Raw genomic sequence first — 448420 nt, 5'->3', positions numbered from 1 at the left:
GCAAAATACCTCTTTTGTTTCTGATCCTGCGGGCCAATCGGTGCTGGAGGTCAAGTACAATGGGGTGACCTATGCCACGGTCAATACCGGCTTGCTCAACTCACCCACAATCGTGGGTAATAATGGCGCGACGGTCAACATCACGTCGTTGCCTGGGGTAATCCTCGGGGCTGTCTCGGCTAAGTCAAACCTGGTCATTACGCTACCGACCGGCGTGCCTCCGTCGGGTGTGTTCCAACTCCTGTTCACGGGTGGTCCCTCTCCTGGCTTGGCGGATGATATTGCCATTCAATCGGTATCATCGCTATCCTGTGTCAATGCGGATGCAGATAATGACGGCATTATCAATAGTCTGGATCTGGATTCAGATGGTGACGGTTGCCCCGATGCCATTGAAGGTGGCGCGGCCTTTATCACCAGCAATCTGGTGAGCAGTACGATGTCGGGTGGTAACAGCGGTGCCGGTTTCAACGGTACGTCTCCCGTGCCGGTTACGCAAAACTTAGGTAATACCGTTGGCAGTACGACTGCTACGATGGGTGTGCCGACGATTGCCGGTATGGGTCAAACGATTGGAATCAGTCAAAACGGGGCGGTTAATGGCTGTATCGATACCGATGGCGACGGCGTACTGGATTTGGATGATCTGGACGACGACAATGACGGTATTCTGGATACGGTTGAGGAAGGTGACTGCGAGAAAATCATTAATGGCAGTGGTGCCAATGGATTTACCGGCTGGACGAAAACCGGCAACGTATTCTACAATTTGTTACCTCAATTCTCCTTCAATTACGGCGATTCTGCGCCAACCGGCGTACTGAGCCAGACGATTTCAACGATTCCGAATCAGGGCTTACAACTGAAATTCAACGCCGTAGGATGGGGCGGAAACACGGCCGGTAACGTGAGCGTCCGAGTGGATGTATTGGCTGGTAGTACGGTCATAGCCACGAAGACAGTCACGAAAACGTTCGGAATTCCCTGGACGATTGAGACGCTTAATTTCACGCCAACCTCTACGTCGACCACCATACGGTTCACCGATGTATCGACCGTTGCGACCCAGTTTGATTTTATTATAAATGGTGTCTCTGTTCCGGGAGCCTGTGATCTGGACGGCGACGGTATCGTCAACAGCCTAGATCTCGATTCGGACGGTGACGGATGTGCGGACGCCCTTGAAGGTGGCGCGGCCTTTACCACGAGCAATCTGGTGAGCAGCACCATGGCCGGTGGCAGTACCAACGTGACCAAAAACCTGCCAACACCAGTTGGCAGCACCACGGCTACGATGGGTGTACCTACCATTGCCGGAACAGGGCAGGCAATTGGTGTTAGTCAGACTTCAGCCGTGAATGGCTGTATCGATACCGACGGGGATGGTGTGCCTGATCTCGACGATCTGGACGACGATAACGACGGTATTCTGGATACGGTGGAAGATCCTGCCTGTCAGAAAATTATCAATGGCACAGGTGGCCTGAACACCGGCTGGACCAAAACCGGCAACATTGAGGAATTTACGGGCTTCTTCGGCTTCAATCGAGCTGGTTCAACCCCGAATGGGGTGCTGAGTCAGACTGTTACGACGGTTCCCAACCAGAACCTGCAACTGACCTTCACCGCCGAAGTTTTTGGTGGAACGGCCGGTACGGTGGGGATGCGGTTAGATATCGTGCAGGGCGGCAGCGTGATTGCCACCAAAACGGTGACCAAAAACCTGGGCAACCCAAATACAACCGAGACGCTGAACTTTACGCCCGGCCCCGGTGCATTTACGGTTCGCTTCACCGACGTGTCGTTGTCTACGTTCGATATTGACTTTAACCTGAGGAATATCAGCCTGTTGGCAGCCTGTGGCCTCGATACGGATAACGATGGCATTGTCAATAGCCTCGACCTGGATGCGGACGGTGACGGATGTGCGGACGCCCTTGAAGGTGGCGCGGCCTTTACCACGTCGAATCTGGTGAGCAGCACCATGGCCGGTGGCAGTACCAACGTGACCAAAAACCTGCCAACACCAGTTGGCAGCACCACGGCTACGATGGGTGTACCTACCATTGCCGGAACAGGGCAGACGACAGGTACCAGCCAGAATTCGTCGGCAAAAGACCCAGCCTGCTGTCTGGTTACCGGTATTGCGCCTACGCTATCGGCCACCAGCAAGGCCAACGCCTGCCCGGCCACGACGGTCGACCTGAGCACGATCACGGTGAGCAATGCACCCGCCAGCACATCGCTGACCTGGCATACGAGTGCAACAGCTACGGCCGCTAACCGCATCACGTCAGTCTCGGCCGTTGCGGCAGGTACGTACTTCGCGGCTCTGTACGACGCGTCGACCGATTGTTACAGCGGTTCGGCCACAACGCCCGTCACGGCGGTTACAGCAGCCTGCTGTTCAGCTACACTGGCTCCGGCCCTGTCGGCCACGACGAAGGCCAACACTTGTCCGGCCACGACGGTCGACCTGAGCACAATCACGGCGACCAACCAGCCTGCCAGCAGTACGCTGACCTGGCATACGAGCAGCCCAGCTACGGCAAGCAACCGGATTACCAACATCACCAGCGTAACGGCGGGCACGTACTTCGCAGCCTTCTTCGACGCGACAGCCAACTGCTTCAGCGGTACGGCGGTGACGCAGGTAACGGCTACCACGACAGTCTGCTGTTCGGCCACGCTGGCTCCGGCTCTGTCGGCCAGCAGCAAAGCCAACGCCTGTCCAGCCACGACGGTCGACCTGAGCACAATCACGGCCACTAACCAGCCTGCCAGCACGACGCTGACCTGGCACACGGGTACACCCGCCACGGCAAGCAACCGCATCACTAACATCAGCAGTGTAACGGCGGGTACGTACTTCGCGGCCTTCTTCGATGCCACGGCTAACTGCTTCAGCGGCACGGCGGTGACCCAGGTGACGGCCACCACGACGGTCTGCTGTTCAGCTACGCTGGCTCCGGCTCTGTCGGCCACGACGAAGGCCAACACTTGTCCGGCCACGACGGTCGACCTGAGCACAATCACGGCGACCAACCAGCCTGCCAGCAGTACGCTGACTTGGCACACGGGTAGCCCGGCTACGGCGAGCAACCGGATCACTAACATCACCAGCGTAACGGCAGGTACGTACTTCGCGGCCTTCTTTGACGCGACAGCCAACTGCTTCAGCGGTACGGCGGTGACGCAGGTGACGGCCACCACGACGGTCTGCTGTTCAGCTACACTGGCTCCGGCCCTGTCGGCCACCAGCAAGGCCAACGCCTGCCCAGCTACAACGATCGACCTGAGCACGATCACGGCCACTAACCAGCCTGCCAGCACGACGCTGACCTGGCATACGGGTACACCGGCCACGGCGAGCAACCGGATCACTAACATCACCAGTGTAACGGCAGGAACGTACTTCGCGGCCTTCTTCGACGCCACGGCCAACTGCTTCAGCGGTACGGCGGTGACGCAGGTAACGGCCACCACGGTGGCCTGTTGCCCCAACCCATCGGTGGGTGGTTCGCTGACCCTGGTAGGTACGTTGCCGCTCTGCTCGGTGAGTAACCAGGGCGTTCTCACGCTATCGGGCCAGACGGGCACGGTGGTGAAGTGGCAAACCTCTACCAACGGTGGCACAAGCTGGACTGACATTGGTAACACGGCGGGGCTGACACAAATCAGCTTCTCCAACGCGCAGAATAATCAGCAGTTCCGGGCGGTGGTGAACGCGGGTGGCAGTTGCGCCGATGCAAACTCCGCGCCGTTTGTCACGCTCACCAGTGCCTCGGCCTGTTCGGTGGATTGCGACGTGAAGCCGGGAACGATTAACAAAAACTAAGGGAATACTCCCAACCTTAAAAGGAGTTCAGGAAGCGCCAGCTTTTGGTCCCCTTTTGAGGTTGGGAAAAGTCTATCGAAGGGGCGAAAAGAAGGGAGTAAGAGTGAACAATAATAAACACCGTAACATGCACGTAAACATCTACATAGCCACCATGAAGAGTAGCCGTCCCGGCCGGGGTAGCTATGCATTCATGAACCGCATCCGGGCCATAGTATGGGCCTGGGTGTGGGTGGTTATGGGGCTGTTTGCCAACGGCACAACCGCTCAGGCGCAGGCCGACATCCGCTGTAGCGGAGCCAATTTGGTTAACTGGACAACCGTGACGGCTTCGTCGGCGGTGGGGTCGCTGACGGCCCTGGATGGTACGCCCATCAGCGTGACCGGAACGGGCAGTATGCTGGCGCTGGGTAGTCCCACCTCATCGCAAGCGGCCTATGACCCGTATACCAACAAGGCCAATTCGGTCAACCTCGACAATGCGGCTGAACCACAGGTAACGGGCACCGGTCCCTTCCTCTATACCTGGACATTCTCGCAGGCGGTGACCAACCCGTTCATGAACATTTTCAGCCTGGGTAATGCCGGGGTGAAGATCCGGTACACGTTTAAAGATGGCGCGGGCAACCCGGTCAATTTCACGATTCGGAAAACCGACAACAACCAGACGTTCTATGCCTCGGCGGCCAATCAGCTGGAAGGCAACGAAGGCAACGGGACCATTCAGTTTCAGGGAGCGATCAGTACGCTGCGGATCGAGGTAACGTACCTGAGCGGCAGCACATCCGAAGTCTTTACGGCGGTTACGTTTGGCGTGCGCTGTCCCGATGTTTCGTTTGCGCCCTGTCCGGCCCCCACTATCGTCGACTGGCAATCGAATACGGCCGGTCAGGCCATTGGCACCGTGACCGACAATGTGTCGGGCAATCCCGTAAGCGTGACCCTGACCGGGAGTATCGTCAATATCGGGTTCCCCGGCGAGTTCAACAATACCACTAACTGGGATATCAACAGCACGGCGGGCGAGCGCGTAGCCATCGACAATGCGGCCGAGCCACAGGTAACCGGCACGGGGCCATTCCTCTATACCTGGACACTGTCGTCGCCCCTCCGCCAGCCCATCTTCAACATTAGCAGCCTGGGCAGCACGTCGATACGGGTTCGCTATACCTTCTTCGACGAAAATAACGAGCCACTGACCTTCATTGTCCGCAAAACCAACGACTGGGAGGCTTTCCGGCAGCTATCCGGCCATGTGCTCGAAGGGGCGGAAGGCAACGGTACGATTCAGTTCGACGGTAGCCCGAAGCAGATCAGGATGCAGGTGACCTACATAACCGGCTCGACGGCCGAAAATTTTACCTCCATTCAATTGGTCGGCTCCTGCCCGGCACCTGAGCCACAAGACGGTATCAACGGCAAGTGCAACGGCGCCAATTTCGCCAAATGGACCAACGTGTCGCCCAATTCCGTTGTCGGCACCATCATGGACATTACGGGCAAAGGCTCGTCTATTGTGGGGGCGGGCAGCATGATCAACATCAACTACACCGGCTATTTCAACAACGCCAGTGCCTATTACCTCCCGGCGCGCTATGCCGACCGGGTGGCCATCGACAATGCCGCCGAACCGCAGAACAGCGGCACCGGCCCCTTCCTGTATACCTGGACCATCTCGAACCCCATCAGCAACCTGCTCATGTACGTTTACAGCCTGGGGCAGGCTGGCAAGCGGGTTCGCTATACGTTCACCGATGCATCGGGTAACCCCATTCCGTTTACGGTGCTGAAAACCGACAATGCAACCAACTTCGCCAAAGTGGGCAGCAACCAACTCGAAGGCGAAGAGGGCAACGGCACCATCCGCTTCGATGTGCCGGTGACGGTCATTCGGATGGAGACTACGTACCTGACCGGCAACACGTCGGAGTTCTGGACTGGCCTCACCTTTGGCGTGCTATGCCCCGAAGCACAGGTACAGGACTGCCCGACGCCCCGCTTTGCTGCCTGGAGTACGACTGCTACCGCCAGTCAGGCCACGGCTACCATGCCCGATGCACAGGGTAATACCGTCAACGTAACGCTGAAAGGCAGCATCATCAACACCGGCTTTCCGAACGAATTTACCAACACGGCCATCTGGAACCCCGTGCAGGCCAACAGCAACCGCGTGGCCATCGACAATGCGGCTGAACCACAGGTAACGGGCACCGGCCCATTTTCCTACAGCCTCACGTTTTCGTCGACCGTAAAAGACCCTATACTCAATATCTACAGCCTGGGATCTGCCGGCGCGCAGGTGAAGTACACCTTCACCGACGCTGCCGGTAGCCCGCTTCAGTTCTGTGTCCGCAAGACCGATAGCTGGGAAACCTTTCACCAGATCGACGGCCATGTGCTGATCGGGCAGGAAGGTAACGGCTCCATTCAGTTGCTGGGTACGTTGTCTGATGTGCGCATCGGGGTAACGTACCTGACCGGCTCGACGGCCGAATTCTATACGACCATTCAGCTGTGTAACAACTGCTCAACGCCAACCCTGCCGCCCAGCCTGACCATCAACAGCCCAAATAACGTGGTTGTCAACACCACCAACCCGCCCATCAGCGGTACGGCTACGGCCGGGGCATCGGTAACGGTGAGCGGCCCCAACGGGCAAAGCTGCGTCACGACGGCGAGTGCGGCCGGTAGCTGGACCTGCACCAGCCTGACGTTTACGCCTGGTTCGCAGACAGTAACGGCTGTAGCCAGCAACACAGTAGGCACCAGCACCGTAGCTGTCACCAGCTTCACCGTAGCAAACCCCTGCTCCAACTCCAGCGTGGGGGGCGCGGCCAGCTATTCGGGCGTTTCGCTCTGTAGTTCGAGCAATGCCGGTACCGTCCAGCTAGCCGGTCAGACAGGGGCCGTGGTGACCTGGCAAACCTCGACCAATGGGGGTACAAGCTGGACGGATATTAACGCATCGTCCGGCAAAATCACGTACAACTTCCTGAATGCGGCCAGTGGGCAGCAGTTCCGGGCCGTAGTCAGCAACGGCAATGGCTGTGCCGATGCGTTCTCGGCTCCGGCCACCGTCAGCACCAGCAGCAGCGTGTGCAGCACCACGGCCTGCGATAATCAGGCGGGTACGATTACCATCACGGCGACCTCATCGATGACGGGCAGCAACTATAGCCATCAGGTGATCGCCACCGATGCCAACGGTACAATTCTGTACGTGTCGGGCACCAGCAGCAAAACCATCACAGGCGTAGCCACGGGCAGCTATCTGGTGTATCTGCTGAGCTACGAAAATACAGTAACGCCCCAGCCCAGCATTACGGTGGGCACCAACATCACGGCAGTTGGCGGAGCCTGCGCGGCCATTTCCAACCAGCTGGTCTATGGCGTCTGCAACTGCCCGACCCCAAGCGTGGGAGGAACGGTGACCTTGCTGGGTACACTGCCGCTCTGCTCGGTGAGCAACCAGGGCGTGCTGCAGCTAGCCGGCCAGACAGGGGCCGTGGTGAAGTGGCAAACCTCGACCAACGGGGGCACCAGCTGGACCGACATTGGCAACACGGCGGGGCTGACCCAGATCAGCTTCACCAATGCCGCCAACGGGCAACAGTTCCGGGCGGTGGTCAACAGTGGGGGCAGCTGTGCTGACGCCTTCTCGACGGCGCTGACGACAACGACCAGCTCGTCGGCCTGCTCGACCGACTGTGTCGTGAAGCCGGGAGGGATTGTGAAATAGAAAAACCTCCGACCGGGCTATTGCTATGGAACGGGGAGAAGCTTAACAGCATAATAACGTCTGGTCAAAAGCCAGATGCCGACAATGAATCGAATAAACAGGCTGACCGTCGCCGAGAAGGGTCAGGTCAATAGCCATAACCACAGTTCAACCCACCGAACGATGAATAAACGTCTATTACTTAACCTTATATCCATACGTAACATGGGTAGTCTATACTGCTTACTGGCGGGCTCGTTACGGGTGCTGCTTCAGTGGGGCGAAAACGTCCCGCGGTTTTTATGGCGGCTGGTGAGGCATCTGGCCGGATCAGATACATCATTCCAGGCTGGCTTTCCGGCAATAGAAAAGCTAAGACGTTTCGTTCGGCAGTTGTCTATAACGGACTATGTCGGCTACCGGCTGCCGTGGCTTTTTTACGGAGGCCGGGATTACTCGCGGGGTAGCCCGGCGGGGTTCCGGAAAGCGGGGCTCGCTCTCGGTAGCCTGCTGCTGGTTTGCAGCCTGGCCCTCAGTACAACTTCATACGCGCAGGGAACAGTGGATAGTGACGGTGATAACATCATTGACAGCCTCGACCTCGACGATGACAATGACGGAATTCTGGATATATATGAATGTGCAAATGTATTGAGCAACAGCACTACTGTTAGTATCTCTAATGGAAACCCAGGTTCTGGAACTGCTACTGGCACAAACTCAGGTCTACAGTTAGATATTACCAGTCTTGATAACTCCTTCCAACTTTTTATTAATGGACAACCAATTGCTAATCAAGAAATTCAGTTTATTCCAGCTGACCAAGGTTCGTCATTTATTCAAAATGTAAAATTTGCGGATGGAGACTTATACGGGAGTCAGGTGGGTAATGTATGGTTGTTCGGCACGTCGAATGTCGCAACTCCGTTAGTGCGAGTAGTTATCAGTCCGGCTGGTACAGTATCTCTGTTCGGAAGTAAAGTTCTAAATGGACAGCTTTACCCCTTGGTACTTTCGAATGGAGCGTCTTTTAACACTGTTCCAATAAACGCAGGAACTAATTCTTTCTCCATAACCCAGTCTACATACATCCTTACGTATCTAACAGGAACATTTTCGTTAGTGAATCCGGGGACTTGCGATACAGACGGCGACGGTATAGTCAATCGTCTGGATCTGGATTCCGACGGTGATGGGTGTCCTGATGCTATCGAGGGGGGAGCGGCCTTCACCACGGCAAACTTGGTCAATTCCTCTATGCCAGGCGGCTTAACCAATGAAAGCCGAAACCTAGGGAATACAGTCGGAAATACAACTTTAACGATGGGTGTGCCGGTTTCAGCAAACACTGGGCAATCTACTGGCTACAGTCAAAACTCAGCAGTTAGTGCCTGTCGTGATTCAGATGGTGATGGTTTTGTCGATATAGATGATCTGGACGACGACAATGACGGTATTCCAGATGCTAATGAATGTGCAACCTATACTGTTTACCTGCGCGAGCCCGTCTTTTCTGGATATGCCACAAACGTACCTGTGGTGGTAACAGGTGGTACTGGACCAATCAATTATACATGGAACCAGCAGGTAACTCCGGCAGACCTAACGTTTTCCGGACTTGGCTGGACGCGTGTAGCTTCAGATGTATTCCCTGATAACACAGGACGAATCAAAATATCAATCGATTTGTCTGGTGGGATAAATGGGTCGTTTATTGGCATCGATGCCGCGCTCCTCGTTAATAACGCTACAGGAGCAACTACAGTGATTGACGACAGTGAGCCTGCAACCGGAGGTTTTAGCAAGGTCGGTACTTGGGTTTATACCAGCGGAATTGCCAGCAATTTTTTCGGGGGGGATCAGACAAGAGCTGATGCACCTTTCGCTGGTAAAGGAGTTAGCTGGTTATTTTCGAGCTTAACGACTACTTGTGACACCGACAATGATGGAATCGCTAACAGCCTCGATCTGGATTCGGACGGCGACAATTGCCCGGATGCCATCGAAGGGGGAGCGGCCTTTACATCGGCCAATATTACGCCTGCCGGTGCCTTAACAGGTACGGTATCGTCGGCTGCGGCTACGTTGGGTATTCCTACCATTGCTAACACGGGCCAAACCATTGGTACGAGCCAAAGCGCAACGGTACAGGATGCGGCTTGCCCCGTAACCCCCACCATTACGATCAGTAGCCCTAAAAACACAACGGTTTACACTGCCAACCCGCCCATCAGCGGTACGGCCACGTCTGGAGCTTCGGTCACGGTAAGTGGTCCCAACGGGCAAAGCTGCGTCACGACGGCGAGTGCGGCCGGTAGCTGGAGCTGTACGAGTATGACGTTCGCCCCCGGTCCGCAAACAGTGACGGCCGTGGCGGGTAACGCGCTTGGCGTGAGTAATACCGTAACAAGCTCATTTACCTATGTGCAACCACTGGATTCGGACAGCGACAGTGTGGCGGATTTTGACGACCTCGATGATGACAACGATGGTATTCTGGATTCGGCCGAGTGTCCCGAAAATTTGTCTGTTCTTTGGAATGGCGCGAATACGGTGAATCCGTTTGGGTATGACCAGACTAACTCGGCCTTAGGGGGGGTGTTCAGCGCTCCGCAGAACTTTACCGCAGCACCGGGCTTAACCCTGACTTCGGCACCTGTTAACAACAATTTTGCCTATACGATTTCCAATATAACGTCAACTAACCTAGCTCAGGCAATTGCCAATAACCAGTATGTTGAATATACGTTTTCGACACAGGCCTTGAACGCCTATTTGTCGCGCCTATACGTGGCCAGGACGGTTATTTCGTCGGGGGCTTACAATCTGGGGGTTGCTTACTCAAGCGATAATTTTGCTACCTCAACGCTGCTGGTGTCTTCGTTCCCCATGCCAACGGTTGCTACGAATTATTTTATCGATGTACCTGATATCGAATTAGCCGCTAATAAGACCCATAAAATCCGGTACTACTTCTTCGGCGCAACGGGTACGCTTGATTTCGATGATTTTTCAGTCCTCGCCAAACGTTGTGATACGGATGGGGATAATGTGGCCAACTTCCTCGATCTGGATTCGGACGGCGACGGTTGCCCCGATGCTATCGAAGGGGGAGCGGCCTTCACCACGGCCAACCTGGTTAGCTCAACGCTGGCGAATGGCTCAACGGGTCAGAACCTGTGCAGCACCACGGCCTGCGTGGGCAGCACCTCCGCCACGATGGGCGTACCGACCATTGCCGGGACAGGGCAAACCAATGGCGTAAGCCAATTGTCGGCCATTAATGGCTGTCTGGATGCCGATGCGGATGGCTTTGCCGACTTTGAAGACCTCGACGATGACAACGACGGTATCGTGGATACGGCAGAGATGGCCTGTGAAAACGTGACCAATGGCAATTTCAGCGCCACCACCAACTGGCTTTTTTCTGACCCCGGTGTCGCCGTCAGGACGAGTGATAACCTGTTGGCTATTGCAATAGATAACGACGCCACCTATATCGCCAGCAGTAAAGTGTTGACTGTGAACAATGTTCCAATCAATTTCAGAGCTGGTCAGACCTATAATTTCTCCTTCGATTCACGGAATGCCAATCCAACAAGCACAACGAAAGGTATCACGTTTGCATTCGTATTGATCGATGGTTCGAATAACATTGTTCAAACCATCGAAACGTACCGAACACGGGTGGGCCAGGCCGGCAATGTGCCGGTTACGAGCAGCACTTTTTCGACCTTCTCGACATCGCTGGTTGCGGGGGGGACCGGATCCTACCGATTGGCCCTTACCTGGGATACAAACGAAGCGCAGTCGGGTCCGGGTGATGATATCGAGATAGACAATGTGTCGATCAAGTATTGTGATACCGATGGGGACGGCCTTGCCAATAACCTCGACCTGGACTCGGACGGCGACGGTTGCCCCGATGCCCTCGAAGGCGGAGCGGCCTTCACCACGGCTGCTATCACGCCTGCCGGTGCCTTGACGGGTACGATATCGTCGGCAACCGCAACGTTGGGTATTCCCACTCAGGCCGGCACGGGCCAAACCATTGGTACGAGCCAGGATGCGTTGGTTCAGGATGCGGCCTGCCCACAACCCGACTCCGACGGCGACGGCATTACCGATAATAATGACCTCGACGATGATAACGACGGCATTCTGGATATTTACGAAGACTGCTCGGCCTCGCTGGCAACCAGTGAGTTTCAGGGCACCTTCGGCTTCACCGATGCATGCCGGGCTTCCACCTCTCCGGTGTCCAACTATGTATTTGCCTGCCAGGCTACAGCTACAGGCAATTATTCGATTCTGAAAGGGAGTCTGGTTAGCGGCTGGGGGAACCCGGCCTTCCAGATCATCAACGGGCACACGACCGCTAGCCCTTCAGATGCCTTTATGTGGATCAACGGGGGGGATACGCAGGGGGTATTTTATGCTGGCTCCTTTACGGTGACAGCGGCCAACACCTACAACTTCGGGGCCTGGACCGCTAACATGATTAAGGCAGGCCAAAATCTGGCGTTGCCCAACGTGGGCGTTCGTGTGGTCAACGCAACGACTTCTGCTGTGGTTAGTAGTACTACGTCGGGCAACCTGCCGGAAGGTGGTAGCTGGCAGAAGATCGGTTCGACCGTTACGCTGCAACCGGGTGTGTATCGCCTGGAATTCTATAACATTAGCACGTCTACTTTAGGTAACGACTTTGGGGTAGATGATATCTTTGTTACGCTGACGACCTGCAACAATGATCCTGACGGTGACGGGATTGTGAACCGGCTGGATCTGGATACGGACGGCGACGGTTGCCCGGATGCCCTGGAAGGGGGAGCCGCCTTCACCACAGCCAACCTGGTCAGCACAACGCTGGCGAATGGCTCAACGGGTCAGAACCTGTGCAGCACCACGGCCTGCATAGATGCCAACGGGGTACCCACCCTGGCCAATGGTGGTCAGAGTGTAGGTACGAGCCAGAAAGCGGGAGTTCAGGATACAGCCTGCCCGCAAGTGGACTCCGACAACGACGGTATAGGTGATTATGCCGACCTCGACGATGACAACGACGGCATTCTGGATATCTACGAAAACTGCACGGCCTCACTGGTGACCAATGAGTCCCAGGGTACCTTCGGCTTTACCACCGTGTGCCGTCCCTCCACGTCGACGGTTAGCAGCAACTATGTGTATGCATGCCCGAATACGGCTGACGCGCAGTACCAGATTATCTCCGGCGTTGTGCCGGCCAATAGTGCCAATAGCGCTTTCCAGTTGTTCAATGGCCATACCACCGGTACGCCGACCGATGCTTACATGTGGGTCAACGGTTCCACGTCGGCGGGTATATTCTACAGTGGCTCGTTTACGGTGACCGCCGGAGGCAGCTATAACTACGGAGGCTGGGTAGCCAACGCCCTCAAAGCAGGTAACAATTTCAGCCTGCCCAACCTGGGCTTCCGGATTGTCAATGCCACGACAAATGCGGTGCTCAACACCACCAGTTCGGGTGATATACCGGAAGGGGGTATCTGGCAGAAAGGCCAGGGCACAGTGATTCTGCAACCGGGCGTTTATCGGCTGGAGGCCTTTAATAACTCCACCGGTGCGATCGGTAATGACTTTGCGCTGGACGACATTTTCGTTACGCCAACGACCTGCAACAATGATATCGACGGTGACGGGATTGTGAACCGGCTGGATCTGGATACGGACGGCGACGGTTGCCCGGATGCCATCGAGGGCGGAGCAGCCTTCACCACGGCCAATCTGGTCAGCGCAACCCTGGCGAATGGCTCAACGGGTAAGAACCTATGCAGCACCACGGCCTGCGTAGATGCCAACGGGGTACCCACCCTGGCTAATGGTGGTCAGAACGTGGGTACGAGCCAGAAAGCGGGAGTTCAGGATGCGGCTTGTCCACAACCCGACTCCGACGGCGATGGCTTTACCGACTCTGCCGACCTCGACGATGACAACGACGGTATCGTGGATACGGCGGAGATGGCCTGTGAGAACGTGACCAATGGCAATTTCAGCGCCACCACCAACTGGCTTTTTTCTGACCCCGGTGTCGCAGTCAGGACGAGTGATAACCTCTTGGCTATTGCAATAGATAACGATGCTACCTATGTTGCCAGCAGTAAAGTGTTGACTGTGAACAATGTTCCAATCAATTTCAGAGCTGGTCAGACCTATAATTTCTCATTCGATTCACGGAATGCCAATCCAACAAGCACAACGAAAGGTGTCACGTTTGCATTCGTATTGATCGATGGGTTGGGTAACATTGTTCAAACCATCGAAACGTACCGAACACGGGCAGGCCAGGCCGGTAATGTGCCGGTTACGAGTGCTACTTCTGCAAACTTCTCGAAATCGATGGTAGCGGAGGTAACCGGATCCTATCGATTGGCCCTTACCTGGGATACAAACGAAGCGCAGTCGGGTCCGGGTGATGATATCGAGATAGACAATGTGTCGATCAAGTATTGTGATACCGATGGGGACGGCCTTGCCAATAACCTCGACCTGGACTCGGACGGCGACGGTTGCCCCGATGCCCTCGAAGGCGGAGCCAATTTCACGAACGCCAATCTGGTCAGCTCAACGCTGGCGGGTGGCTCAACGGGAGTAACCCAGAACCTGTGCAGCACCACGGCCTGTGTGGATGCCAACGGTGTACCCACCCTTGCCAATGGAGGCCAGAGTGTGGGTACCAGCCTGAACGCCACAGCGAAGGATGCGGCCTGTTTCCCGCCAACCATCGCCATTACGGCTCCGCTAAACACGACGGCGAGTACGAATCCGGTGGTGAGCGGAACGGCTACACCCGGTTCATCCGTAACGGTAAACGGCCCCAACGGGCAAAGCTGCCTGACCACGGCTACCGCGGCCGGTAGCTGGACCTGCACCAGCCTGACCTTTACGCCGGGCAGCCAGACCGTAACGGCAGTGGCCAGCAGTACGGCGGGTGTGAGTACGCCCGCAACGGCCAGCTTCACGGCAGTAAGTGCGACGATAGCGGTTAGCATTTCGTCGCCCCGGAACGTGACCATGACCCAAACCAACCCACCGATCGTGGGATTGACTGCTCCATTTGCCAGTGTGACGGTGGTTACGCCCAGCTCCTATAGTGCCGCAACGAATCCCAATGGGCGTTCGGCGGCTACAGCCAGCCAGACGTGCATCGTTACAGCCGATGCCGCCGGTAACTGGACCTGTACCAGCATGACCTTTGCGGTAGGCGCGCAAACGGTTTCGGCCATCGCCAGTAACACGGCGGGAGTCAGCAACACGGATGTATCCAACTTTACGGTCGTGGCCTCTTGCCCCAACCCAACCGTAGGCGGTACCGCTACCTACGCGGGCGGTGCGCTTTGTAGCATCAGCAACGTAGGATCGCTGACCCTCACGGGCCAGACGGGTACGGTGGTGAAATGGCAGACCTCTGTCGACAACGGTGCGAACTGGACCGACATTTCAGGTACGTTCGGCAAAAACTATTACAACTTCGTGAATGCCGCCAACGGACAGCAGTACCGGGCGGTGCTCAACAACGGCGGGAGCTGTTCGGATGCCTTCTCGAATCCGGCTACGATCAGCACCAGCCCAACGGCCTGCTCATCGGCCACCTGCGACAAGAGCAGCGGCACGGTCGTGTTTACGACAACGCCAGCCGTGACGGGCAGCAACTACAGCCATGTGGTGATCATGACCGATGGCAACGGTACAATTGTGAAGGCCTCGGCTCCGGGCAGCAGCACGCTGACCAACGTGGCTACGGGTAACTACCTGGTGTATCTGGTGAGCTACGACAACACCCAGACGCCCCTGCCTACGCTGACCGTTGGTACCAACCTCACGGCTGTAGGGGGTGCCTGCGTGGTGTACTCAAGCCAGTTAGCCGTTAAGGTTTGCCCATCCAATACATTCGATTGCGCCAACGCCAGCATAGCCGGTACGTTTATAGCCGGTGCGCCATCGTCGGGTACGTTAACGATGCCGGTTACGGGTGTACAGCCCGGTTCGGTTACGCTGACGGTATCGGGTACGGGCTTCGGCTCGTCGCCATCGCCGTTCGTGACTACGCTGACGGCGGGCCAGACTTCCGTTGCCATTCCGATCGTATATGACGGAACGGGTACGGGTGGTGTGCGGAGCCTGTCGGTGAGTTCGGCCCAGTTCAGCAACAGCTGTTCGGTGAGCGTAACGGTCAACGCGGCTATTCCGTGTACGCCATTAACGCCCGGTCAGGTAATACCCGGTACGAACAGTGTACTGGCCGGAGGAGCAACGTCATTCAGCTATGTAGGTGCCAGTAGCGGCAGCACCGTACGCTGGTTTGTGGCGCCGTCGAGCACGGCTTCACCCAACAGCGGTACGGGTACGGTAACCCCGTCGATCACATTCCTGAACGCCGGTTTCTACCAGATCATTTTCGAAGAGACCAACAGCGGCCTGCCTGCCGGTTGTAACGTACCCAGTACGGTACAGTCGACACTCGACTTCCGGGTGAAGGCCCAGACGCCAATTTGTGACTATCCTGGTTCCAGCACCGTAACGGTGTCGCCATCTGTGGCGGCCATCAAAACGGGTCAGACAGGTAGCTTCACCCTGGTAGGAGGCCAGCCCTATAATAACGTCCAGTGGCAGATCATTCCGTCGACGGGTGCTTCGCCCAACAGCGGCAACGGAGCCACGACCTCAACCATCACGTTCAGTCAGGAAGGGCTGTACCGGGTGGTTTACACGATGACCAACGCGGGTGACCTGACGTGTACGCCTGTGCAGAAAGTAAGCTCTGCCCTGATTGCGGTAGGTCTCGACCCCTGCGCGGCTCCATCGCCTATCAACGTAATCGAAGCCAGCGGCAAAGATTCGACGCTGGTGGGTACGTCGGCCACCTTCAACGCCAGTGGCGGTGTGCCAAACCAGGGCATGATCTGGAAGGTATTCCCGACAACGGGTGTATCGAGCGTGAGCGGTACAGGGTCTACAGCCTCCCTGACCTTCACGCAGGCAGGTAACTACGTGGTAACGTTTATCGCCACGAACGGAAGCCTGCCGCTGGGTTGTACCAAGCCAGTGGCTACGGCCGGCAGCACGACCATCAAGGTATACACGGGTAATCCGCCGTATATCGTGCCGGTACCGGTGAACGTAGACCCCGGCAAGTCGACCACGGTTTGCATGCCTATCGCCGATGCCGATGCCACCGATAGCTTCACGGCTACGATCTGTGGACAGCCCAGCACCGGCACGGCCACCGTGGCTGCCAACAGCACCACCCGCCAGTTGTGCCTGACCTACACCGCCCCAGCATCAGGCCCGGCCTCGACCTCGGTCTGTGTGCAGGTCTGCGACAGCTTCGGCAACTGCAAACAGAGCATCATTCCGATCGTCATCAACCCAAGCAGCAACACGGCCGTTACGCCCCAGCCGCCAGTGGTTATTGTGGTGCCGGTCGTGACGCCGAAGAATACACCGGTGCAGGTGTGTATGCCTATCAAGGACCCCAACACCGCCGATACCCATACGGTGAGCGTGTGCGGCAATCCGAGCAAGGGCACAGCCACGGCCAGTGTGAACAACACCACCCATGAACTGTGCATCAACTACACGCCGACTTCGGGCAGCGTGGGTCAGGATGCCATGTGCGTGATCGTGTGTGATCCCTCGGGTCAGTGTACCACGGTAACGGTGCCCATCACGGTGGTGGATCCAACTCCGCCAGGCTCACAAACGGTAGCACCGAAGGTAACGCCAGTGCCGATTGTGACGACGCCTAACACGCCGGTGGTCGTTTGCACGCCGATTGTAGACAACACGGGCGACACCCACACGGCCAGCCTGTGCGGTCAGCCATCGAGCGGAACGGCTCAGGTAGGCGTCAATAATGTGACGAATACATTGTGTGTGACCTATACGCCGGGCAGTCAGCCCACAAGTACGAGCCTGTGCATACAGGTGTGTGACCAGGGCGGTTTGTGTACGACGGTCGTGATGCCAATCACGGTGCTGCCGGTCAACCAGGCGCCGATCGTCAATCCCGACGTGAACACGTTCGTGCCGGGCAAGCCGACGTCGGGCAACGTGCTGACCAACGACAAAGACCCTGAGGGCACCAAACTGACGGCCAGCACCATTGGTACACCACCGGCTGGCTTCACGCTGAGTCCCGACGGTTCCTACACCTACACGGCTCCGGCCAGCCAGACGGCTCCGGTGACCGTGCCGATCCAGGTCTGTGACGCAGCCACGCCACCGGCCTGTACAACCAGCACGCTGACGCTGACGCCAGTGACTCAGCCTAACGCGCTGACCAACAACGCTCCGATTGCGCTCAACGATGCCACCCGGACGACGGCGGGCAGCAGCGTGACGGTGAACGTCGTGGCCAACGACAGCGACCCTGACTCGGCGACCAGTGTCAACGGCCAGCTCAATACACCGACGATTGTCTCGCAACCTGCCACGGGTACGGCCAGCATCGTCAACGGGCAGGTAGTTTATACGCCACCGGTGGGCTTCACGGGTGTGGTGAGCTTCCCCTACAGCGTGTGCGATAAGGCCGCGACGCCGTTGTGTACGACAGCTCTGGTGACGGTAACGGTAGATCCCACCCAGCCATCGGGTGTAACCAACGTAGCGCCGGTAGCCATTGACGATCAGCTCATAACGACGAAGGGCACGCCAGCCACGGGTACGGTAGCGGCCAACGACTCTGACCCGAATGGTCAACCGCTGACGTTCACCAAGTTGACGAATCCAGCTAACGGTACGGTGGTCTTCAACGCCAACGGCACCTACACGTATACGCCAGCGCCGGGCTTCACAGGTACGGACAACTTCACCTATCAGGTGTGCGACAGCGGTTCGCCGGTGTTGTGTACCACGGCCACGGCCTACATGACGGTGAACGATGTAGCGGGTCTGCAACTGCTGCCCAAAGCGTGGTTGCAGGGTGCCCTCTTCGGGGTGACCGAGCCAACTGGGGTTATGCGTGATGACCTGCGCTCGAAGGGCTTCTTACCGCTCAGCAGTCCATATACCAATTTCACGGCCTTGACGCCAACACCCACGCTGAGCAGCAGCGCTGTATTTGCCACCACGGGTAACGACGCCATTGTCGACTGGGTATTTGTTGAACTCCGCAGTCCGACAAGTTCGTCGACTGTGGTCGATAGCCGGGCCGCCCTGATTCAGCGCGACGGTGATATCGTTGAGCTGGATGGTGTCTCGCCAATGGTATTCAGTCTGGCATCGCCGGGCAACTACTTTGTGGCAGTCCGTCACCGGAACCACCTGGGTGTGATGACCGCAACGGCCATTCCGCTCTCGGCAACCGGTACGGTGGTCGACTTCCGTACGCCTGCAACCCCAACCTACCGCTCGACAACCTCGGCTGTCAATCAGTCGCAGATTACCGTGACGCAGGGGGTAGCGCTATGGGCCGGTAATGTAGTCTATGATAAGTCTGTGATCTATCAGGGAACCAATAACGATGTGTCGGGAATTTCGGTCCAGATTAAAGGAGCGACAAGGCCCAATGGTCAGCTGTTTAATACGACAGGAGCCGCTAGCTACATCCTGAATGGCTACTACACAGGCGACGTGAACCTGGATGGACGTACCATCTACCAGGGAACAGGTAACGATGTGAACTACATCTACCAGAACGTAACCAAGAATCATCCGGGCAATGTTGCCGGACAAAACTTCTTTATCATCCGCGAGCAGTTGCCATAGTCTTAGTGGGGGGCAGACTAAACCCTGCCCCCCATCTAGCAGGCTGGTTGAATCAAGGTTAATCTGACGAAAAAATGAAAAATAAATACAATATGAGTCGTTATCTCACGTGGGTCTTTTCACTGATGCTGATACTGGCTAGCCACTGGCTACAGGCCCAGCAGTCTACAAACACGGTGAAGTTTCGGGTAACTTATAACTCGACAACTCAGCGTTACACTGCCTGGGCAGTACCCGATTATTCGACCCCTAACGGGAATAACGGAGGGGCCAATGAGCTGGTGTCAACGGCTCAGTTTACCCTGAAAGTGCCCATAGGGTTCACGATAAGTAACATAACCGATGCGAGCGGTGCCCAGAGCTGGGAGAAAAGTCCGGCCAAGCTAGGCCAGGGTTTATCGCTGACGGCTACCAATGGCTCTGTGTTTACTCAGGATTATGCTCCAGCGGTGCTCGATCCCAATTATGCATACTACGTGATTGGTAAATCACCTACTGAATCGAATTTAGGGGCATTTGTGGCCGGTACACCCGTAGCGCTGTTTACGTTTACCGGCAATGGCTGTTTCGGACCAATTCAACCGTTACCGCCTGGCGATCCATTCATTCAGGCCGCTCTGGACGCATTTTCCTTTAACGTACCCAACAGTTTCTACTCTGCTTCGGGGCAACCTTCGGGTGGTAATCAGAACCCGCTTGAGCAGTATATCAGCAACACCGGAGCACCCGCCAATTGTAGTCCGATTCCGTTGGTAGTACGCCCCGATATTGCCAATACAAATGCCAATACGCCGGTATCGGGTAATGTGTTAACCAACGATACCGATCCGAATAGTGGCACATTGACCGCGTCTTTGACAACACCACCCAGCGTGGGTACTGCCGTTATTTCGCCCAATGGAAGTTATACCTATACGCCCCCGGCTGGATTCACAGGCGTGGTCACGTTTTGCTACACCGCTACCAGTACGGCGGGCACCAGTGGGTCGTCCTGCGTGACTATCAACGTAAATCCATCGCCATCACCAAACGGCAACGATTCGCCCATTGCTAACAACGATGCTACTCAGACAACCGCTGGCAAGCCGGTTGTTATTGCCGTTCTGGCCAACGACACAGACCCCAACAGCGCGACAACGGTAAACGGGCAACTGAATCTGCCAACTATCCTTAGTCAGCCCTCGCAAGGAACCGCCGTACCCAACGCCGACGGTACCATTACATACACGCCCCCGGCCAACTTTACCGGTGTCGTCACGTTTCCGTACCAGGTGTGCGATAAAGCTTCTACACCGCTTTGTGCGACGGCCTTAGTGACGGTGAACGTACTGCCCACCCCGCCTGCCAATACAACCCTGGCACCGGTAGCGGTGGATGATGCGCTGCTGACGCAGGTCAATACCGCCAAAACGGGTACGGTTGCTACCAACGACAGTGATCCCAACAGCCCTCCACTTGCGCTGACCTACACCACCGGACAACCGACAAACGGTACGGTGGTGATGAGCGCAAACGGAAGCTATACTTATACACCGGCCCCTGGTTATACAGGTGCTGACAGCTTTACTTATCTCGCCTGCAATACCGCCGGGCTTTGTGATAAGGCAACCGTTTCTGTACTGGTTCAGCAGCCAACCAACCAGGCCCCGATCGTCAATCCCGACGTAAACACGTTCATTCCGGGCAAGCCGACGGCGGGTAACGTGCTGACCAACGACAAAGACCCTGAAGGCACTCCTCTGACGGCCAGCACCATCGGTACGCCACCGGCTGGCTTCACCCTGAGCCCCGACGGCAGCTATACCTACACGGCTCCGGCCAGCCAGACGGCGCCGGTAACCGTACCGATTCAGGTCTGCGACGCAGCCACGCCACCGGCCTGTACAACCAGTACGCTGACGCTGACGCCAGTGACTCAGCCTAATTCGGTGACCAACAACGCCCCGATTGCCCTCAACGATGCCACCCGGACGACGGCGGGCACGTCGACCACGGTAAACGTGCTGGGCAACGACCGGGACCCCGACGGCAACGCGCTGACGAGTCTGACGGTGAGCCAGCCCGCTACGGGTACGGCCAGTGTAGTGAACGGGCAGGTGGTCTATACGCCACCGGTGGGCTTCACGGGTGTGGTGAGCTTCCCCTACAGCGTGTGTGACAACGGCTCGCCAGTGTTGTGCACGACGGCTCTGGTGACGGTAACGGTAGACCCAACCCCACCGTCAGGTGTGACCAACGTGGCCCCGGTAGCGATCGATGATCAACTGCTGACCACCAAAGGCACGTCGGCTACGGGTACGGTGGCCAGCAACGACTCTGATCCGAATGCAGGTCAGACGCTGAGCTTCACCAAGCTGACCAACCCGGCCAACGGTACGGTGGTCTTCAACGCCAACGGCAGCTACACCTACACCCCGGCACCGGGTTATGTAGGCACCGACAACTTCACCTACAGTGTATGTGACAACGGTTCGCCGGTGTTGTGTACGACGGCCACGGCCTACATGACAGTGAACGATGTGGTCAACCAGGCCCCCGTTGTGACGCCCGACGTGAACACGTTCATTCCGGGCAAGCCGACGGCGGGCAACGTGCTGACCAACGACAAAGACCCTGAAGGTACCAAGCTGACAGCCAGCACCATTGGTACCCCACCGGCTGGTTTCACGCTGAGCCCCGACGGTTCCTACACCTACACGGCTCCGGCCAGCCAGACGGCTCCGGTGACCGTGCCGATCCAGGTCTGTGACGCAGCCACGCCACCGGCCTGTACAACCAGCACGCTGACGCTGACGCCAGTGACTCAGCCTAACTCGGTGACCAACAACGCCCCGATTGCCCTCAACGATGCCACCCGGACCACGGCGGGCACGTCAACGACGGTGAACGTGTTGGGCAACGACCGGGACCCCGACGGCAACGCGCTGACGAGTCTGACGGTGAGCCAGCCCGCCACGGGCACGGCCAGTGTGGTCAACGGGCAGGTGGTCTACACGCCACCAGTGGGCTTCACAGGTGTGGTGAGCTTCCCCTACAGCGTGTGTGACAACGGCTCGCCGGTGTTGTGCACCACGGCTCTGGTAACGGTGAGTGTTGATCCAACTCAGCCTTCGAGTCTGACCAACGTAGCCCCGGTAGCGATCGATGATCAGCTGCTGACCACCAAAGGCACGTCGGCTACGGGTACGGTGGCTAGCAACGATTCTGATCCCAACGCGGGCCAGACGCTGAGCTTCACCAAGCTGACCAACCCGGCCAACGGTACGGTGGTCTTCAACGCCAACGGCAGCTACACCTACACCCCGGCACCGGGTTATGTAGGCACCGACAACTTCACCTACAGTGTATGTGACAACGGTTCGCCGGTGTTGTGTACGACGGCCACGGCCTACATGACAGTGAACGATGTGGTCAACCAGGCCCCCGTTGTGACGCCCGACGTGAATACGTTCATTCCGGGTAAGCCGACAGCGGGTAACGTGCTGACCAACGACAAAGACCCTGAGGGCACCCCGCTGACAGCCTCGGTGATTGGCACCCCACCGGCCGGCTTGACGCTGAGTCCCAACGGCAGCTATACCTACACGGCTCCGGCCAGCCAGACGGCACCGGTGACCGTGCCGATCCAGGTCTGTGACGCAGCCACGCCACCGGCCTGTACAACCAGCACGCTGACGCTGACGCCAGTGACTCAGCCTAACTCGGTGACCAACAACGCCCCGATTGCCCTCAACGATGCCACCCGGACGACGGCGGGTACCTCGACGACGGTGAATGTACTGGGTAACGACCGTGACCCTGACGGCCACGCGCTGACGAGTCTGACGGTGAGCCAGCCAGCCACGGGCACGGCCAGCATCGTCAACGGGCAGGTGGTCTACACCCCGCCGGTGGGCTTCACGGGCGTGGTGAGCTTCCCCTACAGCGTGTGTGACAACGGCTCGCCAGTGTTGTGCACGACGGCTCTGGTGACGGTAACGGTAGACCCAACCCCACCGTCAGGTGTGACCAACGTGGCCCCGGTAGCGATCGATGATCAACTGCTGACCACCAAAGGCACGTCGGCTACGGGTACGGTGGCCAGCAACGACTCTGATCCGAATGCAGGTCAGACACTGAGCTTCACTAAGCTGACCAACCCGACCAACGGCACGGTGGTCTTCAACGCCAACGGCAGCTACACCTACACCCCGGCACCGGGTTATGTAGGTACGGACAACTTTACTTATCAGGTGTGCGACAACGGCTCGCCGGTATTGTGCACGACGGCGACGGCCTACATGACCGTCCTGATCGCTAACTGCCAGGCCCCGATCGTGACGCCGGATATCGCCAACACCAAGCCGGGTACCCCCGTGTCGGGTAACGTGCTGACCAACGACCGAGACCCCCAGGGGCAGCCCATGACGGTGAGCCTGCTCAGCCAGCCCACCAGCGGGACGGTCGTGCTCAATCCGGACGGTACCTATACCTACACACCCCCCACGGGCTTCACCGGCACGACCAGCTTCTGCTACGCGGCTACCAACACGGCCGGCCTGAGCGCCAGCACCTGTGTGACGATCAACGTGGTGGCCGATCCTAATCCGGCCCCGGGCGTGAACAACAAGCCCATTGCCAACAACGACGCGACCCAGACCACGGCCGGCAGCAGCGTGACGGTGAACGTCGTGGCCAACGACACCGACCCGGATTCGGCAACCAGTCTCAACGGCCAGCTCAACCCCCCGACGATCCTGTCGCAGCCGACCACCGGCACGGCCAGCGTAGTGAACGGTCAGCTGGTGTACACCCCGCCGGTGGGCTTCACGGGGGTGGTGACGATTCCGTATTCGGTCTGTGACAAGGGCAGCAACCAGCCTTCGTGCGCCACGGCGCTGGTAACGGTGACGGTGCAGCCGACGGCCCCGATCAACACCACGCTGGCGCCGGTCGCGGTAGACGATGCGCTGGTGACGGCCAAAGACGCGTCGAAGACGGGCACGGTGGCTGCCAACGACTCGGATCCGCAGGGTCTGCCGCTGACTTACAGCAGCGGTCAGCCCAGCAGCGGAACGGTGGTGATGAGCCCGACGGGCAGCTACACCTACACGCCGGCTGCGGGCTACACGGGTCCAGCCAGCTTCACCTACTCGGTCTGCAACAGCGCGGGCAAGTGTGATGTGGCTACCGTCAGTGTTCTCGTACAGCAGACAAGCTGTGTGCTGCCAACGCCAACATTTACGGATGTGAACGCATTTGATCCCACAACCTGCGGTGGTTCGGATGGTTATATTCTGATGACCAGCCTGCCGTTAAGCACCAGTGTGGTTATCAATTACCTGAAAGATGGTGTAGCACAGAGCTTCAGCGGAACCAGCGACGCCAACGGAACCCTGAAAATTCCGAATCTGGGCAAAGGAGTTTATAGCCAGTTCGCGTACCAGTCAGGTGCCTGCTCATCGGGCGTTTACAACGGTTCGGTGACGGTCGGAAACGGTCCTGCCTTACCGGCTCTGGTAGGCGGTCAGCTTAGCAAAACAAACCCAACGGCTTGCGGAACATCGACCGGTAGCATCCTGATCAATGGCCTCACAGCCGGTCAGAGTTATACGATCAGCTACAGCAGAAACGGGGTGGCTATGCCGGACGTGGCAGCTCAGGCTAACTCAGGTGGTCAGATCAGCCTGAGCGGGTTGTCGGCGGGCTCATACAGTGGATTTACATACCGTGTTGTATCGGGTTGCCAGTCATCGCCAGCCTCGACAACGATAGTGCTGAATGATCCGACTGCTCCTGTGCTGCTGCCAGGCCAGATCGCAGCTACCAACCCAACCAGTTGCGGAACCAGTACCGGTAGCATCGCTATCAGTGGCCTGACTTCTTCGACCAGTTATACGGTGGTATACAGCAAAAATGGCGGAACGGCCCAAACGGTCGTGCTGACCAGCAACGTCAGTGGGGTTGCCTCACTGACTGGCCTCGGACAGGGTAGCTATCAGATCAGCAGCCTGGCTGTGAACAACTGTACATCGGCACAGAGCCTGTCGGCGGTTGTGCTGACCGATCCGGCCGCGCCCAACCTGACATCGAATATGCTGATTCCGGCTAATCCGACCAGTTGTGGAACGGCTACCGGTAGCTTCAGCCTGACCGGTCTGGTGGCGAATGCAACGTACACTCTCAGTTACCAGAAAAATGGCGCGGCAGCCCAAACGGTAACGCTGACGGCTAATGGTGCCGGGGTGGCCTCGCTGACGGGTCTGACGTCTGGTAATTACAGCAACTTTGTACTGACCAGCAGTCTGGGTTGCGCATCGACACCGCTGGCTGGACCGTTCAATCTGAGCGATCCGGCTCTGCCAACACCAACACAGGCAACGCTGACAGGTGTAAACGCCAGCTGCACGGGTAATGACGGCCGTTTGCTTCTGAGCAATGTGGCACCGAACCAGACCTTTGTATTCCAGTATCTGTTTAATGGCATATCGAAGGCAATGGTGGCAACCAGCAACGCCAGTGGTGTGCTGAGCATAACAGGACTGGCACCGGGAACCTATACCAACTTCTTCATTACGCAGGGCGTGTGTAAGTCAGGTGTGTATGCAGGCCCGATTGTGCTGATCGCTAACTGCCAGGCCCCGATCGTGACGCCGGATATCGCCAACACCAAGCCGGGTACCCCCGTGTCGGGTAACGTGCTGACCAACGACCGAGACCCCCAGGGGCAGCCCATGACGGTGAGCCTGCTCAGCCAGCCCACCAGCGGGACGGTCGTGCTCAATCCGGACGGTACCTATACCTACACGCCCCCCACGGGCTTCACCGGCACGACCAGCTTCTGCTACGCGGCTACCAACACGGCCGGCCTGAGCGCCAGCACCTGTGTGACGATCAACGTGGTGGCCGATCCTAATCCGGCCCCGGGCGTGAACAACAAGCCCATTGCCAACAACGACGCGACCCAGACCACGGCCGGCAGCAGCGTGACGGTGAACGTCGTGGCCAACGACACCGACCCGGATTCGGCAACCAGTCTCAACGGCCAGCTCAACCCCCCGACGATCCTGTCGCAGCCGACCACCGGCACGGCCAGCGTAGTGAACGGTCAGCTGGTGTACACCCCGCCGGTGGGCTTCACGGGGGTGGTGACGATTCCGTATTCGGTCTGTGACAAGGGCAGCAACCAGCCTTCGTGCGCCACGGCGCTGGTAACGGTGACGGTGCAGCCGACGGCCCCGATCAACACCACGCTGGCGCCGGTCGCGGTAGACGATGCGCTGGTGACGGCCAAAGACGCGTCGAAGACGGGCACGGTGGCTGCCAACGACTCGGATCCGCAGGGTCTGCCGCTGACTTACAGCAGCGGTCAGCCCAGCAGCGGAACGGTGGTGATGAGTCCGACGGGCAGCTACACCTACACGCCGGCTGCGGGCTACACGGGTCCAGCCAGCTTCACCTACTCGGTCTGCAACAGCGCGGGCAAGTGTGATGTGGCTACCGTCAGTGTTCTCGTACAGGCACCCGCTACACCTGTCGTTGTCCTGAAGCTGAAAGTGCTGCTGCAGGGAGCACTGGTGGGCGGTACCGGTGGTCTGATGCGCGATGATCTGCGGAGCCGCGGCTTCCTGCCGACCCGCGAGCCGTATACGGCTATCACGGACGGACGCTTTACGCACGTCAACGGTGGTGGTGGCGAAACGATGCCAGCCAGCGTAACGGCGCAGAACGTCGGTTCTACGGATGCCGTTGTAGACTGGGTATTCGTCGAACTTCGCAACCCAAGCAACATGTCGGCCGTGGTCGCTACCCGTTCGGCATTGGTACAACGCGATGGTGATGTGGTACTCGCCAGCGATGGTGTATCGCCCCTCAGCTTCACCGGACTGACCGGTAGCAGCTTCTACGTGAGCGTGAAACATCGCAACCACCTGGGTGTCATGACGGCTACGGCTATACCACTTTCTTCTACTGGCACAATTGTTGATTTTACAACGAAGACTGGACCTGAGTTGTGGAACAAAACAGTAGGTGCGTTCAACTACGAAGGGTGGGAGCAAACAACATTAAGTGGTAAGCAGGCTATGTGGGCTGGTGACGCCAACCACAACGGTAAGGTGAAATATCAGGGTGTTGGTAACGACCTGATTACCATCTTCGCCGAGGTTGTTGCGGCACAGTCGCCATCAACCGACCCGCTGTACAACTACGACAACGCGTTTGGGTACTACTTCGGCGATGTGAACATGGACGGTAAGGTGAAATACCAGGGTACCAGCAATGATACCTCACTGATCCTTACCAACGTGATCACCAATTACCAGACCCAGAGTCCGGCCCAGATGAACAGCGCAGGGTTGTACAACTTCGACTTCATGCTGGAGCAGATTCCGTAACCATAATAACCGGGAGCGTAGCTGAACACTACGCTCCCTTTACCTCTCAATTTGTTGTTTTTATCATGAAAAAAGTTCTCCTCCTTGTCTGTCTGCTGGGCTCAGCACTGGCCGGAATGGCCCAGACGGTTGACTACACGCTGCGGTACAACATCCCGCAGGCCCGCTACGAAGTGTACGCCCGTCCCGACTTTACCCAGAGTCAGTTTAACTGGGGCAGTTCTCAGGTATCGGTGGTTACGCCGTCATCCTTGACGAATGCAGCCTTTACGATTACCAGTGTATCCGGTGGAAGCTGGTCTGATAACTCGCGGGTCTACGAAGTGGAGGGCTCCGACTTTCACGGTGTAGGCTCAGTAGGAGATAAGGTAGATCTGACATCGGGTGTTGAAACGCTGCTGTTCCATTTTACACTGCCCGGCGGTGTGTGTTTACCGGGTCTACGCCTGTATATCAATGGTAGTGATCCTGATTCAAGTGAGCCGGGTATGCGGGGGGGCGATTTCACCAACACGATGTATTCGGCTAACGACATTCTGGGTGAGAACAACCTGTATTTCGAGAATTATGCCAATACAGGTACACTCTGTACCAATTGTAATCTGACAGCACCTACCCTAAGCAAATAAATTCATGTGCAGGAAACGACTATATATCTGGCTGATAAGCCTTCTGGTCCTGCCGTTAGGGCAGCGCGTGGTGGCCTCCAGCTTACCAGCACATAGCAAGTCTGTGACTGTTGAGTGGGTCGCTGATTCAGACGCGGATGGGGTAGACGATGCCATCGATTTATGCCCGGGCACGCCCGCTAACACAGAGGTAAATGACTATGGCTGTCCCATAGATCTGCCCGGTTGCGACTATACCACCTCTACGGTAACGCTGGCCAGCACGGGGGGGAGCAGCGGCAGCGCGGTCAGCACACGCTATGTACTGGCTGATAACTCCGGTGTTATTCTACAGATCAACCCAACCGCCAGCTTTACAGGCCTGAGCGGAACCGCTACCTACATGGCGCTGGCCCTAACCTACGAAGGCGCTGTCAGTAACCTACAGGTAGGTAACTTGCTGAGTGATGTGTCAGCTTCGTGTATGGACTGGTCAAACGCGTTGGTGTTCAAAGCCTGTGTGCAGGCTCCGGTGACCTGCGACTACCAGATTGGACAAACCATCACGCTGCGGGCCGCCGGAGGCAGCACCGGCCCTGGCACCAGGACCAGTTATGTACTGACCGATGCCACCGGAAAACTGGTCAAAGTGTCCAGCGCGCCTTCGTTCAGCACCGCAGACCTGACCGCTGGTACTTATATGGCTTACGCACTGACGTATACCGATGATAACAGCATTGCCAATCTGGTCGCTAACGGGACCAATACAATCAGTCAGGTAACCGCCAGCTGTCTGGCCAAGTCGCCCGCATTGTCGCTGACGATTTGTGGTTGCCCTACGGCTGTATGCGTGCCGCTGATTGTAAGTCGTGTACGATAAACTAGCTCCCAAAAAATATGAAGACAGTATATTCTTTGATAACGGGTATTGGGCTGATGGGGGCAATGGTGCCTGCCCTGGCCCAGCAGGTGCAGTTGCGACTGGCATTCAATACCGAATCGAATCGCTACGAAGTAATTGGCAAATCAGATTTTTCGGCGAAGAATTTCACCTGGGGCCCCTCGCAGGTATCGGTAGTTCTTCCCAGCGAGGTTGCTAATGAACCACTGTCGGTACTTAGCTCCAATGCCGGTGACTGGCGAGATAACTCGATGGTGTACAGCCCGGCAGCAGCAACCGGATACGACTTTCACGGGCTCACCAGCGGGGGCGGAAAGGTTGACCTGGTGGCTGATCAGGAGTTCGTGCTGTTCGACTTTATGCTGAAGAGTGGCTATGTGGATAATGTCCGGTTGTTCGATAATGCCATGGACCCAACGTCGGCTGCGGCCGGTATGAAGGGGGGCGATTTTCGGAGCTATATGGCCGATCACCGGGGTAATGACTACCTGCGGGTCAACAGCCAGCTGGCCCCGTTGCTGGTAAAGAATACAACAGAAGGATTGGCACTGGATGCCGACGAGGCCGGTAAGTCGATCCGGGTGGTGGCCTATCCGAACCCAAGCACCATTGGCAAGTTCCGGTTGTACCTGAAGGGCTTTCCGCGCGACGAAGTAGTTCGGGTTGAGATGACCAGCCGCTCGGGTAAGCCTTTCCAGTCGTTCGATGAAAAAGTAGAGACGCTGGCCGGCCGCGAAATCAACGCGCCGACTACCGAAGACGCCTTTTTTATTGTGACCGTAAACCGCCCGGCTTTCCGGCAGCAGTTCAGCCAGAAGGTTCTGATCGGCGAATAAAGTATATACCTGCGAAAACGCCCGCTGCCGAAGTAATTCAGCAGCGGGCGTTTCTGTTTTTCGGCCATCAGCCTATACCGCAATCGTCTTACCCGGTACGGCAATGGGATAGACCCCATCTTTGTCGGGCAGGCTCTTCGGCATGGCGTCCCAGGCAAGCGTAGCCGGGAAGAGGTCGATCTGCGAGTTCAGCGCTTCGTCCCACTTCACGACCTTGCCCGAATAGGTAGCCATGCGACCCATGATAGCCGTCATCGTACTTTTAGCGCCGTTCTCGGCATCGGCAAATTTGTATTGTCCCTTAGCAATGGCATCGAACAGTTCGTCGTGCTCAATCTGGTAGGGGTTGCCGTCGGCTTTGCTGTTGTGGACGTAGAGGGGGGCTCCTTTATAGAGCAGCAGTGCGCTTTTCTGCCCAAACGTGTCGATCTTACCTTTGGTACCCAGGAATTTCTCGTCAACGATGCTGTAGGTGCCCTCGTAGTGGCGGCACTGGCTGTTGATGGTCGTACCGTCGGCATAGGTGAAGTCGACGATGTGGTGGTCGAAGATTTCGCCGTAGTCCTTCCCGTTTCGAACCTGCCGACCGCCTGTTCCCTGACACGACACCGGATAGCCTTGCTTGACCCAGTTCGCTACGTCGATGTTATGAATGTGCTGCTCGTTGATATGGTCGCCACAGAGCCAGTTGAAGTAATACCAGTTCCGCATCTGGTAGTCCATTTCGGTCTGGTTGGGCTTACGCGGCTTCTGCCAGACGCCCCCGCTCACCCAATATACCTGCCCACCAACAATGTCGCCCAGCGCTCCGTCGTGGATGCGTTTGATCATTTCACGGTAAACAGGCTGGTAGTGGCGCTGTAGGCCAACCACAACGTTTAGTTTTTTCTTTTTGGCCTCTTCTGCTGCGGCCAGCACTTTCCGAACGCCGGGCGCATCGGTTGCCACGGGCTTCTCCATGAATATGTGCTTGCCCTGCCGAACGGCTTCTTCGAAATGACTGGGCCGGAAACCCGGTGGCGTTGCCAGAATAACCACGTCGGCCAGCGCGATCGCCTGCTTGTAGGCATCGAAGCCGACAAACTTATGATCTTCGGGTACCTCTACCTTGGGAGAGCCATCGGCGGCTTTGGCACCCCGCTCCATAAGCGACTTATACGCATCGTCGATCCGATCACGATAGGCGTCGGCCATGGCCACAATTTTTACGTTCTGTTTAGTGCTCAGGGCCTGTTGAGCCGCACCGGTACCACGACCCCCGCAACCGATCAGGGCGATCTTGATGGTATCGTTTACTGAAAAATGGTAGCCCGGGCCTGCCGTAGCACCAAAAGGAAGGCTGCTTAACAGGGCTCCACCTGTCAGTAGCCCCGATGTTTTCAGGAAACCACGCCGGTCCTGGTTCGATTCGTTTATCATAGCAATTGGCTGGGAGAAAAAATCCTGATTCGAAAAGGCAACCGGTTGGGTATTATACTTTTCCGGCCGAAAGAACGCGGCTAAACCACAGGCGGCCAAACCCGGACCGCCGGGCTGTTACGTTTTCCGGCTGGTTTATCGCTGTCGCCAAGTGGGCCAACTACGCGTCCCGGTGGGCATACGGACTACGGTATGGACCATGGCGTGGACGCTGACCGCACGGATCCCGGTGAGGGGTGACGACTGTATAGACACAACAAAGATCACCGGATCATTTCAACGCGTATACACCAGGACGTTTACCACGTATAGATAACAGAGTAAGCGGGCGGGTGATGGTGAAACATAGGACAGATCAGTACCGGCTGGGGCGGGGTAACCACTTGAAAAAACACGGTTAAAGGTCTGGTCGCTCTATTGGCCAGATACACTACAGATTTATTATTAAGTTACTGCGCGCCAAAAACCATAAACAGTTTGACTCCAAAAATATGTAACCCTTAATAGACAAATTAGTGAATTAAATCCGATAAATGACGACAAACCGGTAAAAACCGGGGAAAAAATTTATAAATGGCAAGAAAAATTAGTACTAAACTCAGGCTAATGTTTAATTTTATCCGCACAAACGAGCCAGTTATCTCATAACCCACGTCTATTTTATAAGTCCTATGAGCAAATTTATTGCCCACTCATTATTTGTGCTTTGGGTAGTCTGTTCAGCCAGTATTGCCGCCTTGGCGCAAGGCACGATCACTGGTAAAATAACAGATGATGCCCAGAAAGAACCGCTTGCTGGTATCAGCATTGCCGTTAAAGGAAAGGTGATCGGAACGATTACCGATACAAAAGGAAACTTCTCGCTGACCACCAACACCGAACGTCCGTTTGTCATTCAGGTCACCGGGGTTGGATTTCAGTCGCAGGAATTCACGATCAATGAGAGCCGGACCACCCTGAACATCCTGCTTAAAGAACAGGTGCTGTTGGGCCAGGAGGTCGTTGTATCGGCATCGCGGGTTGAGGAGAGCGTGTTGAAATCGCCGGTATCGGTCGAGAAAATGGATCTGCGGGCTATTCAGAGCACCCCCTCGGCAAACTTCTACGACGGTCTGTCTAACGTGAAAGGTGTCGATATCGCAACCCAGGGACTGTTGTTCAAGTCAATCAACATGCGCGGTTTTGGGGCAACGGGTAACCCGCGTACGGTGCAGATGATTGACGGAATGGATAACTCGGCCCCCGGTCTGAACTTCCCGGTCGACAATATTGCCGGTATTCCGGAGCAGGATATCGAGAGTGTCGAGATTTTGCCGGGTGCGGCATCGGCGCTCTACGGGCCAAACGCCATTCAGGGGCTGATTCTGCTGAACAGCAAAAGTCCGTTCCTGTACCAGGGCCTGAGCGCTAACGTGAAAACCGGAATCATGAGTGCCTCGAACCGCACCACGCAGAACACCGGCTTCTACGACGCGTCGATCCGCTACGCCAAAGCGTTTAACAACAAGCTGGCGTTCAAGGTAAACCTGGCCTACCTGAAAGCGCAGGACTGGCAGGCCAACAACTACACCAACCTGAACCCGCTCAACGGAGTAGAAGGCAATGCCGACCCGAACCGGGGCCCCGGAACGGCCATCAACTACGACGGTACAAACACCTACGGCGACGAAGCCCAGGCCAACCTGCGTTCGGTAGGACAGGCGCTGATCACGGCGCGGCTATTGCCAGCGGCTGCCCTCGGTCTGCTGCCCGACCGGAACGTGAGCCGTACGGGTTATCCGGAGGTGAATTTGGTCGACTATAACACCAAAAGTCTGAAAGTGAACGGCGCTGTTCATTACCGCCTTACCGATAAAATAGAGCTGATCGGGCAGGTGAACTACGGCTTCGGCACAACGGTCTACACGGGTAACGGCCGGTATTCGCTGCGTGATTTCAGCCTGGCGCAGGGTAAACTCGAACTACGGGGCGACAACTTTACCCTGCGGGCCTATACCACGCAGGAGCGGTCGGGTAAGTCCTATACGGCCGGACTGGCCAGTATCTTCCTCAACGAAGCCTGGAAGCCAAGCTCAACCTGGTTTGGCCAGTACGTTGGCGCATACGTGCAGGCTCGTTCGGCGGGTCAGGCCGACGACGCGGCTCACCTGACGGCGCGGGGCGTGGCTGATCAAGGGCGGCCCATACCGGGCACCGATGCCTACAACACCCTTTACGAGCGGGTTCGCAACACGCCCATCAACCAGGGCGGTGGTGCTTTTCAGGATAAGTCGAACCTGTACCACGTGGAAGGCTTATACAACTTCAAGAACCAGATCAAATTTGCCGATGTGCTGATTGGGGGTAACCTGCGGCAGTATGAGCTGGGGTCGGAAGGAACCCTGTTTGCCGACAACGTAGAAGGCCGTACGGGCCGGATCGGTATTACGGAGTTTGGCGGGTTTGCGCAGGTCAGCAAATCGCTGTTCAGCGAGCACCTGAAACTGACCGGATCGATGCGTTACGACAAGAACCAGAACTTTGCTGGCCAGTTTACGCCCCGCGTATCGGCCGTGGCTACGTTCGGGGAGCATAACTTCCGGGTGTCGTACCAGACCGGTTTCCGGATTCCCACCACCCAGAACCAGTACATCGATCTGCTGGTGCCCAACGCCCGTCTGATTGGCGGTCTGCCTGAGTTCTATACGCGCTACAACCTCCAGAACTCGTATACCCGGCCCGACGTAACGGCGGTAGGAGCCGCTATTCAGGCTACGGCTGCCAGTCAGGCAACTATAGCGCAAGCTGATGCGCTGATTACCCAGCAGGTAACGGCTCAGGTAACGGCCGGCGTACAGGCAGCCGTGGCCGCTGGTCAGATTCCGGCCAGTGCAGCCGCAACCGTTATCCAGCAGCAGGTACAGGCTGCTCTACCGGCTGCTCTTTCCGCCAACCGGACTACGGTTGTCCAGGGGCTGGCCGTCAATGCCAACATCGGAAACCTCAAGCCCTACCAGCGTAAAGAGTTCAAGCCCGAGCGCGTAGCGAACTACGAAATTGGCTACCGGGGCGTATTCAACAAACGGCTGTTTGTCGATGCTTACTACTACTACAGCGTATACACCAACTTCATTGGTAGTGTGATTTTGCTGCAACCGACGCGTTCTATTGCGCCGGGTCTGCTGCCGGAAGCGTCGGGGGTATTTAGTGGGGATACCCGCCGGGTATTTTCGTTACCAGCCAACAGCAGCGAAAATATCACCGCGTCTGGATGGGCTATTGGGCTGAACTACTCCCTGCCGAAAGGCTACGGCCTGACGGGTAACATCGCGAACAACACGCTCAATAACTTTACGCCCTCGCCCGAGTTGCAGACGGCCGCGTTCAATACGCCAAAATATCGCTGGAACGTTGGCTTCAACAAACGCCCGGTCGGTGGCTCGAACATCGGCTTTGCCGTAGCGTTCAAGCACCAGGATTCGTTTACCTGGGAAGGCTTTGCGCAGCCATCTGAAACCGGTATCCCGCTCTATACCAACACCATCGTGCCGGCCATCAGCAACCTCGACGCGCAGGTGAACTACAAAGTGCAGCGGATCAAGTCGATTGTGAAACTGGGCGCTACCAACCTGTTCGGCAAGCCGTACTTCCAGGCTTATGGTAACCCCTACGTAGGATCGACCTATTACCTGAGCCTGACGTTCGACGAGCTGCTCAACTAAGCTGTTCGATCACAATAGAAAAAGCCGCTTCTCAGTCCGGGAAGCGGCTTTTTCTATTGTAATGGCTACTGGTTTTTGCCGCCCTGTGGGTAGCTGTTGCCACCCGTTTTCTTACCCGCGGCAGCTCCGGCGGGGGTGCCGGGCTTGCCAGCGCCGGTGGGCTGTGGCCCGTTCGTGCTGACATTTTTATCGCTGGTTTTGGCTTCTTTCTGCACACCGGCGGTGGAGGTTGGCCGCTGCGAGCCACCCGTAGACCCCGAAGTCGACGCTGAGCTGCCTTTAGCACCACCGTAGGTAGGCGTGCCTCCGCTGGTTAGTCCACCGTCGGTAGCCGTGCCGTTTTTCGTGCTCTTGGCCGCTGTTGCCGAACTTCTCGATTTCGATTCGGCTACGCGCGTGCCCTTCGCTCCGCCCCCCGATGGTACACTGGCTGAGCCCTGTGAGGTACTACCCTGCGTATTGGTAGGTTGGTTGGGCGACAGGTTGGTATTGCCGTTGCGACTGACGCCGGATGCCATTTTGCCGCTGCCCCGACGCTCCAGGCCCTCAACAGGCGTTGCCTTTGCCGTAGTCGACTGACTGCTCTGTTTGGTGGCCCCGCCCTGTTGCGAAACAACACCGCCGTTGCTCGTTTTGGCCGACTTGCTTTGTGCCGCCGAGTCGAGGGCTATGCCTATAGCGAAGGCCGCGCTGAGAATGATTGCCTTTTTCATACCGATTGAGTTAGAACGAAACCGTAAATACCTGTTTCATTTAATTTAACCTTAGTCTATAGTATTTGTTCTATAATCAACAGGCTGCCTGGGGTCTGCTGAGGTACCGGCCTCGCCACCGGCGAACTTTTGGGGCGGGTTTAGCCGTTGGTCGATAGATATCCTTTTGTCTTCTTTTATCCGTTACCGGATTGATCGATTCTACGCCTTCTGAATCTTCTCGCCCCATACCCACTCCCGATTCGGGGGGGGCGCTGCCCCGGCAGCTGACGCTCGTACAGGGTACCGCGCTGAACATGATCGACATGGTTGGTATCGGGCCGTTTGTGGTGCTGCCGCTGGTCATAAAAACGCTGGGCGGTCCGCTGTTTTTGTGGGCCTGGGTATTGGGAGCGGTGGTTTCGCTGATCGATGCCTTTGTCTGGGCCGAGCTGGGAGCAGCCTTCCCGCAGGCGGGTGGGAGCTATAACTTCCTGAAGATTTCGTACGGCGAACGGCGCTGGGGGCGTCTGCTTTCGTTCCTGTACGTCTGGCAAACGCTCATTCAGGCTCCGTTGGTGGTGGCGTCCGGTGCCATCGGGTTTGCTCAGTACGCATCCTATCTGGTGCCGCTCAGCGAGTGGCAGCATCGGGTGGTGTCGGGGGGCGTCGTGCTGCTGATCATTGCGCTGCTGTACCGCAAGATCGACTCCGTAGGCCGGATCGGGCTGGTTATGTGGGGCGCTGTACTGCTCACCCTCGGCTGGATCATTGTGGGGGGGCTGACTCATATCCGGGTGCCGCTCAGCGAAACGTTCGGAGCGATGGGGTCGCTGAGTGGCGGACTGCTGGCGGCCGGACTGGGGCAGGCTTCGGTCAAAACCATCTACTGTTACCTTGGCTATTATAACATCTGTCACCTCGGCGGTGAGATCCAGCGCCCGGCCCGAAATATTCCGGCCAGTATGTTTATCTCGGTAGTGGGCATCGCTCTTCTGTATCTGCTCATGAACATCAGCGTGGTAAGCGTGGTACCCTGGCGGCAGGCGCAGGAGAGTACCTTCATCGTAAGTACCTTCGTTGAAACGATTTACGGGTCAGGAGCGGCCCGGCTGGCTACGGTGCTGGTGTTGGTGGTGGCGTTTTCGTCGCTGTTTGCCGTGCTGCTGGGGTATTCGCGGGTGCCCTACGCGGCCGCCGTCGATGGGCAGTTCTTCCGGATCTTCGCCCGGCTGCATCCTACGCGGCAGTTTCCGTACGTGTCGCTCTTGTTTCTGGGTGGGCTGGGTTTCGTATTTAGCCTGCTGTTCCGGCTGGGCGATGTCATTACGGCTATTCTGGCCATGCGTATCGTGGTGCAGTTCGTGGGACAGGCCGTGGGCTTGCTGCTGCTACACCGTCGGCGGGGTCGCCGGGCCGCGGATTTTCCGTTTCGGATGCCGCTCTACCCGTTGCCGGTACTCCTGGCTATAGGCGTCTGGCTGTTTATTTTCTATTCAACCGGCTGGGCCTTCATGCGCTCGGGGCTGATCGTTATGGCGTTGGGCGTAGTGGCCTTTCTGCTGTCGACGCGCTTCCGAAAGGAATGGCCATTCGCAAAAACAGACGTTCCTTCAGTGTCGTGATCATATCGTAACACAACCTACGTTTACGCCGGTCAGCGGTTGTAGGCGGGCTACCTCTGTACCAACAACTAGGTCCCTGAACACACCCCGCAAACGCAGTAGAGTTGTATACGGCGTTCGGCTGAGTCGGGTCGATCAGGCGTATCAGCATGACGATCCGAATTACTGGCGAATGCCGCATCCGGTTTCCTAATTTCCTACCCGTTCTGAGGCTGGTAATCGCTATTGCCGTTGCAAAACGGCCCGCTGAAACCCGTTGGCCGGATAGCCCGAAACCGACGAAGGAGCGGCCTGCCCTCTCGGCACTGGCCCACTGGCGGAGCTGCCGGGCAAGGGGCCGCTGGTCATCACCTCAAACGTAAGCGTGTTGGGACCGGTCAGCTCGTAGGCGGTTTGCAGGCGGTTGGTTGCCAGATCGAACTGGCAGAGCAGTCGATTCCCGAGCCGGTATTGGTTGATCCGAATCCCGTTTTTCTCATCGACAACGTACTGGCCGCGTTTGGCGTCTACCGTAATGAGCTCGTAGGCGCGGGTGTCGATCTGGTTTCCGGTGGTATAGGTAATGACAAAGCTGGCCCGATCGGCGTCTATGGGGCCAATGTCGAGCTGCATAGCCACGGTTTGGGTGGTGCCCTGGGCCGATCGGATGAGCAGCGGCCCGCGCCACTGACCGTACCACGATTGCGGAAAGTCCTGCGCCCCGGCTGAACCTGGAAACGAGAGCCATAGACCTATTCCAAATAGCGTGGCTGGCATCCAGACGAACAACGATTTCATAATCAATGGCGTTATCAGGACAGAACTTTGCTAAATTAGCCGTAAAATCAGCGAATAAAAAGCCGTTCTCTATGAAGCAGTTTTTGTCAGTTGGGCTGGCCCTCATGCTCTTTGTCGGGAGTTTACTGCCGCCAATGAGCGCCGAGCAGGCGGTTCGACTGCCCGAATTGCTTACCCATTATCATCAGCACGAACGGGAAGAAGGGCGACCGCTGACGTTCTGGTCGTTTCTGACCGAGCACTACCTGCCGGATTCGCAGCACTGCAAAGCGCCCAAACACAGCCACAACCGCCTGCCATCGTTCGATGGGGGCGCATCGGCCTACGATTTTGTACCCGTCGTTTTCCTGACCTGTAGTGAGCCGTTTGCGGTGGAACGGCTATCGATAGCGGTATTCCGGCTGCAGCTCATGAATGCCCGTCAGGCGTTTACGTCGCTGCTCCAGCCCCCGCGCCACCAGGCCTGATCGACCTTGTCCTGCCTATTTGCTTTCGGTCGTTTCGATGCGGCCGGTCGTTGCTGTAGTGGTCGGTGCTGACCGATCGTTGTAGCCCCTGCATAAACGCACTACTCATTCATCAGGCCGCTCCATCGGCCTGTGTTCTTCCTGTATTCATGTTTGATGCTATCATCCGATTTAGTATTCGGAATAAACTCGTCATTGGCGCCTTCGTGCTGGCGCTTGTGGGCTGGGGCGGCTACTCGGCCTGGAACCTGCCCATCGATGCCGTTCCCGATATAACCAACAACCAGGTCGTTGTCATTACCCAAACGCCCGCCCTGGCCGCTCAGGAAGCCGAGCGGTTTGTGACCACCCCGCTGGAACTGGCCATGGCCAACCTCCAGAACGTCGAGGAAATCCGGTCGGTGTCCAAGCTCGGCCTGTCGGTGCTGACGGTCGTGTTTACCGAAGATACCGACATGCTCAAAGCCCGGCAGCTGGTGTCGGAGCAGATGCAGAACGCCCTCAAAGACATTCCGGCCGATTATGGTCGGCCGTTCCTGGCGCCGATCACTACGGGTCTGGGCGAAATATACCAGTATACGCTGGTGCCGCAGCGGGGCTACGAAGGCAAATATTCGCTGACGGAGCTGCGTAGTATTCAGGACTGGATCGTAAAGCGCCAGCTGGCGGGTATTCCGGGCGTGATCGAGATCAGCAGTTTCGGCGGCTTTCTGAAGCAGTACGAAGTGGCCGTTGACCCCGACCGGCTGCGGGCTGCGGGCATCACCCTCACCGAACTGGCCGACGCCATGGCCCGCAACAACGCCAACACGGGTGGGTCGTACATCGAACGCAACAGCCAGGCCTATTTTATCCGGGGCGAAGGGGCTGTCTCGTCGCTGAAAGATATAGAAAACATCATTGTCCGTACCAGTCACGATGGCCCCGGCGGCACATCGGTGCCGGTGCGGATCGGGAACGTTGCCACGGTTCGGTTCGGGCATGCGGTTCGGTTCGGGGCGCTGACCCGCAACGGCGACGGCGAGGCCGTGGGCGGTATCGTGCTGATGCTGAAAGGAGCCGACTCCGAAACGACGATTCGGGGGGTGAAAGAGCGCATCGGGCGTATCCAGGCGTCGTTGCCGGAAGGCGTTAAAATCGTGCCGTTCATTGACCGGACCAAACTGATCGGCAAAACCATCACCACCGTTACCCGCAACCTGGTTGAAGGGGGGCTGATCGTGGTTACGGTGCTGCTGCTGCTGATGGGCAGCTGGCGGGCGGGGCTCATCGTGGCGTCGGTTATTCCGCTGGCCATGCTCTTCACGCTCGGCATGATGAAAACGCTGGGGCTGTCGGCCAACCTGATGAGCCTGGGTGCCATCGACTTCGGCCTGATCGTCGACGGGTCGATCATCATTGTCGAAGCCGTCCTTCACCACTTTTCAAGGCTTGGTTCAGCAAATGGGTCTTCGTCAATCGCTCAGTCGCTCAAGCGCTCATTCACCCAGGCAGAAATGGATGAAGCGGTGTTCGAGTCGGCATCGGCAATCCGGCGGTCGGCTGCGTTTGGAGAAATTATTATCCTGATCGTATACCTGCCGATTTTGTCGCTGACGGGTATCGAGGGTAAGATGTTTCGCCCGATGGCCGAAACGGTGGGGTTTGCCATCCTGGCCGCGCTGGTGCTGTCGCTGACGTACGTACCTATGATGTCGGCCCTGCTGCTGCCCAAAACGCTCGACACCCGCCGTACCCTGTCGGACCGGCTGATGGACTGGCTCTACCGGCAGTATGAGCCCTTGGCCAGACTGGCTCTGCGCTGGCGGAAAACGACGGTAGCGGTGGCGCTCGCGATGCTGGCCGGGGTGGTGCTGCTGTTTGGGCGGCTGGGGGGCGAGTTCATTCCGCAGCTGGACGAAGGCGATATGGCCATCGACTTCCGGATGCCGTCGGGCACGTCGCTCTCGGCTACTATCGACGCGTCGCTGAAAGCGCAGAAAGCCCTCCGTACCCATTTTCATGAAGTAAAGCAGATTGTGGGCCGCATCGGTGCCTCCGAAATCCCGACCGACCCGATGCCCGTTGAACAGGTAGACCTGATGATTACGATGAAAGACCGGGCCGACTGGACCAACGCGACTGACCGCGACGATATGGCCGAAAAAATGGGCGCGGTGCTGGCCCAGGAAGTGCCGGGTGCCGGGGTTGAGTTTACCCAACCGATTCAGATGCGCTTCAACGAAATGATTACGGGCGTTAAGTCCGACATTGTCGTCAAAATCTTCGGCGACGATCTGCAAACGCTGTTCGAACGGGCCAATGCGGCCGGTCGGCTCATCGAAGCGGTGCCGGGCGTGGCCGGGCTGCGGGTCGAGCAGACGGTTGGTCTGCCGCAGATCAATGTACAGTATGACCGTGCGCGGCTGGTGCAGTACGGATTGTCCGTGGCCGACGTGAACCGGCTGATCAAGGCCGGTTTTGCGGGCGAAATTACCGGGCCGGTCTACGAAGGCGAGCGTCGGTACGATATGGTGGTGCGGCTGGCCAGCACCAGCCGGCAGGGCCTGACCGACCTGAGCGGGCTGTACGTTCCCCTGCCGCAGGGCGGAAGTGTTCCGTTGAGTGAGGTGGCCACGGTGAGCTACATTCAGGCCCCGGCGCAGATCTCGCACGACGGTACCAAACGACGCATCACGATTGGGGTCAGTATCCGGGGCCGCGACGTAGAGAGCGTGGTCAACGACATCCGCAGCCAGATCGAACCCCGAATCAAACTCCCGCCCGGCTATTACTATACTTATGGCGGGGCGTTCGAAAACCTCGAAAAAGCCAAAGAACGGCTTAGTGTTGCCGTTCCCGTAGCGCTGTTCCTGATTTTTGTGCTGCTCTTCGCCACGTTCAACTCGCTGACGTATGCGCTGCTGATCTTCAGCTCCATTCCGCTGGCGGCTGTAGGGGGCGTGCTGGCGCTGTGGCTGCGCGATATGCCATTCAGTATTTCGGCGGGGGTCGGCTTTATTGCGCTGTTCGGGGTGGCCGTACTGAACGGAATCGTGCTGATCGGCTATCTGAACGAGCTCGAAAAGCAGGGGGACCAAAACGTCTACGACCGGATACTGCACGGACTGCGGGTCCGGTTCCGGCCGGTGATCATGACGGCGGCTGTAGCGTCGCTGGGATTTCTGCCGATGGCGCTGTCGACATCGGCCGGGGCGGAGGTGCAGAAGCCGCTGGCTACGGTCGTAATCGGTGGCCTGATTACCGCTACGCTGCTGACGCTGGTGGTGCTGCCGGTATTGTACAGCCTGGTTGCGGGTTGGACAAGAAAACGCCAGAATCCGTCGTCAGCGCCCTTACCCACCGCCCTGGGACTGCTGCTGCTGGGCCTGGCTACCTCGACCAGCGGCCAGACAACCCGGCTCAACCTGGGGCAGGCCGTAGAGACGGCCAGTCGGCAGAGTTTGCTGCTGCGCGGCAGTGCGCTCGAAGCCGAGAGCCAGCGGGCCCTGATCGGATCGGCCTTCGATCCGGCCAAAACCGGTGTTGAGGTTCAGGTCGGGCAAACCCAGGCTCAGCCAACCGATTATATTGTAGGGGTTACGCAGTCGTTCGCGCTGCCGTCGTTCTACCGGGCGCAGCGGCAGTTGTACCAGAGCACCGCCACGGCGGCCGAACGGCGGCTGGCCCTCCGGCGGCTGCAACTGGCCACGAGTGTGAAGCAGGCCTATTATCAGCTGCTGTTCGATAACCGGCTGGCCACCCTGTTGCGCCGACAGGATAGCCTGTTCCAGAATGCGGCCCGGGCGGCTGGCGTACGGTACAAAACCGGCGAAACCAACCGGCTCGAGCAGGTCTCGGCCGATACGCGCCTGCAGAGCGTGCGGCTGCGCCAGCTCACCCTCCGGGCCGACATAGAGGCCCACACCCGGGCCTTGCAGCTGCTGATCAACACGCCCGACCCGGTAATCATCGACACGACGATAGCCCTCCGGCGCGACCTGCCCGCCGGAACACCACTGGCTACGGCCGATGCCGGGCCGGTGGCCGATACCAACCCGGCGCTGGCGGTTCTGCAGCAGGAGCGGACCATCAGCCGCAACCAGACCTATCTGGAGCGGCAGCGGCTCAAGCCCGATCTGCTGGTTGGCTATTACAACCAGTCGATCAACCGGGAGCTGAGTTTCAACGTGCTGCAGGCCGGGGTGTCGTTTCCGCTGTTTGCGCAGGCCACCAAAGCCCGGATTGCAGCCGCCCGCATCAACGAACAACTGACCGACGCCAACTTTCAGTACGCGCAAACGCAGCTAACCGGCCAGCTGGCCATCCTGCAGCGCAATGCCGCAACGCTGCGGGCCTCGCTCGCTTATTTCGACGAAGCCGCCCTGCCCCAGGCCCGGCTGATCCAGTCGACGGCGCTGCGGAGCTACCGCGCGGGCGAAATCGATTACGTTGAGTTTTTTCAGGCCATTCAGCAGGCGTTTGCCATCGAAGAGCAGTACCTCAGCGCTTTGTTTAATTATACCACCGTGGTGATCCAGGCTGAGCAGCTGCTGGGCATCGACTAACGACCATACCGATGAAATACATCCTGATTTTCTATACGACCCTGGCCCTGCTGGCCTGTAACACCCCGCAAAAAAACGACGAAAACGCGGCCGAAGAAACGCCGGCCGCCGGTCCCGCTGACCAGATTTCACTTACCCCCGGCCAGCTGAAGGCCATAGGGCTGCAGCTGGGATCGGCCAGCCAGACAACGGTAAACGACGAGGTGAAAACGACGGGAACCGTTGATGTGCCTCCGCAGTATATGGCGTCGATCAGTCCGTTGATTGGCGGGGTGATCAAGAGCGTAAACGTACTGCCCGGTCAGCGCGTCGGGAAAGGGGCTACCCTGGCCACCCTGCAAAGCCTCGACTATATTCAGATGCAGCAGGATTACCTGCAGGCCGTCAGTCAGTTAGTTTATCAGCAGGCCGAGCTGAAACGGCAGCAGACGCTGATCAGCGAAGACGTGGGCGCCCGCAAGCGACTCGAACAGGTCGAGGCCGACTACGGCAGCAACCGGGCGCTGGTCAGCTCGCTGGCGCTCAAGCTCCGCACGCTGGGTACGTCGGTCGAGTCGCTGCAGTCGGGGAAGTTGTCGCCGGTGATGCGGATAACGTCGCCGGTGGCGGGGTATGTTACGGTGTCTTCCGTGCATCTGGGTCAGCAGGTAGCCACGGCCGATGTGTTGTTCCAAGTCATGGATCAGTCGCACAAACACCTCGAACTGAGCGTTTACGAGGCCGATGCCTACAAGGTGAAGAACGGGCAGGTGATCGAGCTTACCGATCCGAAGCTGGGGTCGGGCACCCTCCGCGGCCGGGTCTATCTGGTCGGCAAGGCGTTCGAAGGCGAGGCCCGGACCATTACCGTACACGGCCATATCGATAATGAAGCGCAGGAAGCCCGGCTTATTCCCGGCATGTTCCTGAACGCCCGCATCCTGACGGGCGCGCGCCTGGCCACAACCCTGCCCGAAGAGGCCGTTGTCCGGAAAGGGCAGAACGGTTTCGTTTTCGTAGCCACCAGCGAAGCCCGCACTTACAAACGGATTCCGGTGCGGCTGGGCATCGCCGAGAACGGCCGTCTCGAAGTCATAACGCCGGCCGATCTCTCTAAGGTCGTGATCAAAGGAGCCTACCTGCTCGAAGCCGAGCTGATGAAAGGCGAAGGCGAAGAAGAGGAATAGGTTCTGGTGCTTATTGAGGAAGGTAGTGATGGCATGACCCGCAAGTCGTACCGCCACTACCTTTTTCATTTCAGCGCGTCGAAGAGGATTTCGGCGGGGTGCTGGGCGGTTCGGCCGGTGCCGTCGTGGATCTGGTGGCGGCAGGAGGTGCCCGGTGCGGCAATGATGACCTCGTCGGGTTGTTGCCGAACCGCCGGAAACAGCACCAGCTCCCCGATCTTCATCGATACCTCATAATGCTCGGCTTCGTAGCCAAACGAACCCGCCATGCCGCAGCAGCCCGACGGAATCAGCTGTACGGTGTAGTTTTTAGGTAGTGAGAGCGACTTCTTCCCCGGCACCAGCGACGATACGGCTTTCTGCTGGCAGTGGCCGTGGAGCTTGATGAGCCGGGTTTCGTCGGTGAACTGCTCGGGCCGGATGCGTCCCGCGTCGGACTCGCGCGCTATGAACTCCTCAAACGTCAGCGCGTGTTCGGCAATCCGCTTCGCATCGGCCACCAGCGACTCATCGACCAGGTCGGGGTATTCGTCGCGGAAGGTCAGGATGGCCGATGGTTCCAGCCCGACCAGGGGCGTTTCGGCGGTGATAAGCTGGCTCAGGGCGCGGATGTTCCGCTCGGCCAGGGTTTTGGCATATTTCAGCATGCCCTTCGACAGAGCCGCCCGGCCACTCTCGCCATGTTCGGGGATGATAAGCTCGTAGCCCAGCCGCCGGAACAGTTCGATGGCTTTCTTGCCGACTTCTACATCGTTGTAGTTCGTAAACTCGTCGCAGAAGAGATAAAGCCGGGGAGCTGCCCCCTCGGGTTTGGCAACGGGCTGGCGCTGGCTCCAGGCCCGCACGGTCGTTTTGCCCAGCAGCGGCATGGTCCGGTCGGGGTGAAAACCGACGATGCGGTTGGCAATACGCCGGAGAGCGGGCGTTCCCAGCACCCCGTTCCAGGCCCAGGGTATGTAGCTGGCCAGCCCCGCCAACCGGGTGAAGTTGGCAATCAGCCGCGACCGGATCGGTACGCCGTTGGTGTCGTAGTAATGCTGCAGAAACTCGGCCTTGAGCTTGGCTACGTCCACGTTGGACGGGCATTCGTTCTTGCAGCCTTTGCACGACAAACAGAGGTCGTATACCTGCTTGATTTCTTCGTGGTCGAATCGGTTGTCTTTCGGCGAGTGGGTCAGCATCTCGCGCAGGATGTTGGCCCGCGCCCGCGTCGTGTCTTTTTCGTTGCGGGTAGCCATGTAGCTGGGGCACATCGTTCCGCCCGACGATTGGGTTTTGCGGCAGTCGCCCGAGCCGTTGCACTGCTCGGCATGCTGCAGCACGTCCTGATTGTGGTAGCGGAAATAAGTCTGGAAGCGGGGTGTCTGCTGACCGGCTTCGTAGCGCAGAAACGTATCCATGGGGGGCGTTTCTACAATCTTGCCGGGGTTGAAGATGCCGTCGGGGTCCCAGGTATGCTTGATCTGCCGCATCAGCTCGTAGTTGTGCGGCCCAACCATTTGCGGGATAAACTCACCCCGGAGCCGCCCGTCGCCATGTTCGCCCGAGAGGGAGCCGTTGTATTTCTTGACGAGCGTGGCTATTTCTTCGGCAATGAGTCGGTACTGCCGGTGGCCTTCGGCAGTTTTCAGGTTGATAATTGGCCGTAGGTGTAGCTCACCCGACCCGGCATGGGCGTAGTGAACCGACGTCATGTTGTGCTTCCGCAGAATCTCGTTGAACTCGCGGATGTAGTCGGGCAGGTCGCGTACGTCGACCGCCGTATCTTCAATGACCGCCACCGCTTTTTCGTCGCCGGGGAGGTTGCCCAGCAGGCCGAGACCGGCCTTGCGGAGCGTCCAGATCTTTTTGGTATCGTCGCCGAACAGGAGCGGGAAGTGGTAGCCCAGTCCGGCCGCCCGCATCTCGGCTTCCATCTGCGCGGCCAACTGCTCGATTTCGGCGCGGGTATCACGCGAGAGGTCAACGACCAGAATGATGGGAAAATGGTTGGTCGGTGTTTTCTGCACGAAAAACGAGTTTTTTCGCTGTTCGGCATTCTCGTCGGCCCGTTCCAGAATAATATCGTCGATGAGTTCAACGGCGTAGGGGCCGTAGTTCAGGGCCACCAGCGTAGCGCGCAGCGACTCATCGATGGAGTGGCAGTGAACGCAGACCAGGCCAGTCTCTTTGGGCGGCAGCGGCACCAGGTTCAGCTTGATTTCGGTCAGGAAGCAAAGCGTCCCTTCGGAGCCGGCAATAAATTTGGCCAGGTTGAAAGGCGGCCCGGTCGGCGTAAATGGCTCCATCTCCAGCACCTCGTCGAGGGCGTAGCCGGTGTTGCGCCGTTCGATGGTGCGCTTGGGAAAGTTGCGCCGGATTTCGTCCTGGTTGGCCGGGTCGGAGAGGATGGCGCTGGTTTTAAGCAGGATCTTGTCGGCCAGGGTGGCAGACCCGTTTTTGCGGCTGGCTGCGCTGACCTGTTTGGTGAAGTCCCAGCCGCTCATGGGACTAAACTCTGCTTCGGAGCCATCGGCCAGCAGTGCTTTTACCGACAGCGTATGGTTGCGCGTATCGCGATATACGACCGAGTTGGAGCCGCAGGAGTTGTTGCCGACCATACCGCCGATCATGGCCCGGTTGGCCGTTGAGGTTTCGGGGCCGAAATACAGGCCGTAGGGTTTCAGGAACCGGTTCAGCTCATCGCGCACGACGCCGGGCTGCACGCGTACCCAGCGCTCTTCGGCGTTTACTTCCAGAATCTGCGTAAAATGCTTCGAGACGTCGACCACGATACCGGCGCCAACGACCTGCCCGGCCAGCGACGTACCCGCCGTGCGCGGAATGAGCGACAGCTTGTGCTGCCGGGCGAAGGCGATGAGCGTTTTGAGGTCGTCGATCGTTTTAGGAACCGCCACGGCCGCCGGCATCTCGCGGTAGGCCGATGCGTCGGTGGCGTAGAGCGTCCGATGGGTTGTATCCGTAAAGAAATCGCCCGTCAGGCGGGTCTTCAGGTCATCGAACGGCTGATCAATTGTTGTGGGCATCGCAGGCAAATAGAAGCAGGAATCGGACGGTAAAGATAACGAAAAGAACCGCAACTGTGGCTGAAAAACAGGGATCCGGCCCGCTTCCCACCAGCCACCGGGCCGATTGGCGTATCGGGAAAAAGGACATTTGGGCAGGCAATCGGCGGGTTCGTGTAAAATCTTTTTTTTCGGCCGAATCCGGTAGCAACTTCAATCCATCGAAACGCAAACGAAACTACAAACGGCCATGACCACGTACCTCTACAACCTGAACACGCTGAACTCGGGTACCGCACAATTCAACGCCTGGGCTGCACCCGGCGGTTACTGCAAATCTGTTCGGTCGGGCTCGGCCGATGCCGACGACCTGCTGGTCAACGAGCAATGGAATTCGTTCGATGGTTCGCCGGGGCTGAACCGTAGCACCCGCTCCATCGGGTTCTAGCCCGACCGGCCACCTGCCTTGCTTTTCCTATCCGTTCTATACGCTAATTACCAAAAGTCATGAAACTAACGAACCTGTCCGGCTCCGACTGGATGAATTTCGACGATGTTGATTCGAACGACGACGCGCTGTTCGCCGTGACGCAGAACGACCTGGATGCTATAGAAGAGCAGATCCGGTTAATGGAAACGAGTCCGCGTATGCCCCATTCGGGGAACTAGGCCCGTGCCGAAGCGCCTATCGGTTTCGCTTCAGCAGGGAGGTGTATTCTTTGGTCAGCAGATGATACACCAGAAATTCGTGCCGACGGTTTTCGGTCGGAAAAATCCGATTTAGCAGCATGTGCAGCATGGGAAACAGCAGCTCTTCGAGCTGCTGGTCATTGCATACCGTTGTTCGCAGCTGCGACACCAGCCGCTGACTGCGCTGGTTATACGGGCTTATGTCTACGGGTGGCACAAACGCTGTCAGCGCGTCGTGTATCAGGGGCCGGTAGAGCCGGTAGTGCTGGTCAAGCTGAACGAGTAAGGCCTTGTCGGCCCGGAACTCGCGGCTGAACGCATCCCGGAAGGCCGTTAGCAGCCGCGTCCGTTCGGCAAGAGGAATCTGCCACTGGTCGAGCAGACGATCCGTCAGGCCACAGGCATAATAAAGCCGTCGGCTGTCGTCGTGCTGGCTGATGTCCTGCAATACGGGCAGCAGCAGCTCACTCTCCTGACAAAACCATTCTTCACAATACAGAATTCGCCCGGCACCGTATCGTTCCACCTCCCGGTGGTAGGTGTCGACCTGTATGCGGTAAACGGACCCCTCGGCCGTCAGCTGCTGCAGCCAGCCCGTTACATCTGTCAGCAGGGCCGATGCCTGACCGGGCTCGCTCTGGAACCGCAGGCGCAGGTGGGGTTCAGGCTGGTTATACCGCACAAAGAACCACTGCCGCAGCAATCCGCTCGTCCGCAGTCCGTCAATGAGCCACGGAAGCTGATCAGTCAGCAGCTGCTCGGCGGTTTGTTCGCCCGTAATAATCTTCAGATAAAGCCACTCACTGCCGGGCGGAAAACTGCGCCGGAGGGTAGTGGTATTTTGCGCTGGTTCGTAGGCCAGACGTTCGGGCCGGGGAAAGGTCATCGGCAGAATCAGCTCGCTAACCCGCTCGTGGCCGACCTCACCCGCCCAGCAGGTCTGCTCCGACAGCAGCCACTCTTTGAGCTGAAGCTGACCCCGTTTCCGCAGTTCTTCGGTCAGCAGCGCGCAGCTCAGCCCACAGTTCAGATCGAGCGGTAGTTCGTTATCGGCTTCGGCCAGCACTACGTAGCGGGGTACCCGGTAGCTGGCCCGCCAGCTGGCAATCCAGTCAGATTTTGTCAACGGCCAGTCGGCACTGCTCAGCCGCCAGGACGCCCGGCTCAGAATAACGTTTTTGTAGCGTACCTGCGGCAACTGCGGCAGCGACGCCAGCGGCCCCCAGTCCCAACCCACATTCAGCCGGCCTTCCTGCATCTGCAAATCACACAGAAACCGGTAATGGGCCAGTCCCTGCGAGTAGTTATGCGCCGTTGACAGGCGCGGAATAACCCGTTTGCCCAACCGCCGGGACCGGATCACGAGCTGCTGTCCTTTCGGTGCCGACACCCACAGATCGTCGAGTGGCAGCTGTTGCTCGTCGGGTACGCTGCCGGCGGTCAGGATCGGAATCTCGTAGTCGCGGAGTACGGGTCGGCAAAGCACGTTGGCGGTTCGGGCGCCGGGCAGGTGTACAATCTCGGCCCAGAGCGCGTCGGGGTCGCTTTGTTCTTCCTGCCGCAGTCCGGCCCGTAGTGCCTGCTCCAGATCAGCATCCAGATGCGCCATACGCCCCAGCAGATTCCCTGCCGACGGTCCGCCACTGGCCGCCAGGTGGAACAGCCAGTCGCCGGCGTCGATGGCTTCGGCCGAACGGGCCAGTAAATACCCGATCCAGTAGCCGCTGGAAGGCAGGGCGGGGGCGGGTTGGCCCTCGGTCATATTGTCTATATCGGCGTCGGTCAGCACTAGTACGGGCTTTTCCTGCTGCATGGCACTGGTATAGAGCCGGAGCATGGTCTGGTGGAGGGGGCTGAAGGCCATATCCTGCGCCTGCGCCACGGGCCAGGTGAGGCCTTCCAGCAGGGCCGACGATACGTTACTGCCGCCATAGCCGATGCCTGCGTCGGGGTCCAGCGCCAGCAGCAGCGGCACCTCCTGTTCTTCATACCGTTCGTAGAATCGCTGCCGGAACTCGGTCAGAAAAGTGTTGGTGGGTGGGCGCTGGAAGGGCAGAACCCGGCGGAGGGTGTCGAGCAGAGCCGTCTGGAAGGCCGTACTAAGGGTATTCTGTAGCGTTGGGAAGTAGCTGTCTCCCTGAACCATGTGGGCGTCGGCTGGCCCCAGCAGTGGTTCGAGCGTTTTTTCGAGCGCGATGCAGTCGGCTGCGCGGGCGTGGCAGAGATTGGCCTGTACCGACCGCAATACGGCCAGTGTAGGTTTCTGCCCCGGCAACCCGGCCAGGCGGTCGATGAGCCGGCCCAGGGCATCGGGGCCGGTCAGGGTTGGTTCAAACTCCGAGAGTAGTAGCTGGTTATCAATCAGGTGGGTCAGGAAATTGATAGCTTCCTGCTCCGAAATTCCCTCGCGCGTGAGTACGGCGGTCAGGTCGGCCTGGGTAGCACCGGTCCGGGCGGCCATCAGCACCCGTTGCAGGTAGTGGGAGTTGTCGGTAATGCTGAGCACATAGCCATCCCGTACGGACGCGTCGCGGGTGGCTTCTACGTAGCGCAGGTCTGGTCCAACGGGGTAGGTGGTGGTGTTGGCCCGGTAGCGCACAAACGGCTTCACCTCGTCTGCCTGGCTGACGCGTTGCAGCAGGCGGGCCAGCGTATGGGCGTCGAGCCGGGTGTGGGTTCGGATGGGTTGCTGCCCGTCGAAACGAACGCCTGTCTGGGATCCCCATGTTCCGATCGATATGCCCGAGAACAGGCCGAAGGGCGTGGCTCGGGTGGCCATACGGATCATGTATTTGTACAACGTTTTGAGCAGCTTCTCCGACGGGTCGAGCGTACCGGCCAGCCAGCTCTGGCACTGTCGGTACACCTCCGGCGACGCGTAATAGAGCGCATCCTGCAACAGTGGCTCGCGGTACAGGGCCGCCAGGCTCTCCGTCAGCGGAACCCCCTGCTGTAGCTGCTGCTGTACGGAAAAGTAGGTTTGAATAGCGAGTAAAGGTCGACGTAGTACATAGAAAGGGAGGCAGTTCATAAGGCTAACTGGATAGGTAACGCACAACAGGAATGGCCCCACCGGGCGGGCGGGGGCAACGCAAATGGGCAAACCGGCGCTTATTTCGTCTGAATAAACTGTTTGCTGAACTTGAGGAGAAGGTCTTCTTTAAACTTTCCGGACGTAGGGATACGGGGTGCATCCTTTAGCAGAATTTCGTTGCCGTCCAGGGCGGTAATCATATTGGTTGCTACGATGTACGACCGGTGTACGCGGCTGAACAGGCGGGCAGGCAGCCGCTCTTCCAGTTCGCCCATACCGATATAGGTAACAATCCGTTCGCGTTTGGTGGTGTAGATCGATACGTAGTTCTTGAGCCCTTCAATGTAAACGATATCGGTCAGTTCTATCTTCCTGAATTTTCCCTTGTGCTCGGTTTTGACCAGGATAAAGTCGACTTCAGGCGTGGTTTCGGCCGGGCTGGCCGGTAGTTTTTCGGGTTGGGAAAGCTGGTTGAATACCTTCTCGGTAGCCTTCAGAAACCGCTGGTACGGAATGGGTTTGAGCAGGTAATCGACCACGTTGAACTCGTACCCTTCCAGAGCGTACTCGCTGTAGGCCGTTGTCAGAATTACCTTGCAGGTTACGTTGTGGAGTTGCAGAAACTGGATACCGGTCAGTTTGGGCATCTGAATATCCAGGAACAGCAGGTCAATCGATTCTTTCTTGAGTACGTCTGCCGCTTCAAAAACGTCGGTAGTACTTGCTACCAGCTTCAGGTAAGGCGTATCGTTTACGTAGCGGGTCAGAATATTGATGGCAGCACGTTCGTCGTCCAGAATCAGGCAGGTAATCATAGATCGATAGGTACCAGTTTAGACAGGTTCGGGAGATAGATTAACTACTGAAACCATATAGGATTTGGCTACCTAAGTATATCACTTTTATAAAAGGTGATAAATCAGGTTAATCGCAGTAATTATTCAGGATTCGGGCATTAAAATATACATTTCTACAAAGTATACGTTGCCTTCTTCCCGAATAACCCGTTTATATTTTTCTTTGTAGAGGCTAGTTAATTGATTGTCAATGTTTTTCATGCCGACGCCCCCCTGCGAATAGACCGGGAATTCTTTCTTCAGGTTGCTGCTCGAATAATATATACCGTTTTCTTCCAGCCGGATGCGGATATGGGCAGGATGGTCAGGGTCAGCCAGTTCACCGTGCTTGAAGAGGTTTTCGACCAGCGAAATCAGCACGAGGGGCGGTAAGTATAAATAACGTTCATATTCTTCGCCCTGCACATCAAAAAATAAGTACATTCGATCCTCAAACCGCATTCGCTGTAACTGGATGTAATTGCGGATGTGTTCCAGTTCATTATGGACCGGTATCGTTGCCTTATCGCTCAGTTCAGTAACGGTTCGCATCATAGACGCCAGCGCCAGTATGCCATCGGCCAGTTGTGGCGAGGTGCCGATGGCCTCCGAGTAGAAGAAGTTAAGCGTGTTATACATGAAGTGCGGGTTGAGTTGAGCCCGCAAAAAAGCCAGTTCTTTCTCCGACTTCGCTTTTTCGACCCGCAGCAGATCGTTCTGGATGTGCCGCTTCTGCCGTTCCAGCGCCAGTGAGTGGATCGCAAACCAGTAGCCGTAGCTGAACAGCAGGTACTGCATACCGACCCAGAGCGAATCGGGCAGGAACTTAGCATACATGGTGTTAAACTGCCGGTATTCGTTCGGATAGCCCACCGCCGGGAAATACACGTAGAACAGCAAGTACCGTAGCCCGATAAAAGCAGCCAGCAGGGCCACCGTATAGATGGGAATCAGCCAGTACTGTCGTTTGGCTACCAGGGGTTTCACCAGGCCGTAGACGTTGGTGTAGAACAGAGCCGCCACCAGCGAGTAGGTGAAGATGGTGCGCTGCGGGGTAACCTGCCGGATATCAGAAAAAAAGATCAGCAGATTATTGACCGCGAAATACAGTAGCCAGGCCAGCAAATGGAACCCAACGGGGCGACCGTACCGCCGAAACCACGCTCGGATTCGCTCCAATCGGGCTGTTCGTACCGACCATCCGGTTCCTGGTATAATTGTTTTCTGAATGTCAGTCTCGACCATCACCTTTGATTCATCAAGTTCACAACAGCAACTCACAACATCAATCTACTCTAAACTCGTATCACTCATGAACGCATCGATCAACGCTACCAGCCCGCTTCAGTTCTCGAAACGTACCGTTGCCAACCTGAGCAATAACCGCCCCGGTGGTATGTACCAGGCTTCCTGGCCAACCGGCGGTACCATCATCGGCTAAGCGCCAGACCGGCGAAAACCGGGTTTCGTACTGGCAAAACGACCCCTGGTATAAGAAACTTTCAGAAGTCAGCTTACCCCGCCACCTTTGACTCATCAAGTTTACAACATCACTCGCAAACTCGTATCACTCATGAACGCATCGATCAACGCTACCAGCCCGCTTCAGTTCTCGAAACGTACCGTTGCCAACCTGAGCAATAACCGCCCCGGTGGTATGTACCAGGCCTCCTGGCCAACCGGCGGTACCATCATCGGCTAGTAAAGCCGGAATTTACCAGGCCTCCTCTGTTTAACCGAATGCCTTATCTTTTGCCGAATGCCTGCCAACTGGACAGCGTCATACGCCCGAACCACTCCCCAGACCACGCCCATTGAGTCGGCCCTGTTTCAGGTCTGGCAAGGAAACGAGACGAGGTGGCCGATGCTGCGACGGCAGGTGGTAGAAGAGGACCTGGGCCAACATCCCGACGCCCGGCTGGCACTCTTACTCGGCGAAGAAACGCTTCGACATCAGCCTCCAGGTCCCGAACGGGCCGCCTTCGACCGGTATCTCTGCCGAGTGGGCTGCAAGGCTATAGAAGCCGGTTCGTTCTCGGTTGCTGACGGTATTGCTCCGCTGGTCAGGCATTTTCTGGCCCGACCCGCTACCGATCTGGCCCACGCCTATGCCGATGTGCTCCTGGACCTTCTGCTGCCCCGGCTGCAGCAGGAACTGAGAACTCCGCAGGTTAAGCTTTCGCTCGCCGATGGGCTAACCGGTGCACTGGCCAGCCTGGGGGCCATACTGGACCGGATCGATGGAGAACGTATAGGTATATACGGTAGCGATATTCGGGCGCTCATTGAGCAGTATATTCGTTCGTTACAGGGCTGGCAGTTGCCGGTCGACGCGGACCAGGATCAGCACACCATGTTTCCGAGGGTGATCTCCCGACCCGATATGATCTGGGAAACGGCTACCCAAAACGGCTGGGCATACGGTGATGTGGGGCAGGCATTGTTTCTGGCCCGGGCCAGCCGATGGTTACATCAACCTGCTCTGGCCACCTGGGCCACCCGAATTGCGATGTACACGGTCTTTCGACGAATGGCCGGTAACCTGACGGTCAGCGAGTCGGGTATCCGGAACGGCCAGGCTGGTCTGCTTCTGCTCTACTGGCAGCTGTACCAGCTAACCGATGAGCCGGAACTGAAACGGGAAGCCGATTACTGGCAACAGCAGCTTACTGTATCGATACCAGCGCTGGAAGCGGCCCCCCAGCCCGACCACTCCTTACTAGACGGGTTGTTGGGAATATACGGAGCGTTACGGGCCGTCGATGAAGGGGACCTGCCTCTTCAAAGCCTTCTATTCGATCTTGAAGGCCCCTATGCGTAGCCAGTTAGTTACCTGGTCAGCTACCAGGACCCTGGCTTAGAAAAAAATGTTGCCCTGAACGGTCATCTTCTAAATGTTTCTGTATGAACACGCAGCAACTCAGGCACGTCTATGTGCCGTGGTCCTGGCTATGGGTCGTCCTGACCGTGTCGGGGCCCCTTACGGCTACCCAGGCCCAGGTCCGGATCAGCGGGGAAGTTACCTACAACGGAATCTCGCCGGTGGCAGCTGCCAACGTGACCATAGAAGGAACCTACGACGGTGGTACTACCGACAAGAAAGGGAAATTCAGTTTTGTAGCGGCCGAGCTGGGGACCTACACCCTCCGGATCGAAGCGCCTGGCTTCGTACATCGGCAGCAGCCCCTCGTGCTGGCCGATACCCTGCCGGTCAGGCTCCGGCTCGAGCTGAACGAGAAGCTGATGACCCTGGCCGAGATCATGGTGCGGCCCCGGGTATTTGCCAACGCCGACCGTAACCTGGCCAGCAACCTGAAGCCGCTCGATGTGCTCACAACGGCCACCGACGGCAGCATTGCCACCACGCTGAAAAGTATGCCTGGTGCCCAGCAGATCGGCGAAAGCGCGGATCTGTTCGTACGGGGTGGTACCGGCAGCGAAACCCGAACTTTTATGGACGGTCTGCTGATCCGAAGTTATAACCAGAGTGGGGTGTCGGGCGTGGCTACCCGAAGCCGCTACCCAACCCAGCTGTTTAAAGGCACCGTTTTCAGTACCGGCGGCTATTCGGCTCAGTATGGGCAGGCGCTCTCATCGGTGCTGCTGCTCGAAACTCAGGACATACCGGTGCAGAGTAATGCCGAACTGACGCTGTCTCCACTGATGGGGGGCGCCACGATCCAACAGATTCTGCCCAGCAAAACGGCCGTTGTCGGTGGTGGGCTGAACTACACGAACTTAAACTGGGTGCTCAACTGGATGCCGAACCAGTCGCTACAACTGAGCCCCGCTCCCGAATCGGTAGATGGAAACCTGTACTACCGACAGAAATTACCCCGGCAGGGTATGCTCAAAGCATTTGTTAACTGGGGCGCCAGCAAAACGGGTATTTACCAGAACAACCTCGACTACGTGAACACCCTGAACCGCGTCCGGGTCGATAACCGAAACCTGTATGGTAATCTGAGTTACCGACAGTCTATTGGGCGCGGCTGGAAACTCCAGGCGGGTTCGGCCTGGAACCAGAACGCTGATGAAACTACCGTGCAGGTCACCCAGGATAACCAGCCACGATCTGTATACACCGGTCAGCAGCATACCCAGATCGGCCAGGCCAGGGCGGTGCTGTCAAAGAGTGTGCTGAACTATTCCACGCTCCATATCGGCTCCGAGTGGTTCTACACCCGGGAGCAGACGCAGGATAGCGGACGGGTACAATCGTATGTAGACGTATATAGGTCAGCGTTCGCGGAAATGGACTGGTACGTAAACGAACAGGTATCGGTTCGGGTAGGGGGGCGCTACGAGCAGTCGACGCTAACCAACCGCCAGGCGCTGGCACCCCGACTATCGCTGGGGTACACCTTTGCCAACAACGGGTTGCTATCGTTCTCGTACGGCACTTTTTACCAGCAGCCCGACCGGGAGTTCCTATTTCAGCAACACGATCTCGACATGGCCCGGGCCCGTCACACGATTCTGAGTTACCAGCGGATGGATGCATTCCGGAGCTTCCGGGTCGAGTTGTACCACAAGTCATATACCGGCCTGATCCGGACCCGGCCCGACACTACCGCTACCGGAACCGGCTACGCCCGCGGATTCGAACTCTTCTGGCGCGACAAGAAAACGCTCAAAGACATTGATTACTGGATATCCTACTCGTTTCTCGATACCGAACGGCAGTTCATGGCCTACCCAATGCGGGTGCAGCCTGGCTTTGCCGCCCGACATACGGCCTCCGTGGTTGCCAAGCGCTTCTTCTCGAAGATCACTACCAACGTCGGGCTTACCTACAGTGTGGCAAGTGGCCGACCGTATTACAACCCAACCCGCCCGGACGACCGGTTCATGCAGGATCGTACGCCAGTCTACCATAATCTGGGTCTGAGCGTGGCGTACCTGCCGAAGATCAAAATCAAACAGGCCTACAGCGTGGTCGTGCTGACGGTCAGCAACGTGCTCGGCAACGGGCAGATCTACGGCTACCGATACGGCACCCTGGATACCAGCCGGCGCGAAGCCATCCGGCCCGTAGCCAACCCGTTCGTCTTCCTGGGTATGTTCCTCAATTTCGGTATAGACCGGCGGCAGGACACCATCAACGCGCAACTCTAACTGTAATCATAGACTATCAACTTGTTTTTGCCATGAAAAAGCAATTCACCTTCCCTGCTCTCGCGTTTCTACTCGTCACCGGCAGCGTTTATGCGCAGCAAACAATCTCGGTGACGGTGAAGACGCCACCAACAAAATCGGGTACCATTCATGCCGCCCTCTGTAACAAAGCCGACGATTTTCTGACCCAGACCTTTAAGGAAGTAACGGCCAAAGCCACGCCCGATGGCAATACGGTGCTGACGTTCAGCGGTATTCCGAAAGGTGAGTATGCGGTGCGGCTTTACCAGGATGTCAACGGCGATGGGGTAGCCAATACAGGCATGTTCGGCATGCCGAAAGAACCGTTTGGTTTCTCAAACAACCCGTCGGTTTCGTTTGGTCCACCCTCGTTCCAGAAAGCCAAATTTGCCGTGGGCGATGCGCCGGTAGCTCTGGTGGTCAGGCTGATCAATGTCAACTAACGTTCGTAACTATCGGCTGCCATGAACCGTCAGAAACTAGTTCTCTGCGTACTGGTTACGCTGCTGACCTCGCCTGCCTGGGCGCAACTCACCCGGTATCAGCAGGCTATGACCCGCCATATTGCGGTGATCGATACCGCCGTTCGGAAGTCGACCTACGTGGCCCTGTTCAACTCCTTTGAGCGTATTCACCGGGTCGAGACCAGCGAGTGGGCACCCGTCTACTACATGGCCTACTGTGCGGCCGAGCTGGCCAAACTGGAGCGCGACCCCGCCCGGATCGACGCAGCCGCCGATCGGGCCGAGGCCATCCTGAACACCGCCGACTCGCTCCATGCCACCCCCGCCGAAGTGCTCTGCATCCGCTCGATGCTGGCCTTCACCCGGATCAACGTCGACTTTATGGAGCGCGGGCCCAAATACATGCAGCTGGGCAATCAGTACCTGAAGCAGGCCCTGGCTAAAGACCCCGAAAACCCACGGGCTACCCTGATGCTGGCACAGTCGAGTCTGTTCACCCCCGAGCAGTTTGGGGGCGACAAGAAGCTGGGTCACAAGCTCCTGAAGCGAGCGAACCAACTCTACGACCTGCCTGTGGCCGACCCGCTGACGCCCCGCTGGGGCAAAGCCGATGCGGCCCAGCTGCTGGCCAAATTCGAGAAAGAACTGGCGGCTAACTAAGGTCGGCTGCCGATCCCTGAATCATTTTCCAACACGACTTTACTACGTATCAACCATGAACCCCAAAAACGCATTCGCCGGTCATCCGGGCAAAGAGCAGGACCTGGCCGATGGCCTGTTCATGATCGACCTCAACCAACGACTCGAATCGATTCAGACTATGGCTGAGGCCCTGTACATCAGTTACTTGTCCGACGCTGGCTCCGGCCGTTCGGCCGACTAAACACGCCGGTTACCCTGCTGAGCGCCGGTATGAACTCCGCGCCGGGTGGGACCCGCCAATTCTCCTGCATTCTCCCGAGTACGCATTTTGTCTGTATCACCCTTTTATCAAAAACCAACCATGATTACGAACCAAACCCCCGAAGAGTCGCTAAGCGAAGGTCTGTATGTTGTCGCCCTGGAAGAGCGGCTGGAAACCGTTGAACTGGCTGCTGAGGCTGCCTACACCAGCTGCGTGATCGACTTTGGCGCTGAAGCGTCGCTGGTATCTGAATAGGCCACTGGCCTGCCCCCAGGGGCTATCTCCATCCTTGCAATTTCTCTTGTTGTCTTCTCCTTCATTTCTCACCCGTTTATCTCAAACCAATCCATGAACACGTATCCTATCTCCGAAGAATCGCTGACCGAAGGTCTGTATGTTGTCGCCCTGGAAGAGCGGCTGGAAACCGTTGAACTGGCTGCCGAGGCTGCTTACACCAGCTGTGTGATCGACTTTGGCGCCGAAGCGTCGCTGGTATCTGAATAGGCCACTGGCCTGCCCCCGGGCTATCTCTATCCTTGCAATCACCCTTGTTCATCTTCTCTTTCATTCTCACCTGTTTATCTCAAACCAATCCATGAATACGAATCAAACTCCCGAGCAGTCGTTAACCGAAGGTCTGTACGTTGTTGCGCTTGAAGAGCGGCTGGAAACGGTTGAGCTGGCTGCCGAAGCCGCTTACACCAGCTGCGTACTCGACGCTGGCGTTGAAGTGTCGGCTGTTGCTGAATAGGCCTGATCACCGACCGGCCAGGCATAGGAGACCGGGCAGGCATGGTCTGTCGACCGTGAGGCCCAGCCCGAAAGTTCTGTAGGGCGATAGGTCAATAAATCAGACGGCGCGTACCAATCCATCGAGCCCCGCGGGGCGTCCTGTTCGCAGCGCGATCTCGTCGATTATTACCATCGCCCAAACGGGCAGAGCGTTGAACCTGCCGCTCCGCCGGGGCCATCTCTATCCTTGCAATTTCTCTTGTTGTCTTCTCCTTCATTTCTCACCCGTTTATCTCAAACCAATCCATGAACACGTATCCTATCTCCGAAGAATCGCTGACCGAAGGTCTGTATGTTGTCGCCCTGGAAGAGCGGCTGGAAACCGTTGAACTGGCTGCCGAAGCCGCCTATACCAGCTGCGTACTGGACATAGGTGCCGAAGCGTCGCTGGTATCTGAATAGGCCACTGGTCTGCCCCCCCGGGCTATCTCTATCCTTGCAATCACCCTTGTTCATCTTCTCTTTCATTCTCACCTGTTTATCTCAAACCAATCCATGAATACGAATCAAACTCCCGAGCAGTCGTTAACCGAAGGTCTGTACGTTGTTGCGCTTGAAGAGCGGCTGGAAACGGTTGAGCTGGCTGCCGAAGCCGCTTACACCAGCTGCGTACTCGACGCTGGCGTTGAACTGTCGGCTGAATAAGCTACCCGGTAAACAGCGGGGTATGGGCCACCGGGTCCGTACCCCGCCTGTTGAGTTAGTTGCTTCCTGAATGCGTTGGCTATCCTTGTTATCCCGGCCCTGCTATGAACTCATCTCCCCAAGACATTCTCCGCTCGGTTATTCTGGCGGAAACCGGCGATAAATTCGTCGTACAAACTCCCGAGCGATCGTTCCATGTGGGTCGCCCGTTGTTCTACATCCTTAAACTGAGCCAGCAAGGGCATTCGCCCGCTTCTGTTCGGGAGCAACTGGCCGCGTTTGGCGCCAGTGGTCTGTCGCAGGAAGCCATCGAAAAAGCACTGACCGACACCCTGGCGCAGATTACTGCTCCGACCGCGGCCAATCCGGGGCAGAAATACATTCAGAGCCGCATCCGGCTGCTCAGCGAAACCCAGCTGGCCCGGCTGGCGTCGCCCCTTCGGCTTCTGTTTACGCGCTACGTGTTTCTGGCCCTGTTTCTGGGCTGCGGCTACCTGACCGTCCGTTACGGCATCGATCTGCTGCAGAACGGGCTGTTTCAGGACAAGGTCGGCTGGACCGACGGGTTTGTGCTGGTGCTGGCGAGCTACGTGTTTCTGGGGCTGATCAGCTTCCTGCACGAGATTGGTCACGCGGCTGCCGCCCTTCGCTACGGCATCCGGCCTAAAGAAGTAGGCTTTGGCTTTTACCTGATCTTTCCGGTTCTCTACACCGACGTGACCCGCATCTGGATTCTAAAGCGAACGCGCCGGGTGCTGGTCAACCTCAGCGGTATTTACGTACAACTGCTCATTAATGCCGGGCTGATCGGCATAAGCCTGTCTACCGACCACGCCACGGTGCAGCACGTGGTTCACTCGTTCTTCCTGACCAATACCTTTATTGCGCTCTACTCGCTGAACCCATACCTGCGGAACGACGGCTACTGGATCGTCAGCGACCTGTTCGACGTGCCCAACCTGTCCAGGAGTGCCTACGAGCTACCCCGGCGAGCCTACCAGTTCGTGCAGCGCAAGGGCAACCTCTGGCCCCAGGGCGTTACCTCGCCTACCCAGCGCCGGACCCTGGTCATCTATACCAGCATCTACTGGCTGCTGCTGCTGCTGCTGCCGCTGGGCCTTTACCGGCTGACCCTGGACCGCTACGACCGCATCCTGAGCCTGATTGAGCAGGTGCCAACGCTGACCGGCGGGGCCTATTACGAAACCGTCTGGACCATTGTCCGACTTACGCTGCTCTACGGGCTGGTCATTGGGCTGGCTGCACGCATGATGCTGATCACCATTCGCGGGTACCGGACGGCCTGATCAATCCACCACTCCTTTTTCTTCGACAACGCCATGACTCCTACGACTACCTCCATCACATCGTCGGCAGATTATCTCAACTACTGGAACGGCATCCGGCAGGGTATCGACCAGGAGTTCAGCCAGGTCACGAAGACACCCGCCCAGCTGAAAGACTTCTTTGCCTTCGTAGCCAACAAACGCCGGTTTCTGCCCGAACACGAGCAGGACGAGCTGACGTTCTACAAGAATCTGCTGCACAACCAGCGCGTTAATCTTTACCTCGACTTCAAGACCGATATCAGCCTGCTGCTGGATCGGTTTACGGTGAGTGGCGACCTCGGTTTTCTGCAACAGCCCGGCCCGTTTGTGTTCTGCACCTTTCACTTTGGTCCGTTTCCGCTGATCGGCTACCAGCTTAACCGACTGGGTTTTACGGCCTCGGTGCTGACCATTGAGGGCATCAGCAACTCCATGATTCACCAGGACACGACCGAAGGACTCGACATTATGCACTCGGGGTCTACCAGCGTAATGGTCGAGATGATGAGTAACCTCGAAGCCGGTCGCAGCGTCATGGCCTTTGTGGACGGTAACCTGGGCGTGGTGAAAGAGATCGACCCGCGCAGCTTCGTGCCGGTGCCGCTACTGAACGATACGTTCTTCTGCAAGAAAGGAGTGCCGCTGCTGTCGTACCTGACCAATACGCCCATTATTCCGCTCATCACCTACCGCCAGGGACCCGACGACATCCGGATGGTGGTCGACGCGCCGATTTACCCCGACCGGCAGCTGAGTCGCGATGTCTACGCCCAGTCGGTGCTGCAACGCTGCTACGCCCTGTTTGAGCGCCACCTGCGCAAAACCCCCGAGCAGTGGGAGTTCTGGAACCTGATTGGCAAATACATGGCGTCGGAACTGCAACGCGGGGGCGCTCCCATACCGGCGCCGGTCGAGGCTACCCACTACCTCTTCAACCGAGAGCGTTATGACCTCATCCAGGTGCAGACCACACCGTTCCTGTTCGACCGGCAAACCCGGGGCTACTTCCCCATCTCGGCTACGCTGGCGCAGGTACTTGGGCAGCTGAGTCCGAAAGGAGTTGCCATTCAGTCGCAGTTGTCGCCTGCGTTGTTCAACGATCTGCTCCAGCGGTCCGTATTGCGGGCTGCCTAACCCTTCCGACTCATGATCCTGGTCCTAAGTCAGCAAAAATTTGAACCCGGCACAGACCCCGTCCTGAACTGGCTGCTCTACAACCGGATTCCGTTCGTGAAAGTAACCTTGCAGGATCTGGTCGATCAGCGGGTCAGCTACACCGTCGATGTCGACAACCAGGATGTGTTCATCAATGGGCGCAGCGTCAGGAACGATGTGGAGGTGATCTGGCACCGGCGGTTCATCATTGACCTGCATCGGGTCAGTCGTCAGATAGAAGGCGGTAGCCACCCGCAGCTCCGGTCTGAGCTGGAGCTGGAGATCCGCGAGCTGCTGCACTGTCTGTCGGCTATTTTCCGGGACAAGACCTGGCTCACGCCCTTCGATCGGATCGGCGTCAGCAAGCTGACCATGTTGCAGCAGGCCCGCGCTCACGGGCTGGCGGTGCCGCGCTCCAAAGTGCTGACCGCCCGCGCCGATGTGGCTCATTTCCTGGCCGATACGCCAACCGGTCTGATCAGTAAGCCCCTCTCCGACGGCCGTAGCTATTACCTCCACGAGGGCGATACGTACGTCGTGTTTACCAACCTCATTACGGCCGGGTCGCTGAACGAGCTGCCCGAGCGGTTCTTTCCGTCGCTGTTTCAGGAGCGTGTACCGGCTCGTTACGAGTTGCGCGTGTTTTACCTCGATGGTAACTGCTACACAACCGCTATCCTGAACAGCACCGCCGACAAAAACGTGGACCGCAAGCTCGACAGCACCGCCAGCAGTACGCATTACGTACCCTACCGGTTGCCCGATTCGGTAAACTGGGCTGTGGATGCGTTTATGCGGGCATCGGGGCTCAACACGGGCAGTCTCGACTTTATCCGCAGCGATACAGGCGCGTATGTTTTTCTGGAAGTCAATCCGGTGGGGCAGTACATGGCCGAGTCGGAGAAGACCAACTACAAACTGGATCGGGTCATTGCAACCTGGCTCCAAAACCAAACGGCCCATGCATGTTCTTGACGTATCTACCCTCTTCGAGCCCGAACTGCTCGACCGCCTGCCCATCAACTACCGCTACATGACGCGGCTGGAAACCAGCACCTTTGGCGAACATTTTATCGGGCAGCGCTTTAGTACCAGTACGGCCCACTACTCACGCGATTTCATCACCCAGGGTCTGTACAAACCGGTGTCGGACTGGGTGTATCCCGATTTTCTGCCGCCCCCGCTGGCGCCCCTTCCCGACGACGCGCCGGATATATAGACGCCGTTACTGCCGCTGATCTGTCACCTGTCGTAAACAACCGGACGCATGAACCCGAACTACTTTCTTCTCTACGCTCATAACATACCCGTTCGGGGTAAAGAACGGGCCGCCCTCTACAACCTCCAGGCCGGGCATATCCTGTGTATTCCGCTGGTGCTGACCGATCTGATCGAGGCCATGCGAACGGCACCCGTCGAGACGGTCAGGCAACAGTTTGCCCCTACGCGCCCCGAGCTGTTCGACGCTTACCTCAACTTCCTGCTCCGCAACGACCTGGGTTTTTATACCGACGAGCCGACGCTTTTTCCGCCCCTCTCGCTCCAGTGGGATACGCCCCACCACATCCAGACGGCGGTACTCGATCTCGATTTTGACCAATATGACCCCGTAGCGGTGCTTGACCAGCTCGACGGACTCCAGTGTCGCCATGTCGAATACCGGCTGCAAACGGGTCGCGGAACGGCCCGTCAGCTGGAAGCCCTCATGGAGGCCAACCAGGGCCGGGGCTTCCGGTCGGTCTCGTTGCTGATCGATTACCAGACCGCGCTGGGGCAACCTCCGCAGTGGGTTCATCGGCTCTACGAAGCCTGTCCCAAGATCGAGTTCATGCTCGTTTACAACGCGCCTTACGCCGGCAAGAGCCGCACCCATCCAGCCCATATTCAGTTCATTCAGGACGACATCCGGTCGGCCAGTTACCGGGCCAGTGCAACCAGACGGCGGCATATTGTCAACGTCGGCTACTTTACCGAGGCCCAGCAGTTCAACCCGTACTACAACCGGCGGGTATGCATCAGCCAGGCGGGCGAGATCAAAAACTGCCTGCAGCACCGGCGGTCGTTCGGGTCGGTGCTGACCGACCGGATCGATGCGGTCGTGAGCCGGGCCGATTTCCGGGAGCTGTGGCTGGCTTCGCCCGACCGCGTTGCGGGACTGCGCGACTCCGAACTGCGCTACTGCCTGTTCATGCCCCACGAGCTGGTAGCCGACCCGGAGACCGGTTTGTTCCGCTTTCCGGCCAATTCGCCTGCGTGCCAGCTGCTGGTCTGACCCGGCAGCCCATCGGCTGGTTGCGCCAAACACCGGCTTGGTATAGGCCATGCTGACTCCTGTATAATTTTTTTCGTTTAGCCGCTCTGGGACAACACCTTTGAAGCATCCTACGAATAGGTAGGCAGGTTTCACTCGTTATACTACTTCCCATGGCAACCGTACTCGGATCAGGACACACCACGCTGGCGCAACTTCGCCGTATTCTCTTCCAACATGATACCGTCGCACTCGACGACCAGGCCCTGCAGCGGGTGCGCGACAGTTATCGATTCCTGACAAGCTTCACGCAGGATAAACTCATTTACGGTATTAATACCGGGTTTGGGCCCATGGCTCAGTACCGCATCAGCGACGAAGATCAGTTGCAGTTGCAGTACAACCTGATCCGCAGCCACGCGTCGGGCCTGGGCAAACCGCTCGACCCGATCTACACCAAAGCCCTGATGCTGGCCCGGCTCAGCAGCCTGCTGAAAGGCTACTCGGGCGTTCATCCCGAAACGGTAGAGCTGCTGCTGGCCTTTATCAACAATGATATTTCGCCTGCCGTTTACGAACACGGCAGCGTAGGCGCCAGTGGCGATCTGGTACAGCTGGCTCACCTGGCCCTTTGCCTGATCGGTGAAGGCCGCGTAAAGCACGACGGCGAATGGAAACCTACCGAGCTGGTTATGGCGCAGCACGGGCTACAGCCGCTGACCATCCACCTGCGCGAAGGCCTGGCGCTGATCAACGGGACCTCGTGTATGACCGGCATCGGACTGGTTAACGTGCTGCACGCCCAGAACCTGCTCAACTGGAGTATCGTGGCGTCGTCATTCGTGGTGGAGCTGGTCCGTTCCTACGACGACCACTATTCCGAAGAACTCAACGCCGTAAAACAACACTACGGCCAGCGGTACGTAGCCGCCAAGATGCGGCAACTGCTCCGCGTCAGTCGCCTGACCCGCAAACGCGACGAACACCTCTACGACCACAAGGTAACCGAAACGGTGCTGACCGATAAGGTGCAGGAGTACTACTCCATCCGCTGCGTTCCGCAGATTCTCGGGCCCGTTTACGATACCATCAGCGAAACCCTCAAGGTCGTGATGAACGAGTTCAACTCGGTCAACGACAACCCCATCATCGACGCCCAGCGGCAGAACGTTTTTCACGGCGGCAACTTCCACGGTGATTATGTCTCGCTGGCTATGGACAAGCTCAAGATTGCAACCACCCGCCTGTCGATGCTGACCGAACGCCAGCTCAACTTCCTGCTAAACGACAAACTCAACCAGATTCTGCCCCCGTTCGTGAATCTGGGTACGCTGGGGCTGAACCTCGGTATGCAGGGCGCACAGTTTGTAGCTACCTCGACTACGGCCGAGAGCCAGACGCTGTCGTTCCCGATGTATGCCCACAGCATTCCGAACAACAACGACAATCAGGATATTGTGAGTATGGGTACCAACGCAGCCCTGCTGACGGCCAAGGTGATCGAGAATACCTACCACGTCATGGCCGTACACCTGCTCACCCTCGTACAGGCCGTTGACTACCTCCAGCTGGCGGACCAGCTCACCCCTCCGCTCCGTGCCGTCTATACCGAACTGCGGGCCCTCGTTCCGACCTTCTCGGCCGACGATATCATGCACGAAAAACTGAATCTCGTGGTGCAGCACGTACGCACCCGCCAGCTGCGGTTCGAGGCCGTGCCGTTCAACCAGCCCGCCCCCTACGAAGAGGCTGAGTTCGACAAACACGTTGCCTAAGCCCGTTTGCCAACCGCTTTTTTTAACCGTATACTTATGGAAACTCCTACCAAATACGCCCTCGTGACGGGTGGTTCGCGCGGCATTGGCCGTGCCGTATGCCTGAGCCTGGCCGAGCGTGGTTACGCGGTGCTGATCAATTACTGCACCAACAAAGAGGCCGCCGAGTCTGTACTCGAAGCCGTGTACGAAGCAGGAGGGCAGGCCGAATTGCTCCAGTTCGATGTATCGAAAGAAAACGAAGTGACCGAGGCCATCTCGGGCTGGCTGTCGGCGCATCCCGACGCGGCTCTCGAAGTGCTGGTCAACAATGCCGGCCTACGGCGCGACCGGCTCATGGCCCTGATCGAACGGGCCGAGTGGGATAAAGTGATCGACACCAACGTGGGCGGCTTTTTTTACGTGACCCGGCAGGTGCTGCCGCGCATGATTCGCAAGCGCTACGGCCGTATCGTCAACGTGGTGTCGCTGTCGGGTATCAAAGGGGCACCGGGACAAACCCACTATTCCGCTTCCAAAGCGGCCGTTATTGGCGCTACCAAGGCGCTGGCGCAGGAGGTGGCTATCAAGAATATTGCTGTCAACGCCATTGCGCCGGGCTTCATCCGGACCGAAATGATTGCCGATATCAGCGAAGATCACCACAAGATGCAGATTCCGATGCGTCGGTTTGGCGAACCCGAAGAAGTGGCCGCCCTGACGGCTTTCCTGTCCTCGCGCGAGTGTTCGTACCTGACCGGTCAGGTAATTTCGATCAACGGCGGTCTCTACACCTAACCCGGGCCTGCTGGCTCTACCGGCCATGAAACACGCACTGCAACTGCTACACCCACTTACCGTTCGCTTCCATGAAGTAGACTCGTACCAGATCGTCTGGCACGGGCATTACGTAGGTTACTTCGAAGAAGGGCGCGAAGCCTTCGGCCGACACTATGGCCTCGATTACCACCGGCTCGAAGCCGAAGGGTATCTGGGCCCCATCATCGAGGTGTCGCTCGACTATCGGAAATCCCTGCGGTATGGTGATCAGATCCTGGTCGAGACAACCTTCGTTGAGACGTCGGCCCCCAAGCTGATCTTCACCTATCGCCTGCTCCGGGCCGACACCCGCGAGCTCGTCTGCAAAGGACGCACCGTTCAGGTCCTGCTCGATAAAGAGTATCGCGCGCTTCAATACGCTCCACCGCCGTTTCTGATGGCCTGGAAACAACGCTGGACTCCCGCATCATCATGAACCGTACCTATGTTGTTGCCAGCGGGGTAGCCAGTCCCCTGGGCTTCGATACCCCCACCACGTTCGAGGCCCTGATAGCCGGACAAACGGGGCTGCGGGTCCGGCAGCCGGCTTCATCGGCTGGGCCCGTCTGTACGGCCGAAGTCGACGGGCCGCTGCTGGCACGGGCCTGTTCAGATCGGCTTCTGACTCGCGGCACGCCCGCCACCAAACTGGAACAGATGGGGCTTGTAGCCCTCCACGCGGCCCTGCACGACACGACACTGAGCTGGCAGCAGGCCGATACGCTCCTGATTGTCTGTTCGGCGAAGGGCAATATTCCGGCCCTGGCCGAGGCCGTTGCTGCCGAGCCGCCGGGGCAGCAGGAGTACATGGCCCGACTGGCCCAAAGCTGGGCGTCGGCCTGGGGGCTCTGCAACGAACCGATGGTGCTCTCCAACGCCTGCATCTCCAGCCTGCACGGTATCGTAGTGGCGCGCCGGCTGATCGGGCAGGGACTTTTTCGGCATGTAATCGTGATTGGGGCCGATGTAGTTTCGGATTTCACACGGGCGGGCTTTCAGGGCTTCAACGCCGTAAGTGCCGAACCCTGCCGTCCGTTCGATGCGGCCCGGCGCGGTATCAATCTGGGCGAAGCCGCTGCTGTATTGGTGCTCAGCGCCGACGACCGGCTATCGGTCGGGGTCGAGTTGAGGGGCGGTGTCGTCACCAACGATGCCCACCATATTTCGGCCCCGTCGCGTACGGGCGAAGGCCTGTTCCGGGCCATTGAACGGGTACGGGCTGGTCGAACGCCTGACTTTATCAGCCTGCACGGCACCGCTACAGTCTACAACGACGAAATGGAAGCCCAGGCGCTGAACCGCGCTAACCTGCTCGACTGCCCCGTTTACAGCCTGAAAGGGCAGCTTGGGCATACGCTCGGAGCCGCCGGCGTGCTGGAGTCGGTACTGGCCATCGAGTCGCTGCGCCGAAATCAGCTGCTGGCCTCGCATCAGTACGCTACGCCCGGCACGACCTATCCGCTGCGCGTGGTGGAGCGCCCCGAAACCCGCCCGCTACAAACCTGCCTGAAAACATCGTCCGGGTTTGGTGGCTGTAATGCCGCTGTCTGGTACGAAAAAACCAACTAACGTCATGAATGCGACCATTACGGCTACCTGTACCATCCGCAACGGCATGATCTGGGTAAATGGCCAGCTTTACCACGAAACCGATCTGGCCCAACCCGGCCCTGCTTTGTTTGCCGAACGGGCCTACCGGACGCTGTCACTGGCGTATCCGAAATTTTTCAAGATGGACCCGCTCAGTAAGCTCGGCTGGCTGGCGGCCGAACTGATGACCCAACCGGCTCCCGAAGGGGTAAGGCCCGACCAGCGGGGCGTGGTGCTCTACAGCCGAACCGGTAGCCTGCTCGCCGACTGGAGCCATCAGCAGATTCTGCACGACAACCGCCCCGTCAGTCCCGCCATTTTCGTGTACACCCTGCCCAATATCGTGGTGGGTGAACTCTGTATCCGGCATCAGCTGATGGGCGAGAACGGCGTCTTTCTGACCCCAGCCTGGCAACCCCACCATGCTGCGCTGATGGTAAACAGCCTGCTGACCAGTGGCGACTGCCGCCAGTGTCTGACGGGCTGGATAGAAGTCAACGCCGACCAGTACGAGGTATTTCTGTGTCAGGTCAACGCGCAGCCGAATGACACAGCCGGTATGCCATTTTCTGACGTGTCGCTCCAGATTCTCTACCAGAATCCGGCTGCATATAGCGCCTGGCAACCGTGGTTTAGTCAGGAAGCGACCCTTGCCTAAAGGGCGCATCAGCCGATTCGTATCGGGCAAACCGGGGCTTGTATAATAAAGTGGCAGCCGCCCGTTTTGGCCCGTAGCTTTAACTCATTCAATAAGCAACGCACATAATTCATCCGTTAATCCTTTTATAACTAGCAACATGGAAACGCTAATCGAAACCCTCAAGACACAAATCATTGATCAGCTGAACCTCGACGGCGTAACGCCCGAGTCGATCGAAGCCGATGCACCCCTGTTCGGGTCGGGCCTGGGCCTGGACTCGATCGATGCGCTGGAACTGGTATCGCTCGTTGAGCAGCACTACCAGCTAAAAGTGACGCCCGACGAGATGAAAGGGGCCTTTGAGTCGGTACGCGCCCTGGCCGAATTCCTGGTCGAGCATGCACCGGCCGCCGTTGCTGCCGTGACCGAAGAGGCTGTTGCCTGAGCGCTGAGTCATGCTTCATGTTTACTGGACCCGCCTGGAGGAAACGGACACACTGGCGGCTCACGAGCCTTCATTGCGTACGTTTCCGGCGTGGTTACAGCAGAAAGTACACCGGCATCGAACAGCCCGGGCGGCCCTGGCCAGTTTCTGGGGCTACCGGCTGCTGCAACTGGCTACCGCCCACTGGCCTCAACCGGTCTGGCAGGCGCTCACCACCGACTACTGGGGGCGCCCGCTACTGAACCACTCAGCCTACGATTTCAACCTGTCTCATTCGGGTAACTGCGTTGTCTGCGCCCTGCACCAGAACGGTCGGGTAGGGGTCGACACGCAGGGGCAGGCCCACCCGACCCGGCTCAAGCCAGCGTACCAGACGCTGTTTCAGCCGCACGAATGGACCCGCCTTTGCCAGGACCCCACGTCGTTTACCGACCTGTGGGCGCAGAAAGAAGCCGTTGCCAAAGCCGACGGACGCGGTATGGCCGCTTATCCGCATATCTGGCTCCGGGGCGCAATGGCCTCCGTACTGGATACCGGAACCCGCTGGGTGCTGACGCCCCTGGCCCTCGACTCAGCCTACCGAACGTACGTAGCTACGCCTGACACCGGCACTGGTTTTCTGCACCGCGTGCAGCACAAGGACGGCTCGTTTCGGATGGATACCACCCTTTTTTAGCAACCCCCTCCCATGAACATGTATGTAACGGGTATGGGTATCGTGTCGGCAATCGGCATGGATACGACCGAAACAATAAACAGCATTCTGGCCCAGCGGAGCGGCCTGGGGCCAATCCGCTGGGTCGACACCCGGCTGAAAAACAACGTGGTGGCGGGCGAAGTACCCCATGACGACAACGCCCTGCGTACGCTGGCCGGTGTGCCGGCCCAGCCGCTGGCCACCCGCACCACCCTGCTCGGTCTGCTGGCCGCCCGGCAGGCCATTAATCAGGCGGGTATCGTCCCGACCGATGGCATCCGGACCGGCTTTATCTCGGCATCGACCGTAGGCGGCATTGTCGAGTCGGAAAAAGTACATGCCGAGGTGCTGGCCGGTACCTATCCGGGTTCGTTTGTCGATACTAACGACGGAGCCGAAAGTACCGATTACCTGGCCCGCTATTTTGGCTTCACAGATCTCGTTACGTCGATCAATACGGCCTGCTCCTCATCGGCCAACGCCATTGTGGTCGGAAGCCGCTGGATTCGGAGCGGACTGGTTGATCGGGTAATCGTAGGCGGCACGGATTCGCTCAGCCGACTGACCATCAATGGGTTCAACTCGCTGATGCTGCTCGATTCGCAACCCTGCCGCCCGTTCGATCAGCGTCGGCAGGGCATCAACCTGGGCGAAGGAGCCGCGTATCTGGTGCTGGAGTCGGAAGCCTGTGTTCGTCGGGCGGGCAAAACACCGCTGGCGCGGCTGAGTGGCTTCGGCGTGACCAACGATGCCTACCATCCGTCGGCCAGCTCGCCCGAGGGTGAAGGACTACAGGGCGCCATGAGGCAGGCTATGAGCCAGGCTGGCCTACAGCCCTCGGATATCGATTACCTCAACACTCACGGCACCGCTACCGGCAACAACGATATTACGGAAGGCATGGCCATCCGGCGGGTTTTCGGCGATGCGGTTTCGTTCAGTTCTACCAAAAGCTTTACGGGGCATACCCTGGCCGCAGCGGGGGCTATAGAAGCCGTTATTGCCCTACTGAGTCTGCGCGAGGGCCTGCTACCCCCCAATCTTTTTTTCGAGGAGCCTATTCCGGAGCACGGTCTGTCGCCTATCCGAACCGTATCGGCCGACCGCCATCATCGGCACGTCATGAGCAACGCGGCTGGTATGGGAGGGTTCTGTTCATCGCTTATTTTCTCGGCCAACTAACTGTCTGTCACCATGAAACCCGTTTACATCGAAAGTGTGGCAGGGGTGCCTGCTCAATGGACGCCAACCCCAACGGCGGCCCTGTTCAGGGCCGTTGAACCCGCCTATCAGCAGTTTATCTCGCCGGGCGAGTCGCGCCGGTGGTCCAAGGCCTGCCGGATGGGCGTATACAGTGCCATGCAGGCGCTGCGCCAGGCCAGCGTTACAGACGGGCTCGGGGCTGTTACGGTCGGAACGGGCGTGGGCGGTCTCGACTGTTCGGAGCGGTTTCAGCGCGCCATTGTTGAGCAGCAGGAGTCGGGCCTGTCGCCTACCTTATTTCTACAATCGCTGCACAGCTCGATTTCGGGCCAGATTGCGCTGTCACTCCAGTGCAAAGGCTATAACATGACCTATACCCACCGGGGTACGGCCTTTGAGAGTGCGTTGCTCGATGCGGCCCTGCTGCTGGACGAAGACCCCGAACTGGGCCGTGTGCTGGTCGGGGGCGTCGATGAGGTAGCGCCGGTATACCTCGAATCGCTCCGCCGGGCGGGGTATCTTCAGCAGCCCGACGCCGACTTTGCCGACGGTATCGTTCCGGGCGAAGGAGCTACCTTCTTTGTGGTCAGTCCGGCCGCCACACCCGACTCGCTGGCCGTGGTCCGGGATCTGCGGCTGGTTCATAGCGTTGCCGACGAAACGGCACTGGCTCAGGCCGTAAACGCCCTGCTGGCCGACCACGGGCTGGCCGTGGCCGATCTCGATCTGGTGCTGAGCGGCCTGTGTGGTCAGCCGGTCTGGGACCGGAAACTGGCCGCCTGGATTGGGCAGCTCCCGGCGTCGGTGCCGAGCCTGCCGTTCAAAACCTGGTGTGGCGAGTCGCATACGGCTACGGCTTTTGCAACCGGGCTGGCCGTACGGTTCCTGAACGGTACCTATCCTGAAGAAACCGGAACGTGGCCGCACTCGACACCCCCCAAAACTATTCTGATTGTCAATCATTACCAGGACGCTAACTATGGAATCGTACTGCTCACCGCTGCCGACTGCTGATCCTGGTATGACCGAACCGCTGGTGGCCGGGTCGGAGGCCGTGATGACGTTCATTCCGCACCGCCCCCCGTTTGTACTGGTCGATACGTTGTATGTCTGCACCGACGACGAGGCCGTAGCCAGTTTTACCATTCCCGAAGCGGGGCATGTGCTGGTACAGGACGGTCTGTTTCAGGAGCCAGGGCTGCTCGAGCACCAGGCGCAGGTATCGGCCCTGCAGGCGGGGTACCAGGCCCGGCAGTATCAGCTGCCCCCACAAATGGGCTACGTAGCTGGTTTTCGGCATATTACGATCCACGGCCTGCCCCGCTCGGGCGAGGTCGTAACCACTACCGTTCATACCCTTACCCGCCTGGGTAGCCTTACCGCGCTCCGGGCCGAAACCCGGAGCGAAGCGCGACTGCTGGCCAGCTGCGAGTTTACCGTCGTGCTCGAACCCGCCTGATTCAGATCTTATAAACGCATAGTCAACCAAACCAGGAACCGCCATGATCGCTTCTTACCCTAACGCGTACCTTGCCGATGCGGCTACGTTCGATGACGTAATGCAGCTGTCGGAAACCGAATTTTATCAGGCCGAAACGCTGCTCAACGCCTATACGGCGGGTATGACGCTGGCTGTGTTCCAGCGTATGGGCCTTTTCAGGGCCGCCACCGACGGCTATACCCCCGACGCGCTGAAAGCTGCTATCGGGCTGGCACCGGAGCATAGCCGGCTGCTGGATGCCCTGCTCGACATACTCGAACGGAGCCAGTACCTGACCCGCACCGCCGATCGGTACGTGGCCACCGCCCTGGTCGACACCGCCGATACGCAGCAGCAGCTTCGAAACTACCGCGATCATCAGCAGGAAACCCTGTACATGTCGGCGGCAGCCTGGGCGTTCATCGAAGCGACGGTACGGCTCGAAGCGATATGTTTTGAAGCCATGCCCGACATGCTCGCGGGTCGGCGAACCTACCTCGACGTAATGTTTCCCAACGGCGACCTGACGCTGGTAGCCGCTATCTATAAAGGCACCATTCAGCAGTACCTGAACGGGCGCGTGGCCAGCCGGGTGCGCGAACTGGTTGAGGAGAAGCTGGCGCTCTACGGCTCCGTTACCCTGCTCGAAGTAGGCGCCGGAACGGGTGGTACTACAGCCCTGATCTTCAAGGAGCTGGAAAGTCTGAATCCCAATGCGCTGACGTACTGGTATACCGATATTTCGGCCGGTTTTACGCGGGTGGGCAAACGGGAGTTCGGCGCCCGCTACCCGTTCGTGCAGTACAAACCCCTCGACATCAACCGCCCGGTCGACGCGCAGGGGTTCGTGCCGGGCAGCGTCGATATCGTGATCTGTAATAATGTGCTTCATGCCACGCCCAGCATGGCCGGGGCGCTTACCCACACGTCGCAACTCCTGCGCGATGGCGGGCATGTGGTGGTCAACGATCTCACCCAGCGGCTCGATTTCAATACCGTTACGTTTGGCTTTACCCGCGAGTGGTGGAACTTCACCGATCCGGAGTGGCGGATTCCGCACGCGCCCGTGCTGACCAACCGCGCCTGGCGGAAGCTGCTGGCCGAGTACAACTACACCCACGTAACGGTAGAGGGCGTGCCGGGTATGCCGGAAGAGAAGTTGCACCAGAGCCTGATCGTTGCGCAACTCAGCCAGCCGTAATATGCAGCCTTTTCTACATCAGACCGGGTTCTACACCATCCGCACCTGCACCGGCGATCGGCAGCAGCTCCGGGCTACCATCCGCTTCAACCGCGACCACACTATCTATGCCGGTCACTTCCCCGATAGGCCTATTACGCCGGGCGTTTGTCTCTATCAGCTCGTCAAAGAAATCGGTATGCTGGGCTGGCAACTGCCGCTACGGCTGCTGCGGGCGGGTTCAATGAAGTTTTTACGGCTCGTGCCCCCCACCGATCCTGACATTATCGTGAGCCTGCGCGCCGACTGGACCGACGAAACTACGGTCAGCGTAGCGGCCACCGTTCAGTCGGGCGAGCACGTGGCCGGCAAGTTTCAGGTTGTTTTTTCCACCTTATCGTATTCCTGACGATGGCACACTTCGGCATACTTATTCCACCCACGCAGGGGCATCTGCTTCCGTTTCTGGCCCTGTCGCGCACGCTTATGCAGCGAAATCACCGGCTCACGGTCTTCGGCATCGCTGATCTGCAGAAAAGCGTAGAACGGGCAGGCGTTGGCTTTCGGGCCATTGGCGAAGCCGCCTTTCCGGTTGGGTCGTCGCAGCGGTTTCAGCAGGCCATGAACCGGTTTAGCGGGCTGGAAGCCATGCTCCACTGGAACGACCATAACGTACAAACCGCCCGCACGCTGGCTCCTGAACTGCTCGACTGCCTGCCCCAGGCCGGGCTCGACGGTCTGCTTATCGACCAGATCGACCTGCTGGGTGCGTCCATTGCCGAAGCGCTGAGCCTGCCTTTCGTGACAATCTGCGTGGCCGAGCCTTTCAACTGGGAGCCAACCATCCCGCCTACCTTTGTCGACTTCGAATACAACCCTACGGCCTATGGCGAGTCGATGTACGGCATGATGATGAAGCGGATTCTGCGCGACTTCAACCCCGTCATCGACTGTATCCAGACGTTCCGGCAGGAGCAGGGCCTGGCGCCCTACGACCCCATGACGTGCCTGTATCCGGTATCGCCCCTGGCCCAGATTGCGCAACTGCCGCAGTTCCTCGACCTGCCCCGGCAGGCATTACCCGACTCGTTTCTGTACGCCGGGCCGTTTGCGCACCCGCACGAAACGGCCATTGCGTTTCCGTACGAGCGGCTCGACGGCCGACCGCTGGTTTATGCCTCAATGGGTACGCTGGTAAACGGGAAATATGCGCTGCTGCGATCCATTGCCGAAGCCTGTGCTGCGATGGGTTGCCAGGCCGTGATGCCGATCGGTATGGGGGGCGATGTGGCGGAATTTGCCGATCTGCCGGGTAATCCGGTGGTGGTGGAGTTTGCTCCGCAGCGCGACCTGCTCCGCCAGTCTCATCTGCTGATTACCCATGCGGGTCTGAATACGGTGCTGGACGGCATTCGGGCGGGTGTGCCGATGGTGGCTATCCCGATCTCGCTCGATCAGCCCGGTACGGCTACGCGGGTCAAGTGGGCCGGGCTGGGCGAGGTGGTCTCGTACCGGCGGGCTTCGACCGCTACGATTCTGGCAGCCATGCAGACCGTCTGTACGCAGCCTGCCTACCGGGAGCGCGCCCTGCACTGGCAATCAGCCATGAACCAGCTCGACGGCGCTACCACAGCCGCCGACCGGATCGAAGCCGCTTTGGTGACGAACGCCCGGCCAACGTTGATAGATGTAGTGATCGCTGACGAAGAACCCTCTTTTGTATGAGTAAGCACCGATTTCTTCCGGATCTGGAAACGGCCTCGCCCGATCAGAGCCGACAGTGGCAGGCGCAGCAGCTGGTCCGGCTCCTGCGTTACGTACGTCGCCATTCGCCTTACTACCAGCGCGTGTTTCGGACGCAGGGCCTATCGATCGATGCTATACGAACGCTGAACGATCTGACGCAGCTGCCCGTAACGACCAAGACCGACCTGCAACTCCACAACGCCGACTTTCTGTGCGTACCCCGCTCGCGCATTGTCGATTACGTGAACACCTCGGGTAGTCTGGGTAGTGCCGTATCGGTAGCCCTGACCGAGCGGGATCTGAAGCGGCTGGCTTATAACGAAGCGTTGTCGTTGGCCTGTGCCGATGGGAGTCGCAGCGATGTGTACCAGCTGACAACCACCCTCGACAAACGGTTTATGGCTGGTATGGCCTATTTTATGGGTATCCGCAAGCTGGGCGCGGGGGTAATCCGGACGGGTAGCGGCCTGCCCGGTATGCAGTGGGATACCATTGCGCAAATACAGCCCACGGCACTAATTGCCGTACCAAGTTTTGTGGTAACCATGCTCGACTATGCCGAAGCTAACGGCATCGACTATGCCGCCAGCAGCATCCGAAAGATCGTATGCGTAGGTGAAAACCTCCGAACGGCCGGGTTCGGCCTGAATGCACTCGGTCGGCGGATTCAGGACCGGTGGCCGCAGGTTCGGCTCTACTCGACCTATGCCTCTACCGAAATGGGCGCGGCTTTTACAGAATGTACACACGGGCAGGGGGGGCATCATCATCCCGAACTGCTGATCATCGAGCTGCTCGATGCCAACAACCAGCCCGTCGGTCCCGGCGAGTACGGCGAATTGACTATTACGACGCTGGGGGTAGAGGGTATGCCGCTGCTACGTTTCAAAACCGGCGATATCTGCCAGCTTCATACCGAGCCCTGCGCCTGTGGCCGCACCACGGCGCGCATCAGCCCTATTGCGGGCCGGAAACAACAGATGCTGAAAGTAAAAGGAACAACGTTGTTCCCACAGGCTATCTACGACGTGCTGAACGAGCTCCCCGCCGTAGAAAACTACCAGATCGAAGTACACAGTAACGTGCTCGATCTGGACGAAGTAACCGTTAACCTCGGCCTGCGCGAGCCCTCAGATTGGCTGGTGGAGCAGATTCGGCACCGGCTCACGGCCCGGCTGCGGGTTACGCCTGCGCTGAAGACCTACTCGCCCGCCGATGTGCATCAGCGCCTGTTTACCGGTTACAGCCGGAAACCCCGGATTTTTGTCGATCATCGGTCAAACCTATTGGTATAACTTTCCATAACCTCAACTGCCATGACCTCACTCGCTCACTCCTCCTACGACTTCCGCGCCATTGACTGGAAGCGCATAGGTCTGTTCTGGCTCCTGGCCTGTCTGATTTCCTGGGGGGGGGGGTACCTGGCCGGGGCGCTGATGCCCGCCGGAAGCTGGGCCGCCAGCAGGATTGATACCAGTATTCCGGTGTCGCTGGGGCCATTGCTGGCCGGGCTTCTCGTATTTCGGCGGGTCGGGCCGGTGTCCTGGGCCGGGTCGCAGCCGCTACGGTCGTGGCTGATCCTGGCCTTGCTGCCGCTGGGATGGCTGGTAGCGGCCGGTACGGGCTACGACATTACGACCGACGCCCTAACCCGAAACCTGCTGTTTACTGTGTCGGTGCTGGTGTACTGCGTGGGCGAAGAATGGGGCTGGCGTGGGTTCCTGTACGAAGCGCTGCTGCCGCTGCCCGTCATGACGCGGAGTGTGGTAAGTGGCCTGCTCTGGTTCGGCTGGCATTTTGTGTTCTACAAAGACCTGCTGAACCTGAACTTCGCGCTTACGTTTCTGGGCATGATTCTGATTGGTGCCTACGGCCTGAATGCGGCCGTGACCCGAACCCGATCCGTAGCGGTGGTTGTCTGCCTGCATGCGCTGACCAAAACCAGTTTGCCCGCGCCCTACTCGTGGGCCGTAATTGGGGCCATCATAGTTCTGCTGATTACCTGGCCATCGAACCGGGTTACAACGCCAGTAGACGCCGAGACTCTCGTACCTGAAGAACACTGATCCTATCTTCCGTGAAGAGGCTATTATATCGTCTGACAATCCTGTTAAACCTATATGCGCCATGCTGGTACACGAACAAATTGCCTTGCTGCATCAGCAGATCGATCTGCTGACCGAACACATCCGTACCCTGGCCAGCCGGGGAAACCAGGACGCCCCCGCTGATCCTAAACCGGCCGATACCGAGCCGAGCCGTATCCGGGCTCATGCCGAGCAGGCTGCCAGTCGTTACGCCGTCGCCTGAACCGACTACCGCCCGGCCGATGACCTGGTCAGAGCTGGTTGCAGCAGCAGCAGCGAGTCGTTGTTGCGGGCAATGGCCAGTGCGGGCCTGCTTCCGATCCGCAGGGGCAGTATGCGTTTGACCTGCCCGGTCAGGGGTGGGCCGTTCAGGCGTGTCGGTTCAAACCGGCATTGTCCTTTATTGATCAGTACGAGGCCATAATCGGCATCGTAGCGCCCCATCTGAATGTTGCAGTCGTAGAAATTGCCGCCCATGAGCACATCGGGCAAGTTATCGCCGTTGGCATCGATGACGGTAGCGGCCTGATAGGGTGCCAGCTGCGCCAGCATCGGCAGCGGCCGGGCCGAGAACCGACCGTTGCCATCATTGACCAGCACCAGGTTCTCGAAGGTGTTGGCTTCGAGCTGGCGGGCGTCGGTCAGGTTATCGGCACCGATGAGGTCGGCAATGCTGGCTCGGGCAAAGTCGCGGGCGTAGATGAACTTCTTCTTGATAAAGGGAAACTGCTTCTCGGTTTCGGCTTTGTTGGCAAACAGCACCTCTTCGTTACCCAGGTAGTAGGTCAGCACCTGATCCGTTTTCTGATTATGGTCAAAGTCGCCCACGTACAGCCGGACGGGCTGCTCAACGCTGGCGCGCAGGCGGCTGTTGAGCCCCAGGTTACCCACCAGTATGTCGAGATCGCCATCGTTGTCGAAATCGTGGGGCAGGCTGAAGTTCCACCAGCCTTTCAGGTCGGTCAGCATCCGTTTGGTAAAGTGGCCCTGCCGGTTTTCGAGCAGGCAGATGCCATCCCACTCCAGCGTCAGCAGCAGGTCGGGGTCGTGGTCGGCATCGAAATCGACCCATTCGGCCTGTTTGACCAGACCGATCGTGGCGGCTTCCGGAGCCAGGCGGGCGGTCATGTCGGTAAAGCGGCCGGTGCCATCGTTCCGCAGCAGGTAGGAGCGGGGCGGCATGCCGTACTCGAACGGAATGGTTCGGCCGCCAATGAACAGTTCCGGCTTTCCGTCGCCGGTGAGGTCGGTAGCCCGTACGCAGGCCGCCGTGAGATAGATACCCGGAAAAGCATCGGGTTTGCGGCTGAACTGCCCGCGCCCGTCGTTCAGGTACAGGCGGGGCTGGGTATACTCGGAGGTGCCCCGGTATTCGTTGCCTCCGCTGGCCACCACCAGATCGGGGTCAGCGTCGCCGTCGACGTCGGCAAACACGGCGTCAACATCTTCGTAGACGCTGTCGCGGTCAAAGGCTGGCTGGTGGGTCTGGCTAAACGTACCATTGGGTTGCTGCACAAACAGGCCGCTTTTGCCATCCCGCGCCGAACCAACAAATATGTCGTCGAGTCCGTCGCGGTTTACGTCGGCAACCGCCAGCGGTGGGCCTTCGGCCGACATCATGTGCGGGATCAGGGCTTCGCGGTCAAACTCGTTGAAGTTGTTTTCCTGATGCTGGTAAATCAGGTTTGCCGGGCGGGTAATATCGGTAAAGGCGGTTGTCCGGGGCTGGCGGGGCCGGTGAGCCGCGTAGTCGAAGCGGGGCAGGCCGGGCTGGTAGCGGAGCGAGATAACCCGCTGGCTGCTATCGGGCATGACGCGCTGGTAGCGGTTGTCGGGCCAGACGACCAGCATCGAATCGATGGTAGCCCGGCGGCCCAGCCCGACTGTGAGCGGCCCTTCCATACTCGACTGAAAGCCCCGCACCGGAAATTTTTCGTAGCTCAGTACCTCGCCCTTTCTGTAAATCAGGCACTTTGCGCCGATGGCGTTCCGGTTGGGAGCCGCGCCCGTCAGCCGGATAGTTAGCGACTGGTTGCCGGGCGCATAGGTGTCGGACAGATTTTCGTAGACGAAGGGGTGGTCGTTGATGTTGTTGGTCACCACGTCGAGGTCGCCGTCGTTGTCGAGGTCGGCGTAGATGGCTCCGTTCGAATAGGCGGGTTTGTCGTTGTCGATGGTAGCGGCCAGGTCCTGAAACCGGAGGTCGGGCTGGTTGCGAAAAAACTTGTTGGGCAGTTTGATCTCGGGCAGCTTGTCGGTCAGCGACTGGTCGTTTTCGGTAAACTCCTTCCGGTCCATGCGCGCCTGTATGGTTTCGTTGGATACGAACGCGATGTAGTCGATGTCGTTCATGCGCTTCGGAATCCCGTTCGAGATGAACAGGTCTTTGCGGCCGTCGTTGTCGAAATCCATGAACAGGGGCGACCAGGACCAGTCGGTAGCGTGTACTCCGGCATACATACCGATCTCCGAGAACGTGTTGTTCCCGTTGTTAAGCTGAAGGTTGTTACGCGCAAACTGGTAATTGTAGCCCTGCCTGATTTTGTATTTGAAGATGTTATACGAGTCTTCGCCCTCCGACCGCTTCAGAATCTCGCGATCGAACGGGAGCATGTCGAGCGAGATAATTTCCGGAAACGCATCGTTGTTGATGTCGGCAATGTCGATGCCCATCGAGAACTGGCTCGTATGCCGGATCTGGCGGTCGAGCTCCTCCCGAAAAAGCCGCGATCCGGTTTTGGGGTCGGGCTGGTTGATGTACAGATAGTCGTTCTCGTGGAAGTCGTTGCCGATGTACAGATCGGGGTAGCCATCGAAGTTCACATCGCCCGTACCTACGCCCAGCCCGTAGCCCAGCACATCGCTGATCACGCCAGCCTGCTGCGTCACCTCCACGAACGAAACGGGCTGGCCGGGGCCCCGCTCAACGCTCATGTTGCGGAAGAGCCGGTCGCCGGCGGTTGGATGGGATTTTCCCTGAAAAGCGCTTCGGAAGCCAAAAGTGCCGTTCTGGTGGAGCGAGTGGTTAAGCTGAAACAGATCCAGGTCGCCGTCGGCATCGTAGTCGATGAAGGCTGCCTGGGTGCCCAGCCCGGCCAGATCGAGCCCGTACTCGGCAGCGCGTTCGTCGTATACGGGTACGCCCGCTTTGGTAATTTCGCGGCAGACGAAGAGCCGGTTATGCCCTTTGAAATCGCCGTAGCCGCTGACCTGGCTGATATACAGGTCGAGCAAACCGTCCTGGTTGATGTCAACGACCGATACACCGTTGGCCCAGCCCTTGCCGGTATTGACACCGGTCTGTTCGGTAACGTCGGTAAACCGGAGCTGGCCCTTGTTCAGGTACAGGCGGTTGGGGCCGGTATTGGCCGTGAAGCACAAATCGACCAGCCCGTCGTTGTTGAAATCGCCAGCTCCCACACCACTTCCGTTGTAGAAGTACATGTAGCTGAAGATATTCAGCTCGTTGGTCGGCACCAGCTCGTTCGTGAAGGAAATGCCGGTACGGGTCGCGTCGAGCAACCGGAAGGTAGCTGGCTGACGGTCGGCCTTCTGGCAGGCAAACAGGGTCAGTGCTACCGATGCCGCAGCGAAAAGAGAACAGATGCGGTTATTCATTCCAGGCATTCATACCCGAAGCGGGCAGAGGCATACAGGCAATGAAGTTGCCCGGCAGCGGATCGTAACTCAGAATTTTTTTGCCAACCTGTTCGCTGGTGAAGTAGCCAAGCAGGGTGAGCCCTTTCAGCTGGCGGTAGAAGGCCGTTGGCGGACTGTCTTCCAGCGTAATGCCCCAGAGCGAGAGCGGTGTTTTGGCAGCCTCGTGGTCCAGCCTGAGCAGCAGGGCCTCGCGCTGGGCAGGTGTAGCCTCAACAAACGAGGTGCCGTAAGCCTCTTCGGCGGCTTCGTCGAGCGCGTTCAGCCCGTCGATGAAGCGGGCCTGTTCGTCTTCCGAGAGGAGGTCGTTCAGCATCTTGTCGATAAACTGCGGCACCCCGATGTCTTTGGCGCCCGGCGTACCGGTGCGGGGCAGAATGGTTTCGGCAATTTCGGCAATGGTATTGGCCTGGCTATCGGTCAGGAAAACGGGCTCCCAGGTCAGGGAAACGGGTTTCGAACAGGCCGTAAACAGCTCGCTCAATGCCCCGACCGAGACGGAGTAGCTCATAAACAGAGCCGATTGTTTGAGTACGTCCCGGCGGTTCATAGCTCGTGGCGGTTTAAGGATCGGGTGGCAAAATCAACGGCCCGGGCGGTTAGGGCCATATACGTAATGGACGGGTTTACGCAGGATGAAGAGGTCATACAGGCGCCATCGGTCACGAACAGGTTGCTACAACCCCAGACCTGGTTGTTGCCGTTCAGGACCGACGTTTTCGGATCGCGACCCATGCGGGCCGTGCCCATCTCGTGAACGCCGACACCCATACCGCCCGAGTGGTCGAACGTTTTGATATTGCTGAGGCCGCTGGCTTCGAGCATATCGGCCGCATCGGCCATCATCTGTTTGCGCATGGCCCGCTCGTTGGCTCCAAAGTCGGCATCGAACACCAGCGTGGGCAGGCCCCACTGGTCTTTTTTATTAGGGCTCAGCGTCACTTTATTGTTATGGTCGGGCAGCACCTCGCCGAACCCCATCAGCCCCATACTCCAGCCACCGGGTTTGAAGAGGCTGTCTTTGAAGGACGCTCCTACGCCCGGCTGGTTGACGCCCGCGCCCCAGTTGTCGCGTCCGGCGCCCGCCCCCTGATAGTCGTAGCCCCGCAGGAAGTTGGGGTTTCTGGTGCTGGCATCGAGGTTGACGTAGCGCGGAATGAACAACCCGCCGGGTCGCCGTCCTTTATAGTACTGGTCTTCGAAGCCATCGTAAGTGCCCACGGCTCCCACGTGATAGTGGTGATCCATGATATTATGCCCCAGCTCGCCACTGTCGTTGCCTAGTCCGTTGGGAAAACGCCGGGATCTGGAGTTCAGCAGGATTTGGGTCGATGCCATCGACGACGCGCAGCAGAAGATCAGTTTCGCGTAGAACTCGGTCATCTCTTTCGTTTCCCGATCCACGACCCGCACGCCAGTTGCTTCGCCGGCTTTCTCATCGAAAATAATGGAATGTACCACCGAGTTGGGCCGGATTGTGAAGTTGCCGGTTCGGTTAGCGGCTGGCAACGTAGCTGAGTTGCTGCTGAAGTAAGCACCGTAGGGACAGCCCCGCGAGCAGCGGTTGCGATTCTGGCATTTGGCCCGGCCCAGCTCCTGGTGCCAGGGCTGGGGGTCGGTCAGGTGCGCCACCCGCCCAATGGTGACGGGGCGGTTGCTGAATTTTTTCATGACGGCCTGCTTGACGTGGTTCTCGATGCAGTTCAGCTCCATCGGTGGCAGAAAATAGCCATCGGGCAGGTGGGCGAGGCCCAGTTTTTCGCCACTGATGCCGACAAATTTCTCGACATACGTGTACCAGGGCTCCAGGTCTTTGTAGCGAATGGGCCAGTCGATGGCAATACCTTCGCGGGCGTTGGCCGTAAAGTCGAGGTCGCTCCATCGGTAGCAGTGCCTGCCCCAGATCAGCGACCGGCCGCCGGTCTGGTTACCCCGTATCCAGTCGAAGGGTCTGATCTCCTCATAGGGATCGTCAATGTCTTTGGTGAAAAAATGCTTGGTGCTCTCGCCCACGAACCCGCTGCGGACCTGCACGTAGTAATCTTTCTGGTCCTGATGGCTCAGGTTACCCCGGTGCGTGAAGTCCCAGTGGTCGTGGTTCATGGTCGGGTAGTCGTCGATGTGGTTGACAAGCCGTCCTTTCTCCAGCACCAGCGTTTTCAGGCCTTTCTCGCAGAGTTCTTTAGCGGCCCAGCCCCCGCTAATGCCGGACCCGATCACGATGGCATCGTACCGGTGAGTTTTCGTAACAGTGGTGTTGAGGTTCGCCATGGTTTTTTACGGCAGCATCAGTGACTGATGCGGTACAGATTGGGTTTCGACTGGTTGGCTAAGGTAAGCAAATGGATTTGCTGACCGATGCGTAAGGGGCTGATTTGCTTGACCTCCCCGGTTTCCAGATAACCGCTTTGCCGGGTTGGTACTACGCTGAACTGTCCCCGGCGCTGGTTCAGCAGGACCAGGCCCCGGCAGGCGTCCAGCCGACCGAACTGCGGAATGAACTGGGTAAAGTTGCCGCCCAGAATCAGGTCGTTCAGGCCGTCGGCGTTTACGTCCTGCCAGGCTATGGCGTTTACGCACGACAGCTGCACCGGAGCCGGTAGTGCCTGGAGCGTAAACCGGCCCGCCCCGTTGTTGAGCGCAATGGCCGACTGGCAGTAGCTAACCGTTCGCGTCTGGCTGGTCGCCAGAATCTCATCCTGAAACAGGTCCTGGATCGATTTGCGGGCGTAGTCGGCATGTTTCAAACTCTGGCGTTTTAGAAAAGGAAACTGGTCGGTCATTTCGCGCTTCAGGAAAACCGGCATCAGGCGATGGTCGGCACTGGTTCGGGTCATGATCTTGTCCAGTCGATCATTCTTGTCGAAGTCGTTGACGAAAAGGGTCAGCGGCTGGTCGGGCGTACCGCGCAGGGCGCTGTTCAGGCCCAGATTGCCGAGTACCAGATCCGTATCGCCATCGTTGTCTACGTCGGCGGCTTTGAGGCTGCCCCAGAACCCGGTAAACGCATCGAGGCCGGTATCTACTTTTCTAAACATACCGCCCTGGACCGAAAAGACCTGCGGAGCCATCCAGTCGCCGGCCACAACCAGGTCGGGCCGTTTGTCGCCGGTAACGTCGGTCCAGGCCGCATCGCGTACCATGCCGAGCGCGGCAAACTCCGGTGCGAACCGGGCCGATACGTCCTGGAAATAGCCCCCGCCGTCGTTCTGAAGGAGGTAGCTCGGTGGAGTGAGACCGTACTCCTGCGGGTAACTCCGGCTACCGACAAAGAGGTCCAGGTCGCCATCGCCATCGTAATCCATCGGAACGATAACGCCTGTATTCATGCCGGTTGGCGGCAGGGCGCGGCCGTTCAGGGTAAACTGGCCATGGCCGTCGTTCAGATAAAGGCGATTCATCAGTTCCGGCGACCCGGCTGCGACTTCGTTGCCTCCGCTCCCGATGATCAGATCCAGGTCTCCGTCGTTGTCGGCGTCGAAGAGCTGGGCTGCCGTATCTTCAAAGGAGGCAAGCCGGGTAAAAATGGCCTGGGCTGAAGGCTGAAATCCGGTGGCCGTCTGCCGATAAAGCTGGCCGGGCTGCCCTTTGGCTCCGCCGATGTAAAGGTCATCGCGCCCGTCGCCGTCGACGTCGCCGATGGCGGCTTTGGGCCCTTCGGTCGAGAGTCGGGCGGGGATGTTTCGTTCGTTATAAAAATCGTCGTATGGGTCTTCCCGGTGCGCAACGAAGGGCGACTGTATCCGTTCGAGCAGAGTGGGGCCGGTGCGTTGGGGCCGGACCGGGGCCGGGGGCCGAGCGTCGCGGATGAAGAGGGTGAGGAGTCGGTCGGTTTTGGGTGCGTTGATCAGACTGACGCGCCCGTCATACCACCGGATGCGGAGCGAGTCGGGCTGCCCGATGGCGCCCAGTCCGAGCGTTTGTACGTACTCGGTGCTGGACTGAAAACCGCGGGAGGGCGCCAGGTAGCGGCTGATAACCTGCCCCCGGTGAATCAGTTCGATGGTTGAGCCGATGGCAAAGGTATTGAGTCCCTCGCCTACCAGTTTTACTTTCAGATAATGATGGTCCGGCGCTTTCTGTCCGGCGTGGTTCTGGTAGATGAGGCAGGGCTGGTTTACGGTGTTGACAACCAGGTCGAGGTCACCGTCGTTGTCGAGGTCGGCGTAGGCGGCTCCGTTTGAGAACGACGGGTCGCCGAGGCCCATCTGCCGGGCGTTTTCGGTAAACGTCAGGTTGCGGTTATTATGAAAGAAGGTATTCGGAATAGGAGTAGAGGGCATGTTGCGCACGACCTCGTCGAACTCTTTCTTTTTGCCGGACATGGCCTTGGTCTGGGCCAGATCGTTAGCGAAGAAATCGATAAAGTCCTGATCGATGACGTCGTGGTAAATGCCGTTACAGACATAGATATCGTTGTATCCGTCGTTATCGGCGTCGAACAGCAGCGCCCCCCAGCTCCAGTCGCTGGCGGCCACGTCGGCATAATAGGCAATTTCGCTGAAGGTGCCGTCCTGGTTGTTGAGCTGGAGGCAGTTTTGCTGATACTGATTATAGAAGCCGCGCTCTTTTTTGAGGTTGAAGAGATAATGATTCTCGAACGAGGAGGTTGTTTTCTTCCGAAATTCATCGCGGGGCAGCATCTCGGTCGTGAACAGTTCGGGATAGCCGTCGTTGTTGATATCGCCCAGATCGGCGCCCATAGACGCGATGCTGAGATGGTTCATCCGGCGCTCGATGTCTTCGCGGAAGGTGCCGTCCTGGTTATTGATATAGAGGTAGTCTTTTTCAAAAAAGTCATTGGAAACGTAAACGTCGGGCCAGCTATCGTTGTTGACGTCGCCGATGGTCACGCCCAGCCCGAACCCGATCAGGCTGCTGTAAATACCGGCCTGCTCACTCACGTCGACAAAAACCGGCGTCCGAACCGGCTTGGTTTCTGCCCCGCGCTCTACCGTCATATTGCGCATAAGTCGGTCACCACCGCCTTTGAGAAAATCCTTGACGGGCCAGTCTTTAGCCCGCAGCGTTCGGTTGTTGGCAAAGTCGAGGGTATTGACGGGGATGAAGCTATTGTTGAGGATATAGCAGTCGAGGTCACCATCGCGGTCGTAGTCGAAAAAGGCCGCGTGGGTAGTGTAGCCGTTATCGTCGAGTCCGTACTGACGGGCCGATTCGGTAAAGGTCGGTACGCCGTTTTTCAGGCCGTTATTGATGTAGAGTTCGTTATGCTGGCCAATGCCTTTCTGATAACCCGCGTAGCAGACGTAAATATCGAGCCAGCCGTCGCTGTTGATATCGACCATGACGACGCCGGTGCCCCACTTGCCCGCACCGCCCACGCCTGCCTGGTCGGTAATATCGGTAAACTGCCAGTTGCCCGTGCCGGGTTTGGTCTGATTAAGGTACAGTTTGTTGGCGCCCATATTGGCCGTGAAGTAAACATCGGGCAGGCCATCATTGGTGAGGTCACCCACGGCTACGCCCCCGCCATTATAGAAGTTGCGGTAGTTGAAGATGTTGAAATCTTCGCGGTTGACCACCTTGTTCTCGAACGTGATGCCGATCCGGTCGTTATCCATTCGCTCGAACAGGGCTTTATCGGCCGGGGTCGAGCAGGCGAAGAGACTGGCCAGCAGGGCGAGTACAACAGCCGGTACTAAAGCCGGACGAAATAGGGTTGAATTCACGCGGTTGCGTCGTTACGGTGTCTGTCAAAAGAGGGGGATGGGCTCAGAAGAACACGTCTTTTCGGGTGACGTGCTGAAGTCGCAGGCTGGGGTTTCGGATCACGATCAGCCCCTGTACGGTAATCCATTTGGTGGGTATCCGCTGAAATTCATACTTACCCGCTTTGCCGGTCAGGCGCATGACAAGTTTGTTGTCCGACAGACTTTCAACGGTAATGGTGCCGTCGGTCATCAGGTAGCCTTCGCCCCGCCGGTTGGCTTTGTCGATCAGCCGGCCGATCATAACGCTGCCCGCCACCTGGTTGTCGAGGAATACCTGCCGCCTGATGGGTTTTTCTTTGTACCAGTCGCTGCCGCTGAACGCTACAATGATATTGCTGTCAAACTGATCGAACAGGTTGAGTCGCATATACGTATCGTAGACATCGACCTGTCCGCTAAACTGGCTCTCGGCCGGGTAAAAATTGGCGCCATCGAGCTGAATCTGAACCCGGGCCTGTCCCGGTTTAAGCGACGCATAGAGCTCATCGACAGAGGCCTCTGTGCGGCAACCCGCCAGCCAGCCAGCCAGCAGGCCCATGAGCAGAAAAGAAAGTTTCATGGTACGATGGATACGGAAGTACAGGAAAGAAATATCCCCAAAACGCCCAACGGCGTTTTGGGGATGCATAGACAGGCCGGCAATTAATAGCCTGGGTTCTGTTTCAGGTTCGGGTTCGATACTGTAGCGTCAGACGGAATGGGGAACAGTACCGTGTGCGCGCTCTTGTTGTCAACCCCGGTGCCGGTCAGGAACTTGCCAAAGCGAACTTCTACCGTCCGCTTGCCGCCTTCCCAGTAGGTTTCGCGACCGATCTCGTCGAACATGGCATCTTCGGTCAGTGACGTCAGCGCCGACGCACCCCGCAGTTTGCGGAGGTCGTTTACCTGAGCCAGTGCCGCGGCCGCATTGCCCGACCGCAGCAGGGCTTCGGCTTTCATCAGGTACGCATCGCCATAGCGGGCAATGATGTACTTGTTGGCGTCGGCCGGGTGGTACTTGATAACCCGGATTCCTTTGTCGGTAGGCGTACCGGCCAGCGTTACGTCGCGGGTGAACTGCAGCGGCTTCTGCGTGCGGGAGTCGACGATGGCCGCGCCTTTGTCGTTATACTGCTGCCCGATCAGGAAGCCCCGGCCAATACCCGAGAATTCTTTCCCGTCTTTCTTGGCCGGTGCACCTTTCCGGATATCGCTCGTCTCGAACTTGTCATAAAAGTCGGCCAGGGTAGCAAAACCGTTCCAGCCCGAGGGGTTCTGATCGTAGTGCAGCGTCATGTACCAGCGGTTCTGCGGAGAGCCCTGCGCACCCGTCAGGATGATCTCGTTGGCAGCCGTTTTGGTGAAGTTGCTGAAATAATCGGGGTTCAGCTTAAAGCCGGCTGCGGTGATGGCGTCAACGGCCTTAACCACGTTGTCCATGTCGGCCTTGTCGAAGGTATAGGGGCCTTCGGCTTTAGCTGATTTGAATACCGCTTTGTTCAGATACAGTTTCGCCAGTAGGTAGTTGGCCGCTGCTTTCGTACCGATTGGGTTGTCAGATGAGGCCGGATTAGCCTCGGTCAGTGCCGGTAGGGCTTCGGTCAGGTCTTTCAGGATAAAGTCGAAAGCTTCTGACCGGCTTTTCACCTTCGGGTTGTCGTTTACCCCTTCAGTAGCCTCGCGGAACGGAACCTGGCCCCAGTAGTCCATGACATAGAACATATTCCAGGCCCGGAGAAACTTAGCCTGAGCAGCCTGGGCGGGCGTTGGGCTAGAGGCCAGAATCTGCGTGCACTTGAATACCTGCGAGTTCAGGTTGTTCCAGGCGTTCAGGTTCCAGGAGTGGGTAGCATCCCAGGTGTGCTGATCAAGCGTGCGCCATACGCCATTATCGCCCCAGTCGACACCGCGCGTGGGCGGAATCATTTCGGCCGTGGTATGCTCACCCAGGGCATAGATATTGGCCTGGTCTGAAAACTGGTTACCCAGATCGTTGTAAACCGCCTGAAGCGACTGCGCTACGTCGACGGATTTGAACCCACCGGCCGACTTAACGACCAGCGAATCTTTCTCGACCACATTCAGGTCTGTGCACGACGACAGCACAGCCAGTACAGCGGTCATACTCAATACCTTGCTTGTTATATGCGTGTTCATGAGTCTTTTTTAAACCAATTGATTGAATTAGAATGCGATGTTGGCACCCAGAGTCCAGGTACGAGCGCGGGGATAGGCTGTGTAATCGATACCCAGCGATGGTACACCGTTCAGCGATTTGTTGGTATTTACCTCAGGATCCTGGCCTGTGTATTTGGTAATGACGAAGAGGTTCTGACCGGTCAGGAACAGCCGCAGGTTTGAGAGGGCTTTGTTACCCGTGTTGAAACGGTAGCCGAGGCTCAGGTTCTGCAGGCGAACGAACGATCCGTTTTCGAGGAAGCGGGTCGATACGTCAGGTGCGTTGAAGGGGCCTTCTTTCAGGCTAGGTACATCGCGGGTTACGTTGCGGCCGTTGTTGAAAGCACCCTTGGTAAAGAAGGCGTTGGCGTTGTTGTTGTAGATGTAGTTGCCGAACACCCCGTTGAAGAAGAAGCTCAGGTTCCAGTTGCCGTAGTGCAGGTTATTGGTCAGACCGCCTGTAAAGGTTGGCAGCGGGCTCTTGCCGATGAACTTCTGAACATCGCCACCCGTATAGATGGTGTTGCCCGCTTCATCGTAACCGCCAAACTCGCGCAGGAAGAACGCAAACAACGGCTGATCGTTGGCGATCCGCTGGGCAAAGGCGCCCGTCAGACCCTGGCCGCTGATGCCGCCGGTGTTGATCAGACCACCGTAATTTTTCACGATGTTCTTGTTGTACGCTGCGTTGAACTGTACATCCCAGCCAAACTTAGGTTTATCGACGATGCCGATGTTCAGACCAAGTTCAACCCCAGTGTTGTACACGTTAGCGTCGAGGTTTCTCCAGACGAAAGGCGTCAGGGCTGGTTGCGCCGACGTAACCTGAATCAGCAGGTCCTTGGTGTCTTTCCGGTAGAAATCGATCGAACCCGTTACGCGGCTGCCGGCAATGCCGAAGTCGACACCGGCGTTGAACTGGGCCGTAGATTCCCATTTCAGATCCGGGTTGGGGAACGATACGTCACTCAGGCCACCGCCGTTGATGTTATCCGACGATGCATTGAAACCCCAGTCGCCGAATCGCTGACGCTGATCGTAGAGGTTGTGCGGAATCGACTGGTTACCCGTTACGCCGTAGCCCAACCGAACTTTCAGGTCGGAGAAGACCGCTTTTGGAATGAACGACTCTTCGCCCAGGCGGTAGGCAACGGCGGCCGATGGGAAATAACCGTACTTGTTACCACCCCCAAAGCGGGTCGAGCCGTCGGCCCGCAGCGTGGCCGTCGTGATCAGCTTGCCAATGGTCAGGTTTACCCGACCGAAGTACGACTGCAGTTCATCTTTGGTATAAGCTGTATTCTGGATCAGGCTACCAAAGCCCTTCGAGTTATCGGCAGAGGCTGCGTTGTTGATCATCAGATCCAGGTCACCCGTCCGGAAGTTCGTTGCCGTAGCCCGCTGGAAGGAGTATTCGAAGCTCTGGTACGAGTAACCCAGCAGCGCGTTCAGACTTACGTTCTTGTTGATCTCCTTGTCGTAAGTGAAGTAGTTCTCCATCAGATTGTTATTAATCTGAATGTCGGTCAGGAACAGGCGGCCAACGTTCTGGATGTCCTGGTAGACGAGGTCCTTGGAGAAAGCAGCTTTCCGTGACGACATCGACTTGTCGAAGCCCAGTACCGTCTTGAATTTCAGACCGGCTGCAATCTCGTATTCGGCATTGAGGTTACCCAGTGCCCGCAGCGTTTTGGTATTGTCGCGCGACAGGTCGAGCAGGGCCTGTGGGTTCGGCTCGGCTACGTTGGTCGACTGATAGAGAGTGCCGTCCGGATTATAAACGCGTAGCGTCGGATTCGATTTCAGGATACCAGCCAGCAGGTCACCCTGGTAACCGGCGTTGTCGGTAACCGGAATGTTTCCATCCTGGGTTTCCGATACCGTAGCCTGGATACCGATATTCAGCTTATTATTGATGAACTTCTTGTTGCCATTGAAGGTAGCGCTCAGGCGGTTGAGCGAGCTCTTCTGCATGATACCCTGCTGATCGAGGTAGCCAAGTGAGAAGCGGTAGTTGCCCGTTCCGTCACCACCACCGTAAGCGAGGTTATGCTGGCTGGTCAGACCCGTCCGGAACAGTACATCCTGCCAGTCGGTGCTGACACCCCGATCCTGGGAGGGTTGCAGCTTTGCATATTCTTGAGGACTCAGCAGGTCGTAGCGTTTGGTGATGTCGCTGATCCCGAATGAGGGGGAATATTCGAGGCTGCCTTTGCCCGACTTTCCTTTTTTGGTCGTGATCAGGACAACGCCGTTAGCACCGCGCGATCCGTAGATGGCCGTGGCCGACGCATCTTTCAGAATGTCGATGCTCTGAATGTCTTCCGGGTTCAGGAAGTTGAGGGGGTTCCGGGGCGAAGAGTTACCGATACCTGAGTTCTGACCATCCGACTGGGTGTTATCACCACTGAGGGGTACGCCGTCAATGACGAAGAGTGGGTTATTACCGTTCCGTACGGATGATGTACCCCGGATACGAATGTTGATACCACCGCCCGGCTCACCGCTGTTCTGGGTGATGGCGACCCCGGGTACCCGGCCCTGCATGAGCTGCTCGGGCGAGGTGATGATCCCTTTGTTAAAGTCTTTAGTGCCAATTACGTTCACCGCGCCGGTAGCGTCTTTCTTCTTCACCGAGCCATAACCAATAACAACGACTTCGTTCAGGGTCTGATTATCTTCGGTCAGCGACACGTTAATGACGCTCTGATTGCCGACTGTAACTTCCTGCGAGGTATACCCCACAAAGCTGAAGACCAGCACGGCCCGATCTGGAACCGCAATACGGTAGTTGCCGGAGGCATCTGAGTTGGTTCCGCGCTGAGAGCCTTTGACCGCAATGCTCACACCAGGCATAGCAGCCCCATTAGCATCCTTCACAACGCCAGAGACCTGCCGGTCCTGCGCCCATGCGCTAACTGTTACAGCGAAAAATAGTGTGGTAAGCAGGAGCCTGCTTACGAGAGTAGTAAGTCGGTAACAGCTGATCCGGCTCACCACTGCGTAATTGTGCATCATAGATTGAAAATAGATTAAGTATAAGTACTAGGTTACCGCCTGTGCTATCTAACGGGTATATTCCTAAATATTACCAAAAAGTGGTACTATTTAATCATTAAATAGCAATAGGGCTGCAAATAACTAGATATTATATTAAAAGAGCAATACGGGCACATGTAATTTTTATGTAAAAAATTATTCCATAATTTATGTAGATATACTTAAGTAAATGCCTGATTTAGACTGACTGAGCCATAGTATGCCTGTTCGCTAAATTGAAAAGCGGGAATGAAAGGGCATTAGCTGGATACAGAAGCGATCAAGCGTGCGGTTTTGAGCGGTTCGACCCAGTTGATTTGACTCAAACTCAGGTTGTGACCAGATGATCTTGGGGCAATTTATAGCCTGGAAACAGACTGGCAGACGGCTTTTTTTTACTATAAATGGTACTTTTTTTCCTCAATTAATCCTACGTGAATATCCCTGAACCAGGTAAAAGCGTAGGGAAAAGGCGTAACGATAATAATGGTAACTTATTCAGTAACAGACAGAAAGATTATGATTTTTTAACCTTAAAGTACAAAACTGGTAGCTGCTCACTTCCTCGATATAGTACTATATTTACCAATAGTAGACCGATTTTAACAATTCCCTATTTGCGTTTGTCGAATCAAGATAGCTACTTTTGCTATAGATTATACTTTGACTATAGGCTATACTAAGTCTGTATCAAAGCTTTATTTAGTAGGTTATTGACTAGCGTCTGTCCATCTGAATTCAGTCTCCCGGACTGTATCCTGTTACGATGATCATTCAATGTTATGAAACCAGGATGGCCTCATTCGCTGCCTCAGCAGACAGTTAGCTTAGGCAGTAACCAAAACCTTTTTTAATTATTCAAAACATTTTACTGTAAACCTATGATGGACAAATCCTACACAGGTGACCGTTTCGGTGGTTACGTAGGTCAGGTTGGAAGCGCTCAACCCCAGCCATTTCGTAAGAAAGCTCGCTACGGCTTTTTATCGTTACTGGCTATGGTACTACTGCTGGGAAACCAGCTGGCGTGGGCGCAGGGAACAACCCTGACGGGTAAGGTGGTTGACAAATCGGGGATTGGTCTGCCCGGTGTAACCGTGCAAGTTAAAGGGGCTAACCGGGGTACATCGACCGATGGTGACGGTGCCTACCGGCTTTCTGACGTACCCGGCGGAGCCACGCTGGTGTTCAGCTCGATTGGGTTTGCCACGCAGGAGGTTGCCGTAGGTAACCGGAGCGAAGTGAACCTGACGTTACAGGACGATACTAAATCGCTGAACGAAGTGGTGGTGGTTGGGTACGGTACCCAGCGCGCCAAAGACGCTACTGGTTCTGTGGTCGCTATCGGTACCAAAGATTTCAACAAGGGGGTGATTGCGTCGCCTGAGCAACTGCTGCAGGGCCGCGCGGCTGGTATCCAGATCACACCCGCCAGCGGTGAACCCGGTGCCGGGGTGAACATCCGTATCCGCGGTACATCGTCGCTGCGGTCGGGTAACAACCCGCTCTTCGTGGTTGATGGTATCCCGCTCGACGGGGGCGAAACCTCCAGCGGTGGCCGCGATTTCGGGGCCGGTACGCAGTCGGCCCGTAACCCGCTGAACTTCCTCAACCCCGACGATATCGAGAACATCTCGGTGCTGAAAGACGCTTCGTCGGCGGCTATCTACGGATCGCGCGGTGCTAACGGTGTTGTCCTGATCACGACCCGCCGGGGCAAGTCGGGCCAGCAGACGTTTAATCTGTCGGCCAATACGAGCGTGGGCGGAACCCTTCGTCGGTACGACCTGCTGAGCGCGTCTGACTACGCTGCGGCTGTAACCCGGGCAGGTGGCGATGCGTCGCTGCCGGCCGTTAACGCCGGTGCGTCGACCGACTGGCAGGACCAGATTTTCCGCACCTCGTTCTCGCAGAACTACAACATGAGCTACGGGGGTGGTAACGACAACACCCGCTACAACCTCTCGCTGGGCTATTCGGATCAGCAGGGCGTTATCAGGAAATCGGCGCTGAAGCGTCTGACGGGACGGATCAATGCCTCGCACGAGCTGTTCGACGATAAGGTTGTGATCGATCTGGCGCTGACCACCTCGAACGTGAATGACGTATACGTACCAAACAGCGATAACGCTGGTTTTGAGGGTAACCTGATCGGATCGGCCATCCAGGCCAACCCAACCTATCCGGTGTACGACGCGCAGGGCCGGTTCTTCAACCCCGACGGGTATGATGATGATCCGACCAGCACGGGCTTCGGTCGCCCCCGCGGTAACTCGTTCCGCAACCCGGTATCGCTGCTCGATCTGATCGATGATCAGGGCCGCACCAACCGGACGCTGGCTAGCATCAGCGCCACCTGGAAAATCCTGGACGGTCTGTCGTACAAAATCAACTTCGGTCTCGACAATTCGGCCTCGGAGCGCCGTACGTCGATTTTCCGGAATATTCCGGGCTTTGCCATCACCAACAACGCTGGTCAGGCAACGATCCAGAACAATACCCGGTCGTCGCAGCTGATCGAGCATACGCTGAATTTCAACCGGAAAGTAGGCATTGGCAACCTCGACGCCGTAGCCGGTTTCTCGTACCAGAAGTTCCAGGACCAGTACAGCTTCGTACAGGCTAACCTGTTTATTCCGGATGCCGACGCGCTCTTCCCCTACGCCAACAACATTGGCGGGGCCAACAACAACGGCACCAACAAAGCCTACACGGCTGGCTCTAACCGGGGCCAGAGCGAACTGCAGTCGGTATTTGGCCGGGTGAACTACAACATCAACGACAAGTACCTGATCACCGCCACGGTGCGGGCCGATGGATCGAGCAAGTTCGGTGCCAACAACAAGTACGGCGTATTCCCGGCCCTGGCTGCGGCCTGGCGCGTATCGGACGAAGCGTTCGCCAAAAACCTGGGTGTCGACATCAAGCTGCGGGCTAACTACGGTATTACGGGTAACCAGGAGTTTCCTGCCAACCGGACCCGTAACCTGTATACGTTCACGAATAACGGCTCCGGTACGGCTCGCGACATTACCCCGAACGACAACCTGCGCTGGGAAACCACAACCCAGTATGGTATCGGTGCTGACCTCGGCTTCTTCGGGGGGCGCCTGACCGCTACGATCGATTACTTCAACAAGAATACGACCGACCTGCTGTTCGAAGCCCTCTACGCACAGCCAGCACCGGCCCGGGCGCGCTGGATCAACCTCGATGCCAACGTGATCAACCGCGGGGTCGAGCTTCAGGTAGCCTACGACATTCTGCGCGGCAGCAAAGTGCGCTGGGACATTGTGGGTAACGCTACGTTCCTGAAGAACGAAGTGACCAACTTCTCGGGTATCTACAACACCGGCGCCATCAACGGCCAGGGTCTGTCGGGTGCCTATGCGCAACGGATCGTGAACGGCCGGCCGCTGTTCTCGTTCTTCATGCCGACCTTCACCGGCTACGACAGCAACGGGTTTGCTACCTATACCGATCCGTCGCTGAACCTGGAGTACGTAGGCAGCGCCATCCCGACCTTCAACTTCGGGGTGACCAACAACGTATCGTTCGGCAACTTCAACGTCAGCATGTTCTGGAACGGCGTGTCGGGTAACTACATCTACAACAACACCGCCAACGCCATCTTCACCAAGGGTAACCTGCGCAACGGTCGTAACGTAACCGTCGACGCTGCCAACAGCGCCGAGAACGCGCTGAACCCACCGCTGGTATCGACCCGCTTCCTGGAGAAAGGTTCGTTTGCGCGCCTGTCGAACCTGACCGTTGGCTATACCGTACCGCTGACCAGCAAACAGATCCGGAACCTGCGCGTGTCGCTGACGGGCCAGAACCTGCTGCTCATCACGGGCTATACGGGGGTTGATCCGGAGGTGAACACGAACAAGTCGATTGATGGTATCCCGTCGCTGGGTATCGACTATACCGCTTTCCCATCGCAGCGTATCGTTACGTTCGGCGTGAGTGCGGGATTTTAAGTAACACCTGATCAGGCAGTCGCTGACTGTTCAATGACTGCCTGATCTATCGATTTACCTGTCTCGTTTATAACAATTTAGTTAAACGGTTTCTTTCTATAGTTCAAGAATGGACCTGACTTCTTTGTAATTAGACAACTGAACCAAACAAATGAAAACTTCAATTCACGTTACTTCTGCCGTTGTTGGTGCGCTGCTGTTGACAGCCGTGGGCTGTACGGATCTGGACGATAAAGTAGTTGGCCAGCCGGTCGACCTGGCCGCCGGTGCGGCTGCCGGGGGTGATCTGACGGGTCTGCTCAATGGGGTATACGCGCAGGTGAACGGACTGTCTGACCAGGCCAATACCTACGCCCTGGGCGAGCACGCATCCGATGAGATGATGGGCCCCACCCGCGGTACTGACTGGGACGACTTCGGCACCTGGCGCCGGTTGCACCAGCACTCCTGGGATGCTACCCATAACCAGATCATTGCCACCTGGAACAACCTGAACACCGGCGTATTCCGGGCTACGGAGCTGATTGCTGCGGCCAGCAGCAATGCAAACGTACTGGCCGAAGGTCGGTTCCTGCGGGCGTTCTTCATGTACAACGTAGCCGACCTGTACGGTAAAGTGCCGTTCCGGGAAGCCAACGCCAGCTTCGATTCGAACCCGCGCGTACTGACCCGGGCCGAGGCTACCCAGTTCATCATCGATGACCTGAATGCCGCCATTGCCACTCTGCCAGCCACCGGCGATCCGGGCCGCGCCAACAAAAATAGCGCTCGTTTCCTGCTGGCTAAAGTACTGCTGAACAAAGCCGTATTTACCCAGAGCCCGGAGCAGCCGGCCGGTCCGTATACGTTTACCCCGGCCGATATGAACGCGGTGATTGCCAACTGCGATGCCATTATCGGATCGGGTGCGTTCTCGCTGACCACCTCGGGTAAGTACTTCGACAACTTCCACTGGGATAACTCGACCCTCTCGAAAGAACTGATCTTCGTGATCACCAACGAAGTAGGTACATCGCAGGGATCGGCGCAGAACCGCTACCGCATGACGCTGCACTACAACCAGACGCCGGGCGGCTGGAACGGCTTCACCACGCTGGCTGATTTCTACAACAGCTTCGAAGCCGGCGATCAGCGCCGGGGTGCTGCTATCACGGGCCTGACCAACCGGACCGGCCTGCGGGCGGGCTTCCTGGTAGGTCAGCAGAACGATCAGACCGGCAAGGCCCTGACCGACCGGGCGGGTGCTCCGCTGGTTTACTCGCCTAACCTGAACCTGCTGTACTCGGATGAGAAAGCCGGTATCCGGGTTATCAAGTACCTGCCCAACCCCGAAAATACCGATAACCCCGGTAACGACTACGTGCTGTTCCGCTATGCCGACGTGCTGCTGATGAAAGCCGAAGCGATTCTGCGGGGTGGTACGCCAACGGGTGGTGCTACGGCCCTGAGCCTGGTCAACCAGATCCGCACTGCCCGGGGCGCTACGCCGTTCACCACCGTGAACGAAGCGAACCTGCTGGCCGAGCGCGGTCGTGAGCTGTACTGGGAAGGCTGGCGCCGGAACGACATGATTCGCTTCGGTACGTTTACGGCTCCCTTTGATCAGAAGCCCAACACAACGCCGGATCACCGGGTCGTATACCCCATTCCGCAGCAGGCTGTTGATACTAACCCGAACCTGACGCAGAACTTCGGCTACTAAGCCAGGTTTGGTAAGCCAGATTTCCATCTGGACAAGATCCCGCGAACAGCCGCTCCATCGGGCGGCTGTTCGTATTTATAATGCCCGGTTTGCGGTCGGGAGCTTTGTACGTCCGGCCGTTCTATTTCGTTAGTATAGTATGACTAAGTTCGTTTGGCTGGCTGTTCTTCTGGGAATGACCGCGTGCCGAAACAACGATCCTCTTTTTCAGAAAACCGAAGCGGCCTCTACGGGGGTTACGTTTGTCAACCAGCTGCGCGAAACCGAGCAGGAAAACGTGCTGGCGTTCGAATACTTCTATAATGGCGGGGGCGTAGCGGCCGGCGATCTCAACAACGACGGTCGGGTCGATCTTTTCTTCACCGGTAACCAGGTCAGCAATGCGCTGTACATAAACCGGACCCCGCCGGGTACGGACGAGCTGACATTCGACGAGTTGACCCGGAAAGCCGGCGTGGGCGGGCGGGCCAACGGCTGGAAAACGGGCGTAACCCTGGCCGATGTCAACGCCGACGGCTGGCTCGATATCTACGTCTGCTACTCGGGGCTACGGCCCGATTCGCTGCGCCGGAATCAGCTCTTCATCAATAACCACGACCTCACCTTCACCGACCGCGCTGCCGAATACGGCCTGGCCGACGCGGGCTATTCCGTTCAGGCTACCTTTTTCGATTACGACCGCGATGGCGACCTCGACTGTTTCCTGATCAACCACAACCTCAAGAACTACCAGCGCAAAGAAGCCGCCGTGATGCGGGCCGAGCGCGACCCCAACGCCGGCGATAAGCTCTTTCGTAACATGAGCGCTGAGCAGCAAAGCGACGCGACGCAGCCGACCCGTTCGTCGGCTACTCCCGGCGCTGCTGGCCCCGCGCCCCGCTTCATCGATGTGTCGGCAGCGGCCGGTATCAAGGGTAATCCGCTCGGCTTCGGGCTGGGCTGTTCGGTATCGGATATAAACAGAGATGGCTGGCCCGACCTGTACGTGACCAATGATTACGTGGAAGATGATTACTGCTACATCAACCAGCTGGGCACGGCGCCGAACGGACCCGCTTTCCGCGACGAACTCCGCGACCGGGTAGAGCACACCTCCTACTCAGCCATGGGGGCCGATATAGCCGACCTCAATAACGACGACCGCCCCGACATTATGACGCTGGACATGCTGCCCGAAAGCAATGCCCGGCAAAAGACCCTGCCCTGGCCCGACAACTGGAACGTATACCAGGCGCAGCTCCGCAACGGCTTCTGGCACCAGAACATGCGCAACATGCTCCAGATTCAGCAGGCCGACGGTCGCTTTGCCGAGCTGGGTCAGCTGGCCGGTCTGGCCGGTACCGACTGGAGCTGGGGCGTACTGCTGGCCGACTTTGACCTGGACGGCTATAAAGACGTATTTGTCAGCAACGGGATTCTGCGCGATTTCACCGACGCCGACTTTATCAAATTCTCCGATCAGGCTGCGGGTATGCCGGTGCTGGAGCAGATCCGCCAGATGCCATCGACGCCCACCCGGAACTACATATTCCGCAATAACCACGACCTGACGTTTACGAACGAACAGACCCGCTGGGGCTTCGACCAGCCAACGATCTCGAACGGCTGTGCCTATGCCGACCTCGACAACGACGGCGATCTGGACATCATCACGAATAACCTCAACGAAACGGCCCGGATCTACCGCAACCGCAGCCGCGAAACGGGCGAAACCGCTTACCTGAAACTTCGGCTCGAAGGTCCGGTCGGTAACCCCTTCGGCGTCGGCACAACGGTTACGGTTACGGGGCGGGGCCAGACACAGACGCAGGAGTTGTACCCCACGCGCGGTTTCGAATCGTGCAGCCACGACCAGCTGTTGTTCGGGCTGGGTTCGGGTCCGGAGCCGGTGGGGGTAACGGTTCGCTGGCCCGACGGAAAAACCCAGACGCTGAAAACAGTAACGCCCAATCAAACGCTCACGGTTACGTACCGACAGGCAAGTCTGGTTCATACTCCGGCAGCGCCCGCCCGGCCGCCCCTGTTCCAACCAGCCAGCGCCCCCGCGTTTACCCACCGCATCGACTCCATCAACGACTTCGACCGGCAGATTCTCCTGCCCATGCAGTACACCAGCCCTGGCCCCCGGCTGGCGGTGGGGGATATCGACAGCGACGGACTGGCCGATGTGTTTGCGGGTGGCAGCGCCCGGCAACCCGGTCAGCTGTTTCGGCAAACGGCACCCGGCACCTTTAGCCCCGTACCGTTGCCCGGCGCAGACAACGGAGCCAATGCCGATGCGCTGCTGGCCGACTTCGACGGGGATAAACAACCGGATCTGTACGTGGTCAACGGGGGGTACGGACTGCCCGATGCCGGCAAACGACAGGATCAGCTCTGGCTCAACAGCCGCGGTACGTTCGTGCCGAAAGCGCTGCCCGCCGAAACCGAAAACGGGAGCTGTGTGAAGGTCCTGGACATTGACCGCGACGGTGACCTGGATTTGTTCGTGGGCGGTTCCATCGTGCCATACCGCTATCCGGCGGCCGAAGAAAGCTACCTGCTCATCAACGACGGGCGGGCTAATTTCTCGCGCCGGGCCCTGGGTAAGCTGGGTATGGTGACCGATGCCGCCGTGCTGGATCTCGACAAAAACGGCTGGCCCGACCTGGTGGTGGTGGGCGAGTGGATGCCGGTTACGGTCCTGCTCAACCAGCAGGGAACGCTCAAGCCGCAGGACCCCTCGGCCAGCGAGAGCCCGACGGGCTGGTGGAGCCGCATCGAAAAAGCCGACCTCGACGGCGATGGTGACCTGGATCTGATTGTCGGTAACCTGGGCCTCAACACCCAGCTCCGGGCCAGCCGCGACCAGCCGGCGCTGCTGACCTACGACGATTTCGACCAGAACGGTACGCTCGACTTTTTTATGAGTTATGCCATACAGGGAAAAGTGTATCCGGCCTATTCGCGCGACGAAATCTGCGAACAGGTACCGTCGCTTCGCAAGCGGTTTACGAACTACAAAGCCTATGCCGACGCCACGCTCGAACAGTGTTTCGACGAGCAACAGCTTCGGCAGGCCCGGCAAAAACAGATTACCGAGCTGCGGACGCTGGTGCTGGAGAACGACAACGGCACGCTCGTACCGCACGCGTTGCCGCTGGCGGCTCAGTACGCTCCTGTTTACGGAATTCTGGCCGGTGATTTCGATAAAAACGGAACGACCGACCTGCTGCTGATGGGCAACAACGCCCGGCTGCGGCTGCGGATCGGTAAGGTCGATGCCAACCACGGACTCGTCTTGAGCAACCGGGGGGGCTGGCGCTTCGGGGCCATGACGCCCGATCAGACGGGCCTGTTTGTTCGGGGCGATGTGCGGGACGTAAAAAAAGTAGGAAACACCATTATGATGGGCGTAAGCGGGAAGTCGCTGCTTGGGGTTAACCCAACGCGCTGATGCCCGTAAAGCCGTATCTGTATAAGACAATGACGATCAAATCTGGCCTGATGGCCGCCATACTCATTTCGCTATGGTCTTGCGGTAGCCAGGACGAGCCGCTGTTCGAAACGCTGCCCGCCACTCAAACGGGCGTCGACTTCGTGAACCGCAGCCTCGATCGCAAAGACTTTAATATTTTTCGCTACCGGAATTTCTACAACGGCGGGGGCGTAGCCATCGGCGACGTCAACAACGACGGCCTGCCCGACCTGTTTCTGACGTCGAACTTCGAAGCCAATAAGCTCTACCTCAACAAAGGCGGTATGACGTTCGAAGACGTGACGGAGAAGGTCGGGATCACCGGAAAAAAATTCTGGTCGACCGGCGTCACCTTTGCCGATGTGAACGGCGACGGCCTGATGGATATCTACGTCTGCAATTCCGGCAGCCGCGACGCGCGGGGTAACCAGCTTTACATCAACCAGGGCGTTCAGCCGGCCGGTAAGGGCGGGCTACCCATGCCCGCGTTTGTGGAGCAGGCAGCTGACTACGGCCTCGTCGACGGGGGCTTCTCGACCCACGCGGCCTTCTTCGACTACGACCGCGACGGTGACCTGGATATGTATCTGCTCAACAACAGCTTTACGCCCATGGACCGGCTAGCCTTCGCCAACACGCGCGACATCCGCGATCGGCTCGGGGGCGACAAACTCTTCCGCAACCTGTCGGTAGAGCGCGCTGCGGGGGGGGCGAAAGCTGGTGCTACACCTACTGTTGGCCCCCTCTTCGTCGACGTGAGCGAACAGGCGGGCATCTACGGGAGTCTGATCGGGTTCGGGCTGGGCATTACCGTCGGCGACGTCAACAACGACAACTGGCCCGACATCTACGTCTCCAACGACTTCTACGAGCGCGACTACCTGTACATCAACCAGCGCGACGGCACCTTCAGGGAAGATATCAAGAACCAGATGGGGCATATCAGCACCACCTCCATGGGTGCCGATATTGCCGATGTCAACAACGACGGCACGCTCGATATCTTCGTAACGGACATGATGCCCGACGACGATTACCGGCTCAAAACCACGGCCTCGTTCGACAGCTACGAACTGACCCAGCTGAAAGAGTCGCGCGATTTTTACCACCAGGACCCGCGCAACATGCTGCACCTCAACAACGGCAACAACACGTTTTCGGAAGTGGGCCGGATGGCGGGGGCCAGCGCTACCGACTGGAGCTGGGGGGCGCTGCTGTTCGATATGGACATGGACGGTCTGAAGGATATTTTCGTCGCGAACGGGATTCTGAAAGACCTGACCGATCAGGATTTTATCGCTTTCCTGGCCGACAACCCGGAGTTGCAGACCATGATCGAAGGCACCAAAAAGTTCGACTACAAAGAATACGTTGACCGGATGCCTTCTACCCCGCTGCCCAACTACGCCTTCCGCAACAAAGGCAATGGTATGCAGTACGAAAACAAAGCCGCCGACTGGGGCCTGGGTAAACCCGATTTTTCGAACGGGGCCGCCTATGGCGATCTCGACGGCGACGGCGATCTGGACCTGGTTGTCAACAACAACAACGCGCCGGTGTCGATCTATAAGAACCGGTCGGTAGAACTGCACAAACGTAACTTTCTGCGGGTGCGGCTGAACGGCTACGGCAAAAACCTCAACGCCATCGGGGCTAAAGTATACGTGCATCAGCAGGGTAACGTACAGTATCTGCAACAGATGCCGAACCGGGGCTTCGAGTCGTCGGTAGACCTGACAATGGTGTTTGGCCTGGGCAGCAACCCCGTCATTGATTCGGTAACGGTCATCTGGCCCGACGATAAAAAGCAGCGGATCAGCCGACCGACGGCCAACACGACCCTGACGCTGGCGCATAAAAACGCCGACCAGGTCGCCACCATCAGCGGACCCGCTACAGTACCGGCCGGTATGACGACCCTGTTTGCCGACGTGACGACCCCCATGAAGCTGGACTACGTGCACCGCGAAAACGACTTTGTCGACTACAACCGCGATGGGCTGATGAAGCAGCTGCTCTCGCGCGAAGGTCCGGCGCTGGCGGTAGGCGACGTAAACGGCGACGGGCTCGACGATGTGTTTCTGGGTGGGGCCGCCAACATGCCCCGGTCGCTCTACCTCCAGCAACCCAACGGCGCCGGGTTTGCGCCCGAAAAACAACCGTTCCTGCTCGATGCCATCTACACCGAAGACATTGCCGCCACGTTCTTCGATGCCGATGGGGATAAAGACCTCGACCTGTACGTGGCCACCGGCGGTAACGAGTTCGAAGATCCGACTTACCTGCAGGATCGGCTGTTCATCAACGACGGCAAGGGCCGGTTCAGCTGGGATCGGACCATGCCCCGCAGCAGCGATAACAACTCCTGCGTCGTGGCGGCCGATTTCGACCGCGACGGCGACCAGGATCTGTTCGTCGGCAGTCGGATGGTGTCGGGGCGCTACGGCCAGCATCCGAACCAGCTGCTGCTGATCAACGACCGGTCGGCGGGCAAGGGCGGCAGCGCGTTCCGGAACGCAACCAACGAGCTGATGCCGTTTGCGAACGAGATCGGCATGGTGAAGGACGCCGTCTGGGCCGATGTCGACGGTGACAGCTATCCCGATCTGGTGCTGGTCGGCGACTGGATGCCGATCACCATTCTGAAAAACAAGGCCGGTAAAGGGTTTGAACGGATGACATCCGAAACGCTGGATAAATCGGGCGGCTGGTGGAACGCCATCCGGCCCGCCGACCTCGACGGCGATGGCGACCTCGATTTCGTGGTCGGCAACCTGGGTCTCAACAGCCGCATGGTCGCTTCGGCCGACGAGCCTGCGCATCTCTACGGCAACGACTTCGACCGGAACGGGGCCTATGAACAGGTGATGACCTGCTACCGCAAGGGCCTGGACGGACAGAGCCGCGAGTGCCTGATGGTGCTCAAACCCGATCTGCAGAAGCGCATCCCGTCCATCAAAACGAAATATATCAAGCATACCGACTACGCCAAAGCCGGGTTCGAGGATATTTTTTCGAGCCAGCAGCGCGAAGGCATGACCGTACAGACAGTACATACCGCCGAGACCTCGATCCTGATCAACGACGGCAAGGGCCAGTTTACCCTGAAGCCGCTCCCCATCGATGCGCAGACCTCGCTCGTTCAGGCCATCCAGACCGGCGACTACAACGGCGACGGCAAGCTGGACATCCTGCTGGCCGGTAACTTTTTCGACGTGTTGCCCGAGATAGGCCGGTACGACGCCAATTACGGCCTGCTGCTGACCGGCGACGGCAAGCTGAACTTCCGCGCAGCGAAGCCGACACAGACGGGTTTCTTCGTACGGGGGCAGGTGCGCCGGATGCAGACCGCCCGGGGCGCCAACGGGCAATCCTATATCGTGCTGGCCAAGAATAACGACCGGGCGCAGGTGTTTGCGGTCCAAAACCGGCCGAAACCATGAGGAGTCTTGGCTGGCTGGCGGGGATCGGGTGGCTGATGGCCCTGATCGGTTGTTCGTCCGAACCGGCCGAAGAGCCTCTGTTTCGGGCGCAGGAGGCCAGCCAGACGGGGGTGACCTTTACCAACCAGCTGCGCAACACCGACAGCCTGTCTATCCTCGATTACCTGTATTTCTACAACGGCGGGGGCGTAGCGGCTGGCGACCTCAACAACGACGGCCTGACCGACCTGTATTTCGTCTCGAACCAGGGCCCCAACAAGCTCTACCTGAACAAAGGTAACTTCACTTTTGCCGACGCTACCGAACAGGCCGGGCTGGCGGGTCGGGCCGACTGGCAAACGGGCGTAACCATGGCCGATGTGAACGGTGATGGCTGGCTCGATATTTACGTCTGCGCGGTGAGCCGGTTCAGGGGGCTGCGTGGTACGAACGAGCTGTATATCAACAACAAAAACGGCACCTTTACCGAGCGGGCCGCCGAGTACGGGCTGGCCTTTGCGGGCTTCTCAACCCAGGCCGCTTTCTTCGACTTCGACCACGATGGCGACCTGGACTGCTTCCTGCTCAACCACGCCGTACACACCTCCCGCAGCTACGACCGTGTCTCGATCCGAACTATCCGCAACCGCGAAGCGGGCGATTACCTGTTCCGCAACGAGGGCCCAAAACCGTCGTCGGGGCAGACGCCTGCATCGCCTTATTTCGTTGACGTGTCGGAGCAGGCCGGTATTTTCGGGGCCGAAATGGGCTACGGGCTGGGCGTTTCGGTGGCCGATCTGAACAACGACGGCTGGGAGGATATCTACGTCTCGAACGATTTCCACGAAGACGATTATTATTATGTGAATAACCAGCGGGGTGGTTTTACCGAAAGCGTTCGGCAGGCGTTTGGCCATACGAGCCGGTTTTCGATGGGAAACGATGCGGCCGATGTCAACAACGACGGCTACCCCGACCTGATCACGCTCGATATGTACCCCGCCGACGAAACCGTCGAGAAGTCGTCGCTGGGCGAAGATCCGCTCGATATCTACCGGTATAAGCTGACCTACGGCTACATGGATCAGTACAGCCGCAATTGTTTGCAGATCAGTCAGTCGGGTAAACGGTTCATGGATGTGGGGCTGCTGGCGGGCGTAGCCGCTACCGACTGGAGCTGGTCGCCCCTGCTGGCCGATTACGACAACGACGGGTTGAAAGATCTGTTCATTGCCAACGGCATTGTGCGTCGGCCCAACGATCTCGACTATGTTAAATACATCTCCGACGAGTCGGGGCCTTATACCCAGGCGGGTGCTGGCAACACCGGCGCCATCGAACGAATGCCCGAAGGCAAAGTGCATAACTACCTGTACCGGGGGCAGGCCAGCGGCCGGCTCGAGGATAAGTCGCTGAGCTGGGGCTTCGACCAGCCTACCGTCTCGTGCGGAGCCGCCTATGCCGACCTCGACAATGACGGCGACCTTGACCTGATCACGAACAACATCGACGCCCCGGCCAGTTTGTATCGTAACGAGACCGACCGGCTCTTTCCGGAGCGGCAGCACCTGACCGTTCGGCTGAAGGGCAAGGCCCCCAACACCTTTGGCGTCGGCGCAAAAGTGGTCCTGAAATACGGTGGAGCCACGCAGCGGGATTCATTGCAGGTACAGCAGCTGATGCCTACGCGGGGATTCGAGTCGGCGGTAGCACCCGAATTGTTGTTTGGGCTGGGCAACCGTCGCCGGATCGACTCGCTGATCGTGATCTGGCCTAACCAGCAGATGGAAGTCCGGACAAACGTACCCACTGGCCAGACGCTCACCCTCCGCCAGACCGACGCCCGGCTCGATGCTGCCGGCTACCGCTACACCACCCCCGCCGACCCGCGCCTGTTTACCCCCGTTGCCGACACAATGGCGCTGCCGTTCGTGCATCAGGAGAATAAGCAGTACTACGACTTCGTGCGGGAGTCGCTGATGCCCTTCAAACTGTCGACCGAAGGGCCGCGGCTGGCGGTGGGCGACGTGAACGGCGACGGGCTGGACGATATCTATGCCGGTGGGGCTCGTAACCAGGCCGGTCAGTTACTGGTGCAGCAGCCCTCGGGCCGGTTCGCGGCTATGAGTCAGGCCGCTTTTGCCGCCGATGCCGCCTACGAAGATGTCGATGCTGTTTTCTTCGATGCCGACGGGGATAAAGACCTCGACCTGTACGTCGTTTCGGCCGGTAACGAATTTTCCGGGCAGGACTTGCCGCTCCTCGATCGGCTCTATCTGAACGATGGCAAAGGCCGTTTCAGCCGGGCCGCGCAGGCTCTGCCGCCCATGTACGATAACAAAAGCTGCGTAAAGCCCGCTGACGTCGACGGTGATGGCGACCTCGATCTGTTCGTGGGTGGCCGGGTTGTTGGGTACGCCTACGGGAAATCGCCCCGGTCGTATCTGCTCATCAACAATGGCAGGGGCCAGTTTACCGACGAGACCGACAAACGGGCCGCGGGCCTGCGCCGGGTCGGTATGGTTACCGATGCCGTCTGGGCTGATTACGACAACGACCGGGATGCGGACCTGATCCTGGTCGGCGACTGGATGCCGGTGCGCATCTTTGCCAACCAGAATGGGCGGTTCGATGAGCTGAAAACGATTACGGCCAGCGACACGCCCCTTAACGGATTCTACCAGCGCATCGTAGCCGCCGACTTCGACCGCGACGGTGATCTGGACCTGGTAGCGGCTAACCTGGGTACGAATACGAAGCTGCGCAAGACACCTGACTCGGCGCTGAAACTCCGGGTCGGCGACCTCGACAACAACCAGACCACCGAGCAGATCATAGCCTACAACCGGGGGGCGACCTGGTATCCGCTGGCTTTCAAAGACGAGCTGGGCAAGCAGATGCCGGGTATCATCAACAAGCGCTTCACCAACTACGCATCGTTTGCCGGCAAACCCCTGGCCGACGTACTGACCGACAGCGAGCTGAGCGGTACGGATGCGTTTACCGTTAATCAGTTTGCTTCGGTTTATCTCGAAAATCAGAACGGCCGCTTCGTCGTGCGGGACCTGCCGATGCAGGCGCAGGTGTCGAAACTATTCGCGCTGTTACCTCTCGATATCGACGGCGACGGTGACCTCGATCTGCTGGGGGGCGGTAACTTTTTCGGCGCCAGTATGTACCAGGGTCGCTACGACGCCAGTAGCGGGCTAGTGTTGCGTAACGATGGCAGGGGCCATTTCAGCAGTCTGTCGCCCGTAGAAAGTGGGTTCCTGCTCGACGGCGAAATTCGGGACATCCAACCCGTACGCACAGCCCGGGGGCCGCTGCTGGTAGTTGGCCGCAACGGGGCCAGCCTGCGGGGATTTTGGCCCGAATATGGACGGTAGACGGGTGAGCCCCCCGGGAAAGACCGTTCGGGCATCGGACGGTGCGATGAAAAACCTAGATTATGTTCTTTCGTGACTGTCAGCCTGATTGGTTCGGTCGGCTCTATACGTATTTCGGGTGTTTGTCTTCTTTTTCTCTGGTATTTTCCCGTAATTTTGTAAGTGCTAATCGAATCGTAACTACTGAAATTGCTTGACTAACCTATCTTTTGTCTAATGAACACATTGCTACGATCAGGTCTCCTGATGGCGCTGTTGCTGGTCGGATTCGTCGGCTGCCAGAAGCCAGCAACGCCTGCTGAATATAACGCCAAAGCGGCCAATCCGGAGTATTACAATACCGCGCTCAACAAGCTGACGCAGGTTATTATCCACGATATATTCTCGCCCCCGGTTGCCAGCCGGATCTATGCCTACGCGAACCTGGCGGGCTACGAAGCGCTCGTGCCGTTCGATGCGCAGTATCAGTCGCTGGGCGGTAAACTGAAACGCTACGAAGCCGGCCCTGCGCCCACGCCCGGTCAGGACTATTGCTTTCCGCTGGCCAGTGCCCGCGCTTTCATGACGGTGGCCCGCGCTCTGACGTTTTCGGTCGAGTTCTACGATGAGTTTGAACCGTCTTTCTACGAGCAGTACAAAAAGGCGGGGGTGCCTGACGAGGTCTACGAGCGCTCGATGGCCTATGGCGAAGCCGTTGCCAAACACGTGCTGGACTATGCGGCCAAGGATAATTACAAGCAGACCCGTGGGTTCAAACATACCGTAACCAATCAGGATGGCACCTGGGTACCTACGCCCCCGGCCTACATGGATGCCGCCGAACCCCAGTGGAACAAGCTCCGCTGCTGGGCTATGGATACCTGCAATCAGTTTATGCCGCCCCGCCCGCCCGCCTATAACCTGACTAAAGGCAGCCCCTACGACAAAGAGCTGCAGGAGGTGTATACGATCGGCAAGAGCATGGACAAGCAGAAGCAGGATATCGCCTACTTCTGGGACGATAACGCCTTCGTCATGAATGTGGCTGGTCACGTATCCTATGCCTCCAAGAAGATGACTCCCGGTGGCCACTGGCTGGCCATCGGCCAAACCGTAGCCCGACAGCAGAAGCTGAACCTGATGCGGACGGTAGAGATGTATGCGCTGACATCGTTTGCGCTGACCGACGGGTTTATCTCCTGCTGGGACGAGAAATACCGCTCCAACATGGTTCGCCCCGAAACGGTGATCAACAAATACATGGATCCCAAATGGACGCCTTTTCTGCAAACGCCCCCGTTTCCGGAGTACTCCAGCGGGCACAGCGTCATCTCGACGGCAGCCGCTACGGTGATGACTGCGCTCATTGGCGACAGCATTGCGTTCGTTGATTCGACAGAATTTAAATATGGTCACGGCGTTCGGTCGTTCAAGTCGTTCCGCGACGCAGCCAACGAAGCCTCCATCAGCCGACTCTACGGCGGTATCCACTACCGGGCCGCGCTGGATAACGGGCAGGTGCAGGGCGAGAAAGTAGGGCAGTGGGTGCTGCAGAAGTTGCATACCCGAAAGTCGACCGTAGCGGGCCGGTAGCTACCAATTTACGGGTCTGTTCAAGCGAAAGGTCCTCTGCCGTGGTTTAGGCAGAGGACCTTTCACATACATGACGTTATGAAAATAAAGAATGTACCCGGTTTACTGCTGGTACTGTTGTCGCTCCCGCTACCAGTCCTGGCCCAGCAGACGTATTTCAACGTGCCGTCGTCCGACATTGTCGAGAAGCACGAGCTGTCTGTCCAGCAGCAGTTTACCATTGCCGAGTCGATCCGGTCGGGCACGACTGTCTCCTTCGGGCTCGGACGCGAGTGGGAAGTCGGCGCCAATCTCTATAACCTCGATTACAAACCGTCGGCGCATCGGTTCATGCGAAACGACTCGACCACCGGGCAGGCTTACAGCCCGCTGTTGCTGCTGAATACGCAGAAAGCCTTCGACATTACCGATCAGCTGGAGCTGGCCATTGGGGCGCAGACCGGCTTCAACCTGACGCCCGACCGACCGGCGCAGTGGGTTGGCTACCTCTATGGGCACGTGGCCGGATCATTACACGATGAACATTACAACTGGTCGTTTGGGGGTTATACCGCCAACGCGCGCTACCTGGGCGACGGCCCCCGGGCGGGGTTTCAGGCGGGCTTCGACGCCGGTATTTTCTACCAGAAATTTCACCTGCTGGGCGACTGGATTTCGGGTGGCCACGACTTGGGCCAATTGGTACTGGGGGTGGAAGTATACCTGGGAAAACATTTCCCGGTAGCCCTGGGCTGGCAACGGATCAACCGCGACGGTCAGCAGGCGCTGGTGTTGCAGCTGACCTATAACCCCGAATAACCCGGCAGCCGGAAAAACTACTGACCTGGATGTGAACATGCCCGCAAATAGCATTATTTTTAGTCCATATTTCAACTAGTGATGAATATGCGTAAACTAATGTATGGCGTTGGGCTGGCTCTCCTGATTGGGTATCAGTCGCCTGACGTATTGGGTCAGTCGGCCAGCCCGGACTGGCAGATTGTTGGTCAGAACATCAATCCCGCCAACTACTACGGCATTACCGTAGCCAACGGTATGATCGGGCTGGTCTCGTCGCCGGAGCCGATGAAAGTGAAAGATGTGGTGCTGAACGGGGCGTTCGATACCTACGGACGCGGCCGGGTGTCCAACATCCTGAAGGTATTCAACTTCGTCAACATGAATCTCGACGTCGACGGCTCGCGGCTCGGGCCAAAAGATATTGCCAATTACCGGCAAACGCTCGACATGCAGAAAGCGGCCCTGACCACCACCTTCGACTACAAAGACAAGGTTGGCGTTCGGCAAACGGTCATGGCCCTGCGGCATCTGCCGTATTCGGCCCTGACGATGGTCGAGATTACGGCCCGCAAAGACTGCGAAATCAGCCCGATGAGCGTGATCGAAACGCCCGAGAACCTGAAAGAAGTCAAGAATTTCTACGCCGAGATCGACCGGTCGCACGTGACCATCCGCCTGCTGACGTCCGTTGCCAAGAGTCCGTCGGGCCGGCATACCGTAGCAGCCAGCAACAGCTTCATTTTCGAAGAGCCCCACGGGCAGGAGCCGGATGTCATTCACGAAGACTGGGACTACAACATGCACCTGGCCAAGTTCAAAAAACGGCTCAAAGCGGGCGAAACCTACCGCTTCAGCATTGTTGGTTCGGTATCGTCGACGGCCCATACCGCCGATCCGCATAACGAAGCCGAACGGCTGACCATCTTTGCCGCGCTGGAACGGACCGAACGGCTGCTGATGCGCCATAATGCCGAATGGGCCAAACTGTGGCGGAGCGATATTGTCATCGAGGGCGATCCGGATGCGCAGCGGGCCGTACGGTCGGCGCTGTACCATCTGTATTCGTTTGCGCGCGAAGGGCAGGCCTACAGTCTCTCGCCTATGGGCCTGTCGGGGCTGGGTTATAACGGACACGTGTTCTGGGATACGGAGCTGTGGATGTACCCGCCCCTGCTGACGCTGAAACCCGAAATGGCCCGTTCCCTGCTCGAATACCGGTTCGAACGCATGCAGATGGCCAAACAGAACGCCTTCAGCCACGGCTATGCCGGGGTAATGTTTCCGTGGGAGTCAGACGCCGACGGGCAGGAAGCTACGCCCGTCTGGGCCCTGACGGGGCCGTTTCAGCACCATATCACCGGCTGCGTGGGCTGGGCTTTCTGGAAATATTATCAGGTTACGAAAGACAAGGAGTGGCTGCGTACCCGTGGCTACCCGATGCTGAAAGAAGTAGCTGATTTCTGGGCGAGCCGGGTCGAGCGCGAAGGGCCGGGCAACTACCACATCAACAACGTAATCGGCGCCAACGAATGGCAGGAAAACATCGATGATAACGCCTTCACGAACGGAATGGCCAAAACATCCCTGCAATACGCCAGCCAGGCCGCTCAGGAGTTGGGAATAACGCCCAATCCCGACTGGAAAACCGTAGCCGACAACATCCCGATCCTGAAATTCCCGGACGGCACGACCAAAGAAAACCGCACCTACGACGGGGTCACGATTAAACAGGCCGATGTAAACCTGCTGGCTTATCCGCTCACGGTCATAACCGATCCGGCCCTGATCCGCAAAGACCTGACCTATTACGAACCGCGCTATTCGCCGGAGGGGCCTGCCATGGGCTGGTCGGTGCTGGCCACGCTGAACGCGCGGCTGGGCAATACGGACAAGGCCTATGACTGGTTTGTAAAGAGTTACAAACCCAATGAGGTACCACCGTTTGGGGTGCTGGCTGAAACCGCTGGTGGCACAAACCCGTATTTTGCAACGGGGGCCGGAGGAATGTTACAGGCGGTTCTGAATGGATTCGGAGGAATCGAAATTACGGATAGTGGTATTACGCAGCTGAAAACAAAACTGCCGAAGAAGTGGAAGTCATTGACTATTAAAGGGGTAGGGCCGCAGGCTAAAACGGTACAGGCTCAGTAAGCGCGTACAGGATGCAATTCATGTTATCAGTCAGCAATTAGTAGTGTATTCAGAGGCTGTCTTCGTGCACTACTAATTGGTTACTGATAGCTTGACTCCTGATCTTACCATTGGGCAGTCGGCAGATGGGCCGATTGTAATTCGAGTTCAACGTCTTTCGACTGAATAGCCATTTTGTTCAGGGCGATGTAGATGGCTTTAACGGCGTTTTCGATCCGCTTCCAGCCTTCTTCGCTCCGCAGATCGATGCTGATCATGGTCCGGTCGTTCTGCGCCATGATCGTCAGATACGTCATCGCTCCCAGAATAACGGCTGAAATCGCCTGGGTATCAGCGCCTTTTACGAAAGAGAGCTGGCTCACAAGCCGGGTCATTTCTTCGTCCTGCGCTCTGGCGGCTGTTTCAGCAATGGAATCATTTTCAATAACGGTCGCTTTCAGTACTTCGCGGGCTGCTTTGAAGGTTCTGAAATAGCGATACGTCTGGATTACCTGTCTGTACCAGATACGGGCAACATCTGAGTCGTGCAGCGGCCGAATCTGATCCAATACTGCCGGATTGAAAACTGGAAACAGCTTTCCCATTTTCACGTAGTATTCGAGCAGGCCTTCCATGCCGCCAAAGTACCGGTAAATCAAGACCTTGCTGACGTTGGCTTTTTCAGCTACCCGGTTTACGCCAACCCCTTCAAGACCCCGCTCAGCAATAACCTCTTCCAGTGCTTCAACGATGCGCTGGGTGGTTTTGGCTCGGTTTCTCCTTACCTTTTCTTCTTTCTCCATAAGAATTGCATTCATGATAATTCAAGCAAGTAGTTACACTTATTTGACTAGAATTCCCTACAAGGGTCACTACAATACACTTAAAACACCAAATTAACGCCATTAATTCTCTCGCTTTACGCTGGCTCCGGGTGTCCAAAACGGCCTTTACGGTATAATCAAAGGGCCGAATGATTGTACAACCAAGAGACGGATATAGAAAGAAAATCTCTTCGATGTAACTTTTAATTGATAATAAGCAAAGGAAAGTATTTTTTAAACAGACAACAAAAAAAAACAAAATATAATGGTAAAAAATTACTAAGCAGATTTATAGCCTATCAATGACCTATAAAATGGGTATAAAACACGAAAGCCGCCTGAAGATCAAGCGGCTTTCGGTAAGTAGCCCGAGAAGGATTCGAACCTCCACAAACAGAACCAAAATCTGTCGTACTACCCTTATACTATCGGGCTGTTTTGCATTTGCGAGTGCAAAGATAACGTATTTCTATGCGTAAATGCAAAACCATTTTTCAAAAAAAAGAGACTCAAACAGGGTACTGAGCCTGTCCGTGCTGATAATCAGTCGGTCAGGCTACCGATAAACCGTCGATTGTTACGGCCGGACTTATTTTTTTGACCAAACCCTGCAGGACTTTACCCGGGCCGCTCTCGATAAATTCGGTAGCGCCGTCGGTTACCATCTGTTCAACGGACTGGGTCCACCGAACGGGCGAGGTGAGCTGGGCAATCAGGTTGGCTTTGATCTGCGCCGGATCGGTAGCCGGGCGGGCGTCTACGTTCTGATAGACCGGACAGCGCGGCTGGGCAAATGTCATATTGGTAACGGCCTGGGCAAACTCGTCGCGGGCGGGTTCCATAAAAGGCGAGTGGAACGCACCTCCTACGGCCAATGGTAACACCCGCCGGGCTCCGGCTGCCTTGAGCCGCTCACCCGCCAGCTCGATCCCCGCCATACTCCCCGAGATCACGACCTGGCCGGGGCAGTTATAATTGGCCGGCACCACAATCTCTTCCGTTACTTCGGCGCAGATCCGCTCAATTACATCGTCGGCCAGTCCGAGCACCGCTGCCATGGTCGACGGCGTAATCTCGCAGGCGCGTTGCATGGCCGCTGCCCGGATCGATGCCAGCCGGAGCCCATCCTCGAACGACAGCACACCAGCCGCCGTCAATGCCGACAGTTCGCCGAGTGAATGCCCCGCTACCATATCGGGAGAAAACGAGTCGGTGGTGAGCGCCAGCACGACGCCATGCAGAAAAACGGCGGGCTGCGTATAAATTGTTTGTTTAAGGTCCTCGTCGGTTCCTTCAAACATGATCCGGGTCAGATCGTAGCCGAGGATCTGGTTGGCCTGGTCAAAAAGGGAGCGGGCCGCTTCTGACTGTTGATAAAGGTCATGGCCCATGCCGCGGAACTGCGACCCCTGGCCGGGAAAAACATATGCTTTCATAGAAGAATAAAACGGCACCAAGCCATTTGTCGGAGCAAAGTAAAGGGGTTCGGTCGGCAAACAAAAACTTTGGACATCCGGTTAGGGACGCACGTTGTTTGTGTAATTTTTATAGGCAATAAATTAGACATAAACCAGCGTCTGCAGGGCACAAATCTTGTTTGCGTCGCGTTTGTGATATAGTTTTGATGCGCCATTGAAACTGGCTATTTTTCACTTGTTTACAACTACTTCTTTCGTGTCGTTCACCGTATGGCTTGGGTAACACAAACACTATCCAGCTCCCTCGGCCGCAAGGTCATCATGTCATTGACGGGGCTGTTTCTGAGTACTTTCCTCATTGTACACATGGCTGGTAATCTCCAGCTGTTCAAGGCCGATGGCGGTCGGGCGTTTAACGAGTACACCTACTTCATGACGCACAATCCGCTCATCATTACGGTCTCGTATCTGCTCTACACCTCCATTCTGGTTCATGCCCTGATGGCGCTCGTGCTGACGCGGCATAACTCAGCATCGCGGCCGGTTAAGTACGCCTACAGTAAACCAGAGGCCAACAGCCCCTGGGCATCGCGCAACATGGGTATTCTGGGTACGGTACTGCTGGTATTCATTATCATTCACATGCGCACGTTCTGGTACGAGATGCACTTTGGCTCGGTTCCGATGGCCGAGTATGACGGCAAGCAGTACAAAGATCTGTACGCCGTTGTGAAAGTAGCGTTTGCGGAGTGGTGGTACGTGCTGTTGTACGTACTGTCGATGGTTGCGGTGGGCTATCACCTGGCCCATGGTTTCCAGAGTGGGTTTCAGACGCTGGGGGTTCGGCACCCGAAGTACACGCCTATCATCGAAACGGTAGGCCGGTATTTCTTTGCCTTCATCATTCCGGCGGCTTTTGCGGCCATGCCGATTTACGTGTTTTTGCAAGTTCACGGGATATTATAAAATGAGTGAATCAATGGTTGAGCGATGAAGTGCGTAGCTGGCTTGTCCCGGCAATGACTCAATCAATCAACCGCCTAATCACAACTGACTATGAAGCTGGATTCAAAGATTCCCGAGGGGCCGTTAGCCGAGAAGTGGGCCCGGCATAAGTTCGGCTTGAAGCTGGTAAACCCGGCGAACAAGCGGAAGTACGATATCATTGTCGTTGGTACGGGGCTGGCCGGTGCGTCGGCCGCAGCCTCGCTGGCGGAACTGGGCTATAATGTGAAAGCCCTTACGTTCCATGATAGTGCCCGTCGGGCGCACTCCATTGCCGCCCAGGGTGGTATCAACGCAGCTAAAAATTATCAGAACGACGGTGACTCGGTCTTCCGGCTGTTCTACGACACCATCAAAGGAGGTGACTACCGTGCCCGCGAAGGCAACGTGTATCGCCTGGCCGAGGTGAGTGTTAATATCATTGACCAGTGCGTAGCGCAGGGCGTTCCGTTTGCGCGGGAGTACGGCGGTCTGCTGGCCAACCGTTCGTTCGGGGGCGCTCAGGTGTCGCGGACGTTCTACGCCCGGGGCCAGACCGGGCAGCAGCTGCTGCTGGGCGCTTACTCGGCACTGAGTCGGCAGGTGACTACCGGTAAGGTGAAAATGCTGACCCGTACCGAACTGCTCGACATCGTAGTGGAAGGCGGTAAAGCCCGCGGCATCGTAACCCGTAACCTGATTACGGGCAAGATAGAATCGCACTCGGCCCATGCGGTGCTGCTGTGTACGGGTGGCTACGGCAACGTGTTCTACCTCTCGACCAACGCCATGAACTCCAACGTGACGGCGGCCTGGCGGGCTCACAAACACGGGGCTCTGTTTGCCAACCCCTGCTTCACCCAGATTCACCCGACCTGTATTCCGGTAAAAGGTGATTACCAGTCGAAGCTGACGCTGATGTCGGAGTCGCTCCGGAACGACGGGCGCGTATGGGTGCCCAAAACCAAGGAAGACGCCGAAAAAATCCGGAAAGGTCAGCTCAAACCAACCGACCTTAAGGAAGAAGACCGGGATTACTTCCTGGAACGGCGCTACCCATCGTTCGGTAACCTCGTTCCGCGCGACGTAGCCTCCCGGAACGCCAAGTACGTCTGCGACGAAGGTCGCGGAGTCAGTAAAACAGGTCTGGCGGTTTATCTCGATTTTGCCGATGCCATCAAGCGCGACGGTCGTAAAACCATCGAAGCGAAGTACGGCAACCTGTTCGAGATGTACGAAAAGATTGTTGACGACAACCCGTACGAGACGCCGATGATGATTTACCCGGCTGTTCACTATACGATGGGTGGCCTGTGGGTCGATTACAACCTGATGACGAGTATTCCGGGCCTGTACGCGCTCGGTGAAGCCAACTTCTCGGACCACGGCGCCAACCGCCTTGGGGCTTCGGCGCTGATGCAGGGCCTGGCCGACGGGTACTTCGTTATTCCGTATACGGTAGGTGACTACCTGGCGACCATCGGCCCGGCCGACAAACTGCCCGTCGATGCGCCTGCGTTCAAAGAAGCGGAACAACGCGTAACGGACCAGATTCAGCGCCTGCTGTCGATCAAGGGAACAAAGCCCGTCGACGAATTCCACCGGCAGCTGGGTCTGATCATGTGGGATTACTGCGGTATGTCGCGCAACGCCGAGGGACTGAAAAAAGCCAAGAAGATGATTCAGGATCTGAAGGCCGAGTTCTGGAGTAACGTGCGGATCATGGGCGAAAACGAAGAAATGAACCAGTCGCTCGAAGGAGCCGGTCGTGTGGCCGATTTCATCGAGCTGGGTGCGTTGATGGTCGACGATGCGCTGAACCGGGAAGAGTCCTGCGGTGGCCACTTCCGCGAGGAGCACCAGACCGAAGACGGCGAGGCCCTGCGCGACGACGCTAACTTTGCCTACGTAGCGGCCTGGGAATACCAGGGCGAGAACCAGCCCGAAACGCTCCATAAAGAAATACTGGAGTTCGAAAACGTGAAGCTGACGCAGCGTAGCTATAAATAAATGATGGGTTTTCGGTTTTCGTTTTCCGGTCATCCCTAATCCGGGTAAAGACCCATCGAAAACCACAAACCGAAAATCCCGGCGGGGGACCGCGTAAAACCCATCAAACAATGAAGATCAACTTAAAAGTCTGGAGACAGAAAAATAATAATACCCCGGGCAAGCTGGTCGAGTACCAACTCGATAACATCTCGCCGGATATGTCGTTCCTGGAAATGTTCGACGTGCTGAATGGCGAGCTGACCAAAAAGGGCGAAGAAATCGTTGCCTTTGACCACGACTGCCGCGAAGGTATCTGTGGTTCCTGCTCGATGTATATCAACGGCCGCGCCCACGGGCCGCAGACGGGAGCCACGACCTGCCAGCTGCACATGCGTTCGTTCAACGACGGCGACACTATTGTGGTCGAGCCATGGCGGGCGCGGGCCTTCCCGGTTATCAAAGACCTGGTCGTTGACCGGTCGGCGTTTGACCGGGTTATTCAGGCCGGTGGTTACGTATCGGTGAACACGGGCTCGGCGCGTGACGCGAACGAAATCCTGATTCCGCGTACGGTGGCCGATGAGGCTATGGATGCCGCTGCCTGCATTGGCTGTGGCGCCTGCGTAGCGGCCTGCAAGAACGCATCGGCAATGCTGTTCGTATCGGCTAAGGTATCCCAGCTGGCTATTCTGCCGCAGGGTAAGGCCGAGAGCCAGCAGCGGGCCGAGCGGATGGTGGCTCAGATGGATGCCGAAGGTTTCGGCGCCTGCTCCTTTACCGGCGCCTGCTCGGTCGAGTGCCCCAAGTCGATTTCGCTCGACCATATCGCCCGCATGAACCGGGAATATCTGGGTGCCAAGCTGACCTCCGACAACGTTCAGGGATAAGCAGCGTAAGCACATCATACAAGCGGGCTCTTTCAGCGAAAGAGCCCGCTTTTTTTGTTCCTTTCTCTACCGATGCTGCGCTGTTAAGGCCCTAACGGGCCAGCGCATTGGTAGCATCGTTCAGGATCGCCCCTGACCCGTCAGGGTAAGAGCAGCGTAGCGTCGTCGGTGGCATCATCCGTTGTCAAGATCATCCCTGGCCCGTTAGGGCCCAAACAGCGCAGCGTCGGTAGCGAAGCGGGGTCAGCAAACACAATGTGCCGTCAGGTACATCACAGCGCAGCGTGGGTAGCATCATGGGAGCGGACCCCGATAAAAGCCATATACCGTCAGGGACATAACAGGTTAGGTACCTGACGGCACCTGGTTCCCACCTGGAGGGATGTTTTCTACCGACGCTACGCTGTGATGGCCCTGACGGGCCAGGGATTGATGGGCGCCTGTCGATTCTTACCGACGCTACGCTGTTTGGGCCCTGACGGGCCAGGGATGATCTGGGTACCCGACGGGGCTACCGACGCTGCGCTGTGTAGGCCCTGACGGGCCAGGGATGATCTGGGTACCCGACGGGGCTACCGACGCTGCGCTGTGTAGGCCCTGACGGGCCAGGGATGATCTGGGTACCCGACGGGGCTACCGACGCTGCGCTGTGTAGGCCCTGACGGGCCAGGGATGATCTTGACAACGGATGATGCCACCCACGCTGCACTGTTTAGGCACAGACAGGGCTTGGCTTTTGCCGGAGTTCACGTTAATCCAGAGTGATTTAAACTGGCAAAAAAGCCGTCTGTGTAAAAGGCAGGGATAACGGTTGAGGTTTACAGTACCTTTTAATCGCTAATTCACAGTGAGTTGGCAGTGGTCATTCACCCGGAGACGGTAATCGTATCATGTTTACAAAGAAAACAAAGGCTGGAAAACCGGCCAGCTCACCCAAATCTGCGCTCCGCGAATGGGCCGATTCGATCCTGTTTGCCGTGGTGGCCGCTACGCTGATCCGATTCCTGACCTTCGAAGCGTATGCCATTCCGACGCCATCCATGGAGCAAAGCCTGTTCGTGGGCGATTATCTGTTTGTGAGCAAACTGCACTACGGAGCCCGCACACCTAAAACGCCGTTGCAGATACCACTTACCCACCAGAAAATCTGGGGTACCGACCTGCCGGCTTTCAGTACCGCGATTCAACTGCCTTCGTTCCGGCTGCCGGGCTTTTCGCACGTAAAAAGGGGCGATGTGGTGGTCTTCAACTACCCCGCGCCCCGGGCCGATGAGGCTGGCTACCCCAGCGATCTGAAAACCAATTTTATCAAGCGATGCATGGCACTCCCGGGCGATGTCGTGGCTATCCGGGCGGGGCAGGTGTTGGTGAACAACAGCCCCCTGGCCGTTCCGGTGAAGGCGCAGCAAAGCTATTTTATGAAAACGACCGAAGTGCTCGACGAGCGCTTCTTCCGGAAATATGGCATCGTCAACGATTTCAACTCCGCGGAGGGGCCGTTTATTAACTGGCAGCCGCTGGAAGCCGTTGACGAAGCGACAAAGAGACCGGTGCTGGTAGGGTATCGGGTTCACGCCAGCGAAACCATCATCAATCAGTTTAAAACCTTTAGCTGGATAAGCAGCGTCGAACCGATGCTGGAACAGCCGGGTCGGGCACAGCCTGGTATCTACGGCTCGTCTGTGTTTCCCTGGAACCTGGATAACTTCGGCCCGCTTACGGTACCTAAGAAAGGTATGACCGTACCCATCAACGAGCAGACCATTGCGGTCTACGGCCCCGTCATCGAGCGCTACGAAGGCCAGACTGATGTGCGGCTAACTCCAGCGACGGTAACCATCGACGGGCGCGCCATAACGTCGTATACCTTTCGGCAGGATTATTACTTCATGATGGGCGACCATCGGCATAATTCCGAAGATTCCCGCTTCTGGGGCTTCGTACCCGACGACCACGTTATCGGAAAAGCCGTACTGGTCTGGCTGTCGATCGATCCCGTTCCGGCCGACGTCTGGCATAAAATCCGCTGGAACCACCTGTTCAGCCTGGTCGACTGAGGCAGCCTGGCCAGAACGGGTCAAACCGGTCGAGTCTATACGTTGATGGTGGCGAAAGGGCGTCAGCGTTTCCAGAAGTAATCATATGGAAATAATTAGGAATAGCCAGATCTAGTCACTGCTGATTTACGTATTTTGGGCAGCTAAACGGCTCAAAATGCGCTTCTTATACCTACTGGTTTGTCTTCCTTTGCTGAGTTTTGGCCAGCCGAAAGGCTGGCAGGAACTGACTATATCCGACGGTCTGTCGCAGGGTATGATCTTTGACCTCAAGCAGGACCGGAAGGGGTTCATCTGGATTGCCACCAAAGACGGCCTCAACCGGTACGACGGCCATAATTTTACAGTTTTTACCCACGACCCCTACAACGACTTTACGCTTTCGGACAACAGCTGCTCGACTCTGCTTATCGACCGGCACCAGCGGCTCTGGGTGGGTACTGTCAACAAAGGGCTCAACCTCTTCGACGATCGGACCCAGCGGTTTTACCATATCGACATCAGCGATCAGGCGGCTCCCGACGCGGGCAACTACGAAATCTGTTTACTGACCGAAGATCCCGCTGGCAACATCTGGGTCGGGACCGATAAAAATAAGGTATTCAAGGTCAGCTTACCGGCCCCGCTTCAGGCGCACTACCCCGACCGGCCTAACGTCACCAGCCAGGTCAGTATCAGCCCCGTTGCGCTGGACCGGGCCGACATCAACACCGAGAACAACACCAACTACGTCAGTTTTCACCCGAACGGAGAGGCCTTTGTCTGCACATCGGATGCGATCTACGCCATCAACTGGCAGCGCCCGGCCGGTGCAACCAAACTACCGGCGTTTGACCCGGCGTCTGTCGATATGCACTCGATGTACGAAGACCCGGCCCACCAGTTCCGGTTCGTGACCTACAGCGACCGGATTGTTGGGTGGTACCGGGGGCAGCGCAAAACGATCTGGTTGCCGGGGAAGGATTACTTCAGTGTGAAGCTGCGGCCCATCGATTCGCTGCAGGTGGCCGTTGCCACTACCGATCACCTCTGGATCCTGTCGCCTGCCGCCCTCTTCGGGCAGGACAGCCTGAGCGCCCGTACGGCCTTTGCGCAGTTACCCCCCAACCTGTATTCGGTCACCAATCTGATGAAAGACAGAACCGATAATATCTGGATCGGCACCAGCGGCTACGGGCTTCGGAAGTTCAACCCCCGCATCAAGTCTTTTCAAACGTATCTGCCCAAGACGTCGCTATCCGGTCTTTACGTTGACCGGCAGGGGCGTACCTACGTGCGGTATACCTATGCCTACGCCCGGCTGGACCGCGCTACGAACCAGATGCTGCCGTTTCTGAACGCGGATCTGCCAGCCGCCGACAAACGACAACGCTACCTGATGCAGGATCGTCGGGGTGATTTCTGGGCGTCGAACGTCAACTTCCAGACCCACGAAGCCTCACTGATCCGGTTCTCGGGCAATGGGCAGCTAATCAAAAAGTACCCCTTGCCCGCTCAGGCTGATTTCGGGTTTTACGGCAATCAGACGATCGAAGCCAAAGACGGCCAGCTCTGGCTTGGATGCACCAACGGGCAGTTGCTGCGGTTCAACCCCGTCACCGAAACCTTTACCGTCTTCAGCTACCAGGGCCTGTTACCCCGTAGCGGGGCCGAAATCGAAACGTACTCGCTCTGTGAGGATCGATCCGGCACGCTCTGGATCGGCACGCAGCAGGGGTTGGTCAAAGCCCGCCATTACCAGACAAAGCCCGCGTTTTCAATCTATAAAAACTCGAAAAAGGATCGGCATAGCCTGAGCAACGATTTTGTGCTGAGCGTTATCAACGACCCGCGCCAGCCCGACCGCTATCTGTGGGTAGCCACCAAAGGAGGGGGCCTGGAGCGGCTGGATAAACAAACCGGGCAGTTTATGCACATCACCGAAGAGCAGGGGCTGCCCAACAAGGTCGTGTACGGTCTGCTGGCCGACGAGTTCGGGATGCTCTGGATGAGTACGAACCGGGGACTGGCCCAGCTCGATCCGCAAACCCTCCGGTTCAAAACCTACACCAAGGCCGACGGTTTGCAGGACGATGAATTCAACACCAGCTCGTACGTCAGGTCACCCACAGGCGAGCTGCTCTTCGGCGGGGTAAACGGCCTCACCGCGTTTCGGGCGTCTGAGGTGGCCGGTACCTCGCAGAAACGACCCCTGATTCACATCATCGGCCTCCGGGTGAACAACAAAACGGTTTCCGTGGCCGACCCAGCGGCCATACTGACCCAGACCATCGACTATACGGACCGGCTCGAACTCGCTCATAACCAGAACCTGCTTACCCTCGAGTTCTCGGTCATGGACTTTACCAACTCGGCCAAAAACCGCTACCGGTACCGGATGGAAGGAATCGATCAGGACTGGGTCGAAGCCGGTACAACCCGCTTTGCCAACTACGCCCAGCTGCCCGACGGATACTATACTTTTCGGGTCATGGGGTCGGCCGACGGGCAGACCTGGAGCGAGCCGGTCGCGTTGCGGATTCGGATTCATCCGCCGGTTTACCGAACCTGGTGGGCCTATCTCCTGTACGCGCTGGCAGCGGGTCTGCTGGGCTGGCAGCTTTACCGGTTTCAGACCCAGCGCTGGAAACTTCAGCAGCGGCTTCGCTTCGAACAGCAGGAGGCTACCCGGCTGGCCGAACTGGACGCGCTGAAGACCCGGTTCTTTACGACCATCTCACACGAGTTTCGCACGCCCCTGACGCTGATTCTGGGGCCGCTCACCGATCTGAAACGGCGTTTCCAGACGGAGTCGACGGTGACGCTAACCCAGCAGACGGTGGCCCTGATGGAACGAAGCAGCAACCGCCTGTTGAGCCTGATCAACCAGTTGCTCGATCTGAGTAAGCTGGAAGCGGGGCAGTTCAGGCCCGAACTCGAGCGGGGCGACATAGCGGCTTTCTTTCAGCTGCTGGCTCACTCGTTCGATGCGCTGGCCAGGGATCGGCAAATCCGGTTCAGCTTTCGCCAGACGGCTACTGAATGCTGGGCCGATTTCGACGCCGACAAGATCGAGAAGATCGTAACCAACTTGCTGGCCAACGCCCTGAAATTCACGCCGGCCGGGCAGGACGTGTGTCTGACGGTCAGCTACCCCGAACCGCCCCGGACCGACAGGCTGCAGCTTACCGTTGCCGACACGGGCATCGGCATTGCGCCCGATCACCTCCCGCATATTTTCGAGCGGTTTTACCAGGCCGACGGGAAAGCCAACCGCCTGTACGAAGGCACGGGCATCGGGCTGGCACTGGTCAGCGAGCTGGTAGCCGTGCTGGGCGGTACCATCGACGTAGCCAGTACCCACGGGGCCGGTACCACGTTTACCGTCTGGCTCCCCCTGCCGTCAGCTGGTCCGCCGGTACCGGCTCAGCCCGTTGTAGTCTTGCCCGAACCCGAACCCACGGCGGTGCCGGTGCTGCCCGAACCCGCTGTTCCGCTGGGCGAGTCGGCCGACAGTCTGCTCATCATCGACGACAACGCCGACATCCGGGCGTATGTCCGCTCGGTGTTTGACGATCAGTATCAGATCATCGAAGCGGAAGATGGCTACGACGGCCTCGACAAAGCCACGGCCCTGTTACCCAGTCTGGTAATCTGCGATCTGATGATGCCCCGGCTCGACGGCTTCGGCTTTTGCCAGGCGCTGAAAACCCAGGAAGCAACCAGTCATATTCCGGTCGTGATGCTGACGGCCCGGTCTACCGTTGAGAAGCGCATTGAGGGGTTCGAGCGCGGGGCCGATGACTACCTGACCAAGCCCTTCAACCGGGTCGAACTCCAGACGCGGGTACGAAACCTGATTCGGCAGCGGCAGCGGCTGTATGAGTGGTTCGCTACCCGGCTGAGTACGCCCAGCGCCAGCCTGCTCGTACCGGCTCCGCTAACGGCCGAGCAGCGGTTCATCGATCGGCTGACGGCGCTGGTCATGCAGCACCTCGACGATACCGACTTCTCGGTCGAAGCCCTGGCCGAAGCTGCCAACCTGAGCCGGATGCAGCTGCATCGTAAGCTCAAAGCCCTGACAAACTCAACCGCCACCAACTTCATTCGGGACATCCGGCTGGACCAGGCTACCCGGCTGCTCCGGCAGGGCGATCAGAGCGTGACCCAGGTTGCGTATGCCGTGGGGTTCGACAACCTGTCCTACTTTGCCCGGGTATTTCAGGAAAAGTACGGCGTGCTGCCCTCCCAGTACCGCAAGCCCGGTGCGGCAACGGTCTGATAGCAGGTCGTTTATAGCGTCGAAGGCCCGGTTTTTCGGGCTTTTTTTATGGATTGTTACGAGGGTGTTAGCAGATGTTACGAGGGTGTTAGCGGATTGGAGCCGCCGGGCGCTACTTGCCGACCTAATCAGTTCGCCATGAAACGCTCTTTTTTTAACCCGTCAATGAAACAAATTCTCCTTTATTTATCAGCCGCTACGCTGCTGCTGGGTTGCGGCAAAAGCGACACCGACAGCCAGCCCGATCGGGTCTACGGGCCTTCGATAGCGATGGGAAAAGGAAAAGTCAGAACCTGGCTTTCGCGCGATGCTCAGGGTAATCCGGCCTCTATCGGGTTCACCATGACCAAAGAAGCGCTGGAAAGTATGCCATCCATCCAGACCGTCAGCGCGTTCATGCTGGCGCTGCCCGACGAGGCAACGGAAAAAACGCCCTTCAAACACGTGATGATCGACTGGAATCCGCAGGGACACGAACCGGCGGGCATCTATACGGTGCCGCACTTCGACTTCCATTTCTATATACAGCCGATGAACGAAGTGATGGCTATTCCGACCTACGATAAAGCCCCCGCCAAATTCGATAACGTACCGGCTGCGGCCTATCTGCCCGTCGACTTCGTGAAGGGGCCGGGCGGGGTTCCGGCCATGGGTGCACACTGGTCAGACGTTACCAGCCCCGAGTTCAAGGGCCAGCCCTTTACCGAAACGTTCGTATTTGGGTCTTACGATGGCAAGGTGACATTCTGGGAGCAGATGGTAACCCTCGATTTCCTGAAAACGAATCCGAATCTGGACAAAGCCATCCGGCAGCCCGCCAAATTCGAGACGCAAGGCTATTACCCAACCCGCTACAGCATCCGTACCAATGCCGACGGCAGTCAGGATGTGGCGATGGACGGCCTCACCAGACGCTAATTCTTTCTCCATACTTTATACTTTATTCTACCTTCCTCTTTTTCTCAATCCTCCCGTCGGTCTGATGGGAGGGTTGAGAAAACCATGTCTATGCGCCCGAATGAACACACCTAATTACACAAAATCGGCCTGGCTGACGCTCGGCCTCGTGCTGGCTTTCGTGGCCGGCTGGGAGTTATACTGGCGAAATCAGCACCTGCCCATTGGCTATAACGATGACGAAAGTATGTGGGCCAGCAAACGCAGACAGGTGTACGAGAGCAGCCCCACACGACCCGTTCTGATTGGCTCGTCGCGGATCAAATTCGATCTGGACCAGGGCTCCTGGGCTCGAATCACCGGCGAAAAACCCATCCAGCTGTCGATGGACGGCACCTCTCCGCGCCCGGTACTGACCGACCTTGGCAACGACCCGAATTTCAAAGGCACCCTGATCATCGACGTGACGGAGATGCTGTTCTTCAGCCCGGACGGGTCTTTTCCGGAGAAAGAAGCCATCAAACGGGTCAAGGCTTACCCAACCTGGTCGCTGTCGCAGCAGACCAGCTTTCAGATCAACCGGCTGCTCGAGTCGGGTCTGCTTTTTCTCGATGACCGGAATCTGGCGCTGGGGCCGCTGCTGAACCTGCTGCCGCTGCCCGCCCGGCCCGGCACCTGGGGTGGGCCGCAGTTTCCGCGCGAGTTCTTCGTGGTTGACCAGGACCGGCAGTCGATCATGACCCCGGCCTTCGTGGCCGATACGGCGTTGCAGAACAAAGTAAAAGGCGTCTGGCTGGATGTCGGCGCCCATAGCCCACCGAACGCCGTTACGGGCCCGGCCCTGCAGGCTATCCTGGACGCGACCAAACGGTCGGTTGAGCAGATTCGGGCGCGGGGTGGGCAGGTGCTGTTTCTCCGAACCCCGTCGGATGGGATCATGCGGGCGGCTGAGAACAAGCTCTACCCGCGGGAGCAGTACTGGGATCGGCTGCTGGCCTACACCCAGACGCCCGGCATCTATTTTGAAGACTACCCGGCCCTGACCCGCTTCAGCTGCCCCGAATGGTCGCACCTGACCCCGGCCGACGCCGTTCAGTTCACCGAAGACCTGATCCCGATCGTGGCCCGGAAAACGGGCTGGCCGCTGGGCGAGCCGCTGTCGGCCCTGCTTGGTCAGCCAATACCTACCTGTCGTTAATCTACCGCCGTTCTTCCTGATATGGTCTTCAACTCCTACACCTTCATTGTATTCTTCGCGGTCGTTCTGGGGCTGCATAATCTGCCGCTGGCCTGGCGAACGAAGAAAATTAACCTGCTGCTGGCCAGTTATCTCTTCTACGCCCTCTGGAACCCGCCCTTTATTCTGCTGCTGTGGCTTTCAACGGTGGTCGACTTTTACATGGCCCGCCTGATTGGCGGAGAGGAGCGGCCCCTGCGCCGGAAACTCCTGCTGACGGTTAGCCTCGTGCTGAACCTCGGTATGCTGAGCTACTTCAAATACGGCGGTTTCCTACTCGACAACTTTACGGCCTTGCTGTCGGCAATGGGTATTGCGTTTCAGGCTGCTCAGCCTGATATCATTCTGCCGGTCGGCATTTCGTTCTATACCTTCGTCACGCTTTCCTACACGCTCGATGTGTACCGCCGTAAGTTCGCGCCCGAGCCGTCGTTCCTGAACTTTGCGCTGTTCGTTACTTTCTTTCCGCACCTGGTGGCCGGTCCGATTGTGCGGCCCGAAGATCTGATTCCGCAGTTCGAAACCCCACGCCGGGCCACCGCCCAGCAACTGAGCTGGGGGCTGTTTCTGCTGTCGCTGGGGTTGTTCATGAAAGTGACCGTAGCCGATGGTCTGCTGGCCGACACGGCCGATCTGATATTCTCATTGCCGTTTCCGGTACAGACGCTCGACGCCTGGATGGGGGTGCTGGCCTTTTCGTCGCAGATTTTCTGTGACTTCGCGGGCTACTCGACCTGTGCCATCGGGGTGTCGCTCTGTCTGGGATTCGTACTGCCCGACAACTTCCGGTATCCATACGCGGCCATGGGCTTTCAGGACTTCTGGCGCCGGTGGCACATTACCCTCTCGACCTGGCTACGCGACTACCTCTACATTCCGCTCGGTGGCAACCGGAAAGGCCCCGTCCGGACGTATATCAACCTGATGGTGACCATGCTCATAGGCGGGCTCTGGCACGGAGCCTCCTGGACGTTTGTGGTCTGGGGCGCCTTACACGGGCTGTTTCTGTGCGCAGAACGGCTGATCCGGCAGGGGTTTGCGAACCGGCAGACCACCATACCTATGGCCGACGGCGCCGTGATGAGCCGGGCCTCGGTGGTACCGGCTTCGCTGGTCGCGCCCCTGGCCCGCTTCGGACTGGTATTGCTGACGCTCTTTCTGGTCAATATCACCTGGGTCTTTTTTCGCGCGCCAACCTTCGACGGGTCTATGCTGCTCCTGCTGTCTATGTTCGGGGTGATAAGCAACGGGCCTCCTATGCTGACCAACACGGCACTTCTGACGGTCGGTGTTGTAACGGTTGGGCTGGTCGGCTGCCACTGGCTCATGCGGAATACGTCGGTGGCCGAGCAGGCAAAGCGGTTGCCGTGGTGGGTGCTGAGCGCAGGCTGGGCGGGGCTGTTACTGCTGGTGGTGCTGAGCCAGAAAAGCAGCAGTTCGTTCATCTATTTCCAGTTCTGACGGGATCAACGCGCCCGATGCCGATAAGTCAACGCTGTTCCGTGGTTTAGCTGCCCAGCAGTCTGATCCTGTTCAGTTATCAGGTTGTTGTCGGTCAACAGCGTTTGGTCAAACGCAGCCCGAGCCGGATTTTGTTAGTGATACGCCCGCTGGTTCCAACGTTTCTGACCGGGTAGGGGTCTGTTCCAGTAAAGACCGGGCTATGAGACTCTACAGACTGGTGTGGTGTATGTTGATGGGCGCTATGTCGTGCGGCAAAGACGGCCCTAATCCGGACCTCGGGGCAAACACCCGTGCTTTACTGAATGATCAGCCGTGGGATGGGCTAGCCACGGCCTGGCAGCCGAACGTTCAGAACGACCCCTGCGCCGTTAACACCTTTACGTTATCCATAACAAGCCGTTACCCCCATCCAAAAGGGGCGCGGGTGCAGGCACCGGCGTTCTGCGTCGATTGCGGAACCCAGAGCCTGAATTTCAGCCGAATCCCCCGGGCCGTGGGGCAGTATACCTTTGCTCCGGCGCAGCCCTGCTCTTCGGCCGTCGCAGGCCGGGTAAGTGCCAGCAACATAACCTTGATTGGGGGCGATGTGATACAGGATCAGTATCGACCACACGCGACCCAGTCCGGCACGCTGGCCATAACCCGCTATGATACTGTCCTGGCCGAAATTGAAGGAACCTTCGATATTACCCTGGCTCGAGATACGACGCGGCCTGCCAACGCAGACGCGGCCCCGACAGCCCGCTTCCGGAATGGTCGGTTCAAGGTTAAGCTACAGTAGGGTCGACCAGTTTGGCAGCTGACGGGATGTAGCGTTTCCCGCGTTGATAACGAATCATCGGCCGCGTACCTACAACTGTGTAGTACGTGGCCGATGATTCGGGGTTAGCAGCTACGCTAGCGGTACTGGAGCAGGGTAGTCGCTTGGCAGGCTTTATCGGCTTTGAACCGGACCCACCGAGCCTGGAAACCGGCCGGGAATTTGTAATCGACGGTTTGGCCGGGCGCCACGGTGAACGACTTGTACGGCATCCAGACCCCCGTGCCGACCGGATCGGCTTCGACCGTGATCGTTACGGGCTGGGTCGCTTTGTGGGAGAGCTGCAGGCTGCGCTGGTCATAAAAACCAATCAGGTACGGATCGGACGCTTCGTCGGCTTTGACGGCGGTGTTTTTCCAGGGGCCACCCTGTCCGGTGGGTTTGCCCAGTTGCCAGAGGTCATCGATGGCCCCCGCCCAGACGGCCGCTTTTTTATCGTCCGAGACGATGATATGCGGATTTTTACCGGCCGCTTTCAGGTCGATGCCCGTCATGACGAGCAGGCCCCGGTACGAGGCATAATCGTTGATGCGCAGGGTATGCGACGCCACCGGTCGCATCTTGGCGTAGCCGTCGGCATTTTCGGCGGGTAGTTCGTAAAAGGTGCCGTGGCAGTTGAGCAGGTCGCGCTCGGTCGATACTTCCCGGCAGATGCGGAGGGCTGCCTGGTTGGTCAGGGGCGTAAAATCTGCATGGCCAAGGGGAAGCCGCCAGCGACGGCCTTTGTCATCGACGATCAGCACGCTCGACTCATCGATCGTTACCACCTGCTTCGGAATGGCGAATTTATCCTTGATCACGTCCAGCACCCCGGCGTCTTCTTTCCGAACGAGCTGCATACCGGCGTTCAGTTCATAATAGCCGACATCGGTAGCCTGACCGCCCTGGTACGACAGTGCCGCCAGACCCAGCGCCCGCCGGTTGTTGCCCAGACCGTACATCAAACCGCCCGCCGTACTGGCGCTGGATACGGAGCTGAGGCCCGAGAACAGGGCCCTGGGGGCGGTGCTGCGGGTATCGGTTGCCGAGTACGTAAACTGCGCCGATAGCGTGGTGGCTTTGTCCGACCGAACCCGAATCCACTCGCCGGGGGCGTCGGTACCAAAGGCGGTGTAGGCCGACTGACGGGCGCCAACGGCAACGGTTTGGAGGGGTGTCCAGGTACCCTGTCCGGTTTTGTCGACCTCGAAGGTAATCTGTATCGGCTGGGCGCCGGTATTCTGAACCCAGGCCGAGCGGTTGGCCCAGCCTGCAAACAGAAACGGTTCTGACGGTTCGCTGGCCTTAACGGATTCGTTGAGCCAGACAGCGCCTTCGGCCGTTGCGGGGCCGAGCTGATCGGGCAGGGTCAGGGGCGTAAACCAGAGGTTGGAGTTCGACTGGCCGGGGCCTTCGAGGTTGCCTTTGGTCTTCCGCTTGTTGAGGAATTCTTTCTGGGCCGAATCGTCGCAGCCGAACACCAGCTGATCGTTCCAGCGGGCGTAGTCGCCGATGACTTTCAGGTAGGCCGACCGCGGTCTGATACCGGCCGTGCTGGTAGCGCTAAAGGTGCCCGGAAACCGCCAGAACATGCCGTGCATCGTCATCAGGTAATCGGGTTGGGCGGCCGTGCCAACATCGCGGATCCGGGGCCATTCGGTGTTCCAGCCGTGGGCGCCGTCGTAGGCATGGCTAGCTTTGGGAAGGCGGAAAAAACGCCACCCGGCCCGGCTGTCCCGTACGCCCAGCAACACCGATTTATGGTCCCAGCCGGTGGCCCAGATGGGGTCGGTAGCGGGGTTTTTGTTGCCGTAGAGTCCCCCGGGGCCCGTCACTTCAACGAACTGATTCCGGCGGACAACGGTCCAGTCTTTGCCGTTCCACTCCGAAAGCGAGCCGGCATCTACGTCGAACTGGGCCAGCGCTTTGGGACCCGGTTCGCCGTTGTTCGAGTAGACCAGCACGCCCTGGCCCGAGTAGGCGCCCTTGCCGTGGGCGCCAGGCAGGAGGCTGTTTTGCAGGTTATTCGACTCGTCCGACTCTTTTTTGGTCTTCAGGTTCCCGTCTTCGTACAGCAGGGTCGGCGTCAGGCTGTTTACGTCTACTTCGTAAAAGCCTTCTTCCATGGTGGCGTAGTAGATCTTGTCTTTCGGGTCGGTCAGGTGTCGGGCATTACCGGTATGGCGTCCTGGCATGGCGCTGTAGGGAATAACCCGAACGTGGGCTTTGCTGTCTATGGCGTAGGGGCCAATAAAAAGCTGGTTGCTTTCGGGATGGATCATCCGGTTGGCGGGGGTTCCGCCGATACTTTCTGACCGGACAATCTGCTTCCGGTCGGGGGTTATTTCGTAGAGTTTGTCCGACGAGCCAAACGGTAGGTGCGGGCCGTAGGTAATTACCCAGAGCCGGCCTGCCCAGGGAACAACGGCTCCCGTTCCACACTCGCCTTCGTTGTTATACATGGCCAGCTGTGGGTAGATGCCGCTGAATGAGGGCTGTTTTTTGGGCTGTGCCAGCGATACGCCGGGGCGCATCAGCAGCCATCCAGCCAGGCAGGCCGAAAGAATGTACTGTTTCATTGAAAAATAAGTTGAGAATGAGCGTTTGATAACGGGACCTACTCCCAGCCCGCGTTCTGAGTCAGCCGGGGGTTGGCCTGGATTTCCTCCAGCGGAATGGGGTAGTAGCGGTGCTTGGGCTGGGGTGTCCGGGTGGGGTAGACGTCGTTTACGGCTTTGGGGATCACGGTCAGGAACGTATTGGTTCGGGTCAGATCAAACCAGCGGTCGGCCTCGGCAAACAACTCCCAGGAGCGCTCCTGCAGCACGGCGGCAACGAAGGCGTCTTTGCTCAGACCCGGCGTCAGATCGGGCAGCCCCGCCCGCCGACGAACGGTGTTGATATACCCGTAGGCCAGGGCGGTGGCGCCATTCTGGCGGGCTTCGGCTTCGGCTGCTACCAGGTACACGTCGGCCAGACGAATAATCGGGAAGTTGCAGTTATTGGCTTCGCCGATCGAGTTGGGGTCGCGGTATTTTCGGATCAGCACCCCTCTGGGCGTAATCGGGGTAATATCGCGCTGTGGCACCAGTTTGCCCGATACGTCGCGGTAGGTCGTGTCCAGCAGCTGCCGCCGTTTGTCGGTGGGCGAAAACGAGTTGAAGAACGACTGGTACGCAAACCACGAGCCGAAGGATACTTTGGCATAGTCGGGGCCGGAGCTGTTTCGGGGGCCGGCAATGCCCATGACGGTGAGCCAGCGGCTGGGGGTTACCCGATCGGCCTCAACGGCCCACATGTTCTCGATCCGGGCTGCGTCTTCCTTGTCTACGTCGAACACGTCCAGCACGTTCGGCAGGAGCGCGTATTTGCCCGAGTTGATGGTGGCCTGCGCCAGTTGCAGGGCTTTGGGCCAGTCTTCGTTGTACAGCGCTACTTTGGCATACAGACCCTGAATGGCTTCTTTGGAGGGCCGCCCTTTGACCAGGCTGGCCGAGTACGATGGCAAGCCGGCAATGGCCTGGTCCAGATCGCTGTAGATCTGTTTGTACACGTCGGCCCGCGGGCTTTTGGTGACGAGGGCTTCGGTTTCGCTGGTGCTGGGGCGGGTTTTTACCGGCACCTCGTTAAAGGTTTTGGTGAGCGTCCAGTGGTAGAGAGCCCGCAGCGCATAGGCTTCGGCTACGATCTCGGTCCGGCGTTGCGGGTCCATCTGGATGGCGGGCACCCGATCGATGACCCAGTTGGCGTTCTCGATGCCTTTGTAGCTAAACCGCCAGACCCCCTGCGGCCCCTCGGTTTCGTGACGCCCCGAATTGCGCTGAGCCGTGTAATACGGATCATACGAAAACAGGGTGATGGTGTTGCGGCCCACAACGGCGCGCGGATAGGCCTGATCGGCGGCAAAATCCGACACCGCCACGAGCGGAAACCCGTAGAGGTTGATCAGCGAGCCCGCTACCGACGCAATGCCCGCTTCGGCGTCGGAGGCCGTTTTGTAAAAGTTGGTCGTGAAAATGGACGAATACACCGATTCTTCCAGTTTGCTGCACGAGACGGTCAGACCAGACAGGGCCAGCAGCAGCAGAATATGTTTCTTCATGGACAGACGATGAATGAACGGGTGAAAACCTTTAAAATGTGACCTGCAACCCGCCCAGATACGACCTGGCAATGGGGTAGGTACCGTTGTCGATAAACTGGGTGGTGGCGTTACCGAAGTTGTTTACCTCCGGGTCGAAACCCGTATAATTGGTGAGCGTGAAGACGTTGTTGGCGCTGACGTAGAGCCGAATCTGGCTGATGCCTTTGATCCGGGGCAGCGTATAGCCAAGCGAGATATTTTTCAGCCGCACAAACGAGGCATCTTCTACGTACCGGTCCGAAACAGGCAGCCGCCCGCCCTGAAATCCGCTGGCATACTCGTTACTGGGATTCGTTGCCGACCAGCGGTTGGCCAGACCCGCCAGCACGTTCTGCTGGCCCAGCGCCGTTTCGAAGGTGTACCGGAACAGGTTCATCAGCTTGTTGCCCTGTACGCCCTGCATGAACAGGTTCAGATCAAAACCCCGGTACCGGAACGAGGAGGAGAAGCCGAAAATAGCCTTTGGCTGGGCGTTACCGACAATCAGCTGGTCGGCGGCTGTGATGGTACCGTCGCCGTTGACGTCTTTGACCTTATGACCGCCCACCCGGCCGTCGTAGCCCGGCACGATGGTTTCGCCGGTCTGGCTGATGCCGTCGAACAGATAGGTGCGGTACAGCCCCATGGGGTAACCAACTTTGAGCAGCGCAAACGCCGAGCGGGGCAGCTCTTCCAGAACCCCGTCGAGGGCCAGTACCTCGTTTTGGTTGAAGGTGACGTTGGCCGATGCATCCCACTGCAGCCCCCGGCCTCCGCCCGGTATAATGCGACCGTTAACCGCCAGCTCCAGCCCTTTATTCTGGATCGACCCGAAGTTACCGGTCAGTGCCGTGTAGCCCGACGACATGGGCAATACCTTCTCGAACAGCAGGTTGTCGGTGCGCTTGTTGTAGTAGTCGGCCACCAGCGACAGGCGGTTGTTGAACAGGCTGACGTCGAGGCCGATATCGACCTGGGTCGAGCGCTCCCATTGCAGGTCGGGGTTCGGAATAGCCGTTGGGTTGATGCCGGTAACCGGGTTATGGTTGTAGTTGTAGTTCAGCCCCGAGGCACTGACCGTAGCCAGTGATTTGTAGGGGTCGATGGCGCCGGCGTTGCCGGTAATACCCCAGCTGCCGCGCAGTTTCAGGTCAGAAACAACCGGCACCGACTTCATGAACGGCTCCTCTACGATGCGCCAGGCCGCAGCAACAGCCGGGAAAAAACCGTACTTGTTGTTCTCCCCAAACTTGCTGGAGCCATCGGCCCGGGCCGTCAGATCGAGGAAGTATTTATCCTTATAGCCGTAGTTGATCCGGCCCAGATACGAGTCGAGCCGCGATTTACTTTTGTCGCTGGCGATGCGCTGGGTTACGGCCAGGCCTACGGAGTTGTTGGTGGTAATGTCGTTGGGGAAGTTCTGGGCTGTCTGGTTGTAGCGCTGGTCTACGTTGGCCTGGGTAGCCAGTACGGCGGTAGCGGTCAGGGTATGATCCTGAGCCAGGCGGGTGCGGTACGTAAATATGCTTTCGTGCAGGAGGGTCCGCCCGAAGGAGGTCGTGTTGGACGCGTTGCCGCCCCCCGATGCCAGCTGCGACTGACTCAGCAGCGACAGGGGCGAGTAGAACTCCGCCAGCGTATTGCCCAGGTCGACGTTAAAGCTGGGGCGGTAGGTAAACCCTTTGAATACGGCAACGTCGATGTATACATTGGCCAGAATCCGCTGGGTCGTTTGCCGGTTGATGGGAATGATAAAGTTCAGCGGGTTGGTGACCTCCTGATACTGCCCGTTCATCTGGTCCTGAAACGGGAAAACACTGCCATCGGGCCGGTAGGGGGTTAGCGTCGGCGGGGCAGCCACCGCGGCACCGAGTACACCCGCGCGGCTGCTGGTTACGTCGGAGCCCGTACCGCCCACGTTGACGCCGTTGTTGATCGAATAGCCGTAATACAGGCTGGTGCCGATCCTGATGCGGTCGGTGAGCCGGTGGTCGAGGTTGGAGCGGAACGAATACCGCGTGAAGCTTGAGTTTTTGATGATGCCCTGCTGATCGAAGTAATTCAGCGACAGTGCCAGCTGGGTTTTCTGATTGCCGCCCGTGACCGAAAGCTGATGACTCTGGATGGGCGCCTGCCGGAAGATCAGGTTCTGCCAGTCGGTACCTTCGCCGAGGCTGCCGGGATTGGCGTAGATGGGCCGTTTGTAGACTTCGTTCTCGAGCTGGGCAAACTGCTGCGCGTTCAGTACGTCGAGGGTTTTGTTGACCTGCTGAACGCCCGCGTAGCCATCGTAACTGACCCGCGTAGCGCCATCTTTACCCCGTTTGGTGGTGATCAGCACGACGCCGTTGGCCGCCCGGGCGCCGTAAATGGCCGTCGACGATGCGTCTTTCAGCACCTCGATCGACTCAATATCGTTCGGGTTGATCTGCGAGAGCGGGCTTACGTCGGTAATGCCGCCCGAGTTGGCAATCTGAATCCCGTCAATCACGTAGAGAGGCTCGGAGCTGCCGTTGATCGAGTTGGTACCCCGAATCCTGACGCTGACGTTACCGCCCGGCGCGCCCGAATTCTGGGTTATCTGCACGCCCGCCACCCGTGCCTGCAAGCCCTGAGCAACGTTGGCCACGGGCGTTTGCAGCAGGTCGGCGGCTTTGACCGAGGCAATGGCACCAGTGGTTTCTATTCTCCGCTGGGTACCGTACCCGACGACTACCACTTCTTCCAGGGCTTTGGTGTCGGGAGCGAGTTGAATGGTAATCGTTGTCTGGCTGCCAACGGCAACTTCCTGGCTCAGATAGCCAACAAAACTGATGACCAGCGTGGCCGCTCCGTCGGGTACTGCCAGCTGAAACATACCTTTGGTGTCGGTTACCGCTCCGCGTTGCGTACCTTTAAGCAGGACACTGACGCCGGGTAGCGTTATCCCTTTTTCGTCGCTGATGGTACCCGTAATAATCCGGTCGTCGGTCTGTTGCCGACGGGTACTGGCTGATTGGGCGGGTTCCCGGGTTAGGCTGGCCTCGATCGGACGGAGCCCGGTTACGAGGTGGGCAGGTTCCCGGGTGGCAGGCGACCCCGCCGGGCGGGCCTGCGCCAGGAGCGGCACCCATAGGCCCAGTGAGACGACGCAGTACAGTACACGTTTTTGTCGCATAATATTCAGATATTTATAAGTTTCGTACTACTTAGGTCGGCTTAGGGGTTGTTTTGAGTACGAGTATGTAAAGGTAAAGTTGCATTATACGAAGAGGATGGGTTGAGCTTACCCATTTTGTTAATCGAAATTATGAACAAGTCAACTCGCTGATAAACAGATAGCTATCCTGTATGATTACGGAAAATGGACAACCCGGAAAAGCCAACGCGTTTGCGTTTCTGGAGGTCTGTTGTCGGCGGGTGAGCGAAACCTACGGCAAACCCAACAGCGAGACCTGGACCAATAGCGATTACGTGACCCTGAGTCATATCCTTTTCAGGCAAACGCACGTACGCATCAGCCCCAATACCCTGAAGCGGATCTTCGGAAAAATCAAAACCGACTCGCGCTATTACCCGCAGAAAGCCACCCGCGACGCCCTGGCAGCCTACATCGGTCATCCGGACTGGGACCATTTTGTCGACGTACAGGACTGGGAAGCCCGGCAGACCAGCCGGCGTTCGGTTGCGCTTATACAACCGGAGACCCCGCCCGAACCGACCAGCAGCCGTATACAGGACGCTGTGCCGACTCGGAAGCCGACGCGCTGGTCGTGGATATGGCTGGCAGGACTAGGTATTCTCGGAAGTGTGCTGGTGCTCTGGCTCGTACGTCCGCAGCCGGCCACTACCGAACCCGCCCGGCTTATCTGCCGGAATCCGCTGGGCGAAAATCCCCATTCGGCGGTTTTTGTGCTCCAGCAAGCGGGGGCTACCGAGTCAGCTACCTATACGGTTCTGTTTGGCGACGGCAAGCGCGAGACCCTGAACGCCAGCGACAGCCTGCACACCCACTACTACGAGCGGCCGGGGCGCTACTTCGCCGTTCTACAGCAGGATGGCGTCAATGTCGATACGGCAACTATTTTCCTGAAGACCAAGGGCTGGACAGTAACGGCCAATATGATGCACGACTCCAGCCGGGTATACCCCATCGAGGTCGATGGCCTGTTTACCGGCGGCAAGCGGAGTGTGAGTGCCCTGCAGGCGGCTCATGCCGGCATCGACACAAACCGTACTTTTTTTATGGAGTTCATCAACAGCCACGCCACAGCCATCGACGGCGACAATTTCGAGCTAACCGCCTACGTGAAATCATCGCCCGACCGGGCGGGGGTTCGCTGCTCGCAGGTAGGCCTTACGGTCTGGGGCGAGTCGTCGCAGCATATCTTTGAAGTAATGAAGCCCGGCTGCGCCCACTGGATCAACATTCAGAATTCCGATATTCTGAAAAACGGACAGCGGGACGATCTGAGCTTTCTGGGCGCCGATTTGCGGTCGGGCGGGCGGCTGACGCTGCGGGTTGTCGGTAAAGAAGCCGTTGTTTTTATCGACAACCGGGAAGTCTACAAAACCCGGTACACCAGGCCATTGCGCCGGATTTACGGTGTCAAGATCCGGTTTGCGGGTATCGGCACGGTCAATTCGCTCTCCCTGAAAGACCTGAAGACGGGCGCCGTATTTGACGGGAATTTTTAGCGGGTTGTTTACTCCCTGTCGGTACTCTTCAGCGCCCACGCAATCAGCACCGGCTGAAAAAAGAGCCTGACAAACCGCTTCCGATCGGTATCCAGACCGAACGCGCTGCGCCGGTTCACATACTGGGAGATGTTACCCGGAAAAACAGCCGCGAAAAAAGCAGCCGCCACCCGGCCTACCGTTTGCTGCTGTTGTTCATTGGCCAGAATCAGGCTCGTGCCGAGGGCTATTTCGGCCAGTCCCGAGTAGATCACGGTATCATCTACGGGCAAAGGCACCCAATCCGGCACCTGCGCGCGGAAATCGGTTCGGGCAAACGTAAGGTGACTGACGCCGGCAAAAACCAGGTTGCTGCCCAGCAAAATCCGGCCAATATGTTTCGCGGTGCTCTTTTTCATGTGAAGTGTCTGGTCGTTCGGTATGGTATTCTCCGGCGCAGAAATCGTGCGGAATACGTTGTACTAGATACTCCGTTCCGGTTCGTTTTGTTTTCGTCGGCGGAGGTCACCGGTATAGGCCGGTACACTTCAAAAACAAACCCGACCAGCTCGCGAGCCGATCGGGTTTGTTTTATGAAATCCGGATTTTTCCCTGGCCCGTCAGGGCCGCAACAGCGCAGCGTCGGTAGCAGACGGTAGCCTCGTTTCGTGTTTCGGGATCATTCATGGCCCGTCAGGGCCGCAACAGCGCAGCGTCGGTAGAGAAAAGCCTTCGGATGTGAACAGGTGCCGTAGGTACCTAACCTGTTATGTACCTACGGCACATTGTATTTGCTTACCCCGAACGATTGCTACCGACGCTATGCTGTTGTGTACCTGACGGCACATCGCTGATCCCGATCTCGAACGAGGCTACCGACGCTATGCTGTTTGGGCCCTGACGGGCCATCGCTGATCCCGAATTTACAGAAAAAACCGCTACGCCGTTGCGCCTTCCTTGAGCCGTTCGGCGTTCTCGGCGATGCGCAGCTGTTCGATAAACTCGCCGATGTCGCCATCCATAACGGCGGGCAGGTTATAAACCGTCAGGCCGATGCGGTGATCGGTAACGCGGCTCTGCGGGTAGTTGTAAGTTCGGATTTTGTCGGAGCGGTCGCCACTGCCGACCATCGTTTTGCGCTGCGAAGCAATGGCGTCGTTATGCTTCTGCAACTCGATCTCGTACAGACGCGACCGCAAAACGGTCAGCGCCTTGTCGAAGTTTTTGAGCTGCGAGCGTTCATCCTGACACTGCACCACCAGCCCCGTTGGGATGTGGGTAAGCCGAACCGCCGAGTAGGTCGTGTTTACCGACTGGCCACCCGCGCCCGACGAACAGAACGTATCCTTGCGGATGTCGTTCATGTTCAGGTCGATATCGACTTCTTCGGCCTCGGGCAGTACGGCCACGCTGGCGGCTGAGGTATGGATACGGCCCTGAGTTTCGGTAGCCGGTACGCGCTGCACCCGATGAACACCCGACTCGAACTTGAGCTTACCGTACACGTCTTCGCCTTCGATCTCGACGATGATCTCTTTATAACCACCCGACGTTCCTTCGGTGAAGTCGACGAGCGTCATTTTCCAGCCCATTTTCTCGCAGAAACGCTGGTACATCCGGAAAATATCGCCGGCAAAGATGGCCGCTTCGTCGCCCCCGGTACCGCCCCGAACCTCCAGAATCACGTTTTTGCTATCGTTCGGATCTTTCGGAATCAGCATCTCCTTCAGCAGCTCTTCCAGTGGCTCCCGGCGCGGCAGCAGTTCGTCCAGCTCAGCTTTGGCCAGCTCCCGGAACTCTTCGTCTTTCTCGGTGGCAACGATTTGCTTGGCGTTGTCGATCTCCTCGAGCAGCTGGGTGTAAGCCCGGTACTGCGTCACGATTTTTTCGAGGTCTTTATATTCTTTGCTCAGCTTCATAAAGCGCTTCTGGTCCGAAACGACTTCGGGCTGCACAATTTGCTGAGCTACTTCATTGAAGCGTTCGCTGATGGCTTCTAACTGATCGAGCATATTGATTGATTGTTGTCCTAACCAGGATCACAAAAGCAAGGCAGGGGTTGCCAGGCTGTAACCAGAGGATGACAGATAAAATATGGACAAAAATACGAAAATTCCGGCGTATGGCCTTGGCTGCAACCGTTGACCTATCGAACGTGTTATAACTCTATAAACCAGCGTAACCCCATGAACGTCCCTCATTTACTTACCGGCCTATTTTTGTTGAGTAGCCTGTCTGCCTGCGATCCCGAACGGGTGAAGTACACAAACGAGCTGAAGCAGGAAATGGCCGACAAGAAAATAAAACGCATCACCAACGCCGACATGGTTGAAACGGTCAATGTCTTTGGCGAACGAATCAGTACCGTTGTGCAGAAAGAACTGGCTACCGAACTCCAGAAAGCTACCCAGCCTGCCGCTCGGGCCAGCCTCTGCCAGCTGACCAACCTGCCGCGCACCCGGGCCATTGAAGAGCGGTACGGCGTTACGATCAGCCTGCTCAGCGCGGCCGATGTACAAAACAAACGACTGAACCCCAAAGAGCGCGAAGTGCTGGACGCTTACCTCTACAATGCCGAGCAGAAGCTGCCCCAGATCTCGAATATCCAGAAAGTTGCCGATACGCTCTTCATTTACAACGCGGCCGTACCGACAGAGAACATAATCTGCCAAACCTGTTTCGGTGGTCAGAAGACACCCCTCGCCGTCTGGCGGATCGCTTTCCCGAAGCGCGAAGTGATCAGACGGTCCAGCGCCACGGTGAAGAAAAAACGATAACACCAGTACGCTCCACTCGCTGCTTTGTCAGCCTGGCTCCGCGGATACGCTTGCCAACGCCGTTTACCAAGCCACTGGCAAGCGCATCCGCGAACTGCCCATCACACCCGATAAGCTGGTGTAGACCTGTTTTTCGGCACCGGGATCGGTGTTGGCGGCCCGGGGTGAACTAGTACCGCAGGAGCTGCCCGACGGGTTGCCGGGCCGATAAGTAGGCCTGTAAGATAGACTACTTTGTACAACACGGCAAAGCTCCTTACCCTTGCCGATGGCGTTGTATGGAAAGACGAGTTGCACTCCGGCACATGGCGCTGGCCACCGGTGGTTTGCTGGTATTACCTGCCTGGGCCAACGCCTGGACACCCGCTGCGGTGCAGACCGCGCAGCCGCTACTGCCCCCGCTGCAGGCAGCTGTTCTGACCGGGTTTGTCGATACGCTCATTCCCGCTTCCGATACGCCCGGTGCCAAAGATCTGGGGGTTTCTGACTTCGTGCAGAAAATGGTCGCCGACTGTTACGAGCCAGCGGTGCAACAAAGTCTGAGCGCCGGTCTGGATGCCCTCGAAAGCGCTGCCCGGGCCACCTACAGCCGCTCGTTTCAGGACTGCGACACCAGCCAGCGAACAGCCCTGCTGACGGCCGTTGAGCAATCGACCGAGCCGGACCGTCATGCGTTTTTTGCGCTGGTCAAGAACCTGACCGTTCAGGGATATACCACCTCCGAGTACGTCATGACGAAATTTCTGAACTACACCATGATACCGGGTCACTACTACGGCTGCGTACCAGCCCCCGTCGCTATCCGATAACCGTTGATCAACCATGGCAAATTTTGCGATTGATGCTACCCCGGCCATGACCTATGACGCCATTGTCATCGGCTCGGGAATCAGTGGAGGCTGGGCTGCCAAGGAACTGACCGGCAAAGGCCTGAAAACGCTGGTGCTGGAACGGGGGCGGGATGTGAAACACGTGACCGACTACCCAACCGCCAACCTGAACCCCTGGGAGCTCGAACACCGCGGCCAGCTACCCCTGGCGGTGCGGGCTCAGTACGGTAACATTCGCTCGTTCATGCGGGAAGATACCGTCCACTGGGCCATCAAACCCGACGAGCAACCCTTTGTTGAGGAGCAGCCGTTTACCTGGACCCGCGGCTACCACGTGGGGGGCAAATCGCTGCTGTGGGCCCGGCAAACCCAGCGCTGGAGCGACTTCGACTTCGAGGGGCCCGCCCGTGATGGATTCGCCGTCGACTGGCCCATCCGCTACGCCGATCTGGCCCCCTGGTACAGCTACGTAGAGAAGTTTGCGGGGATCTCCGGCAACAAAGATGGTCTGCCCAACCTGCCCGACGGTGAGTTTTTGCCGCCTATCGAGCTAAACTGCGTAGAAACGCATTTGCAGGGCACCATTGCGCAGCACTATAAAGACCGCCAGCTGATTCAGGGCCGATGCGCGCACATTACCAAACCACAGCCGATCCATACCGCCCAGGGGCGAGCGCAGTGTCAGCACCGGACTTTATGCGTGCGGGGCTGTCCGTTCGGAGGCTATTTCAGCAGCAATGCCTCAACGCTGCCGTGGGCCGAACGCACCGGAAAGATGACCCTCCGGCCCCATTCGGTCGTACACTCGATCATCTACGACGAAAAGAAAGGCCGTGCGTCGGGCGTGCGGGTGGTCGATGCCAATACGCTGCAGATGATGGAGTTCTACGCCAACATTATCTTCGTCAACGGCTCGGCCCTGAACAGTAACCTGATTCTGCTGAACTCCATTTCGACCCGGTTCCCGAACGGACTGGGTAACGACAGCGGCCTGCTCGGGAAATACATTGCCTGGCATAACTACCGGGGCAAGATCTCGGCCCAGTACGACGGCTTCCCCGATAAAACCACCGACGGCAAGAACCCCAGCAACGGCTACATTCCCCGCTTCCGAAACCTATATAAGCAGGAAATGGATTTTCTGCGGGGCTACGCAACGGGCGTTGGCGGGGGGCGCAACCTGAGCCAGAACCAGGAAGGCATGGGCCTGGCTCTCAAAGAACGGCTGCTGAACCCGAAGCTGGGCCCGTGGCACATCAGCGGCTGGATGCAGGGCGAAACCGTGCCGCTCGAGAAAAACCACGTCCGGCTCGACCCCACCCGGACCGACAAATACGGTATTCCACAGCTGATTACGGCGGCTGGCTGGTCAGAGAACGACGACAAAATGGTGGTCGATTTTATGACGCAGATGACCGAGATGTTTACCCTGGCCGGGTTCAGGAACATCAAAGCCGTTGACACCCACTCGAACCCGGGGGCCGACATTCATGAGATGGGCGGTGTTCGTATGGGCAAAGACCCGAAAACATCGCTCCTCAACCAGTGGAATCAGCTGCATCACTGCAAGAACGTGTTCGTTACCGACGGCGCCTGCATGACCTCGACCTCGACCCAGAACCCATCGCTGACCTATATGGCGTTTACGGCGCGGGCGGCTAATTATGCCGTTGATCAACTTAAAAAGAAAAACCTGTAACCGTTTTTATGCTTTACAAAACCACACGCCGGCTGTTCGCAACCGCGGCCCTGTTGCTCGGCCTGAACGGGCTCGGCCTGACCAGCGCACTGGCCCAGTCGGGTAAGGCCCTGTACACCTTTCCGCTGGGGCTCCAGACCTATACCTACCGCAACCAGTTTCCGAAAGATGTAGTCGGAACGCTGGACCTGATCAAGTCGCTCGGCTTCAAAGAAATAGAAGGCGGGCCACCGAAAGGGATGTCGGCCGAGGAGTTTAAGAAGCTGCTCGACGAACGGGGCATCAAAGTAACCTCGACCGGGGCCAATTACGACCTCATTGTTAAAGAACCCGAAGAGGTGGTGAAACGGGCCAAAGCGCTGGGCGCGTCGTTCGTTATGGTCGCCTGGATTCCGCACGAGAAGGGCAACTTTACGCTGGTAAACGCGCAGAAAGCCGTTCAGGACTTCAACCGGGTGGGTAAGATCCTGGCCGATAACGGACTGACCTTCTGCTACCACAACCACGGCTACGAGTTTCAGCCGTATCAGGACGGTACGCTCTTCGACTATATCGTGAAAAACACCGACCCCAAGTATGTTTCGTTCGAGATGGACCTCCTGTGGGCCACCCACGGCGGGGCCGATCCGGTACAACTACTGACCAAATACGGTAGTCGCTGGAAACTCATGCACCTCAAAGACCTCAAGAAAGGGATCAAAGGCGACCTGACCGGCGGCACCCCGCCCGAAAACGACGTGGTACTGGGCGAAGGCCAGGTCGATATGCCCCAGGTGCTGAAGCTGGCCAAAAAAGTTGGTATCCGGCACTATTACATCGAAGACGAGAGCAACCAGGAAGATAAGCAGGTGCCGCTGAGCATCGCTTACCTGAAAAACCTGAGCGAGTAAAACGCAACTGTTCGTTTACAGTAGATGGTGTCTTACGGAGTAGCCCGCCTGGGTTGCTCCGTATTTGTTATGGCCCCTGTATAGATCGTTGCTGGAAGAGGGAGTTGCCGGTCTGGCCCGCCAACGATCAGTCCGCTATTTCTTCGATAACCGACTCGCCGGCAGCGTGGGTCCCGCTGGTCCACTGCCAGCGTTCGCTGAGCCGCAGCCGCCCGTCGGGGAGCTGATCGGGGGTCGATTTGCAGTGGCCCGTCATCAGTTCGTTCTGGTTGTTCACGTGCTGGTACGTAAACCGCAGCGAGCCATCGGGTCCGACGAGGCCCGTCAGCGTACCGAACCGGATCGACCCGCCCTGGTAGGTAGCCCAGACAAGATCATCCTGCTGAAAATACTGAAATACGGTCTCGCCCGAAACCTCGCCAGTGGGGGAGTTCGACACGCTGCGAAACCGTCGGTTGTGGTAGTTGATCATGAACGGGTCGGTTAGCGGGCCTGGGTGTTGGCCCAGTCGATGAGTTCCCGGGCGGTCTGCGCCGGATCGTTGGCCAGCACCTGAACGGTATGGATCATGGCGGGGTCGCGGTGAGAAAGCCCGTGCAGATACGCCTTGTCGTAATAGTCGAGCGTCAGGTCGGCCACGGTGGCGTAGTCGTACCGGGCCAGGGCGTCGAGGGCGTCTTTGGTTACTTTGCCGCCGAGCCGTTTGCGGATGCGTTCGGTGGCTTCGATCAGCAGGGCGTGGTCGATACCGGTATATTCCTGTACCAGCCGCTCGATCCGGACCGGCTTGGGTACGTCGACGAAGGCAACCGGGGCCAGCCGCATCTGCTGCCACAGCGCCATAGGAACAAAGCAGGTGCCTACGTTCCGGCTCTCGTCTTCGAGCCAGATGCGGGCGCTGGGGTCGAGCCGTCGCCAGTCGTTGTGAATCAGGTTTTCGAACTGCTCCGATGAGGGCTGGGGCAGCTGCCCGATGGCGCCGTACGACGATCCTTTATGATGGGCGAGGCCTTCCAGGTCGATGATCTGTTCGCCCTGCCGGGCCAGTTCTTTCAGGATGTCGGTTTTACCGCTACCGGTTTTACCACCCAGGATGATCAGCTGGCGCGGCTGGGCCAGGTCGGTGAGTACGGCGTTTCGGTAGGCTTTGTAGCCGCCGGCCAGAGTATCCGGGCTGAGGCCAGCGGTTTGCAGCAGCCAGGCAAACGAGCCGCTGCGCATGCCGCCCCGCCAGCAGTGAACCAGCACGTTGCCGCCGTGACTGTTGGTCAGCTTACGGGATTGTTTGACGAATCCGGCCAGTTTGGGACCGACCAGTTCCAGCCCGAGCAGTACCGCATGGTCTTTCCCGGCCTGTTTGTAGCGGGTGCCTACGCGGGCCCGCTCGTCATTGTCAAAAAGCGGGATATTGACCGCCCCCGGAATGTGGGCCTGGGCAAACTCGCCCGGCGACCGCACATCGATCACGGGCAGGTTCCGGGCCTGTTCTAAAAACGCATCGACAGAAAGCTGCATGATGTAGCATAAACCCCAACGGCTGGCTATGGTTCCCGACCGCTGCCCGGCGCGCCGGGGTTTAGCGGCTGGCCTCGCCCCCGACTCAGTTACTGTATGTTCCGGCCTTGACGGGCCAGGCCATTATTCCAGGCACCGTCTGTAGAGCTGGATGGTGTTTTCGAGGCCGAAATAGAGCGCGTCGCAGATCAGGGCGTGACCGATCGATACTTCGAGCAGAGCCGGTACCCGTTCGGCAAAGAAACGCAGGTTATCGAGGCTCAGGTCGTGGCCGGCGTTCAGTCCCAGTCCTGCTTCCTGCGCCCGCCGGGCTGCCCGGACAAAAGGCGCAACGGCGGCTTCGCGATCGGCCGCGTAGTGCGTAGCGTAAGGTTCGGTATAGAGTTCGATCCGGTCGGTTCCTACGGCTTTGGCTCCGTCGACCATCCGCTCGTCGGCATCGACAAAGATCGACACCCGAATGCCGTCGGCTTTAAAGGTATCGATCAGCTGCCGCAGGTGATCGGCATGGCGGATGGTATCCCAGCCCGCGTTCGAGGTGATGGCATCGGGTGCGTCAGGAACGAGGGTAACCTGTGCCGGTTTAACCCGTTTCACGAGTTCGATAAACCGCTGGTCGGGGTTGCCTTCAATGTTAAATTCGGTAGTAACGACCTCGTGCAGATCGAGTACGTCCTGGTAGCGGATATGCCGCTCATCGGGGCGGGGGTGTACCGTGATTCCCTGCGCGCCAAACCGTTCGCAGTCGAGGGCCACCTGTACCAAGTTCGGATTCGTACCGCCCCGCGCATTGCGGATCGTCGCGATTTTATTGATGTTGACAGAGAGACGAGTCATTTTTTTGAATTAGCGATTGAGCGAATGAGTAATTGAATGAATGGCTCTGCTGGTTTCGTAACTTTGCGGCCAGGCTGAAGGTTCAGCGATTGCTGAAAGGTCTGAATCACCCATTCACTGATTCGCACAATCATTCCATACGATCATGTCTCTCAAACAACAAATTGACGCCGATATCAAGCAGGCCATGCTGGCTAAGGATCAGGACAAACTGCGGGCCCTGCGCGCGGTGAAGTCGATGATTCTGCTCGAAGAAACCAAAGAAGGCGGCACCGGCGAGCTGAAGCCGGACGATGAAACCCGGATTCTGACCAAGGCCGTGAAGCAGCGCAAAGACTCGGCCGATATTTACCGGCAGCAGAACCGCGCCGATCTGCTGGCCGTAGAAGAAGTTGAAATTGCGGTCATTGAACAGTACCTGCCCAAGCAACTCTCCGACAGCGAGCTGAAAGAAACGATTCAGGCTATCATGACCCGGCTGGGAGCTTCGGTACCGTCCGATATGGGTAAGGTCATGGGGGTGGCTACCAAAGAACTGGCTGGTCAGGCCGACGGGAAAGCCATTTCGGCCCTGGTTCGTACCCTGCTGGCAGGCGGGTAAGAGCCGGGTGTCAGGAGTCGGGTTGTAGGGTACGTAGCCTGACGCCCGGTTCCTGACTCGTTACGCCAGCCCTGCGCATGTTTTGCCCCACGCCCCTATGTCTGCTCTCGATCTGTTCATGATTATACCCCTGGCCTGGGGCGCGTTCAACGGCTACCGCAAAGGCCTCCTGGTTGAGATCGTTGCGGTCATTGCGTTTATTGTGGCCATGATTGTAGGGTTCAAGTTCCTGGCCTTCGGAATCGATCTGCTGAGCCCGTACATCAGCCGCGAGCTGGCCCGTAAACTGCTTCCCTGGATGGGGTTCTCGGTCATTTTTTTTCCGACCATATTTCTGGTCAACCAGATGGGCTTCGCGCTTCGGCGGTCGCTTAAGTACACCATTCTCGGCACGTTCGATAGTGTGGCCGGTGCGGCCGTCGGTCTTTTTACGTGGCTGTTTGGAATTAGTGTGATTCTGTGGTTGTTAAGCTATATGGGCGTCAAAATGCCCGCAAAACATACCCAGAATGCCTTCCTGTATCCGTACGTAGTGCCCGTTGCTCCTAAAATCATGGACAAGGCCGCCGTTTGGGTACCGAAAGGAGTAGAAGCGGGAAAGACGTTTAGTGAGCGATTGAGTAATTAATGGACTGAGCCCGGCCGATGGCGGGAATCGACCCACAACGAATTCGCTCGATCACTCAGATAGCTTATGAAACAAGACATCCGTAAGACCAGCCCGGCTCAGCTGAAAGAGTGGCTCGTGCAACAGGGCGAGCAGGGCTTCAGGGCGAAACAGATACACGAGTGGCTCTGGAAAAAGTCGGCGCAGTCGTTCGAACAGATGACGAACCTGTCGATATCGACGCGGGAACTGCTCAACACCCACTACGAAATAAGGCCGCTCACGGTCGACCAGCAGCAGCGCAGTAACGACGGCACGATCAAGTCGTCGTTTCGGCTGTTTGACGGGAATCTGGTAGAGGGGGTGCTGATTCCGGCCTTACGCACTGATGACATGGACAGGATGACGGCCTGCGTATCGAGTCAGGTGGGCTGTTCGCTGACGTGTAAGTTCTGCGCCACGGGCTACATGGATCGCAAACGTAACCTCGACGCGGCTGAGATCTACGACCAGGTGGTGGCCATTGACCGGCAGGCTAAAGACGCCTACAATTCGCCCCTGACCAACATCGTCTACATGGGTATGGGCGAGCCGCTGCTGAACTACAAAAACGTGCTGGAGTCGGTAGACCGGATTACCTCGCCCGACGGCCTGGGTATGTCACCGAAGCGCATTACGGTATCGACGGCGGGTATCGCCAAGATGATCCGGCAACTGGGCGACGACCAGGTGAAGTTCAACCTGGCGCTGTCGCTGCACGCGGCCAACGACCAGAAGCGCGATACCATCATGCCCATCAATGAGAGCAACACGCTTCAGGCCCTGGGCGATGCGCTGGGCTACTTCTACAAAAAGACCGGCACCCGGATCACGTTCGAATACATCCTTTTCTACAATTTCAACGACACCCTGCAGGATGCGCAGGAGCTTTGGAAGTTCACCAAGCGCGTACCGGCTAAGGTCAATATCATCGAATACAACCCCATCGCCGAAGCTAATTTCAAGAATACCGATCCGCAGACGCTGGACCGGTTTGCGGGCTACCTCGAAGACAAAGGCGTAACGGTCAACGTCCGTCGTAGCCGTGGCAAAGATATCGATGCCGCCTGCGGCCAGCTGGCCGGCAAATCGTAACGTAGAGACGCGATGGCCGAAAGGGTGGGTTTCCTACCGGGCTGTCTATTGCTGACGCATGGGAGGGGCTGACGCATGGGAGACGCAAGGGGTTGCGTCTCTACAATCAGATGCGTAGAGACGCAACCCCTTGCGTCTCACACGCGTCAGCCCCTTACACGCGTCAGCAATAAAACCCCAACTAATCGACTCCGCCTACTCGCTAACGACAGCCCGTCGTAGCCAGTGGGCGGAGTCAGTTAGTATGCTGGTTTTATAATTATTGCGAATGATAGCTGACGCGTAGGGTTGTTGACGCATGAGATGGCTGATGCGCATGAGACGCAAGGGCCGGGCGGTTGCGTCTCTACTTAACAATTTGGTAATATGGCTTCGCTGTGTTTAGCTTACTTTTGTGGCAATCATTGGCTTACGATCTGGTCGTGGGCCTGTCACTGAAGATTCCCTCTCCATGTTTGGATTAGAAACGGATGTTTTTATCCTCCTGTTTATCAGCTTATTTGCTGCCTGTGCTTTTGAGTTTGTCAACGGCTTCCACGATACCGCCAATGCGGTAGCTACCGTTATCTATACCAATTCCCTGAAACCAACCGTTGCCGTAGTCTGGTCGGGTATCTGCAATTTTGCGGGGGTACTGCTGGGCGGCATTGGGGTGGCCATGGGTATCGTCAATCTGCTGCCGGTCGAACTGCTGGTCGACCAGAACGTGTACCATAGCGTGGCCATGGTGCTGGCGTTACTGCTGAGTGCTATCGTCTGGAACCTGGGCACCTGGTACTTCGGTTTGCCCAGCTCCAGTTCCCACACCCTGATCGGTTCGATTCTGGGCGTTGGGCTGGCCTTCTCAACCATGCCCGACAACAACGCAGGATCGGCGGTCAACTGGGAAAAAGCCGTCGAAACGGGCGAAGCGCTCCTGCTGTCGCCCCTGCTGGGTTTCAGCCTGGTTATTATTCTGATGTTCCTCATCCGGCGGATAGTGCCCGAAGAAACCAAAGATCAGCTCTTCAAGGAACCCAAGAAGAATACTCCTCCTCCATCGTGGATTCGGGGTATTCTGATCGTTACCTGCTCGCTGGTCAGTTTCTTTCACGGCAGCAACGACGGTCAGAAAGGTGTTGGCCTGATCATGCTCATTCTGATCGGTATTGTACCCTTTCAGTTTGCGGTAAAGCCGGATCTTGACCCGCGCCTGCTGCAGCCTAATATCGAACGGATCGAGCAGACCATTGCGGCCCTTGACTCGAACCAGCTGGCGCCCGTCAACCGTGCCCGCCTGGCCCGTACCCGCACCGAACTGACCGAGCTAAAAACAATGGTCAATACCGATAGCGTCACGAACGGCATCCCGCAGCAGAAACGGCTCGACGTTCGGCGGGATCTGTTGCTGATCAACAGCAACATGAACAAAATTGCCGAAGATGAAGGGGCCAACCTGAGTGCCAATCAGCTGGCCACCCTGAAAGAAAATCTAGGCGAAAAAAACGGGCTGCGCCGGTTCACCGACTACGCCCCGTTGTGGGTTATCCTGATGATTGCGCTCTCGCTGGGGCTGGGAACGATGATCGGCTGGCGCCGGATTGTAGTAACGGTAGGCGAGAAGATTGGGAAGCAGCACCTGACCTACGCCCAGGGCGCTTCGGCCGAGCTGACGGCTGCGTTCATGATCGGACTGGCCTCGTGGCTTAAGCTGCCCGTCAGTACAACCCACGTGCTGTCGTCGGGGATTGCCGGTAGTATGGTGGCCAACAAAGGGATAAAAAACCTGCAGGCGGGTACGGTTCGCAACATAGCCCTGGCCTGGGTACTTACGCTGCCCGTGTCGGTGCTGCTTTCGTTTACCCTCTACATCTTCTTCCGCTGGCTTCTGTAACGGTACCCTGAGTACCGGGTACGGTCTTATTTCACCCAGGCCGGTGTTTCCTGCTCGATAGCCTGACGAACTTTGGCAACGATGTCGTCAACGCTATCGTCGGGGCTGATCTGCATGGGTGCTTTGAAGCGAACTGTCAGCAGGGTATTCCGTTTTTTGAAGCGCAACCCTTTCTTGTCGAAGGCCCGCCGAAAGCCATTGATGACAACCGGCACCACAATCGGTTCATTATTTTTGATGAGGTGACCCGTTCCCTTACGGATCGGCGCAAACGGGCTGGTTGTGCCCTGCGGGAAGCTTACGACCCAGCCGTGCGCCAGTGCTTTGGCAATTTTATCATTGGCGGAGGTATCGACCGACCGCTGTACTTCACGCCCCTCGGCCCGCCATGACCGCTCGATGGTCAGCGCCCCCCCAGCCGCAAAAATGCGCGGTATAATTCCCTTCTGCATCGTTTCTGAGGCAGCTACGTAGTACTGACGCGCCCGGGGGCCCAGCAGGTAGACCGGCGGCAGCAGGGTATTCTGAAAGCCCCACTTCACCGCGCAGAAGACGTGGAAAAACGCAATCACATCGGCAAAATACGTCTGGTGATTAGACAGAAACAGAACGTTGTTGATGGGCAGATTCTCGAGATGTTCGGTGCCTTCGATCTGAATCCGGTTCACCACCGTGTAGCGTGCGTACGTTAGCCAGCCTACTATACCAATCAGTATCCGTCTGATTAACAGTGAACTACCAAACGGGTCGCATTCAAAAAGCCCTAACACATCCAGCGGCATCAGGAACTTAGGCAGGTAACTGTATTTAGTCGGTTTAACGTACTTCATCACAGGTAAAGGTGTCGGTAATCAGTAAAGATAAAAGATCACTACAATGTTTTCAAGAAAAAATACAACGGTTCGCGGTCCGAAAAGAACGGGTCAGCGAGCCTGAAGCGAGTGGCCGCACAAAAATATTCGGACTGGATTAATCCTTTTTCCTCGACCTCTATCCAACCCACGAACAACGCAACAAACCCCGCTACTCCCAACGCCTATTGCCGACACTCTACACAAACTCGTTCAGCTTTACCATTAACCATTTTTTTCGCTTACAGTCATGAAACGAATTGTGCTTGCCGGTCTCATTGCGTTGGGCTTACTAGGGGCTCAAGATACTATAGCTCAGGTTCAGGTTGGCATCCGGGGCGGTGCGAACTGGGCTTTTGCCTCGAAACCTGAGTTTCTGGGCAGCTTTACCCCGGATTTTCACCCATCGCCGGGCCCAACGGGAGCTATCTTCCTCGATTTCCCCATCAGCGAGCGCGTCTCGATCCGGCCCGAAATTGCCTACGTACAGAAAGGGTTCATGGTCAAGGAAGGCTTTGAGCTGAACCTGGGCGGCTTTCCGCTGACGGTCGGAGCCCGCATTGCCTACCAGACCCAAACGATGGAAATGCCGCTGCTGGCCAAGGTAAACCTGACCGACGGCCCCGTTCAGCCGTACTTCATTGCCGGTCCCGCCATTAGCTACACCCTCGACGGACGGGTACGGACCCGGGGTACGGCCCTCATCACGACCCAGCCGATCGATGTCGATGTCAACTACGGGTCCATGCTGAACCGCTGGGACGTAGGCGCAGTAGGTGGTCTGGGCCTGGCCATGGATGCCGGTGCCGGTAAGTTCTTCATTGAAGGTCGCTATACACACGGTTTTACGCGGCAGGTACAGGTGCCGGTCGTTAACGTAAACGTACGCAACCGGGGTGTTGCGGTGTCGGTAGGCTACTCTATTTCAATCGGTTATTAAGGTGGAGTCGGTGCAGGTGTCGAGTCAGTGGGGTTGGCCTAGCCCGTTCCCACCACATAGCCTCTTCACGACATCGCACTGCACCGACGCCACCGACAGTCGTCATAGACATTTTGTTGAATCAACCTGAATAAGTAAAGGCGGAGCTACTGGCTCCGCTTTTCTTGTGTAGGCCGGGCTATAAACCCACCGCGACCCGCTCAAACCAGCTCATTAGCATCTGGTTAAAAATGCGGTGGGTTTTTAGACAACCCGTCGAATAACGGGGACAAAATGCTATTTTTACCATCCGTTACTTACCGAACGCGTACCGGCGACATCAACTATGGCAAGAGTAAATGATTTTGTTCGCTCCACGACTACGGAGCCACACCGCATTCGTACCCGGCAAATTCTGAAAGCACATCCCGAGATCAAGAAACTGATCGGTCAGAAAAACCCGGCCACGTTCTGGGTCATTGTGGGCTGCGTAACCCTGATGACGGCTATGGCCTGGCTCGTTCGTGACCAGTCGTGGTGGGTCGTTATTGCAGCGGCCTGGTTCATCGGGGCTTTTCCGGCGCATACGCTGTTTGTGTGCATCCACGAAGCGGCTCATAACCTGATTTTCCGTAAGCCGGCTGCCAATGCCTGGGCCGCTATTTTGGCCAACCTGCCCACGGCTTTCCCCACGGCGCTCTCGTTCAAGAATTTTCATATCAAACACCACGCGTTTCAGGGAGTACATGAGCTGGACGCCGACCTGCCCGACTGGTACGAAGCCAAGCTGATTAACAACTACGCCATTGGTAAAGCGTTCTGGCTGCTGATGTTCCCGATTTTTCAGGGTATCCGCACCATTCGGATGCGCGAACTGGCTGTCATCGACAAATGGGTCGCTGCCAACATCATCGTTCAGCTGGCCTTCGACGTACTGATCGTAACCCTGTTCGGCTGGAAAGCGCTGGCTTTTCTGGTGCTATGCCTGTTTTTCTCGGTAGGGCTCCACCCGCTGGGCGCCCGCTGGATTCAGGAGCACTACCTGACCCTCGACCCAGAACAGGAAACCTACAGCTACTACGGCCAGCTGAATACGGTCAACCTGAACGTTGGTTTTCACAACGAACACCACGATTTTCCGTCCATTCCCTGGAACCGACTGCCCGACATCAAGAAAAACGCGCCGGAGTATTACGAGACGCTGAAATACCACACCTCGTATGTGCGGTTGTTTTTCCGGTTCCTGTTCGACCAGGAGATTTCGCTGTTCTCGCGCATTGTGCGTAAAGAGCGCGGTCGGGTAGCCATTGCCGACGAGTCTAAACCGGATCTGGAACTGGTGCAGGCGCAGGCCATTCCGGCCAAAGCCGCCGTGTAGCCAATTCGAAATACGGCAACAGAAAGCCCCGCCAGATGATCTGGCGGGGCTTTCTGTTTATGAAGCAGGCTTACTGAACCTGGGCGTTAAACTTCGCTTTTCCCGAGTCCAGGAAGGCAACAAAGGTGTCGATACTGCGGTCGTAGTTCTTCGGTGCTACCAGCAGTTTCCCGTCGGCATCGACCAGGCAGTAATGGGGCTGGGCGTTGTTGTTATACCGGGTAATCTGCAGATCGGCATTCTGGGCGCCAATGGTTTTCTTTACTTTCTGATCATACGCAGAGGTGTACCACTCCGACTCGGGCAACTCGGTTTTATCATCTACGTACAGCGCCAGCACCACAAAGTCGTTCTGCAGCCGCGACAGTACCGCCGGGTCTGACCAGACGCGGGCTTCCATTTCGCGGCAGTTGACGCAGCCATGACCGGTAAAGTCGATGAACAGCGGTTTATTTACCTTTTTGGCATACGCCAGCGCCTGCCTGTACTCGAAAAAGCCCTGCAACTGATGCGGCAGCTCGAAGAGATTGCTGTATTTAGGCACCTCGCCCAGCGTGCTGACCGGCGCAGCGGCCCCCGTCGACCGGGCATTCAGGTCGAAATCCTGGCTGGTTTTGGGTGGCAGGTAGCCCGACAGCGCCCGCAGCGGAGCACCCCACAGGCCCGGAATCATGTAAACGACAAAGGCGAAAATCAGAATGGCCAGCAGCAGCCGGGGAATACTGACGTTCTTAACTTCGCTATCGTGTGGCAAACGAATCTTGCCCAGCAGGTAAAACCCGATCAGCGCGAAAATGACGATCCAGAACGCCAGGAAAATCTCCCGGTCGAGCAGGCCCCAGTGGTAGACCTGATCGGCAATGCTCAGAAACTTGAGCGCCAGCGCCAGCTCCAGAAAGCCCAGCACCACTTTAACGCCATTGAGCCAGCCACCCGATTTGGGCATACTTTTGAGCCACTGCGGAAAAGCCGCAAACAGCGTGAACGGGATAGCGAAGGCCGACGAGAAGGCGGTCATACCGATAATCGGTTTCACCACTTCGCCCCCGGCCGAAGCCACCAGCAGACTACCCACAATGGGGCCGGTGCAGGAGAACGAAACCAGCACGAGGGTAAAGGCCATGAAAAATACGCCCGCCAGACCACCCCGCTCGGCCCGGGCATCGGCGCTGTTGACCAGCGAACTGGGCAGAACGATCTCGAACAAACCCAGAAACGACAGCCCGAACACAAAGAAAATGGCAAAGAACAGGACGTTAGGCAACCAGTGGGTGCTTACAAAATTGGCAAAGGCCGGTCCGTTTATGCGCGACACAACCGTACCGATCAGCACGTAGATACCGATGATCGAGGCTCCGAACAGCAGCGCTTTCCAGCGACCGCCCGATTGGTTGGTGAAAAAACTAACCGTCATCGGAATGATCGGGAATACGCAGGGCGTCAGCAGCGCCACCAGGCCCGACAGAAAAGCCGCCACAATGAACCCCATCATAGACGTGTCGGTGGTTTCGCCAGCCTGGGCAGCCGCGTCGAGCGCATCGACGGGTTTGTCAGCAGCCTGTTCTACGGTGGGGGCGCTGGTGCCGGTAGTCGCGGTCAGGGCCGGATCCGGGGTCGTGGCGGCCACGGTGGTTTCAGAAACGGGGGGCGTAACGGCCGATGAGGCTGTAGGCGTTGCAGCTGCTACCGTAGCTGAAGTTGTAGCCGGACTCGTCACGGTCAGTTGGGCGCTCAGCTGAGCTTCGGCGGGGGGCAGGCAGGTGCCGTCTTTCGAGGAGCAGGCCATATACTCGGTGGTAGCGCTGAACTCAACCGCCGGTTTCAGCACCTTGATTTTCTGAACGAAGGTCGCCGTACCCGAAAACTGGCGGATTTTAGCGCCCCATACTTCTTCGAACACTTCTTCGACCCCAACCGGCACGACATTGCCGACGCGCTGCCAGCTATCGGAAGGGGTAAACTTGAAACTCGTTGGCAACGGACCGATGTTCGGGTCGAGGTCGTTCGAGTAGATATGCCAGCTATCGGCAATAGTGGCCCGGATGCGAACTTCCACGACGTCGCCCACCTTCGCGGGTTGCTTCGGTACCGAAACCGACCATTTCGTGGGATCTTTGGTAAGCTGGGCGAACGTGACTACGGACAGCAGCAGTCCGGCAACGAGCGCAACAAATGATTTCATACCGCTTTGGGTAAGTGTTGGTTTGATGGGGTAACAGCAATCCCGCAAAAATACTTCCATTTGTGCGGCTCCAAAAAAAATGCGCCCCAACACAGGCCGGGGCGCACCAACGAAACGAAAAGTTAGGTGTGTTTATGTATACGAACTGATCAGCTATGAATCCATATCAATAGCTGAACAGAACGGGGTTGATATCATCCTGCGGCTGGCTGCCAACGGGTACATTCGCCAGCCACCGCGCGTGGTCGGCTACCTGATACCGGTTGCGGGGCGGCATAATGACCTGGTTTTTGTCCATGTAAATCATGGTCATCACCTTCCGGGGCGAGTCCGATACGTTTGGCCCGGCCCGGTGAAAGGTCCAGCCGGCATGGTAGCTGACCTCGCCCAGCTCGAAGGGCGTGTCGTTGAGCGGAAAGTTCTGCTGCTGAAGCAAGCCAGACAGCACCGTTTCGCTCTCGTCGCTGATTTCGAGGTCGCGGCCAATCTCGACATGCTGCGATCCTTCGGCAAACGCCAGCGGACCCATCTCCATCGGGGTTGCCTGTAACGGAATCCAGACCGTAACGGTATGCGGTGACGCCAGCGGCCAGTAGAACTGATCGGCATGCCAGGGGGTGATGCCGCCCGAGGGTTCTTTATACAGCGCCTGGTCGTGGTACAGCCGGACGCCCTCAACGCCCATCAGATCAGCCGCCAGCTGGGCCAGTCGCTTCGAGAAAACAAACTCACGGGCCTCCTCATCTTCCTGCCAGAGATTCATGATCTGCAAAAAAGCCCGCTCGTAGGTCGTCCGTTCGTGCATCGGCTTATCGAGCGTATTGAGTCGAAAAACCAGCTCGGTAATGATGTCGCCATAATAAGCCAGCACGGCCGGACTGAGCACCTGCTTAAGTTTTACGTAGCCGTTCTGACGATAGAAAGCAATGGCTTCGGGGCTGACCGCATACGGACTCGCCAGCTCCTGCAGCAGGGATGTTTTGTCGATAGTCGCTTCCATAAGGGTTTTGATAGGCTATCAGCGAACCGGTTCGCTGAGCAGAACAGCTACAAAAGTAGAGGGAGAGCTGATGAGTAGATGAAGCAGGTTTTGCCTATTTGTGTAGTATTTTGACCATCGTTTGCTTACTATCGCTCACCTGTAGTCAGTATACTGTTTAAGATGAAAGCGCTATTCGAAAAAGTAACTATTGGTGATCAGCGCTCGCTGCTGGTTCGGCAGTTCCGGCTTCCGTACTTCGATGCGCCCTGGCACTACCACCCGGAGTACGAGCTGACCTATATTATCAGTGGCTACGGACACCGGTTCGTTGGCGACCATGTGGCGTTGTTCAGGCCGGGCGATCTGGTGCTGCTCGGCCCGGATTTGCCGCACTTCTGGCGGTGCGATGCCGATTTTTACGAATCCGGCTCCGACCGGCTGGCCGAGTCGATTGTGGTGCAGTTTCGGGCTGCGCTGGTTGACACGGTGCTGGCTCATTTGCCCGAGGCCGGCCCGCTCTGCGCGATGCTCCGGCGCGGTCAGCACGGCCTGCGGTTCAGCGAGACCTGTGCCACCCAGCTGGCCCCGCTGCTGACGGAGCTGATCGCGCAGACCCGGATGGAGCAACTTATGGGCCTGTTGCGGGTGCTGACCCGGCTTACGACCGATCCGGACGCGCAGCCCCTGGCCAGCGACGGCTATCGGCTGGCGCCCAGCGCGGGCGAGACCGAGCGGATGAAGCGGGTGCTGGAGTTTACCCTGGCCAATTTTCGGGACGAGATCCGGATCGAGCAGATTGCGTCGGTTGCCGGCATGGCGCCGGCGGCTTTTTGCCGGTATTTCAAGCGACGAACGCGTAAGCCCTTTGTCGAGTACCTGAACGAACTCCGGATCAGCCACGCCCGCAAACTGCTCAGCGAAGCCGACATACCCGTCGGACAGGCCGGTCTGGAGAGCGGTTTCAATAATATATCCCACTTTCACCGGCAGTTCCGGCAGCACACGGGGATGACGCCCCTGACCTACCAGCTCGTCTCGCGCGGGAAGTGAAAATCTTCGGCAGACTACCGTTTTCCGCCGTACCTTTGTCCCGTAAAAGGAGTTGTTTGTCGGTTTAGCGTGACGAACAACCGGACCGATAACTCATTGAACTACTTACGCGCATGACGACCGCAACCACCGCTGCCCGCGACACGCAGATTTTTGACCTGATTGCTAAAGAACAACACCGGCAGGAGTCCGGTATCGAACTGATTGCTTCCGAAAATTTCGTATCGCCTGCCGTTATGGAAGCGGCCGGGAGCGTGCTCACCAACAAGTATGCCGAAGGCCTGCCCGGCAAACGGTATTACGGGGGCTGTGAGGTAGTGGACCAGGTCGAGCAAATTGCCATCGACCGCGCTAAAGAGCTGTTCGGCGCTACCTGGGCCAACGTACAGCCACACTCGGGCGCCAACGCCAACATGGCCGTATTCCTGGCCTGTCTGCAGCCCGGCGATACCATCCTGGGATTCGACCTCAGCCACGGCGGTCACCTGACCCACGGTTCGCCGGTCAACATCTCGGGCAAATACTTCCGGCCTACGTTCTACGGCGTAGAGCGCGAAACGGGCGTTATCAACTACGACGTGGTCGAAGAAACAGCCAAACGGGAGCGGCCCAAACTGCTCATCTGTGGCGCATCGGCCTACAGCCGCGACTGGGATTACGCCCGGCTCCGCGCCATTGCCGACGAAGTGGGCGCCCTGCTCCTCGCCGACGTGTCGCACCCGGCTGGTCTGATTGCCAAAGGGCTGTTGAACGACCCGCTGGCGCATGCCCATATCGTTACGACGACCACCCATAAAACCCTGCGCGGCACCCGGGGCGGACTGATTCTGATGCGGAACGATTTCGAGAATCCGTTCGGTATCAAAACCCCCAAGGGCGAAACCCGCCTGATGTCGTCGCTGCTCGATTCGGGCGTTTTCCCCGGTACGCAGGGGGGGCCGCTCGAGCATATCATTGCTGCCAAAGCCGTAGCCTTCGGCGAAGCCCTCACCGACGATTTCTACGACTATGCCGTTCAGGTGAAAGCCAACGCGCAGGCCATGGCCAAAGCATTTACCGATCGTGGCTACTCGATCATCTCGGGCGGTACGGATAACCACCTGATGCTGATCGACCTGCGGAGCAAAGGCCTCACGGGTAAGCTGGCCGAAAACACGCTGATCAAGGCCGACATTACCATCAACAAGAACATGGTTCCGTTCGATGATAAGTCGCCGATGGTTACCTCGGGCATGCGCGTCGGTACGGCGGCTATGACAACCCGCGGTCTGAAAGAATCGGACATGGAGCAGATTGTCGTATATATCGACCGGGTGCTGATGAACCATGACGACAGCGCAACGCTGCTGACCGTTAAAGAAGAAATCAACGAGTGGATGAAAGCATTTCCGCTCTACAAAAGTTAATTGTGATTGAGTGATTGAGCGATGACTAACTTGCCGTTATAATCACTCAATTGCTCAATCAGTCAATCGCTCAACCAAGCATATGCCACTCGATCAACTGACCGACGAAGACATCGACACCGAAGGCAAGGAGATGTCTTTTCTGGACCATCTGGAAGAACTCCGCTGGCACATTATCCGGGCCGCTGCGGCTATTCTGGTGTTTACCGTCACGGCGTTCATTTTTATTGACGATATCTTCGAGTACGTATTGCTCGGACCGGCCAAGACCGATTTCTGGACGTACCGGCAGATGTGTAAGCTGGCCGACTATACGGGGTATGCCGATCTGTGTGTGAAGAAACTGACGTTCAAACTCCAGGCGCTGGGCTTATCGGATCAGTTTACCATGTCGCTGACGTCGTCGTTCTTCGTGGGCCTGAGCTTTGCTTTCCCGTATGCCTTCTGGGAAGTGTGGCGGTTTATCAAGCCGGGTCTGCGTCAGTCCGAGAAGCGGGCGGCTCGCGGAGCGGTATTTTTCGTGTCGCTGCTGTTTTCGATGGGCCTGCTGTTCGGCTATTTCATCGTATCGCCCCTGGCTATCAACTTCCTGGTCAACTACACCCTGTCGAGCCGGATCGAGAACAATATTGATATTACCTCCTATATCGGCGTAATCGTGACGCTGGCGCTGGGTTGCGGCCTTATTTTTCAGATGCCGATTGTAGCCTTCGTCCTGTCTAAAGTTGGGGTGTTAACGCCTGCTTTCATGCGTGAGTATCGTCGCCACTCCTGGATCGTGATTCTGGTCGTCGCCGGTATCATTACCCCATCGCCCGATCTGTACAGCCAGATTCTGGTGGCCCTGCCGCTGGCGCTGCTGTATGAAATCAGTATCGTGGTGTCGGGTCGGGTACAGAGAGCACGGCTTAAAGACAACGAAGCGCTGATGCAGTCATAGAGAGATATGTTCTTTTGAAAAAGGCCGGTCGTTCGATCGGCCTTTTTCGCTTTATACCGGCTGTCGTACCTTTGTGCCGGGAGATTTTACCCTAACGAACAGAATCAGACATGCCCCAGTACGATTTTCGCCGATACCATATCCGGTCCATCAACGCGGCTGATGATGCCGAGCGAGCCGCCATCAATCAGGAGCTTAAAGAGGTATACGCCAGCCTAAGCGATGCCGAAAAAACCGAATTCAACGCCCAGCTTCAGGCGTTTCTGGCCAAAGAAATGGGCCGTATCAAGTCAGATTACGAATCGGTCAAAGGCGGATTGAGCGACGCCGGTCAGTAACAGGAATCCGGGTCTGAGGGGGCCATGTGTGACGGTCGATATCCGTTCCGTTGGGTTTTTTGTGCGGTCAGGGTTTGTTGACATGCCGCCCCGACCGGGGATTTTTGGTAATATGGCCGATAGTAATCTATTAACATATTGCCGTGTTGGGGCTTTTTTTGGGGCGGTACGGGTTAAATCATGTTCCGGGCTTTTAGCTCGAGGTACTTATTTACGGTGTTGGCGGTCAGGTTCTGTGGAGCGGTCAGAATAGTCTGGATGCCATACTGGCCCAATTCTTTGACAATCTGCTTTTTCTCATAGGCAAACTTCTCCCCAATGGTTTTCAGGTAGATGGCTTCGGTGTCGGGGGTGGGCTGATCAAGCAGGGCGCGGAGTTCGGTGTTTTCGAAGAAGATGACCAGTAATAAATGATCTTTAGCCAGTCGGCGGAGGTACGGAAGCTGCCGCTGCATACCGCTTACCGTTTCGAAATTGGTGAACAACAGCAACAGGCTTCGCTGGCGAATGTTCGTGCGGACGGTAGCGTATACACTCTCGTAATCGGTCTCCTGGAAGCGGGTTTTCTGGCGGTATAATACTTCCATGATCTTGAGCAGCTGGCCCGCCCGCCGGTCGGCGGGCAAGAGCTGGCCTACGTGGTCAGAGAAGGTCAGGAGGCCCGCTCTGTCCTGTTTGAGTAAGGCGATGTTGCTGAGCACCAGACTGGCGTTGATCGCGTAATCGAGCAGCGTCAACCCTTCGAAAGGCGACCGCATGACCCGGCCTTTATCGATCAGGCAGTAGACCGGCTGCGACCGTTCATCCTGGTAGGCGTTGATCTGCAGCGAGGCCCCCCGCGGATCGCTGCGCCGGGCGGTAGCTTTCCAGTTCACCGTCCGAACATCGTCGCCGGTAGTGTAGGGCCGAACCTGCTCAAACTCGGTGCTATGTCCCAGCCGGCGTATTCGCTTCACGCCTACTTCGTTCAGGCGGTTCGTAGCCGCCAGCAGCTCATACTGCCGCATTTGTAGAAACGACGGGTATACGGCCACCAGCTTACCCTGCTCAAACTGATACCGGCGTTTCAGCAACCCCAGTGGCGATAGCACAAAGACGTTGACGGCGCCAAAGCTGTACTCACCCCGGCGCGTAGGGCGCAGTTCGTAACGGATAGCGCGGGTTTCGCGGGCCTGTAACTGCGCCCGGAATAGCACGTCGCGTCGCTGAAACTGAAAGGGAATTTCATCGATCACTTCGGTATCGACCCGAAACGCGTACCGGTTTTCGAGGTAGACCGTGAGCGGGTTCTGATCGCCGTTGCTGAGCCGGTCGGGCACTTCACGCCGGGCAAACAGGCCGGCTTCGGTTCGGAACAGCAGCCAGCCATCCAGGCCAATCAGGAACAGAAAGACGACAAACGCTACCTGAACCAGCGGAAACAACAGGGGAACGGCATAGGCCAGTACAAACGCCAGCACAAAGCCAGTCAGCGTGAACCAAAGGCGGAGCGAGATAAACAGGGGGCGAAAGAAGTTCATGGGTTACGCCGGTTTTGTTCTATAAGTACTTTCTCGCGCTCAATCTCATGGCGCAACTCCTCCTCGCTGGGCAAAAACAGTTTATACTTTGACGCAAACAGCTGCTGACTTCCGTTCAGAACCGAGTACTTCACAACGGTCTCGTTCTTCTCCGTACATAAAATCAGTCCAATGGTCGGGTTGTCGCCGGGTTGTTTGTGCTGGTCTTCGTACATCCGTACATACATATCCATCTGACCAACATCCTGATGCGTTAGTTTGCCGACTTTTAGGTCTACCAGCACAAAACAGCGCAGTATATAATTATAAAACACCAAATCAACCCGAAAACTGTCGTCGTCTTCTACCATACGTTGTTGCCGCGCCACAAACGCAAACCCCTTACCTAATTCAAGCATGAACGTTTGCAGGTTGTCTAAGAGAGCCTGTTCAAGGTATTTTTCGTAAATTTTCCAGTTCGGTTGCAGGTTCAGGAATTCAAGTATATATGGGTCTTTCAGTACATCTTCGGGTTTAATCTGCAACGGCTTCGTTTTTTCGTCGGCCTCCTGCCGGATGTCTGGCCGATCCGTTTCGCGGGTAGCCAGCAGCCGCTCGTAGTATAGCGAGTTGATTTGTCGTTCCAGCGCCCGGCTGCTCCACTGCTGTTCGGCGGCTTCGTTCATATACCAGGTGCGGGTGTTGGCGTTGTCAACTTTCGACAGCAGGCGGTAGTGCGTCCAGGTCAATTCGGGACGCACTGCGTCCCGAATTGGAAACTGCAGATAGAACTGGCGTATTCGACGCATCTCGCGTTCATCAAACCCCTTCCCAAAATCGGTAGTTAATCGTTGGGCGAGGTATTTGAGCAGACTGGTGCCGTATTCGGCGCGGCTTTTTCCCTGCTGTTCTTCATCAACGATGAGTCGGCCAATGTTCCAATAGGCGTCGACCATAGCGAAGTTTACGGCCCGGAACGCGGTGGCGCGGGCGTTCTGCAATACGCCTTTAATGCTTTCGTAGAATGGATTCATGTTGTGTTACGGTTTAAGTTTAAGCTGGTCGATGGCAGCTTCGATTTCAGACTCGTACAGGGGGAAGAGCTGATCCTCGGGTATAACGGCTTGCCCGGCCTGCAAGGCTTCGACCCGCTTGGCGCCGAAAAAAAACTGAGCGTCCTGAAAAGCCGATTTAGCTTCGGCTGTTCGGCCAAGCTGTACCAAAGCCAGACCCCGGTGGTAATACGCCAGTGCGCTTTTTTTGTAGTTGGCAACCGCCTTATCAAGGTCATCCAGAGCTTTTTGAGGTTGACTGGTTGCCAAGAACGCTCTGGCCCGGCTCACGTAATAACGGTAGTTGACCCATTCTGAACCATGTTTGCGTTCGATATCGCCAATCGACTTGTTTAATTGCTCGATAGCCAGCGCAAACTCGTTTGTTTTCAAATAGATAACGCCCCGGTAATAACTAACGGGGTTGTTGCCTTCTATATCGTCGAACGTGGGTGTCAGCGCGTCGTAGGCGTTCAGGTATTGCATAGCCCGGCTGTAATCGTGCAGAAAAGCCAGATGAACGTAGCCAATATAACCCTGGCGTTTTGGATTCAGCTGAGCAGCTTGCTGGTACAACGGAACGGCTTTATCAAAATCACCCTGATAGCGGTACCGTTCGGCTTTGCGGAGTACTGTTTCTGAATGTTCGGCGAGACCGTCCGGCTGCTTATTACCCGACAGTACCTGATGGTTTTTAATCAGCAACAACTGCGTCATCTCGATCTGACGCGCATTATCCTGCGCCAACAGATACCCCGGCCAAATTAAACTAATCAGCAGAAAACGCTTCATAAGAAAACATCGGTTATGGTGCCGTTGCTGAGCCGAACGTTTAGCAATACGTCTATGTCTGACTGCTGCTGGTCGGTCAATGGATCGCGTCGCCAGCCGGCCGGTAGCTTTTGGCGGCAAATGGTCAAAAGCTGCGCTACAAGTTGCGGATCGAACGACTTGGCTTGATAGTCGTTGTCGAACCCCTTCACCAGAAACCGCCCCATACGCCCGTCGCAGTCAACGGCAAACTGAATCTGAACCAGGCCCGACTGCCCACTGGCCACAACCGGTTTGTAGTATTGCTCAAACGCCTTCCTGATGTCGTACAGCATGGGTTGATACCTTCGTAGAAACGGTTCGGCAACCGAATACCGACTCCCATCAAAACAGTTGGCGCAACGCTGAAACTCGTTTGCTGGGGGCATTTCGGAGAGTTTGAGCGGACGAACCAGCCGAAAGGTTTCGGTAGCTACTGCCTGGCCGTTCCAGCCGATGGCCCTGAACTGTTGTTTTCCTGACTGGGTAAGCTGCCAAAGCGGTTTGTAGTCGCCTTCGCAGGTATGGGCGTTGCCGCGCGTTACCAGAAACACAGCGGTTCCGTACCGGGCTAACTGCCAGCAATGCACCGTTTGCTCGTAGGTTTGGCAGTTTTCCCAGAGCAGTTTCCCGTTGGCAAACAAGGACAGGCGTAGGCTATCCGTCTCCCAAACCCGACCGTTCAACGTCTGAAAGGCTGCGGTCGAATCAACGGCTATCTCCTGAAAGCGTCGAAAGAGCATCGGCGAGTCCTGCCCAATTCGTAATACATCGTTTGTCAGCGAAATCAGGTCGAGGGCATAAGTCAGCACATCGAGCCGCAGCTGGCCCGCCTTCATCGCCCAGGTCATAACTTTGGGAGGGGCCTTACCGTCGACCATACCCAGGTAAAACGAACCATCGCTTCGCAGGTCCAGGTAGGTTGATAGCGGACAAAGAGACGCGTTGTTTAACTCCGCGTGTACGCCGATCCACTGGCCTGTTAACTGGTCGCGGGTAAGTGGCTGAGCCGTAGTCGTAAGCCAGAAACCAAATAAGAACAGACCAGGCAGCGCGTATTTTTTTCCATTGCGCCAGCCCTGCTTTTTCATCGGGGTACCTCGATTTTCTGAACCAGCTGGGCAATTACGTCATCGGCCGTGCCGCCTTCCATCTCGCGTTCGGGCGTGAGCAGAATCCGGTGACGCAGTACGGGAGCCGCCAGTTCCTGCACATCTTCGGGCGTTATGAAGTCGCGACCCCGCAGCGTAGCCAGCGCCTTCGCGCTGTTCAGCAAGGCGACCGATGCGCGTGGCGAAGCCCCCAGATACAGCGATTTGTTGGCGCGGGTGGCCTGTACAATCTGGGCGATGTACTCGAAAAGCTTATCTTCTACGTGTACCTGATGAACCTGAGCGCGCAGCGAAGCCAGCTGGCCGGCGCTGAGTACCGCCGAAACGGCCTGTACCGCATCGGTCAGGTTTCGGCGCTGGTGATGGCCTTTCAGAATGTCTACTTCAGCGGCTGCGTCGGGATAGCCAACCACAATTTTGAACAGAAACCGGTCGAGCTGGGCTTCGGGAAGTCGGTAGGTACCTTCCTGTTCGATAGGGTTCTGGGTAGCCAGCACCATAAACGGTTCGTCGAGCGGGTAGGTGGTGCCGTCGTTGGTGATCTGGCGCTCTTCCATCACTTCGAACAGGGCAGCCTGGGTTTTGGCCGGAGCCCGGTTAATTTCATCGATCAGCACCAGGTTAGAGAAGACAGGCCCCTGCCGAAACGAAAAATCGCCGGTTTTGGGCATGAAAATCGACGTTCCCAGCACATCGGACGGCATTAGGTCGGGCGTGAACTGAATCCGGCTGAAGCCGACCGATAATGTTTTGGCCAGCAGCTTGGCGGTCAGGGTTTTAGCCACACCGGGAACGCCCTCGATCAGCACGTGTCCGTCGGCGAGCAGGGCGGTCAGCAGCAGGTCTATGGTCTGGTGCTGGCCCACAATAACGGTGCCCACTTCGGCCCGGATGGCGTCAACGGCGGTGGTAAGCGGGGTCAGGTCGATACGCGAATTAAAAGACTCCATTCAGACAGTTTGATTGAATTTTTCGATGGCACCGTTCAGTGTCAGTAAGTCGTATTCAGATAACGTAACGCTTTTCTGGGCGTTGCGCAGGAGCCGTACCAGCTCGGCGGTCTGATCGGTGGGTAAACCGCTTTTACGGGCCAGGGTCTCGGTAAACTCGTGGTCGAGCTGATTGGTGTTCAGCCCGTAGCGTTCGCGCAGGTCGGCCAGAAAGTACTGGACTTTTTTGCGGGCCATGTTGTCGTGATCGCGTTGCTGAAAATACAGCCGCCCTACATCTTTCACAAAATCGAGGGAGGTATTGCGGGGTGGCTCCATGACCGGAATGATGCGCTGCGTTCGTTTGCCGGCAAAGATGACGTAGAGCAGTAACCCGATCACGACCAGATAATAGGCCCAGGTCAGCGCCGGCTGCGACCAGATGTACCGCAGAATGGATTGCTGATCTTCGTCGAAGCGGCCTTGTTTCTGGTACTCATCCCAATAGGTTGGCCAGGCCGGCAGGTACGACAGGGCTTTGATGGCATAGTCGGACGAGGGGTGGTTGAGCAGGTAGTAGTTGGTGAAGGCCAGGGGCAGGTTGTGAATAAAAAAGTGCCCTTTCCCGTACTGTACCCGGATAAAGACCGGCTCCTGGCGGGCGTTGCGCCCCAGCACGGTAATGCCCCCGGTTTTGTTGATACGCAGGTAATTCCGGCCATCGTCGCGCGAGAACCGATACCCGGCCGGTTTTTTGAGAGCCGGGTTGACGAAGTTCTGGCGCAGGCTGGAGTCGGCCCGGTCGGGGGTGCGCAGATCGGCTTTGAAGCCCAGCGCTTTACCCAGCGAATCGGGCATGTCGTAGGCCGAAATCAGGCAGTTGTTACCCTGCTTCACGTAGCGGAACAGCTGGCGGAGGTCGTTGGCATCGGCTTCGAAACTGCGGCAGATAAACACGTAGTTGCTGCGGCCCGCCGGTCTGGTCTCGGTCAGGAAGTTATAGACCGGTAGCCGAACCGTTTTGACGGCCGGTTGCTGCATGAGCGAAGGCAAGAGCTCGAAGAGGGCCTGCGTGCCGAACGGAATCCGGTCGTCGTTTTCGTACGTTGGTGTCCAGTCGATGGGGCGGGGGCGGTAGTACTCAACGAGCGCATACGCCATCACCGTGACGAGCAGGAACAGCAGGTATTTATTGGGTTTACGCAAAACAGATCAGCAGTTTTTCAGTGAGTAGTCTTCCCGGCAATCGAGTTCATGAACTGGCGGAACCGGGCCTGAACAGCGGTAAATCGCGACTCATCGATGGGAAAGCTGCCGTACCAGACAAACTCGAACTGGCGGGTCAGTTCGTCAAAGTCGGCCTGCCGGGGCGACCCGGCCAGTTCATGAACGTACTGTCGGTTGGTCTTATCGGCTTTGTAGCTGATCTGGCCCATATCGGTCAGGCGTTTCAGGCTCTGCAAATACAGCAGCCGGGTCGCCAGCCGGTAGTTACGCAGCCGGGCGGCTTCGTCGATGGCTTCGTCGAAGTTAATCTCGTGAATGTTCTCGCTCAGGTTCTCATAGTCAAGCCCGGCCGACTGAGCCCGCTGCGCAAACAGAAACCCCAGCACCTCGGCCTTCATGAGCCAGTAGATGACCAGACCGGCAATAGCCGCCAGCAGAACGTATTGACCTACGTTCTGATAGGCTTCGCTGGCCAGCAGATCCCGCAGTTTACCGAAAATATAGGCGATAAACCGACCCACCGGATTGTCGGGGGGCGGAGCGTCGGTACCGTACTGGTAGTCGCGGCTGGTTTCCAGATCGCGCAGGCGCTCCGCATCGGGTTGGCGAACCCGGATCGGGCTCCGGTCGTCGGGCGCGCTGACAACGGCGGTAGTAGCCGCGGGTTTCTGCTGGGCATAGAGCAGACTGCTGGCTGAAAGCTGACATCCCAGCAGGATATACAGACAGACCGCCCGATACGCGCGAAATAGCTTTTGTACGTTGTGGTGCATGCGTTGATTAGTACTCACCCTCGTCCTGCGCGCGGGGTTGGGTGGGGGCGGTCCCGATCGAGTCAATGGCCGACAGCAGCCCCCGTCCTTCCTGCCGCTCAACCAGGTTGGTATACTGGAAACCGATGGCAATGTAGATCAGCGCCCGCAGCAGCGTACCGCCAACCGTCCCGATTACGTTACCCAGCACGAGCCAGATACCCGATGCGTCGGGCAGGAGTTTAGCCGCTACCAGAAAGTTGATCACCCCGGCCGGTATGGAAAAGAGCAGCCCGATAATGCCGGAAATGATTCCCATAACAACGACCAGGCCAAAGGTAGACCACCACTTGTCGCGGATGAGCTTGAAGCAGCGCTCCCAGGTCTGGCCGAAGTCGGTCCCTTCAAAGGTGGTTATAGCCAGCGCCAGCACCAGTACCACCGCGATGTATATGCCGGGGATGATGAAAAACATAAAGCCGATGGCCGTAACGATACTGCCCAGAATCGTGATGATGAGCGCCCGGCCCATGATAGGCTGGATTTCTTCCCATACCTCGGCTACCGTGACGAAACCGCCATCTTTGCGATTGTAGAGTTTCATGTGGGCGTAGCTCACCAGGCTGACGGCCAGCGCAGCCAGGATACCAAACAGGATCATTAGCCAGAAGGCGGGGGAAAAAATGCGTTGAAATACATCGAAAAAAGCCGACGGGTCTGCCGGGTCGCTATCTCCATCGCGGGCTATGTTGGTCAACTCCAGAATGTTCGATTGCAGAATGCCCGACGCGATACCGGCTATCAGCGCAACCGGTCCTACGATATAAAGGAGCGACAGACCCAGACTCCGGAAGTTGTCAGTCACGTATTTGAAGGTGATATTGAGCTTATCGCCAAAGTCGCGTTGCTGAAACAGGTTGATCATGGGTGTATACGGCGGTTAAGTTGAATAGGATAGAGAATAAAATACCAGATAATGAAGGCAGCCGACGCGAGAATGATGCTGCCGCTGACTACCGGCGGCAGGGTGAGCCGGGTAATGAAACTCTCCAGAAAGCCAGCCATGATGAAGATCGGAACCAGCCCTACCGCAATGGTCAGCCCTTGTTTGATACCCCGCCGGAACGACACGATCCGCGAGAAGGTGCCCGGAAAGAGCAGGCTGTTGCCTACCGTTAGCCCCGCACAACCGGCAATGACGATCGCCGATATTTCGAGCGTACCGTGAATCCAGATTTTCAGGATCGAGTCGAGCAGCAGGCCGCGCTCGTAAAAGAAGTATTGAAACGAACCCAGCATCACGCCGTTGTAGAACAGCATGGCTATCGTTCCGAAGGACGCGAACAGGCCGAAAATAAACGTTCGAAACGCTACATAAATGTTGTTCAGGGTGATTTGGATGAACATGGTGCCCTGGTCCATGCTGTTGTAAACGCCCAGCGGATCGCCTTTTTTGATATTCTCGAGGGTCATGTTCACGTACTGATCGCCCAGAATCAGCCGCACAAAGGTGTTGTCATGGGCCGCCGATACCCAGCCCAGCAGGCCCGCTATCAGAAACACCCCCGCCGATACGGCCAGCAACCGGTGCGACTGCCGGAACAGCATCGGTAATTCGTATTGCCAGAACGTAAGGAAGCGGTTGCGGTCGTCGCGCCGGTTCTGCATCAGCCCCCGGTGCATCTGCGCGGCCAGCCCGTTGAGGTAGCGCGTCACGTTGGCGTCGGGGTAGAACGTCCGGGCGTAGGAGAGGTCGTCGGTCAGTTCTACGAAGCGCGCCGTCAGTTCATCGGGGTCGCGGGTCGGGTTGTCCTCGATGGCCTTCCATTTGTCGGCGTTGCGTTTCACGAACAGGGCTTCGCGCATGGGGTGCGGGTTTGGCGTCAGGTTCTGAAAATTGGCTATTTGTTCATCAAGAACCAAAGAAAGGATGCTATTTTTGACGATCGGCCCGTGATCGCTCCCTGCCAACAAAAGTCCTGTCAATGTCCGTTACTATTCGCACCTCTCAAAACGTAGTTGTTGAGTACGAACCTGCCAGCGTTGGCGAACGAATTATAGCTACGCTGATCGATTACCTGGTCTTTTTCGGGTGGTGGCTGCTGGTGCTGGCGCTGCCGGCTGGTATAGGTATCAATACCAGCCGATTTTACGTGGTGGCGGTGCTGCTGCCGGTTGTGTTCTACGACCTGCTCTGCGAATATTTTCTGAACGGCCGCAGCGTCGGTAAGCTGGCCATCGGTATTCGGGTGGTGATGCTCGACGGAACGCAGCCGGGCCTGGGGGCCTACCTGCTGCGGTGGCTGCTGCGGATTATCGAGTCGGGCAGTTTTATGCTGGGTATCGTTCCTATCATCACCGTCGGCGTTAACGGAAAAGGCCAGCGGCTGGGCGATATTGCTGCGGGCACCTCGGTGGTCCGGCTCAAACCCGCCGTATCGCTGACCGATGTTCTCGCCCGCCCCGTACCTGATAATTACAGCCTGCAGTTCCCGGACGTACGACTCCTGACCGATCGCGACGTTAGCATTGTACGGGAGGTGCTGCTGCGGGGTGATGAATCTGTTCTGGCCCGCACCGCCGACAAGATCAAGGCCGTAACCGGTATCGACAGTACGCTGTCGAACCGGGCGTTTCTGGAAACGGTCCTGACCGATTATCAGTTTATAACCACACAATAGGGCGGGAGCTACCCGTCCGTCACCTGTAGTCAAGCGGCTTCCGGGCCGCCTTTCGTATGCTCGACTCCATCAAAACGCTTGCCCGGCAATACGCTGCCGATATCGTTCAGACCCGCCGGCATCTGCATGCGCACCCTGAACTGTCGTTTCATGAACACAACACCGCCCGGTACGTAGCCGATCAGCTCAAAGCCATCGGCATAACCCCCCAGGAGGGCGTAGCGGATACGGGCCTGGTAGCCATTATCGAAGGCACCCGCAACGATACCTCATCGCCCCGGCGCGTGGTCGGGCTGCGGGCCGATATGGACGCCCTGCCCATCCACGAAGCCAACGAGGTTTCTTATAAATCGACTGTAGAGGGTGTTATGCATGCCTGCGGACACGATGCGCATACGGCCAGTCTGCTCGGCGTGGCGCGTATTCTGCACGTCTTGCGCGATCAGTTCGACGGAACGGTAAAGCTGGTTTTTCAGCCCGGCGAAGAGAAAGCGCCGGGTGGTGCCTCGCTCATGATCCGGGAAGGCGTACTGGAGAATCCGGCCCCGATTAGCATGATTGGTCAGCACGTAGCCCCCAATATTCCGGTGGGTAAAATCGGGTTCCGCGAAGGCATGTACATGGCCAGCACCGACGAACTCTACCTGACCGTACGCGGCAAAGGCGGCCACGCAGCCATGCCCGACAACCTCGTCGATCCGGTGCTGATTGCTTCCCATATCATCGTGGCGCTCCAGCAGGTGATCAGCCGCAATCGCCCCCCGGCCAGCCCCAGCGTCCTGTCGTTCGGGCGGTTCATTGCCGACGGGGTCACCAACGTGATTCCGAACGAGGTAACGATTCAGGGTACGTTTCGCTGCATGAACGAAGAGTGGCGGGCCGAGGGCAAACGGCGCATGGTCAAACTGGCCGAAGGCATTGCCGACGCCATGGGTGGCTCGTGCGAATTTACCATTGTGCATGGCTATCCGTTTTTGCAGAATCAGCCCGAGCTGACCCGGCGGCTGCGGGCGCAGGCCGTCGAGTACATGGGGGCCGATAACGTAGTCGACCTCGATCTGTGGATGGCCGGCGAAGACTTCGCGTTCTACTCGCAGGTGGTCGATTCGTGTTTCTACCGGCTGGGCACCCGCAACGAAGCCCGGGGCATCACTTCGGGCGTTCATACCCCTACCTTTGATATTGACGAGTCGGCTCTCGAAACCGGCGCCGGGCTGATGAGCTGGCTGGCCGTACAGGAGTTAGCCACCCTATAACCGACCATGCACCATGCCAGCCACTGACCGTTCAATCTACTACGCGCCCACCCGCGCCGACTGGCGGCAGTGGCTGGCCGAACATCACGCCACCGAAACCAGCGTCTGGCTGAAGATTTACAAGAAAAGCAGCGGTATGCCCAGCGTCACCTACGACCAGGCCGTTGACGAAGCCCTGTGTTATGGCTGGATCGACAGTACATCCGGTCGGGGCGATGAGCAGTATTACCTTCAGTTCTTCGCGCGCCGAAAACCGAAAAGCAACTGGAGCCGGGTCAACAAGAACAAAGTAGCGGCCTTAACGGCTGCCGGACTGATGACCGAAGCCGGCCAGGCCATGATCGATCTGGCCCGGAAAACCGGCACCTGGACCGCCCTCGATGCGGTAGAAGACCTGATCTGCCCGCCCGACCTGCAAACGGCCCTGGAGGCTAACCCCACCGCCAGAACCTATTTCGAGGCCTTTCCGCGCTCGGCCAAACGCGCCCTTCTGGAATGGCTACTGAACGCCAAAACCGAACAAACCCGCGCCCGGCGCATCGACGACATTGTCAGCAAGGCCGAACGGAACGAGCGGGCCAACCAGTACGTGCCTAAGAAGTAAACCCGAACCGCTGGGAGCCGTCGTGAAAATGAGTTATTTTACGGCCATACCTACCTGTTCGCAGCTACTCTTATGACCAGACCATTCCTGCTTCTGTTTACGCTTACCCTTGGCCTGTGGGCCTGTCAGACAAGCGACTCCGGTAACGCTTCCTTCGGCAAACTGGCTGACGAGTACGTGGATGCCTACTTGGCCAGCAATCCGGGCGAGGCCGTTTATCTGGGCTACCACGAGTACGACGGAAAACTGATCATCCCCACAGCCCAGACGATAGACCGCCAGCTCCAACAGTTGCGCCAGTACGATTCGACCTTTGCCCGGCTGGATACGACGGGCCTGTCGGTCGATGAGAAGGTGGATTATAAGCTGCTGACGGCCAGCATAAAATCACGCATTCACGACATCGTGACGATGAAGGTGTACGAAGACCCGATGACGTATTCGGTCAACCTGAGTCCTTACATCGAACGCAACTTTGCCCCGGCGGCCGACCGGGCCCGCTCGGTGGTAGCCATTGCCCGCCAGCTTCCGGCCTACTTTGCCGCGGCCCGGCAGAATCTGGGCAAAAACCCGCCCCGCGAGTACGTAGAGGTGGCCATTGAGGGATTGCGGGGCAGCGCCGACTACATGCAGAACGACATTCCGAAGGCGTTTGCCTCGGTGGCAGACGCAACGGTGCAGGCAGATCTGAAAGCCGCCCTCAGCCAGGGTGCCGACGCTACCAAGGCCTTTGCCACGTACCTCGAAACGGCCGTGCTGCCCGGTGCCAACGGGTCGTTCGCCATCGGGGCCGACAATTACCGCAGGATGCTGCTGTATAACGAGTGGATCACCGCCGACCCCGACAGCCTGCTGCAGCTGGGCATGGACCAGCTCGCCCGCGAGAAAGCTGAATTTGCGGCAGCCGCCCGCGTTATCGACCCGGGCAAAACCCCCATGGAGGTATTCAAAACCATCCAGGCCGAGCACCCCACCGCCGATAGTCTGCTGGCCGCTACCCGTAACCACTGCGAAGCCATCCGGCAGTTTCTGATTGACCGGCAGATCGTGACCGTTCCGTCGGAGGTGCGGGCAACGATCACCAAAACGCCCGAATTTATGGTTGGCTCTACCGCGGCCATGAACACGCCGGGGCCGTTTGAGCGCCCAGCCGCGTCAGAAGCCTATTACTACATTACCCTTCCCAAAAAAGAATGGACGCCCCGCCAGCAGACCGAATGGCTCACCCTGTTCAACCGCTACGTGGCGGAGGTGATTTCGGTTCACGAAGCCTACCCGGGCCACTACGTCCAGTTCCTGCACCTCAACGCGTCGCCGGTGAGCCGGGTCCGCAAGATGTTTGCGAGCTATGCTTTTGTTGAAGGCTGGGCGCACTATACCGAGCAGATGATGCTGGAAGAGGGCTTCGGGCAGGAAGGCGACGCCGTTACCCGGGCCAAATACCGCATGGCCCAGCTGTCGGAGTCGATGCTGCGCTACTGTCGGCTGGTCTGCTCCATTCAACTGCATACTCACGGCTGGACCGTGGCCCAGGCTACCCGGTTTATCATGGACAACTGCTATTACGAAGAAAAACCAGCTTATGAAGAAGCCCGCCGGGGTACGTTCGATCCGGGTTATCTGTCGTACTCGCTCGGAAAACTGCAGCTGCTGGCCCTGCGGGAGGAGGTAAAGAAAAAACAGGGTAGTTCATTCGTGCTCAAGACGTTCCATGATCAGCTGCTCGATCATGGCATGCCGCCTATAACTCTACTAAGCCAATTGCTTAACCTGTAAGTAATTCATCCTCTAATCGTACAATCCAGTCTCGGATTGTTATATATTTGTTGCTCCTATTAACGTTCTAGTTGAAAGATTAACTCGCTTTACGCAGATGAACAGAAGAGACGCCCTCATGCGGGTGGCCGCGCTGGCCGGAGCCACCATGTCGTTACCCGCATTGGCCGACACCCTCGAAGCCTCGGCTGCCCAGCGCGCCCTGACCAACAAACCGGTTTTCTTTACGGCTGATCAGGATGCCACCGTGGCCGAGCTGGCCGATACTATTATTCCGACGACTAGCACGCCCGGAGCCAAAGCCGCCAAAGTAAACGAGATCATCGATATTCTCGTGAAAGACTGCTACAAGGAAGCCGACCAGAAGGCGTTTCTGGAAGGACTGGCCCGGACCAACAAACTCAGTCAGGATGCCTACGGAAAGGCCTTCGTACAGCTTGACCCGACTCAGCGTATCGAGATCGTGAAAAAGCTAGAAGCCGAAGCCAAACAGCAGAAGGCCGACATGGCCGCTGCCAAGGCGCAGAACGCCAGCGGTCAGCAGGATGTGCAGATGCCCGGCGAGAAACGCAAGAGCGCGACGCCCTTCTTTACCATGATCAAAGACCTGACGCTGACGGGGTACTTTACCTCGGAGGTAGGCGCTACGCAGGCACTGGAGTACGTGGCCGTTCCGGGTCGGTACGATGGTTGTGTACCGCTCAAAGCGGGTCAGAAAGCCTGGGCCATCTAATCTAACTTAACGCACAGTGAACGATTGCCGGCAAGAAGGCTGCCGCTGAGGAGCCCCCGTCAGGCCGCATCGTTCCTCATCCATTTCGAGAATCATGAACCTTAATATTGACGCACAAAAAGATATGACCTACGACGCTATCGTTGTAGGTTCGGGTATATCGGGTGGCTGGGCCGCTAAAGAGCTGACACAGAAAGGCCTGAAAGTGTTATTGCTGGAACGCGGTCGCGATGTGAAGCACATTGAAGGCTATCCTACCGCTACCAACAACCCCTGGGATTTCCCGCACCGGGGTCGCGTAACCACGATGGCCGCCGAAGAATACTGGGCCAACATGCGTACCGGCTATACGGCCAATGAGGAACACCGGCATTTCTTCGAGAACGATAAGGAAAACCCGTACCTCGAGAAAGAAAACCGCAAAGTAGACTGGATTCGCGGATACCACGTGGGTGGCCGGTCGCTGATGTGGGGTCGTCAGAGCTACCGCTGGAACAAAGAAGATTTCATGGCCAACCTGAAAGAAGGCGTTGGTGTCGACTGGCCCATCCGGTACGAAGATCTGGCGCCATGGTATACCTACGTAGAAGGCTTTGCCGGTATTTCGGGTAACAAAGACGGGCTCGATGTATTGCCCGATGGTAACTTCCTGCCGCCGATGCAGCTGAACTGCCTCGAGAAAGAAGCTAAAAAACGGATCGAGAAAGCGTTTGGCAAACGGACGGTGACCATTGGCCGGACGGCCCACCTGACCCAGCCCAAACAGCTGCACTACGACCTGGGCCGGGCGGCCTGCCAGTTCCGGAACCAGTGTATGCGCGGTTGCCCATACGGCGCTTACTTCAGCTCGCAGTCGGCTACCCTGCCGGCGGCTTTCAAAACCGGTCGTCTGACGCTGCGCCCCGATTCGATCGTATCGGAGGTGATCTATGACGAGAAAAAAGGGAAGGCAACGGGCGTTCGGGTCATCGACCAGAACACCAAAGAAGTACGCGAGTATTTTGCCCGGATTATCTTCCTGAACGCGTCGGCTTTTGCGAGTACGTCGATCCTGATGAACTCCAAATCGCGCCGGTTCCCGAACGGCCTGGGTAACGACTCCGACCAGCTGGGCCGTAACATCATGGACCACCACCTGGCAGCGGGTGCGTCGGGTATGTTCGAGGGCATGGAAGACCAGTACTACTACGGCCGTCGCGCCAATGGCGTATACATTCCGCGCTACCGGAACTGGGCCGGCGACAAACGCGATTACCTGCGTGGCTTCGGCTACCAAGGTGGCGCCAGCCGCGGAGGCTGGAACCGCGGAAACGGCGTAGATGGTTTCGGTGCTGATTTCAAGGAAAGCCTCACCACACCGGGTCCATGGTCGATGAGTCTGGGTGGTTTCGGCGAGATGCTGCCGGATCCCAACAACCGCATGACCCTGAGCTCCGATAAGAAGGATAAGTGGGGTCTGCCGTTGATCGTGTTCGATGCCGCCTATGGCGATAACGAGCACAAGATGCGGATCGATATGATGAACGATGCGGCCGAGATGCTCGAAGCCGCTGGTTTCAAAAACATATCGGCCTATAACGACAAGACCAAAAATCCAGGCATCGGTATTCACGAAATGGGTACCGCCCGCATGGGTCGCGATCCGAAAACGTCGGTTCTGAATTCGCACAACCAGATTCATACCGTCAAGAACGTCTTCAACACAGACGGTGCCTGTATGACCTCGGCTTCGTGCGTAAACCCGTCGCTGACGTACATGGCCCTGACCGCCCGTGCGGCCGACTTCGCCGTGAAGGAAATGAAGAAAGGCAATCTGTAAGATACAGACCTAATAAAAGCAGGAAAGCAGCGGGCGAATACCCCCGCTGCTTTTTTTGTGCCCTACGAAATAAAAAGATTAAAATCTATTTATTTGACAGACTAACAAAACAATTCAGTTTTTAGGCGAGTTATGTTAGTGAATGTCAAGTAAATTGATAAACAGAAATTTTGCTCAACTATGAAAAAGGTAATAGTAATGGGTTGGATGCTGGTAGCCGGCATGGCCCTCAACGCAACGGCACAGACCACTAATTCAACGACAGGTTCAGGTTCGACGGGTACGACCGGTACCGGAACCACCGGAACGGGAACCTACTCCAGCGGTACGAACACCGGAACCAACTCGGGTACGTATCAGACCCAGCCACCGACCACTAACTCGGGTACAACCGGCTCGGGTACGTACAACTCAGGTACGACCACCGGAGCCGGCACAACGACCGGATCGGGTACGATGAATAACTCGGGCACCACCACGGGCTCAGGTACGTATTCGACCCAGCCGCCAACCTCGACCAATACGGGTACAACCACGGGTTCGGGCACCACGACCGGCTCGGGCACGATGAACTCAGGTACAACTACCGGTTCGGGTACCTACAACTCAGGCTCGACGACTCAGCCGCCGACCTCTTCTAACTCAGGATCATATTCGACCGGTACCGGTACGATGAACAGCGGCTCGACCATGTCGACCGACTCGCAGTCGGGCACGACCGATCGGATGAATAGCGGCTCGACCGGTAACAATACTAACCGGAAGAAAAGCAGAAGCTCACGCTCGTCGTCATCATCGTCGACCACCACAACACCCCCGCGTAAGTAATTACCAGGAGTGAATTCGAGCACCGGGCGGTATCCTTCTCAGGAAGGCATACCGCCCGGTTTTTTATGCCCTGTCGGGGACGGTTGCGCCGATTTCTATTTCCATACTTGGCATGGTTTGTGATAATTGGGAGGACGATGATTTGTTAACGAAATTTCAGCTTGGTAACATCTCATTGGTTCAGCTATTCACTTGTTTATGTGACCTGTTTTGGTGGGTCGCTTACAATTGATGACTTGGCATGATATTCGACTGATCCCTCACAGGCTGATTGTAGAGTATGACGAAACAAGTACATTTTACTTTTCTTAGGAGTATTGGGTGGATTATAGGCAGTTATCTGATAGTGGTATCGGCGCTGGCTGGTACGACCGGGCCTGTTTCTGCTGATACCTGTCGGCATCCGGAGCCGCCAGTGCTTACTGGCTCGGCTACGTCGGTTTGTCGTTATGAAGCGGTAACGCTAAGCGCCACCGGCTGCGCAGGAACGGTAGTCTGGTCAACGGGTGATACCGGCCCGACACTAACGGTTCGACCGGCCCGGTCGACCACCTATACGGCCATCTGCCGACTCAAACCAGGCTGCATCAGCTGTTTCTCCGAACCCTATCTGGTTACCGTCAAAACGCCTTCGACGCCGGCCGTTACAGCCTCGGCCACCCGCGTCTGCCCGGGCGATCCGGTTACCCTCACCGCCAGCGGCTGTGCCGGAACCGTTCGGTGGCTCGGTCCCGGTGATGCGGAGATAGGTATCGGCTCAACTTATTCAGGTACGCTAACCCAGAGCGCTTTTTTTCGGGCCGTTTGTGAACAAAACCAGTGTCTGAGCAGCGCATCCCGACGAACGGGGGTCGAGGTGGCCATACCAGCCGTACCTCTTGTGGCCACCGATAAGTCGACGGTTTGTCTGGGTCAGGCGGTGCAGCTAACGGCCTCGGGCTGTCTCGGTACGGTTCGCTGGTCAGACGGCACAACTGGTATCACAACCCGGGTAAAGCCGGCCGCATCGACCACCTACAAAGCCGTTTGTCAGATTGGCACCTGCCAGAGCGATAGTTCGGCCGGAGTGCGGGTAGAGGTGCAGCCGTCTGACAAACCGCTGATCCTGCTGACGAGCCTGCAAAATAGCTGTCCGCTGATGACGGCCGATCTTACCAAAGCTATTCGTGAGTCAGACGCAGCCAGCCAGCAGCTGCGGTATTCGTTCCGGAAAGGCACGCAGCCAGATGCGCCCGCCGTACAGTCGCCAACGGCTGTTCTGGCTGGTACCTATTACATAATCGGGCAGGATGAGAACGGCTGCCTGACCGAACCGAAGCCGGTTCTGGTATCGATTTCGGCCTGTGCCAATGCAATACCGCCCTGTTTGAGCAGCCCGGCTACCGTACGGGTCTGGATCGACTCGCTCAACTGGTCGGCCGGGGTCGTAACCCTGCGCGGCAGGCTGGGCGGCTCGGCCGAGCGGGTCGAGTGGCAAAGTTCGGGTGGGGGGCTGTTTACGGATGCCGGCCCCGCTACCCGCTATCTGCTATCGGAACAGGACCGGCAGCGCGGAGCAGTCACCTTTACGGTTCAGACCCCTGATCCCGACGGCAACGGCCCCTGCGTAGGAGCCTCTGCGCAACTGACGGCCCAGGCTCCGCATCCGGAAATGATTGGACTCAGTATGGCCGTCAGCGAACCGCTATGGCTAACGGGAAGCAAAGGTCGTCTGGTCGAGTTGACATACCGGCTCAGCGTAGTGAACAGCGGCCGGAATCCCCTTCAGCACGTACAGCTTTCCAATAACCTGGAGACCGCATTCGGAGCGGTTGGTGCCCGGCTGGAGGCCGTAACCGTTCGGGCCGATGCGGGTCTGCTGCTGAACGCAGCCTATACCGGACGCGGGGCCGATACGACGCTGTTAGGGGTCGGTAACCAGTTGTTGGCAGCCGCCCGGGCCAACCTGTGGATAACCGTTCGGCTGGCGGTAGACCAGGCGCAGACGCTCACCTTTACCAATCAGGCCCTCGCCTGGGCCACCGATCTGAATGGTACCATATGCCGCGATCAGTCGACCAGCGGGGTAGAGGCCGATCCTGACCGAAACCAGGACCCCACGGATAATAGCGAACCAACCCGGGTAACGATCCACAGCCTGCCTCCCGGCGAATCGGCAACCGCCTTGTTTATTCCTGATGGTTTTTCGCCCAACAACGACGGGATCAACGACCGGTTCGTGATCCAGCAGGTACCGCCGGGCGTGTCTATCCGACTGGATGTATATAATCGATGGGGGCAGCTCGTTTATCGTCAGAACGAGTATAAGAACGACTGGGATGGTACTGCTAATCAGGGCACTGCCGTTACGGCCCGACAGGGCCTGCCCGATGGTACCTATTATTACCAGGTGCAGTTGAGTGACGGCAGGGAGTTTAGTCGTGTCCTAACACTGATGCGGTAATTTTTTCCAGGCGTGTTTTGTATGCAAATTTGTTTGCCGATTAAGTATATCTACCAGACTTGACAGGCAGACCAGTATTGATAGCAATGAGTAAGAACCTGATTAGTTGGATCGTAGGCGTGGGTATGTGGCTGAGCAGTTTGACTGCCTGGGCACAGGTCGATTCCTTGTTGAGGCAAGCCGACCGCCTGCTCAACTATAAAGCCTATGGCCGGGCTATTGATGCCTATACGCAGCTTTTAACCGACCAGGGTGCCCAGCTTAGCCCGGCTCAGAAATCGACGGTTCAGGGCCGGCTGGCTTATGCCTATCAGCAGGTAGGCGATGGACCCAAAGCCGAGCGATATTACCGCGAAGCCCTCAACAGCAGCACTGGCGACGATCCGCAGCAGACCCTGCAATACGCGCAGACCCTGGCCGGCAATGGGAAATTTCAGGAGTCTCAGCAGCAGTATGAACGGTATCTGAAGCTGAAAGAGAAAATGCAGGAGCGCCGGGCCGATGCCGGAGCGGTGGGGCTGGGCGCGCAGGCTGGCGGTCGGAACGAGTCGATCCGGTACCGGCTCGAATTTCTGGACCTGAACTCGTCGGGCGAGGAGTTTAGCCCTGCTTTTTACCAGGACGGGCTGGTCTACGTGTCGGGTACCAAGGGTGGCTCGACGATAGAAACCAGTGGCAAGGGGGGCGGTTCGGGTTATCTCGATCTCTTCTATGTGCCTAACCGAAACGGGCTTAAGATTGCCAGCATCATCAACGCCGACGGCAGCACCAGTAAAGTCGAAAACCAGCGGGTCAGAACCGGTGGCGTTGGCCGGGATCATTATACGCCCGGTACGGCCAACGACTCACGCATCGTTACCGGTTTTGAAGGCGGGGTCAACATTGCTCAGGGACTGGGCTACGACGTTCGGCCCGTTAGTCCCTCGCAGCGGTTCAGCAAAACCCTGAACACAAAATACCACGAGGGCCCGGCTACGTTTACCCGCGATGGCAGCCGGATCTATTTCACCCGCAACAACTACAACGACGGACGCTCCCGGAAGAGCGCCGAAGGGGTTAATAAACTCAAGCTGTATACCGCCCGCCAGCAGAACGGCGCCTGGGCCGACATCGAAGAACTGTCTTTCAACAGTGATGAATACTCGGTTGGTCACCCTACGCTGAGCCGCGACGGGCAGCTGCTGTATTTCGCGTCCGACATGCCCGGTGGTTCGGGTGGTACCGATCTGTACGTAAGCCGTTATCAGAATGGGCAGTGGGGCAAGCCGGTTAACCTGGGCCCTACGATCAACACCAAAGGAAACGAGCTGTTTCCGTTCGTCGACGATGCGGGTAACCTCTACTTCTCGTCCGACGGGCGCCGGGGGCGGGGCGGTCTCGATATTTTCTTCGCAATCCTGACGAATGGGAGCAACGTACAGGCTGTTGAGGCACTCGGCGAACCGATCAACTCACCCCAGGACGATTTCGGCCTCATTACCGATGCGAACCGGCAGGGCGGCTATTTCAGCAGTAACCGCCGGGCGGGCAACGACGATATTTACCGGTTCGTGCGCGAGAGCTCGCTGTTCGAGTGCCGCGACCTCACCATCCGACTCTACGATACCGAAACGGATCAGGCGCTCGACAGCGTAAGTGTGCTGGTCAAAGCCCGGGGCGAAGGCCGCGCCGACCAGACTCTCATTACCGACGCCGGTGGGTTTGTGCGCCTGTGTCTCGAAGCCAATAACGACTTTATGTTCCAGGCCAGCCGCGACGGCTACGTCACCAGTACGATCGGCTTTTCATCGCGTGACCTGGCCGACGATCAGCCCAGCCGGATCGAGATGGGGATCACCAAACCAACGGTGATCATGGATACCATTGCGGCCAATCCCGTCAATAAATATACGGCCGGGCCGCTGACCCGATCGCGCGTGCGGGGTATGGTCGTCAGCGAGCGCGACCGCCGACCGCTGGAGGGGGTTACCGTTCGGTTGCGTAACGAATGTGACCGGAGCCAGCGCGAGTATGTTACGGGCGCCGACGGCCGCTATCTGTTCGATATTGTCGAAGGCTGCGACTACACCCTGATTGCCTCGAAAGCCGCATTCGGCACCAATACGAACCGGATCAGGCGCCTGCCGAAGAAAACCAAACCCAAGGAGGTATCGGCCGACCTGCGGATGCTGAGCGTGGGTGACGTGGTTACCATCGACAATATCTACTACGATTTTGGGGGCGTGAGCCTGCGGGCCGATGCTACCCGCGAGCTGGAAAAGCTGGTGGCGACGATGCGCAAGTACCCATCGCTGATCATCGAAATCCGTTCGCATACCGACAGCCGGGGTGAAGCTGCGCGTAACCAGGTCCTGTCTGAGCAGCGCGCCAAAGCCGTTGCCAATTACCTGGCCTCCAAAGGCATCAGCCGCCGGCGTATTACCACCCTCGGCATGGGCGAAACCCAGCTGGTCAATAACTGCACCGACGAGGTGATCTGCACCGAAGCTGAACATCAGCGCAACCGCCGAACCGAATTCCGGGTCGTCGAAATCAAATAGCCGTTATGACTGCGGACGCCGGGATACATACACAACCGCCGGGGACTCCGTCAGGGAAGAAAGTATCCGGTTCGTTTCCGGTACGTGAGTACCATATACCGCCACATACAGGCGATTCCTGGAATCGAGATGCAGGGCATTGATTCCGTGCCTGAATGGAAGCGCAAGCAGGGTAGTTCCTTCAGCTGTCTGCCTCAGAATATCGGCCGGATTAACGTAGGCTGATAATGGGTCTTCGGCCTTAGGTGTTGAGTTTTCTCTGATGGTATAGACCGTTCCGTCGGTAGCAGAGGCAGCATTGATTTGCAGGCGTAGCTCAGTTGGGTTCATATCTTTTTGCCAGGTCTTGCCGCCATCGACGGTATAATCGGCATATCGATCATACACGAACTTTTGCTGTGGGGTACCGCCCCCGTTTGTTACATTCCAGAGCGTGTCATGCCTGAGAATGATCCCCTGCGGCCCATAATGACGCCTGCGAATCAGCTCCCAGCTTTTACCCCGATTGCTTGTTTTATAAATCTCAAACGTGGTTGCCACGAATAGCGTACCGTCCAGGTCGCCTGCTACCTGCCTGGCTTCCCCGCCGGAGGGGATTTCCAGCCGGAGCCAGTCCGGATCGGCCGGGGTGACAGACGTAGCGGTATCGACACAGGCCGCGAGGGCCAGACTGGTCAATAAAAAGAAGAAAAACGATTTCATACCGTATCGGTAAGCTAAGCTCTCATCATATATAATAGATGTCAATATATACATTCGTTTCTCATCTTCTCCAAATAAATAAGGGTAGTTTTTCCGTTCTCTCTGATCTGCCTGCCATATTCGCTGTTCATTTCCTGCTCTTGTTCTGATGCTGACGTTCCCTAACGCCAAAATCAATATCGGCCTGCGCATTACCGATAAGCGGCCCGATGGATTTCATAACCTGCAGTCGTGCTTTTACCCCGTTGGCTGGACCGACGTGCTGGAGATCATTCCGGCCGACCAGTTCGGGTTTGCCAGCAGCGGCATAACCATTCCCGGCGACGAGCCCGGTCGGGTCGACGCCAATCTATGTGTGCGGGCCTATAGGCTGCTCAGGGCCGATTATCCCGGCTTGCCACCAGTACAGATGCATTTGCACAAAATCATCCCGATCGGAGCAGGGCTGGGGGGCGGCTCGGCCGACGCAGCCTTTGCGCTGAAAAGCCTGAGCGAGCGCTTTGGTCTGAACCTGACTGCCGATCAGCTGGAAAACTACGCCCGGCAACTGGGAAGCGACTGCGCCTTCTTTATCCGAAACCAACCCGTATACTGCACTGAAAAGGGCGATGTGTTCAGCGAAATAGGCGTCGACCTGACGGGCTATTATATACTGCTGGTCTACCCCAATCTGGCTATATCGACGGCCGAGGCCTATGCCGGCGTGCGCCCGCGCCTGCCCGATGTACCCCTGCGCGATCAGTTGCTGGAACCCGTCAGTATCTGGCACAAAACGGTTCATAACGATTTTGAAGACAGCCTCTTTCCGAAGTACCCGGTGCTCCCGGCCATCAAGCAGCAACTGTACGAAGCCGGCGCCGTTTACGCCAGCATGAGTGGTTCAGGATCTACACTTTACGGGATTTTCGATGCGCCCATAGTCATCCCAAACCAATTCCGGGCGTACCGCGTTTGGGAAGGGAAGCCCGGAGCAGGGAAGTAGTTGTTTGAGTACGAATCTGAACGCATCCGAACCAACCGAAGTAAACAGCCGGGACGCTGAAAACGGAACGACATGAGCAATTTTGTGACGAAACGGCGGGAGCCGTTCCGCTTTATGGTATGGCTGGGTATTGCCAGCAGCGTGATGTTCTTCACGATTCTGCTTGCTTCCTACATCATTCGTCGGGCCGGGGCGGGCTGGACCGACGTAAAGCTTCCCAACGTCTTTCTGATCAGTACGGTAGCGATACTGCTGAGCAGCCTCACGCTCAACAATGCCAACCACGCCTTCCGCCACGAGCGGTTCAAAAGTTACCGGACCAATATTGCCAGTACGCTGGTGTTGGGTACGCTGTTCATGCTTCTGCAGGGCTGGGGGTGGCGGCAAATGATTCTGGCCGGTATTGGACTGTCAGGTAATCCGGCCGGTGGTTTCGTTTACGTCATTTCAGGCATTCATCTGATTCACATCCTGATCGGTCTCGTTTTTCTGGTCATCGTGCTGGTCGAGGCTCTGCGTCGCCGGCCCTACGTCGATTCATTCGTATACAGTGTAAACCCGCCCAACCGGCTCAAGCTCCAGCTGATTACCCTCTACTGGCATTTTGTCGATATTCTCTGGATCGGCCTGTTTGTGTTCCTGATCGCCCACCACGGACTGGCCTGGTAAGTACGCTTGTTTTGCTACATGCTGATGGTCAGCATATTGTGGATCAACTTTGGCTTGACTTACAACGACAGCCGCTTTCTGTCGTTATTTGTATAAAATTCTGTTTCATCACGTGTTCATGAAAAAAATCATTCTTGGGGTGGGCCTCTGGATGGCTTGCCTGACTGGTTTTGCCCAAACCACACCCTCATCGACCCGGCCAGGTTCCGGATCGGCTGGCTCGCAATATGACCCACTGGCCCTGTTCCATCCGCTGTTTAACATGCAGCCCGGTAACGATTACCGCACGGGCAGCGGAGCCCCTGGCCCCCGGTACTGGCAAAACCGGTCCGATTATCAGATCAACGTTACGCTGGATGATCAGCAGAACACCGTTACGGGCGAGGTTACCATTACGTACCGCAACAACTCGCCCGAGTCGCTGGCGTACCTGTGGCTTCAGCTCGACCAGAACGCCTTCAGCGATACGTCGCGGGCGGCCCGTACCACCCCCACAACGGGCGGGCGGTTCGGCAACCTGGGCTTTGCGGGTGGCCTGACCATTACGAGTGTGCAGGTAGAGCAGGGTAAAAACAAATTCGCAGCCGCGCCGTACGAGATTACGGATACCCGTATGCAGGTGCGCCTGGCCGAACCCGTAAAACCCACCGATGGGGTCGTACGGGTAAAGGTGGCCTACTCGTTCAAGATTCCGGAATACGGCTCCGACCGGATGGGGCAGCTTCGGCGGAAAGACGGGGTGATCTATGAAATTGCCCAGTGGTATCCACGGATGTGTGTATACGATGATATCGAAGGCTGGAACGTGCTGCCCTACTTGGGTGCGGGCGAGTTTTACCTAGACTACGGCGATTACGAGTACAGCGTTACCGTGCCCTGGAACCACATCGTAGTTGGCTCTGGCGAGCTGCTGAACCCCAACGATGTGCTGACCGGCGAGCAGATCCGGCGGCTGGCTCAGGCTGCCAAGAGCGATAAGACGGTGATGATTCGCAGCAAAGAAGAAGTGAACGACCCCAACACCCGGCCCAAGAAGTCAGGTACGCTGACCTGGCGATTCCGGTGTCAGAACACCCGCGATGTGGCCTTTGCCAGTTCGAAAGCGTTTGTCTGGGATGCTGCGCGCATGAACCTGCCGAGTGGTAAAGCCTCGCTGGCCCAGTCGGTCTACCCGGCCGAAAGCGCTACCAACGACTCCTGGGGCCGCTCGACCGAATACGTAAAAGGCTGCATCGAGTTCTACTCCAAATACCTCTACGAGTACAGCTACCCTGTGGCTACCAACGTGGCCGGTATTGTGGGTGGTATGGAGTATCCCGGCATCGTGTTCTGCGACCATAAAGACAAGAAAGACGCGCTCTGGGGCGTAACTGACCACGAATTCGGGCATAACTGGTTCCCGATGATTGTAGGTAATAACGAGCGTAAATTCCCCTGGATGGACGAAGGCTTCAACACCTTTATCAATACGTTGTCGACGGCTAACTTCAACAACGGCGAATACAACCGGGAGCGGGGCACCATGCACGACATTGCGCCGGCTCTGTTTTACCCCACCGAGCCGGTAATGACCATTCCGGATGTGCAGCAGTCGCGTGCGCTGGGAATTCTGGCTTATTACAAGCCCGGTATGGGTCTCAAACTATTGCGGGACGTAATTCTCGGCCCCGACCGGTTCGATTATGCGTTCAAACAATACGTAAACCGCTGGGCCTTCAAGCACCCCACGCCCTATGATTTCTTCCGAAGCATGGAAGATGGCGCCGGCGAGGACTTGGGCTGGTTCTGGCGTGGTTTTTTCTACGAGACCTGGAAACTCGATCAGGCCGTTCGGGACGTGAAATACGTAGATGGATCGGCCACGAAAGGATCGCTGATCTCGATCGAAAACCTCGAAAAGATGGCCATGCCCGTTACGGTTGAGGTGACCGAAACCAACGGAAAGAAGAGCCGGGTAAACCTGCCGGTCGAAGTATGGCAGCGGGGCGGAACCTGGACGTTCAAATACAACTCAACGTCGCCCCTGAAAACGGTGGTGGTTGACCCGGACCAGAAACTGCCCGATATTAACAGCCGCAATAACACCTGGCGCGGAGAAGCGCAGTAATAGCGCAGCATAGCATTGAATAGGGAGAAAAGGAACAGTCGCAGCGACTCCCTTTTCTCCCTATTTTATTGTCGATCTGGAATAAGCCCCAACCCGTCAGGGCCACAACAGCTTAGCGTCGGTAGAATCGACAGGCACCCGCAGACAATGACCCGTCAGGGCCACAACAGCTTAGCGTCGGTAGAATCGACAGGCACCCGCAGACAATGACCCGTCAGGGCCACAACAGCGCAGCGTCGGTATAAATCAACTGGCACCCCGAAGACAATGGCCCGTTAGGGCCACAACAGCGCAGCGTCGGTAGGAATCGACAGCCACCCATCAATATATGGCCCTTTAGGGCCTTTACAGCGTAGCGTCGGTAGCCTCATTCGGGACCAGCAACATGGATGTGCCGTCAGGTACATAACCAGCAGGCACCCCGCTACATGCCCACGGATGATTATTTTTGAATAAGCATCGCGCCGAACGAGTAGCCGCCACCGAAAACGGTTATAACGATGCGATGGCCTTTCTGGAAGGTGTCCCACTGTTCGGAGAGCGCAATGGCACAACCCGCGCAGCCCGTATTGCCGAGTCGCTGAATGTTGGAAATCAGCTTTTCTTCGGGCAGGCCCAGGGTGTTCATCACATTACGCGAAATGCGGAGGTTCGCCTGGTGGGGCAACACGTAATCAACGTCGGCCAGGGTAAGGCCGCAACGCTCCAGAATCTGCAGGCTGGCTTTGGGCATGTACTGGCAGGCGTTGATGAAGACATCGCGGCCAAACGGCATGGCAACGCCCCCTTCGTTTGGGCGCATGGTCACGCCCGTAGTGGCTTTAGGCGTATGAGCGGCTCCGCCCGTAAGCAGTCCCATAATCTCGAAATCGTCGTCGCTCTGCCGCTCTTTGGTGATCAGGAGCGCGGCTGCGCCATCGCCCCACAAATGACCCGAGATCGTATCTTCATCGTTGTTGTAGGCCGTGTTGTGCTCCGATACGATCACCAGCGCCCGGCTGGCTTTATTCAAGGCAAAATAGCCTTCTACCACCTCGATCGCATTCAGCAATGACGAGCAGGCCGTCGAGATCGAAACGACCGGTATATCGGCAATACCCAACATATGCTGGGCTTCGTGGGCCAGCGATACGATGGTATCATAAGGCGTATACGTAGCGCCAACGATCAGGTCGACCGTAGCGAGATCGGCTTTGGGTTGCAGGCGCCGGATCGCGTCGATGGTCATCGTATTGGTATTCTCACCCGGGGCCGCTTTCCGGCGCTCTTCGATGCCGGTACGCTCAATAATCCAGTCGCTTGACAGGCCGTTGAGTCGGGTAAAGTGTTCGTTGCCGACTACAGCTGTAGGTAGGTAGTGGCTTACTGCATGAATGTACATCAGGTCAAAAAAAAGAGGGCGTTCAGTACTTCCACCCGTAATTCAGACCGAAAGTTAAATCCTTCCGGGAAAGCGTGGTACTTGTCATTAGAACAATACCAAAATGTGTTTGTTTTGTCTTGTTTATCGGGCAAAAAATTATCTAACTGCGTTGTTTCTTCAACACCAGTTCGTAAAAATCGAGCAGTTTAGCCGACTCGGTAACCCATGAGTAATGGGTTTCGACGGCTCGTCGGCCCCGCTCTCCCATCGCTTTGGCCAGGGCGGGGTGCTCTATCAGATACAGCAGCGCCCGGGCAATGGCAGCGGGCTCTTCGGCCGATACACACAAGCCGCAATCATGACGTTCGACAACTTCCCGATATAGCGGAAAATCCGAGGTGATCACGGGCAGCCCCAGCGCCATATACTCGAACAGCTTGGTTGGATACGACTCGGGATAGTCGCCAACGGGTTTGAGCAGGGCAAGACCGGCGGTGGCCCCGACTGCCTTCAACAAGGCCTGGCGCTGGTCCGTATAGCCGTATAGCTTCACCGCTGAACGAATGGCCGACAAAGATACGAATTGCTCTATATACGTTGAAGGGATTGCCTGCTTACCGAACAGATGGGCCTCCAGATGGGGGTACCAGACTACGACCCGCTTCAGGGCTTCGATCAGGGTATCGAACGCCCGTTCGGGACTCAGCAGGCCGATCAGCAACAACGATGGCTGGTGCGGACTGGGCTGGTACGGCTGCCGAAAGGGCTCCAGAAACGATAGCAGCGGGTAGTTGTAGATAACAGCATGCGGCTTGCCCAGCCGGGTATAGGTGCTCAGGTACCCGTGTTCGGTGAAAATCAGATACAGATACCGGCAGGCCAGCCGATCGAACCAGCGAAAAGCCCGCTCGAGGATTACCCCCCGGTTTAGCGTCCTGACATGTAATTTCCTGTGCAGATTTTCCTGCACCTCATAGATAACGCGTATGCCCAATAGCCGGCAGATAAGCGCAACCGGCAGCAGTTCGGGTACATAAATATGAATCAAAGCGGGACGCAGCCGGATGCTGTGCCACCAAACCAGCGGACCCGTCAGCAAGACCCGCCAGATCACCCGCCGAAAGTACGGAAGCCGGATAAACCGCACGCCGGCGCAAACCGTCGGGTCGGCCCGCGGCAGGGCGCAGAAAACCTCGTACCGATCGGCCAGTGTCGGACATTGTTTGAAAACAATGCGCGGATCGGTAGCCGGGTGGGCGGTACTGACGAGAAAAACGCGGGGCTTTTTCACTTCTTCACCCCAAACTTACGCAGTTCGGCATCGATCTTCTGGTTCCAGCGCTCCTGAGCCAGCTGGTTGACGCTGTGATTGGTTTCGGCATCATACTGCTCCTGCATCCGGTTCATCTCCCGAAACGATTCCAGAAACTGGTATTGAATGATGCTATTGTAATCTTCCAGCGTCAGGCTGTCCGGATGAATCTTCTGCTTGAAGCGTTCCGTAATGAGCCTGGTGATGTCGAAGTGGCGCTGCTCGTGGTTGAGGGCGTAGGGGTTTTTGGCGTCGGCCCGGCCCCAGGATGAGTTCTTGAGCATGTAGGCCTTGGTCGTCAGCTGAATGGTGATGACTCCATCTTTTACGGTGCTCCGGCCCTCGTAGGCAAAACTGGTGAAGACCTCGGCCGCGTAGTGGCTGCCCCGGCGTGGTTCGGCCCGGAAATCGGCCCAGGTCAGCGGACGCTCCGGATTGTACTGTACGGTATCGTCGTTGGTAATCCGGCTATCATCCAGAAAGACAACCCGCAGGCGTTTGGCCAGCTTTTCGTTCTGGCCGGATTCGCGGTTCATGTAGTCGTTCAGGCTGCGCAGCGATGCCACAACCGCCTGCCGGATGGTGGGTTCGATAATAGTTGTCTGACCCAGGGGGCGGGTATAGTTGGCACTCCCCCGGTATTCGGTCAGGCGGGTGCTGGTTTCGCTGCCATCGTCGGACTTGCCCAGCAAATCGAAAACTGCGGCAAATACGAACTGGCCCGTTACCCGATTGCCCACGGCCGTTTCGGTAAGCCGGAGCTGGGTAATCCGCATGGCAATGGGCCGCAGCGATTTGTTCTGCTTCAAACTTTGGTTCACGAACTGGCGAAGGCCGGTTGCCACACCCCCCTCAATATCGACGGGTTGGGGCGCCTGCCCGGGCGTGAGGGCCAGTCGTGCTATAGCCCCCCGGTCAGCGCGCTGGTCGGTGACAGTGGCCATGTAAAATTCGTTGGGGGTAAACGAAATCGACTGCGGCTGTAAGCGAATGGGCGCCCTGCCAGGCTGCGAAGCCGTCAGGAACAGACCAACAAAAAGCCAGCGTAGGTACAGAATCGGGTTCATCGGACCAGCAGGCCAGCGGTTCGGACCTGCGTATGAATATAACGAAATCAGGGCATCAATCGTGCCGCTTTCGCCGTGCCAGGGGCTGGCTCAAGACCGATCATCTCCAAAAGCAGCAACCCTCTGATCGATACCGGTCGGGCACCAATCAGAGGGTTGACAGGCGGAGCGCGTTGCCGACTTTTAGTCGATCAGCATGGCTTTCCCGCTCAGCACATCGTTTTCTACCGTTTTGAACTTGACATCCCGTTTTACGGAACCGTCGGCATATTGAACGTTCACGCGGGCGTTACGGTCGAGCTTGGCCACCCGCATCGGTTCCTGACGCGGAGCCATCGGAGGGGCTCCGGCGCCCATGGCGTTGTTTTCGGCCATCCGGCGGGCATACTCTTCGGGGCCCGTAGCGAGGTGGTCGTCGTCGAAATCGTCAATATTGGTTTGCAGCTTCGGCTGGGGTTCGGGTCGGCGCTGGGCCGGTGCCTGCCGGATCTCCTGCTGCACTTCAGCGGCATCCTGCGCCGGAATATCGGCTTTGGCCAGGAAGCTGATCGTATCGAAGTTGACTTTGTTCAGGAACCGTTTGAAGAGCTCGACCGATTCGAACTTATAGACCAGCAGCGGGTCTTTCTGCTCGAATACGGCGTTCTGAACCGACTGCTTCAGGTCGTCCATCTCGCGCAGGTGCTCTTTCCATTCCTGGTCGATTACCGACAGCGTTACGGCTTTTTCCATTTCCGTTACCAGCAGACGACCACCTGTTTCCACCGCTTCGCGCAGATCGGTTACCACCGTCAGTTCATGCAGCCCGTCAGAGAACGGAACCACGATATTTTTGATCTGGTGGCCCTGTTCGTTCAGGACCTGCGTCAGAACCGGCAGTGCTTTTTCGGCAATGGCCTGGTTTTTGGCCTGGTAATGAGCTTCGGCTTCGTCGTACAGGCGCCGGATCGCGTCGGGTTTCTTCATCCGGCCAAACTCGTCGGCGCTCAGTTCGGGGGTTACGCCGAGTGTGGTCAGGAGCTGGAGTTTGATCTCCTCGTAGTTGCCTTCGGCGTTGTTGACCGTTTCTTCTACCACGTCGTACATGGTATTGGCAATGTCGAGCGGCAGACGATCGCCGAAGAGCGCGTTCCGACGGCGTTTGTAGATGGCCTCGCGCTGGTAGTTCATCACGTCGTCATACTCGAGCAGGCGTTTCCGAATGCCGAAGTTGTTTTCCTCGACTTTTTTCTGTGCCCGTTCAATCGACTTTGTAATCATGGAGTGCTGAATCACTTCGCCCTCTTCCAGCCCCATCCGGTCCATCACCTTCGCAATCCGGTCAGAACCGAACAGGCGCATCAGGCTATCTTCCAGCGACACGAAGAACTGCGACGTACCGGGGTCGCCCTGACGACCGGCGCGACCGCGCAGCTGCCGGTCGACCCGGCGCGATTCGTGGCGCTCGGTACCGATAATGGCCAGACCACCCGCCGATTTCGAGTCGGGTGTCAGTTTGATGTCGGTACCCCGACCCGCCATGTTGGTCGCAATCGTAACCGTACCCGGCTGACCGGCCGAGGCTACGATCTCGGCTTCGCGCTGGTGGTATTTGGCGTTCAGAACCTGGTGCTGAATTTTGCGGAGCGTCAGCAGGCGGCTCAGCAGCTCGGAGTTTTCGACCGAGGTGGTACCCACCAGTACCGGCCGACCTTTCTCGACCAGCATGTTGATTTCGTCCACCACAGCATTGTATTTCTCACGGACCGACCGGTATACCTTGTCTTCTTCATCCTGGCGGCTGATGGGGCGGTTCGTCGGAATAACGACCACGTCCATTTTATAGATCTGCCAGAATTCAGAGGCTTCGGTTTCGGCCGTACCGGTCATACCCGCCCGCTTGTGGTACATCCGGAAGTAGTTCTGGAGGGTTACCGTAGCGTAGGTCTGGGTAGCGTCTTCGACTTTTACGTTTTCTTTTGCTTCTACCGCCTGGTGGAGACCATCGGACCACCGGCGACCTTCCATAATCCGGCCCGTCTGCTCATCGACGATCTTTACCTTACCGTCCATGATGACGTATTCGGTATCCCGTTCGAACAGCGTATAGGCTTTCAGAAGCTGGTTTACCGTGTTGATCCGCTGGGTCTTCACGGCATAATCACGAACAACGGCTTCTTTGCCGAGAATTTTCTCGGGTTCCGACAGCTCCGGATTTTTATCGATGGCATTAAGATCGATCGACAGATCGGGCAGGATAAAGAAGTTCGGGTCCTCGCCGGAGCCGGTGAGGTAGTCGATGCCTTTCTCGGTCAGGTCGATGCTGTTGTGCCGCTCGTCGATCGTAAAATACAGGGGTGCGTCGGCCTCGGGCATCAGCTTCTGGTTTTCGGCCAGATAGATGGCTTCGGTTTTTTGCAGCAGCGCCTTGTTCCCCGTCTCGCTCAGGAACTTGATGAGCGGCTTATGTTTGGGTAATCCGCGGTGGGCTCTGAACAGCGACAGACCGCCTTCTTTTTCGTCGCCGGCGGCAATCTTCTTCTTGGCGTCGTTCAGGAAATCGAAAACCAGTTTACGCTGGGCTTCGACTACGCGGGCCACGCGCGGCTTCAGTTCAATATAATCCTGCTCGTCGCCACGCGGAATCGGTCCCGAAATAATCAGCGGGGTACGGGCGTCATCGATCAGGACGGAGTCGACCTCATCGACCATGGCGTAGTGATGTTTCCGTTGTACCAGTTCGCCGGTTTCGCGGGCCATGTTGTCGCGCAGGTAGTCGAAGCCGAATTCGTTGTTGGTGCCGTAGGTGATATCGGCCAGGTACGCCTGTTTCCGGAAGTCGGAGTTAGGCTGGTGTTTGTCGATGCAGTCGACGCGCAGGCCATGAAATTCGAACAGAGGAGCCATCCACTCCGAGTCGCGTTTGGCCAGGTAGTCGTTGACCGTTACGATATGTACCCCACGACCAGCCAGTCCGTTCAGAAAGGCCGGAAACGTAGCCACCAGCGTTTTACCTTCACCGGTTGCCATCTCGGCAATTTTACCCTGGTGAAGCACTACGCCCCCGATGATCTGCACATCGTAGTGAACCATGTCCCACTTGATGGGCGTACCGGCGGCATCCCAGCGGTTGGCCCAGTGGGCTTTGTCGCCATCAATAACGACGTTCTTTTTCCGAAGGGAGATGTCCCGGTCGAAGTCGGTAGCGGTGACGGTCAGCTGGTCGTTTTCGGTATACCGGCGGGCGGTTTCTTTCACGACGGCAAACGCGCGGGGCAGAATATCGAGCAGTACGCGTTCGAGTTCTACGTTCCGGTCCGCTTCGAGTTTATCGATGCGGTTAAAGATTCGCTCCTTCTCGTTCACGTCAACATCAACGCTGCTGGCCGCGGCCGACAGTTCGGCCAGTTGATTGTCGATATCGGCCAGTTCAGCGGCAATCTGCGCTTTCAGGTCGGCCGATACCTGCCGTAACTCATCGTTCGACAGGTCTTTCAACCGAACAAATTCAGCATTTACTTTTTCTACGTACGGCAGCAGCTCCTTAATGTCGCGCTGCGATTTGGTGCCAAATAGCTTGGCTATGAAATTGATCATCTCGTATGGTCGATAGTCGATATTCGTCAGTTAGAAGCGCTGAGCTATCGGAATTTGCTGATCATGGCGTTGACCAGTAAACCTGATTTTTTTACAAATTTAGTGCATTAGCCCCGGACTGCAAGACTGGTGACACTCAGGCTAGCTACCTTACTATACGGGAATACCGTTTTAGCAGGAATCTATTACTTTTGTGAATCAATTTTTGGCCCAAGGGCCGCCATTCATGCGTACTAAGGACAAATTGTCACGTTATTCTCACTTCAGTTGCCTGTTCTGCCTTGTTTTTATCCTGTTCAGCCTGACAGGAGTGAGTCCCGCCATCGCACAGCAGGCCGGGTCAAGGGTCGATCAACTCAGCGATGAGCAGGTAGAAGAGTTCTACCGGCGGGCACAGGCCAGTGGCTTAAGCGAAGCACAGATCGAACAGGCCGCCATGTCGCAGGGGTATACACTGACCGATATTGCCAAGATGCGTCGGCGTATTACGGAAATCCGGTCGCAGACCAACCGGAATCGGGGCCAAAGCTATGCCGATACCAGCCTGGGCCGTACCCTGCCGAACGGGTTGTCGCGCCGGGTTATCGATTCGCTTCCTTACACCGCCCGTACCGATACCAGCCGTAAAATCAAAGTCTTTGGCGCATCCCTGTTCGAGAATGCCAATTTGTCGTTCGAACCTAACCTGCGCATCGCCACCCCCCGCAACTACATCGTTGGCCCCGACGATGAGATCAGCATCGATATTTCGGGCGCATCGTCGGACAGCTTCCGGCTGAAAATTACCCCCGATGGTACCGTAAAAGTGCCGAACATCCCGCCCATTTTTGTCAGCGGCCTCACCATCGAGCAGGCCGAACAGCGCATCATCGACCGGCTGCGTAAGGGTGGTTACCAGGGACTGGGCAGTCCGGGCAGCGGCACCTATGCCAACGTATCGCTCAGTAACATTCGCAGCATTCGGGTAACACTGGTTGGCGAGGTCGTACGGCCCGGCACCTATACCATTTCGTCGCTCGGATCGGCCTTCAACGCGCTGTACCTGGCGGGCGGGCCTAATCCGGAGACCGGCTCGTTCCGGAAGATCAGCATCATTCGCGGCAACCGCGTGGTTCGTACCATCGACCTGTACGATTTTATACTGCGGGCCGATCAGCGCGATAACATTCGGTTGCTCGACCAGGACGTGATCCGGGTTGCCGACTACGAAACGCGCGTTGAACTGACGGGCGAAGTGCGCCGACCGGCCATTTTCGAGGTGCTGCCGGGCGAAACCCTCAAGAACGTACTGAGCTTTGCGGGAGGCTTTGGCGACGAAGCGTACCGCGCCAGCATCACCCTCCGGCGCAACACCGCCCGCGAGCGCCGGATCGTCACCATCACCGAAGAACAGATCGCCAGTTTCGTACCCCAGCGGGGGGATAAATACTTTGTCGGCAAGATTCTGGAGCGGTACGAAAACCGCGTACAGATAGCGGGAGCCGTTATGCGCCCCGGCGACTACGCGCTGGAACCCGGTCTGGAAACCGTAAAACAGCTGGTTAACCGGGCCGAAGGCTTGCGTAAAGACGCCTTTACCAACCGGGCCACCATTATCCGCGAGCGGGCCGACATGGATCGGGAAAACCTCTCTTTCGATCTCGGTAAGCTGATGCGGGGCGAAGTGGCCGATATTCCCCTGCTGCGCCAGGACAGCCTGACCGTACTATCCATTCAGGATCTGCGCGAAACGTATTACGTGACCATCGAAGGAGCCGTTAACCGCCCCGATACGGTCGAATTTGTCAACAACATGAGCGTGGCCGACCTGATTGCGCGGGCCGGTGGCTTTCAGGAAGGCGCCAAGCCCAACCTGGTTGAGGTCGCCCGGCGTATCCGTCAGGACTCGGCCGGTATCCGCACCACCACACTCGAGATGTACCGGTTTGCCCTCGACCGCAACCTGCAGATGAGCCCATTGGAAACAAATCCGGCTTCTGCTTCCGACAGTGCTGCCGGTTTTCGGCTCCAGCCGTTCGATATTGTGTACGTCCGTTCATCGCCGAACTACGAGGCCCAGCGGCAGGTGTTTGTGTTCGGGGAGGTGCTGCACCCCGGCAACTACGCCATTTTCAACCGCCAGGAACGTATAGCAGATGTAATTACCCGAGCGGGCGGGTTGAAGCCGGGTGCTTACATGGCCGGTGCTCGTTACAGCCGACAGGGCCAGGTAGTAGGCAGCGATCTGCGCCATATCCTCGACGATCCGGGCGCTGAAGAAAACCTATTGCTCAACGACGGCGATACGCTGTTTATCCCCCGTCAGTCTGAGGTGGTAGCCGTTGAAGGGGCTGTGCTGAACCCGTCGGTAGTGAGCTTCAAACTAGGTTATGATTTTGACGATTATGTAAGTGAGGCCGGTGGTTTCACCGATAACGCCCGTCAGCGAAAGGCTTATATTATCTATCCGAACGGACGAAAAGACAGAACCCGAACGTTTTTATTTTTCAAGTCGCGCCCGCGGGTAGAGCCTGGTTCTACGATCGTAGCCCCGTTCAAACCGATGGATACAAACAGGCTGTCGGGCGTAGAGCGGGCCAGCATTTTGTCTATTGTTGGTACATTGGTCATCACCGTTTTGAGTCGGTTTTTCTAGGGTAACGCAGCCATGACGACAAAAGAACCTATGACTCCAGGCGAACTTAGCGCTGACGAAATTGAAATCCGGCTGGGCGATATCATTCAATTTTTCAAAGATAGCCGTCGGACTTTACTAGTCTGGACGGCTGTCTTCCTGGTAATCGGAGCTGTGTATGCTTTTTCTCTGCCAAACGAATTTACATCGACCGTACGGGTGATGCCTGAGCTAAAAACGCCGGCTGGAGCTGGCGGTCTGGGTGATCTTAAGTCTCTGGCCGGATTAGCGGGTGTTAGTTTCGATAATCTAAGTGGAACATCAGAGGCAATACGGCCAGATTTATACCCAGATATTGTGCAAAGTGTTCCTTTTTCTCTGCATTTGCTCCAGCAGCCAGTTACATCAAGAAGTAATGCCAAAAGCCAATCCTTAGAACAATATCTGATACAGCAGGATAAAAGTTGGATAGGGAGTATATCAGGGGATGGGGGTACAGAAGAAACGTCTCTTCGGCCTAGTGGATCTGCTCTGCAATTGACCAAAAAGCAGGAAGAATTAAGCAAAAAGGTTAGTAAACGGGTAAGTGCAACAATAGATAAAAAGTCAGGCATTGTCACCATTACTAGTCAGATGCCTGACCCTGTGGTGGCTGCCACTACGGCAAACCAAACACTTAATTATCTCACTACCTATGTGACTAATTACAGGACAGGCAAGTCAAGGAAACAGGTTCAGTTCTTATCTCAACAAGTTAATAATGCCCGCCACCGTTACCAAGCTGCTGAATTTGCACTTTCCAGCTATCGTGATCGCAACCGGAGTTTGTTTTTGGAAACGGCTAAGATAGAAGAGCAGCGTCTACAGGCCGATTATCTGTTGGCACAAACGGTGTACAATGATCTGTCGAAACAACTGGAGCAGGCTCGAATAAAGGTACAGGAAGAATCTCCAGTTTTTCAAATTCTTGAACCTGCGCAGGTGCCCCTACTAAAAAGCGGTCCTAAACGAACACTGATCGTTTTAGCATTTGCGGCTATTGGAGGAATACTTGGCTTTCTATATGCGCTTTTTAGTAGTTGGCGAAGATATGCTTTGGCTACTAACGTGTCCAGGCAAACCACAACAAACCGCATATGAAAAGGGCCTTAATCTGTGGGGTTTCAGGGCAAGACGGCGCTTATCTGGCTAGATTGTTAGTGGAAAAAGGGTATGAAGTATATGGCGGGTCTCGGGATGCGCAAATGGCTACATTTCGGAACCTTACTCGTTTAGGGATTCATCAGGACATCAAAGTACTTTCCATTAGCGTTGTCGATTTTAGAAGTGTTTTACAGACACTTTTAAAAGTGAAGCCTGACGAAGTGTATAATCTGGCAGGACAGAGTTCGGTAGGCTTGTCATTTGAGCAACCTGTTGAAACTTTGGAAAGCATAAGTGTAGGCACCTTGAACCTACTTGAAGCTATTCGATTTAGCGGTTTACCAATCCGGTTCTACAATGCTGGTTCGAGCGAATGTTTTGGCGACACAGGTAAAGAAGCAGCTAACGAATTGACACCGTTTCGACCGCGTAGTCCATATGGTGTGGCTAAGGCGGCTGCTTTCTGGCAGGTTGCAAATTATCGTGAGGCCTATCAACTGCATGCAAGTACAGGAATCCTGTTCAATCATGAATCCCCCTTACGACCAGAACGCTTTGTCACACAGAAAATAGTGAAGGCTGCATGCCGGATCGCTAATGGTAGTACAGAAATATTGACTTTGGGTAATATTGATATTGCCCGCGATTGGGGGTGGGCACCTGACTATGTCGAAGCAATGTGGGCTATGCTGCAACAAGATCAAGCTGATGACTACGTTATTGCTACGGGGCAAACGAATAAGCTTCGCGCCTTTATCGATGTTGTATTTCAGGCAGTTGGTTTGAACTGGCAGAATCATGTGCGTGTAGATCCAGATTTATTTAGACTGACTGATATTGCTGAAGGGTATGCTAATGCTGATAAAGCTCAAAAAAAATTGAAGTGGGCTGCCCATCATACGATGAAAGAGGTAGGTAAGCTGATGGTTGATGGATACCTTGAACAGAATTAAGATTCGGACAAACTCTAAAAGCAAGTTCGAAACAAACAGATTCTAGATCACTAGAAACTATAAATCTCAAAAGTAATCACTAGTTCAATGATAAAATGTTGATTTAGGCAGAAAAATCAACAAGCTTATATGAGCGATGAAAGCACAGAAGATTTAAAGTCTCAATATTAGTGTTGAATCTTACGTAAGATGAGTTAAAAAAGTATGATCAATATAGTAGATAAGTTAAGTGGAACGCAAAAAAAGATTGGCGCAAATCTAATTGCACTAGGCTTTGTGCAGGTTACTAATTTTGTTATTCCAATAATAACTTTTCCATATTTAGTGCGTGTAGTAGGAATAGATAAATATGGTACTGTAAGTTACGCCTTGACAATTCTTGTTTATCTGATAACTGTAACTGATTACGGCTTCGGCATATCCGCGACAAGGGAAGTTGCACAGAACAAAAATAACTGTTTACACATAAGTGCTCTCTTCTTTAATGTCTTAGCGGCAAAGATATTTTTATTACTTATCGTTACTATAGGTTTAGCAGGTGGTATTATTATTTATCCAAGGTTTGGAGCGGAACCTATAATCTATTCTTCTGGATTCTTGTATATACTGGGTAATGTACTTCTACCGACGTGGTTTTTTCAGGGAGTGGAGCGAATGAAATATATAACATACTTAAATATAATATCTAAACTTCTAATATTGATTTTGTTATTTCTGTTTATAAAAGAAAGAGAGAGTTATAGATACGTTGTTTTTATATACGGTGTTGCAAATACCTTAACTGGGATACTTGGTACTTATTTAGCTATAAAGAAGGAAAAATTAGAGCTAAGAATCCCTACCATAGCAGCTGTAAAAAATCAATTAACAGAGGGCTGGGCTTTCTTTGCTTTAAGCTTATCGTCACTTATTTCTAATAGTTCTACTATAGTAATATTGGGATTTTATGTAAATGATTCAGAACTGGGGAAATATAGTATTGCAGAGAAGGTCACTTTTTTACTTTGGCAATTGTTAATCATAGTATCTCAGGCAATGTATCCGCATGTGTGTCAATTAGCTGGGGAGTCGCATGAGCGGTTAGTTGGATTTGTCAAAAAAATAGCTTTTTCTCTTAGCTTTACCATGCTATTTTTATGTATTGCGCTGTTTGGGGCATCTGAATATTTGGTTTATCTTATAACCGGTTCTTACCAAGCCGATATAGCTTTAGTATTAAAAATATTAAGTTTTAACGGATTCATTGTATCATTGAACATTCCTTTTTATCAAACACTACTTGCTTACAAATTACAAAAGCATACTGCAAATATATTTAATATAATGGTGTTTGTTAGCGTTTTCTTAACAGTAGTTCTGTGTTGGAAAGCAGGCATAATTGGTGCTGCAGTTGTTGTTGTTTTAACTCAAACTATTATTGTTTTATCTTTAATAGTTTTATTAGAATATAAATTCCCTCAATATTCATTATGGAGGACCATTTCTAAAGCTTGACATTTAAACACACAAATGACTATGAGCCTATACAAAATTAAGCAGGAAGAGTACTTTACACGAGTAAGGCATGATTTGGTAAGCTTAATGCCAAAAACAGGCAGTATAAAGGTATTGGAGATTGGATCTGGGGGCGGAGATACTTTAGTGTATCTGAAACATAGCAATCGTGCTAGTGAAGTTGTAGGCGTAGACGTATTCAAACTTGAAGGAACAAATCAAGACCATGAGCTAATAGATCAGTTTATAATAGCTGATATTGAAAATCAAGAACTTGATTTAGAAAAAGAATATTTTGATGCAATTATCTGCGGAGACGTTCTGGAACATCTCGTAGACCCATGGACAGTTCTATCAAAAGTAGAAAAGTTTTTAAAACCTGGAGGTCAGTTAATTGTGAGTGTGCCGAATATTCGCTTTTATAAAGTTTTGTATAAAATAATATTTAAAGGAGATTTTCAATATGACCCTTTAGGAGGGGTTTTAGATAAGACTCACCTGCGTTTTTTTTGCAAAAAAAACTTAGTGGATCTGGTCAGTCTACCGAATTTCAAATTCGAGCTTGTAACCTCAATACAGCGGTTCCCAGGTCATCCAATGAGTTGGAAAGTGAATTTGTTCAATAAATTGACTTTAATGATTTTCGATGACTTCTTCGCTTCACAGTTCATTGCAGTTTCTAAAAAAGAAGGATGAATAATCATAGTCAGATAAAGGTTGCAGGTGCGATTGTATTATACAATTCAGAAATTTCTGTTATAGATAATATAAAGTCTTACATCAACCAGGTTGATACTCTATTTGTTGTTGATAACTCAGAGACAATCAATGAAAGCCTGATTATGTCCTTGGAGACATTTTTCAATATTAAATATATTTTTAATGGACAGAATTTAGGTATTGCCAATGCACTCAACATAGCTGCGAATGCTGCTATAAACCATGGTTTTGATTATCTCCTCACTATGGACGATGATACCTTGGTTCCAGATAACATGGTAGCAAGAATGGTCACTTTTTTAAGTGAACGAGAATCGGACAAAATAGGTATACTGGCAGCGCAATCAACACCACATTTAGCAGGCGAATCACACCGATATGTTTATGTTACTATTACTTCGGGGAATTTATTGAATTTAAAGGCTTATAAACAGTGCGGTCCATTCTTGGAAAAACTCTTTATTGATTGGGTAGATCATGAATATTGTATGAGACTCGCAAGAAATGGATATAGTGTGATTGAATTGAACTATCTACTGCTCAATCATAGATTGGGAATACGAAAGCATGTGTCTATCCTCGGAAAGACAATTCACTGGACCTCACACAACCCAACTCGCGTCTATTATAGATTCCGTAATACGTCCTACGTGATGTGGAAATATGCATTTTATATACCCAGTAAGTACTATTTAATATTTATGTATGAGTTACTCAAAGACGTGAGCAAAAATATGTGGCTGGAAGATAAACGATTATACAGGAGTAAAATGATGTTGAAGGGGGTACTGGATTGTTGCAAAGGGAAAATGGGGCGATACGATGGCTAGTATAAGTCATAATAAGAGGGTATCAATTGCAATGACTACCTATAATGGTCAGAAATACATAGAGGAGCAGTTGCATTCCTTATGTGCACAGACATACCCTATTTATGAAGTTATCGTATGTGACGATATGTCAGAAGATAACACTATTGATGTAGTATTGGGTTTTAAAGATGCCTTGCCATTGAAAGTTATTAAAAATAAAGATAGACAAGGGGTAGTAAGAAACTTCAGACAGGCCATAGCGAACTGTACTGGTGATTTTATTGCCTGTTGTGATCAAGATGACATATGGCTACCGGATAAACTGGGTGATTCGATAGAACTCATACTTCCAATTACTGGAGGTAGACCTGCCTTGGTCTATACAGATCTGCAAGTAATAGATAGTAAACGGCAAATTATAGCAGAATCGTTTTGGACAATGAGGGAGATTGATCCATCCAAAACAACCTTTTATTCTCTTCTGTTCGGTAACACTGTAACTGGTTGCACAATGTTATTTAACCGTAAAATGTCAGATGAAGTGATGAAAATGCCTGATCAGGCTACGATGCATGATCACTGGATAGCCTGCATAGCTTATTCTATAGGTAAAGTTAGATTTCTAAAAAAACAGACTGTAAGTTACCGACAGCATGAAACCAATGTTACAGTTAACAAAGAAGTAAATTTTAAAAACCGGGCAGCTAATTTATGGAGCATGATAAATAATGGCTTTGGCGACTTCCTGTCATCTCAATTGAATCAGGCTAAATTGTTTGATCGCATTTACCAGGGCATTTTAAATGAAGACAATGCCGGGGATTTAAAAAGATTTATAAACTGCGAAAAGTTATCACCAATGTTTAGAAAGTTGATGTATCATTACATGCTACGCCAACAGAGAGATTAATATTCATATATAATTTTAGTAGTGTTAATTATCTAATGTTAATTTTTATTGTACATTTTGATGAATACCATCTTTATATTGATCTCCGGATCGTAGAACAGAGGATTTCCATTAATCTTAAAATACGAAATTTTGTTGGGTGTATTGTGGCTAAATAAATCACGATAGGTATTCAGATTGTTAACATACGAAGAAATAATTAAATTCTCGTTTGCTGTTTTTCTAACTAACCTATGCTCGCCATAGGGCCTTCCAAGACTATCAAACATAGTAATAGACAAAGGAGGTATTTTATAGAAAAAGTTTAAGATCTTTCCAGCTAATGTCTGGTGAGCATCGACACTACAAACTGTATACGTACCTTTATAGCTTACAACTGATAGCTTTGAATTTAATGTGTATTTTTTTACAGGTAATTCAATGTAATTTTGAATCAAAGGTCTTTCTTGAAGTTTTAATAATAAATAATTGTTATTGTGGTTTTCTACAGGTTGATATCTAGATAGGAGCATTAGATTTAGTTCTGGCTCATCATACAAAGGATATCTGTTATCAATAGACTTATATTGGTAGATTATATATTGGGGTGCATATTTTGATGAATACCATTTAGTGTTAAGTGTTGATAATCCTTCCGTATAAACAGTATAGGATTGAAATACAGGTCTAGGTTTCCAGTTCGCATTATAGGCGTAAAGAGTAGATATATCCCAAGGCATAATATCGACTCGTGATTTCTGGTCGAATATCTTCTTCGTTTGTTGACTAATCGGAAAGTTATTTTTTATAAAATCTTTATTTTGCTTTAGTACTTCATCTAATTTGTCTGTTCTCAATGGTAATAATATATGATTAGAATTAAAGGAAGAATAGGGTGTGACGACAATCAAACACAGAATTGCTATGCCTATAAGCTTGTTAGATATGCTTGATCTGTACTCTGTAGATATGTGTATATAGTAGACAAAAATAGTAACTAACAAAAGCTGTGAATAAAATAACACTAAGTGTCCGCCATCAAATCTAACAAAACCTTCTTTAAATGATAAAAATACAAGAGGTGCACATAGCAACAAATTTTTCCTAAGTGTATTGTTGCTAAAAGTTCTATAAGCAATCCATGCGTAGATTAATAAAATACTAATAGATGTAATTAAAAAAAATAAATCGATTAAGTTAGAGAAGAATGAAGTGTTATAATCCCAAAAGGGAGTAGCCATTGCTTCACTGTACCCACTTGCAATATCTAACCCCCTTATTATGTAACTGTAGATATCTGTAATACTCTGATCATTCACTAACCAGAGGCCAGTCAAAAATATCACATAACTTAAAATATAGATTGTAGAATATAGGAATTTTTTTCTGCTCGATATTACTGGAATTAATATAAACAAGCTAATTGCAATTGCAACATAACTAAATTTAACTAGCGAGGCAATAGCTAATAAAAAACAAGCAGAAATTACCTTTATGATAGTTAGTTTATTAATTTTATCAATTAAGCTCGATAATAAAATTAAAATACACATATTTATGTAATCTAGGAGCTCAAAATTGAATAATAGTAATATACTAATAGTGATGGTAATCTGCCTAGATGAGAATGCACTATGTTTATGGTTTAACAAAATGAATTTATATATAAAAGAAACTACAATGCTGTAGATGATTAGGGTGATAACAAAGTATCTGGATATATGATCTGGGGTAAGAATCACTGATGGCTTAACCAACCAATACATAGGTCCGTAGGTGAAAATAATATCTTTTCCCCATTTGTAATCTAAATTGCTAGACCAGTTTAAAGCTGTAATCCATGAAGGGTCTAGACCGCTTTTTAATTCATTTAGATGGAAAGGGGTTCTTACTATCGTCCATATTATACACAATGTCCATAACAGGTAATACGCATACGGAGGAATAGCTTTAGAATCATACCTTACGTAGTTATTTTTGATGAAAAATAAAGCGAATACACTCAATAATAGGATTATAGATCTACTGCTATCTATCAACTTTGTATAAAGTTGATAGTCTCCTGACCAGTTAATGATCTTTCTAAAATATGGAAAGCTAGATTTCACTTTGAATTCCTCTGTTGGCGCTAGATATAATGTTTTATCGAGATATTTTTTCTTATACCAATTTACTGTGATATATCTTAAAGGATACACGTATGTATTAGAACCTATCTTAATATTAAGTGTATCCGTGGTCAAACCGCAGCCTTTAGGAATGTCGATGGCAATACTGTTGTAGAATATCTTATCATTATCCGAGCTTATTGTTAATGTATTTGTCTTATTATCAATCTGCTTTGCTGCAAGCAAGCTGAACTTACCATTTAATGAACAACGCCAGATGTTTATTTCGTCAATGCATATAGGATTTGTCGACTTTAAAATTACTGATATTTTCTCTACATTGTTTCTATCCTTTATTACAATTATTGTATCAATTGATAGCTTCAAAAGAAGAAACGAAATTGTGCATATCCATAATTTCCCTACAGACAACATTACTTTTAAATTTTGGTAATAATCTCTGCAATATAAACTGAAATTTTAGCACTGATCTATTTGGATGAAGATAAATTTGCATATAGATATAAATGGTTACTTTATGGGAGTACTAGATTGTTGGTATACGTAGACTAGCCTTACAATAGTATTCATATATATATGATATGATAATTTTGAGTGTTTGGTTTATATTTGTAGCTTAGATACTTAATATTATATGACTTAAATTTGCGATTAGGCGATGCATATGTTTAAGTAAACAGTATCGCCCACTGTCTTAAGAGCAATAATAGAGTTGCACCATGAAACTTCCCTTGGCAATCAGTATAGAAAATATTACCTCTATTAACAAAATAATTTTTTCTATTTTGTTAATAGAAATGTTTCTGGGTGGTTCAGGCCGTTTTACTGAAATTACCTCATTCTTTACACTTCGTATGGCTTTGTGGTTAACAGGACTATCCATAGTAAGCGCACATATAATCATTTATAGAAAGGTCAGAAAAAATATTGTTATTGTTATTGCTGCTTATCTGTTGTCAATGTTGTTTTCCTCATTATTAGGTATTGTTAATGGCGTAAATAGTACTTTTTTATTTTTAGATATAAAGCAATTTTGTTTTTTCATCATCATTCTATACTTTTCCTTGAGTATAAATAGTGAGAGAGATATAGAAACGGTTGTTAGATTGTTAAAACGTAGCTCATTGATCTTAGCCTTGTTACATGTAACAATTGTTTTTTTTGTTGTTTTAGATATTTTTAATTTTGGTCAGGTATGGTATTTTTTTAATATCTATGCTACCGGACAGTCTGATATTGATAATCCTGTTTCTAATGAAGTATTTTTTAAAGGATCGTATGGGTTTATATATTATAAGGGCGACTTTTATTTATGCGTCGGTTTATTTTTCTGGATAGATTCAGGTATTAAAAATTGGAAAAATAGAATTTCAGTATTAGTTATTTCTTTTGCAATATTTCTTACAGGTACAAGAGGTTTTGTTCTAATGGTAGTGTTAACTTATTTAGTGAGTTGGTTTGTCAATATCAAAAATATAAAAATGTTACTTCGTAATAAATCTATTTTAGCGTTAATTACATTTGTTATTACATGTTTCTTGTTGGCGTTGTACATCTTTAATCTTGAATACAGTCAATATATAGGTGATAAAGAAGAAAGCGATGCTATTAGGTTTATCCAAATTAGCCAAGTAGTTGATGAGATAGATTTTATAAGCATTATTTTCGGTCATGGTTTTGGGTATGGTATACCTATTAGAAACTCACATATGGAAATTGCTTACTTAGAGATTTTACACAAGCAAGGTATAATTGGTTTAAGCCTCTGGTTATTATTATTGGTCTACATACACAGATTATATTTACTCACGAAGGGTGAAAAATTTTCTAGACCATTTTGGTTAGCTGTACTATTTACTTACCTTCTTTCAGCAACGAATCCTTATGTTAACCATCCTTTAGGTTTCACTTTGCTAAGTTTGTGTTTAGTTGTTTATAGTGTTTATTACAAGAATAGACAATTTGAAGGGGAAATTTAATCAACTCAAATAAATTTTGCGTATTATGGTTAGTGTTTGTATGGCGACTTTCAACGGAGAATTGTATATATTTGATCAACTCCAATCTATTTTAAAACAATTGTCACATGAAGATGAGGTGATAATCTCTGATGATTCATCAACTGATAGCACAGTTGCTATTATCAATTCTTTTAATGATGAGCGCATTAAATTATTTGAGAACCAGAAATTTAAAAGCGCAGTTCTTAATTTTCAATTTACACTCTATCAGGCTAAAGGAGATTACGTATTTTTAGCTGATCAAGACGATGTTTGGCTATCTGATCGTGTATCGACCATGCTTGAACATTTGCAACAGCATAAGCTAGTAGTATGTAACTGTAAATTTATAGACGAGAAAGGTTTTTCTCTTCATCCTAAATCCTTTTTCAATATTTACAATTCAGGTCCAGGAGTAATAAAAAATTTTGTGAAGAACACGTATATTGGAAACTGTATGGCATTTAACAGGGATATTTTAAACTTCGCATTGCCATTTCCAAAAGCCATAGACTTTTATCCTAATATAGACCACGGTATGTGGATTGGGATACTAGTTAATGTCTTTTATACTGCAGATTTTATACCTAGTATTCTAGTTTTGTATCGTAGGCATGAAAAAAATGTAAGCCCAACTAATATTGAAGGAAAAAGCCCTTATTCTTTGAAAATCAAGGTATTATCTAGATTTTCGTTGGGATTTTATTTGCTACAACGAGCACTTAGTCACGCATTTAAAAAAATACATTAATTTTGATGACAAGTCATTTATATATTTCTATGACCTAAAGCAAGTTTATTATATTAATGGCATTGATGATTGCTACCAAAGTATTTGTACTAAGGCAAACCACTATTTGATGAAATGCATGAACTTACTAAAGGATCAGGTTTTGAACCAATCAGACTAACTGCTGCGACGAAATATCTTGGCTCACATATTTTGCGAATTGATTTTCTTTATGCCAAATAATAGTTATGAAAAAGTTAAAACTTTTGTTTTATGCAGCAAATTTCACTCCCGAATTGACAGGTAGTGGTAAATATAATGGGGAGTTAGTTGACTGGTTGGCCCAAAGAGGCCATAGTATTGACGTAATTACGACTCATCCGCATTATCCAAAATGGAAAATTGATCCTGCTTATCGTGGAAAACTTTGGACTGTCGATAAGTTAAATAATGTGACTATATACAGATGCCCTTTGTATGTACCTATGAATCCTTCTGGTTTTAAGCGTATTTTACATGAAATCTCTTTTGCTGTTAGTTCATTTCCTGTGTGGTTAAAAGTTTTTTTTTCTAATTATGATGCAGTAGTATGTGTTTCACCTCCAATGTTTATAGGCTTGTTGCCTTACTTATATGGCAAATTAAAACATATCCCTTATCTATTTCATATTCAGGACTTGCAGGTTGATGCAGCTCGAACACTTGGTTTAATTAAAAATGAGAGACTATTATATTTACTTGGTAATATAGAAAAATTCCTACTTAAGAAAGCTACGGTAGTTTCCAGTATAGGCTTAGGAATGAGGCATATGATTCTTAGTAAGGGGGTACAATCTAATAAGTTCTTTATGCTACCCAACTGGGTGGATACTAAATTTATTCGGCCTTTAAACAAACATGAGTCATTCCGTTCCTTGTATGGGTTTCAGCCCTCTGATCTTGTAATAATGTACGCTGGTAACTTAGGCGCTAAACAAGGTTTAGAAATTCTACTCGATGTTGCAGAGATACTTATTTCAAACAAGTCAATTAAATTTCTGATTAATGGGGAAGGTGCAATTAAACAAATGCTTTTAGCTGATTCACATAAACGAAAACTATCAAATGTTTTCTTTGGCCCTGGTGTCCCTTATGAGGATCTTCCTCGGCTAATGTCTACTGCAGATATACATGTTGTTATTCAAAAGAGAGGTATGACTAATATTGTTATGCCTTCTAAACTAACAACTATACTAGCCTCTGGAGGAGTTACTATTGTTACTGCTGAGGAATCATCTCTTTTGGCTCAACAACTAATTTCTGATAATGTCGCCCTAATTGTCCAGCCTGAGAGTGCTGAATTATTAGCGCAAGCCATACTAGACTTAGCTATTTCAGATAATTTAGTTAAATTAAAGGAAAATGCACGGCGTTATGCTGTCTTGATGTTAAATAAGGACACTTTATTATTGCCTTATGAAAAAAAAATAATGTCTGTTAGTAAGCGTAAATAAAGGGTTTGGCATGAATTTTGTGATCGCTAATACCTCTTCAGTTTTGGTTAATATTAGTTGTAAGATTCTTCACAAATAACTGCCTTGTAAGTGCCAACCGCAAAACTGTACGTTGACTTGTTTTTTAAAGTTAAACTTGTAACGATGTTGCACAGGTAATATAAATTGAGCAAATTTAACGGATAATACAAAACATTCTTCAAATATGAGAAAAATTTACTTACAAGCTGTTCTGATGTCAGCATTGCTGTTTGGGTATAAAGGCCTGTATGCACAAGGAAATTTAGTTGTCACAGCACCTGCATCGTCTACACCTGGATCAGAAAATACCTTGATCGGTGTGGGAGTTGGTAGTCTCAATATGACAGGAGCCAGTAATACTTTAATTGGGAGTGGTGCTGGAATCAGTAATATGGCAGGTACTAAGAACGTGTTTACTGGTGCATTATCTGGTAGAGCGAACTCTTCTGGACAGAACAACTCATTTTTTGGGTATGGAAGCGGATTTGGTAATATCACGGGGAATCAGAATACATTTTTAGGCACTGAGGCAGGTTATTCAAACGCCTTGGGTTACAACAATGTCTTCGTCGGACATAGGTCTGGATACTTTAATAATGGAGCAAACAATGCTTTTTTAGGCACTGGAGCAGGATATTCCAACTCTTCCGGAAATGATAATACATTTATCGGATCTGATGCAGGTGGAAGTAACAGTAGTGGCTATAGTAATACATATATTGGATCTCTTTCTGGTGCATCAAGTACAACTGCGGTTCAAAACACATTTATAGGCGCTAATTCTGGAACAAGTAATGCTGGTCAAGCTAATACATTTGTCGGTTATGGAGCAGGGCAAAGTAATCAGTCTGGCAGCAATAATGTGTTCATTGGTTTTAATACGGGGCAAAGTAATACCATTGGAGGCAGTAATTTATTCATGGGCCAGTTAGCTGGATCTGGAAACACGAGTGGTAGTTTTAACCTGTTCATCGGTAATGCCTCTAGTTTAAATAACAAGGGGGGTAGTGGTAACACTACTATTGGAGACGGGTCTGGTTATGGGAATGTTTCTGGTAATAGAAATGTGTACCTTGGCCAGTATGCTGGTTTTTTTGGCGTGTCATCGGGTTCGGACAATGTGTTTGTTGGGTACCAATCTGGGGTGAGTTCAAACTCTGTAAACGTAACTAATGCAATTGCTATTGGATCTAACGCTATTGTTAGCCAAAGCAACAGTATGGTTTTAGGAAATGCAGTCAACGTTGGCATCGGCACCTCAGCGCCTGCCAATAAACTGGAGGTGGTTAGTGCCAGTACAAACACGTCGGGCCTGCGGTTGACCAACCTGAAATCGAGCAGCCCGGCTACGGCCTTGAACACTACCAAGTTTCTGACTGTAGACGCCAACGGTGATGTGGTACTAGGTAGCACAAATGGTTCGGCCCGGATGGCCGCAGAAGAAACGGCCTGGGTAGCTGACGGCGATAACCTGGTGAATACGAACACCGGTGGGGTCGTGATCGGGCCGGGCGTGTCTAAAACGCCAGCGGGCTACCGGCTCTATGTAGCCGACGGCGTGCTCACCGAAAAAGTAAAAGTAGCGGTTAAAAGCACCAACGACTGGTCTGACCGGGTGTTCGATGCCAGCTACCGGCTCCGTAGCCTTAACGAAGTAGATACATACATACAGCAGAACAAACATCTGCCGGGCGTTCCGTCTGCCGAGGAGGTTGTTAAAGAAGGCGTCGATGTAGGGCAGATGCAGGCCAAACTGCTGGAGAAAGTTGAAGAACTAACCCTCTACGTCATCGAATTGAAAAAGCAGAATGACGCTTTGACGAAGAAAAGCCGTCAGCTGGAGCAGCGTATCAGTCGTATACATGGTAAAACCCGGAAATAAGATGCGCACGCTACTCACTCTGTTGATCTGTTGCTCATCGCTATGGTGTCTGGCCCAGGCGCCAACCCAGCATCTCCGTATTCAGATCAGTTACGACCGCGGCAGTCAGCATCTGGAACAGGCTGTTGAAACGATCGAAGCCGTTAATGTGGTTAACGCGGCATCTACCGTCGACTATCAGGCGGGCCGGTCGGTGACGCTACTGCCTGGTTTCGAAGCCAGACAAGGGAGCACCTTTACGGCCTTTATCAAACCCGTAACCCTGTCGGCCGGCCGATCGGAGTTTCCGCTTAAGCTCAATGCATTTCCCAATCCGTTCGATCAGGTAACGACCATCGACTACTACCTGCCTGCCGACGGAAAAGTCAACCTGTGGGTAACGGATGCGCAGGGGAAAGTGGTCGGGAAACTGCTGCAGGACGAAACCCAGGCAGCGGGCCAGCATCGCGTGGAGTGGAAACCTGCTTCCCTGTCGTCGGGCGTGTATATGCCTATTGTAGAAGCAAACCAACAGCGGGCGGTGAGCCGGATTATTAAGAAGTAACTCTATAATACATAGGTCATAAAGGCGAAGAGACCCACGTACCGTACGTGGGTCTCTTCGCCTTTATGACCTATATTTGTCCGCGGCCTCAGGCTCAATTCCTGATCAGGCTGGCAATAAAGGCCCTGCTCAATCATTATTATTGTATGTTCTTTCTGGAATCAGACTTCCTCTCTAATGCGTATTTTCCCCTCTAGGTGTCTTCTGTACGCATGGATCAGCACGGCTGCTGTTTGTTCTACCCTACAAGCCCAGCCACTTCGGCAGCCTACCCAATACTCCATTGAAGCAGGCACGTATCTGTCCTCGTCGACTGCCACTCCTTTCTGGTTGCGTGCCAACCAATTCGGTATCGTCCCGAATCAGTCGCCGGTATTTACGGTCAGGGCCGGTATATACAGCGAATACGATAGCACCGAATACCGCTCCTCTCCGAAAAAATATGTTTTTGGGTACGGCCTCAATGTGGTAGCCAATGCGGCTCAGAACAAATTACCGTACGAGCGCGCGGTGCTGTTGCCCGAAGCCTACTTGAAAGTACGCCGGGGTATTTTTGAAGCCTACGTAGGCCGCCGTCGCGAACGGTTTGGGCTGGCCGATTCGACCCTGTCTACGGGTTCTTATGCCTGGTCGGGCAATGCGATGCCGGTTCCCAAGATTCAGATCGCTATCCCGGTGTTTACGCCGATTGGCTTTACAAAAGGCTGGGTGGCTATTCAGGGTACTTATGCGCATGGTTACCTGGCCGCATCGGGCTACATCCGCAACACCATGCTCCACCAGAAGTCGTTATACCTCCGGCTGGGCCGAACCAATGAGGTATTTCGGTTTTATGGCGGCTTCAACCACCAGGTAGTCTGGGGCGGGCAGGCGGCTGATCCAACCGGGATACCCGGCACCATACCCGCCGGGGGCAAACTGCCGTCGGGGCCAATCGACTATTTTTACGTAGTGACCGGCATCAATAAAGGGCGGACCGATACGACTAAATATACGTTTTTCGACCAAACCAACCGGGTCGGAAATCATGTTGGCTCGATCGACATAGCGGCTGAGATCGATCTGGTTCGCCATACATTATTTATGTATCGGCAGAGCCTGATTGAAGACGGCTCCATATACTCGCTCATCAATGTAGCCGATGGGCTGAACGGAATACGCATCCGACGGAACGACCCACATGCCCTGGTTCGGGATATCCTGTTCGAAGTATTGAACACAACCAGCCAGGGTGGACCGGAATTTGTGCTCGAAGATCCCAAACGTCGGGGTAAGGACGATTACTTCAACCACCAGCAGTTTCGCGACGGGTGGGCCTACCGACAGCACACGATCGGAACACCGTTTATTCCGCCGGCACTGGGTCCGAACGGGGAATATCCGTACGGTACCTTTACGGTCAACAACCGGGTGACGGTTCTGCACCTGGGACTGGCGGGTGAACTTCCTGTTCGGGGATCGGCCCTGCAGTCGCCTATCTCGTATCAGCTCAAAGCCTCGTTTAGCCGAAATCTGGGAACGTATGATGAGCCATATAACCCCGCCCGTAACCAGTTCTCCGGCTACCTGGGTATGGTTGTACCGCTGGCCATAGCGGGCGGACTGGACATAACGGGTAGTGTGGCGGTAGATGCAGGCACTTTATACAAGAACGGAGTGGGTACATTTTTGAGTCTTCGTAAGGTTTTGGCGTCGACGCCCTGACGCGTTGGGAGCTCAGCGCCCTTTAATAAATGTCATATACTCACCCCCTGTTTTCTTCGTAATTTGCGGACTCGCCACACGAACCGTAGGATAATTTAGCAGGTGTTGGTCAACCGAATGCCTTATTTTAGCGTAGGTAGTCCATATGATGAGTCAATAGAGTCCATCTGGATTTGCAAAAAGGTATGAGGCATCGTTATTCAATATTGTTCTTTCCACTGCACGTAATTGCTGATTTTCTCAGCCTGAACGCGGCTTTTGTAGGGGCATACTGGATAAAATTTAGGGCCATCGAGCCTGTTTCAGAACCGCCCTATGCGCTGCTGTGGGTGTTGTTTAATCTGGTGTGGCTGGTTGAGGTGTTGCTGTTCAAGCCCTATACGTTTCCTCGTCAGCTTTTTAAAGCGGACCATTTAATAAAGAAATTGCTCTTCCTGATGGCGCTGCATATAGCGGTCATCTCTATATGCTGGGTAGCTATAAAAGGCTATTATTACTCCAGAGAGCATTTATTGATAACGTACGTGCTGTTTACCAGTATGGCTGCCGCTTTTCGGATTGGCGGGCTGGTCTTTTTGAAAGAGTATCGGGCGCGTGGATATAACAACCGACGGTATATCGTGGTCGGCTATGGCAAGCTGGCCAGTACGATTCAAAGTTTCTACGAACTGCATCCCGAAATGGGATTCCGGTTTCAGGGATACTTTGATCATGCCACCGACGAGAACAAGTCTATGCTGACCGGCGGTTATAACGACTTAGCCCGTTATATCAAAGAACAGAATATAGACTGTGTATACTGCTGTATGCCCTACATTGATAATAATAAGTTGAAAGAGATTGTGGATCAGGCCGAAGACGAAAACTACCAGGTAAAGCTGCTGGTAGACTTTCGCGGATTTTTGACGCGGGGCGCTTCGGTTGAGTACCATGATTTCCTGCCGGTTCTGAACCTGTCGTCGCAAATGCTGGCCGACTTCAGGGTCAACATGCTGAAGCGGGGGTTCGATATCGCCTTTTCGCTGGGAGCGCTTTTAATTGGCATGCCGATATTTCTGGTGCTGGCATTGATTACGAAGTTGACATCGGAAGGCCCTATCTTTTACGCACAAGAGCGAATCGGACGGGGTGGCAAGCCGTTCAAAATCATCAAGTTCCGTAGTATGTACGTGAACGCTGAGAAAGCGGGCCCATCGTTGTCGGGTGGCCTGGCCGATAGCCGGATCACGCCCTGGGGGCGGTTCATGCGCCAGACCCGTCTGGATGAAATACCTCAGTTCGTTAACGTGCTCAAAGGCGACATGTCTGTCGTTGGCCCACGGCCCGAGCGGCAGTTCTTCATCGATCAGATCGTTGAGGTTGCACCTGAATACCGGTCGCTGCTGAAGGTGAAGCCCGGTATCACATCGATCGGTCAAATTAAGTTTGGCTATGCCGCCACGATCGATGAGATGGTTCAGCGCCTGCGGTACGACTTGCTGTATCCCGAGCGTCGGTCGTTCTTTTTTGATATGTGGATCATTGCGCAGACCCTGCGTGTCATGGCCCAGGGACGTGGCAAATAAATAGCCAGCCTGTAATGCAACAAAACGGTTTTGACCAACGCAGAGCCGTTTTTTATCTATGAGGATAACCCGTATTTTATTGCTGGGGCTTTGGCTCGTTACGAGTCATGGCCTGCAGGCTCAACGTCAACGAACGAATGCCTATCATCTGGAAGCGGGCGGACTGGTAGCTTCTGATCAGACGCCCTTCTGGCTCCGGGCTAATCAGTACGGTACAGTACCTCTGAATGGCTCGATCGCCCGCTTTAGTGCCGGCCTGAAATCAGACTACAGAGCTGCCGACAGCACTGGCTACCGGCCTAAAATCGACTGGGGTTATGGCCTTGATGTCGTTGCCAATGCCGGAGCAACCAATCAGGTTTTAGTACCGGAGGCTTATATAAAAGGCAGACTGGGGGCTTTTGAACTCTATGCGGGTCGTCGGCGCGAACTGGTTGGTCTGGTCGATACCCTGCTGACAACCGGTGCCTATGCCTGGTCGGGTAACGCCCTGCCCATTCCGAAAATTCAGATCGGCGTTCCTACCTTCACCAGTATTCCATTTACCAGGGGAATTATCTCCTTTCTGGGCGCCTACTCGCACGGATGGTTCGAGAACACGGGGCGTCAGATCACAGGCTCTTTTCTGCATCAAAAGTATCTGTACGGCCGGTTAGGAAAAACCACCTGGCCGTTTCGACTCTATGCGGGCTTCAACCACCAGGTAATCTGGGCAGGTCAGGCTGCTCCGGGTGTACTTAGTCCCAACGTGGCCGTTAATGGTCAGCTGCCTTCTACGCTTCGCTATTATCCGGCGGTAGTTCTTGGTTCGCGGGGTAACTTCCAGAATGATAACGTAGTTACTTCGTTTGAAGAAAATCGGATCGGCAACCACCTGGGGTCTGTCGATCTGGCGGCTGATGCTGATATTGGTGGCTGGAATGTGTACGTGTATCGCCAGTTTCTGTACGATGACGGATCGCTGTTCTACGGTACAAACATCGCCGACGGCCTGAACGGATTGCGGTTGAAAAACAGGAATATCCCGGCTGAAGGGGCTTTCTCTCTCCGTCAGATTACGTTCGAGTACCTGTTTACGGGTAGTCAGGGCGGAGATGAGTTCGTGATCGATGATGACCGTCGGCGGGGGCGGGATAATTACTTCAATCACAGTCAGTTTCAGGACGGATGGGTTTATTTTAGAAGAACTATTGGTACACCTTTTTTGACTGCTGCCGACGAATCGCGCCCTGAATTGTCAACAGGTACCGGTATTGTAAATAACCGGGTTAGTGCGTACCACCTGGGGGTTAGCGCCCTGCTGTTCGGTACGGTCGATGTAACGACCCGGCTTTCGTACAGCATCAATGCCGGTACCTACCCATCGCCTTACCTGACTCTTCCTACGCAGTTTTCGGGATTGCTGACGGCATCTGTGCCCCTAAATATACTGGGCGGAACGACCCTGAACGGCTCGTTGGCGCTCGACTCGGGTGGCTTGCTGCCCAACAGCGTAGGAGCCTACCTTGGATTGCGGAAGTCGGGCCTGTTCAGCCGGCCGGCCAATTCTCAGGCTGCTAGAAGTTCTTATTGATCGTGAAAAGATTTTTTACCCCAACTTGGTTATTCCCCGTCGAGGCCATTGGTAAGTTTTTGCCTATTATTTGTGGCAGACCGGCAAAGTGTAGTAATTCGCTTTGGTAAGAATCCCTATTTTTGCTCAAGTTAGTCTGTGTAATTAGCCTATAATAGTGCGTGAGGATGGTGCGGATGAGTCGTATCGGTTATAGTATCTTGTTTCTTGTCACTGTCGGGTTCTCCTGCGGTCAGAATTCTCAGAAGGAATTGAATAAGTCGGCGCGCGCGCTGCGCTCCTGTGCTGATGAACAGGTTGTTTCAGCCGACGAACAACAGGCTATTCGACGGCAAATCAATGCTGAGCAGAAGTCGCAGCAGATCGAAGCCATTTTCCGGCAGAAGGTTCGGGAGGGCCTTAACGGCAATGTGCTGGTGGCGCAGAAAGGCATCGTTCTGTACCGGAACTGTTTCGGTCTGGGCCATTTTGAGCGAAATCAGCGGGATACGCTGGTCGATGACTCTAAATTCCAGCTGGCTTCGCTGTCGAAAACTTTTACGGCGGTCGGTACCCTGAAGCTCATCGAAGCCGGTAAGCTCTCGCTCGAAGACACCATTCAGAAGTTCTATCCCGACTTTCCGTACCATGGGATTACGATACGGGAGTTGCTGAGCCACCGGAGCGGACTGCCCAACTACGCCTACGCTTTCGACGACAGTATGAAGGTGAACTTCTACAAGAGAGAAAAGCCATATCCGACCAACGCGACCATTATGCATTGGTTTGCTACGGTGAAGCCAACCCCTAAAGCCTACAATATTCCGGGCCGCGGCTTCAGCTATAGCAACACGAATTACATGGTATTGGCGTCAATCATTGAGAAAGCGACCGGGCAGAGTTACGAAGCGTTTATCAAGAAAAACATTTTCGATCCGCTGGGCATGCACCAGACCTTCGTGGCCACCACCAGGAACGACTCCATCAATCACCATCGAACGGCGGGTTACCAATGGAACCGCCGGATTCCCAAAGATTATTACGACGATGTGGTAGGGGACAAGGGCATCTACTCGACCACGGGCGATCTCTTCCGATGGTACCGGGCGCTGAACGGCGATTGTCTGCTCCAGAAAAAGACCCTGGCCGAAGCCTTCATTCCGCGGAGTTTTGAACGGAAAGGGGCCAAAAATTACGGGTACGGTTTCCGGATGATGCTCGACGGTCTGAACAAACCTGAATACATCTACCATTCCGGCTGGTGGAAGGGCTATAACACCATGTTCTGGTTCAGTCCCAAGGATGAGTACGTCATCATTATTCTGGGCAATCGCTATAACAAGACGGTTTACCGCGTAAAGGAGCTGATCGAGGTGTTGAACAGCGGCTCGAAAGAAGCGACCCCAACCACCGACAGTGAGGTAGAAATATGAGTAGAGCCGCCCGAGCTGTTCGCTTTGGAACTGTGTAGGTGCCTGTTGGTTTGTCGGCCTACCTCTGTTTACATGCGCGCTTTTCTTCTTACTGTAGTCATGACCACCGTACTGGGCTCCGTAGCTCACTCACAGGAAGTACTGAAACTATGGCCTGACGGGGCTATCCCGAATGCACTCCCCAACGTATCGATTACCGAAAAAGCCGAAACCACGGACGGCATTCTACGGATCAGCAACGTGTCGGTTCCGACGCTAACGGCCTACCTGCCGCCGAAAGGAAAAGCAACGGGAGCGGCTGTAATGGTTTGTCCCGGTGGCGGTTACAGTATTCTGGCCGCTAGTCATGAGGGTGAAGATATTGCGCGCTGGTTCAACCAGATGGGGATCACGGCGTTTGTGCTGAAGTATCGGTTGCCCGATCCGAAAATTATGACCAATCAGCACGAGGTACCGCTGATGGATGCTTTGCAGGGGCTGACGCTGATTCGGCAACAGGCGGGCCGTTACGGTATCGATCCGGCCAAAATAGGGATCATGGGTTTCTCAGCCGGCGGTCATCTGGCCGCTACCGTATCGACCCACTATCAGCGACCACCCGCGTCAGCCCGACCGGACGCGGCCCGACCAGACGTGGCCCGACCGGACGCGGCCCGACCCAATTTTGCGATTTTGTTATATCCCGTCATTACGTTCGGTGAGAAAGCCCACACAGGGTCGCGCGATAAGCTGCTGGGTACTCTCAATAAGTCGCCCGAACTGATTGCTGATTTCTCGAATGAGCTACAGGTATCGGCGCAGACGCCCCCCACCTTTCTGGTACACTCCGAAGACGACAAGGGTGTGCCTGTGGAGAATAGCATCCTGTATTATCTGGCCTGCCTGAAACACAACGTACCGGCCGAAATGCACCTGTATCCGAAAGGGGGGCATGGATACGGTTTGCGTACGCAAAAGTTTGGGTCGCTCAACAGCTGGCCCAGCGCCTGTCAGGCCTGGCTCACCGCCATGGGCCTGGCCAACTAATATCTTTTGTACCTAAAGCAGGCAGCCACCAGCGTGAGTCCTGTCAACGGGTGGTACTTCTCCTGATGTCATCCGCCACCAAGCCCCGGAGGGGCAATATGTTCATAGATGCCGCTACCTGTTTCCCTGTACCCAGCCCCAGCGGGGCGGTATCTTCGGGATCGATGACCATCCAGACAAGCTGATCGATACGGTCAGACCCGTAAGAACAATTTTTGGCGGTACAGCACGTACAAAAAGCCCCATTTCACGGCCAGAAACGCCAGTACCCCACCCAACGCCCGAACCGGCTCGCTGAAGAAGGCCAGCAGCCCGCCAAACAGGTAATGAGCCGCGTGCTCGAAATCAATCACTTCGCCAGCCAGGTAAATCAGGATCGAGTTGGTGCCGATGACAACGAAGAAAAAGGCCCACCGACGGCTGTCCTGTATGTCGATGATCCAGTAAAAAAGGGCCAGCATCAGAAAACTCCAGCCGCCCGCCACCAGCACAAATGAGCTGGTCCACAGGTTTTTATTGACCGGAAATACGAGATTCCAGAGCCAGCCCAGCGCCAGACAAACCACCCCGGCCAGCACGAGCCACTGAAGCTTGAAACGGTCGCTCACATCGCGTCGGTGGAGGAGAGTACCGGCAAATATGCCCAGCATAGCGGTTCCGATGGCGGGAAGGGTAGACAGGAGCCCTTCAGGATCGTGAATACCTTTATGAAGCCGGCCGGGCACCAGCAGCCGATCCACGTAGCCGACCCAGCTGCCTTCCATCGTCAGACTACCCGCTGCTCCGGCTCCCGGTACGGGGATCAGCACCAGCCACGCCCAGTAACCGAGCAGGATACCGGCAAACAGCGCGTATCGGCTACGCTCATTACGAACGTAGAGGTAGATCAGCTGGGCAAACATGCCCGCCAGCCCGATGCGGCCCAGCACGCTCGGAAAACGGAGTTCGGCAAACGGCTTCACGAACAGACCATTGTTGTAGATAACCCCCAGCAGGACCAGAATAAGCCCCCGCTGAATTACTTTGCGCGCCAGCGCAGCCCGGTTATGACCACGCGCCAGCCGGCTCCCGAGCGAGTAGGGCGTTGATACACCTGCCAGAAACAGAAAGAGCGGAAAAATATTGTCGTAGGGGCGGTATCCGTTCCAGGCAACGTGGGTGAACTGGTCGGCCATTAGTACGGCCCAGGCCCAGCCCGTTGTTCGGGCCAGGACGTGAAAAATTTCTTCACCACCCATAATCCAGAACATGTCGAAGCCACGCAGGGCGTCGAGGGAGAGCAGCCGCCGGATCGGGGCGGGTTGAGCCAGGGCTGGCTCCTGGGCCGAAGAAGGAGCAGTTTGCATAGGGAGGAGCGTAACGGCAGAACGGCTGCTTATTTATCGGTTAGAAGTAATGGCGTAGTACCCCGCCCGCCCATGATGATGATTTTGGCGTTAGGCGAAGCCGCCAGTTCACGTTGGGCTTTGATTTGCTCGTACTGGAGTTGCCGGTCGCTGAGCCCCGTTGAGAGGATGCGTTGATAGTCGGCAATGCCCTGTGCTTCGACCCGTTTCCGTTCAGCTTCCTGCCGCTCCTTAGCCAGCACGAACTGCATCTTCTGGGAGTCCTGTTCGGCGTTGATTTTTGATTCGATGGTTTTCTTTACCGATGCGGGCAGATCGATGTTGCGGATCAGCAGTTGCTCGAGCAACAGGCCTCGCTTCCGGAAATCGGCCTCTATGGTTTTGTAGATGCGGTTCTGAAACTCATCGCGCCGGGTAGAGTAGAGGGCCACAGCGTCGTAGTATACGGCGTTGTCGCGGATGCGGGTCCGGGTAATGGGGCGAACCACCTTGTCGGTATAATCTGTACCGATCAGCGCATGGATTTTCGGGGCGTCGGTGGCAATAACCCGGTACAGAACCGTCAGGTCGATGACGACTTCCAGCCCGTCGGCCGTCAGTACCCGAATGGCATCATCGCCCTGGCGCTCCCCTTCGTCGTGGGTGGCCGACATGGTGTAGTTCTGCGTCTTGATGTCGTATTCGGTGACCCGGGCCAGGGGGTTAACAAAATTGAGGCCAGACTGAAGAGCGCGGTCGTCGACATTGCCGAACAGGGTGATAACGCCTACCTGACCTGCGTTGATCTGCCGGATGCTGGATGTAAGGAAGCCCAGTACGATCAGGATGCCGCCGATCAGTTTGAGGGGGCGCGCATACCGCGAAAAAGTAAGAGCCGGTGTATTAACGGCAAAGCCGGCAATCAGGATCAGGAGGCCAAGGATAGGGAGAAACATGGGGCATATCAGTTAACAGTGGGGTATGTGGGTATGCGTAAAAAAAGAGCCCCGTTTCAGGCCGGTCTCTTGGTACAAGTTATCCCTAAGGTACGAAAAAAGGCATCCGGTAAACGACCAGATGCCTTTCTTGACCACACTATTAACCCTTCAGCGTGTTAGCGTGAAGTCTTGGTGCTTTTTTTAGCGCTTTTCTGAGCTGGGGCTGCTGCCGGAGCGGCTGCGGTAGCCGCTTCTTTCTGCGAAACAACCTCGCCTTTCAGATACAGAACCGTTTGTCCTGACTCGGCATTGCTCGTTACCGTTACCGTTTTGGTGAACTGACCAGCGGCAGCGGCATTGTACGTAGCCGAAATCGTGCCGGTTTTGCCGGGCATCACCGGCTCGCGCGAGAAGCTGGGCTTGGTGCAACCGCAGGAAGCCTGCGCGTCGTTGATGATGATTGGATCGGTGCCTGTATTTTTGAACTCAAACACATGCGTAGCGGGTTTGCCCTGCTCGATCTTGCCGAAGTCATGCGTTTCTTTCGCAAACTTCATGACTCCTTTTTGGGCGTAACTAACTGCGACCAGCACAAATAAAGCTACGAAAAGTGAAAAAATCTTTTTCATTGGACTAAACGGAATTATGGTTTGGTTGTTAAGATACTTTGCCGATTAAATGTTGTCAGAGCAAACAGTTTGCCAAATTCTTGTTGGTCGCTGTCGGGTCAACAAAGAAACAGAGAAAATCGTTTTTTTGAAAGCTGCTAACTTTTATCTTACTTTTACTTTTACATGGTTGTAGAACGTTACCACCCTGTAGCACTTCATCAAGAAATTAATTTCCGGACTTTTTCAACCCGTAGCTCTGCTGTGATAGCAAACGAACAACTCCGCTCGGCTGATATTCTAAGTCGTGAAAAAATCCTATCTGACTATCGACTGGCCTGCGAAAGCCGACAGGTTAGCCTGTTAGGTCGGCGCGATGTTATGGGCGGGCGGGCCAAATTCGGTATCTTCGGTGACGGGAAAGAACTGGCCCAGCTGGCAGCGGCCCGCTCGTTTAGCCGGGGTGATTTCCGGTCGGGGTACTACCGCGATCAGACCTTTGTAGCCGCGTTGGGCGAGCTTCGCTGGACGGAGTTTTTTGCCCAGCTTTATGCCCATACCGACGTTGCCCACGATCCGAACACGGCCGGGCGTTCCATGAATGGCCACTATGCCACGCGCTGGCTCGATGAGCAGGGCCTCTGGCGCAGTCAGACAGATCAGTATAATTCCGTATGCGATATTGCACCGACAGCCGGGCAGATTCCCCGTTCGCTGGGGCTGGCGTACGCATCGCGGCTGTTCCGGCAAAATCCGGCGCTGCACGACATGCCGGCCTTCTCGCACCATGGCAACGAAATCGTGTATGCCAATATCGGCGATGCGTCTACCTCGCAGGGTATGTTCTGGGAGACGATGAATGCCGCCGGGGTGCTGCAGGTGCCGCTGCTCATGTCGGTTTGGGACGATGGATACGGTATTTCGGTGCCCGTTGAATATCAGACCACTAAAGGAAGTATTTCGAAGGCGATGGCCGGTTTTCAGCGGGATCATGCCGACGAGAAAGGCTTTGAGATATTTACCGTTAAAGGCTGGGATTATGTGGCGCTGCTGGAAACCTACCAGCAGGCCGCCCGCATCTGCCGGGAGCAGCACGTACCGGTTCTGGTCCACGTGCAGGAGCTGACCCAGCCGCAGGGCCACTCGACCTCAGGTTCGCACGAGCGGTACAAGTCGAAAGAGCGGCTGAACTGGGAAGCTGAGCACGATTGTAATCTGACGTTCCGCCAGTGGATTCTGGAAAACGGCTACGCTACCCACGACGAACTCGATGCCATCGAGGCCCAGGCCAAGGAAGTGGCCAAGAAAGCCCGGATCGACGCCTGGAACGCCTACCAGCAGTCGATGAAGGCCGACCACGACGAAGCCCTCGATCTGCTGCAGCGATCGGCCCGTAATCATCCGAAAGCGGCCGAGCTGATGGCCATCCGCGAGGAGCTGCGCAAGACCAACACCCTGCTCCGGCGCGATTCGGTAGCGGCTGTTCGTAAGGCACTCCGGCTGCTGCGCACCGATACCGGTACGGCCAGGCAGGGCTTGCGGACCTGGCTCGACCGTACCAATGCCGAAAACGCCGAACGGTTCAGCTCCCATCTCTATAGCCAGTCGCCCGAGTCGCCGATGCGGATTACGGGAGAGCCCGCCCGGTATTCGGACGAGAGCCCCGTGGTGGACGGCTACCTGCTGATGCAGCGGTATTTCGATAACCTCTTCAGCCGCGATGCGCGCGTAGTAGCCCTGGGCGAAGACGTAGGGCAGATCGGCGACGTAAACCAGGGATTTGCCGGCTTGCAGGAGAAATACGGCGAGATTCGGATTACTGACACCGGCATCCGCGAAACAACCATCATTGGACAGGGCGTTGGCCTGGCCATGCGTGGGCTGCGGCCTATTGTCGAGATTCAGTATTTCGATTACATCTATTACGCGCTGCCCACCCTGACCGACGATCTGGCAACCTTGCAGTACCGCACCCGCGGTGGTCAGAAAGCGCCGGTCATTGTGCGGACGCGTGGCCACCGGCTCGAAGGCATCTGGCATTCGGGTTCGCCCATGGGTGCCATGCTCGGCAGCCTGCGCGGCATGCACGTGTTGGTGCCCCGTAACATGACCCAGGCCGTTGGTTTCTACAATACCCTCATCAAAGGTGACGATCCGGCGCTGCTGATCGAATCGTTGAACGGATACCGGCTCAAGGAGCGGGTGCCCGATAACCTCACCGAGTTCTCGCTGCCGCTGGGCGTACCCGACATATTACGATCCGGTACTGACGTAACGCTGGTTACGTACGGTTCCATGTGCCGGATTGCGATGGAGGCCGCTACCCAGCTGGCTGCTATGGGCATTAGCCTGGAGGTGATCGATGCGCAGACGCTGCTGCCGTTCGACGTGCATCATTCGATCGTAGCGTCGATTTCGAAAACCAACCGGGTCGTGTTTGCCGATGAAGACGTGCCGGGTGGCGCGTCGGCATTCATGATGCAGCAGGTGGTCGACGAGCAGGGCGCCTATCGGTACCTGGATTCGGCTCCGCGTACATTATCGGCAAAAGCACACCGGCCACCCTACGGCTCCGATGGGGATTATTTTTCGAAACCCAGCGTTGACGACGTGATCGAGGTCGTTTATTCGCTCATGAGCGAAGCCGACCCCGCCCGGTTTCCACCCTTATAAGTTGTGAATGGGTGATTGAGTGATTGTGTGAGTTACCAACCTGATGCGCTCAATCATTCAATCACTCAATTGCTCAATCATCAATGTCATACATCAGGGATATACGATCCGGGATTCGGACAACGCTGAAAGGACTGAGCTTAACCTGGCGGCATTTGCGCCAGGCTACCCACCGCCGAACCCCGGAAGGCATTGCCAGTGACAACTATTTCGATCAGCAGAATGGGCTTGTAACGCTGCAGTATCCGCACGAGCAGCTGCCGATTCCCGACAACGGACGCTACCGGCTTCGCAACGAGATCGACGACTGTATCGTTTGCGACAAATGCGCCAAGGTATGCCCCGTCGACTGCATCACCATCGATGCTATAAAAGCAACGGAAGAAGTAGGCCGGGCGTCAGATGGCTCCCCGATCCGGCTGTATGCCGCCAAGTTCGACATCGATATGGCCAAGTGCTGCTACTGCGGCCTCTGTACCGTTGTGTGCCCAACGGAGTGCCTGACGATGGACAAGACCTTCGATTACAGCGAATTTGAGCTGGGTAAACTCACCTATAGTTTCGCTGAACTAACTCCCGAGGAGGCCGACGAAAAGCGCGCCCTCTACGAACAGTTTGTCCGCGAGAAAGAAGAAGCCAAACAGGCCGCTGCGGCCAAACGCGCTCAACCGACTCCCGCCAGTGAGCCAGCAATGGCACCCGCTGCCAAACGTCCCGTGTTTCGGCCGACGGCCAAACCCGCGGCTCCCGACCCAACTGCCAACTCGACCGACGGGGCTATTGCTCATCCAGCAACCGATGCGACTCCCGACGAGATGCAGCAGATTGCGCAGGGTGGGTTAGAAGCCAAAAAACGACCCGTATTCCGCCCTTCGCAGAAGCCCGCCGAGCCGCCCGCTCCAATCGCGCCAGCTGACGAAGAAAAAGCCGAACCAGCGGCCACCGAGCCGGAGAAGCTGCCCGTTTCGCCTGCTAAACCGGCTTTCCGGCCAACGATGAAACCGGCGGCCAAACCTGCCGAACCCGGCGCGGAAAAGACACCGGAAGACCTGCCGAAGCCGAAACCAGCCGGTTTCCGCCCAACGATGAAGCCGACCCCTCCGGTTCCGACCGAGCCCGCACCGGCCGCGACCCCGCCCGCTCCTGAGTCGACCGATACACCGAAGCCTCGTCCGGCTTTCCGGCCAACGATGAAACCGGCTGCGCCCGCAGACAGTGAGAAAGCACCCGATACGCCCGAAGCACCTCCGAAACCGGCTGGTTTTCGGCCAACTATGAAACCGAAGCCCGCCGTTCTCCCGGAGCCAGCAATGCCCGCTGAATCTGAATTGGAAAAGGCACCCGAGCCAACGGATACTGCCCGGCCCCGGCCTGCTTTCCGGCCAACGATGAAGCCCAAACCCGCCGAGCCCGAACCGAAGCCGGCCGAAGCGCCATCGGCGGCAGCACCTACACCGAAGCCGGCCGGTTTCCGACCGACGATGAAGCCCAAACCCGCGGCTCCTGCACCGGATGCATCGGCCGACAAACCGGCGTCGGACCCAGACGCAGCCGAATAACCTGACCAAACCGCCTACAACCTGTGATTCAACTTGCTTTTTATGGTTTTGCCGCCCTTACGCTGGTCAGTGCGCTGGCGGTGCTGCTGACCCGGAATGTGATGTACGCGGCTTTTTTTCTGCTCCTGACCTTGCTGGGGGTGGCAGGCCTGTTCGTACTGGCCAGTGCCGACTTTCTGGCCGTAGCCCAGATCATGATCTACGTAGGTGGGGTACTGGTGCTGGTTATTTTTGGCGTCATGCTGACCAGCAAAGCCGGGTCGGGAACGAATACCGACAGCCAGCGGCCCAACCAGATTCCGTCGCCTAACCGGATCGGCAACTCGTGGGGTATGGCGTTGCTGGTGTCGGGGGGCGTGTTTGTGGCTTTGTACACGTTGCTGGCGCGGGCCTCCTTTGCCCTGCTGAACCAGCCGGTTGGCTGGGAAAGTACGATCAGAACGGTAGGCCGTCAGCTCATGACCGAGTACATTGTTCCGTTCGAAATCGTTGGTATTCTGCTGCTGGCGGCTCTGGTCGGGGCTACCTATCTGGCGAGTAACCGACTGACCCGATAAGCCTCATCCATTCTGACAATTTCTGCTAAACCCCGGCAAACGTGCAATCTGTAGATAGCCATTTATTTCTGATCGTTGGAGCCGCTCTATTCAGCATTGGCCTGGCCGTAGTGTTGCTGAAACGACACGCCATCGTGGTGCTGATGGGCATCGAGCTGATGCTCAACGCCGTCAATATCAACCTGGTTGCGTTCAGTCAGTACGATCCCGACCGCATTCAGGGCCAGATGCTGGCTTTGTTTGTGATGGTGGTCGCGGCTGCGGAGTCGGCGGTAGCGCTGGCCATCGTGCTGCAGGTGTATCGTCATTTCCGAACGGCTCAACTCGACGAGCTGAACGAACTGAGGCAGTAGTGATAAAGAGCCGCAACCTGAATATACCTATGAACCAGCCTGATAACGAACTCCCTGTTCACCAATATGAATCCATCATCGATGGCATACTGAACGAAGGATACGGTATTGTCGATGAGTTTCTCTCAGCCGGCGAAGTGGCCTCGCTGGCGCAGCAGCTGCATCACCGGCGGCAGGCTGGTCAGTTTCGGGTGGCGGGTATCGGCAATGAACAGGTCACCGTACAGACGGCCATCCGGGGCGACGAGATTCTGTGGATCGACGAGGCCACCGCAACGCCGGACGAAGCGGCTTTTCTGGGTCGGGTCAATACCTTTATGCACTACGTTAACCAGACCTGTTTTCTAGGCCTGCGCGACTACGAATTTCACTACGCCCTGTATCCGCCGGGTACGTTCTACAAACGCCACCTCGATCAGTTCCGGAGCGATTCGCGCCGGAAGCTGTCGGTCATCTGTTACCTCAACGCCGACTGGCAGGAGACCGATGGGGGCCAGCTGGCATTTTATTTGCCCCAGACCGACGGGAGCGAACAGCTGATCCGGGTCAACCCGACCGGCGGGCGGCTGGTTTGTTTCGAGAGCGCCCGGCTGGAACATGAGGTGCTGCCGGCCACCCGCGACCGCCTGAGCCTGACGGGATGGCTGAAAACGGCTGGGTGGTAGTTGGTTTCCCATCGATGAATCGGGATATTTGCGGCCTGAGACGCCAACCTTCTTCGGAATGCTCCAATCGTTACTAGCTGTTTGCCTGTTACTGCTGCCGTTTGCCGGATTCCTGACCGTATCGCTGGCCAACCGGCGCCTGGCGGGACCATTGGCTGTGGGGCTGACGGCGCTGGGACTGATCGGGTCGATCGGGCTGGCGGTGAACCTCCCGGAGCAGCCGCTTACCTTACAGGCCGACTGGGCAACGCTGTCGGGAATTTCATTCGATATTGGCTTCCGGGTCGATGGGCTGGCGGGGCTTATGCTGGTTATCGTACACGGGGTAGCCCTGCTTGTACAGATGTATTCGCTGTCTTACCTGCACGATGAGCCCCGGCTATCGCGCTATTTTGCCTATCTGCAACTGTTTATCGGCGCCATGCTGGGCATCGTTCTGGCTGGTAACCTGCTGGTGATGTACGCCTTCTGGGAGCTGGTTGGGCTGGCTTCGTACCTGCTTATTGGTTTCTACGCTGACCGGCCCGCTGCGAGTCAGGCCGCTAAAAAAGCGTTTCTGATGAACCGGGTTGGCGATATGGGCATGCTGATCGGTATTTTTCTGACCTATTACTACTACGATACGCTCGATCTGGCGCAGCTGACCCATACCGATCTTTACGCTGTAGCCCCCACGGCGGTAGGTTTGTGTCTGTTCATGGGCTGCGTGGGTAAGTCGGCTCAGTTTCCGCTGCTGACGTGGCTACCCGATGCGATGGAAGGGCCAACCCCGGTGTCGGCGCTGCTGCATGCGGCTACGATGGTGGCGGCTGGTGTATTTCTGCTGGCTCGTATTCAGCCGCTGCTATCGCCCGATGCGCGGGCTGTCATTGTGCTGATCGGCACGATCACTACCATCTGGGGTGGCTATTCGGCCCTCTTCCAGACTGATATCAAGAAAGTGCTGGCCTTCTCGACGGTTTCGCAACTGGGGCTGATGGTGGCCGCCATGGGAATGGGAAACGTGGGCGGGGCGCTGTTTCATTTGCTGACCCATGCGTTCTTCAAGGCTGGGCTGTTCCTGAGTGCCGGGTCGGTTATTCACGCCGTACATACGCAGGATATGCGGCAGATGGGTGGGTTGAGTCGGGCGTTGCCGGTTACGTTTGTGGCCTATACGGTCTGTGCCGCAGCGCTGGCGGGCGTACCGCTTTTCTCGGGCTTCCTATCGAAAGAAGCGATTCTGGGCGGAGCCTTCGCCTGGGCCGAAACCGCCGATATCTCCCTGGCTGCTGGTATTCCAGTACTGCTGTTGCTATCATCCGGACTGACGGCGCTGTATATGGCGCGGCAGTGGCGACTGATTTTCCTGGGTCAGTACCAGCCCGAAGCCGCACCGCTGTCGGGCGTACACGAAGCAGACGGACTGATGCGCGTACCGGTGGTCATACTGGCCGCGCTGTCCGTAGCTTTCTGGTTTTCGATCAATCCTTTTTCCGCGCATGGGAGCTGGGTTTTTGGCCTGCTGCCCCTGCCTGCCGAAGCTGAACTGCTCTGGTTACCCCCTGTTTCTGTGATGCTGGTGCTGCTGGGCGGCTGGTTCGGCGTTCGGATGCGGGAGCCTAATCCAGCCCGGCTGTATGTGCAGCTCTCGGTGCAGTACGGCTTTCTCGACCGGGCGTACCAGTGGTACATCATCACACCGGCCATCAAAGCCGCGACCTTGCTCAACCGGGCTGATCAGCGTCTGGTCGACGGAGCCGTAAACGGCGCGGGGATAGGGGGCGTTGTGCTGGCGCATCTGGTCCATGCCTTTGACCGGTTCGGGGTCGATGGGCTGGTCAACGGGGCGGCCTGGCTGGCGGGTCGGCTGGGTCGGTTGACGCGCTCGGTGCAGAACGGCCGGGTGCAGTCGTACATTACAGCGGCCGTTGTAGGGCTGCTGATCGTTCTTTGGTGGATACTATAACCGGACATAGCGTTCGGTCAACTAGATGATTACTGGCGGTTCAGGACCGCGCTAGACATGCTGCTTTCGTTACTCATATTTCTGCCGCTGCTGGGTTCGCTCGTGGTGGCCCTATTGCCCGAACGCCAGACGGCCGCCTTTCGATGGGTTGCGCTGGGCGTTACGATCCTCGAAGTAGGGCTGGCGGGGCTGGCCTATGCCGCCTTCGACCGGTCGGCAGGCGGTTATCAGTTGCTCGAACAGGCCGACTGGATTACGTTGCCACTGGGGCGGCTCGGTATCGCATCCATCGATTACCTGGTGGGGGTAGACGGCATCAGCCTGCCGCTGGTGGTGCTGTCGGCGGTGGTGATGCTGGCGGGGGTTGTCTCTTCCTGGACCATTACGCACCGGCAGAAAGCCTATTATGCCTTGTATCTGCTGCTGACGGGGACGGTGATGGGCTGCTTTGTAGCGCTCGACTTCTTTTTGTTCTTCCTGTTTTTCGAGTTCATGCTCCTGCCGATGTATTTCCTGATTGGCTTATGGGGCGGCCCCCGACGCGAATACGCGTCGATCAAGTTTTTTCTCTATACCCTGCTCGGTTCGCTGCTGATTCTGCTTGTCATGATCGGGCTGTATCTGTCGGTCATGGACCCGGTCAGTACGGCGCTGGCAGCTGGCTTCGTCACCGACCCCTCGGCCCTGACCGATGAGGTGATCCGGCTGCTGCAGGCGCACATACAGGCGGGGCAGCTCAACCCGGCCCAGATTGTACACACCTTCGATATGCGCTACCTGGCCGATGGCCGTAATTACCTGCCCGATGCGTTCCTGAACCCGGCGGCTGAGCCGATCGTGCTGGGTATGCCGGCCCGTATGCTGGCGTTCTGGGCCGTATTTCTCGGGTTTGCGGTCAAGCTGCCGATCGTACCGCTGCATACCTGGCTGCCCGACGCCCACGTTGAAGCCCCCACGCCTATTTCGGTGGTGCTGGCGGGGGTATTGCTCAAGATCGGTGGCTACGGCTTCCTGCGAATCGCCTGGAATTTCTTTCCCGACGGAGCTGCCGAATATGCCACCGGCCTGGCGGGGCTGGGGGTGCTGTCGATCGTGTATGGCGGGCTCAACGCGCTGGCGCAGACTGACCTGAAGAAAATGATTGCCTACTCGTCCGTATCGCACATGGGATTCGTGCTGCTGGGGGTGGCGTCGCTCACGGCCGAAGGTATCAACGGGGCGGTTTATCAGATGGTCAGCCACGGGGTGCTGTCGGCCATGCTGTTTCTGCTGACGGGGGTACTGTACGACCGGACCCACGACCGGCGAATCGACTCGTATCGGGGGCTGATGCAGCCGATGCCTCAGTTTGCGATCCTGACGGCGGTTGCCTTTTTCGGGTCGCTGGGGCTGCCCGGCTTTTCGGGCTTTGTGGGCGAGTTATTCACGCTCATGGGCAGTTTTCAGTCCGAATGGATACCGGGCTGGCTGACCGTATTGGGGACGTCGGGTATTCTGCTGGCCGCGGCCTATTTTCTCTGGACGTTACAGCGCATGTTCTTCGGAACGGCCTGGTCCCGCCATGATATGGCATCGGTCCTGACCGACCTGACGCTGCGCGAAAAGCTGCTGCTGGTGCCGCTGGGGGCGTTGGCGCTGGCGCTGGGGCTGTTTCCCAATTTGATCTTCGACCTGACCAGCCAGACCATAGGCCAGTGGCTGATTCGTTTTGCCGTTGAGTAAATCGTGTATACTTTTTCCAGTGACTAAATAGTGAATTGTGTTACTGCTAGGTTGTATGGACTTTGTTTAAGAAAATAATATAATATTTTGTGAAAAGTTAAATAGGCCGAATAATAATCACCTATAGTCGATAGTTTATTTTAGTTTATTGCCTAATATCGTGGCCTTTGGCAGTACTCCTGTCCGGTCTTTGAAGTCCTCGGGAGATTGTCTAATTTTATCTGAAAAAAATAAAACAGATATCATGTCGTCATCTCTAACTCGTCGTGACTGGCTGCGGGCCAGTGGGTTACTAACCGCCGGACTTACGGCTGGTTTACGCGTTGCTAAAGCCGATGTGCAGCGTATGCCCGGCCATTCGGTCTTCGTCAATGAGTTTGCTCCGTTGACGTCTCCTCCCGATACGATGCCCAAGCTGCGGGCCCGGCTGCTGGCCAACGAAAACCCGCTGGGTATTGCACCCAGTGCTAAAGAGGCTCTCATCAAAGCCAGCGAGATTGGTAATCGATACGCCTGGATGGAGTTCGCCCAGCTGAAGAACCTGATTGCGGCCGACGAGGGCGTAACGGCCAGGCATATCATGATGTCGCCGGGTTCGTCAGACATTCTGATGGCAGCCGCTTCGCACTTTGCCAAAGGGGGCGGTACCATCCTGACCAGTGCCATGACCTACGACGACCTGCTGGAGCGGGCGCAGCGCATGGGCGCCAAGATTGTGTCGATCCCGATGACCAAAGAATACCAGTATGACCTCAACGCCATCAAGTCGAAGCTGACGCCCGAGGTGAAAATGGTTTATCTGGTCAACCCCAATAACCCCACCGGCACCGTTGTGCCAACGGCCGATCTGGAAGCTTTTTGTAAAGAGGTATCCCCCAAAGTGCCGGTCTTCGTCGACGAAGCGTATATCGACTTTTACGAGCCGGCGGCCCGCCCCAAACTGGGTAAGCTGGTGGCCGAAGGGCAGAACCTTATTCTGGCCCGTACGTTCTCGAAAATCCACGGGTTTGCCGGTCTGCGGCTGGGCTATGCCATCGCACAGCCGCAGATGCTGAAGCTGCTGAAGCCGTACACCAACGGCGAGTTTGCGGTAAGCATCACCACCCTCATGGCCGGTATCGCCAGCTACCAGGACAAGGCATGGCAGGATCACTGCCGGGCCGAAAACGCCAAAGCCCGCGATTTTACCACCAAAGCCCTCACCGCCCTGGGCTACGAGGTGATTCCGTCAGCGGCCAACTTCATCCTGTTCCCCATCCGGATGAAGCCCAAAACGTTCGAGGGCCAGATGTTTGCCAATGGCATCGGTATCCAGACGCGTGATTTCAGTGGCCAGCCCTACTGCCGGGTCAGTGTGGGTACTATGGATGAAATGGCCATGTTCATGGACAGCTTCAAAAAAGTAGTAGGTTAATTACAGGAGTCAGGCAGGAAGGGGCAGGAGAGAGGCACCGGACATTGTTCAGCCGATTCGCTCCTCCTCGCTTCCTTCAGCACCCCCGGCTCCTCTCTTCCCCCGTTCTATGACTCGTCGTGACTTTATTAACCAAACATCTGCCAGTTACGCTAGCTTACTGGCATGGGGTCTGCTGCAGCCAGCCCCCGCTTCGGCATTGAGCCTGCCTGCTAACGGACGTACCAGCGATGGAAAAGGGCGTAAGGTTGTTGTTCTGGGAGCCGGGCTGGCCGGTATGGCCGCGGCCTACGAACTCGGGAAACTGGGGTATGAATGCACCGTGCTGGAGGCTCGGGGGCGTTCGGGTGGGCGCGTCTGGACGGTTCGGGGCGGTACTGCCGAGACGGAACTGGGTGGAGGTACGCCACAGAGCTGCCAGTTTGAAGAAGGACTTTACTTCAACGGCGGAGCGGCCCGTATTCCGCACCATCACCAGCTGACCCTGCAGTATTGCCGGGAGCTGGGGGTGCCGCTTCAGATCTTTAACGGGAATAACGAAGCCGCCTATCTCTATAACGACGGTGGCACGGGCCCACTGGCCAACCGGCGGCTGCGTATCAAAGAGTATCACAACGACATGCGCGGCTATACGGCCGAGCTGCTGGCCAAGTCGCTGGACCAGAGTGCTCTCGATCAGCAGCTGACCAAAGAAGACATCGAGAAACTGGTCGATTTTCTGAAAAACGAAGGCGACCTCAACACCGCCCACCTGTATAAAGGCACCAACCGGCGGGGCTATAAAAGCAGCCGCGAACCCGGTGCGGGCCAGTCGCCCGGCGAGATGACTGACCCGTTTGGTCTGACCGATCTGCTGCGCTCGGGCTTCAACCAGCCCGTATTCTACAACGTTGGCGATTACATCTACGAACAACAGACTACCTTGCTTCAGCCGGTAGGCGGCATGGATGCTATTCCGAAAGCACTGGAGAAGAAACTGGCCGGTAAAATCGTATTCAACGCACCCGTTACCGAGTTGCGCAAGACCGAATCGGGCGTGCGGGTCGTTTACCAGCGCAATGGAAAACCCGCTGAGCTGACCGCCGAATTCTGCGTCTGTACGCTCCCGCTGCCGATGCTGAAGAATCTGGAGTCCGATCTGTCCGGTACCGTCAAGCGCGCGGCCGATTTTGTCCCCTACATCAAAACCGGTAAGATCGGGCTGCAGTTCAAACGGCGTTTCTGGGAAGAAGACGACTGGATATACGGCGGTATTTCGCGTACCAACATGGACATCAACCAGATCTGGTATCCGTCGTTCGGGTTCCAGGGGCGCAAAGGGGTGCTGATTGGCTATTACAACTTTTACAGCCGGGCCGAAGCCGTTGGGGCTATGTCGGTTGCCGAGCGCGAGAAGCTGGCGCTGGCGCAGGGCGGTAAAATTCACCCCCAGTACCCCGCCGAATTTGAGAATTCGTTCTCGCTGGCCTGGCATCGGCTTCCCTACAGCGCCGGTGGCTGGGCTACCTACGACGACGCTACCCGCAGGAAATACTACCCCGCCCTGCTGGAGCCCGATGGAAACATCTATTTTGCCGGTGAACATACAACCTACCTGACCGCCTGGATGGCCGGTGCCTTTACGTCGGCTCGCCGGACGGTCGAAGCCATTGCGGCCCGGGTAGGCTAACCAACAACCAAGTCAACTATGAAAACTAACCTATTTGCCATTCTGCTCTTCGTTGTCTGCGCCGTTACGACGCAAACCTTAAGCCAGCGCGTCTGGGCGCAGTCGACTGCCACCAGCATGGGCATGACCGCCGACCAGGCTACGGCGGTCAAAGCCATCAAAATTGCGAACCTCGACAAAGACACCTATTTCAAATCGGGTGGGTTCATCCTGGACCGTTACGAGGAGCGTCCGGCCTATGTCTTCACCTACAGCGATGGAATTACCCGGAAAATCTACCTCTACAAGGTCTTTACCGCCCAGGATACCAAAGAGCTGGGACTGCTGGCGATCTACAAAAACGAGAAGTCAGGCGATGTTAAGTCGTTCGTCATTCCGGGCGCATCGGCCGATCGGAAAGCGTGGGACGCCTACATCGACGACCTGAAATACGTAGGGGAGAAAGAGCCCGGGCTGATGTCGACGCTGACGTTTGTGCTGTCGCGCGAGATGGCCGGACTGCTGGCCGGTGGCAGCGGCAAAAGTGAAGAGGGGGGCGACAAGAAAAAAGACGAGTATAACTTCTGCTTTGCCGCCGACGCACCCGTAACGCTGGCCAACGGCAGCTCGAAACCGATCAGCACCCTACAGGCCGGTGATGTGGTCCAGGGCTATGCAGCCGCTACCAAAACCGTTCTGCCAACCCGGGTTACGAAGCTCAACGTCCACGAAGCCGGTTCATTTACCATCGCTGGTGTATGGCTGAGCCCGGCGGCTGAACTGACGGCCGGTACGCAGGCTCAGCCCACCGCACCCGTACTGTTCGAAGCCACGGCGAACCACCCTGTTTTGACGGCTACCGGCCGCAAAGCCCTGGGTGAGGTAACTACCGGCGAGTTGCTGTACCGGACCGAAAACGGTCGGGCCGAAGCGTACCGGGTTGTCCGGACAGAAGCCGCCGTTCGTACCGTTGACCGCGTGTACTCGCTGGCTACCGAAGCCGGCGCCTATGTAGTTGGCGGAACCGTAGTACTCGATAAATAAAACGACTAACCTAACCTACCTGGCCGCTGCGCCCGTCCGTCCGGATGGGCGCAGCGGCTTTTTTTGCTCGGTCGGCCGATGGGTCTCTTTTTTTATCTCTGTCTTTTGCCTCCCCCGGTCCTTAGTCGGGATGACAAAAACGCGTGAAAACAGAGCGGATGACAGACAACGCGGGGGATGGGCGTTATTTCTTTGTCCGGTTCTCGAACAGGAACACGCCGTTTTTATTGGCGATCACGATGTCCGGCTTTTTGTCGCCAGTCATGTCCTGTACCACGATGTTGAGGCCCGCGCCGGAGTCGGTGTCGATGACGTGTTCTTTGTAATAGGGAGCCTGGCCGGGCGTAAACTCAAACCACAGCAGAATGGGTGAATCACCGTCGCCGGGGTCGCGGCCGTTATGGGCCAGAAAACGCTTGCCGGTGATATAATCGGCGCGACCGTCGCCGTTCAGATCAGCCATGATCGACGAGTGAGTCTGGGACGTGGTGTTGCTCATCAGGTGCGTTTTGAAGTTGATCTGGCCCTGCTCGTCGATTACCTGCTCATGCCACCAGATGCCCAGTGCATGGGCCGACGCACTGACCACATCGTTCCGGCCGTCGCCGTTGACGTCCAGTACCTGCATGTGCGAGCAGGGTTCGCCCAGATTAGCCGGGTGGAATACCCAGTTGCCTCCCTTGATATCGGTAGTGCCTTTGTACCAGCCCTCCCGCACCACAACGTCTTTCAGCCCATCTTTATCGACGTCGCCATAGCCGATCCCGTGCGAGAAAATCTCGGTGCCGGGCACGTTCTCCTGGCTCAGCGCAAACCGTTTCCACTCGGTTTCGCCGGGTTTGGCGGGTGCTTTCAGCCAGACAATCTGCTTTTTGGCCCGGTCGCCACACAGGATATCGAGACGGCCGTCGCCATCGATGTCGATAAAGCCCGGCGACTCGTTGGCGATACCCATCGAATCGGCGAGGATATGCCTGGGCCAGGCGCCGGTTTTTCCCTGCGGGTTCTCGAACCAGAAGCCGGGTTTGCCAGGAAAGTCGACAATGACCACGTCGTCCCAGCCATCCTGATTGACGTCCATGCCCAGGTTCAGGAATGACTCGCTATACTCTTTGCGCGGGTCGAAAACGCGGGATGGGGCCATTTCGTGCCGTGTCCAGTTGGGTGCTTCGAACCAGTAATAGCCCGCCACAATATCCATCCGGCCGTCTTTGTTCAGGTCGGCTACGGCTACGCCCTCCGACAGAAAATCGCGGGTAAGCGTCGTTTTCCGGAAGTCGCCCGATGGCACAACCGCCCTGGCCGGTGTGGGTGGGGTTGTTGCTGTGCTGGCGGCCTGCTGCCGGCGTACGTTGAACAGTGATTTCGACTGGCCCTGTGCGCCGGTAAGCCAGCCGAGCAGGAGTGTCGTGATGATCAAGGTCTTTTTCATAGTCGGCCCGGGCTGTTGATCGGGTTGTGTAAAGATAACACCGTAGGGAGTTGCGGGGTAATCGGTTCGAGTTTCCGGTTCGTGGGGACACGGACCGGGGTGGGGTGATTGTTTCGGGCTTCCGGTCCGTGGGGACACGGACCGGGGTAGCGGGCGAGTGTCTCTAGTCTTCCAGGGCTTTGGCGATCAGCGTCTGAAGTTCGTGGTTTTCGGGCGAGTGATCCCGTTTGCCCAGGCGGTCGTTCAGCTCTTTGAGTAGCTTCTTCGCATCGTCGGTACCGATGGCGGCTATACGCTGAACCGTATAGGTCAGTTGCTTGGGCATTTTAGACTTCTGGGCCATCTCGAGCGCGCGTTTCATGTCGAGCGCGGCCAGCGGTTCAGATGCGTACCAGACCATCAGCGGCAGGTTGTGGTCATCCTTATCCTCAACCCGCTGCACAAGGGCGTCCATCACCTCCCAGCGCTGCGCCGGTTCGAGCCGGAGCATGGCTGAGGTGAGATAGAGCCGTACCAGAGCTGAATTGTCCTGCCGGGCCATGGTCGCCAGCCGCTTCAGCCCCTCGGGCGAAACCGCTTTGTTCTCGGCCAGCAGCTGGATGGCCCAGCTTCGGATGTACTCGTTCTCGTGCGCCAGCAAGGCCGTCAGTTCCTTCTCACTCAGGCCTTTGGTGACGTGCAGGGCCCAGAGCGCGCGGAGCTTTCGGGTCGGGTCGGGGTTGCTGGTCAGGATTTCCTTCAGCGCTTTGTGGACTTTTTTGTCGGGGCCGCGCTCCTGCAGCAGGGTGCGGGCCTGCCGTACGTACCATTCGTTCGAATGCAGCTGGTAGTTGACGAGTTCGCGGCTGGAGGCACTGGCCAGGTCGACCTGTACCCATTTGTCGTTCTGGTGGGTGATCTTGAAGATCCGGCCCATCGTCTTATCGTGCACGTCGGGGTTGGGGCTGTGGCACTGGTTTTTGTCGTACCAGTCGATGGCCCATACCGAGCCGCTGGGGTCGTATTTCAGGTTCAGCCATTGCGACCAGGAGTCGTTCATGACCAGGAAATCGGGGCGGTGGTTTACTTCGTAGCCCGACCCGGCGCGGGCCGGATGATCGCGGTTGAGCCGGGCCCCGTTGATATTGTTCATGAAAATATCGTTGCGGTATTCGCGGGGCCAGCTCTCGCCACCCAGGTAGATCATGGCACCGGCATGCGCATGACCACCTCCGGCCGACGCTGACCGGAAGTTACCCGCATGGGGCCCCCGTTCGCCCACCCAGTGTACGTGGTCGGCGTGGGTTTTGATGTCGTCGTAGGTATAGGGGTTGAAGTGATTCCCGGCCTGGCGGAAATAACGCCCGCCCTGAATCATGTTGTACATATGTGGAATAACGCAGGCTGTAACGAAGGCGTGGCCGTAGTCGTTGAAGTCGAGCCCCCAGGGGTTGCTGGTGCCTTCCGAAAAGAGTTCGAACCGGTGGGTCGTGGGATGAAACCGCCATACGCCGGCGTTGAGTTTGGTTCGTTCGGCATCGGGCGCGCCGGGCTTGCCTACGTTCGAGTGCGTAAAGACACCGTGGGTGCCGTACAGCCAGCCATCCGGTCCCCACCGCAGGCTGTTCAGCACCTCGTGCGTATCGTCGGTGCCCCAGCCATCGAGCATCTTCTGGGGAGGGCCGGCGGGCTTATCGGTTTTGAAGTCGGCCGGGATGAACAACAGGTACGGAGCCGCGCCAAGCCATACGCCCCCCATCCCCACTTCGATACCACTGACCAGGTTCAGACCTTCGGCAAAGACCTTTTTCTTGTCGAGCGTGCCGTCGCCGTTGGTATCTTCAAAAATAAGGATGCGGTCGCGGCCCTGGCCTTCGGGAGCCGGAACGGGGTAGGTATGCGACTCAACTACCCACAGCCGGCCGCGCGGGTCGAACGTGAAGCAGATAGGTTTTACAATGTCCGGCTCCGCAGCGGCCAGGGTAATGCGAAAGCCCGTGGGCAGGGTCATGGCTTTGGCTGCCTCGATACCCGACAGCCCGGCGTTCAGCACCGGGTCGAGGGGCGGCAGAATAATGATGTCTTTCTGTTTCAGCTCGTTGGCGAATACCGGCCGGGTCGGGTAAAACAGAAACTCATCGAAGTTGATATGCGCCCACTTGTCGTGCGGGATATACGGAATCTGCGAAATACCGGTCTCGTTGTCGATAATCCGGATAAATATGTCCTGATCCTGATAGGCCTGCAGGTCGACCACAACCGGCTGAAGCGTGGCGCGTCCCTGGCCGGTGCTATGAAAAATGACCTTGTTCGTACCGGCCTGTACCAGCTCGACCCGCGTATCCAGCAACGCACCACCCGACACCCGGAAGGCGGCAAAGGGCTGCGTGACCCGAAACGGCGCCGAGGTCAGGGTGCCGGTCTGCTTCGCGTTTACCGTGCCGCCACTGCTCAGGAAGTACTTGCCGCCGAAGCCGATGGTCATGTCTTTCTCGTGTACCGGCGACGGGTCCTGATCGATTAGGGCGTTCGCAAAGGCATCGCCGGTGGCGGTCCAGTCGGTCAGGGTGCCGGTCTCGAAATTCAGGTTCATGGGTTTGCCGTTTCGCATCGGCAGCTGGCCGGCCACGGTTGCGGTAGCAATGGCGCCTTCAACCACCTCGAACGTGCCGACCATACCAGCCGTCCGGTGGCCCGGCACGGTGCAGAAGTACGTATCGCTTTTGTCGGCTTTGAAGGTGATGCTGGTGCTGGTGCCTTTTTCCTGCAGGGTTTTGCTTTTGATGCCGAGTTTTTCCAGCGCGATATCGTGCGTCATCAGCTCGCCGTTGGTAATCGTAATCCGGACCCGGTCGCCTTTGTTGGCACGCAAGGTCGGGTTGCGGGCGCCGTCTTTGGCAAAATAGCCGAGCATCGTGGCTTCGAGGGCATAGTCGCGGTCTACTTTTTCGGTGTCCTGGCCGGGCTTGCTGGCTGGGGTCTGGGCCGTGCTGTCTGGCCTGGTCAGAGACAGCGAACCGGTGAGGAGGAACAGGAAAGTGAGTTTGTTCATGGGGTATGTCGCGTCTAACAGATACGGAGCAGCACTACTACGGGCGGTCAGAGTTCGGTCAGGGTAAGGTCGCGAAATTCGACCTGGGCCGCTCCTCCGCTATGGATCTGAACAGCAATGACCCCGCGTTGCGGAATCCGGCTGTTGGTTTCGGTATAATCGGCGGTTTTGACGCCGTTGATGTACAGTTCGTGTCGGTTGCCCCGGCAGCGGATGATGTAGCTGTTCCAGCCGTCTTCCTTCAGGATACGTTTCAGCGTACTCAGATCGCCACCGACGAGTTTTCCCCGCCGATGTTCGTCGTAGATGTCGCCCCAGTAGCCGGTGCCTATGTCGGCCTGGTAGCCAACGATCGAGTCGCCCTGCAGCACCGACCGGTATTGGATACCGCTGTTGATCATGCCCGTTGCCGGATTGCCCGACAGCCGAAAGAGGCAGCGAAACTCAAAGTCGCCGTATTGGTTGATGGTATGCAGATACGTATTGGCGGGTATTTTCCTGACGCCATCCCCGCTCCGGATAGCGCTGTCGGCCACGTACCACAGGCGGGCATGGGTGGGGTCGACGGTTTTCCAGCCGTTGAGGGTCTTTCCATCGAACAGCGAAACGGCTTTTACCGTCGACTGGGCCGAAGCAGGGCCCAGGCTGCCCGCCTGCATCAGTATCGCGAGGCAGATGGCCAGCAGCCCGTTCGACAGAACGGGCCGGGAGGGATGAGGCTGTTGGTCTGGGTGCATCCTGTCGATAGCAAGCGGGTAACCCCTGAAACAGATAGTGTATAAAGGGCTAAACGTTATTTCTATTACTCATCCATGATTCGATTATACGTTTCGGGGTCAAACACATCGGTAGCCCTGAATCCGGATGTTGGCATAACTAACCGGCTGCAAACGGGTTGATAAACCGGGTGGTGCTTTTGTGGCATCGCCCGGCCCCGATGAAATACGTTTCCGAGATTTACACCCGCCCCGCGCTGGTAACCAGCGAAACGCTGGCCTGGCAGGGCGTACGGGTAGAGCGCTATCAGCTGGAAGCCATGGAGCTGCCCCCGCACTATCACGAGCAGCACCTGCTGATGCTGCACCAGATGGACGCTCCGGTACTGGCCCAGCGGCAAAAAGGAAGTCAGCTGCAGCAGGCCGTATTCCGCACGGGAGACTTAGGTCTCTATCCCGGCGGAGAGTACGGCCGGGTAGCCTGGACCGGCCCGGCCGATACCATTCATCTGTCTATCGATGGTCAGCATCTGGAACGGCTGGCCCGGCAGGGGATGGACATCGGTTTATTTAGCCTCCACGACCGGTTTCAGTTCGAAGATGCGCTGCTGAGTGAGCTGGGGCGGCAACTGCTGAACGCGGTTGGTACCCAGCACGCCCTGGGCCTGCTCTACGTCGAGTCGCTGACCAATGCGTTGTGTTATCACCTTATCGAACACCATGCTACCTGTCAGCCACGCACGGAACCGGGACGGCGGTTGCCGGAAGCGGTACTACATCGTATCGATGCCTATCTGGAAGCCCGTGCCGATCAGCCCGTAACGCTCGATGTACTGGCGGGGCTGGCTAACCTCAGCGTGTTCCATTTTGCCCGTCTTTTTAAGCGCACTACGGGTCAGTCGCCGTATCAGTACGTAATCGGCTGGAAAATCAGACAGGCCTGCCAACTGTTGCAAGCCGACATGGCCTCCATAACCGACATCAGCGATGCCCTGGGGTTCAACTCATCCACCCAGTTTTCGGTCGCGTTCAAACGCGCGATGGGGGTGAGTCCGCGCGCTTTCAGGCGGGGACAGGCTCGCTGAGGTCACGGTATCGACACGGGGCGGGTTCTGGGTGGCAGCGCTGTTGCCGATCGTTCACGAAGCCGAAGAAAAGCAGGATATAGCCGAAAGAAAGCAGGAATTCGCCGGTCGGTCTGCGTGGCCGGTCAGACCTTTGTCGCTGCAACATATATCAACACAAGCAAATCACGAAACAGGCAATGGCAACAACAATTCTGGTAGCGGGCGGAACCGGTAATCTGGGCGGACGAATCATCAACGCCCTGCTCGATCGGGGTGCGGACGTTCGGGCGCTGGTTCGGCTCAGCTCCGACGATGATAAAGTACAGGAACTCGAGCAGCGGGGCGTACGCGTTTTTCGGGTCGATATGAACGATCTGGCTCAACTGACCAGCGCGTGCGAAGGTGTTTCGTGCGTTGTCTCGGCCATTCAGGGGCTGGGCGATGTGCTGATCGATACCCAGTCGAAGCTGCTCGAAGCGGCCGTGGCGGCTGGGGTGCCGCGCTTTATTCCGTCCGATTTTTCGAGCGATTACACGCAGATTGCCGAGGGCTACAACCGCAATTTCGATCTACGGCGGGACTTCAAGACCCATCTCGACCAGGCTCCTATTGCGGCTACGTCCGTTCTGAACGGCGCCTTTGCCGATATGCTGGCCTACATCCCGCTGCTCAATTTCGAGAAAAAACAGGTAACCTACTGGGAAGATGCCGACTGGCGCATTGACTTCACGACCATGGACAATACGGCCGCCTATACGGCCGAGGCTGCCCTGGACGCTAGTACGCCCCGTATACTCCGGATTGCCAGTTTTCAGATCAGCCCCAACGAGCTGGCTGCGGTGGCCGGCGAGATGACCGGTCAGCGGTTTGAGGTCGTTCGGCTGGGGAGTCGGGATGAACTGGCGGCCTACAACCAGCGCGAACGGGCTGCGCATCCGGAGGGCGAGCAGGAGGTCTACCCCAGCTGGCAGCAAAGTCAGTATATGCACAGCATGTTCAGCGCCCAGAACCAACCGCTCGACAACGACCGCTATCCCGCCATTCAGTGGACAAGCGTACAGGAGATTTTGTCGGCAAGTCGCGGACGTCGATAAGTGATGAAGGGCGTTGGGAACGGGAAATTGACATGCTGTCCCGCAGAAATTTTGGCCCGGCAGGTTTTTTTTGACAGGTCACCCCGCCGATTGACGTGTCGCCACCAGGACCGGGTGAACTAGTTTGTTCGTCGGCAGAGGCCAAAGTTGACCAGGGTTGCCGTATTTAGCGTCAAATCACCCGCAAACGCATCATATGGTTTCCATCGAACGATTCCGCCAAATGGCCCTGTCGTTTCCCGAAATGACGGAGGCCCCCCATTTCGACAAAACATCGTTCAAAGTCGCGAAGAAAGTCGTCGTGACTTTGAACCAGAAAGAGAATCGGGTCTGCCTCAAACTGTCCGAGCGGGATCAGGACCTGTTCTCGACCTTCGACCGGACCGTTATCTACCCCGTACCGAATAAGTGGGGCCGCCAGGGCTGGACCCTGGTCAGTCTGGGTAAGGTAGCTGAAGAAACCCTGCTCGACGCCCTGTCGGCCGCCTACCGGGAGGTTGCGCCCAAACGATTATCGGCGCTGCTGGAACCCGGGCCCGACGAGTCAATTCTATAAAAAAAGCGTCCTGACACCTGTCAGGACGCTTTTTTTATAGACCGTAAGCAGATGCCTATTTTCTATATATCGTAGTTATCTGACCCTGGACCGTTGCCGTCGAGGAAACAGGCAGAGTATAGCTGACGGGTGTCGTTAAGGTCAGCTCTTCAATGTTTTTGTTTTTCGAGTACGTATATACATCCTGATCGCCGGTGTCATACTTCAGGGTCAGGCTATTGTTCGAGAACTCCCAGGTGCCGGGGGCATCATCGACCGTAACGTTTTTGTAATTGGTGTTGAAGGTATTATCCGCGTAGATGTCGATGGTTGAGCCGAGCGACTCGAAATAATACAGATCGATAGCTGCTCCGTTGATGTTTGAGGAAGCCGGAAATCCACTAAGCAGTCCCCGGCTCAGCTCCCACCGGCCGACAATGGGTGAAACCGGAGCCGGGTCATCATTTTTACAGGCATTTAACAGCGTGATGAGGCCGAGCAGACAAAACACGTACAGGGAACGCTTCATAGACAATGCATTTTGATGGATTGATCGAAAAGACAGACAAGAGACTCTAAAGTACAAAAAAATCAATACAGCCCGTCGGAACACTAGCGAAAGGCCAATTTCTTTCCATACCTACTGTACGCAGTTTATCCGCCAACCGATGCATCGGTAAGCCGGAATCAGAACGCGAACCGGCCCGCCGAAAAATTATGGCGAAACATATTTCCATTTACGGCTCAAATGACGACTAATGTGTAGCTGCGAGTGTGTACGTAACCTATTCTATATCTGTTATTTACCGTTTACTAAATAAGGCAAAAATCCTGGCTTCATTTCATCCATATTCATGAACACACACACACCATTTGCCCGAAGTACGATGAAAATTTATCAGGATGGCCTCATTATTGACGGCGATGCGGCTACGTTGCTGACCGAGGCTGCTACCGAACGATTTACTCCGGCCGAATCGGCTCCCGCAACCAGCCCCTGGGATCGGGCGCACCTGGCGCGCCAGCGGTCCAGCGTGGCCTTTGCAGAACCCGATTACATCAACCACTATCCGTTCCGGAACCCGGCCTACGACGACCGGCTGCTGCAGCTCGAATCGTTCGGCGATACGGGCGATGTCTGCAGCCGTAACAACGATTACGATCCACACTGGACTTACCCCACCCGCGACGGCCGGGCCGAAAAGCGAATCTGGCACCTCGGCAGCGATTTTTCCCAGCTCAAAGCCGCCCGCGACCAGATCAACGCCCAGCCCGGTCAGGTTGTGCGGATCGCTCATCTCGACACGGGCTACGACCCTACGCACCACACGTTTCCGGATACGATTATCCGGCACGATCTGGAACGCAATTTCATTGAGGGCGAAGCGCCCGACTCGGCCGTTGACCCGCGGTCGGGGGGCGCTACCAACCAGCCCGGCCACGGAACCGGTACGCTGTCGATCCTGGCCGGCAAGCGAATTCGACTCGATGAGGCCGGTTTTGACGATAGTCTGGGACTGGCCGAACACATCGAGATCGTTCCCATCCGGATCGCCAGGAGCGTTGTTTTGTTTCGGTCGCGGGCGTTTGTGCAGGCCATGGAGTATGTAATCCGGCTCCACGACGACCCCGCCACCCGCTGTCATGTCGTGACGATGAGTATGGGCGGGCTGGCTTCCAACGCCTGGGCCGATGTCGTGAACGAAGCCTACGAGCGGGGCATCTTCATCGTGTCGGCGGCTGGTAACAACTTCGGGCGGGCCACCCCCCGTACGCTCGTGTACCCCGCCCGGTTTGGCCGGGTTACGGCGGCCTGCGGAGTTACCTTCGATGGGTCGCCCTACTACCAGCCCGACGCGCCGGTCAGTCTGATGCAGGGTAACTTCGGCCCACGGCGGCTGATGGACCGATCCATTGCCGCTTTTACACCGAATGTGCCCTGGGCCAAGATCGGCTGCGATCATGTGGTCAGTCTGGCCGGGGCCGGTACGTCGGCGGCTACGCCCCAGGTGGCCGCAGCGGCAGCGCTGTACCGGCTGAAGTACTTCGATGAGCTGGCGGCCCTGCCCGGCTGGCAGCAGGTAGAGGCTACGCGTCATGCCCTGTTTACGTCGGCCCGCAAGGCGATAGCGCCCGGCTTCGACAATGACATTCGATTGTATTTCGGCAACGGTGTGCTGAAGGCCGCCGATGCGCTGGCCATACCCCCCACGGCTTCGCTGCTGCACAAAACCCCCGCCGATGTGGTGGCCTGGCCCATCCTGAGCATACTGGCCGGTTTTGTGACCCTCGAAACCATGCCCCGGCCCGAGAACGAAGAAGAGCAGATGATGTTCGAAACGGAAGTGCAGCAACTGATTCAGCTGTCGCCCCGGTTGCAGGAGCTGCTGGACAACGAAGAAAAGCAGCCCGACGACCTGAGCCCGGCTGACCAGCGTCTCTTTCTCGACACGCTGCTGGCCATGCCCGAAGCCTCGCTCCGGCTGAAAGTGTTTATTCAATCTGTAATCCGCTGATCCTATGCTACCGGCTCTGTCACCTGCCCAATCGTTCGCTGATGCTTACAAGGCCACCCGCGTGATCGAAACGCTGGAAAATTATGCGGTTGCTGACCAGCTTGACACCAGTCTGGCGGGCGGGCGGGCCCAGTCCGTGATGAACGTCACGCACGAATCCGATTTCTGGCGAACGATACTGGCTAATCCTGATAACACAGCCGATATTCCCGTTAGTCTGAATCAGTTTACGCTTAGCGACTGGGTACCGCGGGTGCCAGGCCTGTTCTGGAGCGGGAACGCCACCCGAATCCGGATCCGGGTGGCCGACGGGCGAGCCATCTATGACCCCTTTGGGAAGTCACAGTTTGTACTGGGTGGTATCGGAACGAACCTACTGGCACCCGATCCGGGCGGACAGCGGGTAGCCTGTCTGGTTCGCGGCAGGGATGTATCGGGCGGCATCCCGATGGTGATATCGAACCGGATCTGGCGCAGGCTCAGTCTGGAACCCGGCCTGGTTCTGACGCTGACGGAGGTCTGGTGGCAGCTCATGACAGAGGAGTGGCAGCAGCGGTTCGACTCGGTCAAAGACATTCCGCGTGCGTATCTCTGCGTCGACGATGAGTCGCAGGTGCAGGTGGTCGGTAAACGAGAAGCGCCGGGCTATCAGCCCTATTCGCTGATCGAGTACGTGAAAGACGACGTGTTGCAGTACGACTACGTGTTTCGTACAATATACCCCGGTGACAGCCGTCAGGAGGTGGCCGATTTTTTTGAAATGTACCGAACGAGGTACGGCTACAACGGTCGCTATCTGATCAGCCCTGACCCTGTCAGTCCGCTCTTCGACGCTGTCTACAGCTCACCCCTGCAACTGCGGCAGGCCCGAAGTGGAGCTCAGTTTCACCTCGAACTACTCAAGGAAAATATTCGGGAAACGTATTTCGGTGGTACACGGGGCGCCGACATCCTGAGCCTGCTATCGCGCTCGTATCGGGATACGGCCAATATTAACATGGTGGCTACCCAACTGGGATTTCCAACAGGCACCTTCGCCAGTTCAGTACCCACTGACCAGATTGCTCAACTGGTCGACTGGTGCGTGGATACGCCCGGTAAAATGGAAGAGCTTATCGACAAACTGACCGGTAAACAACCCGAACTCCTATTACCATAACCTTACCCTGTATGAACTGGAACGAGACCCTTACCATACTGAACTACCGGCTGGCCCGGCTTTATCGGCAGCCGAACGCAGCCATTGCGGTTGTGGAGCGGGCCAACTACAACACCCTGCAGATCGATATCAGCGGCAACCCGGCCGTTATGTGGTTTAACATCCTCGACTACGCGCGCACAACGGCCAACAACTGGAACAAGATCATCGCCCTGCTCGAAGTCGTGACCAGCCCCAACGAGATGGGCGCCGAAGATGAAACGCTGAAAGGTATCCTGGAGAACCTGAAAAAAGGGCAGGTGCCCGTTGAGCCTCCCAAACCCGTAGCCGTAGCGGCCGTACCGCCGGTAGAGGAGAAACGGCTCGAGAAAATCATGGGTAGCAAGAGCACGCTGCTGCCCATCAGTTTTCTCGAACAGGGCCTCGTTTGCGCCCGCGCCGTAGTTCGCGTGGTTACCCCCGCCGGGCTGGGGACCGGCTTTCTGGTGGGCGACAACTACGTGATCACCAACAACCACGTCATCGACAGCATCGACACGGCGCGGCAGTCGGTGCTTCAGTTTAACTTCCAGAAGACACTGCAGGGGCTGGATGCGCCCTTGGAAGAGTTCAGCCTCGACCCCGACGCGGCCTTTACGACCAGCACCGACCGGCCCGAAACCGCCGTGCTCGATTATACGATCGTAAAGGTGAAAGGGAATCCGGCGGCTAAATACGGGACGCTGACGTTCAGCCCGACGGCGGCTAAAAAAGAAGATTTTGTCAACATCATTCAGCACCCGGCGGGCGGCCCCAAACAGATTGCGTTGTATCATAACGTGGTAACGGGAGTCGACGAGCAGGTGGTGCAGTACCTGACCGATACGCTGCCCGGCTCGTCGGGCTCGCCCGTATTCAACTCGGCCTGGCAGGTCGTGGCGCTGCACCATGCCGGTGGCGAGCTGGTCGATCCCGAGTCGAGCCAGACCGTTGTGCGTAACCAGGGGATCAACGGCCTGCGGGTCAAGGAAGCCTTCGATCAGCTGATCGCTTAACCATACCGGTATGCCACTGACTCCCCGCGAACGGTTCCGGCTGAAAATTTCTCTGGCGCAGAAGTACCAGCAGCCCGACGCAGCCCGGCAGGTAGCCACGGTGGCTGGGATCAACACGCTGAGTATTCCCTTCAACGGAACGCCCCCCATCGATCTGTGGGAGAAGATTATTCTGAAGGCCGAAAAGAGCAACCGGCTCCTGCCCCTGGTTAAACAGGTGGCTACCCAGCACCCCGACGATACCGAATACCCCGACTGGCTCCGCGAGCTGGAAACGGGTATTCCGGAGCGGCTCCGGAAGCTGGCCCAGTCGATCCGGGATGGGCATTGCCTGTTGTTTCTGGGGCCGGGAACGCTGCTCTGTGAGGTGCAGGAAGCCGACGGCGGGCCGTTGCAGACGACCACCTTCAACCGGGCATTTGCCAAGGCGCTGGCCAGCGATATGCAGCAGCAGAACATCTATTACGACGAGCGCGAAGCGTCTAACCTGGCCTATATCGCGCAGCGCTACAGCGACCTGACCCAGAACATTCCGGGTATGCAGGCCAAGCTGGCGCAGGAGTTCTACGAAACCTGCCAGCCCGACACGCGCCTGTACGAACTGCTGGCGCAGCTGCCGTTCCGCATCGTGATCAACACCAACCCCGACAACGAACTGGCAACGCTCCTGAATCAGCAGACGCCGGGCCGGTGCGTGCATCGCTACTACAGCCTGGCCAATGCCCAGGACGGGTTACCACCCACGGGCCCGCGACCGCTCGAGCCGGGTCAGCTGCTGCTCTACAATATTTTTGGGTGGTTCGGCGACCGGCCGTCCATGATCCTGACCGAGAGCCAGCTGCTCGATTTTACGAACCGGATCCTGAACCGAAACCCGGCCCTCGATCCGCAGGTGATGGAAGAGTTTACGGCCGGCGAGGATAGTCCGAAGTCGTACCTATTTCTGGGGTTCGACTTCGATCAGTGGTACGTCAAGATTGTGTTTCAGACGGTTCTGAAGCTGATCAAGCAGAAAGACAGGGCGTTTTCCATATTTCCGAAAGGGCTGGATTATAAACAGTTTAACCGGGAGTTTTTCGAAGAGGAGTTCAAGTGCTATTTCATCGACGATGATCTGGGGCTCTTTCTGCGGAGTTTACAGGCCGAATATGAGCAGCTGCCGATGCCATGAATCCCGACCGACCCGCTACCAAAGACCGCTACCCGGGCCTGTGCTCATTCGAGGCCGACGAACACCGGATTTTTTTCGGGCGCAGCCGCGAAACGGCCGAGCTGCTTCAGCTGGTTCGGGCCGAGCAGGTGGTTGTGTTGTTCTCGAAGTCGGGCCTTGGCAAAAGCTCGTTGCTGAGCGCGGGTCTGTTCCCGAAGCTGATGCCGCTGGGATATTACCCGATTCGGGTCCGGTTTCAGCAGGAGAATGCCAAAGACACCGCCGAATCGGGTGGACACGTGCCGCTCCAGGTCCTGCATGATATACTGACCGAATCCTGGTCGGTAGCCTGGCAGCAGGCGGGCCTGCCCGAACCGGCCGTTACCATACCATTCGATGCCGCCAACCCGAAACTTTGGGAGCAGCTGCGGGCCCGGCCCTTTCCGAACGGGCTTATTCCGATCCTGGTCTTCGATCAGTTCGAAGAGTTCTTTGCCTATCCGCTGGCCGACCAGCAGGCGTTTGCGTCGCAGCTGGCCGAGCTGATGCACGACCAGGCCCCGGCCCGCGTGATCAACTGGCTCCTCGATCTGCCAGCCGCCGACCGCACCCCCGCGGCCATTGCCTGGAGCCGCCAGCCTGCCGTGAAGTGCATCATGGCGATCCGGTCAGATCGGCTGGCCGAGATGCACAGCCTGAAGCCGTACATCACCCTGATTTTGCGCAACCGCTACGAACTGGGGCCGCTGCGCGAAGAAGCCGCCCGCGATGCCATCGACCTGCCCGCCCGGCTGGACCAGACCGAAGGACCGTTTGCTACGCCTGCCTTTTCGTTCGATCCGGTGGTTCGCGAAGAGATTATCCGCACGCTCAGCAACGAAAACTGCGAGATCGAAGGATCGCAGCTCCAGATTGTCTGTCAGCATGTAGAGAGTCGGCTGAAGGAGGAGTTTCGGGAAAGCGCGGCCCGTACTGAACCCTTCACCGCCCTGGTTGACCGGTCGGTTATTTCGGGCGAGAAAGAGATCAACCGGATCCTGGACAAGTTTTACCGAACCCAGCTTCGGACAGTGGGCGACGGCCCGGAACGCGCTGCCGCCAGCCACATCATCGAGAACGAACTGGTAGAAGGCGGCCGGCGCGTTGGGCTGTCGAAAGCCAAAATGCTCCGTTTACTGGGCGATTTCCCGGACGAGCATAAAAAACAGATCATTCAGAAGCTGCAACTGGCCCGGCTCATCCGCTGCGAAACGACCCACCTCGGCGAAACTTACGAACTCAGTCACGACTCGCTGGTCGAACCGGTCGAGAAGGTACGCAGCCTGCGCGAAGCGCTCGTCAAGCGCCGACAGTTGCGCGAAGAAAGCGCCCGTAAAGACCGCGAACTGCGCGAACAGGCCATCAAGCTGCAACGGGAAACACGGGCCAAAGAACTGGCCATTCAGCTGGAACGGGAAAAAGACGCGCAGCTTACCAGAATCATGGCCCTGCAGGCGGCCAACGCTGACCTGCTGAGTCAGGCCAACCTAAGCCGTCGGCGCTACAAACGGCTGACGTATTTCTTCGCGCTGGTGTCGGTAGGGGCGCTGGTGTCGTTTCTGTACTGGTACAAAACCTCGCGACAGAACAAGCGTCTGTTTGCCAGCGCTATTCATGCATCGGCCCTGCCGCAGTACGAACGCGGTCGGCATGGAGTTGCCTTCCGGCTCTGGAACGAGATCGACAGTATCGGCCAGCGGCCGTTTGCGGCTTATGTAGGGCGGGATGTGCGCATGAGTGCCAGTCGGGCTTACGTAGGCACGCTCTACGCCGACGAAACGCTCGAAATACGACAACGGCGGCCCGGTCGGCCCGATACGATCGTTTACAAGGCCCGTGCCGCTGCGTTTCGGCTGGCTGGCCACTCGCTGGCGGTCTATCAGAAAGATACGGTGCCGGGCTACAGGCTTCGGATTATCGATCTGAAAACCGGGCAGGACAATCTGCTGGCTCCGATGGCGGTTGCGCATACATCGGCTACGGCGCTGTCGGACGATGGTCGATACGCGGTGGTGGTCGACAACTATCAGCAGGCGCATCTGTACCAGCTGACCGGCAAACCCACCGATGAGGTCTGCCACTTTCTGGAAACGCTGTCGGTCGATTCGCCCGATTTTTCGCGGGCCGAGTTCAGCGTCAGCTTCGTCAATGGAGTTGCTCCGTCGGTGGTTGTCAGCAGTCAGGATCGCTTGTGGGTCTATGACCTTCGTCAGAACGTTATGCGGTACCGGCTCACCAGCGTGGCGGCCTATCAGCTGTCTATGTCGGGCAATCGGCTGGCTGTCGTCACGAACGATCAGCTGGTGGTATATGACCTGGGTCAGGGAACGGTACGTTTGCTGGGGCCGCGGCTGGAGCCGTTCGAGCTCATCACGATCCAGGCTTTTTCTCCCGACGAGTCGGCGGTACTGATTCATACGCAGCAGCCCGGCAAGGCGGGTATGAACAGCGCCCTGCACGTAATCAGCCTGCGTCTGAACCAGCGTACGTTATGGGTACCTCAGGCGGCTCAGCACTGGGTTTATCCGGCACTGGGCCAGCTGATCTATACGACCCGTTCGTTCCCGGGGAAGCCCGTGCGCTACGATCTGGCGGGGCAGCGGACGCTTACGCCCTGGCCCGGTCTGTTCTCGCCGGTATTGATCGGTACATCGCACGGCCTGTTCCGGCAGCGGAATGGGGAGCTCGTGGTGCGCGACATGCGGGCCGACAGTCTGATCAGCCTGTCGCTGCTATCGGTCCCGTCTCGTTCCGATATCTTGTTTTATGCCGCCGACGGGCGAACCGATTCGCACCTGCTGGTTCTGTACCGGGATAGCCTTCGGGTCATTGACCTTCAGACCGGGCAGTCGTCGACGCTGGCTCAGCAAGGAGCGCCGAAGCCGTTTGGGCGGATGTCGATACTGGGCGATCTGGTCCGGATCAGGCTGGGCGATCGTATCCTGAAGGCCGGAACCGACCCCGAATATTGGTGTTTCTTTATCGACCAGGACAAAAACAGGCCGGCCTATCTGTGTCAGTACGTATACCCGGCCCTGACGGAAGCCCAGCGGAAGCAGTTTGGTTTGCTGAAGACAAAAAAGCTGGAGGAGGAGTGCGGCACGATCCGGGAGCGAAGTACAGGATCTGGTGGCCAGTAGCCCGATCAGCCCGCCAGTTCAGTCAGCGCCCGGACAAAGGTATCCAGCTCGGCGGTCGTGGTATAGAGGTGGGGCGTTACCCGAACCCCCCGTACGTTGGCGTTATCGATGGCAACGGTGAAGATCCTGTATCGATCGAAAAGTACTTTAGCCAGTTCGGCCGGCGTTTTTCCGGCTATACCCACGTTGGCAATGGCGCAGGAGCGGGCCGGGGTTTCGGGCGTGTTGAGGGTGATGTTCGGGTGCTTACGTACCTGATCGGTCCAGTAGTGTTGCAGGTAGCGGAGCCGGGCTTCCTTGCGGTCGATACCGATGCTGGTATGAAAGCGGATCGCGTCTTGAATGGCGAGGTCAGTGGCTACGGGGTGCGTACCGGTATGGTTGAGTTTCCGGATGTCGGTATCGGGCACGCTGCTGTCGGCGAAGAGTGGCCATACGGGGGCGATTTTATCCCGGCGCACGTAGAGAATACCGGCGCCGAGCGGGGTGCCGAGCCATTTGTGCAGGCTGCTGGCGTAATAATCGCAGCCACCCAAATCGGCTATCGAGAAGGCCAGATGCGCGAACGCATGCGCCCCGTCGACCAAAACCTCAACGCCGTGTTGATGGGCCATCTCGGTAATTTTACGGACAGGCAGAATCTGCCCCGTAATATTGACCAGGTGGCAAACCATCAGCATCCGGGTTTTGGGCGTTATGGCCTGTTCGTAGAGACGCACAATCTCGTCGTCAGACTGGGGGTGATTGGGTAGCGAAACCAGTCGGTTCACCGTGCCGTAGCGCCGGGCCTGCTGACGAAACATATCGAGTATGGCGCCGTAATCCTGCTGAGCCATGACGACCTCATCGCCGGCTTTCCAGGTCAGCCCCGAAATAACCGTATCGAGCGACTCGGTGGTATTGCGCGTAATGATCAGCTCATCGGTCGAGCAGCCCAGCAGCTGAGCCAGCTGTTCCTGAGCCAGCCGTTTGTCGCTGAACTGCCGCGTCCGCATGTAATAGGACGACACTGCGTTTACCTGCTGGATGTGTTGCAGGTACCCCTCCAGTACGGGCCGGGCGGCCAGCGAGTAATAGCCATTTTCGAGCTGGGTAAACTCGTTCGTAACCGGATATAGTGCCCGGATCTTCAGCCAGAAGTCATCATCGCGGGCCAGCTCAGCCGCGGGCCGTTGCCCTGCCGAGGCCAGTGCTTCGGTCAGACCCGACCACTGCCCGGCCGTCAGCGTCGTTGCGCCGACCATCGTTTTCAGAAACTGTCGCTTGGAGAGGGTAGACATAGGCATACGGTGGAAAAACTACCGCAGGTTCGGGACGGGCAGAACGGGCAGGCTTTCGTTGCCGTCTTCGCTAACCGCCTGAACGGCAAAGTAGTAGTTGTCTTTCGAGTAGGGCAGGGTCATGCCCAGTTTGGTCGTGAAAAACTTCTTCTGCCAGAACGGCCAGTAGGTTTCGCGCATCAGGACATAGTAGCCTTTGGGTTTGCCAATTTTGGGAGCCTGCCAGTACAGGGCCGTGCTGTTGGTCAGATTCCGGACGTCGATCGTCACGGCCTGCGGAACGGCGGGGGCTTTGGCGAGGTTGGCCAGGGTAGCCAGGTTAACGGCGGTGTTCTTGCGGAGGTAGTCGAAATCCATGAACTTGGCGTAATCGCCGAACTCAACCCCGTTTTCTGTGCGCAGATCCTGATGCTGGTGGTTGTAATTTTCGTTCATCTCCGTCAGGCGAACGGCCGCAAAACCGCGCTGTACGTAAGGCGTATGGTCGCCCCCGCGCAGGTACCGGTCATTGCGATAGACCAGCACGACCTCCAGGTTTTCGACGTAGCGCTCGCCGAGTTCTTTTACGTAGCGGGCCAGGGTGCGGGCGCGGCCGTCGTTCTCGTTGCCGAAATTCCGGATCTGGGCAATGCGGCCGGTGGTGTCTTTGAGCATACTGGCCGGTAGCCCTTCGCTGAACACGCGCAGCCGGGTGTTGTCGATGATGTTGGTTTCGTTGCTGTGGTTGCTGCCCATGATGTCGTTGTTCAGCACCGCTTCGAGGCTCCACTTTTCTTTGACGGCCCGCTCGGCCAGGTGTTCGGCACCCAGGAGGCCCTGTTCTTCGCCGGTGAGGGTGGTGAAAATGATCGTAGCCGGAAACTGGCTGCGGCTGAGTACGCGGCATAACTCGATAACAGCGGCTGTACCCGAGCCATCGTCGTTGGCGCCCGGAGCTACGGCGGTGCGGTTCATGACGCCCGTTACGCGGCTGTCCATGTGGCCCTGTACAATAAAGACCCGGTTATCGCTGGGGTCGGTGCCTTTCAGCGTAGCCATCACATTGCCCATATCGGCCGGTTTGTCGATCCGTCGTCCGTCGGGCTGGAGCGTCCAGGTGTCGAGCGTCGCGGTGAGCCGTCCGCCCGACTGTTTGGCGTATTGCTGAAACTTGCCCAGAATCCACTGCCGGGCGGCACCAATGCCTTTCTGTTTGTCGGAGGTGGTACTCAGCGTGTGGCGGGTGCCGAAGCTAACCAGCCCGTCGATATGCGCGCGTAAACTGTCGGCCGATACCTGGGCGATAAGGTCGGCAATCTGGGGGTCGCGGTTGACCAGTACAGTTTGGGCAAAAGATGGATAAAAGGAGACGAAAAGAAGGCAAACAAGAACGATGTACCGGTTTTTCATAGGTCAGATGATTGGGTAAGCAAAATACCAAAAAATAGCTCACCGCCGTGTCATCGACCGTTTTAAAACGCTCCCGATAAAGCTGCCGACAAAGGTCAGCCCCATGGAGCCGTACAGATTGAATGCTTCCAGCTCCCGTTCGCCCCCGTTGGCGGGTGTTTCGGTCAGGAAGGTGTAGCCGAGCCAGATCGAAGCCGCCTGCAGCAGCGCCAGCGACCAGCCTTTCCGGGGTTCGGCAAAGCCAATGGCGGCCGCCGAAATAGCCGCCATCAGATACGGCCAGTGAATTACCGTCGATTCCTTGATCACATACAGCAGCGCTACGCTATGGAGCAGCACAAAGGCCGCATTGATCAGCAATCGTTTGTCGAAAAAAGCCGTTGACGCGGGTGGGTTCATGGGGTCATGTTGCTGTTCGAGGACGGTGGCCTGCTCCAGATCCTGTTCAGCTTCCTGAGGCTGGTGCAGCTTCTGACGGGTCAGGCCGCGCCAGTAATAGGGCATCGATTCGCGCCCCTGTGAGTGAAAAACGGCCTGGTCAAACTCGGTGAACGCGTCGGCATAGGCCCGCTGGTCGTAGAGAATACGGCCAATTTCGGTATGAATATCAACAACGGTGTTGTCGTAACTTTTGCCGGTTTTGAGATCCTGCAGGGCCGCGTCGGTATCGCCCAGCCTGAGCAGACACCGGGCGCGGTACAGGTAGGCGATGCTCGACTGCGGGCGCTCCTGAATAACCTGGTCGAAGTAGTGGTAAGCCGCTTCGAGCTGGTCGGTATCGTACAGGCGGATGCCGAGTTGGAGCCGTTCCCGCTCTTTATCCGGTTCGGTACGAAGGTCGGCATAGTAGCGGAGGTAGATGATATAGCCGATAACAGCCGCTGTAATCAGAATCTCCATAGGAATCACGGTTCGTTCCTGATAAATAACGGACCAGGGCACGAATGGGTTAGAACGACCAGGCCACGCCTGCGCCTACGGCCCCCTGACCCGTTAGCGGAACGGGAGCTACTGACAGGCCCACCCGGGGCTGGAGCAGCATCTGATTATACCGCGTCACGGCTTTATTGACCTGGCTGTTGCCGATAATACTGAACGTCAGCGACGCCACGACCGAACTGCCAAATATCGTCCAGTAGGTACCGTTATTGCGGTTCTTGGGGAGAAGGACATAGACCAGCGGGGCCAGACCGACCAGTCGCCCCAGCGTCGTCATCGTCCGGAAGGTCTGGAAATGATGCGTAACTGTCGGGTCGCTGAGTTCGTAGAACGGAATCTCCAGCGAGTAGGGCGACGACAGTTTCTTGCCCCCGTAAAAATACACGCTGCCCAGCGCCGAAGACCCAGCCGCCCGTTCGATCGGCATCAGGTGGGCCGGTACCGGCGCCGTGCGATAGTGCGACGTGTCATCGGCGCGTCGGCGTTGCTGGGCGTAGGTAAGGCTACTCAGCAGCAACAATGTGGTGAGAAGGGTCAGGCGGTATGTCAGGGGCATCTTTCTGGAATTCATGGCAAGAACGTCGTTTCCATTGGTAGAGACGCGACCCCTCGCGTCTCATACGCGTCAGCCAGAGCCACATCTACCGGATGATGCTGCCTGTCGAGAAACGTTGCTGACGCCTATGAGACGCGAGGGGTCGGGTTGCTGACGCCTATGAGACGCGAGGGTCGCGGTGCTGACGCCTATGAGACGCGAGGGGTCGGGTTGCTGACGCCTATGAGACGCGAGGGGTCGCGTCTCTACTTAACAACTTTCAGGGTGCCCTGCATCAGCGACGAATGGCCGGGGAAGGTGCAGACGAACTGATAATCGCCGGGCTCGGTGGGCGCTACGAAATAGATGCTCTCGTTGCTCTCGGGCTGCAGAATGTTCGTATGGAACAGCACATCGGCCGAGTTGGGCACGTAGTTCATCTTAGGACCATTCAGGTTCAGCCGGAGGGCTGCGTTGCCGACGGCATTGGCCGCGCCGGGTTTGGTGATGACGCAGTTGTGCAGCATGTCGTCGTTGTTGTTGAAAACCAGCTTCACCCGGCTACCGGCTTTCACCTCCAGCTTCTCGGTGTCGAACTTGAGGCCCGGCTTTGTCCCGATCGTCAGGGTCTGGTCGGGGCCGTTGGTCCAGTCGGCGGGAAGCTCCGTGATGCGTTTGGCGCGCTGCGGACCAGCGGTGGCGCGGCTGGCGGCAGCGGGTTTGGTGCTTTTACCTTTGGTGGCCATGCCGGCATCTTTGGCGGTACTGGCCATCATGGCGCTGTGGTCGTGGCTGGCCGAAGCAGGGCGTGCTGCCACCGTAGCCCGCTCACCGGGAGCAATGGCGTTGAGCGTATAATAGCCGGTGGGATGGAGTAAGGCCAGGTTTCCCGAAGCCGACCGAACGCCTTCCAGCTTCACCTCATGGATGTACCCTTCGCGCAGGGCCGTATCGGCTACAATGCGGGCGCTCATACCATCCGGAGCCACAACGATACCCCGGATCGGAACGGGCCGCGCATCTTCGATGGGGCTGCCGTAGGTTTTGTGGTAGCGGTAGGTGAAGCTGTTGAGGCTGTAGCTGGCCGGGTCTTCGGCGGTTTTGCGGTCGACAGGCAGCGTGAACGTCACTTCAAAGCCATCGGGCTTCGAGCGGATGGTCTTCATCTCGAAGGGTGTTTTGCCGGTCCAGACAAGCCGCTGGATACCATACGGGTCTTTGCCGGTAGCGGCCCAGCCCCGGCTCGTCATACCCACGAACATCGATCCATCCTGCCCCCATACGGTGCGGATAATGCCCGACTGGAAACCCTCGCGGAACGGAAAACAGGCACCCTGCCACTCGCCGTTGACTTTCTCCAGCGCCACCCGCATGATCTTGCTATGCCCCTGATCGCCTACAAACAGCTGACCGCTGAATGGTCCGAAGGCTCCATTGGTGGTATCTTCCTTGAAATCTGACGTCGAGATGCCCATCAGCGTGTGCGGAAACCAGACCGCCGGTACTTTCAGCTCTTTGATGGTCTTGGCCACCTCGTGCATAGGCTTGCCTGTACTTGGTACATCACTTGGTTTGAGCGTCAGGGGAGAGCCCGGCTCGCTCGTCCAGCGCAGGCCTGCCGGGTTACCCGCAAACGCGCCCTTGGTGAGGTGCGTCATCCGGCCCGACCCGACCCAGTCGCCTTGGTTTTCGGTATAAAAGATGCTGCCGTCGCGCAGGACGCCGAAGCCGGCCGGCGAGCGCATGCCCGTAGCCCAGGGCGTCATCTCGCCGGTTTCGGTCAGCTTTAGCATCCAGCCGCGCCACTTGGCCAGGCTGGCTCCGTAGCCGATCCAGTCGAGGTTGAGGGTAATGACCATATCGCCATCGGGCAGCAGCACGGGACCGTAGCTGTACTCGTGGTAATTGCCCGACAGGGGCCATTTGTAGAACGACTTGTACTCATCGGCTACCTCGTCGCCATCGGTATCGATCAGCTTGGTGACTTCGCCCCGCTGGGTGCAGAGGAGATAGCCTTTAGGATGCCACATCAGCCCCAGCGGCTCGTGGAGGCCGGTCGCAAACCGTTTGAAGGTCGGTACCCGGCTTCCCTGCATGTAGGGATTGCCGATCAGCCAGACCTCACCCCGGCGGGTGCAGGCCGCCAGCCGACCGTCGGGCAACGGGGCCAGACCGCCCACTTCGAGTTTTATATCTTCCGGAATCGGGAGGGTAATGATTCGGTAATAGTCGCCTTCCGTAGCCGGCCTGTTCTGGCCAGAAGCGCCTGCGTAGAGCAGGGTCAACGAAAGGGTAACGAGCGTGATGAGTTTTTTCATGGTTTTACTAAGCGGCCAGCCTTCTAGACCTGAATGGGCGGTTCGATCCGTTCAGGGGTTGTTTCAAAACATCAGGCAATGCGTAATCCGTTTTCTGTAGGTCGTTCGGTTTGTAAGAGCGTAACGGTGCCATCGTCGGCAACGGCACCCAGCACCAGACATTCGCTCATGAAGGTGGCGATCTGTTTGGGCGGGAAGTTCACCACGGCCACGAGTTGTTTACCGACCAGGTCTTCCGGCTGATACAGCCTGGTCAGCTGCGCCGAGGTCCGTTTGGTGCCGAGCGTACCGAAGTCGATGGTCAGCTTGTAGGCGGGTTTGCGGGCCTGCGGGAAAGGCTCGGCCGCCACTACGGTTCCGGTGCGGATCTCTACCTTCTCAAAGTCAGCCCAAGTTAACGTGTTCATCAGAATAGAATCGAGTACTGGGCCGTTCCGGCGCCGTTTTTGACCGCCACCGGCAGCAGCAGTTCCTGTTTGCCATTGCTCTGCCGGAGCTTTGTTTTTGCCTTTGGGTCGAACTGTACGTAATAGCTGTAGTCATCGATGGCATACAGGCCTTTGCCCACTTCCTCGATGGTTTTTCCGGCTGCAATCCGGCAGTAAGGGGTACCGTCGGGCGATCCGTTCAGGGTCAGTGTCCGGTCGAGGCCGCTCCGGCCGGCGCTTTCCGGGCGGGGCCGAACGGCGTCGGTCACGGTAGCGCCAGCCAGCGTGTATTCGACCGTTGGGTAGCCAGCCTTGTCGAGTGTATAGCCTTTGTATTGCAGGGTGTTCTCGCCCAGGCTGTCGGGCCAGGCGGTGGCGTCGTTGGTCAGTACCATCAGGCTGGTCTGCGCCGGTAGCCTGACCACAGGGCCCAGCGGACTCAGAAGCTGAGGCTCACCCCGCTCATACCACATTTCGGTGGCGTTGGCAAAATCGCCTTTCCAGGCCTGGAGCAGCGCCATCTGGTTCAGATCGAGCGTGAAGTGGTAACCGCCGGGCGACCCTACCGACAGGCTGTGTGTACGTTTGTAATTCTCGCCCGGCACCTGTACAAACGAACGAATCAGCTCAGGTCGGGTCGAGGGTTTTACGCTCACAACCCCAACCGGATCCGGCTCGGGGAGCGACGCCAGGGCGTGAAGCGGCTGGGGGCGCGTACCGGCCTGCGACACAAACAAACCCAGCCCCGGCCGGAACCAGGAGCGTGAAAAATACACCTCCACGTCGTGTGGACCGGCGCTGAGGGTTACGTTGCCTACGCTGGGCTGGCCGAGTTCACGGTGGCTGATGGGAATGATCTCTTTCCCGTCGATCCAGACGCCACCCTGGCCGCCCTGATTCAGCTCGAACTGGTAGTCGCCCGCCTGTAAGGTCGTTAGCTTGCCGGCAAAAAAGATCGTGTACTGACGCGGCTGGCCATACGACACTTCGTAGTTGATGGTGCTGGTCGTATCCTGCTTCAGTACTTTGCGGGTGCGGGCTTCGGCGCGGTTGTCGATGTACTGCCCTTCTACGATGGTGTAGCTGACCGGACTGCTCCACTGCGCCACCCGGCGGGGCGACAACACCCGGTACCCGGCGTTCCGCACGGCTACCGACCCTTTCGGGCTCACAATGGCTACCGTACCGGCGGCTTTGCCAGCCAGTGTCTGGCCTTCGCGTACGGTTATGCCGTTGATGATGAGTTTTTCGAGAATGGCCGGGCTGTTGCCTTTGGGGGTTTTATACCAGACTTCTATTTTTTGCCAGAGTCCCGGCGCTTTCATGAGCCGGGCCAGGTCGGCGACCCGATTCAGGGCGAGCGTTTGGCCGGTCGGCAGCAGCAGTGACACCTCGGCGCCAACGGTCGTCAGCAGCTCGAAGCGCAGCTGGAAATCGTCGGTAGGGGTGGCCAGCACCAGCGGCTCACCGGAACCCACCAGCAGGCTGCTGCCAGACTTGGTTTGTAGCGACGTGCCATCGGGGTTGGTACCTACCGAACCCGCCAGCTGCCAGCCCGCCGGTCGGCTGAGTTGAGCGATCGGTAACGCAGGCAGATCAGACTGGGCAAACAGCGGGCCCGAGAGCAGCCCACCCAGCAAGAGAGCCGCCACCCGGCGACTCACAGATAGGGAAAATGAGGTCATATGGAAAGCAAAGCGGAAATGCTCAAAATTGTACTCTAAAAGCCAAAAAACCACTACTTTTCCTGTCTTTCGACGAAAACTTTTGCCCAGCTCGCTCCGTTTACCCCACGTATCTGAGCTTACTACATATTACTCCCATGAAGACGTCCTATTTACTGATAACGGCCGCGGCTCTGCTGGTCGGCACCACCGCGCTGGCCCACGACGGCTCTCCCCGTAAACCGGCAAAGCCCGCTCCGTCCCGAACGGCGGCTGCCGATCCGGCAGGTATAAAATTGACGAGTGGTTTTCAGGCAACAGTCTATGCAGATAACCTCGGAAAGGCCCGACATATTGCGATAGAGCCTACAACCGGAACGGTATTCGTGAAGCTCGACCGGCTCAAAGACGGCAAAGGCATTGTTCAGCTCTCCGATACCAACGGCGACGGTCAGGCCGACCAGACCTCCATGTTCGGAACCTACCCGGGAACGGGGGCTGCTATCTATAACGGCTACCTCTACGCATCGGCCGATACGGCTGTTTTTCGGTATAAGCTGACCAACGGCCGCGTGCTGGAAACTACTCAGCCCGAAACCATTGTAACGGGATTGACCCTGCAGCGTCAGCACGCCAGCAAATCACTGGCGGTATCGCCCGATGGGAAGCTCTACGTCAACTTCGGTGCGCCCTCGAACGCCTGCCAGGAAAAAGACCGGACCCAGGGCTCCAAAGGGCAGGACCCCTGCCCGATTCTGGAGAACTACGGCGGTATCTGGGTCTTCGATGCCAACAAACCCCGGCAGCGGCAGGCCGACGGTAAACGCTACGCCACCGGTATCCGTAACGCCGTAGCTCTCGACTGGAACACCGCCAACAACACGCTGTATGCGCTTCAGCACGGCCGCGATATGCTGGCTACGCTGTATCCCGGTATGTACACCAACGAGCAAAGTGCCGAACTGCCGAGCGAAGAGTTCCTGATGGTGAAGGAAGGGTCGGATTTCGGCTGGCCGTACTGCTACAACGACCAGAATCAGAATAAGAAAGTACTGGCTCCCGAATACGGGGGCGACGGCAAAAAACAGGACCGCTGCGCCGGTAAAGAAAAGCCCATTATGGCGTTTCCGGGCCACTGGGCTCCTAACGATCTGCTTTTTTATACCGGTAATGCCTTTCCGGCCCGCTACAAAAACGGGGCCTTCGTTTGTTTCCACGGGTCGTGGAACCGGGCTCCGCTGAATCAGGGCGGTTACTTTGTGGCCTTCATTCCGTTTGGCAAAGATGGCCGCCCGTCGGGGCCGTATGAAGTGTTCGCCGAGAACTTTGCCGGGGTCGCCGAACAGGGACAACCCGGCAAGAACGCCAACGCCGGTAAACTCGAGCTGGCCAGTCCCGGCGACGCCAAAGCCCGGCCGGTCGGCCTGGCGCAGGGCCCCGACGGTTCGCTGTTTATTACCGATTCGGTAAAAGGTAAGGTCTGGCGGGTGACGCATACGGCGAAGAAATAGCCGTATTCAGGGAGGCCGGTTCGTTCCGCATCGATGGCTCAGGCTGCTGCGGTATGGCTGGCCTTTCTGACTAGCCGGCGGATTTTTTTGGACGAGACAGCTCTTCGGGTAAAACCGATCAGCCGCAAACGTCAGGCGTGATGGGTACTTTCCTAGAGGAGTAAGGGTATTTTTGGTTAGTGGGCCTATAGGTTATTGGGGAATTGAGGGCAAATACTCATTTTTGTAATTGATCAGATCGTCATAGTTGACCTGATATTACGAATATGTCTCTGAAAGGCCCCATTATTTCCATTGAAGATGACCCTGACGATCAGTTTATGATCGAACATACCATCCGTAAACTGGGCGTCGCCAACCCAATTCGTTTCTTCGGCAATGGTCAGGAAGCGCTCGACTACCTGGAATCTACGACCGAGCAGCCGTTTCTGATGTTGTGCGATATTAACATGCCGATCATGAACGGCATCGAGTTGCGGCAGCGTATCAACCAGAGCGAATACCTGAGCCGAAAAGCTATTCCGTTCGTATACCTGACCACAACGGCCAGCGAAGAATCGGTCAATGCGGCCTATGCTGCCATGGTACAGGGGTTTTACGAGAAAGCCCCCAGCGCCAGCGCCTTCCAGGATCAGCTCAAACTAATTATCGACTACTGGCAGAACTGCCTGCACCCCAACCGATATATTCATTTCGTCTAAATCTCCCGCAGCCGCCCGCTGTAAAGTAAGGCGCATTTATCATCGTGGTCAGTGCAGATACGGATTGTGGCGGGGTTGACGTACCGACGGGGTACTACTCAAACGCGGTCAGGGTGAGGGTAGCGTAGTAAAAGCCGCCGACAGCCGGGCCGGCCGTGAAGGTGGTATACGGTCGGTTGAGCAGGTTCGTACCGCCGATTTTGATGGATAAAGGGCCAACAGCCCGGTCGGGTTGGGCGAGGGTATAACTCACCTGCGCGTCGAACGTGTTGATCGGCGGAACGATACCCGTTGCCAGCGACGATTGCCACAAAAACGATGACTGGTATTTGTAGTTGATCGAAAAACCGATGCCCTTCCAGAGGGCTTGGTTGCCGATGCCGACGTTCGTAATCCACTGGGGGGTGTTAAACGCTTCTTCGAGACCGTCGCCCTGGTCGGTGCGGTCGAGCCGGGCCAGCGACGCATTGCCCGAAACAACCCAGTTACGTCCTGCCGAATACCGAATACCCAGGCTGGCGCCGTAGTTGTAGACGCTGGTTTTTGAGTTGGTCCAGAGCCGATAACGGTCCTGCCGGTTACGATCGGCCAGGTAGTAGGCCACCGAGTCGGGCTGGGAGCCACGGGGAATGTTAGCTTCTACCTGAGCTATGAAATTCCGGTATACGTTGTAGTAGAAATCGGCGTCGATGTAGAGCTTCTGGCTGAAAAAAAGGCCTTTGTAGCCCAGTTCAAGGCTGTTTACCTGCTCAGGTTTGATATAGGTATAGGTGTTTGACTTCAGCAGCCCTTTATTCTTCTGAATGGCCTGTTCGGCGGTCAGCCGGTTGGTGTTCACGTCGGTATTGATCGCGGCCTGAAAGGCGTCGACAGACGTTCGGAAATACGAGTTTTCGAAGATGCCCTGCGACATCACCCGCAGGCCACCCACGCGCTTTACCCCGCCTGAGTTGACGTTGGAAAACGCTTCGAAGAGCGACGGAAACCGGTAGCCGCTCTGGTATGACGCCCGGAGCGTATGCTGGGCCTGCAACGAATAGACCGCCGACAGCCGCGGATTTAGCCGGGCGTCGAAATATCGGTTCTTGTCGAGCCGGAGCGATCCGCCCAGCTTCAGTCTCTCGCCGAAAAACGAGCGCGAGGCCTGTACAAATCCCCCTATTTTGTAGTAGACCAGGTTGCGGTCGCTGCCGTCCGGGTTGATGAAGTAATTGCCATCGGGGAAAACGACGTACTGGCGGTAATCGAACCCCATCAGTAGCTGAATGCCGGTTTGTTCGCGGAACCTGGCCCAGTGAATCTTCGTCGGCTCAATCTGCCCTTCGGCATGGTAGAGCCACGATCGCACGCGCAGGGCAGCGCCAACATCCCAGTTGTTGATGTTGCGGAGTTTGTCCATTTGCTCCCTGAACTGCTCCGAACCGGGTTGCGGTCGTCCGGCATCGGCGGTGGTGCGGGCCGCCCGGAGCGCGTCGGTTACGGGCTGTCCGGCCCGGGTGCTGGCCAGAAACTGGCTGGTAAAGTCGCTGAACCACTGGTTGTCGGACTTGTAGCCCCGGTCGATGTTTTCGGCCATGGAGCGGATGTTGTACGAGTCGCCGGTGTTTTCGCGGCTGTGGTAGATCCGGATCTGGACCGAGGGCGATTCGAGCGTAACGCCGTGCTGGTCGAGTCGGTAATTCTCCAGCCGGAAGCGGTTGGTACGCTGGTAAACATTGTCGAGGGTGGCGGCTTTGTACCGATACGAGAGGGTGAGCGCAGGACGAATGCGCCAGAACACGCCCACATCGCCCCGCAGGTTGTTGAGCCGCAGATCGGTCGTTTCGTCTTCAAAATAACCCGTTCGGGCTATGACGTAGCGCTGGCCGTTCAGCGTCAGCGACCGGCGGTTGGCCGATTCGTTGCCGTACGAATTGACGGCATCAGCGGCCGGATTCGCTGCGCCGGTCAGACCGAGCGACAGATTGGCGTTGGGATTCAGGTCCGTTGCGTCGCGCGCGATCCAGTCGTAGCCACGCTGGTAGGTCAGGTTGATCCTGACAGCCAGCCGCGGGCCGAGCGTACGGGCGTATCGGAGGCTGGTTTCGCTATACGCCCTGGCCGGGGTGAGCGGACTGCTGAGGTGATTGACGCCGGTTTTCTGGCTAACGCTCAGGCCGGCTGACGTAAACGGGTCTTTGGTGATCAGCTGCGCCAGGCCGTTCAGCGCATTCATACCGTAAAGTGCCGAAGCCGCACCGGGTACGATCTCGACGCGTTCAATATCCAGGTCGGACGGAGCCAGGGCGTTGGCGATGGGCGCGCCGATATGCGGGGCCTGATTGTCCATACCGTCGACCAGCTGAACGAAGCGGACGTTGGTGGAGTTGGCAAAGCCGCGTGTGTTGTATACTTTGAAACCCAGGCTGGGCGTAAGCAGCTGAACCCCTTTCAGGTTTTCTATGGCATCGAAATAGGACGGTTGCGCCGACAGCCGGATCTGCCGCTCGTCGAGCCGTTCGATGCTGACCGGCGAGGTCATCAGGCGTTCCGACACGCGCGAGGCCGATACGACGATCTCATCCAGCCGAACCAGACGAAGTGAATCTACCGGTTTGATAGTACTGTCTGGCTGAACAGCCCCCCGTGTAAGGGATGTCACGAAGAAAAGCAGCAGGCACAGGTGCTTCATGCAGATCGTTATTTCTGACGAAATATAACGGCCGTTCTGGTTCGACGGAAATAACGGTCCGAAATAATGACGCAACGGGTGAACCTGTGCGCTGCTGTCTCGCGGTGTGGCGTTGTAGAGACGCAACCCTTTGCGTCTAGCGCCCGGATGGTTTGTTGCTGTCGCGCGCGTGGGCCAACTACGCGTCCCGGTGCGGACACGCCCCACGGTGGTGGGGTTGTGTCTCCTGTTCGGATGGTTTATTGCTGTCGCATGGGTGGTCCAACTACGCGTCCCGGTGCGGACACGGACCACGGTGGTGTAGACCACGCGTCCCGGACTACGCGTCCCGGACTACGCGTCCCGGTTTTTATTCGTTGGGAAGCCGGCTGAGTTCGTTGGTCAGGAACTGTTGGAAACGTTCGTGCAGAGCCTGGTAGTAGGCGAGGTATTTCTCGCCCTCGGGGGTAACGATGGCGCCACCCCCTTTGTCGCCACCGGTTTGGGTCGTGACCAGCGGGGTGTCGGCCTGGGTGTTCATCGAGTGGACCAGCTCCCACGCCCGTTTGTACGACATACGCATAGCTTTGGCGGCCTGGTTGATAGAGCCGGTCTGCTGAATATGGCCCAGCAATTCGAGTCGGCCAATACCCATGAACCGTTCGGTACCATCGGCAGAGGTGGTTTCGAGCCAGATGCGGCCGTTGACGCGGAGCTTGTTCATACGAAGGACAGAATAGGTCGAGCCGTCAAAGTAAACGATAGATTTTCGAAACCCCTGCCTGAGTCGGGTCGTTTACTGACCTATGAACGCAACGCCCTTTAACTATAGCCTGACCGAAAGCCGGGAAGAAACGCCGTCGCAAACTGTCGTACGGCCCGACCCCGGCGTTTTGCCCCGTGCCGTACAGCGGTCCGATGCCTTCCTGCTGCTGGATGGCGAATGGGCATTCGCGCATGACCTCGACGACCGGGGCCTGACCGACAACTGGTACCTGGGCCATACGTATGAGCGAACGGCGCACTGGCCAGGATCTGTAGAAAGCCACCTGACCGAAGCCAAAGAGATGCCATCGCCCGGCTGGCAGGATACGGTCGTGGTCTGGTACGAACGCGAGTTTACCCTCCCCGAATTCCCGGATGAACTGGCCGACCGGTCCATCTATCAGCTGACTTTCGGTGCCTGCGGGTACGACACGCGGGTGTGGCTGAACGGCCTGCCGCTCCGGACCATCGAAGACGAAGCCATTCACTACGGTGAGTACACGTCGTTTTCGTACGAGCTGAGCACCGAGCAGCTCCGGCCCGTAAACCGGCTGACGGTTCGCGTTGCCGACTCGATGGACGCCGAGATTCCGCGGGGTAAGCAGGAGTCGCACGTCTATAAGCGCGGGGGCATCTGGTACCAGACCTATACGGGGGCCGTACGCAGCGTCTGGATCGAAACCGTGGGTCGTAACCGGCTGCGGTCACGGGTGGGGGTGGTAAGTGTAATCGAAGATCAGCTCGTGCGAGTCAACGTGACCCCGCGCATCCACGATCCCGGCGACTATATCATCCGGCTCCAGGTGTTCGGCCCCGATGCGCCGGCCGACGAGCCGCCCATGGCCTCGTCGGACTTCCCGATCCGGCTCGAAGCGGGCCAGAAACAGCAGCGGCTGGTGATCGAGGTGCCGGGCGCTGAATTGTGGTCGCCCGGGTCACCCACTTTATACCGACTGGTTGGGCAACTCATCGACAGCAGTGGCTATGTCAACCAGATCGAGACTCACTTCGGGCTTCGAAAAGTGGAAGCGCGGGGCTGCTGCGTATACCTGAACGGCAAATCGACCTACCTCGACGGCATTCTGTACCAGCCTGGTACGGCCACCTTCGAGGAGATGCAGCGGCACTTTGCGGCCATGAAAGAGCTGGGCTGTAACCTGGTTCGGGTACATATTGCCGGTATCGATCCGCGGCTGTACACGCTGGCCGATCAGATGGGGCTGCTGCTGTGGGTCGAGGTGCCCAGCCCCCACTCCTCAACCGCCCGGAGCCGCGAAAACCACCGGGCCGAACTGCTGCGTATGCTGGCCCTGATGGAAACGCATCCGTCGATCATTATCTGGAGTCTGTACAACGAAGACTGGGGCGCGCAGGACATTGCGACCAATATCGAAACCCGGCAGTACATCACCGATCTGTACCACTACATGCTGATTCACCACCCGCAGTTTCTGGTGATCGATAACGACGGCTGGCACCATATTTCCTGCGAAGGGCGGCTCAAGTCAGACCTGCTTACGGCCCATCTCTACACCCCCGACATCAACCACTGGCGCGACCTGCTCGACCGGCTGACCCGGGGCGATACCGAAGGCGTGGCCGCATTCCCGCTGGTGGTGGGCGACCCATTCTTTTACCGCACGCAGGTGCCCCTGGTTGTCAGTGAGTGGGGCGGCTTTGGGTTCGTTAACTACGGCGGTCCTACCGATACCGACGACCGGGTCGAGCGCATCCGGCTTTTCAAGGAAGAATTACGCCAGCGGGCCATTGCGGGCGATGTATATACCCAGGCCACCAACATCGAAGAAGAACAGAACGGCCTGATCGAGTTCCATACCGGCGAGCTGATGGTACCCGCCGGGCTCCTCCGTTCGCATAACCGCTGAACGGTCAGGCAGAGGGAGCCTATGCGATCGGCACATTAATCTATTATATCTGTCCACTTAAAAGATTAAATAAACCAATGCGGGAAGGAGCTGTTAGCCAATGAACGGCCGACGCTCATTAGTAGCAGGTCGGGTCGATTCAACAACGTTATGGTATGAAAGCAGCAGTCTTCCACAAGATGGGTGATATCCGGTACGAAACAACGGAGGACCCTACAATCGAGGAATCGCGGGATGTTATTCTGCGGGTTACGTCTACCGCCATCTGCGGATCGGACCTTCACATTTACGACGGGTTTCTGCCCCAGCTTCGCAACGAGGTCCTTGGCCATGAGTTCATGGGTATCGTTGAAGAGGTCGGTTCCGGGGTTACGAACCTGAAAAAAGGCGACCGGGTGGTGGTGCCGTTCACCATTGCCTGCGGCCAGTGCTATTTCTGCCAGCACGAGTTGCAGATGCACTGCGAACACTCGAACCCCGAGTTCTACGGGCCCGACGGTGGTCTGCTGAGCGAGAAGGGGGGCGGCCTGTTCGGCTACTCGGACCTCTACGGCGGCTACAATGGCGGGCAGGCCGAATACGTTCGGGTGCCTTATGCCGACTATGGCCTGCGCCACGTGCCCGAGGAGCTGAAAGACGAGCAGGTGCTGTTTCTGTCCGATATCTTCCCGACCGGCTGGAGTTCTATCGAGTGGGGCGAACTGCGCGGGGGCGAAACCGTAGCCATTTTCGGGTCGGGTCCGGTGGGGCTGATGGCCCAGAAATCGGCCTGGATACAGGGTGCGGGCCGCGTCATAGCCATCGATCCGGTCGAGTATAGGTTGGAGCGGGCCCGGCGGGTCAACAACGTAGAAACGCTGAATCCCCGGGAGGTAGACGTGGTCGAAGCGATTCGGAGTATGACCGAAGGGCGCGGGGCCGACCTCTGCGTCGATGCCGTCGGTATGGAAGCCGACCGTACGATACTGGATAAGGCCAAAGCCGTTATCAACCTCGAAAAAGGAACGACCAGCGTGCTGGAACAATGCTTCCGGGCCGTTCGGCGGGGGGGTATCGTATCGGTAGTGGGCGTTTACGGCTCGCCGACCGATAACTACCCCGTTGGCCGTATTTTCGACAAAGGACTGACGGTTCGGTACGGACAGTCGCAGGTGCACAAAAACATCGATCACCTGCTCGATCTCGTTGTGCAGGGTAAGGTGGTGCTGGACGATATCGTATCGCACGTGCTGCCGCTGGCCGAGATTTCCCGCGCTTACGACATCTTCAAGAAGAAAGAGGACGACTGCACAAAAGTCATCCTGAAGCCTTAATTCTAACAATCGTACCAATAACTTACAGCACCTGGGTCAGGCGATCTGTCGCGATGGCATGGCCCAGGTGTCTGCTTACTCAAACTCAACTATGGAAACGCAGACAAACGGAAAAACGGTTCTGATTACGGGTGCATCGAGCGGTATCGGTCGCGAACTGACGCGGCTTTTCGCCAAAGATGGCTACAACCTGGTGCTGGTGGGGCGTGATGAAGAAACGCTGCAGCAGCAGGCCTATAACTTCAAAAATCAATACGGCACCACCGCTACGATCATCCGGAAAGACCTGGCCGATCCGAACGCACCGGAAGAAATCTACGCCGAAACCAGCGGACAGGGTCTTCAGATCGACGTGCTGGTCAACGATGCCGGGTTCGGTGAGTACGGCCAGTTTGCCACCCAGACCGATTTGCAGAAAGAGCTGAGCGTGGTGCAGGTCAACGCCATTGCGCTCATGCACCTGACCAAGCTGTACCTGAAAGACATGGTGAGCCGCAACGACGGCAAAATTCTAATGCTGGGTTCTGAAGTGTCGGTTTTCCCGAATCCAATGATGGCGGTTTACGGAGCCACGAAGGCGTTTATCAAGTCGTTCTCGGAAGCGATCCGGGACGAGCTGAAAGACACCAATATAACGGTTACGGTGCTGATGCCGGGCGCTACGAACACCAACTTCTTCAACGTGGCGGGTGCGGCCGACGTAAAAGGCGCCGATCCGCAGAAAACGGCCGACCCGGCTGCGGTGGCCAAAGAAGGCTATCAGGCCCTCATGGCTGGCAAAGACCACGTGGTGGCGGGCTGGATGAACAAGGCCCGCGTAGCCATGGCCCACTTGTTGCCCGATCCGCTGCTGGCGGCTGGCGTTCGCAGGGACATGACCCCGAAAGACGAAGCCGAACAACAGCAGAAGCAAACCATTGCTATTGCGCTGGGCGTAGCGGCCGCCGTAGTGGGTGGTATATGGCTGTTATCACGCAGTAACCGGCTGTCGGTGCCGACCATCAGTCCGTACGACAAAGCCCGGTACCGTTACAAAGCGCACAAAGCCAGCCGGTCGGCGCAAAACGCGATCGGCGCGGTCAGCGACTCGGTAAAAGGAGCCTACCACAACGCCAAATCAACCGTAGAAGAGGCCCTGGCCTAAAAGCCGACCCCACCGTGGTTCGCGCGTCTCTACAACCCTGGTCTGTGGGAACACGAACCAGGGTTGTAGAGACGCAACCCCTTGCGTCTCCTGTCCGGATGGCGTGTTACTGCCGCACGAGTGGTCCGACGCCTGTTTGATAGACTAGTAAAGTAATACATTTCCCGGAGCCGGTCTGGTCGGCAGAAGGGCAGAAAAATGGTATGGAAGCAATAAAAACGAAAGCATACGGAGCGAAAGCCTCGCTCATCGACTCGCTCAGCCGCCTGTCCCGGATGGACATCGAGCGGAGCGCTCCCCAGGCCGACGAAGTACAGATCGATGTCCTGTACTGTGGCGTCTGCCACTCCGATCTGCACCAGGTCAAGAACGACTGGGGCAACACGATTTATCCCTGCGTACCCGGCCATGAAATTGTTGGGCGGGTGGTACAGGTAGGCAGCGCCGTTCGTACGTTCAACGAGGGCGATCTGGTAGGCGTTGGCTGTATGGTCGACTCCTGCGGGCAGTGCCACTCGTGTCAGGAAGGGACCGAACAATACTGCGAAGGCCCCGTTGGCTGGACGGCTACCTACAATGGCTACATGAAGCCCGACGGGAGCGGCTACAATACCTTTGGCGGCTATTCAACGACCATTGTGGTTAAAGAATCGTTCGTGCTCCGCATCCCCGAAGCGCTCGACATCAAGGCCGCTGCGCCCATCCTCTGCGCGGGCGTAACGACTTATTCTCCGCTGAAGCACTGGAATACCCAACCGGGCGATAAAGTAGCCGTGGTCGGTCTGGGTGGCCTTGGTCATATGGCGGTGCAACTGGCCAAAGCGATGGGGGCCGAGGTGACAGTCATCTCGCATACGGGCGACAAAAAAGCTGATGCGGAAGCGCTGGGTGCACAAACGGTCATCGTCTCGACCGATAAAGAAGCCATGAAAGCCAGTGAGCTGGCGTTCGACCTGATCCTGATTACCATTCCCGACGCCTTCGACATCAACCCCTACGTCAAGCTGGTCAAGCGCGACGGCGCGCTGGTCGTTGTGGGTATGCTGGGTAAGTTCAAAAGCGCTTCCAACAACATGGAAGTGGCGTTTCACCGGCGTACGCTGTCGGGTTCGCTGATTGGTAGTATTCAGGAAACGCAGGAAGTCCTCGATTTCTGCGCTGAACATGCCATTGCGCCCGACATCGAACTGATTCCGATTCAGGATGTCAACAAGGCTTACGACCGGATGCTGGATAACGATGTCCGGTTCCGGTTCGTCATCGACATGCAAACGCTCAAAGACGAAAACTAACCTACCGATATGGTTCAAACGTATTTTCGGGCCTTTGGTCTGGGCGTGGTAGCGGGCATGCGCTCGCTGGTCGCCCCGGCCCTGCTTAGTCATAAGCTAGCCCGCACGATGCCGGCCAAAGAGCCGCAGAAACCGATTCATTACCTCACGTTGCCGCCGGTCTCGCTGGGCCTGAAAGCCATTGCCGGTATCGAGATACTGGGCGATAAAATTCCGAATGTGCCTGACCGCACTTTCGCGCCTGAATTTGGCGCCCGCATTGCCTCGGGGGCTACCTGCGGAGGATTCCTGAGCCAGGCCGAAGGGGCCGACATTCCGGTGGGCGCCGTAGTGGGCGGACTGGGTACAGTTGTTGGCACGCTGGCATTCTTCCGGCTTCGGCAATGGTTAACCCACGAGCTGGGCGTGCCCGATCCGGTAGTGGCGCTGGCCGAAGACGCCCTGGCCATCGGGGTGGGCTGGTCCATCGTTAACGCCATGCAGCCCGCTCCGCAGCTGAACCGGGCTCAGTAAACGAACTCGAAATTATATCGGCCGCAGCCAGCTCCCAAACGGGGTCTGGCTGCGGCCGGACTGTATACAGACGTAGGCTTATCCGCGCGAGGTACCGGGTAGTTCCAGAATCAGGTCGGCTCCGTACAGCCCGGCGGGGGTCTGGTAGCCAGCCTTCCAGTTTCCGTTCAAAACATGCCGGGTAATGGTCAGGGCGGCCTCGGCGGTGAGCGTATAGCCTTCGGGCCCGTGCTGCCGGGCTTCTACAGTCTGGCCCTGGGCGTTGCGAGCGCGACCCCAGACGTGCGTACGGGCACGCTGCCGAACCGTTTCGTCGGGGCCGGTAACGCGGCTGGCGATCTGACGACGCAGAAACGACTGAACCCACGGCAGGCGTACGAGCCAGCCGAGGTAATTGCCCAGCCGGGCCATCCGGATCTGCCGGGTTGTGGTGCCCATGTAGGTTTCGATAGTCGGGATGCCGGTCGTACGGTAGGCCGTCGAGAGGTCGCCCCACGGAATCGCCATACAGGGCTGCGGTTGGCCGTTGCCGAAATCGACCGTTAGGGTATGGTGGACGTAGGGAACCGGAACGAGCCGACCGTTCTGCCGAATCATGCCGCCCGCGCCCAACCCTTCGAGTGCCGTTTGCGCCGTACCGTGCGATAGGGCACCTTCTTCATTGGCGAAAGCCAGTTGGAGGTGGGTGGCATCGGGTAGCCGCTCGTGCAGATAACGCGCCATACAGTCGGTCGGCACCACGTCGAAACCCACGCCCGACATCAGCATGATATTCCGGTTTACAGCCGCTTCATGCAGGGAGAACCCGTGTTCAAATACGGCCACCTCGCCCGTAATGTCGAGGTAGTGAGTTCCGGTGCGCAGGCAGGCTTCCTGCATGGGAGCTGCCGTTTGGGAGAAAGGCCCGGCGCAGTGCAGCACCACCGGCATGTCGGCTAAGGCCGCATCGAGGGCCGTGGCATCGCTCAGATCCGCCACCCGGTATGACAGGCCATACTGCTCGGCCAGGGGGCGGAGTCTGGCTTCGTTACGCCCCGCCAGGACCGGCCTCAGACCAAACGCGGCAAGCCGGTCGAGCATGAGCCGGGCCGTATAGCCGTTGGCGCCGTACAGCAGAAAGGTGTTGGTAGCCATAGCGAATTAGTGCGTATACCGACGTCGGCGAACTACCTGCCAGACCAGACCGACCAGCCCTACCAGCGCCAGCGGACCGAGCAGGTTCAGCAACTGCCAGCCCGTTCGGTTGGCGTTGAGCCGGATTTTGTCGAGTGGGCGCAGGGCTACCGACCGGGTACGGGCCGCGATGACGCCGTTCGGGTCGACCAGATAGTCGACGGCGTTAAGCGCGAAATCCTTGTTGGCAAACGTACTGCGCGTGAACCGGTCGAAGCCGAGCGGATAGGGCGTGTTTCGTTTGTAGTCGACATCGTTGATGACCAGATCGCCATCGGCGCAGATCAGTACCCGGCTCGGCTCGCCACTGGCCCTGAACCCGGCGGCCCGCGCATCGCCCGGCAGAATCCGGTTGGCGTATACGGACTGAAACCGGCCTTCGAGCAGGCAGCCCACCAGCCGAACCCCACCCGTGTAGGTTTGCGGATCGGGTTGCTGACGGGCTTCGTTATACGAGATCAGCGCGGGCGTTTTCAGCACCTGCGTGTAGGGCGAAGTCATCAGCAGCGGAATTTTCCGGATGCCCGGCGCCTGTACCGTATCCAGGGTGCTGATGAACCGGCCCAGTACCGCGTCGAGGTTTCGGACAATGGGATTGCCGGAGGTGCCGAAGTTGTTCAGCAGCGGAAAAAATCGCCACGGCAGCAGCTGAATATTGGGTTTGTCGCCGAGGTTACCCACGTTGAGCGGGATGGGGGCGCAGTACATATCTTTCACCACATCGCGGTTGACGCGCACGCCCCATCGGAAAAACAGCTCGTCGAGGTTGAGGTTCAGCGGCTGGGCGTAGTTGCCTTCGTTGCTGACACTGTCGATGCGCTGGCCGTCAACGAAGAACAAGGCCCGTCCGCCGTTGACGACGTACTGGTCGAGCTTAAAGAGTTCGTCGTCGGAAAAAGGACGATCGGGTTTGGGAACCAGCACGGCGTCGAGGCCCGTAATGGGGCCGGGTTTGCTCAGATCGATGAAAAACAGGTCGTAGCTCTGCTGCACGGAGGCCAGCAGGTCGGCAAAACGTGACGGCGGCACCTGCGTATGGCTGTAGAGTAGCCCTACCCGCCGACGGTTACCCTCGGTTTGGGTCAGCTTCCGGATGGCCGACGCCAGTTCGAACTCCACCCCTTCGTACGACTGGTTCAGCTGTTCTTCTTTCGAGGCCGCTTTGTTGCCTTTCAGCAGCAGTACGGCCGTTTCTTTGCCCTTGTAGGAGACGATAGCCCCCGGAAAAACCAGCTTTTCGGTGCGTTTGCCGCCTTCGTTCGCAACCAGGTTGGTGGGGAGCAGACCGCGCTGCTGGAGCCGATCGATGAGTTTGTTCTTTTCGTCTACGTTCGTAACTACGTCGGGGTCGATGAAGCGGAAAGTAACGGTCTTGCCCGCCTGGACCTGAAACTCGTCCAGCGTTTCGCGCACGGCGTTTTCGAGTCGTTTAAACGCGGGGGGCAGATCGCCGGTGAGGTATACGTCGACGTGAATGTCGTCGGGAAGTTCGGCCAGGAGCGTGCGGGTAGCGTCGGAGAGGGTATACCGTTTCTCTTCGGTCAGATCGAGCCGGAAAAACACAAAAGCAGACAGCACATTGACGGCCACCAGAGCCGCCACAATCAAAAGCGTTTGTACCGAAGCGGATTTCATACAACTATAGTAACGAACAAATACCCCCAAAATGTCTCCCCTGTAGAGACGCGATCCCTCGCGTCTCACATGCGTCAGCCATTGGTTTCGCGTCTCACATGCGTCAGCCATTGGTTTCGCGTCTCCTATGCGTCAGCCATTGGTTTCGTAGGAAAATTGGCTGGCACCCAGGAGACGCGAGGGCCGGTGCGATCGCGTCTCTACGCAGGGTTCCGGTGGGCAAGATACGGGATTTTGGCGTGTGGTGCCTGCCAGGCTGTTTCCACGAGCGCCATAGCCCGCCCATGCCCCAGGCTCATATTTGCCTGGTCTTCTTAACATTCCCTAAATACTCTGGTTAAAAAGTAGAGTAAACTAACTACCCGATCATCATGGCAAAAACAACGGAATTAGCAAAAAGTGGTGTGCTTGATATAGCCCCTGTCGACCCGATTCCGAGCGGATCGAGTCTGATCAATGTCGGACCGACCGAGCGCTACCTGTCGGTGGGAGCCGGTGCGTTGCTGCTTACCATAGGGCTTCGGCGCGGAGGGCTGGGCGGATTGCTCACAGCCGCCCTGGGTGGCGTACTGACCTACCGGGGGGCCACTGGCTACTGCCCCATCAACAGCGCCATTGGCCGCGACACATCGGGCGAGAAAACCGAAACCGACGTGGTCGAAATCAGCAAAAGCGTTACCATCAATAAACCCCGCGAAGAGGTGTACCGCTTCTGGCGTCAGCTGGAGAACCTGCCGCTATTCATGCAGCACCTCGAATCGGTTACCCAAACCGACAACCTGCGGTCGCACTGGGTTGCCAAGGTGAGCACCGGCAATGCGCTAACCCGGGCTTTACCAGCCGTGGAATGGGATGCCGAGATTGTGGAGGAGGAAGAAAACAGCCGCCTGGTCTGGCGTTCGGTACCGGGCGCTACCGTCGATAATTCGGGCGAGGTCCGGTTCATCGACGCGCCGGGCAACTGGGGCACCGAGGTGCATGCTACCATCAAATACCGCGCGCCCGAAGGCATTATCGGCGAAGCGGTGGTAAAGCTGTTCAACCCGGCTTTCAAACAGATGATCAAAGAAGATATTCGCCGGTTCAAACGCCTGCTCGAAGCGGGTGAAATACCGACGATAACCGGCCAGCCGTCGGGCCGGGCGAACGAGCACGAGTCGATCCCGAAGAAACAACCCACTAAACACAAGGAACATGAAGGCGTTGTGCTATAACGGAAAATACGACCTGCGCGTGGAGCGGGTACCTGACCCGGAAATCCTGAATCCGCGCGATGCCATTATCAAAGTCCGGAAGACAGCCGTTTGCGGGTCAGACCTGCACCTGATCAACGGCTACATCCCCACCATGCGTGAGGGTGACATTATCGGTCATGAATTTATGGGCGAGGTCGTAGAGACGGGGTCCGGCATCACGAACCTGAAAAAAGGCGACCGGGTATCGGTGGCGGCAACCATCGGCTGCGGTCATTGTACCTACTGCTCAACGGGTTCCTACTCCCTCTGCGACAACTCGAACCCCAACGCGTTCATGCCCGAAAAAATTATGGGTGATTCGCCGGCCGCCATCTTCGGATATACCCACTCGTTTGGCGGCTATGCGGGTAGCCATGCCGAGTATATCCGGGTTCCGTTTGCCGATGTGGGCATGTTCAAGGTAGACGAACGGCTGACCGATGAGCAGGCGGTATTCCTGGGCGACGCGTTTCCGACTGGGTTCATGGCGGCCGACATGTGCGGTATCCAGCCGGGCGATACGGTAGCGGTATGGGGCTGCGGTGGCGTTGGTCAGATGGCTATCCAAAGCGCATTTCTGCTGGGGGCCGAGCGGGTCATTGCCATCGACCGCGAGCCCAACCGACTCGAAACCGCCCGGCGCGTTGGCAAAGCCGAAACCCTCGATTTCTCGAAAGTCGACGTACTCGAAGCGCTCCGCGAGATGACCGGCGGCCGGGGTCCCGACCGCTGTATCGATGCCGTTGGCCTGGAGTCGGTAGATGATAGCGTACAATACTATTACGATAAAGCCAAGCAGTTTGCGGGGCTGGAGATCGATCGGGCTATTGTTTTGCGTCAGGCTATCATGGCGTGCCGCAAAGGCGGGACGGTATCGATCGTGGGCGTCTACGCCGGATTCATCGACAGTATGCCGATGGGCGCAGCCATGAACAAAGCGCTCACGTTCCGGATGGGGCAGCTCCACGCGCAGAAATACATGCCCCGGCTCATGGAGTACGTAGCCAACGGACAGGCCGACACCGGGTTTCTGGTAACCCACCGCATGTCGCTGGACGATGGCATGAAAGGCTACGACCTCTTCAGCAAACGTGCCGACGATGTCATGCGCGTCGTATTCACCCCGTGATTATTGAGTGAGTTGTCTATTGAGTGATTGAGTGAATTGTTTTTTGTGTCGACCAGGCCGTCCACTCAATCACTCAATAGACAACTCCCTCAGTTAAAACCCGCCCCGGTCGTAGAAGCTGCGACGGCGGCTCAGTTTGAGCTCCTGCAGAATGGACGAGCGGGCGCGCAGGTCGAAGGAGTAGTTGCCAGCCCGGATGTTGCTGCCGGAGTAGGGCGTCCAGTTGAAGGCCATCTCCCAGCAGTGGAGGTCGCGATTGATGCCGATGGTCGTAAGGGTCGGGCTGCGGAACTGGAAGTCGTAACCGGTCTGCACCGTTATTTTCCATTTGGGCGTCAGGCTCAGGTCGCCCGTCAGGGTCAGTGCCTGAACCACCTGCGATAGCTCCGGCGTGAGTTTGGTAAGCCCGAAGGTGTAGCTCATGTTGATCGACCACGGAATATTGAAGTCGACGTACAACTCGGGGTTGTTGTTGATGGCCTTCATCTGGGCCTCGCTGGCGTTGGCGCTGGTTTTGGGCTTGTCGGCCTGTTTGGGCGCAAACCGGGCACTCAGATACGCCTGTATGTTGGTGAGCCGCAGCAGCCCCTGTCCGGCCTGAAAAGCGTACAGGTTGGGCACCCGAACGTACTGCTGGTTGACGTATTCGGTCGTGTTCAGGATCAGGGGCGAGTACGTCAGGGGCGGAACGGGTATGGTACCGAACGTATAGGCCTGGAGCAGATACTGCGGAGTGCCGCCGTAGCCCCGGTTAGCATACGGATCGAAGGTCGACGAGAAGTTGAAGCTGATGTTCTTGAAAATCTGCGTGTTGGCGTTGACCGAAATGGGCGAAAGCTGGTAGTCGGGCGCCAGAATGTTGTAACTGCCCGTCAGGCTGATATTGTCGAAGATCGGCACCTTCTTGAAGTCCTGCCCCGTTGTATCGCCCCGCGTTCTGACTTTCATCTCCAGCTGATTGACAATGCCGAATGAGATAAACGCCGACTCGGTACTGCCGCTGCCACCGCTGCCGCCCAGGCCCCTGAACCGGGAGAGCGTACGGCGATAGTCGGGCAGGGCGGCCAGGCTTCCTACGGCCGGCAGTACCTGAAACTGCCCGAACGAGGGGTTCGTAAAGTCGGGTATGTAGCTGAACGATATGGAGGGCGCTACCGTATGGCGAATGGCCTCCACGCGTTTGCCGCGGATGAAGTACGTGCCGTAGAAGCGCGTGTTCATGCTGGCGTTGACCGAGAAGTTATACGACGGGAAAAAGCCCCGGGCCGTATCGATCCGAACCGCGTCGTTTTCCTGAACGTAAACATAATCGAGCCGTTTGCTGTAGATATCGCCCTGCAGGGCGAAACCCGGCGTCAGGTTGATATACCGGAACAGCTTCAGGTTGGGCAGCGAAATTGGAATGCTGTAGCGGGCCTGTACAACCCGGTTTTCCCAGATCCGGTCGGCGTTGGCCAGGCTGAAGGCAATCAGGTTCGGGTCGGACTCCACGATACCCAGCCGGATGTTGTTGGCCCGGCGGGTGCTGTCGAGAATCCGGTCGATGGCGCTGATGGTTGGGATGTTAGTGATAACCGGAAAACCCAGTCCCGTGGTGTCGACCTGCCGGCGGATGGTATTGTTGATCGTGATGGACCCGCTAACGTCCAGACCGACCCGGAAACTCTCGTACCAGCGGCCCGTACCCCCTTTGAGCGCGAAGGGCGAGATCTGGTTGATGCCGAAGTTGAAATCTGACGACACGTCGGTTTTGCCGTTCTCGCGCACGCCGGTGCGCTGGTTTACCTGCCCGAACTGCTGGTTCACCCGGACGTTAGCCCCGGCCCGTGCAAACTGCCCGAAGGTGCGGCTGTACTGGACCGACGAACCCGCCACGTTGGAGATGTACTGCTGCTGGTTGAAGGAGTTGAACTGGTTGTAGCTGTTGCTGCTGACGTTTACGTTGGCCGAAAAACTACCCCGCCCGCGCGGTACCGGCGAGTGCGACCAGGTAAAGGCAAAGTCATTACGCGGGGTTTGGGTGGTATCGACCCGGTCGCCGGAGCGGTTTCGGTTAAAACGCAGGTCAACACCCCCGCTGTAGCGATACCGTTTGTTGTAGGCCGAAGCGACGCCCAGCCCCCAGCTCCCCCGCGAGTAGATCTGTCCTTTGAACTGAAGCCCCAGGTTCTCGCTCACGGCCCAGTAATAGCCGCCGTCGCGCAGGTAGAAGCCGCGTCCGTTGGGTTCTTCGCCGTACTGCGGCACGATAACGCCCGATACCCCGATTTCTTTTCGCTTCGGAAACGGGAAAAACCCAAACGGCAGCCCGATCGGAAGCGGAATCTGGTTGATGACCAGGTTGAAGGGCCCGGCCACGACCTGCCGGTTATGAATCACCTTCAGTTTGCTGGCATTGATGTGAAAGTGGGGCGTTGCCAGATTACAGGTGGTGTAGATCGCCTTGCCGATGTAGAGGTTATCTTCAGCATCTTTTTTTACCGTAGTGCCCCGAATGTTGCCCTCGCCCTGCTGCGTAATGACGCCCTGGATGCGCCCTTTCTTGCTTTTGAAGTTGTAGCGAATCTCTTTGGTATCGTATTTTCCTTCGCCATCCTGAAAAATGGGTCTTCCGATTGTCTTCTTTGTTGTCGAATCATACCGACCTTTGGCATATACTTCGTTAGTAAGATAGTTTAGACGGATATAGTCGGCTTTTAGCGAGATGTCACCGTATTCAACGCTGGCATCGCCGAACAGCTCGACCGTCTGGCCATCGGCAGCGTAGATGGTAGAGTCTTTGGCCTGATACTTGACTGTTGTACTGAACTGATCGGCCTGGGTCGTATCGGACAGGGCGGTGTCACCGGCGGCTACACGCAGCGAGTCACCACCCACCCGGCGCTGGGGCCGAACGGTGCTGGGCGATACAAGACCGGGTTGCAGGCGTCCGCGGGTGCTGGTCTGGGAGGCTGGGGTAGTGGCCGTGGTGGTCGTCGCGCCGGTCGATGTGGTGGAGGCCGGGTTATTGGAGCGGGTGGCCGGGTTAGCGACCGAGGGCACGCCGGAGGCTGCGTTCGGCACGCGCTGGGCGGGTACCGTGGCGGGGGGAAGTCCACCCTTGTCGGGCTGTACCGACGTTGACTGCGGAGAGGTTGTTGCCTGTGCCAGTGCTACATAGCTGCCGAAGAGCAGAAGTAAACAAAGTGCGGCTCGAAGCCATGCCGGACGTGCTGGAAGGGGCCGCAAAATAAAGTATCCTTTTTTCAGTTCTATCAAAAAAATTACATTTGCCAATTGGCCGTTAAGCCTATGGCTTACAAAGGTATTCACGAACAATTATCCCACTATCGCTTTGAAACGTTTTCAGCCGTTAAAAATTATTAAATCAACCGGTGTTCGGGCGTTGTTGCTGGCTCCCGGAAAAATGACAACCGGTTTGCTGATAACGCTGCCGCTGCTGGCCATGACCGTGGTCTCTCCGGACGTTGTTCAGGCTGATCTGAATCAGGATACTATTCGCACCAGCCAGGAAAGCAGCGAGGAGTCTGCCGCCCCCAACCGGCTCCGCACCATCGTGCTCGACGCCGGTCATGGCGGTAAAGATCCCGGTACACACGGCCGATATGCCAAGGAGAAAACCATCAACCTGGAACTCATATTGCAATTAGGCCGGAAAATTAAAGCAAATCATCCAGACGTTCGCGTTATCTACACCCGGGTTTCGGACCACTTCGTCGATTTATACGAGCGGGGGGCTATTGCCAACCGGAATCGGGCCGACCTGTTCATCTCCATTCACTGCAACGCCAGCCCATCCAGCAACCGGGTTTATGGCACCGAAACCTACACCCTGGGGCTGCACCGAACCCAGAGTAACCTCGACGTGGCCCGGCGCGAAAACGCCGTAATCCTGCAGGAAAAAAATTACCAGCAGACCTACAAAGGCTTCAACCCCAACTCGCCCCTGGCCACCATCATGCTGGCCAATTATCAGCATGCGTTCATGGAAAGCAGCATCAACTTTGCCGAAAAGGTAGAGCGCAGCTTTCGGCGGAATGCCGAACGGAAAAGCAACGGCGTAAAACAGGCCGGGTTTATCGTACTCTGGAAAACCACTATGCCCAGCGTTCTGATCGAAAGCGGCTACCTGACCAACCCGGCCGAAGAACTGTATCTGAAGTCGGACGAAGGCCAGAAAACCATGGTCAACGCTATTTACAAGGCGTTTGAACAGTACAAAGAAGAAATTGAAGCCAACGGGTAAACCGACGGATCGGCGGGCGGAAGCCTCCAGACACGACACGGGACGAACGGTGTAAAATTGCCGTTCGTCCTTTTTTCGGCGTTCAGGGGCACAAACAGGCGCCGAAGATGGTTATACGTTAAGTCTAATTGGCAGGTGTACCCCGAGCAAGGCGGCTCACCTTCTTCACACGCATGAAACTATCGCAGGAAGTAAAAGTTGGTTTACTGGCTGTCGTCTCGCTGATGATGCTTTATTTCGGATTCGAGTTCTTGAAAGGGTCCGATTTCTTTTCCAATAACCGAACCTATCAGGTCATCTACGACAACGTAGACGGGCTGACATCCTCTAATCCCGTAAGGATCAACGGCTTGTCGGTTGGGCAGGTCAAATCAATCGATATTCTTCAGGATCAGGGCAATAAGCTGCTGGTAACGGTGGAGCTGAAAAACGACATCCGGGTTACGCAGGGCTCGCAGGCTATCCTAGCCGACGATGGGCTGCTGGGCGGCAAATCGATTCGGCTGGTCGTTAAACCCGGCACGCCCCAGCTGGAAGAAGGTGGTCAGCTGGTCGCTACCAAAGAAACCGGCCTGACAGCTCTTATCCGCGAAAAAACCCTGCCGGTGCTCAACAACGTCGACTCGCTGACGTACCAGCTCAATCGGGTGGTGGCTCAGTTTGACCAGACGGGCGTTGTGCTGAACAAGACACTCAACAGTGCCAATGCCGCCGTTGGTACGCTCGACCTCACCATTGCCGAGAACCGCGCTGGCCTCCGAACCACGCTCGCCAATGTGAACCGGCTGTCGGCTTCGCTGATCGAGACGGAACGCCAGCTCAAGCCTATTCTGGCCAAAGCCGATACGTTTGCCGACTCGCTGCAGGGCCTGCAGCTGAAGCAGACGCTCGGCAGCGTGAACAAAACCGTCGACAACCTGCAGCGGATTCTGGGCGACATCAACAACGGTCGGGGTTCGCTGGGTAAACTGGCGTCTGATGAGCAGCTGTACCGGAATGTAAACGCTACGACCGCCAGCCTCGAAAAACTCCTGACCGACCTGCGCGAGAACCCCAAGCGCTACGTCCATTTCTCGCTCTTCGGCCGCAAAGACAAAACCGGCACGGCCACCGGGACGCAGCCCACCAGCACAACAGACGCCACCAGCCAGGCCGATTCTACCAAGTAAAGCACAGCGCAGGCCGTTCCATCATACCACCCCTTCCATGGCCTCAACCGCATAGCGTCGGTAGAGGTTGAGGTACGACGGCGCCTGCAAGACCATGGCTCGTCCGGGCCTCCACCGTGCAGCGTCGGTAGAAATCGACGGCCCACCCGCATGACCAGGCGACCAGGCCCGTCAGGGCCTATACAGCGCAGCGTCGGTAAAATCGGTGGGCACCCGCAGGATCAGGCCCGTCAGGGCCTATACAGCATAGCGTCGGTAAAATCGGCGCGCCCACCCGATCTATGGCCCGTTAGGGCCTATACAGCGTAGCGTCGGTAGAAATTAACGCCCCACCCGCATGACCAAGGCCCGTAGGGCCTACACAGCGTAGCGTCGGTAGGGCGATGCATCCAATATTTCATGAGCCGTCAGGTATACCACCGCGATTGTGATGTACCTGACGGCTCATGTGCCGGGTTAACCCTAAACATTGCTGATCAATTTCTACCGACGCTGCGCTGTATAGGCCCTGACGGGCCTGGTCGTACGGGTGGGCCGCCGATTTCTACCGACGCTGCGCTGTATGGGCCCTGACGGGGCATTCGTTGGAAATCCGTTAGTTAACCAGGACAACGCCCTTGTCTTTGGCCATCTGGTTGATGCGCATGAGGTTGGTTTCTATGGTCATTTTGAGCTTCCCCAGCTGGGCGTCCACTTCCTGCGTGAGCTGACTACGAACCTCTTCGCCCTGTTTGGTTGGGCGGAAGTCGCCCTGGGCCTGCTCGCTCATGAGGTGCGCCAGCCGGTTGTTGAGCTTGATACCGTAGTTGAGCGGGTCCTGCACACTCATGTTCCTGGTCTGGTGAATGTCGTTCTCGATGGTCTTGAGCTCGTCTTCAAACTTCTTAATGACGTCGTTTATGTCTTTGTTCTTCTCGTCGGACCCCATCTTGTTTTTGAGATAGGTCAGGTCTTCCTTGATCTTCCGGAGGTTGATGATGCCTTCGTTGGCTTCCGTTACCTTGTTACGCACTTTCATCAGGAAATCGAACTGGGCCTGATAGTCGGCCGGTGTCGTTTTCAGCCGGGGGTCTTTGAGGATCTCGAACGGCTGGGTCTGCGATTGCCCGTTTACCGTTAACCTGACCTGGTAATTGCCCGGTACGGCTTTGGGACCGAGGTTGGGCGATCCGTAGAAGACCATACCGGGAAAGGTTTTATAGCCGGGGTAGCGCATGTCCCACACGAAACGGTCGCCCCCCGATTTGACTTTCAGCAGGTCGGCTTTTTCTTTCGCTTTCGTGCTGAACGAGCGGATCAAGGTACCGTTGCTTTCGAGAATGTCCAGCCTGACCTCCGCAGCCGGGTCAGTTTTTTTGATAAAGTAATGAATCATGACGCCGTTGGGGTGATTTTCGCCTTCGAGCTGCGCGTCGCGTTTGCTGGTACCGGCCATGCGATAGGTAGGCATCGGCTGGTAGAGAATGGCTTCTTTGGCGGCCAGGTCGCTCCTGAGCTGGTGCAGGGGCGTCAGGTCATCGATCAGCCAGAAGCTACGGCCGTGGGTGGCGGCAATGAGGTTATCGTTCTTGATGGCCAGGTCGTGGATGGGTACCGGAGGCAGATTAAGCTGAAGTTTCGACCAGCTCTCGCCATCGTCGAACGATACCCAGACGCCCCGCTCGGTGCCGGCATAGAGTAGTCCTTTTCGCTTCGGATCGGCCCGGACCACCCGAACAAACTCGTCTTTGGGAATCCCTTTGGTCATCACCGTCCAGGTTTTGCCGTAGTCCAGCGTCTTGTAGATGTAGGGCGTGTAATCGCCGAACTTGTACGAAGTAGCCGCCACGTAAGCGCCCCCTTTCACGAACGGATTGACCTCCACCGAATTCATCATGTTGTACTTCGGCGACACGGAGGGGGTAACGTTCTTCCAGGTTTTGCCGCCATCTATGGTGACATGGATCAGTCCGTCGTCGGACCCCGTCCAGATTTCGCCTTCGGTATAGGGCGACTCGGTAGCGGCAAACACGTTGGCGTAGTACTCGGCACCCGTGTTGTCCTGCGTAATCGGCCCGCCCGACGATTTAATGGTTTCGGGCTCTCCCCGCGACAGATCGGGGCTGATCACCTCCCAGCTTTCACCACCCGTGTAGCTGACGTGCAGATGGTTCGAGCCGGCATAAAGCTTTTTCGGGTTGTGCGGGCTGAAAAAGACCGGGTAATTCCAGTTGAAGCGGTATTTCATGGCATCGGCTCCCGAACCGGCGGGCAGGTCGGGGTGTACGTTGGTAGACCGCTCCTGCCCGGTAGCCAGGTCCTGCATGGTCATGTAGCCTTTGTAGTCGCCCCCGAAAACGACCTCGCTGTTGAGCGGGTCGGGCGCCAGGTGGGCACTTTCGCCGATGGCCAGCGCTACCCAGTCTTTTTCGGTCACGGAAGCGCTGCCCGTCCGGTGCGAAATCCGGACGCTGGAGTTGTCCTGCTGGGCGCCGTAGATGCGGTACGGGAAATGGTTATCGGTCGAAACGCGGTAGAACTGCGCCGTTGGCTGGTTGTGGTAAGTTGTCCAGTGGTTGCCGCCATCGGTCGAGACCTGAGCGCCCCCGTCGTCGGCAATCGCCATGCGCTGGTTGTTGGTCGGGTCGATCCAGAGGTCGTGATGGTCGCCATGGGGCGCATTTTTCAGCTCGAAGGTTTTACCACCGTCTTTCGATACGCCGTAGCTGACGTTCATGACGTAGACAATATCCTCGTTCTGCGAGTCGGCATAGATGCGGCAGTAGTACCAGGCCCGTTGCAGCAGCGCGCGGTCCTGATTGATGCGGGCCCAGGTTTTGCCGGCATCGTCGGACCGATAAACCCCGCCAGCGTCTTTGTTTTCGATGATGGCCCAAACCCGGCTGGAGTTTTTGGGAGATACCGTTACGCCGATGATGCCGTTGATACCCGAGGGCATGCCCGACTTATCGGAGAGGTTTTCCCAGGTGTCGCCCCCGTCGGTACTTTTCCAGAGTTTGGAGTCGGGCCCGCCACTGTCCATCCGGTAGCCGTTGCGTTTCATGTTCCAGGTGCTGGCGTACAGGATGCGCGGATTATTAGGGTCGAGCACCAGATCGGCAGCGCCCGCCTGATCGTTGATGTACAGGACTTTTTTCCAGGTCTGCCCCCCGTCGGCACTGCGAAAAATACCCCGCATCTCATTGGGTTTCCAGAGGTTGCCCATGGCCGCTACGTAGACCAGGTCGGGGTTTTTGGGGTGAATACGGATGCGGGCAATGTGTTTCGAATCGGTCAGGCCGATGCGTTTCCAGCTGGTGCCGGCGTCGGTCGATCGCCACATTCCCGTACCCGAAGCCACGTTGTTGCGCAGGGTCTGCTCGCCTTCGCCCACGTAGATCACGTTGGGATCGCTCTCGGCCACGGCCACCGCGCCAATGCTCCCGCCGAAATAGGCATCGCTGATGTTTCCCCAGGTTTGGCCGCCGTCGGTTGTTCGCCAGACGCCCCCGCCAACGGTGCCCATGTAATACAGATTGGGGTTGCCGGTCACGCCCGTAACGGTACAGGAGCGCCCACCCCGAAACGGACCCAGCTCCCGCCAGCGCAGCCCCTCATAGGTGGCCGGGTCGAAGGAGACCGTTGCCGGTGTCTTTGGCGATTGGCTGTAGACAAACTGGCTAACAAACAGCGAGAGAAAAATGTAAAGGAAAGGTGGCTTCATAGAACGTATAGATTGAGGACAGGAAGTCATAAATAGCTCACACAGAGCCGGCATTTATAATTTTCTTAAACTTAGCGATTGTCTATAATTTAATCTGACATTAATCTGTATTTCATTATTTTATATTGAAAAATCTATAAAAATCAAAATATGATGGTTGTCGGCTTGGCGGCTCGGCTTGCTGTTGATCGTACGTCGTTACGGACCGCCGGTGTTGGAGACGGCAACAACTCGCTTACTTTAGGGTTTTCTAATGGCCGATCTGGCCGACTCTTCATTCATGCAAACCCTTCTCGACGAACTCACGCAGCGCACTACCAAAACTCAGCTGGGTGGTGGGCAAAAGAAAATAGATGACCAGCACCGCAAGGGCAAACTGACCGCCCGCGAGCGCATCGACTACCTGACCGATTCTGACCGCCCCTTCGTAGAGATCGGCTTGTTCGGGGGCGAGGGTATGTATGCCGAACATGGCGGCTGCCCGTCGGGAGGGGTGGTGGTGGGTATTGGCTACATCTCGGGGCGCCAGTGCGTCATTGTGGCCAACGATGCCACGGTGAAGGCGGGGGCCTGGTTTCCAATAACGGCCAAAAAAAACCTGCGCGCCCAGGAAATCGCGATGGAGAACCACCTGCCCATCATCTACCTCGTCGACAGTGCGGGCGTTTATCTGCCCCTGCAGGACGAGGTGTTTGCCGACAAAGAACACTTTGGCCGAACGTTCCGGAACAATGCCCAGCTCTCGGCCATGGGAATACTACAGGTGGCAGCCATCATGGGGAGCTGCGTGGCGGGGGGCGCCTACCTGCCCATTATGTCCGACGAAGCGCTCATCGTTGAGGGCACCGGCTCTATTTTTCTGGCCGGTCCTTATCTCGTAAAAGCCAGCATTGGTGAAGATGTGGATGCCGAAACCCTCGGTGGCGCCGTAACCCATACCGATATTTCGGGGGTTGTGGACAACCGCTATCCCGATGATCAGCGTTGCCTCGATGCCATCAAACGGATCCTGTCCCGGACAGGGCAGCGCGAAACGGCTGGCTTCGACCGCATCGAATCGGCTCCGCCCGCCAAAGAGCCGGCCGATATCTATCAGTTACTGCCGTCGGACCGGGTAAAACCGTACGATATGCGCGAGATTGTGGATAGACTGGTGGATAAGTCTGAGTTCGATGCCTATAAACCAACCTACGGCCAGTCGCTGCTGTGCGGATACGCGCGTATCGACGGCTGGGCGGTAGGGATTGTGGCCAACCAGCGCAAGGTGGTGAAGGCTAAAGTGCCGAAGCAGGGCGGGGCGCAGAGCCAGCCCGTAGAAATGCAGATGGGGGGCGTTATTTACGGCGATGCAGCCGATAAAGCCGCCCGGTTCATCATGAACTGCAATCAGAAACGGATTCCGCTGGTGTTTCTGCAGGATGTGTCGGGCTTCATGGTGGGCAGCCGGGCCGAGCAGGGCGGAATCATCAAAGACGGGGCTAAAATGGTCAGTGCTATGGCCAACTCGGTGGTGCCGAAATTTACCGTAGTGATCGGTAACAGCTACGGCGCGGGTAACTACGCCATGTGCGGCCGCGCCTATGACCCGCGCCTGATGGTAGCCTGGCCCACTGCTCAGATGGCCGTCATGAGCGGGGCATCGGCTGCCAAGACCCTGCTGCAAATTCAGGTGGCTGCGCAGAAAGCGAAAGGACAGCCGCTCACGCCGGAGCAGGAACAGGCCCAGCTCGACAAAATCACCGACCAGTACAACGCCCAGCTATCACCCTACTACGCAGCCGCCCGGCTCTGGATCGATGCCATCATAGACCCGCTCCAGACCCGACAGGTGCTGTCGGAAGGCATCGCGGCTGCCAATCACGCGCCGATCACCAAACCGTTTTCGGTGGGTATTATTCAAACCTAGCTGGTGCGGTCCTGGCTTTTGCCGGGTCGTTACGACTCCGGACCCGCTCACTGACCCAACCGCCCGGACGCCCGTTCAGACCGTTGGCAGGGCGGGAGTCTCAAATAGAAGCCAGGCAAGCAGAATAGCGACGAACAGGTACAGGAAACCGGCGATGGCGCACTTCACCCGGCAGAAGGTACCCTGGTCGGTAGTGAGCGCTTCCCGCGCAAAGCTAATGGTCATAAGTAGCTGACCCAGAATAGAGAGGACGACGAAAATAGGAAGATTCATTGCCGTAAAAACCGTACGTGAGAGGAGATAGATACTACTAAATTTTTCTTTAAACTATTGACTATCAGAAGATTGTTTATCGAAGATAGTTCGTTGCAGCGGAAAAAGCAGCCTGCTCGTAGTGTTGTCTAGACTTACTAGATGGGTAGTGTAAATCGTTGCATATCTAAGACGATCATTTATAAGATATGTAACATAGATTTAGTAGAATATTTATCAATTTTTTTTCAGTGCGGTAATCGGCAGGTGAGTAAGGTGGGTTATTTTGAAAGTAATACTATCATGTTCCGGTTTGGTAGTACCTTTACCCCGTCAAACTGAATTGGTTATGAGCCTGTCGAAACCCAATATTCTCGTTGTCGAAGACGAAACGAAAGTGGCGCTTTTTCTCAAAAAAGGCCTGGAAACCCAGTCGTACAGCGTGACTGTGGCGGCCGATGGACGTGAGGGGAAGCGACTGGTTGGGGCCGAACATTTTGATCTGGTTATTCTGGATGTCAATCTGCCGGTGCTGAGCGGGGTTGAACTGGCGCAGTATATCCGTACCCGAAATACGCAGCTCCCCATTTTGATGCTGACGGCACTCGACTCCACGACCGACAAGCTGATGGGGTTTGAAGCGGGGGCCGACGATTACCTGGTCAAACCGTTCGATTTTCTGGAGTTGCTGGCCCGCATCCGGGCCTTGCTGCGCCGGGCCACGCCCCCCGACGAAAGCGAGGCCGTACTGAAGATGGCCGATCTTGAGCTGGACCTGCGCGAAAAAGTAGCCCGTCGTATGGGACAAAGTATCGACCTGACCGCCCGTGAATTTTCTTTGCTCGAGTACCTGATGCGCAACCAGGGCCGGGTCGTGTCGCGGGTCGACATTGCCTCGCAGGTCTGGGATCTCAACTTCGACACGGGTACTAACGTGATCGATGTTTATATCAACTACCTGCGTAACAAAATCGACAAAGACGCGCCCGTTAAACTGATTCATACCGTAATCGGCCTGGGCTACGTGCTGAAACAGAAATGATCGCTGCGCAATGACCATCCGCAATCGACTGACGCTGCTTTTTACGGCCATCGTATCGGGCTTACTGCTGGTATTCTGCGCTACGATCTATCTGGTTGCCGAACGGCATCGGGAGAACGAATTTCGCGAGCGTCTGCATGCCGAAGCCCTGACCTCTGCCGAGCTGCTGTTTGGGCCGGATACCATGGGGCGGCAGCTGTATAAGCTGCTGGACAAGAACCACATGACAGTGCTGAACGACGAGGAGATCATTATTTACAACCACCGGAACCAGATCGTTTTCGAAAGCGGCACCGATTACCTGACGGTATCGAAAGAGCAGCTCGACGAAGTAAGGCTGCACAACAGCCTTTACTGGCGGGTAGGCCCCCGCGAGGTGGCGGGCGTTCGCTATTACGACCGCTACCACCGGCTGGTGGTGCTGGCGTCGGGCGTAGACAAGTATGGAGTCAGTAAGCAGCGGAATCTGGCCGGCTTGCTGACGGTGGGCTGGCTGCTGGCTACGGCCGTCGTATTTGGGGCGGGCCGGGTCTACGCCGGGCGGGCGTTGCAGCCGATTCGCCGAATTATCGATCGCATCGATACCATTACGGCCTCGCAGCTGGACCAGCGGCTGAAAGAAGGCCCCAACCCCGATGAGCTTACCCAGCTGGCCCACCGCTTCAACCGGATGCTCGACCGGCTCGAAGATGCCTTTCAGCAGCAGCGCACCTTTGTCTCGCACGCATCCCACGAACTACGGACGCCCCTGACGGCCATTACCGGACAGCTTGAGGTGTCGCTGCTGGCCGACGATGACCTGACCGAGTTACGCACTACTATAGCATCGGTCCTGGAAGATGTGCGTGATCTGAACCAGCTGACCAACGGCCTGCTGGCACTGGCTAACGTCAGCCTGGACGAAAAAGCGGTAGTGACCGGTCCGGTAGCGCTCGACGAACTGACCGAACAGGTCCGGGAGGAGTTGCTTCGGCTCCGGCCTGGCTACAGCGTACAGGTCGTTACCGAGCCGGCCGCGTCGGGGGCCGATGGGTTTCGGGTAACGGGCAACGAACCCCTGCTCCGAACGGCGCTGTTCAACCTGATGGAGAACGGCGGCAAGTTTTCGCCCAGCCACGAGGTGAACGTGCAGCTGACGGCAGACCGGCACATGATTCAGCTGACGGTACAGAACCAGGGTACTCCCATCGACCCCAGCGAACTGCCCGATATATTCAAACCTTTCCGGCGGGGTACCAATGGCCGCGCTGTACCCGGCCACGGCATTGGTCTGTCGCTGACTCAGCGGATCATCCAGCTGCACCGGGGCCGCATCACGGTCGAGTCGAACGCCGTGCACGGCACCACCTTTCAGTTGATGCTCCCACGCGCCTGAAGCAGGTGTTCCCCACTTTCTAATGGCTTTCTAACACGGGGTTAATGGGGCTCTAAAGCGGGTCGGAGACCTTTGTTTCCGCAACCGACCGCTAGTAGCCATGAACCAATACATTCTCGATTACTCCAATCCAGGCAGAGCGAAGCGCCGTTCTGGTCGCAATTTCCGGGCGCGGTTGCGCATGTACCGGGTCTATCGACGGATGCTTATGTTGCTGAGCGGTCTGGTCTGTGGCATCTCTTTGCTCAGTCTGGCCCATCAGCGTACTGAAACGCAGCTGATTCAGCAGCGGTACGATGCGCAGCTGATTCAGTACGACTCGTTGCTGGCCGCTAAGCTGGAAGTAGACCAGCAGCTGGCCAAGGTGTATCGCCGGCTATCGCTCGAACCCCGAACCGACCGCGTGCGCTACGCGCCCAGCCGGGACTGACCACGGGCGGCTATCGGTCGTGTGTACCCGGCAACAGCCGGTTTTTTTGATCAGACCATCCATTCATCACAACAGCCATGAAACCGATCACCATTCTGCATATTGGCTTAGCGGTAGTAACCCTGAGCAGTTGCGCCATTGTCCGGCAGGGCGAAGTGGGCGTCAGACGAACGCTTGGAAAAATCAACCCGCAAACCCTGCCCGAAGGCGTACAGATTTTTAACCCGATTCTGACGCGGGTCATCAAAATTCCAACGCGAACCGTCAATCTCGAAGTGCGTGCTCCGTTGCCTTCCAAAGAAGGCCTGACGGTGCAGTCGGAGGTGTCGATTCTGTACCGCGTTGAAGGAAGCTACGCGCCCCGGATCGTGGAGCAGATCGGGCCCGACTACGCCGAAGTGGTCATACTGCCCGTGTTTCGCTCGGCCGTAGCGGATGTGTCGTCGCGGTACTTTGCGAAGGATATGCATACCGGACAACGGGCCGATATTGAACGGTCTATCCGGGAGGTAATGATGACCCAGCTCAAAGATCGGGGCTTCCTGATCGAGTCGGTGCTGCTCAAAAGCATTTCGTTACCCGCGGGCCTGACCAAAGCCATTGAAGATAAACTCGCGGCTGAGCAGGACGCGCAGCGCATGCAGTTCGTGCTGGACAAAGAACGGCAGGAAGCCCAGCGCCGAATCATCGAAGCCGAAGGCACCCGCGACGCTCAGCGGATTATCAACGAAGGGCTAACCCCCATGCTGATCCAGTTCAAGGCCATTGAAGCCTTCAACAAGCTGTCGACCTCGCCCAATAGTAAGGTGATTATCACCAACGGTAACTCCCCCCTGATGCTGTCGGCAGGCAGCGTTCAGTAAACAACACATAAACCTTTAATCGATATGGATGCTAACAAAGTAGGTAGTAAACCAGCGCCGTTGACCGCTGCGCCCGCCGATCTGTACCTGGGCCTGGGTAACGTTGTTTACGCGCTGGCCAAAGTAGACGGGCGTATTGATCCCGAAGAAACCAGGCTGGCCCGTCAGCTCCTGGGCGAACAACCCTACGGCGAACTAGCGCTCCACACGTTTTTTTTGCTGGAGAACTGCGCCGTTCCGGTAGAGGAAGCCTATGATTTTGCGTTACGGCGGTTTATCAACCACCGTAAATTTCTGACTGCGCCACTGAAAAAACGCTTTGTGAAGATCCTCCTGCAAATTGCCGAAGCGCATAGCAACACATCCGTCCGGGAGCTGGAACTCATCCAGCGGTTTCGGCACGACCTCGGTCGTCTGTAAAAACCGCCCGGTTACGATGTAAAGTTACGTTCACGGCATAGTCGTCTGGCTGATAACCAGGCGACTATGCCGTGAACGTATGCTGTTGATAGGTAAAGGCTGGCTAGTGCGTTTGAGTCGGCCAGGTTTCCAGACCGGCCGCAATGCGCAGGGCTCGCTGGGTATCCTCCCAGTAAAACCCGCTTTCGTAGCCGGTGCTCATGCGGTCGCAGGTTTCGAGAAAATCATTGGCTGCATCGAACCGCTCTTGCGGCAGTGATGACCGATCGGGTTGTTCAGTTGGTGCTTCCATGTCAGCTTGCTGGTAAATAGACCCCCATACGCTGTCCCGTTATCGACATAGGGCGGTTATGCCGCTATGTCTGGCTGATGGGTTGGCCGGCAAGCTAGGCTATTTTCAGGAATTCAGTATTTCTTACCGATGAGATAGTTGATCCCGAGTTGCGGCTGAATCAGCGGCTGATCCAGCCATTGCTGGTAGCTGAGGGCCAGATCGACCCGGAGCGCAGCGCTTATACCGGCACTCACCCCTGCTCCGCACGAAAAAATGCCCACTGATCTGGAGACCCCGGTTCCGCGTATACGGGCCGTACCGGTTATGGTTACGGGGCCATTGGGGGTGTTGACTACACTCGTCATGGTCTGGCTCTCGCTCCCGGATAACGATCGGCCCCCAAACTGGTAGGAGGCCGTCAGAAACGGCGAAAAACGGGTGCGGCTGAGTTGGTAGCGAGCCATTGGCCCCACCGTATAGGTCTGGCTGCGAACCAACCTGAACCATTCCTGACTGCCCGACGCACCCAGCCCCAGCAGGAGCCGGTTGGCAATGAAATACCCGGCGTACAACTGGGCTGTACTGTTATTCTCCAGAATAAGACCTTTTGAATACCCCGCGTGTCCACCCACCGACCAGCTCCCTGTTGCGTAAGCGGACGTATACGCGTTGCCGGTTTTTGATGGCTGTTGAGCCTGAACAGAACCACACAGGCCTAGAAGACAAAGGAGTAGGGCTTTTTCCATAATGTGCGTTTAGCCCCCTAACGCACCACCCCCACGATTTTCTTGTACTATATTTATTAGAAGGTAACTTTTCGTTGCCTATTGGATGCAAACTGAAACAGCCGGATGCCCTGATCAGACGTCAGTTGGCACCCGGCCGTTCAGCGTAGCTGTTCGGGCTGGCAGACTATACCAGTTCTGTAAACAATTCATCGTGTGGTTTGCGTACTTTCGGCGCTTTGGCCAGAAAATCCTTGGCTTCGTCGCGGTAGCCGAGTGCCATCACCAATACGCTGGTGAGGTTTTTTCCGGGTAGGCCCAGCAGTTCGTCGAGGGCGGTGGCGTTAAAACCTTCTATGGGACAGGAATCCACTTCTTCAACGGCGGCCGCCACCAGTCCGAAGCCCAATGCAATGTAGGCCTGGCGAGCGGTCCAGTTCCTGAGCTCATCGGCACTTCGGGTTAGCAAAGATCCTTTGATAGACGTGGAAAAGCCATTCAGCGACTCGACGGGTATGGCCCGGGTTTGCGCAATGCGCTGCATGTAGGTGTCGATGTGGTCGGCGTTTACCGTCAGCTGCGAGGCAAAAATCAGGATGTGTGATCCGTCGACGATCTGCGGCTGCGGACAGGCCAACTCGTGTATTTTAGCTTTCAGGACCGGGTCCGACACCACCAGGATTTCGTAGGGCTGGAGGCCAACCGAAGAGGCCGATAGCCGGATTGCTTCCAGAATGGCGTTTACTTTCTCCTGAGCTACTACCTGCCCGTTCATGTTCTTGACGGCATAGCGCCAGTGAAGTGCATCAACAAAATTCATATCGATATATTTAAAAATTTGAAACTATTTGCCTGCAAAGCTATGTATGTCCGATATGCAAAAGATAGTAGTATCCCAAAGGATACCGGTATCCTTTGGGATAGTGATCACGCTTTACAACCAGGACTATGTTAGCCGAACACAGACAAACGATGAGCCAGGCCGAATGCATCCATAAACTGAGTGGTGTTCATGACGCGCTGTATGTGCTCAGCGGAAAATGGAAGCTACCCATCGTTATTGCGCTGCACGAAGGCCCCAAACGATTTGGTGAATTGCAGCGGGCTATCGGCGACATTACGCCCAAGCTGCTGTCGAAAGAGTTGAAAGAGCTGGAAATGAACGAGTTTGTGAAGCGTCAGGTATACACCAGCACACCCGTCCTGATCGAGTACGAGCTGACCGACTACGGCAGCTCGCTCGACGGGATCATTCAGGAACTTTGCGCCTGGGGTATACAGCACCGTGCCCGGATTCAGTCCCGGTAAGCGGCCTCGCTGGGGCAGGTGCCCGCAACCGGAAGAAGCCGCTTATTTCTTAACCCGGACGGTTTTTACCTGGTCGGCGGTTACGGCCTCGGCCTTGTTGCCGAAACTGCTGCGGATGTAAGTCAGCACATCGGCAATTTGCTGATCGTTCAGAAAATCGTGGGCGGGCATCGCGTTATCGTAGACCTCGCCTTCGATCTCCTGGCCCTGTAAGCCGTTCAGCAACACGTTGATGAGCCGGGTTTTATCGCCCGTGACCCAGTCGGTGTTGCGCAGGGGCGGATTCAGGTTCGGCACGCCCGAGCCATTGGCCTGGTGGCAGGTGAGGCAATGTTGCTCATACAGCAGCTGGCCCGGCGTTTTGGTAGCCACCTTGGCCGTTGAAGCTGGTTTGGTAGTCTGGGCCATAACCCCGGATACGAGGAGGCAGAAAAGAAAAGCAAGCCGTTGTTTCATAATCGTGACAAGCACCGCAGCGGGTTAGCCCGGTCAGCGCCATTTCAGGGTATTCAGCAGGTGCAGAACGTCCTTGCGAATATACTGGATAACGGGCTGTAACGAGTCGTTCTGGGTGGCGGTATTGAAGTATAACGCGCCCCGCAGGAAATGGGTTGTCGAATCGGTAACGACAAACTGTACCTGACTCGGCACCTCGCCCGACAGGTCGATCAGGCTGGCTTCCATACCGGACCTGAGCCGGATCTTGCGCTGCTCAATGGCGTAGGCTTTGATGTTATGCCGCGCGGCCAGCTTGTACGAATCCTCGAGCATGGCCCGCAGGCGGTTTACGTCATTGCCAACCGGTTTGTAGGTCAGCTGCACACTGGCCTGAAAAGCCGGGTAATGAACAAATATCCAGTGTGGTTCTGATCGGGCAAACGTATCGGGCAGAATCCGGGCTATTTTATTGTAATCAAACTGGTACGGGTGGGTTGGCGGCAGCGGCTGATAGCGCGCCACGGGCAGGTCGATGCGGGGGTACCCTTTGGGTTTGGGTACGTAAGTATCAGACGTATCGGTACCACAGGCTGCCAGTACGAGCAGAAACCCAAACAATAAGCAGGAGCGAAGGTGTTTCATAAGGAGTGCAATGCTAAACAAACGTTTACGGTTCCTGTCTTATTTCGCCTGATTCCCAAACCTAAAGAAGCATTCGGGTCTTTTAGAGATGAACAATGCTGACTAACCAATGAAAAAACGTCCCGCCTGGTTTGCACCCGTGAAAAATTTTATCCTGATCGTAGCCGGTATTTTAAGTGCCGGTATGGGTCTTAAAGGCTTCCTGCTGTCGAGCCGGTTCATCGACGGGGGCGTTACGGGCGTCTCCATGTTACTGGCCGATATTCTGAGCCTGCCGCTGGCGGTGCTGATTCCGGCCATCAACCTCCCCTTTATCGTACTCGGTTACCGACAGATCGGTGGTCCCTTTGCCATCAAAAGTGCGGTAGCTATTGCCGGACTGGCGGTGTGCGTGGCCGTAGTACCCTACCCCGACGTTACCCCCGACCTGCTGCTGACGTCTGTCTTTGGCGGCTTCTTTATTGGCTTGGGTATTGGTCTGGCCATGCGGGGCGGGGCCGTGCTGGACGGTACCGAAATAGCGGCTTTACTAATCAGTAGAACCAGTAATTTGTTGAAGATCAGCGATGTTATTTTGCTGATGAACGTGGTGATTTTTGGTCTGGCCGCTTTCTTTCTGACCATTGAGCAGGCGCTCTACTCCATCATCACCTACTTCGCGGCCTCCAAGATGATCGATTTCCTGGTGCACGGTCTCGAGGAATATACGGCTGTGATGATCGTTTCGCCCCAGCACCTGCTTATTCATGATCAGCTGGCCGAGATGGGCTGGGGGGTTACCGTGCTGGCTGGCCACCAGGGCTATGGCAAACATGGCGTGCGGGAGCAGGCGCAGGATGTGCTGTATACGGTAATTACCCGGCTGGAAATAGGACGGCTCAAAGCCATTATCAACGAACTCGACCCCAACGCCTTTGTGATTCAGTACGGGATCAACGACGTGTCGAATGGTAAGGTGAAGAGTATGCCGCTGCATTGATTTTCGCATGGGGGCCGATACTCTGGGTATCGGCCCCCATGCGGGCTGGTCAGGCGGGGTCTTCCCAGCCGAACGACCGCTCGATGGCTTTCTGCCAGCCGCGCATAAGTTTCTGACGCTGGTCGTCGGCCATGGTCGATTCATAGGTGTGCGCAATGCCCCAGTTCTGCCGCAAATCGTCGAGTCCGTTCCAGTACCCAACGGCCAGTCCGGCGGCATAGGCGGCTCCGAGGGCTGTGGTTTCGGTCATGCGTGGGCAGATGACGGGACCGTTCAGGACATCGGCCTGGAACTGCATCAGCAGTGAGTTGACAACCATACCGCCATCCACGCGCAGGGATTTGAGCGATACGCCCGCGTCCTGTTCCATAGCCCGCACTACGTCGACGGTTTGATAGGCCGTCGCTTCCAGCACGGCCCGGGCCAGGTGGCCTTTGGTCACGAAGCGCGTCAGGCCGGCAATGACGCCACGCGCATCGGCTTTCCAGTGAGGGGCGTACAGGCCCGAGAACGCCGGCACGAAATAAGCCCCGCCATTGTCATCGACCGAGCGGGCCAGGGCTTCGATATCCGTACTTTTTTTGATGATGCCGAGGTTGTCGCGCAGCCACTGTACCAGGGCGCCGGTGATGGCAACCGACCCCTCGAGCGCGTACTGGGTAGGCTGGTCCTCAAACTGATAGGCTACCGTTGTCAGCAGGCCGCAGGTAGAGGGGCGTAGCTCGGTGCCGGTATTCATGAGCAGGAAGCAGCCGGTCCCGTAGGTGTTTTTGGCCTGTCCCGGTTCATAACACGTTTGCCCAACCAGAGCCGCCTGCTGATCGCCCAGGATACCCGCAATCGGAACCCCCGGCAGTACCTCCGAAGCCACCGTGCCGTACACGGCGCTGCTGGGCCGGATGTCGGGTAACATGGCGCGGGGTACCGTAAAGGCGTCGAGTAGCGCGTCGTCCCAGCTCAGGGTATGCAGGCTCATCAGCTGGGTTCGGCTGGCGTTGGTAACGTCGGTGAGGTGTAGCCCGCCCTGCGGCCCGCCCGTCAGATTCCAGACCACAAACGAGTCCATGTTGCCGAAAAGAGCGTCGCCCCGCTCGGCATCGTCCCGCAGACCGGGCACATGATCGAGCAGCCACTTCAGCTTCAGACCACTGAAGTAGGTAGCCAGCGGCAGGCCCGTTTGTTCGCGAAACCGATCCTGACCGAGTTCACTGGCAGCCGCGTACTGATTGACGAGATCGCCGGTGCGCGTATCCTGCCAGACGATGGCGTTATGATAGGGTTTGCCGGTTCGGCGGTTCCAGACAACGGTGGTTTCGCGCTGGTTCGTGATGCCCACGGCCACGATGTCCTGCGTCGACAGTTTGGCTTTGATCCGCGCCAGCGCCACCACTTCGAGCGTATTTCGCCAGATTTCTTCCGGGTTATGTTCGACCCAGCCAGGCTGCGGGTAAATCTGCTTATGTTCTTTCTGGGCCAGCGAAACGATCTGACCCTGCCGGTCGAAAACAATGCAGCGGGTGCTGGTGGTACCCTGATCGATAGCGGCTACGTAGGTAGGCATGAGAAGGCTGAGATTACAACGATAAAATAAAGACAGGTAGGGTAGATACGGCTGCTACAGGGCGTACCACCGGATCAGCAAGCCACCGAGAAGAGCGCCCGCCAGCGGTCCGGCCACCGGAATCCAGGCATAGGCCCAGTCTGACGAGCCTTTTCCCGACACCGGTAGTACGGTATGCGCCAGGCGCGGCCCAAAATCGCGGGCGGGGTTGATGGCGTATCCCGTTGTACCCCCCAGCGACAGACCGAGGCTCCACACCAGTACACCCACCAGATACGGGCCGACGCCAATAGCCAGCTCACCCAGATTTTTGGACGAAATACCGGCCAGACCCAGGATCAGCACCAGCGTACCGAGCGCTTCGCTGAAAAAGTTGGCACCCAGACTCCGGATGGCCGGCCCCGTACCGAAGCACGCCAGCTTGTCGAACGGGTCGGGCGTGGTGGCCCAGTGGGGCAGATACTGTAGCCAGACCAGCGTAGCGCCCAGAAAGGCACCAATCAGCTGGGCCGAGATGTAAGGCAATACGTGGCTGTAGTCATCGGTGGCTACGGCAAAGGCAACGGTAACAGCCGGGTTTAGGTGCGCATCGACGCTGCCGAAGGCTTTGGCTACAAAGACGCCGATGGTTACGGCAAATGCCCAGCCTGCGGTAATCACGATCCAGCCCGAGGAGTTTCCTTTTGTTTGTTTCAAAACCACATTGGCCACGACCCCGTTGCCCAGCAGCAGGAGCACCATCGTGCCAATTAATTCACCCAGGAAAGGAGAGGTTGTCATTCAAGCGGTAGTTGGGAGCCGACAGCGGGAGACTCACGAACAAGGAGCTGGTACCGGCTGGCGACTGAGTTTAGGAATAGTTTGTGCGAATTAAGTGATATTTTTGGCGTATGAAAAGCATCCTATTCGAACAAACGGGTAAGCCCACCGATATTCTCAACGTTACAGACGTCGCCATTCCGGAGCCCGGACCCAACGAAGTACGCATCCGGGTCGTTGCCAGCCCTATCAATCCGTCCGATATTATGTTCGTCCAGAACCTGTACGGCATCCGGCCACAGCTGCCGTCGGGGGCGGGTTTCGAAGGGATGGGCGTCGTGGATGCGGTGGGCGAAGGCGTGCAGATGCGCACCGGCGTCCGGGTCAGCTTTACCGGCGTTGGAACCTGGGCCGAGTACGCCATTGCGCACCAGCGCAGCCTGATTCCGGTGCCCGATGCCATGACCGACGAGGTGGCGGCTCAGCTGTTCGTTAATCCGTTCACGGCCTATGCTATGGTAAAAGATTCGGGTGTACCCGAGGGTGGCTGGCTGATGCTGACGGCGTCCGGTTCGGCGTTCGGCAAAATGGTCATTCAGCTCTGCGCCATGCGGGGTATAAAGACCATTGGTACGGTTCGGCGCAACGACCTCAATGACGAGCTGAAAGCACTGGGCCTGACCGAAGTAATCAATACCGAAACCGATGATCTGACCGCCCGGGTAAAACAGATTACCGGGGGCGCCGGTGTGAGCTGCGTGCTCGACGCGGTCGGTGGTCATACGGCCTCGCAGGCCCTGACCTGTCTGGGAAAAGGTGGAACCATGCTGGTTTACGGCCTGCTCAGTGGGCAGGACCCGGCTGTCAACATAGGGCTGATGATTTTTCGCGAGCTGACCATCAAAGGATTCTGGCTGACGGACTGGATGCGCCGTGTAGACAGCGCGACCCGACAGGATGTGGCGCAGAACGTGATCTCGCTGCTATCGTCGGGCACGATTCAGTTACCCGTCGAAGCGACCTATTCCCTCGATCAGATTACGGAAGCTGTTGCCCACGCCGACCGGCCCGGACGATGGGGAAAGATACTCATCAAGCCGTAATGCTCCTGCACACCCTGGCCGTGGTCAACGACCCGGCCAGTGGTACTGGTCAGCGCAGCAACGTAAAAACGGCGGTTATTCGTACCGGATTCTGGTCCATATAGATGAAAAACGGACAAAGTCTATCGCTGGCTGAACCACTTTCTATAGCCTTCGTTATCTTTGACAACAATATTGGACGAAACCGGGGCGTTTGTTCCTGAAACGACTGCCGGTCAGTCTGATCCACTTACTCACAAAGACCGTATGCTCCTGCTTCAGGTTCCGGCTGTTGACACCACGGCCGCATCGCTCTCGGCCACCTCGGCGGCTGCTCAACCCCAAAGTCTGCAATTATTCGATCTCGTTGCCAAAGGCGGCTGGGTCATGATTCCTATTGCGTTCCTGTTCTTCTCCGCGTTGTACCTGATCTTCGAACGGCTTTTTGTCATTCGGTCGCAGACCCGCTCCGATTCCAATTTCATCGACAACATCCGCGACATGGTAGCGCAGGGCAATGTGAAGTCGGCCGAGTCGTTTGCCCGTAACCAGCGGACTGCTATGGGGCGTGTGTTCGAGAAAGCCATTGGCCGGATCGGATCGCCGATCAAAGAGATCGAAAGCACCGTTGAAACCGTTGGGCAGATCGAACTGGCCCGGCTGGAGCGGAACATGGGTTATCTGGGCATCATTGCCGGTATTGCGCCCATGCTCGGGTTTATCGGAACGATTTCGGGGATCATCCGGATTTTCTACGACATCTCCCTCTCCGACAACATCAGCGTCGGTATCATTGCCGGTGGTCTGTACGAGAAAATGATTACCTCGGGGGCCGGGCTTATCGTAGGGGTCATTGCCTATACCGGCTATCACCTGCTGAACATGATGATCGAACGGTTTACGCTTACTCTCGAAATGAACGCCTTTGAGTTCATCGAGGTCCTGCAGAAACCCACGGCCGAAACCGCCCGGATGCGCTAATCCGTAGCACCGGCTGGCCCGTTGAATCGTCAGATTCAGTACGGACCAGCGGCTACCTAACTTCTTTCACCGCCAGTTCTTCCGATCGGGCATTACGTGTATGAAACTCCGACGAAAAAATAAGTTTGCGGCCGAAGTGGCAACCTCGTCGCTGAACGACATCATGTTCTTTCTGCTGTTGTTCTTCCTGATCATTTCAACGGTTGCCAACCCAAACGTGATCAAGCTGATGCTGCCCAAGGCGGCTTCGTCTCAGCAGCTCAGCAAGAAACAGGTAACCCTCTCGGTCGATGACAAGAAACAGTATTACATCGATAAAAAACCAGTCGATCCGGCCAACCTCGAAAATGAGTTGAAAACGATCATGGCCGGTATTGCCGAACCAACCGTGGTGGTGCGGTTCGATAAGTCGCTAACGGTTCAGGATCTGGTCGATGTGCTGCAAACGGGCGCTAAACTGAATATACGGATGGTCATGGCCACCTCAAAATAATCACACAAATCGATAGTTTGAAGTCGGTGCAGCTTATAGCGGCACCGACTTTTTTTATAACCATTCGGCACCAACAGCTAGTTATTAGGGCAAACGTTCAGGATATGACAACCAACTACGCCGAAGCTGCAGTATGCCGGGTCGATGATCTGGCCAATGGTGAGATGAGAGAAGTTCAGGTGGGCGACAAAACCGTTTTACTCGCCCGTGTGGATGGCGAGTATCACGCGTTGCATCCGCAATGTACTCATTACCAGGCTCCGCTGGCGAAAGGGTTGCTCCACGGGAACCGGCTGGTCTGCCCCTGGCACAACGCCTGCTTCGACGTCCGTACGGGTCACCGGCTCGAAGCCCCCGCCCTGAACGGACTGCCCAAACATGCGGTGCGTGTCGAAGATGGTCAGGTCATCGTTCAGCTCACGACCGACAGCGAGAGCGTAGAAAACCCCATGGTTGAGCCCGATCCGGTGTCGGCAGACACCTGCGTCATTGTGGGTAGTGGCGGGGCGGGCGCGTTTGCGGCCGAAGGGCTTCGCGAAGGCGGTTTCACCGGCCGGATCGTGATGCTGACAGCCAGCGAGGAAGCTCCCTACGACCGCCCCAACTGCTCGAAAGATTACCTGCAGGGCGAAGCGCCCGACGAGTGGATGCCGCTTCGGGCTGACGAATTTTATCAGACGCATCATATCGAGATCCGTACCGGCCAGCGGGTCGTTTCGCTCGATCCGGCTACCAAAACCATAGAGCTGGCATCTGGCGAAACGGTAACCTACCAGCAGGCGGTGCTCGCGCCGGGCGGCTCCCCCAATCCTCTGCCGGTACCCGGTGCCGGGCTGGCGGGCGTTTATACCCTCCGGAGCCTGCACGATAGCCAGCTCCTGCGCGAAGCCGGGCAGCCCGGTAAACGGGTGGTCGTTATTGGCAGTTCGTTTATCGGGCTGGAAGCGGCCATGAGCCTGCGCAAACTCGGCTGCGAAGTCGATGTGGTTGGCCGGGATACCATTCCTTTTCAGAAAATTCTCGGGCCAGCGATCGGTCGGGTTATTCAGGGATGGCACGAAGAAGCAGGCATCCGGTTTCACCTCGGTACCGAAGTGGAGCAGTTAACCGGCGATACCACGGTTCGGGAGGTCGTGCTGAAATCCGGCAAGTCGCTGGCGGCCGATCTGGTGCTGGTCGGGCTGGGCGTTAAACCGCAGACCGCGTTTGTGCAGGGCGTGGACCGGCAGGACGATGGGGGCATACGGACCGACGCGTATCTCCGCATTGCCCCCGACCTGTATGCCGCCGGCGACGTGGCCGTATATCCGGTCGGCGACGGGGCACAGCGCATCGAGCACTGGAAAGTGGCGGGCCAGCAGGGCTACGTAGCCGGTCTGAACATGGCCGGTCAGCAGCAGGCCTACCAGCAAGTCCCGTTTTTCTGGACCAACCAACACGGAAAACGAATTAATTATATCGGTCATGCCGACTCGTTTGACGACATTATTTACGACGGTGACCCCGAAAAAGACGACTCCTTTCTGGCGTTCTACGTTGCCGGGGAGCAAATTCTGGCCGTGGCCGGGCTGAAACGCGACGTCGATATAGCCATTATCCGGGAACTGATGCAACTGGGGCGGTTGCCGTCGGCTGCGTCGGTGCGGGCCGGGGTAAACTGGACCCGCGAGTTGAAAAAAGCCTGATAATCGGCTTACCTTTGTAGCCTTACCGTGAATCGGTTTGGTTATGACGCATCAACTTGTACTTCGTAAGCCGCTTGCTTTCTTCGATCTGGAAACAACCGGTATCAATACCGCCAAAGACCGCATCATCGACATATGCATCATTAAAGCATTGCCCGGTGGCGAGGTTGTCAGCAAAACGCAGCGTGTTAACCCCGGTATACCGATCCCGCTCGAAACCAGTATGATTCATGGCATCTACGACGACGATGTCAAAGATGCCCCTCCCTTCAAAGCCGTTGCCCGTACGCTGGCTCAATTTCTGGAAGGCTGCGATCTGGCTGGTTTCAACTCCAACCGGTTCGATGTGCCGCTGCTGGTAGAAGAATTCCTGCGGGCCAGTGTGGACTTCGATGTCAAAAACCGTCGGCTGGTCGATGCGCAGCGGATTTTTCATCTGATGGAGCCCCGTAATCTTACGGCTGCCTACAAATTTTACTGTGATAAGGACCTGATCGGCGCGCATGGTGCCGAAGCGGACACCATTGCCACGCTCGAGGTGCTCAACGCGCAGGTGCAGCGGTACTCGGGGCGGGTGGCCCGGACCGATAGCGGGCAGGATGTCGTGTTCGACAATGACATGGACATGCTCCACAGCCTGACCGCCAACCGAAATGTAGACCTGGCCGGCCGGATTGTTCTCAACAGCGAAGGCGTTGAAGTATTCAACTTCGGCAAGCACAAAGACCGGCCCGTTCTGGACGTTTTGCAGAAAGAACCTGCCTTCTACGACTGGATGCTGAAGGGCGAGTTCCCGCTCGATACCAAACGGCGCCTGACCGAGATAAAACTCAGGATGTTCAGCAACGTGAACGGAAAACGGTAGCTGACAACGGACCGGCAGAGGCCCCCCGGCCGGTCAGGTTCGACCGATAGCGCATAAACTTCTGTTTCACTGCTTCATTGGGAGTTCCACCAATATCGAATAATCTTTACCTTTGCGGCACTTTCTATTAACCGGCATCCCATGCAACCCACGCAGGACGTACTTATTCCGGACGTAATTCAGCAAATACCGCTTACCTATTATCTGATTCTCAGCACGGCCCTGTTCGTGATCGGTATCATCGGTGTGCTGACCCGGCGCAATGCCATTATCATTTTCATGTCGATCGAGCTTATGCTGAATGCAGTGAACCTGCTGCTGATCGCCTTCTCCTCGTACCGCTCCGACTCGGCCGGGCAGGTATTCGTCTTTTTTATCATGGCTGTTGCGGCCGCCGAGGTCTCGGTGGGGCTCGCTATTATTGTCATGATTTACCGCAACACCCGCTCTATCGACGTGGGTCTGCTGAACAAGTTAAAATGGTGAAAAAGGCTGGCGTCGCCGGTGGTTCTTCATGGCTACCCGGTTCCCTACCCGACGCCTGACCCCTGTTGACTATTGACTACATTATGAAGCCTGAACTACTTTGTGCGTTAATACCTCTCTTTCCGCTGATTGGTTTTCTGATCAACGGTATCGGTTTTCGGCATATTTCGAAAGGGGCTGCCGGGGCCATTGCGGTTGGAGCCGCGCTGGCCTCGTTCCTGACCACCGCTTATCTGTTCGGTGCCTTTATGGGGCAGGCGGCCTTCCGCGATGATGCCGGACCGCTCGTTGCTACGCTCTTCAACTGGATTAGCGTGGGCGATCTTCAGATCAACTTTTCGTTCCAGATCGATCAGCTCAGCCTGTTGATGCTGCTGGTTGTAACGGGAGTTGGCACGCTGATCCACCTCTACAGCATCGGCTACATGAAGCACGACGAAGGATTCGGTAAGTTCATGGCTTTCCTGAACCTGTTCGTATTTTTCATGCTGCTGCTGGTGATGGGCTCCAACTACGTCATCATGTTCATTGGCTGGGAGGGCGTTGGGTTGTGCTCGTACCTGCTCATCGGCTTCTGGAACACCAACACGAGCTATAACAACGCGGCCCGCAAAGCCTTCGTGATGAACCGAATCGGTGATCTGGGCTTTTTGCTGGGCATTTTCATGCTCATCAATACCTTCGGTACGGTTGAGTATATCGATATTTTCAAACAGGCTACGAGCCTGCCCGTGGGCGACAGCACGATCCTGATCATTACGCTCCTGCTGTTCGTGGGGGCCATGGGGAAGTCGGCACAGATTCCACTCTACACCTGGTTGCCCGATGCCATGGCTGGTCCAACCCCGGTGTCGGCCCTGATCCACGCAGCCACCATGGTAACGGCGGGGATCTACATGGTCGTTCGCTCGAACGTGCTGTACACGCTGGCGCCCCTGACGCTCGAGATCATCGGTGGTATTGCCATCGCTACGGCTCTGCTGGCCGCTTCGATCGGTCTGTTGCAGAACGACATCAAAAAAGTGCTGGCTTACTCAACGGTATCGCAGCTGGGCTATATGTTCCTGGGGTTAAGCGCTACGGCCTATACGGCGGGTATGTTCCACGTTGTTACCCATGCTTTCTTCAAAGCACTGCTGTTCCTGGGGGCGGGTAGTGTTATTCACGCCATGTCTGACGAGCAGGATATCCGAAAAATGGGGGGCCTGCGGAAAGCGCTGCCCATAACGTTCATCACCTTTCTGATCGGCACCATTGCTATTTCGGGTTTGCCGCCCTTTGCCGGTTTCTTCTCGAAAGACGAGATTCTGGCGCATGTATTCGTCCACAACAAGGTGCTGTGGGCGCTGGGTGTGCTGGGCTCGGGCTTAACGTCGTTCTACATGTTCCGCCTGCTGTTCCTAACCTTCTTCGGGGAGTTTCGCGGTACCGAAGAGCAACGCCACCACCTGCACGAATCACCGGCAACGATGACGGCTCCGCTTGTTTTTCTGGCTATACTGTCGGCGGTGGGCGGGCTGCTTAACCTGCCGGGCGGGGGCTGGCTGAGCCGTTTCCTCGATCCCGTTTTCATGTTTTCGCGGGAGGTAAACCCAACGGCGCTGACGCTGGAACTCGACCATTCGACCGAGTATACGCTCATGGCGGTATCGGCGGGGGTAGCCTTACTGGCGCTGGTTGTGGCGTATGTGATGTACGTCAGCCGGCGGGCGGTTCCGGCTCCCGAAACGGCCGAGCGCTCATTGCCCGAGCAAGTGGTCTACAACAAATACTACATTGATGAGCTGTACGATACCATCATTGTTCGGCCCATTCGCGGGCTGGGCGACGCGCTCTACAGCTTCGGCGAAGGCCTGGTCGATGGCGTTGTCAACGGAGTGGCCTGGCTGGTCCGGCAAAGTTCGGCCCAGTTGCGGCTGATGCAAAGTGGTTCGATCGGGTTTTATGTGCTGGCCATGGTCGTCAGTATTGTTGCCATCTTCGCGCTGCGTTTTTTCGTTCGATTCTAATCTGAGATATGCTCACATTATTCCTGATTCTCTACCCTGCCGTTGCTGCTGCGTTACTTCTGATCGTGAAAGGCGAACGGGTGAAACAGGTCGCGCTGGTAGCCGCGCTGGTTGAACTGGTTGGCGCCGTTGCCGCTTTTGCGCAGTTTCAGCCCGATGCCAGCTCGCAGTTTGGTTTCGACTACGCCTGGATTAACTCGCTGGGTATTCGTTTCAGCGCCGGTATCGACGGCATCAGTGTCCTGCTGGTGTTGCTGACCGGGCTGCTGGTTCCGTTTATTATCCTGTCGACCTTTAACCGGCAGTACGACCGGCCAGCGCTGTTTTATGCGTTGATGCTGTTTATGCAGGCGGCACTGATGGGCGTATTTACGGCCCGCGATGGCTTCCTGTTTTACTTCTTCTTTGAAGTGGCCCTGATTCCGATTTACTTCCTGGCTGCAATGTGGGGTGGGGAGAACCGGGTACCAGTCACCTTCAAGTTCTTCGTCTATACAATCTTTGGCAGTCTGTTCATGCTCGTTGCGCTGGTGTACCTGTATTATCAGACACCCGTAACCGGCGGGCACCACAGCTCGGCCATTGCTGACTTCTACCAGCTTAAACTGACCCCCGCGGCCCAGGGCTGGGTCTTCTGGGCGTTCTTTATCGCGTTTGCCATTAAGATGCCGGTATTTCCGTTTCATACTTGGCAGCCAGACACTTACGTTGAGTCGCCAACGCCAGCTACGATGCTGTTGGCCGGGATCATGCTGAAAATGGGCGTTTACGGCCTGATTCGGTTCATTCTGCCCATCGTGCCGCTGGGCGTCGAAACCTGGGGGAAAACGGCCATCATTCTATCCGTGATTGGTATTGTTTACGGATCGATTATTGCCATCCGCCAGCGCGATATGAAACGGCTCATTGCTTACTCGTCGTTCTCGCACGTTGGTCTGATGGCGGCCGGTGTTTTCTCGCAGACCGAAACCGGTATGCAGGGCGCCCTGATTCAGATGCTGGCTCACGGCGTCAACGTAGTGGGCATGTTCTTCGTGGCCGATGTCATTTTCTCGCGGACCAACACCCGCCAGCTCGACCAGCTGGGCGGCATCACCCGCACGACGCCGAAACTGACCGTTTATTTCATGATTATGCTGCTGGGTAGCGTAGCGCTGCCGCTGACGAACGGATTCATTGGCGAGTTCCTGTTGCTGCATGGCGTATTTACGTACAACCACTACCTGGGTCTGGCCGCTGGCTTTACCATTATTTTCGGGGCGGTATATATGCTGCGGATGTTTCAGAAAAGCATGTTCGGTCCAACATCGGTACGTACCGGTACGTTTGCCGATCTGACCAGTTCGGAAAGCCTGGTATTTGTGCCACTGGTGATTATGGTCTTCTGGATGGGAATTTACCCCCAAACGTTCCTCAAAGTAACTGAACCTGCCGTAGTCAACCTGATGAAATACATCGGTGCCTCGGCTGTATCTCTGAAATAAAGCTTACAAACGGTTTCGGCTGGCTGGCCCGAACGGTTGCTACTGATGCAGACGAGAAGTCTACCTGATCAGGCAATGTTCTGAACGCAGCCCACCGAACACTGAAAACCAAACTAATATGCTTCCCATCGTTCTGTTATCGGTTTCTGGTATTGGGCTGCTCTTCCTGGGCTTCCAAAAGTCGCGGACATTGCTGTTACCCGCAGCGTTGCTGTTTCTGCTGGTGGCGCTGGCCGCTAACTTCTACGACTGGAACAAGACGTACCTGTATTTCAACGACATGCTGCGTACCGATAACCTGTCGATGGTATTTACCGCCATCGTGCTGGGATCGGCTTTCCTGGTCATCGCCCTGTCGACCCGGTTTATCGAAGATGAGGAAGCACAACCGGCAGAGTATTACGGTATTATCATGTTCTCTCTGGTGGGAGCTATCATGATGATTTCGTTCGAGAATCTGATCATGCTGTTTGTGGGCGTCGAAACGCTGTCCATTGCCATGTACATCCTGACGGGTAGCGACAAACGCAATCTACGGTCCAACGAGGCCGCGCTCAAGTACTTCCTGATGGGAGCGTTCACGACCGGGATCATGCTGTTCGGGATGGCGCTGCTCTACGGGTCAACGGGATCGTTTACCCTCGAAGGGATTGCCGCCAGTACCGTTAATCCGCAGCAGGGCCTTTCCTTGCTGCTGTACGTCGGGCTGCTGATGCTGCTGATCGGACTGCTGTTCAAGGTATCGGCCGCGCCGTTTCACTTCTGGACACCTGACGTATACGACGGAGCCCCAACGATTTTCACCGCTTTCATGTCGACGGTGGTCAAGACAGCAGGTTTTGCCGCCCTATTTAAACTGTTATCGATTTCGTTCGGCGGGGTTTACACCTTCTGGTGGACCATACTGGCCATTATTACGGCCATTACGCTGGTTGTGGGTAACGTAACGGCGGTGTACCAGAACAGCTTCAAACGGATGATGTCGTACTCCAGCATTTCCCATGCGGGTTATCTGCTGATTGGGCTGGCGGCTCTGGGCGCGCAGACCAAACAGGCCATTGTCTTTTACTCGCTGGCCTATTCAGTAGCTACTATTTCGGCATTCGGCGTGCTCTTGCTGGTCGCGCAGCAGCGCAGTACGCAAACCCTGTCGAGCACGGGCTTAGCGAACGAAGGTTTCGATGACTTCAACGGACTGGCGCGTCAGAACCCGTTGCTGGGCTTCGCCATGGCCGTATCGATGCTGTCGCTGGCCGGCATTCCGCTGACTGCCGGGTTCTGGGGTAAATTCTACATATTCTCCACCGCGGTAGAGCGGGGCCAGATCTGGCTGCTGGTAGTGGCGGTGCTGATGTCGGCCGTGGGTATCTACTACTACTTCCGGGTAATCATCGCGATGTACTTCCGCGACGGTGCCACGGAGCCGATCCGGGTATCGCCGGTCTATCGGTATGTACTGCTGGCGGCTACTATACTGACGCTCGTACTGGGAATTGCGCCTGGCTTACTGCAGGGTTTGTTTTGATTGACAATTTGGAGCCGCTCACTCAGTTAATCGGGTGATCGGTAAGCGACTACATCCTTATTTGTCTATTTTTGCCGCAGAAGCTAAAACCAACGCTGGCTTCTACTGGCAAGCCCGTGAACGTGAGTAGTATACAACAGCCCAAATACAAGGTCTCCCGAAGTTTCTTCTCGTTCTTTCTAACGGCTCTGCTGGGTGCGTCCGTTAACTTTCTGTCCCAGATATTCTATCGGAATTACTTCGAGTTCGGTACCAGTGTGTTTCTGGGCTATCTGACGGCTACCGTTGTTAGTTTCATCCCGACCAAGCGGTTCGCTTTTTCGGCTGGTAAAACAGGGAATACGGGTCGCGAGGCTATCAAGTTCTTTATCATCGCCCTGGTGGCACTGGCTGTGCAGGTAGGCGTTTCCAAGTTTACCCTGTCGTATATTGCCAACCCCTTCTTCCCCAATCTGTCTCCTTTTGCCCGTGAAAAGGCCTCGCACGTGGTGGGCATGGGGCTTAGCTTCATGGCTAATTACTTTGGTCACAAACTGCTTACCTTCCGGAGCACCGGTATGTACGATCGGATTCGGTCGAGACCGGTGAAATAGGAAAAGTTGTATTTAAAGTCTATATATTCGATATTCTATTTCTTTCTTTTGTTTTACCCAACACAGGATTTTTCAAAGGTCAGTGGCGTATCACATTAAAAGGACGGGTATTTATTTGCATCTTACTAAAAAAAAGTATATTTGCGGCTGAAACCATTAAAGACCACCAAAGTACAAATGAAAAAAGTATTCGCACTCCTGTTTGTCGGCAGCATGCTGACCTTCGCTGCCTGCCAGAGCAAACCTAAGACGGAAGAAGCTGCTGTAGATTCAACAGCTACCATGTCGACCGACACCACCACGATGGCTACGGATTCGGCTGCTACGGCCGTTACCGACACCGCTGCTGCTGCTGCTGCTGATAGCGCGAAATAAGCCAGTCGCTTTCGAGTATACAGTAAAAAAGCCCTATTTTTATAGGGCTTTTTTACTGTATACGTGTCTGATCTGTTTGCCCATCACCTACCAGCTACAGCCGCTCTGCCCTGTCGGCAGTTGCAGCAGCAATACGGCTTCGCGTTTCGGGTCACCAAGCCACGCCGGACTAAACTGGGCGATTTTCGGCGCTGGCCCGATGGCCGTATGCAGATTACGGTCAACGCCAACCTCAACCCTTACGCTTTCCTGATCACGTACGTGCACGAAGTGGCTCATGCGGTGGTCAGCCAGACCCATAAACGGCGGGTGGTACCCCACGGAACAGCCTGGCAACAAGCTTTTCAGCGGCTCATGCAGCCTTTTCTGCACCAGGCGGTTTTTCCGGCCGATGTGCTCCTTCCGTTACAGCAGTATATGAGCCGGCCGGCAGCTACCACCTACGCCAGTCCCGTACTGATGGCGGCCCTCCGTCGGTACGATCAGCCCGCGCCATCGGGTAGTGCCCCAAACACCCGCCTGCTACGCGACGTACCGGAGGGAAGCCTGTTTCTGTTTGCAAAAAAGACCTATCAGCGTGGCACGATGCGCCGGACCCGCGTCGTTTGTAAAGAACTATCCTCCGGTCGATCCTATGCCATTCTGGCTCATGCGGTTGTTGAAATGGATACATAGTGGCAGCACTGTGTATCGTCGTGTCCCCCTGAACCAGCTGATCGGGTCGGGGCAGGCCTGGCTATTGGCTGGACTGGTGCTGATCGCTACGGTGCCTGGCCTGCGGGCGCAGTCGGTATTACAGCAAGGAAACTGGCTCAAAATTGGCGTAACCCAATCGGGTGTATACCGTCTGAGCCAGGAAACCCTGGTACGGCTGAATCCCGCCTTTGCTACGGCGAATCCGCGTAACCTCCGATTATACGGGAACGGAGGAGCCCCCCTGCCGCAGGCCAACTCGGCTCCCCGGGCGGTAGATCTGGTCGAAAACGCCGTGCTCGTAACGGGCGAGGCCGATGGTCGGTTCGATGCGGGTGATGCGCTTCTGTTTTTCGGCCAGAGCCCGCATACTATCCGGTACGACACGACGGGAGGGCGGTTCGTGCATCAGATCAACCCCTACAGCGATACAACGTTTTATTTCGTGAACATCGGGTCGGGGCCGGGCCGGCGCATCAGCGAACGTTCGGCCGGGTCACCAGCCGCCCCAACCGTTACTGCCTTCGCTGACTATCAGTACTATGAACCCGAACTGCGCAAAGTTCAGTCGGTGCGCTCGGGCCGGGCGTGGCTGGGCGATTTTCTGAGTACCGATACGACCCGAACCGTAGCGTTTGCCATGCCCGGCCTGCTTGCTTCGTCGGCCATTCGGGTGCGGGCATCGGCTATGTCGCGCGATACATCGACAAGGCTGTTTCGGATTCAGGTGAACAGCCAGCTGGTGGGTACTATCCCGATTCCCGATGTGTCGGGCTTCGAATACGACTACCAGGGCATTGTTCGTGCCGACACGTTTCTGACCCGACTGGCGAGTACAGACAACACCGTCAGGGTAAGCATGACTTTCCGCAACAACCGGGACAACTCGGGGCAGGGGTATCTGGACTTTCTGGCGGTTGAAGCCCGGCGCGAACTCCGGCAGTACGAACAGCCTCTGTGGGTACGGCGGCTTCCGGCTGGTTCGGTGGCGGTGCAGCAGGCCAGTGCAGGGCTCCGGGTCTGGGATGTGTCGCAGCCGCTGGCGCCCACCAGTCAGCTGTACACCCTGTCTGCTACCCAGACAGCTACCTGGCGGGCCGCGCAGCCCGCCGACTACTTTCTGTTTACGGATGCGCAGCTACTGGCGCCTGTCTCAGTAGTGCCTGTAGCCAATCAGAACCTGCGCGTGCAGCCAGCTCCGGATCTTCTCATTATCAGCCCGGCGGCCTGGCGCGATCAGGCCGACCGACTGGCCGAATTCCGGCGGCAGAACGACCGATTATCGGTTCTGGTTGCCACAACGCAGGAAGTTTATAACGAATTTGGCTCAGGACAACCCGACCCGACGGCGATCCGCGATGCCGTTCGACATTTTTACCAGCAACAGCCGGGGCGGTTAAAGTACCTCCTGCTGTTCGGCGACGCTACCTTCGACTATCGGAACATAAACAAAGCCGCTAGTCCGGCCGCGCAGGCCAATATGGTTCCGGTCTACGAAAGCCGCGAGTCGTTGCATCCGGTACTGAGTTACTCGTCCGATGATTACTACGGGTTCATGGACGACGCGGAGGGCGAGTGGGAAGAGCCTCGGCAGGGAGAACTCGACTCGGCAGACCATTTGCTCGACGTAGGCATTGGCCGGCTACCGGTCAAGTCAGTTCAGGAAGCCCAGACGGTTGTTGACAAGTTGATTCGGTACGCAACGGACCGATCGCTGGTTGGCGACTGGCAAACCCGGGTTATGCTTATTGCCGATGATGGCGATTACAACCTGCACCAGAACGACGGCGAACTACTGGCCACCCAGATTGAACGGGTATCCCCCGCGTTCAGGCCCGAACGTATTTATCTGGATAACTATCAGCAGCCCGTTACCCCCGACGGGCAGCGGGCTCCCGTGGTAAACCAGCACATAAGCCGGGCCATGGCCGATGGTCGGCTCATTATCAACTACAGCGGTCACGGCGATATACTGACTCTGGCCGATGAAAAGGTCGTTACGCTCTCCGATATTCAGGGGTGGCGCAACCGGCGACTGCCCCTGTGGGTAACCGCTACGTGTCAGTTTGGTCGGTACGATGATCCCAGCGTGAATTCGGGTGCCGAACTGTCGTTGCTCAGTCGGGTGGGTGGGGCCATCGGACTGTTGACCACGACCCGGCCCGTCTATTCAAATACGAACCTGCTGCTGAATCAGGCGTTTTATAATACCGTTTTTACCCCCATAAATGGGCAGATGCCCCGCTTAGGCGACGTTATGCGGCTTACCAAGAACGCGAGTCTGGCGGGGGCAATCAACCGAAACTTTGCTTTGCTGGGCGATCCATCGATGCGACTGGCCTATCCGCAGGCCCAGGCAACACTAACCGCTGTAAACGGCAGACCACTGACCACCGCCCGCTTTGACACCTTACGGGCTCTGGAAACGGTTGAATTAACCGGCGAGATTCGACTGAATGGGCAGCGGCTGGCCGACTTTACCGGAACAACCCGGCTAACCCTGTTCGATAAGGCGGCCCTGCTAACCACCCTGGGGCAGGAAGCCGGTAGTCCTAAAATGAGTTACCGGGCGTATACGAATCCGGTATTTTCGGGGCAGGTGGCTGTGCAGCAGGGGCGATTTACCGTGCGGTTCACCGTGCCCAAAGATATCGACTATACGGTTGGCCAGGCCAAACTGTATATGTATGCCGTTCGCGCTGACAGTACATTCGATGCGACCGGAAGTTATGAGAATCTGCGCATAGGTGGCAGTATTATTGCTGATGGTGTTGATAATCAACCGCCCAGCCTTACCTTGGCGGTTGTGGGCGGGCTGCGGCAGGGCGAGAGCTGGCAGGCGACAGGGCCGGATATACAGGTGCGCATCAGTCTACAGGACAACAAGGGCATAAATATTGCCCGATCAGGTCTGGGGCACGATCTGACGGCGGTACTGGGTGATAACAGTCCGGTTGTCCTGAACAGTGAATACGTGGCTACAGGCACCGACGGGCTGCAGGGAGAGGTTGTTCATACGTTCAGGGGCGTATTGCCCGGAACCTACGGGCTGCGGGTCAAAGCCTGGGATATCAACAATAATTCAACCGAGGGCACGTTGACCTTAGTAGTTTCCGAACGACCGGGTCTGACCCTCCGCGAAATCCGGATCAGTCCGAACCCGGTAACAACACAAACGCTGCTAACGGCTGATCACGACCGCGCCGGCGAGCCGCTGGACTGGACACTGAGCATCTATGATCTGAACGGACACCTGTTAACCCAGCAGACGGGCCAGTGTACCGACTGTCCCGGGCGGGTAGAAGCCGGTACCTGGAACGGTCAGTCGAACAGCGGTGCGTCGCTACCCAACGGAATCTATGTGGTTCGGATTCAGGTACGAGCCGCCACAGATGGCACAACAGCAACCGGTACCAGGCGAGTGGTATTAACCAAGTAATTTACCAGAGAGGGGATTATCTGTTTTTTTCTTATCCAACGATTCATCGTAATTTTGACCGCACAGGACTGCCACACTTCCCCCAATCAGTTGCTGTCGTTGACCAACAACTTGTAGTATGAAACTCAATTTTTCCCGTGTTTTTCTCGGCGTTTGCAGCTTTCTTCCCTTCGTTAGTTCAGCGCAGAATACCATTCCAATACTAAACGGCCAGCAGCTTCAAGTTCCCACCTCGTCTGTCCCTTTTCTGAATTTTACGCCCGATGCCCGATCGGGGGCGCTCGGTGAAGCCGGGGTAGCGCTCAGCGATCCCGATGCCAACTCCATTTTCTGGAATCCTGCCAAACTCGTTTTTGCCAAACAGGATAAAGGCGCTACCATTTCGTATACGCCCTGGCTGCGCGATCTGATTGGCGACATGTACTATACCAACCTGAGCGGCTACTCTAAAGTGGGTAAAAACTCGGTGATTGGCGGTTCTCTGCTTTATTTCGACCTTGGTACGGTCGACTTTACTACCGCAACGGGTGTGGCGGCCGGTACCTTTAACTCGCGTGAGTATGCGGTAACGGCTTCGTTCGGACAGCGGCTTTCGCAGAATTTTTCGCTGGCCGTAAACCTCAAGTACCTAAACTCGAACCTGGCAGCTGGCAGCTCGTTGCAGGGCCTGAAACCGGGTGCTACGGCCGCGGCCGACATCGGTGCCTATTACCAGAACGAAGTGCGGGACGACGCAACCGGCAAAGGCATCGGCTGGGCATTTGGGGCCATGATCTCCAACCTGGGGGGGCGGATTAACTACGGCGGCAACGAGCGCTACTTTATCCCGACCAACCTGCGCCTGGGAACGAACCTGACATTCCATGTCGACCAGTACAACAAGTTTAATTTTGTCGTCGACGTCAACAAACTGATGGTGCCTACGCCGAATGTACAGCTGGTAGGCGGGCGTCCGGTAAACCTGAATGCGAACAAAGGCTATTTCCAGTCCGTATTCGGTTCGTTTGCTGACGCGCCGGGCGGGTTCAGTGAAGAGTTAAAAGAGTTTACCATCTCGACCGGGGTCGAGTACTGGTATAACGAACAATTTGCGGTACGGGGTGGCTTTTTCAATGAATCGAACCTGAAAGGTGGCCGCAAATACATTACAACGGGCTTAGGCCTGAAATTGCAGCAGCGCTTTGGCGTCGACTTCTCATATCTGCTTCCCGTAAGCCAGAGCAGCCCAAGCCCATTGACCAACACCTTCCGGATTTCGTTACTGTTCAACTTCAACAGCGCCAACCGCCTGTTCAGCGACGACGAAACCACCAGCGAAGATTATTAACGAATAACCGCAAAAGAGTGAATGAGCAAAACGGGTAGCCAGGTTGGCCCCGTTGCTCATTCACTCTTTTGCTATGCTGACACCATGGTAGACAGAACGCAGTCACCGGCTTTTCAGGCCATTCATGAAGTACGGCTCCCGGCCGTCAAGACCCATACACTGGACAATACCGTAAGGCTGCACCGGATAGATGTAGATCATCAGCCCGTTTTGCGACTGGAGTGCATTTTCGATGCGGGAACGTGGTACGAGCAGGTACCGGCTACGGCCTTCTTCGCCGTTAAAATGCTGTCAGAAGGAACGCGCACCCGCTCGTCGGCCCAGATCAGCGAATACTTCGATCGGTACGGCGCTTTTCTGGAGCTTAGCAGTGGTCCCGACCGGTCTAGCGTAGTCGTTTACTGCCTGACCAAATTCCTGCCAGACGTACTGCCCCTGCTGCGTGAGCTGCTGACAGAGCCGACGTTTCCGGAAAAAGAGTTCGACGATCTGCGGAATATAACCTTGCAGAACCTGCGGGTCAACTACGAGAAAAATGCGTATCTGGCCAGCGTGTTGTTTCGGCAGAAGCTGTTTGGCCTCGATCACCCCTACGGCCGCAGCCAGCAGCCCGACCAGATCGAAGCGCTGACCCGGCAACAGGTTGTTGACTTCTACCAGCGTGCCCTGCATAACCGCCCATTCCAGATCCTGGTAGCGGGTCAGGTTTCCGAGCTCGACGTAGCGCTCATCAACCGGGAACTGGGAAAGGTACCTATCCAGACGGGCGCAGCGCCCATAGCCCCCGTTGAGACCGTTAGAGCCGACGGGCTGGCGACGCTGGCCGAGAAACCTGACAGCATACAGTCGTCTATCCGGGTTGGTCGGCGGCTGTTCACGCGGTCGCACCCGGATTTTTTCCGGATGCTGGTCACCAACGAAATCCTGGGTGGTTATTTCGGCTCGCGGCTGATGAAAAACATCCGCGAAGAAAAAGGCTTTACCTATGGCATCTCGTCGAACATGCCCTCGTTCCGGCGGGATGGGTATTTCCTGATCGGAACCGACGTCAACAAAGAAAATACGCAGCAGACCCTGGACGAAATCCGGAAGGAAATTCGGATCTTACAAACCGAGCCGGTACAGCCCGACGAACTCGAGACCGTCAAGAACTTTATGGCGGGTGAGTTTGTAGGGTCGCTCAACACGCCGTTCGAGATTGCGGATCGATACAAAGTGATTCTGCTCGACGATCTGCCAGCCGACTTCCTGACTACCTATATTCAGAACCTACGAGCCGTTTCGGCGGAGGATATTGTACAGATGGCAAACCTTTATCTAACGGATACGCATCTCAGTGAGGTAGTTGTGGGCGGAAAATAGGATGATCTGGAAATTTATTCATTAGTCAAGTTGTTCAATAGGGTAGTCAATTTGACTGATTAGTTATTTACGTGTAGTTTTGGGGTTCCTGCTGTTGGTTACAACCTCCTTACGTAGCTAACGATATCGATAACGTCTCACTTACATCCTTTCAATGAACGTTTTTCTTATCTGTTTGACAGTGCTTCTGGCTTATCTGCTCGGCTCGATCCCAACGGCCGTCTGGTATGGTCAGGGTTTTTTCGGTATCGATATCCGCACCAAAGGAAGTGGTAATGCCGGGGCTACCAATACGTTTCGGGTACTCGGCAAACGGGCCGGAACCATTGTCATGCTGGTTGACGTGCTGAAAGGCTATACGGCAGCTATGCTGTCTATGCTGCTCTGGTATCTGGACGTGATCACGTTTCGCGAAATTCTGACGTTTGAACTGGTTTTTGGTCTGGTAGCCGTAATCGGCCACCTCTATCCGGTGTTTGCCGGATTCAAGGGAGGCAAAGGCGTAGCTACCCTGCTGGGTATGATCCTGGCCATTCATCCCGAAATGGCGGCTGTCTGCATCGGTATTTTTCTGCTGGTGGTTATTGCGTCGCAGTACGTATCGTTGGGGTCGATCCTGGCCGCGCTGGCGTTTCCGGTGCTGCTGCTGCTCCGCATTTTCGGGCAGAAAGAAAGCCCGCTGCTGATCGTATTCGGGTTTGTTATCTTTCTGATGGTCGTTCTGACGCACCAGAAGAATATTGCCCGGCTCCTGCGCGGCCAGGAAAACCGAACGGTACTGATTCGCCTGCGTAAAAAACGCGATCCGCAATAAAGCTATTTACTGCATTCATCGACGCCCCGTCGTTGCGCGAAAACTGCGTAACTTCGGGGCGATTTTATAGCTAACCGAATTCACTGGCGCATCGCATCAAACCCGGCTGGTCAGCCGGAACCCGCTACCCAATGAACCGCCGATGCCGTATCGTACCAGACCCAGACAAGACCTATGCTAACAGACTTCCTTGCCGAAAATAAGCAGCGATTCCTGGATGAACTGCTCGAGTTACTACGTATCCCGTCGGTATCGGCCGACTCTTCCTTCAAAAATGACGTTCGCCGGGCGGCCGAATTTGTTCGCGATAAGCTGACCGCAGCCGGACTGGACGATGCCCAGCTGCACGAAACTGCGGGCCACCCCATTGTTTTTGCGCAGAAACTGGTCGATCCGGCCCGCCCAACGGTGCTGGTGTATGGGCATTACGACGTGCAGCCGGCCGATCCGTACGAACTCTGGAAAACGCCCCCTTTCGAGCCGACTATTCGTAACGAACGGATCTATGCCCGGGGGGCCTGCGACGATAAAGGGCAGTTTTATATGCACATCAAGGCGCTGGAAGCCATGCTGGCTACCGATGGGCTGCCCTGCAACGTAAAAGTGATGATCGAGGGCGAAGAGGAAGTCGGTTCCGACCACCTCGGCACCTTCGTGGCCGGGAACCGGGAACTGCTCAAAGCCGACGTAATCCTGATCTCCGATACAAGCATTATCTCCAACGAAACGCCGTCGCTCGAAACCGGACTGCGCGGTTTATCGTACGTAGAGGTCGAGGTGACGGGCGCTAACCGCGACCTGCACTCGGGTGTATACGGGGGAGGGGTAGCCAACCCGATCAACGTACTGGCTAAAATGATCGCGAGTCTGCACGACGATCAGGGCCGCATTACCATACCTGGTTTTTATGACAAGGTGGTTGATCTGAGCGAAGCCGAACGGGCCGAGCTGGCTAAAGCACCGTTCAGCCTGGACGAGTACAAGCAGGATTTAGGGATCAGCGACGTGATGGGCGAAAGCGGCTACTCGACCAACGAACGGACCAGCATACGCCCTACGCTCGATGCCAACGGCATCTGGGGCGGCTATACGGGCGAAGGCGCCAAAACGGTGCTGCCTTCCAAAGCCTCGGCCAAGATCAGCATGCGGCTCGTTCCGAACCAGACGCCCGAGGAGATTACGGATTTATTCACCCGGCATTTTACCGCCATTGCACCGGCGGGCGTGACGGTAAAGGTGATGCCTCATCATGGCGGGCTGCCCTACGTGACCCCCGTCGACTCGGTCGAATTCGAAGCCGCGAGCCGGGCTTTCGAAGATGCCTGGGGTAAGAAACCGATTCCAACGCGGGGGGGCGGCAGTATTCCGATCGTAGCCCTGTTTGAGCGGGAACTGGGTATAAAATCTATTCTGATGGGATTTGGTCTGGATACCGATGCGCTCCATTCACCCAACGAAAGCTACGGCCTGTTTAATTTTTATAAAGGCATCGAAACCATTCCGTACTTCTACAAAAACTACGCGGAGTTGAAGCAGTAACATGAAACACGCTTTATTGCCTCTTTTGCTAACCTGCCTGACCGGATCGCTGGTATTGGCTCAGCAGCCAGCCCCCCGAACGTTGACGCCAGCCGAGCAACGACAAAAAGAAAAAATTGAACGGGAAGTTCAGCGCGAACGTCAGGTCCGGGCCGAGTGGCTGCAGAAACAACGCGAGTACGAAGCCCGACAGGCCGAAAAAGAACGGCAGCGACAGGCAAAAAAAGCCGAAAAAGACCGTCCGGCACCGCCCGCCGAAAAACCCAAGCCAGCTGAGCCTGTCAAAACGGGCGCTGATGCGCAGACCGTAGCTCCGGCCCCAGCTCCAGCGCCAAAACCCGCTGAACCCAGTCGGCGCGAACGGCGGGAACAACGCCGGAAAGAGGCTGCACCAGCCGTAACGCCAGCTCCCGAGCCTGCCCCGGCGGTAGTAACGCCACCGCCAGCCCCGGTCGTAGTGACGCCCGCTGAGCCAGCGCCACCCGCAGCCCGGCCCGCCCGGCCCAAACGCGAACGCCGGAAAGCTACTGCGCCGGTAACGGACAGCCTGGCGGTAACTCCCGCGCCAGCCAATGCCGAACAGCCCCGACTGAGCCGACCCAAACATGAGTTTTTGCCCAAAGGGCATCTGTTCGACCCCATCCTGCTCGACCCGCTCGAAGCGCAGACCTATGGCTCCGTACTGCCCGCTTATTATACGGAGGGGAGTCGTTACAAAGGCAGCATTGTTCCGTTTGCGTTCGGGTTTGCGAAGCCATTCTACCGGCGTACTACCGAGCCGGGCCGATCAGAGGAAGTTGTGCTGGATCTGGCGTCGTTTACCCAGTTTGAAGTCTACTGGGATGCCGACAAAGGCCGTCAGCGCCGGCAGATCATGAACAACGATTACAAGATCAGCATCATCTACAACGTACGGCGGGGTGCAAACAACTACCGGTTCCGGTTCTATCATCTGTCGTCACATTTGGGCGACGATTACATCTACCGCAACCGGATCACGGCCCCTTCGCCCAACTCGGTGAATTACGAGGTCGTCGATGCGACCTACAGCCGGATGGTACAGAACTGGCGGCTCTACGGCGGTCTGGGCATCGGGCTACGCAAGACCAGCGAGCGGGAGCGGCTCAGCGCGCAACTGGGTGCGTACTACAAAAAGCCGTCTGAGCGGCTGGCCCGGCTGGTCGGTGGCGTCGATGTCAAGTTCTGGCAACAGACCGATTTCAGGCCGGGTATTCACGGCGGGGTGGGCGTAGAAGTGGGTCGCACGCAGAATAACCTGACGTTTTTGCTCGAAGGCTACTCGGGCTTCCGACCCTACAGCCAGTTCGAGCAGCAGCAGACCTCATGGATCGGCATCGGGGTTTACCTGAATCCATTCTGAAAAAATAAGACGGGCGGGTCAGCCAGCGGCAAAGTCTACCGGGCATGCCGCTGGTTGACCCGCCCGTTTGTACCTTTGCGTTTTACCTAATTGTATGGATTTATCTGCACTTACGGCCATATCGCCCGTTGATGGCCGCTACCGGCGTCAGGTCGAATCACTGGCCCCCTATTTCTCGGAGTTTGGCCTGATTCGTTACCGGATTCGTATCGAAGTCGAGTACTTTATCGCTCTCTGCGAATGGCCCGTTCCGCAACTGTCGGCGGTCAACGCGACCCATTTTCCGGCTTTGCGGGCTTTGTACGAGCAGTTTACCGAGGCCGATGCGCAGCGGATCAAGGACATCGAGAAAACCACCAACCACGACGTTAAGGCCGTTGAATACTTCATCAAGGAGAAGCTGAAAGGGTCGCCCGTTGAGCCGTATCTGGAGTTCATTCACTTCGGTCTAACTTCCCAGGACGTGAACAATACGGCTATTCCGCTGTCGCTGTCCGAGGCCATGGACACCGAGATAACGCCCCTGTATCGGCAGGTATACATGCGGTTGCAACAATTGGCCGACCAGTGGGCCCATATTCCCATGCTGGCCCGCACACACGGGCAACCAGCCTCCCCAACGCGTCTGGGCAAAGAACTGAGCGTGTTTGTAGAGCGAATCGAAAAGCAGCTGCTCCTGCTGGCGGCTATCCCGACGGCGGCCAAATTCGGCGGTGCTACGGGTAATTTCAACGCCCATGCTGTAGCCTATCCGAACGAGAACTGGAAAGAGTTCGGCGACTCCTTCGTCAAAAGTCTGGGGATGGTCCGCAGTCAGTTTACGACCCAGATCGAGCATTACGACATGCTGGCGGCTACGCTGGATGCCTACAAGCGGCTCAATACGATCCTGATCGATCTCGACCGCGACATCTGGACGTACGTATCGATGAACTACTTCAAACAGAAGCTGAAAGAGGGTGAAGTTGGCTCGTCGGCCATGCCCCACAAGGTGAACCCCATCGATTTCGAAAACTCAGAAGGTAACCTGGGTATTGCCAATGCCCTGCTGGAGCACCTGTCGGCCAAGCTGCCCATTTCCCGACTTCAGCGCGACCTGACCGACTCGACCGTTTTGCGGAGCCTGGGTGTACCGTTTGCGCATTCGGTCATTGCGCTGAAATCGCTGCTGAAAGGACTGGATAAGCTGGAGCTGAACGAAGCCGCGCTGCAGGCCGACCTCGATGATAACTGGGCGGTTGTGGCCGAAGGCATCCAGACCGTGCTGCGTCGCGAAGGCTACCCGCAACCCTACGAAGCGCTGAAAGCCCTCACCCGCACGAACGAGAAAATTACCAAGCAAACGATCTGGCAGTTTATCGACGAACTGGCCGTATCGGACTCGGTCAGGAACGAACTACGGGCCATTACACCCTTCCAGTACACGGGCCTGTAAGCTATAAGCAAGCGATGGGGGCCGGCCGGTAGACAAACGCTGTTCTACCGGCCGGCCCCCATCGTTTATAGTAAAACTACCCTTTAGATAGCTCCGTAGCCCGGACCTGGGCGGCTTTAATGCCGGCAACCAGGGTGTCTGATAGAGCGCCCTGCTCAAACTGCCGAAGGGCGGCTTCGGTTGTGCCGCCTTTAGATGCCACCGCTTTAATCAGTTCATCGAGCGATTTGTCGGCGGTGTTGATCAGGTGGTAGGAACCCAGCATGGTCTGTTTAACCAGCAGAGCCGCTACTGCATCGTCGAAGCCCATCTGCCTGCCGGCTTCAATCATGGCCTTGACCACGTAATAGAAATAGGCCGGACCCGAGCCACTGAGTGCCGTTACGGCATCGAGCATGGCTTCATCTTCCAGAAAGATAGAACGACCGGTGGCGTTGATGAGGTTTTCGACCCGGCGCAGGTTGGCCAGGTCCACTTCTTTGGCGGCCGTAAAGCCGGTAATGCCCATGCCGAGCATGGCTGGTGTATTGGGCATGGCCCGAACGACCAGCGGGTGATTCAGCTTCTCCTGAATCTGCGCAATCGGAATACCGGCCATGATAGACAACACCACCTGGCGAGGTTGCATAACGCCCCGCAGCGATTCATGTACGCCGTTAAAATCCTGTGGTTTAACCGAAAGAATAATCAGGTCGGCTTCGCCAACGCGGTGGCTGATCGTGTCAACCACTACACCCGCTTTCTCGGCACGAAGAGCCTCGGAGCGGTCGGCGCTTTTTTCGATCAGCAGCAGATCGTCCTGACTGACCAGATTATACTGGACAAACGATTTGGCAAAAGCCATACCCATGTTGCCGCAGCCAACAATCGCAATTTTCATAGGAAGGGGTGGGTAATAACACGCATAGCCGGAAGAAATCGCTTCCGGCTATGCCGTGTCTTCTCTTATTTTAGAATTTCTTCGAGTTTCTGCTCCAGCGCCGGTCCGCGAAGATTCTTGGCGATGATTTTTCCGTCTTTATCGAGCAGGAACGTGGCCGGAATGGCCTGTACTCCGTATTGCTGAGCCGCAGCCGACTGCCAGAACTTCAGGTCCGACACGTGGGTCCAGGTAAGGTTATCGTTCCGAATGGCGCGGGTCCAGTTGGCTTTAGCCTGATCGAGCGAAACGCTGTAGATCGTGAAGCCTTTGTCTTTGAACTTGTTATACATCCGAACCACATTGGGGTTTTCGTTGCGGCACGGCCCGCACCACGATGCCCAGAAATCAATCAGAACGTACTTACCCCGCAGTGACGACAGCGGAACAACGGTACCGGCGGTGTCGCTCAGGGCGATTTCTGGCGCTGGCGAACCAACCATCAGGCCTTTGATCCGGGCCACGCGACCGATAAGCGATTTGGCGTGGGGGCTGTTGGGGTTCTCTTTCTCAAACCGTTTGGCCAGCTCATCGTAGGTGGCAAAGTCGGTATCGATATTGATAAAGTTCAGCGCAAAGAGCGACACCAGCGACGTACCCATTTCGGGCAGCATGGCTTTCACTTTATTGACAACCTCGGCCTCGGCGGCTGTATAGTCCTGCTCGATCTGAGCGATGCGTTTGTTGTCTTTTTTCTCAGTGGCTGCGGCTACCTGCTTGTTCCAGTTAGCCACTTTAGCTTCCATATCGGTACGGAGCGTCATCAGCTTGTCGTAATACTCCATGTTTTTGGAGCCGGTAACGGTTGCTTTGCCGGGCTGGCCGGTTTTGGCGTCCATCCGGAATCCATCGGCAACGACATTCAGCGTTTCGCCCCCTTCGGCCAGGAGAGCCAGTTTCTGGCCCCCGCCCGTGTTCAGGACGAACACCTCGCCCCCGTCAACAACGGGGTGGGTCATGGTAAAGGTGTTGCCGGCTTCAACCTTAGCTGAGTCGAGCTTGCGGGTAGGCTGGCTGTTGGCCTCCAGGTACACGTAGCTACCGGGGGCGGCTTTGTTCACCTTGCCCGTAACGGTGAACGACTTCTGTTGCGCGAAAGCAACCGTACTCAGGGCCAACAGGCTTGTAACGCCAAAAAGCAGTTTTTTCATGTTGTTTGTAATGTCTTCACGACTAACTCGTTCACTAGCTTCGGATCGGCCGAGCCTTTTGATTTTTTCATGACTTCGCCAACGAACATACCCAGCAGGTTTTTCTTGCCTTTTCGGTACTGATCTACTTTGTCGGGCCAGGCTGCCAGTACCTCTTCTACCAACGTTTTCAAGGCGTCGGTATTGCGATTCTGTACCAGTCCATGCTGCTGAGCCAGTTCGGCGGGTGGTATGCCGGGTTGCTCCTGCATCAGCCCAAACACCTGTTGCGCTGCGGTCTGGCTAACGGTGCCGTTGTCGATGAGGGTGATCAGGGCCGCCAGCTGCACCGCCGATACCGGAAACTGCCGATCGCGCAGCGTCTTTTCATTGAGCTGGCCCTTGACCGGCCCCATAATCCAGTTCGATGCGGCCTTGTAATTGCTCGTATGCTGACAAACGGCTTCGTAATATTCAGCCAGTTCTTTGGCATCGGTCAGCAGGGCCGCATCATAGTCCGGTAAGTTGTACTGGGTAGTAAATTTATGGTACCACTCGGCGGGCAACATCGGCATATTGGCCTGAATGTCGGCCAGCCACGCATCCTGAATCATGACCGGGGTGAGATCGGGGTCCGGGAAGTAGCGGTAGTCGTTCATCGTTTCTTTTTCGCGCATGGCGTAGCTGCGGCCCGTTGCGGCATCGAACGTGCGCGTTTCCTGCCCGATATACCCGCCTGCCTCGGTGACCTCGACCTGCCGCCGAAATTCGGCATCAACGGCCCGCATCACATTGCGAATCGAGTTCAGGTTTTTCACTTCAACCTTCGTGCCTAAGTGCGTAGCACCCCGAGGCCTGATCGAAACATTCACGTCGCAGCGCAGCGAACCTTCTTCCATGTTGCCATCGCAGATGTCGAGGTAGCGCACCAGCCGGCGAACTTCGGTCAGAAACTGGCCAGCTTCGTCGGCCGTGCGGATGCAGGGCTCGGTTACCATCTCGATCAGGGGCGTACCGGCGCGGTTGTAATCCAGGCAGGTAGCCGTCGGGTCGGCATCGTGAATACTTTTTCCGGCGTCTTCCTCGAGGTGAATATGGTGGAGCTGAATCGTCGTATCGTACGGCTGTCCCGTAGCCGGGTCTTTGGCTTTTACCGGAATGCCTCCGCCTACGCAGATGGGTCCTTTATCCTGAGAGAGCTGATAGCCTTTCGGAAGATCGGGATAGAAGTAATTTTTCCGGGCAAAAATATTGTGGCGGGTAATTGTACTCTCGCAGGCCAGTCCCATCCGTACGGCATATTCGATCGCCTTTCGGTTCAGGCGGGGTAGCGTGCCGGGGTGGGCCAGCGTAATGACACTGATATGGGTGTTGGGGTCAGCTCCGAAGGCGTTGGCGTCGGCTGCGAAGATTTTGCTGTTGGTCAGCAATTGGCAATGCACTTCCAGCCCGACAACGGCTTCGTACTGAGCAAGAATTTCCGGCGAAAGCGACGCATCGGCTACCATAATTACAGAGAAGCAGTTCCCGGCAAAGATAGCGAAAACAGACGAAGCCCTTAGATTACATTCAGTCGGTACTTCAGGTAAGTCTGGGCCAGGAGCGCCAGTTTTTGCGGGTTAGGTACCCGAATCCGCTCATTCTGGATGGTCGAAGCCGGCAGCTGCTTGATTTTATTGAACAGCGTCTGGTAATACGTATAGGCCAGATGAACCCCCATGCGCGCACCGCGTGGCAAATTCAGGATACCCACGTAGGCTTCGTCAAAATCGCGTTGGATGTCGCTCTCGATAAGCGCTTTGGCATCGCGACCGAACTGCGTGAAGTCGATACCCGGAAAATAAGTCCGGCCCCGGTCTACATAATCACTCTTGAGATCGCGCAGAAAGTTTACTTTCTGAAAGGCGGCTCCCAGCTTGCGGGCGGGCTCGCGCAGGCGGTCAAAATCGTCGCAGTTGCCTTCGCAGAAGACGCGCAGGCACATGAGCCCGACCACCTCGGCCGAGCCGTAAATGTATTCGTTATACCCTTCGGCATCGTATTCCTGCTGATACAGGTCCATTTCCATACTGCGCAGAAACGCATCGATCAGCTCGTGCTCAATCTTGTACTGGCGCACCACCAGCTGGAAGGACTGCAACACGGGGTTCAGGCTTATTTTTTCCTGAATGGCCTGGTACGTATCGTGTTTGAACCGGTCAAGGAGGGTTTTCTTGTCGTAGTCATGGAATGTATCCACGATCTCATCGGCATAGCGTACAAACCCATAGATGGCGTAGATGGGCATGTGGAACTTGCGGTCAAGCGTCTTGATCCCCAAGGTAAACGACGTACTGTAATGCTCAGTGATTAGCTTGCTGCATTCCAGTGCGGTCTTGTTGAACAATGCCATCATACGGGTTTAAAGCGGAAGGTTAGGGTGACAAGTTATGAAAATTCTTTAGCAACCTCATTGGCGACGACCAGGCCGGAAATGAGCGACGGCGGAACTCCGGGCCCCGGTACCGTCAGTTGACCCGTGTAGAACAAATTGTTCACCCGTTTGTTCTTGAGCGATGGCTTTAAAAGTGCGGTTTGCTTGAGTGTGTTGGCCAGTCCGTACGCATTGCCCCGGAATGCGTTGTAGTCGCTTTTGAAGTCGCTGTGGGCATAACTGCGTTTATAAACGATGTAATTCCGAATATCTTCGCCCACATAGGCTTCGAGCCGATCCATGATCATCTCGAAATAATGGGCCCGGGTTGCTTCGTCGTCGGTGAGATCGGGGGCTACCGGTATGAGCAGGAAAAGATTCTCGCAGCCAGCCGGTGCTACGCTGGGATCGGTTTTTGACGGGGCCGACGCGTAGAAGAGGGGTTTACTGGGCCATTGCGGCTTCTCGTAAATTTCGTGAGCGTGCTGCTTGAAGTCCTCGTCGAAGAACAGGTTATGGTGTTCCAGCTTGGGTAAGCGTTTGCTGACACCCAGGTAGAAAAGCAGTGACGACGGAGCCATGACCCGTTTTTGCCAATAGGCATCGTCATAGTTACGATAGGCCGGATCAACCAGGGTGGTTTCTACGTGGTTGTAATCCGTACCGGCCACGACCACATCGGTTTCAAATATACCCTGATCGGTTACGACTCGTTTGGCCAGGCCGTTGACGATGTCAATTTTCCGAACAGTCTGATTCAGCAGAATTTTCACTCCTTTTTCTTCTGCCAGGCTAACCATGGCCTTTACGATCTCGTGCATGCCACCCATCGGATACCAGGTGCCCAACGCCATTTCGGCATAGTTCATCAAGCTGTACATGGCGGGCGTGTTCTCCGGCGTAGCCCCCAGGAAGAGCACCGGAAACTCAACGATTTCGAGCAGGCGGGGGTGCGAGAAAAACTTACGGGCGTGTACAGCGAAGGACTGAAATACGTCGAGTCGGGTAACGTCGTAGAGGAGTTTGAGGCTGAGAAATTCGGTAACCGACCGGCTGGGTTTCCAGACGAAGTTCTGCATACCGACCTTGTATTTATAGGAGGCCTGGCTCAAGAACTCGCGGAGCCGCGGCCCGCTGCCGGGTTCGAACTGCTCAAACAGGGCTTCCAGATTAGGCAGACCGGCCGGCAGGTCAACCGCTTCGTCGGGGCCGAAGACGACTTTGTAAGACGGGTCGAGCCGGACGAGTTTGTAGTAGTCGGCTGTTCGTTTGCCGAAGCGGGCAAAATAGGTATCGAATACATCGGGCATCCAGTACCAGCTGGGACCCATATCGAAGGTGTAGCCTTCTGCCTGGAACAGCCGCGCCCGGCCACCTGGCATACTGTTCTTTTCGAGGATGGTAACGTCGTAACCCTGATCGGCGAGGCTAGTGGCGGCAGAGAGTCCGGCAAAACCGGCTCCCAGCACAAGAACGCGTTGGGACATTGGTAAGTAATGCGAATAAGTAAGCGATCCAGCGAACGGGTGCCAAGTTGCACATTTCCACGCTGAGTACCTATCCGCAACTCCTTGTAGCAAAAAAAAGTTGGACGGAAACCCATCCAACTTTTTTGAACCTTCCTCTTTTTTAACCAAAAACTACTCAATCAATGTCTCTAAGACGAGACAAAGTCTGAAAAGTATCGCGATTAGGCGTTAAAATGCGCGTATACTTTAAGCTGGTCTTTCAATTCCTTACGGGCAATGTGAATCCGGTTTTTCACGGTACCGATGGGAATATCCAGTTTTGCAGCGATCTCGTGGTATTTGAAACCACGGAAGTGCATCATAAATGGGGTCCGGTATGTATCGTCGAGACTGTTGACGGCCCGGTTGATATCGTCCTGCGCAAATGACGAATAAGCCAGGTTGTCGGTGCTGCTCTCCATCGAGTTGATGTAGTGCAAGTTGTCAGTTGTATCAATGAAAGTATTCTTACGCACCATCCGTTGGTAGTTAGTGATGAACGTATTTTTCATGATGGTATAAAGCCAGGCTTTAAGGTTAGTTCCGTCGGTGTACTTATCACGGTTAGTAAAAGCTTTCAGCAGCGTATCCTGGAGCAGGTCGTTAGCATCTTCTACGTCTTTGGTGAGCCGGAGTGCGAACGGGCGCAACGACTTGGACACTTTTCCAATATGATGAGTGAATTCGAGCGCAGTCATAGCTGTTTAAGTTTTATCCCTGTTGAATCAAATTTACACAGCTATTAAACAAAAAAGCAACCAGCTTTGCTAAAATACTTAAGCTACTTCGTCTTGGTAATAAATATTGTTGATAATCAGATAGTTATCTGACATTAATTTTGATGCCAATTGTATATACGTTGATATGTGAACTTGTGAAGTGTGGATTTTTTCCCACATTTTGTGGAACGCACACTGTGGATATTGTTTAACAATCTCGATTTTTGCTTAAACAGAATGAGCGTTATGTCGCTAGACAATGCCCTCCTTCAGCAGGTCATGCAGGTGAACAAAGCCCATAACCCGCTCGTTATGGGTCACTACCAACTGAGAAATGTTATATTCCTGCATCCTTTTCAGCGCGTCAACGGCATAAGCGTCGGGATCAATGCATTTTGGCGAATGGGTCATGATGTCGGCCGCCGTAAGTTGCCAGAACGCGTCGTGAGCCGAAGCCGTCCGGCGAATATCGCCGTCGGTCACAATCCCCGCCAGTTGTCCGTTTTCGTCCACTACGGCCGTGGCACCCAGCCGTTTAGCGGATATTTCGAAAATAATATCCCGTACTGTGGTATTGGCGTTTACCTGGGGACAGCCGTTTTGGGGAAAAATATCCGCAACTTTTAAAAACAATCGCTTGCCCAGCGAACCGCCCGGATGATAGCGGGCAAAATCCTGCCGGGTGAACCCACGAGCCTCCAGCAGACTTACGGCCAACGCATCGCCCAGGGCCAGCGCCACCGTAGTACTGGTGGTAGGCGCCAGATTGAGTGAATCGGCTTCAACGGGCGCGTAGGCGTGAAGAACGTAGTCGGCCTGGCGGGCCAGCGCAGAATTCTGCTCACTGACCATCGCTATAATACGTACTCCTTTATCGCGCAGCATAGGAAGCAGCCCTTTAATTTCGGCCGTGTTGCCACTTTTCGAAATCAGAAGCACCAGGTCGTTGGTCTGGATCATGCCCAGATCGCCATGAATGGCATCGGCAGCGTGCATGAACAGGGCAGGGGTGCCCGTCGAGTTCATAGTGGCCACAATCTTCTGACCGATCAGCGCACTTTTCCCCACGCCAGACACGACAACGCGGCCTGTGAGGGCCAAAATAGCCTCAACAGCCGCATCGAACTGGTCGTCGAGCCGGTCGATCGCTTCACGGATTGCGTCGGCCTCTGCCTGCAGTACAGTACGGGCTATGCTTTTATGATTTTTTATTACTTTCAGCATGGGTTTTGGCAATCAGGAATGGTTTGCCGCGTATATTCGCTAACTTTATAAAGCAAAGATACGGCAAGCACCTAAAGTGAAGTAACTTTTGTACGATTTGTAGAATGATGCAGGTTGATCAGACGGTTTACACGACCCTCAAAGAACGGCTCAAAGAGATTTTCGGTTACAGCCAGTTCCGGGGCGACCAGGAAGCTATAATCCATAGTATTCTGGCGGGTCGCAATACGTTCGTTATTATGCCCACCGGCGCGGGCAAGTCGCTGTGCTATCAATTGCCCGCTATTGTGAGTGAGGGTACTGCTGTCGTTATTTCGCCCCTTATTGCCCTGATGAAGAATCAGGTTGACCAGCTGAATGCCTTTGGCGTAAATGCCCAGTTTCTGAATTCGACACTCTCGAAAGCAGAAATGAACAAGGTAAAGAAAGATACGCTCAATGGTACATTGAAGCTCCTGTATATAGCGCCGGAGTCGTTAACGAAAGAAGAGAATTTGGATTTTTTGAAGAAAGCCAATATCTCGTTTGTCGCCATTGACGAGGCCCACTGTATATCAGAATGGGGTCATGACTTCCGGCCGGAGTACCGCAAGATTCGGGGTATTGTCGATAACATCGGTAACCTGCCCGTCATCGCGTTAACCGCTACGGCAACGCCCAAAGTGCAGCTGGATATCCAGAAAAACCTGCAGATGGAAGACGCCAACCTGTACAAGACGTCGTTCAACCGCAAGAATCTGTACTACGAAATCCGGCCCAAAGCCGATGCCAAACGGCAGCTGATCAAATACATCAAGCAGCACAAAGGAAAATCAGGAATCGTCTATTGCCTCAGCCGCAAAACCGTTGAAGAAATTGCCGAGCTGCTCAATGTCAATGACGTAAAGGCGCTTCCGTATCATGCCGGTCTAGATCCGCAGACGCGGATGAATAACCAGGATGCCTTCCTGAACGAAGATGTAGACGTCATCTGCGCCACCATTGCCTTCGGGATGGGTATCGATAAACCCGACGTCCGCTTCGTTATTCACTATGACGCGCCCAAATCGCTGGAAGGATACTACCAGGAAACAGGCCGGGCTGGCCGCGACGGGCTTGAAGGCAACTGCCTGATGTTCTACAGCTACGACGATATCGTCAAGCTGGAGAAGTTTAACAAAGACAAGCCCGTTACCGAGCGCGACAATGCCCGCCACCTGCTGACCGAAATGGTGTCGTACGCGAATCTGGGCGTATGCCGCCGTCGGCAGTTGCTGGGTTATTTTGGCGAGTTTCTGGATAAGGACTGTGGTTTCTGCGATAACTGCATGAAGCCCACCGAGAAATTCAAGGTACAGAACGAGGTCATCCTGGCGCTGCAGGCTGTGCTGCAAACCGATCAGCGATTCGACGTGGCGCACCTGGCCGACGTGCTGACCGCCACGGGCAATCAGTACGTAACGAGCTACGAGCATGATCGGCTCGACGTCTATGGCAAAGGCCGTGAGTTCAACGAGAACCCGGACTTCTGGTGTTCGCTGCTGAAACAGATCACGATCTACGGCTATATTGAAAAAGACGTTGACAACTACGGGATTCTGAAACTGACCCAGCGCGGGCTCAACTACATCGAGGATCCGTATCCGGTTTCGCTCTCCAAAGACCACGACTACGATCAGCAGGAGCCCGAAAAAGAAGATCACGAGGCCGAAACCACACCCACATCGGGCGGGGCTGCCTACGATGAAGAGCTGCTCGGTCTGCTGAAGGCGCTGCGGAAAAAAGTAGCGAAAGAGAAGAACCTGCCTCCGTACGTCATTTTCCAGGACCCGTCTATGGAGGAGATGGCCACGACCTACCCAACCACCCGCGAGGAGATGGCGCAGATCAATGGCGTCGGGATGGGGAAGGTGCAGAAATTTGGTCGGCCTTTTATCGAGCTGATTACCAAGTACGTTGAGGACAACGAAATCGAGACGGCTAAAGATGTCGTTATCAAATCGACCGTCAACAAGTCGAAAGTAAAAATCTTTATCATCCAGCAGATCGATCGCAAAGTCGACCTCGATGAGATTGCGGAAGCCAAATCGCTTTCGATGGAAGACCTGATGGAAGAAATCGAGCACATCTGCTACTCCGGTACGCGGCTTAACCTCGATTACTACATCAACCAGGTTATGGATGAAGACCGGCAGGACGAAATATATGAGTACTTCATGCGGGCTGAAACCGATAACATTGCCGTTGCCATGCGTGAGTTCGGTGGTGACGATTTTACCGAGCAGGACCTGCGTTTGATGCGCATCAAGTTCCTGTCGGAAGTTGCCAATTAATGTATAATGAAAAATGAATAATGTATAATGAGCCCTGCTTGTTGCTTTTATTCATCATTGTACGTTATTCATTATACATTTCAATAAATGAATATTCTGATTCTTGGGTCGGGCGGGCGTGAACATGCCTTTGCATGGAAGCTGGCCCAAAGCCCTTTGTGTGATACGCTTTTTGTGGCACCGGGAAATGCTGGTACGGCGCTGGTAGCCACCAACCTGACCATCGGTTACAGCGATTTTGAAGCCGTTGCAGCCGCCATCCGTGACCATCAGATCGACCTGCTCATCGTTGGGCCGGAAGAGCCCCTGGTAAAAGGCATTGTCGATTTTTTGCGGCAACAGCCCGATCTGGCCGGGTTACGGATTGTAGGGCCCGATGCCGAAGGCGCTCAGCTGGAAGGCAGCAAAGACTTCTCGAAGTCGTTCATGGCCCGGCATGGTATTCCAACCGCGGCCTCGCAAACCTTCACGACTGAAACCCTCGACGCTGGCCTGGCTTATCTGGAAACCCATACGCTGCCGATCGTACTGAAAGCCGACGGCCTGGCAGCCGGCAAAGGGGTTATCATTACCGATACCGTGGCCGAAGCGCAGGCTACCCTGCGCGATATGCTCGGCGGGAAATTCGGAGCGGCTGGTAACAAGGTTGTTGTCGAGCAGTTTCTGCGCGGTATCGAGCTGTCGCTGTTCGTGCTGACAGACGGGACGAACTACAAAATTCTGCCCGAAGCCAAAGATTACAAACGCATCGGCGAAGGCGATACGGGTCCTAATACGGGTGGTATGGGAGCTGTTTCGCCGGTTGTATTTGCCAATGAGTCATTCCTGCGGAAAGTTGAAGAGAAGGTCGTGAAACCAACGCTGGCGGGTTTGCAGCGCGAGGGTATCCGCTATCAGGGCTTCATTTTTGTTGGGCTGATCAAAGTCAACGGCGAACCCTATGTGATCGAATACAACGCCCGGATGGGTGATCCAGAAACCGAGGTCGTACTGCCCCGCATCCAGACGGATCTGGTAGAGCTGATGGTCGCTACGGCCGAGGGCGATCTGGACAAGATAACCCTGCAGGTTTCGCCCCAGACAGCGGTAACAACGGTGGTGGTATCGGGCGGGTATCCGGACGAGTACCAGAAAGGTAAAATCATTTCGGACTTGGATCGTTTAGATGATGTAACCGCGTTCCATGCGGGAACGCTGGCGCAAAACGGTCATGTACTGACCAACGGAGGGCGGGTACTGGCGCTGACAGCCCAGGCAAACTCGCTCGAAAACGCCGTCAGGAAGTCGCAGGAAGCGGCCCGGACGGTGCAGTTTGAGGGAAAACAGTACCGGAAAGATATCGGGCTCGACCTGATCCGGTACGCTGACTAGCGACGAATACGGAGCCGGAACGGGTTGGTCTAAACACGCCATCCGGTGCCTGTGGCTCGGTACTCATCGCTGCTAACTATATATATTATGTCTTGTAAATCCTGTGCGACCGGTGGGTGTGGAACCCAGCGTGGCGCGGCTGAGGGGCCGGGCGGAGAACCGCAGAAAACGGCTACCAAAGGCTGCGGCAGCGGTGGGTGCAGCACTGGGGGGTGCAACAAACTGAATTCATTCGACTGGCTGAGCGATGTGGCCATGCCAGGCACAAAAAAATACGATGTTGTTGAAGTAAAGTTTAAGGGAGGCCGTAAAGACTACTACCGCAACGTTCACCAGCTCGATCTGACAACCGGCGATTACGTGGTGGTAGAGATGCAGTCGGGCTACCACATCGGGGCCGTATCGATGCAGGGCGAACTGGTGCGCCTGCAGGTAAAAAAGCGGAACGTCAAAATCAACGACGACACCCGTGTTATTCACCGGATCGCTACACCGAAAGATATGGATCGGCACGAACAGGCGGTACTGCGCGACCTGCCCGCCCTGTATCGCTCGCGCGAGATCGTGCGTGAACTGAAGCTCAACATGAAACTGTCGGACGTCGAGTTTCAGTCCGATAACACGAAAGCTACGTTCTACTATTCGTCAGAGGAGCGGGTCGACTTTCGGGAGCTGATCAAAATGCTGGCCAGCGAGTTCAAAGCCCGCATCGAGATGCGGCAGATCAGCCTGCGTCAGGAAGCCGGTCGGCTGGGGGGCATCGGCTCCTGCGGTCGTGAACTGTGCTGCTCAACCTGGCTGACCGATTTCAAGAACATTGCCACCTCGGCGGCCCGGTACCAGAACCTGTCGCTGAATCCGGCTAAACTGTCGGGGCAGTGCGGCCGGCTGAAGTGTTGCCTGAATTACGAGCTGGATACCTACATGGATGCGCTGCGTGATATTCCGACCATCGATAAACCGCTGGAGACGCAGAAAGGCCGGGCGTGGTTGCAGAAAACCGACATTTTCCGGAAGCTGATGTGGTTTGGCTATGGCGCCGAAAGTACCTGGCACCCCCTGCCCATTGCGCGGGTGCTGGAGATCGTCGAGCTGAACAAAAAGGGTGTTATCCCAGAGTCGTTCGATGTCCTGACGCCCGTTGGTGAGAAAGAGGCCGTACCGCTGGCTGCGCTCAACAGCGATTTGCAGAAGCTGGACGCCAAATACGCCACCCGGACCAACAAGAAGAAAAAGAAAAAATCGAAGGGTGGTACCGGCAGCGCGCCGAAGCCAGCCCCCAACGGTAAAGCGCAATAAAAACAAACCCCGGCTATACTCAGTACAGCCGGGGTTTATGCTTATCAGGAGGATAGTAGTGCTTAGATGTACTGGTTCACGATGCTCTCCAGCCACTCCTGTTTGCCACTGCGCAGCTGGGGCTCGCCGTTCTCCAGCGTATAGCTCCGCAGGTCTTCGAGGGTCAGTTTGCCCTGCTCGAACTCCTGGCCTTTGCCCTGGTCGAACGACGCGTACCGCTCTTTCCGGAATGCCAGATAATCGGAGTCTTTCAGGATCTTGTCGGCCACGATAAAGGCCCGCGCAAATGCATCCATACCGCTGATGTGAGCAATGAACAGATCGTCGAAGTCGGTCGAGTTCCGGCGCACTTTAGCGTCGAAGTTGATACCGCCCGGCTTGATACCACCGGCCTGCTGAATAACCAGCATGGCTTCGGTCAGTTCGTAGAGGTTGATCGGAAACTGATCGGTATCCCAGCCGTTCTGGTAATCGCCCCGGTTCGCGTCGATGCTGCCCAGCATGTCGGCGTCGGCGGCCACCTGCAGTTCGTGGTCAAATGTATGACCGGCCAGGGTAGCGTGGTTGACTTCGATATTCAGCTTGAAATCGTTTTCCAGACCGTACTGACGCAGGAAACCAATGACGGTAGCCGCGTCATAGTCGTACTGGTGCTTGGTAGGCTCCATCGGCTTCGGCTCGATGAAGAACGTTCCCGTAAAGCCCTGCTTGCGGGCGTAATCGCGGGAAATGGTCAGGAACTGGGCCAGGTGCTCGACCTCACGTTTCATGTTTGTATTCAGCAGCGACATGTAGCCTTCGCGACCACCCCAGAATACGTAGTTTTCGCCACCCAGAGCAATGGTAGCATCGAGCGCGTTTTTAACCTGCGTACCGGCATACGCCACCACCGCAAAATCGGGGTTGGTCGATGCGCCGTTCATGTAGCGGGGGTTCGAGAACGCGTTGGCCGTTCCCCACAGCAGCTTCACGCCACTGGCCTGTTGTTTCTGCTTGGCGTACTCGACAATTGTCTGCAGCCGTTTTTCGTACTCGCTGGCCGAGTCACCTTCGTCAACCAGGTCGATGTCGTGGAAGCAGTAGTAGGGCGCCCCGATTTTGGTGATGAACTCGAACGCGGCATCCATCTTGAGTCGCGCCCGAACGTTGGCGTCGCTGTCCTGATCCCACGGAAAAATGCGGGTACCCGGCCCGAACGGATCGCCACCGGTTCCGGTGAAGGTATGCCAGTAGCTGATAGCGAACCGCAGGTGATCGCGCAGCGACTTGCCACCAACAATCAGCTCGGGGTTGTACCATTTGAAAGCCAGCGGATTTTTCGACTGAACGCCTTCGTACGGAATGACGTCAATGCCTTTGAAGTATTCTTGATCACCCAGTGTGACGTTTGCCATGGTTCTGGAGTTGGTTACTGGTTAGTTGATAATTATGGTTGATAATCAGCTCGTTTGCAGGGGTTCGTCTTCCTGCTGATTATTGAGTGTAAAATTGACACTTAAAATGTAAATGTCAAAACGAGAGGTATTAATTTTTAGGGAAATTAGCCTATAAACCTGGCGATAGGGTTTTACCAGCTGATAGCGTCGGGGCTGGGGATAACGTTCAGTAGGGAGTGGGTCAGCTGCTGGTATCGGGGCATGTCGACCTGGTAGAAAAAGGCCCCCCGTTTCGAGAATCCTTTCTGCTTTTCGTCGAGCTTGATCAGCAGGTTGGTCGACAGGATTTTGCGGCTGAAGTTACGCTTGTCAAACTCGGTGTTGTAAATCGCGTCGTAGAGCTTTTTGAGTTGGGGAATGGTAAATTTCTCGGGCAGCAATTCGAAACCGATGGGGTGCAGGGCGGCTTTGTACCGCAATCGGCGAATGGCCAGGTCGACCATGTCGCCATGATCGAACAACAGGGGCGGCAGATCGTAGATCGAAAACCAGCGTGCCTGGAACGCTTCGGTCAGCTTCGACGCGTAGTCGGCTACTTTGACCAGCGAGAAATAAGCAACCGAAACGGTTCGGACAATCGGGTCGCGCTGCGGGTCGCCGAAGGCGTTGAGCTGTTCGAGGTAGACGTTGGTCAGGCCGGTCAGTTCGAACAGAATACGGGTGGCTGCCTGCTCCAGACTTTCGTCGGGTTGCAGCCAGCCACCCATGAGCGACCAGGTTTGTTCTTCCAGGCCTCGTTTCACCAGCAGCACCTTCAGGCTTTCGCCGTCGAAGCCAAAAATGATGGAGTCGAGGGCTACCAGATACGGATGCTGCTGTTTATACTGTTCTACCATTGATCCGGGACCGACGCGGGATAAACCGGTGCGTTCGGCTGCAAACTACGTAATTCTGGCGCTTACTGCTGTTTTTTATCCCACCCCGTCGGGTCGACCGTTTAAAACGTTACGACGCTCTGATAGGCTTTTTTGGGCTGGTAATTTTCATCGAACAGCAGCGGGTGATCTTTTCGGCCCGGTACCGGAAAGTTGTCGAGCCAGGAGTACTTGTCCGACAGGTTCCAGAAGGTTACGCCGGTCAGCGTCTTTTTGTGCTTGCGGAACAGGTCGAACAGCATTTTATACTGTGCCACCTGTTTCTGCTCCATCTCGGGCGTGAACTCGCTGACATCGGTCGGTTTCCGCGCCCGGCGTTCGTGCTCTTTCGGGTAGACCGACATGTCGAGTTCGGTAACCTGTACCTTCAGACCGAGGCTGGCAAACCGATTGATCGACTCTTCCAGTTCCTGGGGTGTAGGCTCGTAGATAGACCAGTGGCCTTGCAGACCAACCCCATCGATAGGTACTTTTTTGTCTTTCAGCTTCTTCAGGATCTGGTAGATCCGATCCCGTTTCGATGCGTTTTCGGTGTTATAATCGTTGTAGAACAGCTGGGCACCGGGGTCGGCTTCATGGGCGTATTCAAAGGCTTTGGCGATATAGTCTTCCCCAATGATCTCGTAGAATTTCGACTTCCGGTACAGGCTGGTACCCGTGTCGGGTACGGCTTCATTAACGACGTCCCAGGCGTAGATTTTGCCTTTGTAGCGGCCCATAACGTCATTGATGTGCTGTTTCAGGCGAGCCAGCAACACCTCGCGGCTCACCTGCTTCCCATCGGCGTCGGTAAAGAACCAGCGGGGCGTCTGGTTGTGCCAGCACAGCGTATGGCCGCGCACTTTGATCTTGTTCTGCACCGCAAAGTCGACAATGGCGTCGGCGTCTTTCCAGAAGTACCGGTTTTCTTCGGGGTGGATAGGCCCCATCTTCATGGCATTCTCGGGGGTGATGCTGCTGAACTGCTGCCGGACCAGGTCGGCTTCGGGGCCGGTCAGGGTGCGGGGAGCTACGGCTACGCCAATCGGGAAATAGTTTTTGTAGGCATCCCTGAGGGTTGGCTCGGGGGCCTGAACGTGCGAGGACAGGCCCGCGCCCAGCAGGGTCATACCGCCCAGCAGTACCGACAAACGAATGGAGGTTTTCATGGTAACGCGCTAAAAGAGGTTAACAGATCTGAAATAGGTCAGTATAAGCCATCAGAAACCGATCGAGTTACCGCCATCGACGGGGAGCGAGGCTCCGGTAACGTACCGGGCTGCGTCGGAGGCCAGAAAAACGGCGGCCCAGCCAATGTCTTCAGGTTTGCCGAATTTACCCATCGGGGTCCGACGCATGGCGCGGGCGAAGCGGTCGGGGTCGCCCCCCATGGCGGTTTTGCTCATAGCTGTCTCGATGAATCCCGGCGCAATGGCATTGACGCGAACGCCTTTGCCCGAAAACTCCGACGCCAGCACCTTAACCATACCTTCTACCGCCGACTTGGAAGCTGCGTAAGCCACCACCCGGTCAATACCGTAGTAGGCCGCCATGGACGAGATCATGATGATGGAGCCGGAGCCGCGCTCGATCATCCGGCCGGCGCACGCGCGGGTCAGCGAGAATACCGAGTTGAGGTTGGTATGAACAATCCGGTCAAAGTCGGCGTCTGTAACTTCCAGCGCGGGTTTTTTCATGTTGATACCGGCGTTGTTGACCAGAACATCGATGGGCCCGTAGGTCGTTTCGATGTCGGCAACCAGTCCGTCGAGCCGATCGCGCTCGGTCACGTCGTTGACCACGTAATGGGCTGCGGGGGTAGGTCGATCGGCGGTAAGTGCGGCCACGGCGTCGCGGAGGGGTTGCTCCCGGCGGCCGGTGATGATCACAGTAGCACCAGCGTCGACCATGCAGCGGGCAATATCGAAACCAATGCCACTGCCTCCGCCCGTAATCAGGGCCAGCTTACCGGCCAGGGAGAACGCGTGGTCAAAGCGGATATGTGTATCGGCGGCCGGTTCGGCAACCTGTTGATTGGGGGTCTCTGCAAAGGATTCCATTTTACTACTAGCTAATTAATTGATGATCCAGAATTGGGGTGTTTGAGGCAGCACTGGGCTGCGCTTATTTTTTCAGGGTAAGCGGCCGGGCCTGTTTCTGGGCGTTGAGTGCCAGTTCGGTGGCCAGGAAGCAATGTTCCTGCGACATAGCGGTTTCGGTCCGGTTCAGAATATCGTTTACGAGTTGCTCGCCGTAGGGCAGCGGTTCTTTGCTGCAATCGAGATAGCGGGTTTCTTTCTTGTCGGTTATAAAGAGGTGATTGCCCCCCTCGCGACCGGCCGGATCGATGTTCTTCCGAATTTCGATGAAGCCTTCTGTGCCGAGAATAGTCAGGCGGCCGTCGCCCCAGGATTTGAGTCCATCGGGGGTGAACCAGTCGACCCGGATGTAGCCCGTTCCGCCATCGCCACGCAGCATGACGTCGCCGAAATCTTCGAATTTCGGATACTGCGGATGGTGTACGTTGCCCACCTGCGACGCAACGATGTCGGCTTGGGTCGAGTTGGTGAAGAACAGAAACTGGTCGAACTGGTGCGAGCCGATGTCGCAAATAATCCCGCCGAACTTCTTTTTGTCGAAGAACCAGTCGGGCCGCGATTTCGGGGTCATCCGGTGCGGGCCGAGGCCAATGGTCTGCACCACGTTACCGATCGCCCCGGCTTTGACCAGCTCACCGGCTTTGACGGTAGCGCGGTTCTCGAACCGTTCGCTGTACATGATCGAGTAGATGCGTTTGGTTTCCTTCTGCACCTTACGCGCTTCGGCCAGTTGGGCGAGGGTGGTGATACCGGGTTTGTCGGCCATGTAATCTTTCCCGTGCCGCATCACCTGAATACCCAGCGGAGCGCGCTCTTCCGGAATTGCCGAGCTGAGGATCAGCTGAATCGAGTTGTCTTCCAGAATGGCTTTTTCATCGCTGGCCTGTTTGGCATTGGGATAGCGTTTGGCAAAGGCGGCTGCCAGGTCCGGCTCCGGTGCATAAAACGAAACCAGCTCGCCCCCGCCCCGGATAACGGCTTCGACCTGACCGTAAATATGGCCGTGGTTCATTTTAATGACCGAAAACCGAATTCGCGGTGCTTTCGGCGTCGTAATGATAGCGGGCGCCGACAGGGTGATCAGCTGGGTGGAGGCTGTCAGCGTCTGTGCAGACAGGGAAGTGCCGGTAACGAGACCAGCTGCGGTCGTCAGCGACTCCTTCAGAAAAGAGCGCCGGTTGGTATCCTGGATCTGATTCATTGGGTCTGCGTGGGGTTTCTGGGCTTGCCAGATTTGGCAAGCCAATCCGCTTACTGCGCTTTTTTGGCCAGTTCGAGCGCCTGGGTGGTAGTGTAGTATTTAGCGATCATGTTGGGGACTTCCCAGGCGGGCATCGATCCCGCTTTCAGGTACGTCAGGTATTTTTCCATGACCCGGCCGAAGTGGGCTTCGTGACCTTCCTTATACTTCTCCGGAATAATGACCTCCCAGCCCGCACCCGTCTTTTTTACGTCGATGCCGGGATACGCTTTCTGGACGGCGGGTAATACGCTTTTGAGGGAGGCTTCCAGGCTGCTGTTGCCGGCTACGGGCTCAATGTAGAGGGTGGGCTTGTACTGCTGCTCGGCGCCCTGCCGGATAATCAGGTTGGCCTTGCTGCCGCGCATGATCGAATAGTGGGTGTCGCCGGCACCTTCGGGAGCTTTGTAGGCCCAGGTGACCGATACTTTGGCATGAACGCCCCGGAGCTGGTAGTTGATCTCGCCATTGCTGTATACCCGCAAGACACTGTCTTTGACCACATCCTTCCGCAGGTAGTCGGGGAAGCTGGCCTGTTTGGTGATGGCTTTAAACTGGCTCAGCGTCATGTCCGTTGTCCAGCGCCGGGCCGAGGTAAGCCGGATGTCTTTCTGGTAATCGAGCGACTGTTCCGGGAAACAGGCCCACTGAACCAGGTCGACCAGGTGGGTGGTCACGTCAACGATGCCTTCGCCCTGCTGCGCCACGTCCATGAACCAGGCCGGTCGGGTAAGAATACTGCCCGACACGTTCTTGTAGAAGTGATGGACGCTTTCTTTTGTAACGGCCGGGTTGGCGGGGGTGCCTTTCTCCAGCGTGCCGAACAGAGCCGCCTGCTGCGAAAAAGCCCGCTGGAGCATGGTCGTGATTTCGTACCGCTCCGTCATGATGTCGTATAAGAGCACGTTTTTCTGCCCGGCCGTGGCGAAAGCGTCTTTCAGCTTGTCGAAGTTCGACGCGCTGATGACCATAGGCTTGTCGGCCAGCACGTTGAACCCCGCTCCAACGGTCTGCGCGATGTAATCGGTCTTCAGCCGGTTGTTGCCCGCCATCACCACCACATCGCCGGGGGTGGCTTTGGTAGCCAGCATGTTGGCCAGGAAGTCGGAACCGCGGTACACGTCTTCTTTCCACCGGGTCGGGTTGTCGGCCCGGCTGTTGTACCCCTGAATTTTATCGAGGTGCAGCTGCAGGTCCGACGGGCCGCTCCCCTGGCTGTCGGGGGCGTAAACGCGAACAGTCGAGTCTACGCCTTCGTACATGGTTTTCTGAACCAGGGCCGCGTGAAAATGGCCGGGGTCGAGGGTAATCAGTCGTATGGTATTCGTATCGGTGCGGGTTTTATCCGTTGACTGTGAGGATTGACACGCGGTAAGTAGGGTAGCCGCGCACAGGCTGCCCAGCATTAGGTTTCGGTTCATGGGCAGGGCGTTAACGGGCTTTATTACTGGCCATAGCTTTGATGGCGTACGGGGCCCGCTGCGTACGAGAGAGCATTTTGTTGGCTTCGGGGTCATTTTTGAACTGCTCTTTCTTCGGGTCCCAGTACAGTTTGCGGTTTAGCTTCATGGCGGCCTGATGGAGCAGGCAGGCACTACACGAGCGGTGCCCGATTTCGGCCGGCGCGATGGGCTCTTTCCGGCTGATCACGCTCTCCAGCCAGTTGCCGTGGTGCTCTTTGCTGACGGTCAGGTGGGTTTCGTTGGGGCCGATGACCGACGTCAGTAGTTTGGGATCGCTGGCGTCCAGTTTTTTGGCCGCATTCTGTTTCGCCACCGGGTCGCTGGCCGTAACCGCCCCGTCGCCCCGCGATACGAACACCCAGCCTTCGGTGCCTTCGAACCGGATACCGTTGGGAATTTCGTTGCTCACGATCATGCGAACGCCATTTTCGTACAGGGCTTCCGTGCGGAAGATGCCGTGAACATCCCAGAGGCCGCTCTTCGGGAAGTCGGCTTTGCCCCAGATCTCGACCGGGCCGGTATGTTCAGTATTCATAGCCCAGTGGGCACAGTCGATGTGGTGAGAGCCCCAGCCGGTAATCATGCCGGCGCCGAACTGTTCGCAGCGGAGCCAGCCCGGCCGGTCGTATCCCGACTGCGGATGCACCCGCTTCTCGGTATAATAGACCTCGGGCGTAGTACCCAGCCACATGTCATAATTCAGGTTTTTAGGAACGGGCATCTGCGGCTCCTCATCGCCCGGGGGGTCGCCGGGGAGGCCGACATACACCGTTTTCAGCTGCCCGATGCGACCGTTACGGACCAGCTCGGCCGCATACCGGAACTGCTCCGACGAGCGCTGCTGGCTGCCTACCTGCACAATACGCCCTGACTGTTTAACGGCATCGGCCATCATCCGGCCCTCGGCTATCGTTAGCGACGCGGGTTTCTGCATGTACACATCCTTGCCCGCCCGTACGGCATCGATCACGATGGGCGCGTGCCAATGGTCGGGGGTGCTGACCAGAACGGCGTCGATGTCTTTGTTATTCAGCAGCTCACGGTAGTCGGTATAGACCCGAACGCCGTCGTAGTCTTTGCCGGTTTTTTTGGTGTAAAAGCCGTTGACGAGCGTTTTGGCTTCGTTGGCGCGTTTGCTGTCCAGGTCGCAGACGGCCATGATCAGCGCGTTGTCATACTGCCAGACACCCGGCATGTCGTGGCCGCGGGAAATGCGACCCGTGCCAATGGCGCCGATGTTGATCCGGTTGCTCGGCGCGTTTTTGCCCAGCACCGAAGCGGGGACAATGGTTGGAAATCCGCCGATGATGGCCGTCGACAGGGTTGCCTGGGCGCTGGCCTTCAAAAAAGTTCGTCTCGATAACGAGTTCTCAACGGGCTGAGTCATAATCAAAAAGGGTTGGGGGTTTAGGATTGAGTAAGCCGGTCACGGGGCCGCCCTACTGGTATAAACTCGTGCTGGTACTACCGGAGCAGATACGTTTCGACCGATTGTTTGACTTCATCGAGGGTCCGTTCGGGCTTTTTAAAGGGAGCCGGAATGGGCTGTCTGGCAAAGGTTTGCAGGTAAAGCACCCACGCATCGCGCCACCAGATGGCTTCCCGGTGCTGCGTAACCAGCCGGGCTGCCACGTCGGCATGCAGGGCCGGGTCGAGGGCGGGTTTTACCGCGGCCCATTCCTGCTGCATCCAGCGTACCGAGTCGGCACCGGTGTAGAACCGGTTGCAAAGCTCATCCCACAGCGTACGGCCGGTCGACAGTTTTTTGGTCCAGGGCACGTGGTGGAACCAGAGCAGATACGGCAGCGGGCAGGTGTTGGGGTCGTTCCATTGCCGTTGTACCTCGGGGCGGTACTGCGCCAGGGCGTTACTGCCGGTAGTCGTCCGGTCGAAACCGACTCCCACCGAGTCGGCCCGGTGGTAATAAACGGCTGTCCAGTCGGGGCGCGGGCTGCGGGCCTGCCAGGGCTCGGGCGCAAAGTGAACCCCCGTCCAGGGCCGGCTCAGCCCCATCGGGGTGTTATAGTCGACGTAAATATCCCGCGATCGGAGCATCAGGTTCGCAATTCGGCTGGTGGCCTGCGGGTTGTGGGTCAGCGTCATGCCGATCCATTCGCGGGCAATGGCTTCGGCGGAGAGGGTATGATCCCAGGCCAGCCGACCAAAGGCGTACCAGTTGGCCTGCGCCATGGGGTGACCCGTCCAGTTCAGGTTCGAGCCGGTATTGGCCACCCCCGCCATCAGCGTCCTGGACGGTCCGGCGTTCCGGTAGCCGTGCAGGCTGCCGTCAATGACCCTGGCTACGGTCGAGCCTTTGCCACTGGCGTAGGTATCGGCATCCAGACATTCTTTGAAGAGGGGCGCTTCGTAGACCAGGTGGGTAGCGAAGCCGAGGTATTCCTGGGTCAGCTGGAACTCCATGCCCAGTGGCGTTTTGGGCATACTGCCGAACAGGGGCGAGAACGGCTCGCGCGGCTGAAAATCGATGGGGCCGTTCTTGACCTGAACGATCACCTTGGGGTCGAACTGGCCATCCAGGGGGGTAAACTCTTCGTGGGCTGCTCTGAAGCGATCGGCTTTGGGGTCGGCCTTATAAACGAACGCCCGCCAGATAACGACCCCATCGTAGGGTTTCATGGCTTCGGCCAGCATATTGGCCCCGTCGGCATGCGTACGGCCGTAATCCTGCGGCCCCGGCTCGCCTTCCGAATTGGCCTTAACCAGCAGACCGCCGAAGTCGGGAATAATCTGGTAAATTTCTTTGACCTTGTCGTTCCACCATTTCCGCACCTCGGGGTCGAGCGGGTCCGATGTTTTGAGCTTACCCAGCGTTTTGGGGGCCGCAAAGTAAACCGAAAGATAAACCCGAATGCCGTAGGGCCGGAAAACAGCGGCCAGGGCGGCAACCTTCTGCAGGTATTCGGCCGTCATGAAGCGGGCGCTGGCGTTGACGTTGTTGACAACGGTACCGTTGATGCCGAGCGATGCGTTGGCGCGGGCGTAGTCCCGGTAGCGCGGGTCGACCCGCTCGGGGAGTTCGTACCATTTCCAGAGCGACCCACCGGCATAGCCCCGTTCGATGGTGCCGTCTACGTTATCCCAGTGGTTCAGCATCCGATACTGTACTTTCGGGCTGCTCGCCAGCGATAGCCCGTCGAGCGGCTGGCGGGTCTGCATCTGCCGCAGCAGGGCAAACGCACCGTAGAGCACCCCGGTCTCGCTCGGGCTGGAGATGGTCAGGGTGTTGCGGTCAGCGGCAATCTGGTAACCTTCGCGGTTGGCGGGCGGGGTGGCGGCTGGGGCACCTGCGCGCAGCACGATGCCGCCCGTTCGGCTGCCGGCACTGCTAATGATCGGAACGGTTTTGCCCAGTAACCCGCGCAAACCGGCCTGTAGTTCTTCGGCCGCCGACCGCAAAACCGGCCCTGATCCGGTCAGGGCAATGAACTGTGCGGAGCGGGCATAGGCCTGTCGTTTGGCAGGGTCGTCGATCAGGTCGTACTTCAGCCACAGCCGGTACCCATCGTCTCCGCCCGGAGGCAGGCTGGTGGGAGTCTGGGCCTGGCTACTGATCAGCAGCAGCAGACAGCCAAGTACGAAAATCGGTTTAAGGATATATGTCATATAAAGCGGCTTTGCGTCGGCAAAGCGGTTCAGTTTGGATATGTTGATGGCTGTCAGCGAATAGGCTTTTCAGACTGCTCAAAGGGTATTGGCATACGTTTGGTACGATGCCTGAGCCGGTTGGTCGGCCAGGCTGCGGGTGATGCCCAGCTCCAGGCCCCGCAGCTCGGCGAGTCCGCGCAGCCGTCCAATGGCCGAATAGCCCGGATACGTTTTCTTGTGCAGGTCGTCGAGCATCTGATGACCATGATCAGGGCGCATCGGGATGGCCGTCACGCCGGTACCGGTCCGCTCCCGGCGCTGCTGCTCCAGTACGATGGCTTTGACAACGGCGTACATGTCTACATCGCCCGCCAGGTGGTCGGCTTCGTGGAAGTTGCGCCAGCCGTCGGTGCGTTCCTGTTTCGTGGTGCGGAGGTGGACGAAGTGAATCCGGTTGCCGAAGCGGTTGATGATACCCGGCAGGTCATTGTCGGGGCGGATACCCAGCGAGCCGGTGCAGAACGTAATGCCGTTGGCGGTTACCGGACAGGCTTCCATCAGCTGGGCCAGATCGGACTCGGTGCTGACCACGCGGGGCAGACCCAGCAGCGGCATCGGCGGATCGTCGGGGTGGATACAGAGGTTCACGCCAGCTTCTTCGGCCACCGGCGCGACCTGCTGAATGAAGTAATACAGGTTATTCCGCAGCTCGGTATCGCCAATGGTCGCGTAGTCGTCGAGCAGGCCCTGAAACGTATCGAGGGTAAAGGCCTCTTCGGAGCCGGGCAGCCCCAGCAGCACGATGTTGGCCAGTTCGGTAACGCGGTCGGGCGTCATCTGCGCGAAGGAGCGGTGGGCCGACTCGATGAGTTCGGGTTCGTAGTCGGCTTCGGCGCCGGGGCGTTTCAGGATGCAGAGGTCGAATACCGCAAAATCTTCCCACACAAACCGCAGCGCCCGCGATCCGTCGGGCATCTCGTAGCTCAGGTTCGTGCGTGACCAGTCGAGGACCGGCATGAAGTTGTAACAAACGGTACGGATGCCGCAGCTGGCCAGGTTGCGAATCGACGCCTTGTAATTCTCGATGTACTGCGCGCGCTCCGGCTGGCCTTTCTTGATGGCTTCGTGAACGGGCAGACTCTCGACTACGGCCCAGTGCAGGGCCGAATACCGATCGTTATCGGCTTCAACCAGTTGTTTGCGCTGCTCGATGGCGGCTGTTGGCCATACCTCACCGACCGGAATCTGGTGCAGGGCCGTAACCACTCCGGCACACCCCGCCTGCCGGATATCCATCAATGAAACCGGGTCGTTTGGCCCGAACCAGCGCATGGTTTGTAACATTCCCATAAACGTACACTTTGTAAAGAGAGGACCCCGACGGTTCATGCCGACGAGGCCTCCGCATAGCTAAAAAAACACGTAAACCAGCACGTAACGTGCTTCCTGATCCCGGCCTTTACCCGGCTGACCGGCGCCAGTTTCGACTCAGCAAACCGATCAGGTCGTGGCCACTTTTCGGCGGAACACAAACACGTAGAGCAGAGTCCAGGCTACCAGATACGCCAGCCCGGCTATGTAAAAAATAACGTAATACCCTTCAGATAGCTGCCCCAGCGCTTTGTAATGATCCAGAATCCGGCCAACCAGCAGGGGAAACATAGCGCCCCCCAGCGTACCGGCCATGGTGCCGAACCCAACTACGCGACTCAGCACGTGCTTCGGAAACTGATCGGCGGCCACGGTAAAGATGTTGGCCGACCAGGCCTGGTGGGCAGCCACGGCCAGCGACAGGATGGCAATAACGGGCCACATACTGCTCAGCTGACTGATGAGCATGACGGGCGTAACGCAGACCGCGAACAGGGCCATGGCATACTGCCGCGCCCGGGTCGGATGCCAGCCCTTCTGAATCAGCGTCGAGGAGAGCCAGCCACCGCCTACGCTCCCGATCGTTGCGGCCAGATAGATGATGATCAGCGGACCGCCCAGCTTTTTGAGGTCGAGGTTATAGATGCTGGCCAGGTAAGACGGGAGCCAGAACAGAAAGAACCACCAGATCGGATCGGTGAGGAGTTTGCCGCCCATGAACCCCCAGATTGCCCGGTTGGAGAAGATGGCATAGGGGGCTTTCGGCGCATCGGCAATCAGGTCGGTGGCAGCCGCATCGCCGGCCACGGTTGGGTCAACAGGCTCGTCGGTGATGTAGGCCAGCTCGGCCGCGTTGACCCGTTGGTGCCGTGCCGGCACTTCGTAATAGATCCACCAGGCCACAATCCAGACGAAGCCCAGGGCGCCCGTAACGATAAAGGCCATCTGCCAGCCCGCAACCAGCGCCAGCCAGGGTACAACGGCCGGAGCGGCCACGGCCCCGATGTTGGCCCCGGCGTTGAACACACCCACCGCCAGCGCCCGTTCTTTCTTGGGAAACCATTCGGCAACGGTCTTGATCGAGGCCGGGAAGTTACCCGCTTCGCCAATGCCCAGCAGCGCCCGGGCTACCATGAAACCCAGTGTACCCCCCGCCAGCGCATGGCCCATAGCGGCCAGACTCCAGACCAGAATAGCGCCGATGTAGCCCAGCTTCGTGCCGATCCGGTCAATGATGTAGCCAGCCAGCAGCGTACTGGAGCCGTAGAAAAACGTAAAGACCGTTACGATATTGGCGTAGTCGGACTCGGTCCAGCTAAACTCTTTTTCGAGAATCGGCTTCAGCAGGCTGATAACCTGCCGGTCGAGGTAGTTGATGGTCGTGGCAAAAAAGAGCAGGGCTACGATGATCCATCGGTAGTTGCTCCGTTTGCCAACGGCCGAGGTCGCTGCGGGTTGAGATTGTCCGGTCATTCCTGGGGTCGGGTTAGTGTTTCCAGTCAAAAAAGGTCGAGACGTTGTGATAGGCAATGTTGGCGGTCATCTGCCCCAGCCAGGTAAGGTCTCTGGGCAGCAGGCCTTTCTCGACATCGGTACCGATGATGTTGCAGAGAATACGCCGGAAGTAATCGTGCCGCGAGAACGACAGCAGGCTCCGCGAGTCGGTCACCATGCCGATAAACCGGCTCAGCAGCCCCATATTCGAGAGAACGTTCAGCTGGGTTTCCATCCCGTCTTTCTGGTCCAGAAACCACCAGGCCGACCCCCATTGCATCCTGCCCGTCGTGGATGCGCCCGTCGTGGATACGACCGTCGTGGATACGACCGGCGTGGACTCGCCCTGGAAGTTCCCGATCATGGTGGCGAAGGTTTCGTTGTCGGCCGGGTTCAGGTTGTAGAGCACCGTTTTGGTGAGTTGCCCGCTCTGGTCGAGGGTGTCGAGAAAGCGGGCCAGCCGGGCGGTTTGCGGCAGATCATTGATGGAGTCGACGCCGATGTTGATGCCGATCTGTTTGGTGAGCCGGGTGTTGACCTGACGCAGCGCACCCAGGTGAAACTGCTGCACCCAGCCGCGCTGGTGATACATCCGACCTAGTTCGAGCAGGATGCAGCCCGTCAGCTGGTCGATCTGGTCGGGCGTAACGGTTGTCTGGCCAGCCAGCAGCTGTCGGAAAGCGGTGTCGAGCTGGCTGCTGCGGGCGGCTGCCAGCGGCATCTGCGCCAGGCCGTGGTCGGCGGCCCGGCAGCCTGTCTCGTGGAAGAAATCGATCCGTCGCTGCATCGCTTCCAGAAAGGTGTCTAGGCTCGTAATTGCCAGGCCACTGACGGAAGCCAGCTCTGCCACGCGATCGCGCCAGGCTTGGCCCGATGCCGGAAACAGCGCGTCGGGCCGAAACGTCGGCAGCATGGTCAGGTCGGTCCCTTCGTCGGCCAGCTGCTGATGATAACGCAGGTCGTCGGCCGGTTCGTCGGTGGTGCAGATGACCTGCACCTTATGCTCGGTCAGCAGGGCACGGGCCGTCCATCGCGACTGAAGTTGTTCGTTACACTGGTCGTAGATAGAGCGGGCGCTGGCTTCGTTGAGCAGATCGCCGATGCCAAACGGTTTTTTCAATTCCATATGCGTCCAGTGATAGAGCGGGTTCCGCATCGTGTACGGAACCGTATGGGCCCAGGCGTTAAAAGACCGCCAGGGGTCTGTGCTACCCGTGATGAGCGCTTCCGGAACGCCATTGGCCCGCATGGCCCGCCATTTGTAGTGGTCGCCCTGGAGCCAGATCTCGGTCATGTTGTCGTACCGTTTGTCGAGCGCCACTTCGGCGGGCGACAGGTGATTATGGTAGTCAATGATCGGCAGGTCCCGTACAAACTCAGTGTAGAGGTAACGGGCCGTTTCGGTTTCCAGGATGAAGTTTTCGTCCAGAAAATCGCGGGTGGCGGGGTGGCTGGGAGGAAGATCAATCATGTGTCTGTTCTCGAGTACTGAATCGGATCGGGCGTTTTGCTGGTTGTAGCCAGTGAATCCCGGGTGCTCCGGTTATCGTTAGTTGGCGCTTGGTCGGGCTGGCGATACGCGTTCGGGCGGGCCGAGGTAACTGGGTTTTACGCCACCCTGATCGATCACGACTTTCTGGAAAACCACCGCCGGGTCAACCACCCAGATCTTCAGCACGTGTTCGCCGGGCTGGCCGATCGTATGGCGGGAGGTGATCAGGCGTACGTTATTGGCTACCGACTGCTCCCATACCCTGTTGGTTTCGCTGGCGTGGATGTCGATCACCTGGGGCGCTTCGTCGTCGAACGAAATAGCGAATCGCAGGCCTTTGTTGTCGTTAAAATTCAGCGTGGGCGAGAGGTAGGTCTGTACCTGAACCGGTCCACTTTCGGCGATATGAACCCGGTATTCGAGCCGGGGCGATGCGCCACCCGGCTTGTCGATGCTGGCTGCGGTAACCGGCACTATGGTCATGCCCGAGCCCGTCCGGCCAATATCCGGAATGCGCAACCAGGTTGTCGACCCGGTTTCGACGGTGCGGCTGGGCAGATCGGCCTTCAGGGACGCGTAGCCTTTGCTGGCTACAAAACCCGCCAGGGCATCGGATTGGAGCCCCGCCGGATTATGTACCACTGCCTGTACCGTAATGCGTTTGCCATCCGGCCCGCTGATCGTGATGGGCGCGCGCTGGGTGCCGGCCGGTACCCGTTTCCAATCGATGCTGACCAGCAGGCGGGTTTCCTGATCGACGCTGCCGGCCGACGACGACAGCTTCAGCCAGGGCGCGCCCGATTCGGCCGTAAAGCGAAACGGCGTCTGGCCGCGGTTAAATACGTCGATGTACGACGTTTGCTGATGAAAGGCATCGAAAGCGGGCAAAACGGCCTCGCCCGACTCGGCCGGCCACCAGGCTGCCGATCCGTCGATGGCTACGCCCATATTGGCTGGCTGGGGCAGGGTCAGCGTCTGAACGGCTGGCATTTTGTTTTTTTCGGGCTGTTGCCAGTAGGTGTAGCCGATGTGGGTCTGGTCCATCATGTGGCTCCATTTGCCCCCCGCCAGGGTGTCGTTGTAGAAGCGGCTGATCTGCGCGTCGCGCTCGAAGAGCCGTTCAACCTGTTGAGCCAGCAAGTTGGTAGCAGCCCGGCCCTGTTTGGCGTACCACTGGTTCCGGCCGGCGGCTACGTACATCTCGTTTACGGTAGCGCAGGCTTTGACGGGGTGCAATACGAGCTGGAAATAAGCGTCCTGATGCGTAGCCGGTAGCTCCCGCCCGATCCGTTCGGCCTCGGCCAGGAGGTTGTTGTAGTCGGCCACTACGGTTTCGGCTTCCCGATAATTGGTCAGGCTGTAGGTCGTGGGCGAGAGGAGTTCGGGTTTCCGGCGGGCGTTGTACTGGGTGTAGCGGGTCAGAATCTGGGCAATCGCCGATGCGTGTTTGGCGCCGAACTGTTTTTCGGCCCAGAGCCGGGTATAGTCGGGGAGTTTGCCGGCGGGCCACCGGGCCGGGTTCCAGGCGTAATCGAGGAAAAACTCGATCGGAAACTCCATCGGTTTGATGTCGCCGACGTTGACAATCCAGATTCGGTCGACGCCGTGTTCGTAGGCCAGGTGCATCTGCTCCCAGGTGCGCGCAATCGGGTTGGTGTTGAGCCATTTGTAGTTGCGCGGGCCACCTACGTAGTCGAAATGGTAATAGATGCCGTAGCCTCCGCTGCGTTTGGGCGTACCTACGGCCGGTAGCTTGCGGATGTTGCCCCAGTTGTCGTCGCAGAGGAGCAGGGTAACATCGTCGGGTACGCGCATCCCCTTTTCGTAGTATTCCTGCACCTCTTTGTAGAGGGCCCAGAGCTGGGGCGTTTGCGACGGGGCCTTGCCGGTTACCTCGCCGATGATGGTCCGCTGGTCGGCCACAATCCGTTCGAGCAGGGCGGTATTGCTTTCGCGGCTCATCGGCTCGTCGCCGTCGCCCCGCATCCCCACGCTTATGATGCTTTCGTTGGTGCCCATACGCCGGATGCCGGTCCGCCAGAATTCGCGCAGGGTCGAGTCGTTTTTCTGGTAGTTCCAGGGTGTTTTCTGACCATAGCGTCGCCATTCGTCATGGGCCCGCATGAGGGGTTCGTGGTGGGAGGTGCCGATTACGACGCCGTACTCGTCGGCCAGCTTCGGGTTCATGGCATCGTCGTCGTAAAACGCATTGCCCCACATGGCGGGCCAGAGGTAGTTGCCTTTCAGCCGGAGAATCAGCTCGAAAACGTGTTCGTAGAACTTGTGGTTGAAGCCGCCAAATTTCTCTTTCGACCAGCCCGAGAGGGCGGGTGCTTCGTCGTTGATGAAGATGCCGCGGTACTTGACGGCGGGCGTACCCTGCGAATGACGGCCGGGCAGCACATATAAACTGGATTGCGGGACGGCCGGTACGTCGGCCCACCAGTGCCAGGGCGATACGCCGATCTGGGCCGAGAGGTCGTAGATCCCGTAAATCGTACCGCGTTTGTCGCTGCCGACGATGACCAGCGCCTGATCAACGCCCGGCATGGGTTTATCGACCACCTGGGTCAGCGACGTTTCCCACTTACCAACAATACCCGACACGTCGAGCTTACGGGCCTTTACCAGCTGATCGATCAGCGGACTCTTGCCGAGCGTGCCAATCAAGACCAGCTCTCTGGCGGAGGCCGGATTGCCGGTCATCAGCGCTGGCTCGGCCCCGGTCACCTGCCGGATATCGGCCTGGAGGTTCCTGACGGCCCGAACAACCCCCGGAAAGTCGGTCGGGCTGGTCAGGAGCGGAGCCGACCGGCCGCCAGCAGAAAGCGCAAAGGAACCCTTGCTTTTTCGGCTGGCGACGTATGAATCGGGATCGATGGCCCAGGCTGACGATGCGCTGACCAACGCCAGGAAGGCGAAAGCCAGAACTCGTTTTTGAATAGAAAGAAACGTTGGGTAAGTCAACATAGTCAAGTGGGCATTCGGTCTGGCTTATACAAAAAATGGAACGTCTTTGGGGGCGTATTTACGCATCCCTTCCTCGTTGATTTCGACCCCGATACCGGGCTTTTCGGAGAGCGGGATGTAGCCGTCTTTCACCATCGGCCCGTCGAAGGTGACGACCTCTTTGAACATCGGCTCCTCGTGGAAATAAATCTGCCACTCCAGGATCAGGAAGTTCGGCACCGACGCACAAACGTGGCTCGACGCCATGGCTCCCAGATAAGAGGCTACCATGTGGGGCGCGAAGGGTACGTAATACAGATTCGACAGGTTGGCAATCCGCTGCGCTTCGCCGAGACCGCCCGCTTTTTGCAGATCGGGCATGATGATGTCGACGGCGCCGATTTCGAGCAGCTTCCGGAACCCGTGGGCGAGGTAGTGGTTCTCGCCCGCGCAGATCGGCGTGTTCGACGCTTCGCGGATCTGGCGGTAGGCTTCGGGGTTTTCGGCCGGGATCGGCTCTTCCAGAAACAGCAGGTTCAGCGGTTCCATCATCTTGGCCACGCGCCGGCCGGTGGTGACGTCGTACCGGCCGTGCATGTCGACGCAGATATCGACTTTCGGGCCAACGGCTTTCCGGACGCTGGCAATCTGGTTGTACATCCGCTCCAGTTCACCCTGGCTGGCGGTCCAGTTGTAGGCGTCGTACTTGTTGGGATCGTTACGCTCGTCGATGTCGAACTTAACGGCCGTAAAACCCATGTCGACGGCTCGTTTGGCGCTTCGGCCGAAGGCGTCGGGGCTGGTGTCGGTTTCGCGGTAGGCGCCCGTATCGCAGTAGACCCGGATTTTATCGCGGAACTTACCGCCCAGCAGCTGGTAGACGGGCATGCCGAGGGCTTTACCGACCAGGTCCCACAGGGCCGTTTCGATAGCCGACAGAACGGATATATAGATACCGGCCTGCGCGCCTTCGAAGAAACCCGACCGCCGAACGTCTTCGAACAGCCGGTTCACATTGAGCGGGCTTTTGCCCTTGATGCGCTGGCCCATCATTTTAACCAGGTGGTAGGTGCCGACCGAGGCATCGACGGCTTCACCGCAGCCCCAGATGCCCTGGTTGGTATGTACTTTCACGAAGAGGCTGTGTCCGTTTCGGGTGTAGCCGCATTTTATATCGGTTATTTTCAGGTCAGACGGGGCCGAAGACAGGGGCGCGTTATGAACCGCCGTTTCGAGGCCTTCGCCGAAGGTTGAGAACGTAGTGGCGGCCAGGGCCGTGCTGATGGCGCTCTTGGTCAGAAACGAACGCCGGGAGGTAGGTTTAGTCATGGTTCGGTAAGGGGTAGGCGTTCGGTTTACCAGGTACGGGTTTTCAAATACTCCTGAATCTGCTCTTTCGGTACGGGCAGTTCGTTCACGTGGGCGTTGAGCCACTGCGAAAAGTCTTTCTCGATTTCGGCCGACCAGCGGGTGTCGATCTGGCCGGGCGTATACTTCTGCTCGCGCAGGCGCTGGTGGCCGAACATGTCGCGCAGGCGGATGATCTCCGATGTTTTTACGACCTTCTCGGCCAGGTGGGGCGGAATGAAGCAGACACCCCCGTCGCGGCCCAGTACCACATCGCCGGGCATGACCATGACTTTACCGATGCGCGTCGGGCGGTTGATGCCGACCAGGGTGGTGTTCAGGTTTCCGTCGGGGTTGTGGTGGGAGGGGTGATAGCTGCGGAAGTAGGACGTAAAGCCGCCAATCTCCTTCAGCCCGGCCACGTCCCGAACGGCGCCTTCGTAAACGATGCCGTTGCCCGTTTTGGCGTAGATCGAGTTGCCCAGGTTGTCGCCAATGGTCGGTCCGTCTTCGTGCATGCCAAACTGATCGACCACGTACACATCGCCTTTTATCAGCATGTCGATAGGCCAGGCGTTCTGGGACTTTACGCGTCCATCTTTGGTATGTCCTTTTTCGTCGGTCACGCGGTGTACATCGGGTCGGCCGGGCATAAACGTGGCCGTCAGCGCCCGTCCTACCAGTACGCTGTCGGGGTTAATGGTTTGCCAGTCGCCGGTAAACTGATACCGGTAGTTTTCGTTTTTGAGCACAGCCCAGGCTTCTTCGTGGGTCACCAGCTTCATCCGTTTCAGGATGGCATCCGGCACTTTAGGTCGTCCGTCCGGAAAGCGTTCGCCTTTCCAGTCGGGCGTCAGGAAGATGAGCTCTTCGCGGGAAATCTGCTGCCCCAGCGACGCTGTTGCCCGCCCGAGGAGGCATACTAAAGCGGCTGTAACAATTGTCAGCTTCATACAGGTAAAAAAAGGTTAAGGGGTTTGTATACATTCGGATAAACGCGGCTGTGCACTCCTTCTACCCTTTTCAACCGATTGAATTTCTGTTGCAGTATTCATGAGATAGCTCAGGTGAAAAAACAGCCTTCCCGCCAGGTGGCAGGAGGCTGTCCGGTAAACCTATAATTGCTACTGCCTTGTCAGTCAGGTCCTGACTGATCAGGATTACGGGTCGGCCATCTACGCTCCGCAGCGTATCGCGCCTGTGTGTTCGATGACTCCTGTAAAAACCGGCTGACTACCTTCTGATGCGGTAGTCAGCCAGCCGGTTATGGGTTAGTAGCCCGGGTTCTGCGGGAACTTCGGACCGGAGGTAGTCAGGTCAATCTGCGACTGCGGGATGGGCCGAAGCAGGTGATACTCCCGAAAACCCGGTGTCGGATTGTAGGTAGCCAGGCGGCTGGCCAGGGTTTTGGTCCGCACCAGGTCCTGCCAGCGGGCGTACTCGGCGTACAGTTCGCGGGTCCGTTCGGTGAGCAGGAAGTCGAGCGTAGCCTGCGCGGGGGTGATGGCCAGCGCCGTAGCCGCAGCCGCATTCTGGGCGGGGGTGTTGGTGGTTTTGTAGGCCGCCCGTTGCCGCACGGCGTTGATCATGGCCGCGGCTTCGGCTGGTTTGTTATCCTTGATGTAAGCCTCTGCCGCCAGCAGGTAGGTATCCGCCAGCCGGAACAGGATGATGGGCCGGTACGACGATTCGTTGACCGTAAGCCGGTTCACGGCCGTGTACTTGGTCATGGTCGGGTGCAGATCGGCCGTATACTGCGAAGGCGAGATGATAACGCCCTTGAAGGCCCGGCGCTGGGCTTCGGTTACCTCAACACCCGGCATCCAGATGGCTGTATCCCGACCGGCTACCAGCGTACCGCGCGAGGTGGTAACGGGGGTGGTCCGGTTAAAAATCCAGGCCGACTGAAACGTTTTGAAGTAGCGCGAATCGGTGGTGCGATCGGCAAAAGCGGTGTTCAGCGTGTAGTTGGTAGGCCGGAACCGGCGGAACGGCCGACCGTTGCGGGCGTCGCGGTCCATCACGGCCACCGTGTTGTTGGGCGCTCCCGGAATGCCCGCATTCACGTTGAGGGCGTTGGTATAGAGCGACACCCAGAAGAAGTTGGCCCGGTTCTCTTTGTTCCCGCTCGCAATCTGGGGCGAGTTGTTGAACTGGCTTTCGGCATAGCTGGGGTCCGTATTGCGGTCAATGACGAACAGCGACTCCTTGCCGTACTCGTTACCTTCGCGGAACACATCGGCAAAATCCTGCTCCAGCCCGACGTTATAGGTCGCCTGGTTGTCGATCAGCGTCCGGGCGGTCGTAGCGGCTATCTGGAAGTCGGTCGGCTGAGCGGCTGCCGACCAGCCCCGCTGGAGGTACACTTTAGCCAGCAGGTGTAGCGCAGCCGGTTTGGTAGCGCGCCCTTTCGACTGGTTCGAGGTGTTGGGCAGCTCCTGCGAAGCCTCGGTCAGGTCTTTGATGATGGCGGCATATACGTCGGCAATCGGTGCCCGCGAGGCCGAAGTTGTTGGTACATCGATGAAGTTCAGCGAGAGCGGCACATCACCGAAGTTGCGCACCAGCAGGTAGTAGTAAAACCCGCGCAGAAACTTGGCTTCGGCCAGCAGGGTGGTTCGGCGGGCCGCGTCGATGTTGGCGCTGGGGCCGAACTTGAGTACCCCGTTCAGATTGTTGATAGCCTGGTAGCTGTTGTTCCAGATCGACCCGATCGACCCTTCGGAGGGCAGGATGTTGGTGTACTGGAAGAAGGTTGTATTGCCGTCGCTGGCGCCGAGAATCGACTCATCGGTACCCGCGTTTTCGGTATAGGTAAACCCTTCTGACCCCCAGAAGAAACGCGCAATCGAGTAGGACGCCGTAACGCCCCCCTCCAGCCCACCGGCTGTGGCAAAAAATTCGGGACCCAGTTCTGACCGGAATTCCTGTTCCAGAACGTTCTGACAGCCCGTAGCGAGGAGGGCCGTTAGCGCCAGGCTCAGACTGCCTATCTTGAGTGATTTATACATAGTCATGGTTGTTGACAACGTCATATACCGGAATTGTCGAATAGATTAAAATTTGAGGTTTACGCCAATCAGCAGCTGGCGCGTCGCCGGCGTGGTCAGGCCAACCGTTATGGCCCGGTTGTTGACGCCGGTGCCGGCCGAAGCGCCCTGGGTGGGTACGGCACCACCCGTGCCGGTTCCTTCGGGGTCGATACCCAGACCGTTGCTCACGAAGGGCGAGTAAAGCAGGAATGGGTTTCGCGACGAGATATAAACCCGGGCCGAGCCCAGCCCCGCCTTCTTCAGCAGGCCGGTCGGAAGGGTGTAGCCCAGGTTGAGGCTTTGCATCCGCACAAACGAGCCGTCGTAGTACCCCAGCGTAGAGGAGTAGTTGATCCGGTCGCCGGGCGCGGGTTGCGGAAACGCGTTGGTCGGGTTGGTCGGGGTCCAGTAGTCGAATTTGGGCTGGTTGACCCGGCCGTTGTTGAGGAAGGCGTAGCCGGTGCCGGTACCGTCAGACTGGAAATAGGTCGCCACCAGGGTGTTGCCGATCCGGGCGTTCATCGTAGCCGTCAGGTCCCAGTTTTTGTAGCTGAACCGGTTGGTCATACCGCCGATCCAGTTCGGCTGGAACGAACCGATCACCGACCGGTCGGCATCGGTAATGCGGTTATCGTTGTTGAGGTCTTCGAGCTTGATCTGACCCGGTACCGCGCCAAACTGAGCCGCCCGATCGGCTTCGTTGCTTTGCCAGATGCCTATTTTCTTGTAGTCATATATGACGTTGATCGGTTGACCCACGAACCAGCCGTTGCCGATGTCCTGCGTTTTGGCCGGATCTTCGAGCGCCAGAATCTTTTCGCGGTTGATGGCGAAGTTCAGGTCGGTGGTCCATTTGAACCCGCTGCTGGTGTTGACGTTGACCGAGCTAAGCACCACTTCGATCCCTTTACCCTGGGTTTTGGCCGCGTTGGTCCAGTAGCTGTTGGCGCCGTTGCTCAGGGGCAGGTTTTTCTGCACCAGCAGGCGGTCGGTGGTTTGCTGATACAGGTCGATCGAACCCGACAGCCGGTTGTTGAACAGACCGAAGTCGACCCCTACGTTGACGTTGCTGGTCGATTCCCACTGCAGGTCCTGGTTGCCCAGCGAGCTGACAAAGTAACCCAGCACGTTGTTGCTGCCGAAGTTGTAGCGGTTGGTCGACAGGCTGCCCCGGGTGGCGCCCGACGGAATGCCCTGGTTACCCGTAATACCGTACCCGGCCCGCAGTTTCAGCAGCGAGATGAGGGTATTGCTTTTCAGGAACTCTTCGTTGCTGATGTTCCAGCCCACCGCGAAGGCCGGGTAGTTGAGCCAGGTGCCCTGCGGAAAGACCGACGACCCATCGCGACGGAACGTAGCCGTAAGCAGGTAGCGGTCGGAGTAGACGTAGTTGACCCGGGCCATGATCGATACCAGGCCGCTTCGGTTGAAACTGTTGTTACCCCCCGCCGGGACTACGGGCGTGCCGCTGGCCAGGTTCAGGTTGTAATACTGGATATAATCGGCAGGCAGACCCGTTGCTTCGACCCGGTTCGTGAAACCACGGTCCTGCTGAACGCCGTACAGACCGGTAAACGTAAGGTGGTGTTTCTCGGCAAAGACTTTATCGTAGGTAACGATGTTGTCGACCGTGTAGCGGTACGATTCGCCGTTCTGTACGGCTGCGCTGTTCTGCGTGGGCAGGGTAGAGCCCGGGTTGATGATGGTGTTGGGGCCAATGTACTGGCCGAAGTTTTCCTGGCGGAAGTCGAGCCCGACGTTGAGCCGGTACTTCAGGCCGTCGATGATCTGCACCTCGCCGTAAAGGCTGTTGAAGGTCGTGATCCGCCGGCGACGCTGTACAATGGCGTTCTGGTCTTCGAGCGTAATCGGGTTCATACTCGACAGCTCGTCGATGGTGCCCCGCAGTGGCCGCAGGTTAGGCGTGCCGTCGGCGTTGTAGGGCGATGTCAGGGGGCTGAGTCGCAGGGTATTGTAGATGGGGTTAATGCCCTCGCCCCGCGTATAGTTCAGGTTGCTGAGGTTGGTCAGGCCCACTTTCACGCGGCTGCCCAGCTTGGTATCGATCGAGGTGCGCAGCGAAAACCGTTCGAACGACTGCCCCGTAATCACACCGGTTTCTTTGAAATAGCCACCCGAGAAGCCATACTGGGTGTTTTCGGTGCCGCCCGACAGGCTCAGCTCGTTGCTGGTCACGAAGCCTTTCTTGTAAAGCAGATCCTGCCAGTTGGTTGAGGTTCCGGCGGCCACACCGGCCAGTTCGTCGGGTGAGTAGCCCGCGCTGTACTGCGCCAGGTCGCGCATGGCCTTGAACTCCTGTCCGTTGAGCAGGTCATACTGGCCCAGAATGGTGTTCTGCCCGGCATAGGCGTTGTAGCTGATAACCGGTTTGCCGATCTTACCCCGTTTCGTGGTGATGATCAGCACCCCGTTCGAACCCCGCGACCCGTAGATGGCCGTTGCCGACGCATCTTTCAGGATATCCATGGTCGCGATATCGTCGGTGTTGAGGTCGTTTAGGCTACCGCCGTAGGGAACGCCGTCTACCACGATCAGGGCGTCGTTCGAGCCACTCAGCGAGCGGTTTCCCCGAATGCGGAGCTGGGCACCGGCGCCGGGGGCCGTACCGGTACGGGCCAGGTCAACCCCGGCGGCCCGGCCTGCCAGCGCCTGTAATACGTTGGCTGCGGGTACTTCCTTGAGCGCTCTGGAATCGAGCGATACAACCGAACCCGTCAGGTCAGACCGTTTCTGGGTACCGTAGCCGACGACTACTACCTCGTTGAGCTGGTTGTCTGACGGGGCCATCTGTACCCGCAGATCGGCCGTACTGTTGGAAACCGTCACCTCTTTGCTTTCGTAACCGACCAGCGACAGCACCAGCGTATTGCCGGGAGCGGCTGCCAGCGAGAACCGGCCCTCAGCGTCGGCCGATGTACCGCGCTGGGTGTTTTTGATGACGATACTAACGCCGGGTAAGGGCTGACTGTTCTCGTCCAGCACCACGCCTTTCACCTGGGCTGTCTGAGCCATAACGATCGACCCGAAGCTGCTCATGGTAAGCAGGCTAACCGACAGTGTCGGTCGAACAGCGTGTCGCAGCAGGAGGGCTAGCGACAGCGCCGTTGAGTTTAGTAATCGTGGGAATAACATAAAGTGTACAAAGAGTTTAAATAAGTTGACAAACCCCTGATGGTGAAGCGGCTGAGTGTTAAAACCTGAAGAGTTGGTACTTTAACAAACAATCTCTTGTAAATCAGGAATTTAAAAAATTGATATAAGTAGCAGACAACCCATGCTATAGAAGACATAGGTGTTTTGGCTATAAAATTCCTGTTATTTTTCTAGTAAAGCAATCGGTTGCATAAAAATTTTTTATGAGAAAAATCTTATTAGGGAAAACCCTAGTACCAGTAAATAATCTAATTTTATCCTTCTTTTGGGTAGGTATTGGTCAATAATTACAGCTCGTTACTGATAGTTTATGCATATTTATGCCGCGAATGACGGAAACGGCTCGCTTTATTCAACCGATTGCAAATGTAGTTTACAGGATTAAGCCGTATTTTGCCTTACCACCACCGGTAAGGAAGTTTAGCATGGAGAAAGATGTAACGATCTATGACATAGCCAGACTGCTGCAGTTATCACCAGCTACAGTGAGTAGGGCGCTGAATGATCACCCCGCTATCAATAGCAATACCAAACATATGATCGCCAGCAAGGCGAAGGAGATGGGTTACCGCTCCAATATGTTTGCCAGTAATTTGAGACGCCAGCGTACCAGCACGATCGGCGTAATTGTGCCCCGGCTCGATAGCTACTTCATGTCGACGGTGCTGGCCGGTATGGAGAAAGTAGCCAACGACGCCAACTACAACCTGATCATCAGCCAGTCGCTGGAGTCGGTCAAGAAAGAAGTCGCCAACGCCAAAACGATGTTCGACAGCCGGGTCGACGGGCTGCTCGTGTCGCTGGCGGCCGACACCGAAAACCTCGATCACTTCAATACTTTTTTTCAGAAAGGCATCCCCATGATCCTGTTCGACCGGATCATGCCCCAGAAAAACTGCACCAACATCGTGATCGACAACGTAAAGGCGGGTTACGATGCAACGAGTCACCTCATCGAGCAGGGCTGCCGCCGGATTATGCACATGACCGGCAACATAAAACGGAACGTATATGAAGACCGGCTCAAAGGCTATAAGCTCGCCCTGATGGATCATGGGATAACCGTCGACGATGCGCTGGTGCAGCTAACCAACCTGACCCGGCAGGATGGCCTGCAGATGGCCGATCATATCAAGCATATGGCATCGCCACCCGACGGGCTTTTTGTGGCCAATGATTTTTGCGCCGTAAGCTGCATGGGCGCCCTGAAAGCCAACGGATTTTCGATTCCCGGCGATATCGCCGTGGTTGGTTTCAATAACGACCCGGTCTCGCAGGTGATCGAGCCCAACCTGACAACGGTACATTATCCCGGTCAGGAAATGGGCGAAATAGCGGCCCAAAGCCTGATCAATCACCTGAACGGGCTGCTGCGCATCAATACAACCAACACGATCCTGCTTAATTACGAGCTTGTGGTCCGGGCCTCGTCGCTACGTACTCCGCCGGCCGAATCGCGCTGATCGCTTTTTGTTTACTGTAAACCCTATTAGTCTGATATGCGTACCAAAAATCTCGTCCAATCCCTAGTCATGAATCGGTCACTCTTGGTGGCCGCGCTGGTAGCGGCCGGTGCCAGTGCCGGGGTCTGCCAGTCGGCCAGCGCGCCGAAGCCGCTGGTTAGCCATATTTTCACCGCCGATCCTTCGGCCCACGTCTTCAACGGGAAGATCTATATCTACCCCTCGCACGATATCGAAGCCAACGTAGCCGAAGACGACGAAGGCGGACACTTCAACATGCGCGACTACCACATTTTGTCAATGGATAAAATTGGTGGCAAGGTGACCGATCATGGCGTAGCCCTCGATCTGAAAGATATTCCCTGGGCGGGGCGGCAGCTTTGGGCACCCGATGCAGCCTATAAAAACGGGACGTATTACCTCTACTTCCCGGTTAAGGACAAGCAGGATGTGTTTCGGATTGGCGTAGCTACCAGCAAGTCGCCGACGGGTCCGTTCAAAGCCGAGCCGCAGCCGATGGCGGGTACCTACAGTATTGATCCGGCGGTGTTTACCGATACCGACGGCACTTCCTACATGTACCTGGGTGGTATCTGGGGCGGGCAGCTGCAACGGTGGCATACGGGCAAGTACGAGGCCAACGGCTCCAAAACCGATCTGAAGAAAGATAACGAACCGGCGCTGAGCGCTAAGGTTGCCCGACTGAGTAAAAACATGCTTACGCTGGATGAGCCCCTCAAAGATGTGCAGATTCTGGACCAGAACGGGAAGCCGCTACTCGGTGGTGATCACGACCGCCGGTTCTTTGAAGGAGGCTGGATGCATAAGTACAAAAACAAATACTACTTCTCGTACTCGACCGGCGATACCCATTTGCTGGCCTATGCCACGGGCGATACGCCCTACGGTCCGTTCACGTACCAGGGCGTTATCATGAAGCCCGTAACCGGCTGGACAACCCACCACTCCATTGTGGAGTTCAACGGCAAATGGTACATCTTCTACCACGATGTCGAACTGTCGGGTAAAACGCACCTGCGCAATGTGAAAGTCCGGGAGCTGCCCCGCCGGGCCGATGGGTCGATCGAGACCATCACGCCCTAGATGAAGTCATAGTTCAGACCCGGAGCGGGGGGAGTAGCCCCGCCGGTTTGTCTTGAGATACCCCGAACTGCCCGTTTGCCTAGCGCGGTTCGGGGTATTTTATGTTACCTGTACCTGTGGTGTTTGTCGGGTGTGCTCGTTACCGGCGCGGTTCGTTCTGTTCTGGAGGGATTGAGCCGCGGGCAGATTGATTTTGACCAGGGTACCTGCCCCCGGTTCGCTGTAGACGATCATTTGACCCTGGTTGCGCTCGGTCAGTTCTTTCGACAGGCGCAGACCCAGCCCCGTACCGCGCTCACCCGCGGTACCTGTCGACGAGGGAGCATTGGCAAACATGGTGGCCAACTGACCCATCGACATTCCCTGCCCCGTATCCTGAACACAAATCCAGCAGCGCTCGCCTTCCCGGTAGCTGCTTAGGGTTACGATGCCCGACGGTTTAGAAAATTTGATGGCGTTATCAACCAGGTTGCGCAGAATGACCCGCAGCTGAAGCTCGTCGGCCCAGACCTGGTTTTGAATAGGTACATTGACTTGAAAGGCAACTTGCTTACTTGCGGCCATTTCCTGCAATAGGCCCAGTACTTCGTTGACCACCTCGCGTATCGGATGGGGGGCTGGCCGTGATCTGAGTTCGTTCATCTGACCGAGCGACCAGTACAGCAGATTATCCAGGTTGCCGTAGAGCCGGTCAACGTGTTGGGATAGCCGGGCCTGTAAGGCCATAAACTGAACCCGGCTCAGGTTCTGTTGCTGCATCATCATCAGCATACTTTTCAACGAAGCGATGGGACTTCGGAGCTCATGACTTATGATGGAAAACAGCCGGTCTTTCACCTGGTTGGACTGATTTAACTCGGTAGTTCGCTTGGCTACCTGTTGCTCAAGCCAGGCGTTCTGCTGTTCAAGTATGGCTCGCTTCTCGTCGGAGAGCGTAACCAGCTCGCCCTGGGCCAGATGAAGCAGCCGGCCTGTATGATAGTTATGGCGGGCCAGCAGGAAAAGCAACACGAAAAAGCCACCGAACCGATTCGCGAGCATCAGGCTGAGCGGAAGCGGGGCGAAAATCGTAAATGACGGCTGCTGGCTCAACTTGAGTACAACCAGGGTAGAGCCCATGCTGGCGCCTAATAACGCCAGCGCCACCAGATAGCCGCTGTAATCGCGCTGGTTGCGGCCAGCCAGAAACGCCATAACGAACGAGTCGACGAGAATAACGGACGAAATGCCTTTACACAATGAACTGAGCCACTGTTGCTTTGTCCAGACTGCCAGCAGACCAACAAGAGTACCGACTATCCCAATGGCTGTCAGGCGTTTGAGCCGCCGAATTTTACTCCGGTTCAGCAGGTAGTATACAGTACCGGCCAGCCCTATGATCATCATCTTCTCGAAGACAACAAGCAGCACCGCGTACAGCTCCTGATCGAACAGGTCGGGCCGGAGGAGTTGATACCAGGATAAGGTAAAAAAGCCAACCGAAGCCGTACTCGCCACGTTGAACCATTGGTAAAGAAGATCGTGGCGGTAGAGAAAACTATAGAACAGGAATAACAGAAAAAGTGTACAGGCGACTCCTGTACTGAAGGCATGAGCTGCGTTGGCTAAAACATCGATCGGAAAACCCTGCTCTGCAGGGTTGGTGAGAGCAAGTGGTCCAAGATGATCGGATAGGCATGAAGAGGTGAACATACTCCGGTAAAGAACAAGCCAGTGAGTGGGTAGAGAACTACAAATGCGCAGACGTGTTGAGTAGGATTGAACCCGAACCGGATGGGTACAAGGGAGCCGGTTTGATTGCCATCAGGGAAATCTACCCGGTTTTGTAGTACTAAATGCCAATACGATTACAAAGATGTAAGAATAGTTAAAAAGGCGCCATGAAATAAGGATTCTGCCGCGTACGACGACGAAATTTCAGGAAGAAATCAATCGGTTTCACAACACTAAACGGCCAGTTGACCGCGATCGTCCGCTAGTTCGTGCAAAGACGCAGGAAGGAGGGTGCAGGCGTATGCCGGGCGGGTGTCTCCCTAAAAGTCGCCGGTGTAGAACGGACTGAATACGTAGTAGCTACTGTCGCGTTTGGCCCGTTTGGGGGCGGTTTTGATATGCAGCTCGAACCGGCGCTCGGGCTGATCGGGGCGAAACCAGCTTGTATAGGGACGCTCCCGTGTGCCCAGCCTGGCTACCTCGCGCACGTGTATCGTGGCTACATCGGCAACGGTGGCCGGCAGGTTGTTGATGAAGACGTCGACGTCATTTTTGTACTCGTCGTATACCTTCAGGTGCTCGTCGGCCGTGCGTTCGACCAGGGCGTTTTTATTATGAAAAAAGGTCGCTTCGAGCAGGGAGTTCATGGTAAACATATACGATTCGCCCCGGGGGTGCTGCGAGATGGCTGCGGCCTGCAGCAGGGCGAAAAATTCGTTCCGCTGCGCCGTGAACCGAACCGGCTTCGTGGCGGTCTGAAGCAGGATCTGGTACGGTTTGGCCTGCCTGTCGGTATCGGGTTGCCCCTCAAGCTGGTGCATGACAAACAGCTCGCTGATCGATTCCGGCGCGATCTGGCTCAGCGAATCGAGCGGCATTTCTCTTCCGTTGATAAACAGGGCGGATGCGTACAGAAAGTCGTTGGCAACGGAGAACTTATTTTGCCGAATCTGTACCACCACCGGATCGCTGGCAATGGTTTCGGTACCGGATCGGGTATCGAAGAGGGCCATGTGCTGGTACCAGCTGCCCCGGGCTTCCAGTTCAACAACCAGTGCCCGGGTCGGACTGGTGGCGGGTAGTCTTTTACCGGCGTGATTTGGAATAAACCCGGACGTATCCGCCTGGGCCTGATCGCGGTGGCGGCAGGCCAGTACGCCCGCACTGACCAGCAATCCCCAGAGTGCGTATCGGCCCCAGACGGCCGGTCCTGACCGGGGGCGGTTTATCATGCGGATGCGCTGCCGCAGGGCCGACTGGCCGAACGACGTAACCAGCGGGCTGCGGCTGGCCGACAGGCTTACCGTAACCAGGTTGTACTGATAAACCCGCTCATCGACCCCCTCGGCTACTACGGTTTGGTCGGCCGTAAACTCGAGTGTCTGGTGCAGCAGGTGCCGGAACAGATACGCAGCCGGGTTGAACCAGAAGAGTATACAAACCAGCTCGCCCGTGATCGTGTCCAGACTGTGCCAGCCCCGACTGTGTACGCGCTCATGGCGCAGAATGTGCTCAAGAACATCGGGCGGATAGAGCGCTGGGTTGATTACCACCCAGCCAAAGAATGAAAAAGGCGAGGTGATGGTCTCGTTGCGGGCCAGCGTGAAATCCGTATAGGGCTCACAAACCGACTGGCCAATAATCCGGCGCAGGGCCCATAGCCGGCTACCCAACCGAACCAGTAACACCAGCACCCCCGCCAGGTACAGCCCGGCCAGATACCGCTGCCATGGCCAGCCCGGTTGGGTGGGTGGTTGCAGTGTAGACCGGAATGTCTGACCAGTAGGATAGGTGATGGTAATGTCGGCGGGTGGAGCCAGTAGGGTTGGCGCAATGGCCTGAGCCGTTCGCTGCATCATGTGGCGCACGGGCTGCGGTCGCCAGTCGGGCAGCTCCGCGAGCGGGAGTAGCAGCGCCGTTGCGAGGCCCAGCCACAGAATGACCCGGTTGACCCCAAACAGGGTTTCGCGCCGGAGCAGCGCGTAAAAAGCCAGACTGACCACAACCAGTAGCCCGTTGGACAGGAGGATATAGTGCAACGTTTCCATCAGATTGGTGTGGGAGGAGTGGCTGGCAAGCTACTCGTGTTAGGCTGGTCGGACCGGACGCGAACCCGGCTATTCGTCTTTTTTCTCGATCATGGCCAGGATCTCCCGGAGTTCGTCGGCCGAAATTTTTTCGTTCCGGGCAAAGTAGCTAACCAGGTTCTTGTACGAATTGTCGAAGTAGTCGCCCACGATTTTGGTCAGCACAAACCGGTTCTGATACTGTTCTTTAGAGATGATAGCGTAGTATTCGTGGGTGTTGCCGTAGGCGCGGTGGCCTACGTAGCCCTTTTCTTCCAGGTTACGGACAATCGTAGATACGGTATTGTAGTGCAGGGGCGGGTTGCTGAAGTTAGGCACCATGTCTTTTACGTAACAGGGCTCCATGCGCCACAGCACCTGCATAACTTCTTCTTCCTTAGCGGTTAACTTTTCCATAGTACAAACCTAAAACTATTTATGTAGTTTAAAAACAATCCTGCTCTTTTGTCAGCGTTTGAAAAGCCAGATGGGGCATCGTAGCTTTGTGATGGATTAACTAGCCGGTATGAAAAAAGTAATGGTCTTGTTTGTCATGGCGTTAGCGGCCTTCAGCTGCGACACCAATGCGGTGTACAGCGCTTATGAAGACATCGAAGACGGCAAATGGTATGTCAAAAATGCCCCCTCGTTTACCTTTGAGATCGACGACGCCACCATACCCTACAACATTTATTACAACCTGCGCAACAGCCTTTCCTACGGGTACTACAATCTTTACCTGACCCGGTATCTGCGCGATGCCAGCGGTCGGGAAATCGAGTCGCGGCTCGACGAGCTGATTCTGCTCGACCCCAAAACCGGCAAACCCAACGGCGACGGGCTCGGCGACCTGTTCGATCATAAGTTTCTAATGAAGCGCAACTACCGTTTCCCCAAATCCGGCCGCTACACCATGCAGATCCGGCAGTACATGCGGCAGGACCCGCTGCTGAACATCATGAGTGTAGGAATTACGGTCGAAAAGGCAACGCCTGCCAATTAAGTTAGTATGCCCGCTTTGCTTCTTCTTTTTCGTAACAATCGCTGGTTCTTTGTTCCCTACGGATGTACGTTGCTGATCGTGGGCACGTTGCAGCTGCTCTATTCGCAGACGCAGCTGATGCAGTGGGTCAACGCCCGTAACAGCCCCGAAGCGGACCTGTTTTTCACCTACGCCACGTACCTGGGCGATGGCGCTTTTTTCGTGATTACATGCGTCATCATGCTGATCTACAACTGGCGGATTGGCCTGCTGGCAGTGGCCAGTTTTGCGGTATCGTCGCTGACGTCGCTGTTTCTGAAAACGGTCGTATTTTCCGGCTCGCCCCGCCCGCTTCGTTACTTCGAACACTCTATCAACGAATACCACCTCATCGAAGGGCTGGATATTTACAGCTACAACAGCTTCCCCTCGGGCCATACGATATCGGCTTTTGCGGTGTTCTCGTTATGGGCCTTCATTGACGGGCGTAAAAACCGGGGCTGGTTCTTTCTGCTGCTGGGTATCCTGACGGGGTATTCGCGGGTGTACCTGTTTCAGCACTTTGTCGAAGACGTATTCGTGGGTTCCCTGATCGGTACGGCCTCGTCGGTGCTGGTCTACTGGGGGCTTTACGAGTGGCTCCAGACGTTCCGGCTGAAGCGAAAGCTGTAACGCCCGGTCCGACCGGCGTTAGTCTTCGAGTACATTGCCGAAGATAGTGTTCTTCAGCAGCAGGCCGAACAGCAGGCAGGCAATGGCCCAGCAGAGATAAATCCGGTAGTAATCCTGCACATCCTGATAGACCCGGATGCGGACCGGGGCGCGTTCGAGTCGGTTGATTTCGGCAAAAATGGCCCGGAGCCGACGCGCATCCGAAGCCCGGTAAAAGCTACCGTTTCCCGTCGTGGCAATGGTTTTCAGAATGCCTTCATCAACCGTAACGGCTTCGTTGGGCGCGGCCACCGGCCGGCCAACGGCGATGGTGTAGATTTTTATGGAGAAGGCCCTGGCGAGCCGGGAGGCCGTAAGCGGGTCCAGGTTTCCCGCCGTATTGTCGCCATCGCTCAGCAGAATAATCACTTTGCTGCGTTCTTTGGCGATTGCCAGGCTGTCGCGTCGGGTCGTGTCGGCAACCGGGGCTAGTGGGTCGCGCATCCGAACAATACAGCGGGCCAGCGCATCGCCAATGGCCGTTCCCGACGTGCGGACCATCTGCGCGTTCAACTCGCTCAAATACTGCTTAATCAGCGCGTAGTCGGTCGTGAGCGGACAGAGAGAGTAGGCTTCGCCCGCAAAAACGACCAGCCCGATCCGATCATTCTTGCGGCCGTTCACAAACGACTGCGCTACCCGCCGGGCCGCAGCCAGCCGGGTGGGCGGGAGGTCGGTTTCGGTCATCGAGTCAGAGACGTCCATGGCAAGCATGATATCAATTCCTTCCGAGTCTTCTTCCCGTTGTTCGCGCACGATCTGGGGGCGGGCCAGCGCAATCAGGATGAAACTGACACCGATAAAAACACTCAGCGGCAACAGGTACCGGAGCAGGCGCAGTACCGACTGGCCCAGCCGTTGCGGCCGGTTTCCGCTGAGCGAAGCGTAGAGTGGGCCGAGCGAAATGTTCAGCCGCTGCTGGGCCTGCTGATGCAAATAATAGCGCAGCAGGAATAGCAGCACCAGCGCCGGTATGCCCCACAAGGCCAGCGGATACGCAAACCGGTATTGTTGCCATTGCAGCGGGCTAAGCCAGTCGAGCGAGTACCAGGGTTTCATGCGGGGTGTAGTCGGGAGTCAGGTCAGACATCAGGTCAGCGGCTGGGTTACCAGGTTGTGGTACTGCAAGGTGATCCGGCGCCGGTAATACGCCTGGGTGGCTATGTCGCTCAATACCTGTAAGGCTGGCTGCGACTGCGACGAGAAAGCCCCCCCGTAAATCATCCGGTCAGCTTCGCGAAGAGCTTCCGTAACGCGCTCATTGGCAATCTGCTCGGCAATTTCCGAAGTGGTCATCGACTCATACGGCCGTTGCTCCAGCGTAGTCAGGTAGGTTTTCCAGAGCACGATGGCCTGGTTAGCCGAGTCGGCTGCGGTTATCGGCATAATATTACGACTCAGGCGATTGTAGTCGCGCAGAAAGCGAAGGTGGCGTCGGTTGAGCCGGTAAAGGCGGTATTGCCGCTCGATGGGTTGCCGGAAGAGGGCGTAAAGCAGGAGGCCCGCCAACCCCGTCATGGCCAGCACAAGACCCAGAACGGGGTAGTTGAACTGTTGCCGCAGGGGCGCCAGCCGGGTGCTGCTGGCCAGCGTCAGGCTGGCCGGTCGGCTGGCTTTGAGCTTCGACTTCAGAAAAACGGTATCGGTCTGCGTGAAAAGGGTCGTGCAGTCGGTTGCATTGATCAGGCGCACGGGCACCTGCAGGAGCTGGGCCGAATCGATCCCAAACGAAACCAGCGTATAAACGGCGCTGTCGCGGCTGACCGCGGTCGGGCCGCTGCCCGTGGTCTCGGTCGTAAAAATAGCGACGTCCTGGACCTGGAAAGGACTGAAATGCGCGGCCGTATCCGGAAACAGCACATCGACGGTTGGCCGGTGGTAAAACGTCAGCGCGTACCGGAACGGCCGACCGATCTCGATGCTGTCGGTCAGAAACACGCCGGTCAGCCGCGACCGGGCGGGCGGTTGGGCGCTGGTGTCGATCACCAGCAGCAGGAGCATGAAAACGATGGCCGCATACCTCCGCCGGAGCAGGCCCCAGAAACCAGTCATTATTTTCTGCGAATGCGAAACAGGTCAACGAGTTTAGGAACAAAGTCTTCCTGCGAATCGAGGGCCAGGTAGTTGGCGTTATATTGTTTACAAAGGCGCTCCAGCCGAAGCTGATTTTGCCGGAAGGTGTCGCGCAGGCTGCTCCGAAACGAAACCGACGAGGTGTTGACCCATACCGTTCGGCCGGTTTCGGTATCGTATACCGGAATGATGCCCAACCGGGGCAGGTTCACTTCGCGCTGGTCGTACAGGTGTATAACGACCAGATCGTGTTTCTTAGCCAGTGCCTTCAGGTTATGTTCATAGCTCTGATCGATAAAGTCAGACAGCAGAATGACCACACTCCGGCGTTTAAGACTGTTGAGCGTAAACAGCAGCGCATCGGCAATGCTCGTCCGGCCCGACTCGGGTTGCAGTTTGAACAGGCTCATGATGAGCTGATAGCCCGTTTTCAACCCGTTGCCGGGCTTGATGTATTTTTCTTTCTGATCCGAAAAGCAGTACAGGCCCACGTGGCTGGCTTCGTGAATAGCCGACAGGGCCAGCACGCCACATACCTCCTTGGTCGTCTTGAGTTTGTCGCGGTGGTGCGGCCCGACCTGTTGTGAAGCACTGACATCGACAACAAAAAAAACGGTCTGGTCTTTCTCTTCCCGAAATACTTTGACGAAGGTGCCGTGGCCTTTGGAGGATACGTTCCAGTCGATGGCGCGCACATCGTCGCCGTATTGATACTGACGCAGATCGGCAAACTCCAGCCCGGTCCCTTTGAAGACCGACCGGAAGCTGCCCCGCATCTGCGAGTTAACGGCTTTCCGGATCCGAATGTCGAAATGACGAAGTCTGGCCAGGAATTCATCCATAGGTGATAGGTGTTAGGGTATTTTAACAGCCATGCCCGAACTTTGTGCACCGCGACTGCCTTACAAAAGTAGTCTGTAATCTTTCTTTCTATGCGCCGTAATCGATTTGCTGTTGTTCGTCAGGGCGTGCTGCTGCTAACGACCCTCTGGATGATGGCCTGCGGAGTGCCGGCCGATGAGCGGCCCAATAACCTGCTCGATGAAGATCGGATGGCCGATATTCTGGTCGAGATCCATATGGCCGAAGCTCGCGTAAGTCGTATGGCGTTCTCGTCGTCCGACTCGTCCAATATTGTTTACAAGCGGCTGGAGAAACAGATTCTGCGCCGGTTCAAGACCGACACCTCGGCCTACAACCAAAGCTACAAATACTACGCATCGCACCCGCGCGATATGGAAGCGATCTATAAAGAAGTGGTTAGCAAACTGCAGAAGCGAACAGAAACCGGTAAGACCTCTGCCCGTTCATGAGAATCGGTATCATTGGCGCGGGTATTTCGGGGCTGACCCTGGCCTACGAGCTGCAAAAGCGGGGTGTTGACTATCACCTCTGGGAAGCCTCGGCCGAGCCGGGGGGCTATATCCGGTCCAGGCGCGAGCTGGTGGGCAACGCGTCGTACCTGCGCGAGCTGGGTCCTAACTCACTGCTGGGTGGAGATGAGCTGCTGGCGTGGATCGACGAACTCGGCCTGACCTCCGAGTTGCTCTTTGCCAACCCCGTCAGCAAAGCCCGCTTCGTTTACCGCAACGGGCACTACCGGGCGCTGCCGTCGGGCCCGCCGTCGCTGCTGGGCGGTACGTTCTTCAGCTGGCGTACCAAATGGGCCATTGTTCGGGAGCTTTTCAACAAAACCAGATCGACCGGTTCCGAAACGCTGGGTCAGTTTTTCCGGCGTCGGTTCTCCGATGAGCTGGTCGACTATGCGCTGGCGCCGTTTGTGAGCGGTATCTATGCCGGTGATCCGGATCAGCTGCTGGTGTCGGAAACCTTTCCGATGCTGCTGGCTTACGAACGCGACTACGGATCGGTACTGAAAGGGTTGATCAAAAACCAGTCGGCGGCCGGTCGGCGGCAGTCGTTCAGCTTCCGGGATGGTATGCAGACCCTGCCCGGTGCCCTGGCCGCCCGCCTGACGAAGCTGTCGCTCAACGATCCGGTCAGCCAGCTTACCCGCACGAGCAACGGCTGGCGCGTAACCAGCGTACAGGGAATAACCGAGGTCGATCAGCTGGTGCTGGCGGTCGGTGCCGATGCGGCTGCGCGGTTGGTTGCGCCTTATTACGATGGGTTGGCACAAGCCTTGCAGGCGGTTCGGTATCCGCCCATGACGGCGGTTCATTCGGCCTACAAACGCGTTGATGTGCAGCACCCTCTCAACGGATTTGGTGGGCTGAATCCCGCCGTGGAGAAGCGGTTTGCCGCCGGGCATATCTGGAGCAGTTCGGTGTTCGGTACCGGGCCGGAATCGGGGCGCTGCCCGGCCGATGAGGTGCTGTTTACGTCGTTTGTGGGTGGTATGACCGCGGCCGACAACGCCCGCCAGCCCGACGAGGTTATTTTCAGGAATATACACCAGGAACTGACCCGGAGCTTTGGAATTAGGGCCAGCGAGCCCGTATTTCGGGCCATTTACCGCTGGGACCGCGCTATTCCGCAATATGATGGGCAGATTGTAGCTGTGCAGCAGCAGGTAGCTGCGGTTAAAGCGGATAAGTTACTGGTCTGCGCCAACTGGTACGGTGGCCTTTCGCTGGCTGACTGTTTGAAGAAAGCACGTAACCTGGCCGAAGAAATTGGTGCTAAATCGCTGATTAACAATTTTTAATGGCTTAATTGTACAAAAAGGCATAGGTTTCGTGTTGTAATAATAGATCCCTCATACTAACCTGCTCGACATCGTGAAAGAACGTTTGGTGGTTATTCCCACATATAATGAAATAGAGAACATCGAGGCTATCATCCGTAAAGTGTTCAGCCTGGCCGAGCCGTTCGACATCCTGATCGTTGACGATGGTTCGCCGGACGGAACGGCCCGCCGTGTTCGTGATTTACAGGAAGAATTTCCCCCCAACGGTCCGGTGCAGCGGCTTCATCTGCTCGAACGGCGGGGTAAACTGGGCCTGGGTACGGCTTATATCGATGGGTTCAAGTGGGCCCTGTCGCGGGGATATCAGTACCTGTTCGAGATGGATGCCGACTTCTCTCACAATCCCGACGATCTCATCCGGTTGTACCACGCCTGCGCGGACGAAGGGCCGCAGCGGGCCGACGTTGCGGTTGGGTCGCGGTACATCAAAGGCGTCAACGTCGTGAACTGGCCAATGGGCCGGGTGCTGATGTCGTATTTTGCCGGGGTGTACGTGCGGTTCGTAACGGGCATGTCGATTATGGACCCCACGGCGGGTTTTGTCTGCTACCGGCGCGAGGTGCTGGAAGTGATTCTGCACAACCCAATCAAGTTTGTTGGGTATGCGTTCCAGATCGAAATGAAATTTACGTGCTGGAAATACGGATTCCGGATTACCGAAGTCCCCATTATTTTCACCGATCGTACCAAAGGCGTCTCAAAAATGTCGTCCAAGATTTTCAAGGAGGCCGTTTTTGGTGTACTACAGATGAAAATCAGCAGTTTCTTTCGCCATTATATCCCGCGTCGGGAAGCGGCCGTACGAGCCGAAGAGCCCGTCGATGCGGTTTGAGTTTTACGGTGTGGTTTAATAGATTTGGGCAGTTAATCCACCGTCAGTTTCAGTACCTGTCCAGATGACTCTCAAGTGCACCATCGCTATCTTTTTACTGGCAAACCTTACTCTTCAAGCCCAAAATGAAGAGAAAAAATACGAGTTAGAGCGATTGACTCGCCAGAAGAGTCATATCCGACAAGTATTGACTTATGGATTCGACCAGGCTACCAATGACAGTAGCTTGGTTGCTCACGATTTTTATGACAGCCTAGGCAACTTGGTTGAAAGAAGACAATACAATTTTATAGGTAAACTTCAATATAGAGGATTGCTGACTTATAATGATAGAGGTCTATGTACGCAAGAAACGGGATACAAAGGGGATGATAGTTTATTGCAGTTTTTTATCTATACGTATGATAAAGAGGGTAATAGGACAGATTATCAGCAATTGAGTTCTGATAAAAAAGTTCTAGTTCATCAAAAGAGCATTTTTAATTCAAAAGGACAACATATAAAGCTTTACGATCAATCAGAAGAACGAGGTGACTTTTACTTAAGTGCCACTTTTGCCTATGATAGCGCTGGCCGTTCCTCTATCTTTACCATGTATAGTGTTGACGGAGACACTGGTGGTTGCTATGAATATTACTATGATGACAGAGATAATTTAACAGAAACATACCAGGTTATGGGTGATCAAAAAACACTTGTCTATAAAAATCGATACAATGAAAAAAAACAACTGATAGAAAAACAATATTATCAAAGAAATCAATACATTACTAACGGGCGTCCGCAAACAGTTCCCTCTGATCGACGAATACTATTTACTTATGATGCAGAGGGTAATATAATTGATGAATCAACCTGGAATAAAGCAACGCTGGTTAAACGTACTAGATATTATTTCGTAAAAAAAATGCCTTAAAATCTTGCAAACATCGGGATGACGCCCATTCGTAGTTGACAGGAAGAGGGGAAAAGTAGTACGACCTATGAGAAGTAGGTTGTTGTTAGCTTGACGGCTATATCATAATTAAGGCTGAACATCCCGATACAAAACCACTTGATAGTCTCCGAAGTCACGTCAGCTTTTTCCGTCGTTATATTCCCCGCCCGGAAGCGGCCGTACGAGCCGAAGAGCCCGTCGATGCAGTGTAGGACGTTGGATCGTCGGTCGGCACTTGTTTTATTGCGCACCCGTTGTTGTGGGAACACAGCAGCGGGTGTTGCGTTTGGTGCTGTACCGATCGGTCTTGTTTCCATAAACCCGCTGCCTCTATGAATTTAATTTACCGACTGGCTACTGAAGCTGACCTGATCGATATTGTCCGGCTGCTGGCCGACGACCCGCTGGGGGCTGCGAGAGACCCTTTTCAACTGCCTCTGCCCGAGTCGTACTACCGGGCGTTCCGGGCCATTGCGAACGATCCGAACCAGGAGCTGACGGTTGCCGAACAAAATGGCGAGATCGTAGCCACGTTTCAGCTCAGTTTTATTCCGTGTCTGACCCACCAGGGCAGTACCCGGGCGCAGGTAGAATCGGTTCGGGTTAAATCGACGTACCGGGGGCAGGGCATCGGCACTACCGTGTTTGAGTACATTATCCGGCGCGCCAGCGAAAAAGGAGCCCGTCTGCTTCAGCTCACTACCGATAAGAAACGGCATGATGCCAAACGATTTTACGCGTCGCTCGGCTTTGTCGATTCGCACGAGGGCATGAAGCTGAATTTACACCAATAACCCGTACTAGTTCGACCGATGTTGCCGGTTACGCGCGGCAGCAACGGTCAGGGCGGTGATCATACTGGCTGGTATGGTCACCGCCCTTTTTGTATTAATCCTAGTATTTATATGGTTTGCGTTGACTTATAATATATCGTCAAATTAACAAATAGTGGTATAATTCTTATATAAAAGCCATTTATGCCAAATTTTATTCGCATATACTTCTTAGTTGACATATTAACATATTAAATTGCGAGCTGTTTTTAAGCTATAACCATCAACATGAACAGAGTTCTACAAATTATTTGTCTTCTGATAGTGGTCCTACTGAGTCAGGCTGCTATGGCCCAGGGTCAGGTAGTGACCGGAAAGGTAACGGGCGACGATGGAGCCACGATTCCGGGGGTTACGGTGCTGATCAAAGGCACAACCCGGGGCACAACAACCAACGCCGACGGCGATTTCCGGATCGAGGCAACGCCCGGTACCCGGCTTGTGTTCAGCTTCGTGGGCTACAAGTCTCAGGAAGTAGCGGTAGGGAATCAGTCGGCTATCTCGGTTCGCCTGGAGGCCGATGCCACCAACCTGGACGAGGTGATTGTGACGACATTTGGTACGGCCAAACGGGCTTCGTTTACGGGTTCAGCCGGTACGATCTCGGCCGAGAACATCAAAACCCGCCCAATTACCAACGTGGGGCAGGCGCTGGCCGGAGCCGCGGCCGGGGTGCAGACAACGGTCGGTAGCGGCCAGCCTGGTTCGGCGCCGGATATCCGGATTCGGGGGTTCGGCTCGTACTCGTCGGGTAACGATCCGCTGTACGTGGTAGACGGTATTCCGTTTACAGCCAACATCAGTAACATCAGCCCGAATGATATTGAGAGCATCACAATCCTAAAAGATGCGGCCTCAACGGCGCTGTACGGCGCCCGGGCCGCCAACGGGGTTGTGGTGATAACGACCAAAAAAGGCGTTAAAGACCAGAGCACTATTTCGTTCCGGTATACCAAAGGGCTGAACACCCGCGCCCTGCCCGAATACGAGCGCGTCGGTCCGGCTGAGTACTACCCGCTGATGTGGGAATCGTACCGGAACAGTTTGGCTTACCGCGCTACGAACCCGCTTTCCTTATCGGCTGCTAATGCCAATGCCAGCAACGGCGTGGTCGAAAATGTGGGATACAATATTTACAACGTACCTAACAACCAGCTGGTTGGTGTCGATGGGCAGCTTAATCCGAACGCGCGTCTGTTGTACTCGGCCGAAGACCTGGACTGGGCGAAGCCGCTGATGCGCCAGGGCAACCGGGATGAATACAACCTCAGCTTTGCGGGCGGACAAAACAAAACGGATTATTTCCTGTCGCTCTCGTACCTGAGCGATAAAGGCTATCTGATTCGTTCCGACTTTGAACGGTATACAGCCCGGCTCAACATCAATTCGCAGATAAAACCGTGGTTCAGAACCGGTGCCAACCTATCGGCTACCGTGTCGAACTCCAACCAGGCCGATGCCGACGGCAGTACGTCGTTCGTTAACCCGTTCTTCTTCGCGCGCACTATGGGGCCGATCTACCCGGTCTATGCCTACGATCCGGCTAATCCGGGGCAGTTTCTGACCCTGCCCAACGGTAACCGGCGTTACGACTACGGCAACCTGACCGCACTGGGGTTACCCTCCCGTCCGCAATACGCAGGTCGGCATGCCATTGCCGAAACCGAGCTGAACCAGAATTACTTCCGCCGGAACGTGCTGAGCGGCCGGACCTATGGTGAAGTAACCTTCCTGAAAGACTTTAAACTGACGGCCAACTTCGGAGCCGACATTACCAACATCAACAACGTGACCTACGGCAACCCCGAAATTGGCGATGGGGCGCCGGCCGGTCGCGCCACGCACGAGTTCCAGAATATCAGTGGCTATAACCTGAACCAGTTGCTCAACTACGATAAGTCGATCGGCAAGCACACCATAGGCGTGTTGCTGGGCCACGAGAACTTCAGCGTGACGGATAATTTTCTGACGGGCTCCCGCTCGCAGCAGGTGCTGGACGGCAACTATGAACTGGTCAATTTTACCACCACGACCAGCCTGAACTCGGTATACAACGTTCGGCGGGTAGAAGGATACTTCTCGCGTCTCAACTACGACTATGACCAGCGGTACTTCGTATCAGCATCGGTTCGGCGCGACGGCACGAGCAAATTCTACCGCGACAGCCGCTGGGGAACGTTCTACTCGGTGAGTGGTGCGTGGCGGCTGGATCAGGAAGATTTTATTAAAAATATTCCCAGCATCAGCCTGCTGAAACTGCGTGCTTCGTACGGGCAGACGGGTAACGATGGTGGTGGTAATACGGGTAGCTTCGCTTCCAGCAACACCATCAGCTATTATGCCTGGCAGCCGCTTTTTGAGCTGAACCGCAACAACGCACTGGAAGCAGGCTCGCTCCAGACCAGCCTGGGTAATCGGGACCTGGAGTGGGAGTCGAGCAACTCATCGGACGTAGCCCTGGAGTTTGGCCTGTTCAAAGGCCGCATCACGGGTACGATCGAGTACTTCAACCGCCAGTCGTCGAACCTGATTTTTGCCGTACCACTGCCGCTGTCAACGGGAATCACGACCGTTACGCGGAACATTGGTACGATGTACAACCGGGGCGTTGAATTTGAACTGGGCCTGGAGCCGGTTCGTACCCAGGGCTTTACCTGGCGCATCGACCTGAACGCGACTCGTCTGAAAAACCAGATTACGAAGATGCCGGACGAAACTCCGGAGATCATTGACGGTACCAAAAAACTGTCGGTTGGTCATTCGATCTATGATTTCTGGCTCCGCGAATACATGGGCGTGAACCCCACAACGGGCGAGGCTCAGTACCGGGCCAGCACCTTCGTAGCCGCCAACTCGCGCATTACCGAAGCCGGCGATACCGTAACGACCAGTATCAACAACGCCCGCTTCCATTACAGTGGCACCTCGATTCCCAAACTGACTGGCGGTATCACCAACTCGTTCAGCTACAAAGGGCTGACGCTGTCGGGCTTGCTGGTGTACCAGATTGGTGGCAAAATTTACGACGGTGCCTACGCGGCTCTGATGGGATCGGGTAGTTACGGCAGTGCCAAACACGTCGATATTCTGAACCGCTGGCAATCGTCCGGTGACGTAACCAACGTACCTCGCATGGACAATGGCCGAACGGCTGACTTCGATGCGGCTTCTGACCGGTGGCTGACCAGTGCCAGCTATCTCAACATTCGTTCGGTAACGCTCGGGTACTCGATTCCGAACACCCTCTCGCGCCGGATATTCGTGCAGAACGCGCAGGTGTACATCAGTGGCGAGAATTTCTTCCTGCTGTCGGCCCGGAAAGGGATGAACGTGCAGCAGAGTTTCGCCGGTACCACCTCCAACGTGTTCAGCCCGGCCAAAAGCCTGGTTATGGGTATTTCATTCTCGCTCTAAACGTCAGACAACTCATGAAAAAAATAGTTTTGACAGTGCTCGTCGGGATGGGCCTGTTTGCTACCTCCTGTAAAGAATCCTATCTGGAAACCTCGCCTACGGGAAGCGTCGATGCCGGAGCTATCTACGCAACGACCAAAAACGCATCGGCCGCTATCAACGGTATTTACCGGGCCATGGTGCTGCGGTATCTGGACTCGCAGGGGCACTTTGGTCATCCGGCCATGATGATCATCCTGGACGCCATGGGCGAAGATCTGATCCTGAGCAACACCTCCAATAACTGGCACCTGGGCGAGCAGCGCTGGATTGCCCACCGGTCTGATGTCAATACCATGACCCGCTTCCCGTATCAGCTGTATTACCGGCTCATCGGAAACGCGAATCTGGCTATTGCCAACATCGACAACGCTACGGGTTCGCAGGCCGAGCGGAATCAGGTTAAAGGCGAAGCCCTGGCGCTGCGGGCCTTTTCGTACTTCAACCTGGTTCAGCTCTATGGCAAGCGGTACGACGGAGCCGCTAAGCCAAACAGCCAGCTGGGCGTTCCGCTGGTACTAACGCCGACGACCGATGGACTGCCCCGCGCTACGGTAGAAGACGTCTATACGCAGATCAACAAGGATCTGGTCGATGCGGCCGGACTGCTGACGTCGACCCGTACCTATAAGTCGCACATCAATCTGGAGGTGGTCAAAGGGTTTCAGGCCCGTGTGGCGCTCACGCAGCAGAACTGGGCCGATGCAGCCAGGTTTGCCGCCGAGGCCCGTAAGTCGTTTTCGCTGATGAGCATCGCGCAGTATCAGGAAGGATTTTCTGAGATCAACAATCCCGAGTGGATGTGGGGCTTCGATCACATCGAAGATCAGACGGAATTTTTCGGCGCGTTTCACTCATATATCTCCAGCAACTTCAACTCGACCAATATCCGGGTCACGCCCAAGCTGATCAATAAACTGGTGTATGATCAGATTCCGGCTACGGACGTCCGGTCGAAAATGTGGGTAAAAGCCCCGACAGCGGCTAACTCGGTTGTGCCGACGGGTGGTTTGCGGGTTGCCTACATGACTCAGAAGTTTCGGCTGCCGGGTACGCCGTCGACCAGCACCATGGGCGATATTCCGTACATGCGGGCGGCTGAAATGTACCTGATCGAAGCCGAAGCGCAGGCCCGGCTGGGCAAAACAACCGAAGCCGCCGGGGTGCTGTTCGACTATGTCAGCAAGCGTGATCCGGCCTATGTTCGGTCGACCCAAACCGGTACGGCCCTGATCGACGAAATTCTTTTCCACCGCCGTATCGAAATGTGGGGCGAAGGGGTTCGGTTTACCGATCTGAAACGGATGAACCTGCCCCTGAACCGGAACGGAGCCAACCACAACCCGGCGGTAGCTGTCATCTTCGACGTAAAAGCAGGTGATCCTCAGTGGGAGTTCCTGTTCCCGCGCCGGGAGCTGGATTCTAACAAAGCCATTGTACAGAACCCGCTGTAACGAGCTTCCGGTGGCGCTGCTGAATCGCCATAAAAAGGCTTGATTCAGCCAGGGCTTCGCGCCGGACGTGCGGCTTACGCTCCCCCACTATGCAACGCGCCTGACTCGGGTTTGAGTCAGGCGCGTTGCTGCTTATCCGATCGGTTCATGAAAGCAGCCGGTGCTCTAGGGTCGGGCAATCTGGTCGGTAAACCGCGCCACGGTCTCGGCCGGCGCGTCGATATCGACCCGTTTGTGCTGACTGGTGAAACCCGCCGTAATCGTGACACTGGCTTTGGGTATGCCCAGCTGTCTGGCCAGAAACTCGACCAGGTAAGCGTTGGCTTTCCCGTCCTGCGCCGGTGCTTTGATCTTGACCTGTAGCAGCCCGGCCGCGTCGTAAAACAGCGAATCGACCTTGCTGCCGGGCTTCACCTTCAGCTGTATCGTCATGCGGGCTGCTGAAGCTGGCTGGCCAGGGTCGCAATGCCTTCCTCGAACGAGTGGGGGGCATACCCTAATTCGGTACGGGCTTTATCGATAATGAAACCGGTGCGGGGTGGCCGGCGGGCCACCTGTGTAAACGTCGACGCGTCGGCCTGGGTGATGAGCGACTTGTCCAGCCCGAAATAATCGGCGGTGCGGATGGCCATTTCGTAGGGCGTCAGTACTTCTTTGCCCGAGATATTGAAGATGCCGGTGGCCTGTCTGGTAGCAATGAGCGCGCATCCACTGGCCAGGTCCTCGGCCAGCGTTGGGCTGCGAAACTGATCGGTTACGACCTTGATGGTTTTGCCGTCTTCCAGCGATTTCTTGACCCAGAGGATAATATTGCTCCGGCTCATGTCGTGCGCAATGCCGTAAACGAGCACCGTGCGGGCAATACCCCAGCGGATGCCGCTGTGCTGCACTACTTTCTCGGCGGCATACTTGCTCCAGCCGTAGAAGCTGATCGGGTTGGCCGCGGCCGACTCGTCGTACGGTCCGTCGGCTCCGTCGAAGATAAAGTCCGTCGAGACGTGGCAGAGGAACGCGCCGGTCTGTTTGCAGGCGTCAACGATGTATTCGGTAGCGGTAACGTTCTGTGCCCAGCAGGCTTCCTTGTCGAGTTCGCACTTATCCACATCGGTCATAGCGGCTCCGTGGATAACGGCCTGTGGCTGAACATCGCTGATCACGTCGAGTACCTGCTGCCGGTCGGTGATGTCCATCGAGCGATACGTGTAGCCTTCGGTAAACGGAAGCCGGTTCTGCCCCCGGGCCGTCGCAATCAGCTCAATGTCGGATTGCTGAGCCAGTAAACCAACCAGTTTCTGCCCCAGCAGCCCATTAGCGCCGGTAATTAGGATTTTTGTCATAAGTATTGATACCCGTATTGTTTGGTAATCTTCTTTTTCTTGACCCACGCGCCGGTCATACGCATCCGTACATCAGCCGTGGGGCGGTCTTTCGGGTCGCGGGGCTGTTGAGCAATGCTGTCGACTACGGCCAGCCCGTGAATCACTTCCCCGAAAACCGTATAGCTGCCGTCCAGGTGCGGGCTGCCGCCGAGGGTTTTGTAGGTCTGCTTCTGCGCATCGGTCATGACCCGCTCCGGCGCGCGGCTCCGGCTCCGTTCGATCTGCTTTTGCAGCTCATCGTCGGGCCAGACGCGGCCCTGCACGATGTAAAACTGGCAGCCGCTCGACGCTTTGGCGGGATTATTGTCCCGGGCTGCGGCCAGCGACCCTTTCTTATGGAACAAGTTCGGTAAAATTTCGGCCGGAACGGTATAGCCTACGTCGCCATTACCCAACGGTTCGCCGGGTCTGGCCTGTTTCGAGTTGGGGTCGCCCCCCTGAATCATAAAATTTTGAATAACCCGGTGAAAGAGCAGGCTGTCGTAAAATCGCCGGTCAACGAGCTTGATGAAGTTTTCCTTATGCTTTGGCGTCTGGTCATACAGGACGAGCTGCATGGGGCCGTAGGGCGTTTCGAGCGTAACGAGATAGTCTTTCTTTTTGCCGGGTTTACCGGGGCCTCGTGCGTTGTTGTCGGCATGGGCCTTTGACAGGAACGGAAGGAACAACAGGAGCCAGAACGCTTTTTTCATGAGGATTAAAGAAGAACCTGATTGGCAAATGCGTCTTTCAGGCGCTGGTCGTGGGTTACCACAATCAGGCTGGCCCCGATCTGTTCCGACTGCTGCCGAAGCAGGTCGACGACCCGCGCCGTATTTTCGTCGTCGAGGCTGGAGGTGGGTTCGTCGGCCAGTATGACGCCGGGCTGGTTCATCATGGCGCGGGCAATGCTGACGCGCTGTTGTTCGCCCTGACTGAGCTGGTTGGCTTTTTTGCTGAGATGATCACCGAAGCCGAGCTGACCGGCCAGCTCGCGGGCGCGGGCTTTGTTCTGCGGTTTTTCGGCCAGGTAGTTGGCCAGCAGCAGGTTGTCGAGTACGGACAGCGAGCTCACAAAATGCGGTTTCTGGTAGACAATACCCACGTGGCTGGCCCGGAAAGCCGCCGTTTCGGCCGGGCTAAGCTGGGTCAGTTCGGTCTGGTTCATGGTAACCGAACCGCTCTGGGGCCGAAGCAGCAGCGCCAGCAGGTGCAGAAACGTAGTTTTGCCCGTGCCTGAGCGGCCGAGAATCAGGAGCGCTTCGCGGTCGGCGCAGTAAACGTCCGGAAAAACGAACTGCCTGGACGGACCGTAGGCAAACGTAAGTTGGTTAGTTGCCAGCATTGGATAGGGGCGAATCACCACAAAAATAGGTAAAAGTTGTATGTTTGAGCCGATTGTCGTGCGTATCGGTTCGTTCAGCTGCGTTACCGACTTTCCGCTACCAACTCGTACCTACCTTGAAACGAATTGCTCTGTTTGCGTCCGGTTCCGGCTCCAACGCCGAGAAAATAGCCGAGTACTGTGCGGCCTACGCCGATATCGATGTGGCGCTCATGCTGTCTAACAACCCCAGGGCGGGCGTAATCGAACGGGCGCGCCGGTTGCATATTCCGGTGCTGTTGTTCGATCGCACTACCTTTTATAACAGCGACCGGATAACGACCCTGCTGCAACAGCAACAGATCGACCTCATCGTGCTGGCGGGGTTCATGTGGCTCATGCCGGCCGGGCTGGTGCAGGCGTTTCCGGACAGGATCATCAATATTCACCCGGCATTACTGCCTAAGTTTGGCGGAAAAGGCATGTACGGTCATTTTGTACACGAGGCCGTGGTGGCTGCGGGCGAAACCGAGTCGGGCATCACGATCCACTACGTGAACGAGCGCTATGACGAAGGCCAGATCATCGTGCAGGCGAGCTGTCCGGTCGATCCCGCCGACACTCCCGACGATGTAGCCCGTAAGGTACAGAAGCTGGAGCATGCGTATTACCCCCGCGTTGTGGTCGATCTGCTCAACCAACTGGAAACCAGGCCATGAAAACACTCGGTCGTCTGTTGGTAATCGTTGGGTTAGGCGGTCTGTTAACGGGCTGTTTCCGGCCCATCGTGTATTTGCAGAACAACCCGAACTACCCGGTCGATGTCTTCTACGACAACCAGAAACCAGACCGGTCGTTCGAGCCAATCCGCGAGCTGGAATCCATCGGCGAGGTGCCGCTGACCGATCGGCAAACCCAGAACCGACGGATGCTAAGCCGGGGTAACGACATGCAGCAGAAAGAACTGCTACTGGCCCGGATGACCATGGATGCGAAGAAGCTCGGGGCCGATGCGCTGGTTGGCGTGCGCTACACCTATTTTACCTCGCAGACCACCAACGGCTACCGCATGACGGGCCTGGCCGTAAAATACCGGAAAGAATACGCCGTAGAGTAGCCGAACATAAACGCAGGAGGGGCGCATCGAACCAGTCGATGCGCCCCTCCTGCGTTATATCAAGACGTTATTTGATCTCTTCGTAATCGACATACTCGCCCCCCTGAAAGCGCGTATCGCCCTTTGGCCGGTTGTCTACGCGCACATCGCCCTCCCGGCGGTTGCTAGTCGGGTGTTGCTTCTGTTGTTTAACCAGCTGCCGGCCAACCAGCAGATAGAATACAAACCGGCGCACCGGCGGTACAAACAGAATGATCAGGGTGATGATGAACAGATATTTGAGCAGCATGTCGGATGTCGTTCGTACTGAATAAACGTCAGGGAAGCCTGATTAGTTTGCTTACTGACCATACAAGGCTTTTCCGGCGGCTTCATACTTATCGCCCGCTACCCATTGGGGGCGGGTAGCGCGGTCGGCAATCAGCCGGGCCATGTGCGCATACGCCTGGCAGAAGCGATGCAGGTAGCCAAAATTGATGGAGTCAGGATTGTCGATCGCCTGGTGGTAATATTTGCCGATGGCCGCGTCGAAGGCCGTAAAACCCGGGGCGATATCGGGAGCGGGTACGCCTTTGATCGCAAAATTAACGTTGTCGGACCGGTCGAAGAGGCCCTGCTCGGGGGCGGGTTCGGCAAAGATACCGAGGCCAAACGCTTTGGCACCGGCTTCTATTTCGGCTTTGGCGCCGGTTCGCTCCAGCCCGATGACCGAAATGAGCGTGGTGTCGTTATAGCCGGCCCCGTCCGTGTTCAGATCGAAGATCGTTTGTTTCAGCGGTACCAGCGGATGCTCGGCGTAATACCGGCTGCCGAGTAACCCAACTTCTTCACCCGTCAGGGCCAGCACCAGAATAGAGCGCTTAGGCCGTTGCTGGGTCAGCGACTTGGCCGCCGACAGCAGGGCTACCGTACCGAAGGCGTTGTCGCGCGCGCCGTTGAAGATGCTGTCCGATGGCTGGTAGGGATTGCCGCCCTGTTTGCCCACGCCAACATGGTCGAAGTGCGCCGACAGCACAACGTACTCGTCTTTGAGTTTGGGGTCAGTGCCTTCAATAATGCCGGCTACGTTGGCCGACGGAGCCGTTGAGCGGGGTCGTCCCGACGTACGCAGCGTAACCGACTGGCCGGGCTCTTTCAGTTGTTTATACTGGTTGTTGGTATTGTTGACCCACAGATGAGCCACCGGGGCACCCCCATCGGCCGGAGCAGGCAGGCTGACCTGTTCGCGACTGAAATACTGGTTAACGAATCCCCACGGAATAGACTCGGCATACAACTCGATCAGGGCCGCTGCCCCTTTTTCGGTAGCCAGCTGGCGCTTCCGGTTCGACGCCCGGAAGATTTCGCCCGGTCCTTTGGCCTCCGGAGAGCCACCCTGCGCCACGACAATACGACCTTTCACGTCGCGGCCTTTGTAGCCATCTTCGGCATCGGTCAGACCGTAACCGACGTAAACGACCTCGCCCGACAGGGTAGATGGCCCACCGGCCATCACGACCAGTTCTTTCCCGAGCCGGAGCGTATCTTTCCCCAGCGTCAGCGTGGCCATCGTGGCCGACCCGACCCGCTCGAACGCGATGGGCTGAAAATAATCGTTTCCTTCACCAGCGGGCCTGAGGCCTAGCAGCCGAAACTGCTCGGCAATGTAGCGGGCGGCAATCCGGTTGCCGGGTTCGCCGGTGCGCCGACCCTGTAGTTCGTCAGAAGCCAGGAAGCGGAGGTGTGTTTCGGGTTCGGTACGGGGGAGCCGTTGTTCGGGGAGGAGGGCCGATGGTGCTGCGTTTCTGGCTTTGGCAGGTGGTGCTTTGGCCGGGCGTGGCTGAGCCGTTACGCTGGTGGTAGCGACGTACAGGCCCGTCAGCAGGGCAAGTAACGAATGCGTTTGCATGATGATTGGGTTTGGGCGGTAAAACTACGAAAAAGGGAGCGAGGCCAGGCAGAACAAGGGATGATCGGTTGGCCGTCGGGGGGCTAGTCCCGGCGTTTGTAATGCTGGCGCGCAAAGCGCATGAACGTATCGGGCAATCCTTCGCTGACGCCCTGCAACTGGATGGAATAGAACTCGCGGTTAATGGTCAGGTTCTGCACGTCAACGATCTTGAGCGTACCGGCCCGTAGTTCTTCCTGAACCGCAAATACCGACACAAACGCGATGCAGCGCGAATAGCTAAGGTAGGATTTGATACCTTCGGTGCTGCCCAACTGCATCTCGATGGTGAGGTCAGTCAGTTTGATGCCCTGCCCCCGGAGCGCGTGTTCGATCACTTCGAGCGAGCCCGAACCGCGTTCGCGCAGCAGAATAGGAGTAGCCTTCAGCTCATCGAGGGTGATCTCGTCGCGGTCGGCCAGCGGGTGGTCGGCGCGGCAGATCAGTACCAGTTCGTCTTTGACGAACGGGGTATAGCGGATGTCGCTGTGGTGGGTTCGGCCCTCTACCAGCCCCAGGTCGATATCGTTCCGGAGCAGCGCCTGCTCGATCTGTTCGGTATTGCCGTTCAGCAGCGAAATGCTGACATCGACCGACTGTTCATGAAAGCGGGCCAGGATAGGTGGGATAACATATTGGGCTACGGTCGTACTGGCGCCGAGCCGAAGCGCACCGCCCGGTTCGCCTTTGAGCGCGTTCATGTCGAACTCCAGCTGTCGGTAGGTAGCCATAATGGTTTCGGCATGACGCAGCAGCAGGCTACCGGCGGCCGTCAGGCTGATTTGGTTACCGCGCCGGTCGAACAGGGCCGTACCGAACTGGTGCTCCAGCTCCTGAATGTGTTTGGTTACGGCGGGCTGCGTCACGTACAGCTCGGCCGCAGCTTTGGTAAAGCTGAGCCGCTTGGCAACGGTATAAAAAACGTTCAGGCGAAAGTCGAGCATGCTATGGGGTGTTGAACAGTCGGTTCAGCCAGGCAACGAAGCGCAGGCAGAGATCGGCGTCATGGTTAAGATACGTTGCCGTTATCGCTGTTCCCATCGGTTTGCCGGGCTCCTCCTGCCAGGCGAGCCAGGTATGAATAAGCGCTTTTTTTTGATGAATGAGCGGGTAACGGTTTATACCCTGTTGCTCGATGGTAGCTATAATTTGTTGAGCATGTACGTGTAGACGGTCATCGGCAGGAATCAATCGCTCCACAAAGTGCTCCAGCATACCGGGGGTGGTTACGTTGTCGGGCATCAGCCAGATGCCAATTGTCGGATTTCGGCCATCGCCCGTAATCAGGGTCCCATTCGAGTTGGGTGAAGCCGTTACCTGATACGATTTGCCAAGCAGGACCTGACGTATGCTATCCCAGCGTGCCTGCAAATCAGCGTCTGCATCGAGCAGGACCCCAATCACATCGACGGTAGGTCGCTGCCGCAGGATCTGCGCGGTAAGTTGATCGGCTATCTTGTCGACGCCCTGACAGTCGATGATCTCGAAATTATCATCCAGGCGGTGTTTGTCCCGAATGCTGGCTACAACGAATAAATCATCTTTGCCTTCAACGAGCAGTTTGAACGGAAGTTTTTTGCGGTCAATATACGTACTCATCGGGGGTCAACCTGAACGCGGGTGGTAGCCTGAATATCGTCGGCATCATAAACGGTTGCCACAATGTTGTCTTCATAGTTTTCGAGCCGGATCATGGTACCAGAGTCGGGGGGCAGCGACCCGGCGTTGAGGACGGCTGAGAAAGCGTCAACGCAGTCGAGACTATGCGTCGTGGCAAAAACCTGGATGTTGAGCCGCTCAGCCAGCGAAAAGATAACTTCCCACAATTTCTCCTGAACGGAATAATGCAGGCCATTTTCAAATTCGTCGATCAGCAGGTATCCGTTTTCGCAATTAACCATGGCAAGAATGATTGCCAGAATTCGGTTGATACCATCGCCCATTGAGCGGAGAGGAAGTTGCTGATTGCTATCTTCCAGCCGCACTATTGGATACCGCTTATTGCTCACAATATCGGTTCTGAAGTTTAGTTTGCTAACTCTGGGGTCAATGATCCTGAGTGCGTATATAACCTCTTCTTCCCAATCAGTTGTGGCAATTTCGTCGTAGAGGTGCCCTACGTTTACGGTGTTGATTTCGTTCGAGCGGATGAACTGGGTTTTGATGTCTCGAGGCTGCAGAAACGAAAAATCGCTTCGCGTTTTGGCATCGAGTATGTGGTAAGGCTGTATGATATTGTGATCTGCGTCAGAGTCTACTTCAAAAAATAACAGCTTCCTGGTCGGTGTTATCTCTACTTCCGAAGGGGCTGGCTCCATCAGACGCAGACTAAGCGTTAACTGACTTTTTATACCATTCCGATCAGTGGTAATCTGGGCTGAATCTTCTTTAGTACGGCTTACGCGATTGGTAAACAGGGATGCCAGCAGCGCCTGAGCGCGTAGTTGCGGATCTTCAGATGTTGATTCAAACGTGCCATCTCTGGTTTCCAGTATCTCATATATAGTCTGGAACCGCCCGTAGTTGGCCCATACATAAATTGCCTCCAGTACCGACGTCTTACCCGTGTTGTTCTTGCCAACCAGCAAGTTTACCCGCCCTAGCTTCCCGATGGTCAGGTGACGCAGGTTGCGGTAGTTTCGGATGTCGAGAGAGCGTAACATGGTTGTTAATGTTAATACCAGTCAAAGTACGGGTTAATACGAATATGAACAAAAAGCAGCACCTACTGGCTTTTCAGGTAGCCGTTCCGGTGTCGCGTCGCCAGATGAATCCGTCCAGTACGTAATGCGTTGCCTGCGGAAGGGCCAGCAGCGGAACCAGTAACGCGAGCAGCCAGTCGCTCTGAACGGTTGGCAGCGCCTGGAAGGTGCCGAATACGGCCCCGTGTTCGCGCCAGACCAGCCCGTCCCAGAAGCCTTCTTCCAGATACGCCAGCCCGATCACGACGCCCAGAAAAAGGACCAGACGCAGCCATACGCGCTGCGTCAGCGCCGACCGGCGCCTGAACCGGGGCGGGTTGGTGAGCCAGATCAGGGCCAGATACGGAATGCCGTGCGATACGACGTTGAGCAGGGTAAACGCCAGATCGCCGTTGAGGTAAACAATGCCGACGTACCACGACAGGGCCGTGCCGAGCACCAGCAGGTTGCGCGGCAGGTTAATGGTGCCGTATCGGAAGCCCGTGACCAGCTCTTTCGCCAGATACAGGCCGAGCAGACCCACGTACAGAAGCGTAGCTACCGCCCGACCCAGGGGCCAGTCGATCTGCCAGAAATCGCCGTCGGTAAACCAGTTGAAATTGCGGTCGGGTGTCAGGTGCCAGATCAGCAGCGGATAAAGCGTGGCAGCATAGATCGTTATGGCGTCGAGCCAGGCAAACCGACCCGATTCGGTACGGGCATAGAGCCGTAAAAAGCCGTACTGCTGCCGGACGAAATGGAAAACCGCCAGATAGGCCAGCGCCCGCCAGAACACCCCCGCCCCCAGGCTGTGCAGCCCAACGCCGATGAGATAGCAGACGACCGGCACCCCAACAAACAGCAGCCGCTGCCGCCGAAACCGCGCCCGGTCGAAGTAGGTGCGAAACAGGGTGCTGTACACATGCGCCACATCGATCAGGACGACGAGCAAGAACCAGCTCACCACCGGCATGTCGGTGGTGGTCCGGTAGCGGTCGGGCAGGAGCGCTACGATCAGCAGGGCTATAAACGGCGGCATCAGGATGAACACACCATCGTAGCGTGGAGAACGAATCCAGGGTTGCATGGGCCGTCAGACGGGGTTGGTGGATGGGTGCAGTGCCTGAACTATTTCGCGGGCGGCCCGGATGCCCTGATAAAAGGCTTCTTCAAAAAGAGATACCCCGCTCAGGTCCGAATGGGCGAAAAACAGCTGCTTGCCGATCGGACGCATGGCCTGCTGCCGTGCCTCTCCCCAGACGAAGCTGGGCGTGGGCGCCACCATGCCATGCCCCCATAGCTGTACATCGACCTGCTCAACAGAGGGCGTAACGCCGGGGTGTAGCGTCTCCAGCTCGGCCAGAACCTGCTGAACCCAGTCTGCGTAGGTCGACTGGTAGGCGCGTCGGCGGGCTTCGTGGGGCGGGGCGTCGGTAAGGGGCCAGTAGAGGGTTATAACCCGTTTGGGCTGGTCGCTCACGTCCTGATGGTTGGCGGTGATATAGCCTACCGAGGCCGTATTGTAGCCGACGTTATCCCAGCAGAGAGGCATACCGCCACCCTGAGGGAGGCTGTTGACGGTCAGGTTAGCCACCAGCCAGGGCGCGTTATGGACCCGATCGGCGAAGGCGGCCCGGTCGGGAGCCAGGGACCTGAGCAGTGATTTCGTTACAAACTGCGGAGTGGCCAGCAGCACCGCCTTCGCCCGGATGGCGATAGTCTGTTGGGCGATCACGTCGTAACACAGCACCCGAACCCCGTCCTCCTGAGGCTGAATGGCATAAGCCAGGTGATGAGTCAGCACGGTTGGTTGTTCCGACGGGCTGTCGACGGACTGGCGGAGGTGGTCGAGCAGAAAGCCGTTACCCTGGGGCCAGGTCAGCACATCGCTGGATGCAACGAGGCCTCCCGTCTGCGTACGGCCCTGCCCTTTTCGGGCGGCAAAATAATGCAGCCCGGCCCAGGCCGATATTGTTTCGGGGGTGGCGCCGTAGTCGTCCCGGCAGGCATAGGTCATGTACCAGCGCAGGTAGGGCGAGGTGTACCCGTGCTGGTCGAGGTAATCGGCGAAGGTGACGGTATCCAGCGCCCGGAAGGTCGGATCGGCCGACGACCGGTCGAGCGGAATGGCAAACGCATCGCGACCATCCTGCCCTTTGGCCTGTTTCAGGGTGTCGATGAGGGCGAAGAAGCGCGCCAGCTGCGCCCGGTCACTGGCCGGAACACCCCGCTCCGGCACCAGCCCTTCCTGCCAGTGCCCGTCGATGAGCAGTCGTTCCTGTGGGTCGTGGCAAAGGTGGTATTCGTTGTAGATGGGCTGACCATGGTCGGTATGTCCCGTTATGGTGCCGGTGTCGCGCAGAAAATCGATCAGTTCGGTGTTGCGCGGATCGGGTATGGGCAGGTAGTGCGCCCCCCAGGGGTAAGCCGATACGGTGTTCTGGCCGTGGCTCGAATTACCACCGGTTTGCTCGTCGAGTTCAACCAGCAGCGTATCGGAAAGCCCCTGCCGATGTAGCCACCGCCGGGCCGACAAACCGGCTATACCACCGCCTATGATCAGCACATCGACAGTTCGGTTGCGGGTGGGTGCCGGAAACGTCATGCCTCCGCGCAGCAGGTGACCGACCGCCTGGTTGGCGCCACGCAGCTGACCCGCTATGGGTACCCGGGCAGTAGTCGACCGGCAGCTTTCCAGCGCCCAGGGGCCGGCCAGCAGGCTCGCCAGGCCAAGCCCCGTCTGCTGCAGAAAAAATCGGCGGGTTGGCATCGGCTTAGTGGCTGTAGGGGCCCCAGTCGTCATCGAAATAACGAACCAGCGCCTGGTTGTTGAGTCGGTTGATGTCAGTAGGAATTTCGGCCATGTCGGTGGGGAAGTGGGTCAGGTCGGCCAGGGTTCGGACGTTGATATAGCGCAGCCCGGCCGGAAGCCTGACGGCGCGATGAACCGGCGATAGCGGCCGGTTTCGGGCGGCCAGCACATAGCCCCACTCCCCAAACGACGGTACGTAGGCATGGTAGGGCAGGGTCCGGAACCCAACGGCTCCGAGGGTGTGCGCAATGCACCAGAACGAGCGCCGGGCTACGTAGGGTGAGGTCGACTGAACCACCACGACGCCGTTTGCCGACAGAAGCTTGTCGAGCTCGCTGTAGAAAGCGGTGCTGTACAGTTTACCGATCGAATAGTTGGCCGGGTCGGGGAAGTCGACCACGATCAGGTCGTAGCGGCTGGTGTCCTGCCGAACGAACAGAAACGCATCGGCATTGAGTACCTCCACCTTCGGCGACAGCAGCGACCGCTGGTTCAGCGCCAGCAGCATCTCGTTCTGCTGAAACAGCTGCGTCATGCCGGGGTCAAGGTCAACGAGCCGGATGGCATCGAGTTGCGGATATTTCAGCAGCTCCCGTACCGCCAGCCCGTCGCCACCGCCCAGCACCAACACCCGCCGGGCCGACGGATTTTGCTGCATGGCCGGATGAATAAGGGCTTCGTGGTAGCGATACTCATCGGCCGACGAGAATTGCAGGTTGCCGTTCAGGAACAGCCGCCATTCGCGGGCGTTTCGGGTCAGCACAATGCGCTGGTACTGGGTGGTTTTGCTATAGATCACCTTGTCCTGAAACGCCAGGCTTTCGGTATAGGTCATGATCCGGTCGGCTCCCACGAACCCGACCAGCATCAGCCCCGACGCGACGATCATAGTCAGGGTGAAGCTGCGCCGGTAGGGCCGCGTTTCCTGAAATCGGTACAGTACCACAGCCGCCACCGCCAGGTTGAGCAGTCCGAAAAACAGCGAGGTACGCACCAGACCCAGCTGCGGCACCAGCACCAGCGGAAAAATCAGCGAAGCCAGCAGCGCCCCGATGTAATCGAAAGTAAACACGCGCGAAACCAGATCTTTAAAGGCGTACCGGCCTTCCAGAATCCGCATGAGCAACGGAATCTCCAGGCCGACCAGCACCCCCGTCAGCCCCACCAGCGCGTAGAGGACCACCCGGAACGACTGCACGTATTCGAACAGCACAAACAGCAGCGGGGCCGACCAGCCGCCGACCAGACCGACCAGTATCTCAATTCGGATAAACCACTTCAGCAGCGCTCCGTCGAGGTATTTCGAGAGCCACGAGCCAATGCCCATCGCAAACAGATAGGTACCGATGATGGTCGAAAACTGGGTAACGGAATCGCCCAGGAGGTAGCTGGCCAGCGTACCGGCAATAAGCTCGTAGATGAGTCCGCAGGTAGCAATTACAAACACCGACACCAGCAGCAGCACCGGCAGCAGGTCGGGCCGGGATGCGTTGCCGCGCGTTGATCGGGGTTGCTCTTCGCTAACCATGAATGGCCGAACTGATGATCAGGGCTACAGACAGCATGAACGCAGCCGCCACAATCGCCAGCGCGGTGTTGTGCTCCTCCATGATCTCTTTCCAGAGCGTTTTGGGCGTGAGCTTGTCGAAGATGTAAAAGCTGACGACCAGAATCAGGATGCCGATCAGGGAGTAAACAACCGATGCCGTGATCAGTTTGGGGTTCAGGTATTCCATAAGGGTAGCGGTTATTTGTGGTAGAAATGAGTGCGGCCAACGCGGCCCCCTGATCGTCCGCCCGAGCTGTAGCCCTGCCGTTTCTCGACCGACTCATCGTCGTCGCCGAGCAGGCGGGTGCCGGTAACGGTAGCCCAGGTGAAAACGCCCAGCACCAAAAGTACAACCAGGCCGTAGAGCCGAAGGGGTTTGAATTGGTTCATCGGTGTATCAGTCGTCCATGGCGCCGTAGTCGCTCTCGGCCCAGCGCCTTTGTTCAAAACTGGCTTGCTGGATGTAGCTCACAATGGGGTAGATCAGCAAAGCCGCCAGTATAAGAAAAATGTTGGAGTGCAGGGTGGTGTTCTGTTTTACCGTGATGCGAACCGGAGCCGGCATGGCGTTTTCGGCATAGGGCTGCACCTCCAGATGATACCGCCCCGACGGCACCCGCGACAGTACGGCCGATTCGCTCTGGCGGCCTTCGGTCCAGCTTTCGCCCCCGCTCACCCCCGAGTAGTATTCAATGCTTTTGGCAAACTCGTAGGCGTCGCCCGTCTGGTCGTTGACGAGCCGCACCGCCAGCTCGACCCATTGGTTAGTCAGGGTCGTATTCATCTGAACAGCGAGGGCGGTGGGCCCTTCTACCGCAAACGAAGGGCTGATAAACTCGCGCAGGGCGTTGCCTTTCGTGGAGTCGCGCTGACTGAAAAACGACTGTTCGATCAGCGTGGGCGACGACCGAAATCCGTTAAAAATCAGCATGATTAGCAGTACGGCCAGACAGGCCCCAATCGTCAGCGACACGAGCGGAGCCAGTAGGCCTTCGGTGGGCGAGGGCTGTATAGCGCCTACGCCCAGCGGCTGCGGCAGTTCGTTGTCGAGTCCGAAGGCGTCGGCAATGGCCTGCCGGGAGCGGTGCTCGGCCCGGTACCAGCTTGCTTCCTGTTCGTTCTTCTGCTCGCTGGAGAGCATGTAGGGGGGCGCGATGAACTCGTATACCGTCAGCGCTTCATCTTCCCGAATATTCCAGTCGAACTCCCCAACGGCCGCCAGCAAACGGGGCTGGTAGTGGTGGTACAGCTGGTAATCCCGATCGTCGTCATTGACGGTCCAGGAGCGGGCCGATTCTTTCAGGATGGTGTAGTCGTTGCGCGGGGCCGGCCGGACAAACTGCCAGTGGCCGTTATACTCGGCCAGTTGCGCATAGCCGACTACCGGGCTGTACAGCACGTACTCGCTCCACTCGGCTGCTGCTCCGGCCTCGGTCTTGCGCATGAACCCCACTACGCGGTAGGCGTTGCCGCCCAGCGTACCCGTTGCGCCGATCGGTATCAGCGGCTGGGTACTTAGTTTCTGCAGGGTATGGATAATACGCGGTGGCCCCTCGTGTTCGTATTCGAACAGGGTAGCGCAGGCCGGGCAGGCGTAGAACGAGCTGCCCGTAACGTCGTAATACGTGATCGACGTCTGGCAGTTCGGGCAGGTCAGCGTGGCCAATGGGGGTGTGGTCGGTGCAGACTCGGTCATCGGAGCAGTTCGGTTTTGGTTTGCTCGATGCCCTGAAAGAACGACAGGGTTTCGGTGTAGATCTGCCGGACCCGCGCCTGGTTGTCGCGCCGGTAGTTGGAGAGAAACACATCGAAGGTTGCCAGTCCGTATTCGGGCCAGGTGTGCATCGCGATATGCGACTCGGTTAGGCAGATCGTCACCGTGAAGCCGCCGTTCGGGAAGCTGTGATACACCTCGCCAACGTTGGTCAGGCCGAGGGTGTCGACAAGCTGGTCGAAGTGCCGTTTGCAGCTGCCGGCATCGGTCAGGGTCGATGCCGGCGCTGTAAACTGGGCCAGTATGTGCAGGCCGGGGCTATACATAGTTCGTTTAGGAAAGCCGGAAGTTACAACAGATCGACAGTCACCAGATTGTCGTCGGATACGCGGTCGATGAGTTTGTTGTACGGGTCTATACCGGCTTTGACTGGTTTGCCTTTTACGGTTACGTCAATGACCTGCTCGCCGGGCCGAATGCTGCGCTTCTGCATCAGCAGCGGCACTTTGATGGTCAGGCCGTCTTTGTTTTTACTATCGGCAGCCAGTACCGCAATATCGGCCACGACGGGGTTTTTGCCTTTACTAATCTCTTTACCGGTCTTGTCGTAATACTGCGTTTCGGAGCGGATGTAGAGCCGGACCTGGTAGCGATCGTTGCCGAGAGCTTTGGCTTCGGCTTTAGTGATGCGGTTGTCGTAGAGCGTCAGCTTCTCGAAATTGTCGGTCAGCCAGGGCCGGAGCGAGTCGGGGGTGGCCGCTTTCAGAAAGCCGTACCATTCCAGCGAGGTCGTAAAGGGGGCTTCCTGCCGGAAACGGGCGGCCTTCATATAGTCGTTAAGCGCCTTGTTGACCCGCTCTTCGCCGATATAGTCCTGCAGGGCGTACATCAGCATCGATCCCTTCTGATACCAGACATAGCTGCGGGTATCGTTGTCGAGCATATTGGCCTCGAACTTGTCTTCGTTCGAGCGGCCACGCAGGTACTGGTCGAGGGCGTACTTGAGGAACTTCGGCATGGCATCGGCTCCGTACCGCTGTTTCAGCACCATCAGCGCCGAATATTCGGCCATGGTCTCCGAAATCTGGTTGGCGCCCCGGGTGCGGCTTGGCATGATCTGGTGACCCCACCACTGGTGGGCTACTTCGTGGGCGGTTACGTAATAGGCGTAGTCGGTTTTGTCGGGGTCGCGGAAGTCGCCCACCCAGCCAAACTCTTCCGAATACGGCACCGTGGTCGGGAACGACTGCGCAAACGAGGCATAGCGGGGGAACTCCAGCACGCGCAGTACCGGATACGGGTAAGGGGCGTAATTCTTCGTGTAATAGCTGAGCGATGCCTTCATACTGGCCATAAACCGGTCGAGGTTGCGCTCGTGGCCGGGCTGGTGATAGATCTCCAGCGCCACCGTCTGGCCATCGGGGCCGGTCCATTTGTCGCGTTTGACGCCGTAGCGGGCCGAACACATACTGAAAAAGTAATCGGAGAAGCCGGGCAGCTTATACTTAAAATACTTGCGCGGCTTACCGTCGGGCCCGTTGGCTGTCCAGGTTTTCAGCAGCTCGCCGGGCATGATGGCCGTCTGGTCGGGGGTTGTGGAGATGGTTCCTTCGAAGGTAACCCAGTTGGCATCGGTCGTGAACAGAAAATCGCGCAGGCCGCGCGGGTCGGTCTGGGTGGGCAGTGACCATTCCTTGATGGGCAGGCTGTACTTCTTGCGGTACTTGTCGCTGCTGAGTTCCGCGTTGCCGTTATAGCCGAAGCCGGGCAGGATGCCGACGTTGAAGAAGGTGCCGTTGCTCAGGACATCCCGGTCATTACCGCTGTTGGCGAACCCGACATACTGGCCCGTTACGGCCATCTCCATGCGCGCACTGTCGCCGGGACTCAGCGGTTTGGCCAGCCGGTAGATCGTATAGCCCATCGCTTCGTCGCTGAATACCTTGCCGGGGGCTATACCGTTGATGGTGAAGCGCGTCAGGCTGCGGTGAAAGTTGTCGGGCGCCATGCTGATGTGTAGCGAGTCGATGGGCCGATCGCCCTTGTTGACGATCATAAACTGACCGGCTGCCACGGCTTTGAACTCGTCGGGATAGACATCTACGTTTACGCGGGCGCTGGTAATTTTGGGCTGGAGTACGTTGCGGTATTTGCTGTACTTCTTCTCGTAGCCGGCTAGCCGCTCCCGCCCTTCATCGGCCGAGTAATACCGGTTTTTGACGCTGACGTTCGTGTAGATCCAGGCCCCCATGCTGACAAAGGCCAGCAGCAGGATGGCGAATACGGCGATAGATACCCGACCCATCCGCTGCCGGGCCAACTGCCAGCGGGCTTTGAAGGCGGTATCGCTGCCGCGGTTCCAGAACCAGAGTGCCAGCACCAGCAACAGGCCGCCGAACGCATACCAGTAGGCCCGGAAGGCGAACAGGCCGGTCAGGTAATGCCCGAATCCGTTCATGTCCGAAATAGTGACACCACCCCCCGAAAACGGGATAGCCAGCCGGTAGCCAAACTCAGCAAACTGCGGCACGGCCCAGATGACAATGTATACGGCCAGCGTAACGATATGACCCGTGAACTTCTGGTTGACGAGCGTATGGACAAAAAAGGCCAGCATCACCAGCTGAAAATACTGGGTAAAGCCAATGGCGAGCAAATCGCGGAAATACAGGCCAAACTCGTAGTTGAAGTACCCTTTGACGGTCTGGTTCAATACCCCCGATACCAGCACCAGGCTGCACAGGAGCAAACAGACATACAGCATCGACAGCAGCTTGGCGCCGTAGTTCATCCAGTCGGGTACGGGCAGGGCATCGGCAATGGTATCGTAATGCACCGACTTGTCGCGGTGAACGACCTCGCCGGTATAGAAGATGAGTACGATCAGGACGAAGAAAAAGAAGGTGCCGTTGCGGGCTTCGAGCATGGCGTAGGTCGTGGGCAGCGATGGCGTTCCGTAAATCTGCGAGCCGAACCAGCCGTCGAGGAACAGGAAGAGCACCGCGCCGAGCAGAATGGCGATAAAATACGGATCACGAACAATGCTGCGGAACTCCAGTCCGGCCTGCCTGACCATCTGCCGAACGTAAGCACTGGTCTGGAAAACAGGCGTCGGTTTGGGCAGACTGGCCAGCGACGGGGCCAGTACCGGTTCATCGGCTCCTTTCTGTTTGCGGCCGAGTTTCACCGCCAGGAACCGGGTGAAACTGAACCTGAACAGGGTCAGGCCGAAGATCAGCAGCGCCACGGCGCCCCAGATCAGCCGGTTGGTGAGCAGATCACCTTCCAGAGGTGCCAGGAGCGTATTCTGCTCAACCGGCGTCCAGTATTTGGTGGCGTTGTCGTAGGCGTAGGACCCGAACGGATCGAGGAGGTTGACCAGGCGTTTGTTATCGAGATCACTGGCCAGGGTGCTGCCCAGCAGGTACCCGATGAACAGCAGAATGCTGGCTGCGTAGGTCGTAAAGACCTGCCGCGAAAAGGCAACCAGCCCGAAGAAGATGCTGCCGACCAGAAACATGTTCGGCACGACAAACAGCAGGAAGGGGTAGGCATAGTCGCGGAACCGGATCGGCCCGAAGCGTTCGGTGTTGTCGGCCAGGTTGAACACCGGCCCCAGCAGCGACCCCACCGCAATGCCCAGCAACCCGACGATCATGATCCCCAGCAGTACGACGAACGAACCAAAAAACCGCCCCAGCAGATAGCCCCGCTCGGTAACGGGGAAGCTAAAGAAGTAATTTTTGGTGCTGTGTTCGATGTCGCGGTAGACCGGTACGCCCATAATAGCCGAAGCGATGAGCATACCGAAGATCGTCAGCACCACAACGAACTGGCTGACGGCATAGGGCGAGTTTACGTTGGTTTTCTCGGAGGCCGGACCACTGCCATAAATGACAAACAGGAACGTGAACAGGAATAAAATCAGGGCGTAGAGGTACGTGGCCGGTCGTTTGAGCCGGTACGCCACTTCAAAACGAAATATTTCAAGAAACATAAGTCGTAAGGGGGTTAGAACATAAACCTAAGTCGATCAGGCGGGCAGTCATCGTTCCCAGCGTTGTGCATGATTCACCGTGGTCCGTGTCCTCACGGACCACTTCCCCGGATGGTTTGTTGCTGACGCACAAGTGGTCCGTGAGGACACGGACCACGGTGACCAGGTCAGGTGGTGCGTGCGGATCGGACGCCGACTGCACCACCGTTGCTTACCGTTAGACCGTAGTGACTTCCATGCGCTCCGTGATCTTGGCAAAGTAGACGTCCTCCAGGTCGGGAACGACGGCGTCGAAACCGGGTATCGGCCCGTCGCTGTAGGCGTGTAGCCGGGTTTTGCCGCCTTTCAACTGGGTCGAGATGACGCGGTGCATCGCCCGGTAGGTATCGATCTCGGTCTTCTCCACAAATTTCTGCCAGACTTTGCCGTGCAGATCGGCCACCAGGTCGTTGGGATTTCCCTGCGCGACGACCTCGCCGAGGCAGATAATGGCCATGTCGGAGCAGAGGTTCGTGACGTCTTCAACAATGTGGGTCGACAGAATGACCACCGTATTTTCGCCAATTTCGGCCAGCAGGTTATGAAAGCGGTTGCGCTCGGCCGGGTCGAGGCCCGCCGTTGGTTCGTCGACAATGATAAGCCGCGGGTTGCCGATGAGGGCCTGCGCAATGCCGAAGCGCTGTTTCATACCCCCCGAAAAGGTACCAAGGTTCTTCTTCCGAACGGTGTGCAGGTTTACTTTCTGCAGCAGGCCCGATACCAGCTCTTTCCGCTCGCGCCCGTTGGCGATGCCTTTCAGCGTAGCGATATGATCGAGCATGGCCTCGGCCGTTACGCGGGGATAAACCCCAAACTCCTGCGGCAGATAGCCCAGCAGTCGTCGGGTGGCGTCTTTCTGGGTCAGCACATTCAGGTCGGCCCCGCCAACATCGGTCAGCGTGATGCTTCCGCTGTCGGCCTCCTGAAGGGTGGCGATGGTACGCATCAGGCTCGATTTGCCAGCCCCGTTGGGCCCCAGGAGCCCGAACATGCCCTGCGGAATGGTTAGCGTTACATCTTTGAGCGCGTGAACCCCGTTCGAATAGGTCTTGGAAAGGTTGCGGATTTCGAGTTGCATACAAAGAGTGGGTAAAAAGTTTGGGGAAAGTCAATTTATAGCAAATAGTTACAAATTGAACAGTAAAAAAAGCCAAACTTGATCGGGCGGCTGATTCTGGTTGTCTAATGGCAAAAAAAAGCCCCATCCGTCGACCGAATGGGGCTTTTTTGTTATTGCAAACTACTCAGGACCTGACGGGTTTGGGAACCGATCGTTTATAGAGCGGCACCGTACTACAGGGCTCACCGAAGAGCAGACTCTGCACCACCGGCCGCAATACCCGCGTCAGCTCCACGTAGGCCGACGTGGGTACCGGTACTTTCGAGCAGCCTTTCACTACAACACGCGCATCGCGGTAGGTCTCGGGGTCGATCCGGGCAATGGCGTCGAGGTATAGCTTTGTCTCCAGATCGGCCAGCGACCCGAAAACAACGGTATGCGCATAGGGCTGGAGCTGCAGGGTCAGCAGCATGTAGGCCCAGGTCGGAACAATAGCATCTTCGGTACAGGTGATCGCTACATTTTTGCCCGCGTACTGGCTCCAGTCGTGTTCTTTCAGGAAAGCGCGGAAGTCTTTTTCTTTCAGAATAAGCCCCATGTAGAGGTTATCTTTCAGGTCGTAGACCAGGCGCTCGCCCGGGTGATAAAAGTCTTCCAGATCGAGCGTTACCAGGCCACTATTGGCTACTCGGTTGACCAGTTCTGTTTCCATCCGTCTCAGTATTTTTTGCTACTTTTGTAGATATATATCATCATGTCACGCCCCTAAACAACAGGCCCATGAAATTTATCGTTTCCTCGTCCGTCCTTCTTAAAAATCTTCAGCATATAAACGGGGTAGTGGCCACGAATCCCATCGTTCCCATCCTTGAAAACTTCCTGTTTCGTATTGAAGATGGTACGCTGACCGTTACGGCTTCGGACCTGCAAACGACCATGACCACCCAGATTCCGGTCGAAGCCAGCGAGAACGGCGCCATTGCCATTCCGGCCAAGCTGCTGCTCGATACCCTGCGTAGTCTGCCCGAACAGCCCGTTACCGTCAACATAGATACCGACACCTTCGGCACTGAAATCCTGACCGACAACGGTCGCTACAAACTCTCCGGCGAAAACCCGATCGACTTCCCAAAACTACCGACCGTGGCCAAGACTCTGTCGGTCGATATGACGTCGGATATTCTGCTGAGCGCCATCAACAATACCGTCTTCGCCACCAGCACCGACGATCTGCGTCCGGCCATGACGGGGGTGTACCTGCAGCTGTCGACCGATAATGCTACCTTCGTGGCTACCGACGGTCACCGCCTGATCCGCTACCGCCGGACCGACCTCGGCTCGGCAGCCAGTGCGTCGCTGATCGTACCGCGGAAGGCGCTGCAGCTGCTCAAAGCCTCGCTGCCGGAAAACGTGCCGGTGGTGGCCGAATTCAGCCAGGCCAACGCGTCGTTCACCTTCGGACCCACGCAGCTGATCTGCCGCCTGATCGACGAGCGTTTCCCCGACTACGAAAACGCCATCCCGACCAACAATCCCAACGTGATGACCATTGGCCGGACCGATCTGCTCAACTCGCTGAAGCGGATTATGATCTACGCCAACCGCACTACGCACCAGATTCGGTTGTCGCTCAAAACCAACTCGCTGACCATCTCGGCCGAGGATCTCGACTACTCGAACGAAGCCAACGAGAAACTGCTTTGCGACTACGATGGCGAGCCCATGGAAATCGGCTTCAACGCCAAGCTGATGTCCGAAGTCCTCAGCAACCTGAGCGCTAAGATGATTTCGCTCGAAATGTCGGCTCCGAACCGGGCCGGTCTGCTGATTCCTGCCGATAAAGAAGAAAATGAAGATATTCTGATGCTGGTCATGCCAGTGATGCTGAATACATACGCGTAAAAAAGAGTGAAGAATGATGAATGATGAATGGGTAATCGCTCGCGCAATACCTGTTCATCGTTCATCATTCTTCATTTATCATTATGGCCAACCCTGCTGTATCTGACCGTCGCGGCCCGGCGCTCATCTTTATTTTTATCACCCTCCTGATCGATGTAACGGGGCTAGGCATCATTATTCCCGTTGTTCCGAAACTGATTGAGCAGCTTATTGACGGCAACATTAGCGAGGCCGCCCGCTACGGTGGCTGGCTGACGTTTGCCTACGCGGCTATGCAGTTCATCTTCTCGCCGGTACTGGGTGGACTCAGCGATCAGTACGGTCGCCGGCCGGTGCTGCTGTTTTCGCTGTTCGGCTTCGGCCTCGATTACGTCCTGACCGGGTTTGCGCCAACCATCGAGTGGTTGTTTCTGGGGCGGCTGCTGGCGGGTGTTACGGGGGCCAGCTTCACAACGGCCAGCGCGTACATTGCTGACATCAGCACTCCCGAAAAGCGGGCGCAAAATTTCGGACTGATAGGCGCTGCGTTTGGGGTTGGCTTCATCCTGGGCCCGGCGCTGGGTGGTACGCTGGCCCAGTTTGGGTCGCGCACGCCGTTCTTCGTCGCTGCGGGGCTTACGTTTCTCAACTTCCTGTACGGGTTTTTCATCCTGCCCGAATCCCTGGCTCCCGAAAACCGACGCCCTTTCGACTGGCGACGGGCCAACCCGGTCGGGTCGCTGCTGAATCTGGGTCGGTATCCGGTTATTCTGGGGCTGGTGGCCTCGCTGGTGCTGATCTACATTGCCGGTTTTTCGGTACAGGGCACCTGGACGTTTTATACCATCGAGAAATTTGGCTGGGACGAGCAGATGGTTGGCTGGTCGTTGGCTACCATCGGGCTGGCGTTTGCTATCGTTCAGGGCGGGTTGACGCGAATAATTATTCCTAAACTCGGTCAGGAGCGATCGGTCTACGTGGGGCTTCTGTTTTCGGCGGTGGGTTTCGCTCTCTTTGCGGCTGCCACCCAGAGCTGGATGATGTTCGCGTTTATGGCTATTTACGCCATGGGCGGCATTGCCGGGCCTTCGGTGCAGGGGATCATATCGACCCAGGTACCGGCCAACGAACAAGGCGAGGTACAGGGCGCGCTGACCAGCCTGACCAGTACTACATCGATTTTCGGCCCGCTGATTATGACCAACCTGTTTTCGTACTTCACCAGCACCGAGGCACCCGTTTACTTTCCGGGCGCGCCGTATGTGCTGAGTGCGGTACTGACCCTGATCAGCGCCGTTCTGGCCTGGCGCGGTTTCCGGAAACCAAAACTGGTAAGCGTATAAACCAGCCGTTACCAGCCAATTTTATGAACGACACCTGGCTAAGCAGTCGGGTGTTTTTTTATGGGCCACAGCACTATGGTTCAATTTTTCTTTAATGCGGTAGCCTGATTCAAATTGTATTATAGGAAGATGCGGTTAGGCGCTAGTTAGGTTTTGAGTTAAGGTTATAATGAACAATACAATTCGCTATTAGAATAATGAAGGCATATAGTTTATCTATTTCTCATTGATAAAATCAATAGTAGTAAATATGATATAGACGTCTATTTTTGTACAGAAGTAAGTCGTTACAATTGAATACAACCTGTTTTGTCTATGAAAAATCATATCGTTTCGGTAGGTTCAGAATTTCCCGAGTTCAAGAAGTTGGCGGTGGTGTCGCTCGATAAAGGCAACGAGTTTTACGAAATCTCGTCAGACGACCACAGACAGGCTGGCAAATGGCTCGTGATGTTCTGGTGGCCGAAAGATTTTACCTTCGTTTGCCCCACCGAAATCGCTGAGTTCAACAAAAAATTTGACGACTTCGAAGACCGTGACACCATGCTCGTAGGTGCCTCGACCGATTCGGAGTTCGTTCACCTGGCCTGGCGTAAAAACCACGACGACCTGCGCGGGCTGAAGTTCCCGATGCTGGCCGACACCTCGAAGTCGCTGGCCGATGAGCTGGGTATTCTGGAAGCTAACGAGAAAGTAGCTTACCGCGTTACCTACATCGTTGATCCACAAGGTATTGTTCGGTGGGTGGCCGTTAACGATCTGTCTGTAGGCCGTAACGTAAACGAAGTACTGCGCGTACTCGACGCCCTGCAAACCGACGAGCTCTGCCCCTGCAACTGGACCAAAGGCGAAGCCACCCTGGCCGCTTAATAACTAAGCGATCGATACGATAAACCGGCGTGAATGAGGAGGATTGGTCTCCTCATTCACGCTTATACGCTTTACACGATGACAACGACACTGAATGACACGGCCCAATCGTTGCTAAGCAACCTGGGCATCGATACAACGGCTGACTTCCCGGTGCTGGAGCAGCTGAGTGATAACCGGTATCTGCGCGATCTGAAAATCAACGTTAGCAATGTGCTGAACAACAGCCAGCACCTGACCAGGAAAGAAGCGCTGCTGCTGGCCCTGTCGGTAGCCGCTAACGAAAAGCAACAGCTGCTGATCGACGCCTTTACCAAAGCCGCCGAAGCTGAAGGAGCCACAGCCGCCGAGCTAAGCGAAACGCTGGCCTGCACGTCGCTGCTGAGCACGAACAACGTGTACTACCGGTTCCGGCACTTCATGGATAAAGAGTATTACACCACGGCCCAGGCGGGTATCCGGATGAGCATCATGATGACGCCAGTACTGGGTAAGGAGTTTTTCGAACTCATGAGCCTGGTCGTTTCGGCCGTGAACGGCTGCGAAATGTGCGTTCGGTCGCACGAGGAGAGCGTACTCAAACACGGTGCTTCCGAAGCCCGCGTGCTGGACGCGATTCGCCTGGGTGCTGTTATCAAAGGATTGATTACGGTATTGTAAGCAACTGTTTCCAAAGAACCCCGTCAGTGGGTTTACCCCTGACGGGGTTCTTTGGAAATACCTGATCAAACTGGATGGTACTGCCAGGGGTAAACCCACTGGCAGACCGCCCCCCGTCAGTGGGTTTACCCCTGACGGGGGGAATCGAATGCCCCGCCCTGCCAGGAATAAATCCACTGGCAGGGCGGGGCATTTATACGAAATCGTTTCGCCAACGATAAGTCCGGTTACCGAACGATATTAACGGGGGCCGGTTTGGCCAGCCACGATCTTCCATTGGTTGCCCTCCAGCGAGAGAACGTCGGTGAAACGGAAGGTGGTGGTGTCCGGTTTGGCGTGTGAGGCTGTGCCCTGCGCCACAATGACGTTCTCGCCCAGTACGGCCGTCGTATCGAACCGGATGCTTTGTGCGTCGACCTTGTCATGATCGGCAATCAGGCGTCGGGCAATGGAGTCGACGGTGGTTTGCGACAGAGCCTCTTTTTTGGGTTTACTCCGTCCGAACGCTTTCTTTCCCGCGTTGGCCAAGTCTTTGAACACCGGCCAGTCGGCCGCGATACCGACCACGAATACAACCGTAATCAGGCTTGGAATAATCAGTTCGCGCTGAACGCTATTAGTGCGCCGGCTGACCGAATACCCTTTGATCGACGACCAGTTGTTGATAATGTGAAAGACGGCCGCACCGAAAAACAAAACGCCAAACCAGGCGTGGGTATGGTCGATGGTATGGTTACCCTGGCCCAGATAGATGAGTAGACCCGTTACGGAAAGGACTGCAAAGACGGCCGCAACCGACAGACTAACAAGGTTTTTTGATTTCATGGATGTTTAAGTGACGATTCTGCTCAAAATAGCACCAAACCCGGAAAACTACTTAAGGTGTTTGTCAAGGAACGCAAATACCTTCGCCAGGTTCTCCGGCGTATTGAACTGAGGACCACCGTGCCCCGCTCCCTCAAGCAGGGTAAGCGATACGCTGGCTGGGCCGAGTACGTCCTGAAGCGCAGCTGCCAGTAGTTTCGACTGCTCAGTCGGCACCAGCGGATCTTCGGTGCCGTGCTCGATAAAGAAGGGCGGGGATGCCGGGCTGATGTAGGTAGCGGGGCTGGCTCGTTTGACCAGATCATGAGCTTCCTGGATGGGTTTGCCAATCAGCGCCGACTCGGGTGAGTTGGCCGCGTCATGGTCAGGACGACCTTTGCCGCTGGCTCTGAACTGAGCGTCCATCTGATCAAACTGGATCGGGCCAAACCAGTCGACAACGGCCTGAACCCGCGCAGGCTGGTTCACGTTCGGGTCGCTCGGATCGTCGAAGTCCGTGAGGGTGCCGGTTGTTCCGGCCATAGCCGCCAGGTGACCACCTGCCGAGCCGCCCCAGGTTGCCAGCTTGTTGGGGTTCAGTTTGTAGGTTCTGGCGTTGGCCCGAACGAAGCGTATAGCTCTTTTTACGTCCTGAATCTGCGCCGGGAAGATGGCTTCTCCACTCAGCCGGTAGTTGATACTGACCACCGCATAACCTCGTTTGAGTCCTTCCAGCATGGGCGTAAGCTGTCCATCGGCTTTATCGCCCATTTTGAACGCTCCCCCGTGAATAGCAACAATAACCGGAAAGGGCCCTTCGCCGGTTTCGGGCAGGTAAATATCCAGCTGTTGAGCGGGTGATTGGGTTGCATAAGGCACATTGAGCCATTTCCGACTAATGGATTGGGTGTTGGGTTTGCCCATAGGTCCTCCGCGCGGCATGCCCGGCGGTTGAGCCAGCAACACACCCGCCCAACTCATCAGGCAGGCCAGCCGGACCAAACTACGCATCCATTTTACTGATTGGGCAAAGGGGGTCACGTACATAAGATTATGAGAGAAAGAATACATCAAAATAATGACTGGCACAGCTGGCAAAGTTGCTGGCGACAGGGCGGGTCATCAGGATACGTTTCGGCTTTTTTCAGACATAAATCGAACATGCAGACCCGATGGGCCGGGCAGGCACCAGAAGAAACCTGACTACCCTGCTCCTGGTCAATGTAGGTATTTATAGCCATCTTTAGGCCAAAACGCTTTTCCATGCGCATTACTCAGTACGACGGACTTTACGGAGAAACAATGACCGGTGCCGACGGCGAATACCTGTTCTCGGAACTGATCGAAACGCGCAGCCGTACGTTCGACTGGATCATACAACCCCACATTCACGCCCGGCTGTTGCAGGTATTCCTGGTTCTTTCCGGACGCGTCGAGTTTAAAGACGCCAGTCGAACGCGCCAGCTGGAGGGCCCCTGCCTCCTGCTGATTCCACCAACGGCGCTGCATGGCTTTGTCTACAGTGCTGACGTAACGGGCCATATTCTGACCCTGTCTGATACCTGGATAGACGGGCTGTTTCCGGCTTCGTCGGGCGTGGCTTCCATGCTGGGTCATGTGCAGTGTCTGACGGTCTTCGACGGGGCGTACTCGCCCCAGACTGTTCAGGAGCTGATCCGGCATATCGACGACGAGTTGTTCGACGACCGACCCGAAAAACGCGGTATGGTGCAGGCCTGTCTGCAGCGGCTCTTCATTGTGTTATACCGAATCTGGCAGCAGAACCACGACCTCGAAAACCGGCCGGACGATCCGTACCTGCGCTATTTTCGGGCGTTTCAGCAGCGGATCCGGCAGGTTGGCGGTCGGCACAGTATTGGCCAGTTTGCCGACGAACTGGCTGTCAGCCCTGTTCATCTCAACCGGATCTGTCAGGCCGTAGCCGGTAAGTCGGCGCTGCAACTGGTGCAGGAACATCGGCTCAACGAAGCCCGCAAGTACCTGCTTTATACCAGCTATACGGTATCCGAAATAGCCTACCTGCTGGAGTTCGATTACCCGAACTACTTTGCCCGGTTCTTCCGCAAACATACCGGCCTGTCGCCAACCGATTACCGGGCATCGACTAACCAGCGGGTTTAAATCGCCATCAATGCCCCGGTTATGAAACCGGCTGCGACTGGCGATGCCGGTAATAAACAAGCAGCGTTGTTACGATCAGTAACAGCAACCACAGCGGGGCATAGCGAGCCAGCGTTTCAACCGCGGTAGTAAACCAATTGGTTTGTCCCGACAGTCGTTCTGCGATCCAGGCCAGGGCCGCAACCGAAGCAAAGAGGGCGCCTGATAATCGCACCCTTGTGTATACCATACTGCGACTCAGAACTATAAGCCAGGGCATAACAAGTCCGATAACGAATACCTGTGTGCACTCTATACCCAGGTTGAACCCCAACAGGCTAAGTGCCAGATGGCTCGGATCGAGCGATAAGTTACTTAGCGTGTCGGCAAAAGCCAGGCCATGGATAAGCCCGAAACCAGCCGCTACGTAGCCCTCCCGCCCCGGAAACAACGGGCGGAGTGCGTGAATCGCCGAAACCAGAATTGACCCCGCAATCAACACCTCAACGGGTTGGGCCGGCACCCGTAACCACCCAACCGTGCCTGCCAGCAAGGTGAGCGAATGCCCCAGCGTGAAAGCCATCGTTAACCTGAGTAGCCGGATCAGACTGTAGCGCACACCGCCGTCCGGATGCCACCGCCGACGCCCGGCCCGCAGGGGTGCCGGCAGTAGGAGCACCAGCAGAAAAAGCAGATGATCGGTGCCCTCGGCAATGTGCTGAACGCCCAGCTCGACCATTGTCTGAAACCCCGTATATAGAGTTCCAGGCTTCAGCCTAACGGCCAGGGGCGGAACCGTGCCGCTGGGTATGTCGAGTTCAATCAGACCTATCTGAACGGGACTTTCGTCGGCCAACGCCCCCGATGCCCAATCCTGACGCACAGAAACCAGTATTTTATGCGTAATCACCTGATGAACGATCGCGTCGTAGTAGAGCGTAAACTGGCGCAGATCAGCGCCGGAAGGTGGTTTGAGCCAGCAGTGAGCTACCAGTTCGCGGTAAGTACCATTGATCGAATTCGTGCTGGAGTCGACCGACAGAGCGCCGACACCGACCGACCAGGACTGCCCTTCCGGACCAACCGCGCGGATATGCTGCCGGAGGTAGGCGCTAAGCGCCGGACCAAAACGGGTTATCAGCCGGGCCGAACTATCGTTAACGGCATGACCGAAGGCAAACTGTAATTCGCTGAGTGGTAGCTGAACGGTCGCGTCGATACGGTCGCGCTGAACGGTCAGCAGCACGACTGAGTTGGGCATAGGGTGCGCTGACAGCCGGTGTGCCGGTATGAACGCTGTATAGATCAGACACGCAGCCAGTACCCACTGGTACAGGCTGCGTAGCGGTTGGGGAACGAGCTGCATCAGAATGTGAAGTTGGCGCCATAATCGCGTTTGCGATCCCGCCAGATGGTGTGGAAATGGGTAACGTTGCGGATCACAATACCGCCCTGACCCGAAAACTCGATCCAGACGCTTGGTCCGTCGATTCGGGCATAATCGCCGTTGCTGTTAAGCGCCGTTGTTCCGGAATAGGCAATGTAGGTCTGGTCGAGTTCGCTCTCGTACGTTTTGAGCAGTTCAGCCGCCGTTGCATTATCCACGTCCTGCACCCAGGGCTTCATGGCTGCCAGAACCAGGGCTTTCTGCGTGGTGGTAAGTCCACTAACCGCCAGCCCCGATTTGGCAGTTGGAAACTGGCCGTCCTTACCCGGGCCCATCAGGATGTCGGTCAGCGATGTCGTTAGTTTCGCCGTAGTCAGCTGCGTTGCCGATAAGCCTGCCAGCATGGCTACCATACCGGCCTGTTCATTCCCCATTGCCTGAATGGTGGTGCCATTACTAACAAAAGAGGCCGGTTCAATCGCTTCAAAATACGGAGTCGCTCCCACAACGGTTCCATTCTTATACGTCATCGCTACCGCCAGATGATGGCCCCCAAACTGGAGTTGCCAGGCATCGGTGAGCGAGGGCGTTCCCAGCAGGGCGATGTAATAATTGCCGGAGCCATAGGTTGAGCCACCTCCGTTTGCATTCAGATAATCGTCGGCCAGCAATAGCTGCTGTACTTCGGCATACCCTTCACCCGCCTGCGAGCCGGTAGCCGCCTGAACCAGGGCTTTGGCAGCCGCCAGCTGGGTGGCTGATAACGAACTGAACGCAATGCCCAGTCGCTTGGCCTGGTAGAGGGCCTGGGGCAGATTAGACCAGCGTACAACATTATCACGGGTGTAGGCGAGCTGGGCCGTTGCCAGCTGCGAGGCCGATAAAGTTGCCTTAAACGCTTCAGCCAGGCAAACGATGTTGGCAACCCCGGTTGCGGTTGTGCAGTTGGCGGTATTGGAACTGGGGGTCGACGCGCTCACCGTTAGGGCCAGATTGCATGACTGACCACCAAAACTGATAGCAAAAGTAGCCGTTCCGGAACCGCTGGGCGTGCCCGATAATGAGTAGGTCAGACTGCCGGACCCATTGGCCAGTGTACCGGCCTGTAACGTAGCGTTCAGCCCCGTAATGCCAGTGGAAGCAATGGCGGTAGCGGCTGCGTAAGCGGCTCCATTTCCGCCGGTGTAAGGGAGGGTAGCCGTGGCTGTATAGGCTGTACCACTCAGGGCTGTGGCCGAAAACGTAGCCGACCCGCAGGATAAGCCCGTTATCGTTGCCGTTGGACTGACGGCGTCGTTCGTTGACGAGTTACAGGCATACAGGGCTACGAACAGACTTGACACTAGGAAAAGCTTCCGGAAGATTGCTGGCATAAGCTGGTTTTTAAGAACAGACGGAATGACTATGTATTGTACTGTCTGTACGCAGCCCTAACCTGGCGTGTTGCAGGGCTGGTGGATACATTCAGAACATAGTCGTATACAATTCCAACCTGATAGAGACAGAGCTGTAGGTCCGCTGCGGATCTACCTGTCGATGAATAAGCCGGAGTCCAGCCAGGTAGTAGATTCGGCCGGTTGGGCCCTTCAGCAACCAACGAGCTGTAGTTCAGCGCTTCGCCGATTTTGTACCAACTGCAACCGGGTTGGCCAGCGGCTGGCTATTTCGCTCATAACCACCTTAACCTGCTTGTCTGCTCCATGAATAGTACCCCCATTTATCTGGGGCTGATGCTGATGCTGTCAGTCTCAACAGCTACCCCATCGGTCAATGCCCAGTCGCGCGTGCAGCAGCCCGTACTGGGTGCCCGAACCGTTCGTGTTCTTACGCTGAACGGACTGAAGTTTAAAGACCTGAACCGAAATAATCAGCTGGACCGATATGAGGACTGGCGCCTGTCGGCCGAAGAACGGAGTCGGGATCTGCTGGCAAAAATGTCGGTCGAGCAGAAAGTAGGGTTTATGCTGATCAGCGATACCCGCCTGAAAAACGAACGCTCCGGCTTCGGCCCGAATCAGCCGGCGCCCACCGGACCCATCACCAGCGAATTCAGCGAGGACGATATCGTTCAGAGTTCGAACATATTCACCCGTCGGCCGCTGCCAACCCCCGTCATGAACGCGGCTGGCACCACCAAAGGGGTTACTCAGTTTCACCTGCGCCATTTCATTCTGCGGGCCAACGTAAGCGCCCGAACAACGGCCGAGTGGGCCAACCGGCTACAGGCCCTTTGCGAGAGTCAGCCATTGGGTATTCCGGCCATTGTGGCGTCGAACCCGCGCAATCACATCACCGCTTCGGCCGCCATGGGCACCAGCGTCGGCAAAACCGTTTTTTCGGTCTGGCCGGGCGAACTAGGGCTATCGGCCATGCGCGATCCGGAACTGGTTCGGGAGTTTGCCGACGTAGCCCGCCAGGAATGGGCCGCTGTGGGACTTCGGAAGGGGTACATGTACATGGCCGATATTGCCACCGAACCCCGCTGGCAACGGGTCGACGGTACATTTGGCGAAAATGCCGACTGGGCGGGGCGGATGATTACCGAAATTGTGCTGGGATTTCAGGGCAAAACCCTGGGACCAGCGTCGGTTGCGCTCACGACCAAGCATTTTCCGGGCGGGGGAGCTACCAAAGCCGGACAGGACCCGCATTTCGAGTTCGGCAAAGAAGAGGTTTTCCCGGGAGGTATGCTGGAAAACAACCTCATTCCGTTCAAAGCCGCTATCAAAGCAGGCACCTCGTCTATTATGCCCTACTACTCGATGCCAGTCGGCACGAAATACGAACAGGTGGCTTATGCGTATAACAAAGGTATCCTGAGCGATCTGCTTCGGAAAGAACTGGGCTTTACGGGCATCATCAACTCTGACACGGGCCCGATCGATATGATGCCCTGGGGGGTAGAGAAGCTGTCATTGACGGAGCGCTACAAAAAAAGCCTGGAAGCGGGGGTGAACCTGTATTCCGGTAATGCCAACCCGGCCAAACTGCTCGAAACGGTACAGACCGGTATGGTCGACATGGCCCTGATCGATGACTCGGTACTGCGGCTGTTGCGGGAGAAGTTTCTGCTGGGCCTGTTTGAGAACCCATACGTTGACGAGGACGCAGCCGAAAAGCTGGTTGGTAACCCCCGATTCACCGAGCGGGCCAATCTGGCCCTGCGTAAGTCCATTGTGTTACTGCGTAACGAAGCCCGGACCCTGCCGCTGAAGGCGAAGACGAAAGTGTATTTCGAATCGTACCAGAAAAAGTACGGCACTCCGCCTACGGGTCCGGGAACGGTTTATGCACCCGCCAACCCCCAGGCGTACGCCGTTGAGTTTGTAAACACCCCCGAAGCGGCCGACGTTATCCTGCTGTGGATCGCGCCATCCATGCAGCCGCTGTTTGGGTCCGACGGGTCACCACTTCAGCTGGCTTTATCCAAATGCGCAGTCGAAGTAGGCTACATCAACGCGCTGGCGGCCAAAAAACCGACCATCCTGGCGCTCAACTACACTAATCCATGGATTATCGACGAGGTGTACAATACAAAGACGATGAGTAACATGCCTGCCGTACTGGCCACGTTCGGTACAACCCCCGAAGCGCTGCTGGATATTGTTACGGGTAAGTTCAAACCAACGGGTAAGATGCCGTTTACCACGCCCCTGTCAGAGTCGGCCGCCAGCCAGCAGCGCGAAGATGTACCCGGCTATCGGGAGGGCACCAGCTACGCGCTGTTCAAATACAACGAAGGAATCAGTTACTAAGGCGGGGCGTAACCCGCTGCCGTAAAACAGGAAAGCCGCAAAAGCGGCTCTCTCAAAACGGTACAGATAGGTTGTGTTTACAGCGGAAAGACGAGGTCGAACCGCAGTGTCATCAGGTCATCGGTCTTGAGTCCCATCAGCGACGGGCGCTCGACATTGTATTCGGTCAGGCTAACCGGAAATTCGCCGGTCAGCGTCATCTTGCCACCAGCCTCTTTGCGGGTGACCTGTACGCTCACCGGCTTTGCTACCCCATGAAAAGTCAGATTACCTCTGGCGCTCAGCGTGCCGTCTTCGTTGGCTTTGATACCCGAGCTGACAAACGTAACGTTCGGATACTTCAGCCCCTCGAGCACTTCGATGGCGTGCGAATCGCGGTTGTTGTTCTGACTGTCGAACGAGGCTACCTTGATCGAAACGGCCACACTCTCGGGTGTTTTGGTCTCGTCATTGTAGATCATGGCGCAGTTGACGTCATGACTAACGCCCTCCCACTTGTGAAGCGGGTGTTTGGCCGCGTAGGTCACGGTTGACAGCGATTTGTCGGCCACGAGTTTGCGCTTGGCCAGCGGCCCGGCAAAGCCCCACAAGCACAGGACGAATAAGCAGAGTAGGATACGGGTCATAATTTCTAAAACGTTAGGGCCACAATAGAAGCCGCATAAGCACCAAATGTCGTATAGGCCGCTGCCCGGTGAACGGGTTTGAGGCTGCTGTCGGTCTGGATTTTCTGGGCCAGCACATTGGTGGCTACCATACCGGCCAGGTGAACTACGGCCAGGTATTTATGGACTCTGATCCAGCTCAGCCCTCGTTTGGCACCCACTACCGGCGGAGGGGCCGTTAGCGACAGAGCGAGCGTGGTGCCGTAAGAAACGTTGATGTACGACGCCATTCGTTCGTGCCAGACTTTGGTATCGGCGTATTCCTGCCCCTTCGCGTTATAGAGTTTAGCGCCCAGAAGCCCCTGCGCCACAAAGCCGGCCAGCGTGACAAAGCCGCCGATCTGGTGAGCCACCAGCATCGTTCTCCGAATCTTGAGTTCCTTAGCACGCCCAGCCGATGAGAGCGGAGCCATGTTCGTTACGCGCAGCAAACCCTTCGGCCCCCAAAATGCCCGCTGGGTGAAAATCATTTTCTGCGGCAGCAGACTGGGCGTTTCGTTGGCGTCAGCCAGCCCCTCCAGCAGGGCATTGGCCGACTCATCGGCGGTTGCCGGCAGGGTATCTGAAGCCGCCGGGGCGTTTCTGGAGGTGGTATCAGTGGCCGGGGTTTGCGCCAGCAGGCTCAGGCTCGTCAGCAACAGCGATAGAAAGGCAAGTGGGCGTAGGGACGTCATATAGGATGATAAAGCTGGATTACGCGGTTATCTGGAGCGAGTTGCCGTTGGTGCTGAGCGTCGTTTTATACAGTTTCATGGCGGGCTGGCTCGGGCCTCCGGCTGCTACTTTCACGCTGCCGTCGAGCGCAAAAACGGAGCCGTGAACGCTACAGCCGAAGTCGTTGGACGACAGCCGGTACGAAACGGCATCCTGCCGCTCGTGCGAACATAACCGCTGGATCGCCACGTATTTGTTGCCGCTCGTATTGGCCACCAGCACGTCGCCTACCCGAACAAATTCGCCCTGTGTTTTGAGCTTGCTGAAATCGGTGCTGGTCAGATCAAGCGTAAAGCTGATAGCGCCTTTGCTGGCCTCCGCATTGCCCGTCAGGCCGGGCGAGGTAACCGGGGTGGTAGTGCCGCCACCGGGGGCAGGATCGTCACCACCACCGGAGCAGGACGTAAGGGTGCCCAGGCAATAGAATGACATCAGCGCAGCGCTGCTCAGGCCAAGGCTGCGAATAAATTCACCACGATCCATCGTGTTTTCGTTAGTTGGTTTGGTTAGCATAAATGGTAAAAATAAAATGTAGTTACATGAATTAACGGACTCCGGATCAGGAAATTGCCGACCTTAGTCTGGCTGAAAGGCTGGCCGGAAACTGCTGTTTATTTACAGTTTGTACCGGAGCGAGAGGAACGCTCCGGTACTGAGTAGATCGATCTTAAAATACCCCACACCTTTGAGCGGCACTTTCATGAACGGCTCGATCTGCCACGACAGCCGCCTGCTCAGCGCGCGTTCGTACCCGACAGACAGGTTGAGGTGGCTGAGTCCATACCGGGTGGTGCTATCTACGGCCAGGGACCGATATCGGATGCCCGGATCGCTGGGTGTGGCATAGTTGTAGGTGTAATCTTCTTTCAGGAGAATATAGCTCGTTACTCCTCCGCTTACAAACCAGCGGTTGGGTGGGCGTCCGTTGCTGCGGGTTTGGCTGATAACATCGTAACGGAGGTTTATCGGAATGTCGATCATGGTACACTCGCCACTAACGCCGGTCGGCTTTACCTTCCAGTACCAGTGGGCGGGCCATTCGTAATCCGTAGGGCGGGCGTTGTACACTTTATGGCTCCATACTGCACCGGCCTGCAGGCTCCAGCGCGACGCAAGCCGGTACTCCAGCGCCAACCCTACGTTGGTACCCGGCCGCGCAAAGTTGCGTAATCCAACGGCGCTCAGATCCGGAGACACCATAAACCGTACGCTCAGCCCCCGCGGTATTGACGATGACGCCGACGCTGGTTGTTGGCGGGCAGCGGTATCGGGCTGAGCCGTTACGGGCCGGGTGGTAAACGCTACCTTGTCCGGCCATTGCCCCGGTCGAATGGCCAGCCACGTCACCGACGAAGACGAAGTGGTAGTCAGCCGGGGTTGGTCAACCGTCTCCACGGGCTGGCTTGCTGCCGAACTAACATCGGCCACGGGTGCGGTCCAGTCGGGGTTGGCAGTACGGAATGGCTGTCGGGCCGGTTTGAAACTGTTGGCAGAACCGGTAAGTCCAATCATGGCCAGCGAACGTTGGTCAGCCCGGCTGGTGAGTGACTTGTTTGGGCTGGTTAGCCGGCGTCTTGTCTGGCGCGTCTGGCTCCGGTTACGGCTGGAGGTCGATCGCTCCGTAGCCGGGCGTACGGGCAACGGTTCAGGTGCCGAACTAAGGGCTGCCGGCCGATCAGGAACGGCTTCGTCGTATGGTCGTATGGTCGCTGGTTCTGGCAAAGGTTTGTTTGTTGATGAGGTTCCGTTTGGCAGGGCTTTGGTTTTGATCCGGGCCAACGTAGCCACTGCCGGGATTGTTACCTTTTTTTCCTCCTTTACGCGGGCCAGGGTCCGCTCCGTTGCAGGCTCCGGTCCCGGACTGGCCAGCGGATCAAACGCAAGCGGTGCCCAGACCCGCCGGTTGGGGGGGGTGTTGCCAGTGGTTGCCAGACCCGATTGCGCGGGGGCGGTACGACGGCTGTACTCCTGGCGGGAGGTGTACCAGCTACCACCTATCAGGAGCAGCATAAAGAGTAACACCAGCGGAAGTCCCCACCGAATGAGTCGTTCGCGCAGTTGTACAGGCCCAGCCGTGGTTCGGTCGTGGGTGTCGAGCTGGTTGCGCATGGCCTGCCAGGCCGCCGGATCGAACGGGGGATCGAACTCTTCAGCCGACTTTCTGAAGAGGCCGTCCAATTGGTCATCGGTTAGCTCTTGCATACTCATCGTGGTTTAATTGCTTCAGCAGTTGGCGCAGGTTCTCCCGCGCCCGGGCCAGGTTCGATTTTGATGCACCCACCGTAATGCCGAGTTGATCGGCAATTTCGTCGTGCGTAAATCCGTCCATGACATACAGATTAAAAACCAGCCGATAAGCTGGCGACAGCCGCTGAATCAGCTTCAGCAGGTCTTCATGAGCGAGCAGGCTAAAGGCATCGGCCGACGGGCTGACCGCCGTTGGTTCAGCCTGCTCAATGGTATCGTGATAATGATGACGCACCTCCTGCCGATAATGGTCGATGGCTGCGTTGATCAGAATACGCCGGAGCCAGCCCTTGAACGGTTGGGCCGAATCGTACTGATCCAGCCGGGTAAATACTTTCAGAAAGCCATCGTTTACTACCTCCAGCGCGCCTTCGCGGGTGGGCGAGTAACGCAGACAGATGCTCATGGCATACCCGTAGAACTGTCGGTACAACAGCTCCTGACTCTGCCGGTGGTTGCGGAGACAACCCGCCAGCAGATCAGACAGCGCCGGTATGTTGGGAGCGTTGGACATTCGGTTTAGTTCAGGTGCCGGAGGTACTGGGGGAGGGGCTGCTACGCGGGCAACGCCCTGTCGTTATAACAGAATCGATTACGGCAAGGGCGCTTCGGGGGTAGTGGCGTTAACAACGGGCCAGACGCCGGGGCGCGGTACGCTGACCCCTTTGGTACTGCCCCGCTGTCCCTGATCATTGCCGAAGTAGTACAGCGGCCACCCTTTGTAGGTAAGCTGCGTTTTGCCAACGGCTGTAATCGTCCCGAAATCGCTCTTTTTTAACGCTGAGGGAATGTCGCCCAGGCTGGATACTTCGGCAATGGGCCAGGTGGCGTTGTTGCTTAGATCGGCCTGGGTGTACCTGTTGGTGTTCTTTTTATCGTTGACGAAGGCGTATAAAGTACGGCCTGTATTATCTGTCAAATATAACGAGTTGCCGATCCCTTCTTTCTGATCGAAGGTGTAGTTCTTGCCGTCCAGCCCTACCAGCTGCCGGGATGCGAGCAGGACCGTATACGTTGGTTTGGCCACCTGCCAGACGTTACCTACGTTTTCGCCGTTGACATCGCCCGCCTTGGTATCGTTTTTATAATAGTAAAGCGGCCATCCTCTGAACGCGGTTTGTTTTGTGCCGTCGGCCCGGGTAATCGTGGTGAAGTCGGCCGGGTTCAGGCCCGTAGCAATGGCTGGCGCTTCTTTGTAAAAGATGGGCCAGTTTGTCAGGCAGTTGCCGGTGCAGTTGGCTTTGCCGTCGGCGTCGTTGGCGAAGAAATAAAGGGTTTTGCCGCCCTCGCCCGCCAGTACATTCCCCAGCGTAGTCGATGCCAGTACAAGATCCGGCGAAGCAACGGTAGGATTCTCCTCGTTGCAGCCCGTCAGGCTTACGATGAACAGAGCCGTCAGCATCAGCAGCCGACGCGAAAAGGTATAGTGGGTCATTGTATCAACTGTGTTTGGGGGTGAGAAATGAACAGTTGAACCGGTTCATTCGTCTGTACGGGCAAACTGACGAATGGTTGCGTGCGCTGAAAAATAATCTGATCGGCCTAATACCCCCAGGCAAGCAACCCTCCATCGACCGAAATTGTCTGGCCCGTTATATAGCCCGATGCGGGCATACACAGAAACGACACCGCCGATGCTACCTCGGCGGGCTCGCCAACCCGGTTCATGGGCGTTCGGGCCAGTATGCTCGCTAACTTATCGGGATTGTTCAGCACCGGTTCGGCCAGGGGGGTACGTATATACCAGGGCGCCACGGCATTGACCCGGATGCGGTCCGGCGCCCACTCGACGGCCAGGTTGCGGGTCAGTTGTAACATGGCGGCTTTGCTCATGCCGTAGAGCGAGCCGCTGCTGGTGTGGGTAAGGGCCGACACCGACGATACCATGACTACCTTACCCCCAACGGCGGAGGAGCGTAGCAACGGGTAGGCCGCCTGCGTAAGTTCGTAGGCCGACCGGAGATTCGTGTTCAGAATGTGTTCATACTCGGCCGGGCCGTAGTCGGCGGTGGCTTTGCGGATATTAGTGCCAGCATTATTGACCACGATATCGAGCTGGCCCCACTCGGCCTGGATGGCCGCCATAACCTCGGCAGCGGCACCCGGCTGACCAATGTCGGTTGCCCGGCCCGCCACGGTATGGCCCTGCTGGCGGTACGTATCGAGCTGATCCTGCAGTAAGCTATTGTCGCGGGCTACGATGAATACGGCTGCCCCCAGACTCAGAAACTGGTTGACTATGGCCTCGCCGATACCTTTGGTTCCGCCCGTTATCAGAGCATATTGACCGCTGAGGGTCCATAAGGGTTGATTCATGGACGAAAGGTCATTAAATTTAGCGATTCTCCCAACTCATTTTCATCCCATGAACTACCGAATCAGGCTGCTGACGGGGCTGTTGGTCACAGCAGGCCTTGTTGTACACGCCCAGAACAAACCAAAGCCGGAAGACGTAAAGACGTTTACGCTCCGGAACGGCATGAAATTTATGGTCCTCGAAGACCACTCCATTCCGAACGCCAACTTTTACACGTTCTGGAAGGTGGGCGCCCGCAACGAAGTACACGGCATTACGGGCCTGTCTCACTTTTTCGAGCACATGATGTTTAACGGTGCGAAGAAGTACGGCCCCAAGCAGTTTGACCGCGTCATGGAAGCCAACGGCGGCTCGAACAACGCCTATACGACCGAAAACACAACGGTCTATACCGACTGGTTTCAAAGTGGCGCTCTTGAAACGATCTTCGACCTCGAAGCCGACCGTATCCGCGACCTGGCTATCGACCCCAAAATGGTCGAAAGCGAGCGGGGCGTCGTGCTGTCGGAGCGGAGTACAGGGCTGGAAAATAGTAACTACCGGGTCATCAGCGAGCTGGTAAAATCGGTGGCCTTTGTCGAGCATCCGTATATGTTCCCGGTCATTGGCTTCGAGTCGGATATTAAAAAGTGGACGCAGGCCGATCTGGAGCGGTATTTCAAAACCTACTATTCGCCCAACAACGCTGTAGCCGTCGTAGTGGGTGACATTACAGCCGCGCAGGTACGGAAACTGGCCGAGCAGTACATCGAACCCATACCGGCCCAGCCCTTACCCGACAGCATCCGTACCATAGAACCGCCCCAGAATGGCGAACGGCGCGTAACGACCTACAAGGACGTAGCTACCCCCAATATCCTGCTGGCCTATCATACCCCCGCCACCCGCCATCCTGATTATTACGCCCTCGATCTGCTGAGTGGGGTGCTGAGCGCCGGTAACTCGTCGCGGCTGGTGAAGGCGCTGGTGCTGGACTCGACCATCGCATCGCGGGCGTTCACGAACTTTGGCGAGTCGTTCGACCCGAATCTGTTTTACATCTACGGCATTGCGGCCAGCAACGTATCGGCCGAGCAGCTGGAACGGTCAATCTTGAACCAGATCGACAAGGTAATTGCCGAGGGAATCTCCGACGCCGAGCTGCAGAAGCTGAAGAACCAGAAGCTGATGGAGTTTTACCGAACCATGGAAACCATTAACGGAAAAGCCAACTCCCTCGGTACCTACGAGCTGTTCTTCGGCGATTACAAAAAGCTCTACGAAGCCCCGTCGCTTTACGAAAAAGTGACTAAAGAAGACGTACAGCGCGTTGCCAGAACCTACCTCACCGCGCGTAACCGCACCGTCGGCTACCTGCTGCCAGAACCCACCAAAAAAGGAGCCGCCAACTAAATCGACATGAAAACAATTCTTACGCTCATTACGGCGCTTCTCTTCGCGGGTACAAGCCAGGCGCAGACTTTTAAAGTGCCACCGTATCAGAAACTTAAACTTAAAAACGGACTTACGGTCTACCTGATGGAGCAGCGCGAAGTGCCGCTCATCAACGTATCGGTAGTGTTCGATGCCGGGGCGGTGCAGGATGGGAACCGCTACGGGCTGGCCAACATGACCGCCGAGGCCCTGCTGTTCGGCAGCGCGAAATACACCAAAGCACAGCTGGAAGAAAAAGCCGAGTACGTTGGAGCCAGTATCGAGACCTATGCCGGTAAGGAAGTAGCCAAGCTATCGGCCTCTTTTGCGGTGAAAGATCAGGATCTGCTGTTCGATATCATTCAGGATGTGGTTACCAAACCGACGTTCGATCAGGGCGAATTTGATAAGTACAAACAGCGCCAGCTGCTGCAGCTCACCCAGCAGAAAGAAAGCCCGCGGGCCGTGGTGAACAGCTATTTCAATCGGTTTGTCTACGACGCTCACCCATACGCCAATCCCATTACCGGAACACCCTCGGCGGTGTCGGCCATTACCACCAGCGACGTTCGTCAGTTTTATCTGAAAAATTACACGACCGATCGGGCGGCTATTGCCATTGTGGGCGATTTTAACTCCGCCGACATGAAAAAAAGAATCACCAGCCTGTTCGGGAACTGGAAGACCGCAGCCGCTACAACGCCCAAACTGGCCGAACCGCAGGTAACGTTCGACAAAAACCGGGTGCTGCTGATCAACAAGGACGACGCCCGCGAAACAACGTTTCTGATCGGAGGCAAAGGCATCACGCAAAACAACCCCGACTTTATTCCGGTAACCGTTGTCAACACCATTCTGGGCGGTCGGTTTACGTCCTGGCTGAACGATGCGCTGCGGGTCAACTCGGGGCTTACCTACGGGGCCGGCAGCCGCTTTGGTACCTATCGCAACAGCGGTACGTTCGCCATCTCGACCTTTACTAAAGTCAGCAAAACTACCGAAGCCATCGATCTGGCGCTGCACGTGCTCGACAGCCTGCACCGAACCGGTATCGACGAGAAAGTGCTCGAATCGGCCAAGAATTACGTCAAAGCCGACTTCCCGCCCCGCTACGAGTCGGCCAGCGAACTGGCTAACCTGCTGACCGATATGTTCAGCCTGGGTTTCGACGAGTCGTTTATCAATAATTTCCAGAAGAACGTCGACGGCCTGACCGTGGCCAAAACCCGGCAGATCATCGATCAGTATTTCCCCAAAAACAACCTGCAGTTCGTCCTGATCGGTAAAGCCGATGCCATTCGGGAAAAGGTGAAAAAATACGGGACGATCACCGAGAAAGAAATAAAAGCCGAGGGATTCTGATCAGATGCCAGCTAATACAGAACATGGCCGCCATAGTGATAACGCCTATCACCCCGGCGGCCATGTTCTGTATTAGCACCAGATATACCTGAGCCATGGCCCCATGGCAATGACGTTCTGTGCCTTAGTAATTACACTCTGACTGTTGCACTTTACAGATCATCCATGGCCCATCAGGGCCTTTACAGCGTAGCGTCGGTAGCAACCATTCGAGATCATCCCTGGCCCGTTAGGGCCTTCACAGCGCAGCGTCGGTAGCAACCGTTGAAGATAATCCATGGCCCGTCAGGGCCTTTACAGCGTAGCGTCGGTAGCATTCGGGAGGAAAATTCTCTACCTTTACGCTTGAGTTTTCGGTGCCTGATGCTGCTTCATAGTAGCTTTCACGGCTTAAAAGGGAATCCGGTTATAGACCGGAGCTGTCCCCGCAACTGTACGTTTCACGGAGAACCGGTTCAATCCACATGGTCACTGTCACTGCCGAAGCCGGCAGAAGATGGGAAGACCCGAACCGGTGAAACAAGCCAGGAGACCTGCCGAAGACCATCCGTTGTTCTGGCGTTCGGAGGAAACGCCCCAACCGCGTGCCGGTCCGTTTTGACGGGCGGTGCCTACTTTTTTCTCGATGTATTGGTGAAAAAAATCCTGCATGAGCGGACTATGCTGGTACTTGTCGGTCTGCTGATCAGACAGGTCGCTATGGCCCAGTTCGGTTCGGTTTCGGCTGATTCGGGTCGGGTGCTGTCAGCCGTGACGGTACGGGCTATCGCGCCCGAGCGATTCCTGGCCGGGCAAAAGCTCCAGCGGGTCGATTCGGCTACGCTGCTCCAGTTCCGGTTCGGCGCGCTCACCGACCTGCTGGCGTTCAGCAGCCCACTGGCGTTCCGAAATTACGGACCGGGTCAGCTGGCTACGGTATCGTTTCGGGGCACCTCGGCCAACCATACGGCCGTACTCTGGAACGGTATCAACATCAACCAGCCTAACCTGGGCCAGACGGATTTTTCGACCCTGCCCGTGGCGGGTTTCGACCGGCTGGCGGTGCAGTACGGCTCGTCGGCCAGCGTAGTGGGGTCAGACGCCGTTGGCGGGAGTGTGCTGCTGAGTAGCGGTCCCGACTGGCGGTCCGGACTGGACGTATCGCTGGGGCAGCAACTGGCCAGCTTTCAAAACAATCAGACACAGCTGGGGCTTCGCTATGGTACGCCGACCGGCCGGGCCTGGCAACTATCGGGCAAGACCCTGGCGTACCGCAGCCAGCTGAACAATCATTACCCGTACGCCGAGCGACGCAATTATTTTGTTGAGCAGTCGCGCACAGGGCAGCGGGGCTTTATTCAGGACGTGTACCTCCGCCATCGGAACGGACGGCAGGTATCGGTCAATACCTGGCTGACTGATAATGATCTGGTCGTAACCCCCCAGGATACCATTGCCCGCGAACGCACCCGGACCCAGTCGGCCCGGCTGCTGGCTACCTACGAGGCCGACAGAACAACCCTGCGGCTTGGCTGGATACGCGACCGGTTCGATTACGCGAAAGGAAACGTCAGCACGCCCAGCCGCACCCGCACAGACCGATTGCTGGGCCGTGCGGAACGGGAGTTTCGGTTGTGGCCGGGTCGGAGTAGTCTGCTGACCGATCTGCGTATAGGGGGCGAGTGGTCACATTACCGAACCTATACCGACGGCTACGGAGGGCAGCTGATCACCGAAAACCGGCAGGATGTGTATGCGCTCCTGCGGATGCAGGCCACCCGCTGGCTTGTGTCGGCCACTATCCGTCAGGCCTTCGTAACGCGCTTCAACCCAACTTTAACCCCATCGCTGGGAGCCGAACACCAGATTATACGTCAGAATCGACTCACATTAACTGCCAAAGCATCGGCCGGGCGCAGTTACCGCGTACCCACGCTGAACGAACGCTACTGGGAGGGGCTGGGCAACCCGGACCTGCGGCCCGAAAATGGGCTGAACCTGGAAACGGGCCTTAGCCTGACCGCCACCCTGACCGATCAGTTGCGTATGACCGCCGATGTAACCGCGTACCGCAATCGAATCGACGACTGGTCGTACTGGAATCCGGATTATGGATACCGGGTCGAGAATCTGCAACTGGTCGTGGCCCGCGGAGCCGAACTGACCACCTCACTGGCGTACGATCATAATGGGTGGCGGGCCGGAATCCGGGCGGGGTATGCGCTTACCCGTTCGGCCCAGCAGCGGGCCTATAGCACCTACGCCCAGGATGTGATCGACAAGCAACTTCCCTACGTACCCATCCATACGGGTACCATCAACGCCTACGTAGGCCGGGGCCCCACCCGCCTGACCGTACTGACCCAGGCTACCTCGCGCCGGTATATCACCTTCGACGAAAGCCAGTCGTTCGACGGAGTCAGCCTGACCAATGTGCTGCTGGAAAGTACCGTTCGTGTCGGTCCCGCATCGATTCGGGTACAGGGGCAGGCCAACAATGTCTTCGACGCGCTCCTGTTCAGCGTAAAGCGTAATGCCCTGCCCGGACGAAATTTTGCTATCAACCTGCTTATTAATTCATCGTTTGTTTCTCATGACTAATCAATTGACCAACGTACTCGCGGCCAGCCTGTTGGCGGTCGGCCTCTGGAGCTGTAACACCACCGAGCCGACACCGTCTCCCTACGAGTCGGGCGCTTATATCCTGAACTCCGGAAATTTTACGGATAACAACGGGTCCATCACCTTCCTGGCGCGCAGCAGCACCAACCCCGCTACCGACATCTTCAACGCAGCCAACGCGCGGACGCTAACCGGCGGTTTGCAGGATTATACGGAAATTGATGGGAAAGGAATCATCCTGGTCGACAACAGCACCGCCGGGCAGGACAAAGTCGAGATTGTCGAAATCGGTACCTTCAAATCGCTGACTACCCTGAAAGCGCCCGACGTAGAGAATCCGCGTTACGTTGTCCGGGCAGGTCTCAACAAAGCCTATATCACCTGCTGGGGAGCTACAGGCAGCGGAGCTAACTTCTTCGCCAGCCCCGGCTACGTACTGGTGGTGAACCTGGCATCGCGTACGGTTTCCAAAAAAATTACGCTGCCCAAAGGCGCTAACCGGATCACCGTGGTTGGCAGCGAAGCTTTTGTCGGCAGCGACGGGGGCGACCGGACCCTGACCGTAATTAATACCGAAACGGATGAACTGAAACAACCCGGTATCGATGTCGGGGTAAACACCAACCCCATTGACGTTGATGCAAACGGGCGGCTTTGGGCGTACGTGCAGGAGACCAACGAAATGATACGGGTCAATACGGCCAGTAAAGTTGTCGACAAGCGGCTCAAGGTAGGCGGGTCGCCCAAAACACCGGGTTCGTTTGCGCTGAGCCAGGATAAGAAGACGTTCTATTTTGTCAATTCATTCTACGACGCGGCTGATAACTATCGGCAGAAAGGGGAAACCTACCGCTTCGGCATCGATGATGCCAGCATACCGGCTACGAGTCCGTTTATCGGGCGGCTGTTCAGCGGGCTGGGGGTTGATCCGCAAACGGGCATTATCTACGCCGGGGTAACACCTTCTTACAAGCAGGCCGGCTACGTAATCCGTTACCAGCCGGGTGGCGCGCTGATTGATTCGGTACGGGCCGAGATTGGTCCGTCGCGGTTTTTCTTCCGATAGGCCAATAGGCCAAATACTGTGAAGGAGCCAAGCTAGGTCGGGTTCGGTTATCCCAGTCAGAAAGTCGATTAAATTTTTGGAATATTTTTCTGTTTGTCAGACTAATTGTCTACTTTTGCACTCCCAAACTCGGCACACGAATCAACAACATACGAGGGTGAAGGTCTGCCTCGGCAGAAACCACATCTGACTTTTAGGCAAACAAACCTTGCATAGCGGGGTCTTGTCTGCCTGTTTAAGGTCAGGTGCAACGCGCCCGACCTTTTTTCATGTTGTTTGAGGGCCTGAAAACGAAGCAGATACTAGGAAGTATCCTACTATTTGCCTACTTTTGCGGCCCGATTTGGCAAGTCGCCGGGTCTGGAAACGAGTACCTTAAATTACCTGCTTACTTTAAACAAACACAAATGTCTGGTTTAATTGGCAAGAAAATCGGGATGACCAGCGTGTACAATGCGGACGGGCAGGCTCTGGCATGTACAGTGATTGAGACGGGTCCCTGTGTCGTAACTCAAGTTCGTAGCGTCGAGAAAGACGGCTACGCGGCTGTGCAACTGGGTTATGGCGAGCGTAAAGAAAAGCACACCAACAAGCCGGAGCTGGGCCACTTCAAGAAAGCTGGTACCACCCCGAAGCGCAAACTGGTTGAATTCAAAGAATTTGAGCAGGAGTTGAGCCTCGGAGCAACACTTACGGTAGCCGACGTTTTCAACGAAACTGATTTCGTTGACGTAGTCGGAACCGCCAAAGGCCGCGGTTTTCAGGGCGTTGTGAAACGTCATGGATTCGGTGGGGTAGGCGGTCAGACGCACGGCCAGCATAACCGGGGTCGTCACCCGGGTTCGATTGGCGCCTGTTCGTTCCCCTCGCGGGTATTCAAAGGCCTGCGCATGGCCGGTCGCATGGGTGGCAATCGCGTGAAAGTGCAAAACCTGCGTGTGTTGCGCGTAATGCCCGAGCAAAACCTGCTCGTTGTAAGCGGTTCTATTCCGGGGGCTAAGAATTCATACGTTATTATCGAGAAATAGGCCATGGAAGTAATCGTATATAACAGCAAAGGCGAAGACACCGGCAAGAAAGTTACCCTGCCCGAAGAAGTCTTCGGTATCCAGCCCAATCAGCACGCGATTTACCTCGACGTGAAACAGTATCTGGCCAACCAGCGCCAGGGTACGCACAAAGCGAAAGAGCGTGCTGAAAATGCCCACTCGACCCGCAAACTGAAGAAACAAAAAGGTACGGGCGGTGCCCGCGCCGGTAGTGCCAAATCGCCTGTATTCGTAGGTGGTGGTACGATCTTCGGTCCCCGTCCCCGCGATTATAGCTTCAAGCTGAACAAGAAAGTGAAATCGCTGGCCCGCAAATCGGCATTTGCCGTAAAAGCGCAGGCCGACAAGATTTCGGTTATTGACAGCCTTACGCTCGAAGCACCCCGCACGAAAGATTATATCCAGTTCCTGAATGACCTCAAGGTAACCGGCCGCAAAACGCTGCTGATTCTGCCTGACGTTAACCAGAACGTGGTTCTGTCGAGCCGGAACGTGCAGAAGACGAAAGTAACGACGGCTTCTCAGGTAAATACCTATGACCTGATGAACGCTGATCAACTGCTCATCAGCGAAGAAGCACTGACATCCATCCAAACGCTCTTCGACAACGCAAACTCATGAACGTACTGAAACGACCAATCGTCACCGAAAAGATGACGGACCTGAACAAGCAGGGAAAGTATGCTTTTGAGGTCGAACTAAAAGCGAACAAACTCGAGATCGGCAAAGCCATCGAGAAGATGTATGGTGTTAATGTTTCTTCGGTTCACACCATGCGTGTGTACGGCAAGAAGCGGAGCAAGAACATCAACGGACGCATTGTAACGGGTAAGACCCCAACCACCAAGAAGGCAATTGTAACGGTGGCAGAAGGCGAAGTAATCGATATCTACGCTGACCTGTAAACCGGGCATTGCCCTACCAATTAATCAGTCATGGGAGTTAAAAAAATGAGACCAGTTACGCCAGGTACCCGCTTCCGGGTGGCACCTGATTTTGCGGAACTGACAGCCTCCAAGCCGGAAAAAAGCCTGCTGGAGCCCCTGAAGAGAACCGGTGGCCGCAATAGCGAAGGTCACCGCACTATGCGCTACATTGGTGGAGGTCATAAGCGGCATTACCGCATTATTGACTTCAAGCGCGATAAAGTCGGCCAGCCCGCCGAAGTTTTGACTGTAGAGTATGATCCCAACCGTTCGGCCCGTATCTCGCTGGTACAATACGCTGACGGTGAGAAACGCTACATCATTGCCCCCCAGGGTATCACCGTTGGCCAGACGATCATGTCGGGCGAAGGGTCTACACCGGACGTGGGTAATGCTCTGCCGCTGAGCGCTATGCCAATCGGTACCATCGTTCATAACATTGAGCTGACACCCGGTAAAGGGGGCTCAATGGCCCGCTCGGCTGGTACGTATGCCCAATTAGTTGGTCGTGAAGATAAGTATGCTATCCTGCGGTTGCCTTCGGGCGAAACCCGCCGGGTACTGAGCGCAGGTATGGCTACGGTTGGTTCGGTATCGAACCCCGATCACATGAACGTGGTCATGGGTAAAGCCGGTCGTAACCGCTGGCTGGGCATTCGCCCCCGTACCCGTGCCGTCGTAATGAACCCTGTCGATCACCCCATGGGTGGTGGCGAAGGCCGGGCTTCGGGTGGTCACCCACGCTCGCGCAACGGTCAGATGGCCAAAGGTCAGAAGACCCGCAAGAAGAACAAGGCTTCGAACAGCATGATTATTAGCCGACGCAAAAAGTAACAGATAACAATGGCACGTTCACTCAAAAAAGGCCCATATATTGATTTTCGCCTAGACAACAAAGTCCAGGCGCAGAACGATTCGGGTAAGAAATCGGTCATCAAAACCTGGTCGCGTCGTTCTATGATCTCGCCGGATTTCGTTGGCCACACGTTCGCTGTTCACAACGGCAACAAGTTCATTCCGGTCTACGTCACGGAGAACATGGTAGGACACAAGCTCGGCGAATTCTCGCCGACCCGCAACTTCCGGGGACACACCGCGAAGAAAGACAAGGGCAAACGATAAACTAGCATAGGGTTTTGGGCAGCGGGCTCGGGTAACTTACCCCAACGCCCCTTCTCCCAGGCCCAAAGCCATACAAACATGGAAGCAGTAGCAAGACTTAAAGATGTGCCCACGTCGCCCCGTAAGATGCGGTTGATCGCCGACCTGATTCGGGGTCAGCGCGTAAGCCGGGCGTTGGGTCTGTTAAAATACCAGCCTCAGGCTAGTGCCGCTATACTACAGAAGGTGCTGCTGTCGGCAGTAGCCAACTGGCAGCAGAAGAACGAGGACGAGCGTATCGAAGACGCCGACCTCTATGTAAAAACGATCTTCGTCGACGGCGGTCCGATGCTGAAGCGTCTTCGTCCGGCTCCGCAGGGTCGTGGTCACCGGATCCGGAAACGCTCGAACCACATCACCATCGTGATCGACAGCGCAGCCCAGCCGGTGTTAGAGCAGGCAGAAGCACAAACCCCAGAAAACGAGAACTAAGAAATGGGACAAAAAATTAATCCAGTTGGCCTACGACTTGGTATTGTTCGGGGCTGGGAATCAAGCTGGTACGGCGGCAAAGAGTTTTCGGATAAACTCGTTGAAGACGAGAAAATCCGGAAATACGTAGCGGCTCGTATTCCGAAAGGCGCCATTGCGCGGGTCGTTATCGAGCGTACCCTGAAGCGCGTAACGCTGACCATCCACACAGCCCGTCCGGGTATCGTGATTGGTAAAGGCGGTGGCGAAGTTGACAAGATCAAAGAAGAGCTGAAAAACATCACGGGCAAAGACGTACAGATCAACATTTTCGAGATCAAGCGGCCCGAAATTGATGCCAAACTGGTTGGTGAAGCGATTGCTCAGCAACTGCAGGCTCGTATCTCGTTCCGTCGCGCCATGAAGCAGGCTATCCAGTCGGCCATCCGCGTAGGCGCACAGGGTATCAAAGTGAAAGTATCGGGTCGTCTGGGTGGTGCTGAAATTGCCCGCTCGGAGCAGTACAAAGAAGGTCGTGTACCTCTTCACACCCTGCGTGCCGATATCGACTATGCTATCTCGGAAGCGCAGACTGTATACGGCAAGATCGGTATCAAAGTCTGGATCTTCAAAGGTGAAGTCTACGGCAAGCGCGATCTGTCGCCAGCCGCTATGATGAGCCAGGCGCAGGCCGGTGAGCGGGCTGCTGGTGCCAACGACCGTGGCGATCGCCGGGGTCCGCGTGGTGACCGCGATGGCAACGACCGCGGTGGTCGTGGTCGTGGTGACCGCGGTGGCAACGATCGGGGTGGTAACAACCGCGGTGGCCAGGGTGGCGGCCGTGGTGGTAACAACCGGGGCGGTGGCCAGGGTGCTGGCGGTAACCGGGGCGGTGGAGGTCCAAGACGATAAATGAGTTTCAGTTTTCGGTTTTCGGTTCAGTGGTTGTGAAGCCCGGGCAGGAAACAGAAAACTGCAAACTGTAAACTTCTTATACAGATGTTACAGCCAAAAAGAACTAAATTCCGTAAGCAGCATAAAGGCAGGATTCCAGGTATCGCATCGCGCGGTCATGAGATTGCCTTCGGTACGTTCGGCATTAAGTCACTGGAGCCGGGTCGTATCACCGCCCGCCAGATTGAAGCCGCCCGTATCTCCGTAACCCGGGCCATGAAACGCGAAGGTCAGGTTTGGATTCGCATTTTCCCCGATAAGCCGATCACCAAAAAGCCGGCTGAAGTACGGATGGGTAAAGGTAAAGGTGCCCCTGAGTATTGGGTTGCCGTGGTAAAGCCTGGTACGATCATGTTCGAAACGACGGGTGTTGATCTGGCAACAGGCATGGAAGCGCTCCGCCTGGCCGCTCAGAAATTACCGGTTCGGACCAAGTTTGTTGTCCGGCGTGATTATCAGGAGCAAGTCGAAGACTAGTCCCCCTAAGCGACGAACAAAATGAAAAAAGAAGATTTGAAAGGATTGTCGGTCGATGAAATTCGTGCCGAGATCGGTGCCGAACAGAATCGTTTGCTGAAACTGAGGTTTGCCCATGCCGTGTCTCCAATCGAGAACCCCATGCGCATTCGCGAGAGCCGGAAGCGGATTGCTCGCCTGAACACCGAACTGACAGCTAAATCGCGGCAAGCCTAATAAGACACGACGATGGAAGAGCAACAAGCACCAGCACCACAGGAGGAAGCACAAGCCCCGGTGGTAGCAGCCACAGAACAGCCGCAGGCCGTCGCTACTCCCGCCAAAACGGGTGAGTCGACAACAGAGCGGAACGCTCGTAAAGAGCGGATCGGGCGGGTAACGAGCAACAAGATGCAGAAAACGATCACGGTTGCGATCGAGCGTAAAGTAAAGCACCCGCTGTACGGAAAGTTTCAGAAAAAAACGAAGAAACTGACGGTTCACGACGAGAACAATGACTGCGGCATCGGCGACACCGTCCGCGTTATGGAAACCCGTCCGATGAGCAAAAACAAACGTTGGCGTTTAGTCGAAATCATCGAAAAAGCGAAGTAAGCCATGGTACAGCAAGAATCTAGATTAGGAGTAGCCGATAACTCAGGTGCTAAAGAAGTACTGGTTATCCGCGTTCTGGGCGGTACGGGCAAACGGTATGCATCAGTAGGTGACAAGATTGTCGTCACGGTGAAGCAGGCCCTCTCGTCCAGCAATATGAAAAAGGGTACGGTTTCGAAAGCCGTTGTGGTTCGCACCAAGAAAGAAATCCGTCGGAAAGATGGATCGTACATCCGGTTCGAAGACAACGCTGCCGTACTGCTCAACAACAACGATGAGCCACGTGGCACCCGTATCTTCGGACCCGTAGCCCGTGAGTTGCGCGAGAAACAGTTTATGAAGATTGTATCGTTAGCGCCGGAGGTAATCTAAGCAATGGAAAAGAAAATAACGCTGCCGAAACATAAATTCCATATCCAGACGGGCGATACCGTTCTGGTCATTGGTGGAAACGCAAAGGGCCAGCGCGGTGTAGTGAAAGAAGTGATCGTTGAGAAAGATCGCGCCCGGGTTGAGGGTGTGGCCATGATCACCAAACACATGAAGCCGACTGCGTCGAACCCACAGGGGAGCCTGGTTAAAACGGAAGGATCAATTCACATCAGTAACCTGAAACTGGTTGATCCTGCTACGGGCGAGCCGACCCGTACGGGCCGCAAACTGAACGAGAATGGCAAATTGCAGCGGTACTCGAAGAAGACGGGTAACCTGATTCCAGACTCGTATCGTAAGCAATAACACTAAGCAAGGTCTAAGAAAATGGCAACGCCAAGACTGAAAGAAAAATATTTGAGCGAGGTCGTACCTCAGTTGAAAGACAAGTTTCAGTATAAGTCGGTTATGCAAGTACCGCGTCTGAGCAAAATTGTCATCAACAAAGGGATCGGAGCTGCCGTCGCTGACAAAAAGCTGGTTGATGTAGGCGTCGAAGAACTGACGACCATCACGGGTCAGCGCGCTATCCCGACTCTGTCGAAGAAAGCCGTCTCGAACTTCAAACTGCGGGAGAAAATGCCCATCGGTGCGAAAGTGACCCTGCGTGGTGAGCGGATGTATGAATTCCTGGATCGCCTGACAACGGTTTCGTTGCCCCGCGTTCGTGACTTTAAAGGCATCAGCGACAAGGGCTTCGATGGTCGTGGCAACTACACCTTCGGCGTGCAGGAGCAGATCATCTTCCCCGAGATCAGCATCGATAAGGTTTCCCGGATTTCGGGTATGGACATCACCTTCGTGACGACTGCCAATACGGATAACGAGAGCTACGAACTGTTGAAAGCAATGGGCATGCCGTTCGCCAAGAGTGGCAAATAATAACCAACCGACATGGCAAAAGAATCAATAAAAGCACGGGAGCGGAAACGCGAGGCATTAGTTGCCAAATACGCTGCAAAGCGGGCAGCCCTGAAAGCCGCCGGCGATTACATCGGTTTAGATAAACTGCCCAAGAATGCATCACCTGTTCGGTTGCACAATCGCTGCAAACTGACGGGGCGGCCCCGGGGTTACATGCGCAAATTTGGTATTTCACGGGTAACATTCCGGGAAATGGCATCGGCGGGCAAGATTCCGGGCGTAACTAAGGCAAGCTGGTAGTTTCCAGACCCTACTATCATTTGTAATTCAGTTTCCGTAATTTTGCGAACTCTTTCGGAAACAGGGGTTTGCAAGTAACGCAACGCTAAGAATGAATACAGATCCTATAGCAGATTATCTGACCCGCGTCAGAAACGCTATCCGGGCGAAGCACCGGGTCGTGGAAATCCCTGCTTCCAACATAAAGAAAGAAATTACGAAGATCCTGTACGAAAAAGGATATATCCAGAACTACAAGTTCGACGATAGCACTCCACAGGGAACGATTAAAATCGCCCTGAAGTACAACCCGACGACCAAACAGTCGGCGATCGTTGATCTACAACGCATCAGCCGTCCGGGTCTGCGTCAGTACCGGGGTGCCGACAATCTGCCGCGCATCTATAACGGGCTGGGTGTTGCCATCCTGTCGACCTCGAAAGGGCTCATGACCGACAAAGAAGCCAAAACGCTGAACGTCGGTGGTGAAGTATTATGTTACGTGTATTAATCCGAAATAGAACGATGTCACGCATAGGTAAGAAACCCATTGCCCTGCCCAGCAACGTAACGCTGACTGTGAACGATGATAACGTCGTAACAGTAAAAGGGCCTAAAGGAACGCTGACCCAACCGATTGACCCGGATATTTCGGTAGCCGTTGAAGATGGTCAGATCCAGGTGTCACGCCCCACGGAGCAGAAGCGCCACAAAGCGCTGCACGGACTGTACCGCTCGCTGGTCAATAACATGGTTACGGGTGTAAGCGAAGGCTTCAAACTGGATCTCGAGGTAATCGGGGTTGGTTACAAAGCGTCGGTTGCCAACAACATTCTCGAACTGCAGCTGGGCTACTCGCACAACGTGTACGTAGCCGTGCCGAGCGAGGTGAAAGTAACAGCCGTTACGGAAAAAGGTCAAAACCCGAAAGTATATCTGGAAGGATCAGACAAACAACTGCTGGGCGATGTAGCGGCCAAAATCCGCTCGCTGCGTAAAGTTGAGCCGTACAAAGGCAAAGGTATCCGCTTCATTGGCGAGCAGGTTCGTCGGAAAGCTGGTAAATCTTCGTCTAAGAAATAAGTCATTAGCTGGTCGTTACTTGTCCGGCTGTGGTACATAAGACTACGGCTCGTGACGATTACCGGCCGACAATGGCCATCCATGACAACTTAAATCGCCTATTTGGTCGGAATCAAATAACATGGCAACGAATAAACAAGAAAGAAGACAACGGATTAAGTTCGGTATCCGGGCCAAGGTGTCGGGTACGGCAGAACGCCCCCGTTTGTCAGTGTTTCGCTCGAATAAAGCGATCTATGCTCAACTGATCGATGACGTTGCCGGCAACACGCTGGCTTCCGCTTCCTCGGTTGAACTGAAAAGCGAGACAGAAGGTAACACTGTCGAAACGGCGAAAAAAGTCGGACAGCGGCTTGCCGAAAAAGCACTTGCCAAGAACATCGACGCCGTCGTGTTCGACCGTAACGGCTACCTGTACCACGGTAAAGTAAAAGCACTGGCCGATGCAGCCCGCGAGGGTGGCCTCAAGTTTTAAGCGATAGCGCGAAGCAATGAACACGAACGCAGCAAGACCGACAAAATTTAACGAAGCCGACCTGAAAGAAAAGGTGGTGGCCATCAACCGCGTAGCGAAGGTGGTGAAAGGTGGTCGCCGGTTTAGTTTCTCGGCCATCGTCGTCGTCGGCGACGGTAACGGCGTAGTTGGTTACGGATTGGGCAAAGCCAACGAAGTAACGGACGCCATTGCCAAAGGTGTAGAAGACGCCAAGAAGAACCTGGTGCAAGTGCCGCTCCTGAAGCGCACGGTACCTCACGAAATGGAAGGTAAGTTCAGCGGTGGCTTTGTGCTCCTGAAACCGGCCGCTCCTGGTACTGGTCTGATCGCGGGTGGTGCTATGCGCGCCGTTCTCGAGTCAGCTGGTGTACATGACATCCTGGCAAAATCGAAGGGGTCGTCAAACCCGCACAACGTAGTTAAAGCCACGCTTGATGCACTGCTGAAAATGCGTCTGCCTCACCAGGTAGCGTTCCAGCGCCAGATCAGCGTAGCCAAAGTATTTAACGGTTAACCAACAGCAACATGGCACGGGTACGCATCACGCAGATCAGAAGCACGATCAAGCGGCCGCAAACGCAGAAAAACGCCATCAAGTCGTTGGGCTTGGGCAAAATCAACCGTAGCGTTGAAGTTGAATTCAACGACGCAATGAAAGGAGCCATTAACAAGGTCCAACACTTAGTGCGGGTTGAAGAAATTTAAGTATCTTTGCGATTCTTTTGGCTTTCTGTCCGCGCCGACATCTCTGTCTGCGTCGTGACATAGGGTCAAAAGAATCATCTTTTTACTACTAACACAATGAACTTAAGCAACCTTAGACCGGCAAAAGGTTCCGTCAGAGAGCGCAAGCGAGTCGGACGCGGGCAAGGCTCGGGGATGGGCGGTACGTCTACCCGTGGCCACAAAGGAGCGCAGTCGCGCTCGGGCTATAGCCGTAAAATCCACTTTGAAGGTGGTCAGATGCCGCTGCAACGGCGTGTACCGAAATTCGGTTTCAAGAACATCAACCGCGTTGAGTACAAACCCCTCAATCTCGATTCGATCCAGGCTTTGGTTGACGAAACCAAGGTTACGGTCGTTGATTTTGATTTCATGGTAACGCACGGTCTGGTCAGCAAGAAGGACCTGATCAAAGTGCTGAGCCGGGGCGAAATTACGTCGGCCATTGAAGTGCATGCGCACGCCTTCTCTACCAGCGCTAAAGAAGCCATTGAGAAAGCAGGTGGCAAGGCCATTGTGCCGACAAAACCAGCTAAAGAGGAAGCAGCGAACTAACCGTGTGAGCGCGGCAACAGCCGCCGTACCTGTATGAACCGACTCATCACCACGTTTAAGAATATTTTTGCAATTGACGAGTTGCGGAGTCGAATCCTCAACACATTGCTTTTCATCACGGCGTTTCGCCTTGGTTCAGCTATCGTGTTGCCGGGTGTTGACCCCAACAAACTGAATCTGAACCCCCAGGGTCTGCTCGGTTTGTTAGACACTTTTTTAGGAGGTGCGTTCAGCAAAGCGTCGATTTTTGCATTAGGCATCATGCCGTACATTTCGGCATCGATCGCCATTCAGCTGTTGACGCTGGCTCTGCCTTACTTCCAGAAGATGCAGAAGGAAGGTGAGTCGGGGCGTAAGCGGTTAAATCAAATCACGCGCATACTGACCATCGGTGTAACAGCGGTTCAGGCGATTACGTACGTAAACACAACCATTCCGCAGGAAGCACTCCTGATTGATCGGGGCCTGTTTACCATTTCGTCGCTGTTTATACTGACTTCAGGTACTATTTTCTGCATGTGGCTCGGTGAGCGGATCACAGATAAGGGTATCGGTAATGGTATATCCATGATCATTATGATCGGTATCGTGTCGCGGCTTCCGGGTGCTATCATCGGCGAAGCTCAGTCGCGCGGATCATCAGGGGTGCTCCTGTTCGTACTTGAGCTGGTTGCCCTGTATTTCGTTGTCATGGGCGCTGTTGTACTGACGCAGGCCGTTCGCCGGATTCCGATTCAGTATGCCAAGCAGGTTATTGGAAACAAAGTAGTGGGTGGTCAGCGGCAGTATCTGCCGTTGAAGCTAAACGCAGCCGGTGTTATGCCGATCATCTTTGCCCAGGCGCTGATGTTCATTCCGGGCTACGTAGCCCAGCTGTTTGCGGATAAAAGCGACTTTGCCGCCAGTGTTCAGAACGCATTCGCCAGCTATACATCCTGGCAGTACAATGTGCTCTTCGCGCTGCTGATCATTGTCTTCACGTTCTTCTACACGGCTATCTCGGTTAACCCAAACCAGATTGCTGATGACATGAAGCGGAGTGGTGGGTTTATCCCCGGCGTTAAGCCTGGTATTCAAACCTCCGATTACATCGGAACCGTTCTGGACCGGATCACGCTGCCGGGGGGTATCATGCTGGCGATCGTGGCTATTCTGCCCGCTATCGCTAACCTGTTCGGTATGACAAGCGGCTTTGCCCAGTTCTTCGGCGGTACGTCGTTGCTGATCATGGTCGGTGTGGTGCTGGATACCCTGCAGCAAGTGGAGAGTTATCTGTTAATGCGCCGGTACGAAGGCCTGATGAAATCGGGTCGGGTACAGGGCCGGACAACAAGCGAGACGGCAGCAATAGCCTAAAGACAATGGCTGGTTCTGATAAAAAAGACAAGATGATTTTTCTGAGGAGCGATGAAGAAATCGCCCTCATCAAAATCAGCGCGCAGGTACTCGGAAAAGCGCATGCCGAAGTGGCAAAGCTGATCCGGCCTGGAGTCACGACAAAGGAACTGGATGTAGTTGCTGAAACGTTTATTAGAGACAACGGTGGTATCCCTTCTTTCCTGGGATTCAATAAATTTCCGGCTTCCCTCTGCATTTCGGTCAACGACGTAGTGGTTCACGGATTCCCCAGTCGGTATGAGTTACGTGATGGCGACATCATCTCGGTCGACTGTGGCGTAAAGCTGAACGGCTATCACAGCGATAGTGCCTACACTTACCCAGTCGGTGATGTAAACCCGGCGATTCGTCGGCTACTGGCCCGGACCAAAGAGTCGGTATACATTGGCGCTGAGAAAGCCGTAGAAGGTAATCGGGTAGGGGATATCGGTTTTGCGATTCAGACCTATACCGAGAAATTTGGTTACTCTGTTGTTCGGGAGCTGGTAGGACACGGCGTCGGTCAGGATCTGCATGAAGCCCCCGAAGTTCCTAACTACGGTAAACGCGGACAAGGGCCACGGCTACGTGAAGGTATGGTGCTGGCTATTGAGCCGATGATCAACTTCGGTAAAAAAGGCATCACCCAGGACAGAGATGGCTGGACAATCCGGACTATTGACCGGAAGCCTTCGGCCCACTTTGAACATACGGTTGCCGTACGGAAAGGTAAGGCTGAAATTTTGACCACCTTCGAGTACATCGAGGCCGTCACTGCTAACACGAGCCTGATGGTTGAAACACAGGATTTAGTAGCGGCTTAAAGCAGACATGGCAAAGCAGAATTCTATAGAACAGGACGGTGTGATTTTGGAGGCATTATCGAATGCTATGTTTCGGGTCGAGTTGGCCAACAAGCACGAGGTAATCGCTCACATCTCCGGCAAAATGCGGATGAACTACATCAAGATTTTGCCAGGAGACCGCGTAAAGTTAGAAATGTCGCCTTATGATTTAAGTAAGGCGCGGATTGTGTACCGGTATAAATGAGTTTACAGTTTTCGGTTTACAGGTTTCGGTTGGCTATTAATCGAAGTGTTGAAAACCGGAAACCAAAGACCGAAAACTTTTTAAACCATGAAAGTTAAAGCGTCGATTAAGAAGCGCAGTGAAGACTGCATCGTGATCCGTCGGAAAGGCAAGCTGTACGTGATCAACAAAAAGAATCCCCGTTACAAACAAAGACAAGGCTAAGCATGGCACGTATTGCAGGTGTTGATATCCCGGACAAGAAGCGCGGTGAGATTGCGCTGACTTATATCTACGGCATTGGTCGTAGCCGGGCGAAGAAGATCTTGACCGACGCTGGTATCAGTGTTGACAAGAAGGCCAGTGAGTGGTCTGACGATGAAGCGAGCGCAGTGCGTAACGCCATCTCGAGCGAATACAAAGTTGAAGGTCAACTGCGCTCCGAAGTTCAGTTGAGCATCAAGCGTCTGATGGACATCGGTTGCTACCGGGGTCTGCGTCACCGCAAGGGCCTGCCGGTTCGGGGTCAGCACACCAAGAACAACTCGCGTACCCGCAAAGGCAAGCGTAAGACAGTTGCTAACAAGAAGAAAGTAACCAAGTAATAAACTGGTCGCTCATGGTCATGCTGGATCATTTGACATCATTGGGTTGTTCATCAGCCGGTGGTAAGTAATGACATCCCGTGACACACTGACGATTACCTCAAAACAATGGCTCAAGCAAAACGCAAAGACAAAGCGAAAAAGCGGGTAGTAATTGTTGAACCCGTTGGTCAGGTACACATCCGGGCTACGTTCAACAACATTATTATTTCGATCACCAACATGAACGGCCAGGTTATCTCCTGGGCGTCGGCTGGTAAAATGGGATTCCGTGGTTCGAAGAAGAACACGCCCTATGCCGCCCAGACGGCCGCTCAGAACTGTGCTGCCGTTGCCCACGACCTGGGTATGCGGAAAGCCGAAGTATTCGTGAAAGGTCCGGGATCAGGCCGTGAGTCGGCTATCCGTACCATTCAGAACTCGGGTATCGAAGTAACTACGATCCGTGATATTACCCCGCTGCCGCACAATGGATGCCGGCCGCCAAAACGTCGTCGCGTATAATAACGGATGACATGAATAGGGGCAGGCGACATTTGGTTGTGTCTGTCCAATGTTTCACAATTATTCATTCATTAAAGAATGGCACGTTACACAGGGCCAAAAGCCAAAATTTCGCGCAAGTTCGGTGAGCCGATTCTCGGACCGAGCAAAGCGCTTCAGAAAAAGAATTACGGACCGGGTATGCACGGTCGGGGTCGTAAGCGGAAGCAGTCTGAATACGCACTCCAATTGCTGGAAAAGCAAAAAGTGAAATACACCTATGGCATTCTGGAACGCCAGTTCCGTGCCTTGTTCCACCGGGCTCAGGTTCGGGAGGGCATTACGGGTGAAAACCTGCTCAAACTGTGCGAAGCTCGTCTCGACAACACCGTTTACCGCATGGGTATCGCTTCGTCACGCCGGGCGGCTCGTCAGCTGGTGTCGCACAAGCACATCATTGTTGATGGTGAAGTAGTCAACATCCCATCGTATTCCCTCAAGCCAGGTCAGCTGATCGGCGTTCGGGAAAAGTCGAAGTCGCTGGAAGCCGTTACCTCGAGCCTGTCGGCCCGCAACACCAAGCGGTACAACTGGGTAGAGTGGGACGGTACGCAAATGACGGGTAAGTTCATCAGCTACCCTGAGCGCGACCAGATTCCGGAGAACTTCAACGAGCAGGCCATCGTCGAATTGTATTCGAAGTAATCGGGCTGGCAGAACTCCAAGGGGTTCTGCTGCCTTCATATATAGTTTACGGTTTTGCAGTTTTCGGTTGTGAACCTCGTAAAGGCGGTCGTTTGACCGGAACCATCCAACCGAAAAACTGAAAACTCTTTTTGAGTCTTCACGCCAAGGCAGAGAACTGCTGTAAACAATACGAAACGTATGTCCATTTTAGCGTTCCAAATGCCCGACAAAGTCGTCGTGGAGAAAGCCGACGACTTTCACGGGGTATTTGAATTTAAACCCCTTGAGAAAGGATACGGTGTAACAATCGGTAACGCGCTTCGGCGGATTCTGCTGTCGTCGCTGGAAGGGTATGCTATTACGAGCGTAAAATTCCCCGGTGTGCTGCACGAATTCTCGTCCATTGAGGGCGTCGTTGAAGATGTGACGGAGATCATTCTGAACCTGAAAATGGTTCGTTTCAAGAAGATCAACGACATGGTCGACAACAAAATTACGGTTAATATCAAAAAGCAGTCTGTTCTGAAGGCTGGTGATATATCGAAGTTCTCGCCGTCGTTCGAAGTGCTGAGTCCCGAACTGGAGATTTGCCATATCGATGATACCCGGGATCTGGAGATGGAAATCTTCGTTGAGAAAGGCCGGGGCTACGTTCCTGCCGATGAGCCACGCGCCAATGAGCTGCCGTTTGGTCACATCCCGATCGATGCCATCTACACGCCGATCAAGAATGTAAAGTACAGCGTTGAGAACACGCGGGTTGAGCAGAAGACCGACTATGAACGGCTGCTGCTGGACATCGAAACCGATGGATCCATTCACCCCGAAGAAGCGCTCAAAGGAGCTGCTTACATCCTGATTCAGCACTTCATGCTGTTCTCGGATCAGACGATGACTTTTGAAACGGCTAAGCCGGAAGAAGAAAACGTCGTTGACGAAGAAGTACTGCACATGCGCAAGCTGTTGAAAACCTCGCTGGCTGATCTTGACCTGTCGGTGCGGGCTTACAACTGCCTTAAGTCAGCTGACGTTCGGACGTTGGGTGACCTGGTTCGGCTTGAGATTTCAGACATGATGAAATTCCGCAACTTCGGTAAGAAATCATTGACGGAGCTTGAGCAACTGGTTGCTGAGAAAAACCTGACGTTCGGTATGGACGTCGCTAAGTACAGACTAGACGAAGATTAAGATTTCGGGCCTAGGGCTTTGGACATCGGGAGAAATTGCCCCATGCTCTTTGCCCCAAGCCCTAAGCCAAGATAACAATGAGACACGGTAAGAAAGATAATCACCTCAGCCGGACGCACTCGCACCGCGAAGCGATGTTGCAGAACATGGCTTCGTCGCTGATCCTGCACAAGCGGATCGAAACGACGCTTGCCAAGGCAAAAGAACTCCGCAAATTCGTGGAGCCCATCCTGACGCGGGCTAAAGAAGACAACAACCAGAACCGCCGGGTGGTGTTTCAGTCGTTGACGAACAAAGAAACGGTTAAAGAACTGTTCGGTACGGTAGCCGATAAGATCGCTGACCGTCCGGGTGGTTACACGCGGATCATCAAGCTGGGCAACCGGGCTGGTGACAATGCCGAAACCTGCCTGATTGAACTCGTCGACTTCAACGAAACGCTGCTGGCTGCTGCTGCCGAGAAAGCAGCTGCTACGACCAAAACGCGTCGGAGCCGTCGGGGTAGTGGAGCTCGCCAGGCTGCTGGCGCTGCCGAAGCCGCACCCGTTGCTGCCGAGGTAGTTGCGGAAACACCTACAGCTGAAGCGGCTCCGGCTGCCGAGGTTGAGACCGCGCCCGTAGCTGAAACGTCGACAGAAGCACCTGCTGATGAGACGCCTGCAACGGATGCTGCTGCTCCTGAAGCTTCAACCGACGACGAGAAAAAATAAAGCCGATGGCGCACTGCCTGAAATATAAGATTGGGTTAGCCGGTATCGGTTAACCCTTTTTTTTAGTCCTTTGTATTCCAAAACGCATTCATGAAACATACGCAGCAACCCGAAGCCCTGCTGGTTTTACAGGACGGCACGGTATATCGAGGCCTGGCACTCGGTAAGAAAGGAACCGCCGGGGGCGAGATTTGCTTCAACACCGGCATGACCGGTTATCAGGAAATCTATACCGACCCCTCCTATTATGGGCAGGTTATTATCAATACCACGTCGCACATTGGTAACTATGGCGTGTTACACGATGCCGAACAGGAGTCGGGTAGCGTGAAGATACGGGGTATGGTCTGCAACTTCTTCTCGAACATTCACTCGCGCTACACCGCCGATGGATCGTTGCAGGATTATTTCGAGCGGGCCAATATCGTAGGTATTCACGGTGTCGATACGAGGCAGCTGGTACGCTACATCCGCTCCAAAGGGGTAATGAACTGCATTATTTCGTCGGAGATCCTGGATCCGGCAGCCCTGCTGGCTGAACTGCATAAAGTACCCGACATGGAGGGACTTGAATTATCGTCGGAAGTCAGTACACGAGAATCGTACGAGCAGGGTGATCCGGAATCCCGCCTGCGGGTGGCCGTGCTCGACCTGGGCGTAAAACGGAGCATCCTGAGCAACTTCAACGAGCGGGGCGTATTCACGAAGGTATTCCCTGCCCGGACGCCATACGCTGAACTGGCGGCCTGGAAACCCAATGGCTACTTCATCGCAAACGGTCCGGGCGATCCCGCAGCTATGCCATATGCCGTTGAAACGGTGAAGCAGGTGCTGGACGAAGAGAAACCCGTGTTCGGCATCTGCCTGGGGCACCAGATCCTGTCGCTGGCCAGCGGTATCTCGACCTATAAAATGCACAACGGCCACCGGGGCCTCAACCACCCGGTCAAGAACCTGATCACGGGCCGCTGCGAAGTAACGTCGCAGAACCACGGTTTTGCGGTTCGGGCCGAAGAGGTGCTGGATCATAGTAACGTTGAACTGACGCACGTCAACCTGAACGACAACACCATTGAAGGAATCCGGCGCAAGGATAAGCCCGCCTTCTCGGTGCAGTACCACCCCGAATCGTCGCCGGGGCCGCACGACTCGCGCTACCTGTTCGATCAGTTCGTGCAAATGATGAATGAATAAACGAAAGTCCGGAGTTAACGCTCCGGACTTTTTAGTTTATGCCGAATGAGCGCTAGTCCCCGTTTGTCGGTTTGCGAAAAAAGTTGAAAAGTTTTGTGAGAACAGCCTTGTCGGTTGCACTACTAATCGAAACGCACCAGGTCAGTCTTTAAGTCTGCTCTGTCAGCGAGTCGATGAATCAAAACTTCTTCAACATGTTTAACGCAAATCAATTCATGAAACGATTAGCCGCCTTATCGCAACAGTGGCTACTGTTGCTGACAGTTCTGTTCGTAACCTGTTTAGCCAGCTGTGAGCGGGGAATAGAACCCCGGTCCACGTCTCCCGCCAATGGGGCGCGCGTTCGTGTCAATCAGACCATTACAGAGGTCGTTGTCGGCAATGATAATTTCTCGTTGCTGCGGGCAGCCGTTGTTCGGGCCGGTCTGGCCTCGGCCCTGGCCTCGGGTAACCTGACTGTTTTTGCGCCGACCAATGCCGCCTTCCAGGCCGCCGGCTTTGCCGATGAGACCGCTATCAACAATGCGGATCTGAACACACTGCGGCAGATCCTGCTCTACCACGTGATCGGAACCGAGCGTTATTTCTCAGACCGAATACCTGATGCATTGTCCTCTATTAAAACCTTGCAGGGCGAAGATGTGCAGGTGATTCGTGATCAGCAAGGGGCCGTTGCCGTGAACGGGGTTCTGGTCTCGCAGCCGGATCTGGAAACCAACAACGGCGTTATTCATGTCATTGGTCAGGTTCTTTTGCCGCCGGCCGGCAATACGGTTGAGGTAGCAGCTGGTAACCCTAATTTAACGTATCTGGTAGCGGCATTACAGCGGGCTTCACAAGCCGGTTCGGATCTGTTCCAGCTACTGGTGCAGGAAACGGTCACGGTTTTTGCGCCGACCAACGCGGCTTTTCAGGCAGCTGGCTTCCCTACGATTGCGTCCATCCAGTCGGCTGATCCGGTTGTCTTACGGCGTATTCTGACCTATCATCTGGTTCGGCAGCGGTTCTTTACGCCCCAGTTTTCGGTTGGTGATCTGGAAACGATTAATGGTGAACGGCTGACAACGACCCAAACGGTCACCGGAGCAACCGTGCAGGGTGTTGGCAATGCCGCTCCTATTCGGATTCAGCTGCAAAATCTGATTACATTACGCGGGGTGGTGCATGTTATTGATCAGGTGCTGTTGCCAGATGGCGGGGCTCAGGCCCGTACCGTTACCGATCTGGTCGTTGCCAACCCTAATTTCTCATTGCTGCGGATGGCCGTTGTTCGGGCGGGGCTGGCCTCGGCCCTGGCCTCGGGTAACCTAACTGTTTTTGCGCCGACCAATGCCGCCTTCCAGGCCGCCGGCTTTGCCGATGAGACCGCTATCAACAATGCAGATCTGAACACACTGCGGCAGATCCTGCTCTACCACGTGATCGGAACCGAGCGTTACTTTGCCGACCGCTTACCCGCGCGTCTGACCGGGTTTCGCACATTACAGGGCGAGCAGGTGTACGCCGTTCGGGAGCAGCGGGGTATTCTGGTTAACGGGATTCCGGTAACGCAGGCTAACGTGCGGGCCACAAACGGTGTCGTCCACGTTATTGATCGTGTGCTATTGCCACCGGCCGGTAATCTGGCCGAGATAGCCGTTGCTAATCCGAATCTGACGTATCTGGTGGCCGCTCTGCAACGGGCCGGGCTGGTACAGACTATTGCAACGGGTGGTCCATTCACAGTCTTCGCGCCTACCAACGCGGCTTTCCAGGCAGCCGGCTTTCCTACGATAGCGTCCATACAGTCGGCTGATCCGGCCGTGTTGACACGCATCCTGACGTACCATGTGCTGAACGAGCGGGCGTTTGCGGCTGGGCTGCGTACCAATGCCGTTACAACCATTCAGGGCGGTCAGGTCTTTATTACGGCCTCGTCGGCAGGGGTGTCGGTGAAAGGAAACGCTAACGCGAGTCCGTCTACTGTAGTTACTGCCGATGTGCTGGGGCTCAATGGTATTGTACACGTCATCGATCAGGTACTACTGCCATAAGCCACTCTGACCGGCTACATGGTATATCGCAGGCACTGCCAACGGTGGTGCCTGCGTATTTATCGGCTAATGTAGGTTGCATTATAGGCCGCAAAGACTCCATAGCCGCCTTCCATGTTGGAGAACAAAACGGGTGTGCCCGCAAAGAGGCTGTTAGGCGTATTGAGCTGCTCACGGAGTGTGGCGTGGTACTGGTAGTAATTCTGATCGGTATTGAACAGACCAAAGCGCGTTCGAGCCGTGCGCACGAGGCTTCCTGGTGCTACAGTCAGCGTAAATGAACCGGTAGTCGAATAAGGCCCTGGACCGGTATTATTCTCACGGAGAACAAAGAAGTCGGGGCGGCTGATGCGTGTCTCGGGTAATCGACCCTGCTGGGTTTGTATAGTCTGAGTCAGCTCACCCCAGCCCCGATAATAGTTGAGGCCACCGGGCGAAGCCCAGTCTATGGTTGTTGTGTAGCGAATACTGGTACGGTTGCCGGTCTGAGCCAGTATACTGGAGTCAATCCGAACCTGCCCAATCGGAATAGCGGGCGGAACCGTTGCCGTAGCCTGCACACGTCGGTCGTCGCCCATCGATACGGTTAACTGATACGTTTGCCCCGCCCGTATCCGAAAACGCCCCAATGGCCGAGCCACGTAATAGCCCAGGCTATCGCTGTACAGCAGGGGGATAGATGCCTGACCATCGCTGAGGGTAACCGTAGCGGTTTTTACCAGTAAAGTAGGCTCAAGTGTGGCAATAAT

Annotated in this window: 351 protein-coding genes, 1 tRNA gene and 1 riboswitch (1 of these 353 cut by a window edge); of the genes, 221 read left to right on the top strand and 131 right to left on the bottom strand. The window is 56.3% G+C overall.

Going from position 1 to position 448420, the window contains the following annotated elements; all coding sequences use genetic code 11:
• From B1C80_RS28330 to B1C80_RS03180, 7 genes are all read left to right on the top strand, one after another.
• On the top strand, positions 1 to 3838 hold a 3838-nt coding region (locus B1C80_RS28330; RefSeq protein ID WP_161492706.1), incomplete at its 5' end, for a hypothetical protein.
• A gap of 127 nt (positions 3839 to 3965) precedes the next feature.
• Complete coding sequence (locus tag B1C80_RS03205) at positions 3966 to 7577, top strand: hypothetical protein (protein ID WP_077919586.1); 3612 nt, start codon at positions 3966 to 3968, stop codon at positions 7575 to 7577.
• A 1743-nt stretch (positions 7578 to 9320) separates the two neighbouring features.
• Positions 9321 to 19301 (top strand): Ig-like domain-containing protein, encoded by a 9981-nt coding sequence (locus B1C80_RS03200; RefSeq protein ID WP_077919585.1) that lies wholly within the window; start codon positions 9321 to 9323, stop codon positions 19299 to 19301.
• A gap of 92 nt (positions 19302 to 19393) precedes the next feature.
• Positions 19394 to 27676: an Ig-like domain-containing protein gene (locus B1C80_RS03195; protein WP_161492705.1), complete on the top strand. Its 8283-nt coding sequence runs from the start codon at positions 19394 to 19396 to the stop codon at positions 27674 to 27676.
• A 65-nt stretch (positions 27677 to 27741) separates the two neighbouring features.
• Entirely contained in the window at positions 27742 to 28305 is a 564-nt protein-coding gene (locus B1C80_RS03190; RefSeq protein ID WP_236648582.1) for a hypothetical protein, read from the top strand.
• A gap of 103 nt (positions 28306 to 28408) precedes the next feature.
• The gene (locus B1C80_RS03185; protein ID WP_077919583.1) at positions 28409 to 29164 is read left to right on the top strand and encodes a hypothetical protein; all 756 of its coding nucleotides are present in this window, start codon (positions 28409 to 28411) and stop codon (positions 29162 to 29164) included.
• Between the two features lie 17 nt (positions 29165 to 29181).
• On the top strand, positions 29182 to 30021 hold the full coding sequence (locus tag B1C80_RS03180; protein ID WP_129603200.1) for a hypothetical protein: 840 nt from the start codon (positions 29182 to 29184) through the stop codon (positions 30019 to 30021).
• A gap of 72 nt (positions 30022 to 30093) precedes the next feature.
• Here B1C80_RS03180 and B1C80_RS03175 read toward each other — a convergent pair whose 3' ends face one another.
• Positions 30094 to 31440, bottom strand: a complete 1347-nt coding sequence (locus B1C80_RS03175; RefSeq protein WP_077919627.1) for a Gfo/Idh/MocA family protein — start codon at positions 31438 to 31440, stop codon at positions 30094 to 30096.
• Positions 31441 to 32111: 671 nt separating this feature from the next.
• Between B1C80_RS03175 and B1C80_RS03170 the strand changes: the two genes are divergently transcribed.
• Complete coding sequence (locus tag B1C80_RS03170; RefSeq protein WP_077919581.1) at positions 32112 to 35141, top strand: carboxypeptidase-like regulatory domain-containing protein; 3030 nt, start codon at positions 32112 to 32114, stop codon at positions 35139 to 35141.
• 65 nt (positions 35142 to 35206) lie between these two features.
• Here B1C80_RS03170 and B1C80_RS03165 read toward each other — a convergent pair whose 3' ends face one another.
• Positions 35207 to 35854 (bottom strand): hypothetical protein, encoded by a 648-nt coding sequence (locus B1C80_RS03165; RefSeq protein WP_077919580.1) that lies wholly within the window; start codon positions 35852 to 35854, stop codon positions 35207 to 35209.
• A 191-nt stretch (positions 35855 to 36045) separates the two neighbouring features.
• On the opposite strand from B1C80_RS03165, the gene B1C80_RS03160 reads away from it, so the two are divergent.
• Positions 36046 to 37458, top strand: coding sequence for an APC family permease (locus B1C80_RS03160; protein WP_236648580.1), 1413 nt, complete (start codon positions 36046 to 36048; stop codon positions 37456 to 37458).
• A 222-nt stretch (positions 37459 to 37680) separates the two neighbouring features.
• Here B1C80_RS03160 and B1C80_RS03155 read toward each other — a convergent pair whose 3' ends face one another.
• Positions 37681 to 38235, bottom strand: coding sequence for a hypothetical protein (locus B1C80_RS03155; protein ID WP_077919578.1), 555 nt, complete (start codon positions 38233 to 38235; stop codon positions 37681 to 37683).
• Positions 38236 to 38306: 71 nt separating this feature from the next.
• Here B1C80_RS03155 and B1C80_RS03150 point away from each other — a divergent pair, with 71 nt between their 5' ends.
• The 3 genes from B1C80_RS03150 to B1C80_RS03140 all read left to right on the top strand — a co-directional run bounded on the left by B1C80_RS03150 (position 38307) and on the right by B1C80_RS03140 (position 44415).
• On the top strand, positions 38307 to 38702 hold the full coding sequence (locus B1C80_RS03150; RefSeq protein ID WP_077919577.1) for a hypothetical protein: 396 nt from the start codon (positions 38307 to 38309) through the stop codon (positions 38700 to 38702).
• Between the two features lie 149 nt (positions 38703 to 38851).
• A complete protein-coding gene (locus B1C80_RS03145) occupies positions 38852 to 43249 on the top strand; it encodes a CusA/CzcA family heavy metal efflux RND transporter (RefSeq protein WP_077919576.1) in 4398 nt (1465 codons plus the stop codon).
• Positions 43250 to 43260: 11 nt separating this feature from the next.
• Positions 43261 to 44415 carry an efflux RND transporter periplasmic adaptor subunit gene (locus B1C80_RS03140; RefSeq protein ID WP_077919575.1) on the top strand — a complete coding sequence of 385 codons (1155 nt, stop codon included), beginning with the start codon at positions 43261 to 43263 and terminating at the stop codon, positions 44413 to 44415.
• A 65-nt stretch (positions 44416 to 44480) separates the two neighbouring features.
• Here B1C80_RS03140 and B1C80_RS03135 read toward each other — a convergent pair whose 3' ends face one another.
• On the bottom strand, positions 44481 to 47441 hold the full coding sequence (locus tag B1C80_RS03135) for an FAD-binding and (Fe-S)-binding domain-containing protein (RefSeq protein WP_077919574.1): 2961 nt from the start codon (positions 47439 to 47441) through the stop codon (positions 44481 to 44483).
• Between the two features lie 229 nt (positions 47442 to 47670).
• Here B1C80_RS03135 and B1C80_RS03130 point away from each other — a divergent pair, with 229 nt between their 5' ends.
• The gene (locus tag B1C80_RS03130) at positions 47671 to 47868 is read left to right on the top strand and encodes a hypothetical protein (RefSeq protein ID WP_077919573.1); all 198 of its coding nucleotides are present in this window, start codon (positions 47671 to 47673) and stop codon (positions 47866 to 47868) included.
• A gap of 59 nt (positions 47869 to 47927) precedes the next feature.
• Positions 47928 to 48089 (top strand): hypothetical protein, encoded by a 162-nt coding sequence (locus tag B1C80_RS28325; protein ID WP_161492704.1) that lies wholly within the window; start codon positions 47928 to 47930, stop codon positions 48087 to 48089.
• A gap of 16 nt (positions 48090 to 48105) precedes the next feature.
• On the opposite strand, the gene B1C80_RS03125 is transcribed toward B1C80_RS28325, so the two are convergent.
• From B1C80_RS03125 to B1C80_RS03115, 3 genes are all read right to left on the bottom strand, one after another.
• Positions 48106 to 51141, bottom strand: a complete 3036-nt coding sequence (locus B1C80_RS03125; protein ID WP_077919572.1) for a lantibiotic dehydratase — start codon at positions 51139 to 51141, stop codon at positions 48106 to 48108.
• A gap of 80 nt (positions 51142 to 51221) precedes the next feature.
• Positions 51222 to 51959 (bottom strand): LytTR family DNA-binding domain-containing protein, encoded by a 738-nt coding sequence (locus tag B1C80_RS03120; RefSeq protein WP_077919571.1) that lies wholly within the window; start codon positions 51957 to 51959, stop codon positions 51222 to 51224.
• 126 nt (positions 51960 to 52085) lie between these two features.
• Positions 52086 to 53159: a sensor histidine kinase gene (locus B1C80_RS03115; RefSeq protein WP_161492703.1), complete on the bottom strand. Its 1074-nt coding sequence runs from the start codon at positions 53157 to 53159 to the stop codon at positions 52086 to 52088.
• 133 nt (positions 53160 to 53292) lie between these two features.
• Between B1C80_RS03115 and B1C80_RS28855 the strand changes: the two genes are divergently transcribed.
• The 33 genes from B1C80_RS28855 (at position 53293) to B1C80_RS02990 (ending at position 78522) form a co-directional block, all read left to right on the top strand.
• Positions 53293 to 53421 carry a hypothetical protein gene (locus B1C80_RS28855; RefSeq protein WP_255376552.1) on the top strand — a complete coding sequence of 43 codons (129 nt, stop codon included), beginning with the start codon at positions 53293 to 53295 and terminating at the stop codon, positions 53419 to 53421.
• Positions 53422 to 53553: 132 nt separating this feature from the next.
• Positions 53554 to 53682 (top strand): hypothetical protein, encoded by a 129-nt coding sequence (locus B1C80_RS28850; protein ID WP_255376552.1) that lies wholly within the window; start codon positions 53554 to 53556, stop codon positions 53680 to 53682.
• A 57-nt stretch (positions 53683 to 53739) separates the two neighbouring features.
• Positions 53740 to 54801, top strand: a complete 1062-nt coding sequence (locus B1C80_RS03110; RefSeq protein ID WP_077919569.1) for a lanthionine synthetase LanC family protein — start codon at positions 53740 to 53742, stop codon at positions 54799 to 54801.
• Between the two features lie 83 nt (positions 54802 to 54884).
• Positions 54885 to 57098 carry a carboxypeptidase-like regulatory domain-containing protein gene (locus B1C80_RS03105; protein WP_077919568.1) on the top strand — a complete coding sequence of 738 codons (2214 nt, stop codon included), beginning with the start codon at positions 54885 to 54887 and terminating at the stop codon, positions 57096 to 57098.
• Between the two features lie 32 nt (positions 57099 to 57130).
• The gene (locus tag B1C80_RS03100) at positions 57131 to 57562 is read left to right on the top strand and encodes a DUF2141 domain-containing protein (RefSeq protein WP_077919567.1); all 432 of its coding nucleotides are present in this window, start codon (positions 57131 to 57133) and stop codon (positions 57560 to 57562) included.
• Positions 57563 to 57583: 21 nt separating this feature from the next.
• Positions 57584 to 58243, top strand: coding sequence for a hypothetical protein (locus B1C80_RS03095; protein WP_077919566.1), 660 nt, complete (start codon positions 57584 to 57586; stop codon positions 58241 to 58243).
• 55 nt (positions 58244 to 58298) lie between these two features.
• Positions 58299 to 58466, top strand: a complete 168-nt coding sequence (locus B1C80_RS28320; protein ID WP_161492702.1) for a hypothetical protein — start codon at positions 58299 to 58301, stop codon at positions 58464 to 58466.
• 120 nt (positions 58467 to 58586) lie between these two features.
• Complete coding sequence (locus B1C80_RS28315; protein ID WP_161492701.1) at positions 58587 to 58742, top strand: hypothetical protein; 156 nt, start codon at positions 58587 to 58589, stop codon at positions 58740 to 58742.
• 93 nt (positions 58743 to 58835) lie between these two features.
• Positions 58836 to 58991, top strand: coding sequence for a hypothetical protein (locus B1C80_RS28310; protein ID WP_161492700.1), 156 nt, complete (start codon positions 58836 to 58838; stop codon positions 58989 to 58991).
• A gap of 91 nt (positions 58992 to 59082) precedes the next feature.
• Complete coding sequence (locus tag B1C80_RS28305) at positions 59083 to 59238, top strand: hypothetical protein (protein WP_161492699.1); 156 nt, start codon at positions 59083 to 59085, stop codon at positions 59236 to 59238.
• Between the two features lie 287 nt (positions 59239 to 59525).
• Positions 59526 to 59681, top strand: a complete 156-nt coding sequence (locus B1C80_RS28300) for a hypothetical protein (protein ID WP_161492698.1) — start codon at positions 59526 to 59528, stop codon at positions 59679 to 59681.
• Between the two features lie 93 nt (positions 59682 to 59774).
• Complete coding sequence (locus tag B1C80_RS28295) at positions 59775 to 59924, top strand: hypothetical protein (protein ID WP_161492697.1); 150 nt, start codon at positions 59775 to 59777, stop codon at positions 59922 to 59924.
• Between the two features lie 104 nt (positions 59925 to 60028).
• Positions 60029 to 61231: a hypothetical protein gene (locus B1C80_RS03090; RefSeq protein ID WP_077919565.1), complete on the top strand. Its 1203-nt coding sequence runs from the start codon at positions 60029 to 60031 to the stop codon at positions 61229 to 61231.
• A gap of 33 nt (positions 61232 to 61264) precedes the next feature.
• Positions 61265 to 62386 (top strand): hypothetical protein, encoded by a 1122-nt coding sequence (locus B1C80_RS03085; protein ID WP_077919564.1) that lies wholly within the window; start codon positions 61265 to 61267, stop codon positions 62384 to 62386.
• Between the two features lie 12 nt (positions 62387 to 62398).
• Complete coding sequence (locus B1C80_RS03080; RefSeq protein WP_077919563.1) at positions 62399 to 63382, top strand: hypothetical protein; 984 nt, start codon at positions 62399 to 62401, stop codon at positions 63380 to 63382.
• Positions 63369 to 63626 (top strand): hypothetical protein, encoded by a 258-nt coding sequence (locus B1C80_RS03075; protein ID WP_077919562.1) that lies wholly within the window; start codon positions 63369 to 63371, stop codon positions 63624 to 63626. Before B1C80_RS03080 ends, B1C80_RS03075 begins: the two co-directional genes overlap by 14 nt.
• A 48-nt stretch (positions 63627 to 63674) precedes the next feature.
• A complete protein-coding gene (locus B1C80_RS03070) occupies positions 63675 to 64679 on the top strand; it encodes a hypothetical protein (protein WP_077919561.1) in 1005 nt (334 codons plus the stop codon).
• A 152-nt stretch (positions 64680 to 64831) separates the two neighbouring features.
• Positions 64832 to 66433, top strand: coding sequence for a histidine ammonia-lyase (gene hutH, locus B1C80_RS03065; protein ID WP_077919560.1), 1602 nt, complete (start codon positions 64832 to 64834; stop codon positions 66431 to 66433).
• Between the two features lie 36 nt (positions 66434 to 66469).
• Complete coding sequence (gene fabG, locus B1C80_RS03060) at positions 66470 to 67210, top strand: 3-oxoacyl-ACP reductase FabG (RefSeq protein ID WP_077919559.1); 741 nt, start codon at positions 66470 to 66472, stop codon at positions 67208 to 67210.
• Positions 67211 to 67235: 25 nt separating this feature from the next.
• On the top strand, positions 67236 to 67667 hold the full coding sequence (locus B1C80_RS03055) for a thioesterase family protein (protein ID WP_077919558.1): 432 nt from the start codon (positions 67236 to 67238) through the stop codon (positions 67665 to 67667).
• Positions 67664 to 68800, top strand: a complete 1137-nt coding sequence (locus B1C80_RS03050) for a beta-ketoacyl synthase N-terminal-like domain-containing protein (RefSeq protein ID WP_077919557.1) — start codon at positions 67664 to 67666, stop codon at positions 68798 to 68800. Before B1C80_RS03055 ends, B1C80_RS03050 begins: the two co-directional genes overlap by 4 nt.
• A 4-nt stretch (positions 68801 to 68804) precedes the next feature.
• Positions 68805 to 69479 (top strand): hypothetical protein, encoded by a 675-nt coding sequence (locus B1C80_RS03045; protein ID WP_077919556.1) that lies wholly within the window; start codon positions 68805 to 68807, stop codon positions 69477 to 69479.
• Between the two features lie 139 nt (positions 69480 to 69618).
• Positions 69619 to 69906, top strand: coding sequence for a phosphopantetheine-binding protein (locus tag B1C80_RS03040; RefSeq protein WP_077919555.1), 288 nt, complete (start codon positions 69619 to 69621; stop codon positions 69904 to 69906).
• A 10-nt stretch (positions 69907 to 69916) separates the two neighbouring features.
• On the top strand, positions 69917 to 70582 hold the full coding sequence (locus B1C80_RS03035; RefSeq protein ID WP_077919554.1) for a 4'-phosphopantetheinyl transferase superfamily protein: 666 nt from the start codon (positions 69917 to 69919) through the stop codon (positions 70580 to 70582).
• A 12-nt stretch (positions 70583 to 70594) separates the two neighbouring features.
• The gene (locus B1C80_RS03030) at positions 70595 to 71785 is read left to right on the top strand and encodes a beta-ketoacyl-[acyl-carrier-protein] synthase family protein (RefSeq protein ID WP_077919553.1); all 1191 of its coding nucleotides are present in this window, start codon (positions 70595 to 70597) and stop codon (positions 71783 to 71785) included.
• 12 nt (positions 71786 to 71797) lie between these two features.
• Positions 71798 to 72820 carry a beta-ketoacyl synthase N-terminal-like domain-containing protein gene (locus B1C80_RS03025; RefSeq protein ID WP_077919552.1) on the top strand — a complete coding sequence of 341 codons (1023 nt, stop codon included), beginning with the start codon at positions 71798 to 71800 and terminating at the stop codon, positions 72818 to 72820.
• Positions 72786 to 73265 carry a hypothetical protein gene (locus B1C80_RS03020; protein ID WP_077919551.1) on the top strand — a complete coding sequence of 160 codons (480 nt, stop codon included), beginning with the start codon at positions 72786 to 72788 and terminating at the stop codon, positions 73263 to 73265. Before B1C80_RS03025 ends, B1C80_RS03020 begins: the two co-directional genes overlap by 35 nt.
• 43 nt (positions 73266 to 73308) lie before the next feature.
• Positions 73309 to 74487: a class I SAM-dependent methyltransferase gene (locus B1C80_RS03015; RefSeq protein ID WP_077919550.1), complete on the top strand. Its 1179-nt coding sequence runs from the start codon at positions 73309 to 73311 to the stop codon at positions 74485 to 74487.
• Between the two features lies 1 nt (position 74488).
• On the top strand, positions 74489 to 74875 hold the full coding sequence (locus B1C80_RS03010; RefSeq protein WP_077919549.1) for a hypothetical protein: 387 nt from the start codon (positions 74489 to 74491) through the stop codon (positions 74873 to 74875).
• A gap of 2 nt (positions 74876 to 74877) precedes the next feature.
• Entirely contained in the window at positions 74878 to 76191 is a 1314-nt protein-coding gene (locus tag B1C80_RS03005; RefSeq protein ID WP_077919548.1) for a glycosyltransferase, read from the top strand.
• Positions 76188 to 77507: a phenylacetate--CoA ligase family protein gene (locus B1C80_RS03000; RefSeq protein WP_077919547.1), complete on the top strand. Its 1320-nt coding sequence runs from the start codon at positions 76188 to 76190 to the stop codon at positions 77505 to 77507. The genes B1C80_RS03005 and B1C80_RS03000 overlap by 4 nt, the downstream gene beginning before the upstream one ends.
• Before the next feature lie 21 nt (positions 77508 to 77528).
• Positions 77529 to 78278 (top strand): CPBP family intramembrane glutamic endopeptidase, encoded by a 750-nt coding sequence (locus B1C80_RS02995; protein WP_077919546.1) that lies wholly within the window; start codon positions 77529 to 77531, stop codon positions 78276 to 78278.
• Positions 78279 to 78339: 61 nt separating this feature from the next.
• Positions 78340 to 78522 (top strand): hypothetical protein, encoded by a 183-nt coding sequence (locus B1C80_RS02990; protein WP_077919545.1) that lies wholly within the window; start codon positions 78340 to 78342, stop codon positions 78520 to 78522.
• Positions 78523 to 78527: 5 nt separating this feature from the next.
• Here the strand turns inward: B1C80_RS02990 and B1C80_RS02985 are convergent, their stop codons facing one another.
• The 7 genes from B1C80_RS02985 to B1C80_RS02955 form a co-directional block, all read right to left on the bottom strand.
• Positions 78528 to 81917, bottom strand: a complete 3390-nt coding sequence (locus tag B1C80_RS02985) for a VCBS repeat-containing protein (RefSeq protein WP_077919544.1) — start codon at positions 81915 to 81917, stop codon at positions 78528 to 78530.
• Positions 81910 to 82506, bottom strand: a complete 597-nt coding sequence (locus B1C80_RS02980; RefSeq protein ID WP_077919543.1) for a gluconate 2-dehydrogenase subunit 3 family protein — start codon at positions 82504 to 82506, stop codon at positions 81910 to 81912. The genes B1C80_RS02985 and B1C80_RS02980 overlap by 8 nt, the downstream gene beginning before the upstream one ends.
• Positions 82503 to 84227 carry a GMC oxidoreductase gene (locus B1C80_RS02975; protein ID WP_077919542.1) on the bottom strand — a complete coding sequence of 575 codons (1725 nt, stop codon included), beginning with the start codon at positions 84225 to 84227 and terminating at the stop codon, positions 82503 to 82505. Before B1C80_RS02975 ends, B1C80_RS02980 begins: the two co-directional genes overlap by 4 nt.
• A gap of 17 nt (positions 84228 to 84244) precedes the next feature.
• Entirely contained in the window at positions 84245 to 87646 is a 3402-nt protein-coding gene (locus B1C80_RS02970) for a VCBS repeat-containing protein (protein WP_236648579.1), read from the bottom strand.
• A gap of 43 nt (positions 87647 to 87689) precedes the next feature.
• The gene (locus tag B1C80_RS02965; protein ID WP_139361570.1) at positions 87690 to 88247 is read right to left on the bottom strand and encodes a hypothetical protein; all 558 of its coding nucleotides are present in this window, start codon (positions 88245 to 88247) and stop codon (positions 87690 to 87692) included.
• Between the two features lie 83 nt (positions 88248 to 88330).
• A complete protein-coding gene (locus B1C80_RS02960) occupies positions 88331 to 89791 on the bottom strand; it encodes a RagB/SusD family nutrient uptake outer membrane protein (RefSeq protein ID WP_236648577.1) in 1461 nt (486 codons plus the stop codon).
• A gap of 60 nt (positions 89792 to 89851) precedes the next feature.
• The gene (locus B1C80_RS02955) at positions 89852 to 92860 is read right to left on the bottom strand and encodes a TonB-dependent receptor (protein ID WP_255376554.1); all 3009 of its coding nucleotides are present in this window, start codon (positions 92858 to 92860) and stop codon (positions 89852 to 89854) included.
• Positions 92861 to 93765: 905 nt separating this feature from the next.
• On the opposite strand from B1C80_RS02955, the gene B1C80_RS02950 reads away from it, so the two are divergent.
• The 8 genes from B1C80_RS02950 (at position 93766) to B1C80_RS02915 (ending at position 113337) form a co-directional block, all read left to right on the top strand.
• Positions 93766 to 96867 carry a SusC/RagA family TonB-linked outer membrane protein gene (locus tag B1C80_RS02950; RefSeq protein ID WP_236648574.1) on the top strand — a complete coding sequence of 1034 codons (3102 nt, stop codon included), beginning with the start codon at positions 93766 to 93768 and terminating at the stop codon, positions 96865 to 96867.
• Positions 96868 to 97018: 151 nt separating this feature from the next.
• Positions 97019 to 98569, top strand: coding sequence for a RagB/SusD family nutrient uptake outer membrane protein (locus B1C80_RS02945; RefSeq protein ID WP_077919537.1), 1551 nt, complete (start codon positions 97019 to 97021; stop codon positions 98567 to 98569).
• A 139-nt stretch (positions 98570 to 98708) separates the two neighbouring features.
• Positions 98709 to 102005: a VCBS repeat-containing protein gene (locus tag B1C80_RS02940; RefSeq protein WP_077919536.1), complete on the top strand. Its 3297-nt coding sequence runs from the start codon at positions 98709 to 98711 to the stop codon at positions 102003 to 102005.
• Between the two features lie 29 nt (positions 102006 to 102034).
• On the top strand, positions 102035 to 105469 hold the full coding sequence (locus B1C80_RS02935) for a VCBS repeat-containing protein (RefSeq protein WP_077919625.1): 3435 nt from the start codon (positions 102035 to 102037) through the stop codon (positions 105467 to 105469).
• Positions 105466 to 108834 carry a VCBS repeat-containing protein gene (locus B1C80_RS02930; protein ID WP_077919535.1) on the top strand — a complete coding sequence of 1123 codons (3369 nt, stop codon included), beginning with the start codon at positions 105466 to 105468 and terminating at the stop codon, positions 108832 to 108834. The genes B1C80_RS02935 and B1C80_RS02930 overlap by 4 nt, the downstream gene beginning before the upstream one ends.
• 216 nt (positions 108835 to 109050) lie before the next feature.
• Positions 109051 to 110406, top strand: a complete 1356-nt coding sequence (locus B1C80_RS02925; RefSeq protein ID WP_077919534.1) for a vanadium-dependent haloperoxidase — start codon at positions 109051 to 109053, stop codon at positions 110404 to 110406.
• A gap of 78 nt (positions 110407 to 110484) precedes the next feature.
• Positions 110485 to 111204 (top strand): hypothetical protein, encoded by a 720-nt coding sequence (locus B1C80_RS02920; protein ID WP_236648573.1) that lies wholly within the window; start codon positions 110485 to 110487, stop codon positions 111202 to 111204.
• 99 nt (positions 111205 to 111303) lie between these two features.
• Positions 111304 to 113337, top strand: a complete 2034-nt coding sequence (locus B1C80_RS02915; protein WP_369822678.1) for a glycoside hydrolase family 65 protein — start codon at positions 111304 to 111306, stop codon at positions 113335 to 113337.
• A 104-nt stretch (positions 113338 to 113441) separates the two neighbouring features.
• Here the strand turns inward: B1C80_RS02915 and B1C80_RS02910 are convergent, their stop codons facing one another.
• The 3 genes from B1C80_RS02910 to fabD all read right to left on the bottom strand — a co-directional run bounded on the left by B1C80_RS02910 (position 113442) and on the right by fabD (position 115576).
• Complete coding sequence (locus B1C80_RS02910; RefSeq protein WP_077919532.1) at positions 113442 to 114134, bottom strand: TetR/AcrR family transcriptional regulator; 693 nt, start codon at positions 114132 to 114134, stop codon at positions 113442 to 113444.
• 370 nt (positions 114135 to 114504) lie between these two features.
• Positions 114505 to 114575: transfer RNA gene (locus tag B1C80_RS02905), tRNA-Gln, on the bottom strand.
• Positions 114576 to 114691: 116 nt separating this feature from the next.
• Entirely contained in the window at positions 114692 to 115576 is an 885-nt protein-coding gene (gene fabD, locus B1C80_RS02900; RefSeq protein ID WP_077919531.1) for an ACP S-malonyltransferase, read from the bottom strand.
• Positions 115577 to 115828: 252 nt separating this feature from the next.
• On the opposite strand from fabD, the gene B1C80_RS02895 reads away from it, so the two are divergent.
• From B1C80_RS02895 to B1C80_RS02855, 9 genes are all read left to right on the top strand, one after another.
• On the top strand, positions 115829 to 116524 hold the full coding sequence (locus tag B1C80_RS02895) for a succinate dehydrogenase cytochrome b subunit (RefSeq protein ID WP_077919530.1): 696 nt from the start codon (positions 115829 to 115831) through the stop codon (positions 116522 to 116524).
• Between the two features lie 90 nt (positions 116525 to 116614).
• Positions 116615 to 118552 carry a fumarate reductase/succinate dehydrogenase flavoprotein subunit gene (locus B1C80_RS02890; RefSeq protein ID WP_077919529.1) on the top strand — a complete coding sequence of 646 codons (1938 nt, stop codon included), beginning with the start codon at positions 116615 to 116617 and terminating at the stop codon, positions 118550 to 118552.
• A gap of 110 nt (positions 118553 to 118662) precedes the next feature.
• Positions 118663 to 119421: a succinate dehydrogenase/fumarate reductase iron-sulfur subunit gene (locus B1C80_RS02885; RefSeq protein ID WP_077919528.1), complete on the top strand. Its 759-nt coding sequence runs from the start codon at positions 118663 to 118665 to the stop codon at positions 119419 to 119421.
• 890 nt (positions 119422 to 120311) lie between these two features.
• On the top strand, positions 120312 to 121478 hold the full coding sequence (lepB, locus tag B1C80_RS02880) for a signal peptidase I (RefSeq protein WP_077919527.1): 1167 nt from the start codon (positions 120312 to 120314) through the stop codon (positions 121476 to 121478).
• Between the two features lie 157 nt (positions 121479 to 121635).
• Positions 121636 to 125739 (top strand): ATP-binding protein, encoded by a 4104-nt coding sequence (locus tag B1C80_RS02875; protein WP_077919526.1) that lies wholly within the window; start codon positions 121636 to 121638, stop codon positions 125737 to 125739.
• 165 nt (positions 125740 to 125904) lie between these two features.
• Positions 125905 to 126657 carry a DUF5602 domain-containing protein gene (locus B1C80_RS02870; protein ID WP_077919525.1) on the top strand — a complete coding sequence of 251 codons (753 nt, stop codon included), beginning with the start codon at positions 125905 to 125907 and terminating at the stop codon, positions 126655 to 126657.
• A 100-nt stretch (positions 126658 to 126757) separates the two neighbouring features.
• Complete coding sequence (locus B1C80_RS02865; RefSeq protein WP_077919524.1) at positions 126758 to 127834, top strand: hypothetical protein; 1077 nt, start codon at positions 126758 to 126760, stop codon at positions 127832 to 127834.
• A gap of 21 nt (positions 127835 to 127855) precedes the next feature.
• A complete protein-coding gene (locus B1C80_RS02860) occupies positions 127856 to 129334 on the top strand; it encodes an MBOAT family protein (RefSeq protein ID WP_077919523.1) in 1479 nt (492 codons plus the stop codon).
• A gap of 202 nt (positions 129335 to 129536) precedes the next feature.
• Positions 129537 to 130118: a hypothetical protein gene (locus tag B1C80_RS02855; RefSeq protein ID WP_139361569.1), complete on the top strand. Its 582-nt coding sequence runs from the start codon at positions 129537 to 129539 to the stop codon at positions 130116 to 130118.
• Positions 130119 to 130234: 116 nt separating this feature from the next.
• Here the strand turns inward: B1C80_RS02855 and B1C80_RS02850 are convergent, their stop codons facing one another.
• Genes B1C80_RS02850 through B1C80_RS02840 form a run of 3 tightly spaced genes read right to left on the bottom strand, consistent with a single transcriptional unit; the run spans position 130235 to position 137416 of the window.
• Positions 130235 to 132715: a hypothetical protein gene (locus tag B1C80_RS02850; protein ID WP_077919521.1), complete on the bottom strand. Its 2481-nt coding sequence runs from the start codon at positions 132713 to 132715 to the stop codon at positions 130235 to 130237.
• 38 nt (positions 132716 to 132753) lie between these two features.
• Positions 132754 to 134238 (bottom strand): RagB/SusD family nutrient uptake outer membrane protein, encoded by a 1485-nt coding sequence (locus tag B1C80_RS02845; protein WP_077919520.1) that lies wholly within the window; start codon positions 134236 to 134238, stop codon positions 132754 to 132756.
• Positions 134239 to 134269: 31 nt separating this feature from the next.
• Positions 134270 to 137416: a TonB-dependent receptor gene (locus tag B1C80_RS02840; protein ID WP_236648572.1), complete on the bottom strand. Its 3147-nt coding sequence runs from the start codon at positions 137414 to 137416 to the stop codon at positions 134270 to 134272.
• 173 nt (positions 137417 to 137589) lie between these two features.
• On the opposite strand from B1C80_RS02840, the gene B1C80_RS02835 reads away from it, so the two are divergent.
• On the top strand, positions 137590 to 138936 hold the full coding sequence (locus B1C80_RS02835) for a hypothetical protein (RefSeq protein WP_077919519.1): 1347 nt from the start codon (positions 137590 to 137592) through the stop codon (positions 138934 to 138936).
• Positions 138937 to 138944: 8 nt separating this feature from the next.
• Here B1C80_RS02835 and B1C80_RS02830 read toward each other — a convergent pair whose 3' ends face one another.
• Together B1C80_RS02830 and prfA are read right to left on the bottom strand one after the other, a co-directional pair.
• Positions 138945 to 139334 carry a hypothetical protein gene (locus tag B1C80_RS02830; RefSeq protein ID WP_077919518.1) on the bottom strand — a complete coding sequence of 130 codons (390 nt, stop codon included), beginning with the start codon at positions 139332 to 139334 and terminating at the stop codon, positions 138945 to 138947.
• 519 nt (positions 139335 to 139853) lie between these two features.
• Entirely contained in the window at positions 139854 to 140927 is a 1074-nt protein-coding gene (gene prfA, locus B1C80_RS02825; RefSeq protein ID WP_077919517.1) for a peptide chain release factor 1, read from the bottom strand.
• Positions 140928 to 141101: 174 nt separating this feature from the next.
• Here prfA and B1C80_RS02820 point away from each other — a divergent pair, with 174 nt between their 5' ends.
• The 4 genes from B1C80_RS02820 to B1C80_RS02805 all read left to right on the top strand — a co-directional run bounded on the left by B1C80_RS02820 (position 141102) and on the right by B1C80_RS02805 (position 145111).
• The gene (locus B1C80_RS02820; protein ID WP_077919516.1) at positions 141102 to 141692 is read left to right on the top strand and encodes a hypothetical protein; all 591 of its coding nucleotides are present in this window, start codon (positions 141102 to 141104) and stop codon (positions 141690 to 141692) included.
• A 278-nt stretch (positions 141693 to 141970) separates the two neighbouring features.
• Complete coding sequence (locus tag B1C80_RS02815; protein WP_236648571.1) at positions 141971 to 142501, top strand: gluconate 2-dehydrogenase subunit 3 family protein; 531 nt, start codon at positions 141971 to 141973, stop codon at positions 142499 to 142501.
• Between the two features lie 13 nt (positions 142502 to 142514).
• Positions 142515 to 144221 carry a GMC oxidoreductase gene (locus B1C80_RS02810; protein WP_077919514.1) on the top strand — a complete coding sequence of 569 codons (1707 nt, stop codon included), beginning with the start codon at positions 142515 to 142517 and terminating at the stop codon, positions 144219 to 144221.
• A gap of 8 nt (positions 144222 to 144229) precedes the next feature.
• The gene (locus B1C80_RS02805; protein ID WP_077919513.1) at positions 144230 to 145111 is read left to right on the top strand and encodes a sugar phosphate isomerase/epimerase; all 882 of its coding nucleotides are present in this window, start codon (positions 144230 to 144232) and stop codon (positions 145109 to 145111) included.
• A gap of 127 nt (positions 145112 to 145238) precedes the next feature.
• Here the strand turns inward: B1C80_RS02805 and B1C80_RS02800 are convergent, their stop codons facing one another.
• From B1C80_RS02800 to B1C80_RS02790, 3 genes are all read right to left on the bottom strand, one after another.
• Positions 145239 to 145583: a n-acetylglutamate synthase gene (locus tag B1C80_RS02800; protein WP_077919512.1), complete on the bottom strand. Its 345-nt coding sequence runs from the start codon at positions 145581 to 145583 to the stop codon at positions 145239 to 145241.
• Between the two features lie 11 nt (positions 145584 to 145594).
• Positions 145595 to 146626 (bottom strand): tRNA 2-selenouridine(34) synthase MnmH, encoded by a 1032-nt coding sequence (mnmH, locus tag B1C80_RS02795; RefSeq protein ID WP_077919511.1) that lies wholly within the window; start codon positions 146624 to 146626, stop codon positions 145595 to 145597.
• A 123-nt stretch (positions 146627 to 146749) separates the two neighbouring features.
• Positions 146750 to 147463: a pyridoxine 5'-phosphate synthase gene (locus B1C80_RS02790; protein WP_077919510.1), complete on the bottom strand. Its 714-nt coding sequence runs from the start codon at positions 147461 to 147463 to the stop codon at positions 146750 to 146752.
• 145 nt (positions 147464 to 147608) lie between these two features.
• Between B1C80_RS02790 and B1C80_RS02785 the strand changes: the two genes are divergently transcribed.
• The 4 genes from B1C80_RS02785 (at position 147609) to B1C80_RS02770 (ending at position 151678) form a co-directional block, all read left to right on the top strand.
• The gene (locus B1C80_RS02785) at positions 147609 to 148064 is read left to right on the top strand and encodes a GatB/YqeY domain-containing protein (RefSeq protein WP_077919509.1); all 456 of its coding nucleotides are present in this window, start codon (positions 147609 to 147611) and stop codon (positions 148062 to 148064) included.
• Positions 148065 to 148161: 97 nt separating this feature from the next.
• A complete protein-coding gene (locus tag B1C80_RS02780) occupies positions 148162 to 148692 on the top strand; it encodes a CvpA family protein (RefSeq protein ID WP_201723543.1) in 531 nt (176 codons plus the stop codon).
• Between the two features lie 66 nt (positions 148693 to 148758).
• Positions 148759 to 149805 carry a 23S rRNA (adenine(2503)-C(2))-methyltransferase RlmN gene (gene rlmN / locus B1C80_RS02775; RefSeq protein ID WP_077919508.1) on the top strand — a complete coding sequence of 349 codons (1047 nt, stop codon included), beginning with the start codon at positions 148759 to 148761 and terminating at the stop codon, positions 149803 to 149805.
• A gap of 451 nt (positions 149806 to 150256) precedes the next feature.
• Positions 150257 to 151678, top strand: a complete 1422-nt coding sequence (locus B1C80_RS02770) for an inorganic phosphate transporter (RefSeq protein ID WP_077919507.1) — start codon at positions 150257 to 150259, stop codon at positions 151676 to 151678.
• A gap of 26 nt (positions 151679 to 151704) precedes the next feature.
• Here B1C80_RS02770 and B1C80_RS02765 read toward each other — a convergent pair whose 3' ends face one another.
• Positions 151705 to 152508, bottom strand: coding sequence for a 1-acyl-sn-glycerol-3-phosphate acyltransferase (locus B1C80_RS02765; protein WP_077919506.1), 804 nt, complete (start codon positions 152506 to 152508; stop codon positions 151705 to 151707).
• Positions 152509 to 152779: 271 nt separating this feature from the next.
• Between B1C80_RS02765 and B1C80_RS02760 the strand changes: the two genes are divergently transcribed.
• Together B1C80_RS02760 and B1C80_RS02755 are read left to right on the top strand one after the other, a co-directional pair.
• Positions 152780 to 153469, top strand: a complete 690-nt coding sequence (locus tag B1C80_RS02760) for a porin family protein (protein WP_077919505.1) — start codon at positions 152780 to 152782, stop codon at positions 153467 to 153469.
• Between the two features lie 325 nt (positions 153470 to 153794).
• Positions 153795 to 154826 carry a fatty acid desaturase gene (locus tag B1C80_RS02755; protein WP_077919504.1) on the top strand — a complete coding sequence of 344 codons (1032 nt, stop codon included), beginning with the start codon at positions 153795 to 153797 and terminating at the stop codon, positions 154824 to 154826.
• Between the two features lie 70 nt (positions 154827 to 154896).
• Here the strand turns inward: B1C80_RS02755 and B1C80_RS02750 are convergent, their stop codons facing one another.
• The gene (locus B1C80_RS02750; RefSeq protein WP_077919503.1) at positions 154897 to 157008 is read right to left on the bottom strand and encodes a thioredoxin family protein; all 2112 of its coding nucleotides are present in this window, start codon (positions 157006 to 157008) and stop codon (positions 154897 to 154899) included.
• Positions 157009 to 157174: 166 nt separating this feature from the next.
• Positions 157175 to 158008 carry a phytanoyl-CoA dioxygenase family protein gene (locus B1C80_RS02745; protein WP_077919502.1) on the bottom strand — a complete coding sequence of 278 codons (834 nt, stop codon included), beginning with the start codon at positions 158006 to 158008 and terminating at the stop codon, positions 157175 to 157177.
• A gap of 162 nt (positions 158009 to 158170) precedes the next feature.
• Here B1C80_RS02745 and B1C80_RS02740 point away from each other — a divergent pair, with 162 nt between their 5' ends.
• From B1C80_RS02740 to B1C80_RS02725, 4 genes are all read left to right on the top strand, one after another.
• Positions 158171 to 159040, top strand: coding sequence for an AraC family transcriptional regulator (locus B1C80_RS02740; RefSeq protein ID WP_077919501.1), 870 nt, complete (start codon positions 158171 to 158173; stop codon positions 159038 to 159040).
• A 113-nt stretch (positions 159041 to 159153) separates the two neighbouring features.
• Positions 159154 to 160446: a serine hydroxymethyltransferase gene (gene glyA, locus B1C80_RS02735; RefSeq protein ID WP_077919500.1), complete on the top strand. Its 1293-nt coding sequence runs from the start codon at positions 159154 to 159156 to the stop codon at positions 160444 to 160446.
• Between the two features lie 82 nt (positions 160447 to 160528).
• On the top strand, positions 160529 to 161386 hold the full coding sequence (gene tatC, locus B1C80_RS02730; RefSeq protein ID WP_077919499.1) for a twin-arginine translocase subunit TatC: 858 nt from the start codon (positions 160529 to 160531) through the stop codon (positions 161384 to 161386).
• 110 nt (positions 161387 to 161496) lie between these two features.
• Positions 161497 to 161724, top strand: coding sequence for a hypothetical protein (locus B1C80_RS02725; protein ID WP_201723542.1), 228 nt, complete (start codon positions 161497 to 161499; stop codon positions 161722 to 161724).
• A gap of 173 nt (positions 161725 to 161897) precedes the next feature.
• Here B1C80_RS02725 and B1C80_RS02720 read toward each other — a convergent pair whose 3' ends face one another.
• From B1C80_RS02720 to B1C80_RS02680, 9 genes are read right to left on the bottom strand one after another with little or no spacing between them, the layout of a single operon-like run.
• Positions 161898 to 163244, bottom strand: coding sequence for a DUF58 domain-containing protein (locus B1C80_RS02720; protein ID WP_077919498.1), 1347 nt, complete (start codon positions 163242 to 163244; stop codon positions 161898 to 161900).
• The gene (locus B1C80_RS02715) at positions 163241 to 164257 is read right to left on the bottom strand and encodes a YhcG family protein (RefSeq protein ID WP_077919497.1); all 1017 of its coding nucleotides are present in this window, start codon (positions 164255 to 164257) and stop codon (positions 163241 to 163243) included. The genes B1C80_RS02720 and B1C80_RS02715 overlap by 4 nt, the downstream gene beginning before the upstream one ends.
• Positions 164258 to 164263: 6 nt before the next feature.
• Positions 164264 to 165067: a lipopolysaccharide assembly protein LapB gene (locus B1C80_RS02710; RefSeq protein WP_077919496.1), complete on the bottom strand. Its 804-nt coding sequence runs from the start codon at positions 165065 to 165067 to the stop codon at positions 164264 to 164266.
• Positions 165064 to 166176 (bottom strand): hypothetical protein, encoded by a 1113-nt coding sequence (locus tag B1C80_RS02705; RefSeq protein WP_077919495.1) that lies wholly within the window; start codon positions 166174 to 166176, stop codon positions 165064 to 165066. The genes B1C80_RS02710 and B1C80_RS02705 overlap by 4 nt, the downstream gene beginning before the upstream one ends.
• Complete coding sequence (locus tag B1C80_RS02700; protein WP_077919494.1) at positions 166173 to 167147, bottom strand: MoxR family ATPase; 975 nt, start codon at positions 167145 to 167147, stop codon at positions 166173 to 166175. Before B1C80_RS02700 ends, B1C80_RS02705 begins: the two co-directional genes overlap by 4 nt.
• Positions 167148 to 168332: a DUF4350 domain-containing protein gene (locus B1C80_RS02695; protein ID WP_077919493.1), complete on the bottom strand. Its 1185-nt coding sequence runs from the start codon at positions 168330 to 168332 to the stop codon at positions 167148 to 167150. It lies immediately after the preceding gene.
• Positions 168333 to 168349: 17 nt separating this feature from the next.
• Entirely contained in the window at positions 168350 to 169126 is a 777-nt protein-coding gene (locus B1C80_RS02690) for a DUF4129 domain-containing protein (RefSeq protein WP_077919492.1), read from the bottom strand.
• 7 nt (positions 169127 to 169133) lie between these two features.
• Positions 169134 to 170030, bottom strand: a complete 897-nt coding sequence (locus B1C80_RS02685; protein ID WP_077919491.1) for a hypothetical protein — start codon at positions 170028 to 170030, stop codon at positions 169134 to 169136.
• Positions 170027 to 170971 carry a stage II sporulation protein M gene (locus B1C80_RS02680; RefSeq protein ID WP_077919490.1) on the bottom strand — a complete coding sequence of 315 codons (945 nt, stop codon included), beginning with the start codon at positions 170969 to 170971 and terminating at the stop codon, positions 170027 to 170029. The genes B1C80_RS02685 and B1C80_RS02680 overlap by 4 nt, the downstream gene beginning before the upstream one ends.
• 119 nt (positions 170972 to 171090) lie before the next feature.
• Here B1C80_RS02680 and B1C80_RS02675 point away from each other — a divergent pair, with 119 nt between their 5' ends.
• From B1C80_RS02675 to B1C80_RS02630, 9 genes are all read left to right on the top strand, one after another.
• Complete coding sequence (locus B1C80_RS02675; RefSeq protein WP_077919489.1) at positions 171091 to 171786, top strand: RDD family protein; 696 nt, start codon at positions 171091 to 171093, stop codon at positions 171784 to 171786.
• 56 nt (positions 171787 to 171842) lie between these two features.
• Positions 171843 to 173042, top strand: coding sequence for a M20 family metallopeptidase (locus tag B1C80_RS02670; RefSeq protein ID WP_077919488.1), 1200 nt, complete (start codon positions 171843 to 171845; stop codon positions 173040 to 173042).
• A gap of 13 nt (positions 173043 to 173055) precedes the next feature.
• On the top strand, positions 173056 to 173646 hold the full coding sequence (locus tag B1C80_RS02665) for a YdeI family protein (protein WP_077919487.1): 591 nt from the start codon (positions 173056 to 173058) through the stop codon (positions 173644 to 173646).
• A 72-nt stretch (positions 173647 to 173718) separates the two neighbouring features.
• Positions 173719 to 175422 (top strand): DUF885 domain-containing protein, encoded by a 1704-nt coding sequence (locus B1C80_RS02660; RefSeq protein WP_077919486.1) that lies wholly within the window; start codon positions 173719 to 173721, stop codon positions 175420 to 175422.
• A gap of 97 nt (positions 175423 to 175519) precedes the next feature.
• On the top strand, positions 175520 to 176155 hold the full coding sequence (locus tag B1C80_RS02655) for a gluconate 2-dehydrogenase subunit 3 family protein (protein WP_236648570.1): 636 nt from the start codon (positions 175520 to 175522) through the stop codon (positions 176153 to 176155).
• A gap of 94 nt (positions 176156 to 176249) precedes the next feature.
• Positions 176250 to 177974, top strand: coding sequence for a GMC oxidoreductase (locus B1C80_RS02650; protein WP_077919484.1), 1725 nt, complete (start codon positions 176250 to 176252; stop codon positions 177972 to 177974).
• Between the two features lie 180 nt (positions 177975 to 178154).
• Positions 178155 to 178802, top strand: coding sequence for a hypothetical protein (locus tag B1C80_RS28290; protein WP_161492695.1), 648 nt, complete (start codon positions 178155 to 178157; stop codon positions 178800 to 178802).
• Positions 178803 to 179217: 415 nt separating this feature from the next.
• Complete coding sequence (locus B1C80_RS02635) at positions 179218 to 181245, top strand: gliding motility-associated C-terminal domain-containing protein (RefSeq protein ID WP_236648569.1); 2028 nt, start codon at positions 179218 to 179220, stop codon at positions 181243 to 181245.
• Positions 181246 to 181331: 86 nt separating this feature from the next.
• Complete coding sequence (locus B1C80_RS02630) at positions 181332 to 183785, top strand: OmpA family protein (protein WP_077919481.1); 2454 nt, start codon at positions 181332 to 181334, stop codon at positions 183783 to 183785.
• Positions 183786 to 183788: 3 nt separating this feature from the next.
• On the opposite strand, the gene B1C80_RS02625 is transcribed toward B1C80_RS02630, so the two are convergent.
• Positions 183789 to 184487, bottom strand: a complete 699-nt coding sequence (locus B1C80_RS02625) for a hypothetical protein (RefSeq protein WP_077919480.1) — start codon at positions 184485 to 184487, stop codon at positions 183789 to 183791.
• A 148-nt stretch (positions 184488 to 184635) separates the two neighbouring features.
• Between B1C80_RS02625 and ispE the strand changes: the two genes are divergently transcribed.
• The 3 genes from ispE (at position 184636) to B1C80_RS02610 (ending at position 188245) form a co-directional block, all read left to right on the top strand.
• Positions 184636 to 185469, top strand: coding sequence for a 4-(cytidine 5'-diphospho)-2-C-methyl-D-erythritol kinase (gene ispE, locus B1C80_RS02620; protein WP_077919479.1), 834 nt, complete (start codon positions 184636 to 184638; stop codon positions 185467 to 185469).
• A gap of 72 nt (positions 185470 to 185541) precedes the next feature.
• The gene (locus B1C80_RS02615) at positions 185542 to 186138 is read left to right on the top strand and encodes a heme-copper oxidase subunit III (protein ID WP_077919478.1); all 597 of its coding nucleotides are present in this window, start codon (positions 185542 to 185544) and stop codon (positions 186136 to 186138) included.
• Positions 186139 to 186256: 118 nt separating this feature from the next.
• Positions 186257 to 188245: a M1 family metallopeptidase gene (locus B1C80_RS02610; protein WP_077919620.1), complete on the top strand. Its 1989-nt coding sequence runs from the start codon at positions 186257 to 186259 to the stop codon at positions 188243 to 188245.
• Between the two features lie 442 nt (positions 188246 to 188687).
• Here B1C80_RS02610 and B1C80_RS02605 read toward each other — a convergent pair whose 3' ends face one another.
• From B1C80_RS02605 to secA, 4 genes are all read right to left on the bottom strand, one after another.
• The gene (locus tag B1C80_RS02605) at positions 188688 to 189626 is read right to left on the bottom strand and encodes a 3-oxoacyl-ACP synthase III family protein (RefSeq protein ID WP_077919477.1); all 939 of its coding nucleotides are present in this window, start codon (positions 189624 to 189626) and stop codon (positions 188688 to 188690) included.
• A gap of 142 nt (positions 189627 to 189768) precedes the next feature.
• On the bottom strand, positions 189769 to 190899 hold the full coding sequence (locus tag B1C80_RS02600; protein WP_077919476.1) for a glycosyltransferase: 1131 nt from the start codon (positions 190897 to 190899) through the stop codon (positions 189769 to 189771).
• Positions 190896 to 191987 carry a hypothetical protein gene (locus B1C80_RS02595; protein ID WP_077919475.1) on the bottom strand — a complete coding sequence of 364 codons (1092 nt, stop codon included), beginning with the start codon at positions 191985 to 191987 and terminating at the stop codon, positions 190896 to 190898. Before B1C80_RS02595 ends, B1C80_RS02600 begins: the two co-directional genes overlap by 4 nt.
• 183 nt (positions 191988 to 192170) lie before the next feature.
• A complete protein-coding gene (gene secA, locus B1C80_RS02590) occupies positions 192171 to 195563 on the bottom strand; it encodes a preprotein translocase subunit SecA (protein ID WP_077919474.1) in 3393 nt (1130 codons plus the stop codon).
• 226 nt (positions 195564 to 195789) lie between these two features.
• On the opposite strand from secA, the gene B1C80_RS02585 reads away from it, so the two are divergent.
• The 7 genes from B1C80_RS02585 to B1C80_RS02555 all read left to right on the top strand — a co-directional run bounded on the left by B1C80_RS02585 (position 195790) and on the right by B1C80_RS02555 (position 204209).
• Positions 195790 to 198198: an SLBB domain-containing protein gene (locus B1C80_RS02585; protein WP_077919473.1), complete on the top strand. Its 2409-nt coding sequence runs from the start codon at positions 195790 to 195792 to the stop codon at positions 198196 to 198198.
• Positions 198199 to 198210: 12 nt separating this feature from the next.
• A complete protein-coding gene (locus tag B1C80_RS02580; protein WP_077919472.1) occupies positions 198211 to 199317 on the top strand; it encodes a Wzz/FepE/Etk N-terminal domain-containing protein in 1107 nt (368 codons plus the stop codon).
• Positions 199314 to 200273, top strand: a complete 960-nt coding sequence (locus B1C80_RS02575; protein ID WP_077919471.1) for a GDP-mannose 4,6-dehydratase — start codon at positions 199314 to 199316, stop codon at positions 200271 to 200273. The genes B1C80_RS02580 and B1C80_RS02575 overlap by 4 nt, the downstream gene beginning before the upstream one ends.
• A gap of 204 nt (positions 200274 to 200477) precedes the next feature.
• Positions 200478 to 201767, top strand: coding sequence for an oligosaccharide flippase family protein (locus B1C80_RS02570; protein ID WP_077919470.1), 1290 nt, complete (start codon positions 200478 to 200480; stop codon positions 201765 to 201767).
• A gap of 21 nt (positions 201768 to 201788) precedes the next feature.
• A complete protein-coding gene (locus tag B1C80_RS02565; protein ID WP_161492694.1) occupies positions 201789 to 202463 on the top strand; it encodes a bifunctional 2-polyprenyl-6-hydroxyphenol methylase/3-demethylubiquinol 3-O-methyltransferase UbiG in 675 nt (224 codons plus the stop codon).
• Positions 202460 to 203317: a glycosyltransferase gene (locus B1C80_RS02560; protein ID WP_077919468.1), complete on the top strand. Its 858-nt coding sequence runs from the start codon at positions 202460 to 202462 to the stop codon at positions 203315 to 203317. Before B1C80_RS02565 ends, B1C80_RS02560 begins: the two co-directional genes overlap by 4 nt.
• The gene (locus B1C80_RS02555) at positions 203310 to 204209 is read left to right on the top strand and encodes a glycosyltransferase family 2 protein (protein ID WP_077919467.1); all 900 of its coding nucleotides are present in this window, start codon (positions 203310 to 203312) and stop codon (positions 204207 to 204209) included. Before B1C80_RS02560 ends, B1C80_RS02555 begins: the two co-directional genes overlap by 8 nt.
• Before the next feature lie 38 nt (positions 204210 to 204247).
• On the opposite strand, the gene B1C80_RS02550 is transcribed toward B1C80_RS02555, so the two are convergent.
• Positions 204248 to 206683: a hypothetical protein gene (locus B1C80_RS02550; RefSeq protein WP_139361568.1), complete on the bottom strand. Its 2436-nt coding sequence runs from the start codon at positions 206681 to 206683 to the stop codon at positions 204248 to 204250.
• Between the two features lie 353 nt (positions 206684 to 207036).
• On the opposite strand from B1C80_RS02550, the gene B1C80_RS02545 reads away from it, so the two are divergent.
• The 10 genes from B1C80_RS02545 (at position 207037) to B1C80_RS02500 (ending at position 220267) form a co-directional block, all read left to right on the top strand.
• Positions 207037 to 208296, top strand: a complete 1260-nt coding sequence (locus B1C80_RS02545; RefSeq protein WP_077919465.1) for a hypothetical protein — start codon at positions 207037 to 207039, stop codon at positions 208294 to 208296.
• Positions 208297 to 208321: 25 nt separating this feature from the next.
• Positions 208322 to 209068 carry a glycosyltransferase gene (locus tag B1C80_RS02540; protein WP_077919464.1) on the top strand — a complete coding sequence of 249 codons (747 nt, stop codon included), beginning with the start codon at positions 208322 to 208324 and terminating at the stop codon, positions 209066 to 209068.
• A gap of 227 nt (positions 209069 to 209295) precedes the next feature.
• Positions 209296 to 210540, top strand: coding sequence for a WcaI family glycosyltransferase (locus tag B1C80_RS02535; RefSeq protein WP_077919463.1), 1245 nt, complete (start codon positions 209296 to 209298; stop codon positions 210538 to 210540).
• Positions 210541 to 210745: 205 nt separating this feature from the next.
• Positions 210746 to 212443, top strand: a complete 1698-nt coding sequence (locus tag B1C80_RS02530; protein WP_236648568.1) for a TMF family protein — start codon at positions 210746 to 210748, stop codon at positions 212441 to 212443.
• Position 212444: 1 nt separating this feature from the next.
• Positions 212445 to 212987 carry a T9SS type A sorting domain-containing protein gene (locus B1C80_RS02525; RefSeq protein ID WP_077919462.1) on the top strand — a complete coding sequence of 181 codons (543 nt, stop codon included), beginning with the start codon at positions 212445 to 212447 and terminating at the stop codon, positions 212985 to 212987.
• A 330-nt stretch (positions 212988 to 213317) separates the two neighbouring features.
• Positions 213318 to 214691: a capsule assembly Wzi family protein gene (locus tag B1C80_RS02520; protein ID WP_236648567.1), complete on the top strand. Its 1374-nt coding sequence runs from the start codon at positions 213318 to 213320 to the stop codon at positions 214689 to 214691.
• Between the two features lie 185 nt (positions 214692 to 214876).
• On the top strand, positions 214877 to 216256 hold the full coding sequence (locus B1C80_RS02515) for a sugar transferase (protein WP_077919460.1): 1380 nt from the start codon (positions 214877 to 214879) through the stop codon (positions 216254 to 216256).
• A 58-nt stretch (positions 216257 to 216314) separates the two neighbouring features.
• Positions 216315 to 217829, top strand: coding sequence for a capsule assembly Wzi family protein (locus tag B1C80_RS02510; protein ID WP_077919459.1), 1515 nt, complete (start codon positions 216315 to 216317; stop codon positions 217827 to 217829).
• Between the two features lie 167 nt (positions 217830 to 217996).
• Positions 217997 to 219241 carry a serine hydrolase gene (locus B1C80_RS02505; protein ID WP_077919458.1) on the top strand — a complete coding sequence of 415 codons (1245 nt, stop codon included), beginning with the start codon at positions 217997 to 217999 and terminating at the stop codon, positions 219239 to 219241.
• Positions 219242 to 219313: 72 nt separating this feature from the next.
• Positions 219314 to 220267, top strand: coding sequence for an alpha/beta hydrolase (locus B1C80_RS02500; protein WP_077919457.1), 954 nt, complete (start codon positions 219314 to 219316; stop codon positions 220265 to 220267).
• Positions 220268 to 220461: 194 nt separating this feature from the next.
• Here B1C80_RS02500 and B1C80_RS02495 read toward each other — a convergent pair whose 3' ends face one another.
• The 3 genes from B1C80_RS02495 to B1C80_RS02485 all read right to left on the bottom strand — a co-directional run bounded on the left by B1C80_RS02495 (position 220462) and on the right by B1C80_RS02485 (position 223159).
• Positions 220462 to 221613 carry an acyltransferase family protein gene (locus tag B1C80_RS02495; RefSeq protein WP_077919456.1) on the bottom strand — a complete coding sequence of 384 codons (1152 nt, stop codon included), beginning with the start codon at positions 221611 to 221613 and terminating at the stop codon, positions 220462 to 220464.
• 29 nt (positions 221614 to 221642) lie between these two features.
• The gene (locus B1C80_RS02490) at positions 221643 to 222548 is read right to left on the bottom strand and encodes a prohibitin family protein (RefSeq protein ID WP_077919455.1); all 906 of its coding nucleotides are present in this window, start codon (positions 222546 to 222548) and stop codon (positions 221643 to 221645) included.
• Between the two features lie 158 nt (positions 222549 to 222706).
• On the bottom strand, positions 222707 to 223159 hold the full coding sequence (locus B1C80_RS02485; protein ID WP_077919454.1) for a DUF1573 domain-containing protein: 453 nt from the start codon (positions 223157 to 223159) through the stop codon (positions 222707 to 222709).
• Between the two features lie 243 nt (positions 223160 to 223402).
• On the opposite strand from B1C80_RS02485, the gene B1C80_RS02480 reads away from it, so the two are divergent.
• The 10 genes from B1C80_RS02480 to B1C80_RS02435 all read left to right on the top strand — a co-directional run bounded on the left by B1C80_RS02480 (position 223403) and on the right by B1C80_RS02435 (position 236721).
• Positions 223403 to 225811 (top strand): thiamine pyrophosphate-dependent enzyme, encoded by a 2409-nt coding sequence (locus B1C80_RS02480; RefSeq protein WP_077919453.1) that lies wholly within the window; start codon positions 223403 to 223405, stop codon positions 225809 to 225811.
• 83 nt (positions 225812 to 225894) lie between these two features.
• Positions 225895 to 227370, top strand: a complete 1476-nt coding sequence (locus B1C80_RS02475) for a 4Fe-4S dicluster domain-containing protein (protein WP_077919452.1) — start codon at positions 225895 to 225897, stop codon at positions 227368 to 227370.
• Between the two features lie 23 nt (positions 227371 to 227393).
• Positions 227394 to 227927 carry an NADH-quinone oxidoreductase subunit J gene (locus tag B1C80_RS02470; protein ID WP_077919451.1) on the top strand — a complete coding sequence of 178 codons (534 nt, stop codon included), beginning with the start codon at positions 227394 to 227396 and terminating at the stop codon, positions 227925 to 227927.
• Positions 227928 to 227968: 41 nt separating this feature from the next.
• On the top strand, positions 227969 to 228280 hold the full coding sequence (gene nuoK, locus B1C80_RS02465) for an NADH-quinone oxidoreductase subunit NuoK (RefSeq protein ID WP_077919450.1): 312 nt from the start codon (positions 227969 to 227971) through the stop codon (positions 228278 to 228280).
• Positions 228281 to 228309: 29 nt separating this feature from the next.
• Positions 228310 to 228945: a 2OG-Fe(II) oxygenase gene (locus B1C80_RS02460; protein ID WP_077919449.1), complete on the top strand. Its 636-nt coding sequence runs from the start codon at positions 228310 to 228312 to the stop codon at positions 228943 to 228945.
• A gap of 58 nt (positions 228946 to 229003) precedes the next feature.
• Positions 229004 to 230893, top strand: a complete 1890-nt coding sequence (locus B1C80_RS02455) for an NADH-quinone oxidoreductase subunit L (protein WP_077919448.1) — start codon at positions 229004 to 229006, stop codon at positions 230891 to 230893.
• Between the two features lie 57 nt (positions 230894 to 230950).
• Positions 230951 to 232615: a NuoM family protein gene (locus tag B1C80_RS02450; protein WP_077919447.1), complete on the top strand. Its 1665-nt coding sequence runs from the start codon at positions 230951 to 230953 to the stop codon at positions 232613 to 232615.
• A gap of 244 nt (positions 232616 to 232859) precedes the next feature.
• Positions 232860 to 234029: a histidinol-phosphate transaminase gene (locus B1C80_RS02445; RefSeq protein ID WP_077919446.1), complete on the top strand. Its 1170-nt coding sequence runs from the start codon at positions 232860 to 232862 to the stop codon at positions 234027 to 234029.
• A 109-nt stretch (positions 234030 to 234138) separates the two neighbouring features.
• Positions 234139 to 235698, top strand: a complete 1560-nt coding sequence (locus B1C80_RS02440; protein WP_077919445.1) for a flavin monoamine oxidase family protein — start codon at positions 234139 to 234141, stop codon at positions 235696 to 235698.
• 18 nt (positions 235699 to 235716) lie between these two features.
• On the top strand, positions 235717 to 236721 hold the full coding sequence (locus B1C80_RS02435; RefSeq protein ID WP_077919444.1) for a Hint domain-containing protein: 1005 nt from the start codon (positions 235717 to 235719) through the stop codon (positions 236719 to 236721).
• A 184-nt stretch (positions 236722 to 236905) separates the two neighbouring features.
• Here the strand turns inward: B1C80_RS02435 and B1C80_RS02430 are convergent, their stop codons facing one another.
• From B1C80_RS02430 to B1C80_RS02420, 3 genes are all read right to left on the bottom strand, one after another.
• Positions 236906 to 238153, bottom strand: a complete 1248-nt coding sequence (locus B1C80_RS02430; RefSeq protein ID WP_077919443.1) for a VCBS repeat-containing protein — start codon at positions 238151 to 238153, stop codon at positions 236906 to 236908.
• Between the two features lie 163 nt (positions 238154 to 238316).
• On the bottom strand, positions 238317 to 241184 hold the full coding sequence (locus B1C80_RS02425; protein ID WP_077919442.1) for a PVC-type heme-binding CxxCH protein: 2868 nt from the start codon (positions 241182 to 241184) through the stop codon (positions 238317 to 238319).
• A 47-nt stretch (positions 241185 to 241231) separates the two neighbouring features.
• Positions 241232 to 241921: a DUF1080 domain-containing protein gene (locus tag B1C80_RS02420; RefSeq protein ID WP_077919441.1), complete on the bottom strand. Its 690-nt coding sequence runs from the start codon at positions 241919 to 241921 to the stop codon at positions 241232 to 241234.
• 200 nt (positions 241922 to 242121) lie between these two features.
• Here B1C80_RS02420 and B1C80_RS02415 point away from each other — a divergent pair, with 200 nt between their 5' ends.
• The 3 genes from B1C80_RS02415 to B1C80_RS02405 all read left to right on the top strand — a co-directional run bounded on the left by B1C80_RS02415 (position 242122) and on the right by B1C80_RS02405 (position 244617).
• Positions 242122 to 242985 (top strand): AraC family transcriptional regulator, encoded by an 864-nt coding sequence (locus B1C80_RS02415; protein ID WP_077919440.1) that lies wholly within the window; start codon positions 242122 to 242124, stop codon positions 242983 to 242985.
• 179 nt (positions 242986 to 243164) lie between these two features.
• A complete protein-coding gene (locus B1C80_RS02410; protein WP_077919439.1) occupies positions 243165 to 244061 on the top strand; it encodes an aromatic alcohol reductase in 897 nt (298 codons plus the stop codon).
• 196 nt (positions 244062 to 244257) lie between these two features.
• Entirely contained in the window at positions 244258 to 244617 is a 360-nt protein-coding gene (locus tag B1C80_RS02405) for an MmcQ/YjbR family DNA-binding protein (protein WP_077919438.1), read from the top strand.
• A 55-nt stretch (positions 244618 to 244672) separates the two neighbouring features.
• On the opposite strand, the gene B1C80_RS02400 is transcribed toward B1C80_RS02405, so the two are convergent.
• On the bottom strand, positions 244673 to 245125 hold the full coding sequence (locus B1C80_RS02400; protein ID WP_077919437.1) for a lipocalin family protein: 453 nt from the start codon (positions 245123 to 245125) through the stop codon (positions 244673 to 244675).
• Between the two features lie 325 nt (positions 245126 to 245450).
• Here B1C80_RS02400 and B1C80_RS02395 point away from each other — a divergent pair, with 325 nt between their 5' ends.
• Genes B1C80_RS02395 through B1C80_RS02375 form a run of 5 tightly spaced genes read left to right on the top strand, consistent with a single transcriptional unit; the run spans position 245451 to position 253634 of the window.
• Positions 245451 to 247112, top strand: coding sequence for a S8/S53 family peptidase (locus B1C80_RS02395; protein ID WP_077919436.1), 1662 nt, complete (start codon positions 245451 to 245453; stop codon positions 247110 to 247112).
• A 4-nt stretch (positions 247113 to 247116) separates the two neighbouring features.
• Positions 247117 to 248271 (top strand): hypothetical protein, encoded by a 1155-nt coding sequence (locus B1C80_RS02390; protein ID WP_077919435.1) that lies wholly within the window; start codon positions 247117 to 247119, stop codon positions 248269 to 248271.
• Positions 248272 to 248282: 11 nt separating this feature from the next.
• On the top strand, positions 248283 to 249305 hold the full coding sequence (locus B1C80_RS02385) for a serine protease (protein WP_077919434.1): 1023 nt from the start codon (positions 248283 to 248285) through the stop codon (positions 249303 to 249305).
• A gap of 10 nt (positions 249306 to 249315) precedes the next feature.
• Complete coding sequence (locus B1C80_RS02380; RefSeq protein WP_077919433.1) at positions 249316 to 250476, top strand: SIR2 family protein; 1161 nt, start codon at positions 249316 to 249318, stop codon at positions 250474 to 250476.
• The gene (locus B1C80_RS02375) at positions 250473 to 253634 is read left to right on the top strand and encodes a hypothetical protein (RefSeq protein ID WP_077919432.1); all 3162 of its coding nucleotides are present in this window, start codon (positions 250473 to 250475) and stop codon (positions 253632 to 253634) included. Before B1C80_RS02380 ends, B1C80_RS02375 begins: the two co-directional genes overlap by 4 nt.
• A 5-nt stretch (positions 253635 to 253639) precedes the next feature.
• Here B1C80_RS02375 and B1C80_RS02370 read toward each other — a convergent pair whose 3' ends face one another.
• From B1C80_RS02370 to B1C80_RS02340, 7 genes are all read right to left on the bottom strand, one after another.
• Positions 253640 to 254914 carry an aminotransferase class V-fold PLP-dependent enzyme gene (locus tag B1C80_RS02370; protein ID WP_077919431.1) on the bottom strand — a complete coding sequence of 425 codons (1275 nt, stop codon included), beginning with the start codon at positions 254912 to 254914 and terminating at the stop codon, positions 253640 to 253642.
• 18 nt (positions 254915 to 254932) lie between these two features.
• A complete protein-coding gene (locus tag B1C80_RS02365) occupies positions 254933 to 256303 on the bottom strand; it encodes a M20/M25/M40 family metallo-hydrolase (protein ID WP_077919430.1) in 1371 nt (456 codons plus the stop codon).
• 39 nt (positions 256304 to 256342) lie between these two features.
• Complete coding sequence (locus B1C80_RS02360) at positions 256343 to 257245, bottom strand: tetratricopeptide repeat protein (protein WP_369822670.1); 903 nt, start codon at positions 257243 to 257245, stop codon at positions 256343 to 256345.
• Between the two features lie 7 nt (positions 257246 to 257252).
• Entirely contained in the window at positions 257253 to 257813 is a 561-nt protein-coding gene (locus tag B1C80_RS02355; protein ID WP_077919428.1) for a hypothetical protein, read from the bottom strand.
• Positions 257814 to 258043: 230 nt separating this feature from the next.
• Positions 258044 to 260095, bottom strand: a complete 2052-nt coding sequence (locus B1C80_RS02350) for a plastocyanin/azurin family copper-binding protein (RefSeq protein WP_077919427.1) — start codon at positions 260093 to 260095, stop codon at positions 258044 to 258046.
• A 71-nt stretch (positions 260096 to 260166) separates the two neighbouring features.
• Positions 260167 to 260502 carry a tRNA-binding protein gene (locus B1C80_RS02345; RefSeq protein WP_077919426.1) on the bottom strand — a complete coding sequence of 112 codons (336 nt, stop codon included), beginning with the start codon at positions 260500 to 260502 and terminating at the stop codon, positions 260167 to 260169.
• Entirely contained in the window at positions 260502 to 262208 is a 1707-nt protein-coding gene (locus B1C80_RS02340; RefSeq protein ID WP_077919618.1) for a hypothetical protein, read from the bottom strand. The genes B1C80_RS02345 and B1C80_RS02340 overlap by 1 nt, the downstream gene beginning before the upstream one ends.
• Positions 262209 to 262345: 137 nt before the next feature.
• Between B1C80_RS02340 and B1C80_RS02335 the strand changes: the two genes are divergently transcribed.
• Positions 262346 to 263698, top strand: a complete 1353-nt coding sequence (locus B1C80_RS02335) for a sorbosone dehydrogenase family protein (RefSeq protein ID WP_077919425.1) — start codon at positions 262346 to 262348, stop codon at positions 263696 to 263698.
• Positions 263699 to 263964: 266 nt separating this feature from the next.
• Complete coding sequence (locus B1C80_RS02330) at positions 263965 to 264399, top strand: response regulator (RefSeq protein WP_077919424.1); 435 nt, start codon at positions 263965 to 263967, stop codon at positions 264397 to 264399.
• Between the two features lie 94 nt (positions 264400 to 264493).
• Here the strand turns inward: B1C80_RS02330 and B1C80_RS02325 are convergent, their stop codons facing one another.
• Positions 264494 to 267070 carry a TonB-dependent receptor gene (locus B1C80_RS02325; RefSeq protein WP_077919423.1) on the bottom strand — a complete coding sequence of 859 codons (2577 nt, stop codon included), beginning with the start codon at positions 267068 to 267070 and terminating at the stop codon, positions 264494 to 264496.
• Between the two features lie 349 nt (positions 267071 to 267419).
• On the bottom strand, positions 267420 to 267773 hold the full coding sequence (locus tag B1C80_RS02320; RefSeq protein ID WP_077919422.1) for a winged helix-turn-helix domain-containing protein: 354 nt from the start codon (positions 267771 to 267773) through the stop codon (positions 267420 to 267422).
• A gap of 82 nt (positions 267774 to 267855) precedes the next feature.
• On the opposite strand from B1C80_RS02320, the gene B1C80_RS02315 reads away from it, so the two are divergent.
• The 5 genes from B1C80_RS02315 to B1C80_RS02295 all read left to right on the top strand — a co-directional run bounded on the left by B1C80_RS02315 (position 267856) and on the right by B1C80_RS02295 (position 273962).
• Positions 267856 to 269700 carry a glycoside hydrolase family 2 protein gene (locus tag B1C80_RS02315; RefSeq protein ID WP_077919421.1) on the top strand — a complete coding sequence of 615 codons (1845 nt, stop codon included), beginning with the start codon at positions 267856 to 267858 and terminating at the stop codon, positions 269698 to 269700.
• Between the two features lie 155 nt (positions 269701 to 269855).
• The gene (locus tag B1C80_RS02310; RefSeq protein WP_077919420.1) at positions 269856 to 271013 is read left to right on the top strand and encodes a zinc-dependent alcohol dehydrogenase; all 1158 of its coding nucleotides are present in this window, start codon (positions 269856 to 269858) and stop codon (positions 271011 to 271013) included.
• A gap of 91 nt (positions 271014 to 271104) precedes the next feature.
• Positions 271105 to 272157 (top strand): SDR family oxidoreductase, encoded by a 1053-nt coding sequence (locus tag B1C80_RS02305; protein ID WP_077919419.1) that lies wholly within the window; start codon positions 271105 to 271107, stop codon positions 272155 to 272157.
• A 203-nt stretch (positions 272158 to 272360) separates the two neighbouring features.
• The gene (locus B1C80_RS02300) at positions 272361 to 273449 is read left to right on the top strand and encodes an NAD(P)-dependent alcohol dehydrogenase (protein ID WP_077919418.1); all 1089 of its coding nucleotides are present in this window, start codon (positions 272361 to 272363) and stop codon (positions 273447 to 273449) included.
• A 9-nt stretch (positions 273450 to 273458) separates the two neighbouring features.
• Complete coding sequence (locus B1C80_RS02295; protein ID WP_077919417.1) at positions 273459 to 273962, top strand: DUF4126 family protein; 504 nt, start codon at positions 273459 to 273461, stop codon at positions 273960 to 273962.
• A gap of 78 nt (positions 273963 to 274040) precedes the next feature.
• Here B1C80_RS02295 and B1C80_RS02290 read toward each other — a convergent pair whose 3' ends face one another.
• Together B1C80_RS02290 and gldG are read right to left on the bottom strand one after the other, a co-directional pair.
• Positions 274041 to 275096, bottom strand: a complete 1056-nt coding sequence (locus B1C80_RS02290; protein ID WP_077919416.1) for a trans-acting enoyl reductase family protein — start codon at positions 275094 to 275096, stop codon at positions 274041 to 274043.
• A gap of 6 nt (positions 275097 to 275102) precedes the next feature.
• The gene (gene gldG, locus B1C80_RS02285) at positions 275103 to 276770 is read right to left on the bottom strand and encodes a gliding motility-associated ABC transporter substrate-binding protein GldG (RefSeq protein WP_077919415.1); all 1668 of its coding nucleotides are present in this window, start codon (positions 276768 to 276770) and stop codon (positions 275103 to 275105) included.
• 371 nt (positions 276771 to 277141) lie between these two features.
• Between gldG and B1C80_RS02280 the strand changes: the two genes are divergently transcribed.
• Together B1C80_RS02280 and B1C80_RS02275 are read left to right on the top strand one after the other, a co-directional pair.
• Positions 277142 to 277984 carry an SRPBCC family protein gene (locus B1C80_RS02280; protein ID WP_077919414.1) on the top strand — a complete coding sequence of 281 codons (843 nt, stop codon included), beginning with the start codon at positions 277142 to 277144 and terminating at the stop codon, positions 277982 to 277984.
• Positions 277965 to 279134, top strand: a complete 1170-nt coding sequence (locus B1C80_RS02275) for a zinc-dependent alcohol dehydrogenase (protein WP_077919413.1) — start codon at positions 277965 to 277967, stop codon at positions 279132 to 279134. The genes B1C80_RS02280 and B1C80_RS02275 overlap by 20 nt, the downstream gene beginning before the upstream one ends.
• Positions 279135 to 279227: 93 nt before the next feature.
• Here the strand turns inward: B1C80_RS02275 and B1C80_RS02270 are convergent, their stop codons facing one another.
• A complete protein-coding gene (locus B1C80_RS02270) occupies positions 279228 to 282362 on the bottom strand; it encodes a putative LPS assembly protein LptD (RefSeq protein ID WP_369822668.1) in 3135 nt (1044 codons plus the stop codon).
• A 178-nt stretch (positions 282363 to 282540) separates the two neighbouring features.
• Between B1C80_RS02270 and B1C80_RS02265 the strand changes: the two genes are divergently transcribed.
• Positions 282541 to 283380, top strand: coding sequence for an N-acetylmuramoyl-L-alanine amidase (locus B1C80_RS02265; RefSeq protein ID WP_077919616.1), 840 nt, complete (start codon positions 282541 to 282543; stop codon positions 283378 to 283380).
• Between the two features lie 173 nt (positions 283381 to 283553).
• Positions 283554 to 284549, top strand: coding sequence for an MlaD family protein (locus tag B1C80_RS02260; protein ID WP_077919412.1), 996 nt, complete (start codon positions 283554 to 283556; stop codon positions 284547 to 284549).
• 595 nt (positions 284550 to 285144) lie between these two features.
• Here B1C80_RS02260 and B1C80_RS02255 read toward each other — a convergent pair.
• Positions 285145 to 288252: a sialidase family protein gene (locus tag B1C80_RS02255; protein ID WP_077919411.1), complete on the bottom strand. Its 3108-nt coding sequence runs from the start codon at positions 288250 to 288252 to the stop codon at positions 285145 to 285147.
• 280 nt (positions 288253 to 288532) lie between these two features.
• Between B1C80_RS02255 and B1C80_RS02250 the strand changes: the two genes are divergently transcribed.
• Complete coding sequence (locus B1C80_RS02250; protein WP_077919615.1) at positions 288533 to 290158, top strand: acyl-CoA carboxylase subunit beta; 1626 nt, start codon at positions 288533 to 288535, stop codon at positions 290156 to 290158.
• A gap of 75 nt (positions 290159 to 290233) precedes the next feature.
• On the opposite strand, the gene B1C80_RS02245 is transcribed toward B1C80_RS02250, so the two are convergent.
• A complete protein-coding gene (locus tag B1C80_RS02245; RefSeq protein ID WP_077919410.1) occupies positions 290234 to 290431 on the bottom strand; it encodes a hypothetical protein in 198 nt (65 codons plus the stop codon).
• A gap of 328 nt (positions 290432 to 290759) precedes the next feature.
• On the opposite strand from B1C80_RS02245, the gene B1C80_RS02240 reads away from it, so the two are divergent.
• The 5 genes from B1C80_RS02240 to B1C80_RS02220 all read left to right on the top strand — a co-directional run bounded on the left by B1C80_RS02240 (position 290760) and on the right by B1C80_RS02220 (position 294540).
• On the top strand, positions 290760 to 291452 hold the full coding sequence (locus tag B1C80_RS02240; protein ID WP_077919409.1) for a response regulator transcription factor: 693 nt from the start codon (positions 290760 to 290762) through the stop codon (positions 291450 to 291452).
• 10 nt (positions 291453 to 291462) lie between these two features.
• Positions 291463 to 292827 carry an ATP-binding protein gene (locus tag B1C80_RS02235; protein ID WP_077919408.1) on the top strand — a complete coding sequence of 455 codons (1365 nt, stop codon included), beginning with the start codon at positions 291463 to 291465 and terminating at the stop codon, positions 292825 to 292827.
• Positions 292828 to 292927: 100 nt separating this feature from the next.
• The gene (locus tag B1C80_RS02230) at positions 292928 to 293257 is read left to right on the top strand and encodes a hypothetical protein (protein WP_129603419.1); all 330 of its coding nucleotides are present in this window, start codon (positions 292928 to 292930) and stop codon (positions 293255 to 293257) included.
• A 77-nt stretch (positions 293258 to 293334) separates the two neighbouring features.
• Entirely contained in the window at positions 293335 to 294120 is a 786-nt protein-coding gene (locus B1C80_RS02225) for a prohibitin family protein (protein WP_077919406.1), read from the top strand.
• A gap of 24 nt (positions 294121 to 294144) precedes the next feature.
• Entirely contained in the window at positions 294145 to 294540 is a 396-nt protein-coding gene (locus B1C80_RS02220) for a TerB family tellurite resistance protein (RefSeq protein WP_077919405.1), read from the top strand.
• Positions 294541 to 294643: 103 nt separating this feature from the next.
• Here B1C80_RS02220 and B1C80_RS02215 read toward each other — a convergent pair whose 3' ends face one another.
• From B1C80_RS02215 to B1C80_RS02205, 3 genes are all read right to left on the bottom strand, one after another.
• On the bottom strand, positions 294644 to 294832 hold the full coding sequence (locus B1C80_RS02215) for a hypothetical protein (protein WP_077919404.1): 189 nt from the start codon (positions 294830 to 294832) through the stop codon (positions 294644 to 294646).
• 113 nt (positions 294833 to 294945) lie between these two features.
• Positions 294946 to 295560 carry a hypothetical protein gene (locus B1C80_RS02210; protein ID WP_139361567.1) on the bottom strand — a complete coding sequence of 205 codons (615 nt, stop codon included), beginning with the start codon at positions 295558 to 295560 and terminating at the stop codon, positions 294946 to 294948.
• A 166-nt stretch (positions 295561 to 295726) separates the two neighbouring features.
• The gene (locus B1C80_RS02205) at positions 295727 to 296359 is read right to left on the bottom strand and encodes an NAD(P)H-dependent oxidoreductase (RefSeq protein WP_077919402.1); all 633 of its coding nucleotides are present in this window, start codon (positions 296357 to 296359) and stop codon (positions 295727 to 295729) included.
• A 128-nt stretch (positions 296360 to 296487) separates the two neighbouring features.
• On the opposite strand from B1C80_RS02205, the gene B1C80_RS02200 reads away from it, so the two are divergent.
• Positions 296488 to 296847, top strand: a complete 360-nt coding sequence (locus tag B1C80_RS02200; RefSeq protein WP_077919401.1) for a helix-turn-helix domain-containing protein — start codon at positions 296488 to 296490, stop codon at positions 296845 to 296847.
• 42 nt (positions 296848 to 296889) lie between these two features.
• On the opposite strand, the gene B1C80_RS02195 is transcribed toward B1C80_RS02200, so the two are convergent.
• Both B1C80_RS02195 and gldD read right to left on the bottom strand, forming a co-directional pair.
• A complete protein-coding gene (locus B1C80_RS02195) occupies positions 296890 to 297303 on the bottom strand; it encodes a cytochrome c (RefSeq protein ID WP_077919400.1) in 414 nt (137 codons plus the stop codon).
• Positions 297304 to 297336: 33 nt separating this feature from the next.
• The gene (gldD, locus tag B1C80_RS02190) at positions 297337 to 297927 is read right to left on the bottom strand and encodes a gliding motility lipoprotein GldD (RefSeq protein WP_077919399.1); all 591 of its coding nucleotides are present in this window, start codon (positions 297925 to 297927) and stop codon (positions 297337 to 297339) included.
• Positions 297928 to 298036: 109 nt separating this feature from the next.
• On the opposite strand from gldD, the gene B1C80_RS02185 reads away from it, so the two are divergent.
• Positions 298037 to 298906: a YitT family protein gene (locus B1C80_RS02185; RefSeq protein ID WP_077919398.1), complete on the top strand. Its 870-nt coding sequence runs from the start codon at positions 298037 to 298039 to the stop codon at positions 298904 to 298906.
• Between the two features lie 49 nt (positions 298907 to 298955).
• Here the strand turns inward: B1C80_RS02185 and glpK are convergent, their stop codons facing one another.
• Together glpK and B1C80_RS02175 are read right to left on the bottom strand one after the other, a co-directional pair.
• A complete protein-coding gene (gene glpK, locus B1C80_RS02180) occupies positions 298956 to 300467 on the bottom strand; it encodes a glycerol kinase GlpK (RefSeq protein ID WP_077919397.1) in 1512 nt (503 codons plus the stop codon).
• A gap of 54 nt (positions 300468 to 300521) precedes the next feature.
• A complete protein-coding gene (locus tag B1C80_RS02175; protein WP_077919396.1) occupies positions 300522 to 301247 on the bottom strand; it encodes an MIP/aquaporin family protein in 726 nt (241 codons plus the stop codon).
• A 110-nt stretch (positions 301248 to 301357) separates the two neighbouring features.
• On the opposite strand from B1C80_RS02175, the gene B1C80_RS02170 reads away from it, so the two are divergent.
• The 19 genes from B1C80_RS02170 (at position 301358) to purB (ending at position 324794) form a co-directional block, all read left to right on the top strand.
• Entirely contained in the window at positions 301358 to 302329 is a 972-nt protein-coding gene (locus B1C80_RS02170; RefSeq protein WP_077919395.1) for a zinc-dependent alcohol dehydrogenase family protein, read from the top strand.
• Between the two features lie 246 nt (positions 302330 to 302575).
• Complete coding sequence (locus B1C80_RS02165) at positions 302576 to 303289, top strand: MotA/TolQ/ExbB proton channel family protein (RefSeq protein ID WP_077919614.1); 714 nt, start codon at positions 302576 to 302578, stop codon at positions 303287 to 303289.
• Positions 303290 to 303389: 100 nt separating this feature from the next.
• Complete coding sequence (locus B1C80_RS02160; protein ID WP_077919394.1) at positions 303390 to 303782, top strand: biopolymer transporter ExbD; 393 nt, start codon at positions 303390 to 303392, stop codon at positions 303780 to 303782.
• A gap of 104 nt (positions 303783 to 303886) precedes the next feature.
• The gene (locus tag B1C80_RS02155; RefSeq protein WP_077919393.1) at positions 303887 to 305467 is read left to right on the top strand and encodes an FAD-dependent oxidoreductase; all 1581 of its coding nucleotides are present in this window, start codon (positions 303887 to 303889) and stop codon (positions 305465 to 305467) included.
• Positions 305468 to 305510: 43 nt separating this feature from the next.
• Positions 305511 to 306332 (top strand): 3'-5' exonuclease, encoded by an 822-nt coding sequence (locus B1C80_RS02150; RefSeq protein WP_077919392.1) that lies wholly within the window; start codon positions 305511 to 305513, stop codon positions 306330 to 306332.
• A gap of 141 nt (positions 306333 to 306473) precedes the next feature.
• Positions 306474 to 306818: an NADH-quinone oxidoreductase subunit NuoK gene (nuoK, locus tag B1C80_RS02145; protein WP_077919391.1), complete on the top strand. Its 345-nt coding sequence runs from the start codon at positions 306474 to 306476 to the stop codon at positions 306816 to 306818.
• Between the two features lie 83 nt (positions 306819 to 306901).
• Complete coding sequence (gene nuoL / locus B1C80_RS02140) at positions 306902 to 308827, top strand: NADH-quinone oxidoreductase subunit L (protein WP_077919390.1); 1926 nt, start codon at positions 306902 to 306904, stop codon at positions 308825 to 308827.
• 8 nt (positions 308828 to 308835) lie between these two features.
• A complete protein-coding gene (locus B1C80_RS02135) occupies positions 308836 to 310311 on the top strand; it encodes a NuoM family protein (RefSeq protein WP_077919389.1) in 1476 nt (491 codons plus the stop codon).
• A gap of 118 nt (positions 310312 to 310429) precedes the next feature.
• Positions 310430 to 311836 carry an NADH-quinone oxidoreductase subunit N gene (locus B1C80_RS02130; protein WP_077919388.1) on the top strand — a complete coding sequence of 469 codons (1407 nt, stop codon included), beginning with the start codon at positions 310430 to 310432 and terminating at the stop codon, positions 311834 to 311836.
• Positions 311837 to 311907: 71 nt separating this feature from the next.
• Positions 311908 to 312429, top strand: coding sequence for a GtrA family protein (locus B1C80_RS02125; protein WP_369822667.1), 522 nt, complete (start codon positions 311908 to 311910; stop codon positions 312427 to 312429).
• 177 nt (positions 312430 to 312606) lie between these two features.
• Complete coding sequence (locus B1C80_RS02120) at positions 312607 to 312804, top strand: hypothetical protein (protein WP_077919386.1); 198 nt, start codon at positions 312607 to 312609, stop codon at positions 312802 to 312804.
• Between the two features lie 63 nt (positions 312805 to 312867).
• A complete protein-coding gene (locus B1C80_RS02115; protein WP_077919385.1) occupies positions 312868 to 313479 on the top strand; it encodes a sprT domain-containing protein in 612 nt (203 codons plus the stop codon).
• 10 nt (positions 313480 to 313489) lie between these two features.
• Positions 313490 to 316936 (top strand): type IX secretion system sortase PorU, encoded by a 3447-nt coding sequence (porU, locus tag B1C80_RS02110; protein ID WP_236648566.1) that lies wholly within the window; start codon positions 313490 to 313492, stop codon positions 316934 to 316936.
• Positions 316937 to 317054: 118 nt separating this feature from the next.
• Positions 317055 to 318263 (top strand): type IX secretion system outer membrane channel protein PorV, encoded by a 1209-nt coding sequence (porV, locus tag B1C80_RS02105; RefSeq protein WP_077919383.1) that lies wholly within the window; start codon positions 317055 to 317057, stop codon positions 318261 to 318263.
• Positions 318264 to 318347: 84 nt separating this feature from the next.
• The gene (locus B1C80_RS02100) at positions 318348 to 319625 is read left to right on the top strand and encodes a pitrilysin family protein (RefSeq protein WP_077919613.1); all 1278 of its coding nucleotides are present in this window, start codon (positions 318348 to 318350) and stop codon (positions 319623 to 319625) included.
• 154 nt (positions 319626 to 319779) lie between these two features.
• Entirely contained in the window at positions 319780 to 320439 is a 660-nt protein-coding gene (plsY, locus tag B1C80_RS02095; protein ID WP_077919382.1) for a glycerol-3-phosphate 1-O-acyltransferase PlsY, read from the top strand.
• A gap of 174 nt (positions 320440 to 320613) precedes the next feature.
• Positions 320614 to 321978 carry a dipeptidase gene (locus tag B1C80_RS02090; protein WP_077919381.1) on the top strand — a complete coding sequence of 455 codons (1365 nt, stop codon included), beginning with the start codon at positions 320614 to 320616 and terminating at the stop codon, positions 321976 to 321978.
• Between the two features lies 1 nt (position 321979).
• Positions 321980 to 323359 carry a DUF1207 domain-containing protein gene (locus B1C80_RS02085; RefSeq protein WP_077919380.1) on the top strand — a complete coding sequence of 460 codons (1380 nt, stop codon included), beginning with the start codon at positions 321980 to 321982 and terminating at the stop codon, positions 323357 to 323359.
• Positions 323360 to 323453: 94 nt separating this feature from the next.
• Positions 323454 to 324794 carry an adenylosuccinate lyase gene (purB, locus tag B1C80_RS02080; protein WP_077919379.1) on the top strand — a complete coding sequence of 447 codons (1341 nt, stop codon included), beginning with the start codon at positions 323454 to 323456 and terminating at the stop codon, positions 324792 to 324794.
• A gap of 76 nt (positions 324795 to 324870) precedes the next feature.
• On the opposite strand, the gene proC is transcribed toward purB, so the two are convergent.
• From proC to B1C80_RS02045, 7 genes are all read right to left on the bottom strand, one after another.
• On the bottom strand, positions 324871 to 325674 hold the full coding sequence (proC, locus tag B1C80_RS02075) for a pyrroline-5-carboxylate reductase (RefSeq protein WP_077919378.1): 804 nt from the start codon (positions 325672 to 325674) through the stop codon (positions 324871 to 324873).
• A 65-nt stretch (positions 325675 to 325739) separates the two neighbouring features.
• Entirely contained in the window at positions 325740 to 326864 is a 1125-nt protein-coding gene (locus B1C80_RS02070) for a TlpA disulfide reductase family protein (RefSeq protein ID WP_077919377.1), read from the bottom strand.
• Complete coding sequence (gatB, locus tag B1C80_RS02065) at positions 326861 to 328351, bottom strand: Asp-tRNA(Asn)/Glu-tRNA(Gln) amidotransferase subunit GatB (protein ID WP_077919376.1); 1491 nt, start codon at positions 328349 to 328351, stop codon at positions 326861 to 326863. The genes B1C80_RS02070 and gatB overlap by 4 nt, the downstream gene beginning before the upstream one ends.
• Before the next feature lie 50 nt (positions 328352 to 328401).
• Positions 328402 to 329238, bottom strand: coding sequence for a phytoene/squalene synthase family protein (locus B1C80_RS02060; protein WP_077919375.1), 837 nt, complete (start codon positions 329236 to 329238; stop codon positions 328402 to 328404).
• 32 nt (positions 329239 to 329270) lie between these two features.
• A complete protein-coding gene (locus B1C80_RS02055) occupies positions 329271 to 330743 on the bottom strand; it encodes an NAD(P)/FAD-dependent oxidoreductase (RefSeq protein ID WP_077919374.1) in 1473 nt (490 codons plus the stop codon).
• 203 nt (positions 330744 to 330946) lie between these two features.
• Entirely contained in the window at positions 330947 to 331462 is a 516-nt protein-coding gene (locus tag B1C80_RS02050) for an RNA polymerase sigma factor (RefSeq protein WP_077919373.1), read from the bottom strand.
• Between the two features lie 273 nt (positions 331463 to 331735).
• The gene (locus B1C80_RS02045) at positions 331736 to 332704 is read right to left on the bottom strand and encodes an SIS domain-containing protein (protein WP_077919612.1); all 969 of its coding nucleotides are present in this window, start codon (positions 332702 to 332704) and stop codon (positions 331736 to 331738) included.
• 107 nt (positions 332705 to 332811) lie between these two features.
• Here B1C80_RS02045 and recQ point away from each other — a divergent pair, with 107 nt between their 5' ends.
• The 3 genes from recQ to B1C80_RS02030 all read left to right on the top strand — a co-directional run bounded on the left by recQ (position 332812) and on the right by B1C80_RS02030 (position 337689).
• Positions 332812 to 335019, top strand: coding sequence for a DNA helicase RecQ (recQ, locus tag B1C80_RS02040; protein WP_077919372.1), 2208 nt, complete (start codon positions 332812 to 332814; stop codon positions 335017 to 335019).
• A gap of 87 nt (positions 335020 to 335106) precedes the next feature.
• Positions 335107 to 336390: a phosphoribosylamine--glycine ligase gene (gene purD, locus B1C80_RS02035; protein ID WP_077919371.1), complete on the top strand. Its 1284-nt coding sequence runs from the start codon at positions 335107 to 335109 to the stop codon at positions 336388 to 336390.
• A gap of 87 nt (positions 336391 to 336477) precedes the next feature.
• Positions 336478 to 337689 (top strand): regulatory iron-sulfur-containing complex subunit RicT, encoded by a 1212-nt coding sequence (locus tag B1C80_RS02030; protein WP_236648565.1) that lies wholly within the window; start codon positions 336478 to 336480, stop codon positions 337687 to 337689.
• 62 nt (positions 337690 to 337751) lie between these two features.
• On the opposite strand, the gene xylA is transcribed toward B1C80_RS02030, so the two are convergent.
• The 16 genes from xylA to B1C80_RS01950 form a co-directional block, all read right to left on the bottom strand.
• Positions 337752 to 339083 carry a xylose isomerase gene (gene xylA / locus B1C80_RS02025; RefSeq protein WP_077919369.1) on the bottom strand — a complete coding sequence of 444 codons (1332 nt, stop codon included), beginning with the start codon at positions 339081 to 339083 and terminating at the stop codon, positions 337752 to 337754.
• A gap of 173 nt (positions 339084 to 339256) precedes the next feature.
• Positions 339257 to 339961: an NUDIX hydrolase gene (locus tag B1C80_RS02020; protein WP_077919368.1), complete on the bottom strand. Its 705-nt coding sequence runs from the start codon at positions 339959 to 339961 to the stop codon at positions 339257 to 339259.
• Between the two features lie 101 nt (positions 339962 to 340062).
• Complete coding sequence (locus B1C80_RS02015) at positions 340063 to 341109, bottom strand: endo-1,4-beta-xylanase (protein ID WP_369822677.1); 1047 nt, start codon at positions 341107 to 341109, stop codon at positions 340063 to 340065.
• Between the two features lie 90 nt (positions 341110 to 341199).
• On the bottom strand, positions 341200 to 342039 hold the full coding sequence (locus B1C80_RS02010) for an SDR family NAD(P)-dependent oxidoreductase (RefSeq protein ID WP_077919366.1): 840 nt from the start codon (positions 342037 to 342039) through the stop codon (positions 341200 to 341202).
• Positions 342040 to 342103: 64 nt separating this feature from the next.
• Positions 342104 to 343279, bottom strand: a complete 1176-nt coding sequence (locus B1C80_RS02005) for a Gfo/Idh/MocA family protein (RefSeq protein ID WP_077919365.1) — start codon at positions 343277 to 343279, stop codon at positions 342104 to 342106.
• Positions 343280 to 343329: 50 nt separating this feature from the next.
• Positions 343330 to 344739, bottom strand: coding sequence for a putative oxidoreductase C-terminal domain-containing protein (locus B1C80_RS02000; RefSeq protein ID WP_077919364.1), 1410 nt, complete (start codon positions 344737 to 344739; stop codon positions 343330 to 343332).
• Positions 344740 to 344749: 10 nt separating this feature from the next.
• Positions 344750 to 346168 carry a Gfo/Idh/MocA family protein gene (locus B1C80_RS01995; protein WP_077919363.1) on the bottom strand — a complete coding sequence of 473 codons (1419 nt, stop codon included), beginning with the start codon at positions 346166 to 346168 and terminating at the stop codon, positions 344750 to 344752.
• Positions 346169 to 346245: 77 nt separating this feature from the next.
• Positions 346246 to 348405, bottom strand: coding sequence for an alpha-glucuronidase family glycosyl hydrolase (locus B1C80_RS01990; protein ID WP_077919362.1), 2160 nt, complete (start codon positions 348403 to 348405; stop codon positions 346246 to 346248).
• 78 nt (positions 348406 to 348483) lie between these two features.
• Positions 348484 to 349737: a mannonate dehydratase gene (gene uxuA / locus B1C80_RS01985; protein WP_077919361.1), complete on the bottom strand. Its 1254-nt coding sequence runs from the start codon at positions 349735 to 349737 to the stop codon at positions 348484 to 348486.
• A 150-nt stretch (positions 349738 to 349887) separates the two neighbouring features.
• Entirely contained in the window at positions 349888 to 351231 is a 1344-nt protein-coding gene (locus B1C80_RS01980; protein WP_139361566.1) for an MFS transporter, read from the bottom strand.
• 13 nt (positions 351232 to 351244) lie between these two features.
• Positions 351245 to 352723 (bottom strand): glucuronate isomerase, encoded by a 1479-nt coding sequence (gene uxaC / locus B1C80_RS01975; RefSeq protein ID WP_077919359.1) that lies wholly within the window; start codon positions 352721 to 352723, stop codon positions 351245 to 351247.
• A gap of 78 nt (positions 352724 to 352801) precedes the next feature.
• Positions 352802 to 355714 carry a glycosyl hydrolase 115 family protein gene (locus B1C80_RS01970; RefSeq protein WP_077919358.1) on the bottom strand — a complete coding sequence of 971 codons (2913 nt, stop codon included), beginning with the start codon at positions 355712 to 355714 and terminating at the stop codon, positions 352802 to 352804.
• Positions 355715 to 355738: 24 nt separating this feature from the next.
• Complete coding sequence (locus B1C80_RS01965; protein ID WP_077919357.1) at positions 355739 to 357022, bottom strand: mandelate racemase/muconate lactonizing enzyme family protein; 1284 nt, start codon at positions 357020 to 357022, stop codon at positions 355739 to 355741.
• Between the two features lie 26 nt (positions 357023 to 357048).
• Positions 357049 to 357993, bottom strand: coding sequence for an RraA family protein (locus tag B1C80_RS01960; protein ID WP_077919356.1), 945 nt, complete (start codon positions 357991 to 357993; stop codon positions 357049 to 357051).
• Between the two features lie 318 nt (positions 357994 to 358311).
• Positions 358312 to 360051: a RagB/SusD family nutrient uptake outer membrane protein gene (locus tag B1C80_RS01955; protein ID WP_161492692.1), complete on the bottom strand. Its 1740-nt coding sequence runs from the start codon at positions 360049 to 360051 to the stop codon at positions 358312 to 358314.
• Between the two features lie 45 nt (positions 360052 to 360096).
• A complete protein-coding gene (locus B1C80_RS01950) occupies positions 360097 to 363225 on the bottom strand; it encodes a TonB-dependent receptor (RefSeq protein WP_077919354.1) in 3129 nt (1042 codons plus the stop codon).
• A gap of 446 nt (positions 363226 to 363671) precedes the next feature.
• Between B1C80_RS01950 and B1C80_RS01945 the strand changes: the two genes are divergently transcribed.
• Both B1C80_RS01945 and B1C80_RS01940 read left to right on the top strand, forming a co-directional pair.
• On the top strand, positions 363672 to 364709 hold the full coding sequence (locus tag B1C80_RS01945) for a LacI family DNA-binding transcriptional regulator (RefSeq protein WP_077919353.1): 1038 nt from the start codon (positions 363672 to 363674) through the stop codon (positions 364707 to 364709).
• A gap of 69 nt (positions 364710 to 364778) precedes the next feature.
• A complete protein-coding gene (locus B1C80_RS01940) occupies positions 364779 to 365813 on the top strand; it encodes a glycoside hydrolase family 43 protein (RefSeq protein ID WP_077919352.1) in 1035 nt (344 codons plus the stop codon).
• A gap of 99 nt (positions 365814 to 365912) precedes the next feature.
• Here B1C80_RS01940 and B1C80_RS01935 read toward each other — a convergent pair whose 3' ends face one another.
• The 3 genes from B1C80_RS01935 to B1C80_RS01925 form a co-directional block, all read right to left on the bottom strand.
• Complete coding sequence (locus tag B1C80_RS01935; RefSeq protein ID WP_077919351.1) at positions 365913 to 367505, bottom strand: sensor histidine kinase KdpD; 1593 nt, start codon at positions 367503 to 367505, stop codon at positions 365913 to 365915.
• Between the two features lie 341 nt (positions 367506 to 367846).
• On the bottom strand, positions 367847 to 369574 hold the full coding sequence (locus B1C80_RS01930; RefSeq protein WP_077919350.1) for a M56 family metallopeptidase: 1728 nt from the start codon (positions 369572 to 369574) through the stop codon (positions 367847 to 367849).
• 69 nt (positions 369575 to 369643) lie between these two features.
• On the bottom strand, positions 369644 to 370009 hold the full coding sequence (locus B1C80_RS01925; protein ID WP_077919349.1) for a BlaI/MecI/CopY family transcriptional regulator: 366 nt from the start codon (positions 370007 to 370009) through the stop codon (positions 369644 to 369646).
• 109 nt (positions 370010 to 370118) lie between these two features.
• On the opposite strand from B1C80_RS01925, the gene B1C80_RS01920 reads away from it, so the two are divergent.
• Both B1C80_RS01920 and B1C80_RS01915 read left to right on the top strand, forming a co-directional pair.
• Positions 370119 to 370595 carry a gliding motility lipoprotein GldH gene (locus B1C80_RS01920; RefSeq protein ID WP_077919348.1) on the top strand — a complete coding sequence of 159 codons (477 nt, stop codon included), beginning with the start codon at positions 370119 to 370121 and terminating at the stop codon, positions 370593 to 370595.
• Between the two features lie 6 nt (positions 370596 to 370601).
• A complete protein-coding gene (locus B1C80_RS01915) occupies positions 370602 to 371246 on the top strand; it encodes a phosphatase PAP2 family protein (protein ID WP_077919347.1) in 645 nt (214 codons plus the stop codon).
• 18 nt (positions 371247 to 371264) lie between these two features.
• Here the strand turns inward: B1C80_RS01915 and B1C80_RS01910 are convergent, their stop codons facing one another.
• From B1C80_RS01910 to B1C80_RS01900, 3 genes are read right to left on the bottom strand one after another with little or no spacing between them, the layout of a single operon-like run.
• Positions 371265 to 372344, bottom strand: coding sequence for a VWA domain-containing protein (locus tag B1C80_RS01910; protein ID WP_077919346.1), 1080 nt, complete (start codon positions 372342 to 372344; stop codon positions 371265 to 371267).
• Positions 372345 to 372374: 30 nt separating this feature from the next.
• Positions 372375 to 373337: a hypothetical protein gene (locus B1C80_RS01905; protein ID WP_236648564.1), complete on the bottom strand. Its 963-nt coding sequence runs from the start codon at positions 373335 to 373337 to the stop codon at positions 372375 to 372377.
• Positions 373337 to 374200 carry a DUF58 domain-containing protein gene (locus tag B1C80_RS01900; RefSeq protein WP_077919345.1) on the bottom strand — a complete coding sequence of 288 codons (864 nt, stop codon included), beginning with the start codon at positions 374198 to 374200 and terminating at the stop codon, positions 373337 to 373339. The genes B1C80_RS01905 and B1C80_RS01900 overlap by 1 nt, the downstream gene beginning before the upstream one ends.
• A gap of 90 nt (positions 374201 to 374290) precedes the next feature.
• Between B1C80_RS01900 and B1C80_RS01895 the strand changes: the two genes are divergently transcribed.
• The 7 genes from B1C80_RS01895 (at position 374291) to B1C80_RS01865 (ending at position 383577) form a co-directional block, all read left to right on the top strand.
• The gene (locus B1C80_RS01895; protein WP_077919344.1) at positions 374291 to 374671 is read left to right on the top strand and encodes a DUF4296 domain-containing protein; all 381 of its coding nucleotides are present in this window, start codon (positions 374291 to 374293) and stop codon (positions 374669 to 374671) included.
• On the top strand, positions 374668 to 376026 hold the full coding sequence (gene hemG / locus B1C80_RS01890; protein WP_077919343.1) for a protoporphyrinogen oxidase: 1359 nt from the start codon (positions 374668 to 374670) through the stop codon (positions 376024 to 376026). Before B1C80_RS01895 ends, hemG begins: the two co-directional genes overlap by 4 nt.
• Before the next feature lie 73 nt (positions 376027 to 376099).
• Positions 376100 to 376900: a polyprenol monophosphomannose synthase gene (locus B1C80_RS01885; RefSeq protein ID WP_077919342.1), complete on the top strand. Its 801-nt coding sequence runs from the start codon at positions 376100 to 376102 to the stop codon at positions 376898 to 376900.
• Between the two features lie 64 nt (positions 376901 to 376964).
• A complete protein-coding gene (locus tag B1C80_RS01880) occupies positions 376965 to 377816 on the top strand; it encodes a hypothetical protein (RefSeq protein ID WP_077919341.1) in 852 nt (283 codons plus the stop codon).
• Between the two features lie 353 nt (positions 377817 to 378169).
• Positions 378170 to 378631 (top strand): GNAT family N-acetyltransferase, encoded by a 462-nt coding sequence (locus B1C80_RS01875; protein WP_077919340.1) that lies wholly within the window; start codon positions 378170 to 378172, stop codon positions 378629 to 378631.
• 303 nt (positions 378632 to 378934) lie between these two features.
• Positions 378935 to 382084 (top strand): SusC/RagA family TonB-linked outer membrane protein, encoded by a 3150-nt coding sequence (locus tag B1C80_RS01870; RefSeq protein ID WP_236648563.1) that lies wholly within the window; start codon positions 378935 to 378937, stop codon positions 382082 to 382084.
• A 14-nt stretch (positions 382085 to 382098) separates the two neighbouring features.
• The gene (locus B1C80_RS01865; RefSeq protein ID WP_077919338.1) at positions 382099 to 383577 is read left to right on the top strand and encodes a RagB/SusD family nutrient uptake outer membrane protein; all 1479 of its coding nucleotides are present in this window, start codon (positions 382099 to 382101) and stop codon (positions 383575 to 383577) included.
• A 165-nt stretch (positions 383578 to 383742) separates the two neighbouring features.
• On the opposite strand, the gene B1C80_RS01860 is transcribed toward B1C80_RS01865, so the two are convergent.
• From B1C80_RS01860 to B1C80_RS01845, 4 genes are read right to left on the bottom strand one after another with little or no spacing between them, the layout of a single operon-like run.
• Positions 383743 to 384009, bottom strand: coding sequence for a DUF167 domain-containing protein (locus B1C80_RS01860; protein WP_077919337.1), 267 nt, complete (start codon positions 384007 to 384009; stop codon positions 383743 to 383745).
• Positions 384006 to 384914: an SDR family oxidoreductase gene (locus B1C80_RS01855; RefSeq protein WP_077919336.1), complete on the bottom strand. Its 909-nt coding sequence runs from the start codon at positions 384912 to 384914 to the stop codon at positions 384006 to 384008. Before B1C80_RS01855 ends, B1C80_RS01860 begins: the two co-directional genes overlap by 4 nt.
• A complete protein-coding gene (locus B1C80_RS01850; protein ID WP_077919335.1) occupies positions 384911 to 385648 on the bottom strand; it encodes a peptidylprolyl isomerase in 738 nt (245 codons plus the stop codon). Before B1C80_RS01850 ends, B1C80_RS01855 begins: the two co-directional genes overlap by 4 nt.
• A gap of 5 nt (positions 385649 to 385653) precedes the next feature.
• Positions 385654 to 386280 (bottom strand): ABC transporter ATP-binding protein, encoded by a 627-nt coding sequence (locus B1C80_RS01845; RefSeq protein ID WP_077919334.1) that lies wholly within the window; start codon positions 386278 to 386280, stop codon positions 385654 to 385656.
• Positions 386281 to 386396: 116 nt separating this feature from the next.
• On the opposite strand from B1C80_RS01845, the gene purN reads away from it, so the two are divergent.
• Entirely contained in the window at positions 386397 to 386978 is a 582-nt protein-coding gene (purN, locus tag B1C80_RS01840) for a phosphoribosylglycinamide formyltransferase (RefSeq protein ID WP_077919333.1), read from the top strand.
• A complete protein-coding gene (locus tag B1C80_RS01835) occupies positions 386975 to 387376 on the top strand; it encodes a hypothetical protein (RefSeq protein ID WP_077919332.1) in 402 nt (133 codons plus the stop codon). The genes purN and B1C80_RS01835 overlap by 4 nt, the downstream gene beginning before the upstream one ends.
• A 67-nt stretch (positions 387377 to 387443) precedes the next feature.
• Here B1C80_RS01835 and B1C80_RS01830 read toward each other — a convergent pair whose 3' ends face one another.
• From B1C80_RS01830 to B1C80_RS01760, 15 genes are all read right to left on the bottom strand, one after another.
• Positions 387444 to 387665: a DUF4834 domain-containing protein gene (locus B1C80_RS01830; protein ID WP_077919331.1), complete on the bottom strand. Its 222-nt coding sequence runs from the start codon at positions 387663 to 387665 to the stop codon at positions 387444 to 387446.
• 51 nt (positions 387666 to 387716) lie between these two features.
• A complete protein-coding gene (locus B1C80_RS01825) occupies positions 387717 to 389264 on the bottom strand; it encodes a M28 family peptidase (RefSeq protein ID WP_077919330.1) in 1548 nt (515 codons plus the stop codon).
• Between the two features lie 83 nt (positions 389265 to 389347).
• Entirely contained in the window at positions 389348 to 390247 is a 900-nt protein-coding gene (locus B1C80_RS01820; protein ID WP_077919329.1) for a LysR family transcriptional regulator, read from the bottom strand.
• 1 nt (position 390248) lies between these two features.
• Positions 390249 to 390902 (bottom strand): DUF3226 domain-containing protein, encoded by a 654-nt coding sequence (locus B1C80_RS01815; protein ID WP_077919328.1) that lies wholly within the window; start codon positions 390900 to 390902, stop codon positions 390249 to 390251.
• Entirely contained in the window at positions 390899 to 391966 is a 1068-nt protein-coding gene (locus B1C80_RS01810; RefSeq protein WP_077919327.1) for an ATP/GTP-binding protein, read from the bottom strand. Before B1C80_RS01810 ends, B1C80_RS01815 begins: the two co-directional genes overlap by 4 nt.
• A gap of 73 nt (positions 391967 to 392039) precedes the next feature.
• A complete protein-coding gene (locus B1C80_RS01805; RefSeq protein ID WP_077919326.1) occupies positions 392040 to 393071 on the bottom strand; it encodes a hypothetical protein in 1032 nt (343 codons plus the stop codon).
• A 6-nt stretch (positions 393072 to 393077) separates the two neighbouring features.
• Complete coding sequence (locus B1C80_RS01800) at positions 393078 to 394754, bottom strand: FAD-dependent oxidoreductase (RefSeq protein WP_077919325.1); 1677 nt, start codon at positions 394752 to 394754, stop codon at positions 393078 to 393080.
• Between the two features lie 4 nt (positions 394755 to 394758).
• Positions 394759 to 396324: a polyamine aminopropyltransferase gene (locus B1C80_RS01795; protein ID WP_077919324.1), complete on the bottom strand. Its 1566-nt coding sequence runs from the start codon at positions 396322 to 396324 to the stop codon at positions 394759 to 394761.
• Positions 396317 to 396532 carry a DUF350 domain-containing protein gene (locus B1C80_RS01790; RefSeq protein ID WP_077919323.1) on the bottom strand — a complete coding sequence of 72 codons (216 nt, stop codon included), beginning with the start codon at positions 396530 to 396532 and terminating at the stop codon, positions 396317 to 396319. Before B1C80_RS01790 ends, B1C80_RS01795 begins: the two co-directional genes overlap by 8 nt.
• 11 nt (positions 396533 to 396543) lie before the next feature.
• A complete protein-coding gene (locus tag B1C80_RS01785; RefSeq protein ID WP_077919322.1) occupies positions 396544 to 396735 on the bottom strand; it encodes a hypothetical protein in 192 nt (63 codons plus the stop codon).
• A gap of 7 nt (positions 396736 to 396742) precedes the next feature.
• On the bottom strand, positions 396743 to 398041 hold the full coding sequence (locus tag B1C80_RS01780; protein WP_077919321.1) for a DUF4178 domain-containing protein: 1299 nt from the start codon (positions 398039 to 398041) through the stop codon (positions 396743 to 396745).
• Entirely contained in the window at positions 398038 to 398385 is a 348-nt protein-coding gene (locus B1C80_RS01775; RefSeq protein WP_077919320.1) for an S-adenosylmethionine decarboxylase family protein, read from the bottom strand. Before B1C80_RS01775 ends, B1C80_RS01780 begins: the two co-directional genes overlap by 4 nt.
• Before the next feature lie 23 nt (positions 398386 to 398408).
• Complete coding sequence (locus tag B1C80_RS01770) at positions 398409 to 402056, bottom strand: M1 family aminopeptidase (RefSeq protein WP_077919319.1); 3648 nt, start codon at positions 402054 to 402056, stop codon at positions 398409 to 398411.
• Between the two features lie 217 nt (positions 402057 to 402273).
• A complete protein-coding gene (locus B1C80_RS01765; RefSeq protein WP_077919318.1) occupies positions 402274 to 403173 on the bottom strand; it encodes an ABC transporter ATP-binding protein in 900 nt (299 codons plus the stop codon).
• Between the two features lie 166 nt (positions 403174 to 403339).
• On the bottom strand, positions 403340 to 403867 hold the full coding sequence (locus B1C80_RS01760; RefSeq protein ID WP_077919317.1) for a DUF2480 family protein: 528 nt from the start codon (positions 403865 to 403867) through the stop codon (positions 403340 to 403342).
• 68 nt (positions 403868 to 403935) lie between these two features.
• Between B1C80_RS01760 and dnaN the strand changes: the two genes are divergently transcribed.
• The 4 genes from dnaN (at position 403936) to B1C80_RS01740 (ending at position 407909) form a co-directional block, all read left to right on the top strand.
• Positions 403936 to 405057: a DNA polymerase III subunit beta gene (dnaN, locus tag B1C80_RS01755; protein WP_077919316.1), complete on the top strand. Its 1122-nt coding sequence runs from the start codon at positions 403936 to 403938 to the stop codon at positions 405055 to 405057.
• Between the two features lie 83 nt (positions 405058 to 405140).
• Entirely contained in the window at positions 405141 to 406379 is a 1239-nt protein-coding gene (locus tag B1C80_RS01750) for a TCR/Tet family MFS transporter (protein WP_077919315.1), read from the top strand.
• A 315-nt stretch (positions 406380 to 406694) separates the two neighbouring features.
• On the top strand, positions 406695 to 407249 hold the full coding sequence (locus tag B1C80_RS01745; RefSeq protein WP_077919314.1) for a peroxiredoxin: 555 nt from the start codon (positions 406695 to 406697) through the stop codon (positions 407247 to 407249).
• A gap of 78 nt (positions 407250 to 407327) precedes the next feature.
• Positions 407328 to 407909: a carboxymuconolactone decarboxylase family protein gene (locus B1C80_RS01740; protein WP_077919313.1), complete on the top strand. Its 582-nt coding sequence runs from the start codon at positions 407328 to 407330 to the stop codon at positions 407907 to 407909.
• A 240-nt stretch (positions 407910 to 408149) separates the two neighbouring features.
• Here the strand turns inward: B1C80_RS01740 and B1C80_RS01735 are convergent, their stop codons facing one another.
• Both B1C80_RS01735 and B1C80_RS01730 read right to left on the bottom strand, forming a co-directional pair.
• On the bottom strand, positions 408150 to 408734 hold the full coding sequence (locus tag B1C80_RS01735) for a DUF4405 domain-containing protein (protein ID WP_077919312.1): 585 nt from the start codon (positions 408732 to 408734) through the stop codon (positions 408150 to 408152).
• Positions 408735 to 408782: 48 nt separating this feature from the next.
• Positions 408783 to 409760 carry an alpha/beta hydrolase gene (locus tag B1C80_RS01730; protein WP_077919311.1) on the bottom strand — a complete coding sequence of 326 codons (978 nt, stop codon included), beginning with the start codon at positions 409758 to 409760 and terminating at the stop codon, positions 408783 to 408785.
• A gap of 216 nt (positions 409761 to 409976) precedes the next feature.
• Between B1C80_RS01730 and B1C80_RS01725 the strand changes: the two genes are divergently transcribed.
• On the top strand, positions 409977 to 410855 hold the full coding sequence (locus B1C80_RS01725; protein ID WP_077919310.1) for a helix-turn-helix domain-containing protein: 879 nt from the start codon (positions 409977 to 409979) through the stop codon (positions 410853 to 410855).
• A gap of 19 nt (positions 410856 to 410874) precedes the next feature.
• Here B1C80_RS01725 and B1C80_RS01720 read toward each other — a convergent pair whose 3' ends face one another.
• Both B1C80_RS01720 and B1C80_RS01715 read right to left on the bottom strand, forming a co-directional pair.
• Positions 410875 to 412200 (bottom strand): HupE/UreJ family protein, encoded by a 1326-nt coding sequence (locus B1C80_RS01720; protein WP_236648562.1) that lies wholly within the window; start codon positions 412198 to 412200, stop codon positions 410875 to 410877.
• Positions 412200 to 413594, bottom strand: coding sequence for a DUF3500 domain-containing protein (locus B1C80_RS01715; RefSeq protein ID WP_077919309.1), 1395 nt, complete (start codon positions 413592 to 413594; stop codon positions 412200 to 412202). Before B1C80_RS01715 ends, B1C80_RS01720 begins: the two co-directional genes overlap by 1 nt.
• A 327-nt stretch (positions 413595 to 413921) precedes the next feature.
• On the opposite strand from B1C80_RS01715, the gene B1C80_RS01710 reads away from it, so the two are divergent.
• Complete coding sequence (locus B1C80_RS01710; protein ID WP_077919308.1) at positions 413922 to 415976, top strand: glycoside hydrolase family 3 protein; 2055 nt, start codon at positions 413922 to 413924, stop codon at positions 415974 to 415976.
• Positions 415977 to 416053: 77 nt separating this feature from the next.
• Here B1C80_RS01710 and B1C80_RS01705 read toward each other — a convergent pair whose 3' ends face one another.
• From B1C80_RS01705 to B1C80_RS01675, 7 genes are all read right to left on the bottom strand, one after another.
• The gene (locus tag B1C80_RS01705; RefSeq protein WP_077919307.1) at positions 416054 to 416602 is read right to left on the bottom strand and encodes a YceI family protein; all 549 of its coding nucleotides are present in this window, start codon (positions 416600 to 416602) and stop codon (positions 416054 to 416056) included.
• Positions 416603 to 416607: 5 nt separating this feature from the next.
• Positions 416608 to 417315 carry a hypothetical protein gene (locus tag B1C80_RS01700; protein ID WP_236648560.1) on the bottom strand — a complete coding sequence of 236 codons (708 nt, stop codon included), beginning with the start codon at positions 417313 to 417315 and terminating at the stop codon, positions 416608 to 416610.
• Between the two features lie 19 nt (positions 417316 to 417334).
• Positions 417335 to 417868, bottom strand: coding sequence for a Rieske 2Fe-2S domain-containing protein (locus B1C80_RS01695; RefSeq protein WP_077919306.1), 534 nt, complete (start codon positions 417866 to 417868; stop codon positions 417335 to 417337).
• Positions 417869 to 417970: 102 nt separating this feature from the next.
• Positions 417971 to 419557, bottom strand: a complete 1587-nt coding sequence (locus tag B1C80_RS01690; RefSeq protein ID WP_077919305.1) for a hypothetical protein — start codon at positions 419555 to 419557, stop codon at positions 417971 to 417973.
• On the bottom strand, positions 419538 to 420116 hold the full coding sequence (locus B1C80_RS01685; RefSeq protein WP_077919304.1) for an RNA polymerase sigma factor: 579 nt from the start codon (positions 420114 to 420116) through the stop codon (positions 419538 to 419540). Before B1C80_RS01685 ends, B1C80_RS01690 begins: the two co-directional genes overlap by 20 nt.
• A 78-nt stretch (positions 420117 to 420194) precedes the next feature.
• Positions 420195 to 421037, bottom strand: a complete 843-nt coding sequence (locus tag B1C80_RS01680; protein ID WP_077919303.1) for a hypothetical protein — start codon at positions 421035 to 421037, stop codon at positions 420195 to 420197.
• A 107-nt stretch (positions 421038 to 421144) separates the two neighbouring features.
• Positions 421145 to 421918: an SDR family oxidoreductase gene (locus B1C80_RS01675; protein ID WP_077919302.1), complete on the bottom strand. Its 774-nt coding sequence runs from the start codon at positions 421916 to 421918 to the stop codon at positions 421145 to 421147.
• A gap of 49 nt (positions 421919 to 421967) precedes the next feature.
• On the opposite strand from B1C80_RS01675, the gene B1C80_RS01670 reads away from it, so the two are divergent.
• The 35 genes from B1C80_RS01670 (at position 421968) to B1C80_RS28625 (ending at position 447671) form a co-directional block, all read left to right on the top strand.
• Positions 421968 to 423311 (top strand): pitrilysin family protein, encoded by a 1344-nt coding sequence (locus B1C80_RS01670; RefSeq protein ID WP_077919301.1) that lies wholly within the window; start codon positions 421968 to 421970, stop codon positions 423309 to 423311.
• A 6-nt stretch (positions 423312 to 423317) separates the two neighbouring features.
• Positions 423318 to 424694: a pitrilysin family protein gene (locus B1C80_RS01665; protein WP_077919300.1), complete on the top strand. Its 1377-nt coding sequence runs from the start codon at positions 423318 to 423320 to the stop codon at positions 424692 to 424694.
• Between the two features lie 337 nt (positions 424695 to 425031).
• Positions 425032 to 425250: riboswitch (cobalamin riboswitch) on the top strand.
• A 104-nt stretch (positions 425251 to 425354) separates the two neighbouring features.
• Positions 425355 to 427274, top strand: coding sequence for a TonB-dependent siderophore receptor (locus tag B1C80_RS01660; protein ID WP_139361565.1), 1920 nt, complete (start codon positions 425355 to 425357; stop codon positions 427272 to 427274).
• A complete protein-coding gene (locus B1C80_RS01655) occupies positions 427267 to 428361 on the top strand; it encodes a DUF5074 domain-containing protein (RefSeq protein WP_077919299.1) in 1095 nt (364 codons plus the stop codon). Before B1C80_RS01660 ends, B1C80_RS01655 begins: the two co-directional genes overlap by 8 nt.
• A gap of 407 nt (positions 428362 to 428768) precedes the next feature.
• Positions 428769 to 429389: a 50S ribosomal protein L3 gene (gene rplC, locus B1C80_RS01650; protein WP_077919298.1), complete on the top strand. Its 621-nt coding sequence runs from the start codon at positions 428769 to 428771 to the stop codon at positions 429387 to 429389.
• A 3-nt stretch (positions 429390 to 429392) separates the two neighbouring features.
• Positions 429393 to 430031 carry a 50S ribosomal protein L4 gene (gene rplD / locus B1C80_RS01645; RefSeq protein ID WP_077919297.1) on the top strand — a complete coding sequence of 213 codons (639 nt, stop codon included), beginning with the start codon at positions 429393 to 429395 and terminating at the stop codon, positions 430029 to 430031.
• Positions 430028 to 430315 carry a 50S ribosomal protein L23 gene (rplW, locus tag B1C80_RS01640; protein ID WP_077919296.1) on the top strand — a complete coding sequence of 96 codons (288 nt, stop codon included), beginning with the start codon at positions 430028 to 430030 and terminating at the stop codon, positions 430313 to 430315. The genes rplD and rplW overlap by 4 nt, the downstream gene beginning before the upstream one ends.
• Before the next feature lie 30 nt (positions 430316 to 430345).
• Positions 430346 to 431170: a 50S ribosomal protein L2 gene (gene rplB, locus B1C80_RS01635; protein WP_077919295.1), complete on the top strand. Its 825-nt coding sequence runs from the start codon at positions 430346 to 430348 to the stop codon at positions 431168 to 431170.
• A 9-nt stretch (positions 431171 to 431179) separates the two neighbouring features.
• On the top strand, positions 431180 to 431458 hold the full coding sequence (gene rpsS / locus B1C80_RS01630; RefSeq protein ID WP_012930238.1) for a 30S ribosomal protein S19: 279 nt from the start codon (positions 431180 to 431182) through the stop codon (positions 431456 to 431458).
• 78 nt (positions 431459 to 431536) lie between these two features.
• The gene (gene rplV, locus B1C80_RS01625; RefSeq protein ID WP_077919294.1) at positions 431537 to 431929 is read left to right on the top strand and encodes a 50S ribosomal protein L22; all 393 of its coding nucleotides are present in this window, start codon (positions 431537 to 431539) and stop codon (positions 431927 to 431929) included.
• A gap of 3 nt (positions 431930 to 431932) precedes the next feature.
• Positions 431933 to 432820 (top strand): 30S ribosomal protein S3, encoded by an 888-nt coding sequence (gene rpsC, locus B1C80_RS01620; RefSeq protein ID WP_077919293.1) that lies wholly within the window; start codon positions 431933 to 431935, stop codon positions 432818 to 432820.
• Positions 432821 to 432907: 87 nt separating this feature from the next.
• Positions 432908 to 433339, top strand: coding sequence for a 50S ribosomal protein L16 (gene rplP / locus B1C80_RS01615; protein WP_012930235.1), 432 nt, complete (start codon positions 432908 to 432910; stop codon positions 433337 to 433339).
• Positions 433340 to 433360: 21 nt separating this feature from the next.
• Positions 433361 to 433555: a 50S ribosomal protein L29 gene (gene rpmC / locus B1C80_RS01610; RefSeq protein ID WP_077919292.1), complete on the top strand. Its 195-nt coding sequence runs from the start codon at positions 433361 to 433363 to the stop codon at positions 433553 to 433555.
• Positions 433556 to 433567: 12 nt separating this feature from the next.
• On the top strand, positions 433568 to 433933 hold the full coding sequence (gene rpsQ, locus B1C80_RS01605; RefSeq protein WP_077919291.1) for a 30S ribosomal protein S17: 366 nt from the start codon (positions 433568 to 433570) through the stop codon (positions 433931 to 433933).
• A 3-nt stretch (positions 433934 to 433936) separates the two neighbouring features.
• A complete protein-coding gene (gene rplN, locus B1C80_RS01600) occupies positions 433937 to 434305 on the top strand; it encodes a 50S ribosomal protein L14 (protein WP_077919290.1) in 369 nt (122 codons plus the stop codon).
• A 3-nt stretch (positions 434306 to 434308) separates the two neighbouring features.
• A complete protein-coding gene (gene rplX / locus B1C80_RS01595; protein WP_077919289.1) occupies positions 434309 to 434671 on the top strand; it encodes a 50S ribosomal protein L24 in 363 nt (120 codons plus the stop codon).
• A gap of 21 nt (positions 434672 to 434692) precedes the next feature.
• Positions 434693 to 435247 (top strand): 50S ribosomal protein L5, encoded by a 555-nt coding sequence (gene rplE / locus B1C80_RS01590; RefSeq protein ID WP_077919288.1) that lies wholly within the window; start codon positions 434693 to 434695, stop codon positions 435245 to 435247.
• A gap of 12 nt (positions 435248 to 435259) precedes the next feature.
• A complete protein-coding gene (rpsN, locus tag B1C80_RS01585) occupies positions 435260 to 435529 on the top strand; it encodes a 30S ribosomal protein S14 (protein ID WP_077919287.1) in 270 nt (89 codons plus the stop codon).
• Between the two features lie 91 nt (positions 435530 to 435620).
• Positions 435621 to 436019, top strand: a complete 399-nt coding sequence (gene rpsH, locus B1C80_RS01580) for a 30S ribosomal protein S8 (RefSeq protein ID WP_077919286.1) — start codon at positions 435621 to 435623, stop codon at positions 436017 to 436019.
• A gap of 14 nt (positions 436020 to 436033) precedes the next feature.
• The gene (gene rplF / locus B1C80_RS01575; protein WP_077919285.1) at positions 436034 to 436591 is read left to right on the top strand and encodes a 50S ribosomal protein L6; all 558 of its coding nucleotides are present in this window, start codon (positions 436034 to 436036) and stop codon (positions 436589 to 436591) included.
• 121 nt (positions 436592 to 436712) lie between these two features.
• Positions 436713 to 437066 (top strand): 50S ribosomal protein L18, encoded by a 354-nt coding sequence (gene rplR, locus B1C80_RS01570; protein ID WP_077919284.1) that lies wholly within the window; start codon positions 436713 to 436715, stop codon positions 437064 to 437066.
• Positions 437067 to 437082: 16 nt separating this feature from the next.
• A complete protein-coding gene (gene rpsE, locus B1C80_RS01565) occupies positions 437083 to 437601 on the top strand; it encodes a 30S ribosomal protein S5 (protein WP_077919283.1) in 519 nt (172 codons plus the stop codon).
• Positions 437602 to 437612: 11 nt separating this feature from the next.
• A complete protein-coding gene (rpmD, locus tag B1C80_RS01560) occupies positions 437613 to 437792 on the top strand; it encodes a 50S ribosomal protein L30 (protein WP_077919282.1) in 180 nt (59 codons plus the stop codon).
• Between the two features lie 96 nt (positions 437793 to 437888).
• On the top strand, positions 437889 to 438365 hold the full coding sequence (gene rplO, locus B1C80_RS01555) for a 50S ribosomal protein L15 (protein ID WP_077919281.1): 477 nt from the start codon (positions 437889 to 437891) through the stop codon (positions 438363 to 438365).
• Positions 438366 to 438398: 33 nt separating this feature from the next.
• Positions 438399 to 439721 carry a preprotein translocase subunit SecY gene (gene secY / locus B1C80_RS01550; RefSeq protein ID WP_077919280.1) on the top strand — a complete coding sequence of 441 codons (1323 nt, stop codon included), beginning with the start codon at positions 438399 to 438401 and terminating at the stop codon, positions 439719 to 439721.
• 5 nt (positions 439722 to 439726) lie between these two features.
• A complete protein-coding gene (gene map, locus B1C80_RS01545) occupies positions 439727 to 440566 on the top strand; it encodes a type I methionyl aminopeptidase (protein ID WP_369822664.1) in 840 nt (279 codons plus the stop codon).
• Positions 440567 to 440573: 7 nt separating this feature from the next.
• Positions 440574 to 440792, top strand: a complete 219-nt coding sequence (infA, locus tag B1C80_RS01540) for a translation initiation factor IF-1 (RefSeq protein ID WP_009284801.1) — start codon at positions 440574 to 440576, stop codon at positions 440790 to 440792.
• Between the two features lie 87 nt (positions 440793 to 440879).
• A complete protein-coding gene (ykgO, locus tag B1C80_RS01535) occupies positions 440880 to 440996 on the top strand; it encodes a type B 50S ribosomal protein L36 (RefSeq protein WP_009284800.1) in 117 nt (38 codons plus the stop codon).
• 2 nt (positions 440997 to 440998) lie between these two features.
• A complete protein-coding gene (gene rpsM / locus B1C80_RS01530) occupies positions 440999 to 441376 on the top strand; it encodes a 30S ribosomal protein S13 (protein WP_077919279.1) in 378 nt (125 codons plus the stop codon).
• 108 nt (positions 441377 to 441484) lie between these two features.
• Positions 441485 to 441880, top strand: a complete 396-nt coding sequence (rpsK, locus tag B1C80_RS01525; protein WP_077919278.1) for a 30S ribosomal protein S11 — start codon at positions 441485 to 441487, stop codon at positions 441878 to 441880.
• 78 nt (positions 441881 to 441958) lie between these two features.
• Positions 441959 to 442564, top strand: a complete 606-nt coding sequence (gene rpsD / locus B1C80_RS01520; protein ID WP_077919277.1) for a 30S ribosomal protein S4 — start codon at positions 441959 to 441961, stop codon at positions 442562 to 442564.
• Between the two features lie 180 nt (positions 442565 to 442744).
• Positions 442745 to 443734: a DNA-directed RNA polymerase subunit alpha gene (locus tag B1C80_RS01515; RefSeq protein WP_077919276.1), complete on the top strand. Its 990-nt coding sequence runs from the start codon at positions 442745 to 442747 to the stop codon at positions 443732 to 443734.
• A gap of 77 nt (positions 443735 to 443811) precedes the next feature.
• Positions 443812 to 444444, top strand: coding sequence for a 50S ribosomal protein L17 (rplQ, locus tag B1C80_RS01510; RefSeq protein WP_077919275.1), 633 nt, complete (start codon positions 443812 to 443814; stop codon positions 444442 to 444444).
• Positions 444445 to 444534: 90 nt separating this feature from the next.
• Complete coding sequence (gene carA / locus B1C80_RS01505; RefSeq protein WP_077919274.1) at positions 444535 to 445638, top strand: glutamine-hydrolyzing carbamoyl-phosphate synthase small subunit; 1104 nt, start codon at positions 444535 to 444537, stop codon at positions 445636 to 445638.
• Positions 445639 to 445853: 215 nt separating this feature from the next.
• Positions 445854 to 447671 (top strand): fasciclin domain-containing protein, encoded by a 1818-nt coding sequence (locus B1C80_RS28625; RefSeq protein WP_236648557.1) that lies wholly within the window; start codon positions 445854 to 445856, stop codon positions 447669 to 447671.
• Positions 447672 to 447730: 59 nt separating this feature from the next.
• Here the strand turns inward: B1C80_RS28625 and B1C80_RS01495 are convergent, their stop codons facing one another.
• On the bottom strand, positions 447731 to 448420 hold the 3' portion of the coding sequence (locus tag B1C80_RS01495; RefSeq protein ID WP_077919272.1) for a DUF4249 domain-containing protein. Its footprint extends 180 nt past the window's final position; only the last 690 of its 870 coding nucleotides appear in the window; its start codon lies beyond the right edge, outside the window; it ends in the stop codon at positions 447731 to 447733.

It is taken from the genome of Spirosoma sp. 209, from assembly GCF_002006735.1.
GTDB classification, from domain to species: domain Bacteria; phylum Bacteroidota; class Bacteroidia; order Cytophagales; family Spirosomataceae; genus Spirosoma; species Spirosoma sordidisoli.
Note: the sequence above shows the minus strand (reverse complement) of the source record. Positions and strands in the feature narration are given on the sequence as shown.

What these genes read in the sequence shown, in the direction of transcription:
- B1C80_RS02485 (WP_077919454.1), bottom strand. Translation starts at nt 223,159, where the DNA reads ATGAAAAAGATTTTTTCACTTTTCGTAGCTTTATTTGTGCTGGTCGCA.
- plsY (WP_077919382.1), top strand. Translation starts at nt 319,780, where the DNA reads ATGAACGTTTTTCTTATCTGTTTGACAGTGCTTCTGGCTTATCTGCTC.
- B1C80_RS01950 (WP_077919354.1), bottom strand. Translation starts at nt 363,225, where the DNA reads ATGTTATTCCCACGATTACTAAACTCAACGGCGCTGTCGCTAGCCCTC.
- B1C80_RS02345 (WP_077919426.1), bottom strand. Translation starts at nt 260,502, where the DNA reads ATGAACACGTTAACTTGGGCTGACTTTGAGAAGGTAGAGATCCGCACC.
- B1C80_RS02315 (WP_077919421.1), top strand. Translation starts at nt 267,856, where the DNA reads ATGAACGCAACGCCCTTTAACTATAGCCTGACCGAAAGCCGGGAAGAA.
- B1C80_RS02770 (WP_077919507.1), top strand. Translation starts at nt 150,257, where the DNA reads ATGTTTGGATTAGAAACGGATGTTTTTATCCTCCTGTTTATCAGCTTA.
- B1C80_RS02170 (WP_077919395.1), top strand. Translation starts at nt 301,358, where the DNA reads ATGAAAAGCATCCTATTCGAACAAACGGGTAAGCCCACCGATATTCTC.
- B1C80_RS02765 (WP_077919506.1), bottom strand. Translation starts at nt 152,508, where the DNA reads ATGAAGTACGTTAAACCGACTAAATACAGTTACCTGCCTAAGTTCCTG.
- B1C80_RS01740 (WP_077919313.1), top strand. Translation starts at nt 407,328, where the DNA reads ATGACAACGACACTGAATGACACGGCCCAATCGTTGCTAAGCAACCTG.
- B1C80_RS02535 (WP_077919463.1), top strand. Translation starts at nt 209,296, where the DNA reads ATGAAAAAGTTAAAACTTTTGTTTTATGCAGCAAATTTCACTCCCGAA.
- B1C80_RS02805 (WP_077919513.1), top strand. Translation starts at nt 144,230, where the DNA reads ATGCTTTACAAAACCACACGCCGGCTGTTCGCAACCGCGGCCCTGTTG.
- B1C80_RS28295 (WP_161492697.1), top strand. Translation starts at nt 59,775, where the DNA reads ATGAATACGAATCAAACTCCCGAGCAGTCGTTAACCGAAGGTCTGTAC.
- B1C80_RS02210 (WP_139361567.1), bottom strand. Translation starts at nt 295,560, where the DNA reads ATGGAAAAAGCCCTACTCCTTTGTCTTCTAGGCCTGTGTGGTTCTGTT.
- B1C80_RS02565 (WP_161492694.1), top strand. Translation starts at nt 201,789, where the DNA reads ATGAGCCTATACAAAATTAAGCAGGAAGAGTACTTTACACGAGTAAGG.
- carA (WP_077919274.1), top strand. Translation starts at nt 444,535, where the DNA reads ATGAAACATACGCAGCAACCCGAAGCCCTGCTGGTTTTACAGGACGGC.
- fabD (WP_077919531.1), bottom strand. Translation starts at nt 115,576, where the DNA reads ATGAAAGCATATGTTTTTCCCGGCCAGGGGTCGCAGTTCCGCGGCATG.
- B1C80_RS02440 (WP_077919445.1), top strand. Translation starts at nt 234,139, where the DNA reads ATGACTCGTCGTGACTTTATTAACCAAACATCTGCCAGTTACGCTAGC.
- B1C80_RS02160 (WP_077919394.1), top strand. Translation starts at nt 303,390, where the DNA reads ATGAAACTCCGACGAAAAAATAAGTTTGCGGCCGAAGTGGCAACCTCG.
- rpsN (WP_077919287.1), top strand. Translation starts at nt 435,260, where the DNA reads ATGGCAAAAGAATCAATAAAAGCACGGGAGCGGAAACGCGAGGCATTA.
- B1C80_RS03170 (WP_077919581.1), top strand. Translation starts at nt 32,112, where the DNA reads ATGAGCAAATTTATTGCCCACTCATTATTTGTGCTTTGGGTAGTCTGT.
- gldD (WP_077919399.1), bottom strand. Translation starts at nt 297,927, where the DNA reads ATGAAACACCTTCGCTCCTGCTTATTGTTTGGGTTTCTGCTCGTACTG.
- B1C80_RS02100 (WP_077919613.1), top strand. Translation starts at nt 318,348, where the DNA reads ATGGTAGACAGAACGCAGTCACCGGCTTTTCAGGCCATTCATGAAGTA.
- B1C80_RS01665 (WP_077919300.1), top strand. Translation starts at nt 423,318, where the DNA reads ATGAAAACAATTCTTACGCTCATTACGGCGCTTCTCTTCGCGGGTACA.
- rpsC (WP_077919293.1), top strand. Translation starts at nt 431,933, where the DNA reads ATGGGACAAAAAATTAATCCAGTTGGCCTACGACTTGGTATTGTTCGG.
- B1C80_RS01670 (WP_077919301.1), top strand. Translation starts at nt 421,968, where the DNA reads ATGAACTACCGAATCAGGCTGCTGACGGGGCTGTTGGTCACAGCAGGC.
- B1C80_RS02870 (WP_077919525.1), top strand. Translation starts at nt 125,905, where the DNA reads ATGAAACAAATTCTCCTTTATTTATCAGCCGCTACGCTGCTGCTGGGT.
- B1C80_RS01765 (WP_077919318.1), bottom strand. Translation starts at nt 403,173, where the DNA reads ATGCAACTCGAAATCCGCAACCTTTCCAAGACCTATTCGAACGGGGTT.
- B1C80_RS02685 (WP_077919491.1), bottom strand. Translation starts at nt 170,030, where the DNA reads ATGATCAACCTGTTTCAGCAACGCGACTTTGGCGATAAGCTCAATATC.
- B1C80_RS01735 (WP_077919312.1), bottom strand. Translation starts at nt 408,734, where the DNA reads ATGAAATCAAAAAACCTTGTTAGTCTGTCGGTTGCGGCCGTCTTTGCA.
- B1C80_RS01990 (WP_077919362.1), bottom strand. Translation starts at nt 348,405, where the DNA reads ATGACATATATCCTTAAACCGATTTTCGTACTTGGCTGTCTGCTGCTG.
- B1C80_RS02265 (WP_077919616.1), top strand. Translation starts at nt 282,541, where the DNA reads ATGACAACCGGTTTGCTGATAACGCTGCCGCTGCTGGCCATGACCGTG.
- B1C80_RS02715 (WP_077919497.1), bottom strand. Translation starts at nt 164,257, where the DNA reads ATGAATCCATTCTACGAAAGCATTAAAGGCGTATTGCAGAACGCCCGC.
- B1C80_RS02515 (WP_077919460.1), top strand. Translation starts at nt 214,877, where the DNA reads ATGAGGCATCGTTATTCAATATTGTTCTTTCCACTGCACGTAATTGCT.
- B1C80_RS02130 (WP_077919388.1), top strand. Translation starts at nt 310,430, where the DNA reads ATGCTTCCCATCGTTCTGTTATCGGTTTCTGGTATTGGGCTGCTCTTC.
- B1C80_RS02930 (WP_077919535.1), top strand. Translation starts at nt 105,466, where the DNA reads ATGAGGAGTCTTGGCTGGCTGGCGGGGATCGGGTGGCTGATGGCCCTG.
- B1C80_RS02875 (WP_077919526.1), top strand. Translation starts at nt 121,636, where the DNA reads ATGCGCTTCTTATACCTACTGGTTTGTCTTCCTTTGCTGAGTTTTGGC.
- B1C80_RS28310 (WP_161492700.1), top strand. Translation starts at nt 58,836, where the DNA reads ATGAACACGTATCCTATCTCCGAAGAATCGCTGACCGAAGGTCTGTAT.
- B1C80_RS02230 (WP_129603419.1), top strand. Translation starts at nt 292,928, where the DNA reads ATGAACCAATACATTCTCGATTACTCCAATCCAGGCAGAGCGAAGCGC.
- B1C80_RS02050 (WP_077919373.1), bottom strand. Translation starts at nt 331,462, where the DNA reads ATGACTGCGCTCGAATTCACTCATCATATTGGAAAAGTGTCCAAGTCG.
- B1C80_RS02135 (WP_077919389.1), top strand. Translation starts at nt 308,836, where the DNA reads ATGCTCACATTATTCCTGATTCTCTACCCTGCCGTTGCTGCTGCGTTA.
- B1C80_RS02800 (WP_077919512.1), bottom strand. Translation starts at nt 145,583, where the DNA reads ATGATCAACTACCACAACCGACGGTTTCGCAGCGTGTCGAACTCCCCC.
- B1C80_RS02340 (WP_077919618.1), bottom strand. Translation starts at nt 262,208, where the DNA reads ATGACCTCATTTTCCCTATCTGTGAGTCGCCGGGTGGCGGCTCTCTTG.
- B1C80_RS02860 (WP_077919523.1), top strand. Translation starts at nt 127,856, where the DNA reads ATGGTCTTCAACTCCTACACCTTCATTGTATTCTTCGCGGTCGTTCTG.
- B1C80_RS02010 (WP_077919366.1), bottom strand. Translation starts at nt 342,039, where the DNA reads ATGGAATCCTTTGCAGAGACCCCCAATCAACAGGTTGCCGAACCGGCC.
- B1C80_RS01860 (WP_077919337.1), bottom strand. Translation starts at nt 384,009, where the DNA reads ATGACGATACAGCTGAAGGTGAAGCCCGGCAGCAAGGTCGATTCGCTG.
- B1C80_RS03085 (WP_077919564.1), top strand. Translation starts at nt 61,265, where the DNA reads ATGACTCCTACGACTACCTCCATCACATCGTCGGCAGATTATCTCAAC.
- B1C80_RS01940 (WP_077919352.1), top strand. Translation starts at nt 364,779, where the DNA reads ATGAATCGGTCACTCTTGGTGGCCGCGCTGGTAGCGGCCGGTGCCAGT.
- rplX (WP_077919289.1), top strand. Translation starts at nt 434,309, where the DNA reads ATGGAAAAGAAAATAACGCTGCCGAAACATAAATTCCATATCCAGACG.
- B1C80_RS02390 (WP_077919435.1), top strand. Translation starts at nt 247,117, where the DNA reads ATGCTACCGGCTCTGTCACCTGCCCAATCGTTCGCTGATGCTTACAAG.
- lepB (WP_077919527.1), top strand. Translation starts at nt 120,312, where the DNA reads ATGTTTACAAAGAAAACAAAGGCTGGAAAACCGGCCAGCTCACCCAAA.
- B1C80_RS01895 (WP_077919344.1), top strand. Translation starts at nt 374,291, where the DNA reads ATGCGCCGTAATCGATTTGCTGTTGTTCGTCAGGGCGTGCTGCTGCTA.
- B1C80_RS02310 (WP_077919420.1), top strand. Translation starts at nt 269,856, where the DNA reads ATGAAAGCAGCAGTCTTCCACAAGATGGGTGATATCCGGTACGAAACA.
- B1C80_RS01685 (WP_077919304.1), bottom strand. Translation starts at nt 420,116, where the DNA reads ATGTCCAACGCTCCCAACATACCGGCGCTGTCTGATCTGCTGGCGGGT.
- B1C80_RS02915 (WP_369822678.1), top strand. Translation starts at nt 111,304, where the DNA reads ATGTATGGCGTTGGGCTGGCTCTCCTGATTGGGTATCAGTCGCCTGAC.
- B1C80_RS02225 (WP_077919406.1), top strand. Translation starts at nt 293,335, where the DNA reads ATGAAACCGATCACCATTCTGCATATTGGCTTAGCGGTAGTAACCCTG.
- B1C80_RS02450 (WP_077919447.1), top strand. Translation starts at nt 230,951, where the DNA reads ATGCTGCTTTCGTTACTCATATTTCTGCCGCTGCTGGGTTCGCTCGTG.
- B1C80_RS02810 (WP_077919514.1), top strand. Translation starts at nt 142,515, where the DNA reads ATGGCAAATTTTGCGATTGATGCTACCCCGGCCATGACCTATGACGCC.
- B1C80_RS02400 (WP_077919437.1), bottom strand. Translation starts at nt 245,125, where the DNA reads ATGAAGCGTTCCCTGTACGTGTTTTGTCTGCTCGGCCTCATCACGCTG.
- B1C80_RS02680 (WP_077919490.1), bottom strand. Translation starts at nt 170,971, where the DNA reads ATGCGCGAAGCCCTGTTCGTGAAACGCAACGCCGACAAATGGAAGGCC.
- ykgO (WP_009284800.1), top strand. Translation starts at nt 440,880, where the DNA reads ATGAAAGTTAAAGCGTCGATTAAGAAGCGCAGTGAAGACTGCATCGTG.
- B1C80_RS02660 (WP_077919486.1), top strand. Translation starts at nt 173,719, where the DNA reads ATGACCAGACCATTCCTGCTTCTGTTTACGCTTACCCTTGGCCTGTGG.
- B1C80_RS01800 (WP_077919325.1), bottom strand. Translation starts at nt 394,754, where the DNA reads ATGCCAACCCGCCGATTTTTTCTGCAGCAGACGGGGCTTGGCCTGGCG.
- B1C80_RS02030 (WP_236648565.1), top strand. Translation starts at nt 336,478, where the DNA reads ATGTCTTGTAAATCCTGTGCGACCGGTGGGTGTGGAACCCAGCGTGGC.
- B1C80_RS02260 (WP_077919412.1), top strand. Translation starts at nt 283,554, where the DNA reads ATGAAACTATCGCAGGAAGTAAAAGTTGGTTTACTGGCTGTCGTCTCG.
- B1C80_RS02990 (WP_077919545.1), top strand. Translation starts at nt 78,340, where the DNA reads ATGCTGGTACACGAACAAATTGCCTTGCTGCATCAGCAGATCGATCTG.
- B1C80_RS03100 (WP_077919567.1), top strand. Translation starts at nt 57,131, where the DNA reads ATGAAAAAGCAATTCACCTTCCCTGCTCTCGCGTTTCTACTCGTCACC.
- B1C80_RS03075 (WP_077919562.1), top strand. Translation starts at nt 63,369, where the DNA reads ATGCATGTTCTTGACGTATCTACCCTCTTCGAGCCCGAACTGCTCGAC.
- B1C80_RS01515 (WP_077919276.1), top strand. Translation starts at nt 442,745, where the DNA reads ATGTCCATTTTAGCGTTCCAAATGCCCGACAAAGTCGTCGTGGAGAAA.
- B1C80_RS03070 (WP_077919561.1), top strand. Translation starts at nt 63,675, where the DNA reads ATGAACCCGAACTACTTTCTTCTCTACGCTCATAACATACCCGTTCGG.
- B1C80_RS02365 (WP_077919430.1), bottom strand. Translation starts at nt 256,303, where the DNA reads ATGAAAAACCGGTACATCGTTCTTGTTTGCCTTCTTTTCGTCTCCTTT.
- B1C80_RS03015 (WP_077919550.1), top strand. Translation starts at nt 73,309, where the DNA reads ATGATCGCTTCTTACCCTAACGCGTACCTTGCCGATGCGGCTACGTTC.
- B1C80_RS02850 (WP_077919521.1), bottom strand. Translation starts at nt 132,715, where the DNA reads ATGAAACAGTACATTCTTTCGGCCTGCCTGGCTGGATGGCTGCTGATG.
- B1C80_RS03165 (WP_077919580.1), bottom strand. Translation starts at nt 35,854, where the DNA reads ATGAAAAAGGCAATCATTCTCAGCGCGGCCTTCGCTATAGGCATAGCC.
- B1C80_RS03145 (WP_077919576.1), top strand. Translation starts at nt 38,852, where the DNA reads ATGTTTGATGCTATCATCCGATTTAGTATTCGGAATAAACTCGTCATT.
- rpsK (WP_077919278.1), top strand. Translation starts at nt 441,485, where the DNA reads ATGGCTCAAGCAAAACGCAAAGACAAAGCGAAAAAGCGGGTAGTAATT.
- B1C80_RS03195 (WP_161492705.1), top strand. Translation starts at nt 19,394, where the DNA reads ATGAGTCGTTATCTCACGTGGGTCTTTTCACTGATGCTGATACTGGCT.
- B1C80_RS02755 (WP_077919504.1), top strand. Translation starts at nt 153,795, where the DNA reads ATGGCAAGAGTAAATGATTTTGTTCGCTCCACGACTACGGAGCCACAC.
- rplE (WP_077919288.1), top strand. Translation starts at nt 434,693, where the DNA reads ATGGCAACGCCAAGACTGAAAGAAAAATATTTGAGCGAGGTCGTACCT.
- B1C80_RS02005 (WP_077919365.1), bottom strand. Translation starts at nt 343,279, where the DNA reads ATGAATCAGATCCAGGATACCAACCGGCGCTCTTTTCTGAAGGAGTCG.
- B1C80_RS02510 (WP_077919459.1), top strand. Translation starts at nt 216,315, where the DNA reads ATGAGGATAACCCGTATTTTATTGCTGGGGCTTTGGCTCGTTACGAGT.
- B1C80_RS02955 (WP_255376554.1), bottom strand. Translation starts at nt 92,860, where the DNA reads ATGCACAATTACGCAGTGGTGAGCCGGATCAGCTGTTACCGACTTACT.
- B1C80_RS02410 (WP_077919439.1), top strand. Translation starts at nt 243,165, where the DNA reads ATGGCAACAACAATTCTGGTAGCGGGCGGAACCGGTAATCTGGGCGGA.
- B1C80_RS03155 (WP_077919578.1), bottom strand. Translation starts at nt 38,235, where the DNA reads ATGAAATCGTTGTTCGTCTGGATGCCAGCCACGCTATTTGGAATAGGT.
- rpsE (WP_077919283.1), top strand. Translation starts at nt 437,083, where the DNA reads ATGAACACGAACGCAGCAAGACCGACAAAATTTAACGAAGCCGACCTG.
- B1C80_RS02945 (WP_077919537.1), top strand. Translation starts at nt 97,019, where the DNA reads ATGAAAACTTCAATTCACGTTACTTCTGCCGTTGTTGGTGCGCTGCTG.
- B1C80_RS02750 (WP_077919503.1), bottom strand. Translation starts at nt 157,008, where the DNA reads ATGAAATCATTTGTTGCGCTCGTTGCCGGACTGCTGCTGTCCGTAGTC.
- B1C80_RS01710 (WP_077919308.1), top strand. Translation starts at nt 413,922, where the DNA reads ATGAATAGTACCCCCATTTATCTGGGGCTGATGCTGATGCTGTCAGTC.
- B1C80_RS01850 (WP_077919335.1), bottom strand. Translation starts at nt 385,648, where the DNA reads ATGAAAAAAGCGTTCTGGCTCCTGTTGTTCCTTCCGTTCCTGTCAAAG.
- B1C80_RS02555 (WP_077919467.1), top strand. Translation starts at nt 203,310, where the DNA reads ATGGCTAGTATAAGTCATAATAAGAGGGTATCAATTGCAATGACTACC.
- B1C80_RS02610 (WP_077919620.1), top strand. Translation starts at nt 186,257, where the DNA reads ATGAAAAAAATCATTCTTGGGGTGGGCCTCTGGATGGCTTGCCTGACT.
- B1C80_RS02435 (WP_077919444.1), top strand. Translation starts at nt 235,717, where the DNA reads ATGAAAACTAACCTATTTGCCATTCTGCTCTTCGTTGTCTGCGCCGTT.
- B1C80_RS03055 (WP_077919558.1), top strand. Translation starts at nt 67,236, where the DNA reads ATGAAACACGCACTGCAACTGCTACACCCACTTACCGTTCGCTTCCAT.
- B1C80_RS01675 (WP_077919302.1), bottom strand. Translation starts at nt 421,918, where the DNA reads ATGAATCAACCCTTATGGACCCTCAGCGGTCAATATGCTCTGATAACG.
- B1C80_RS03000 (WP_077919547.1), top strand. Translation starts at nt 76,188, where the DNA reads ATGAGTAAGCACCGATTTCTTCCGGATCTGGAAACGGCCTCGCCCGAT.
- fabG (WP_077919559.1), top strand. Translation starts at nt 66,470, where the DNA reads ATGGAAACTCCTACCAAATACGCCCTCGTGACGGGTGGTTCGCGCGGC.
- B1C80_RS02690 (WP_077919492.1), bottom strand. Translation starts at nt 169,126, where the DNA reads ATGCACCACAACGTACAAAAGCTATTTCGCGCGTATCGGGCGGTCTGT.
- rpsQ (WP_077919291.1), top strand. Translation starts at nt 433,568, where the DNA reads ATGGAAGAGCAACAAGCACCAGCACCACAGGAGGAAGCACAAGCCCCG.
- B1C80_RS02920 (WP_236648573.1), top strand. Translation starts at nt 110,485, where the DNA reads ATGAAAATAAAGAATGTACCCGGTTTACTGCTGGTACTGTTGTCGCTC.
- B1C80_RS01965 (WP_077919357.1), bottom strand. Translation starts at nt 357,022, where the DNA reads ATGACTAAACCTACCTCCCGGCGTTCGTTTCTGACCAAGAGCGCCATC.
- rplF (WP_077919285.1), top strand. Translation starts at nt 436,034, where the DNA reads ATGTCACGCATAGGTAAGAAACCCATTGCCCTGCCCAGCAACGTAACG.
- B1C80_RS03020 (WP_077919551.1), top strand. Translation starts at nt 72,786, where the DNA reads ATGGAATCGTACTGCTCACCGCTGCCGACTGCTGATCCTGGTATGACC.
- infA (WP_009284801.1), top strand. Translation starts at nt 440,574, where the DNA reads ATGGCAAAGCAGAATTCTATAGAACAGGACGGTGTGATTTTGGAGGCA.
- B1C80_RS02855 (WP_139361569.1), top strand. Translation starts at nt 129,537, where the DNA reads ATGAGACTCTACAGACTGGTGTGGTGTATGTTGATGGGCGCTATGTCG.
- B1C80_RS02980 (WP_077919543.1), bottom strand. Translation starts at nt 82,506, where the DNA reads ATGAACCGCCGGGACGTACTCAAACAATCGGCTCTGTTTATGAGCTAC.
- B1C80_RS03190 (WP_236648582.1), top strand. Translation starts at nt 27,742, where the DNA reads ATGAAAAAAGTTCTCCTCCTTGTCTGTCTGCTGGGCTCAGCACTGGCC.
- B1C80_RS02385 (WP_077919434.1), top strand. Translation starts at nt 248,283, where the DNA reads ATGAACTGGAACGAGACCCTTACCATACTGAACTACCGGCTGGCCCGG.
- B1C80_RS02240 (WP_077919409.1), top strand. Translation starts at nt 290,760, where the DNA reads ATGAGCCTGTCGAAACCCAATATTCTCGTTGTCGAAGACGAAACGAAA.
- B1C80_RS02975 (WP_077919542.1), bottom strand. Translation starts at nt 84,227, where the DNA reads ATGGCGAACCTCAACACCACTGTTACGAAAACTCACCGGTACGATGCC.
- xylA (WP_077919369.1), bottom strand. Translation starts at nt 339,083, where the DNA reads ATGGCAAACGTCACACTGGGTGATCAAGAATACTTCAAAGGCATTGAC.
- B1C80_RS02455 (WP_077919448.1), top strand. Translation starts at nt 229,004, where the DNA reads ATGCTCCAATCGTTACTAGCTGTTTGCCTGTTACTGCTGCCGTTTGCC.
- B1C80_RS02530 (WP_236648568.1), top strand. Translation starts at nt 210,746, where the DNA reads ATGAGAAAAATTTACTTACAAGCTGTTCTGATGTCAGCATTGCTGTTT.
- hemG (WP_077919343.1), top strand. Translation starts at nt 374,668, where the DNA reads ATGAGAATCGGTATCATTGGCGCGGGTATTTCGGGGCTGACCCTGGCC.
- B1C80_RS02540 (WP_077919464.1), top strand. Translation starts at nt 208,322, where the DNA reads ATGGTTAGTGTTTGTATGGCGACTTTCAACGGAGAATTGTATATATTT.
- B1C80_RS01695 (WP_077919306.1), bottom strand. Translation starts at nt 417,868, where the DNA reads ATGCTAACCAAACCAACTAACGAAAACACGATGGATCGTGGTGAATTT.
- B1C80_RS02560 (WP_077919468.1), top strand. Translation starts at nt 202,460, where the DNA reads ATGAATAATCATAGTCAGATAAAGGTTGCAGGTGCGATTGTATTATAC.
- B1C80_RS28850 (WP_255376552.1), top strand. Translation starts at nt 53,554, where the DNA reads ATGAACGCATCGATCAACGCTACCAGCCCGCTTCAGTTCTCGAAACGT.
- B1C80_RS02275 (WP_077919413.1), top strand. Translation starts at nt 277,965, where the DNA reads ATGAAGGCGTTGTGCTATAACGGAAAATACGACCTGCGCGTGGAGCGG.
- B1C80_RS02330 (WP_077919424.1), top strand. Translation starts at nt 263,965, where the DNA reads ATGTCTCTGAAAGGCCCCATTATTTCCATTGAAGATGACCCTGACGAT.
- B1C80_RS01845 (WP_077919334.1), bottom strand. Translation starts at nt 386,280, where the DNA reads ATGCTGGCAACTAACCAACTTACGTTTGCCTACGGTCCGTCCAGGCAG.
- B1C80_RS02295 (WP_077919417.1), top strand. Translation starts at nt 273,459, where the DNA reads ATGGTTCAAACGTATTTTCGGGCCTTTGGTCTGGGCGTGGTAGCGGGC.
- rplR (WP_077919284.1), top strand. Translation starts at nt 436,713, where the DNA reads ATGGCAACGAATAAACAAGAAAGAAGACAACGGATTAAGTTCGGTATC.
- B1C80_RS02120 (WP_077919386.1), top strand. Translation starts at nt 312,607, where the DNA reads ATGAAAAAAGTATTCGCACTCCTGTTTGTCGGCAGCATGCTGACCTTC.
- B1C80_RS02395 (WP_077919436.1), top strand. Translation starts at nt 245,451, where the DNA reads ATGAACACACACACACCATTTGCCCGAAGTACGATGAAAATTTATCAG.
- B1C80_RS02335 (WP_077919425.1), top strand. Translation starts at nt 262,346, where the DNA reads ATGAAGACGTCCTATTTACTGATAACGGCCGCGGCTCTGCTGGTCGGC.
- rpsH (WP_077919286.1), top strand. Translation starts at nt 435,621, where the DNA reads ATGAATACAGATCCTATAGCAGATTATCTGACCCGCGTCAGAAACGCT.
- B1C80_RS02625 (WP_077919480.1), bottom strand. Translation starts at nt 184,487, where the DNA reads ATGAAATCGTTTTTCTTCTTTTTATTGACCAGTCTGGCCCTCGCGGCC.
- B1C80_RS02790 (WP_077919510.1), bottom strand. Translation starts at nt 147,463, where the DNA reads ATGACTCGTCTCTCTGTCAACATCAATAAAATCGCGACGATCCGCAAT.
- B1C80_RS01825 (WP_077919330.1), bottom strand. Translation starts at nt 389,264, where the DNA reads ATGCAAACGCATTCGTTACTTGCCCTGCTGACGGGCCTGTACGTCGCT.
- B1C80_RS02655 (WP_236648570.1), top strand. Translation starts at nt 175,520, where the DNA reads ATGAACAGAAGAGACGCCCTCATGCGGGTGGCCGCGCTGGCCGGAGCC.
- B1C80_RS03095 (WP_077919566.1), top strand. Translation starts at nt 57,584, where the DNA reads ATGAACCGTCAGAAACTAGTTCTCTGCGTACTGGTTACGCTGCTGACC.
- B1C80_RS01655 (WP_077919299.1), top strand. Translation starts at nt 427,267, where the DNA reads ATGACTAATCAATTGACCAACGTACTCGCGGCCAGCCTGTTGGCGGTC.
- B1C80_RS03035 (WP_077919554.1), top strand. Translation starts at nt 69,917, where the DNA reads ATGCTTCATGTTTACTGGACCCGCCTGGAGGAAACGGACACACTGGCG.
- B1C80_RS01750 (WP_077919315.1), top strand. Translation starts at nt 405,141, where the DNA reads ATGGCCAACCCTGCTGTATCTGACCGTCGCGGCCCGGCGCTCATCTTT.
- B1C80_RS02060 (WP_077919375.1), bottom strand. Translation starts at nt 329,238, where the DNA reads ATGATGGCATTGTTCAACAAGACCGCACTGGAATGCAGCAAGCTAATC.
- prfA (WP_077919517.1), bottom strand. Translation starts at nt 140,927, where the DNA reads ATGCTCGATCAGTTAGAAGCCATCAGCGAACGCTTCAATGAAGTAGCT.
- map (WP_369822664.1), top strand. Translation starts at nt 439,727, where the DNA reads ATGGCTGGTTCTGATAAAAAAGACAAGATGATTTTTCTGAGGAGCGAT.
- B1C80_RS28625 (WP_236648557.1), top strand. Translation starts at nt 445,854, where the DNA reads ATGAAACGATTAGCCGCCTTATCGCAACAGTGGCTACTGTTGCTGACA.
- B1C80_RS02895 (WP_077919530.1), top strand. Translation starts at nt 115,829, where the DNA reads ATGGCTTGGGTAACACAAACACTATCCAGCTCCCTCGGCCGCAAGGTC.
- B1C80_RS02935 (WP_077919625.1), top strand. Translation starts at nt 102,035, where the DNA reads ATGACGATCAAATCTGGCCTGATGGCCGCCATACTCATTTCGCTATGG.
- B1C80_RS01910 (WP_077919346.1), bottom strand. Translation starts at nt 372,344, where the DNA reads ATGAAACCCTGGTACTCGCTCGACTGGCTTAGCCCGCTGCAATGGCAA.
- B1C80_RS01945 (WP_077919353.1), top strand. Translation starts at nt 363,672, where the DNA reads ATGGAGAAAGATGTAACGATCTATGACATAGCCAGACTGCTGCAGTTA.
- B1C80_RS02940 (WP_077919536.1), top strand. Translation starts at nt 98,709, where the DNA reads ATGACTAAGTTCGTTTGGCTGGCTGTTCTTCTGGGAATGACCGCGTGC.
- B1C80_RS02175 (WP_077919396.1), bottom strand. Translation starts at nt 301,247, where the DNA reads ATGACAACCTCTCCTTTCCTGGGTGAATTAATTGGCACGATGGTGCTC.
- B1C80_RS03140 (WP_077919575.1), top strand. Translation starts at nt 43,261, where the DNA reads ATGAAATACATCCTGATTTTCTATACGACCCTGGCCCTGCTGGCCTGT.
- B1C80_RS28855 (WP_255376552.1), top strand. Translation starts at nt 53,293, where the DNA reads ATGAACGCATCGATCAACGCTACCAGCCCGCTTCAGTTCTCGAAACGT.
- B1C80_RS28300 (WP_161492698.1), top strand. Translation starts at nt 59,526, where the DNA reads ATGAACACGTATCCTATCTCCGAAGAATCGCTGACCGAAGGTCTGTAT.
- B1C80_RS02475 (WP_077919452.1), top strand. Translation starts at nt 225,895, where the DNA reads ATGTCATACATCAGGGATATACGATCCGGGATTCGGACAACGCTGAAA.
- B1C80_RS03045 (WP_077919556.1), top strand. Translation starts at nt 68,805, where the DNA reads ATGAATGCGACCATTACGGCTACCTGTACCATCCGCAACGGCATGATC.
- rpmC (WP_077919292.1), top strand. Translation starts at nt 433,361, where the DNA reads ATGAAAAAAGAAGATTTGAAAGGATTGTCGGTCGATGAAATTCGTGCC.
- B1C80_RS02055 (WP_077919374.1), bottom strand. Translation starts at nt 330,743, where the DNA reads ATGTCCCAACGCGTTCTTGTGCTGGGAGCCGGTTTTGCCGGACTCTCT.
- B1C80_RS01700 (WP_236648560.1), bottom strand. Translation starts at nt 417,315, where the DNA reads ATGACGTCCCTACGCCCACTTGCCTTTCTATCGCTGTTGCTGACGAGC.
- rpmD (WP_077919282.1), top strand. Translation starts at nt 437,613, where the DNA reads ATGGCACGGGTACGCATCACGCAGATCAGAAGCACGATCAAGCGGCCG.
- B1C80_RS01905 (WP_236648564.1), bottom strand. Translation starts at nt 373,337, where the DNA reads ATGACTGGTTTCTGGGGCCTGCTCCGGCGGAGGTATGCGGCCATCGTT.
- B1C80_RS02195 (WP_077919400.1), bottom strand. Translation starts at nt 297,303, where the DNA reads ATGAAACAACGGCTTGCTTTTCTTTTCTGCCTCCTCGTATCCGGGGTT.
- recQ (WP_077919372.1), top strand. Translation starts at nt 332,812, where the DNA reads ATGATGCAGGTTGATCAGACGGTTTACACGACCCTCAAAGAACGGCTC.
- B1C80_RS02015 (WP_369822677.1), bottom strand. Translation starts at nt 341,109, where the DNA reads ATGACCCTGCTGGGCGCGGGCCTGTCCTCGCACGTTCAGGCCCCCGAG.
- B1C80_RS02570 (WP_077919470.1), top strand. Translation starts at nt 200,478, where the DNA reads ATGATCAATATAGTAGATAAGTTAAGTGGAACGCAAAAAAAGATTGGC.
- glpK (WP_077919397.1), bottom strand. Translation starts at nt 300,467, where the DNA reads ATGCCTACCTACGTAGCCGCTATCGATCAGGGTACCACCAGCACCCGC.
- B1C80_RS01690 (WP_077919305.1), bottom strand. Translation starts at nt 419,557, where the DNA reads ATGCAAGAGCTAACCGATGACCAATTGGACGGCCTCTTCAGAAAGTCG.
- B1C80_RS01790 (WP_077919323.1), bottom strand. Translation starts at nt 396,532, where the DNA reads ATGGAATACCTGAACCCCAAACTGATCACGGCATCGGTTGTTTACTCC.
- B1C80_RS01660 (WP_139361565.1), top strand. Translation starts at nt 425,355, where the DNA reads ATGCTGGTACTTGTCGGTCTGCTGATCAGACAGGTCGCTATGGCCCAG.
- B1C80_RS02415 (WP_077919440.1), top strand. Translation starts at nt 242,122, where the DNA reads ATGAAATACGTTTCCGAGATTTACACCCGCCCCGCGCTGGTAACCAGC.
- B1C80_RS02545 (WP_077919465.1), top strand. Translation starts at nt 207,037, where the DNA reads ATGAAACTTCCCTTGGCAATCAGTATAGAAAATATTACCTCTATTAAC.
- mnmH (WP_077919511.1), bottom strand. Translation starts at nt 146,626, where the DNA reads ATGCAGCTTTCTGTCGATGCGTTTTTAGAACAGGCCCGGAACCTGCCC.
- B1C80_RS02925 (WP_077919534.1), top strand. Translation starts at nt 109,051, where the DNA reads ATGAACACATTGCTACGATCAGGTCTCCTGATGGCGCTGTTGCTGGTC.
- B1C80_RS01995 (WP_077919363.1), bottom strand. Translation starts at nt 346,168, where the DNA reads ATGACTCAGCCCGTTGAGAACTCGTTATCGAGACGAACTTTTTTGAAG.
- B1C80_RS02595 (WP_077919475.1), bottom strand. Translation starts at nt 191,987, where the DNA reads ATGAACCCGATTCTGTACCTACGCTGGCTTTTTGTTGGTCTGTTCCTG.
- gatB (WP_077919376.1), bottom strand. Translation starts at nt 328,351, where the DNA reads ATGGTAGCCGATGCGTCGCTTTCGCCGGAAATTCTTGCTCAGTACGAA.
- B1C80_RS02255 (WP_077919411.1), bottom strand. Translation starts at nt 288,252, where the DNA reads ATGAAGCCACCTTTCCTTTACATTTTTCTCTCGCTGTTTGTTAGCCAG.
- B1C80_RS02950 (WP_236648574.1), top strand. Translation starts at nt 93,766, where the DNA reads ATGATGGACAAATCCTACACAGGTGACCGTTTCGGTGGTTACGTAGGT.
- rplW (WP_077919296.1), top strand. Translation starts at nt 430,028, where the DNA reads ATGAACGTACTGAAACGACCAATCGTCACCGAAAAGATGACGGACCTG.
- secY (WP_077919280.1), top strand. Translation starts at nt 438,399, where the DNA reads ATGAACCGACTCATCACCACGTTTAAGAATATTTTTGCAATTGACGAG.
- purB (WP_077919379.1), top strand. Translation starts at nt 323,454, where the DNA reads ATGGATTTATCTGCACTTACGGCCATATCGCCCGTTGATGGCCGCTAC.
- nuoL (WP_077919390.1), top strand. Translation starts at nt 306,902, where the DNA reads ATGAAGCCTGAACTACTTTGTGCGTTAATACCTCTCTTTCCGCTGATT.
- B1C80_RS01770 (WP_077919319.1), bottom strand. Translation starts at nt 402,056, where the DNA reads ATGTTTCTTGAAATATTTCGTTTTGAAGTGGCGTACCGGCTCAAACGA.
- B1C80_RS01775 (WP_077919320.1), bottom strand. Translation starts at nt 398,385, where the DNA reads ATGTATAGCCCCGGCCTGCACATACTGGCCCAGTTTACAGCGCCGGCA.
- B1C80_RS02425 (WP_077919442.1), bottom strand. Translation starts at nt 241,184, where the DNA reads ATGAACAAACTCACTTTCCTGTTCCTCCTCACCGGTTCGCTGTCTCTG.
- B1C80_RS02505 (WP_077919458.1), top strand. Translation starts at nt 217,997, where the DNA reads ATGGTGCGGATGAGTCGTATCGGTTATAGTATCTTGTTTCTTGTCACT.
- B1C80_RS01980 (WP_139361566.1), bottom strand. Translation starts at nt 351,231, where the DNA reads ATGACCGGACAATCTCAACCCGCAGCGACCTCGGCCGTTGGCAAACGG.
- B1C80_RS03040 (WP_077919555.1), top strand. Translation starts at nt 69,619, where the DNA reads ATGGAAACGCTAATCGAAACCCTCAAGACACAAATCATTGATCAGCTG.
- B1C80_RS03110 (WP_077919569.1), top strand. Translation starts at nt 53,740, where the DNA reads ATGCCTGCCAACTGGACAGCGTCATACGCCCGAACCACTCCCCAGACC.
- B1C80_RS03105 (WP_077919568.1), top strand. Translation starts at nt 54,885, where the DNA reads ATGAACACGCAGCAACTCAGGCACGTCTATGTGCCGTGGTCCTGGCTA.
- B1C80_RS02405 (WP_077919438.1), top strand. Translation starts at nt 244,258, where the DNA reads ATGGTTTCCATCGAACGATTCCGCCAAATGGCCCTGTCGTTTCCCGAA.
- rplB (WP_077919295.1), top strand. Translation starts at nt 430,346, where the DNA reads ATGGGAGTTAAAAAAATGAGACCAGTTACGCCAGGTACCCGCTTCCGG.
- rplC (WP_077919298.1), top strand. Translation starts at nt 428,769, where the DNA reads ATGTCTGGTTTAATTGGCAAGAAAATCGGGATGACCAGCGTGTACAAT.
- B1C80_RS02780 (WP_201723543.1), top strand. Translation starts at nt 148,162, where the DNA reads ATGTCTGCTCTCGATCTGTTCATGATTATACCCCTGGCCTGGGGCGCG.
- B1C80_RS02280 (WP_077919414.1), top strand. Translation starts at nt 277,142, where the DNA reads ATGGCAAAAACAACGGAATTAGCAAAAAGTGGTGTGCTTGATATAGCC.
- B1C80_RS02745 (WP_077919502.1), bottom strand. Translation starts at nt 158,008, where the DNA reads ATGGAAGCGACTATCGACAAAACATCCCTGCTGCAGGAGCTGGCGAGT.
- B1C80_RS03025 (WP_077919552.1), top strand. Translation starts at nt 71,798, where the DNA reads ATGAAACCCGTTTACATCGAAAGTGTGGCAGGGGTGCCTGCTCAATGG.
- rplD (WP_077919297.1), top strand. Translation starts at nt 429,393, where the DNA reads ATGGAAGTAATCGTATATAACAGCAAAGGCGAAGACACCGGCAAGAAA.
- B1C80_RS02245 (WP_077919410.1), bottom strand. Translation starts at nt 290,431, where the DNA reads ATGAATCTTCCTATTTTCGTCGTCCTCTCTATTCTGGGTCAGCTACTT.
- B1C80_RS01835 (WP_077919332.1), top strand. Translation starts at nt 386,975, where the DNA reads ATGAAAACACTCGGTCGTCTGTTGGTAATCGTTGGGTTAGGCGGTCTG.
- B1C80_RS02000 (WP_077919364.1), bottom strand. Translation starts at nt 344,739, where the DNA reads ATGAACCGAAACCTAATGCTGGGCAGCCTGTGCGCGGCTACCCTACTT.
- B1C80_RS02320 (WP_077919422.1), bottom strand. Translation starts at nt 267,773, where the DNA reads ATGAACAAGCTCCGCGTCAACGGCCGCATCTGGCTCGAAACCACCTCT.
- B1C80_RS02720 (WP_077919498.1), bottom strand. Translation starts at nt 163,244, where the DNA reads ATGAACTTCTTTCGCCCCCTGTTTATCTCGCTCCGCCTTTGGTTCACG.
- porV (WP_077919383.1), top strand. Translation starts at nt 317,055, where the DNA reads ATGAAACTCAATTTTTCCCGTGTTTTTCTCGGCGTTTGCAGCTTTCTT.
- uxuA (WP_077919361.1), bottom strand. Translation starts at nt 349,737, where the DNA reads ATGGGAATGTTACAAACCATGCGCTGGTTCGGGCCAAACGACCCGGTT.
- B1C80_RS03180 (WP_129603200.1), top strand. Translation starts at nt 29,182, where the DNA reads ATGAAGACAGTATATTCTTTGATAACGGGTATTGGGCTGATGGGGGCA.
- rlmN (WP_077919508.1), top strand. Translation starts at nt 148,759, where the DNA reads ATGAAACAAGACATCCGTAAGACCAGCCCGGCTCAGCTGAAAGAGTGG.
- B1C80_RS02070 (WP_077919377.1), bottom strand. Translation starts at nt 326,864, where the DNA reads ATGAAAAAACTGCTTTTTGGCGTTACAAGCCTGTTGGCCCTGAGTACG.
- rpsS (WP_012930238.1), top strand. Translation starts at nt 431,180, where the DNA reads ATGGCACGTTCACTCAAAAAAGGCCCATATATTGATTTTCGCCTAGAC.
- B1C80_RS02500 (WP_077919457.1), top strand. Translation starts at nt 219,314, where the DNA reads ATGCGCGCTTTTCTTCTTACTGTAGTCATGACCACCGTACTGGGCTCC.
- B1C80_RS02760 (WP_077919505.1), top strand. Translation starts at nt 152,780, where the DNA reads ATGAAACGAATTGTGCTTGCCGGTCTCATTGCGTTGGGCTTACTAGGG.
- B1C80_RS02985 (WP_077919544.1), bottom strand. Translation starts at nt 81,917, where the DNA reads ATGAATAACCGCATCTGTTCTCTTTTCGCTGCGGCATCGGTAGCACTG.
- B1C80_RS02965 (WP_139361570.1), bottom strand. Translation starts at nt 88,247, where the DNA reads ATGAAACTTTCTTTTCTGCTCATGGGCCTGCTGGCTGGCTGGCTGGCG.
- B1C80_RS02325 (WP_077919423.1), bottom strand. Translation starts at nt 267,070, where the DNA reads ATGAAGCACCTGTGCCTGCTGCTTTTCTTCGTGACATCCCTTACACGG.
- B1C80_RS02665 (WP_077919487.1), top strand. Translation starts at nt 173,056, where the DNA reads ATGCCAGCCACTGACCGTTCAATCTACTACGCGCCCACCCGCGCCGAC.
- B1C80_RS02670 (WP_077919488.1), top strand. Translation starts at nt 171,843, where the DNA reads ATGCTCGACTCCATCAAAACGCTTGCCCGGCAATACGCTGCCGATATC.
- rplO (WP_077919281.1), top strand. Translation starts at nt 437,889, where the DNA reads ATGAACTTAAGCAACCTTAGACCGGCAAAAGGTTCCGTCAGAGAGCGC.
- ispE (WP_077919479.1), top strand. Translation starts at nt 184,636, where the DNA reads ATGCTGACGTTCCCTAACGCCAAAATCAATATCGGCCTGCGCATTACC.
- B1C80_RS01815 (WP_077919328.1), bottom strand. Translation starts at nt 390,902, where the DNA reads ATGAGTACGTATATTGACCGCAAAAAACTTCCGTTCAAACTGCTCGTT.
- B1C80_RS01915 (WP_077919347.1), top strand. Translation starts at nt 370,602, where the DNA reads ATGCCCGCTTTGCTTCTTCTTTTTCGTAACAATCGCTGGTTCTTTGTT.
- B1C80_RS02290 (WP_077919416.1), bottom strand. Translation starts at nt 275,096, where the DNA reads ATGGCTACCAACACCTTTCTGCTGTACGGCGCCAACGGCTATACGGCC.
- B1C80_RS02700 (WP_077919494.1), bottom strand. Translation starts at nt 167,147, where the DNA reads ATGGAGTCTTTTAATTCGCGTATCGACCTGACCCCGCTTACCACCGCC.
- B1C80_RS03030 (WP_077919553.1), top strand. Translation starts at nt 70,595, where the DNA reads ATGAACATGTATGTAACGGGTATGGGTATCGTGTCGGCAATCGGCATG.
- B1C80_RS02220 (WP_077919405.1), top strand. Translation starts at nt 294,145, where the DNA reads ATGGATGCTAACAAAGTAGGTAGTAAACCAGCGCCGTTGACCGCTGCG.
- B1C80_RS02835 (WP_077919519.1), top strand. Translation starts at nt 137,590, where the DNA reads ATGATTACGGAAAATGGACAACCCGGAAAAGCCAACGCGTTTGCGTTT.
- B1C80_RS03120 (WP_077919571.1), bottom strand. Translation starts at nt 51,959, where the DNA reads ATGATTACCTGCCTGATTCTGGACGACGAACGTGCTGCCATCAATATT.
- B1C80_RS02375 (WP_077919432.1), top strand. Translation starts at nt 250,473, where the DNA reads ATGAATCCCGACCGACCCGCTACCAAAGACCGCTACCCGGGCCTGTGC.
- B1C80_RS02815 (WP_236648571.1), top strand. Translation starts at nt 141,971, where the DNA reads ATGGAAAGACGAGTTGCACTCCGGCACATGGCGCTGGCCACCGGTGGT.
- B1C80_RS02090 (WP_077919381.1), top strand. Translation starts at nt 320,614, where the DNA reads ATGCTAACAGACTTCCTTGCCGAAAATAAGCAGCGATTCCTGGATGAA.
- gldG (WP_077919415.1), bottom strand. Translation starts at nt 276,770, where the DNA reads ATGAAATCCGCTTCGGTACAAACGCTTTTGATTGTGGCGGCTCTGGTG.
- B1C80_RS03135 (WP_077919574.1), bottom strand. Translation starts at nt 47,441, where the DNA reads ATGCCCACAACAATTGATCAGCCGTTCGATGACCTGAAGACCCGCCTG.
- B1C80_RS01720 (WP_236648562.1), bottom strand. Translation starts at nt 412,200, where the DNA reads ATGCAGCTCGTTCCCCAACCGCTACGCAGCCTGTACCAGTGGGTACTG.
- B1C80_RS02705 (WP_077919495.1), bottom strand. Translation starts at nt 166,176, where the DNA reads ATGAAAAAGCAGGGCTGGCGCAATGGAAAAAAATACGCGCTGCCTGGT.
- B1C80_RS03010 (WP_077919549.1), top strand. Translation starts at nt 74,489, where the DNA reads ATGCAGCCTTTTCTACATCAGACCGGGTTCTACACCATCCGCACCTGC.
- B1C80_RS03005 (WP_077919548.1), top strand. Translation starts at nt 74,878, where the DNA reads ATGGCACACTTCGGCATACTTATTCCACCCACGCAGGGGCATCTGCTT.
- B1C80_RS02740 (WP_077919501.1), top strand. Translation starts at nt 158,171, where the DNA reads ATGAAAGCGCTATTCGAAAAAGTAACTATTGGTGATCAGCGCTCGCTG.
- B1C80_RS01785 (WP_077919322.1), bottom strand. Translation starts at nt 396,735, where the DNA reads ATGAACCAATTCAAACCCCTTCGGCTCTACGGCCTGGTTGTACTTTTG.
- B1C80_RS02305 (WP_077919419.1), top strand. Translation starts at nt 271,105, where the DNA reads ATGGAAACGCAGACAAACGGAAAAACGGTTCTGATTACGGGTGCATCG.
- B1C80_RS03090 (WP_077919565.1), top strand. Translation starts at nt 60,029, where the DNA reads ATGAACTCATCTCCCCAAGACATTCTCCGCTCGGTTATTCTGGCGGAA.
- B1C80_RS01715 (WP_077919309.1), bottom strand. Translation starts at nt 413,594, where the DNA reads ATGCCAGCAATCTTCCGGAAGCTTTTCCTAGTGTCAAGTCTGTTCGTA.
- uxaC (WP_077919359.1), bottom strand. Translation starts at nt 352,723, where the DNA reads ATGATTGATCTTCCTCCCAGCCACCCCGCCACCCGCGATTTTCTGGAC.
- B1C80_RS02490 (WP_077919455.1), bottom strand. Translation starts at nt 222,548, where the DNA reads ATGTTTCTCCCTATCCTTGGCCTCCTGATCCTGATTGCCGGCTTTGCC.
- B1C80_RS01745 (WP_077919314.1), top strand. Translation starts at nt 406,695, where the DNA reads ATGAAAAATCATATCGTTTCGGTAGGTTCAGAATTTCCCGAGTTCAAG.
- dnaN (WP_077919316.1), top strand. Translation starts at nt 403,936, where the DNA reads ATGAAATTTATCGTTTCCTCGTCCGTCCTTCTTAAAAATCTTCAGCAT.
- rpsD (WP_077919277.1), top strand. Translation starts at nt 441,959, where the DNA reads ATGGCACGTTACACAGGGCCAAAAGCCAAAATTTCGCGCAAGTTCGGT.
- B1C80_RS28305 (WP_161492699.1), top strand. Translation starts at nt 59,083, where the DNA reads ATGAATACGAATCAAACTCCCGAGCAGTCGTTAACCGAAGGTCTGTAC.
- nuoK (WP_077919391.1), top strand. Translation starts at nt 306,474, where the DNA reads ATGCAACCCACGCAGGACGTACTTATTCCGGACGTAATTCAGCAAATA.
- B1C80_RS01730 (WP_077919311.1), bottom strand. Translation starts at nt 409,760, where the DNA reads ATGTACGTGACCCCCTTTGCCCAATCAGTAAAATGGATGCGTAGTTTG.
- secA (WP_077919474.1), bottom strand. Translation starts at nt 195,563, where the DNA reads ATGATCAATTTCATAGCCAAGCTATTTGGCACCAAATCGCAGCGCGAC.
- B1C80_RS02200 (WP_077919401.1), top strand. Translation starts at nt 296,488, where the DNA reads ATGTTAGCCGAACACAGACAAACGATGAGCCAGGCCGAATGCATCCAT.
- B1C80_RS03125 (WP_077919572.1), bottom strand. Translation starts at nt 51,141, where the DNA reads ATGAACTGCCTCCCTTTCTATGTACTACGTCGACCTTTACTCGCTATT.
- B1C80_RS02460 (WP_077919449.1), top strand. Translation starts at nt 228,310, where the DNA reads ATGAACCAGCCTGATAACGAACTCCCTGTTCACCAATATGAATCCATC.
- B1C80_RS02235 (WP_077919408.1), top strand. Translation starts at nt 291,463, where the DNA reads ATGACCATCCGCAATCGACTGACGCTGCTTTTTACGGCCATCGTATCG.
- B1C80_RS01960 (WP_077919356.1), bottom strand. Translation starts at nt 357,993, where the DNA reads ATGAAGCTGACAATTGTTACAGCCGCTTTAGTATGCCTCCTCGGGCGG.
- B1C80_RS01810 (WP_077919327.1), bottom strand. Translation starts at nt 391,966, where the DNA reads ATGTTACGCTCTCTCGACATCCGAAACTACCGCAACCTGCGTCACCTG.
- B1C80_RS02525 (WP_077919462.1), top strand. Translation starts at nt 212,445, where the DNA reads ATGCGCACGCTACTCACTCTGTTGATCTGTTGCTCATCGCTATGGTGT.
- B1C80_RS03150 (WP_077919577.1), top strand. Translation starts at nt 38,307, where the DNA reads ATGAAGCAGTTTTTGTCAGTTGGGCTGGCCCTCATGCTCTTTGTCGGG.
- B1C80_RS02725 (WP_201723542.1), top strand. Translation starts at nt 161,497, where the DNA reads ATGCCCCAGTACGATTTTCGCCGATACCATATCCGGTCCATCAACGCG.
- B1C80_RS02910 (WP_077919532.1), bottom strand. Translation starts at nt 114,134, where the DNA reads ATGAATGCAATTCTTATGGAGAAAGAAGAAAAGGTAAGGAGAAACCGA.
- B1C80_RS02845 (WP_077919520.1), bottom strand. Translation starts at nt 134,238, where the DNA reads ATGAAGAAACATATTCTGCTGCTGCTGGCCCTGTCTGGTCTGACCGTC.
- B1C80_RS02820 (WP_077919516.1), top strand. Translation starts at nt 141,102, where the DNA reads ATGAACGTCCCTCATTTACTTACCGGCCTATTTTTGTTGAGTAGCCTG.
- B1C80_RS01970 (WP_077919358.1), bottom strand. Translation starts at nt 355,714, where the DNA reads ATGTTGACTTACCCAACGTTTCTTTCTATTCAAAAACGAGTTCTGGCT.
- B1C80_RS01725 (WP_077919310.1), top strand. Translation starts at nt 409,977, where the DNA reads ATGCGCATTACTCAGTACGACGGACTTTACGGAGAAACAATGACCGGT.
- rpsM (WP_077919279.1), top strand. Translation starts at nt 440,999, where the DNA reads ATGGCACGTATTGCAGGTGTTGATATCCCGGACAAGAAGCGCGGTGAG.
- B1C80_RS28315 (WP_161492701.1), top strand. Translation starts at nt 58,587, where the DNA reads ATGATTACGAACCAAACCCCCGAAGAGTCGCTAAGCGAAGGTCTGTAT.
- B1C80_RS01875 (WP_077919340.1), top strand. Translation starts at nt 378,170, where the DNA reads ATGAATTTAATTTACCGACTGGCTACTGAAGCTGACCTGATCGATATT.
- B1C80_RS01855 (WP_077919336.1), bottom strand. Translation starts at nt 384,914, where the DNA reads ATGACAAAAATCCTAATTACCGGCGCTAATGGGCTGCTGGGGCAGAAA.
- proC (WP_077919378.1), bottom strand. Translation starts at nt 325,674, where the DNA reads ATGAAAATTGCGATTGTTGGCTGCGGCAACATGGGTATGGCTTTTGCC.
- B1C80_RS02615 (WP_077919478.1), top strand. Translation starts at nt 185,542, where the DNA reads ATGAGCAATTTTGTGACGAAACGGCGGGAGCCGTTCCGCTTTATGGTA.
- B1C80_RS01920 (WP_077919348.1), top strand. Translation starts at nt 370,119, where the DNA reads ATGAAAAAAGTAATGGTCTTGTTTGTCATGGCGTTAGCGGCCTTCAGC.
- B1C80_RS02865 (WP_077919524.1), top strand. Translation starts at nt 126,758, where the DNA reads ATGAACACACCTAATTACACAAAATCGGCCTGGCTGACGCTCGGCCTC.
- B1C80_RS03175 (WP_077919627.1), bottom strand. Translation starts at nt 31,440, where the DNA reads ATGATAAACGAATCGAACCAGGACCGGCGTGGTTTCCTGAAAACATCG.
- B1C80_RS02165 (WP_077919614.1), top strand. Translation starts at nt 302,576, where the DNA reads ATGCTCCTGCTTCAGGTTCCGGCTGTTGACACCACGGCCGCATCGCTC.
- B1C80_RS03050 (WP_077919557.1), top strand. Translation starts at nt 67,664, where the DNA reads ATGAACCGTACCTATGTTGTTGCCAGCGGGGTAGCCAGTCCCCTGGGC.
- B1C80_RS02785 (WP_077919509.1), top strand. Translation starts at nt 147,609, where the DNA reads ATGTCTCTCAAACAACAAATTGACGCCGATATCAAGCAGGCCATGCTG.
- B1C80_RS02840 (WP_236648572.1), bottom strand. Translation starts at nt 137,416, where the DNA reads ATGCGACAAAAACGTGTACTGTACTGCGTCGTCTCACTGGGCCTATGG.
- B1C80_RS01930 (WP_077919350.1), bottom strand. Translation starts at nt 369,574, where the DNA reads ATGGAAACGTTGCACTATATCCTCCTGTCCAACGGGCTACTGGTTGTG.
- B1C80_RS01900 (WP_077919345.1), bottom strand. Translation starts at nt 374,200, where the DNA reads ATGGATGAATTCCTGGCCAGACTTCGTCATTTCGACATTCGGATCCGG.
- B1C80_RS28325 (WP_161492704.1), top strand. Translation starts at nt 47,928, where the DNA reads ATGAAACTAACGAACCTGTCCGGCTCCGACTGGATGAATTTCGACGAT.
- B1C80_RS02430 (WP_077919443.1), bottom strand. Translation starts at nt 238,153, where the DNA reads ATGAAAAAGACCTTGATCATCACGACACTCCTGCTCGGCTGGCTTACC.
- B1C80_RS02215 (WP_077919404.1), bottom strand. Translation starts at nt 294,832, where the DNA reads ATGGAAGCACCAACTGAACAACCCGATCGGTCATCACTGCCGCAAGAG.
- B1C80_RS02355 (WP_077919428.1), bottom strand. Translation starts at nt 257,813, where the DNA reads ATGAATTCCAGAAAGATGCCCCTGACATACCGCCTGACCCTTCTCACC.
- B1C80_RS01705 (WP_077919307.1), bottom strand. Translation starts at nt 416,602, where the DNA reads ATGACCCGTATCCTACTCTGCTTATTCGTCCTGTGCTTGTGGGGCTTT.
- B1C80_RS02420 (WP_077919441.1), bottom strand. Translation starts at nt 241,921, where the DNA reads ATGCACCCAGACCAACAGCCTCATCCCTCCCGGCCCGTTCTGTCGAAC.
- B1C80_RS02885 (WP_077919528.1), top strand. Translation starts at nt 118,663, where the DNA reads ATGAAGATCAACTTAAAAGTCTGGAGACAGAAAAATAATAATACCCCG.
- B1C80_RS02495 (WP_077919456.1), bottom strand. Translation starts at nt 221,613, where the DNA reads ATGCAAACTGCTCCTTCTTCGGCCCAGGAGCCAGCCCTGGCTCAACCC.
- B1C80_RS02185 (WP_077919398.1), top strand. Translation starts at nt 298,037, where the DNA reads ATGAAAAAACGTCCCGCCTGGTTTGCACCCGTGAAAAATTTTATCCTG.
- B1C80_RS01760 (WP_077919317.1), bottom strand. Translation starts at nt 403,867, where the DNA reads ATGGAAACAGAACTGGTCAACCGAGTAGCCAATAGTGGCCTGGTAACG.
- rplN (WP_077919290.1), top strand. Translation starts at nt 433,937, where the DNA reads ATGGTACAGCAAGAATCTAGATTAGGAGTAGCCGATAACTCAGGTGCT.
- glyA (WP_077919500.1), top strand. Translation starts at nt 159,154, where the DNA reads ATGACGACCGCAACCACCGCTGCCCGCGACACGCAGATTTTTGACCTG.
- B1C80_RS01925 (WP_077919349.1), bottom strand. Translation starts at nt 370,009, where the DNA reads ATGGAAAAGTTAACCGCTAAGGAAGAAGAAGTTATGCAGGTGCTGTGG.
- B1C80_RS02575 (WP_077919471.1), top strand. Translation starts at nt 199,314, where the DNA reads ATGAAAAGGGCCTTAATCTGTGGGGTTTCAGGGCAAGACGGCGCTTAT.
- B1C80_RS02380 (WP_077919433.1), top strand. Translation starts at nt 249,316, where the DNA reads ATGCCACTGACTCCCCGCGAACGGTTCCGGCTGAAAATTTCTCTGGCG.
- B1C80_RS01955 (WP_161492692.1), bottom strand. Translation starts at nt 360,051, where the DNA reads ATGTATAAATCACTCAAGATAGGCAGTCTGAGCCTGGCGCTAACGGCC.
- B1C80_RS01865 (WP_077919338.1), top strand. Translation starts at nt 382,099, where the DNA reads ATGAAAAAAATAGTTTTGACAGTGCTCGTCGGGATGGGCCTGTTTGCT.
- B1C80_RS01805 (WP_077919326.1), bottom strand. Translation starts at nt 393,071, where the DNA reads ATGCAACCCTGGATTCGTTCTCCACGCTACGATGGTGTGTTCATCCTG.
- B1C80_RS01880 (WP_077919341.1), top strand. Translation starts at nt 376,965, where the DNA reads ATGACTCTCAAGTGCACCATCGCTATCTTTTTACTGGCAAACCTTACT.
- B1C80_RS01830 (WP_077919331.1), bottom strand. Translation starts at nt 387,665, where the DNA reads ATGCTGCTCAAATATCTGTTCATCATCACCCTGATCATTCTGTTTGTA.
- tatC (WP_077919499.1), top strand. Translation starts at nt 160,529, where the DNA reads ATGCCACTCGATCAACTGACCGACGAAGACATCGACACCGAAGGCAAG.
- B1C80_RS02150 (WP_077919392.1), top strand. Translation starts at nt 305,511, where the DNA reads ATGACGCATCAACTTGTACTTCGTAAGCCGCTTGCTTTCTTCGATCTG.
- rplV (WP_077919294.1), top strand. Translation starts at nt 431,537, where the DNA reads ATGGAAGCAGTAGCAAGACTTAAAGATGTGCCCACGTCGCCCCGTAAG.
- B1C80_RS02995 (WP_077919546.1), top strand. Translation starts at nt 77,529, where the DNA reads ATGACCTCACTCGCTCACTCCTCCTACGACTTCCGCGCCATTGACTGG.
- B1C80_RS28290 (WP_161492695.1), top strand. Translation starts at nt 178,155, where the DNA reads ATGAAAAAGGTAATAGTAATGGGTTGGATGCTGGTAGCCGGCATGGCC.
- B1C80_RS02630 (WP_077919481.1), top strand. Translation starts at nt 181,332, where the DNA reads ATGAGTAAGAACCTGATTAGTTGGATCGTAGGCGTGGGTATGTGGCTG.
- B1C80_RS02205 (WP_077919402.1), bottom strand. Translation starts at nt 296,359, where the DNA reads ATGAATTTTGTTGATGCACTTCACTGGCGCTATGCCGTCAAGAACATG.
- B1C80_RS02585 (WP_077919473.1), top strand. Translation starts at nt 195,790, where the DNA reads ATGCGTACTAAGGACAAATTGTCACGTTATTCTCACTTCAGTTGCCTG.
- B1C80_RS03130 (WP_077919573.1), top strand. Translation starts at nt 47,671, where the DNA reads ATGACCACGTACCTCTACAACCTGAACACGCTGAACTCGGGTACCGCA.
- B1C80_RS28320 (WP_161492702.1), top strand. Translation starts at nt 58,299, where the DNA reads ATGAACCCCAAAAACGCATTCGCCGGTCATCCGGGCAAAGAGCAGGAC.
- hutH (WP_077919560.1), top strand. Translation starts at nt 64,832, where the DNA reads ATGGCAACCGTACTCGGATCAGGACACACCACGCTGGCGCAACTTCGC.
- B1C80_RS02370 (WP_077919431.1), bottom strand. Translation starts at nt 254,914, where the DNA reads ATGTCTACCCTCTCCAAGCGACAGTTTCTGAAAACGATGGTCGGCGCA.
- B1C80_RS02605 (WP_077919477.1), bottom strand. Translation starts at nt 189,626, where the DNA reads ATGTACATTCATGCAGTAAGCCACTACCTACCTACAGCTGTAGTCGGC.
- rplQ (WP_077919275.1), top strand. Translation starts at nt 443,812, where the DNA reads ATGAGACACGGTAAGAAAGATAATCACCTCAGCCGGACGCACTCGCAC.
- B1C80_RS02085 (WP_077919380.1), top strand. Translation starts at nt 321,980, where the DNA reads ATGAAACACGCTTTATTGCCTCTTTTGCTAACCTGCCTGACCGGATCG.
- B1C80_RS02650 (WP_077919484.1), top strand. Translation starts at nt 176,250, where the DNA reads ATGAACCTTAATATTGACGCACAAAAAGATATGACCTACGACGCTATC.
- B1C80_RS02445 (WP_077919446.1), top strand. Translation starts at nt 232,860, where the DNA reads ATGTCGTCATCTCTAACTCGTCGTGACTGGCTGCGGGCCAGTGGGTTA.
- rplP (WP_012930235.1), top strand. Translation starts at nt 432,908, where the DNA reads ATGTTACAGCCAAAAAGAACTAAATTCCGTAAGCAGCATAAAGGCAGG.
- purD (WP_077919371.1), top strand. Translation starts at nt 335,107, where the DNA reads ATGAATATTCTGATTCTTGGGTCGGGCGGGCGTGAACATGCCTTTGCA.
- B1C80_RS02250 (WP_077919615.1), top strand. Translation starts at nt 288,533, where the DNA reads ATGCAAACCCTTCTCGACGAACTCACGCAGCGCACTACCAAAACTCAG.
- B1C80_RS01680 (WP_077919303.1), bottom strand. Translation starts at nt 421,037, where the DNA reads ATGACCCACTATACCTTTTCGCGTCGGCTGCTGATGCTGACGGCTCTG.
- B1C80_RS01780 (WP_077919321.1), bottom strand. Translation starts at nt 398,041, where the DNA reads ATGACCGAGTCTGCACCGACCACACCCCCATTGGCCACGCTGACCTGC.
- B1C80_RS01820 (WP_077919329.1), bottom strand. Translation starts at nt 390,247, where the DNA reads ATGCTCGACTTTCGCCTGAACGTTTTTTATACCGTTGCCAAGCGGCTC.
- B1C80_RS02300 (WP_077919418.1), top strand. Translation starts at nt 272,361, where the DNA reads ATGGAAGCAATAAAAACGAAAGCATACGGAGCGAAAGCCTCGCTCATC.
- B1C80_RS02675 (WP_077919489.1), top strand. Translation starts at nt 171,091, where the DNA reads ATGTCCGTTACTATTCGCACCTCTCAAAACGTAGTTGTTGAGTACGAA.
- B1C80_RS02350 (WP_077919427.1), bottom strand. Translation starts at nt 260,095, where the DNA reads ATGAAAAAACTCATCACGCTCGTTACCCTTTCGTTGACCCTGCTCTAC.
- B1C80_RS01935 (WP_077919351.1), bottom strand. Translation starts at nt 367,505, where the DNA reads ATGTTCACCTCTTCATGCCTATCCGATCATCTTGGACCACTTGCTCTC.
- B1C80_RS03205 (WP_077919586.1), top strand. Translation starts at nt 3,966, where the DNA reads ATGCACGTAAACATCTACATAGCCACCATGAAGAGTAGCCGTCCCGGC.
- B1C80_RS02830 (WP_077919518.1), bottom strand. Translation starts at nt 139,334, where the DNA reads ATGAAAAAGAGCACCGCGAAACATATTGGCCGGATTTTGCTGGGCAGC.
- B1C80_RS01795 (WP_077919324.1), bottom strand. Translation starts at nt 396,324, where the DNA reads ATGGTTAGCGAAGAGCAACCCCGATCAACGCGCGGCAACGCATCCCGG.
- B1C80_RS02890 (WP_077919529.1), top strand. Translation starts at nt 116,615, where the DNA reads ATGAAGCTGGATTCAAAGATTCCCGAGGGGCCGTTAGCCGAGAAGTGG.
- B1C80_RS02155 (WP_077919393.1), top strand. Translation starts at nt 303,887, where the DNA reads ATGACAACCAACTACGCCGAAGCTGCAGTATGCCGGGTCGATGATCTG.
- B1C80_RS02020 (WP_077919368.1), bottom strand. Translation starts at nt 339,961, where the DNA reads ATGGTAGAACAGTATAAACAGCAGCATCCGTATCTGGTAGCCCTCGAC.
- B1C80_RS02960 (WP_236648577.1), bottom strand. Translation starts at nt 89,791, where the DNA reads ATGACCGCTGTACTGGCTGTGCTGTCGTCGTGCACAGACCTGAATGTG.
- B1C80_RS03080 (WP_077919563.1), top strand. Translation starts at nt 62,399, where the DNA reads ATGATCCTGGTCCTAAGTCAGCAAAAATTTGAACCCGGCACAGACCCC.
- B1C80_RS02580 (WP_077919472.1), top strand. Translation starts at nt 198,211, where the DNA reads ATGACGACAAAAGAACCTATGACTCCAGGCGAACTTAGCGCTGACGAA.
- B1C80_RS02710 (WP_077919496.1), bottom strand. Translation starts at nt 165,067, where the DNA reads ATGAAGCGTTTTCTGCTGATTAGTTTAATTTGGCCGGGGTATCTGTTG.